This is a genomic window from Thiocapsa rosea (assembly GCF_003634315.1).
Taxonomy (GTDB): Bacteria; Pseudomonadota; Gammaproteobacteria; order Chromatiales; family Chromatiaceae; genus Thiocapsa; species Thiocapsa rosea.
This window is the reverse complement of sequence record NZ_RBXL01000001.1, coordinates 3134018-3595390: the sequence shown is the minus strand read 5'-3', so window position 1 is coordinate 3595390 and position 461373 is coordinate 3134018. Positions and strand designations below refer to the sequence as shown.

The window sequence follows — 461373 nt, the reverse complement described above, 5'->3', positions numbered from 1 at the left end:
CGGGGACAGGAGTTCGTGCCTCATGATGACCAGTGGGCCGGCGCCGTCGACAAGTCGCTTCAGATCACCCCTCGATCGCCGCGGCCTCCTTGCGCCGGTGGGCGACCAAGGCCGCGACAGCGCAGGACGCGAGTCGGCTCTGGACCGAGTCGGCGCGGCTGGTGAGCGTGATCGGCACGCGTGCGCCCAGGACGATGCCCGCGGAGTCGGCGTTCATCAGGAAGGCAAGACTCTTGGAGAGCAGATTGCCGGCTTCCAGATCCGGCACGACCAGGATGTCGGCGTGTCCGGCGACAGGTCCGCCGATGCCTTTGATCCGTGCCGCCTCCGGGCTGATGGCATTGTCGAGCGCGAGCGGTCCGTCGAGGATGCCGCCGGTGATCTGACCGCGGTCGGCCATCTTGCAGAGTGCAGCCGCTTCCACGGTCGACTGGAGCTTGGGGTTGACCTTCTCCATCGCGGACAGGATGGCGACCTTCGGGGTCTCGATCCCCAAGGCCCGCGCGAGATCGATCGCGTTCTGCACGATATCGACCTTCTCTTCCAAGGTCGGGAAGATGTTGATCGCCGCGTCCGTGATGAAGAGCACGTTCGTGTGACCCGGTACGTCCATAACGAAGCAATGACTCAGACGCCGCGCGGTGCGTAGACCCGTATCGCGCTTCACCACCGGTCCGAGCAGCTCGTCCGTGCTGAGCGAGCCCTTCATCAGCATCTCGGCACGACCCTCGCGCACCAAGGCGACGGCCTTCTCGGCGGAGGCGTGACTGTGCTCGGCATCCACGATCTCGTAGGGCGAGAGGTCGATCCCCGCGTCCGACGCGGCGGCGAGGATCTTCTTGCGTGGCCCGACCAGAATCGGCGTGATGATACCCGCCTTCGCGGCATCGACGGCCCCGCCCAGCGCCGCGGCGTTGCAGGGGTGGGCGACCGCGGTCGGTGCCGGCGGAATCGTTTCGACGGAGAAGATCAGACGCTGGAAATTGGTGTGCGCAATGGTGTTCATGAAGCCGGGCCCCTTGGACTTAAACCGCGCCAAGCGCGGTATGCGATGCTTTTGGTTGGGATCGGCCCCGGCAGACTTGACGACCGCTGGAGCCCACGCGGTTTAAGATTTTAAAAAATATATTCTTTTAAACCGAGCCCCGCCAGGAACTGTGGATGCGCCAAACGTCGAATTCACTCGAAAATGAGCATCTCGCTCTGGAAGCGGTTAAAAAATCCGGCAGAGGTTGGGCCACGGAACCAAGCCCTACCCAGGCGATCACGGAGCCGACCGACGCTGGTGTCGCCCTCGACGGCACATCCGGCGCCGGTCGATGACTCAGTCGAGCGCCTTGCTCAACTGCGAGGCGGCAATCAGCAAGGGCGACCAAGAGGGACCGAACGGCGGCGCGTAAGCCAGGTCCATGTCGTAGATCTGCTCGACGGTCATGCCGGCGTGGATCGCAGCGGCGGCGGTATCGATCTTGTGCGCCGCCGCCTCCGGGCCGACCATGCAGCAACCGAGCAGCTTGCGCGTCTTGCGCTCCCCGATCAGCCAGACCGAGAGCTTTCCGCCGCCCGGATAGTAGCCGGCACGTGTCGCGCCGACGATCTCGGCGGTTGCGGTGTCGAATCCGGCCGCGTCGGCCTCCTCGCTCGACAACCCGACGCGGGCGACCTCGAGCCCGAAGAACTTAAACACGGCCGTGCCGAGCACCGGCGGCGCCGGGCGCTTCAGACCGAAGATGTTGTCGCCCGCGAGCTTGCCGGCGCGATTGGCACGCAGCGCGAGCGGAAACCAGACCGACTCCCCGGTGATGGCATGGAGCGCGTCGGCGCAGTCGCCGGCCGCGTAGATGTGCTCCTCGGAGGTGCGCAGGTACGCGTCCACCGCGATCGACCCGGCCGCCCCGAGCGCCAGTCCCGCCGCCGATGCCAGCTCGGACTCGGGTCGAACGCCGGTCGCGACCAGCACCAGATCCGCTTCGAGCGTCGCGTCGGAGGTCTCCACAGCGATGCCCGAGCCGGTACGCTCGATCGCTTCGACCCGCGTCCCGACCAGCATCTCGACCCCGTGCGCCTTGGCCTCGTCGACAACGCGCGCCCGCAGGGTCTCGGGCAGCCAGGGCAGGATCTCGGGCATGGCCTCCACCACGGTCACCTCGGCGCCCATCTCTTGGAAGTTCTCGGTCGCTTCCAGCCCGATGTAGCCGGCGCCGATGACCACCACGCGCTTGGGCGGATGCGCCGCCATGGCCGCCTTGATGGTCCGTCCGTCGTCGAGGGTTTTCAGCGGATAGGCGCCCTGCCCCCAGAGGGCGTCGAGCCCCTTGATCGGCGGCGCCCAGACCCGCGCACCCGTGCAGATGATCAGCTTGTCGTAGCCGAGCACGAAATCGCCCTCGGCGTTGCGACCGCCGACCTCGCGCCGGCTCGGGTCGATCTTGCGCACCTCGTGGCCGAGGCGCACGTCGATGTTGCGCTCCTCGCGAAAGCGCTGCGCGGAGACGACGAGCAGGTCGTCCATGTCCGTGTCCGGCGGAAGCTTGTAGGGCAGTCCGCAGGCGCCGTAGGAGACATCCTGCGTCTTCTCCAGCACCAGGATCTCGGCGTCCGGTCGTGCCCGCCTGGCCTGACTTGCCGCGCTCATCCCCGCGGCCACGCCGCCGATGATCACCACTCTCATACTCGCTCCTCGCGCCGGATCGCTTCTGGTTGGCTGCCGCGCCGATGGTAGCCGCGGGGCGCACCACCGACAACGCATCTTGCTCGTGCTGCTTGCCCTTGTTCTGGTCAACGGCCTTTATCACGCGTTCAAGCCCCTGCCGCCCGGGATCAGCGTTGCGGCACCGTTGCGTCCGGTGCATGACGTGGAGTTTCTCGCCGATCACACCTGGGTGGATGCCGAGGGCGAACGGCACACGCGACAAGCCATCTTCGACCGCGTCTTCGCGTTGATCCAGGGCGCAGACAGGCTGCTGGTGCTGGACATGTTTCTGTTCAATGCCATGCAGGAAACGATCACGGAGACCCATCGGGCACTGTCTCGAGAGCTGACGGAAAGCCTGCTGCAACGCATGCGCGACCGGCCGGAGTTCGTGACGGTCATCATCACCGACCCCTTCAACAACCTCTACGGGGGCGTCGCGGCGCCGCACCTGGATGCGCTGGAGGCCGCAGGTGCGCATCTGGTCTATACCGATCTCGGCCGACTGCGCGATCCCAACCCCCTCTGGTCGGCGGCTTGGCGACTCTGCTGCACCTGGCTCGGCAACAGTACCCGTGGCTGGCTGCCCAACCCGGTGGGCGAGGAGGCGGTCACGCTGCGGACCTTTCTGGCCTTGCTCAACCTCAAGGCCAATCACCGCAAGACACTCGTGGCCGATGACGGCGATGACTGGGTGGCACTGGTGACGTCGGCCAATCCACATGACGCGAGCAGCGCCCATGTGAACACGGCTGTGGTGGTTCGCGGCCAAGCGGCGCTGGATCTCCTGGACACCGAAACCGCCGTAATCCGCTTTTCCGCTCGGCAGGTGCCCTTCGAGATCCCGGCCGATCAAGACGCACCGAAGCAGAGTCCACTGCAGGCACGGATCGTCACCGAGAGCCGAATCCGGGAGGCAGCACTCGACACGATCCGGAGCGCTGCTCGCGGGGATCGGCTCGATATCGCCATGTTCTATTTCTCCCATGAGACGCTGCTCCGAGCAGTCAAGGACGCTGCGGGTCGAGGCGTCGATGTCCGAATCCTGCTCGACCCCAACCGGGACGCCTTCGGCCGCGAAAAAAGCGGAATCCCCAATCGCCAAACCGGTCGGCGTTTCCACGATGCCGGAATACCGGTGCGCTGGTGTCATACCACCGGGGAGCAATGTCACGCCAAGCAGATTGTTCTGGAACGCGCCGATGGCCAAGCCGTGCTCATCACGGGGTCGTCGAATTTCACCCGACGGAATCTGGACGACTTCAACCTGGAGACGAATGTTCTTGTCGTGGGGCCGGCGGATGATCCATTCCTGAACGCCGCCCTGACCTGGTTCGAGCAACGCTGGCACAACGAGCCGGATTGGCAGGTTTCCGATCCCTACGCCACCTGGGAGGATCGCTCCAGGGTGCGGTCCCTTCAGGCCTGGATCGGCGAGAATCTCGGCTGGTCCAGTTTTTAAACCGCGCCCGGCGCGGTATGCGTAATTTGTTGGGTTGGCTTGGCCGCGCCAGCTCCGACGACTGTCGGAGCTGGCGCGGTTTAAAGTATTAAAAAGATTAAATTTTAAACCGCGTCTCGCCAAGACCGAGGAAGCCTCCGACGCTGAACACATGCTCATGTGCGAACCCCCGCGGACGGAACGATGACGTCCGCTCGAGTTCGTTCTCGCAGCGCGAGACCCTCTCGCACTCGCGGCCCTACCCAAGGTTTGAATCGCACCTGGCTCGCGATGTTCCCTGAGCGCCGCTGCGGTATAAAGACATTTTGGCTCAGCGCGAGGACGCTTAACCCATGCCGCTCGATCGAATCCCACACCGGCCCTCGTGGCCGATCGCCTTGCTTTCCTGTCTGATGCTCGCCCTTGCCTTCCCCGCACTGGCGGAGCGCGGCCCCGACCTGCCGGACTACCCGGCAGATCAGGTCGCACCCGGTCTCTATGTGATCCACGGACCGGTGGACTATCCCACGCCCGAGAATCAGGGATTCATGAACAACCCGGCCTTCCTGGTCACGCAGACCGGCGTGATCGTCGTGGATCCCGGCTCAAGTGTTCAGACTGGGGAGATGGTCCTGCGCCAGATCCGCAAGGTCACCGACAAGCCGTTGCTGGCGGTGTTGAACACGCATGTTCACGGGGACCATTGGCTGGGCAATCAGGCGATGCTGGCCGTGGCCCCGCAGGTGCCGATCTACGGGCACCCCGAGATGCTGAAGCTGGTCGCCGAAGGGGCCGGCGAGGAGTGGGTGCAACGCATGCTGAGCGCGACCGAAGGCGCCACCGAAGGGACGCTCGCCAAGGGTCCGACGCATCCGCTCGAGGGTGGCGAGACCCTGTCGATCGGAGGACTCACCTTCAAGACCCACTATTTCCCGCATGTACACAGCACCTCGGACCTGATGTTCGAGATCCCGGAGCTGGACGCACTGTTCCTGGGCGACAACGCCTGTAACGGGCGCATCGTGCGCATGGACGACGGGTCCTTCATCGGCAGCATCAATGCCTTGGACGGGGTCAAAGCCACGGTGACGGCGAGCGTGCTGATTCCGGGGCACGGCCGAACCGGCGGCTGGGAGATCGTCGATGACTACCGCGCCTATCTGACAGGGGTCTACGACGGTGTCGCGGCCTTGTACGAGAGCGGCGGAAGCGACTTCGAGATGCGGCCGATCATCGCCGAGCAGCTTGCCCGCTTCAAGGACTGGCCGGGCTTCGAGGAGGAATTGGGCAAGCACGTCTCGCTCGCCTATCTGGAGGTCGAGGCGGACGCCTTCTGAGCGGATCGGGTTCCCGATAGCGTCGCCGAGGTCGACCGATGCGAGCACTGCACACCAAGCTCCTGCGCGATCTCTTCGACATGAAGGGACAGGTCGCGGCCATCGCGGTGGTGATCGCCGCGGGCGTGATGGTGCTGATCCTGTCCGTGACCACGCTCGACGCACTGCGGCTGTCGCAGGCTCGGTTTTACGACGGCCATCATTTCGCCCATGTCTTCGCGGATCTCAAGCGCGCCCCGGAGGGTCTCGCGGCACGTCTGCGCGAGATCCCGGGTGTGAATCAGGTCGAGACGCGGGTTCAGGCACTGGTGCGCCTGGAGGTGACGGGTTTCGACGAACCGGTCCGCGGTCTGCTGCTCTCGATCCCGGACGGTCGTCAGCCGGGCCTGAATCGGCTGCACCTGCGCGAGGGTGCACTGCCCGAGCCGGACCGCTCGGACCAAGTCGTGCTGAGCGAGCCTTTCGCCGAGGCGCAGGGTCTGCGGGCGGGCGATCGGTTGAAGGCGATCATCAACGGCCGACTCCAAACCCTCACCGTCAGCGGTGTCGCGCTGTCGCCCGAGTTCGTCTATCAGGTGGGACCGGCGGACATCCTGCCGGATTACAAACGCTTTGCGGTCCTCTGGATGAACCGCCGAGCGCTGGCGCACGCCATGGATATGGACGGGGCCTTCAACAGTGTCCTGCTCTCGCTCCAGGCTGGGGCCGAGGAGGCAACCGTCATCGAGGCGCTGGACCTGCATCTGGCCCGCTATGGCGGGATCGGTGCCATGGGCCGCGAGGACCAGGTCTCGCATCGCTTCCTCTCCGAGGAGCTCGACCAGCTCCGCGTCATGGCCATCGTGCTTCCCGCCATCTTCCTCTCGGTCGCGGCCTTCCTGTTGAATCTGCTGATGGGGCGGATCATCCAGACCCAACGCGGGCAGATCGCGATCCTCAAGGCATTCGGCTACGGCAACCGGGACATCGCCGCGCATTACGGGCTGCTGACCGGACTCATCGTGGTCGTGGGGTCGGTGCTCGGGATCGCCCTCGGCGCTTGGGCGGCCGACGGGATGGCCGGCGTCTACGCCGAATACTATCGTTTCCCGGAGACGAGCTTCCGCCTCGAACCTCGGATCGTTGCTCTGGCCCTGTTGGTCTCCGCGTGTGCCGCGGCGTTGGGCACGTTCCGCGCCGTAGGCCGTGCGGTCGCGATGCCGCCCGCGGAGGCGATGCGCCCGCCCGCACCGCGGCGCTTTCATGCCTCCTGGCTCGAACGCTCCGCGCTCGATCGGCGACTGGACCAGCCGAGCCGGATCATCCTGCGCAACCTCCTGCGCCATCGCACCAAGGCCTTGTTCTCGATGATCGGGATCGGGCTGTCCGGCGGACTCCTGCTGCTCGGGAGCTATCAGTTCGGTGCAATCGACCACCTGCTCGACATCCAATACCGGCTGGTCATGAACATGGATGTCCATCTCAGCTTCACCGACCCCACACCCGAGCGGTCGCTGGCGGAGCTGCGCACCCTGCCCGGCGTGGCCTATGCGGAGGGCTATCGCAGCGTGCCCGTGCGCCTGATCAACGGGACCCGAGACTACCGCACGAGCATTCAAGGCATGGAGCCGCAGCCGCGTCTACGCGGCTTGCTCGACGCCGACCACCGCCCGATCCGCCTGCCGCCCGAGGGCATCCTGATGACCCGCTTTCTGGCCGAAGACCTTGGGCTCGCACCCGGCGACGCGCTTGAGGTCGAGATCATGGAAGGGCATCGCCGGACCCTGCGGGTCCCGCTTGCAGGCACCGTCGACGAGCCGATCGGCGTGAGCGCCTACATGGAGCGACGCGCCCTGAACCGACTGATGGGCGAAGGCCCCGCCCTCTCCGGTGCCTGGCTGATGACCGACCCCGCGCAGCACGACCGGCTCTTCGCGCGGCTTTGGGAGGTGCCGCGTGTGGCCGGCATCGGCCTGATCGCGGATGCGGAGCGCCAATTCCGCGACTACATCGACGACACCGTGCTGGTGACGATGAGCATCCTGCTGTTGATGGCCGGCTCCATCACCTTCGCCGTGGTCTACAACAACGCCCGTATCGCCTTCTCGGAGCGCTCGCGCGAGTTGGCCACACTCCGGGTCCTCGGCTTCAGCCGCGCGGAGGTGAGCTGGATCCTCATCGGCGAGGTCGCCGTCCTGACCCTCTTGGCCATCCCGCTGGGCTGGCTGATCGGCACCGGGTTCGCCGCGCTGCTCAGCGCGGCCATGACGATGGACATGTTCCGGGTGCCCTTCATCATCAGCCCGCAGACCTATGCCTTCTCCGCCGCCGGTGTGCTGCTGGCCACGGTGCTGTCGGTGCTCGCGATTGCGCGGCTGTTGCGGCGGCTGGATATGATTACGGCGTTGAAGAGCATCGAGTAGGGCTGAACCGCGTCCGGAGTGACCGATATCGAGTCGTGATGTCGTCGACCTCGGCGCGGCTCAAGACGCTGGCGGTGACGCGGTTCAGGAGAAAAATTCGGGTCGTTCGAATCATCAGACCAGGCTACGTGAATTCGACGTACCGACCAGCCCTGAACGGTGACGGGAGTTTAGGGGGATAATCAACAGTATGTCCTTCCGAAAACAAATGATTGCAACCCTCGTCGGCCTTACTAGCCTCGGCTTGCTGGCGCTCGCCCTAATGCCTTCTCCCGTGCCGGTCAGCGCGACCTTGGTTCGGCAGGACGTCTTCATCGAATCGGTCGAGGACGAGGGTCGCACACGCCTTCGCGATATCTATAGCGTCTCCGCGCCGATCAGTGGCTATCTGCGGCGCGTGACGTTTGAACCAGGGGACGCGGTCGCTGCCGATCAGGTGCTGTTCGAGCTGGAGCCCCTGCCGGCGCCGGCGCTCGACCCGCGCTCGCGCGGTCAGGCGCGCGAGGCGCTCGCCGCAGCGCAAGCGCATTTGGAGGAGGCCGAGGCAAACCTCTCGGCCCGGCGGACCGAATACGAGCTGGCCCGCACCGAGTACGACCGCAGCGAGACGCTGCATCGGCGTCAGCTCATCTCATCGGAGGAACGGGGGCGACGGCTCGCGCAGCGCGACGCCGCCGACGCCTCGGCACGCGCCGCGCGGCATTCGGTGGAGGTCGCCCGTTTCGAGCTTGAATCGGCCCGCGCGCTCGTGGAGATCGCCGACGGCAAGCGCACTCCCGGCGACCATCCGGTTCTCGGTGTCCGCGCCCCGATCGACGGGGTCGTCACCCAACGTCATCGCTGCTGCGAGGGGCCGGTGCAGTCCGGCCAGGCGGTGCTGGAGATCGGCGACCTGGATGCACTGGAGGTCAAGGTCGACCTGCTTTCGGTGGACGCCGTGCGCGTGCGCCCGGGGATGCGTGTAACACTTGAACGCTGGGGCGGCGAGGATGCGCTGGATGGACAGGTCAGACTCGTGGAGCCAGCCGGCTTCGAGAAGATCTCGGCCCTGGGAGTGGAAGAGCAGCGAGTGCCGGTCTGGGTCGAGATCCTCACGCCGCGCGCGCGATGGGTTCATCTCGGGGACGGCTATCGGGTGGAGGCACGCTTCATCCTCTGGGAAGGGGAGGATGTGATCCAGATCCCGACCAGTGCGCTCTTTCGGCACCTGGACCGCTGGGCCGTTTTTGTCGCCGATGAGGGTCGGGCGCGTCTGCGATTGGTCGAGGTCGGGCGGCGCAGCGGTCTTTGGACCCAGATCACCATGGGGCTTGAGCCGGGCGAGATCGTCGTCACCCATCCGGGCGATCGGGTGCACGACGGGGCACGCATCGCGGTCGAGATCCGGCCTTACGCGTAACGGCCGCTCAGGCGACGTATCATGCAAACCTGCATTCCACTCGGGACAGCACGGCGGCGGCGCGTCTGGCGCGGCACACAAGACCACCGGCATCGATGGTCGAGCAGCCATCGGCATCAGGAAACAAGAAAAACATGATCTCCACACTCTCGCTCGTCTTCATCCTCGTCGAGCTCGTCGGGATCGCGAGCGCGATCCATGCGCTCTTCACCGTGCGCACGCCTCAAGGCACGGTCGCCTGGGTGGTGGGCCTGGTGGCCTTCCCCTGGCTGGGTCTTCCGCTCTACTGGTTCTTCGGCAGCCGGCGGTTCGAGGCCCATTCGCGCGCGATGCAGGAAAAGCTTCTGACACACGCGGATCTGATCCATCAGGTCCGCACCGAATTGCTCCCCTTTAAAACGGATCCCGAACGGGTCGAGCCGGCGCCGGCCGCAGCTTTGGCCTCGATTGCGGGGCAGGACTTTCTACGCGGCAACCGGCTCGAGCTGCTCATCGACGGCAAGGCCACCTTCGATGCCATTCTGGCCGAGATCGCACGGGCGAAGCGCTCGGTCTATGTGCAGTTCTACATCATGCGCAACGACGGGCTCGGGCGACGTCTGCTCGAGGCGCTCGCGGAGAAGGCATCGGAGGGTGTGGATTGCTGCTTTTTGATCGACAGCTTCGGCGGCGCCGCCATCACCCCGCGCGTGATGCGCCATTGGCGTGCACGCGGCGTGCGCATCACGGCATTCAGCGCCCTGAGCGGCTGGCGCGACCGCTGGCGGCTCAACTTTCGGAATCATCGCAAGAACGTCATCGTGGACGGCCGGGTCGGTTTCATCGGCGGCCATAATGTCGGCGACGAGTATCTCGGGAAGAATCCGAAATACGGCCGCTGGCGCGATACCCATGTGCGGGTCGAGGGTCCGACTACACTTCAACTCCAGATGGTCTTCGCGGCCGATTGGTATTTCACCACCGGCGAGATCCTGGACGCCAATTGGCAACCGCACGATCCCGCCCCGCAGGACGCCGGCCAGCGGTCTCTCGTGCTCGCGTCCGGGCCTTCCGACCAACACGAGCGCTGCACGCACTTCTTCCTGCATGTCATTTCGATGGCACAACACCGGCTCTGGATCGCCAGTCCCTATTTCGTCCCGGACGAAGGCATCCTCCAGGCGTTGCAGCTCGCCGCGATCCGGGGTGTGGACGTGCGTATCCTCCTGCCCATGAAGCCGGATCAGTATCTGGTCTGGCTCGCCTCCTTCGCGCTGCTCAAGGAGCTGGATCATCCGCGGATCCATGTCCACCGCTTCACCGGTGGATTCCTCCACCACAAGGCGTTGGTCGTCGACGAGGGTTTTGCCGCGGTCGGCACCAAGAACTTCGACAACCGCTCCTTCAGGCTGAACTTCGAGATCACCCTCGCCGTCACGGACGCCCGTTTCGCCGCCGAGGTCGCAGCGATGTTCGAGCGCGATTTCGCCGAATCACGGGAGGTCGGCCCGCGCGCCTACGACGCACTGTCCTTCCCCCAAAAGGTCGGCGCCAAGGCCGCGAGGCTACTCGCCCCGATCCTGTAGGTCGGTCCGAGCGACGGCGAGGCAGGAGCCGCCGCCTCGTTGCGCCTCGCGCTTGCTTGGAACAACCGACGACGCGGCACCCATCGATCCGCGTTGCCGAGCCTCTGCTCTTGTGGCAACCTTCGGGCAGGATTAGGCCCGCGTCGACAATTGATAAAGCAAATGATCGGGAGGCTCCGATGTTGAACGGAAAGGCAGCGGTCGTGACGGGCTCGACCAGCGGGATCGGCCTCGGGATCGCGAAGGCCCTCGCCGCGGACGGCGCGGACATCCTGCTGAACGGACTGGGCGATGCGCAGCAGATCGAGGCGCTGCGCGCGGAGCTCGCGGCTCAATACGGCGTGAAGGTTGCCTACTGCGGCGCGGACATGACCAAGCCTGCCGAGATCGAGCGCATGATCGAGACGGCCTTCCGCGAGCTGGGCAAGGTGGATATCGTCGTCAACAATGCCGGCATCCAGCATGTTTCGCCCGTGCATGAATTCCCGATCGACCGCTGGGATGCCGTGATCGCCATCAATCTCACCGCGCCCTTCCTCGTCACCCGAGCCGTCCTGCCGGGGATGCTGGAGCGCAACTGGGGTCGGATCATCAACATCGCCTCCACCCACGGCTGGGTCGCCTCGGTCGACAAGTCGGCCTATGTCGCCTCCAAGCACGGCATCATGGGCTTCACCAAGGCGGTCGCCTTGGAGACCGCCACCACCGGGGTGACCTGCAACGCCATCTGCCCGGGCTGGGTTCTGACCCCGTTGGTACAGAAGCAGATCGACGCCCTCGCCGAGCGCGAGGGACTTTCCGAAGAGGACGCCACCGTCGAGCTGCTCGGCGAGAAGCAACCCTCGCTGCAGTTCACCAAGCCCGATCAGCTCGGCGCGCTCGCGGTCTTTCTCTGCTCGGAAGGCGCGTCCAACATGCGCGGGATCGGGATTCCGGTCGACGGCGGCTGGCTGGCCCAATGATCGAGCCGGCAACCGCTCCACTCACCCGCACAAGCACGCGCACCGGGAGACACCCATCGTGAAGCGCGTTTCGCTGGAAGACGCCGTCGCCTTGATTCCAAACGAAGCCAGTTTGGTGATCGGCGGGTTCATGGGGGTCGGAACACCGGAGCGGCTCTGCGACGAGCTGGTGCGGCAGGGCAAGCGCGATCTAACGATCATCGCCAACGACACCGCCCTGCCCGGTGTGGGCATCGGCAAGCTGATCACCGCCGGGCTCGTGCGCAAGGCGATCGTGAGCCACATCGGTCTGAATCCGGAGACCCAGCAACAAAAGATCGCGGGTACCCTGGAGGTCGAGCTGGTGCCGCAGGGGACCCTGATCGAGCGGATCCGCTGCGGCGGCTACGGACTCGGCGGCGTGCTCACGCCGACCGGCGTCGGCACGCTCGCCGAGGAGGGCAAGCGCAAGATCGAGGTAGAGGGCTCGGAGTACCTGCTCGAAACACCGCTCAAGGCCGATTTCGCATTGGTCCACGCCATGTTCGCCGACTATACCGGCAACCTGCGCTATGTCCTGACGGCCCGCAACTTCAACCCGATGGCCGCCATGGCCGGCGCGACCGTGATCGCGACCGCCGACCATATCGTCCCGGTCGGGGTCATCCCGCCGGACGACGTCATGACGCCCGCCGTCATCGTCGACCACCTCGTCGCGAATCTCTGACCGTCATGAATGCACAGACCATCATCGCCAAGCGGATCGCGCTCGAGCTGCGCTCGGGCATGCTCGTCAACCTCGGCATCGGGATCCCGACCCTGGTCGCCAACTATGTCCCGGCGGGCATGGACGTCTATTTCCAATCCGAGAACGGACTGATCGGGACGGGTCCGGTCCCCGAGGAAGGCTTCGCGCATCCGAAGCTCACCGACGCCGGCGGCAAGGCGGTCTCCGCCCTACCCGGCGCCTGCACCTTCGACAGCGCCGTCTCCTTCGGCCTCATTCGCGGCGGGCATGTGGACATGACCGTGCTCGGCGGATTGCAGGTCGACGCCGCGGGCCTGCTGGCCAACTGGATGATCCCGGGCAAGATGGTCCCGGGCATGGGCGGCGCGATGGACCTGGTCACCGGCGCCAAGCGCGTGGTGGTGGCGATGCAGCACACCGCAAGGGGCAAGCCGAAGATCATCCCCAAGTGCAACCTGCCGCTCACCTCGGCGCGCCCGGTCGATCTGATCGTCACCGAGATGGCGGTCCTCGCGCTTGCCGACGGTCATCTCAAACTCATGGAGATCGCCCCCGGCGTCAGCGTCGAGCAGGTGCTGGCTGCAACCGAGGCGGAGCTCGAGGTGCCGGCGGACGTGCCCGTGATGCCGATTCGTTAGACCCGCAACACCCGGAGCTGAATGGCGCAAGTTCCGCGCCTAGGACGCTGGTCGCCGCGGCACCGAACCTGATCGTCAACTACGAGCTGGTGCGCACCGGCGCGGAGGGCATGCCTTCTTCACACTGACCCCGATCGGTCTGCCGATCCTGCTGCTCGGCGTCGCCTACATGATGTTCGCGCGCCGCTGGTTGGGTAGAGACCGCGCGGAGGGACAGCGCACGGGCGGGCGGCCGAGCCTGACCGACTGGGTCGAGACCTATCGCTTGGCCGAGCGGGAGCTGCGTGTGCGGGTGCGCGAGGGCTCCCCGCTCGTCGGCCAACCGCTCGGCGCGCTCGCCCTGCCGGGCCATACCGAGCTGGCGGTCCTCGCCGTGGAGCGCAGTCGGCCTTTGCGCACCTGTCTCATCGGCCCGGATCCGACCACCGAGATCGCCGCGGGCGACATCCTGCTGATCGACAGCGCGACCTTGATCGCCCCGCCCAACGCGATGGTCGCAACCGCCGGCAACTATCGCTTCGTCGACTATCTGCGCGTCGGCCTGCCCTTCGTCGTCATCGTGATGGCGGTGTCGGTTGCCCTGGTGCGTTGGCTGTTTCCGTTTTGATGGATCCTTGGACATCGCGCAAGCGCGAAACAGACGCGCGTTCAGGAGGAGCTTATGCCGGAGGTCATTTGCGATGCGCTGACGCCCGCGCTCGATGCGGATTGGGATGCGCTCGTGCAGGATTCGCCGCAAGGGTCTGCCTTTTTGCGCAGCGATTGGCTGCGGATGCTGGCGGAAACCGACGGGGCACGCTTGCAGGTGCTGCGCTTTGCGTTGCGCGAGGGCGTCGGGCGGCTGCAGGCGGGCTGGGCCTTGCCGGTGCGACCCTGCTGCGGCGGCGCCATCAGCCATCACTTCGAGTTCTTCTATGCCGGCCCGATCCTCGCCGCAGACCTTGATTCCGGCGCGGTTCGCCAGGCCAGCGCGCGCTACGACGCATTGGCGGCGCTGGCCGCGGCGGTGGCGGCGCGGATCGATCTGATCGTCGCCGAGACCCATCCATCGCTCCAGGACCTACGGGCCCTGCTGCGCGGACCCTTTACCTTGGTGCCGGTCTATACCCACCGCTGGCCGCTCCTCGAACTGCCGGACGTGTGGACCGCGATGAACCGGGACAAGCGACGCGAGATCCGGCGTGCCTCGGAGCAACTGCACCTGGCCGAAGACCGCGAAGCGGACGCCGTAACGGCCTTCATCGACCTGCACCGCCAAGTGGTGCTGCGCTTCGGTCAAGCGCCGACCCGGCATTGGGCCGAGGTGTTGCAGACGCGGATTGCCTGGCTGCAGGCGCACGACGGGGCGCGCCTGTATGCGGCCCGTGACGGCGCCGGCAAACGGCGGGCGAGCGTGCTGGTCTTGCTGAGCCGCGAGGACCGGGAGACCTACCTGTGGCGCGCCGGCTTCGACGCCGAGACTGTCGGGCTCGGCACCATCCCCGCGCTGTACTGGTCGGTGGCTGAGGCGCTGGCGCCCCCGAGCATCGGCGCGGCGGTTGACGCCGCGCCCTGGCAGTGGATCAACTTCGGCGGATCACCGACCACCTCCCTCGGCCGATTCAAGGACTATCTCGGCGCAACGCCGACATTACACTTCCGGCTGCTGCATCGCCGCGCCGGTCCACCGCTCTGGCTTTGGGAAGGTCGCGAACGGGCGCTGCGCGGCGCCCGCGGTCTGCGAGCGCGTCTCGCCTCGCATCGTGCTCCGTCATGACCACGATCGCCCCGCCCGACACGATCCTCGCGACCGCCGGCAACGACCGGGCGGACGACCGACAAGGTCGTGGTGTCCACGAGCCGAGCACCAATCAGTTTCCAGAAACTCTCCGTGAGAGGCATCTCGAGTTGGATCCAAGGTGCCAGCATCAACTGATCGGCGGCAAGGTCCGCGGGAACGCCCGGCTTGCGCTGCGCCCGGCGCGAATCATCGCGCGCGAGCAACCGGCACTCGACCTGGGTTTCCGGTAAGATCCCGCAGTCGGCATCGACACGATGTCCCCTTGATCGAATAGGGGTTTACTGCCTCGACCACGACGGAGAACGCAGCAGTGACATCCACGACACAAGCGCACGACGCCCCGAAGATCCTCATCGTCGGCGGTGTCGCGGGCGGCGCATCGGCGGCGGCGCGGGCCCGCCGCGTCAACGAGCATGCCCGGATCATCATGTTCGAGCGCGACCCCTATGTGTCCTTCGCGAACTGCGGCCTCCCCTATTTCATCGGCGGAGAGATCAGCGACCGCGCGCAGCTCCTGGTCGCGACGCCGGAGCTGTTTCGCGACCGGTTTCTCATCGACGCACGCATTCGCCATGAGGTGCTCGCCATCCATCGGCAGACCAAGCGGGTGCTGGTCAAGAATCTCGACACCGGCGAGCAGTACGGGGAGGGCTACGACAAGCTGATCCTCTCCCCCGGCGCAGCGCCGATCATGCCGCCCATCCCGGGTGCAACGGCACAAGGCGTCTTCAGCCTGCGCAATATCGTAGACATGGACCGAATCATCGCCGGGATGGTGCATGCGAAAGAGGCCGTCGTGGTCGGTGCAGGCTATATCGGTCTCGAGGTGGCGGAACAGTTCGTTCATCGGGGTCTGAAGGTCACGGTCGTGGAGCTGCAGGACCAGGTCATGCCCTTCTTCGATCGGGAGATCGCCGAGCCGCTCCACCGGGAGAGCGAGCGCAACGGGGTCCGACTCGAGCTCGGCCGCGGTGTTGCCGCGATCGAAGAGACCGACGGGGCCGTCACCGGCGTGACCCTCGCCGACGGGACTCATGTGCCGGCGGACCTGGTCCTGATGTGCATCGGCGTGCGCCCGAACGTCGGTCTCGCGGTGGATGCCGGTCTAACCATCGGGGCCAGCGGCGGCATCGCGACCGACGCGTACATGCGCACCTCGGACCCGGACATCTACGCGGTCGGGGATGCCGCCGAATATGCGTTCGGTCCGACCGGAGAGCGCATGCGGGTCCCGCTGGCCGGTATCGCCAACCGCACCGGCCGGCTGGCCGGAGAACATGCCGCGACGGGTGCCTCGCGCCCGGCCCCGGCGGCTTGGAGCACCTCGGTCGTGCGCGTCTTCGGATACGCCGCCGGGATTGCAGGTCTCTCGCTGCACGCGGCGCGGCAGGCCGGATTCGATGCGCGCGCGGTGCATATCGTCTCCTTCCATCATGCGAGCTACTATCCGGGGGCTGCGCCGATCGGCATCAAGCTGGTCTACGAGACGGGCACGGGACGCGTGCTCGGCGCACAGGTCGTCGGCGCTGCGGGTGTGGACAAGCGGCTCGACATCGTCGCGACCCTGATCCACTTCAAGGGCACGATCGAGGATCTCGGGGCGCTGGATCTCGCCTACGCACCGCCCTTCGGCTCGGCCAAAGACCCGCTTCACATGGTCGCCTTCGTCGCACAGAACGATCTCGACGGGCTCGCTCCGCTGATCCAGCCGGACGCGGATCTCTCCGCCTTCCAGGTCGTGGATGTCCGCGAGGCGGCGGAGCTCGAGGAGCTTCCGCTGTGCGACGTACCCCACGCCAAGCACATCCGACTCGACGATCTGCGCGACCGGCTCGGCGAGCTCGACCCCGCCCGACCCACGGTGGTCTCTTGCCGCGGCGGGCAGCGCGCCTATGCCGCCGTGCGCATCCTGGCGCAGCACGGTTTCGCGGAGGTCTACAACCTCTCGGGTGCTGCGGCCATGCGGGACTTTGCGCTGAACCGCCGCTCCGGTGCCGAGCCCGCGACGCAGGTCGACCTGCCGCGCCCCGAACATCTGGTCGACGACGCCTGACCGGGCGGTCCGCCGAAGCGACCGCTCTTTCCGTCCTTACGCATTCGTATACTGGACCGGCGTCGACACCGCCGCCGGCCATCACCACTGGAGAGACCACGCATGCTCTATCTCGATCTTCCCACCGCCGACGAGCTCGCCGACCTCGCGACCCAGCGCAACGACATCGCGGTGTCCATCATCCTGCCCACCACGCCGATCAGCACCGAGTCGGACGCGGATCGCATCCTACTCAAGAATCTGACCAAGGAGGCACAAACACAGTTGGAGGCGGTAGGCGCGGACAAGCGGCGCGTCAAGGATCTGATCGAGGAATTGGACGATCTCGTCGAGGACGACGAGTTTTGGCGTTTCCAGGCCCACGGCCTGGTGGTCTTCGCTACCCCGGACAATCTGCGCACCTTCCGCGTTCCCAATGCGCTGGCGCCATTGGTCAAGGTCTCCGACCGCTTTCATATGAAACCGCTGCTACGCTCGGTGAACTTCTGCAACGCCGGCTACGTCCTGGCTCTGGCCGACGGGGGCGTGCGTTTGATCGAGGTCTCGGCGGACCTGCCCGCGAGCGAGGTGAAGGTCGCGGATCTGCCGACGGACGCCGCCTCGTCGGTCGGCGAGGCGAGCATCGCCACCCGCTCCTATAGCGGGCGCATCGGCGGATCGGAGGGCAAAAAGGTTCGGCTGCGGCAGTACGCACGCAAGGTCGACAGTGCGCTGCGCGGACTCCTGGCCGGCAGCTCGGCCCCCTTGATCCTGGCCTCGGTCGAGAGCCTCGGCGCCATCTATCGCTCGGTCAACACCTATCCGCACCTAGTCGCAGAAGGCATCGAAGGCAATCCGGAGCGCCTCTCCGAAGCAGAGCTGGCCACCGCGGCGCGCCCCATCCTGGACGCGCTGTACGCCAAGCAAATCGCCGACTGGAACGCGCTCTACCAACAGCGCGTCAACGAGGATCGCGCCACGACCGACATCGCCCGCACCGCACGCGCGGCAACCTTCGGCGCCGTCCAGAGCCTGCTGGTGGACATGGATCAGGTGGTGAACGGCACGGTCGACGACACGGACGGCGCCGTTACCTTCGCGGACGCCGCGAGCGCCGACACCTATGGGGTCATCGACGAGATCGCGCGCCGGGTCCTCGTGTCCGGCGGCGAAGTCCTGAGCGTGCGCGCGCAGGACATCCCGGATGGCAAGGCGCTGGCGGCGGTATTGCGTTACGCTGTCTGAGCGCGTCGCGCGGCAGCGTGCTGCCTCCTGCCGCCGGCCTCCAGCCACCGGCTTCGATTAGGCTTCGCTGGAGGCTGGAGGCTGGAGGCAGGAGGCTGGAGGCAGGAGGCTGGAGGCAGGAGGCCGAAGGCCGAAGGCTCAGCTCACGACGGTGACCGGCCGATGCGCCGTGCGGATCACCGCATCCGAGACGCTGCCGATGATCAATTTCTGCATCTTGCCGAGACCCCGGCGGCCCATCACGATCATGGCGTCGGCGGCCTCCGCAGCGGCAACGATCTCCTCGCGCGGCTCACCCCAGACACCCTTCTCTTCGATCGTCAGATCGTCGGCTTTGCCGATCGCCTCCCGCGCCTTGGCAAAGGCGATACTGGCCGCTTCGTGACTGATCGATTCGATCTGCGTGCGCGGCAGATGCGCCATCCCCATCAGCTCGTTGCTGGTCGGGGAGAACACATGCAGCAGCTGGATCGGGGATCCCGTGGCACGCGCCAAATCGGCGGCGAACAAGGCAGCGCGCGCGGCGCCTTCAGAACCGTCCACCGGGACGATGATGATGTTGTAGTGAGAAACCATGCGGGAAGAACCTCCTGTGCACTTGAAAATCGAGCTGGGCTGCAAGGTCCGGATCGGACATGCGTACGTGTCATCGTCATAGGCCGATAGGCCGAACCGGCGTATGCTTTTACGGCGGCCCCGGACCGGCCATGACCGCGATCCGACGCCTTCACCGGTTTGGACACAGCCGACCGAGCCAAGTGCCATTATAGGAGATCACGCATGGCGAACGACCAGAATACACCCGTCGCGCAGCACCCCGTGTTCGGCGATTTGAGCCGCAACTGGGGATGGCTTCTCGCATTCGGTATCCTCTCCATCATCCTCGGCACCGTGGGACTGGGGATGACGTTCGGACTCACGCTCGTGAGCGTCGTCTTCTTCGGGGCACTGCTGATCGTCGGCGGCACCTTTCAGCTGGTCGACGCCTTCAAGTGCCAAGGTTGGAAGGGCGCACTCTGGCACATCTTGATTGCACTGCTCTACATCGCCGGCGGACTGCTCATCGTCGTCGACCCCATTCTCGCTTCCGGAACCTTGACCCTGGCGCTCGCTGCCGTGCTGATCGCCGTCGGCGTATCGCGCGTCATCATGTCCTTGCAACATCGAGGGCAGAGTGGATGGGGCTGGCTCGTGTTGTCCGGCCTGATCTCGATTGCGCTCGGCGCCATGATCATCGCCAAGTGGCCGATGTCCGGCATGTGGGTCATCGGCCTCTTCGTCGCCATCGAGCTGATTTTCAACGGATGGGCCTATCTGTTCGTTGCGCTTGCCGCACGTCGTGCCGGCCAGATCGCCCGCTGACTACGTGCTTCGGTTGTTTTTGAATCGTTCCTTAGAAGCGAGGTAACCGCCAAGCCGCCCAGTCGATCGCTTGGAGCGCCTCGGCGAACGTCCGTAGCCCACGCGCAACCCCGATGTAGTGACCCGCGATCCCGAGGATATAGACGGCGCCCGGCGGCGGATCGCCGCCCCGGCGCAGGGCGTCGACGCGCGCGACCTCGGACAAGGCGAGGTCGCGATTGGCATCGAGCGCGGCGAGACTGACCGAGTGACGCGGTTGATCGAGCTTGCGCAGGAGTTCGCGCAGGGTGACCTGGAATGCCTCCCGCCAGTGCCGACCGAAGTCCGTTCGCGGGCAGTTGTTCTCTCGGTCGGCACCGCACTCCTCGCGCCATCGGGCACGCGCCCGCTGGAGCGCACCCATACGGATCAGCAATGTCTCCACCGCCTCCAGCAGCGCATCGATCCGCTCCCGGTCGTTGGCCAGCGTATGCGCCGCGTAGGCCATCGGGACGATCTCGGCCAGTGACTGGAGCTGGGCGCGCAGACGCTGCTCGTGGCGCGCGAGCGCTGCGGCGAAATCGGGGCGATTGCGATCGGCCAGATCGCCGAGTGTGCGGTCGAGCGTCGCGAGCAGATCCTTCAGCGTCAGGCGCAAATGCTCTCGAGGCGATCTGCCCCCGACGATGCCGAGCAGGGTGATGCCGACGATGAAGCCTGTCAGGATACTGAGCGAGAGTCCAAGGTAGCCGACGACGCTGTAGGTCTGCGTCGGCTCGAGCTGGACCATCAGGATCGCCATGAGACCCGCGCCCAAGAAAAAGAGATTGTGCGGCGGCGGCAAGGCGTGGAAGAAATAGAGGATCGGGTAGTAGAAGACGAAGAGCACGAGCGAGAGCGTGAGAAAGCCGTCCAACTGCGGCATCACCGCGAAGTAGACGGGCGCCGTCAGCAATGTCCCCGCCACCCCGCCGATCGCGAGCCGGCGCGCCCGCCTATGAACGGGGACATTCGCCAAGGTCTCGACACCGATGACCACGATGACCATGGTCAACCCGATGACGCCGAACGGAGGCCATTGAAGCTCGATCCACAGCAAGGCCATCAACCAGAACCCGGCAGCGGCGACCAGGGCATTGGGCAGGCCGCGGGCCAGCCGCTCGCCAAGCGGCCCGCGCACCTCCACGGCCAACGCGGAGGCCGGAAGCGAGCGCCCGGCGGCCAAGGCGACGGCCCCATCCGCAAGGCCCTCCACACGCGCGATCAATCCGTTCAAGGCAAAAGAGGTCGCGTGCAGCAGGGCGCTCTCGGCGACCGCTTCCGGCTCCTGACCGGGATCCGCACTCAGACGACCGAGGTACTGTCGCGCAGCGGACAAGGCGTCTGCCGGAGGCTGCTCGGCGAGGGCGCCGGGGTCCTGCTCGATCGCCTCGACGGCGGCCGCGAGCTCGAGAAGCGCACTGCTTAAGGCCATCCGGTGCGGGGTACTCAGAAAGGCCCGCTCGCCCTCGGCGGCCAAGCGCAGGTTCTCGCCGAAGGCCATGAGCGAGCCGAGCACGGCGGCGAGCCCGTCGATCTGTGCCTCATAGGTGCGTCGCAGACGCCGGAAGCCGCCGCTGTCGAGTGCCGCGGCCGCAAGGATCTCGCGCAGCCGCACGGGTGCCCCGCGCAGTGTCTTCGGCGGCTGCGGCAAGCGTTCGTCCGCACCGGCCGACACCGCCTCGCCGAGCCGGCGCATCTGCTCGGCGAGCCCGGCAAGCGCTTCGCGATAGGCACGGTCATAGACAGCGCCGCCGGTACGCGGCCAGAGCAGCCCGTTGATCACCAGCACGACCAGGATGCCGACCACCGCCTCCGTGCTGCGCGAGACCGCCTTGGCAAACGCCATGCTCGGCTCCAGCGACGCGTCCCCGGCGATGATCACTGCGGTGATGGCGAGCATGAACCAGGCGTAGCCGTAACGGCTGTTGCGGATCATGTAGATCGAGACCGCCACCACCGCGGAGAGCGCGCCGATCAAGGCCCAGCGGTCCTGGATCAGGAACGCCAGGAGCACAAGCACCAGCAGTGCGCCGGCCAAGGTGCCGAGCACGCGCATGAGCCCTTTGTGCAGGGATGCGCCGAGGTAAGGTGTTTGCAGGAACAAGACAGCGATCGGCGCGAGGAAGGGATCCGGTAGTTGCTGCCAGAGCACGATGCCCCAGGCGACGATGACGCCGAGCGTCGTTTTCAGCGCATTGAGCGCTGCTGCAGGATTCCAGGTGCGCGCGATCGGCGGCATGGTGGACGGATTCCGCCGTGAACAGGCGTGCGCCGCTCGACCTGTCAGTCGGATTCGAGAACGGGGTTCGGTGCGTCCCCGCTCGCTGCAGTCGGATTGACGGCGACGCTCGCGGTCAAGCCCGCACGCAACACGATGTCCTCCGCAGGCGCGTCGAGACGAATCCGGACCGGAATCCGCTGAGCAAGACGGATCCATTCGAACATGGGCTCCACCTGCGCCAAAGCGCCCGGACCGGATGCCGAGCTAGGGCGCTCGATCCCGAACGCGATGCCCTCGACACGACCGGCCAGCGGCCGGTCCGGATAGCCCATCAGCGTCACCGCAGCCGGCGCACCGATGCGGATGTTGGGCAGATCGGTCTCCTTGAAATAGGCTTCGACGCGGAAGGAGTCCGCGGCCACCAGCGCCACTTGCGGTACGCCGGCCTCCGCGTAGGTGCCCTCCCCGAGCTGCAGGTTCGTGACATAGCCGTCGACAGGCGCCGTCACCCGCGTGTCGTCGAGGTGCATCCGCGCAGTCGTCAAGGCGATCTCGGCCGCGAGAACCGCGGCATCCTTTACCGCCTCACGCGCTTGCTCGGTGCCCTCGTCCTCCGCGGAGAGAGCGTTGCCCGACGGAGGCTCCGCGCCTTGCCGAGCCTGTGCCGCCTCGGCGCGACGCAAGGCGAGGTCGGCCTCGGCCTGCTCCAACGCCTGTCGATACGGCAGCCGATCAAGCTCGAACAGCAGGTCACCCGTGGCGACCCGCTGATTGTCGACAACATGGAGTGCGATCACCTGACCGCCGACCCGGGGCGCCACATGGACGACATCGGCCAAAACCTGCCCGTCGCGGGTCCAGGGATGCGCCTTGCCCTGCTGCCAGGCCCAATAGGCAGCACCGCCGGCGATGCCGACCATCGACAGGGTCACCAGCACGCGTACGCTGCCCAGGATCCATTGCTCGGCGTTCGCGTTGCTCATGTGTCTTTGCCCGGATGGATGTCAGTGAATCAGCCGAAAAACGACGGCACCAGGGTCGTGCCCACCAGGACCGTGCATGCGACGACCAGGGCGGCGAAGAACAGCGGCGGATGCCACACGAAGCGACTCAGCCCGGTGCGGTTGGCGAGCTCGGCCAAGACGATCGCCAAGACCAGACCCAGCAGTGCCGCCAGCAGCCAGGGCGGATAGTAGACGCCGTTGAGACTCAGCTCGACGGGAGCGGCGCTCATGAGAACCTCGGAGGATCCTCCCGCGGGGCGGGACGCCCGGTCGCGGGGTAACCCGCCGCGGCGAAGGACCCGCGCCTCGTGCCGATCCCGACCCCGGCACGCGCCACCTCAGCGCATCCAGCCCTGCGGCGGCCGATAACCGGGCGGAGGCGCCACGGAGCGATCGTAGAGGGAAGGCGGATAGGCTTGATAGGGGCCGGGACCGTACCAAAACGGCGCGCCGGGTGCCTGCCGAGTCACCTCGGGCGGCGCCGGATAGTGCGGATAGGCCGGGGCGTAACCCGGGGCGTAACCCTGCGCGGGCATCGGCATGAAGCCCGGCGGAACCGGTGGGTAGGTCGGCGCAGGCCGCGGCTGCTCGGCCGCTGCGGCGGGGCCGGTCGTCTGACTCTCTTCGGGCCGGACCGAAGGCTCGGATTCGGCCGCAATCACCTCATCGGCCTCGGTCGATGCGGACAATGCCTCGATCGGATCCGCGGACATAGCGGCATGCCCTTCGGCCTGAAGCGTCGAGAGCTCGGGCGAGGGTTCGGGCGAGGGTTCGGGCGACGCATCCGAGGCCGCGGCCACATCAGGCGACCCCGCCTCGGATGCAGCCGCTTCGGCGACGCTGCCCTCGGCAGACGTTTCAACCGGCATCGACTCGTCAGTCGCAGCGTCGGCGGTCTCTGCCACGGGTTCGGCTACGGCGGGCTCAGCAGCAACGGGCTCGGCAACAGCGGGCTCAGCAGCAACGGGCTCAGCAGCAACGGGCTCGGCAACAGCGGACTCCGCAACAGCGGGCTCGGCAACAGCGGTCTCAGCAACAGCGGTCTCAGCAACAGCAGCCTCGGCAGCAACCGGCTCGGCAGCAACGGGCTCGGCAACAGCGGACTCCGCAGCAACAGGCTCCGCAACAACAGCCTCGGCGAGGGTCACCCGTCCGATCGGCGCAACCCGGTCCGCAACCAGGGGATCGACCGCAACAGCCTGATCCGGCGAGCCCGCGAAATAAAAGTCTACGAGGTAGACATAGACCGACCCCGTCAGTGTCGCAACCACGACCGATACGACGAAGAGCCGTTCGTAATTCACCCGCCCCAATCTTTCAAACAGTCCTCTAAGCCGCCCAACGATCGCTTGCATCGACAACGTCCTCAATCGCGATTCTTGATGCCCCGCCGCCCTTGAGGCGCACGGGGACCGACGAGCCTTGGAGGATAACCGAAAGCCCCGCCCGGTTGGCGATCCATCCTGCCCTTTGCGTCATGTGAGGGTATGATTACCGGCTTGTTAGACGTTGAGCCCTGGTCATTCGCCCCATGAGCCATGCCCCCCGATCCGGAGCCGCCATCTTCTTCGATGTCCTGACCGACCTCGGGGTCGAGTATCTGTTCGGCCATACAGGCGGTGCCGTGATTCCGTTGCATGTCGAGTTGAATCGACGGATGCGTCGCCGCGACCCGGCACCCAAGTTCATCCTCTGTCGTCAGGAGGGCGGTGCGGGTCATGCCGCGGAAGGCTATGCCCGCACGAGCGGCCGGGTCGGGGTTGCGATCGCGACCTCCGGACCGGGCGCGACCAATCTGGCCACGCCCATCGCGGACGCCTACAAGGACTCGATCCCGACGCTCTTCATCACAGGCCAGGTACCGAGTGCGGCGATCGGCACCGATGCTTTCCAGGAGGTGGATACCGTCGGTTTTACGCGGCCGATCTCCAAACACAACTATCTGATCAAGGACGTCCGTGATCTGGAGTGGGTGCTGCGCGAGGCCTATGCGCTGGCGACCCGCGGTCGGCCGGGGCCGGTCGTGGTCGACATCTGCAAGGACGTGCAACTGGCCCAAACGAGCAGAGATCCGAGCGGGCAGAACCCGCCCCGGATCCGTCATCGCGAGCCGATTGCATTCGACCCGGTGAAGGCCGATGCCATCCTCGCCGCGCTTGCCGCCGCCGAGCGGCCGGTCGTAAAGGCCGGCGGCGGGGTCATCCATGCCAACGCGGCAGCGGCACTGCGGGCCTTCGCCGAGCGCTTCTCCGTCCCGGTCACCACGACCTTCAACGCGCTCGGCGCCCTGCCCTTCGAGCTGCCCCACAACCTCGGCATGCCGGGCATGCACGGGACCATCCCGGCCAACTATGCCCTGCGCGATGCCGATCTGATCCTCTCGCTGGGCGGGCGGTTCGACGACCGAGTCGCGGTCAAGGGTTTCGCCACGGGCAAGCGTATCGCCCATGTCGACATCGACCCCTCGGAGATCGACAAGACCATCGCGACCGATCTGCACCTGGTCGCGGAGCTCGGGGACTTCTTCGAACATGCCTTGACCACCGGTCAGGCCGCCGACCATGCCGACTGGCTCGCCCGAATCGCGCACTGGCGTGAGCAGATGCCCAAGCCCTACGGCCGGTCCGAGTACATCAAGCCGCAGGCCGTCGTCGAGATCATCTCCGAGCTGACCGCGGGCGACGCGACCCTGGTGACGGGTGTCGGCCAGCATCAGATGTGGTCGGCGCAGTATTATCGCTTCCGCCGGCCGCGCCAGTGGATCAGCTCGGGCGGACTCGGGACCATGGGCTTCGGTCTGCCCGCAGCCATCGGGGCCTGGTTCGCCGACCCGGTCCACCCACTCGTCCTGATCGACGGCGACGGCAGCTTTCAGATGAACATCCAGGAGCTCGGCACCCTGGTCGCCAACCGGATCCCGCTGAAGATCTTCGTCCTGAACAACAGCTTTCTCGGGATGGTCCGCCAGTGGGAAGACATGATGGACGAGGGCCATCATTACGAGACCTGTCTCGCCCGCGACGCAAGCTGCGACCCGGACTGCATGGACCTGGACCAGACCTGCCGGCGCCAGATCCCGAACCTGACCGGCCTCAAATATGTCTACCCGCGCCTCAAGACCCAGCGCATCAAGCATCCGAAGGATCTGCGCGAGGGCGTCGCCCAAGCGTTGGCCGAGCCCGGCCCAGTCCTGGTCGATGTCTGGGTCGACAAGGCCGAGAACGTCATCCCCATGGTGCGCCCCGGCCATCGGCTCGACCAGATGATCGAGTCCTGAGCCGGCGTCGCCCTACTAGCCTCCAGCATCACTTCGCATCAGTCAAAAGGAGACCGCGATGCCTACCCCACATTGGCGTTCCGTGCCACGCACGGCCGCAACGGACACCATCTACGGGCTTGCTCTGAGCCCCGACGGCCAGCGCCTGGCCACCGCGAGCTGGGACAGCCTGGTCAAGATCTGGGACGTCGCCGCGGGGCGCGTCGAGCATGAAATGCAGGGTCACGACGGTCGCGTCTACACCGTGCGCTTCCACCCCGCCGGCCAATGGGTCGCCTCGGGCGGCACCGACACCACCGTGCGCCTGTGGGACACCGCCACCGGAGCCGCGCTCTGGAGCCAGAGCGGCCACAGCAGCCTCGTCTACAGCGTCGACTTCCAGCCCGGCGGCGAGCTGCTGGCCTCCGGAAGCGAAGACGGCACCATCTGCATCTGGACATCCGCCGACGGCACCCTGGTGCGCACCATCGAGGGACATCCGCAATACGTGCAGGGCGTGGTCTTCTCGATCGACGGCACGCGCCTGGTCTCGGGTAGCCGCGACTGCACCATGGCGGTCTGGGATGTCGACTCCGGGGAAGAGCTGCTGCGGCTCGACGTCATCAACAACGGCATCAACAGCACCCAGTTCAGCCCGGACGGAACGCGACTTCTGCTGAGCAACGTCGACGGCTCGATCGGTCTGTGGGACCTCGAGAAGGGCGGGCTGATCATGGAGATGGAGGAGCACACTTATCCGGTGTGGAGTGCCGTCTTCAGCCCTGACGGCAAGACCATCGCCTCGGGCAGCGCGGACAAGACGATCGTCCTATGGGACGCCGTCACCGGCGCGGAGATGTCGCGCCTGACCGGCCACGAAAAAGACGTCTACTGCGTCGCCTTCAGCCCCGACGGCAAATGGCTCTACTCCGGCAGCGTCGACAAGCACATCCGGGCTTGGAGCCTGGACAGCAGCGACCCACGCTGGGAGACGCTCAGCACAGCCTGGCAGACCGCGGAGGCCGAGGATGCAAAAACCGCCGCCGCGGCTGCGATCGCGCTGGCCGAGCAAACGCCGGCGAAGGCACATGCATCGGGGCTCTTCGGACGGCTGTTCGGCGGCAAGCGCTGACAACCGCGGTTTAGAGATCCAAAGCGGTCGTGTTAGCCTTGACCTATCATTGCGACATCGACCGCATCGTTCGAACGTCGGATGACGCGAGCAAGCCGGCACTCTGAATTCCGGAAAAACGTAATCCGGTGGAGATGATCGCCATGACCGAGAACATCGAGCACCTCATTCTCGAGCAGTTCCGTGCTCTACGGAACCAGATCACGGCGCTGCAAACCAACATGCACAACGAATTCAACGACGTCAAGCATCGCATTAATCGGGTCGAATCCGCGATCGCCGGGATTCGCCGCGACGAGGCCGGAACCGCCGAGGATATCGCGCGCCAGCAGGCAGCCATAGACCGGCTCAAGGATCGCTTGGACCGAATCGAACGCCGCTTGGAGCTAGTCGACGACATCTAAACCGCACCCAGCGCGGTATGCGATGTTTTCGGACGCGTGACACCCGCTCCGCGGTGTCACGCATCCCTCGCGGCGCTCCGCGCCACGTGCCTCCATGGCCGAGATTTCGAACGAGTCACGGCGCGGCCTGGTTCATAGCCCGGCCAACGCGTGTTCGGCGCGGTTTATGAGATCGTGGAGTTGGACTCGATGCCGCTGGCCGTCGGGACAGCGGAAGAGGACGACTGCAAGTCGTCGATCCCGGGATATTGGCGCTTCGCGACGATCGCCGGCGTCGCGTCGGGGCGGTCGCTTGGCTCATGCACTCACCCGTCTTGATCCGGATACTCGTCGAGTGGTTTGGGGCCGATCCGATAGCGTCGCTTCTCCTCGGCGACTCGGAGTAACCGACGGGGATCGAGTGTTCCGAGATCGCAGCCGCCGTCCTCCTGCGCGGCGTCCCCCTCGGTCAATGCCGCAACCACACGAGACGCGACCGCGACCGGATCGCGGTACAGCTCGCATTCCCACACCACGATGACCTTCCAGCCCAAGGCATCGAGCGCGGCTGCGGCCTCGCCGTCGCGTGCGACGTTGCGCTCCAGCTTCTCCTTCCAGAAGGCGGCGTTGGTCCGCGGCAAGGTCGCGCGTTTGCAGTCGGCATGGTGATGCCAGAAGCAGCCGTGAACGAAAACGACGGCGCGGTACTTGGGCAGGACCAGATCCGGCCGACCGGGCAATCCGCCCCCGCCCAGACGATAGCGAAACCCGAGCCGGTGCAGTGCGGAGCGCAGGATCCACTCGGGCTTGGTGTCCTTGCCGACGACCCGAGCCATGAGGCGCGAGCGCTGGCGCGGGTTCAGCTTATCCATCATCTAAATCCGGCATTCAGTATCGCAAAGGCGCCCACTCCGGTTTGCAGCCCGCGGGCGGACCGGGGGATCAGCCCGCATCGTTGCGCAGCAGCGCGGTGACGGCATCGGCATCCAAGGGCCGACTCTTCAAGTAACCTTGGAAGAGATCGCAACCTTGGTCGCGCAGGATGTCGAGCTGGGATTGGGTCTCGACGCCCTCGGCCAAGACCTGCAATCCGAGGGCGTGACCCATGGCGATGATGGCGTCGACGATGGTGCGCGCATCCTGCTGTTGGTCGATCTCGTCGATGAAACGCTTGTCGATCTTCAGCACGTCCAGTCGGAACCGGCGCAGATAGGCGAAGGAGGAATAGCCGGTTCCGAAGTCGTCGACCGCCATGCGGATACCATGTGCACGCAGCCGATCGAGGACGCCTGCGGTATCGCCCTCGCGCTCCATCAGGGCGCTTTCGGTGAGTTCGAGTTCGAGCCGCTCGGCCGGGAAACCGGTCTGACGAAGCACGCGCGCAACGGACTCGACGATGTCGCCTTGACGCAGCTGATACCCCGAAAGGTTCACCGCAACGACCAAGGGGGCGATGCCGATCTCCATCCAGAGTACGCCTTGGCGGCATGCCTCGTGCAGCACCCACTCGCCGAGCGCCCCGATCAAGCCGGTCTCTTCGGCGAGCGGGATGAACTCGCCGGGCGGGATCAACCCATGCTCGGGATCGCGCCAGCGCACCAACGCCTCCACGCCGATCACCCGTCCGGTGGCGATCTCGACCTGGGGTTGGTAATGCGCGACCAATTGCCCCTCGGCCAAGGCGTCGCGCAGCCGTCGCTCGGTCTCGACGCGATGGCGAGCGCTGTGGGTCAGATCCTCGGTATAGAAATCGAATCGACTGCGGCCCCCCTCCTTCGCCCGATAGAGGGCGGCGTCGGCTTGCCGCAGCATCTCCCCGGCATCCTCGTCTTGCCCGGCGTAGACGCTGATGCCGATACTGGCGCCGATGCGTACCTCGGTGCCGTCGGGCAGCCTGGTGGTCTCGCCCAACGCCGCGATCAGCCGCTCGGCGACACGGGCGGCGTCCTGCGGATCGACGATATCTTCGAGCAAGATCGCAAACTCGTCTCCGCCGAGGCGTGCCAAGGTATCGGCCGCAACCAGACAACCGCCGAGACGTCGCGCCGTCTGTCGGAGCAGGACATCGCCTGCGGGATGACCGAAACTGTCGTTGACGTCCTTGAAGCGGTCCAGATCCAGCAGCAGCAGCGCCACGAGCTGGCCTTCGCGGGCCGCCACATCGATCGCGTGATCCAGGCGCGAGACGAGCAGAAAACGATTGGGCAGCTCGGTCAAGGGATCGTGATGGGCCAGAAAATCGACCCGTGACTCGGACGCCTTGATCCGAGACAGATCCGAGAAGGCGCCGACATACTGGATCACCTGCCCCGCATCGTCCCTGACCGCGCTGATGTTGAGCAACACCGGATAGAGCTCGCCGTTCTTGCGCTGGTTCCAGAGTTCGCCCTGCCAATGGCCGGTTTCGTCGATGCTCCGCCACATCGCATCGAAGAAGGCGGCGTCGTGACGATCCGATCGCAGAAGACTCGGTGTTCGTCCAACCACCTCATCCTCGCCATAGCCCGTCAGCTCGACGAAGGCCGTGTTGACCTGCAGGATACGCGAATCGCGATCCGTCACCACGACACCCTCGCGCGTGTTGTCGAACAGCGCCGCGGCCAGCCGAAGCCGTTCTTCCTGACGCTTGCGCTCGCTAATGTCGTCGATGGTCGCGACGAAATAGTCAATGCTCCCGTCCTCGTGCCGCACGACACGGACATCGATCTCGGTGTGGACAATCCGCCCGTCCTTGCGCAGGTAGCGCTTCTCCATCGCGTAGCCGTCCGACTTTCCGGCCAATACCCGCTCGAACTCGGCCAGATCCGCGTCGAGATCCGGCGGATAGGTCAACTCGACCCACGTCGTCTCGGCCAGCTCGTCGCGCGCGTAACCGAAGATCTCGCAGAGCCGATCGTTGAAACGAATCCAGCGTTTGATCCGAGGCGAGGTGATCGCCATGCCCACGAAGGGGAGCTCATAGAACTTCATCAACAGCCGGTCCTTCTCGGCGGCCTGCGCCGCCATCTCGAGACGGTGGGCACGACGTTGAAGACGCCAGAAGAAGTAACCGGACGTCGCGAGCACCGACAGCGCGGCCAAGGCGACCAGGCTGACCCAATAGACCAACACCCGCAGTGGCGCCATGACCTCGGCACGGTCCACCTTGGCGATCAGGCGCCAGTTGGTCCCTGCGATCTGGCGAAAGACGGCAAGCACCTCGACCCCGCGATAGTCCTCCCCCGGAACCTGCCCCACGTCGCTGTCGTGCAGCAACGCAGCCGTTGCCGGCAGCCGATCGCCCAAGGGCACCTTTCGAACAAGCGGTACCCAGTCGCGATGGCGAGCGGCGCTCAGAAAGACCCCGAAATCGCCCACCCGCTCCACCAAGTGGGTCTCGGCGCTCGGGCTCGCGGTCGGCCAAGCGCGCAGGGACGGATACAAAAAGCCCTCGGTACCCGCACGCAGCACGACGGTGGCGACCGCCCGCCGGGCTCCGCCCTCCTCGACCGAGATCGGGATCACCCAATCGAGGTGAATGCCGCCTCCCTCGTCCCGATGGAGTCCGCTCTGCAGGACACGATTCTCGACCCGTGCGCGCAAGGCCAAGGCGTCGAGCGGCGCCAGCAGCTCGGAATGCTCGCCGATACTCAGCACAACGTCGCCGTCAAGCGCGACGAGGAGAACGCCCTCGTAGCCGTAGGCGTTCACAAGTGCGGCAAGCCGGTCGGAGATGTCTGCGGCGAGGGTCGGATCCGGAGGCAAGTCACCGAGTAACTGGTCGATTCGACGTGAGAAGGGTACATCGGAGGCGAGCAGTACAGCGTCGCCGTGCCGTTCCGCCATCCATTGCTCGAGTTGACCGGCCTTGAGCGCGGCAACCGCGTTCAGATTCGAATAGGCGTCACGCTCCAGTTGGGGACCATGAATCAAGACGACCCCGAGACTCAACATCGGGACCAGAATCAAGAGGGCCAAAAAACCCAGGATCATCCGAAGCGGCGTGACGGGCTTGATCGGCCCCTCGAGCGCCGAGGGTTCTGCCTCCAGGGCGCGACCGATCGAGGTATTGAGCAGCCAAAAGAGCAGGATCGCGGTCACCGCGACGAACAACAGGCCCTTTGTCAGGCTCATGCCCAGCAGGATTCCCAGCTCGCCTGTCGCGAGCGACAGCAGCACGTCCGAAGCCAAGATCCAAACGAGCCCGAAGACGAAGTAAATCAGGGCTACGCGCAGGGCTGGCGACCGTCGCAAGAGGTATTTCATTGATTTCGGCGCTTCCTCCGTCGTTCCCGAGGACCCGCCGGCAAGCCGGCGCATCACTCCCGAAGCATTGGACCAACGAATCCTCTAACTTGACGGAATTCATCGGTCAAAGATTGCCCCGGTCGGCCAAAGCCTCCATTTTAGTTCAGTTGTACAATCGGGCGCGCCCGGATCATCGTCCCTTCGACGATCGTTGCGAGACGCGTGCCGATTCGCTTTTTGGGGGGCTGAAGACAACAATGCACGGCACTCCGATACCACTGAGATGGCCCTCGCGACCCGAGGGTTGGAGATCGAGATCATGATGAAGCGTATGGATGTAAGCGGCTTGAAGGTCGCGCAGCCTTTGTTCGATCTGGTTAGCGACGATGTCTTGCCCGGTACCGGCATCGCGCCCGACGCATTCTGGCAATCCTTCGGGAACCTGGTGCAGGAGCTCGCGCCACGTCATCGCACCCTTCTGGCGAAGCGCGACGCCTTGCAGGCCCGGATCGACGCCTGGCATCTGGAGCATCGCGGCCGAACACTGGATCAGGGCGCCTACCGCGCCTTCCTGTCGGACATCGGTTATCTCGTCCCCGAAGGCCTCGATTTCGGCGTCACCACGGCGAACGTCGACGCGGAAATCGCCGAGATCGCCGGCCCACAGCTCGTGGTGCCGGTGAGCAACGCACGTTACGCGCTCAACGCCGCCAACGCCCGGTGGGGCAGCCTCTACGACGCGCTCTACGGGACAGACGTGATCCCGGACACGGATGGCTTGGAGCGCGGCTCGGCCTACAACCCCAAACGCGGGGCGGAGGTCATCGCCCGCGCCGCCGCCTTCCTCGACGAGGCGGCACCCTTGAACCGCGGCTCGCACGGCGAGTCCTGCGGCTATCGGGTCGATGACGGCAAGCTGGTCGTCTGCCTGCCGGACAATAGCCAGACCATGCTGGCGGAGCCGGGGCAGTTCGTCGGCTATCTCGGCACGCCGGAGAAGCCGGATGCCATCCTGCTGATCAACCATGGCCTGCACATCGAGATCCGGATCGATCGCGAGCATCAGGTCGGTCGCGACAGCCCCGCCGGGGTGGCCGATCTGCTGTTGGAATCGGCCATGACCAGTATCCAGGACTGCGAGGACTCGGTCGCCGCGGTCGATACCGAGGACAAGGTCGGGGTCTATCGCAACTGGCTGGGCCTGATGAAAGGCGACCTCACGGCCCGTTTCCAGAAGGGCGGAAAGCCTGTCGATCGCGCCCTGGACGAGGACCGGATCTACCGCACCCCGCTCGGCGGCACACTCACCCTGCCCGGCCGCTCGCTCATGCTGGTGCGCAACGTCGGCCATCTCATGACGACGGATGCCGTGCTCGATGCCGACGGCAACGAGATCCCGGAAGGCATGCTCGATGCGCTGGTCACGGTGGCCTGCGCCCTGCACGACATCCATCCGACTTACGGCGCTCGTCGCAACTCGCGCGCCGGCAGCGTCTATATCGTCAAGCCGAAGATGCACGGACCCGAGGAGGTTCAGCTCGCGGTCGACATCTTCGCCGGTGTCGAGGACGCACTCGGGCTCGCCCGCAACACCATCAAGATCGGCATCATGGACGAGGAGCGCCGCACCACGCTGAATCTCAAGGAGTGCATTCGGGTCGCATCCGAGCGGGTCATCTTCATCAACACCGGCTTCCTGGACCGCACCGGCGACGAGATCCACACCGACATGGAGGCCGGTGCGGTGCTGCGCAAAGGCGACATGAAGACCGCGCCTTGGCTGCTCGCCTACGAGAACTGGAACGTCGATGTCGGTCTCGCCTGCGGTCTGCGCGGCCATGCCCAGATCGGCAAGGGCATGTGGACCATGCCCGACGAGATGCGCGCCATGGTGGCCACCAAAGCCGGTCACCCCAAGGCCGGCGCCAACTGCGCCTGGGTGCCCTCCCCGACCGCCGCGACCCTGCATGCGATGCACTACCACCAAGTCGATGTGGCCGCCGTCCAAGCCGAGCTGGCCGCCGGCGGACCGCGGGCGAGCCTGGACACCATCCTGCAGATTCCGCTCGATCCCGATTGCGCCTGGAGTGCCGAGGAAATCCAGCAGGAGCTCGACAACAACTGCCAGGGCATCCTGGGCTACGTGGTGCGCTGGGTCGATCAGGGTGTCGGCTGCTCGAAGGTGCCGGATATCGCCAACGTCGGCCTGATGGAGGATCGCGCGACCCTGCGGATCTCGAGCCAGCATGTCGCCAACTGGCTGCATCACGGGATCGTGTCGCGGGAGCAGGTCATGGAGACGCTCAAGCGGATGGCCGCCGTGGTCGACGCGCAGAACGCCGATGATCCTCTGCATCGCCCGATGGCACCCGGATTCGACGGCATCGCCTTCGAGGCCGCCTCGGATTTGATCTTCAAGGGTCGCGAGGCGCCGAACGGCTATACCGAGCCGACCCTGCACGTGATGCGCAGGCGGCTCAAAGGGCATTAAACCGCGCCCCGGGGGGACATGCGCTGTCTCCCCGGGGTTGATGTCGAATCCATCTGCAGGCGTCGCAGCGGGCGCGGTTTAAGTGATAAGGGATTTCGACGGCACTGCGGTTCAGGTGCGGTTCAGCGTGGAGGCTCTATGATTAGGGTTATGACGGGGTATCCGTTTCCCCGCCGCTTCGCTGGAGATGATCCATGAACATCAGCCGGACGCTGTTGATCCTATCCGCTGTCGGTCTTGCGACCTTTGCCCTCGCGCCTGCGACCTCGCAGGCGCGGGAGCCCCCCATGTGGGAGGGACGCGACGGTCGGGAATGGCGCTGTGATCGCGGCCGTCCTTGCGACCCTTACCCCCGCCGTTATCGCCCCGAGCGCGGCACCACCACCATCACGGCCCCGGAATACGGCGGTCATGCCATTCGCGGTTATGTCCCTCCCCGCTCGGTCATCCTGAATCCGCCCGGGCCTCGATACAGGAGCGACCGAGATCCGCGATAATGGGTTGCGGTCCGCAGATGCCTTCGGCTCGACGGATCGGCTGTGCTAGATTCACCCGCACCTGGAACGGATCCCGGAGCCAAGAACACCATGCGTCTCACCAGAGTCACCCTCGCCGTCTTGCTTCTCGTCGCCGTCACCGCGACGACCGGGGTGGCGTGGGGCCGTAGCGAGAAGTCGGGCCAAGGAATGAGCCCTTCCCAAGCAGAACAGGAGGCGCGACGCCAGACCGGCGGCGGGCGCGTGCTCTCCGTCAAGCCGTCGGACGGTGGTTACCAGGTCAAGGTTCTGACACCGTCGGGCGAGGTCAAGTACGTCTTCGTCTCGGGTCGCTAAACCGCGCTCAGCACGATATGCGTCGTTTGTTGGATTGCTTGGCCACGCCGGCTCCGACGACTGCCGGAGCCGGCGCGGTTTAAGGTATTAAAAAATATTAGCTTTTAAGCCGCATCCCACTGAGATCGAGGACTTCTCCGAAGCCAAACGCAACATGAAAATGGCGCATCTCGTTCTGAGCGCGGTTTAGAGGGTGAACCTATGCATATCCTGGTGATCGAGGACGAGACCGAGCTGCGGCGCCAAATCATCGAGCGTCTCGCTCGCGAGGGCGCGATTGCGCAGGGCACCGGCGAGGGTCGCGAAGGCTTGTATCTGGCGACCGAATACCCCTTCGACGCGGCGGTGATCGATCTCGGCTTGCCTGGGATGAGCGGGCTGGAGATCATCCGCAGCCTGCGAGCCGCCGATAGTCTCCTGCCGATCCTCATCCTCACCGCGCGCGATCGCTGGCAGGACAAGGTGGAAGGTCTCGAGGCCGGCGCCGACGACTATCTCGCCAAGCCGTTCCAAGCCGAGGAGCTGTTGGCCCGATTGCGCGCCCTGATCCGCCGATCCAACGGAGCGGCGTCTCGGGAGCTGCGCATCGGACCCTTGCGCATGGATCTGGTGGCCCAATCGGTGTGGATCCACGAGCGCCCGACCGAGCTGACGGCGTTCGAATACCGGCTCTTGGAGCAACTGGCGAGCGCCCGCGGCGGTGTGCTCTCCAAGCAAGCCTTGGCGGATCGCCTCTATCCACACGACGAGGATCGCGACAGCAACGTGATCGAGGTGCTTCTGGGCCGCCTGCGGCGCAAGCTCGACCCGGACGGCTCGCTCGCGCCGATCGAGACCTTGCGCGGTCGCGGCTATCGCCTGGCGCTCGCAAGCGAGGACGCACACCCGGGTTCCGCCTGATGTCGCTGCGTGCACGCGTCGTCGCCTCCGCCGCCGCGGTGCTCGCGCTCTTCATCCTGCTCACCAGCCTTGCCCTGGAACGGGCCTTCCGCGAGACCGCCGAATCCTCGCGCGAGGAGCGTCTGCTCGCCCAGATCTTCCTGCTCATGGCGGCAGCGGAGGCGGAGAACGACGGCCTGGTCTTTCCCGAGGCGCTCGCCGAGGCCCGCTTCAGCCTGCCTGCATCGGGCCTCTACGCCCGCGTTTTCGACACCGCCGACCGTCTGATTTGGGAATCCGACTCCGCAATCGGCACCCCCGAGCCCGGCCCCATGGCGCTCGTGCCCGGCGAGCGCCGCCTCGAATTTCGGACCGACAGCAACGGACAGGACTATCTGGTAGAAGGCTTCGGCGTGTCTTGGGCGACGGGGGCGGTGCCGCGCAACTATGTCTTCCTGGTGGCGGAAGACACGGTTGCCTTCGACGAAGAGGTCGGACGCTTTCGCGCAAGCCTCGCTGTCTGGCTCGGTGCAATGGCCGCGCTCATGTTGACGGCGCTGGTCCTGATCCTCGCCTGGGGATTGGCACCCTTGAGGCGGGTCAGCGCCGAGGTCGCCGCAATCGAGTCCGGCCAACAAGACAAGATCCTCGGCCGCTATCCGACCGAGATCAGCACCCTGACCGACAATCTGAACGGACTGCTGGCCCATGCGCAGGCACGCCAGATGCGGCTCGACAACGCGCTCGGCGACCTCGCGCACAGCCTCAAGACGCCGCTCGCGGTGATGCGGGGCGCCGTCGGCGATGCCGGCTCCGGACAGGACACGCGCGCGCTCATGGAAGAGCAGCTCGGGCGGATGGACAACATCGTTGCCCATCAACTGCACCGCGCCCGCACGGGTGCCGCCCCGGCATCCATACTCGCGCCGCCGGTGCCGATCGGGCGCGTCGCGGAACGCCTCCTGGCCTCGCTGGAAAAGGTCTATCGCGACAAGGGTGTCGAGGTCACGCTAGCGGTCCCGCAAGAGCTGCAGATCAACGGCGTTGAAGGGGATCTGATGGAGATGCTCGGCAATCTGCTCGACAATGCCTTCAAGTGGTGTCGCCGCCGCGTCCACCTCATCGCCACCCATGAGAAGCGGATGCTGGTGCTCGCCATCGAGGACGACGGACCCGGCATCCGGCCGCAGGATGCGCAACGCCTCCTCGCGCGCGGGGCGCGTGCCGACGAGGCCGTACCGGGCCACGGCATCGGTCTTGCCGTCGCCCGGGAGATCTGCGAGGCCTACGGGGGACGACTCGTCGTGGAGGCGTCGGTGCTCGGCGGGGCGAGGATCTGTCTGAAGCTCCCGACTTAAACCGCGCCCGGCGCGATAGGCGATGTCTGTAGGTGGGATCGGCCCCGGCAGACTTCACGACCGCTGGAGCTGGCGCGGTTTAAGAGATTAAAAAATCTATTATTTAGACCCCGTCCCCGCTTAGGGCCGTGGACGCACCAAACCTCGAACTCTCTCGAAGATCCGGCATCTCACACCGGACGCGGTTTAACCGCCGCGCATCAATCTCCGAATCCCTGCGGATTCTCGGATTGCCACCGCCAACTGTCGCGAACCATCTCGTCGATCCCGAGCTGCGCCTCCCAACCGAGCTCCGCCTTGGCGAGCGCCGGATCGGCATAGCAGACGGCGATATCTCCGGGCCGACGCGCGACGATCTCGAAGGGCACCGGGCGACCGCTCGCACGCGCGAAGGCGTCGACCATGTCGAGCACGCTATAGCCTTGCCCGGTCCCGAGGTTGTAGGTCACCACGCCCGGTGCCTGCTCGAGCCGACGCAGCGCCGCGAGATGTCCGCGCGCCAGGTCGACGACATGGATGTAATCGCGCACGCCGGTGCCGTCCGGGGTCGGATAGTCGTCGCCGAAGACGCGCAGCCGCGGCAGCTTGCCGACGGCGACTTGGGCGACATAGGGCATCAGGTTGTTCGGAATGCCGTTGGGGTCCTCGCCGATCCGCCCGCTCGGATGCGCACCGACCGGATTGAAGTAGCGCAGCAGGGCGATGTTCCAGGCCGCGTCCGAGACGTGAAGATCGCGCAGGATCTCCTCGATGAAGAGCTTGGAGCGGCCGTAGGGATTCGTCGCCGAGAGCGGAAACCCTTCCCGGATCGGCACCGTCGCCGGGTCTCCGTAGACGGTGGCCGAGGAGCTGAAGACCAGGTTCTTGACCCCGGCATCGGCCATCGCCCGGCAGAGCGTAATGGTCCCGCCGAGGTTGTTGTCGTAGTAGGCAAGCGGGATCTCGACCGACTCACCGACCGCCTTGAGCCCGGCGAAATGGACGACGGCATCGAAGGCGCCGTCGCGAAAGATCGCATCGAGTGACGCGCGATCACGCAGATCCGCCTTGATGAAGGTCAGCGTGCGTGCCGTGATCTCGCCGACCCGCCGCAGCGACTCCTCCTTGCTGTTGCTCAGGTTGTCCACCACCACCACGTCCATCCCCGCGCTCAGCATCTCCACGCAGGTGTGGCTGCCGATGTACCCCGCCCCGCCTGTGACCAGAACACGCATCGCGTCACCCCCTGTCTGTGTTTAGAAATACTTCATGTTTTTATCAAGCGACGTTCATGCATCCGACAGCCTGCGTTCAGGAGGCATACCCCATCCTGGCGGCATCAGGGAGAGCCCGAAAGCGGAGGGAGCCAGCACGACCTCGACTGCAGCACCCGTCCGCGAGCCGAGATGGGCACACGCCGTTCGGGTTTGGTTCAAGCCACCGAAACAGTTAAATCGGAGATTCAACATGCACTTCAACACAGCATTCCGCCCCCTGGCCGCTCTACTTGCCCTCGGCTGTATCGGGCTTTCGCCCGCCGCCTTCGCCGGAGATTACCCCTGCCCGCCCAACCGAGGGGCGGTGACAATCGACGGCAACGTCGTTGTCAAAGGCATCTGCAATCTCAACGGTACCAAGGTCAAGGGTAATGTGCTCGTCTATTCCGGCGGCACCCTGACAGCGACGGGCGCCTTGATCGACGGCAACGTCCAAGCCAAAGACGCCAATGCCGTGACGCTCAGGAGCAGCTATGTTAAAGGGGATGTACAGGCGGAAAACCTGCGGGGATCCCCCAGCTATATCGAGAAAAATAGGGTCGACGGCAACATCCAGTTAAAGAGCAACCGCAGAACGGTTGCGGTGCGCGACAATGTCGTGGACGGCGACGTGCAGGCATTCAGCAACACCGGCGGCCTGATCATCGCGCGCAACACGATCGACGGTAATCTCCAGTGCAAGAGCAATACACCGGCACCGACCGGCGGCAACAACCGGGTGTCCGGCAACAAGGAAGACCAGTGCCGGCGACTCTAAACGTCGTCATCGCCAGGGACGGCGTCGCCAAGCAGCGTGTACCATGACGCATCCTTGGCGAAGACAACCCAGCGGCTTCGTGAACGCGGTTTCACGAGAAGCAGCAACGGCTCGGCCTCATTGATGCGATTCGGGACGAAGCTATTCCTATTGTTTGCCGGACTCCTGGGCCTGGCCATGGTCGCCGCCTCCCTGGCACTCTGGGGCACGCACGAGGCCCGCCAAAACCTCGCACGCATCGATCTCGCACATCGATCGTACGAGGGGTATCTCTCGCTGTCGAACCACACCTACCAACTGTTCAAGCAGTTCGGCGACGCGATGACGATCGGCGACCGCGACAAAGGCGAGCTGGAGACCACGCTGCTGGCCGCGATCCGACATGACATTACGACCATCCGAGAGATCATCGCCGAAGAGATCCACCTCGATTCAGACGAGATGGTGACGGCTCTTGATCGACTTGTCGGCATCGAAACCAAGATCCAGAACCTCCTCGCCGAGTACCAAACCGTGCTCGACAGCGATTACCCGATCCCCTTGGTCGAGGAGTGGGGACGCCTCTCCAAGATTCTCGACGAGCGTGTCGACCGGGATTTTGCCCGGCTCATCCAGGAAGCGCTCGATGTCCAGGTCCGAGAGCTGACCGAGCAGCGCGCAATCCTGGACGCGCGATCACGCCTGAACCAGCTCTTGGCCGCCCTGGTCACGGCCTTCGGCGCCTTGGCCGGTGCCGCTGTATTCTGGTGGCTGGTGCGCGACTTCAAGAGACCGGTCGGGAATCTGATCGCAGGCGCTGAAGCACTGGCCCGCGGGGATCGCGAGCATCGCATCGTCTCGGGCGGCGGCGGCGAGCTCGAGGGTGTCGCCGACGCACTCAACCGGATGGCCGACGAGATCGCGGCCCGCGAGCAGGGTCTCGAGACATCCAATAAGCGGCTCGAGAAGGCCGTGGTCGAGCGCACCGCTGATCTGGAGCGGCTCTTGGCGACGCTCAAGGATGCCGAGGCGAGTCGGCGGCGCCTCCTGGCCGATGTCAGTCATGAGCTGCGCACCCCGCTGACCATCATCCGCGGCGAGGCCGACATCGCCTTGCGCGGGGTCGATCGACCCTCCACCGAATACCGCGAGGCATTGACGCGATGCCGCGACGCAGCCACCCATACGGCGCGCTTGGTCGATGATCTCCTATTCATCGCACGACGCGAATCCCGGGAGACTCGCCTCATCGCACGCGTGCTCGACTTGACGACCTTCCTGCCCGCCGTGCTCGCGGACTGCCGCAGTCTGCTGGAGAATCACGGCGGGTCCGCCATGCTGCTGAGCGAGGTCGATCAAGCCCTGCTGCGTGCAGACCCGGATCGACTGCGTCAGGTGATCCTGATCCTCCTCGACAACGCCATGCGATACGGCGACGGGCAGGTTGCCATCCGCCTGGAGCGGATCCCGGACGGGTATCGGATCTCCTTCACCGACACAGGGCCGGGACTCGGCCCGGAGGATCTTGCACAGGTCTTCCAGCGCTTCTTCAGGGGCAGCAATGCCGCTCGGGGGTACGAATCCGGAGTCGGACTGGGCCTGCCGGTGGCGAAGGCCATCGTCGAGGCGCACGAGGGCAGGATCGGCGTCGAGAGCCGGCCCGGGGAGGGCATGACGGTACGGGTGGATCTGCCGGCGGAGATACCGTTGAGTGTGGCGCCGTGAATATCTTGTTGGTCGAGGACGAGGCCCGGGTCGCCGATTTCGTCCAGCGCGGCCTAAAGGCCGAGGGTTGGTCGGTCAGCGTTGCCCCGACGGGCGAGTTGGCCCTGGTCATGATCGCCGATGCCTATTTCGACGTGATCGTGCTGGATCTGATGTTGCCCGGGATCAGCGGGCAGGATGTCTGCCGACGACTGCGCGCGAAGAAGAACCGGACCCCGATCCTGATGCTGAGCGCACTGGCCGATGTCGAGGATCGCGTCGCGGGTTTGCGGATGGGGGCGGACGACTATCTGCCTAAACCCTTCGACTTCGACGAGTTGATGGCTCGTATCGAGGCCCTCGCGCGACGCTCCGTCGGGTTCGAGGAGAGCGCATCGGCACCTCATGTGCTGACATCGGGCGCGCTGAGCTTCGACACCCGATCACTGGAGGTCCGATGCGGCGATACGCCGATCAATCTGACCCCCAAAGAACGCGACCTGGTGAAGCTCTTTCTCGGAAACCCGCGCAAGATCTTCTCGCGCGAGCGCATCCTCAGCACCTTGTGGGGCATCAATGAAGACCCCCAAACCAATGTTGTCGATGTCTACATCGGTCGGCTTCGAAAGAAGCTCGGCCCCTGCGGCGAGCCGATCGAGACCGTGCGCGGGGCCGGCTACCGTTATGCCGAGAATGGCCCCGGTTGATCCCGGGTGCCGTGCCGATCGCTCGCGCACCAGGTCGGTGCGCGAGCGATCGATCTTAGTCCATGATCAATGCGGCGGGCGTTCCGGTCGCGGGTCGTAGCCCGGGTTTTCCGCTCGGTGCCGATCGTCACTCCGGCCCTCAACCACACCGGCCCCCATCGCCGAACGGCGAGCACCCCGGGATCGTCGACTTGCAGTCGACATCTTCCCCCGGCCTGACGGCAGGCGGGTCGAGTCCGGCGCGACGATCCCTGGCCCCTCGCTCGGTGGATGTTGGCCGAGGTCAGACCCCAGCGCTTCGACATCGACGGGGACGGTTCTGAAATCCGATACAGCAAACATGGAAATGCGATCGGACGAGGAGCGCGCCACGTGGCGTCGTTTGTGCTTAACTCTCACGGAACGTTCCGCCTCCACCGCCTTTCGAAACGACGAGCGCCGCGTCCCCGCGGCAGGCCCCGCCCAACACAGCAGGTCACCGACATGATCGATCCCATTCGCGAGCTTGGCCTCCACACCGAATCGTCCGCCGATCTTCACGACGGTCCTTACGCATCGCTGTCGGCCGAAGACCGTCAGAAGCTCCATCTCTACATCAACTTCAAGCTCATCTCCTCGGGTCAACCCTCCTGCGGCACAGCGGCGACGGCAGGTTTCATCGAGATCGCCCACGATCTGCTGCTGAGCTATCGCGAGAAGAACCGGCTCCTGTCGACCTACCATTGCCCGGTGGACCGACGCATCCAGGATTTCCTGGGACGCTATTTCGAGGATCTGGAGCTGGATCGAATCCCGACCCTGCCCTTCCAATCCTTCATCCTGGACCGTCACGGACTGGCCCGCGAACTCTCCGTCCCCGTCGACAGCGATGTCTTCACCTCGGACATCATCTCAAGCTACCGCGTGGCGCAAGGCGTCCTGCACAACCCGGCGAGCGACCGGCGCACCACCGAGGGGTCTTTTCACGTCGCCGAGGGCGGGCTGCCCATCCCGGGCGACAAGAAGGCAGTGCCCAAGGCGGTCTTCGCAAAGCTGCTCGCGGCCGCGCTCGATCCGCCCGAAGACCTGCTGACCATCCCCTTCACAGCCAATCACAGCGAACCGGCACGGATGTTCGTCTCGCTCCTGCTGCGCCCCTTGGTCTGCCCGGAGGTTCCGGGTTTCCAGCCCGAGAAGAACATGGAGGTCCGTTTCTTCGCGCCCGGCAATCTGGTCTCCAACCTGGATTTCGTCGAGAGCATCTTCGGCAACGGCGGCAACCCCTATCTTGCCGACTTCGATGCCGCCCTGGACGTGGATCACTGGACCGGTCACACCGGCTGCGTGCTGCTCGCCCCGCATCTGACCCGGCTCACCAAGCAGGCGCTGGGTCTGCCCCACCGTGACCACGCGACCGATCGCCAGCGTGCCGATGGCATGTGCTGGAGCGAACCGGATGAACGCTACAACAACGGCAATCCCTTCAAGATCACCGCGCGCGACGCCTCCGGGGTGATCGTCACCATTCTGGCGGACAACTACTTCGGCTACTGCAAAAAAGAGGTCAAGACCCAGATCAGCTTCGCCGCCAATCTCTTCGGCCTGGCCGAAGAGGAGCACTCGGGCGGTGCACTCGCGTTCCCGCGCTTCAACCACGGCGAGGAGTTCGGCGTGGATCAGGCCACGCGCGAGCCCGGCTATTCATTCACCGATGTCGCCGCACGTTACGGCGCGATTATAGATCTGCAGCCGGAGGGCTACGGGATCGACAAACGCTTCCCGCAGGTCGTCTACGTCCCGCAAAAACTGCGCATGGACCTTCTCGCCCAGCGCATCTCCTGGGATTTCGAGGGCGCGACCCGTACCATCCGGCTGCAGCCGGGCAAGATCTACATCCAGCCCAACGGCTACAAGATCGAGATGCAGAAGCACCCGGGCGCACCCTCCTGGCGTCTCATCGGCACCAAGGCCGAAGGCACCTTCTGTCACAAGCCCTGTACAGTCTCGGGCGGCGGCAAGTCCGAGATCTCCAAGTCGCTCGAGGACGCCGTGCTCTACGGCCCTATCTTCGTCGATGATCTGCATCAGGATCTGGACCGGGTGCAGGAGATCTTCGACCGCGATTACCGCGATCGCTTCCGCCCCGGTTTCGAGCACGAGGACCACGACGCCGGGCGCAAGCCCTTGTCGCCGGAGCGCAGTCTGGGCTCGCTCATCAAGCTGCTGACCCCCTCGCCAAGCCATACGCGCGAGTACAACACCTGGCTCACGATGATCCCCCCGCGGTTGCTGGCCCTGACCTTCATGATCAAGCGTCTCTACCGTCCGAGCTGGGGCGAGGCGTGGCGCGACCGCTTCTCGGTCGACGAGGTCGACGGGGCGCCCGGGCACGAGCTCAAGGCCTTCGGGCGGCGCATCGTGGCGACCTATCTTCGGGTCGGGTTCGATCTCGACGGCAAGTGGCGAACCTTCAAGCTGCGCCAAGACTTTATCGCTGCCGAGAAGATCCAGATGGAGGACGACATTACCGCCTCCGTCGTGATACCGCCGAGTGCGGTCAGCGGATGCAGAGCCTCGGCTCGCGAAGGCGAGCACAGCCTCAAGCTCGCCCGAAACTGCGAGTACCGTCTGTTCCAGCGCCCGGACGACGCCATCATCCCCGGCTTCGACAAGCAGACCGAGCTCGAGATGGCGCAGAACGGCAACTTCATGGCCAACTTCGAGCCGCTGGCGGGACCGACGCTGGACGCGGTCATCGGCGATGTTCTAACCCTCTCGACCTTCACCGCACCCATGCGCCAGCGTCTCGAGCAGGCGGCGCATGACGGCCTCGCCGTCGTCTCCTCCGCCCACCCGCGGCTGGTCGACGGCAAGCCGTCGAAAAACCCGCGCTACCTTCAGATCCGCCCTGATCTGGTCAACCCGGTGCGCAAGTACGTCGCCGAGATGGGCGCGCGCCTCCATCGCAAGCTACCCCTGGACATCGCGGTCTGCCACCCGGTGGACGCGGTCCTGACCGGACGGCGCAACAACCCGCCGGAGCCCGGCATCCGGGCGCTCGCGGTCTACAACCCGATCCACTACCAGGAGCTGCCCGAGCTCTTCATGGACTTCATCTGCTCGCTTACCGGCAAGTCTCCATCGACCACCGGGGCCGGCAGCGAAGGGGCGCTCACCAAAGCGCCGTTCAACGCCGTGCGCCCGACCGTGGACCTGAACAACGCCCTGGTCTCCTACATCCTCACCGGCTATGCCGGGTTCTCCAGCTCCGCCGGACACATCGGCCCGGACGTCAAGGTCTCGCACGACGTGTCCCTGTTGATCCCGGAGATCTGGGCGCGTCTCACCGAGCAGGAGCGCGATCCGCGATACCTGATTGCAAACGACTATCTGGAGCCCCTCGAAGACTTCGAGTACCAGGGCCGCACCGTGCTGGCGAGCCGGCTCGGCTACCGTATCACCGAGCGCTTCGTGGCCCACTTTATGGGCAAGATCTTCGACAATCCGCGGGCGGTCTTCACCTCGGCCATCCTGCGACCGGAGTCGCAGAGCCTGGATGTCTTCGTCGACGGCATCGAGAACATCTGCGAGGCACAAGAGCGCGTCGCCCGACGCTATCTCGAGGACGGCAGCATCGAGGATGCCTGTCCGCCGCTCGCGGCCCTGCTCCACATCATGGCGGAGGGCCACTATCAGGGACGAAAGGTCCACGACCCCGCGATCCGCAACCTCTTTACTCGCGAGTCCCTGCTGGGCTCGGATTGGTATCGCGAACGTCTGCAGATCAAGCAACAGCGCGACATCCAACTCGCACGGAGGATGGTGCTGAATCTGCAGCAATTCATGGAACTACGCCACTACGCCGACGAGGCCGACCGTCTCGATGCCGCCGCGCGCCTGGCCCGCGCCAAGGCCGATCTGGCTCGGGTACAGGAACCCGCCTACCTAGATGCCTTGATCGGCACCATCGGCGCGGATCCACTCGGACCGGCTCGGGAGATCATGGTCGATGCCGAGCGATTGGCCGCTTAAACCGCGTCCAGAGTGCGGCATGCGCCATTTGTTGGAATGGCTTGGCCGCGCCGCTCGACGCCGCGACGACCGACCGGCGGCCAAACCGACACCCAGGACCGCCTTGTGTTAGCGTACCGGGCATCAAACACCCATCCCGGAAATCCAAAGATGCAACACCTTACACCCCAAGGCCAACAGATCGTCGACGATATCGCCCGGCGCCATGGATTCAGCCAGGATGCCGTCACCCACATGCTGGTCGCCGTGCTCAACGGCAACGGCGGCATGGCCCAGTTCAGTCACCCGGAATTCGGAGGCTCGGGCCAATGGATGCAGGGCGGCATGCTGATGCTCGGCGACATGTTCAACTCCTCGCTGAAGGGCCGGGTGGACGCCCTCTGCTACGAGCTTGCCAACCTGCTCGCCAACCAGCCCGGCCTGCTTCAGAGCGGGAGCTTTCAGTCCCAAAGCCAAGGTGGTGGATCCTTTCAGAACCAGACCAGCGGCGGCGTTCGCGGCCAATCCGACCTCTTCGTGCCTGACCCCTCCGATCACTGGTGGCCGCAAGAGCTCGGTGTACCGAACGCGACCGGAAGTCAAAACAACGTCAAGTACGCCTATTTCGCCGAAGCACGGCGCCTGGCCGTGAACACCGGCGGCGATGTCTGGGTCTACGACACCTTGGATCACCAGATCGGCGGCTTTTCCCAACAGCAAGGCATGGGCGGCTCGATCAGCTTCGGCAGCCAATACGGCACCATCGATCTCGGACGCCTTCCGGTCGTCCTGCGCAACGGTCAACCCGTGGAGGCGCCGCCGGCCCATGCGCCGGATCGCTCCATGCAGAATCAGCCCGCGTCCAACCCACGCGCGAACGAGGGCGATATCTTCGCCGCCATCGAACGCCTCGGCGATCTCAGAGCAAAGGGCATCCTCACGGACGATGAGTTCAACACCAAGAAGGCCGAGCTGCTGGCGCGGCTGTAGCGTGGCGGTTGCCGATCCAGTGTCGGCATGTAACACCACGCCTTAGTGGATCCGGCCATCCTTGCCGGACCACCCAGAGAAACCACCCTCGCCTCAATCTCCCCCGCCTAAGACCGCGCTCACCTTCCTGCAATCCCGCCTTGGCCATGCGCATGGCAAGGCGGAATCCGCCGGTCCAAAGCCTACAGAACAGCGCGAATCTCGATATATCTTCAGATATATTTTTGTACACTTTTGAAGGATACAAAGATACGAACTCGGGCATATTTTCAATCGACCTCCCTGCATTTAAGCTTTTGTTCAGAAGAAAAAAGGGCACTGATGGAGTTTGATCGCCACAGGTAGCAGGTGGGTTATGGGCAAACAATCGAACACCGTAGTCCATCGAGGTGTGTGGCTGACCCTGGCTGTTGCGGTGGTGGTTGCTATCGCCCTCGCGGGTTTCGATCGAACCGAAGGTCAGTCCTGGCCAACTTCGGATGTCCCCGGCCCTTCGAATCAACAAGAGATCGAGGGTACGCAAGGAGGCTCGAGTCTCCATCAGGCCGCAGTGAAAACGACCTTCGACGGCCCAGGCGCAGAACCGCTGCCGTCCGGGGAGAAGAACAACGAGGCGTGGCCAGGGGCATCGAGCCGCACGGGCGCGGGGCGCCCTTCCGATCCAGGTCACAACCCGGCGCCCTCGGCCCCGGGTTCTCGCACTGCGGCACGCGACAACGCATCGCTCCGCCAAAATGAGACATCCGCCCCGGGCGATCCGGGGACAGTCGACGACGAGGGGACGGACGACGATGAAGAGATGCCTCCGGAGGCCATCGCAGGCTCGGTCCTCGACCAGGAAGGCGTCGCGCTGGACGGCATCCAGGTGATGCTTACACGGGTGCGACTCTTCGGAAAGAGCAGCTCCCGTGGCGGCGGCACACAATCCAGCACGACCTCCGGCGGTGGCTTTTTCGAGTTCTCGGATCTTCCGCCCGGAGAATATCGGCTCACGACGAAGGCGGGGAAAGACTATCGAGATGCCTCGAGTGTCGTGCGGACAGGGATCTTCTCGGCGAACTTGGTTCTGAGCAAGACCCAAGAGGTCATCGTCTTCGGCATCGTCTCCGCGACCGAGGGAAAGCCGATCGGCGGTGCCCGCGTTACCGGCTCGGGTGGGCAATCCGTTACGCGGTCCGACGGGAGCTACGAGCTGACCTTACGGGGCACCGCGGCAGACCATCCGACCCTGCGCTTCGATGCACAGGATTACCAGACGGCATTTCTGAGCCCGCCACCGGCGAGGTCAGGGGCGAAAAGCCGGCTCGACGCCGTCCTGACACCGGAGGATCTGCCCGTACGCGTCACCGGATGGATGACCGATCTCGAGCGCACCCCGGTCGGCGGCGAACTTGTTCGACTCAGCTCCGGAGGCCGAAACAAGCACTTCGGCACACGCGCCGATGCGGCCGGTTATTTCACATTCGAGTCCGTGCCGTCCGGCGGCGGATACAGGCTGAGCGTTTTGCCCGAAGGACCCTACCTGCCCTACGAGCGAAGCGGCTTGGCGATCGGCGATCCGGCCGGCACCACGATCCTCGAGATCGCGCTCGAGCCGCAGCCCTTTGCGTCACTTGAGGCATTTGTGATCGACGGCAACCGCGCGCCGATCCCCGGCTTCGCGATGGAGCTGCGCAGCGCCGAGAACAGTGGTTGGACCGGTCGCGTCGTGACGGACGGAAGCGGCTTCTTCACGCTCGGTCGGATTCCGGCAGGAGAGGTTTACTTCAAGACGCGCTCGCAGCCGGAGTTGAGCGCGAGCGGGATCCAATTGCGTGCCGGTGAGCGCCGACGGATGCAGATCTCGGTGGACTGGGGAGACCATGCCCTGATCGGACAGGTCCTGGATGACCGGGGCGCCCCTGTCGCCGGTTCACGCTTGGAATTGACGTGGCAGATGGATCAAGGCGGGGTGACGAGCCGGTCGCGGCGGCTCGTCACGTCCGATGCGGAAGGTTGGTTCGGATTCGATCGAGTCGGCCCGGGCGTCCATCGCCTCGCCGCTGCGGCGTCTGGATTAAGGACGGCTCAAATTCAGCATGAGGTCGGCTTCGACCCGCCGGAGATCCATGTTCAATTGAGTCGCTGACGCGACGACAGACCAAGGCCACGGCAAAGTGCGGGGCCGAAGGCGTCGAGCAACACCAGCCATCGGTAGATCGCAATATGAGACGAATGACGAGGAGGTGACAGCAGCGGATGAACGGGCCCGATAGGGCCTAGAACAAGGCGCGTAGAGAATCAGAGTTAGGAGGATTTCGACGCGTCCAATTGTGAATCAGCAATTCAGACGCCGAAAGGAAAATCGTGACACAGAACGCCCCAACCATGAGAAACGAGGTTAAGACCATGAAACAAGTATCGGTGTCTCAACAGATGCCACGAGTCGTCACGAGCGCGACCCTCGCGCTGAGCGCGATCGCGCTTCTCTGCGCAGCCATGATGCCGCAGATAAGCGCCGCTGCGAGCGTTACGCCGACCGTTGTGGACGGAAATCCGACCTGTACGAGCCTCGGCTATACCAACGGCTATAAGCCGCAGCCCGAGCCGCCACCATCCGATACATATACCTATCCCGGAAGCAGCTACACGGTAACGATCGACAGCGACGGGTTTTTTTTCGACTGGACCTCGGAGATCGATGTCGATGCCGTGATCGTCAAAGGCGGCCCCAACGCGAACGAATATAAGTATGTACCGGCCGCAATGGGCGATACAGGCCTGAGTTCTCCCATCAACCCGAATACCGGACAGCCATACGCCATCAGTCACATCGAGTTCTGCTACACCGACCTGGTTCCGCCGCAGGCCAGCCTGACGGTCATCAAAACGGCCGACACGACGTTTGACCGTGCATGGACTTGGGAGATCGATAAAAGCGCCGATCAGACCGAGCTGACCCTGATGCCAGGTCAGGCGCCATTCACTGTCAACTACAGCGTCGACGTCGATGCGACCCCGACCGACGGAGAATGGGCCGTCTCGGGCCTGATCACGATCGACAACATCGGAACCATCCCGGCCAACATCGCTTCGGTGACGGACGTTGTCTCGGACGGCATCGCGGCGGACGTCGATTGCGGCGTGACCTTCCCCTATTCGTTGCCGGCCGACGATAGCCTCGAGTGCACCTACTCGACGGGCCTTCCCGATGCATCGGACCGAGTCAACACCGCGACAGTCACGGCAACCAACGCGACGGAGCCCTTTACGGCCACGGCCGACGTCCTATTCAGCGAGACACCGACCAACGAATCGGACGAGTGTATCGACGTGACCGACACCAACGTTCCGCCGCTCGGAACGGTTTGCGCGGACGAAGCGCCCAAAACCTTCTTGTATTCACTGACCTTCGGAACGGAAGGCGCCGACGTGGTGCTGGAGTGTGGCGAGACGATCCATATCAACACTGCGGCCTTCCTGACCAACGACACGGAGACGACCGGCTCGGCCGATTGGACCGTGACGGCAAATGTAGAGTGCGAGTTCGGCTGCACCTTGACCCAAGGCTACTGGAAGACCCACTCCGAGTTCGGGAAAGCGCCCTACGACGACAACTGGGCGAACCTTCCGAGCGGCGCGAGCACGCCCTTCTTCTTAAGTGGCCAGACCTACTACCAGGTGTTTTGGACCCCGCCCGCGGGTGGCAATGTCTACTATAGCCTTGCCCATCAGTGGATCGCCGCCGAGTTGAACGTGCTCAACGGCGCCTCGATCCCGGACGACGTCCTGGCGGCCTGGAAAGATGCGAAGAAAAACTTCTTCAAGGTCTACACACCCGCTCAAGCCGCCGGGCTGAAAGGTGCGGTCAAGTCCAAATGGCAAGGCATCGCCTCTGTGCTGGACGGTTACAACAACGGCCGGACCGGACCGGGACACTGCTCGGAGGACAGCTCGTCCGAGTAATCACGGGGCTGACCCGCGCTTAGGGACTTGCTGACAAGCGAGGCCCAACCAAACCCCGCCGTATTCCGGCGGGGTTTTTTTTTGGCCGCACCGGCCGATGCGCCATCGGCTCACTTCTTGGTGATGGTCACCGCGATCCGACGCTCCGTGCTGTTGCCTGCCGCGTCGGATGCGACCGCCCGCAGTGTCTGGGTACTCCCAACTGGCAGCTTACGCGTCTGCCATTGGTAACTGAGGCTACCGTTGCTTGAGCTCGCCACCAAGACGTCCGCGATATAGAGCCGCAGCGAGGTGACGCCGCGGTCGTCGGCGGCGTTGACCGAGACCCTCACGTTGCCCTGCGGGACCGTGCCTCCGTCGCGCAATCCGACAAAGTCGACCGTCGGCGGGGTCGTGTCGATCGCTGCAACGACGTTGCGGACCTCGACACGACGGCCGTCGGATGCAGCGTTCCCGCTCGGGTCACGCGCCTCGGCGCGCAGGTCAAGCGATCCGTTCGGATAACGCGTCGTGTCGAGCGTCGTGCTGCAGGTCGTGGCGCTGCAATAGGCGGCGAGGCTCTCGGCGACATAGAGTTGCAGCGAGGCTACCGCTTCGTTGTCGGACGCGTTCGCCGTGAAGGTGACTGATCCGCTGACCTCGGCGCCCGCGGCCGGCGACCCGATACTCACGATGGGTGCAGTGGTGTCTGCGATGCGATTGTCGACGGTGACCGTCCGTGCCGCAGCGGCCTGGTTTCCGTTCGAATCGTAGGCGACGACCTGGATCTGGAGCGACCCGTCGGCATAGGCCGTAGTATCCAGCACAAAGGCGTAAGGCGCGTCGTTGTCGGTCGCTACAAATTGACCGGCGGCGTGAAGCTCGACGAGCGCGACCCCGATGTTGTCGCTCGCGTTCGCGGTCACCTGGACCTCACCGGAGACCTTAGCCCCGGCCGACGGCGCCGTCAGCACGACACTCGGCGGCGTGGTGTCCGGCGAGGTGCCCACCAGACTCAGCATGGCGGCGCCGGCATCGATGCGACCCTCGCCGATGTCGTAGCCCCACCCGGCGGGTACGGCGGTCTGCAGGATGAGGTCTTCCACCTGACTCGGGCTCAGTCGGTGGTCGGCGGACATCAGAAGAGCCGCGACACCGGCGGCCAGCGGCGAAGCGAAGGATGTTCCGGAAACCAGCCGATACAAGCGGTCCGGGTTGGGCTCCGTACTCCAAATGCGGTTGCCGGGGGCCGCGAGGTCCACGTAGGCGCCATGATTGGAGAAGGACGATTTGCCGTCGTTCTCGTCGATGGAAGCGACCACGATCATCGATGCGTTGGGTGCCGAGCCGGGGTCGGTGCCATAGTTGCCCGCGGACACGAACAGAAGGCCACCGGCGGCGCGCAGCCGATCGGCCGCCGTCGTGACCGCGCCGCTGTCCCAAAGACCGTAATAGCTGGCGTTGACGATCCGCGCACCGTTCTGCCTGGCCCAATCGACACAGGCCGCAATCGCGGAGAGGGAGGCGGCACCGTCCGTTCGATTGGTTACCCGGATCGGCATGATCGCCGCGTCCCAAGCCGCTGAGGCAATGCCCTGGCCATTATTGCTGACGGCGCCGATCACGCCGGCGACACGTGTCCCGTGCGCTGCGATCGGAGAGGTGTCGGCGGTGTTGCTCGCCACATTCCAGCCGGGGACCAGCTTCCCAGCCAGATCCGGATGGGCGGAATCGACGCCCGTGTCGCAGACGCCGACCGTAATCCCGGCGCCCCTTGCGTAATCCCAAGCCACGGGTGCATCGATATGCTGAAGGTGCCAAAAGTAGGGGTCGTTCCAATAGGGGTCGTTCGGAATCGTTTCTGCCGTCTCGACGACCAGATCCTTCTCTGCAAACTCGATGTTCGGATTGGATGCGAGTGCGGCGACGACGCTGCTTTCAGCACCGGGCGGAACACGGACCTTCCAAACATCGAGGCTGCCGATGCGAGCCTCCGCCCGACCACCTGCACGCGACAGGATCGAACCCATGCGCTCCGAGCTCAAACCCGGCACCGGACGAACCAGAATTTGGCCCTCCAGCCATTTGGCGCCGTGCAGATGTGTCCGCGAAGCTTGTCCGAGCGGCAACTCTTGCCGGCCGTTGCTTCCGATCTCCGAAGGTGGAGCTGCGCTTAGATTGCCAGCCGCGAGGGCAAGGCAGAGGGCAAGGCTGGACGATGCGGCGAGTCCGAGGTGTGCGGAGCGGCGTTGGTGCCGGGCTTGAGAAGCCGGCTTGTAATCGGTACGGGACATGCGAATCTCCTGAGGTCGTGCCGTGCGAACGGCATGACTCCAGGAGGGGTCGCGTTCGCTTGGCAACCCTGCGACCCTATCTCGACCGATCGAGACGTAGGCCAGTGGTTTTGCGTCCCACCCTTTCGGAGTGGTTTGCCCTTTTCAAGCAACTGAAAATCGATCGAATCGAACACCGTCGGCAGGCGGATGTCTGTTTCTCCGCGGTCGAACGTTGCGGCGCCCGGTTTCGGGATCCGTCATCGCTCCAGGTTCACCGGTGCAATGCGTTACGGCGATGATAGGGTCTTGATGCAGAAGCGGGTGTTAACCCGTTCACACCAGCCCGATTTCTCTTGCGAAGCAGCCGAGAGCGATACGATTCTTCAATCCCAGCTTTCTGTAGATGCGATGCAGGTGCACCTTGACGGTGCCTTCAGAGATGTGGAGTCGGTCTGCGATATCCCGATTTCCGAGCCCGTCGGACACGAGTCGCGTTAACTCAATCTCGCGACTCGTCAGGATCCCGGAGACCTGACGCAACCCGTCCTCGCGTTTAAGCATAGAGGCGAGGGCGCGACCGGAAGACACCTTCTCGAACCATTGCCCTCCGGCAACGACTTTGCGCAGGCACTGGACCAAAAACGACGGCGCCATACATTTCAGGACGATCCCGGCAACCCCGAGACGCATGGCCTGCTTCAATTGATGCTCATCCACCGACGCGGTAAAGAGCACGACGCGAATAGATGGATTTTGGTCGGCCAATCGGCGCAACACCTCAAAGCCATCCATCTCGCTCATCGCGATGTCGATAATCAGGATGTCGGGCGTATGCTCTCGGACGGCATCCAAACACTGAGCACCATTCGTGCATAATGCGGATAAATGCAGATCAGGTTCGCTTGAGAGAAGGTTCTCCAGCGCCATCAGAACAATTGGGTGGCTATCGGCTGCGACAATATTGATTGTCATGTAATAACGTACCTCCCTGCACGCCGCGATGCGATGACATCATACGATCGCCAGCGTACCTTCCTCTCCTTCTCAGATTAACGCAGCGTTTCCAAATCGCCAAGTTTCCAATCGACTCGATTGATCTCGATACGGATGGATAACACGAATTTACTTTTTGTAATCAATGGGCGAGTCAATCAATGCAACACATCTAAACCGCGCCCAGTGCGGTATGCGTAGTGTGTTGGATTGGCTTGGCCGCGCCGGCTCCGACGAGCGCCGGAGCCAGCGGGGTTTAAGATTCTGAAAAATATTAAATTTTAAACCGCGCCTCACCGAGATCGAGGACATCTCCAAAGCCAAACGCAACATGAAAATGACGCATGTCGCTCTGGACGCGGTTTAAAGATAAGGCGAAAACAACCGTGCGAATCCGTCGCGCAGCTTCACCGGAATCGAGCGGTCGGCAAGCTCGCCGAGTGTCAACTCCCGGCTCGCGGCGGTCTTGGCATCGACCAGATGATGGAGCCGGCGGGACAGATCGCGATCGTAGCATTCGAGGTTGTACTCGAAATTCAGGCGCAGGCTACGGACATCCCAGTTTGCCGAGCCGAGAAACGACCAGGCGTCGTCGATCAGCATCAGCTTGGTGTGATCGAAGGGCGGAGGGGAGAGCCGGATGCGACAGTGCCCCTCCAGAAGCTGGTCGACCTGAGCCTGCGCGGCCCATTGCACCAGCTTCAGATTGTTCTTCTCGGGCATCAGGATCTCGACCTCGACGCCGCGCAAGGCCGTCACGTTGAGTGCGGTCGTCAAGGTCTGATCGGGAAGGAAGTAGGGCGAAACGATCCGGACTCGGGCGCGCGCGGTCGTCAAGGCACCCAGGATCATCCGTCGGATGATGTCGAAGTCCTCGTCCGGGCCGTCCGGTACGCCGCGCGCGAGGGTCTGGCCGACGGTGGACAGCACCGGAAACCAGGCATCCCCGCCAAGCCGCTCGCCGGTGGTGAAGGTCCAGTCCAAGGCGAATGCCTCGACCAGAAAACGCACAACCGGGCCTTCGACACACAGGTGCAAGTCTTGGATCGGATGGCGCGGACAAGACGCCATCTGACATCCGGCGCGAATGTTCAGCCCGCCGGTAAAACCGATGCGTCCGTCGACCACCAGGATCTTGCGATGGTTGCGCAGATTCAGGTACTGACTTCTCACCGGCAGCACGGAGGCGAGAAAGACCGCGGTCGGGATCCCGCGACGGCGCAGCAGCATCGGCATCGGTGGATGGCTGTAACGCTGGCCGACCCCGTCGACGAGGATGCGCACGGAGACGCCCCGGCGATGTGCCCGCTCCAGTGCGTCGGCGAAGAGGAGGCCGACTGCATCCGTGTCGAAGATGTAGGTGGAGAGGCCGACCGTCTCTTCGGCTCGATCGATCGCCTCGAGCATCCGCGGGTACGCCTGATCGCCGTCGATCAGGGCCTCGATCCGGTTGCCGGCCTCCAACGGCAGACCGGTCAGGGCGTCGCCGAGATGTCCGAGCCGCACCAAATCCGGATACTCGGACTGAAGCAAACGATGGGCGCGCCGCTCCCCGGCCAGCTCGGCCCGATCGCTGGCCTCGGAGGTCTGCGGACGCAACCGATGGGCCTTGCGGGTGATGCGGTTGATCCCGAAGAGCCAGTAGAGCACCAGCCCGGCCATCGGTGCCAGAATGACAAGACCTGCCCAACCGACGGTGGAAGGAACGTCGCGACGGCTGAGCAGCAGGTGTGCCACGGTGGCGACTTGTGCGGCGAGTTCCACCGCCAGAAGGGCCGCCATCCAGATGGTGTGGTCAGTCATCGGGGAGAATCACGCAATGCCGATGCTCCTGCAGGAGCCACCGAAAGGGCGCTCGATGTGTGTCGGCCGAGCGTTAGGTGATGCCCGGAAAGGATTCGCCTCGTAGGTTGTGCTGACGATCGGAGGCACAACCTGCGCCGAGGGTTGCTGTGCCTCGCACGGCTCGGTACAACCTACGCTGCTGATCGCTGACCGCTCTCGCCCGCCTACCTCGCCGCCAAGGTCAGCTGATTCTGCTCGTCGTCGATCGTGACGCGGAAGCGCCCGAGCAGGCTCATCCCCAAAAGGGCATTCCCGCCGAGCCGCGTGTCGTCGATAAAGGCCGTTGAGACCCCTTCGACCCGGGTCTCCCCGAGCCAGACGCCGCTCAAGGTGCCGATCCGCGCGTCTACTGTCCCGTTGGCGGTCTGCACGGTCTGCATGCGCAGATCGTTCGGCGAGATCCCGAGCGGGCCGATCAAGGAGGCCGGCAGGACCACATGATCCGAACCCGTGTCGATGAGCAAGACCCGCTGGACGCGTTGGCCGTTCGGCCCCTCGAGGGTCAGATTCACGGCGTGCGAGGTCCCCTGCCGCTGTGTCGGCAAGACGATCGAATCGCCCGGTTGAGCATCATCGGCATCCGGCGAGGCGTCCGACGGAAAACCCGATCCCTCGCCTTGGATGATCAGCGGCGGCGCAACCACGGCCACCTTCTCGCCGAGGATAATGACACGATCGACCCCGCCGTTGTCGGTCTGCACGATCACATGGTCGAAACCATCCAGCAGGACGCGCAGGCGCGGCACCAATTCAGCACCCTCCGCACGTCCCTCCATCTCGGCGGTTTGCTCGATGCCGCGCACCTCGAACCCGTGCTGAGCCATCAGCCGCTCCAGCTCGTCCTCGACGTTCACCAGCGGCGCCGCAACGGCGGTCCGAGCAAGAATGGCGGAGATCCAACAGAGGTTGACCAGGCTCCGACGAACGAGGTGATTCATGACTCCGGACTCCGGACGCGATCGGTGCGATGGATGGGAACGTGCAAAAGCGCCTTAAACAGCATAGAGACTAGCAGCGCGCCGGGTTTAGGGCTACCGCCGGGGTTCCTCCGACGCAGAGCTCGGAGACGCCGACTCAAGGCTTGCGGATCGCGCAGGCGCACAAGGCCGGGAAGAAAACCGGGAAAAATAGGACCCGTTTCTTTATGATCAGCGGTCTTTCGGAGGTCACCTCACGGCACAGAGATCGGAGCGGTTCACGCGTCGAGCCGGGGCCGCACCCGATGAATGAGGCGACCTCCCGCGAGACAGCAGACCAAAACAACTGGTCCGACCGGCACCGCGCAGACGGCTCGGCGCCGAAGCCGATACATGGACCCGAATTCCGGAGAGGACACTCAAGCATGCCCGCCCCCTTTCGCGCCCCGACGAGAACCGAGCTCACCGCGGTCTTATTCGCAGTCTTTGGGTTCTACCTCGCCGGGATCGTCCCGTCCGTGGAGATCGCCTGGGTCGTCGGCTTTCTTCTTCTGACCATCTTCCTGTTCGCCTTCGAGATCGTCACCGTCGATGTCGCCGCGATCTGCATCATGGTCCTGCTCGGGTTGACCGGGCTCGTTGCGCCCTGGATGGGGCTCGAACAGGGGCTGGTGCCGGTGGAGCAACTGTTCAACGGCTTCGCGAGCAACGCGGTCATCTCCATCATCGCGGTCATGATCATCGGTGCCGGGCTCGACAAGACGGGGATCATGTCGACCGTCGCCGGCTTCATCATGCGCATCGGCGGCCGCACCGAGGCGCGCATCATCCCGCTGATCTCCGGGACCGTCGGCGTCATCTCGAGCTTCATGCAGAACGTCGGGGCCGCGGCACTCTTCCTGCCCGTGGTCAGCCGCATCTCCGCGCGCACCGGTCTGCCGATGTCGCGCCTGCTGATGCCGATGGGCTTCTGCGCCATCCTCGGCGGCACCATCACCATGGTCGGCTCCAGCCCGCTGATCCTCTTGAACGATCTGATCCTCACGTCGAACCAGTCACTCCCGGCCGGCACGGCGCCGATGGAGACCTTTCAGCTCTTCGACGTGACCCCGATCGGGGTCGCCTTGTTGGTCGCAGGTATCCTCTATTTCGTGCTCGCCGGACGTTTCGTGCTGCCCTCGCGCGGGAACGAGATGCTCACCGGCAGCGACACCAGCACCTATTTCGCGGAAACCTACGGTCTGTCCTCCTTCGAGATCCGCGAGGTCAGACTCCGCCCGGAGAGCACGCTCATCGGCATGAGCGTCGACCAGCTGGAGCAGACGTGGCGGGTGCGGGTCATCGCGGTCGAGAAGGGCGACGGCCTGCGCCTGGGTGCCGACGGGGTGGACCGCTCGCTCGGCATCGAGCCCGGCACCACGCTTGGACTGCTCGGCACCGAGGAGAAGCTCGAACGCTTTGCCGAGGACAACGCCGTGGATGTCAAACCGGACTTGGAGCTCTTTTCCGAGGCCATGTCCAACACCAAGGCAGGTGTTGCCGAGATCGTCATCCCCCCCGGCTCGACCCTGATCGGCAAGACCGCACGCGATATCTGGATGCGCAAGACCTACGGACTCTCGCTGCTCGCCATCAATCGCGGCGGCACGCAGATCACCTTCAGCACCGGCGGTGTGCGCAACACGCCCCTTCTCGCGGGCGATGCACTGGTGGTCCACACGACCTGGGCGGACCTGACGCGCCTGACCAAGGACCGCAATTTCGTGGTGGTCACCACCGAGTATCCGCACGAGGAGCTGCGCCCGCATAAGGTCCGCGCTGCACTGGTCTTCTTCGTCATCACGCTGGCCTTGGTCCTCTTTACCGATCTGCGGCTCTCGGTCGCCCTGCTGACCGGTGCCATGGGCATGGTCCTCGCGGGCGTCCTCTCGATCGACGAGGCCTACCAGGCCGTCAGTTGGAAGACGGTGTTCCTCTTGGCATCGCTCATCCCGCTCGGACTCGCCGTGGAGGCCAGCGGTACGGCCGCCTGGATCGCGCAGCAGACGCTGACCGCGCTCGGCGACGTACCGATCTGGGTTGTGCAGGCCGCGCTCGCGGTGCTCGCCACCTTCTTCACCTTGGTGATGTCGAACGTCGGCGCGACGGTCCTGTTGGTGCCCTTGGCGGTGAATATGGCACTCGGTGTCGACGCCAACCCGGCCGTGTTCGCCTTGACCGTCGCCATCGCCACGTCGAACTCCTTCCTGATTCCGACCCATCAGGTGAACGCACTCTTGATGGGGCCCGGCAATTACCGTGTTGTCGACTTCATGCGCGCCGGCGGGATCATGACGATCCTCTTTTTGGTGGTGGCGCTGACCATGCTCAATCTGGTCTTTGGCTGAACCGCTGAACCGCGTCCGTAGCGACATGCATTGGCGGCGTCAAACGCGGTCTCGGCCCAAACAACGAGGCTGGCGAGACGCGGTTCAGGATTTTTTTATTCTTTCTAAAACCGCGTCCGCTGCGACGGGCTTGGAATCACGCGAGGGCGAGACCCGAATGAAGACAGTGCATGTCGTGCGAGACGCGGTTTTATAAGGATGTCGCTGCTGCGTAAGACGCCGACCTGTCCGGTACATGGCTGCGAGCTGGTGCTCTCGCACCACGGCAAGAAGAGCAATCTCGGGCATTACTTCGTGGAGGTGGTCGGCGCACCACTCTTGTATTGCCCGCAGTGTTTGGAGAAGGGGCAGGACACCTCCGTGGAGATCGAGCCGGCGGCGTCCAATACATTCCTGAAACGGCTGGTCCAGGTGCTCGAGACCTCGGAGTTTCCGCGGCTGCTGAACAAGCCGAAGATCCGGGTCGATTTCAATCCGTCGAAGACGAGCTTGGAGCACCCCTACACCCAAGGCGTCACGATGAATACTGTAGCGACGGCGCAACCGGGCGCCGCCGCACCGCCGCCCGACGAGGCCGAAGAGACGCGTCTGGAGGGCATCGAGCCGGTCGAGCCGCGCCACACCCTCAATCAGCTCATCCTCGATCAGGACACCTTGGAGCGCATCCGCGAGGCGACCAACGTGCTCATCTCTCAGGACATGATCTACGTGACCTGGGGCCTGAGCTCGGTGGCGCGCACCGGGCGCAGGGTCGCGCTCAACTTCTACGGCCCGCCGGGAACCGGCAAGACCCTGGCCGCCGACGCCATTGCCGACCTGCTCGCCAAAAAGATCCTGCGCATCAGCTACGCGGAGCTTGAATCCAAGTACGTCGGCGAGACCCCCAAAAACATCAAGGCCGCCTTCGCCAAGGCATCCGAAACAGGCGCCCTGCTCTTCTTCGACGAGGCCGACTCCATCCTCGGCAAGCGTCTGGTCAACGTCTCCCAATCGGCCGACAACAGCATCAATGTCGCGCGCAGCACGACCCTGATCGAACTCGACAACTTCGACGGTGCGGTCATCTTCGCCTCGAATCTGGTCGGGAATTACGACAACGCCTTCCTGCGGCGCATGCTTGCCCATGTCGAGTTCAGGCTCCCCGCCACCGAGCAGCGCGAGAAGATCTGGCGCTGCCACATCCCGCCCCAACTCCCGCTGGCCCAGGATGTCGATTTCGAGCGCCTGGCGCTCTATTCCGAGGGTGCCGCGGGCGGCGACATCCAGAATGCCGTGCTGCTCGCCGCCTCTTACGCCTCCATGCGACAGGGCGCCGAGCAGGTGGTGATGCTCGCCGACCTGAAACGCGCCATCGCCTTCCTCCTCGACGGCAAACGCAAGATCCTCGAAGGCGCCGCCGGATCGGATGCCGATCGGTTCGATTGGGGTTAAACCGCGCCCGGTGCGGTATGCGTCATGTGTTGGATTGGATTGGCCGCGCCAGCTCCGACGGCTGTCGGAGCTGGCGCGGTTTAAGGCATTAAAATATATTAAATTTCAATCAGAGCGCTCACGCTCCCCCGAGGAAGCCGACATGACCGAGTGCGTTCCATGCTACGAGCGTCCGCGAAATGGTCGGCCGTCATTCCCGAAGTCAGTCTCGGCTGCACCCTAGTGCGCATTCCGCGTTCACTCCCGACGATTCTGCTGATCTCGGCGACACTCGCTGCGGCGGCACTGATCCCGGGCTCGCTTCGCACCTCGGTCACGGAGCCGATCCGGATCGGGGTTTTCCATGCTGCGTCCGGCCCGATGGCCGAGAGCGAGAAAGGGCTTGTCGATGCCGCGCGGCTCGCCGTGGAGGAAATCAATGCCGAGGGTGGACTGCTCGGACGTCGTGTGGATCTCGTCATCGCCGAAAACGATTCGGATTGGACCACTGCAGCCGCCGAGGTCGAGCGCCTGATTCTTGAAGAGCGCGTCAGCGTCGTGCTCGCCTGCTGGACCTCGGCCTGCCGCAAGGCCGTCAAACCGGTGGTTGAAAAGCACCGCCACCTGATGCTCTATGCGCTGCAGTACGAAGGTCTCGAGCAATCGCCGCACCTCATCTACATGGGCTCCGCACCCAACCAGCAGATCATCCCCGGGGCGCGTTGGACGATGGACCGATTCGGGAGTCGGATCTATCTCGTCGGCTCCGATTATGTCTTCCCGCGCACCGCCAACCTCTTGATTCGGGACCTGGTGACCGCGGCCGGCGGCGAGATTCTGGCGGAGCGCTACGTGCCGATGGATGCAACCGATCTCGACGCAATCGCCGCCGAGATCCGACGGCTGGCACCGGACGCCGTGCTCAATACACTCAACGGCGATGCCAATCGGCATTTTTTCGCGTCATTGAGGGCCGCAAACCTCGATGCAATGCCGGTGGTCTCGTTCAGCGTTGCCGAACCCGAGCTTCGTTTCATGCTCAGCGGGCGGATCCATCGCGAGCATTACGCGGTGTGGGGTTACTTCCAGAGCCTACCGGATGACGTCAACCGTCGTTTCGTCGCCGCGTTCCAACAACGCTTCGGCGCCGATCGCGTCGTCAGCGACCCGATCGTCTCGAGCTACAACGGGATCAGGCTGTGGGCCGAGGCGGTTCGCGAGGCCGGTACCGACGATCCGGCACAAGTGAATCGCTCGATCGGACGCGCGAGCCTGCAAGGGCCTTCCGGGATCGTCGCCCTGGATGCGGCCACGCGACACCTTTGGCGCAGGGTCTACGTGGGTCATGCCCGAGCGGACGGTCAATTCGATGCGGTCGAGATCTCCGAAGCGCCGATCCGCCCGGCGCCGTTTCCCGCCTACCGCAGCCGCGCACAATGGCGCGCGCTGGTCGATCGGCTGTCGGACGAATCGAATCGGCGCCCGCCGGAGGATCCACAGTGGGTGCCGTAAGGCCACGCCGTCTCGGCCTGCGTTTGGCGGTCGGCTTCCTGATCATCGCACTGCTGCCCTTGGCGGGTCTGGCCTGGTTCTATCTGCACACCTTCGAGCGCGCACTCACCGCCACCGTCTTGCAGAACATGACCTCGATCGCCGACAAAAAAGCCGACCAGATCGACGACTACATCAATGAACGGCTGGCCGACGCCCGCTCCTTCGCGAGCCAGGCGCAAGTTCGCGAGGCATTGTCGGCACTCGTCGCCGCCGATCGACGCGCAAACCGCGCCGCGATTCCGAATCCGAGCACAATCGAACGCACGGAGCTGGCCAAGCTCGGCGAGCGCGCCGACTACCACGACGTGCTCTTGATCGACGAAGAAGGCGATGTCGTCTTTTCGCTTCGCGGCGAGGCCGATCTGGGCACCAACCTCGTGCATGGCCCGTTTCGCGATACCGAGCTGGCCGCGGGCTTTCGTCAGGCCATGACCTTCATGCACATCGACCTGACCCGTTTCGCGCCGTATCGGCCGTCCGGAAACGCGGTCGCAGCCTTTGTCGTCGCGCCGATCCTCCAGGGACAGCATCCGATCGGCGCACTGGCGCTTCAGGTCAACCTCGACACCCTGATGCCGGTGGTGAGCGACCGCACCGGACTCGGGACGACCGGCGAAACCGTGCTCGCCGTTCAGGACGGGCAGGCGGCACGCTACACCATCGCGCTCGAGCGCATGCCGGGAGCACCCTTCACCAATCGGGTTCCGCTCGAACGCACGGCAGAGCCGATGCGACTTGCGCTGGCCGGTAGCCAAGGCAGCGGTCTGGTGAAGGACTACGGCGACATCGAGGTTGCAGCGGGCTGGCGTTATCTACCGGCGCTGGGGTGGGGCATGGTGGTGAAGATCGATGCCGCCGAGGCCATGGCACCCCTGCATGCGATGCAGCAGGCGACGGCATGGGCGTTCACGCTTTTTGTGCTCGCCTCGGCCAGCGCAGCACTCGTACTCGGTCGCCGCTTGGTCAGGGACGAAACCACCATCGCCGCCCAACAGGCCCGCTACCGCGCCATGCTCGGCAGTATGAACGACGGGGTTGCCCTGTACCGCCCGCGCCCGGACGGGAGCGAGTTTGTCCTGATCGACATCAATCCGGCCGCCCAGCGGATCGCCGGGGTGGCCGGACGCAAGGAGGTGCTGGGACTGCCGTCTCGGATCGTCTTCCCGGGTTTGGAGGCTGCGGGCATCTACGCCGCCTTTCGCCGCGTTCATCGCCATGGCGGGCGTGAAACGATCAGCCCCGCGGTGTACGACAAGGGCTCGGCCCGTCTGTGGCTCGAGAGCGACGTGATCCGCCTCGAGGGAGGCGAGATCCTTTCGGTCCTCAAAGACATCACCGCGCGCAGGGCCGCGGACGAACGCATCGAGCACCTCGCCCATCACGATGGTTTGACCGGCCTCGTGAATCGTCACAACCTCGAGATCCTGTTGCAGCAGGAGCTGCACTCGGCACACCGCGAAGGGCGCCGGCTCGCGGTCCTCTTCATCGATCTGGACCGCTTCAAGGTCATCAACGATACGCTCGGCCACCATATCGGCGATCTGCTGTTGGTCGAGGTGGCACGCCGGCTGCGCCGGGACGTGCGCGAGAACGACATCGTCGCGCGCCAGGGCGGAGACGAGTTCGTTGTCGTGCTCACCGCCATGGAGCGTGCCGAAGACGCCGCGCCGGTGGCCGCGAAGATCCTGAGCGCACTCGGCGAGCCTTACACCATCGACGGCGAACGGCTGCACACCAGCCCCAGCATCGGCATCAGCATTTATCCCGATGACGGCCTGGACGCCGACACCCTGATGAAGAACGCCGACACCGCGATGTATCACGCCAAAGAGCAGGGCCGCAACAACGTCCAGCACTTCACCGAGGCGCTCAACTTGGCGGCTGGTGAACGCCTGACGGTCGAGCGCGAGTTGCGCGTCGCGATCGAGGAGGGTCAGCTCGCCGTACACTATCAGCCCCAGTTCGAGGCCGATGCGGATCCGCTCGGCCGTCCCTACGCCATGGAGGCCCTGGTGCGTTGGCACCATCCAGGGCGCGGCTTGCTCGCTGCAGGCCATTTCATTCCGATCGCGGAGGAATCCGGACTCATCCACGCGATCGGGGACTGGGTCTTGAACGAGGCTTGCCGCCGTTTCGGCCAATGGAAGCACGCCGGCATCGGACCCAAGCGCATCGCCGTCAACCTCTCGGCCCACCAACTGCGCAACCCTGCCCTCCTCGAGACCGTCGCCGCCGTGCTGCAAGGCTGCGAGCTGCACAAGGACGAGCTCGAGTTCGAGTTCACCGAGACGGTCGCGATGCGCGATCCGGCGCGCGCGGTCGAGACGCTGCAGGCACTGCGCGGCCTCGGGGTCACGTTGGCGATCGACGATTTCGGTACCGGCCATTCCTCGCTGGCCTACCTCAAGCGTCTGCCGATCCAAACGCTGAAGCTCGACCGCGAGTTCGTGCGCGATATCGAAACCGACGAGAACGACGCCGCGATCAGTGCCGCGACCCTCGCACTCGCCCACGAGCTCGGCCTGCGGGTCGTGGCCGAGGGCATCGAGACGGAGGGTCAGAGCCGTTTCCTGCGAGCCCACGGCTGCGACCGCCTGCAGGGCTATTTCTACGGCAGACCCGAGCCCGCCGAATTCTGGACGGCGCGCTGGACAGAGGGCGGGTCCGCCGAGTTCAAGCGCACCCGAAACCACAGTGCATAGAGCGCCGGCAGAAACAGCAGCGTAATCAAGGTGCCGATCAAGACCCCGCCGATGAGCACGAAGGCGAGCGGCCCCCAAAAGGTGTCGGTCGTCAGCGGGATGAAGGCGAAGACGGCCGCCGCCGCGGTCAACACTACCGGACGCGCGCGCTGGACCGTGGCCTCCACGACCGCCGCGGAACGCTCCAGACCCTGGTGCAGGTTGTCCTCGATCTGCTTGGCCAGAATCAGGGTGTTGCGCATCAGGATGCCGGCCAGACCGATCAGCCCGAGCAGAGCGACGAAGCCGAACGGACGATCGGCGATCAACAAGGCCAGCGTGGCCCCGATCACGCCGAGCGGCGCCGTGGCCACCACCATGAGCGTGCCCGAGAAACTGCGCATCTGGAACATGATGACGATCAGCATCAGGACCAGCATGATCGGCTGGACGCGTTGGATCGAGGCATCGGCCTTGCCTGATTGCTCCACGGCACCGCCGATGTCGATCCGATACGCGGGCGGTAGCTCGGCGATCAGCCCCTGCAGCTCGCCCCAAATGGCCTCCGTCACGTTCGGTGGCTGTGCGTCCCGGACCTCGGATTGCACCGCAATGAAGGGCTCGCGGTTGTAACGCTTGAGCACCGGATCCTCGAAGGCGATCATCAGCTCGCCGGCCTGCTCGAGCGGGATCGTTTGGCCGTCGAGCGTCTTGAGATTGATCCCGGCGAGGCTGGTCGGCGTGATCGCAGCGTCGATTGCTCCGGGTCCTCCGGCACCGTCCGCGCTCACTGCGCCCTCGTCGGCGAGCCCCCGAAGGATCAGCTGAACATTGCGGATGTCCTCGCGGATCTCGGTCGCCGGCAGCCCGGAGAGCTGGTACTCCAGCTGACCGGCCAGCTCGCGCGGGGTGAGCCCGATCAGACGCAGACGCTCCGGGTCGAGGGCAAGCCGCACCACGGGGACACGCTCGCCCCAGTCCAGATGTGGATCCACCGTATTGGGATTCGCCGCGACCACCTCGCGCACCTGCTCGGCGATCCGGCGCAGCACCAGCGGATCCGGCCCCACCACACGAAAGGTCACGGGCCAGATGACCGGCGGACCGTAGAGCAGCGTGTGCACGCGCACCCGCGCCTCGGGAAACGCGCCGGCATCCACATGCGCTTGGAGCTGCGCGATCAGAACGTCGCGCTCGGCCGCGCCTTGTGCCACCACGATGAGCTTGGCAAAGGCCGGATTCGGAAACTCGGGGTTCAGGGCCAGAAAGAATCGCGGAGCGCCCGCGCCGAGATAGGCGGCGCTCGAACGCACGCCCGGCGCATCCGCCAGGATGGCTTCCACCCGCTCGACCACGGCCGCCGTCGCGCGGATCGCGCTGCCTTCGGGGAGCCGGATGTCGATCAGGACCTCGGGGCGATCAGATGTCGGGAAGAACTGTTTCTGTACGCTGCCGGCCAGGCCGACGATCGAGAGGACCAAGAGCCCGAAGGTCGCGGCCACGACCCAGATCTTGTAGCGCACACAGCCGCGAATCAACCCGCGCAGCGTCCGGTAGAGCGGCGTCGCGTAGGCACTCTCCACGGCATGCTCGCCCGGGCTTGGCGGCGCCTTCAGCAGCAAGGTGCCCAGGTAGGGCGTAAAGGTCACCGCCACCACCCAGGAGGCGAGCAGCGCGAAGGCCAGCACCCAGAAGATGTTGCCTGCATACTCGCCCACACCCGAGCGCGCAAAGCCGATGGGCACGAAGCCGATCACGGTCACCAGTGTGCCGCTCAGCATAGGCGCTGCGGTCACCGTCCAGGCATGCGCCGCGGCCCGCAGCCGATCCCATCCCGCCTCCATCTTCACCAGCATCATCTCGATGGCGATGATGGCGTCGTCGACCAGCAGCCCCAGGGCGATGATGAGCGCGCCCAGGCTGACCCGGTCCAGGTTGATGCCCTTGATCAGCATCAGCAGGAAGGTGATCCCGAGGGTCAGCGGGATGGTGATGCCCACGACCAACCCGGCGCGCCAGCCGATGGCGACAAAGCTGACCAGCATCACTACCGCGACCGCGACCAGGAACTTGATCTGAAACAGATCGACGGCATGCGTGATGGCGTCGGCCTGATTGGTGAGTTGCGTGAAGGCGACGCCCAACGGCAGGCTGGCCTCCAACCCCTCCTGCAGCTCGGCCAGGCGCTTGCCGAGCGCCAACCCGTTCTCGCCGCGCTGCATCACCACGCCGAGCAGGACCGCATCCTCCCCGCCGGCGCGGATCAGAAACTCAGGCGGATCCTCGTAGCCGCGGCTGACCTCGGCGATCTCGCCCAGCGTGATGAGATGCTCGCCGACACGCAGCGGGACATGGCGAATATCCTCGAGCTCACGCAGCTCGGCATCCGGACGCAGATAGAGCCGCGGCCCGTCTGTCTCGACCAGTCCCGCCGGGGCAAGCCGATTTTGGGCATCTAGTGCCTCGCGCACCGCCGCCGGCGACACCCCGAGATTGGCGAGACGCGCCTGATCGAGCTCCACGAAGAAGCGTTGCGGCCGCTCGCCGAGGATGCGCGCCTTCTGCACCCCCTCGACCCGGGCCAGTCGATCGCGAATCCGCTCGGCCTCGCGCACCAGCAGACGGTTCGGCAGATCCGGCGCCGAGAGCGCATAGAGCGCGAAATACACATCCGAGAAGTCGTCGTTGACGAAAGGCCCGCGCACCCCGGCCGGAAGACTTGCGGCCGCATCCGACATACGTTTGCGCACCTGATAGAAGAGATCCGGGATCTGCTCGGAGGGCGCGAAGTCCTGAAACTCGACCAGCATGTCGACCCGTCCGGGACGCGCCGTGGTCTCCAGCCGGTGGAAGAGCTCGACCTCCCCGATGCGCTTCTCCAGCGGATCGGCGACCAGATCCTGCATCTGTTGCGCGCTTGCCCCCGGCCAGAGCGCCGAGACCACCATCACGCGCACGGTGAAGGCTGGATCTTCCGCGCGGCCGAGCTGCAGGAATGCCACCAGACCGGCGACCGCGGTCACCAGGATGAGAAAGAGCGTGACCGAGCGCTCGCGCACGGCGAGCGCGGAGAGGTTCAACCGCGTCCCCGCTGCCCTGTCGTCGGAGGTGCTCATCGCTCGAGCACCCGCACGGCCTGGCCGGGCAGCAGGAGATGCGCCCCGAGTGCGACGACCGGCGTGCCCGGCGCCAGATCGGTTCGGATCTCGGCCTGCTCACCGACGATGCCGAGCAACTCGACCGGCTCGGGCTCGACTCGCCCCTCCTCGATCCGCCAGACCATCGGTCCTGCACCGCGCTCCAGGATCGCACCGAGCGGTACCCGGGCAATCGGCCTGGACGACTCGCGTGCCGTCTCGAAGGTCAGGGTCACGGTTGTGCCGAGCCCCGGCGCGCTCGGTAGCTCGGGCAAACGATAGCGCGCACGCCAGGTCCGACTGAGCGGATCGGCGCTGCCGGCGATCTCGCGCAGGGTCACCCGTGCGGACGCCGCGCCCCCCGCAGTATCCCCCGCAGGTCCGTTCGCGAGCCGCGCCGTCGCCTCGCTCGGCAGTACGACACGTCGTGATTCGGGCACCTGGACCTCGATCTCGCGCGGCCCGTCCTCGGCCAGCCGCGCAACCGCCTGACTCGGTGAGACGACCTGTCCGACCTGTCCCTCCACGTCCAGGATCACGCCCGTGGCGGGCGCGACCAGATCGGCATACAGGATCGCGTTGCGCGCCTGCTCCAGGCTCGCCTCGGCGGCCAGCAAGCGCTGCTCGGCTGCGCGCGCGGCGGTCACGGCCCGGTCATGGTCCTGCTCGCTCGCGAGCCGCTTGGTCAGAAGATCCCCGAGCCGCTCGCGCTCGCGCTCGGCGTTCTCGTGCTCCGCCCGGGCGCTGGCCACCGTTGCCTCCGCCGCCAGGCGTTGCTGCGTCACGTCGCGCGGATCGAGCCGGAACAGGACGTCCCCGGCCGCGACCTGCGCCCCGGCATCGACAAGACGCGCCTGGATCTCGCCGCCGATACGGAAGGACAGCGGGATCTCATGGCGTGCGCGTACCGTGCCCGTGAGCGTCCAGACGCTGTTCGGTGCGGGCTCCACCCCGACCGACAATACCCAAGGCACCGATTCGCGATCGGGCAGCACCTCGCGCGCGGTCGCCTCGTCGGTACTCGGCCCGCATCCCGAGGCGAGGAGCGTCGTGATGAACACCGCTCCGATCTTGTTTATTCTGGTCGACAAGGGTCACTCCTGCACCGCAAGCGCCGGCGTTGGTTGGGATACCGAGCGCACGTGCGCTCGGTATCGTTGACCACACCATTATTACTGTACGATAGCGTTTAGTAAATAACCAAGAAGATGACGGAGAACACAGCCATGCCGAGACCCGAAGCCGGCGCATCGGGAGGACCGGATACGCCACGAGCCGCCGGGCGCGGTCGACCGCCGGATCCCGCCAAGCACGCAGCGATCCTCGCGGCCGCCCGAAGGCTCTTCTTCTCGGGCTCGATTCAGGCGCTCAACATGGAGGCCGTCGCCCGTGCCTCCGGGGTTTCGAAGGTCACGGTCTACAGCCATTTCGGTGACTTACAGGGTCTGATCCGCGCGGTCGTGCTGCTGCAGCGCAGCGAGATGACGGCCGCACTCGACGACCTGCCCTCGGGGCAGCGCGGGCTGAAACAGGCGCTGATCGATCTGGGATGCGCGCTGATGGGATTCCTGAGCAGCGACGACTATGTCGCCCTGCAACGCATGCTCGCGACCTTGGCCCGAGAGGAGACCTGGCTCGGGGCGCTCGTCTACCGGGACGGTGCGGAGGCGACGCGCGATCGCCTCGCCGCCCGCTTGGCCGAGGCTTCGGCGCGCGGGGACCTGCGCGCGCACGACAGTCGCCTGGCCGCCGAGCAACTGCTCGGCATGTGGCAGGGGATTCAGACCACGGGGCTCTTGAGCGGCGGCTGTCCGCGACCGGACGCCGAGGAACTCCGGCGTCGGGTCGAATGCGGGGTGGATGTGCTGTTGCGGGCCTATGCACCCGAGGGCATCGATCGCAAGACCGACCGGTCGGGTTGACACGCCCTTCAGCCTAAATTCGGCATTCGGAAACGCAAAGGCGCAAAGGACGCAAAGGAAAACAAGAAACTTCAATGCGAACGACGTTCACCCTGAGCCTGCCGAGGTCACCATGAACAGGTGGCTTTCGTTCATCTCGGGTCACCCGAGCCGAGCGTCTCACTCATCGTGTGCGTCCAATCTTTCGATCGTGCTGATCGGCAGATAGAGATTCAATCCATCCCCCGTCAATGGGATGAATCCGAAACGCCGGTAAAACGCCACAGCGTCCGGCTTGCTGTCCACGATGACGCATTGCACGCCAATCGTGCCGGCTGCGTGCAAGGATTGTTTGAGGGCATGGATCAAGAGGCGCGAGCCAACGCGAAGTCCGGATTCGCGCGCCCGATGGTCGCTCGCCATGCGCCCGATCAAGACGGCCGGGACCGGATACTTCGGCAGGCGGTGAGCGAGGGATTCGGGCAGCTCGTCCCGACCAAGGGACGCCGCGGACAAGGTGTAATAGCCCAGAACCTGAGCGTCCCCATCTTCAGCCACATACACCCGCGCCAAGTGATTGCGCAGACTCTGGCTCGCGTAGCGTCTCAAGTATTCGTCAAGGTCGTCATGGCCGCACGCAAAACCCGCGCGCTTGTGGCGACGGGGGTCGAACGCGACGATCTTCATTCCGGTTCGGCATCCCGGTAGTCGCGCCAGGCGGCTTGCAGAGCGTCGTTCGGCTCGGGGGGATTGTCCAGTGTGTCGGCAAACCGACGCCATTCCTCGGCGTTCAGTATAAAGTGCTGGTGGCTGCGCAGGATTTCCCGGGCCTTGTCCAGAGCTGCGTTCAGCACGAGGCCGGTCAGTGTGTTGCCGCTGATATCCGCCGCCTGCATCAGCATCTGTTTGGCGTTGGCCGGCAATCGGATGTCGAATCGCTCGATGGCTTCGGACATACTCGCTCTCGATACGGTTTATTTCCGTACAGATTAGCAGGCATGAAGACCTTATTCCAACCGGAATGTACTGGCCGGGGAAGCGCCTGTCGATTGCTTACAGCGACCCGCCCTGGCACACAAATCGTTGGGCCGAACTCCGACTGCGGTCAGGAATAGCTCTTGTAAAACGCCTCGGCGGTAAATTTGACAAATTCCTCAGTCTTCTCGGGACTGCGCGCAATCACCTGCCAGGGTTCCAGTCGGGAAATCTCCGTCTGAAGGTCCTTCGCTGTCTTGCTGCTACATCCAAGAATGTCCTGTACCGATCCGGCGGCCACGCCGTCGCATTGGAAGATGTAGGCGAATTCAAGCAACTCCTGGAAGTTGAAGAACTTCTGCTGGTAGTCGTTTGGCGACTGGCTGGCGAAGAAGACCACGACACCCTTCGAGCGCCCTTCGCGAATGATCCGCTGTAGAAAGATATTCTTCTGACCGAGATAGTTGTGGGCCTCGTCGATCACCAGGATGGACCGGATGGTCCGTCGACCCTCGGTCACCGGGCTGTCGGGAAGTGTGGCCATTTCCTTGTAAAGCCGCTCGATGATGAGATAGCCGACCAACTCCTTCAGTACCGGCATGGCATGCAGATCGATCAGCATCGTCCGGTTCGACACCCGGTCCATGGGTGCGCCTTCGCTGCCATGACGCCAGAACAGCTCGAAATCGGATAGATCCCGCAACACCTCGATGAGGCTGTCGTCCTTCTTGCCGTCTGCCTCATAGGCGAGTGCAGCCAGTTCGAGCACATCCGGAAAGTCAGGGTACGGAGTAGCAGATCCACCGCGCTTGGCATAGGCCGCTCGGATAGCCTCAGTTAGCGCATCCTTCTGTAGATACTCGGCCTAGGAGGCTGTCCGACTTGTCGGCCCAGCCTTCGAGTACAATAGGGCCGGGTTCGCATCGACGAGAGAATGCAGCATGGCGGTGAACTTCGTGACGGTGGATCGGGAGACGCCGGATCTGTTCCCGGCTTCGGTGCAGGAGTACCTGCCCGAAGACCATCTGGCGCGGTTCGTGGTGGAGATCGTCGATCGACTCGATCTGAGCCATCTGGTCGCGGCTTACGCCGGCACCGGCTCGCGGCCCTATCACCCGGCGATGCTGGTGGCGCTGTTGTTCTACGGCTACGCCACCGGCGTATTCTCCAGCCGCAAACTCGCACTGGCGACGCACGACTCGATCGCGTTTCGCTCCATCTGCGCCAACACGTATCCCGACCACCGCACCATCGCCGATTTCCGCAAGCGCTTTCTCGACGAGCTGGCGGGGCTGTTCACCGCGGTGCTGCTCATCGCGCAGGCGATGGGGCTGCTCAAGCTCGGTACCGTCAGTCTCGACGGGACCAAGATCAAAGCCAACGCAAGCAAGCACAAAGCGCTGAGCTACGCGCACGCCAACCGCCTGGAGGAACAGCTCAAGGGCGAGGTCGAGGACCTGATGCGTCTGGCCGAGCAGGCCGACAACACGCCGCGGCCCGCGCCGTTGGACCTCCCCTCGGAGCTGAAGCGGCGCGAACAGCGCCTCGCCGTCATCGCCGCGGCCAAGGCCGAGATCCAAGCGCGCGCACGCGCGCTTCGCGGCCGAGCAGGCCGAGTACGAACGCAAGCTCGCCGAGCGCGAAGCCCGTCGCGAGCATCATGCCCACCGCCGGCGGCGGCTTCGAGCAGGCCTACAACGCGCAGGCCAACGTCGATACCGCGACGCACCTGATCGTCGCTCAGCACGTCACCGATCACACCAACGACACGCAGGAGGTCGGCCCGGCGCTGGAGCGCCTCGACGCCCTGCCCGAGGCGCTCGGCACGGTCAACGCAATGCTGGCCGACACCGGCTATCACAGCCAAGAGAACCTCGAACGCTGCGCGGCCGCCGGCATCGACCCCTACATCCCCGCGGCGCGCCAGCGCCACAACCCGCCCTTGGCCGAGCGGCTCGCCGACGACCCGCCCGAACCCCAAGGCCAGCCGACAACGGCCGAGGCCACTGCGTATCGGCTACGCACCCGCGACGGCAAGGCCCGCTACGCCAAGCGCAAGGCCACGGTCGAGACCGTCTTCGGCATCATCAAGCAGGTGCAGGGCTTTCGCCAATTCCTGCTGCGCGGTCTGCGTGCGGTGCAGGGCGAGTGGGCGCTGGTGTGTCTGGGATGGAACCTCAAGCGCCTTTTTGCGCTTAAAGGATGAAAAAGAGGGCAAGATCGCGCGTTTTGGCGGAAAATACTCGCAATTTCGACGTTTCACGCCCCGCTGCTTGTCTCATTTTTGCCAATGCAGGCTCTCGGAACCCAATCCGGAACATAAGTCGGACAGGCTCCTAGGTGAAAGCTCCTTCCACGTATGGCATTGTTGACGCAGATTGAAAAGACGTTCCGATCTGATTTCAGCTTGAGTACTTTGCCCAGGCTCACCCCGTGCTGTTCGCACAGATCCCGCAGCAGTTGTTGATCGGCATCGGCCAGTGTCATGAAGGCTTCTCCCTATTTGCGATCAGGTTTGCCGGCGGGCAGGCGTTCGATCAGTTTGTCGAAGTCGTTTCCGGCGCGATCCTGCTCGGCGATCCGCCGTTGGTGGAACTTCTCGTACTCGTCTTCCGCTCGCTGCTGCGCCATCTGGTGCGAGATCTTCCCCGCATGGGTCAGGATCTCTCGGTCGTTGATATTCAGGAAGGCGTCGAGCTTGGTGATCCAGTCGCCCATGTGCATCGGGATACGGCGCATCGCCTGGCCCTCGGCGAAGATCAGGTATTGCTCGACCAGATTATTCAGGGCCGCCAGCTCGTCTTCGGTCAGATAGTTCTTGGCGATGCTCACGTCCTGCTTGCGGACCTTGGCCCCACGATAGTTGGTCAGGCCCGTATCAGGTCGCTCGGTATCAGCGCGACTGTAGACGATCTCGCCGGCGGTTTGGCCGGTGATGGCCCAGTGCATCTTGTTCTGCACCGTCTGGAAGAAGCGGATGCTGATGTCCAGCGTGGGATCGTAGTCGATGCTGGTGGCGTAGATGTCCGTGATCTTCTGGTAGAAACGTCGCTCGGAGGTACGGATGTCCTGGATGCGACGGGTCAGCTCCTCGAAGTAGTCGAAGGGCTGATCCGGGTTCCGCAGCCGCTCGTCATCCAGTACGAAACCCTTGATGATGTATTCCTTCAGCCGCTGGGTAGCCCAGATCCGGAAACGGGTCGCCACATGGCTCTTCACCCGGTAGCCGACCGAGATAATCATGTCGAGGTTGTAGTGGTCGAGGTTGCGCTGGACCTCGCGCCCCCCCTCCTGGCGAACCGACAAGAATTTCTTGTTGGTTGTCTCGGGAGCCAACTCCCCCTCGCCGTAGATGTTGCGGATGTGCTGGCTGATGTTCTGCTGCGTGGTCTGGAACAGGTCGGCCATCAAAGGCTGCGTTAACCAGACGGTCTCATCCGTCAACCGCACGTCGATCTTGATGCGCCCGTCCTCGGCCGCGTAGACCAGGAACTGGCCCCTGGCGTCGTCTTGGAAAGGCTGGTGTCCGCTGTTCATTCCTCGCCCAACTCCGTTAAAAGGCCCTGTACTGTCTCGGCCAAGGTCGGCAGGGCCGTCTGGATCGTCGCCCACACCCGATCATGCGAAATCGTCGCATAGGCCGACAGATCCAGACCGGCGACGAAGCCCTGAATGTCCGTGACGGCTTCGCGGACATCCCACAGATAGGCGCGCGGATCACGCGGCATAGACCAGCTCCCGCGTCCGTTCGATGTCGGCGCGCACGTAGGGGTTGCGCACGGCTGGGTATTCCACCAAATCGACGCCGCGCCCGAGGAGGCGTTCCAGCTCGGTTCGGACGCTGAACCAGCCGCCCAGATCGGCCTGCGCATCGGGCGCGAACTCCACGAGGAAGTCGGCATCGCTGCGGTCGAGGTCGAAATCCGTGCCGCACGCGGCGGAGCCGAAGACCTCGAGTCGTCGCACCTGGTAGCGCCGGCAGACATCGGCGATGGCGGCGCGTTGGGTGGCGATCAGGGGGTGTATGACTGGCTCGTCTGCCGATTCTGATCAGCGGCGTCCGGCTGCGGATACTCGTACTTGATGACCCCGTCCTCGGAATAGACCACCGGGACACCGTGTCGCCACGCCTTCTCGCGGGCGCGCAGGGCGGCGCGCTGTAGAGCAATCTCGGCATTGACCAGATCGGGATCGCGTTCGCGCGGGTCAGCCGGCGCTTGAGGATCAGTCATGGATTGACTCCTTGCGGCCACTTCGATGAGTTGCTCGTACTGCATGCCGGGTTCCTTGAAGATGCGGTCGATGACTTCCTTCGTGTGCATGGGGACTTGTTCACTCGGTTTGTGGTCGTCGGCATCGTAGCGCCCACGTGTTGGATCCGGAGATGGTCTGCAATCTTACCCTCCACGCGGCTTCAACATGCGGATCCAACCTGCAAGCACCCGGCTATCCTGCCCTACAACCCCAGCTCCCGCCAACGCGCATCGATGCGCTTGACCGACACCGGGCCGGCGGTGCCGAGGGTCTGGGCAAAGAGCGAGACGCGCAGCTCTTCGAGCAGCCAGCGGATCTCCTCCAGACGCGCGTCTTCGCGGCCGGCCTTGCGGGCGGCGGCGGTGCGGTCGCGCCAGCGGGTGAGCAGCTCGGCCATGACGGCCATCTGGTCGCGGTCGCGTCCGGGGGCGTGGGCGAGCTTGTCGAGACGCTGCTCGGCGGCCTTGAGATAGCGTGGATACTGCTTGAGGCGGACGTAGGGGATCTGTTGAAAGAAGCCCCGGAAGACCAGTGCATCGAGCTGGTCGCGCAGGTCCTGCGCCGTCGGCTGCCAGTTGACCTGGGAGATGGCGGCGAGGCGCTGGCGCAGTGACTGGTAGGCGGCGAGGATCTCGGCGGCGAGGCGGGTGACCTCGGTAGCCGTCGGCTGGAGCCGGCTGCGGGATTCGGCGAGACGGGCCTCGAAGTCGGTCTGCGTTCGGATGGGCGGACGGTCGTCGAGGAAGGTCCGATCCAGGATCAAGGCCAGCAGCTCGTCGGAGAGGTCGGGGGGGCGGGGCTCGGTTCCGCTCGGCGGGCGAGACGGCTGTCCGCCGGAGGTCGATGCGCCGGGGTGCTTGGTCTCGGGGGATTCCGGGGCGGGACGCCCCGGCTCCGTCACGGGCGCCTTGGCATAGAGCAGCCGCAGCCGGTCCAGCTCCTTGAGCGATTGGCGGATCGGGCGCAGGGTCGCGCCGAGCGTCAGGGTCAGAAGCCGGCGCAGACCCGCACGGTGCGCGCGCGCTGCGGCTTCGGGCGAATCCAGCACCCGCACCGCGACGCTCTTTTCCTCGTCGACCAAGGCCGGGAAGCCGCGCATCCGGATCCCGCCGCGGGTGATCTCGACCTGCTCGGGCAGGTCGCCGAAGTCCCAGCGCGTGATGCCCTCGCGCTCCAGCTCGGCATCAGGGATGCGGGCAAACCGCGCCTGCCCCGCTTGGCCGAAACGCTGCTTGAGCCGTTGCGGATCCTCATCGAGCGCAAGCGCCCTGCCCGCTTCGTCGACGAGCCGGATCTTCATGCGCAGATGCGCCGGGATGGCGTCGCGGTCCCAGGCGTCCTCGGGGATGCGCAGACCAAGCTCGGCCGCGATCCGCTCGGCGAGGACCTGTGTGAGCGGCCGATCGATCGGCGCCCGGCCCTCGGCGAGCGCGGCCTTGAGCCCCCCGGCCAAGCGCGCAGCGGTATCCGGCACCGGGACCAGCGCCGTGCGCAGCCCTTTCGGTAGACCGCGCAGCAGGGCCGTGATGCGCGACTCCAAGAGACCCGGCACCAGCCAATCCAGCCGCTCGGCGGTCACCTGATTGATGAGCGGCAAGGGCACGATCAGGGTCAGACCGTCGGCCGCCTCGCCGGGCTCGAAGCGATATTCGAGCGGCAGCGCGGTGGCGCCGACCTGGAGCCGGTCGGGGAAGTGCTCCGGCGTGATCCCCGTGGCCTCGTGCTGCATCAGGTCGGCCGGGCGCAGATGCAGGATCTTGGGATCCGTGCGGGTCGCCTTGCGCAGCCACTGCTCGAATTGAGGCGTGGAATAGATCCCGGCGGGGATGCGCTGGTCGTAGAAGGCATAGAGCGCCTCCTCGTCGACCAGGATATCGCGGCGGCGCGACTTGGCTTCCAGGTGATGGATCGACGCGATCAGCTCTTGGTTGTGGCGCCAAAAGGGCGCGCGAGTGCTGAAGTCGCCTTCGACCAGGGCGAAGCGGATGAAGATCTCGCGTGCCTCGGCCGGGCGGATGGGGCCGAAGTTGACCCGACGCTTCGCCACCAGGGTGACGCCGAACAGGGTCACCTTCTCGTAGGCCGAAACCTGTCCGGACTTGGCCTGCCAGTGCGGCTCGAAATAGCTGCGTTGCAGCAGGTGCTGCCCGGCCGCTTCGATCCAGGCCGGCTGCACGCGCGCGACGATGCGCCCGTAAGCGCGTGTGGTCTCGACCCGCTCGGCCGCGAGGATCCACTTGGGCGACGTCTTGAAGAGCTCGGAGCTCGGATGGATGCGGTAGCGACTGTTGCGCGCACCGAGATACTCATGATTCGCGTCGAGTGCGCCGATGTGGTTCAGCAGTCCGGCCAAGAGCGCGCGGTGGATCTGCTCCTCGGTGCCTGCGGTCTGGTTCTCCTTGAAACCCATCTCCAGGATCTGCTCGCGCAGCTGGATCTCGATGTCGTGCCACTCCTGGACCCGGTTGTAGGACAGGAAGTGGCGTTGGCAGAGCAGACGAAATTGGTTGCGCGAATGCGCCTTGCGCTCCTTCTCCAGGAAGCGCCAGAGGTTGAGGAAGCTCAGGAAGTCCGAGTCCGGATGGGCGAAGGTGGCGTGAATCTGATCGGCGGCGGCGCGTTGCTCGTGCGGGCGCTCGCGCGGGTCCTGAACGCTCAGCGCAGCGGCGATCACCAGCACCTCCGCCAGACACTGCTGCTCGGCGGCGGCGAGCAGGATGCGCCCGATGCGCGGGTCGACCGGCAGACGCGCCAGCCGACGGCCGAGCTCGGTCAGCTCGCCGCGGGCATCGAGCGCGGCCAGCTCCTCGAGGGTGCGCTCGCCGTCGGCGACCAGACGCGGGTCGGGTGGATCGAGGAAGGGGAAGTCGGCCACGTCGCCGAAACCGAGCAGCTTCATGCGCAGGATCACGGCGGCGAGGTTGGTGCGCTGGATCTCGGGTTCGGTGAAGGCCGCTCGGGCGGCGAGGTTATCCTCGCTGTAGAGCCGGATGCAGACGCCCGAGGCGACCCGCCCGCAGCGCCCTTTGCGCTGATCGGCCGAGGCGCGCGAGATGCGCTCGACCGGCAGGCGCTGGAGCTGGCGGCGGTGGCTGTAGCGGCTGATCCGCGCAAAACCGGGGTCGATGACGTAATGGATGCCGGGGACGGTCAGCGAGGTCTCGGCGACATTGGTCGCCAGCACCACGCGCCGCGTGCCGTGCGACTGGAAGATCCGCGCCTGCTCCTGCGGCCCTTGGCGGGCGTAGAGCGGCAGGATCTCGGTCGCGGGCGGGTGATGCTTGCGCAGGGTCTCGGCGGTCTCGCGGATCTCGCGCTCGCCTGAGAGGAAGACCAGCACGTCGCCGCGTCCGATGCGCGCCAGCTCCCCGACCGCGTCCGAGATCGCCTGCTGCATCGTCTCGTCGCGCTCGCCGACCGACTCGTCCTCGGGCGGGCGATAGCGGACCTCGACCGGATAGGTCCGTCCGGAGATTTCGAGAATCGGCGCCGGGCGGCCCTGCGCATCGGCGAAGTGCGCGGCGAAGCGCTGCGGATCGATGGTCGCGGAGGTGACGATGAGCTTCAGATCCGGTCGGCGCGGCAGCAGACCCTTTAGATAGCCGAGCAGGACATCGATGTTGAGGCTGCGCTCGTGGGCCTCGTCGATGATCAGGGTGTCGTACTCGTTGAGCAGCCGATCCTGCTGGATCTCGGCGAGCAGGATGCCGTCGGTCATCAGCTTGATCGCGGTCTCCGGGCGGACCCGGTCGTGGAAGCGCACCTTGTCGCCGACCAGCCCGCCGGCTGTCCCGCCGAGCTCCTGCGCGATCCGATTCGCCAGGGTGCGCGCGGCGATGCGCCTCGGCTGTGTATGGCCGATCCGCCCGGCGAATCCACGTCCGAGCTCCAGACAAAGCTTGGGCAACTGGGTCGATTTTCCGGAGCCGGTCTCGCCGCAGAGGACGATGACCTGGTGGGCCGAGATCGCCTTCGCGATCTCCTCGCGGCGCTCGCTCACGGGAAGCTCGGGCGGATAGGCGATGACCGACGGCACGCCGGCGCGGCGGCGTTCGAGGAGGGCTTGGGATTCTCGCAGGGTCTGCCAAACGGCAAGCAGACCACGCTCGAACGGCTCGCCCGCACGCGCGCGACGGCGCAAGCCGCGCAGACGTTGGCGCAGCCGGTGGCGGTCCTGGATCAGACAGGTGCCGAGGTCGGTGTCGGTGGGAAACTCGGTATCGGTCAAGGATGTTTAAACCGCGTCCAGAGCGAAATGCGTCATTTTCATGTTGTGTTTAGCGTCGAAGACTTCCTTGATCTTGGCGAGACGCGGTTTAAAATTTAATCTTTTTAATACTTTAAACCGCGCCAGCTCCGACAGTCGTCGGAGCTGGCGCGGCGAAACCCTTCCAACACATGACGCATACCGCACCGGGCGCGGTTTAAGCGCGTTCCGCCTCCAGCGCCTGGAGGGTCATGGCCCAGCCTCCAGACGGACCGCACTCGCTCGCGCGATGCGCTGAAAGGGTGTCGGCTCCGCATTGCGTGCTCGGGAGATGACATCGACCGGCAGCCCCAGCCCTTCCTCAAGCTCCAGCTTGAGACGGGCGCGTTCGAGGAGAGTCAAACCCTGCGTGGTCTCGATCAGCAAGTCGAAATCGCCGCCTCTGGCCCGGTCGTCGAGCCGCGAGCCGAAGAGATAGACCACCGCGTTCTCTCCCGAGAGACGTCATGCCGTGCCGAGGATGGTGATGACCTGATCGGATGTCAGTCGCATGGATGAAGTCGCTCGATAAACACGAATCCGGGCAAGGCTCGCGCGCCCGGCTGCCGACAGCCTAACGCCGAACCGAATCTCGCGCCATGGCGTCGGGGCTATCGTCGTCCGACCAATCCGTCGTGCTCGCGCCGACCAGCTCCGCCCAGTCATCCGGCGAATCCCCACGATTCGGCATGGCATTTAAACCGCGTCCAGAGCTCGTCAAGTCTGCCGGGGGCCGATCCCATCCAAAAACATCGCATACCGCGCCGGGCGCGGTTTAAGAGCGGATCACCTCGACGGAGGCGCTCAAACTGCGTCCACCCCGCTGAAGTCATAGTCCATGACGGCGCTCGGGGGCTGGACGAAAGGGCCTTGGAGTAGATCGATACCGGCGCGGCACAGGCGCGCGATGGTCTCCGAGCTATCGACTCCGCCGGCGATCACGCCCAGGCGACGCTCACGCAGGCGCCGGGCCAGCTCGGCCAACGGCACGGGGTCGAGCGACTGTACCGTCGTACTCCCAAGGCGCGCGAAGGCGGCCGGAACGCTCGCGAGCACACGCTCCGAGGCGTTCTCGGCATCGACACCGTTCAGACAAACCGGGATGCCGAGCCGGGCCAAGCGAGCCACGCGGTCGGCTGCGAGAGCCGGGTCGGCCGCCGCTTCTTGGACCTGAAACTGGATGACGGGTCGCAACCGAAAAAGATCGCGCCGGTTGATCTCGTCACGGATCTGATCGACCCAATCCTCGCGCCCGGCGCCGAGGACCGATTGGTAGACAAAAAGCTGTGCCGGCTGGCCGGCGTCTCGGCAGGCCACGATGGCGTCCAGACCCTTGGCCAAGAGCCAAGCATCCAGCCGCTCGGCCAATCCGCAGCGCTGTGCGATCGGCATGAAGGCAACCGGCGGCAGTAGCTCGCCGTCCGGGGTGGCCAAGCGCGGCGACACCTCGTAGCGCGCACTGGTTGCCGGGGTCAGGGAAACCATGGGCTCGAAGAGCAGTTGCAGCCGCTCGGTCAGGATGGCCGTCGACACGGCGTCATGGTCCAAGGTTCGAGCAGGCACGGGTTCGCAACCGTACCCGAGGGTCAGACCATCGCCTGCCTCGCGGGCCGAGCGCGCGGCCTTGGCTGCTCGCGACATCAAGGTGACGGCGTCCCCGCCGCTGTTCGTCAAGGCGCACCAGCCGACTCCGAGGGCACGTCCGGGTCCCGGAGCGAAGCCGGCCCGAGACAGCTCATCCGCGTAGTGACCACAGGCGCGCCCGAGGCTCGCGGCGTCGTCGCGTCGCATCAGGACGGCCAAACTGCGCTCGCCGACGCGTGCCGCTAGATCGGAGGCGCCGCACGACTCGGCAACCGCAACGGCAAGACGCATCAGCGCACCCTCGTCGCCGTCGAGGTCCAGCACGACCAGCGCGCGGCGGCCGGCCGTCCCGCCCCGACCGATCAACTGCCCGAGCCGCGCCAAGAGGCGCCCGAGGCTCGCGAGACCCGTGAGCGCATCGATCGCATCCGGACCGCTTTGGCGTCGTGCGCGCTCGCGGGAGCGGCCCAGTCGCTGTCTCACGCAGGCGAGGAGTTGATCCGGTGCAACCGGCTTGGCGAGGAAGTCATCGCCCCCGACGCGCAGCGCCGCCATCTGTTGCTCGGCGTCCAACTCGGCGGAGAGAAAGACGATCGGCAGGTCGGCGAAACGGTCTTGCTCGCGGATGATGCGGGTCAGCTCGATGCCGCTTGCTCCGGGCATGTGCAGATCCATGAGCACCAGGTCCGGAACAAAGGCATCGAGTGCATCGAGCACCGCGAGCGCATCGCCCACGCGCTCGGTCAGCATGCCGGCCGATTCGAGCACCCGGGCGGCGAAAAGCGCGGCCACCGGCTGATCGTCGACGACGAGCACGCGCTCGGGCGAGACCGACTGCGTGCCGGCCAGACCCAAAAGCCGATCGGTCAGCTCTTCGATCTCCATCGGCATCTGCAGATAGGCCCTGGCGCCTGCGCGCATCGCGGCGAGACGGGGGCGGATGTCGTTCCCGGATGCCAGGCAAACCAGCGGTATCGGCTGCCCGTCGCGCTGCTGCGCCTGCGCGACGAGTGCGCCGAGCGTGTCCGCATCGGGCAGAGCATCGACATCAACGAGCAAGAGCACGCGCGGGCTCGGGTGTGCGCCGATCAGTCGCTCGGGGGTTTCGAAGGTTTCGAGCATGAACCCCTGCGCGAGCAGGAGCGCCCGAAGCGGCGTCGTCAACTCGGCGTTGCAGGTGAGGAGCTGGATGGCGGGCGCGGATCCGGCATCGGCGATCGTGTGATTCATGGTCGTCGGTCTCGTCCAGGGTGGGCCGAGACCTCGAACGCACGCGCCGACGCGGCGCGCCTGGCCCGAGGTCATCGGCGCCGAGGATAAACCGAGCACGCGGCGTGAACAACTCGCTCTGGACACGGTTTAACCGCCCGACATCAATAGTTGATGCGCGGCGCTCCCCCGCCGAGCGCCTCGACCAATCCGGCCGCAAAGCTCGCACCGATGCGTCTCGAGAAGCTCTCGAAGAGATCGCGTTTCTTGGTGTAATCGACCAGCTTCTCCGCGCCGATCACATCGCGTGCGACCGAGCTTGAGCTGCCGAGATCGTCGACCAAGCCCAACGCGACCGCCTCCTGGCCGCTCCAGAAGAGTCCGCTGAAGACCTCCTCGCCGCCTTTCAGGCGGTCGCCGCGGCCGGCTTGGACCTCGGCGATGAACTGGTCATGCAGGTTGTCGAGAACGGTCTGGATAAAGGCCCGTTGATCCGGCGGCAGCGGCGAGAAGGGGTCAAGGATTCCCTTGTTCTCCCCGGCGGTCAGCAGACGCCGCTCGATCCCGAGTTCCTGGATCGCCTCGTTCAGACCGAAGCTGCCGATGCGTACGCCGATGGAGCCGACCAGGCTGGCCTTGTCGGCATAGATCGAATCGGCGGCAACGGCGATGTAATAGCCGCCCGAAGCGCAGATGTCGGTCGCCACCGCATAGACGGGCATCTCCTTGTCGTTGTCTTCCTTGTACTTGGCCTTCAGCCGCTTGATCTCGTCGTTGATGTAGCCGGCCTGGACGGGGCTGCCGCCGGGGCTGTTGATGCGCAGGATGATGCCCTTGACCCGGTCGGCTTCGAAGGCTTCGCGCAGGGCCGTAATGACCCGGTCAGCGCTTGCGTCGGCCTCGGGCGCGATCACACCCTTGATGTCGATCACGGCCGTGTGCTCATCGCTCGGCGAGATGCGCTCGAGCAGATCCTGCGAGTAGGCGGCGATCACCAGGGCAATCAGATACACCAGAATCAGGCTCTTGAAGAAGATGCCCCAGCGGCGGCCGCGTCTCTGGTCGCGCAGGTGCTCCAGCGCGAGCTTGTTGATGAGCGCGCGCTCCCACTCGGGCGCGTCGGGCGACGGCATCTCGTCGCGACGCTTGGTCCAAAACTTCCAATTCATGGTTGGCTCCCCGGGTTAAACCGCGCCCGGCGCGGTCTGCTGTGTTTATGGATGGGGTCGACCTCGGCAGACTTGACGACTGTTGGAGCCGGCGCGGTTTAAGAGATTAAAAGATAGATTATTTTAAACCGCGTCCCCGCCAAGTGGGGTGGATGCACCAAACGTCGAACTCACTCGAAAATGAATATCTCGCTGTGGACGCGGTTTAGGCGTTCGGTCTCGGCGACACTCGGACGAGCGAGTCGCCGCGATCTCAGCTCAACGCATACCGTATCCGGTCAGCCAGTCCGGCAGCGCTGCAATGTCGTGAATGCAGTCCAGCGGGGAGTGCGTGATCAGACGCTCGACCGGATGGACACCGTAGGAGACGGCGAGTGCCTTGGTGCGGGCATTCATGGCCATCTGCATGTCGTACTCGGTGTCGCCGATCATCAGCGTGGCGGAGGCATCGGCGCCGAGCTCGTCCATCAGCTCGAGCAACATCTGCGGGTTCGGCTTGGACAAGGTCTCGTCGGCGCATCGGGTCGCGTGAAAGAGCCCGCCGAGACCGGTGTCGACGAGTGCCTTGTCGAGTCCGACGCGACCCTTCCCCGTGGCCACGGCCAAGCGGTAGCCCGAATCCGCCAGCTGACTCAAGGTCTCGCGAGCGCCGGCGAAGAGCACCGAAGGCGTCGCGTCGATCTCGAGAAAATAGCGGCGGTAGCCGGTGACCAAGTCCCGGAGGATCTGCGGATCCGCTCCGGGATGCAGACGCAAGAGGGCCTCGTCGAGACCCAGGCCGATGACGTCGCGCGCGGCCTCGCGGCCCGGCGGCGGAAGGCCGAGATCGCCGAAGGCCGCCTGAAGACAATTGACGATGCGTGCCTCGGAATCCATCAGGGTTCCGTCCCAGTCGAACACGATCAAGTCGAAGGTCACGCGGCGGGCTCCAAGGCAGACAGGAAATGCTCGAGGTCATCGGGCAGGGGCGCCTCGACACGGTGCGGTCGATCGGCGGCTTCGAGTTGAAAACTCAAGGCGGAGGCGTGCAAAAACAAGCGTGACAATCCCAGTGCCTTGAGGGCGCGATTCGCGTTCTCGTCGCCGTATTTGGGGTCGCCCGCCAAGGGGGTTCCCAGATGAGCGGCATGGACGCGGATCTGGTGCGTACGCCCGGTGATCAGCTCGGCTTCGACCAGGGTGAGCACGCCGACGTCCGAGCGGAAGCGTCCCAGACGTCGAAACACCGTGCGTGCCGGTTTTCCCTCTTCCGGGTCGACTTGAACCATCCGCTCGCCGCCCTGCAGCACGTTCTTCTTCAGCGGTGCGTCCACACCGACCTTCGAGCGCTCCAGCTCCCCGATCATCAGGGCCATGTAGCGCTTGTCCATAGCGCCTTCGCGGATCAGCTCGTGGAGCTCGCGCAATGCACTGCGCCGCTTGCTGATGAGGATGCAGCCGGAGGTGTCGCGATCCAGACGGTGAACCAGCTCCAGCTCGCGACCGGGCCGCAGCTCGCGCAGCGATTCGATCAGGCCGTAGCTCAGACCGCTGCCGCCATGCACGGCCAGGCCGGCGGGCTTGTCGATGACCAGAAGGCGCTCGTCCTCGTAGAGCACCGCCTCCGCGAGCGGGGCGAGACGCGAGACAGGGACCCGGACGGGCGTCTCCGCAAGGGCCGTGCGCATCGGCGGGATGCGCACCAGATCGCCCGTGCGCAGCCGATGACTGGCCTTGACCCGACCTTTGTTGACGCGCACCTCGCCACGACGCATCACCCGATACAGGTGGCTTCGCGGCACGCCCTTGAGATGGCGCAGAAGAAAGTTGTCGATGCGCTGCCCGTCGGACTCGGCATCGACGCAGACCACGCGTACGGACGAATCATCCCGAAGCTCCGGCTCGGGACGCGCACGCTCGGCAACCGCAGGCATCGGGCCGGAGCGCTTAGGCTGCGTGCGTCCGGGTCCGCCACTCCCGGGGCCGGTCGTCTTCGGGTCAGCCCTTCGGAAGACGGCGCGTTTCGGACCGGCGACGACGCCTTCAGAGCCCTTCGATGGAGTGCTCTTGGGGCCGGCGCGCTCGGAAGCCGGGCGGCCCCGGAGGCCGTCCCGCCCCCCTGTTGCGCGGGCGGCGGCATGCTTGTTCGGACGGCGATCGGCACGGGGATGAGGTCGATTCACGAATGATGGCGCCTGCCTGGGTGGCTCAATTGATGCTAAATAAGGTTTACTGATACACTTGGACGCTTGCGCTGGCCAGCGGAAACGCGATTTTTCCCGGAGCGGCGAGCGCAGCCAAGGGTCGGTCACGATGCCGGAGCGAGTGGAGCCACATCCGCTCGGAAGGCCCCGACCCTCATGCCGGCATCCGATGTCCGAGCAGGCCGATGTGCGGGATCTCGAGTGGTGACGCGGACTCGTTTTATCGGGTGACCGCGCATTCTACACCCTGTGAGCGCCGCGCGCCCTGCACGACGGCAGACCAGCGCAGCCGGCGCCGACCTCGCCGCTCCCGAGATCGGCCCCCTCCAACCGGGCGGGCCGATCAGGTGCGAGTGCCTCCAATGGGCGCTCGTCGACGACAAAACATTACTGACTACGCGCGTGCCCGTCCGGATCGGCCGAGAGCCCGTCTGAACGGACACTGTCGATGCCGTCGGGCCGATTCGTCGGCGCGACGGCGACACGCCGAGCCGCCCGCAGGTTTGCAGGGGCGCACGGCGAGCAGTCCCTCAGACGGGAGACGCGTCGTGGTGCGGAAAACAACCCTATGAAACGCATGCTGATCAACGCAACTCAGCCCGAAGAGTTGCGTGTTGCGACCGTCGACGGTCAACAGCTTTACAACCTCGATATCGAGTCCCCCGGCCGAGAACAGAAAAAGGCCAACATCTACAAAGGCATCATCACCCGCGTCGAGCCCAGTCTCGAGGCCGCCTTCGTCGACTACGGTGCCGATCGGCACGGCTTCCTCCCGCTCAAAGAGATCGCGCGGGCCTATTTCGAGCCCGACAGTGTCAAACCTGGCTCGCGCGTCAGCATCAAGGAATCGGTGCGCGAGGGCCGCGAGGTCGTCGTTCAGATCGACAAGGAAGAGCGCGGCAACAAGGGGGCAGCACTCACCACCTTCATCTCTCTGGCCGGTCGTTATCTGGTGCTGATGCCCAATAACCCGCGCGCCGGCGGGGTCTCGCGACGCATCGAGGGCCAGGATCGCAGCGAGCTGCGCGACGCCATGAGTCAGCTCGAGATCCCAGAAGACATGGGTTTGATCGTGCGCACCGCGGGCGTGGGCAAGAACGTCGAGGAGCTCCAGTGGGACCTCGACTACCTGCTCCAGCTTTGGAAGGCGATCGAGACCTCTGCGCAGGACCGCAAGGCGCCCTTCCTCATCTATCAAGAGAGCGACGTCATCATCCGTTCGATCCGCGACTATCTGCGCGTGGACATCGGCGAGATCCTGATCGACAACAAGGCGGTCTTCGAGCGTGCCGAGAGCTTCATCCGCCAGGTGATGCCGAGCAATCTGAAGAAGCTCAAGCTCTACCAGGACGAGGTCCCGCTCTTCACCCGCTATCAGATCGAGAGCCAGATCGAGTCGGCCTTCCAGCGCGAGGTGCGCCTGCCCTCCGGCGGCTCGATCGTGATCGACCACACCGAGGCGCTGACCTCGGTGGACATCAACTCGGCGCGTGCCACCAAGGGCGCCGATATCGAGGAGACCGCGCTCAACACCAACCTGGAAGCGGCCGACGAGATCGCGCGCCAACTGCGTCTGCGTGATCTGGGCGGACTCTTCGTCATCGACTTCATCGACATGACGCCGCCGAAGAACCAGCGCGAGGTCGAGAATCGGCTGCGCGACGCGCTCAAGCACGACCGCGCCCGGGTGCAGGTCGCCCGCATCTCGCGCTTCGGTCTGTTGGAGATGTCGCGCCAGCGCCTGCGACCCTCGCTCGGGGAGTCGAGCCAGCAGGTCTGCCCGCGCTGCAAGGGTCAGGGGACCGTCCGCGGGGTCGAGTCGCTTGCGCTGTCGATCCTGCGCATCGTCGAAGAAGAGGCGATGAAGGACAGTACCCACCGCATCGTCGCCCAGCTGCCGGTGAGCGTCGCGACCTTCCTGCTCAACGAGAAGCGTCGCGGCATTCTGGAGATCGAGCAGCGCCAAGGCGTCGAGGTCCTCTTGCTGCCCAACGAGGCACTCGAAACGCCTGAGTACCAGATCGAACGCGTACGCACCCAGGACGCGGGCAAGCTCGTCCCGGATCAGTCGAGCTACGAGCTGACCGCAGCGTCCGAGACCAAGGTCGCGCCCTTCTACGCCAAGCTCGGTCAACCCGTGCAGGCCGAGGAGCCGGCCGTCAAGCAGGTCTCGCCGGCGACCCCGGTCCCCCAACGCTGGACGCCGACACCCCAGCCCGAAACACCCGTGCGTCGCGAAGCGGAGCGCGGCGAGCCCGAAAGCCTGCTCAAACGCATCTGGACCGGGCTCTTTGCGCCGCGCCAGCCCGAAGCGGATGTCCCTGCAACCCACAGGCCACCCGCAGACGAGCGCCCGGCGCCCGAGACCGCGCCGCGCACGCAGCAACCGCGACACACCGCCGATTCGGGCGAGCGCCGCAGCCAAAGCAGACCACCACAGACCCGACGCGACGAGTCGCCAAGGGAGCGCGGGCGGCAGGAACAGGGTCGGCACAGCCGAGCGGCACCCGAGCAGCAGACGCGCTCGGAGCCGAACCGCAGCCGGAACGAGGCCAGCCAGGGCAGCGAGGCTGTCGCGGCAGCAGATCCGACGACGCGACCCGAGACCGAGGAGCAGACCCAGGCCCGCCGCGACGGCGAGACACGCTCGCGCCGGAGCGGCTCGCGCGGACGCGGACGACGGAGTTCCGGTTCGAGCGAGGGAGGCCGTCCCACGGGCGAGGCGTCGCGCGATCAAGATACCCGCGGCGACGAGGGCTCCGGCGAGCACAGCGAGGGTCGGCAACGGTCCGAACGTCATGGCGACGACACGCCGACGACCAGTAGCGATCGAGCCGCCGCGCCGTCGCGCGGAAGTCGGCCGGAGGATCATCCGCTGATGATCGCACCCGTCGGCGAGACCGCCGTGCAGAACGGCGGAGCGGGCGCAACCTCGACGGACTCGATCGACCGCGGACGTCCGGCGGGACGCGCCGAAGACGCGCGCCTCGGCGAACAACCCGAGGGTACGGACAACGCCTCGGACGACACCTCCGATCCCGGCGCCGAGCCGGGGCAAGACGGCAACGCAGCGCCGGGCGGCGAGCGGCCGCGCTCCTCGCGTCGACGTCGCGGCGGCCGCAATCGCCGACGCTCTTCGGCCGGCGCAGAGACGAAGGAAGGCGCGGGAGACGAGGGCGGCAGCACCGAAGGCGCCTCGGGTCCGACAGCAGACCAAATGCCCCCGCAACCGCATGATCGGCAGCCGGCGCACGCGGAATCGACCGAGACGGACCCGAAACCCCGTGAGCACAGACCCGACCGACGGGTCCGCGAGGGCGCAGTCGTCGCGCAGGGCGAAAGCACCCGCGCTGAGCCTCGACCGGACGGCGACTCGAGCACCGAGGCATCGATGCCGAGCGAGCCGACCACACCGATCAAGCACGAGGCCCCGGCGAGCGAGCCGACCGCACCGATCAAGCACGAGGCTCCGAGCAGCGAGCCGACCGCGCCGATCAAGCACGAGGCCCCGAGCAGCGAGCCGACCGCGCCGATCAAGCACGAGGCCCCGAGCAGCGAGCCGACCGCGCCGATCAAGCACGAGACCCCGGCAAGCGAGCCGACGGCCACGCCGATCAAGCACGAGGCCCCGGCGAGCGAGCCGGTCACGCCGGTCAAGCATGCGGCCCCGACGAGCGAGCCGACGGCCACGCTGCCGCGCCCGGCGCCCGTCGCCGAGACGGCCGAGCCTCGGACGCCGACCGAACCCTCGGCCGGTTCCGGCGCCTATCGTGATGGGACCGAAGGCGTCCTGAGCGAACGCGCTGCATCGTCGGGCACCGACGATCGGTCGACGTCGAGACCCGAGCCTGTCCCTCCGACACCCGCCGCGGCAGCGGCCCCGACGTCCGATCCGGTCGAACCGAAAAGCGGGGACGCGGTTTAAAAGGATATCGTTTTTAATCTCTTAAACCGCGCCGACTCCAACGGCCGTCAAATCTGCCGGGGCCGATCTCATCCCAGAACATCGCGTACCGCGCTGGGCGCGGTTTAACCGCGCAGCAGCGGTTGATGCGCGCCCGGGGTCGACGCGGATCAACCGACCGAGATCGTCTGAAACCGTCAACGCAGGATCCGGCTCATCGGGGTCATCATGCTCAGACTGTTTTTCGAGAGCCTGACCGGCTTACTCCGTCTGACCTATCGGACATTCGTGCCGGGGCCAGGCCGTCCCCGGCCGAGCGCCAAACGCATGCTGGTGATGAGTGGATTCATCCCGCTCTTCACCCTTGTCCAAGGGATCCACTGGATCGGCTTCCTGCTCGACGAGATCTTTTATCGCGGTTATCGCCGTGTCGCGATCCGCGAGCCGCTGTTCGTGCTCGGTGTCCCCCGAAGCGGAACCACTCACCTTCATCGCGTCATCGCTGACGACACTGCACTGACGACCTTCTCGACCTGGGAATGTCTTTTCGCACCGTCGGTCACCCAACGGCGTTTCTGGCTCGGCCTCGGGCGGATCGATGCGCATGTGGGTCGCCCCCTCGGGCGCATGCTCGACTGGATCGAACGACACGCCTTCAAGGGCCTCGATGCCGTCCACCCCATGCGCCTGAGCGACCCGGAAGAAGACTACTTCGCGCTCATGCCGGTGCTGTGCTGCTTCATCCTCGTCCTACCCTTCCCACACTCGGATCTCTTGTGGCGTATGGGCCTATTCGACCAGGACATGCCGGAGGCGCGCCGCGCACGGCTGATGGACTTCTATCATCGGTGCCTGCAGCGACATCTCTACGTCCATGGTCCCGAGAAGCGGCTCTTGTCGAAGAACGCCGCCTTCGCCCCGCTGGCCGGCAGTCTCGCGGCGCGCTTCCCCGACGCGCGCTTCATCGTCTGTCTGCGCGAGCCGCACGCCACGTTCCCGTCTCAGCTGAGCTCGCTCGCGGCCGGAATCGACTTCTTCGATGTCCTGTCCGCGACCCCCGATTTCCGGGAGCGCTTGACCGGTCAACTGGGTTTCTATTACAAGAATCTGGAAAGGGCGTTGGGAGAACTCCCCGAAGAGCGCTGCGCATGGGTTACCATGCGCGCGTTGCAGTCGGATCCGGCGTGTCGGGTGCTGGTCATCTACGCGCAGCTCGGGCTAACGGCGCGTGCGCAGTTCCGCGCCGCGATCGCACGACACGCGGCCGAGGCCGAAACCTACCGAAGCGCTCACGGCTACAGCCTGGAGCAGTTCGGACTCTCTCGGGGGGACATCGATCGCGATCCGGGACCCGTCTTCGCACGGCTTGCCGCTCGGTCGGCACGGAGCGCGGCCGATGCAGCGTCGATGCACCCGGGGACAAGGCCCGGCGACGATCCCATGGGCTCATCCTCAACCAGGACACCCGTGCGCCATGCTGAACCTATCCACTGCGGGGACCAGTGTTAGGACGCCCCTGCATCCCTGCGCCGCCGAGCTGCGTGTCGCCATCGTGTCCGACGCCGCTCCCGAGCGCAACGGCGTCGGCGCCTATTACCGCGATCTCGCCGACCATCTCAGGACCGCCGGAGCCCGGGTCGATTTGGTCGCACCGCGTTGTCGCGCGGGATCCTGGTATGGGGGCCTGACGCTCCCGCTGCCAGGCGACTCCACCCAGAAGATCGTCTTGCCCTCCCCTTGGCTCTTGAGCCGACGCCTCGATCGCCTCCGCCCGAACGTCGTCATCGTCCCGACCCCTGGCCCGTTCGGCCTGCTCGGGATGCATCTGGCCGAGCGCAACGGAGCCGCACTGGTGGTCGGTTTCCACACCCACTTCGAGGCCCTGACAACGCTGTTCCGGAATTGGGGTATCGGCGCCCGCATCGCCAACGGCTACCTCGGTGCCTGTCATCGGCTGCTCTTCGACAAGAGCGATCTGGTCTTGGCAAACTCGGCAGAGATGATGGCGATTGCGCGATCGATCGGTGCCCGCCGCGTCAGCCTCATGGCCACCCCGATCCCGCAGCGCTTTCTCGATCTGCCGCCCGCCCCGGCGGGCAGGGATGTCGCTCGCGTGCTTTTCGCCGGACGTCTGGCACCTGAAAAGAACTTGGAGGCCATCGTCGCCGCTGCGCACCGACTCCCGGACATCGAGTTCCTGATCGTCGGCGATGGTCCGATGCGGGCGTGGGTGGAGAAGGAGTGCCGAGGGCTACCCAACCTCGGACACTCAGGCTGGGTCAGCCGCAGTCGGATCATGGCCCTCATCGACGAGATGGACGCCTTGATCCTGCCCTCGACGGTCGAGTCGTTCGGCACCGTTGCGCTCGAGGCGATGGCACGGGCACGCCCGGTGCTGGTGTCCTCGGCCTGCGGCATCCTGAGCTGGGATCTACTGAGCAGGGGGATCTTCCGGATCCACGAGGGCGAGCACCTCGCCGATGCCTTGGCGCGGCTGCGCGACCTGGACCCGGCGATCCGCGAACGCAAGGCACACCTGGGACGCGAAGGCGCGCGGGAGATCAACCACCGCAACCTGGAACATTGGCTTGGGGTCTTGTCGGGCAACTATGCCGATTCGGTCGATGCGAAACGCTGAGCCCGCGGCAGGCCCAAGCGCTCGGCAGGTCCGTGCTCTGGTCTCGGTGCACGACGTCATGCCCGAGACCTTGCCGCAGGTCGAGCGCATCCTGGCTCTGCTCGACAACGAAGGGGTCACACCCGTCACGCTGCTGGTGGTTCCCGGCGTCGGCTGGGGCAACGAGGGGGTCGAGCGGCTGCGCGAATTCCAGACGAGGGGCTGCGAGCTTGCCGGCCACGGCTGGATCCACCGTGTGGATCGCATCACCGGCTTGGCCCACCGAATCCATTCGCGTTTGATCTCGCGCAACGTCGCCGAACACCTCGCGCTCGATCGGGTTGCCATCCATCGCCTGATCGCGCGATGTCACGCCTGGTTCCTCGAGCAGGGCCTCGCAGCCCCGTCACTCTACTGTCCGCCGGCTTGGGCGATGGGACCCGTCCCGCGCGCGACACTCTCGAGCCTGCCGTTCACACGTTATGAATTCTTCAGCGGGGTTCTGTCGGCTCAAACCGGACGGATGCATCCGGTCCCGCTCACCGGCTACGAGGCGGATACCGCACTGCGCACGGTCGCCATCAGGGCTTGGAACCGGCTCAATCGCCGACGTGCCGCCCGGCAGGGCTGGATCCGCATCGGGATCCATCCACACGACCTCGACCTGCGCCTCGCGGAGGATCTGCGTCTGGATCTTCGCCGCTTTCGATCTCATGCCGGTTACGCGGAGGTCGGTGCGGGCTAAAGGGTGTCGACGCCTCGGCACGTCATCTGCCCGGTCTACCCACCCGTCTGTCGGCGCTGCGGCTTAACGCAGATGCCGCTGGAGCAGGTCCTCCAAGAGTCCTTGGGATGCCGCCTCGACCAGATCGAAGACCTGATCGAAACCGCGCGCCCCTCCATAATAGGGATCGGGTACGTCCCGGACCCCGAGATCGGGCGCGAACTCCATAAAAAGCCGCAGCTTGGACTCCATCCCCGCCGGACAAAGGCTCGACAGAATACGGTAGTTGTCTCGATCCATCGCCAGTACATAATCAAAGGACTCGAAATCGGCGCGCTCGGCGAGACGGGCGCGCAGATCGCCGATATCGATCCCGCGCTCGAACGCCGTCGTCCGCGCGCGCCGATCCGGCGGCTCGCCGACGTGGTAGGCATGGGTTCCGGCGGAATCGATCTCGACACAATGCGACAAGCCCCGGTCGACGACCAGCTGCCGAAAGACGCCGTGCGCCGTGGGAGAGCGACAGATATTGCCCATGCAGACGAACAGCACCCTGACCTTCCGCGATTCAGCCTGTTTCGATTCACTCATGATGGTCTTACCCCGACGACGTCGATCATGGCTGGTATGATATACCGGCCTCATACGAATATTTCGGTGCATTGCCGATCCTGCGCAAGGCGCCGCCGTGTCCGGAACTCGGCGGCGGGATGTCGAGGCTGCAGGTCGACTCGCGCACCGGCTTAAACCGCGTCCAGACGCGTCCAGAGCGACATGCATTGTGTTCAGGTTGCGCTTGGCTTCGGAGATTTCCTCGAACCCGGTGAGACGCGGTTTAAAATTGAATATTTTTGAATACCTTAAACCGAGCCGGCTCCGACAATCGTTGAGTCTGCCGAGGCCGATCCCATCCAAAAACATCACAGACCGCGCAGGGCGCGGTTTAACTGAAGGACGCGGCTCCCATGGAGAACACGGCAGACACGGCCACCCTTGCCGATCAGATCGGCTCGCTGTCCGACGCGTTGGCGCGCCATCGGCTTGAGTTTCAAGCGGCCGAGAGCGCGCTCGTGACGCGAATCGCCGATGTCGACGACGACCGTCGGCTGACAACCAATCGTCTGCAGCGCGCCTGGCAGACTCATCACGAAGAGATCGACGCCAGACTCAAACATCAGGCATCGGTCTTTTTCGGATCACTTCTGTTGGTCGCCGCCCTGCTCGGCGGTGCCTTGTTCCTGGCCTACGGTCAGCTGGATGCCGCCCGGCGCACGCTGCTCGAAGACGTTGCCCGGCTGCGTGTCGACTACGAGCAGCTCGCTGGCGTCGCCGTCCAAGATGCGGCCCTACAGGAGAGCTTGGCCGAGCTGCGCGCCTCGGTTGCGGCCATGTCGGAGTCCTTGCCCCCACGCGTCGAGGATACGGCTCCGCCGACGGCGACCGAGGAGACGGCATCGACCGATCAAGGGCAGGCAGGGCTCGCCCCCGAGCCAGCCGATTGGACCGAAACGATCGACGACAAGGTCGCGAAAACCGCCGAGGAGATCCCGGGCGCGCCGGCCGAAGACGCGTCGGTGCCGAGTGCGGAAGCGCTGCCCGAAGCCGAGGCCGAGGCGTCGCCGTCTGGGAGCGCGACCCGGGAGGAGACCGCCCAGGCGCTACCGGACACACCGGAGAATGTTGCCGGTCTGGACGCCGAGCCAACGTCCGAGCCAACGTCCGAGCCGGCCCCCGAGGCCGCCCCCGAACCAGACCCGGCGTCCGACCTCACGCCTAGCGCGCCGCAGGCCGACGACCCGTCCCCGCCCGTCGAGGAGGCCCCGCCTCAGAGCATCGAACCGACCGCTCCGACACTCGAGACGGATGCCGAAGGGACGCCGTCGGTTTCGACCCGCATCGGCGACGAGACATTGGCCGTCGGGAATACACCATTCGCGCTGCAACTGATCGGCTTTTATTCGCTCGACGAGCTGCTTGATTTCGCGCGCCGCGAAGCGCTGCCGTCACGCGTCTATTTCCGCGAGGAGAGCTACCAAGGCCGACCCTGGTTCGTCCTGATTCACGGTCTGCACGCGCGCTATTCCGACGCAACGGACGCCATCGACAGGTTGCCCACGGAGCTGGCGATACTCGACACCTGGATCCGAAACTTTCCGCCCGAGACCAGGCTCGGAATTCTCGACATCGAACGGTAGCCGCTTTCGGCCCGACCGTTCCCCAAGGGTGGTCTGAATGTATGTGTTGTTGCTCAGTATCCATGGCTTGATTCGCGGACACGACCTCGAGCTCGGTCGCGACGCCGACACCGGCGGCCAGACCAAGTACGTGGTCGATCTCGCCCGTGCACTCGCCGAGCGCGCGGACATCGCACGCGTCGATCTTGTCACCCGCCGGGTCATCGATCCTGCCGTCAGCCCGGATTATGCCGAGCCTTTCGAGGCGCTGAGCGAAAAGGCGCGTATCGTCAGGATCGATGCGGGACCCGAGGGCTACATCCCGAAAGAGCAGCTTTGGGATCATCTCGACGTCTTCGTCGACAATCTCACCGCCTTCCTGCACGACGAAGCGCAGTGGCCGGGGATCATCCACAGCCATTACGCGGACGCCGGTTACGTCGGTGTGCGGCTCTCCAATCTCGCCGGCATCCCCTTGGTCCACACGGGCCATTCATTGGGGCGCGACAAACGCCAGCGGCTGCTCGCCGCCGGGCTCGACGGCGAGCAGATCGATGCGCGCTACAACATGATGCGTCGTATCGAGGCCGAGGAGAGTGTCCTGGGCACGGCGGATCTGGTCATCACCAGTACCTACAACGAGATCGAAGAGCAGTACGCGCTCTACGATTACTACCAGCCCGAGCGCATGGTCGTCATCCCGCCGGGGACCGACCTGGTTCAGTTTCACCCACCCGCCGAAGAGGATCCGCCGATCGGTTTTGCGGCGGACGTGGACCGCTTCCTGGACGAGCCCGACAAGCCTTTGATCTTGGCGCTTTCGCGCGCCGATCACCGCAAGAACATCGTCGCGCTGCTCGAAGCCTACGGCGAATCCCCCGAACTCCAGTCACTCGCCAATCTGCTGATCATCGCCGGCAACCGGGACGATATCCGCGACCTCGACGAGGGCGCACGCACCGTTCTGACCGACGTCTTGCTCACCATCGACGCCTACGACCTCTACGGCAAGGTCGCGGCACCCAAACATCATCGCTCCGAGGAGGTGCCCGAGATCTATCGACTCGTCACCCGCTCCGGCGGCGTCTTCATCAACCCGGCCCTGACCGAGCCCTTCGGACTGACCCTCTTGGAGGCCGCCGCCAGCGGATTGCCGCTGGTCGCCACCGAGAACGGCGGTCCGGTCGACATCATCGGCAACTGCAAGAACGGTCTCTTGGTCGATCCCTTGGATCGCCGAGCCATGGCCGACGCCCTGATTCGCATCCTGGGCGACGACGACTTCCGCCGCGAACTCATCCAGAACGGTCTGACCGCCGTGCGCGACCGTTACTCCTGGCAGGCCCACGCCGAGACCTATCGCGAACGCGTCGCCCCGCTCACCAAACGGGCCGAGCCGATTCCGGCCACGCCGCCCTTGCGCCGTCGTCTCATCTACCGCGACCGCGCACTCTTCACCGATCTGGATCAGAGCCTGCTCGGCAACAGCGAAGGGGTGCGGCTGTTCATCGAGATGATGCGGACCAACAAGCGGTGTGCGAATTTCGGGATCGCGACCGGTCGCCGGCTCGATACACTCCTCGTGGAGCTGAAACGGCACGGCATCCCGGTCCCCGACGTCATGATTACCAGCCTGGGGACGGAGATCCATTACAGCGCCGCCCTGGTCGTGGATGACTTCTGGAGCGAGCATGTCGACCACCTCTGGAATCCGCGGGCGGTGCGCCGCGCCCTGGAGGATGTGCCGGGTCTCGTGCCCCAACGTAGGACCGAACAGAGTCGGTTCAAAATCGCCTATCACTACGACCCGACTGTCGCCCCGCCGGTCGAGGAGATCACCACCCTGCTGCGCACTCGCGAGCTGACGGTGAACGTCATTCACGCCTTCGGGCAGTTTCTCGACGTCGTGCCGATCCGCGCGAGCAAGGGCCAAGCACTGCGCTATGTGGCCCATCGCTTCGGAATCCCGCTCGAGCACATCCTGGTGGCCGGCGGATCGGGTGCGGACGAGGACATGATGCGGGGCAACACGCTCGCGGTCGTGGTCGCGAACCGTCACCACGAGGAGCTCTCCCAGCTCCTGGAGATGGACAACATCTACTTCGCTCGAGAGGCCCACGCACTCGGCATCCTGGAAGCCATCGAGCACTACGACTTCTTCGGGACCTGCACCGTCCCCGGCTCCAACTCCGGCCTCGGCCCGGACACGGCTCCGAACGCCCCCGGTAAGGCATCATGAAGCCGCTGTTGCTCTGTACGGATCTGGACCGCACCCTCGTCCCCAACGGGGCAGAACCGGAGTCGCCCGACGCACGTCCGCGCTTTCGGCGCTTCGTGTCGCAACCGGGGGTGACGCTGGCCTACGTGTCGGGCCGCCACCAGGGACTGGTGCGCGAGGCAATCGCCGAGTACGACCTGCCCGTTCCCGATGTGGTCATCGGCGACGTCGGGACCAGCATCTTCAGGGTCACTGCGGGTGATTGGGTGCCGCTCGCCGACTGGCAGGAGCAGATCGGCCGTGACTGGGCCGGCATCGGCCACGACCGACTCGCCGAGCGCTTGGCGGATCTCGAGATCCTGCGGCTTCAGGAGGCGGAGAAGCAGGCCCCCTTCAAGCTGAGCTACTATGCCCCCGTCGATACCGACAGCGGTGCGCTCAAATCCGAACTGGAGGCCCGCCTGACCCCGCGTGGAGTGCACGCCAGTCTGATTTGGAGCATCGACGAGGCGGCGAACATCGGATTGCTGGACGTGCTGCCGGCAGGGGCCACCAAGTACCACGCCGTGGACTTTCTCATGCGCCGTCTCGGTCACGACGAAACGACGACACTCTTTGCCGGCGACAGCGGCAACGACCTCGAGGTCTTGGTCAGTCCGATCCCTTCGGTGCTGGTCGCCAACGGTCACCCCGAGGTGCGCGAGCAAGCGCTGCGTCTCGCTGCAGCCAACGGACAGGCGGATCGTCTCTACTGCGCCCGCGGCGGCTGGTCGGGGATGAACGGGAACTACAGCGCGGGGATCCTCGAAGGGATCGCCCATTTTCGGCCGGACCTCGCGACCGCACCGACGAGATAGGAGCCACCCCATGTCCGATTCATCAACCAAGCAACCGATCGTCGACATCTTCGGCGAGGTTCTCTTCGACTGCTTCCCCGGAGGTCGACGCGTCCTCGGCGGAGCACCCTTCAACGTCGCCTGGCACCTACGTGCCTTCGGGGCGGCTCCACGACTGATCAGTGCGGTCGGCGACGATCCGCAGGGCGAGCAGGTGCGCCGTGCGATGCAGGACTGGGGAATGGACACGAGCGCCCTGCAAACCGATCCGGATCATGCAACAGGCGAGGTCCGGGTCACACTCGACGACGGCGAGCCGACCTACGAGATCATCCCCGATCGCGCCTTCGACCATATCCGCGCGGACGATCTGCCTCCTGCCGGGGATCTGCTCTATCACGGCACCCTGGCCCTGCGCCGCCCCGTCTCCGCCGCAACGCTGAGCGCGCTCAAGAGCCGCGGTCACGGCATGCGCTTCCTCGACGTGAATCTTCGCGATCCCTGGTGGTCTGCCGACGAGACGCGCGGACTGTTGCAGGGTGCCGACTGGGTCAAGCTCAATCGCAGCGAGCTGACCCTTCTGGTCGACGGCTCCGGCTCCAGCTCGAACGACGGCGACGGCGACGGCGACGATGCGCAGCTCACCGCGCTGGCGACGGCATTCCTCGCGCAATACGGGCTCACCGGGCTCGTCGTGACGCTCGGCGGCGACGGCGCCTTCGCGCTCGGCCCCGACACCTCGCCGGTGCGCGTTGCACCGGCGCCCGCACTCGCGGTCAAGGACACGGTCGGCGCGGGCGACGCCTTCGCCTCCGTGCTCATCCTCGGCATGATTCGACGCTGGCCGCTCGCGGCGACCCTGGAGCGGGCCCAGTCCTTCGCCTCTCGGATCGTCGAGCAGCATGGGGCCACCGCTGCCGATCCCGCACTCTATCGGCCTTTCCTTGATCAATGGGGAATTTGAACTGCGCTTAGCGGTTCATGCGAAGATCGGCGCCCCTAGACACCGGTCAGGCCCTTGCGAGGATCGGCGCCGCGCAGTTCAAAGATTTTGATTCACAGATGATTTTGAGCTGCGTCTCCGCCGCGATGACGGGCTGCCTCCATGCCCGTAAAACACGATACACAGCACCCACACACCCCGGACGCAGTTCAAATGTACGAACAGGTTTCTCATGCCCTTCTCAACGACATCCTCGATGAATTCGATCGCGAGATCTGTCGCGAGGATCTTCGGCACTTCTACACACGCCTCGGCGCCAACTTCTACGCCATCCATTCGCTGTTTTTCCACCTCTATGGACATCGCGAAGACTTCAAGACGCAGATGGTGCATCTCACCGAGCGTCTGGCCCGGGCCTACATCGACCGCCCGGCGGAGCTCAAACAGCTCGATATGGCGCGCGAGGAGGACCACAACTGGTTCCTGAGCCAACAATGGGTCGGGATGGCACTGTATTCGGACGGATTCGCCGGCAACCTGCAGGGACTCAACGAGCGTCTGCCCTACCTGCAGGAGCTCGGGGTCAACATCGTCCATGTGATGCCGATCCTCAAATGCCCGCAAGGCGCGAGCGACGGCGGCTATGCGGTCAGCGACTTCCGCGACATCGACCCGCGTGCCGGGACGGTCGAGGACGTGCGCAGGCTTGGCGACTCCATGCGTCGACGCGACATGCTGCTCACGCTCGACGTGGTCGTGAACCACACCTCCGACGAACATGAATGGGCGCAGCGCGCCCGCGAAGGCGATCCGGAGTACCAGAACTTCTACTACTGCTTCCCCAACCGCGACGTCCCGGACATGTTCGAGGCGACCATGCCCGAGATCTTCCCGGAGACCGCCCCCGGAAACTTCACCTGGGACGAGCAGATGGGAAAGTGGGTGATGACGGTCTTCAACAACTATCAATGGGACCTGAACTACTCCAACCCCGCCGTCTTCATCGAGATGCTCGACATCATCCTCTTCTGGGCCAACCAGGGGGCGGACATCGTTCGGTTGGACGCGGTCGCCTTCCTCTGGAAGAAGATCGGCACGACCTCGCAGAACGAGCGCGAGGCGCACCTGATCCTGCAGCTGATGAAGGACTGCTGCCAGGTGACGGCGCCGGGCGTGCTCTTCATCGCCGAGGCGATCGTGGCCCCGTCGGAGATCATCAAGTACTTCGGCGAGGATGCGGTCATCGCCAAGGAGTGCGAGATCGCCTACAACGCCACCTTCATGGCGCTGCTGTGGGATGCGGTCGCGACCAAGAACGCCAAGCTGCTGAATCAAGGCATCAAGAGCCTGCCGAACAAGCTCGACCGCGCGACCTGGTTGAATTATCTACGGTGTCACGACGATATCGGCCTGGGTTTCGACGACGCCGACATCCGCGCCTGCGACTACGACCCCTACTCTCACCGTCGTTTCCTGGTGGACTGGTTTACCGGCGCCTTCGAGGGCTCACCGGCGCGCGGACGCCCCTTCGGCGTCAACCTCAAGACGGGCGATGCGCGCATTGCCGGCGCGCTCGCATCGCTCGCGGGTCTGGAGTCGGCGCTCGAGGCCGAGGATCAGCATGCGATCGATCAGGTCGTGGATCTCATTCTGATGCTGCACGCCATGATCCTCTCGTTCGGCGGCATCCCCCTGCTCTGGTACGGAGACGAGATCGGCACCCTCAACGACAACTCCTTCCTCAACGACACGCACAAGGCGAGCGACGCGCGCTGGGTCCATCGCCCGCGGATCGACTGGGCGCGCGCCGATCGACGTCACCTCAGCGGAGCCGTCGAACGCCGTCTTTTCGATGGCCTGAAACGGCTCATCGCGGTGCGCAAGGACACGCCGGCCTTCGCCGACTTCAACAACCGCGAGCTGATCGATGTGGAGAACCCGCACCTCTTCGTCTTCCTGCGCACCCACCCGAGCCTAGCCGCCAACTCGGTCCTGGTTGCGGCCAACTTCGACGCCAAACCTCAGTATCTGGACCTGGACACCTTGAACCGGCGCGGACTCTTTCGCTACGGACAGATCATCGATCTGGCCTCGGGCGAATCACCCGCCGTCTTCAACAATCGGGTCGTGGTTCCGCCTTACCATTTTTACTGGCTGGCGAACCAGCGCCCGGGGGCCTTACTCAGTGATCCCTTCGGTGTCAGCCGGCACCCTGGACATGCCTGAGCCTCGACGCGTCCACCGGATGCCCGGCACTCAACGGACGTGATACGCATCGGCAACCGTCGGACCGGTCCCCGGGTGCCGATGCGCAGCGCGAATCGTCGCGCTAGACTCCCGGGATCATCCGCTGCCCACTGCTGCAACTGGACATACCCACAATGCCCCTGACAGCCTCCGAGCCCACCGGCACCGAGCTTGGCCGGATCGACCTGCACATCCCGCCCGACATGCGCCTGGACGACGACCTGCTGTTCGCGTTCTGCCAAGCCAACCGAGAACTGCGAATCGAGCGCAATGCCCAAGGAGACCTGGAGATCATGCCACCGACCGGAGCGGAGACCGGAGCGAGAAACGCGGATCTCACCTGCGACTTCGGCACCTGGGCCAGGGCGGACGGCCGCGGCGTGGTCTTCGACTCGTCCACCGGCTTCCTGCTGCCGAACGGTGCCATGCGCTCGCCCGACCTGGCCTGGGTCCTGCGGGAGCGACTGGCCACGATGCGCCCAAAGCAAAAGCGTACGTTTCTCCCGCTGGCCCCGGACGTCGTGATCGAGCTGGCCTCGCCTACCGACGACAGCAATGGCCTGCACGCCAAGATGCGCGAATGGCGCGACAACGGCGTGCGTCTCGGCTGGCTAATTCTGCCCGAGCAGCGCCAGGTCTGGCGCTACACACCCACTGGCGAGCCGGCGTGTTCCGACAACCCGGCACAGATCGGCGATGACGCCCTGCTACCCGGTCTCGTGCTCCCGCTCATGCGCATCTGGGAGCCGGGATTTTGATCAGGATGCGTTCTTTCTATTTTTCGGAGGATAGGCTGCCCCGATAATGGACGACTCCCTGACGATCCTGCGTTTAATCACGCAATGCGTGATTACAAGACTTGAACATCCCCGCTGCCGTGACCCCGCCGCCGCGCCGCGCCTTTAAGTAGCGCTCCGCATGCCGGACATACCATCGCAGGCGGTGTCCTTGACACCGTTTTTCCGAGCCAAATCAATGAAACGGTCCCAGAAAAGATCGACCGATGTCGTCCGTGTTGTCTGACCGCCTCCCATCTGTTAGCGTCTCCGCGAAGGATGCCGTGTATGGCTAGTGTACACTCTAAGAGACGTTCGGCGAGTCGGCCAGGCACCGGCTAGGCAGAATCTGGCTCTCCCGGAATTCAGGGAAAGCGCTAAAATATTTAAAAACATGACGTTGTAGTCATTTTGACCGAACACGTTGGTTGAAAATATCGCTGGACGCACCCCGTCCAAGCCATTTTTAAGCGGTTGTTTTTCATTGATCAGCGCGCGAAAACCCGATAACCGCACAGATCGAGGTACACCCTCTGGTAGAGCCGGCGCAGGTTGCTCAAGCCATAGCACCGCCGTTTTAATACTTTGATCTTGTTGTTGAGACCTTCGACGAAACCGCTCGTGTGTCGTTCGGTAAAATAATTGGTGATCTCGTCCCAATGACGGCGCAACGTTTTCAGGAAGGATTGAAAACACGTCATCTCGGCGTTCTTGACCCGTCGCATCCAGCCACTGAGTTTGCGCTTGGCCTGACCTTTGGACAGGGGCATGTCGTAGACCTCGGTGAGGGCTTGGCTGAGGGCATGAGCTTGCGCGAGTTGCGGGGAATAGGCGAACAACCGGGCGCGGATCCGCCGTTCCTCGGCGCTCAAGTCGGATTCGCGCTTGCGCAGGATCCAATGGACGTTCTTGAGCCCGCCGTACTCGGTTTTCGACAGGTCGCGCTTGAGCCGGCGCAGTTCTGTCTTGCGCAACGTCTCCACGGCGTCGCGATACAAACGCGCGACATGGAAGCGATCGGCGCAGATGGCGACGTGCGTGCCGAAGACGGCCTTGGCCGCACCGATGAAGCCGCTGTACAGGTCGGTGCACACGACGCGAACGGTGCGCCGCAAGGATTTTGGGATCGTGCGCAAAAACGCCTCGATGGTCGCGCGCTTACGGTCCTTGAGCACGGCGAGGATGCTCAGGGTGTCCTCGACCCTGGCGCTGACGATCACCACGAAATTGCCGTGGCCTTTGGTCAAGGCGATCTCGTCGAGCCCGAGCACGGGCAGCGCCGTGAGCGTCGTCCAGTCGATCTGGCTCGGGACGCACCGATCGAGAATACCGTCGAGGTGCTCCGGGGTGACGGCCTCCTTGTGCGCGACGTCTTCCAGGGTGCTGTTGATCAGGGCGCGCATCAGGCTGTGTTCGAACGCACGGGTGAAGCCGCTGCGCGGGTCGTACCAGTCCACCCGTTGGGTGGTGGTGGGATGATCCCGGCAATCGGGGCAGCGATACCGTTTGGGACGAATGAGAATTTCGGTGCGATGCTCGAAGATCGACAGATGGCGCAACCGCCGTTCTTCACCGAGTCCATGCGGCTCAGTGATGCGTCGGCCGCAGCTCCGGCACTGCGTGCCCTCCTCGGTGCTGTGCACATGAATTTCCAGCACAGCGGCGTCCGTGATCTCGACGCGGTCGATGGCGATCTGCGGCAGTCCGAGCAGGCGCAGGAGTTGGCTCTGGTCAATCATCGGTTTTCCATTGAGTTAAAAGCGTTCGAATGGAAGTTTACCAAGATTGGCTGCGTAGAACACTGATTTTACTAAACTTGGCGTTCCCTGAGATCCGGGAGAGCCCAGAATCTACTCCGACTGAGATAGACAGATTCTGCCTATCTCACCGGACCGACACTCTCTCTAATCAGCTTTTATGCCTATAAGAGGTATAATAAATTCTCTTTGAATGGCGTGTTACTATACAAGCTCTTAGACTGCACGTTATGCTCTGGAGGCAAAGTGAAGAAGCCTGATTTGGCAGTCGTTTTCGAAGATGGGATTCCAGACGAACAGTTCGTTGAATTTAAAGACGCTGTTTCTGCCCCTGGCTTAGATGTAGTCGTCGAATCGCGTCCCGTTTCTGGACCATACGCAGGAGTGGAGTGGTTCATCCCGACAGCCATAGTTTTCTTCGTTGCAAAATCTTACTTTGATGGGTTTCTTAAAGAGGCTGGCAAGGACCACTATCAACTTTTTAAATCTAGTGCCTGAACAGAAACCAACTTTCCCATTTTCAAACAGTCGGTTATAATATGCCCCCATGATCGAAGATTCGCCGATTTTCGATCGAGAGGGCCAGGTAAAACCCTAAACTACTGATTTTAAGAGGGCTCGACAGCGATCCTGGCCTACTTTCGCCGGGGCACGCCATGAGCCTTCATCAACTTCCCTATTCGAACCGCTATGCGCAACGTCATCGATCCGCAATTGAAACTCGGCGAGGAGGATATCGCCGCGATCGCGCTGGATCTGCGCTCGCGCGACGACATCCCGCAATTGCTGCGCGGACTGCAGCACATCTACACCCTCCCGCAGCTGCGCGAACCCGTGTTCGCGATCCTTGCCGAGGTGCGCCCGCCGGGCGGCGGCGAGGACGGCAAGGCCCGTCCCGAGACCGGCCGACCCGGTCTGTCGCAGTGGGCGATCCTGGTGCTCGGGGTGCTGCGCTTGGGGCTCAATGCCGACTACGATCGGATTCTCGAGCTGGCCAACCAGCACACCACCCTGCGCAAGATGCTCGGCCATGCCGACTGGGCCGACGACACGACCTACAGCCTGCAGACCCTCAAGGACAACCTGAGCCTGTTCACGCCCGAGCTGCTCGAGCGCATCAACCAAGCGGTCGTGGATGCCGGCCATGCGCTGGTCAAAAGCAGTCCGGACGAGCCCCTCGCGGTGCGGTGTGACTCCTTCGTGGTCGAGACCCATGTCCATTATCCGACCGACATCAACCTGCTCTACGACGCCGTGCGCAAGGCCATCGAAACCAGCGCCGGGCTGTGCGAGGACGCCGGCCTGAGCGATTGGCGGCAAAGCGCCTACAACGTGCGCTGCCTGAAGAAGCCTATCGGCGGGCGCAAACCCTCAAGCACTCCACCGCGCAGGATCCGGACAAACGAGCCGCACGGCGTGTCGAGATCGAAGCGGCCCATGCCGCCTATCTGGAGTTGGCCGGCGGCTTTACTGATGCGGGCGCGCGAGACGCGTCTCCGCCTGCACCTGATCGCGGCGCTGCCGAACGTCCTGCTCAAACCGCTCGATGCCTTCATTGCCCACGGCGAGCGGCAGATCGATCAGATTCGCCGCCGCGTGCTGGGCGGTCAGACCATCCCGCATGCCGAGAAGGTCTTCTCGATCTTCCAGCCCCACACCGAGTGGATCAGCAAAGGCAAGGCCGGCGTGCCGGTGGAGCTGGGTCTGCGCGTGGCGATCGTCGAAGATCAGCACGGCTTCATCCTGCACCATCGGGTCATGGTGCGTATCACCGACGATCAGGTCGCCGTACCCCTGGTGGAGGAGACCCTGGAGCGCTTCCCGACGGTCGCCAGCGCGAGTATGGACAAGGGCTTCCACAGCCCCGCCAACCAACGCGGGTTGGCCGAGGTGATCGACTTTCCGGTGCTGCCGAAAAAGGGCAAGTGCTCGGCCGCGGAGCGCGCACGCGAAGGCGATCCGCGCTTCATCCAGCTGCGCCGCAAACACTCCGCCGTGGAGTCCGCCATCAACGCGCTGGAGGTCCACGGGCTCGACCGCTGTCGCGATCACGGGATCGACGGCTTCAAGCGTTACGTCGCCTTGGCGGTGGTGGCGCGCAACCTCCAGCGCATCGGCGCGCTGCTGCTGGCGCGGGAGGCCGAGGAAGCACGACGCGAGCGAGAACGACAGCGTCGACGACGCGCGGCTTGACCCTGTCGATCGGGCCGGGCGCCTCCTCCGAGGGGAGTGGTGCGCCTGCCGTATGGCGGTGATGCGAGTCGTTCTCATTTAAGCGGCTTGATTGCGCGAATGACCATAGAATGAGGCTCGATTGAATACACTCGCTCCCGGCCGCCATTCAGGACAGGGTGCGGGGACGGGAAAAAACGGGGTTTTCGGTCGAGCACAATCTAAGCTGTCGAAGACTGCGACTAAGACCATGCAATCCCCGCGGATTGAGCCGGTACTTTTGGGCACCAAGGGTAAGCTTCGTGAAGACAGCCCGTATTCTCTTGCACTCTCCATCTATGCAGAAGCCAATGATGGGAATACGTTTAAGCTGCTGCTGCCCAAGCCCAGCTATCAGCCTGACTACGAGCAGATCGTTTGCTCGTTCCTGAATTTCTTAAACGACTATCACGAGGGAGTGAAGGTGCTAGGAGACATCGGTTTCGACACCAGCTTCAAGCCTCCCGGTGGAACAATCCTTGTACGTATGAATGAAGCATCCAAACAAATTGAATGGATTGATCACCGGCAAAAGAGAAACTAACCAGGCCATGCGCCGGTTTCCAAAACCTCCGCTTCGCTGCGGTTCTGCCACCGGTGATGGCAGGCGTTAGGCCGCGAGAAATTGGCAAGAGAATGGAGAATAAGCGATATGAAGATGGCTACTTTAGCATTAGTGCTTATACTGTCGCCGGTTGTAGGCGTAGCCCAGGATTCTGATAAAATCGACATCGCGATCGATTTCTTAAAGACCGCGTGTGCAGCGGGCAATAAGCTTGAGATCGAGGGAGACATAGGTGGAGGCATTTCTATTCTTAAGAGGGGCGTTACAGGTAAAGTACATCTTTCCAAATCCGATGCAAGGGGTGTCATAGATAGCTTTTCTGGCCATTTATAGCGCGACGATTTAAGGGACCAGCGCGACTGCATGAAGCCATTTATCGATCGAATTATCACATCCCTTATTGGCCCGGAAATGAAACCAACGACCTCACCGACAGGTGAGCAACGACCTAATAGCCGTAGTCGGCTTGACGAACCAGGAGGTTCTCGGGGATCCAATGAAATGGCAACTGCACCGCAGGAAACAACATGCGAGCATATTTGCGCAAGGAGCAAAAAGCTGTGTATCGCCGGCGAATACGTGGCTATACAGCATCCACCAGACCGTCCAGGAGTAATTGCTTTGATCAGGGGGGAGCAAATTTGGCCCCGGCGAATTTTCTTGTGAAGCCCCGATTGTCGTCTATCAGCCTTATACTTGCCATTGCGACTAGAACGAATAACGTGCCAGACTCAATTAAACTGGCAGGAAGACACAGATCGCCTAACAAGTGGCCTCAATAGCGAGCGCGCGCCATAGGGTTCGTGCTAACTGGCAAACTCCGTGGTGGCGCGCTGCTTTAGGCCGGTCGTTAGGCTCCAAACACAGGGGGATACGATGGACTGGCTGCAATTCTTCTCATCTCTTATTTCTAGTTTGGCCTGGCCCGCCACCTTGCTCACCGTTGCTTTTGTACTCCGGAGTAACATCGGCGCCTTCTTTCCATACATCGAGCGTCTCAAATACAAGGACTTCGAAGTAGAGTTCCGAAAGGCTTTGGAGGAGACAGCTGAGAAATCGCGTACTGCGTTGCGCGGCATAGAAATGGAAGCTGCCGGCATGGTGCCTCGTGACCGGCTTTATTCCTTGGCTGAGATATCTCCCCGCTCAGCCATATTGGAGGCGTGGATACAGGTGGAGACGGTGGCCGCAGAAGTCTTGCTCGCTCGCGATCCCAATTTCTCGAAAAAGACCGCAATGGCGCCACTCCGGTTAGGCGAAGCCCTCAATCGAAAAGAAATCATTAATGGCGCGCAGTTGGAAATATTCCATCGTCTGCGCGACCTCCGAAACAAAGCAGTTCACGTAGGCGATGCTGTGTTTAAACCGGATGATGTTGCCGAGTACATTAGCTTGGCGACAGCGCTCACCTCGCAAATAAAGCGTGGCACATATGGCCCCTAACATTCGATTCAAGCCGACGGTCATGCCTTCGCTGCGCTCCATCTAAAAGGGTAGAGGGATAAGGAGAGGGAGGCCTCGATCATCGTTTGGTCCACCTAGCCGGCGAGAGTGCGGCGCCCAAGCGTAAGGTTCTGATTTGCAGGCCAAGGTCGCAGCTATCCTTGCTCTTGCGCTGGGTTTTGGACCAAACGATGATCAAGGCCGAGAGGGATAAGGGGCCTGGCTCGAGTTCTTTTCACGGAAAATGAAGAGCCTAACCTTCTGCTCAAAAGCGAGCGCGCGCCACGGGCATCGTGCTAATTCCCAGGCTCCGTGCGGGCGCGCGCCGCTTTAGCCTGCACGTTAGCCGATAAGAGAAAAGCCCGATACTACGCGAACCCCATATGAAGGTTGAACTAAAGCCACAGGCAATAAAGGATCTACGTAGCCTCCAAAAACAAGAAGCCACGCGCATTGCCGCGAAGCTCGCCGAACTGGAAAACGGATTGACCGGAAACATCAAGCGGCTCACGAATTTCACGCCTGAGTATCGGCTCCGAGTTGGCAACTACAGGGTACTTTTTGAAGTTGAAGAAGCTACGGTTGTTGTGTACCGCGTGATGCACCGAAAGCACGTTTACGCCAAGAGGTGATCCATGAACCTGCATCCTCAGTTTATCGGGCAGGAAGGTTCCGAAGAGTACGTCGTCCTTCCCATAGAGGAATTTCGCGCCGTCGCGGAAGCTCTCGAAGACTATCAGGATTTACAAGATCTCCGCAGCGCGAAGGAAGCGGAGGGTCCAGCGGCTTCGGCTTCGTTGGCCGATGTCGTCAGTCAACTGGAACTAGATAAGGGCTAACACGGCGCTTAAGCCGACCCCGCGCGGCTAGCGTTGTGGGCAGATCTCAAACGTGGTGCCAGCGCACGGCGTCCTCGATGAACTTGCTCAGCTCGCGCGGCGCCAGTTGGCAACGGCGCCGTCCAAGCTCACTCGGATGCTCGACAGGAGCCGCTCGATCGGTTTCTTGCGGGCGCTGTATTTGAGCTTGAGGAGGTCCATGTCCTCGATCGCAGCCAGCAGGAAATCGTCGCTGGTCTGGATGGCGTCCACAAGACCCAGCTCGACGGCACGTTGGCCATGCCAATACTCGCCTGTGGCGACGCGGTCGAGATCGAGCGCGGGGCGATAGGTCGCGACGAACGACTTGAAGAGTATGTGTGTCTCTTCCAACTGCTCGCGCAGCTTTTGGCGACCTTCGTCGGTATTCTCACCGAAGATCGTCAGCGTGCGCTTGTATTCGCCGGCCGTATGGAGTTCGAAGTCGATCCCGGCGCGCTCCAGCAGCCGATGAAAGTTGGGCAGCTCGGCCAACACGCCGATCGAGCCGATCACCGCAAAGGGTGCGGCGATGATGCGTTCGGCCACGCAGGCCATGAGATAGCCGCCGCTGGCGGCGACCTTGTCGACCGCGACCGTCAGCGGGATCCCCTTCTCGCGGATGCGTGCCAGCTGCGACGCGGCCAGCCCGTGATCGCTGACCAGACCGCCCGAGTTGTCCAGACGCACCAGGACCTGATCGCCGTCGCGGGCCTCCATAAGGAGCGTTGTCACCAACACCCGCAGCCCGCCGACCTCGCTGGCGCGGATATCACCGTTGAACTCGATGACGAAGAGCCGCTTGCGATCGGCATGTCCCGACTTCTCGCGGGCCTTCTCCTCTTTGTGCTCGGCTTTGCGGTACGCCTTGAACGCCTTCTTCGAGAGCGAAAACGCCTTCAGCTCAGAGCTCAGCGCACGATAGCGCTGGTTGAGATCGGTGATCTCCAACTGCTCGGAATCGCCGTGGCCGCCGTGTCGAACCCGCACGGCAAGGACCAGCAACACGGCGATTCCGAGCAGGATCGTGATCGTCTTGGCCAAAAACAGCCCGTACGCGAGCAGGACTTGAATCAGTGACTCCATCAGCGGCAACTCCTCGCCCGGAAAGATCGTGAATGTTGCGCAAGGCCGCGCAACACGGAAGACAGCACACAGAAACCAACAAACCCCGAAGCCCCCTCGCTCACCCGCACCCTACCGTCCGACCCCAATCGAAAAATCCTGAATCGCGCCGCTCCACTGTCGCAAAGTCACGACAACACCACGCCACGATCGAGCCGCGCAAACCGCTCCGAGCGCGATTCAGCCTCAGACTGCAATGGGGGCGCGAATCGCAGGTTCCGGCTCATACCCGACAATCTCGATATCCGCGACACGATAGTCGAACAGACTCGGCGGTCGACGCAGGAGGTTGAGCCGAGGCAGCGCCCGAGGCTCGCGCCCGAGCTGCTCGTAGACGATCTCGTCGGTCAGATGGTTGCGGTAGAGATGCAGGTCGCCGAAGGTGTGGATGAATTCGCCGACGTCCAGGTCGCATTGGTGCGCGATCAGATGGGTCAGCAAGGCATAACTGGCAATATTGAAAGGCACGCCGAGAAACAGATCGGCACTGCGCTGATAGAGCTGACAAGAGAGCCGCCCTTCGGCAACGTAGAACTGAAAGAGACAATGGCAGGGGGCGAGCGACATGCGCCCGGCCTGCACGTTCTCATGCGGACTCAGGGTCTCGTCGGGCAGATCGGCCGGGTTCCAGGCGGAAACCACCAGCCGACGCGAATCGGGGCGGGTCCGAATGGTCGCGACCAGCTCGGCGAGCTGGTCGACAACACGACCGTCCGGACAGGCCCAGCTGCGCCACTGGGCGCCGTAGATGGGACCGAGGCGACCGTCCTCGGCCGCCCATTCATTCCAGATCGTCACGCCGCGATCCTGAAGCCACCGGTTGTCGGTCGAGCCGGCAAGGAACCAGAGCAACTCGTGGATCAGGCTCTTGGTATGCACCCGCTTGGTGGTCAGCAGCGGAAAACCCTGCTGTAGATCGAAGCGCACCTGACGACCGAACACCGAGCGCGTCCCCGTGCCGGTGCGGTCAGACTTGTCGATGCCGTTGTCGATCACATCGCGCAGCAGATCGAGATAGACGCGCATCCGTCAGACCGTCGCCGGCCCGAGCAGGAGCGAGTGTCCGTCCATCTGCTCCGGGATGGGGATGCCCATCAGGTGCAGGATCGTCGGGGCGATGTCCTTGATCCCGCCGCCGACCGACAGGCGCCAAGGTACCTCGTCGATGACGAGACAGGGCACCGGATAGGTGGTGTGCTGGGTATGGGGGGCACCCGTGACCGGATCGACCATCTCGTCGCAGTTGCCGTGGTCGGCGCTCAAGATGACCGAGTAGCCGCACTCAACGGCAACGTCCAGCACGCGGCCGACCTCGCGATCCAGTGTCTCGACGGCGGCGATCACCGCCTCGCGCACGGCCGTATGACCCACCATATCGCCGTTGGCGAAGTTCACCACGATGAACGGAAATTCACCGCCGCGCAGCGCCTCGATGACGGCATCCGCCACCCCGGGCGCGCTCATCTCGGGTTTCAGGTCGTAGGTGGCGACCTTCGGCGAGGGGATCAGCGTGCGCTCCTCGCCGGGGAAGGGGTCGCCCCGCCCGCCGTTGAAGAAGAAGGTCACATGCGCGTATTTTTCGGTCTCGGCGCAATGAAACTGCGCGATGCCGTCGTCGCTCAGGATCTGCCCGAGCGTGGTCCTCGGCGTGTCGGTATCGAAGGCAAAGGGCAGCCCGAACCAGGGGTCGTATTCCATCATGCCGGTGACCTGGACCCGGGTCACGCCGCGGCGGTCGAACTTGTCGAAATCGCTCTGGTGCAAGGCCGAGACCAGTTGACGGGGGCGGTCCTTGCGGAAGTTGATGTGGATCACCTGATCGCCGTCGCGGATCGGCTCGCCGCCGTCGACGATGGTCGGACGGATGAACTCGTCGTCCTCGCCCGCGGCATAGGCCGCCTCGATTGCCGCGTGCGCACTCTCGGCGTGCCGGCCCTCGCCGTCGACCATGGCACGCCAGGCCAGCTCGGTGCGATCCCAGCGGTTGTCTCGATCCATCGCGTAATAGCGTCCGCTGACGGTGGCGATTCGCCCCCCGGAGGTCTCCAGCGCCTCGTCGAGACACTTGAGATAACTCAGTGCCGAGCGTGGCGGGGTATCCCGGCCGTCCGTGAAGACGTGGACCATCGGGCGGGCACCCTGACGCTTGCACAACTTGATCAACGCTGCCAAATGACGGACATGACTATGAACTCCGCCGTCGGAGACCAGACCCATCAGATGAATCGGCCGACCCTGCTCCGCTGCCGCACGCGCCGCGTTCACCAAGGCGTGATTGTCGAAGAAGCTGCGATCGTCGATCGCGCGGTCGATCAGCACCAGATCCTGGAGCACGACACAACCCGAGCCGATGCACATGTGCCCGACCTCGGAGTTACCCATCTGTCCGTCCGGGAGCCCGACCGCCAGCCCGGAGGCATGAAGCGCGGTGTGCGGATAACTCGAGAAATAGCGATCGAGGTTCGGCGTGTCGGCGATCGCGACCGCGTTGTTGGCCTTGGACGGGTTCAAACCGAAACCATCCAGGATGATCAGGATGACCGGGCGTCCCGGGACCTTCTTCCTCGGTTGACTCATCGCTCGCTTACTCCTCTGCCGTCGGGGTTGGACATTGTAGACGTTCGGGACCCCGCGTCGCCCCTGTTTCGGTCGCCGCCGGGGTCCGATCGAGAGGGCTTGCGATAATCGGGAAAGCTCCGCTCGACGGGTTTATCATTCTCGTGTGGGTCCAATGATCGGATCCAGCCATCACAACACAAGCTCCTAACGGCGGGGCAAGCGGAGGAACCATGCAGACCGATCGAATCATCGCTTTCGTCATGGCCGGTGGCCAAGGCTCGCGACTCCAGCCGCTCACGACGGCGCGCTCCAAGCCGTCGGTACCCTTCGGCGCCCGCTACCGCATCGTCGATTTCGTGCTCAGCAACCTGGTCAACTCCCAGATCCAAACCATCTATCTGCTGGTGCAGTACAAATCACAGTCTCTGATCGAGCATGTACGCAAGGCTTGGACCATCTCTCCCTTGCTGCAAAGTCAGTTCGTGACCGTTGTCCCACCCCAGATGATGTCCGGGACGCATTGGTTCCAGGGCACAGCCGACGCAGTCAATCAGAACATCGCTCTCATCGAGGAGCATCGGCCTGATCTGGTCGCTGTCTTCGGGGCCGACCACATCTACCGGATGGACATCCGCCAGATGGTCGATTTCCATAAGGCGCGCAACGCCGACGTCACGATCGCCGCCCTGCCGGTACCGCTCGCCGAGGCGTCGAGCTTCGGCGTGATCGCCGCCGACGAAGAGGGACGGATCAACGCCTTCGAGGAAAAGCCGGCGAATCCCTCCCCGCTTCCCGGCGATCCGACCATGGCCTTCGCCTCGATGGGCAATTACATCTTCGACGCGAAGGTCCTGATGCAGGCACTCAAAGAGTGCGAGGCCGCCGGTGAATCGGACTTCGGCCAGCATGTCCTGCCGCGACTGCTCAACACCCATCGACTCTTTGCCTACGACTTCTCGACGAACGTCATACCGGGCGTGCACCCCTACGAAACGCCCGTCTACTGGCGCGACGTCGGAAGCATCGATGCGTACTTCGACGCCCACAAGGACGTCCTTGGAGCCGAGCCGGCCTTCGATATGTTCAACCCCGAGTGGCCCGTCTTCTCCAGCGGCTACCAGGGTCCGGTCGCGCGTGTGCTGGGCGGCGAGCTGCGCAACACGCTCCTGGGCGCGGCGACCATGATCCACGAGGGTGCACGCCTGACCAACTCCATCATCCGTCGCGAGACCGTGATCGAGGAGGATGTCGTCCTCGAGGACTGCATCATCATGGACTATGTCCGCGTCTGCCGCGGCGCCCATCTGCGCAACGTCATCGTCGATCGACACAATGTCATCGAGGCCGGAGATCGAATCGGTTTCGATCCGGTCAAGGATCAGCAACGCTTCCACGTCAGCGCAGGCGGGGTCACCGTAGTTCCGATGGGGCGCGTCAGCTATTTCGCACGCGACACACGCGGAACCGGGCGCGGCGGCTACTCCGAATAACCACCCTCGACCGGAGGCTGCGTATGACGGACGCGAATCGCAGGACTGTTCTCGTCACGGGGGCAAACTCAGGCCTGGGAAAGGCGCTCGCCCACGCCTTCGCCCGCGACGGAATGCGTGTCGGCATGCTGGTCCGCAACGAAGAACGCGGTCGGGTAGCCCGAGACGAGATCATCGCAGCCACCGGGAACCAAGACGTCCATCTTTTCGTTGCGGACCTCGGCAGTCAGCAGGAGGTTCGCCGAGCGGCGGCACAGATCCTCGACCGATTCGAGCGACTCGACGTCCTGATCAACAACGCCGGAACGGCCTACGCGCGCCGACGAACAAGCCCCGAGGGTCTTGAGCGTTCGCTGGCGGTCAACCATCTCGGCCCCTTCCTGCTCACGGGCCTCCTGCTCGAGCGCATCAAGGACAGCGCACCGGCCCGGATCGTCAACGTCGGCACCAAGATGGATACGGCGATGGACTTCGAGGATCTCGACTGGACCCGGCGCCCCTATCGGATGATGCAGGCCTACGGTCAGTCCAAGCTCGGGAACCTGCATTTCACCTTCGCGCTGGCACGGCGGCTCGAAGGCACCGGAGTGAGCGTGAACTGTGTCTTTCCGGGCGTCTTTCGATCCAACCTCGGCGGGTCCGACGGCGCACAAGGGGTCTTCTGGAAAGCCGTCGATCTGCTGCTCGGCTGGGCCCTACCGACCCCGGCGCGGGCCGCCGAGCGCGTGCTCTACGCGGCCCGATCGACCGACCTCGACGGCGTCACGGGGCTTTATCTCGACGGCCGTCGGCCCATCAAGGCGCCATCTCAGGCACGCGATCCCGCCGCCAACGAGCGACTCTGGGACATCAGCGAGAGACTCGTGGGTCTCTCGCAAGACGCGGTACTGTCTAACCCTTGAGCCGTACGGCCCGTCTCCGGGGCGGTCCAACGGGGCATCCGAGGATCGAGCCGCGCGATCTCAAACGGGCAGCAGGCTGCCGGGAGGCCCTTGCGCGCGATGTTGCCGGATGCGGTCCCACACCTTCTCGTGGAAGAAGTAGACAACCGTATTAATCGCGGGCTCGACCAGGGCAATCGCCCCGCCGACCAGGAGGCTGCCGCTCAACAGGTAGGCCACGCTGAAGGCGACCGTCATATGCAGGATCGCGAACGTCATCGTTTTAGCCATGTGAGTGCTCCTCTTCAAAGTGTTGCATAGGAGCATAGCGACGGCACATCAATCTTCAAAATCGATTGTTATTAACTTATCGATCGTCAAAAACAATCATAGAAGACACAGGTGAAAAAGGCGACGAGGTCGCCCGTCGGCCGCGGCCGGTCAAGACATCGACCCTCTCGACCCTCGGATGACTCCCTCGCTGACCCGACGACGCGGAGTGACCCGTTCGTCAATTCGGCCCTCGTGGCACGTGGCGCGGAGTGCCACGGGGCATGCGTGACACAGCGGAGCGGATGTCACGAGCCCCTCGAGGATGCTGTGGTCGCTCTAATGAGCGACCACCCGGAGCATCATCAGCGTCTTGCGAGCAGGCGCAGGCGATCCTGGAGCGGGTCGATAACAGGCGTCAGCTTTCGGCGCATAAGGCTGCCGAGGACGCTGGGATCGAGTGCGACCGCGCGGATCAGTCCATAGCCGACACCCGATAGGATACGCATGGCGGCGACCTCCGGGGCCATCTCCGGGTACTCGTGCAGCAGCCGTGCCGTGTCGGGATCAGGGCTCGTCGGTGTTGCGAAGCGCTCGGCTTCCGCGATCAGATCCGAGAGTGGAAGGTCGGGGTCACCCTCCGGGCGCAGCGCACCGAAATAGTCTCTGAGCAAGTCAAAGGTCGCCGACACCACGTCCTGACTAGGTGGCTTCGACAACACCGTTGCGACGGTCGCAAGGAAGGTCTGTCCGGGAGAGGAAAAGACCCGACGGAGCAGCCCGGCACAGGGGTTTCCAGCCTCGGAGAGCGCCAGGATCGGCTCGGGAAGCGGGCGCGCCGCCGAGCCTTCTGCCCCCGGCAGGTTGTCCGGAACGGCCTGCAGGAAACCGACGAGATAGACCTGCTTGCGCGCGGCCTTCTTCCACAGGTCGTCGCGCCGATCGGCGTCGAGGAGACCGGTCAGGAGGATCAAACGGATCGACTCGGTGGTCTTGTCGCTCTCGGTTTCGAACGGGAGATAGTCGAGGAGATAGTCCACCAGGATCCGCCCCATGGACCCCGCGACGATCGCCGGATTGCCCAACATGCGCCGGGCATTCTCCGCGTCCTCCATGGCCCACCAGGCGCGCCGAGCCAGCTCGTCGGTGAGTCCGGGCGAGCAGACGGCCGCCACGACGGCCTCCGGCTCGCCGAGCAGGAGCAGTTGTTCCAGGCTCTCGTCGCGCATCTGGCCCATGCGGGTCCAGCGGCGCAGATAGATGGGATAACCGCCGGGCGAGCCCAGGACGTGACCGGAAATAAGCTCTTTGACGCGACGCAGATATTGATCCGGACGTGCGTTCGGGTTGAGACGCACGGTCGCCTCGCCCTGCGGGCCGAGACCGTAGACGATCAGCTTGGATTCGTCGATGCGGATGGCCTGCGGACGATTGGCCAGCAGCACGTTCAGCCGGAAGCTGTCTTCGTTGCTGAGATCCATGCCGAGGGGCTCCGATCCGGATCAGACATCGGTCGGCGGTTTGTAGTGCGGATCCTTCGGATTCATGAAGATAAAGCGAAACTGACCCGGCTCCATCTCCACATAGTCCATCGTGGTTTCGTCGAGCAAAGGCACCTGCTCGGGCGTCATGACGATATCCACGCCCTCGCAGGTCATGCGGATATCGTCCTCGGTCGGCTCGTCGAACCCGATCCGATAGTCGATCGACCCGTCCGGCATTTGAAACGCGGCCAACCTCAATGACATACCCTCGGTGCCGCCTTGTTGGGCGGCCTTGAGCACCTGATCGGCCGCTGCTGTCGTGAGTTTGAACATCTGAAACCTTTTGTGCTGTTGTCCTGTTGTGTATTCGCGTGACATGCGTCCGATCGGCTCCGCTCCAAACCCGTTCGGAGCGATCTGCACGGATTCAAGCGCGTGTTCCGCGGGTCGCGGACTCGCGATACGTTCTGTCTATGCGGCTCGTCGCCTCGAGACTCCTGCCGATCATCAACCGCCGAGACAGCGCCGAACATGCGCGACAAAGCGCCGTGTCCAGCCGACACCGCCCACGTCTCTGAGGTGACTGTAACAGGCCAGCAGATGACCTTGGACAACCCCGTCATGTGCACCGTCGATTCCCACACCTCGCAGCACATCATAGCCGTATCGCCAGGAGGGGTCAGGCGCGACGACCGCGGAATGGTGAAACTCATGTGCGGGGATCTCGCAGGGTGCGCCGACTGCCCCATCCGGCCACGGGAAATCCGAAGTCTCCCGAAGACGCACATACCCGCGCCCCTGGGCTCTGGGGTGCATCCGGACCTCGGCCTCGAGCGCGCCGACCATTGCGCGCCGCTCGCCATTCCAGTCGATCGCCTCGCACAGATACATGAGCCCGCCGCATTCGGCGTAGACCGGCCCGCCTCGCGCGATGAAATCAGCGATCTCCTCGCGCATCCCGCGGTTCGCCTCCAACTCCGCCATGCGACACTCAGGGAACCCCCCGCCGATGTAGAGGGCATCGAGCGCGGGTAGCGTCCGATCGGCAAGCGGGCTGAACTCGACCAGCTCGGCACCCGCATCGGCAAGGGCACGCAGATCGTCCGGATAGTAGAAGCCGAAGGCGGCGTCACGCGCGACGCCGATGCGCACCACATCCCCGGCAGGGACGTGAATCGACGACACGCACGGGATGGGCGACGGACGCGGCACGCCCTCGGCGATCGCGAGCATCCGGCTCAGGTCGACCTGTTCGGCGACACGCCCCCGGATGCGCTCGATCCATGCCTCGGCGGCCTCCGCCTCGTTGCTCGGCATCAGCCCCAAGTGTCGCTCGGCGATCTCGATGTCGTCGTCGCGGTGCATCACGCCGAGCACAGGCAGATCCGTATAGTGCTCCAGCGCGGCGATGAGATTGCGGGCATGGCGCGTCCCGCCGACCTTGTTGAGGATCACCCCGGCGAGATTCAGATCGCGGTCGAACGCCTGATAACCGAGCAGAAGGGGAACGATGCCGCGCCCCATACCCTGCGCGTTGATCACCAAAACGACCGGTGCGCCCAAGAGTTTGGCGAGCTCGGCGTTGCTGTTGGAGCCTGTCGGATCGATGCTGTCGAAGAGGCCGACATTGCCTTCGATCAGCCCGAGATCGGCCGTGTCGAGCTCTCGCGCAAAGGCATCCCGGATCTCCTCGCGTCCCATGGTGTGGAAATCGAGGTTGCAACAGGACCGCGAGGATGCCTCGGTCAGCCACAGCGGGTCGATGTAATCGGGTCCCTTTTTGAAGGGCTGAATGCGCACGCCCGCGTCACGCCAAGCACGACACAAACCGATGGAAAGGGTGGTTTTGCCCGACGACTTTTGAGCCGCCGCGATGTAGAGATGCGCCATCGAACTGTCACCCGACCTATTACTGCTAAGTCATTTCGATGGCCGCAGGCATCCGAAAGGCTCGGCGGTAGCGCGCCTCTCGGGCGACATGAAGCCATGCCGGCGCCGTCCGAGACGAACGGGCCGACCGATCCGCCGTCAGGCCTTGGCGCCTGCCGGACCTTGCTCCACGATCTTTTCCTCGTCGACCGGCAGGACATCGTCTGCGAGCGACTCGGGGAGGAACTGCAAGACCCGTACGCCTACGGAGGTGATCAAGAGGGCAATCGCCACACCGCCGAGTCCGAGCAGGACCTCGGGAATCGTCGGGGAGTAACGCGACGCCTCGCCCTGCACGCCGTCGAAGAAACCCGAGGCGAGCACCGTATGACCGGGGAACATCTGCATCGGATACGCCTGGCTGCCGATGATGATCACATACATGCTGGCCAATCCGCCGACGATCACCAAGCCGCACGCAGCGGCAATCCAGGTTCTGTCTTTGCTCAGCACCGGGTGGTAGATGATCCCGAGCGGCATGAGTCCGCCGACCAGGACCCAGCCGACCCAGAACATGAAGGTATAGATGCCGCCGTCGAGCAGGAGCCACCCGACCAGATCATGGTTCTTTGCGCCGTAGAGCTTGGTCAGGTGATAGACCAGCGTGAAGTAGAACACGCCCAGGATAAAGATACCGAGCAGATTCTTGAGCCGACACAGGATACGTTCGCCGATGGGACGACCTTCCTCCGTGAAGGTGAACATCATCACCAGCATGAAGATGGCCAGACCATAGGCGAAGGACATCACGACGAACATGGGCGCAAGGATAGCCGCGTCATAAGCCTGACGCGCGACCAGAAAGCCGAAGATGGCGCCGGTGCCCGTCGTCAAGGCCAGCCGCCAAAAGGTCGCGAGGATCCCGATGGGCCGGTTGTAAGGCTCGCCGTGGCGATCCGCCATGCTCCAGAGGTAGGCGATGACGATCGCCATGAATCCCGAGTACAGGAAGATATTCCACGCAAAGATCGAGCGGAAGTTGTAGGTGGTCATTGCCACGACCAAGCGCTCGGGGCGCCCGAGATCGAGCACCAGCACCAGCAGACCGCCCATCAGAAGCGCTGCGGAGAGCAGGCCGGAGAGCCGCCCGAGCGGCTTGTAGAGCGGCTTGCGGAAGACGGTCCCGATGGAGGCGATATTCAGCGCGCCGGAGGCCGAAATGATCAGAAATACGGCAAACACATGGGGCGTACCCCAGACCACCGAGTTACTCATCCCGGTGACCCAATGGCCTTCGTGCTCCATGTAAGCGAAGGCGAGCGCGCCGATAACGACAACCGAGGCGAGAATGCCGAGGAGGCCCCAGTACCGAGCGGGCGGAATGCGCCACTCGCGATAGATGATTCGCTTCATGTCCTGCTCACCTCGCCCAGGTCAGATTCCGGAATACCGAACGCCCGTATTCAAGCTCAGATCTTCTCGGATCTGCCGACTCGCCATCTCGGCGAGATGCTTTCGGATGCTGCTTTCGGGATCTTTGAGGTCGCCGAAGACGATCGCCTCGTGCCCGGCCTCGCGACAAGCATCGACACACGCGGTCGAGTCTTCGCCGAAATCGCGCCGATGAACACAGAGGTTGCAGCTCTCCACGCATCCCTTGCCGCGGGGCACACGGGTGAGTTGATCCTCAACCGCCTTGTGGATGAAGCTGCGTGCCTTGTAGGGGCAGGCCATCATGCAGTAGCGGCAACCGATGCAGGTATGACGGTCGACCATGACGATGCCGTCGGCGCGCTTGAACGAGGCGCCGGTCGGGCAGACATCCACGCATGGCGGATGCTCGCAATGCTGGCACATCAGCGGAAGGTTGGTGACACGCCCGGTCTGGTTGTCCTGGAGCTGGACCTTGCGGATCCAGACCGCTTTCTGGTCGTCCCAGTGTTCCTGCGACGCGCTCGCGGGTTTGTTTTGAAGATTCAGTCCGTTCTCGCGGTCGCAGGCATCGACACAGGCCGAACAGCCGTCGACACATTTGGCCGTGTCGATCAGAAGACCCCAGCGCACGTCGCTGGTCACCGCCTCCGAACGCGGGGCGGCTGTGACCGAATGAAGGACAACCCCCGGCGCGACGACGGCGGCCGTGATACCGGCGGCGACGCCCATGAAGGCCCGGCGTCCGGAATCGGCAGGACCGGCGTCGGTCGGATCGGTTGGTTCGTGGTGATCTTTCATCTCAGTGGTCTTCCCCATCAGGTCGAGCCTGAACCGATCGATCCGCACCGACAGCTTGGAAGGCGGCGTGCGACGCCTGCTCGGCGCCCGGGCCTTTGGGCACGGACGCGTGGCAGTCGAAGCAGTTCAGGTTGACGGCTGTGAAGGCATGACAGGCGCCGCAGAACTCGTCCTTGCGATGAATCGGTTGCGGCACATGATCCGCGTCGGAGCGGATGTGGCACTCCACACAACCGGCGAGACTGTGCTTGCTGGAGCGAATTCCACCGTGGACCGTCTCGTCGCGCTGGTGCTTGATGAGCTCCATATGCTTGCGACGCATCACGTCGGTGGGCTCGACACAGGACTCCAAGGCCGCCGCCTTGGATCCCTCGAGTACATAGGTCTTCGCGTCGGCCGCCAGGACGACTTGGGCGACCAGCACCCAAGCCAATCCAACGGCGACGAGGCCAGCTCTCACTGCGGCTTTTGCCATCGACGCCTCCACTGTGCTTACTCGCCGAGACCCATCTTGATGTAGCCGGTCGGGCAGACATCGGCGCAGATATGACAGCCGATGCACTTGGCATAGTCGGTGTCGACATAGCGTCCGGTGGTTCGGCTGTTCTTGTCGACCCGGAAGACGGCATCCTGCGGGCAGAAGATGACGCAGTTGTCGCACTCGAAGCACATGCCGCAGCTCATGCAGCGCTTGGCCTCGTCGATCGCCTCGGCCTCGGCGAGACCGATCACCCGCTCCTTGAAGTGGCCCAGCACGTCATCGGAGCTCGGCACCTCTTCCTTGCGCAGATTGCGTGCATGGAAGTTGAAGTGACCGAGGAAGAGTTCCTCGTGCGGGATGACCTCGGCACCCGAACGATCCTCGTAGTTATGGATCGCGTAGTTCGCGCTCGAGGTTCCGCGCATATCGCCGCGCTCGTCGGGGACGAATGCCTCGGGCGCGAGGTTTGCCTCGGTCATCTTCTCGAGCAGATTGAAGTGATGCACGTCGACCTTGGGGCGACGCTTGTGCTCGACCTGACGGACATATTCGTCGATGGAGTCGACCGCAATGGAGGCCTGGCCGATGGCCGTCGTCAACAGATGCGGGCGGATGATGTCGCCGGCGACGAAGTGGCCGGGCTTGTTCGGCACCTGATAGAACTTGTCGGCGTTCATCAGACCGCGCCCGTTGTCGAGCTCCTCGAGACCGGACAGATCGCCACCCTGACCGATTGCAGCGACGATGAGATCGGCCGCGAGGACGCGCTCGGTCCCTTCGACGGGGGTCGGACGACCGTCGACCATTTGGCAATCGGCGACGCGCAGTCCGGTGGCCCGCCCGTTCTCGCCGAGCATGACTTCCAGGGGCATGACGCCGTCCAGGATGGTCACGCCTTCGTGGGTCGCATCGTGAACCTCGTGCTCGGAGGCCGTCATCTTGTCGCGCGTAAACAGCGAGGTCAGCGTGACCTCGGCGCCTTCGGCCGCGGCAGTCATGGCCGCATCATGCGCGACATAGCCGTCGTGGATGACGGTCTCGGGCAGATCCTTCGGACCGGTCTTGGTGATATGACCGAGCCGGCGTGCAACCGAGACGACGTCGATCGAGGTGTCGCCGCCGCCGACGCAGACGACCTTCTCGGCGGTGATCTTCATGCGGCCTTCGTTGAAAGCCTTCAGAAAGGCGACACCCGAGACGCAGTTCGGCGTGCCTTGCCAACCCGGGACAGGCAGCCCGCGACCGCTCTGACAGCCGATCGCCCAGAGCACCGCGTCGAACTCCTTCTCGAGCTGCTCGACGGTGACATCGGTACCGACCTTGGTCTTCAGGCGGACCTCGATCTGACCCATGTCGAGGATGCGCTGGATCTCGGCGTTGAGCTTGTCGCGCGGCACGCGATAGCCCGGGATGCCGTAGAAGAACATCCCGCCGAGACCCTCGTTGGCCTCGAAGATGGTCGCGCCGTGCCCTTTGCGGCGCAGCTGGTAGGCCGCTGCAAGGCCGGCCGGGCCGCCGCCGATGATGGCGACGCGCTTGCCGGTGTCGGTCGGTGCAGCCTCGAACCGGTAGCCCTTCTCGATGGCGGTGTCGCCGATGAACTGCTCGACGGCGTTGATCCCGACGAAGTCTTCGAGCGCGTTGCGATTACAGCCGTCCTGACAGGGCGCCGGACAGACGCGTCCCATCATCGAGGGGAAGGGGTTGGCGTCGGTCGAACGGCGGAAGGCATATTCCTGCCAGTCCATCCCGACCGGCGGCTTCTCCATTCCGCGCACGATCTGCAGCCAGCCGCGAATATCCTCGCCCGACGGACAGCTGCCCTGACACGGCGGTGTCTTGTGGACGTAGGTCGGACACTTGTGGGAGGTGTCCTGAACGAAGATCTTATCCGTCCACTTCTCCCACTCGTGCTGACCGTCCTCGAAACGGCGCCAGGAAGGTTTGGTCTTCATTTCGTCGGTTGAAGTCGCCATGTCGATCACTCTCCGTACCGGTTGAACCCTGATACATCGTCAGGGGGCTCGTATCAGCTCGCAGCTCGGGGCCTTCGGGGAAACCTGCGCCTCGCGACGCAAGCCTGCCGGTTCAGGCGGCCTCCTCTGCCTCTTCTTCGTCGTCCTCGTCGTCCTCGCCGTCCAGGGAGGGGGTCAGCACGATGGCGTTCGATACCAATTGGTGCAGACTGACGATCTGATCCATCTCCATACCGTAATACGGCAGGACCTTCGTGAACTGGCTTTTGCAGATGGCGCAGATGGCGGCCATATGCGTGACGCCTTTTTCGAGCATCACGTTGTTCAGCGCCTCCACGCGTGGCTTGGCGCCTTTCACACGCAACTCCATCAGGTCGTCGGTCAACAATCCGCCACCGCCGCCGCAGCAGAAGGTCCGGTCGCGGATCGTATCTTCGTCCATGTCGTAGAAGTGATTGCAGGTCGCCCGGATGATGGCGCGCGGGATCTCGAACTGCCCGCCGGGCGTATCGCCCATGCGCGAGGCGCGGGCGACATTGCAGCTGTCGTGATAGGTGAGAACCTTGTCGTCGTTCTCGCCCTTGTCGAACGTCAACTTGCCTTCCTGAATCAGGTTGTAGGTGAACTCGCAGATGTGCTGCGGCACCGGATAACGCGGATCGAGAAAGTCCCAGGGTCCGGCCAAGGTGTTCAGAAAGCTGTAGGCGACCCGCCACGCGTGACCGCATTCACCGAAAACGATGCGCTTGACCTTGAGCTCGATGGCGGCCTCGCGGATACGCTGGGCGACCCGACGCATGTTGTCGTAAGAGCCGATGAACATGCCGAAGTTCGCCGCCTCGGAGGCATGCGAGCTGAGCGTCCAGGTCACACCGGCCTCGTGAAAGACCTTGCCGTAGCCGATCAATCCGTCGACATGGGGCTCGGCGAAGAAGTCCGCCGAGGGCGTGACGAGCAGGATATCGGCACCGACCTGATCGATCGGATAGCGCACGGCGACGCCCGTTTCGTCGAAGACATCCTCTTCCAAGCCCTCCAGCGTGTCCCTCAATGCGGGTCCGGGCAGACCCAGATTGTTGCCGATCGTATAGACCTTGCCGATGATCTCGTTGCAGTACTTCTGACCCACACCGATGCTGTCCATGATCTCGCGCGCCGCCATGGAGATCTCGGCCGTGTCGATCCCGTAGGGACAGAAGACCGAGCAGCGTCGACACTGTGAACATTGGTGGAAGTAGCTATACCAATCATCGAGCACGTCTTTGGTGAAGTCCTCGGCCCCGACCAGTTTCGGAAACAGCTTTCCGGCCAGGGTGAAATAGCGCCGGTAGACCTTGCGCATCAGGTCCTGCCGACCAACCGGCATGTTCTTCGGGTCCTTGGTCCCGAGATAGTAATGACACTTGTCGGTGCACGAGCCGCATTTGACGCAGGAGTCCAGGTAGACCCGCAACGAGCGATATTTTCCGAGGAGCTCGCCCATCTTATCGAGGGCCTTCTCCTGCCAGTCGTCCATAAGCTCGCCGGGAAAGCCGAGAGGCGCTTGGAACTCGGGCTTGGCCACGAACGGCTTGCTGTGAGCCATGGTCTGCGGCGTCACGGGCGGGACGTCGAGGTACTGACTCAGCTCGGGAACTTCAAACGTTGCCTTAGCCATGGATCAACCTTTGCTGCGGACGGGATGGCGCGAAAAATCTATTCCTGCTCGAGTCGTTTCGCCCAAGGCGCAATGTGTCTTTGCTCGCGCGGGTTGTCGACCTGATTGCGGCTGGGGCTGAAGAAGAGACCCGGCGCATGGAGCAGCTTGCTGTAGGGGAAAATAATCATCAACGCGGCCACCAGAAACAGGTGCAGCAGCAGCAGCGGATCCCCGGGCAGCGGCGGCGGGTCGAAGCTGTAGAGTCCGATAAAGAATGACTTCACCGCGACGACGTCGGTATGAAACACGAACGTCATCAACAATCCGGTGCAGCCGATCGCGATCAGCAGCGCCAGGATCAGATGATCCGAGGGCGAGGAGATGTAGCGGACTCGGTCGACGAAGAAACGTCGCGCCCACAAGCCGGCAAGACCCACGACCATCGCCATACCACCATAGATCCCGAACGGCTGGACCAGCTCGATCGGCAGCCATACCGGTTCCATGAAATAGCGCAGATGGCGCAACGTAACGAGAAAGAGGCCGAAGTGAAAGATCCAGCCGAAGATCCAGGTCCACTTGTTGCCGCGAAACAGGCTCTCGAACAGCACGACCTCGCGCGTCATTCTGAGCACGACTCCGGCTTTGGTGGTCGGTGCCGGTGTCGTCGGAATCTTCAGCGGTGCCGGGGTGCGCGCGTACTGGACGACCTTGAAGGTCACGCCGGCCAGCAACACCAAGGCCGCGAAGTAATACAGATAGGCGTAGACCGTGGTCAGGAACGACATGTGCCTGGTACCTCAGTGGATCGGAGAGTCGCCGGGGGTCGAGCTCGCAACGAGCCCGCCCCCGGTCACGGCTGACGGATCAGACGCAGCCGGTCGGCTTCGGGAGGCCGGCGAAACGGCATGCCTGCTTGGCCGGGCCATAGGGGAACAGGCTGTAGAGGTATTTGCTGTTGCCCTTGTCCTTGCCGAGCTTCTTGCCCACTGCCTTGGTCAGCACGCGCACCGCGGGAGCAATTTGATACTCCTCGTAGTACTCGCGCAGGAAGTTGATGATGTCCCAGTGCTCGTCGGTCAACTCGATGTTGTCCTGCGCCGCCATGACGGTGGCGATGCCCGGGACCCAATCGTTCAGATTGGCGAGATAACCTTCCTCGTCGACACCGTATTGCTTGCCGTCGACTTCGATCGTGTCAGACATTTAGATGCTCCTATCGGTTTCTAAAAAACTACAACCAGGCCTGAACTTTCCCGTTTTCCGCGGCAAGATCCACGAATCCGGCATAGTCCACGACACTGATACCCTCGATGATGCGCTCCGCGGAGAAGCCGCGCGCCTGCAGGTCCGGGCCCAGCACATAGACCTTCAAGCGGCCGAGCGCACCGCTCACATGGGGTTCGACGGCGGTCCCTTGAAGGGCCGCATAAACGCCGTCTTCGAACAGCAACACGGCCGACCCGTCGGTGGCGAACTTCAGACAGGACTCGAGCGCGTTGCGCTCGAACGGCGACTTGTTGACGGTATGCAGAATACTCATGACGTCCCTCTAGAAGCTGAAGATCGCATCGGATTCGTTCATCAGCTCGCCGACGCGGGCCGAGTCGATCACCTCGACGATGTTCTCGATCTCTTCTTCGGTCTCGAAGTCTTCCCAGGCGATCTCGACCAGATCGTCCTGAGTGAGCCCTCGGGCCTCCAGCGAGGCACGGTCCACGAAGATCTTTTTGACCTCGTAGTCGCCCAGGGTCCGGAAGGTCGGCGAGAAGTTCTTCATGCCGATCGCCTTGGTATCTTGGCCCTTGGTGAGCTGATAGACCCCGTCGTCGAGAAACATGACGCTGACGTCCTGATCGAAGGCGGCCCCGATCAGCACCACTTCCAGTGCCTCCCAGGCATAGATGGTCCCGTAAGGCGCCTTGCGGTTGAGGTACATGAATTTCTTCACGACTTCCGACATCTCAACTCTCCTTTAGTCGCCGAAGACGACGAGACGGTCGGCTTGAATGGCCGCCTCGACCAGCTGCCCGAGTCCGGAGATGCGGAACTTGGGATGAATGTTGGTGGCGTCCTTGCCGTTGCGGCTCGCTTCGCCCTCGTCCACGATACCGCGGCGTTGGGCCGCGGCGACGCAGACGACCAGATCGAGGTCGTGCTGCTCGGCCAACTCCGCCCAGCGATTGACGATATGACGATCGTCCTGCGGCGGTGTCGTCAGACGCGTCGAGTTGTTGACCCCGTCGTGATAGAAGAAGACCCGAAAGATCTCGTGCCCCTTCTCCAGCGCCGCCTTGGCAAACTGATATGCCGAGTCGGATGACTGGTGTTGGTAGGGTCCCTCGTTGATCTGAAGTGCGAACTTCATGCCGACCTCTCGACTGATTACGATAGCTCTTGAACCGATCCCTCTGCCCGCCCTTAGAAGCGGATGTACGAGGAGCTGTTGAAGCTGGCCCGTGCACCGCGCCAGGTATCGATATGATACTTGGTGAAGGGCAGCTCGACCTCTTCGAAGAAGCGCGGCCAGCCGATGCGCTCGATCCACTCGTTGACCCGCTCCCAATCCCGCGCGCCCTCTTTATACGCCTTGAGGATACGCTTGACGATCGCGGTCGCCTCGGGCCAGCGCGGCGGATTGTTCGGGATGCCGGCGGCGACCAGTTTCTGGAAGGTCGGCTTGCCGCGGGCATTGGAATGGTTCCCGCCAACCCAGATGGCCAGCTTGGAATGCTCGGCGTCGTTGATCTGCATCGGCGGACAGGGCGGATAGCAGGCACCGCAGCAGATGCACTTGCGCTCGTCGACTTCCAGCGAGGGCTTACCGTTCACCATGGCCGGACGAATCGCCGCAACCGGGCAGCGCGCGACGACGGAGGGGCGCTCGCAGACGTTCGCAACCAGATCATGATTGATCTTCGGCGGCTTGGTGTGCTGCACGTTGATCGCGATATCACCCTGGCCGCCGCAATTGATCTGGCAGCAGGACGTCGTGATATGCACCCGATTCGGCATATTGGCGTTGCGGAACTCGTCGATGAGCTCGTCCATCATGGACTTCACCACGCCCGAGGCGTCGGTGCCGGGGATGTCGCAGTGCAACCAACCCTGTGTGTGCGAGATCATCGCCACCGAGTTCTGCGTGCCGCCGACGATGAAGCCCGCGCCCTCCAGAGCATCGATCAGGGGCTGGACCTTCGCCTCGTCCGTCACCATGTATTCAATGTTGGAGCGCAGCGTGAAGTGCACATAGCCTTCGGCGAATTCATCACCGATATCGCACAGCTTGCGCAGGGTGAACACATCGAGGATACGCTGGGTTCCCGCCTTGACGGTCCAAATCTTATCGCCGCTATACGCGACGTGGAGCAGGACGCCGGGACGAGGATGATCATGGTATTTCCACTGGCCGAAATTCTTGCGCATCATCGGATGCATATACTGCCAGGGATCAGGGCATCCGGATTCGATCGGCTCACGCATGTCTGCCATCGCCTTTACTCCAATATTTCAGTCTGATGGTAAGTCGTTCGGCGGCACCCGTCGGCGCCCGCATATCGCGATCCAGGGGATCGCATGCGCGGCCCCACGGGTGCCGATGCGGATTTACTTGCCGGCTTCGGCTTGACGCTCGAACCATGCCTCGGCCGCCTCGTCCCATCCGTCCAGCCTCACATAGGAGCTTTGACGCGGGTGGCTCAGCATATTCGGATCCGGCTCGATCCCGATGCCGTCGAGGAAGTTGGCCAGGCCGATACGTTCGATCATCTCGCCGCAGCGCTCATGCTCCAGACCGTTCTCCGCCCAGAAGTCAATGATGGTCTCGGCGAGCTCGACCATGGACTCGTAGTCCTCCTCGGTTTCGAGCTTCTTGAAGGGCACAACGACGGTGCCCATCAGATCACCGATCTTGAGGGTACGCTTGCCGCCGATCAGGATGGTTACACCCTTGTCGTCTCCCGGATGCAGCGCCTTGGGCATCACGTTGAGACAGTGCATGCAGCGCACGCAATCGCGGTTGTTGACCACGAGCGTGTTGTCGTCGGTCAGGCTGAGCGCCTGCGTCGGACAGCGCGTGATGACGTTGTCGATATAGTACTGACGCCCTTTGTCGGCGATGTAGTTCTTGACCTCGGCTTGGTCGACCTTCATGTCGTCGCGCCACGTGCCCAGGACCGCAAAATCCGAGCGCTCGATGGCGTTTTGGCAGTCGTTCGCGCAGCCGGAGACCTTGAACTTGAATTTGTAAGGAAGGGCCGGGCGATGGACGTCGTCGACGAAGTTGTTCACCAGCGCACGGTGCGCCTTGAGTTCGTTCGTGCAGGACATCTCGCAGCGCGCCGCACCTACACAGGACATGGCCGTGCGTACGCAAGGACCGGCACCGCCGAGGTCCCAACCGTATTCGTTGATCTCGTCGAAGAAGTGCTGCGTGTTCTGGGTGTCCGTCCCGATGAACATGATGTTGCCGGTTTGACCGTGGAAGGTCACGAGGCCCGAGCCCCACTTCTCCCAGCTGTCGGCCAATTGGCGCAGCATGTCGGTCGAGTAATGGTTGCCGGCCGGCGGCTGGACGCGCAGCGTATGGAATTCCTTGGATTTCGGGAATGCTTTGCCGACCTCGGAGAAGCGCGGAATGATCCCTCCGCCGTACCCGAAAACCGAAACGGTGCCGCCCTTCCAATACCCTTTACGGGTCTCGTATGAATGCTCGAGCTGACCAAGTAGATCGTTGGTCATCTCGTTGATACGGGGCTCCGGATGCTCGTCGCGGAGACGCTTGATGCCCGAGATAAAGCTCGGCCAAGGGCCGGTTTCGAGCTGATCAAGCATCGGTGTACTGTGCTTCTCGATCGCCATGGCGCTGTCTCTCCGAATCAGAATAAAGCAGGAAGGGATAGGGGTTCCGATAAAACCAATCGGGCATGTGTCGATACAACACCGCTTGACCGAGAGTCTCGCCATGGCGCGGGCTAGACGGCATGCCTGAACAGCCGGCGCACATCGAAACCTGTTCTACCGAGACCCCATCGGCATTCGCTAAATTACCGGCTCCCCGGGTCCGCGCCCATTCCACGATTGGGAGGGCTCTTACCCGACGGACTATCCCATTCGGGATAGAGGATCTAAGGCATGACGAGCGCCGCAGCGGGTGTCCTCCCGATTCTTGTTGGCGGCGAACATGCTTGAGCAAATTGACAGGAGATGCTACATCTCGAGGCGCCGTAAGTCAACATTCACTAATATTCAGGTTTGCTCATTCAGGGGGGTGAAACCCGTGGACGACCCTTTCGATCTCTCGGACGATCGTGCCTATTCACACTGGAGGACTCGCAAGCTGCGCGCTTATCCAGCCGAGATCACGGACCTGCGTGTTCCCGTCGAGCGACTCGACCGGCCCACGCCGGCCGAGCACGCCGCGTTGAAGACACGGATCGCTACTTTCAACATGGCGCTGGTCGAGGTCGATCCCGACAAGATCGAGACCGAGGCTCTGCTGGCGTTCACGCAGGCCCTCGGGCTGCGAACAACGGATTCCAACCTCTTCGCCGACGCCTCGGCCGTGAGCCGTATCACCGCAACCCGACGTAATCCAGACGAGGGTGGACGCGCGGATGCAGGCCCCGAGACCCCCGGCGGTGCAACCCTCGGCGACTTCATCCCCTATACCGACAAACCGCTGAGCTGGCACACCGACGGCTACTACAACCCCCCGGATAAACAGGTCGAGGCATGGTGTCTGTTCTGTCGACGCGCCGCGCGTCACGGCGGGGAGAACGGCCTCATCGACCATGAGATGGCCTATCTGCGCCTGCGCGACGAATCGCCGCAGCACATCGCGGCGCTTTCTCACCCGCAAGCCCTGAGCATCCCTGCGCATGTCCGGGACGGTCGCACACTCCGGGCGGCGAGTGTCGGACCTGTGTTCTCGGTGCGTAGCGGACATCTACACATGCGTTACTCGGCACGTGCACGCCACGTCCTCTGGCGCGACACGCCCGACACGCATGCCGCGCGAGCGGCACTGGATCGGTTGTTTTCCCGCCCGGATGTCTTCACGTTCGAGTACAGGCTAGAACCGGGCGAAGGGCTGATCGCCAACAACGTCCTGCACTGCCGCTCAGGATTCGACGATGAGGAAGACCCCGCGAAGGCGCGACTTCTCTACCGCGTCCGCTTCTTGGACCGAATCGTCCTCGACTGACAGTCGACCGAAAGCCCGCGCGCCATAGGCACTGGGTCCGTCGCGACCTGCCCGCGCAGGTTACGAACACGACGCGTCATAGACCCGCGGCCGCAAGAGCGCGAAGCGGGCGAAGCGCTCAACATCAACCCGACGACAAGGGAGCAGTAGCGACGACCCATGCTCAAGCTCAGCGAGATACTGGTATCTAATCAAGACATCGAATCGTTCGACGAACTCGTCCCCGTCATTCAGGCTGTCGCGCGCTCGGGCGAGCGTTTCTTCAGGATGGACGTCAAGCCCCCCTACCCCGATACCCCGGAGAACTGGGAGGATCGACTCGAGGCCGCCTTCAGCGGGCTCGTCCGATGATCTCCGGGCGGAGGTCTGAACAGACGCCGGAGCAGAGAAAGGCTTCGTTATGAAACAATTCGACGTTCTGGCAACGCAGATTGCCGATACGGCCGCTGATTCGATCATCAATCGCAGCGCCGAGAATGCATCGCTGGAGTCGCATCTGGGGATGCTCCAGGATCGGCTCGACAACCTCGTACGGATCCATGCGCCCGCGCATGCGGTCGCGGACGCACGGCTGCAGGTCGCACGCACGCTGGTGAGTCTGGAGCGAGGTGAAGAGGCGTGGCCCATCGGCCGCGCGGCCTTCGACCATTTCATCGCGCACGACTCCTTCGAGCTTGCCGCCGATGCCTGCGATGTTCTGTTCCAGGCCGGCCAAGAAGAGTCACTCGTTGCGCTCGGCCAAGGGATCTGGCTTGGGGTGACATGCCCGATCGATCCCGAGCTGACCATCGAGCTTCTTGGCCACGTGATCGACGAGACGCCCGACGACGCCGACGGCGCCGCAGTCGCCGCGACCACGGCACTTTTCATCGCCGATGTCCGCGCCAGAGACCGTCAACGCGAGGATCTCATGTTCTTCGCAACCCAAATGCTGGGCACGGTTGCACGGCGACACAGCGGCGTCGACACACCCGAGCAGCTCGAGCACTGGATGGAGCGCCTCGAGCTCAAGGAGCCGGAGAAGTTCCTGGTGCGCTTACGCAATGTCGTCGACGTGCTGGTGCAGGACGAGTGGTGGTTCGACCGCCGTGCGCTGCAGGAGCGTCTTCCGTTCGCCTAAGGCACGGTTCTCAAAGGTCGGTAAGGCAACTCGACGAGAGCATCGCGTTGCCTCGGTTGTGGTTGTCGTTGCCGATTACGATTACGATTACGATTACGACAACGACAACGACAACGACAACGACAACGACAATGATTGGATGCTGGGCTCGGCGTGTTTCTGAGATGTTGCCGCGGGTATACCGGGCTTTCAGGCCATGAAACACAATCGAGTGCACACGACGGACAACCATGATGTTTTGGAATGACGACGACAACCCCGACCGAATTCGTGTGCCGGATGACATCGTCGATCTCCTCTTCGGGATCGACTGCAAATGCCTCCCGGTCGACCACGCCTACCTGCTGGCCGAGGCGCTGAAACAGTCACTGCCCTGGATCGTCGAGGAGGCGGGCATTGCCGTGCACTCGGTGCATGTCGCCGGATCACAGAACGGCTGGGAGCGACCCGAGCACGGCACGGACTCTTATCTCGTCGTCTCCCGGCGAACCAAGCTGACCCTGCGGGTTCCCCGACACCGCGTCACGGAGGTATTGCGTGATCTTCCGGGGGCCAAGCTCGATGTCGGCGGAGAAACCCTTGTCGTGGGCACGGGCAAGACCAAGCCGCTCACCGCCGAGACGACCTTATTTTCTAGATATGTCGCACTTGATCTCGCCGCCCCGGCAGAGGAAGACGAGGGCGTTTTTCTCGAGACCGCAGCACGCGCCCTCTCCGCGATGGATATCCGCGTGCGCAAGGCCGTGTGCGGCAGAACGAACCGGCTCGCCACGCCCGATGGTTCCATTGCGACACGCAGCCTGATGCTTGCGGGACTCACGCCGGACGAATCCATCCGGCTGCAGCAACAGGGACTCGGGCACCATCACCTACTGGGTTGCGGGATCTTCATTCCGCACAAGGGGATCGACTCGGTCAAGCCAAGTCAAGGCTGAACGTGCTGCGACGCGGGCTTCGTCCGACGAAGCAGCCTAAACCGCGTCCAGAGCGAGATGCTCACTTTCGCGAGAGTTCGCCGTTTGGTGCATTCACGGCCCTTAGCGGGGCCGCGGTTTAGAATTATATATTTTTTAATACGTTAAACCGCGCCGGCTCCGACAAGCGTCGGAGCCGGCGCAGCCAAGCCGATCCAACACACTACGCATCTCGCATCGGGCGCGGTTTAACCCCCGACACGCGCGGCCTCCTCGCAATGTCCCCGCTGCCCCGCCCTTTTCCGACATCCCCGGAGCCCGTCAAAATCACCCCGCCTCGTCGCGTCTTGACGGCAAACCGCGCGGGACGTGCTGCATTCAGGTTAAAAAGATGTGACGCCTGAATCACAAAATCATAAGATTAGGAAGTTCAAATCAACCCTTAATGACGGGTACAGCGTCACGCAACGACTGTACCCCGCCGAGCAAAGACGAGAGGAGCAACCATGGCCATCGAAGTCAATGGCAAGACCGTCGAGACGACCCCAAGCGGCTATCTTCAGGACCTCGCAGACTGGAGCGAAGATGTCGCGATGAAGCTCGCCGAGATCGAGGGCATCACCTTGACCGACAAACACTGGGACGTGATCAACTATCTGAGGGACGAGTACCACAACAACGCCCAAAATCAGCCCATGGAGCGCGTGGTGCTGAAGGAAATGGCCAAGAAGTGGGGCTCCAAGCCCACGAGCAAGGATCTCTACACCCTCTTCCCGCTCGCGCCGACCAAACAAGGGACCAAGATCGCGGGCTTGCCCGAGGTGCTGCGCAAGGGCGGTTACTGAAGCCACGGGCCGCGCCTGTTGCACGATCCATGGATGGATCACATCGCCCCGCGCGTCGACCGGAACGCGCTCGGAGCATGCGGTTGAAACCGCCGCTTTAGATCCCGCCTCCGGCCTCATTTCAAACCCGCTTGCATCCCCTCGCTCCACCACGCTTTTCGCGCCACCCGGAGAGACCCGGACCGGGGCTTCTTTTGATCGAGATCAACTTTCCGCCGTTCGGTCGGAAAATACTGCAGCGCAGCACGCCATCCGCCTTTACTCACTCTCGGATACACTTTATAAATGCGAACGCTTTTTATTTGCTTTCGCATCAAAATGGAGTCTCCGCTATGTCTCGCATCAAACATCCCGCCGACCGCAGCCTCGTCTTGGCTGCGCTGACCTCCGGCCTACTCGCCACATCGGCGGCGCCGATTCGGGCCTACGACGTTACCGACAGCTTCTCGATCGGGGCGGTGTTGGGCGCGGCGGGTCAATGCCAGGAAGGTCTGGGCGGGCTGGTCGACGAGGACGGGCAGTCGCTGGAGGGCAACACCTGCCGGGGCGGCATGCCGTTTCAGCTTGAATTGAGCGTTCGCCCCAGCGAGCGCGACGAGTTCTTCGCCCTGTTCGGTTTTGCCGTGGACAACGGCCTGAACGCCGTTTCGCCCTTCGTGCTCGCCCCCTGGGCGGTCGATCTCGAGGACGATCTGAAGGACATCAACGGGCGCGGGCGCGACTACCTGCTGCAGGCCTGGTACAAGCACACCTTTACGCTGGCCGAGGACGCCACCCTCGGGGCGACCTTCGGCATCATCGACTCCACCGGGTATCTGGACGAGAACGCCTACGCCAACGACGAATTCACCCAGTTCATGAACGAGGCGTTCGTAAACTCCGGCGGCTTCAATCTGCCGTCCTACGATGCAGGCGCGGCACTCGAGCTGGCGCTGGGGGACTGGGAGATCAAGGCCGCGGCGCTGAACATCGGCGAGAACGACGACGGCAACAACTACAACTTCTGGGGCGCGCAGGTCGGCTATCGTCTCGACACCGCGCTCGGGGAGGGCAACTACCGCGCCGTGATCACCGGCACCTCCTCGGCCTTCTTCAGGCCCAGCGCCGACCTCGGCGAGGCAGCGGAGTGGACCGAGGACGCACCGCAGGACGGCGCGCCGGTCGCCGCGCAGAAGACCGATCTGATGGGCTACGGCCTGTCCTTCGACCAGGCCCTCGGCGATCATCTCGGCGCCTTCCTGCGCCTGGGCTGGACCGACCATAAAGACATCCTCGACTACCGCGGGCTCTACACCGGCGGACTGCAGCTCGGCGGCGGTCTGTGGGGCCGCGAGGCCGACACCGTCGGCATTGCCTACGGCTATCTCGACGGCGCCAACACCGGGATCTCCAACACCAACGTCGCCGAGCTCTACTACCGCTTCGCCGCCAACGACTTCCTCGCCCTCACCGCCGACATCCAATACATGGCCGACGCCTACGACAGCGGCGAGGACATCGAGGGCTGGATCTTCGGGTTGCGTCTGGTGGCGGAGCTTTGATGAAACCGCGATGAAACCGCGTCCGGTGGCGTCATGTCCTGTTGTCGGGCTGTTCCACCTTGCAGGCATCAACGAGCGTCGGAGTCGACGCGGTTTCATGATGCTGAAAACAATCTCCTGAACCCAATCTCCTGAGCCGCGTCGCGCCGAGGCTGCTCTTGGGCGACAGGGCCGAGAAGACCTCGGAGCGCGCGTCTAGCGGGGAACGCGGTTCAGCGGCGGTTGAGTTGCGAATCGCCGGGATGGCCGCATGCCTACTGTATCGAGTCACAGCCGACATCAGACCATCGCATGACACAGCAGGCCATTCGCTTCGCGTTCGACAACAGCTATCGACGTCTACCCGATCATTTTCACGCCCGCATCCGTCCCACGCCCGTCACGGCACCCGGCTTGATCAAGCTGAACGCTGCGCTGTTCGAAGAGCTCGGCCTGGATCCTGCGGCGACCGATCCGGAGGTGGCTGCGCTGCTCTTCGCCGGGAATCGCCTGCCGGACGGAGGCGATCCGATCGCGATGGCGTATGCGGGCCATCAGTTCGGCAACTTCGTCCCTCAACTCGGAGACGGCAGAGCGATCCTCCTCGGCGAGGTGGTCGACCGTGCCGGCCAACGTCGCGACATCCAACTGAAGGGCTCCGGACAAACGCCCTTCTCACGCAGCGGCGACGGACGCGCGGCGCTCGGGCCAGTCCTGCGTGAATATATCCTCGCCGAGGCCATGCACGCGCTCGGGATTCCGACCACCCGCGCGCTCGCCGCCGTCACGACCGGCGAGCCTGTCTATCGAGAGACCATCCTGCCCGGCGCCATCCTGACACGCATCGCAAGCAGCCACATCCGCGTCGGGACCTTCCAGTATTTCGGCTCGCGCGGCGACACCGAGGCCGTGCGACATCTCGCCGATCACGTCATCGCCCGCCATTACCCGGAGGCCGCCGAGACCGACTCGCCCTACCTCGCACTCATCGAAGCCGTCCTGGAGCGACAAGCCGCCCTGATCGCCGCCTGGATGCACGTGGGCTTTATCCACGGCGTCATGAACACCGACAACATGGCGATCTCGGGCGAAACGATCGACTACGGGCCTTGCGCCTTCATGGACGCCTATGATCCCGCGACCGTCTTCAGCTCCATCGATCGCGGTGGTCGTTACGCCTACGGCAATCAACCGGGAATTGCCCAGTGGAACCTCGCCCGCTTCGCCGAGACCCTGCTGCCCTTGATCGACGGGGCATCGGACGCCGCGATCCAACAGGCGACCGACCTCATCCGCGGCTTCTTCGGTCGCTACGAGGAGCACTGGACCGCCGGCATGCGACGCAAGCTCGGCCTCGCCACCGCCGAGCCGGACGATGTCGACCTCATCCACGGACTCTTGGACGCCATGAAGACATCCGGCGCCGACTTCACCCTGACCTTTCGCCACCTCTGCGACGCGGCCGCGGATCCCCGGGCGGACAGCGGCGTACGCGATTTGTTCGTCGACCGGCAGGCTTACGAGGCGTGGGCCGCGCAATGGCGCACACGACTCGACCGAGATCCGCAAACACCCGCCGAGCGCGCCGAGGGAATGCGTCGCGCCAATCCGGCGGTCATACCGCGCAACCATCGCGTCGAGCAGGCGCTGAATGCGGCCGTCGAGCAGAGTGACTTCGGACCATTCGAAGCCATCCTGCGCGTCCTCGAGCGCCCCTACGAGGATCGTCCTGACCTCGCCGGCTACACCGAGCCGCCGCAGGAAGAGGAGCGTGTGCTGAAGACCTTCTGCGGGACCTAAACCGCGTACAGAGCGAGATGCTCAGTTTCGAGTGAGCTCGACGTTTGATGCATCAACGGCCCTTGGCGGGGGACGCTGTTTAAGGTGCTTTCCGGGAAAGGATCTAGCGACAGTGCCGGAACCAAGGTAAGTCGTCGAAGGTTCTACTCGTTGTCGTTGTCGTTGTCGTTGTCGTTGTCGTTGTCGTTGTCGTTGTCGTTGTCGTCATCGGATTCCGGACAAACCGATCTTTCCTTGCACATCCGATCGGCCGGAAGCAACGTCGCGAAGCGGCGTGCCTCCGGGATAGACGACTTGCAGTCGTCCTCCTCCACGGGCCTCGCTCGCACGACCGTCGCGTCGGGCAACACCTGGAAGGAGAGGACGATCGCGAACGGCTGAGCAAAACGGACACCGGTGCCAAAGCGCGTTCAGCACGGTTCTCGTGTGCGTCGCGTTGACCGCGACCTCGCGGGCCGTCGGGCCGGCTGAAGAGGACGACTGCAAGTCGTCTATCCCGGGATGTCGCCGCTTCGCGACGACCGTTGGCGTCACTTCCGACCCATCGTCTGTGCAGTTGGGATGTCGATCCCCGGAAATCGCACTTCCCTTTCAGAAGCCTTCCTTCCAATCCACAACGCTTTGTTTTTACTTCACTCATCTCGGATGGCACCCAAAAAGACGACGAAATAAAATCCAACCGCTACACTAAGCCATTGATGATGATCATCGCCCACCCTGGCACAAGCATTGCGGAGTTTCGGTTGCCGTTCTCGGCCAACCAGAACACCAACTGAGGGTAGGAGAAACGCGATGAGCTATCTGAAAGACGAGATCAACGCACGTGTCGATGCCTATGATCATTGGGCAACGCGTCGCCGCTTCGGACCCGATGGCCCCAACAACCGTCGACTCTGGGTCTTGGCCTGCATGGACGAGCGCCTGCCGGTCGATGAAGCACTCGGGATTCGCGTCGACAGCCCGGTCGGCGGCGGCGATGCTCATTGCTTCCGCAATGCCGGCGGAATCGTCACGGACGACGCGATCCGATCGGCGATGCTCACCTGCAACTTCTTCGGAACACAGGAGATCGTTATCGTCCAACATACGCAGTGCGGGATGTTGTCGGCGAACGCCAAGGACTTGGAAGCGGCACTCCGGGCCAAAGGCGTCGACATCGACAACCTGGCTCTGGATCCGACCTTGCCCGAGTTGAAGCTCGATGCGGGCGGCTTCGCGAAATGGATCGGGATGATGGACGATGTCGATGTCACCTGCATGAAGACGGTGGAAACCTTCCGAAATCACCCGCTGATCCCGAAGGACGTGGTCGTCAGCGGCTGGGTCTGGGAGGTAGAGACCCGGCGCTTGCGCCCTCCCGTGTTCGATGACGAGAAGCGCTCCCGCACGGATGTGACCTCCGCGCAGTTCGGTGTCACGACGCCGCAGCCCAACCGCTGGCGTTGATCGAAACGGCGCCCGGCTCGGGCGCCGCCTTGCCTTGGTCGACGAGCCTTACAACCTAGAGATTGCTCCGATGCCGATCTACGACTACCAGTGCAGCTGCTGCCAAGCCTCCTTCGAGAGGTTCCACTCCATGACGGCGGAAGCGCCGAGCTGTCCCGCCTGCGGGGGCAAGACGATTCGGGTCTTTCTGTCGGCACCGGCCGTCCACGGCCGAATGGCCCAAGGCCGAGATCAAGCCATTCGTTCACTGCAGCCTGCCGACACGCCGCGAGGTCACCAACACGGCCCCGGATGCGGGTGCGGGCATGCGTGAGAGCGCCGTTTTGTTCCGAACCGAGATCTCGACGCGACTGATCATCGAACATGCCTGACGCGCCCGAACCACCGTCACGCGCGGTCGCCTTTCTCCAATCCTTCGTGTCCGAGATCGCCAAGGCGATGGATCGGGCCGAGTGTCCCAATTGTTCTGCCCACCTCGAGCATATCGAGCAGATCGGCCTGACGGCCGGCGTTTGCCTGGAGGAAAAGGCCCGCGAGGTCCTCGGCTCGCCTCGGCCGATGGATCGCGACCATTACGCGGACCTGATCGTCGAGATCAAGAATCAGATCGGCGGACGATTCTCCCGCGCCTCCGCCGAGGCCGGGGCGGTCCGGGTCGTCAACAGCCGATGCCCCTTCGGCGAGCAGGTCAAGCATGCCCCCTCGCTCTGCCGGATGACATCGAGCGTCTTCGGCGGAATCGCCGCACGCCACTTCGGCTACGCGAAGGTGGAGTTACGACAGACGATCGCGGGCGGAGACGGCTCCTGCGACGTCTGTATCTATCTGGATCCGCAGCTTGCCGCGCGCAACGAAGGCACCGAATACCGGGCGGACGGCGAGCGCCTGACCTCGGGAAACCTCACGACACTCATGACACCCAGGGTTCACCGGCGACTGCGCGAGAAGTGGTGCCCACCGCCGGTCGGTATCGGCAGCCCCGACGCGGCCCTGCAGCCGATCGTCGCGGAGTCGGCGGCCATGCGCGATGCGCTGCGGGCGGTCCGGATCGTCGCCCCCACGGACGTCACCGTCATGATCACCGGAGAGACCGGCTGCGGCAAAGAGCTTGTCGCACGCGCCCTGCATGGGCTCAGCGCGCGTCGCGACAAGCCGATGGTCACGGTCAACTGCGGGGCCATCCCGGAAAATCTGGTCGAAACGGCCCTCTTTGGACACGAGAAAGGCGCCTTCACGGGCGCCTACGAGGTCCATCACGGCTACTTCGAACGTGCCGAAAAAGGGACGCTCTTCCTCGACGAGATCGATTCCCTCCCGCTTTCGGCACAGGCCAAGTTGTTGCGTGTCATCCAGGAAGGCGAGTACGAACGCGTCGGCGGCAAGCGTCCCCTACGCTCGGATGTCAGGATCATTGCCGCATCCAACCGCGAGATCGTCGCAATGGTCGACGCAGGGCAATTCCGTCGAGACCTCTTCTATCGACTCAACGTCGTGCCGATCGCGATCCCGCCGCTGCGCGAGCGTACCGAAGACATCGACGCACTGATCACGCACATCCTCCGCAAGCTCGCCCAACGCTACGCCACTGCCGAAAAGACATTGGTTCAAGCCGCACGCCTCAAGGCCTTGGCCTATGCCTGGCCGGGCAACATTCGGGAGATGGAGAACGTCCTCGAACGCGCCTTCATCTTTGCCGCGGATGCTCGGATCACCGACATCGACGTCCCGGTGACCGCGCCGCCCGAATCCGTACCGGCATGGCGCACCCGCAAACAACAAGCAGCCAAACAGGCAGAGATCGACACGCTGACCCGGGCATTGAGGGTCAGTCACGGCAATGTCGATCAAATCGCGATCCAGATGGGCATCACGCCGCGAGCGGTCCGAATGAAGCTCAAGGCGCAGGGACTCAGGGCCGCCGACTACAGGTAGAGCCTCGACGGCGGCGCAGTCGGTCAAGGCGTCGGCGAAGACCTCGCGCGGCCGGTCGGCCTGCCTGAACAGACCGGCATCCAGAATCGCGGTTTGTAACCGGATGCACAGCTCGGGGTCCGGCTCGTCGGGCTCGTCGGGCTTCGGGCTCGAACGGCGTGCCCTTGCGATACCGGGCAAACGCCACGCTGGACAGCAGCGCAAGGTCCGGGATGGGCGCCGTTTTGGTTTCCGGGACAGCGTGTCCCGGAATCGCCGCACCAACCTCTCCAAATGAGGGACAGCGACACCGCAATGACCTATAGATCTGGGTTTCGAACAATGGGCTCAAGGACGGGGTGCCGAGATTCAGGCCCGGCCATCGCAGATGCCTTGGATTCTGCCAGGTATCACCCGGCATCGGGGGAACGCGATAGAGGGCGTACCTGGTCGAGACGACTTGACAGCGGGCGCGTCGCGACATAATCTTAATGACAACGATTCGCATTTGTAAACCGACTCACGCGGAGTGCCGGCCATGCCAAGAGAATCCCTGTCCGAGAGCCCGAGTCAGCGTGCGCAGTCTGCCGCAGCGATGCGCGCGGATCTTCCGCGGATCGACAGCAACGCGCTGTTGCGCGGGTACAACCTGCTGCTGATCGATCACGCGGGCGATCGTTACATCCTGAGAATGACGCGCAACAACAAATTGATCTTGACGAAATAGGCCAGCGCACCCGTCCGGGCGCGCAAGACCTAAGGCCGACCGGACGGACGGCGGCTCTTCCACCAGAGAGCCAGTCCGGTCAGGCCCATGATGTAGCCGATGCCGCCGAGGATGTCCTGGAGGCGGATCCGATCCTCCGCGGCAACGAGCTGCTCGCGCAAGGGTCGAATCTGTCGCGCGACGGCGCGCTCGATCGCTGACTCCAATGCGGGATCAAGAGCCGCCATGGCGTTTGCCGAAACCGCAGATGGCACCGTCTCTACAATGACGGACACCTCGCCCCCTTCGGATCTTTCAGCGTCCCGGGCGGGCGATTCGTCCGGTGCGAAGCCCGCCGCCAGCTCGGCCGCGGGGACGCGCCACTCGGCTTGATGACCGTCGTCCGTGATGGCGAGGATCAGATGATCCACGGGCAACGCAGCCGTATAGACAAACTTACCCTCGCCATCCGGCGCAAGCTCGGCCAGCACCTTGCCCTCGCGGTCACGGACCTCGATTCGCGCACCCGAGGCGGCACCGCCGCCGGCGAAGTAGGCCGATCCGCTGATCCGTGCACCTTCGGTAAAGGCGAAGACTTGGAGCTTGTGCGCGAGGGCCGGGGAGCTAAGACTCGACAGCAGCAGAAGCGTCGCGAGGTGGCAAGCGGCACTCGTCGATCCGTTTGCGCTGCACACCACTCGCGTTCGACCGTCGGCGATCTCCGCGCCGGACATCAGCGCATCTCGCGCGTATAGACCCAGATGAGGGCACCCAGCTCGACCGGGACCTCTTCGCCGTCGGGATTCTTCATCGGCTCATCACCCTCGAGCAGGGCGGCAAAGCCCCACCAGCCAGCCTTGGGCATGGCATAGCTGAAGACTCCGTTCCCATCGGCCTTGATGACCTGGGTGATGTAAGGATCCGATGGCGGCTTGACCGAGCCGTCGTTGCGCCACTCGACCTCGACCTCCGCAAACGGCACGGCCTTGCCGTCTTGTTTCACGATCCCTTGAAAAAGATTGCCGGCCCAGAGTCCGTAAGGGCGAACCAGGGGCTCGATCTCGACCGGCAGGCCGAGATCGGCATCCCAACCCTCCTCCGCACCGAAGGCATCGACGACGACCTTGGTGTAATGCACGATCATTGCTTCCTCGGCCGGCTCCCAGTAAGGCGCGGGCTCCAGATAGAAGACATAGTCGCCCGGCTGCTTGATCTTATAGTCGAGACGATAGGTGCGCTGACCGTCCACCTCCTCTGCCTGAAGGCTCGACTTGAGGTCTTCCCGACCACCTGGACTCAGGACCCCGACCTGAACGGGTTCTCCCATCGCCATCAGCGGACCACCTTCCATGGGGTGGGTGAAACGCATCTCCAGCGTCACGTTGTTGCCGGTCTCGGCGTTGACGATATCCGTGGAGGGGATGAGCTCCTGGAAGTGGGCATGGGCACCGGCCGCGCCCATGAGTGCGACAGCGAGAGAGATCCGGATCGGGCGAGATGGACTGGAGGTCAGTGTCACGATGTACTCCGTCAATGGGTTGCGAGTCGAAGGTCGGGCTAAACCCTACCCCCGCGAGATGCGCGCTGACGGCGCTGTCGCCCAAGCACAGCCTCGGCGCGACGCGGCTCAGGAGATTGGGTTCAGGAGATTGTTTTCAGCATCATGAAACCGCGTCGACTCCGACGCTCGTTGATGCCTGCAAGGTGGAACAGCCCGACAACAGGACATGACGCCACCGGACGCGGTTTCATCGCGGTTTCATCAAAGCTCCGCCACCAGACGCAACCCGAAGATCCAGCCCTCGATGTCCTCGCCGCTGTCGTAGGCGTCGGCCATGTATTGGATGTCGGCGGTGAGGGCGAGGAAGTCGTTGGCGGCGAAGCGGTAGTAGAGCTCGGCGACGTTGGTGTTGGAGATCCCGGTGTTGGCGCCGTCGAGATAGCCGTAGGCAATGCCGACGGTGTCGGCCTCGCGGCCCCACAGACCGCCGCCGAGCTGCAGTCCGCCGGTGTAGAGCCCGCGGTAGTCGAGGATGTCTTTATGGTCGGTCCAGCCCAGGCGCAGGAAGGCGCCGAGATGATCGCCGAGGGCCTGGTCGAAGGACAGGCCGTAGCCCATCAGATCGGTCTTCTGCGCGGCGACCGGCGCGCCGTCCTGCGGTGCGTCCTCGGTCCACTCCGCTGCCTCGCCGAGGTCGGCGCTGGGCCTGAAGAAGGCCGAGGAGGTGCCGGTGATCACGGCGCGGTAGTTGCCCTCCCCGAGCGCGGTGTCGAGACGATAGCCGACCTGCGCGCCCCAGAAGTTGTAGTTGTTGCCGTCGTCGTTCTCGCCGATGTTCAGCGCCGCGGCCTTGATCTCCCAGTCCCCCAGCGCCAGCTCGAGTGCCGCGCCTGCATCGTAGGACGGCAGATTGAAGCCGCCGGAGTTTACGAACGCCTCGTTCATGAACTGGGTGAATTCGTCGTTGGCGTAGGCGTTCTCGTCCAGATACCCGGTGGAGTCGATGATGCCGAAGGTCGCCCCGAGGGTGGCGTCCTCGGCCAGCGTAAAGGTGTGCTTGTACCAGGCCTGCAGCAGGTAGTCGCGCCCGCGCCCGTTGATGTCCTTCAGATCGTCCTCGAGATCGACCGCCCAGGGGGCGAGCACGAAGGGCGAGACGGCGTTCAGGCCGTTGTCCACGGCAAAACCGAACAGGGCGAAGAACTCGTCGCGCTCGCTCGGGCGAACGCTCAATTCAAGCTGAAACGGCATGCCGCCCCGGCAGCTGTTGCCGCCCAGCGACTGCCCGTCCTCGTCGACCAGCCCGCCCAGGCCCTCCTGGCATTGACCCGCCGCGCCCAACACCGCGCCGATCGAGAAACTGTCGGTGACATCGTAGGCATTCGCGGACAGGGTGAGACAGGAGAGCACAGCGCCTAAGGCCAAGCGATTGTCCATGGAAATGAGGTGTCCTTAAAGGAGGTTTGGGGAGTTCCGGAGGGTTTGCGATTCGAGGTACTCGGACGCTGAACCTACCTGCCGGCGTCGATGCCGCTGCCCGATCGTATGATCTATTGTAAAAAGATATTACGCAGGCGTGTCAACCTAAACCGCGTCCAGAGCGAGATGCTCACTTTCGCGTGAGTTCGACCGCGCCTGGCGCCGTTTAGGATCAATCATCGGGTCCGCCGCTCCGCGGGAGCAGCCCGCCTGCCGAGGACGCGCGCCCTAGCTTTCCGTTGACAAGCGTTAACCCACCATCTATCTTTAATGCGAACGATTCGCATTAATAATCTAGCCAGCAGTCGAGTCTGAGACGGCGTTTGCCGGACCACACGCCGAGCGCTCGCGACAGTTTCCAGTCCCGTTCGACGCGGGACTCCCGTCAGCCAAATCCCGGACGCTTTGTCCGGATCGCCAGCGGGGCATTGTTCGACAACCGCTTGATGTCTTAGGAGACACACCATGCCCGTCGATTCCCCCTTGGCTTCACACTCCGATCTCGCTCGGCTCAAACCGGAGGATCTGGAGATGCATCTCGGAGAGCTCATTCGCCGTTACGTTCGGCATCGGTCGGCCGATCTGGCCGAACGGGTCGTCGAATCCATCGAGGCGCTCTACCTTCATCCTGATCTCGGGTCCGATGCCGAACGGTTTTGTGCCTATCGCCGACTGGCGCGTCATTGGCGCTGGCTCGCACAAAGAGCGGCAACCGTCGCGCATTGAACAGGGCCTCGCCCCTATGCGAGTCCGCCGACCTTCCGGAATCAATCAAGGAGTGCGCAATGCCGCCCTACATCGAGCTTGAACATATGCCGAGTGCAGCCGTCATGCCGGCCTCCCGAGCACCCTCCTTGGGAGCGGAACAGGGAAACACCGCGGGCAAGGTCCGTGATTGGACTGCATTCCTCCGGGAGCTTGTCGGTGCCGGACAGCTCCGTATCGGGACCAGCCAGCCGGCCGTCACGTTGGAGCACCATGGCAATTGGCCGGGGGTCCGTATCGACGACTCCTTCGGGATCGCTTCGGGCCGCCGGTTCACGCTTCGGATGGTGCTTGATCGCTGGTCTCACATCGATGGCTCGGGGACGGATGCGGCTGAACAAGGACCGCGCTCGGACATCTCCATCCTGGATCGGGAGGGCGCTCCGCTGCTGGATCTCGGTTTTGGCGAGGAGGGTCGAGTGCGCGGCTCGGACGTCCTGACCCGATGCCGTACCCTCAGTCGGGCAGCCTCGTGGTGCGAGCCGGCACCGCAGCGCGACGGGGATGGTGCGGAGCTCGACAGCGTTCCGTTTCGCAGACTGATGGCGGAGCTTGGCGATTCGGTCGATGTCGCCGATCTGGCCGAAGCCACAGGCCAGTTCCGACTCAATCCCGCAAGGCTGCGTGAACGCGGTAGTGCCAGCGCCGTGGACGCCGAGCTGGTCCCCTGTTTCCTCGAAGCGCTCGCAGAGCAGGCGCTGCCCGTTCGCATCACCACCGGAACGGCGGGGGTCGCTCACACCCTTGATTGCGCCTTCTTCTGCCATCGACGCGACGGGGTCTGGCAGACCCTGCGCAGCGACTCGGCGCGCTTGCGAATCGACACCTCGAAGATCGATTCAGCCTGGGTCTTGAATGCCTCCGAAGCGGCGCACGAGCAGACGTCGCTCCGTCTCTACGACGCGCAAGGCCGACTGCTGGCGCAGCTCAGCTCGGTGCCCGGATTCGTCGCCATCGAGAATCCGATCTGGCGCACCCTCGTCAACGCGCTTCAGGACTAAACCGCGCCAGCTCCAGCGGTCGTCACGTCTGCCGGGGCCGATCCCATCCAAAAACATCGCATACCGCGCCGGACGCGGTTTAAGAGGGAGCATCCATGCAACGGCTTATTTTCGAGGTCTCCGACCAGGCTGCGCGACTCGCAATCTATGACTTCGAGAGTCAGGAGCTGCTCGCCGAGGTGGAAGGTGCGTCATGGCATCGCATGTTCGAGGAGCTGCGGATCGGCAGCGTCCCGAGCAAGCGCACCTGTTGCGCGCATCATGCCGAGGTTCCGACGGCTGAGACCTTCCCGCAGGCCCGACGCGCGCAGAGCAAGATCGCGCAGGCGCTCTTTCCCGAAACGGATGGGCTCTCGTCGCCGCCGATTGCACTCTCGCGCTCACCGCGCCCATCGATCTCGGCTGCCGCTTCCACGGCGAAATTGACCGAGCTGTCCGGCCCGCCGAGCCGTCAGCCGACCCTGAAATCGACAGGGCGACGCAGGCTCTGGGACATCCCGCACAAATACCATTGCCCGATCATCGGGACCTGTCTCACCGTGGACGAGCTGCGCCGAATCGCCGAGCGAACGGCCCAACGGCCCGACACGCCCCTGTCGGAGTTCGACATCCACGTGAGCTTTGTCGCGGCGGCGGCCGAGAAGAATCCCTTGTCGCTGGCGACACACAAGACACTGGAGAAGAAATTCACGATCAGCGTGCGACGCTATGCGAAGGCACGCGACGCCGACGCGCTTCTTCGGCTCTGGCGTGAATCGCTCGACACGGGGGAGGTTCCCGGCGGGCTCTGGGCGCTGATGACGCACCCGCGCGCCGACCACCGGGTGATGACACGCGCTTATGAAGAGATCCATATGCTCTCCCATCAGATCGGCGCGGGGCAGCGCGCCGATCTCAAGCGGCTCACCGAGACGCGCACGCAGCTCGAGCAGCTGCAACGCGATTTTGATCACCTCCACACGCGCACCCGACAACAGGCGGATCTGCGCGAGGCGAGGATCCGCGCGCTCGAGAACGCCTTGGCGAGCCGCGAGCGCGAACTCGCCGAATCGCGCGCGCAGGTGCAGGCCCTGCGCGAGGAGCTCGAGCTCGTGAACGGTTCATGCTTTAAGGACAGGTTGAGCGCACTTGCCGATCGGGCTGCAGGCCTGGACGCCGAGCTGAATCGGACCCGCGAGGAGAACGCACACCTTCGAGGCATCGGTACTCGGGCAAGAGAAGAGGCCGACGCGTCGGAACGCGCCCGGTGCGCGGCGGAGGCGGAATGCCGGGCGACCGAGCGGCTGCTCGCGCACCTGCTTGCGGATCGGTGCGACGGGTGCACATCGGAGACGTGCGTGCAGCCGAAGGATCTTGCGGGCCGCTTGGTGCTCTGTGTGGGCGGGCGCAAGCAGCTCGTCGATCAGTATCGTGCGATGGTGGCGGGTTGCAACGGTCGTTTCGACCACCACGACGGCGGCATGGAAGACAGTCAACACCGGCTCGAGGCGATGCTGGCATCAGCCGATATCGTCGTCTGCGCAACCGACTATGTCAGCCACGGCGCTTACTATCGGACCAAACGTTTCTGCAAGCGCACCGAAAAACCGCATGCGCTGCTCGGCAACTCCGGGCTCTCTTCATTCGCATTGGCGATCGAGACCCTGGCGGCTTGAAGCGATCGCTCGTCTCGGCGTCCGGGTCAAGGCGGGAGCACCGCCGGCCTAAGGTGATTGCCGGGAAGAGCCATCCCGCAAGCGCACGCCTGGAAGAGATCTAAACCGCTTGTCCTGGTTCCGGCTCTGGCGCCCGCTGCAGTCCCGTCAGGCCTTCCTGGCCTTCGCGGTCGGGATGTGATTCTTCTCGGAAATCGCCTGAACCGGCGGGCCGAGGCCGATGCCTCAGGGCATATGATCGAGACCGATCTTGGATCCGGCGCGGGTGTTGGCATCTCCGGGGCGAAGAGCCAGCGGGAGAATCACCACCAGCGTAGCGATGAGGAACAGGATCTCGAGGGCATAGACGACATCGTATCCCAACGCCGGCCAGGCCAAGTCTTCTCCGAAGACACCTCGGTTCGCCATCGCCATGACGACGTCACGCAAGATACCGCCGGCAGCAAAGGCAAGCCCCATCGCTGTCGCCTGAACCGCGCCCCATGCGCCGAGCGCCAAACCGCTGAACCCACCCTCGGCGAGTGCCATGGCGGCGGTCAAGGTTGCCACCATGAAGAGCCCGCCGCCGAAACCGATGAGCCCGGCGCCGGTTCGATACAGCCAGACCGCATCGAGGGGAGCCGACAAGATCACCGCGACAAAGGCGAGGATCCCGATCAGGGCGCCGACTGCAGCAATCCGATAGGGCTCGCTGCCACGCCCCATCAGGCGCGCGGCAAGCACGAAGGCCAGCAATGAGCCAGCCGCCCAGATGGCGTTGAGCGCGGTCGTCTGGGAAACGCTGAGACCGAGGATCTGACCGCCGTAAGGCTCGAGCAGGATGTCCTGCATCGTGAACCCGACCGTCCCGAGACCCACGACCACCAGGAGTCGGCTCGCTCGCCCGCCACGGGTGAAATTACGCCAGGTCTCCAGGAACGGCGGGCGCGGCACAGGATGGGCCGCCCGCTGCTGGTCGATCGCCTCCTGCTTCCAGAGGGCAACGACGTTCAGAATGATCGTCGCCAAGGCAACACCCTGAATGACCTGAATCAATAGCTCGTTGCTGAAGTTCGTGAGCAAATGTCCGAACAGGAGCGAGCTTCCGGCCCACGCAGCCAGGAGGGTGACGTAAAGCAACGCCACTACGCGGGGCCGCTTCTCCGGCGGCGAGAGATCGGTGGCAAGCGCCAAACCCGCGGTTTGCGTCGTGTGGAGCCCCGCACCGACCAAAAGGAAGGCAAGCGCAGCGCCGAACTGGCCGAGAACGTTGAACTGGTTATTGACGTCGGCGAGCAACAGCAGGGCGAACGGCATCATCGCGAATCCGCCGAACTGCATCATGCTTCCCAGCCAGATGTAAGGGATGCGACGCAGACCGAATGCGGAGTGGTGGTAATCCGAACGATGACCGATCAGTGCACGCAGCGGCGCGAAAATCAGCGGCAGCGCAAGCATGAGACCGACCAGCGATGCGGGCACGGCAAGCTCGACGACCATGACCCGATTCAGGGTTCCTTGCAGCAGCACCATCGCCATGCCGACCGAGACCTGAAACAGGGACAAGCGCAGGATTCGGCGCAACGGAAAATCAGCCGACGAGACATCGGAAAAAGGCAATATCCGAGGCAGCAGCTCGCGCCAGGCTTGCGCCCAGGGATCGTCGTTACGACTCATGCCGGGATCAGCTCCACAGGTAAAAGAGGCTCGGAAACAAGAGCCATGTCTTGAGGATCGAGGATTATCGCACTCGGGGCATCAATGATCCACCACGCCCGGATCAGGACCGAAAGGCGGTATGCCCGAGCACACGCGGCACGGCGAGGCACCGGACAAGCGATCCTGAGGAGGGGTCGACTGTTCGACAGGCGAGCGCCTTCGGGAGAGACGTCGATGTCGGTCGAGATCTGGGGAAGAGCGATCATCGGGGTTGCGAAGGACGGGGTTGCGGGTCTTGACCATCCCCGCCCTTCGAGCACGATGGGCGCGCCGTGCGGCGCCGGCCCATCGCCTTCGGGGCTACTCGAGGGCAGCCCCGTCATGCGCAGGCATCAAGCCCAGCCGAATCCCATCTGGAACACGACGGCATGCAGCACCAGCGCGATGATCAACAGCATGAAGAAGATCGGCATCAGCCAGGTTGCGGGGTTCAGAACCAGCCACACCTTCCAATCGTCTTCCGGGTTTTTCGGTTTTGCGATTTCGCTCATGATCTTGTTCTCGTCGTGATCGGGTTAATTAGAACCAAGGATTGGCAGCGATAATGAACAGGTGCACCAGCGCGGCAAGACCAACATACGCGGTGTAGGTGACCTTGAACTGCTCGTGGAATTCCTTCGCTTGTTGTTCGGTCAAACCCGACAAGGATTGCTCGGCCATCGATGTATCTCCGATAGAGAGGTGTAAATACGGTGCCGTTTCAGAAAGCGGCAACCAAGTGTCTTATTGAGCAGGTGCTTCCACGGCGACCGGAGCAGCCGGCGTCCAAGCGTTGCCCGGCAGCGAGAAGGCATAGACGTGAACGGCAAGGGCGATGACCAGCAGTGCGGCGAACATCGGGATCAGCCACGTCGCGGGGTTCAGCACCAGCCAAATGCGATAGTCCTGCTCAAGAGGTTTGTAGTCGAATACGTTCATGGGTCTCTCCTCTTAGAACCAGGGGTTAGCTGCAATGATGAACAGATGCACCAGCGCGGCGAGGCCGACATATGCGGTGTAGGTGACCTTGAACTGCTCGTGAAACTCTTTCGCCTGCTGCTCGGTTAGACCCGAAACGCTTGCCTGTTCGGCCATGGTTTGAACTCCATGATAGGGGCTGCTGATACCGCCGCTTCGATGGAAACGGTCGGCGACATGGATGCATTGACTGCCACCCGATTCTCTGATCCCGATCTCGTCGGGCTTCAAAATTTCAAATTGACCAGAGATCTTGTGTGTCATCTTAGCTTTACATCTGACAATGTCAAGAAGATTAGACAAATATCTTTGCCGAGAAGTCGCAAAAGAAAATACTTATATATTTTTCAGTGTTTTAGATATTCCGCGCACCAAGCGGGCGGAGCAGCACCAGGCTTGAACCTCAACCGCGTCCAGAGCGAGATGCTCACTTTCGCGTGGGTTCGACGCTTGGTGCCTCCGCGGCCCTTGGCGGGGAGGCGGTTTAGATCCGGCGGTTGCGCTGCCCTTGGCGCGCATCACGCGCGGGATTCCTTGTTCGGCAAGGCGCGGAAGAAGACTCTGGATACCGGCCATCGAGACCGAGAGGGAGAGCCGCCGGCAGGAGGGCGCCGAACATCGGGCAACGATTTCGGATGCATGAAGGCGGTAGAGCAGAGGAGGCGGACGGAAGAGGATTTCGTACAGGCGATCGGGAGGAAGTCGATCGTTTTCAGCCAGGCCAGGACAGCCCCAGACAGGATACGGCGGATGAGAGCGGCGTTTCTGCCGCTCACCATCCGCCGTCGACGATGGGCGCGCCGTGCGGCGCCGGCCCATCGTCCTCGGGGCTACTCGACGGAAGCCCCGGCACTCGCAGGCATCAAGCCCAGCCGAATCCCATCTGGAACACGACGGCGTGCAGCACCAGCGCGATGACCAACAGCATGAAGAAGATCGGCATCAGCCAGGTTGCGGGGTTCAGAACCAGCCACACCTTCCAATCGTCTTCCGGGTTTTTCGGTTTTGCGATTTCGCTCATGATCTTGTTCTCGTCGTGATCGGGTTAATTAGAACCAAGGATTGGCAGCGATAATGAACAGGTGCACCAGCGCGGCAAGACCAACATACGCGGTGTAGGTGACCTTGAACTGCTCGTGGAATTCCTTCGCTTGTTGTTCGGTCAAACCCGACAAGGATTGCTCGGCCATCGATGTATCTCCGATAGAGAGGTGTAAATACGGTGCCGTTTCAGAAAGCGGCAACCAAGTGTCTTATTGAGCAGGTGCTTCCACGGCGACCGGAGCAGCCGGCGTCCAAGCGTTGCCCGGCAGCGAGAAGGCGTAGACGTGAACGGCAAGGGCGATGACCAGCAGTGCGGCGAACATCGGGATCAGCCACGTCGCGGGGTTCAGCACCAGCCAAATGCGATAGTCCTGCTCAAGAGGTTTGTAGTCGAATACGTTCATGGGTCTCTCCTCTTAGAACCAGGGGTTAGCTGCAATGATGAACAGATGCACCAGCGCGGCGAGGCCGACATATGCGGTGTAGGTGACCTTGAACTGCTCGTGAAACTCTTTCGCCTGCTGCTCGGTTAAACCCGAAAGGCTTGCTTGCTCAGCCATGGTTTAAGCTCCGTCGTGAGAATGAGTAAATGCGCCGCCGACATCGATCGGGGGGCAGACCTCCGTGGCACCGACTACCTCCACGAAACACGCTAGCGTTCCTTATGTCCCGGAACGTTCGGACTGACTTGCTGTCCTTGTGTGTCATCTTAGCTTGACACGCTGAGATGTCAAGTTTCTTTTACATAAAAAAATAAGGGAAAGGCCGGAGGGTCGGCAAGGGTGCGGTTCAACCTAAACCGAGTCCAGAGCCTGCGCGCGTCATCGCGGAGCGGAAGCGTGGGTTCCGGCGCATGGCGCGAGAAGGTGAGGACGGTCGAGGCGGACGCCGGATGGCGAAGGACGGCGGGATGTGGGCGAAAGATCGCCCACGCGGGAACGGCTCTAAAGGGCGGACCGCAGATAGCGAAACAGGTAACCGACGGCATAGATCGCAGCGAATGCGATCACGGCGACCTTGATCATATAAAGGATCATGGTCTTGAACGGGCGCAGATTGTCCAGTGGCGTGGCGGCGACCTCCGCGCTCGCGTCGTCCGAAGCGCCGCTCGAGACCGTCGACGACGCCTCGGGCATGGCGTCTTGGCGCGGCGCACCGCCCGCGCCCGCTCTCGGCTCCGCCTGCACGAGCTGATACGGCGAGGTATTGGCAATCTTGAAGAACTGGATCTCGGCGTCCTCGCCTTCGCGCTCGATCACGACTATCTCGGTCCCCAGACCGAGCCCTTGGTCGGCAGCGAATTCCAGAGCGAACGCCTCGGGCGTTTCCGCTTCGCCCTTCGCCTCCCACGACTTGGGCTTATCCGGCCAGGTTCTCTTTGCAGCGTATTTCACAGATGTCTTCTCCCGACAGACCGACGTTGAAGGCGGGAGACGCCGCGGATGGGCGTCTCCCCAAAGACTGCGGGGGATTGTATGGCTGGACTCTACGCTTGTCACCGACCCGCCTCGGGGCTCGATGCCGCGTTTTTTCGAGTACCGGCCCTTCTGGAGGACCGAGACACCGGGCGAACGCCCGGCTGCGGGGTGTCCATTCTCATTGATCCTCCGACCGATTGCCGACGGAGGATCAGGTTCGACCGAAACCGAGCCGGGCGCGGTTTAGGCCGGGTGCATCTGCGACTGGAGATAGTTCTCGAGCCCCACGCGATCGATCAAGCCCAGTTGTTGCTCGAGCCAATCGGCGTGGTCCTCCTCGGTGTCTCTGAGCAGTTGCAGCAGAACGCTGCGCGTCTGGAAATCCTTGTGCTGCTCGCAACAGACGATCGCCTCCTTCAACGCGGCCGCCACCTCGTACTCGACCTGCAGATCGTTGGCCAACATCTCCGGAACGTTCGCGCCGACGCGCAGGCCGTCGCGCTGACTCAGATCCGGCGTCGCCTCCAAGAACAGCATTCGCCGGATCAGCATCGAGGCATGCTCCTTCTCCTCCGTTGCCTCGTGCTCGATGCGCGCAAACAGCTTCGCGAAACCCCAGTCCTCGTACATAAGCGAGTGGATGAAATACTGATCGATCGCTGCCAGCTCGTTGGAGAGCAGGCGCTGAAGATGGGCGATGACTTCGGGGTTACCTTTCATGTTCGGGTCTCCGGGCTGCTGTGGTCAGATGGCCGACTCGAGATAGTTCGGCAGTCCGACGCTCTCGATCAGTGACAGTTGGGTCTCGATCCAGTCGATACGCTCTTCGCTCGACTCCTGGATCGCTTCAAGGTGGTGCCGGCTCACGAAATCTCCCTGCTGCTCGCAGTGGGCGATGGCGCCGGCAAGGGCTTCGCGATAACGCAGCTCCATGGTGAGATCGCCCCGCAGGATCTCGGGCACATCCTCGCCGATCAGAAGCTTACCGAGATCTTGGAGGTTCGGAAGTCCTTCCAGAAAGAGGACGCGCTCGACGATCTTGTCGGCCTCCTTCATGGTCTCGATCGAGGCGTGGTAGACCCGCTTCTCCAGCGTCTTGAAGCCCCAGTTGCCGAGCATCCGCGCGTGCAGGAAATACTGATTGATCGCGGTCAGTGCCTGCTTGAGCACCGCGTTGTGATGTTGATTGATGGAGGGTTGGGTTTTCATCTGGACTGGACCTTTCGAAAAAAGACTGAAGATGCACCGAAAGATATCTTGACACAAATGCGAATGATTCCTATCCTTCTATCAACGTCAAGGGTAGTTTCGGGGGAAGTCTCATGTACGTATGCATTTGCCGGGCTATTACCGATCGCCAGATCATCGCTGCAGCCGAGCGCGGCACGGAGCGGCTCGCCGATCTGAGGAAGGAGCTGGGTGTGCCCGGCGACTGCGGTCGATGCGGGCTTTGCGTGAAGGCGTTGTTGCAAGAGGTGATCGACGACCGCCGATCACGAGCGGTCGCGGCGGCGGCTGCCTAGTCGTGAATCTCCTTACTTCAGCCTTGTTCGAGAGCAGCTCCCACCCCATGCGGACTACCGATCCAGCGCCACCACACCAATCTCGCCCACTCCGCGAGCGCCTGTGCACCATCCTCACGCTCATCGGTCACGCCATGCCCCCGAGCCGTAGACAACAGCGGTGGTTGCTGATGAAGCGATTTCTTCAGACAGATCGGAAGCGGCAACCCGCCGACACGTCGCGCTGGGAGAAAAGTAACGTCTAATCCTGTTGCTTCAAGTGCCGACCGCCGAAACCGGCACACCCCCGGACGCTCCGCGCTCCGTAGGGGCCGGCCTAATCGGAGCGGGTCGGCCTCGGCAGACTTGATGTCCGCTGGAGCAGGAGCGGGGTAACATATTAAAAATTATATTCTTTTAAACCGCGTTCCCGCTAAGGGCCGTGGATGTACCAAACGTCGAGTTCACTTGAAAGTGAGCATCTCGCTCTGGACGCGGTTTAGAACATGACATCGGCGACTCTTGCGCCGGCTCCGACAGTTGTCGGAGCCGGCGCAGCCAAGCCAACTAACGACGCGCACCGCGTCGGACGCGGTTTAATGCGTAACGGGCAAGGCAGAGAGGTCCGGCCTTGGCGTCTCGGCCGTCTCGACCGGCAGGATCGGATACTCGACCCTCGGCTGCTCTCCGGTCAGCGCGTGCAGGAAGGCGACGATCTGCGCCGCCTCTGCATCGGAGATCTCGGTCCCGAGCTGTGCAGTTCCCATCAGGGCGACGGCCGCACCTAGATCCCAAACCGCACCCGAGTGAAAGTAAGGTGCCGTCAAGGCGATGTTGCGCAGCGGCGCGGCACGGAAGACGTATTCGTCGGACGCCGTCTTCGTGACCTCGAAGCGGCCTTTGTCGTCCGGGGGGAGGATGTCGGCGCCGGGCTTGGTGATCAGACCGAACGGGAAGTAATCCTGACCACCGAAGTTGATCCCCGCGTGACAGGCACTGCAGCCCTTTTCGATGTAGAGATCCAGACCCTGCTTTTGCTCGTCCGTCATGGCCGCATCGTTGCCTTCGATCCAGTCATCGAACGGCGATCCGGGCGTCACCAGGGTCACCTCGAAGGCCTCGATCGCTTTAGCCATGTTGTCGAAGGTCACCGGATCCGCCTCGTTCGGGAACGCCCTGGTAAAGCGCTCGACATACTCGGGCATGCTCTTGAGCGTGACGACCACGTTCTCGGGATCGTTCGCCATCTCTACGCCGGCCTGAATCGGGCCTTTGGCCTGCTCTTTGAGATCATCCGCGCGACCGTCCCAGAACTGAGCGATGTTGAACACGGCATTGAGCACGGTCGGGGAGTTGCGCGGACCCGTTTGCCAACCATGTCCGACGGAGGTCGGCAGGTTGTCGTCGCCGCCCATGCCGAGGTTGTGACAGGTGTTGCAGCTAATGACCCCGCTGGCCGAAAGCCGGGGGTCGAAGAACAGCATGCGACCGAGATCGACCTTTTCGCGCGTCACGGGATTGCCGGCCACCTCGGGCACGCCGGCAGGGATCGGGAGCAGTCCGGCAGACTTGGCCTTGTCGCGCAGAGCCGAGTCATCCGCAGCGGCCACGGTTGCGGCGAGCCCCACCGAGACGGCTAAAGCGATCATTCGCTTCTTCATCGCGTTTTCCTCTTTGTTGTCCTCTTTTCTCCAAGGAAGCGCCGTCGCCGCGAATCGAAACCCACGTGCGGTTGCGCCATGTCCAAACCGAGTCTAACCTCGCCGCGGGAAACGACAAGCACGAAAACGCTCTGGACGTCGGCGTAACCCGACTCACCTCGGCATCGAAATCGCGATATCATTTCAGGGTTGCGAAGTCGAATCGCGACATTGCCGATGTGCGCTTCCGCATGCTGTTCGGCCCCGAGCCCGAACTGAAACAGCTTGTTTTCCAAGGAATCAGGTCGTGCCGCCCCCAATCCCCAGGTTCGCCGCCCCGTGCACTCTCTGCTCGGCAGCGCGCGATCCGGCCATGCCCAAGCCGTCCGAGCGCCCGTGAGATATTCAAGCAACTTCCTCATCCCGATTCTGATCGCCCTCCTAACGGTTGCCGCGTGGGCCTTGCTCAACCGGCCGGCGGACGAGCCGCCGTGGCCGAATCGTATCCAAGGCTTCTCGTTCGCACCGATGCGTGCGCACAACGATCCGGCACTCCAGAACTTCCCGACCACCGAGGAGATCGACGAAGACCTGGCCCTTCTACAGGGAACCGTCCATGCCGTGCGCACCTATTCGGTCGAAAGCACACTCTCGGCGATCCCGCGCTTAGCCGCAGCGCGCGGTCTGAATGTCACCCTCGGCGCTTGGATCGGATCGGATCCGGAGGCCAACGACATCGAGCTCGCACGCTTCGGCGAGATCTTGAGCAAAGGTTATCGGAACCTGGTACGCATCATGGTCGGCAACGAGGCGATCCTGCGCGAGGACGTTTCGGTCTCAGAGCTGACCGAATACTTGGACCGGGTCCGCGCGATGACCTGGCTACCCGTGAGCACGGCCGAACCGTGGCATGTCTGGCTGAAATATCCGGAGCTTGCGGATCATGTCGACTTCATCACCATCCACCTGCTGCCCTATTGGGAAGGTGTCCCGATCGAACAGGCCGTCGCCTATGCGGTCAGCCGCTACGACGAGGTCAAGAAAGCTTTTCCGAACAAAGAGGTGATCATCGGAGAGGTCGGCTGGCCGAGCAACGGCCGACGCAATCGGGGGGCCGAGGCATCGCTGACGAATCAAACGCGATTCCTGCGCCGTTTTCTGGCGCACGCCGAGCAGGCGGGCTACGTCTACTATGTGATGGAGGCCTTCGACCAGACCTGGAAAACCAAGCTCGAAGGGGCCACCGGCGCCTACTGGGGCGTCTACAACACCGATCGCGAGCCCAAGTTCGTCTTCACCCAACCCGTCGTACGCATCCCGCACTGGCAGGAGCTTGCCGGACTCTCCGTGGTGATGGCAGTGCTCCTCCTGGCGTTTCTCTACCGCGACAGCGCGAGCCTGTCGAGCAAGGGTAAAGGCTTCCTCGCCCTGGTGATGTATGCCATCTCGACCGCGGCGGTCTGGATCGTCTACGACTATACAAGGCTTTACATGACGCCGGCCACGGCCATCGTCGGTATCCTGCTCCTCGTGGGCGGGGTCGGCGTCATCGTCCTGATCATGGCCGAGACGCACGAATGGGCGGAGGCGCTGTGGCTGCGCCGATGGCGGCGGCCGTTCCCCTTGCGCGCGGTGCCCGACGAGGAACTTCCGTTCGTCTCCGTCCACGTGCCCGCCTACAACGAGCCGCCCGAGCTCTTGATCGAGACGTTGGACGCCTTGGCGGCGTTGGACTATCCGGGCTACGAAGTCTTGGTCATCGACAACAATACCAAGGACCCCGCCGTCTGGAAGCCGGTCGAGGCGCATTGCCGGCATCTCAACGATACCGTCGGCGAACGCTTCCGGTTCTTCCATGTGGATCCGCTCGCGGGCTACAAAGCCGGCGCACTCAACTATGCACTGCGCGAGACCGACCCGCGCGCCGAAGTCATCGCCGTCATCGACGCGGACTATATCGTGCAGCCGCTCTGGTTGAGACACCTGGTCCCCGCCTTCCAAGACCCCGAGGTCGCCATCGTGCAGGCCCCGCAGGACTATCGCGACGCCGATCAGAACGCCTTCAAGGCGATGTGCATGGCCGAGTATCGGGGCTTCTTCCACATCGGCATGGTCACCCGCAACGAGCGCAACGCCATCATCCAGCACGGCACCATGACCATGATCCGCCGCCCGACGCTCGACGCGGTCGGCGGTTGGGCGGAGTGGTGCATCACGGAAGACGCCGAGCTCGGACTGCGTGTCTTCGAGGAGGGTCACAAGGCGCTCTATATCCCCTGCACCTACGGACGCGGCCTGATGCCGGACACCTTCGCCGACTTCAAGAAACAGCGCTATCGCTGGGCCTACGGAGCGGTGCGCACCCTCAAGCACCATCGCCGCGAGCTGTTGGGGATCCGCAAGACCACACTCTCGGCGGGCCAACGCTATCACTTCGTCGCCGGCTGGCTGCCTTGGTTCGCGGACGGCTTCAATCTCCTGTTCAATTTCGCGGCACTCGCCTGGTCGGTGGCCATGGTGATGTTTCCGCTCCAGGTGACGCCGCCTTACATGACCGTCGCCTTGGTGCCCTTGGTCTTGTTCGGCTTCAAGATGTCGAAGAGTTTCCTGCTCTATCGGCGCCGGGTCACCGCGACCCTGCGTCAGAGCTTCGCTGCCGGCTTGGCCGGACTGGCACTCTCGCACACGATCGCCCGCGCCATGTTCGGCGGCTTCGTCTCGGGAAGGCTCGGCTTCTTCAGAACCCCCAAGCTCGCGCAGGCACCGGCCTTCATCCGCGCCCTGGCCGATGCGCGAGAAGAAGGTCTTTTCGTCATCGCCTTCTGGCTCGCGGCCGGCCTCATCATGCTCCGGGACGATGCCTTCATGCTGGATGTCCGGGTCTGGGTGGCTGTCCTGATCGTCCAGTCGATCCCGTACCTGGCCGCCGTTGCCGTGTCGTTGATCAGCGCGGCCAAGACATTGCCCGCGAGCCTGGTGGGGCCGATGCCGGTGATGACAGGCGAGGGATCGACAGCCCGTGTCGAGCAGGGTCCGTAGGTCGGACGTTTGCGGCGGGGGCTTGACACGTTTTTGATGGGTCATGTGATTTCCGGGAAACTCCATACCCGTAATCAGTTGTGCTGACGATCGGAAGCACAACTACCGTAGGCGGATGGTTGCGCCTCGCGAGACCCGACACGACTGGCACCCCTACTCGTGGTCGTTGTCGTTGTCGCTGTCGTTGTCGTTGTCGTTGTCGTTGTCGTTGTCGTTGTCGTTGTCGTTGTCGTTGTCGTTGTCGTTGTCGTTGTCGTAATCGGATTCCGGACGACACCAAAAAATGCTTCGACGGTTCGCCCAAGGCTAACGGCGCCGCACATCCGATCGGCCGGAAGCAGCGTCGCGAAGCGGCGACCGTTGGCGTCACTTCCGGCCGATCGTCTACGCCGTTGAGATGTTGATTCCCGGAAATCGCCTTGGTGATTTCCGGAAAAGGATCCACCGGCAGAGCCGCAACCAGGAAAATTGGTCGAAGGATTGACTCGTTGTCGTGTTCGTTCGGAATCCGATTACGATTACGACAACGACAACGACAACGACAAATTCTGCGAGGGTTTGCTCAAGACTGACGGCTTCAGGGACTCGATGCCCTCCAGGCACTCGCTGTCGGGATGACGATTCCCGGAAATGAGCTTAGCCCTCACCTTTCACCTTTCACCTTTCACCCCTCCCCTCACCTTAGACTGGCATCGGACCAGAGATCCGGGTTTTCCCGATATAGGGTTTACCCTATACGTGATTTCCCTTATACTCCTCGCCAAGTTATCAACTGACCGGCATCCAAATGCGCCGCCTACGGCGCCCGCCGGCCGATTGCAAAAACGGTCTTGCTTATGAACAAAACGCTGATCTTCGCCTCGCTCGGGGTGTTTCTTCTTGTCTCGGGCCCGAATGCCGAGGCACGCGTCAAACCGGGGCACGCTCAGAAGGGCATCGCCTCCTACTATCACGACAGCCTCCATGGTCGGAAGACCGCAAGCGGGGCGATCTACAACAAGAACATCCCCAGTGCAGCACACAAGACGCTCCCACTCGGCAGCAAGGTCCGGGTGACGGACACCAAGACCGGCAAGAGCATCGTCGTGAAGGTCAACGACCGCGGCCCCTTCGTGAAGGGCCGAATCATCGATCTCTCCCGCAGCGCCGCACGCGAGCTAGGGATGATCAGGAAGGGTCTAGCGAGGGTCGAGGTCGAGGTGCTGAGCGTCCCGAAGTCGCGCGGCTCCTGATACGACCGCATCCATCCCACTCACTCCCAACGAAACATCCAGGCCGCGAGGGTCAGGAAGAGGAGTGCGAGTCCGGCCAGCAGGCCAATCTGGGGAAGGACCTGAACCACACCGGCGCCGTCGATCATGACGGCCCGAGCACCTTCGACGACATGGGTCAGCGGCAGGAACCGGGACAGGATCTGGGCCGCGCCGCTGGCCCCCTCCATCGAAAACCACACCCCCGAGAGCAGCAGCATCGGCCAGGAGATGAGGTTGAGCAGACCGTCCGCGACCTCCTCCGTGCGCAGGCGTGACGAGACAATCAGTCCGAGGCTGATCAGACAGAGCGCACCGGCCACATAGACCAGCAGCAGCGCCAGGTAGGAGCCGTGCATCGGGAAGTCCAGCAGAAGACTGGCGCCGATATAGACCACCAGGCTCGCCCCCAGAACCACCAGCAAACGCGAGAACACCTGCGCGGTGAGAAACTCCCAAGGACTCAGCGGCGTTGCCTTCAGGCGACGCAGCACGCCGTTCTTTCGGTAGCGCACGATTACCCAGCCGACACCCCAGAGACTGGAGAACATGATGTTCATGGCCAGCACGCCGGGCAGCACCCAGTCGACATAGCGCAGGGCCGCACCGGTCACGGTCATCCGCTGCGGGGTCGCCCGCGCGGATTCGCCCGGATCGATGGTCGTTCGAGCGCCGATGCCTTGCGCGCCCAACAAGAGACGCTCGACGAGATAGCCGTTGGCCGAATCCGAGTTGACCCAATAGCGCGACGTCTCGCTCGGATCCACCAGAAGATCCAACTGGTGGCGTTCCACCTTGGCGATCGCCGCCGCCGGATCCGTCACCGGAATGAATTGGATGTGGCGGGTCTGAAGGAACGGGAAGGCCGCAACCGGTAATTCGGCGCCGTCCGCGATCACGCCGACCTTGAAGACATCGCGCGACGTATCGGTGAAGATGAAGGCAAAGGCCAGCACCATCAGGATCGGCATCAGGATGTTCCACGACAGGCCGGCCCGATCGCGATAGAACTCGCGGTTACGCGCGACGAGGATGGTCAGGATACGGCGCCACATGAGATGTTCCGGGTGTTTGGACGAGAATCCGCAGGATCGAGGCCGTACGATCGAGACCGAGGGATCGAGTAAGCCCGAGCCCCACGGGCCTAAACCACGTCCAGTACGAGACGCGCATTATCGAGTGAGATCGACAATTGGTGTATTCACGATCTTTGGCGGGGACGCGGCTTATAATAATATCTTTTTCAATATCTTAAACCGCGCATCCTCCAGCGACTATGAAGTCTGCCCAGGCCGATCCAATCCCAAAAACATCGCGTACCGCGCCGGGCACGGTTTAAGAGCGCAGATCATGTCCGGTCAGTTTCAAAAAGAGGTCTTCAAGATTCGGCGTCGCCACCCGCAGATTCGTTAGATCGGCCCCCACACGCTCGATCTCGGCCAACATCGGCGGAACCTCCTCGGCAAAAAGCTCGATGGTCCCGTCGCGTCGCTCCGCGGTCGGTGGAAGCGCAGCCCCGACGGGCCACGCGGACTCGGGCAGGCGAATCACGGTTGCCGGAAAATGATCCCGAACCAAACGCGCAGGCTGACCCTCGGCGATAATCCGCCCGTGGTCGACGATCGCGATCCGATCGCAGAGCCGCTCGGCCTCTTCCATATAATGTGTGGTCAGCACGATCGTCTTGCCGCGCCGACGCACCGTCTCGATCAGACCCCAGAAATTACGCCTGGACTGCGGATCCAGACCCGTTGTCGGCTCGTCGAGAAACACCAGGTCAGGATCGTTGACCAAGGCGATCGCCAAGAGCAGCCGCTGACGCTGACCACCCGAGAGCTTGCGCGTATCCCGATCCAGGATCTCCGCGAGATTGCAGAGCCGGATGAGCTCGTCGCGGTCCGCGGTGCGCCGGTAGAGGCTGGCGAACATGGTCAGCGACTCGCGCACCGTCTGAAAATCCTGCAGCGCGGTCGCCTGAAACTGGATGCCGACGGATTCGCGATAGGCGCGGTCGAGCGGCCGACCACGATACAGTACGGTGCCCGAGGTCGGGGTCTGGATCCCCTCCAGCATCTCCAAGGTCGTCGTCTTTCCGGCCCCGTTCGGTCCCAAGAGTCCGAAACACTGACCGGCTTCGACAAGAAAACCGATACCATCCACGGCGCGCACACCAGGATAGAGCCGGACGAGATCATGGGCTTCGAGCAGGATATTCACAGCGGCGCAGTATACGCGCTTCGTCCCAGGCGCGGCGGGCCGAGCCCGGCCGGGATCCTATCCTTCGCCACGACGACACTGCCGAAAGTCATCTCGGGCCCGCCCTGGACCAATGCGCTCTCCGCCCTGATCATTGTTCTCATGCTCACGTCCTGCGCCTCCCCGAACATCGTCGAATCCCCCGACACGAGTAAAGGGTCGCCCGGCCTCGGTGTCGACGCTGCGCGGATGGACGACGGTTATCGTCTGCCCCTGCGCGTCTGGAGCGGCGCCGAGCCTCCGCGAATGGTTGTGCTCGGACTGCACGGCTTCAACGACTACGCGAACGCCTTCGCCCCCCTGGGCCGCGAGCTTGCCGCCGCGGGGATCACCACCTACGCGGTCGACCAGCGCGGTTTCGGCGCCGCCGCCTTGCCCGGTCGCTGGCACGGCAGCGACCGGCTTGCCGCGGATCTGCGCAACCTGGTCGATCTGCTGCGTGCGCGCCATCCCGATGCCCGTCTCTATGTCGCGGGCGAGAGCATGGGCGGTGCCGTCGTCCTGACCGCAACGGCGCAGGGGCCGCTGCCGGTCGACGGATTGATCCTGATCGCCCCCGCCGTCTGGTCGCGCGACACCATGCCCTGGTATCAACGCCTCGCCCTGGACGGGGCCGTGCGCACCCTGCCCTGGCTGAAGCTGACCGGCGAGGGGATCCGCATCAGTCCGTCCGATCATATCGAGATGCTGCAGGCCATGGGCAAGGACCCGCTCGTCATCAAGGCAACCCGCATCGATGCCCTGTGGGGCATCACCGACCTGATGGACCGGGCACAAGCCGCAGCGCGCCATCTGCAGACCCCTGCCCTGCTGCTCTACGGCGAACAGGACGAGATCATCCCCAAGAATGCATTCTGCCGATTTCTGGCGAAACTACCCGGCACGGATCCGGGTCTGACATTCGTTCTCTATGAGCAGGGTTGGCACATGCTGCCGCGCGACCGCCAAGGAGCGCGCGTACGCGCCGACATCGCCGCCTGGCTCGCGGATCAGGAGGCACCCCTGCCGTCGGGCGAAGCAACCTCACCGCGCGGCCCAAGGGCGAGCGCGTTTTGCGGCAAGAACCCATAGTTTGCGCCGACGCCGTAGGTTGCGCTGACGATAGGAAGCACAACACCGCCAGCAGCGGCCCGAGCCTCCAACGCAACGACAGACGCGTCGGGTCGTCGTTCGGAAGCACCGCGCGCGGGGAAGTTGTGCCTCGCTCGGCTCGGCACAACCCCGACAGACACGCGGACGGTACTGACACAGACGGCGCCGGGGACATATCATCACCGGCCAAATCGACACTTAAACCGCGCCGGCTCCAGCGGTCGTCAAATCCACCGGGGCCGATCCCATCCAAGACCATCGCGTACCGCGCTGGGCGCGGTTTAATCCTATCGAATCACCACCTCGTTCATCCCGACCGGAGATCCACCATGGCCTTCACCCGCCGTCGCTTCACCCAAACCATGATCGGCGCCCTCGGTGCCGCAATGCTCCCGCTGCATACCGTCGCCGCCAACCTGGTCGAGGGCCGCGACTGGCGCGCCGTCTCGCCGCCGCAGCCGGGATCCGCGCCCGACAAGATCGAGGTCCTGGAGTTCTTCTCCTACGGCTGCCCGCATTGCATGGATCTGAACCCGGTCATCAAGCCCTGGGCCGCCAAGCTGCCGGAGGACGTCACCTTCCGCCAGGTTCCGGTCACCTTCGGTCGGGCCGCCTGGACCAACCTCGCGCGACTTTTCTACGCGCTGGAATACAGCGGCGACCTGGATCGACTCAACCAAGAGGTCTTCGTGGCGCTGCATCACGACCGGACCAAGCTCTTCACCGAGAAAGACGTGCTCGCCTGGGTCGCAAGCAAGGGCGTGGACGTCGCGACCTTCGAGCCCTTGTTCAATTCGTTCGCGGTCGAGACCCAGATCAAACGCAGCGACACCCTCGTGGAGCGCTATCGCGTCGATGCCGTGCCCATGATCACCGTCGGCGGTCGGTACATCGTGGTCGGTCAGCAGGCCAAAGGCTTCCCCGAAATGCTTGCCATCGCCGATGACCTGATCGTCATGGCGCGCGAGCAGACGGCCGCGGGTTGACCGAGCCGACGATCTCCGCCGGTCAGGTCCGCGCGTCCGAGCCCAACCCGCTGCCGGACGCGACGGATCCCGGCGCGGCAGCCGACGCCGAGCGCGTCTCGACCGGACTTGCCGGACTGGACACCGTCCTCGACGGCCTGCGCATCGGCGACAATGTCGTCTGGCGTATCGACGACGTCGAGGACTACCGCGGCTTCGTCGACCCCTTCGTCGCCCAAGCCGTCGCGGGCGAGCGCTCCATCATCTATCTGCGCTTCGGCCGACATGCGCCGCTGGTCGCGCCGGGGCCGGGCATCAAGATCGTCTCGATCGACGCCTTGCGCGGCTTCGAGGCATTCACCTGCCACGTCCACCGCTTGATCACGGACTACGGCCGCGGCGCCTTCTACGTCTTCGACTGTCTCTCCGATCTGCTCTCGGCCTGGGCCACCGACCTGATGGTCGGCAATCTCTTCCAGGTCATCTGTCCCTACCTCTATCAACTGGATACGGTCGCCTATTTCGGCCTACTCTCGCGCAGCCACTGCTACACCACGATGGCGCGCATCCGCGAGACGACGCAGGTCCTGATCGATGTCAGACGCGCCGAGACCGGCTGCTACGTGCAACCCGTCAAGGTCTGGGAGCGCCACTCGCCGACCATGTTCCTGCCGCATATCCACCAAGGCGAGGCGTTTCGCCCGGTGGTCGACAGCAGCGACGCGACCCGGCTCCATGCGGACCTCGAACGCCGCAAAGGCGAGACCACCCAGCGCCAGCTCGACTACTGGGATCGGCTCTTTCTCGATGCCGCCGAGGTCCTAAATCACGACGCCGACGGCGAGCGACGCCGCACGGTTCTGGAGCAGCTCTATCACGTCCTGATCAGCCGGGACGAGCGCATCGTCGCGCTCGCGCGCCGCTATCTCGGCCTCCAGGATCTCATCGAGATCCGGGCACGCATGATCGGCAGCGGCTACATCGGCGGCAAGGCGGTCGGGATGCTGCTCGCACGCCGCATCCTGTTGCAGGACGACCCCGAGCGCTGGGAACGTCATCTGGAGCCGCACGACTCCTTCTTTCTCGGGTCCGATGTCTACTATTCGTACCTGGTGCACAACGGCTGGTGGCCCAGAATCATGCGCCAGCGCACCGAGGCGGGCTATTTCACCGAGGCCCAGTCGCTGCGCGAGGACATGCTGCGCGGCCGGCTTCCGGAAGAGGTCCGCTCGGAGCTCGAACGGATGCTCGACTATTTCGGGCAGTATCCGATCCTGGTGCGCTCGAGCAGCCTGCTCGAAGACGGCTTCGGCAACGCCTTTGCCGGCAAATACGAGAGCCTCTTCCTCGTCAACCAAGGCTCGCCCGAGCAACGGCTCGCCCAGCTCGAAGAGGCGATCTGCCGCGTCTTCGCCAGCACCATGAGCGAGGACGCCCTCACCTACCGGCGCCAACGCGGGTTGGCCGACCTCGAAGAGCCGATGGCGCTTCTCCTGCAACGTGTCTGCGGGCGCTATCACGGGCGCTACTACTTCCCGGACGCCGCCGGCGTAGGCGTGTCGCGTAACACCTTCGTCTGGGAGGAGTCGATGGACCCGACTGCCGGCATGGTCCGCCTGGTGATGGGTCTCGGCACACGCGCGGTCGACCGCATCGAGGGCGATCACGCCTGCGTAGTGGCCTTGGATCAGCCCCACAAACGTCCCTTCCGCGATCGCGACGATGCCGTGCGCTTCTCCCAGCACGACATCGACGTCCTCGATATCTCGGACAACCGGTTACGCTCGCTCGCCGTGAGACACCTCACAAGCGACCCGGAGCTGCCGCTGCGCTGGTGCGCCGAGCTCGACCGCGAAGCAACGCAACGCGCACGCGAGCGCACCGGCGGCGACCCCGTCTGGCGCATCACCTTCACGCCACTCCTGCGCGAGACCGCATTCGTCGACCTGATGCAGCATCTGCTCCAGACCCTTGAAGCCGCCTACGCCTACCCGATCGACGTCGAATTCACCCTGCATCTCGCCGACGACGGCACCCCGTCCTTCAGTCTCGTCCAGTGCCGACCGCTGCAGACCCTCGGTCTCAACCAACGTGTCGAGCTCCCGGTCGCGGTGCCGAGCCGACGCCTCTTCTTCGCAGCCGACGGCCATTTCATGGGCGGCAACATCGACCAGCCGATCGCCCGCATCATCCACGTCGACGGCCCGCGCTACAGCGCCCTGACCACGGTACAGAAATTCGCCGTCGCCCGCTTGGTCGGACAGCTCAATCGCCGCATCGCCGATCGCGACGACTGCCCTACCCTGCTGATCGGACCCGGCCGTTGGGGCACCAGCTCACCCGAGCTCGGCGTGCCCATCCGCTTCTCCGACATCAGCCTGGTCGCCGTCATCGCCGAGGTCGCCGAGCTCGGCGACGGCATGGTGCCGGACCTCTCCTTCGGCTCGCACTTCTTCCAGGATCTCGTCGAATCCCAGATCGCCTACGTCGCCCTCTTCCCGCATCTCGGCGAGGCCAGCTACAACCCCGCCTGGCTGAGCGCCCTGCCGGCATCCACTCGACTCCCGCTCGATCTGGAAGACCCCCCGGACGACGCCGTCGCGGCAGCCCTCACCTGGCTCGATGCGCGCGACACCGGTCTGCGCGTGGTCGCGGATGTCTTGTGCCAGCGATTGGTGTGTTATCAGGCGGCGGGCTGAGGGCCGAGCTCGGCGGAACGGTCTTGCCTCTTGATCATGGCGACCGATTGAGATGTACTCACCAAGTTATTACATCCAGGATCAGATCATGCGAACCACATTGAGAAAGATCGGGAATTCCCGGGGCGTGCTGATCCCTGCGGCACTCTTGGCCGAGTGCGGCATCCGGGACGAGATCGAGCTGCGACTTGAAGGGACTCGGATCGTCATCGAGCCCGTCAGCCAGACTCGCGCGGGCTGGTTCGACGGCTATCGACCCGAAAACGATCCGGACGCCTGGGATGGACTGCCGCCCGACTCCGATAGCGGAGATTGGGAATGGTGAGGAACGCCGAAGGCATCAGGCGGGGCGACGTCTATTGGGTCAATCTCGATCCCACCCTCGGGACGGAGATCAAGAAGACGCGGCCGGCCTTGGTCGTCTCGCCGGACGACATGAATGCCGCACTGCCTCGGGTCATCGTCGCCCCCATCACCTCGAAAGGTCAGCCACTTGGATGCCGGCCGGAGCTCCTGTTCAACGGCCGACCCGCGCGCATCCTGCTCGACCAGATTCGATGCGTGGACAAGCGTCGGCTCGCCGGAAAGCTGGGTGAAATCGATGTTGCAGAGTGGCACGAGATCTTGATTCGAATGCTGGAGTGATCGACCGTCGTCATCACCGGCCGATGCCCCCGGCGGGGCATGACTCCCGAGCCAACGACCGGACAGGTTCACCGACATCATCGAGACCGACGAGATCTTCGGCCCGCGGTTGGCCCGAGCGCCCGCGTTCAAAACGGCCTTGATCGTTGGACCAGCCGGTAGGACAAGCGACAGCGCAGTCCACCAGCGCCGGAGCGGGGTTCGGTGGACTGCGCTGTCGCTTGTCCACCCTACGGCGCTGAACCGCGTCCAGAGCGAGATGCTTATTTTCGAGTGAGCTCGACGTCTCGTGCTTCCACGGCCCTTAGCGGGGACGCGGTTTAAAATGATATATTTTCCGATATCTTAAACCGAGCCAACTCCACCGGCCGTCAAGTCTTCCGCGGCCGATCCCATCCAAAAACATCGCATACCGCTCCGGGCGAGGTTTAAACCAACCCCAACGCCGCCATCGCGTGGCCGACCTTCAGGAAGCCGGCGATGTTCGCACCGACCACATAGTTGCCCTTCGAGTCGAACTCCTCGCTGGTCTCGTAGCAGTTGCGATGGATGTTCACCATGATCTCTTTAAGCCGCTGCTCGGTGTGCTCGAAGCTCCAGGAGTCGCGGCTGGCGTTCTGCTGCATCTCCAAGGCGCTCGTGGCCACGCCGCCGGCGTTGGCCGCCTTGCCGGGTCCGAAGGCGACGCCGGCGTCCATGAGGACATGGATTCCCTCGGGTGTGGTCGGCATGTTGGCGCCTTCGGCGACCGCGATACAGCCGTTCTTGACCAACATCTGGGCATCCTTCGCGGTCAGCTCGTTCTGGGTTGCACAGGGCAGCGCCACCTCGCAGGGGACGTTCCAGATACAGCCGTCCTCGAGATAGGTCGCGCCGGTCTTCTCCTGCACGTAGGCACTGAGACGACGACGCTCGACCTCCTTGATCTGCTTGAGCAGGGCCAGATCGATCCCGTCTCGGTCGACCACGACGCCGTTGGAGTCCGAGCAGGCAATGACCCTTGCGCCAAGCGCTTGCGCCTTCTCGATCGCATAGATGGCGACGTTCCCCGAGCCCGAGACGATGCAGGTCTTGCCCTCGATCGAGTCACCGCGGACCTTGAGCATCTCCTCCAAGAAGAAGATGGCGCCATAGCCCGTCGCCTCGGTGCGCGCACGGCTGCCCCCCCAGGCGAGGCCCTTACCGGTCAAAACGCCGGACTCGTAGCGGTTGGTGATGCGCTTGTACTGGCCGAACAGATAGCCGATCTCGCGCCCGCCGACACCGATATCGCCCGCCGGAACGTCGGTGTGCTCGCCAATGTGGCGGTACAGCTCGGTCATGAGGCTTTGGCAGAAGCGCATGATCTCGGCGTCGGACTTACCCTTGGGGTCGAAGTCGCTGCCGCCCTTGCCACCGCCGATCGGCAGACCGGTGAGCGCGTTCTTGAAGATCTGCTCGAAGCCGAGGAACTTGATGATCCCCAGATAGACCGAGGGGTGGAACCGCATGCCGCCCTTGTAGGGGCCGAGCGCGCTGTTGAACTCGACCCGGAAGGCGCGGTTGATCTGGATCTGACCGCGGTCGTCCTGCCAGGGCACGCGGAAGATGATCTGACGCTCCGGCTCGCAGATGCGCTGGATGATCTTCTGATCCGCCAGTTCCGGATACTTGACCAGCACCGGGCCGAGGGTCTCGAGCACCTCGCGCACCGCCTGGTGGAACTCGGTCTCGCCCGGATTGCGGCGCAAGACATCCTGAAAGATCGGCTCCAGCTTCTCGTCGAGGCCTGCAACCATGGTGAATACCTCCAAAACCGCTCCAGCAGGCCGATCGACCGTCAGGCGGTTTACATCAGTGATGGGGATCCCGGATCGGAGACACCCTTGAGTTGGGGCTGCGACACCAAAGCATCCGTGAAGACCGGCTCGGCCGGTCAAATGCGCCACAGGCAGGCCGCGAGCAAGGCGCGGCAATCCCCGGGCGGCCCGCAATCATGCCTGAATCGGTGCGGCCGGCGCTAGAGTTGCGGGCCGCCAAGTGGAGGTCACCTCGGACAGGACGCGTCCGCGCCCATTGCCTATGTCATCTGCTCGACGGTGATCCCGAGCGCTGCGGCGAGCTTGGCCTTGGTTGCCTTACGGGCCTTGTGAGCGCCGGATTCGATTTGCGAGAGGGCTGCTTGCGTCATACCGGCACGCGCGGCAACGTCGGCTTGCGTAAGGCCAAGGTACTCGCGCCAGGCGCGAGCCGGGGTCATCTCATCACGAATGATGTAACCCACGACCTCGTTTGGAATCAGCTCATGTGCGCGCGCATAGTGCCGCACATACTCGTCATAGGGCAGAACGACAAAGGCCGGTTGCCCGTCAGGCCCTTTGATGATCTGCAAGTCAGTAGGTGCGTTCATTGCGTTTCTTGACCTCCTCGATCAGGACGATACGGACGGCGCCGTCGAACTCAAAAAAAACACGATAGTCGCCGATGCGAAGTCGGTACGGATAGACGTGATTGGTGAGCTTTTTGACGTTGACACAATCCGGAAACGTCGCGAGTAACTGCACCTCGGCGAAGATCCGCTGACGGGCGGACTTATCCTTGATCTTACGCAGTTGTCGGGCTGCCTTGCAGGTCCATTGGATTGTGTTCATGTCCATAAAATAAGAAATATATAAGATTTCCGCAAGCGTCCTTTAGTCGCCCGGCATGCGCGGCGGTGCGGTGCGCCGGATGAGCGCGATCTCGTCGTCGCTCAGGCGATAAGCCTGATTCACCAGGTCGGAGAGACGGCGTTCGAGGGCGCGGATCTCGGCGGCACGCTGCTGCATGGGGCTCGCATAGCGGACGTGGGTGTCGGTCAGCTCGCCGATCGCGGCGGGCGTCAGACGGGGCGCGCCCTTGGGGCGACGCTTGCGGACCTCGGCGGCGAAGGCGTCGCCGGTCAGTCGGGCGAAGTCTTCGAGCTGTTGGCCCGGTTTCTCGACGGCGAATTCGTGGCGCAGCCAGTTGAGCAGCTCGCGGGTTTGGTTGCGGGCTTGATGATCTCGGCGCAGGCGGGATCCGCGCCGATCAGATCCGCGCGGGTCGCCTCGTCGATCAGGAACGCCTCGTTGAACCCGGTCTTGATGCCGTACATCGGCTTGCAACCGACAAAATCGGCCAGCGGCACACCACGCTCGCGTAGCCGTTCCATCAGGGTCTCGACCTCCGGTGACTCCAGGCTCCAAGGGCCGGCACCGTAACGGCTCCAGGGCACCGGATAGGCGTGCTCGTGGAAATAGTGCTGCAGCGACAGCTCGGTGGAGCGGTCACGCGGGACCGGGCAGACGCTCACCATCGGCGGCTCGGGCGGGTCCGCTGCGGTCGGCGGCGCGACGTCCGCGCTGTCGTGCGCCCCGTTATCCGCACAGTTGTCTGATGCCGCGGATCGCGGCCGAACGACGATGATGCAGGGGAAGGTGTCGGCGTCCTCGAAGATGGGTGCATGGCCGAAGTCCAGGATCTCCTCCAGCACAGCGCGCTCGCTGAAGAGTCGGCGCAGCGGCTCGCCGTAACCGGCACGCAGCCATTTGTTGGTGACGATGTAGCTGAGCGTGCCACGGGGCGCGAGCAGCTCCAGACCGCGCTCGTAGAAATAGACATAGAGATCGGCGACGCCGTGATAGCTGGCATAGCGTCGGGCGAGATAGGGTTTAAGCGGACCCAGAGCCTCCTGGCGCACATAGGGCGGGTTGCCGATGACGACATCGAAGCCGCCCTGCGCGAAGACCGCCGGGAAGGCAGCGCGCCAATCGAAGGCACGGCGATCGGGCGGAAGCGCGGCGAAGGCATCGACGAGCGCCTGATCGGCCGGGGTGCCAGCCGGGGCGTCGGGCGGCTCGACGAGCGAGTTGCCGCAGCGGATGTTGGCGTCGAGATTGTTGAGCGGCTTGTCGCGTCGGGCGGTCTTGAGCCAGAGACTCAGCTTGGTGATCTCGACCGACTCGGGGTTGAGGTCGACCCCGAACAGGTTGTCCTGCAGGATCTGGCGGTCGAGATCGAACAGGCCGAGCTGTCCGGGCGCGCCCGTCAGCTCGGCGATCGTGCGGTTGACCCGCTCGTACTCGCCGATCAGATACTCGAAGGCGGCGACCAGGAAGGCACCCGATCCACACGCCGGATCCAGCACCTTGATGCGCCGCAGGACCTCGAGATGATCCACCCAGATCTTCAGACGGGTCTCGTTGGACAGGGGTCCGGGCTTGCCGGTGCGATGGCGGGCCTCGATCTGCGCATGATGCTCGGCCAGCCAACCGCCGATGGTGCGCGCGACCATGAAGCGGGTGATGAGATCCGGGGTGTAGAAGATGCCGTCGCGCTTGCGTCGCGAGCGCTGCCGGTCGTCGGCCTCGCCGCGAATCTCGGCGCGGATGGATTCCAGGTCGGTGATCGACTGCTCGAAGATGTGGCCCAGGATGTTGACATTCAGATCGGTCTCGAAGTCGTAGTCCGAAAGCGCACGGATGCCGTCGAGCGCGGCATCGGCCACCACCAGGGCATCGAGCGCGGCGTCCTTGTCGAAGAGACCGCCGTTGTAGGCGTTGATCTGCATCGCCGGCAGGCCCTTATCCATGGCATCGAAGAGACCGCAGAGCTGCTGCCAGCGCGAGACGCTGACAAAACCTTCGGTCTTGACGGTCAAGGCGCTGTTCAGCACCTTGGCCGGCAGCAGTCCGATATCCTCGCAAAAGCAGATGAAGAGACAACGGTCCAGCAGCTTTTGGGCCTGCTCCAGAAGCTGCACGGCATGTGACTCGGCCGACTCGGACAGAGGCGCCGGGTTGTCGGCGCGAAGCCGATAGAAGAGATCGAGCCGCAGATCCCGATAGAAGACATAGAAGGCTTTGGTGATCCGCTCCTCGGCCACGTGCGTGTGGCTGGCCAGACGTTCGACCGGACTCGGTGCGGCGGGATCGGCGCCGAGCAGGGTCTCGCGACCGAGCAGGAAAAGGAAGACGTCGAGCCGCTCGGGATCGACCAGATCGGCAAACCAGAAGCGCTGGCAGTAACCCTGCCCGCGATCGGTGCGATACAGACGCAGCTCGATAAAATTGCAGACAATGACCCAGCGGCAGCCGTCCACCTTGGCGGCATAGCCGAACGCCTGCTCCACCGGCGTGAGCTTGCCGTAGCCCGCGCCCTGCTTGGTGTCCAGATCCGCGCCGGGTGCCTTCAGCTCCAAGACCGCGCGGGTGAGATCCACGGCGGACCCGAACCAGCCGAGGCGTGCGTCCGGCGGTCGATAGCCCTTCACCGTCTTGGAGCTGGTCTCGGGCTCCATGTGATGCGTGCCGTCGGAGCCGACGAGCTGGCGAAAGCCGAGCAGGCGGTCCATCACCTCGCTCAGGAATTGGCCTTGCAGGGGTTTTTCCTTTTGGCCAAGCAGGGTGCCGTTCGCGGCACCGGTGGCCCAGCCCAAGGCGATTGCTCTCCGGGTTTCATCCAACGTCGGCGGCAGCTCGCGCAGTGCGTCGGCCAGTAAACGGCGGTTGAACAGGGGTTTCAGATAATCGGGCATGCCTTCGTCCCTTTTGGGCAGCGCAGCGGGGCGCCGGTTGGTCCGGTCGCTATTAGAACACTGGAACCGCGCCGGCCGGCGCTCTTCCGAGTCGGTAAGGTCGGCGCTAGCCTTACAGCCTGCGTCGTCGTTGCATCATATGGCCTCTCGCCGTACAGTTATCTGTACAGTAGAGAGAGGCAATCCGATGAATACCATGACCTATACCGAGATCCGACGCAGGCTGGCCGAGACGATGGAACGGGTCTGCGACGACCACGCACCGATCATTGTCACCCGGAAAAACTCTCGCTCGGTGGTCATGATGTCGTTGGAAGACTTCGAGGCCCTCGAGGAAACCGCTTACCTCTTACGCAGCCCGACCAATGCACGCCGCCTCTTGGAATCGATTGCGGAGCTCGAAGCCGGCGGCGGAACCGAGCGAGCGCTCGTGGAATGAGGCTCATCTTCTCCGAGCGCGCATGGGAAGACTATCTCTACTGGCAGGGTGCCGATCGCAAGATGCTCATTCGGATCAACAGGCTCATCGGCGACATCCAGCGTGCGCCCTTCGATGGCTTGGGCAAACCCGAGCCGCTCAAGCACGGTTTGGCCGGCTATTGGTCACGACGCATCAACGACGAGCACCGTCTCGTCTACAAGGTCGAGGAAAACGCCCTCCTCCTGGCACAGCTGCGTTACCACTACTGACTCCTGCGTGTCAACGCATGGTCGATCTGCGTAGCACGTGGCGCGGAGCGCCAAGGGATGCGTGACACCGCGGAGCGGTGTCACGAGAATAAGAGTAAGAACCGGCGGCATGAGATCACCTCGGCCGTCAGCACCGTAGCTATAGGGTAGGGAAGGCTCACGCCTCCCCTCCCTCCGGTAGGGTCGAGAACTGGCGCGCCGAGGTTAGGGTCCGGTGGATCCTCCAGCGCTTTCGCGCTGGCCCTCAGTCCGGCTCCCATGATCACGTTTCCAGCCCCCGCCACGTCAAACCCGGCGTGCCGTTTTCCGGCACCGGGCTTTCCTGCCGACTTCACATCCAGGGTTATGAGACCGCTTGCACTGGGAGCGCTTTCGGCTTACGCAGCCCGATTCGGTACCCGTCGTAGAGCCCGAGCACCTCGTATAGCCACGTCCTACTCCACCTCTTCCAGCCAAAGCCCTGACGCTGCCGCGCGCGCATCAGATGGCGCCGAATCTTCTTCTCCACCCAATCTTGGACATACCCGAAACAGCGACTGGAGTGCCCCACCCGAAAGTAGCCTACCCACCCCCTGAGGATCGGATTGATCAAGGCGATCACCCGATCGATCGGCTGCGAGCGGTAGCGGCGGAACACGTCCTTGAGGCGTTGTAGGATCGCGGTACGCGCCTTCATCCGTGGCGTGTAACGCGCGCCCCAGACCCCGCGCCGAGTCTTGGCCCGGCGGAAGTCAAAGCCCAGGGAAGCTGAATGCCCCTCCCCGGCTCAGGTCCAGCCGTCGTGTCTTGTCTTGATTGAGTTGCACATCGAGCTTGGCCAACTCCTCGACCAAGCGTCGCCAGGCCGCGTCCTTGAGCCAGTTCCACCGGCGATACCCATCGACCAAGATCACCAGGTCATCGGCATAACGGGCATACTCGATATAGGTATAGCGTCCGTTGCGGGTGACCTCCTTGGCCCGCTCCAGCATCCGGTCGACCTCGTTGAGGTAGAGGTTACTGAGCAGGGGTGAGATCACACCGCCTTGCGGAACGCCCCGCTTGCCACTGGCCTTGAGGATACGCTTGAGCAAGCCCAAGACCTGATCATCGCGGACCCGCTCCGCCACCTTCCCCAAGAGGAGATCGTGACGAACCGTGTCGAAGTAAGACGCCAGGTCCACATCAATCACATAGGTCTTGTTGCTCACAATGGCCTCGGCCACGCGCTGCACGGCTTGATGCGCCGTGCGCTTGGGTCGGTATCCATAGCTTCCATCCTGGAAGTCAGCCTCGAAGATCGGCTCCAGAATCAGCTTGAGCGCCCCCTGGACCACGCGATCGCGAATGCAGGGAATCCCCAGGACGCGCATGCGCCCGTCTCCCTTGGGAATCTCCCGGCGGCGATTCGGTTGCGGTCGGTAGGTTCCGATGACCAGCTCATCCCGGATGCCTTTCAGAAACGCCTCCACGCCAGCCGCCTCGATGGCCGCGAACGTCACCCCGTCACTGCCGGGGGCACCGTTGTTCGCTTTCGCCATCGCATAGGCCGCGTGCAGGGTCTCCTCTTTGCACACGTGGACGTAGAGTCCCCAGAAGCGCCAGGCCGGTTCAGCCTTCGCCTTGATGTAGATCCTCTTCCTCAGGTCTTGCAGATCGATGGGCGTCGTTGTCATCTCGCCCCTGCCTCCCATCTTGTTCAAGGATTGCCAACAGTAGGGCGCCTTCGCTCCACGGACATTACCCCGCTTCAGCGCTACTACGCGCCCATCCGCCACCCGCTCGCCTTCGGTCCACTTCCCGGTGTCGCCGGTTATAAGACCTACCTTGCTCCGGGGATTTCGCCCCGGGGCGAGACGGGCTTCTCCAGTTGCTTAGCGTGCCCTTGCCACCATGCCGTCGCTACTCACCCCGCCGAAGTGGTCGGATCGTCTCGGTCAGATTTCGACCCGCCATGCTGCCTTCGCCCCACGGTTGCAGGCTCGGCCTTCGGAGCTACGCATTGTCGAGGCCATCATTGCGTTCACTGTTGTTACGGCCTGGTGACTCGCCACCTCCCCAAGGAAGGTGCTGTCGATCGGCTTCAGAGTCTTGGTCTCCCGCCACCCTGCGATCCAAGCTACGGGGCTCCTGACTGTTACCCCGGCAGGACTGTCTCCTGCTGAACACGCCAGCCTTCGCTGGACACACAACCGTACGTGCGGTTCTCCCGCATACGGCTCTCCGGTCGAGCGTTTCCTCATCGGGATCGGCACGCTACGGCATGGGCTTCGGTCAGGGTGAAAAGCCCAAGCTTCGCGAAGTAGGCATTTGGCCAACGTCGATGCGTTAGGGGGCTTAGGCCCCATCCCTGCTTGTGGTGGCGGCGCAATAACAGGGCGCGTAGGCGGCGGCGGACAAACTTGTCCACGTCGGGAAACTCGGTGCGGTAGGCGTGCTTGAAATATTCGTACCAGCCTCGCAGCGTGAGGTTCAATTCCTCCACGATCTGCGCCATGCTCCCGCTGCGCGAGCGACGGGTTTTGGCCCGCACGGCCTCGCGCAGTGCCTTGCGACTCTTCTTGCGCACCCAACGGCGCCCCGCCTCGAACCGGTAGCCCAGGAATTCAAACCCCTGCCCCGGTTCACGGCAATCGCCGATGTGGGTCTTCTCGGGGTGGAGCGTCAGCCCGTTGGCTTGGGTCCACGCCCGGACCGCTTCCAATGCGGCTTGCGCCTCGTCCCGGTCCCGACAGAGGATGACGAAGTCGTCGGCGTATCGAACCATCTTCCAACCCCGCTCGGTGATCATCCGATCCAGGGGGTGCAGGTAGAGGTTGGCCAGCAGCGGACTGAGCACCGCACCTTGGGGGGTGCCCGCCGTGGGGGTCCAACACTCCAGGCCGTCCATGACCGCTTGCTCCAAGAAGCGCCCGATCAGGTTCAGTACGCGACCATCGCTGATCCGTTCGGCCACCCGTTCCAGCAGTGGCTGATGCGGGATGCTGTCGTAGTAGCTCGCCAGGTCGGCATCCACCACTGTGGTGTAGCCTTCGCGCAGGAACTCATCGACCTGCCGCAGCGCGTCCTTGCATCCTCGTTGCGGTCTGAAGCCATAATTCACGGGCAGGAAATCCTTTTCAAAGATCGGTTCCATGACCAGCTTCAGCGCCGCTTGCACGATGCGATCTTTGATCACGGGGATTCCCAGCGGGCGGCGTTTGCCGTCACCCTTGGGGATGTAGACCCGTCGCACCGCATCGGGCCGGTAGCGTCCCGCGGCGAGGTCATCATGCAGTTCCGCCAGGTAGCGATCCGCCTGCGCCTCGAAGTGCTCAATCCGCATCCGATCCACACCCGCCGCGCCGTGATTCGCCCGCACCCGTTCCCAGGCCAGGCGCAGCGTTGTCGGGGCATGAACCTTATCCATCAGACTGTACCATCGCCCTCCCTTCACCCCGTTCTCCAGGGCTGCCAACATTCGGTCCGTCCACACCGATGCTTCCACCCACTGCCAAGAGCGGGTGTCTGTCTCACGTTTAGCCCATCTTTAACACGGTCGGGGCCGATTTCGTGCCCGCAGGCGATCTATACCATTGATTCATATGTACACGGCCGCACAAATCTGAAAAGTAGTGCCATATTATTTCGGCCTGCCCCTAGGCGCCCGGCAGCGCATGGGCTAGCGTACGGGCATGTACATCCGTCGCACCCACACCCGCAACAGCGCCACCGGCGAGCGCTACCACACTCACCGGTTGGTGCGCTCCACGCGGGTCGGCGGCAAGGTCCGGCAGATCACGCTGCTGAACCTGGGGCGCCATTTCGCGGTGCCGCCGGCCGAGTGGCCGACGCTGTGCGTGCGCCTGGAGGAGTTGCTCGGCGGGCAGGGCGTGCTGCTGAAGGTCGAGATCTCGGCGGAATTGGAGCGCACGGCGCAACGCCTGGGCGCCCAACTGTTGGCGCGGCAGCCGGTCACGACCCCCGCGCCGTCCCCGACACCCGAAGCGCCGACACCGGACGCGGCGCCGACTCCGGCGGCACCGCCCGAGCTCGACACCATCGAGGTGGACTCGCTGATCTTCAGCCGTCCGCGCTCGGTCGGGGTGGAGTCGGTGGGGCTGTGGGCGATGGCGCAGCTGGAGTTCGCCACCCTGCTGGAGACCTTGGGCCTGAACGCGCCCGATCGCACGGCGATCCTCGGGGCGATCATCGCCCGGATGGCCGCGCCGGGCTCCGAGCGGGCCACCCGGCGCTGGTTGGTCGAGACCAGCGGGTTGGGCGAACTGCTGGACGTCGACTTCGAGGCCATGAACCTGATGCGCTTCTACCGCGCTTCCGATGCCCTGCTGCGCCACCGCGCCACCATCGAGAAGACGCTGTTCGCCCGGGTCAGTGAATTCTTCGGGCTGGATTGGACGGTCACGCTCTACGATCTGACCAACACCTTCTTCGAAGGCGAAGCGGCGGCCAATCCACGGGCCAAGCACGGCCATTCCAAGGAGAAACGCAGCGACTGCCCGCTGGTGACCCTGGGATTGGTACTCGACAGCAGCGGCTTTGTGCGCCGCTCCGAGGTCTTCGACGGCAACGTGGTCGAGGGCACGACCTTGGAGGGCATGCTCGCCGGGTTGGGCGCCCCCGCCGGCGCCCTGGTGGTGATGGATCGCGGCATCGCCACCGAGGAGAACGTGGTGTGGCTGCGCGCGCAGGGGTATCGCTATCTGGTGGTGAGCCGGGAGCGGCAGCGCCAATTCGATGCGGACGCGGCGATCTCGATCCAGACCGCCGGCGGGGATCCCGTCGCCGTGCAGCGTGTCCTCGACGCCGAGGGCGAGGAGGTTCGCCTCTACTGCTATTCCGAGCGCCGGGCGCACAAGGAAGAAGGCATCGCCGAGCGGTTTTGCACGCGCTTCGAGGCGGCCCTGCAGGCCCTGCACGAGGGACTGGCCCGCCCGCGCACCACCAAGCGCATCACCAAGCTGTGGGAGCGCATCGGGCGGTTGAAGGAGAAGAGTCACGGCGTCGGGCAGCACTACAGCATCACCGTCGAGCCGGATGCCGGCGGGGTCAACGCCCAAGCCATCCGCTGGGAGCGCCGGCCGGTCGACGGCACCTTGGTCACGCACCCCGGGGTCTATTGCCTGCGCACCAACGAGCTGACGTGGGATTCGGAGCAGCTGTGGCGGACCTACGTCATGCTCACCGACCTGGAGGCGGTGTTCCGCTCCTTAAAATCGGAGCTGGGTCTGCGCCCGGTCTATCACCGGACGGCGGAGCGCGCCGAGGGACACCTGTTCATCACCGTGCTCGCCTACCAGTTCGTCCAGATCATCCGGCGGCGCCTGCAGGCGCACGGCATCACCGACCGGTGGTCCACCCTGCGCGCGATCCTCGCCGGTCAATGCCGGGTGACCGCCACCTTCCGCCGTCCCGACGGGCGTGCCCTGCATGTGCGCAAGGCCACCCAGCCCGAACCGGCGCAGCTGGCGATCATCCGGGCACTCGGCAGCGACCCCGTCCCGGGAGGTGTGCACAAAATGATTGTCTGAACCCTCATCCCGAAGAATGGCATGTTTGTAGTGCCACTCGCCCACTTCGTTTGGCGTAAGCCAATGAAAGACAAGGGCGCTTTGGATGGGGTGTTAAACTTAGGTTAGTCGTTGCCGACACTGCCGAAACTGCTCTGTTTTGCTGCATCGCTCTGGTCATTCCAGATCGCTCTTCCTATCCCCCTTCCCTCGACGCGGCTTTGCTTTCCGCGCTTTTCCGTACCCGGTCTCAACGGTAGGCAGGGTCTGCGCCCCGGTGTCTCGAGGATCGGCCGTTTCCAGCCGATGGCCCTGGTTGTCCGAGCGTACGTGCGGTACTACGAGGACTCTGACTCCTGCCCCCGGTCACCTCCGCGGGCAGGTCTCCCTGCTTCTCTCGTTTCACCTTCCGACCATTCCATCCCCAAACATACCCGGTGGTCCACTCATCGCTTTGGGCGCCATGTCAGCGTGAGCGGTGCGTTTCAGGCTTCGCCATGTCACGGCAGGCTCGCCACCACCGAACACCGAAACGGGTTCGTCATCCTACGGACTGGTCGTTCGCCTCCGGTTGCTCCCCACCCCGCCTCGCGGCGACGCAGTAACCTTCGGCTACGGGGTTATGGCTTGCCCCGATACGGACTTTCACCGTACTGTTGAAACGCCTCTGCAGGCGTACCGTGACACCGCTCCGCGGTGTCACGCCTCTACTGGCGCTCCGCGCCACGTGCAGAGGAGACGATCGGAGGCTGAAACGCCGGGAGTCAAGATGCAGTTCACAACGAAGCAAACATTCGAGTAGAGTACACGAAACGATATATCCACGGAGCGCCAATGGCTCGGACACGCTACCGTTTCGCCTCGCAGGAGCACCCACATTTCTTGACGTGTACCGTCGTCGAATGGCTGCCCATTTTCACTCGACCCGAAACCGCGCAAGTGGTGTTCGACTCTTGGTCATACCTGCAGGAGCATGCTGCGCTTCGCATCTACGGCTTCGTCGTGCTGGAAAACCACCTGCATGCGGTGGCGCAGGCACCAAACCTGCCGGATGTCTGGAAGCGCTTCAAATCCTACTCGGCCCGGAACCTCATCGATCTGCTCAAGGAGCAGGGCGCAAGACGGCTGTTGGATCGCATGGGGTTCACGTTCAAGGCGAGACGCAGCGATCGCTCGTATCAGCTCCGGCAAGAGGGATCGCATCCGGAATGCATCGAGGGGGATGTCATGTTGAGACAGAAGCTGGAGTACATCCACAACAATCCGGTGAAGAGGGGTTTTGTGGTTGATCCGGAGCATTGGCGCTGGTCGAGCGCGCGCTGCTATGCCGGGCGCGCGGGGTTGGTCGAGGTCTTCAGGGATTGGTGATCCGTTCTCGGACGGGGCGCGGAGCGCTAGTAGATGCGTGACACCGCGGAGCGGTGTCACGAGTTAAATCAGGAACGCCTATGTGAAAGGGTTCTTGAGACGACGCCCTGCCGACGGTTGCGGACGTCGGGAGCCGCCATCTCACAGTGTCAAATCGATCCCCGACACCAGCACACCGGGCAGCAGCGCGCTGTCGGTCGAGCGCCCGTCGTAGGTCTCGGCGGAGAGGAGCAGCTCGCGCTCGCGCGTCAGTTCCTCTAGACGATCGCCGAGCAGATGGTAGAGGCTGTCGTCGAAGCGCATGACCTTGACCGGGGCAACGATCTCGCCGGCCTCGACCCAATAGGTGCCGAAGCGGGTCATGCCGGTGACGCGGCAGTCGTTGGGATCGGACCAGTTGCAGTACCAGAGATTGCCGATCCACAGACCGGTGTCGAGTTGGCCCAACACCTCGGAGACATCCAGCGTTCCCGCATCCAGACCGAGCGATCCGGGTGCGTCGCTCGCGGCGTTGACCGGTTCGCCGTATTCCTTGCCCGAGCGCGCATCGACCAGGCATCCGGCAAAGCGCCCCCCTTCTACCAGCGCGACACGCGGCGGTGTCGGAAAGCCTTCGGGGGTGAACCGGGGTGCAAGACCGCGGTCGTGCTCTTCGTGGATCCCGACGCGCGGGTCGAAGCTGCGCTCTCCGCGCGCCATCTTGAGCAGCGGGGTCTGATGGGTGCGGTGGCTCTTCAGATCGAACCCGCCCCAGGCGAGCATGCCCATCAGCTCGCCGACGGCGCTCGGCGCCAGATAGGCCCGGTAGCGTTCCGGCTCCAGGATGCGCGCCGGGCGGGACATGATGTGCAGCCCCTCGCGCATCGTCTCGAGCTTGCCGCGCAAGATCGCCGGATCCCAGTCAAATCCGCTGTAGGCGGATTTGACTGCTTTGTCGGCCTCCAGATAACAGCTCCAATCGAGGTTGAAGCTGGTACTCGCATGCCAGTGGCGGTGCCCGATCGAGCTTGCGAGCCCCTCGGCGATCTCGCCGCTCGCCCAGATCCCGACCAGGTCCATCTCGTCGGCGGACGCGATCAGCTCGCCGATCGCCTCGGCGGCGACCGGGAGTCGTGCGTCGCCGCAATGGTCGCTCTCGGACGCCTCGGTTGAGTAACTGAGGTAGGGATCGTCCGGGACGTGCGCCAAACGCTCGCGCAGCCGGGCGAGCAGACGCCGCGCGCGGGACCGATCCTCGGTTGGATCGCCGCTCAAATCGCAGCCGCCCTCGACCTGTCGAACGCCCTCGATCAGGGTCAAGTCCAAGGCGGTCGCCCCGACATGACCGGCCTGACGCACCCGGTTGCGGTTGAGTCGCACGAAGTCGGACGACTCGTTGGAGAGGTTGGAAAAGAGGATCTCCGCGCCGTGCAGCTCGGCGTTCAGATGATCGGCCAAGGCGAAAAAGGCATCGGCGTTCATTCGCCACCTCCGAACACGGCAACGTCGCGAAACAGACAGGGCGGCGTGGCATGGCCGACGTAGACCGATTGGTTCGGCTCGCCCTTGCCGCAGTTGCACACCCCGCGGATCTCGAGGCTTTCCGGCCCGCCGACGCCGTCGAGGCTGCGCCAGAAGCTCGCGGAGATGCCGCGATAGCCGGGGTTGCGCACCAACCCCTTGAGTTCGCCGTCCTCGATCAGCCGACCCAGCTCGCAGCCGAACTGGAACTTGTTGCGACTGTCGTCGATCGACCAGGAGCGGTTGGTGTCCATCAGCACACCCCGCTCCACCTGCGCGATCAGATCGGCCAGACTGCCCTCGCCGGGCTCCAGGTTGATGTTGCCCATGCGATCGATCGGCGGGCGATCCCAACTGCTGGCACGCGTGTTGGCCGTACCCGGCAGACCGGCGCGCGCTTGGGACAAGGATCCGCCGAGCGGACGCTCCAGGATGCCCCGTCGAATCAGGTATTCACGCGCGGCGGGCGCGCCCTCGTCGTCGGCGACCCCCGAGACCAGCTCCATCGGCACCGTTGGATCGAAGGTGACGTTCAAAAGCTCCGAGCCGTAGCGGTAGCGCCCGAACATACCGGGGGTGACGAAGCTGGTGCCGGCATAGTTGCGCTCGTCGCCCAAGATGCGGTCGAGCTCCAACGGATGGCCGATGCTCTCGTGGATCTGCAGCACCATCTGGCTCGGCAGCAGAACGAGATCGCGGGTGTCTTGCGGACATTCCGGGGCATCCAGAAGGGCGAGCGCCTCCTCGGCCACGCGCGGGGCGTCCTCGAGCAGACGCACGGCGACGATCCGTTCCAGACCACCCTGCTGCGAGCCGTCCGAGCCGCCGCCATGCCTGCGCTGAGTCTGGCTCCCTTCATTCGCGACCGCGACCAGACCCGGATGCACATAGTCCAGAACCTGCGAGACACGCCCCCCGTCGCTCGTGATCAGGAGCTGCGCCACCCGGCGGCGCGCCAACCAAGCCGACCAGTCGACGATCCGCTCGTCGATCGCCAAGGCGTCGTTGGCGGTTTGCAGGATGTCGAGCTTCTCGCCGATCGGCAGCGTCGACCAGGGCTCCTCGATCGGCGTGCGATAGTCCGCACGGGTGCTGCTGCGCGGATAGATGCCCGCCTCGAAGAGTCCGAGCCGGGCATGGACCTGCGCCCAGCCGGCAGCGCGTTCGGCCGCGGCGCGCAGGCCGGCGGCGCTGAGATCGCTGGTTGCGCCGTAACCGATGCCGCCGTCTTTGACGAGGGTCACCATGGCGCCCGCGATCGATGTCAGTCGACTCGGCTCGACAACGCCCTGACGCACCTCCAAATGATCGTGCTCCTCGGCAACTAGACGCAGCGTCCAGTAGTCGCAGGCCGGAGCCGTGCTCAAGAACAGATCGGCGACGTCGAAAAGGTGATCCATAGGGAGATCCTGCCGTAATGAATCGAATCGGATCACTCTCGTCCAGCCGCGCTCCCGCTGTCAACCGTGTGCCGAGTCCGACTCGCGACACGAACGCTGCCGGCGATCGAGCGCCTGCCCCCGCCGCGGTCGCCCCGGCAGGATGGCCGTTGCCCGATCCGATAGTGTTACCATCTGCAGGGCAGCGTACGCGAGACGCCGGGATGCGACACGAGGCATGGGGTCCGCTCCATCCGCGAGAAGCAGGGAATGCCCCATCGGGCGGAGCACGAGGTTCGCGATTATCTCCCCGAGCAACCGAGCCCGCCGAGCGGTTTCCCCATTCAATTGTCCTGTCGAGAATGATGACTCAGCTGAATCGTCGGCGACCCACTCGCGCCTCCATCGGCCCGCCGCGCGCCGCGCAGCACAACCGCTTGGATCGCTTCATGCTCCCGGGTCTCGGTCTTATCGGTGCCGGAACACTGGCAGCTGTCGGCGCACTGCTGTGGGATCTCCGCGCACAGGCGAGCGCGCTCGGGGCGGATCCGGGACTCTGGGCGGAATTCGCGCGAACGGACCTGCCGCAGCAGACCACGCTCGTGATCGCGACAGTGGCCGTCTCCGCTGTGGTGTCGATCCTCTGGTCCTTTCTGACGACCCGCATGACCGGGCGCGAGATCGCCTTCCTGACGGAAAGCCGCGAGCGCAATCGGGCCATCATCGACAAGATGGCCGACGGCGCCGTCCACATCGACGCCGCAGGCCGATTGGTCGCGATGAACCGCGCAGCGGAGCGGATGTTCGGCTACACCTCGGAGGAGATTCGCGGCAAATCCATGTCGATCCTCTTCGCGGAGCCTTATTGCAGCGAGTACCGGGAGCGGATCGGCGACGCACGAACCCTCGGCAAGACGGATGCGCTGACCGAGATCCGAGAGCTCGAAGGGATGCGCAAAGACGCCACCGGGTTTCCGCTCTACATCGCGATGAGCCGAGTGGATATCGGCAGCAGCCGCGTGTTCACGGCGGTGGTGCGGGATCTCACCGCGACCCGTCGACAGATGGACGCGCTGGCCCGCGCGCGCGACGAGGCGATGTCCGCGGACCGGGCCAAAAGCGAATTCCTGGCGATGATGAGCCATGAAATCCGCACCCCGATGAACGGCGTCTTGGGCATGCTCGAGCTGCTGCGCGACAGTCAGCTCTCCCGCCAGCAGCAGGATTTCATCAACACCGCGGAGAAATCGGGCAGTCTGCTGCTGACGGTCATCAACGACATCCTGGATTTCTCCAAGATCGAGGCCGGCAAGCTCGACCTTCAGGAGATCGAGCTGGATCTGCGCAACATCGTCGAAGAGGTCACCGGGCTGGTCGCATCGGGCGTGCGCGAGCGCCCGATCGAGGTCGCGAGCTTCGTGCACCGGGACGTGCCCCGAGTCCTCACGGGCGACCCTTACCGCATCCGCCAAATCCTGATGAACCTCATGGGCAACGCCGTGAAGTTCACTGCCTGCGGCGAGGTCGTGGTGCGCGTCAGCCTGGATCACCCGACACCGGATGGCTGGCTCGTGCGATTCGAGGTGACGGACACCGGGATCGGGATCGATCCGCAGACACTCGAGACCCTCTTTCGTCCCTTTACACAAGCCGACGCCTCGACGACTCGGCGCTTCGGCGGTACCGGCCTTGGACTGGTGATCTCCAAACGGCTCGCCGGCCTGATGGGCGGTGAGATCGGCGTGGAGAGTACGTCCGGTGTCGGCTCGACCTTCTGGTTCACCTTGAAACTGAAGGCCGCGACGCAGGCACCGGATTGCGAGGAGAGCGATCTGTGCGGCATACGCACGCTGATCGTCGACGACAATGCCACCAACCGCCTGATCCTGGAAAGCCATCTCGCGCGCTGGGGTGCGCGCACCGAGTGCGCGGAAGACGGTGTGCAGGCATTGAAGGCATTGCAGCGCGGGCTCGAGCAGGATCGGCCGTTCGATCTGGCGATTCTGGACATGCAGATGCCGGGCATGGACGGGATCGAGCTTGCCCATCGCATCAAGGGCGACGATGCGCTCGGCGCGACCCGGCTGATCATGCTCAGCTCCCTCGGTTATCCGGGACCCGAGGCGCGTCGGGTCGGGATCGAGGTGACCCTGCTCAAACCGGTCCGCGAGATCCTGCTGCACGATGCCGCCGCCAAGGTCCTGGGGATGGCCCGACCGGATGCCGGCATCGTGCCGGCCCCCCCGAAGCGCCCCACCCGGCGATTCGACGCACGGGTTCTGGTTGCCGAGGACAATGCCGTCAATCAGAAGGTGGTCACCATGATGTTGCGCCGCTTCGGTATCGAGCCCGGCATCGCACCCGATGGTCAGGCGGCGATCGAGGCCGTTGCGCAAGAGCGGTTCGATCTGATCCTCATGGATATTCAGATGCCGAAGCTGAGCGGGCACGAGGCGACGCGCGACATTCGTGCAGCCGAGCAGGCTCGCGGCAACGGCGAGCATGTCCCCATCGTCGCCATGACCGCCGGTGTCTCCGAGCGCGATCGCGAGGACTGCTCCGCCGCCGGGATGGACGACTTCATCTCCAAGCCCGCACAGATCGCCGAGCTCGAGGCCGTTCTGCTGCGCTGGCTGCCGGGTCACGTGATCGGACCGATCGGCCACCCGCCGGCGGAAGGAGTGGCTGCGCAAGGGATTGATCCGCATCCCGCATCACATCGGCGACTTCGCTGATTCGTGGCGGTCGGGTGGTCGAGCGCAGCGCGCTCGATCGGGTTCGGCGCAGGGCGCGGTGGACGCCGTTCTCGCTCGTCCATCCGACCCACCGGTCCGAGGATCACGGCCGAATACGGGCGTCGACAGGTCAGTGCTTCGGATGTGGCTCGCCGGCGGATGCATCCGTCCGGGCAGACGCCCTGTCGATGTAGGCCAACAGCGGCTCCGCCTCCTTGCGCTTGTCGGGATCGATCCGGATCGCCTCGTCCAGAGAGGCGCGGGCGAGGTCGTAACGCGCGCTGTGCAGATAGGCGACAGACATCCCGACGAAGGCGTTGGCGCTGCTCGGGTCCAATCTCACCGTCTCGCGAAACTGCTCGATGGCACTGGAATAGTTCTGCGTCATCAGGAGCGCCCCGCCGAGACGCAGCCGGGCCAAGGCGGAGCCCTGATCGAGCGCGACCGCCTCGCGCAGGACGGTGACGGCGGCATCGAGCTCGCCGGCCTGGAGCTTGGCCTCGCCGTCTCGGATCAAAGCATCCGCATCGGCGGCGAGTGCCGCCGATGCGGTCAGCAATAGGGCAAAGAGGACGATCGGAATCGTGCGCATGGTGGGCTCTCGAATGCTGGGCGCTCCGGGTACCGGGGAGCAAAGGGTTGGGCCTGGAAGGGGTTTGGATGATCCCTGATCGAAGATGGGCACGGCGTCGCCTGCAAGTGTAGGGGCGAATTCATTCGCCCCTACATCCCCTGCAGTCCCTAAGGCCGAGCGCTCGGCGCCTTACTTCAAAGAGCCCTCCCCGTAGCGCGCCTCGAAGCCCTTGCGCACCACATCGAGCTGATCCTTGCTCATGCCGTTGAAGTACCAGTCATGTCCCTCGATGGGCTTGAAGTATTCCTCCAGCAGAGCGACGGCGAACTCCTCGTTGCCGTCCTTCTTGGCCACCACCTCTTTAAGCTCCGGGATCCACTTGAAGTAGGTGTGCTGGGCGACCTCGTACATGCCGTGCCACCAGGTGTAGTCCGGTCCGCTCATGGATGCTCCGTGGCGCGCCCGACGACCCTCGTGGTGCCAAATCTCCCACCAGGTCCACTCGATCTTCTCGTCGAAGGGGGCCGGCGTGATGTACCCGGCTTCTTTGAGTCGATCCATAACGGCCGAGATCGGTATCGCGAACTTGTCGTTGTAGAGGTCGACCACGTCGTCGAACTGCTTGTAGTGACCCGTGATTACACTCTCGGCATGACAGCCGAAGCAGACCTTTTCCATCTTGGCGCGCCGGTCCTTCCAGGTCAGTACCTCGATCACCGTCGAGCCCTTGGCCTCGTCGCCGACCGCGGGGATCGCTTGCCCCTCGGGCACGTCGAACTCCTGTCCGTTCTCCAGTTTGACCAAGTTGATCTTGGTCGAGATCGGCGGACGGAGAGTCCAGGAGATACGCTCGCCGACGTTGTGGGTCGGCCCGATCCCGGGGCCGGCGCTCATGTGGCAGGTCGCGCAGGTGGGCGCGGCAGAATAGTCCACACCTGCGACCCATTTGCGCGAGTCGAGATTCATCTCGTTGACCTTGGCGCGGTAGATGATGCCGTGCTTGGATTCGTTGTAGACCTCGATCTGCGGATGATCCGGTCCGACATGGCATTTGCCGCAGGTATCGGGCGTGCGCGCTTGGGCCCGCGAGAAACGATGCCGACCGTGACAGGCCGTGCAGGAGCCGAGACTGCCGTCGGGATTGATCCGGCCGATGCCCGTATTGGGCCAGGTCCCGGGAGTCGGGCGACCCTTGTTTTTGCCTTCGGTGTAGAACTCCAACTCGCCGCCGTGACACTGCTTGCAGCCGGCGTTGACCGCGGCGGGTCCGCCGATGACCTCGCCGAGCAGATTGTCGAGCGAGCCCAGGATCTGACCGGCCTTCGCGTGATGGGAGCCGTCCATCTCCTCGAACTCGGTCTGATGACAGGTCGAGCAGTTCTTCGGTGTCACCACGATGGAGATGAACTCGCCCTCGTGCTTGAAGGCATCGATCGCGCCCTCTTCACGCTGATGACAGTCGAGACAATGCACGCCGGCCTGACCGTGCGCGCTGTGGTTCCATTCCCAGTAGAGACCGGGGTTCTCGGTCATATGACAATCCACGCACTCCTCGCCGCGTGGATCGCCCCAGTCGACACCGGCCTGTCCGGTTGGACGTGCGGCATCAACCGTCGTTGCAAGGGCGAGAAACCCAATGGCGAGACCCAATCGGGCGAGATCGACCCGATCGAGGCCCGCGGGACTCGATCCGCGAGGATGTTGCTTCATAGTGCACTCCGGGTTCTTTGTTATGGATTCCGTCCCTGGACCAGTCGGCGAGGTCTCGCATCGAGGACGCCCGCCTGATCGACCGACACGCCGAAAACCACTCGCGCCAATCGGACTCGGCAATCATCCCTATCGCCCCGGACGATGCCGAGGGGATCTCCGGGCGGCCTTGATGCAAGTCAAATTTCACGGGCGGTTGATGGATGATTGATCTTGATCAATGCCCCTGCATCCGATCGGATATTGGCCCGGCGGAAATTGTATATACCGAGCCTACATGGGTTTTTCGACGAAGAGGAAAGGACAGGAATCGGCCGATCGGCCTTGATCTGCATCAAGGCGGAGGCCCGCGGCCTCGGCCAAGGTGCCGCGAAAACGACAATGACCGACGGGGTAGCACCGACATCCGGTGCGCGACCGCGGCCGATCGATTCCAAGTCGGATCTGTTCAGCCGAGCGATCAAACAGATCGGGGGGAACCGCATGACTCGAGCACATCCAAGCCCCGCCACGCGGCATCTTGTCCTGATCGGCCCGGCCGGCACGATCGGCCTGGCCGGATTGCTCGGACTGATGCTGCTCGGACTCGCGCCGGCAGCACCGCCATCGACCGAGCCGGTCGTCCAAGCCGACGCCGATCCGACGACCGGAGCGTCGCGCCTTCAAGCGCTCGAGCAGCGAGTCGATGAGCTGACGCGTCGTCTGCAGCAGCTCGAATCCGGAGCGAGCTCAGGAGGCTCCGCCTCTGCGCCCTCCAAGGCCGGCGACATTCATTGGAGCTTCGATGCCGCGCTGAGTCGGGATCCGTTCAACGTCAAGCATCAGAGCTTCGATCGAGGATCCGGGCGATTCGATGTTCTGCTCAAGGTCGTCGCTCCGATCCCGAACCCGACCCCCTGGCAGGTTCCGTCCGGCGCACCTGTGCCCGTGGTCGCCCGGATCGGGCTCGCAGACGGGACCGCAAGCGAGAGCCTCGTCTTTCACCTGGCCCGCGGCCCGCGGCTCGAGCCGGGAGCCATCCTTCACATCGAGGCCCAAGTCCCGCCCGATCAGGCCGCCGCCATCAGCGGCCTGTCCGTCGGCATACGCCGGGAGTGACCTGAAACGCAGCACCCGAGAAGACCTGCGTCGGCGGATGTCCGGGCGGAGTCCGGCACGCGATCGAGGGCCGGACGGGCGCGCCTGTGCTACCGTTCGTCTCATCGCTCCGACTCCCCGACGAGACCTCCCCGACGAGACATCCATGGCAACACGCTACCCTTTGATCCTGGTCGACGCCTCCGGCTACCTGTTTCGCGCCTATCACGCCCTGCCCAAACTGACCAACTCCAAGGGCGAGGCCACCGGGGCGCTGATGGGTGTCGTCAGCATGCTGCGCAAGCTCATCGACGAGCATCGGCCCGACTACATCGGCGTGGTCTTCGACGCGCCCGGCAAGACGTTTCGCGATGCGATCTATCCGGAATACAAAGCCAATCGACCGGCCATGCCCGACGAGCTGCGCGAGCAGATCCTGCCGCTGCAGGAGGTGATCCGGGCGATGGGATTGCCCCTGCTGGTGATCCCGGACGTGGAGGCCGACGACGTCATCGGCACGCTCGCGACCCGCGCCGCCGCTCAGGGCATCCCCACACTGGTCTCGACCGGGGACAAGGACATGGCGCAGCTCGTCGGCGAGCATGTCACGCTGGTGAACACCATGACGGATACGGTGCTGGATCCGGCGGGTGTCGCCGAGAAGTTCGGCGTGCCGCCCGAGCGCATCGTCGACTATCTGGCCCTGATGGGCGACAGCGTCGACAACATCCCCGGTGTGCCCAAATGCGGCCCCAAGACCGCGGCCAAGTGGATCGCCGACTACGGGGATCTAGACGGGGTGATCGCCAATGCGGAGAAGATCACGGGCAAGGTCGGGGAGAATCTGCGCGCGGTGCTGGACCAACTGCCCCTGTCGCGTGAGCTGACCACCATCAAGCGTGATGTGGCGCTCGATCTGGAGCCCACGGATCTGCGCCCTGCCCCGCCGGATCGCGAGACCCTGCGTGGTTGGTACGAGCGCTTGGAGTCACGCCGACTGCTCGCCACCCTCAAGGACTCCGACACCGGCGCCGGGGAGCCGGATGCCGCCGAGGCATCGACGGAATCGAAGCCAGAATCGAAGCCGAGCCAGACGTACGAGGTCGTCCTCACGCGAGACGCCTTCGATGCCTGGATGTCTCGAATCGAATCCGCGGACCTCTTCGCCTTCGATACCGAGACGACCGACCTCGACTACATGCGTGCTGAGCTGGTGGGCCTGTCGGTGTCCGTCGAGCCGGGCACGGCCGCCTATGTCCCGGTCGCCCATGTCTACCCGGGCGCGCCGGATCAGCTCGATCGCCTGGAGGTGCTCGAACGGCTGAAACCCCTGCTGGAGGATCCCGACCGTCGCAAGGTCGGCCAGAACCTCAAGTACGACATGAGCATCCTGGCCCGTTACGCCGTCGAGCTGCGCGGTATCGCCCACGACACCATGCTCGAGAGCTATGTCATCGACAGCACGGCGACCCGCCACGACATGGACTCGCTGGCCAAGAAATACCTGGACCACGACACCGTTCATTTCGAGCACATCGCCGGCAAGGGCGCCAAACAGCTCACCTTCGATCAGATCCCGCTGGAGCAGGCCGGACACTATGCCGCCGAAGACGCTGACGTAACCCTGCGCCTGCATCGCGCACTCTGGCCCCGTCTGGAAGCGATCCCGAGCATGGCCGCACTCTACCGGGACATCGAGATCCCCCTGATCCCCATCCTCTCGCGCATGGAGCGCCACGGCGTACGGATCGATCCGGATTTGCTCGCCGTTCAGAGCGGGGAGCTTGCCAAGCGCATCCAGGAGATCGAGATCCGGGCCTACGAGACCGCCGGGCGCCGCTTCAACATGGGCTCGCCCAAGCAGATCGGGGCCATCTTCTTCGAGGAGCTGGGTCTACCCGTGGTCGCCAAGACGCCGACCGGAGCCCCCTCGACCTCGGAGTCGGTCCTCGAGCAGCTCGCCGCCGACGGCCATGCATTGCCGGATCTGATCCTGCAGCACCGCAGCCTCTCGAAGCTCAAATCCACCTACACCGACAAGCTCCGCCAGATGGTCAACCCGGACACCGGGCGGGTCCATACCTCGTACCATCAGGCGGTGGCCGCCACGGGCCGGCTCTCATCCAGCGATCCGAATCTGCAGAACATCCCGATCCGCACCGACGAGGGTCGCCGGATCCGCCGCGCCTTCGTTGCCGAGCCGGGGAACCGGCTGCTCGCCGCCGACTACTCCCAAATCGAGCTGCGGATCATGGCCCATCTCTCGGGCGACGAACGGCTGCTCGCGGCCTTCGCGAGCGGGCTCGACATCCATCGCGCGACCGCCGCCGAGATCCTCGGGCTTGCACCCGAGGCGGTCACCGGGGAGCAACGCCGCTCGGCCAAGGCGATCAACTTCGGACTCATCTACGGCATGTCCGCCTTCGGGCTCGCCAAGCAGCTCGGCATCGAGCGGGGTGCGGCACAGGACTACGTGGATCGTTATTTTCAGCGCTATCCAGGGGTCAAGGACTTTATGGAGCGTACCCGCGCCCAAGCGCGCAAGGACCGCTATGTCGAGACCCTCTTCGGCCGGCGGCTCTATCTCGCCGAGATCGGGCACAGCAACCAGAGCCGGCGCGCTGCCGCCGAGCGGACCGCGATCAACGCACCGATGCAGGGTACGGCGGCCGACATCATCAAACGCGCCATGATCGCGACGGACACGTGGATCCAATCCGAACGTCCGCCGGTTCGGATGATCATGCAGGTGCACGACGAGCTGGTGTTCGAGATCGCTGCCGATGCGGTCGAGACGGCCGGCGCGCGCATTCGCGCGATGATGGAATCCGCCGCGGAGCTGGCTGTTCCCTTGATTGTCGATATCGGGGTGGGAGACAACTGGGACGAGGCCCATTAATCTAAATCGCGCCCGGGGTGATGTGTGTCGGATGCGGGTGCGCGAAGGCTCGGCTTTACACGCAACGAGCGGCAATGCGCGATTTAGATTAAGGTTTTACTATTAAGGCATTGAAAGTGTTCTGCCGATATGTCGATCCCGGACTGACTTCCTGTTGCATTCGGAAGGGCGTATTAGGGAATACCCCATCAGGTGATTTTTTCGCCTTAAACCGCGTCGAGAGCGAGATGCTCATTTTCGAGTGAACTCGGCGTTTGGTGAATCCAAGACCCTTAAGCGGGACGCGGATTAAAATATTAGAGTTTTGAGTATTTTAAACCGCGCCGGCTCCAGCGATTGTTAAGTCTGCCGGGGCCGATCCCATCCAAAAACATCGCATACCACGCTGGGCGCGGTTTAAACATCAGAGGAACTTACTCAAGTGTACCGGGTCATATTTGCCGAGCGCATCGGGGTTGCTCATCCCCCCTGAGGGCGACCCCAAATCCCGGCATCCCCAAGCCGGGGAAGCGATTACCTCGGAGTCCATACCCCTGGACTCCGGGGGTTCTTTTTCCGGATTCCCGGACCACAATCATTCTAAACCCATTTAACTCGCTCCCGACCGGATCCCGGACGCGGGACGATCGTGTCATCAGGTTGACATGACTCTGCCTTAAACTCGCTCGACGGCTATTTTGCCGCGCGAGACGGGATGAACGGGAATGCTGCCGGTCGATATCACACTGATCCTTCCGACGCGCGACGAAGCCCACAATATCCGGAAATTTCTGGCCTCCGTTCCCGCACAGATTCGGCTCATCGTGGTGGATGCGAGCCGGGACGAAACGCCGAACCTGATCGAGACCCTGCGTCCCGAGCGCACGCTCGTCCTGCGCGAACCCGGATCCGTCACACAAGCGAGACAACGGGGCGCTGATCTTGCGCGGACCGATTGGCTGCTGTTCAGCGATGCCGATATCCTGTTTCCGCCGGGCTATTTCGACCAGCTCGCGGCCCTTTCCGGGAGTGCGGTGTATTACGGACCGAAGCTCTCCCGAGACCGCTTCAGCGCCTATTACCACCGGATCGCACGCGCCCAAGCGCTTAGCCACGCCTGTGGAATACCGGCGGCATCGGGCTCCAATCTATTGATCCGGCGGGATGCACTCGCATGCGTGGGCGGTTTCGACCTGAGACTGACCTGCAACGAGGACTCGGAGGTCGTTTGGCGTCTTCGGCGCGCGGGTTTTCGGGTGTCGTTCCGGAAAAACCTGGTCGTTCACGCGACCGATCATCGGCGCATCGAGCCCAGCCGATTGCGCAAGACGCTGCATTCGATCGCGCGCTGCATCCTGCTTTATACGAATCTGATGCCGGTGAAATATCGCACATACGACTGGGGCTATTGGCAACATCGCGACGGCTGACGAAGACGACTCCGTCCTCGGCAAGGTTCATCGTTTCGTCACGCGACTTCAACCGATTCGTCAAGTCGAGCCTCTACTATCGCGCGAAACCGAAGATCAGGGGAGAGACTGTCCAATGACCATCGAACGCCGCTACTGCGCCCGACATCCGATCGACCTTCATGTCTCGATCCGTTATCGCAAACGCCGCTTCATCTGCGCCCGAGGCTGCAACCTGTCCGATCAGGGGATGTTCTTGGAGGTCAGCAATCTCACCCTCCCGAGCGGTGTCCTGGTCGAGCTCGAGCTTGAGTGTCTCGGCAAGGGATGGCTGATCCCGGCCATCGTGGTCCACCATCGCGGGTCCGGCATCGGCGTCATGTTCCGGGATCCTCAACCTGCCCTTTACCGCGGTCTGACGCGGGACATGACCCGACAGCCGCCGCCACCGCAGGCCGCCGACGCGACCGGTCGTCAGCTCAACCGCGTCCAGAGCGAGAGGCTCATTTTCGAGTGATTTCGACATCTGGTGCATCCGCAGCCCTTAGCGAGGACGCGGGTTAAGGTAACTTGCGGGAATCAACATCCCAACTGCGCAGACGATGGGTCGGAAGTGACGCCAACGGTCGTCGCGAAGCGGCGACACCCCCGGATAGACGACTTGCAGTCGTCCTTTTCAGCCGGCCCGACGGCCCGCGAGGTCGCAGTCAACGCGACGCACTCGAGAACCGCGCTGAACGCGCTTTGGCACCGGTTTCCGTTCAAGACGCGTAGACCAATCCGGGCAACCAGGTCGCCAGCGCGGGCCAGAGCGCGAGAAGGCCAAGGACGAGCAACTGAATCAGAATAAAGGGCACCACACCCTTATAGATGTGGAGCGTCGTGATCTCGGGCGGAGCCACCCCGCGCAGATAGAAGAGCGAGAAGCCGAACGGCGGCGTGAGGAAAGAGGTCTGGAGATTGATGGCCATCATCACGCCGAGCCAGACGGTATCCAGCCCCATCGCGAGCAACACCGGACCCACGATCGGGACGACCACGAAGGTGATCTCGATGAAGTCCAGGATGAAGCCGAGCAGGAACATCACCAGCATCACAAGCGCCACTGCGCCGACGACACCGCCGGGCAAACCGGTGAGAAATTCCGTGACCAGGTCGTCGCCGCCGAAACCGCGAAAGACCAACGAGAAGATCGCGGCACCGATGAAGATCAAGAACACCATACTGGTCACCATGGTGGTCTGACGCACGACCTCGCGCAGGGTCGACACGGTCAGCCGACCACGCACCGCGGCCAGGATCAGTGCACCGACTGCACCCACCGACGCCGCCTCCGTCGGCGTCGCTAACCCGCCGAGGATCGACCCCAACACCGCCACCACCAGGAACAGGGGCGGGATCAGCACCGAGACGACCCGCCAGGCCAGCGCGGCGCCATTGATCGGACGATCCTCGCGCGGCATCGCCGGCACCGCCTCGGGGCGGAACACCGCGACACCCACGATGTAGAGGATATAAAGGCCGACCAGCATCAACCCGGGCACCAGCGCACCGATGAAGAGATCGCCGACCGACACGGTCTCCGGCGACCAGATGCCCATATCGAGTTGCGCCTGCTGATAGGCCGATGAGAGCACATCCCCGAGCAAGACCAATACGATCGAGGGCGGGATGATCTGGCCCAGGGTCCCCGATGCGCAGATGGTCCCGGCGGCCAAGCTCGGCGAATACCCGCGGCGCATCATAATCGGCAGGGACAGGAGGCCCATGGTCACGACGGTGGCACCGACGATTCCGGTACTCGCCGCCAGCAACATGCCCACCAGGGTCACCGAGATCCCGAGCCCGCCGCGCAGGGGCCCGAACAGCATCGCCATGGTGTCGAGCAGGCTTTCGGCGACCCGCGAGCGCTCGAGCATCACGCCCATGAAGACGAAAAGCGGGACCGCGATCAGCGTCTCGTTGGTCATGACGCCGTAGAGACGGTTGGGCAACGCCTCGAGAAACGCCGGCTCGAACAGCCCGAAGACCTCGCCGACCAAGGCAAACGCGAGCGCCGTACCGCCCAGCGAGAGCGCCACCGGGTATCCGGCCAGCAGGGTGACGACGACACCGACGAACAGCAGGACAGGCATCAGCTCATGCACGACCGATCTCCCCGTCGGAGGTCGGCAGCGCCTCCTCCATCCCCGCCAAGAACAGCCCATTGCGCAGCGCGTTGGACAGGCCCTGCGCCAACAGCAGGATCGGCATGATCAGGATCAAGGTTTTCAGCAGATAGACGGCCGGAAGGCCGCCTGCCTCGCGCGATGCCTCTTGAACGCGCCAGGATTCCGCGACGTAGGCCCAACCGAGCCAGATGATCAGCACGCACACGGGGATCAGCAGCAGGAGCGTACCGATCAGATCGACCCGCGCACGCGCACGACGCGAGAGACGCTCATAGAGGATATCCACACGCACATGGCCGTTGCGCCCCAGCGTATAGGCGATGCCGAGCATGAAAAGGACGGCATGCATGTAGGTCACCGACTCCTGCAGCGCAATCGAGCCGATGTCGAACGCATAGCGCAGCACCACCACGGCGAAGGTCACCAGCACCATCGCAAGCGAAAGCCAGGTCGCCCACTCGCCGATCCGTCGGATGACGGCGTCGATCCGATCGGCGAGAACAAGCAGACGCGCCCGACCGCCCGGGCGGGGATGGTTATTCATACAGGGCTCCAAGCGTGGGGCTCACCGAGACACAGGCGACTCGGGCGATGCGTCGGATCCGCCTGAACGGAGTCGGCACCTCGCATGACCGCAGAGTCAAGATCGACAGGTCATCCCGGACGCGACTCGATCCGTCATCAATTCCATTCGAACAGGACCCACTGCGGGATCGAGATGTTGTTCGCCGCATTCTCCTGCATGTCCAGGATGCCGTCGCCATTGGTGTCGAAGAGGAAGTAAGGCGGTCCGAACTGGGGTTGGATCCGGACCATATAGAGCACCCCGCGGATGCGGTACTCGTAGATGACATCGTCGCCGGATTCGATAATGGTGATCTCGGGCTCCACCGGCTCGCCGGTGATCGGAGATGGAATCACCGTCGGCACCTCCGGAAAACCACCGCCGGCAGCCGCCGGTGGCTCCTCTTGCGCATACGCCGCCCCGAGGCCGAGCAGCAGCGGGATCGTCAGCAGGATCGTTTTCGTCACGGGACCACCACCTCACCGTCGTTTGAAAGATCTGCATGGTAGTACGAACGCACCCGGATTGCCTCATTCGGACATGCGCTCGACCGGGGCCGATAGGGTATCGTTGTCGGCCCCGACCGGAGGCGGCCTCGCGCGTCGCGAGGACCCGATCGTCTCGACCCCACAGGTTCCTGCATGACCGGACTCAACCCCCGACAACTCGAGGCGGTGCACTACACCGCCGGGCCGCTTCTGGTCCTGGCCGGCGCCGGATCCGGCAAGACACGGGTGATCACCCGCAAGATCGCCCACCTCATCGGCGAAGGCGGGATCTCGCCGCGCCACATCTGCGCACTCACCTTCACCAACAAGGCGGCTCGGGAAATGCGCGAGCGGGTCGGCAGCCAGATCAGGGGTGCGCAGACACGCGGCCTGACGATCTCCACCTTCCACACGCTTGGGCTCGACATGCTGCGTCGACACCCGGAGCACGCCGGGCTGCGCCCGCGCTTCTCCTTGCTCGACGCCCAGGACGCCGAGGCGCTGATCAAGGAACACCTGCGTCACACCAGAGGCGGCGATGCCTTCAGCCCGGCGGCCATCCAACACCGCATCTCGCGCTGGAAGAACGACTTAGTCGACCCCGCGCAGGCCGCCAGCCGGGCCGAAGACGACTTCGAGGCCCGACTCGCCGCGTTCTACGCCGACTACGAGCGCAGTCTGCGTGCCTACAACGCGGTCGACTTCGACGACCTCATCCTGGGTCCGGCACGGATGCTCGCCGAGCACACGGAGCTGCGCGAGACCTGGCAAGGGCGGATCCGGTATCTGCTGGTCGATGAATACCAGGACACCAACGGGGCGCAATACGACCTGGTGCGCCGGCTCGTCGGCCCGCGTGCGGCCTTCACCGTGGTCGGCGACGACGACCAATCCATCTACGCCTGGCGCGGCGCACGGCCCGAGAACCTGGCCCGGCTGCAGACCGACTACCCGCATCTGAAGGTCATCATGCTGGAGCAGAACTACCGCTCCAGCGCGACCATCCTCGGACTCGCCAATACACTCATCGCGAACAACCCGCACGTCTTCGAGAAGCGGCTCTGGAGCGAGCACGGCCAGGGCGAGCCGCCGCGGGTCCTGCACTGCAAGGACGAGGGCCACGAAGCCGAGCAGGTGGTCTCCGAGATCCTGCATCTGAAGTTCGCCGAAGCGGCGGATTTCGGCGACATCGCCATCCTCTATCGCGGTAACCACCAGGCGCGCCCCTTCGAGAAGGCCCTGCGCGAGCACAACGTGCCCTATGTCCTGAGCGGCGGCACCTCCTTCTTCGCCCGCGCCGAGGTGAAGGACCTGATGGCCTACCTGCGCCTGATCGCCAATCCGGAGGACGACGCTGCCTTCCTGCGCATCGTCAACACCCCGCGCCGCGAGATCGGCCCGACGACCCTTGAGAAACTCGCCAACTATGCCCGCGAGCGAGGAATCCACCTGCTGGATGCCTGCGGCGAGCTGGGGCTGGGCGAGCACCTGAGCGAGCGCCAACGCGAGCGCCTCCACGCCTTCACCGCGCTGGTCTCCGAGCATGCCCGTCGCGGCGAAACCGACCCGGTCGGGACCATGCGCACCCTGGTCGAGACGATCGACTACGCCTCCTGGCTGCGCGAGCACGCCTCCAGCCAGGCGGTCGCCGACCGCCGTTACGCCAACATCACCGATCTGCTCGACTGGCTCGGCGCACTCAAGAAGGGCGAGCTGCAGGAGAAGTCCCTCGCCGAGATGGCAAGCCATCTCACCCTGATGGACGTCATGGAGCGCCAGGACGAGGAAGAAGGCGGCGACCGAGTCAGCCTCATGACCCTGCACGCCGCCAAGGGACTGGAGTTCCCCCACGTCTTCCTGGTCGGTATGGAAGAGGAGCTGCTCCCGCACCGCACCAGCATCGAAGAGGAGACCATCGAGGAAGAACGCCGACTCGCCTATGTCGGCATCACCCGCGCCCAGCGCACCCTCACCTTCACCCTCACCCGTCGGCGCAAACGCTACGGCGAGTGGGTGACCAGCGAGCCCAGCCGATTCCTCTCCGAGCTGCCCAAGGATCAGCTGTGCTGGGACAACGCGCGCCAGGAGACCCCCGAGAACCGCAAGGCCCGCGGCCTGAGCCATCTGCATGCGCTCAAAGGCATGCTCGACGTCGACTAAACCGCGTCCAGAGCGAGATGCTCACTTTAAGAGCGAGATGCTCACTTTACGAGTGAGCTCGACGTTTGGTGCATCCACGGCCATTCGCGGGGAGGCGGTTCAAAATGATTTATTTTTTAATCTCTTAAACCGCGCCGGCCTCCATCGGTCGTCAACTCTGCCGGGGCCGATCCCATCCGAAAATTTCGCATACCGCGTGAGGCGCGGTTTAGCCTCGGACGTGTCGACCAACAGCCGACCCTGCTCAACCCGAGCGCAAGAGCGCAAGATCGGCATGGACGACCGCGGCGGATCGCAGTATCCTTCAGGGCCTTCGCCGAACCAGACCCCGATCTCGCCTCGAATCGCAGCAGTCCGGACAGCGAAACCCCTCAAAGCGCCCGTAGCTCAGATGGATAGAGTACAGCCCTCCGAAGCTAGGAATCACTGCTCCGGACAGGCACGAGGCTAGAAGTCAAAAGTCGTCAATGCGCCCGTAGCTCAGATGGATAGAGTACAGCCCTCCGAAGGCTGGGGTCACAGGTTCGAATCCTGTCGGGCGCGCCAAATCAACGCGTTACAAGTCCATTCGTTTTAGTCTAGTTTGTTGTACCTGTTTTTGTGCCATTTTGGACCTCGAAGACTTCCCGGATCACCCGCAGCTCGGAGCCGGGACGAACCACCCGCTCGGCCTCCTCGAGCAACCTCGCCAAACCCGGCGAGCTGTAGTGCAACGTGATGTCGCGATGCTCGTGTCCGAGCAACGATCTGCGGATGTCGAGCGGAATCCCCGCGTCCGCCGCCCGCGCCCCGAACGTGTGGCGAAGATCATGCACCCGGATACTCAGTCCGGCGGCCTTGCATGCCGTTCGCCAGCCGTGGTTGTTGATCCGGTAAAGCCCTCTGGTCTTGCCGTCTTTGTCGGTCTCGGTGCTCGGAAACACCCATTCGGTATCCTTCCCGCGCTGCCGCTCGATCACGGACCGCGCGGCCCGATTGCAGATCAGGAACCGCCCGTCTTGCTGGCTGGCGCTCTTGCGGCTGCTGGACTTGCGCACTTCGGGCGGAATCCACCACACCGACCCGGTCGGCATCCCCTGCTGTGCGCGGTGCTGATTCCATCTCAGCGTCGTGATCTCCGCTTGACGCGCCCCCGTCGCCAGCGCAAACAGGACAGGCCCGACGAGGTGCGACCGTAGGGCCTCGATCAATGCGTCCTGCTCGGCCCAAGTGATCGGCCGCGGCTGGCGCTCCCCCCAATCCGGCGCCCGCAGTCTCGGCGGGGCCAGCGTAAGCCACGGGGTATTGCCGTCCCGCAACACGCGCGCGGCGAAGTTCAGCACCGTCGAGACGGTACGCAACGCCCGGTCGACGGTTCCGCTCGACCTCGTCCCCCGCTGCGCATCGATCCAGCCTTGCAGCGTTCGCTGATGCACATGCGACAAGGCAAGATCGCCGATTCCCGGCAACAACATCCGCACGTCCTGCAGTGCGCGTGTGCTGTCCTTACCTCGCCGCTCCAGATCGGCGATGTACTCGGCCGCTGCCTCGCTCCATGTGTGCTCGGGCGGCGCGACGACGACGGGCCCGGCAAGCAACTGCGCCCGAACCTCCGCAACGCGCCGATTCAGGACGACGCCGGCCTCTTTTGCCGAGCGGCATCCAGTTGACTCGCGAAGTCTGACGCTCTCCCCTCCGAGCGTGACGATCTTGTTGATGTGCCAGATGTCGCCCCGGAGCTTGAGCCCCGGCGCGTGTTTCGTGTCTCGCATGCCTGTCTACCTCCTTGCGAGACGCCCGCAGGATAGATTTTAGTCTGGGAATCGGCCCACGCGTCCAGATCCGCGCGGTCATATCGCTTGCCCGTGCGCCCGATCAGGATGTGGGGCAGGAACGGTGCGGCGACGGCGTCGAACGACGTAGCCGACATCCCGAGGTACTCGGCGGCTTCCGGGCGGTGGTAGAGGCGCTTCATTCGCTTGCGTGCCTCGTATCCGGATTCGGAGTGCCTTGCTCGGCACTCGAGGAAGTGATGCGCTTCGGCCTTGCGTCGTCCTCGCCCTCGCGCGACGGCCGAGACACCTTCAACGCACAGATAGGACAATCCACGGCCCGACGTGAGAACGCACCTTGCACGTACGGGATCGCACAGTGCTCGCAGGTGCGGAAGAGCACGAGCCCCGTGGTCAGGTCGCGGGCGATCACCCAGCCATGATTGATGTCGAGGGGTGCACCGAGCGTGTCGGATGCCGCCAGCCGCGTCATCTGCTCCAGATAGAGGCGATGCCCCGTGAGCAGCGCCTCGATGTCGATGCTCCGCTGAACCGCCGCACCGCCGAAGGCGCGATATAAGCCCGCGAACACCGACGCGGTGGCCTGCCGACGCGCCGTGCCGAGGAGACTGCCGGTGCTCGGCAACTGACCGGGCAAAGGCTTGCAGCCGTGGATCTCGTGGTGCAGTTCGCGCAGCAACGCCGGCCGTAGACCGCTGATCCGTCCGACGAGCGAGGTGCGCATGCCCCGTGTGATCAGGGTAATCGCCAGCTGTGTTCTGGCGTGATGCTGAAGTCTCACGGTCGGGCGACCTCCTCGGCGGAGAGCAGAATCACCTGCAGCCCCGGCCCGAGTGCGGACAGCCCGGTCGTCCGAAGACGTTCCTGCAGCCAGCGCAAACGAAAGCGCGGTCGAAACAACAGCACGCCCGAAGCGGCCAGCTCGCGCAGCATCGCGAGAGAGGCGTGACGCAGGATGTCCAGCAACTCCCGGTCGAGACCATAGACCAAGAGGGCCTTTTCGGCGTCCGAACGGGCGAGTTCGCGGGCGCCGAGCAGCCACATCAGATTCAGGGTATCGACCTCGTGATCGAGGCAGGGCGCAGGGCTTGTCCGAGAGGGTTCCCCGTCGGGGGCCGAGGGTGTGTCCGTCATCTTCGTTCTCACGGCAGAAAGACATGTTGATGGTGTTATAATCGTGCGGATAAAGCGATACTGTCAAACAAAAAAGCATAATAAGCGACATTAAAAGCGCTATAAAGCGAATTCTGAGCGCTCGACTCGGGTGGTATGGCCATGACGACTGACAATCAAGATTATGATTTATTTCACGAAGTCTTCTGGGATGCTGCCGGATTCGCGGCGCGTCTGGCACGCGCCAAGGGCGTGCTGTCCACGAATGCGTTCGCGCAAAAGTGCGGTATCTCCGAGAGCATCTTCCGCAAGTACCTCGCGGGCGCGAGCGTACCCGGGGCGGACAAGCTGGTCGATATCGCCCGCGTAGCCGGTGTGTCCCTGCTCTGGCTGGCAACCGGACAGGGCCACGCCGAGGACGGCACGGACGCGATGGTCCGGGGCCCGGTCGACGTGACTTTGCTGGAAACCCTGCTTGAGTCCGTGGAAGCCGGACTCGACGAGATCGGCGCCACGTTGACGCCGACGAAGAAGGCCAAGCTGGTCGCGGCGCTCTACAGCCTCTATCGCAGCAGCGAGGATGTCCGCAAGGCGCCGGTGTTGGAGCTCGTCAGGCTGGCGAGCTGAACGTGACCGAGTGCACGGTTCAGCGAATCCGCCCCGGAGTGACGGTTGCACGACGCTTTTTTGCGTTGACTCGGTCGATGCCGTGGGCGACGATCCGATGTGTTTGATATCAAGTGCATATTTCGGATCACGGGACAGCGGAGGTTTTTTCGATGGTCGACAAGAGTGATGAAATCCGTTCGACAATTCGCGGGATTATGGGCGACAGCGTGCCCAAGCCGAGGCCGTCGGAGGTGGCGATGCCGGCGGTGAGCATCGATTTCGGCGGCATCAATCTGAAGAACGACAATGCGTTCGAACCCGCGCATCCGGATCATCGGATCGATTTTCCCGCGATGGCGGCTGCACCGTCGGCGGTTCAGCGCTGCCACCGACAGCAACGTAGCCTGCTGCGGGTGCTCGGCACTCTGCTGATGTTCGCCGCCATCGCCCCGCTGTACCTGGTGGAGTTCCTGTCGGACATGCCCGACAACATCATTTTGACCATCGGGTTTGTCATGCTGGTCTTGAGTCTGATCAGTTTTACGATCGCGACGATGCTCGAATCATCCTGATCCGACGACGGCTGCTCATAAGCGAGCGGCCGCTTCTCTGTCGGGCGACGATTGCCGATGCGGCCCGGTCGCGACGGTACCGCAGAGCCTCGCGCGCCATCGGCAGAGCACACCTTCCAGCGATTGCGCGGGCGATCGGGCCGTCCGTCCATCCACCGCATGGACCGGCGGAAAGTGCCACAAGCCCGGGCCAGCCGTCATCCTCCCCTGTTCGTCTCCTACTGTTCGGGTGCCGGGCCGCCCCGGCCGGGCTCGCTGGTCCACGTCGCTCCCGATAGCCGATAAAGACCCCAAAACACGCGAAAGGCGTCGAAAAGCGTCATCTTGAGCTGCTTCGCCGCGCACGCAATCGGCCTATCATCTGTTCAGCGTTCGAGGACGCTTTCCGCACCGGCTTAGGCTTCGGCCACACTGCCGGCGGGGCGATTTCTAGCGCGTTCCATGTCGGCGGCGGCAGCGTCACGATCTGCCCGGCCTGCCGGCACGGATATCACAGACAGCGATTCGGAGCCCGGAATGAAGAGCACCATCGGAGGAAACCTCCGTCACCTGCGCAGGCGATCCGGTCGGACCCAAGCCGAGGTGGCCAAGCGCGCCGGGGCCTCGCAAGCCTGGATCTGCCGCATCGAGACCGGCGACGCCAACCCGACCCTCGCCAGCCTGCGCCGCATCGCCCGCGCTCTGGATGTCGATGTGGTGGATCTGCTGCAACGCCGCCCCGAGCAGGGGCGCCCGACATGAGCCGAGCGGCACGCGATTGGGCTTGGGACTGCCGTGGACTAACGCCGGCACAGCGCTTGGTCCTGCTGGCGTTGGCCGAGCATGCCGACGAGGCGGGTGGCTGCTGGCCGTCGTTGTCGCGCCTGGCCGCGCGTGCCGAGGTCGATCGGCGCACCGTCACGCGTTGTCTGGCGGCACTCGAGGCGCGCGGTCTGATCCACCGCGCGCGCAGCCGGCCGCAGCGCACACTCTATAGCCTTGCGGTCGGCACATCCCCCGCGCAGGTGCCGACCCGCGATGGGGAGACGGCGTGGGGGAGTGAACCCATGCCCCTCGACGACGGACCTGCGATCGTCTTGGATCCGCTCGACCCGACGGGGCCGAATCCCCGAAGCGGGGGCGTCACGCCCCTGCACCGGGGGCAACAGACCCCGAAACGCAGACCCGATCCGGCGCGCCCGATTCCGCCCGACTGGGGTCCCGGTGCGCGGGTCCTGAGTTGGGCCGCCAAGCAGGGTATCGCACGCGACTGGGTCCAGGACCAGGTCGAGGAGTTCGTCGCCTATTGGTCCGACACCGGGTCGCACCGCACGAGTTGGGACGCCACCTTTATCCAGCGCCTGCAGACCCTGCAGGCCCGCACGACGCAGAGGCCACCGCATGAGCCGACCGGACGACTCGCCGACAAAGACTACGCCCGCGGCGCGACACCGCTCGATCGCATCCCCTGGCTGCTGCCGGCTGATGTCGCTTGAGGAGCTGGCGGAGCACGGACGCCGCGAGATCCGACAACTCCTGGCCGCACGCCGGGACGAGGCGCAGCGGCGGCTCGAATCGGCCGTCGGACGCTGCGGAATCCCCCCGCGCTTTCGCGCGAAAACCTTCGAGAGCTATCGGGCCACGACGCCGGAGCAACAGCAGGCCTTGAGGGTCTGTCGCAGCTACGCGGCGCGCTTTGCGGGCGGCGCCCGTCACGGCGACAGCCTGCTCCTGCTCGGCGGTCCCGGCACCGGCAAGACCCATCTCGCCTGCGCCATCCTCGCGAATGTGATCCGGGCCGGCCACACGGGGCTGTTCATGTCCGTCCCGGCCGCGCTGCGCACGGTGCGCGACACCTATGCGACGCGGGCGGCGTGCTCGGAGAGCGAAGCGCTGGCCATGCTGACCGACCCCGACCTGCTGGTGCTCGACGAGGTCGGACTGACGATCGGCAGCGACGACAAACGCCGCGCGATGCTGTTCGACGTGCTCGACACGCGTTATGCGAACCTGCGTGCCACGATCCTGATCGGCAATCTGACCGACGAGGAGATGGAGCGCTACCTCGGCGAGCGGATCATGGACCGGCTCTGCGAAGGCGACTCCGCCCTGGTGTCCTTTACCTGGCCGAGTTATCGGCGCAGCGGGGGTGACGTTTGATGTGATCCGCCGGCGGGCGCAGTCGGCACGTCCGGCTCCTCGGCCGGCGCAGCCCTTCTTCTCGTCGGACCAAGGAGGTAGGGAGCGCACGCAGGAGCGAAAGGGACGCGGCGAACCCCGAACGGACGACATGGGTACCTCGCAGGCCGGACCGGTCCCCGACAGGGGGTGAGCGGCCGCACGGAATGGGCACGCCGATGCAACGGGACAAGAAACGCCAGAACCGATGCGGCCCCTGGAGCTTCGCTCGCGATCCATTGCATCATGGATCGGATAGCGATCCCGATCTGCGGAGAATCCCCCGATGACAGCCCCAACCATCCCCCGCCTGAGCCTGGCCCACCTGCCCACGCCCATCGAGCCGCTGCCGCGGCTGTCGGACCTGCTCGGCGGTCCTCGGCTCTTCATCAAGCGAGACGACCAGACCGGCCTCGCGCTCGGCGGCAACAAGACCCGCAAGCTGGAGTTCCTGGTGGCCGAAGCGCAGGCGCAGGGTGCCCGGACCCTCGTCACGACCGGCGCCTGGCAATCCAACCACTGTCGCCAGACCGCCGCGGTGGCGGCCCGCTGCGGGATGGACTGCATCCTGGTGTTGACCGGCGAGCGTCCCGCCGAAGCAACCGGGAATCTGCTTCTCGATCACCTGCTGGGTGCGCGAATCGTCGCGACACCCGAACGCCGCGACCGCGATCGTCTCCTCGCCGAGACCGTCGAGACGGCCGCTGCTCAGGGCCAAGCCCCTTACATGGTTCCATACGGCGGCAGCAGCCCGACCGGAGCGCTGGGCTATGCCTTTGCGATGCAGGAGGTCCTCGCGCAGGGGGTCGAGGTCGACTGGATGGTCTTCGCCACCTCCAGCGGCGGCACCCAGGCCGGACTGGTGCTGGGGCAGCGCGTCTTCGGCTACCGCGGGACACTGCTCGGGATCAGCATCGACGAGCCGGCATCCGCGCTGACGTCACAGGTCGCCGCCCTGGCGAGCGATGCAAGCGCGGCGCTGGGCGCACGCATCGCCTTCGAGGCCGCGGACGTGCACGTCGACGACCGCTACTGCGGACCCGGCTACGGCGTGATGACCGACCTCGAGCGCGAGGCGATCCGGCTCTTCGCCCGGACCGAGGGCATCCTGCTGGATCCGGTCTACACCGGGCGTGCCGCCGGCGGTCTGCTGGATCTGATCAGCCGAGGCTACTTCCCGAGCGATGCACGCATCCTGTTCTGGCACACCGGCGGACAGCCGGCGTTGTTTGCCGAGCCGTACCGCAATGCGCTGAACGAGATGCCCACCGGGCATGCGTCGGGGGTGGGTTGAGAGCACCCTTCCGTTCATCGGTGACAGAGTGCTCGAACCAGACGATTCATCACACCCGTCACAACGTCCGATAGTCCTCCACATACCGGTTTCCCTTGCCCTGAACACGCCTGATCCGCCGGTTGCGCTCGATCTCCCACGCATCGGGCGGATCGGCGTTGTTCCAGACCGCATAGAGCTTTTCGTCCTGCCGACTCAGGCGAAAGCCATAGGTATCGCGCATGTAGAACATCGTCCGGGCAATCTCGCCACGCACCGCGTCGGGGGGTTGAACCCGGCGCAGGACCGGATCGAAGCCGATCGCACAGTCGCCCAGACGCTGCCCGGAGCGCAGCTCGCTCCAGTTGAAATTGGAGCGCGCCGCGTTGATCGCGCCGACCGCCGGGACGAGGTTGTGCAGATCGTTGTGGGCCGTGACGAACGTCGGGTCGACACGCTCGCAGCAGGCGCGCCCTGACAGGGTGTTCCCGCCGTCGTTCCGGCACTTGGCAAAGGCAGCAGGCTCCCGCCAACACCGTCGGAAATTGCCGAACTGAGATGCCGGGAAGACGTGCTCGGCCTCGACCCGTTGCGCGCGGATGCTGCCCTTCAACGTGCCGAGCCCGCATCCCTCGAGATCGGTTCGACCATTGCGGTCGTATCGGCAGCCGCAGTAGAAGGTGACCCGATGGCCGCTGTAGATGGTGTCGTAGAGCGCTGTTCTCGCCGCACTGAAGTTCAGCGCAATTCCCGTCTGATCGGTATTCGATGCACCGGGCAGCTCGAACGGCCAGAGATCCCGAGGCAACCATCCCGGCACTTGCTCGGCCACGACGCGAACAAGCTCCGGGATGTCCACCCCGTCCAGGTCGGCCAGCCAAGAGCCAACGCCGGCGGCCGTATCACGCACGACATCCAAGAGCAGGGTTCGGATATCGCGCGTGATCTGGATCGCACGCTGGCCATGCTCGGGCCAGTTCTGGACCAGCGACTCGGGCAGGAACGAGACCGAGCCGATGAGGGCCAACCCGATACCGAGGTTGCGCAGTCCGGTCAGACTGCCATGAAGGACCGGAACGAGACGGACGAGACCCGAGAACCGTGGAGATTGGCGCGGTGAAGGGCGTTTCGGAGACGGGCGGCGGGGCATCGGGGCGGATCTTCGTTACAACACGGCGGCCGGGCACTCTAGCAGAGCGCGCCGATGACAGGCACACCCGACCAGCCCGCGACCCCTTTCACCCGAGCGGCTGCATCACTCGGCACCTCGGATAGGTCGAACATCCCCAGAACTGATCCCCGGCCCTCGGCCCCTTCTTCACGGTGCGCAGGACGAGCGCGCTGCCGCACTTCGGACAGCGACGCTCCGCCAGCGGATCCGATCGCGTCTCGAGGCTGCGCACATGTGCCCGATGGGTGGCCAAGCCCGGCTTCAACCGGCCGCCTGCGATGCGGCGCAGGATGGCCTCGACCGCCGCCTCGGAGAACACCGGATCGCGGAAAGACCGGATGTAGCCGATGAAGCGGGCGCCTTGCGTCACGTTCTCCGGCATCGGTGTCTTGAAGGTACTGTCCCCGACGAAACTCACGACGGAGTGGATGGTTTCTGGCGGCACGTCGAGCAGCGCTTGTAGGGCTTTCACATGCTTGTAGTTCTGGAGCAAGGGATTCTGAAACCGGCTCGTGTGTTGGTAGATCTTCTGCGTCCACTGCGCCTGACGCTCGCCGCCGAAGATCCAGCCCTTCATGTTCTTGGTCTCGATCACGAAGACGCCGTAGCGCGAGACGACGACATGATCGATCTGAGTGGTGCCGTCGGGGGTCGGCAGGGTGAGATCGTGGACGGCTCGATAGGTCGCGCGATCCAGGCGAAGCCCGAGTGCCAACCGCACGAGATGCTCGCCCACGATGCCTTTCACCCGCGGCGACTTGAGCAGGGCGCCGAGGAGCGCCAGCGGGATCAGCCACCAGAGGGCGTTCACGAGTGGCGCGAGGACGAGCGTCGGATCCATGACCGGTGGGTTTCCTGGTGGGGGCTTGCGGTTTCAACAGCGCGGAAAGTGTAAGCCATTCCCGGCCGTCATGCGAGCTTGGGGACAGACTCGGCAGGAGGGGCAGTCGCGAGATGCCGACGACTCCGACCTCGACGAACCGGTGAGGTTGGTAAACTGACCGAACGCGAGGTGCATCGACTGCACCCCGGCCGTCCAACACGGAGAAGCCGATGGATCCGCTTTCCGCCGCCTTTGCGGCCTGCTCGCTCGCGCGCGTCGCGGTGCTCGGGGAAAACACCGCCGAGCAACGGCGACGCAAGGCCGACGCCTGTGGTCGTTACGCGATGCTGAAAGGACAGCCGTCGATCGCGGATCAGGAGTGACCCGGCATGCGGCCTTCACGAGGATCGATGCGTCGTCCCGTCGGCGTGCAGGCAACCGAAGACCGACCCGGAGGGAGAGACATCCGTGTGCGGACGCTACGCCCAATTCACTTCGCCCGAGGCCATCGCCGAACTCTTCGGCGCGATCCGCGACATCGCCGACGTCGGCCCGCGCTACACCGCCGCCCCGATGCAATGATTGCCGGTCATCCGCCAACGCCCGAGCGGGGAGCGGGTCGTGCAGACGCTGCGCTGGGGTCTGCTCCCGAGCTGGGCGAAAGACGAGACGATCGCCAACCGCCTGATCAACGCCCGTGCCGAGACCCTGGCCGAGAAGCCGTCATCCCGCACGGCCTACCGCAAGCGTCGCTGCATCGCCCCGGCCGACGGCTTCTACGAATGGGCCAAGCGCCCGGACGGCAAGCAACTCCTTTGACATCCATGTCTCCGACGCTCCAGAGGCCGTGGCCCGCTGGCTCGATCCGGCGACCGAGCCGGATGCGCTGAGTGACCTGCTCGGCCCCTGTCCGGACGCACGGCTTGCGCCAACGCCGCGACGACCACCCTCACCCCGCCCGCACCACCCCCGACACCACCCCGAGGATCTCCACCTCGCCCTCCTCGAACACCAAGGGGTCCATGGCGTCGTTCGCCGGTTGCAGCCGGATCCCCTCGGGCTCCCGGTAGAAGCGCTTGAGCGTGACCCCGTAGCCGTCGATCCGGGCCACCACCGTCTCGCCGTTCTCCGCCGTCGGGCGTTGCTCCACGACCACTAAATCGCCCGTGTCGATCCCGTCGTCGGTCATGGAATCACCGCGCACGTACAGGGCGAAGCTGCGATCCGCGGCATGACGCTTCACCAGACGGGCCGGGACCATCAGGGTCTCGCGCTCCTCGACCGCGACGACCGGCTGACCGGCGCTGACCAGACCGAGCAGCGGCAGTTCGACGGCAGGCTCCTCGTCAGGATCGAACGGCTCCACCTCGGGATACCAGGTGGGGCGCAACTGTCTACGAATCGGTTGCATCATGTGGTCCATCGCGATCTCCTGGCGGTGATGGTTTGTTTCACGAGTTTAGCCATAAATCAGCGATGATGCGCGCACAATACGCGACAAATCGTGTCATTATCCACTTAAAGTCGGAACGCCGCAGCGTCCGAACACGGCACCCGGCAATGCGGCTTGCGTGTTCACGATAACGTCGCACGCGATCTCGACCATGGCATTGACGATCGCATGCTCGGATTCACCGGCGCGCCGAAAGTCGGTGCGGATCCCGATGATTGTCGCCTCCGCCGCCTTGGTCGCGAAGAAATACCCGATCTCCCACGCGGTCCCGTCGTCGACCTGGGTGCCGTCGAGCAGGGCGATCAGCACATCGGCACGGTCGAGTTCGGTCTTGCAGCGCCGGAAGATCTCCGCGCGTGACCCGACCCCCAAGGCAGCGATCTCCTCGGGCGTGATCAGCTCGTAGGGCCAAACGATCTCGATGGGCTCGCCCCGTTGCGACGCCTGCTCCAGCAGGAGACCTTTGGTCTTGCGGTGCCAGTCGCGTTCGGCTTCGGTGAAGAGCGGTCCTGCCAGGTAAATGACGCGCATGATCATCCCTCGACTTCCGGTGTATTCGTCCTCGCACGCCGCGCCGGGCTCACCCTGCGCGAACCGTCGCCAACCCCGCCCAGCGTGTCGTCGAGACCCCGGAACCGCGCTCCGAGCGTCGCCGCCAGCCGGACCCGGACAGTTGACCCGCAAACCGCAGGGTCTCGCGCCCGTACTTGCGATTGACCGCATCCAGCACCGCCATGCGCCGCCGTGCACGATCGTCCTCTCCGACCTCGGCGAACAGGTCCGCCGGCGCCTGCTCCGCCGGGACCACATCCGGCAACAGCACCCCGGCTTTGCGGTAGGCATCGCCGGCCCGGAACAGCCGATCGACCCCTCGGGTCGCGGCCCGCACCAGCGCCGTGCTGTCCTGCGTCGGCACCGGGAAACCCAGGGTCACGGCGTTCGCGTAGAACGCCCGGCCCGTATCGAAGGGGTTGGTCTGCACGAACACCGTCAGCGCCGGGGCGGCGAGCCCCTGCGACCGCAGCTTCTCCCCGGCACGGCTCGCGAAGGCCGTGACCGCCGCCCGCAGCTCCGCCGGCGCGCTCACCGCGGCACCGAAGCTGCGCGAGACCATGACCTGACGCCGCGGCGGCGCCACCTCCTCCAGCGCCAGACAGGCTTGCCCGCGCAGCTCCCGGGCGATGCGCTCGACCACCACCCCGAAGGACGCGCGCAATCGCTGCGGATGCGCCTCGCGCAACGCCAGAGCATCCGCGATGCCGAGCGCGCGTAGACGTGCCCCCGAGCGTGCGGCGATGCCCCAGAGGTCTTCCACCGGAACCGCCCCCAGCACGGCGTCTTGATCCTGCAGTTCAGACCAGTCGAGCACCGGACCGGTCGGCCCATAGCCCTTCTTGGCCAGCCGATTGGCGAGCTTGGCGAGCGTCTTGGTCGGGGCGATCCCGACCGCCACCGGGATGCCGGTCCAGCGCCGCACGGTGCGGGCGATCTCCAGACCCAGGGCGGTCGGATCCCGGACCCCGGTCAGGTCCAGAAAGCACTCGTCGATCGAATAGACCTCGATGCGCGGGGAGAACCCCGCCAGGACCTGCATCACCCGCCGCGACAGATCCCCGTAGAGCGCGTAGTTCGAGGAGAAGACGGCGGCATCGGCCCGGCGCAAGACCGCGGCGTACCTGAAGTAGGGCGCCCCCATCGGGATGCCGAGCGCCTTCGCCTCGTTGCTGCGCGCCACCACACAGCCGTCGTTGTTGGAGAGCACCACCACCGGGCGGCCCTCCAGGCTGGGCCGGAAGAGCCGCTCGCAGGAGGCATAGAAGTTGTTGCAGTCGACCAGGGCGAACATGGCGGGGGTTGCTGCTGGAGCCGAGCTCAAAACGAATGCACCACGTGGGCGACCACGCCCCAGACCACCAGCCCCATCTCGCCCTGAATCTCCAAGGGTGCGAAGTCCGGATGCTCGGGCACCAGCCAGACCCGTTCACCCTCGATCTTCAGGCGCTTCAAGGTCAGCTCACCGTCGACAGCGGCCACCACGATCGACCCGGACTTGGCCTCGCGCGCGCGATCCACCACCAGCAGATCGCCGTCGCGGATCCCCGCACCGGTCATGGAATCCCCCTGCACCCGCAGGAAGAAGGTCGCCGCCGGATGCCGGATCAACTGCTCGTTCAGATCGATGGTGCCTTCCAGATCGTCGTCGGCCGGCGAGGGGAAGCCGGCCGGGATGCGCGCACCGAAGAGCGGGAGCGGGAGCGGGCAGGGGAGCGGAGCGAGCGTGCAGGCATGATCATCGGCGTGCCGGGCGCACCGAATCAAACCGCGCTGGGCTTACGGCACCGGCGACAAAATCGGATCGAGGCATGAGGGATGACCGTAGCTGTATAAAAATACAGTCATGATAGCGCATGCGGGGGTGATCGGATCAAGCCGGGACGGCCGGGCTTCAAGGGTCGCGATGCAGGTGACCTGCACGATAGGTGATCCGACCCGCGACGGGGTCCAGGATAGACGCGATCTCGCCCTGGCTGACGGTGCGCAATAGCGCAAAGCAATGGATCGGGATATCCGGAAAGGTCGCGGCGAGGTTCGGCAAACCTGTGTCGGATCCCGAAACAGGGGGCGACACGCCTCCGGAGGTAAAGGCGTCCTGTCCCCGACCAGGGACGTGACGTCCCCGGAGGTAGAGGCGTCATGCCCTCCCGACCAGGGGCGTCACGCCGCCGAAAGTAGGGGTGTCATACCCTTGGAGGTAGGGGCACCATGCCTCCGGACTAGGGGTGTCATGCCCGCGGACTAGGGGCGTCACGCCTCGGGAAGTAGGGGCGTCATGCCCCCCGAACCGTCATATGAACCGTCATTGAACCGTCAGTGAATCGACGTCGTCGCGCGTGACCCCCGCGTGTCGAATGACAAATCGAAACGCAGACCCGATCCGGTGCGCCCGATTCCGCCCGCCGGGGACCCGGCGTACGGGTCCTGACCCGGACCGCCACGTAGGGCATCGCAGGGCAGGGTCGAGGCACAGGCCAAGGCCCGGGTCGGCGAGTTCGTCGCCGACTGGACCGACAACCGTAAGCGTCGAGACGCCACCGTCATCCAGCGTCTGCAGACGCTTCGGCGGGCGGACAAGGCCCCGACTCGGCCGGTCGGCATCCGCCACCTGCACAACGAACACGCCACCCTCCGCGGGTCCACCGCGCACACGATCTCGCCGGGACCGTCCGGACCCGGGCATTCTTCGACCGGACGACGTTCCGCCCTGCCCTGTTCCGCGGTTAACCGCGTTCCGCACAGGTTATCCACACGACCGACCACAGCGATTGTGAGCAAAGCGTCCGCGGACCTCCCGGCGCCAGGATGAGCTGAGCGAGGCGCCGCAGGGTTGGACGCTTGGTCACCTGCGAGTAAAGCCGCGTTTTCGAGCGCTTAGCGCCGTCGCCGTCACGCCCGTCGGCCGGCACTCTGTCCGCACCTTCACCGACCGGGCAGCGGCATGCGACAGAACGTTCCATCACCCCTCGACGAGACGCCGTGGCGCACGGCCCGACACCTCGGCGCCTCGCTGGCCGCCCTCGGGTTGGCGGCGGCGTCCCTCGTGAACCCCGGCCTGGCCGAACCGTTGCCGAGCGCGTCGATCGCCCGCATGGCGCAGCTGCCGTCCGGCGGACTGCAGGCGGTGGAGACCACCGACGGGGAGCTGCTGTTTTTCTCGGAGAACGGGCGCTACGTGCTGCGCGGCAGTGCCGTGGATCTCTGGCACGGGGCCAAGCTCACCGCGTTCGATCAGACCCAACACCTCGCCGGGCGCATCGATCTGGCGCGACTGAAGCTCGACGTGGCCGATCTGGGGGCGATCGACGTCGGCGAAGGCCCCGAAGTGGTGATCTTCGTCGATCCCTTCTGCCCCCATTGCACCGCACTCTACGACGATCTGGCGCCGTTGCGCGCGACCTATCGCTTCCGCCTGGTCCCGATTCCGGTCCTGGGCGAGTCCTCGCAGCGCGCCGTGCTCGCGCTGGCGTGCCTGTCCGGAACCGCTCCCGAGCGGGCGCGCGAGGCGCTGCTCGACGGACTGACGGCGGACCTCCCGGAGCCCGCGGCGGGATGCGGCGAGGCCGTTGCGCAACGCACCCTGATCGCGGCTCAAATCCTCGGGATTCGCGGCACGCCCTTCCTGATCGCGCCGGACGGGCGTCTGCGTCAAGGTCGCCCCGACGACCTCGTGGCCTGGCTCGCCGCCGGCGAGGAGTCCGCGGAATGATCCACGCCACGCCCCTTCTGCTGTGCGCAGCCCTGCTCGGGGGTTGCGCCACCGGTAACCCCGAATACGCCTGTCCCGGCTATCCGGGCAAACCGCTCTGTCTGCCGCCGAGTGCCGTCTACAGCCTCAGCGACGGTGTCGGACCGCCGCCCGCGTCCGTCGCGCGCCCGCTCCCGATGGAGACCGACAGCGGGTTCGCCGCCGGGTCCGGTTGGGCTTGGACTTCGCGCCTGCGGGATTAGGAGACCGCCATGACCTCACGTATCACCCAACCGCGCATACGCTCGGCGCTCGTGCTCTCGGCGCTCGCCGCCCTGGGCGGCTGTGCCACCCGAGCACCCGTCCCGGAACCGGTGCCGGCCCAAGACCAACGCCCCGCCGAGTATCAACCCAAACGCGCCGCCGCCTCGGCGATGCAGGCCTGGATCGCCCCTTGGGAGGATGCGACCGGCGATCTGTATCCGCCCTCCACGGTGTACATCGAGGTGCTGCGCGAGCACTGGCACTACGACGGCGCACCGCATGGGCGTTTGACCGTGCTGCGGCCGCTGCAGGTGCAGCCGCGATCGGCCGCGCCGAGCGGTCAGCCGGTCATGCCCCCGGATGCTGTAGGGACGGATCCGGCACACGCACCGGTACATCTGCCGCGGGAGCAGAAGCGAGGCGCCTGAACACCGTGGTCCGGCGCAGGCCGGGCGATCGGCCCACTCGAACCCGCGCGCGACGCGCGGTCCTCAACCTTTCGGAGAAGATGCTCATGTTGTCCCCGCCCCCGCTGTCCGGCCGCGACCGCCGGACCCTCCTGTTCGCGGGTATCGCCGCGACACTGGTTGTCATGGCGATCTCCGCGACCGCCACGGCCGGCACCACCGGTACCGAGTTCTCGGCCCTCTACACCCTGCTCACCGGCTGGATGACCGGCTTTCTGGGCCGTGTCGTGGCCGTGATCTTCATCATCATCGGCGTCATCGCCGGTGCCGCGCGCCAGTCGATCATGGGCTTCGTCCTGGGTATCGCCGCCGGCGTGGGCATGTTCCTGGCCCCGGCGATCGTCGACGGCGTCGTCACCGCCACCCTGCCCGTCCTCTGATCGGAGCCTTCCGATCGCCCGGACCCCGACCATCGGGTCCATTTCCGGGTCCCGACCAAGGGACCCCTTTCCCACGCGAGGTCTTCATGGTCGGATTCCAGTGGCGCGTCATCGCCGGCGCCGCCCTCGTCATGGCGGTTTCGGTCGCGCACGCCGACGACGCTCCGCGGCTTCCCGAATCCCTGATCGGCGTGTTGCCCGGCGTCGGCGATCTGATCGTCTATCCGCGTTCGGGCGAGGTCCACGTCTGTCGGCGCACCCCCGTGCTCGCTCCGCCGACCTGCGCGAGCGCGCGGCAGGTCATCGACGGCGCGCTCGCCAACCACAACGCCTGGCTCACCCGTACCGCCGATCTCCTCTATCCGACGGATCCGGACATCGCGGTGCTCGATCGCGCCATCGCCGTCGCCGCGGACGGCGCGGACGGTCTCTTCGTCGTCGCCTACCGATTGGCGCGATCCCGCGCATCCGGCGCCCACGCACGCTCGCAGACGCTTGTCGTCACCCGTTGTGCGGCGAACGGCGAGTCCGGCCTCGAATCCTCCGCGGGATCCGGGCCGATGGTGGTCTGCAGCGAAGCGGACTATTCCGTTGAACCGTCCGACGACGCGCAGGCGACAGACGCGCACGCACGCGACGGTGCCGGTCGCCTCGCCGTCGCCACGACCGCGCATGGCGTGGCCATCCTGCTCCCCGACGCCGGCGCGCTTTTCACCGCCGAGGCGGTCGACCCGCTCGCCTGGAGCGCGGCGCACATCCGACGTCACCCGCAACAGGTGTTCACGCCGGCCTCGGCCACCGAGCAGGATATCGACGCGCACGGCGCCGTCTTCCGGCTCCATGCCTCCGCGATCGACGATGCGTTGATCGTCACCCGCGAAGTCTCCTCCGGCGACGGCGCGACCCTGGTGTCGCTCGGCTCCCTGCCTGCCGAACCGAGCGACCGCACCCCGATGCGCCGACTCGCGGAGACCCGCCTGTTCGACCCTGCGCACGGGGCACGCCCATGAGCCGATCCCGCACCGCCCCGGTCCAGGTGCGCTCGCCCTCCGGCAAGCCCTTGAGCGACTGCGCCCGCCGCCGCGCCCGGGAGATGGTCCGCCGCGGCCGCGCGACCTGGATCTCGACGCGGCCGCCGATCATCCAACTGACCGAGAAGCCTTCATGACGAACCTGCGTCGATTCACCGGCTCGCGTGCCAACGCGCTCTTCCCGACCCTGGCCTACGATCCGGACAGCCATCTGTTTCTGCTCGACGACCAGTCGCTCGCTTTCGGCTATCTGTGCGAGCCCCTCTCCGCCGCCGATCAGTCCAACGCCGACCGCCTGCTCGTACTCGGCAATCTCGACTGGCCGCCCGAGACCCTGCTGCAGGTCGCGCTCTGGACCTCGCCGGATGTCGAGGAGACGGTCGCGCGTATGGAAGGGCTGCGCATCGAGACCGCCACCGCGCTGTTGCGGGAATCCACGCGCCGCACCGCCGCTTATCTGCGCGCCGGCAGCAGCGCTCCGATCTCCCCGGCCGGGGATCTGCGGCTGCGCGAGCTGCAGGTGTTGGTCACCGCCAAGCTGCCGCTGGCCGCCCCGCAGCCGAGCGCGCACGAGCTGCGCGATGCCCGCGAGCTGCAGGCGACCGCCCTGCAGGTGTTGGTCACCGCCGGGATGCGCCCGACGAGCCTCACCGCCGATCGCCACGTGCGGATCATGACGACCCTGCTCAACTGGGGGCCGCAGGCGGGGTGGCGCGACCGCATCACACCCGAGTGCGATGCCCGGCGCCCGGTCCGGGATCAATATCTGGACTACGACGTCGGCATCGACGTCGATGCCAAGGGGATCACCCTCGGGGAGCAACGCATCCAGACCTTCTCGGTCAAGCGCTTTCCCGATCGCGCCGGCTTCGGGCTGGCCGCGCGCTTCCTCGGGGATCCCTTCTCGGGCTCGCGCGGGGTGCGCCACAACGCGCTGATCACCCTGAACCTGTATTTCCCGGACCCCGAGGCGACGCGGGTGACGCTCACCTCGCGCGCGCAATGGGCGGCCCATCAGGTGAGCGGCAATCTTTCGCACTACATGCCGCGGCTGGCCCACAACAAGCGCGATTTCGATGCCTTGTTCGCCCGGCTGGATCACGGCGACCGGCCGCTGCAGGCGTACTTGGGGATCGTGCTCTTCACCGCCCCGGAAGAGGCCGCCGGCGCGGCGTCGAATCTGCGCACCTACTGGCGCGAGCTCGGCTTTCAGGTCTTGGCCGACCGCTTCTTCGTGCTGCCGCTGCTTCTCAACTGTCTGCCGTTCGGGGCGGATCGCGGGGCGATCCGCACCAGTTTTCGCTACCGCACCCTCTCCGCCTCCCATGCCGTCGCACTCATGCCGGTCTTCGGCGACTGGAAGGGCACCGGCACCCCGGTGCTCAACCTGATCGGGCGCACCGGTCAGCTCGTGGATCTGAGCCTGTTCGACTCGGCGACCAACTACAACGCCGTGATCGCCGCCTCCTCGGGCTCGGGCAAGTCGTTCCTCGCCAACGAGCTGCTCTCGACCAACCTGAGTGTCGGGGGGCGCTGCTGGGTGATCGACGTCGGGCGCAGCTACGCCAACCTCTGCGAATCGCTCGGCGGGCAGTTCGTCGCCTTCACCGCCGATTCGGACATCGTGCTGAATCCGTTCGAGCTGCTGCACACGTGGGAGGAAGAGGCGGACGTGATCGCCGCCATGGTCACCGCGATGGCGGCCCCGACCGAGCCGCTCGGCGACTACCGCACCGCCGGGCTGAAGCGTGCCCTGCGCGAGCTGTGGGACACCCACGGCACGGCGATGAACGTGGATCTGATTGCCGCGGCCATGCTCGCCTGCGCGGACGAACGCCTGCAGGACGTCGGCGTACAGCTCTACCCCTTCACCTCGCGCGGGGAATACGGCCGCTGGTTCCACGGGCGCAACACCATGGACTTCAGCGCGGACCTGGTGGTGCTCGAGCTCGAAGAGCTCAAAGGCCGCAAACACCTCCAGCAGGTGATCCTGCTGCAGCTGATCTTCCAGATTCAGCAGGCGATGTATCTGGGCGAGCGTTCTCGCCAGAAGCTGGTGCTGATCGACGAGGCTTGGGATCTGCTCACCCAGGGGGATGTCGCGACCTTCATCGAGCACGGCTACCGGCGCTTTCGCAAGTACAACGGGGCCGCGATCACCGTCACCCAATCCCTCGCCGACCTCTACGCCAACCCCACCGGGCGGGCGATCGCCGAGAACAGCGCCCACACTCTCCTGCTCGCCCAGCCCGGCCATGCGATCGATCGGCTCAAAGCCGACCACCGTCTGCCGATGACCGCGGCGGGGGCGGAGATGCTCAAGACCGTGCACACGGTCCCCGGCGCCTACTCCGAGATCATGACCCTGACCGACAGCGGCGCGGGGATCGGCCGGTTGATGGTCGACCCCTTTCGGCAGCTGCTCTACTCCACCAAGCCCGCGGACGTCGCAGCAATCCGGCGTCTGCGCGAGCGCGGGATGAGCGTCGAGCAGGCGATCAACCGCTTGCTTGCGGGGGCCGAGACGGAGGCGTCCGATGCCGCCTGAGCGCGCTGTCCCCGAGGTTCGGAAGTCCGGCGGCATCCTGCTGCTCGCGGCGATCCCCCTTGTGGCCCTCGCCGGCGGTTACCTCGGTGCCGAGATCGCGGCCCGGCCGCTGCGCGAGGCCATCGCGACCCGCCCGCCGCTGCTGATTATCGATGTCGCCGCCGCCCTCGACGGGATCGCGCCGGAGGACATCGGCGGGGCGATTGCGGACCTCGAGACGACCGCCGCGCGTCTGGCCGACGGGGGCGTTCTGGTCTTGGACGCCCAGGCCGTGCTCGCTGCACCGGAGGATGTCTATGTGCGGCCGCGGGATGTGCCGTCGAGGGGGCAGCCATGAGCGCAGGCACCCACATCGCCGACACGCCCGCGGCCCGCCTCGCGCGCACCATCCGGCACGGCCTGCCGGTGCTGCTCCTCATCCTGGCCTCGATGCTGTATCTGGGGACGCGCTATCGCATCGCGATCGACGATCAGGTCGACAAGTGCCTGCCGCCCTACACGGTCTTTCTGGTGGATCGCCACGACGACGCGATCGCGCGCGACGGCCTCTACGCCTTTCCCGCCGGCGAGCGCATGGCGCCGTTCTTCCCGATGCAGATGCAGGTCGTCAAGCGGGTCGTCGGTCTGCCCGGAGACACGGTCTCGGTCACGGCGCAGACCACGCGGGTGGAAGGGCGAACGGTCGGCGAAGGTCTGGATCTGGCCGGCACGCTCGGCGCGCCCGCAGCGCAGTTCGTCCGCGTGGTCGTGGTCCCCGCCGACGCGGTGTGGATCATGGGTGCCACCCGCGACAGCTTCGACTCGCGCTACTGGGGACCGCTGCCGCGTCAGCAGATTATCGGGCGGGCCTATGCGCTTTTTTAAGGTTGTCTCCGTGTTGCTCCTGCTCGCCCAGACGGCCTCCTCCCACGCCGGCGAGCGCGCCGAGCTGCGGGCGCTGCGCGATCAGGCGGGGGCCATCCAAGAGACGGTCTCCGGCACGACACTTCCGGAGTGGCTCCGGAATCCGCCCAGCGCGTCCACACGGGCGGGCGAGGCCCTCGGCGCGGCCGAGCGCGAACGGATGCAGCGACTGACCACCGCGCAAATGCCCGCCGTCCCCGATACGGACGCAACCCCGACGCAGACCATCACGCTCTTGGTCTCGCGCGCGCTGGGCGCGGCCGCCCTGCGCGACATCTTCGCCTCTGCCGCCCGACCCGACGTGCGGGTCGTCTTTCGCGGGGTGGCCGAAGGCGAACCGCTGGTGGACTTCATGCGCGGGATCCACGCCGAGCTTGAAGGGCTCGATCCGATGCCCGCGGTCGCGCTCGACCCGACACCTTTTCGCGAGGCCGGTGCCGAGTCGGTCCCGCTGATGATCCTGTCCGGACCCGACGGGGAGATCGCACGGGTCGCCGGCCTGTCGGATCCGGCCTGGCTGCAGGCGCAGGTGGCGGCCGGTCGGACCGGGGACCTCGGTGTGCGCGGCCCGGTCGAGAGGATCTCCGAACCGGACATGCTCGAGGAGATCGCGCGCCGGGTTGCCGCGCTGGATCTTGCAGCCCTGCGCGAGCAGGCACTCGCGCGCTACTGGACACGCGCGGTCTTCGAACATCTGCCGGCCGCGCGGGAGCCCCGCACGCGGGTGATCGATCCCCTGATCGAGGCGAAGGCCGACATCGCCCTGCCGGACGGCACGCTACTGGTGCGCTCCGGCGAGCGGCTCAATCCGCTCGATCGCCTGGCCTTCGGGCTGCGTCTGGTGGTGTTCGATCCGACCGAGCCGGCTCAGGTCCGCATGGCGCGCATGCTAGGCGAGAGCGCCGGGGCGCTGCGCCCGGTCTATCTGGCGACCCGTTTCGATCGCGAGGCCGGCTGGGAGGGTTTTCGCGCAGTCGAGGATGCCCTGGACGAGACGGTCTATCTGCTCACCCCGGACGTGCGTGAACGCTTCGCCCTGGAGCGCGTGCCGGCGAGCGTCGAGGCCGCGGGGCGGGTGTTCCTGGTGCGCGAGCATCCGCCCGAGGATCCCCGATGAAGGCACCCACCCTGCCCCGCCGCGCCGGCCCGATCCTGCTCTGCGTGGCCCTTCTGACGGCAACGCTCGGCGCGGCCGATGCTGCCGACCCCGCCTGCCCGGATGCCGAGCTGTTCTCGGGCAAGCTGATCACCGATGTCTGCTGGGCCTGTCTGTTTCCGATCCGCATCGCCGGCATGCCGCTGTTCGGCGGCACCGCTCCGGCGGGTGCAGCCTCCGCCCCCTTCTGTGCCTGCAACGACGCCCTCGGCGTGCCGCATCCGGGCTTTACCGTCGGGATGTGGGAGCCCGCACGGCTGATCGAGCTGGTTCATGCGCCGCGCTGCGCCCCGGCCCTGGGCGGGATCCGCCTGCCGCTCGGCAGTCGCCGTCTGCTCGGGACCGCGGGGCAAGCCGAGTACGACGCAAGCGACACCTCCTTCTACAACTTCCATTGGTACGCCTTCCCGCTGCTGATCCTGCTGGACCTGTTCTGGGACGACCGCTGCAACCCGGACGGCTACGTCGATCTGGACCTGCTCTATCTCTCCGAGCTGGATCCGACCTGGAACCACGACGAGCTGGCCTTCTTCACCAATCCCGAGGCCGCCTGGCTCGCCAATCCGGTCGCCCTGGCCGCCTGTCTGGCCGATGCCGCCGCGTCCACCGCGGGCACCCCGATCGATGCGCTCTTCTGGTGTGCCGGGACCTGGGGCAACCTCTATCCCTTCACCGGGCGCGGGCCGACCGTCGGCGCGCGTGCGCGCGAAACCAGCCTGGCCTCGGCCCGGTCGCTGGCGGCCCTGCATCGCCGCGGTCTCGCGCGTCGCACCATGGGCAACGATGCCCTGTGCGGCTCCCCGATCGCGCCCTTCCTCCCGAAGAGCCAGTACAAGCTCTCGATGTTCTATCCCCTGCCCGAGACGCAGCGCGCCCATGTGATCGGCGAAAGCCCGTTGACGTGGGGGGAGTGGCGCAACATCCCCGCGGTCGGGGAGGACCATCTCTATCTGCTGTGGCGCTGGAACGACTGCTGTGCGACCTTCTGAGCGGTATCCCCTCCCGGTTCGGGTCCTGACCGGCTTCCTCTGCATCGCCCTGGCCTGGACCCCTTGGGCGTCGGTGTGGGGCGACGATTTCGCCGACGCGATCGATGCCGGCAAGGAAACCGGTCGCGCGGCGGCCGGCGCCCTGACCTTGCCGGCACTCTCGGGCGATAGCCTGTCGATGCCCGGCGGGAACCTGCGTCTCGACGCGCTCTTCCCCGGCGCCGCCGGGGGCGACCCGGCGAGCTTCTCCGGGCTCTACGGCAATCACCACGGCACCCTGATTCAAGGCCAACAGGCCCAAGGTGCGCTGATCTCCGAGGGCTCGGCGACCGGCGAGGCGTACCGCACCCTGCGCGGCGCGGTCGAGCGCTCCCGTGCCGACATGCGCATCGATCCGCTGTGGGCGCAGACCGACGACGTGCTCGACAACTTCGAGGCGATCGCCGAGACCTTCGGCCATTGCGAGACCGAGACGACCTTCGACAACGGGACCCGCGAGGTCCATGTCCAGGACCTGCGCACCTGCGATCGACTCACGCCGCAAGGCGGCTCCTGCTCCTGGTATCACGACTATGAGTTCCCGGCGCCGGACAGCCTCGTGTCGGTCACCGGCGGAGCTGAGCTCGAGAGCTGCGGACCCGGCTGCAAGCGGGTCGTGCTGGAGCGCACCGGAGTCTGGCACGGGTCCGCGCAGCTGGCCCTGCAGACGCCGTTGGACGGCGGCTTCGGCGTGAGCGATCCGTCGCGGGTGACGGACATTCGGGTGACCCTTGCCTTCGAGGAGCGCCCGGCGCAGCCCGAACCCGAGGAGGGATTCTTCCTCGAGCGCTACCAGGGGTGGTATTCGGCGACCTTTCCGGGCGTGAACCGCATGCAGACGACCGCGTTCGGCTATACCGCCCAGTCGATGACGCAAGCGCTGCGCAACGGGGGCGATTTCCACCTGCGCCACGGCCATGCCTGGACCTTCACCGACGGCACCCTACCGGAGAAGGGCTGCGCCTGGTGCATTCCGCAGGTCTACGACGCCGCCTGGACCGGCGGAATCCGGCTCGAGGTGGAAATCCGCTACGTCTCCCGACCGCTGCGCAGTCTCTGGGGCGCGAACGACGGTTGCCATGACCTGCTCGAGACCCTCGGCAGCGACTTCTGCAGCGGCACGGTCGAATGCTTGGGCTCGCCCCCGCTCGCCGCGGACGGCTGTTACGAGAACGCCGACGTGCGCGTTTGCCCGGACGCCATGGCGACCCCGCCCGTGGCCGGTCAGAACCCCTTCTGCACGCAGATCAAGGTGACCGCGAGCTGCTCGGGGTTCAACCAAGGGCCGATGTCGTGCTGGACCGATCCGCAGGGACAGCTCCAATGCCCCTACAACGATGGCGATCAACCCTCCGACTGCATTGCCTTGGAAGAGGATCCCGCCTGCGGCTTCATCAAATCCGAATGCGTCGAGGGGGCCGTCGACAACCGCGGAACCTGTTTTCTGTTTGAAGAGACCTGGGACTGCGGCACCACCCGCACCATCCCGTTCCTGGAGCGCAACCGCACGCTGGACTGTGCCGGTCCGGTGCGCTGCCTGGGCACCGACTGCGCCGAGTTTCCCGAGGAGCAGTCCACGGACTTCGCCAAGGCGGTCGGGGCCTTGCAGACCGTGCAGATGGCGGTCTCGGACATGCAGTGCACGCCGGGCGGAAGCTGCCGGGTGTTCTCGGGCAGCGCCCATCAGTGCAAACGCGCGGTCGGGGGGATCGTCAACTGCTGTACGCGACCCCAAGGCGTGTCGCTGGCGGATTACGTGAGTCTGATCTTCGCACTCGGGAAAATCGATGCCGCGATCATGGGGCTCGACAAAGGGGCGATGATCCGCGGTTCCTGGGAGACGCTGCGCCAGCCCGTCACCGCCACCTGGAGCGCGGTCAAGGAATCGTTCACCAGCGTGGCCAACAGCTTCACCGGCAAGACCGCGGCGGCCGCGACCGATGCCGCGGCCGAGGTCGGCCTGAGCGCCGTCAAACAAGCCATTCTGAAGCAAACCGCGGAATGGGCCGCACAGCTCTTCGGCGATGCCGCGGTCAATGCGCTCTTCTCGACCACGAGCGGCGGGGTGGCGGTCACCGGCGGCGTGGTGGCGGAAGGCTCGGTGCTGCAGCTCGGCGGCGGCACGGCCTGGCTCGGCACGGCGATGGCCTGGGCGATGTATGCCTACATGATCTACACGGTCGTGATGATCCTGATCCGCATCATCTGGACCTGCGAGCAGAGCGAGTTCGAGCTGGGCGCCAAACGCGAGCTGCGCGCCTGCCATCGCGTCGGCTCCTACTGCAGGAAGGAGGTGCTGACCTGGTGCGTGGAAAAGCGCGAGAGTTACTGCTGCTTCAACACCCCGCTCGCGCGGATCTTGAACCAGCAGATCCGCCCGCAGCTCGGGCGCGACTGGGGCGAGGCCGAATCGCCGGAGTGCTCCGGGATCGACATCCGGGACTTCGCGCGCGTCGACTGGACCCGGGTGAATCTCGACGAGTGGCTGGCGATCCTCTACGAGACCGGGCACTTCCCGACCCTCGAGACCCTCACCGTCGAGGACTTGACCGGCGCGGGCAGCCCCTTGGCCGTGCGCGCCACAGGGCGGCCGGATGCGGCGACGCGCACCACGCAACGCAGCGACGGACTCGACAGCGAAGAGGTCCGCAAGGAGGCCGAGTCCGAACTCTGGCGCGAGACGCTTCCGGCTCTGCCTGCCGAGTAGGCGGGACTCTTGACATGTATTGCAGAGCGCTATACGTTTCCAGGCATCATGATCGATCCGAGGATGCCGATGACCAGCCCGTCGACCAGTCTCATGGTCCGTCTCGACGCCGTCAGCAAGGACAGCGTCGCGCAGGCGGCGAAGCTGCGCCACGTCAGTATCAGCGATTACGTGCGTACGGTCGTCGTCGCTCAGGCGCAACGCGAGCTGAGCGCCGCCCGGCAGCGCGTCATCGCCCTGACCGCCGACGAGCAGCTCGCCTTTTGGCAAGCGCTCGACGAGCCGGCTCGGCTCACCGAGGCGCAGCAAGCACTCGGTGCCTTGATGCGGGGCGAATGAACGCCGTCCGTTTCCCCGACGGCTACCGTCTCGAATCCCTTCGCAAGAGCCACCCGCGCTCGGTCTTCCGCTGCGGCCAAGCACAGGTCGACGACTGGCTCGCCACCAAGGCGCTGCAGAATCAGGACAAGCGCCTGTCTGCAACGAAGGCGCTGATCGCAGCAGCGGGAGACATTGCCGGGTTCTATACGCTCGCAACCGCTCAAATCGACTTCTCCGACCTGCCGCCGGAGCTCTGCCGACACCTGCCGCGCCGGGATCTACCGGTGGCGGTACTGGCCTGGCTCGGCGTGGACGCGGGGCACCAAGGTCTGGGTCTCGGGCACCGCCTGCTCGCGCAGGCGCTCGTGGATTGTCACCTGGCGAGCCGGATCTTCCCGGTCGTGGCGGTCATCCACGACTGCATCGACGAGCCGGCCAAGGCGTTCTATCGGCGCTGGGACTTCCGCGAGTTGCCGGGTTACCGGCAACGCCTCTACCTGAGTTGGAAGCAGCTCGACGCCATGCTGCAGGGCCATTGAACGGATTCCGGCAGCCGGGTCGATGATGAGGCCGATCCGACAAGAGCGAGCGGCCCGCATGCGTAGCTCGTTCAACGCCTGTCCGGCGTGGCCGCGCATTCTCCTCCTGGCCCTTCTGCTGCAGGCTTCGACAGCGCTCGCCGCGAACTGGGCGCCCGCCGGAGAATCGGCGCGGCAGGACGTCAGCGCTGACCTCGCCTACGCCAATCGCACCGCGGTGCGCCCGCCCGTCCGACGGCAAACAGGTCACCGCACACCTCGCCTCCTTCACCTCGCGCGCGTTCCGCTTGGAAGTCATCGATTCGGGGTCCGGCCCCGACGCGGCTGACCCGCCGCTGGAGTCCGCCTTCCGCAGCGAGGGCTGCGTGGCCGGGGTCAACGGCGGCTTCTTCCATCCGGATCGGCAGCCGTCCGGGCTCGTGATTTCCAAAGGACGACGGATCAATCGCTTCGAGACCGCAAAACTCCTGAGCGGCGTGATCTACAGCGACGAGCGCGGCATCCACCTCGTCCGGCGTGGCCGGTTCCAAGATCACCCGAGCATCACAGCCTTGTTGCAGACCGGACCCTATCTCGTGGAAGACGGACGCTCGGTGCGGGGTCTGTCGGCCACCGATCCGCGGCGGCGTACCTTCATTGCTACGGATTGGCGCGGACACTGGGTCATCGGTGCGACCACGAGCAATCTCACCCTCGCCGAACTCGGGGAAATTCTCGCTTTCCCGGGCGTCCTGACGCGTTGGAGGGTCGATCGCGCCATCAACCTCGACGGCGGATCCTCGACGGGATTCTTCTTCGACCGCGGCGCCGACCGGGCTCCAGTGACCCTGCAACCCTGGAAACGCGTGAGGAACCTGCTCGGAATCTGCCCGCGTTGAACCGTGCCAAGGGAGCCGAAACCGAGCACTCTGCACCGCCCTGTGAAGGCGGATTCCGGAAAGCGACATCGGCACTCGGAGCCGCCACAGGGCAGGAGCCGGCGATGCAATCACTGGCGTCCGGCGGTAAGGCGACGGTTGCCACGAGTCTGCTCGACTTGGTGGACGCGGTCTGCTGCCAGTCCAGTCGCCGGCATTCGTGGCCCCTCCGCCCCATGACCGGTCACTGGAGTCGGATATGGCGAAAGCCTTGACTCGGCCAACAACGCAGATCGCCTCCACGGCTAGAGCCGGCAGCACTGTTCAATAAACCGGACATAGGGGGCCGAGCCAGGAAGACAGCAAGCGCCCGATGCCGGCGCGATCGTGTGCGCCGACGTGCACCGCGGCATCGTGTGAGAAGCCGCTGTTCTCCTTCTGCGGGCATCTCTTGGACATTGTCCGCCTCAATCGGCCCGCTGCGGGCAAACCAGCGCAAGGGAAGAAAGGCACGATGCACTGCAGAAAACGATGTGCTGACTCGGCAATAGTCGCCCCCCGACGAGACCATAAGGCCAACACCATCCGAGTAGACGATGCGCTGTACAGGATGCACAGGATTGCCTCCCGGAGACCTTTTGAACCATACTGACCATATTGCTCATAACGACCCATACGCCATGATCAGCGAAACCAGTGCCGTTGCCCTCCGCCAGAACCTCGGCGACATGCTCAACCAGGTGCAGTACCGTCATGACAGCATCCTCATCAAACGGGACGGCAAGCCGGTGGCAGCTCTGGTGGATGCCCGCCTATTCGAGCGCATCCGTCGCATGCAGGCCCGCTTCGACGCCTTGTGCCAGCGCATTGAGGCCGGATACGCCACGGTGCCGGAGGCGGAGGGCCTGGCCGAGATCGACGCGGCGGTGGCCGACATCCGCGCCGGGCGCTGAAGGTGTCCGCCCTGCGCGTCGTGCTTGATACCAACGTCCTGCTCTCCGGCATCGCATACCCCGCCAGCATCCCCGGGAAACTCGTCGCCGCGTGGCGACATGGCGCGCTGGATGTGGTGCTCTCCGACTACATTCTCGGGGAGCTGCGGCGAGTGCTGCCCAAGCTCGCGCACCGGCATGGCCTCGGCGCCACGGAGATCGACGACCTCGTCGACGCGCTTGCGATCCAGGCCGAGCTGGTCGAGCCGGAGGCGATGGACGAACCCGCGCTCGGGGATATCCACGACCAGCCCGTGCTGGGCACACTGATCGCCGCGCGCCGAACCGGACAGGCGGATTTGCTCATCACCGGCGACAAGGCCCTGCTCGCGCTGCGGGACCGCTATCCCATTCAGACGCCGGCCGAACTCTGGGCCGCGCACGGCGGGCCCTGAATGCGCGAACGGTCGGAGTGAATGGCTGATCCCGATCGAACCAGGCCAGACCACGGCCGCGATGGCTTGACGACCATCCGGCGCACCCTCTGTTTCGTGATGATAGGAACCACCGCTGTCGGGGGGGGGGAGTGCCGATACGGAATGGATCAACCGGCGACGCGACGGCAAAGTGACGCGGCGGCGAGGAGCCCGCCGCAGACCCCTCCGTCAGGCCGCAAGGTGCATGGGCGTAATCTGTTCAAGTGAATCGCCGAGCAGATCCTTCGCGCGTTCCAGATCGTAACGCTGTTGCAGGTTCATCCAGAGATCCACCGAGGTACCGAAAAAGCGGGCGAGTCGCAGGGCGGTCTCGGCCGTGATCCCACGCCTTTCGCGCACGATCTCGTTGATCCGTGTGGGAGTGACGCCGATCGCACGCGCGAGGGCGTTGCTGGAGAGGCCCAGCGGCAGCATGAAATCCTCGCGCAGGATCTCTCCGGGGTGAATCGGGGGCAGTTTGTCGGTCATTGCAGTGGTACCCTAATGATAGGCGACGATCTCGACCTCCGTCGGCCCGTCGGCTGACCAGACGAAGCACAAGCGCCACTGATCATTGATGCGAATGCTGTGCTGGCCATACCGGTCACCGCGTAAGGCTTCGAGACGATTGCCCGGAGGGATGCGCAGATCCGACAGATCACGGGCCGCATCGAGATAAATCAGTTTACGCCGCGCCGGACCCTCGATATTTACGAAGCGCTTCACCCGCAGGCGCTCGAACAAGCGTCTCGTCTCGGCGCATCGGAAGGCTTGGATCGCCATGACCTGATCGCAGATCGATAAACGATACATCGCAACGGCAACGGGATCCTCTGCAAGGACGCTCGACCGCAGCTCGGAGTCCTGCGGTTCTCTCGCCGTCAGCGATCGTGGCCATGAGGTATAGGGCAATCGGGTACCGAGCCCGTCGCCTCGGTTCGGAGAACCGATACCCGCAGTCGGTGTGGAGCCCGCGTGCCGCAACACGCCGTCGAGCGGGTTGCTCCTCACCGATCGCGATCGAACCCCCGGTGTCACCGGGCTCTGACCCGACCCGGAGAGGCGGTCGATCGACGAACGTTATCCAGCCTCCTCCTCGTCTCCCTCCAACTCGCCCTCCTCGTCCAACACCACCACGGAGGTTGCAGCGGCATCCCCGGCGGCGATCTCCGCGTCCTTGCCTTGGCGCCGTGCGAAATCGCGGGCACGCGCTTCGATCTCGACGATGCGTCGACCGACGGCGAGAAGCTCGTTGCGCCAGGTGTAGACCGCATCGGCGCGTTGGCGGTTGCTGAAGAGGCCGCTCAGCCAGAGGGTGTCGATGCCGACGGTGAGCCGATCGAGGGCCTGGATCAGATTGGCGTATTGGGAGAGTTGAGGCGAAGAGATGCGGAAGGTCACCCGACTCGGGTTGGTGTAGCGCGGCACGGCCGCGATGCCGTTGGCGCTCTTCAATGTCTCCACGCGGGCGATCTCCTCGTCCAAGCGTTGGGCGAAGGCGCCGAGCAGGCCATCGACCAGGCCCTCGACCTCCTCCATCTGCCGGGCATCGCCGATCGCGTGGAGCACCACGTCGATCCCGTAGAGGGCGCGCGCGACACGGATCAGGCTGCGGCCGACGACGCGGTGGGCATGTGCCGATTGCAGGGTTACGGGGACGTGAAATTCGGGGCGGCTGTAACCTCTCGGGACGGGCATGGGGATGCTCTTTGCGGCTGATCGGGGCCTTCAGGCTATCCGGGACCCGAGCAAGCTCGCACCGGGGAAAAGACCTCCGAAACGCTGCTTTTCGAGCAGGCTGCGGCCTTGCAATCGCCGTGCGCCTGCGCTGGAATAGGTGCGCGGTAGCTGGCCGCGGCTCCCCTGCAAGCCGAAACGTCCGCCCGGACGTGACAGCCGAAACCAAGTCCCTCTGAGCGCATGCGGTCGCTGCGACGGCCACACGCCGTCAGGGTGCCGACGACGGCCATCCATGCCGATCGCGCACCCGTCTCCATCGAAGGTTCCGCAACGCACCGACCTCGTCCCGAGGATCGACGCCGCCCCGTGTCGCTCCGTACGCCCGCACGCCATCCTCCGAACCCCATCGATTCCCCTGTCCCCTGCGCGCCGAGGGCGTCCGTGACCCGCACGGTTCGCAGCGGACAGGCGATTCACGCGTCATCCGTTCGGTTCTCCCTGCGCGAGACCGACCGACGGGGCCGCTGACCCCGGGCGTTTGCCCGAACACAGCCAAAACCAGCCGCCGGCCCTGCCGGCTCACCCGTCCCGGGGAGACAGCCGCTCCCCGGGGGGAAGGTGCGTCTCCTCGGGTTCACCCACCCGATGGAGACCACACCATGGCCACGCGCCGCAACAACCCGACCCAAGCCCTCACCACCTCGCTCCTCCCCAGCCGCCTCCCGGTCGCCCCGAGCGTCCTCGCCGAGATCGGCCTGGACGCCGGAACCTGGGCGGTGCTCGCCGACTCGATCTTCCCCAACGCCAAGACACCCGAGGGTGTGATCCTCGCGGTGCGCTATTGCCAGGCGCGCGGCCTGGACGTGATGAAGCGCCCGGTCCACGTCGTTTCCATGTGGTCGACCGCGCTCGGACGTTACGTCGAGACCGTTTGGCCCGGCATCGCCGAGGTCCAGATCACGGCGGCGCGCACCGGCCTGTGGGCGGGGCTCGATTCGCCGCGTTTCGGACCGGAGCTGGCCAAGACCTTCACCGGAACGGTCAAGCGCGACGACAAGTGGACCGAGGTCGCCGTCACCGTGACCTTCCCCGAGTGGGCCGAAACGACGGTCTATCGGATGGTCAACGGGGTGCGCTGCCCCTTCTCCGAGATGGTCTTCTGGGAGGAGACATATGCCCGACAAGGCCGTGCGGAGGTGCCGAACGAGATGTGGCAGAAGCGTCCGAAGGGACAACTGCTCAAATGCGCCAAAGCCGCGAGCCTGCGGGCGGCCTTTCCCGAGGAAGCCGGCTACACCGCCGAGGAGATGGAAGGCAAGGCCATCGAGGGCCATGCCCCCGTCGACGGAGCCGTGATCGAGGGCGAGGTCGTCACCGCGCAACCGACCACGATCCAACCGCAGGTGACTCCGACAGTCGCCGACACCGCGTCGGTCGACACCGCTCGGGCAAACGGAATCGACGAGACCTCCGTCTCCGAAACCGCCCCGACGGATCCCGCGCATCGGGATGCCGTCATCGACGCGCAGGTGGCCAAGCAGGTCGCCATGCTCGTGGAGCGCGCCTGCAAGGTCGGCGCCTGGGGTCAGGCCGAGGACTATGCCCGCGCCCGCTTCAACGGGGCGCATCTGGCCTACGCCCTCGCCGAGTTGGAGCAAGCCGCCGCGCTGTCCGTCGTCACGAAAAAAGCCAAGACCGCCGAGGCGCCCGTCGCCGAGGCCGCCTAAACCCCATGACCGCCACGGACGGCAGTCGCGGGCTATTCGATCATCCACCCCATGGGGCACGCGCTGCCCCTCGGGGACGGTGCCCCTGTTTCTTTTGGAGCACCCCATGCACGTCATCGACATCACCCAACGCACACCCGGCTGGCACGCCTGGCGGAACGCCGGGGTTTCGGCCTCGGACGCCGCGGCCGTTCTTGGCGTCTCGCCCTACAAGACGCCGTGGCGCCTGTGGGCGGAGAAGATCGGAATGCTGTTGCCCGAAGACCTGAGCGGCAACCCGGTCGTGCGGCGCGGCAACGCGCTCGAAGACACCGCCCGCCAGGGCTTCGAGGAACGCCACGACACCTTGCTGCTGCCGCTCTGCGGCGAATCCGACACCAATCCCGTCATCCGCGCCTCGTTCGACGGCCTGGACAATGACGGCATCCCGGTCGAGCTCAAGGTGCCGCACGAGACCACCTACCTGCAGGTCCTGGAGCACGGTGTGGCCTCGGAGGCCTACCGTCTCTATTGGCATCAGGTCCAGTGCCAGATCCATGTCGCCGATGCCGCCGAAGGCTGGCTGGTGTTTCATAGGGCACCGGGCATCGCGCTCGACTTTCGCATCCCGCGCGACGAGACCTTCATCCGGGACACCTTGGTGCCGCGCTGCCTGGAGTTTCGGAAGCGGGTCGAGAAAAAGCACGAGCCCGAGCGCGATCCCGTGCGGGATCTCTACACCCCGTCCGGCACGGAGCTGGCGACCTGGACACGGCTGTCCGGGGAGTACCGCACGCTCGCCGCAGAGAAGGCCAAGCTCGACGCGACGCTCAAGACCCTGAAGTCGGGCCTGGAGGGCATCGAGTCGCAACTGGTCACCCTGCTGGGCGACTTCGCGATGGGCGAGAGCGCCGGGTTGCGGGTACTTCACTACGCCGTGGCCGGAGCGATCGACTACAAGGCCGCGTTGTCGGACCTCGTCCCGGATGTCGATCCGCTGAGTCTGGAGCGCTATCGCCGCACTGCCTCCGACCGGGTCAGGATCACGACCCTGAAGGACGGCACGGCAAGCGTTCCGTTCGATGCAGCCGCGCTCGACACGATGCAGGATCCCGCGGCGAGCGAGCACGGCTTCTACTTCTGACACCGCGAATCCAGGCCCATGGACGGGCCCCGGATTCGCCGATCCCCGATTCAGAGACACCCCGGCCCCGGCGGGCGGCTGTCCCGTCCGGACTGATGTTTCAGCAGTCCCGATCGGACAGCCGAATGACGTGATGTCCCTGCCGGACATGACGACTCCGCGAGCTGAACGGGCCGTTTCTCGGCGACACAGCCAATCCCAACCCTCTGCAACCCACCCCCCGGGGAGACCTGCGCTCCCCTCACGGGAGGCGTGCGTTTCCTCGGGTCCACCCACCCGATGGAGACCACACCATGACCGCTACGCAGCGTTTCGATGTCGCGACCACCTTCAACGTCAAGACCCGTCCGGGTCTGGAAGTGATCGGTTTCGCCGACGACACCCACCCGCACATCCCGGTGCGCAAGCCCTACGTCTTCAGACCCGAGCTGCTGCGCGACGTGCTGGCCTTCCTGCACGATGCCGGCGGCGACGGCCTGTTCCTGACCGGTCCGACCGGATCGGGCAAGACCAGCCTGATCCTGCAGATCGCCGCCCGGCTCGCCTGGCCGGTGCAGTCGGTGACCTGCCACGGGCGCATGGAGCTGGCGGCCCTGGTCGGCCAGTTCGTGTTGATCGAGGGCAGCACCCGGTTCGTCCACGGACCCCTGTCCACGGCGGCGCGCGACGGGCACATCCTGGTGCTCAACGAGAGCGATCTGATGGACCCGGCCGAGTTGGCGGGTCTGAACGACATCCTCGAGGGCCAGCCCCTGGTGATTGCCGAGAACGGCGGGGAGGTGATCCGTCCTCATCCGAAGTTCCGGGTCGTGGCGACCGGCAACACCGCCGGTGCCGGCGACCGCTCGGGGCTCTACCAAGGGGTGCTGCGACAGAACCTCGCCTTCATGGATCGCTTCCGAGTGGTGCAGGTTGGCTATCCGGAGCCCGACACCGAGAAGGATCTGATCGCCGCGGCGGTCCCGAAGCTGCCCGCGGAGATCATCGCGAAGATGATCCTCGTGGCCGAGGAGGTGCGGCGCCTGTTTCTGGGCGCCGGGACGGAATCCGGAGAGCTGACCGTGACCATGAGCACCCGGACCCTGGTGCGCTGGGCCACGCTGAGTCTCGCGTTCAAAGGCGCACCGAACGTCTTCGCGTATGCCCTGCAGCAGTCCTTGACCGCCCGCGCGGAGCCGGAGCAGCGCGAGGCGATCCACCGCATCGCCGCCGATGTCTTCGGCGACTACTGGGGTGCGAAGCCGTGAGCCCGTTGTATCGGCTCTACCGGTACGACCACGGCGACGGAACCGCCAAGGAATGGGCCTACGCCGATCTCGGCAACGGGACGGCGCAGATCCGTTGGGGACCGGCCGGTCGCCTGCGCCAATGCCAATCCAAGCCGTTGCGGATCGCCCTGGAGCGGGCACGCGAGAAGACACTCAAGGGCTACGTCGCCATCGGACAGGCGGACATCGATGCGACCGGGGCCGTGGCGCTCCTGTCTCGGGAGGGTCCGGATCCTCGGCTGCCTCCTGCCGTACCCACGCCCGACCCCAAGCCGACCCGCGACATCACCGCCCTCCTGGGCGGGGACGACGACGGGTTTTACTTCTAACCGATCTCGACACACGGCCGACCGCGGCGCACGTCTTCGCCGTCCGGCGATCGCGTGCGTCGTCGTTCGGCGCGGAGCCCACCGATGCACACGATCACCCACGTCACCGACCGGATCACCCTGGTCATGTTGAACGTCGCCATCTGGTCCGGACGCAAGAAACTGCGCGCCGAGGACCTGAAGCTCGGCACCGAGGTCCCGCCCGAGGAGCTGGTCTCCCTGGGATCCAAACGGGTCTGCGACCCCGAGTCGCTCAAGATCTTTCACCGCCTCAAGAAGGGTGCGGAGCGCACCTGCCTGCAGGTCGGAACCCGCTTTCTCGGCGGGTTTGCCGTGCCGCATGCGCACGCCGAGTCGATCGCCGAGAGCTTAGCGGTGCTGAAGCTGGAGTTCGACACGGAAACCCGCGCCTTCCTGGCCGGTTACGACCGGGCGTTGGAGGAGTGGATTTCCAATCTGCCCGCCTGGGAGGACCCGATTCGTCGGGCCATCGAGCCGGCGGAGGTCGTCGGGACGCGTCTGCGCTTCGGCTACCAGATCGTGCGGATCGCCCCGGCGGAGCAACCGGGGACACTCGAGGAGGAGGTCCAGGGGCTCGGCGACGGCATCTTCGCCGAAGTCGAGCAGATGGCCCGCGAGCTCGAAGGCAGCTTCGAGGGCAAGGAGAAGCTGCATCGCCGTGCGCTCGGCACCTTCCGACGTATCCGCGAGAAGCTCGCCTGCCTGTCCTTCGTGGACCAACGGATCCATCCGGTGGTGGACACCCTCGATCATTGGTTCGCCCGTCTGCCGACGGACCGCCCGATCGAAGGCCCGATCTTCAACGAAGGCATGGGGCTCGCGCTGCTGCTGTCGGATGCCGAACGCATGGCGCGCCACGGGGCGGGCCAGTGGGCGGTGCAGCAGGGCGGCGCGCCGAGCGCGAGCGACAGCGACATGGAATCGGACGCAACGCCGACCGAGGTCACGCCGTTGCCGCTCGCCGTGCAGTCCGCGATGGACTTCGAGGCCGAGATGGACGCCTTGTTCGGCGATGGGCCGGTCGAGGCCGACACGGACATCGACGTACAGGACCACCCACCGGAGCCCGCATTCGCCAGGCCCGTCGAGGAGACGGTCGCGGACGTCGAGGGCTTCTTTTTCTGATCCGAGCCTGAACCCGAGCCGGCGCATCCGCGCCGGCTTCGCATCATCCCACCCGACCGGGGTACACCGACCCCGCCGGGGTGGTGTGCCCCTTCTTCACTCAGGAGCACACCATGACACCCAAGACCTTGACCGACGCATTGCCGATCGTCGCCGCCGCCTACGGGCGCAGATTCGGCATCCCCGTGCGGGTCGGCGGCACGCAAGCCTGCACCGACGGCGGCGTGATCGTCATCCCCGCGATCGGGAGCGACCCGACGGCGCGGACGCTGGCGTGGGGCTATCTGGCCCACGAAGCGGCCCATGTCCGCTACACCGACTTCGCCCTGCCGAGGGCGCACAAACCGCTGGAGCGGTTCATCCAAGGGGTCATCGAAGACATCCGGATCGAGGGCGAGCTGATCGCCGTCTATCCGGGGACCCGCAGGACGCTCGATGCGGTCGTGGCCGCTTTGGTGGCCGACGGCTCGCAGTCGGCGGTGAGCGAGACCGAGAGCCCGTCCGACATCCTCGGCAACGGGTTCCTCGCCCTGGCCCGACATCGTTACCGCAAGCAGGACGCGCTCGCAAGCCACGCCAAGGAGGCCGATCGCGTCATGCGGGCGGTCTTCCAACCGCGCTTCGTCCATCGGCTGCAGGGACTCATGTCCGAGATCCCGAGGCTGGCGAGCACGGCGGCGTCGATCGACCTTGCTCGGCGGATCGTCGGGTTGATCGAGGAGGAATCGCAGGAGCCGCCGCCTGCGGCGCCGATCCAGCCCAATCCGCCGTCCGAGACGGAGGGCGATACGTGCTCCCAGCCGGAATCCGATCCGGACGCAGGGGACGGGACGGAGCAAGACGACGATGCACAGGAGGCGTCCACGGACAGTCCGTCCGCAGACGACGCCGAACAGGATGATGCCGGAAACGGAGGATCCGCGAACGGCGCATCGACAGGCGAGGGAAGACAGGATCGGGACGAGGAAGCCGAAGGCCAGAAGGGCCAAGACGGACGAAAGGCGGATGCCGGGGCCACGGCCACCGACAGTGCCCCGGCAGGCAACGACGTCCGCAGCGCACTGCAACAGGCACTGTCCGCCACCGACGCCGACCTTCCGGAGGACCTCTTCGCGTCGGTCGCCCAAGCCTTGAACGGGCGAAACCGCGATCCGGCGACGCTGCTTCCCGCAGCGGAGGCGTACGCGGGGGATCCAAGATCCGGAAGGATGGCCCTGGACCGGGTTAAGGGACAGTCGGCGAAGCTCGCGGCACGTCTGCAGGGCTTGATCGAAACCCACACCCAGGAACGCTCCCGAACGGGTCGACGTGGACAATCCTTGAGTCCACGTCACCTGCACCGTGCCGGCGTCGGCGACCCGCGGGTGTTCCGGATCCGCGAGCAGGCGATCGCACCGAATACGGCGCTGCACCTGCTGGTGGATCTGTCCTCGTCCATGCGTGCAGGCCGAGATGCGATCGCATTGGATGCGGCCGCAGCGCTGGCGCTGGCCTTGGAGCCGGTCAAAGGCGTCTCGCGCGCGGTGACGGCCTTCCCGAGCCTGCAGGGTCACGCCGACAAAGTGACCCGGATCCTGACGCACGGCGAGCGGACGGCGTCCCGCGTCGGGGCGTTCGTCCAACGCGGTCGCGGCGGTACGCCGATGACCGGGGCGCTGTGGTTCGCCGCGGCGGATCTGCTGGCCCGTCGCGAGACGCGCAAGGTGATCATCACACTGACCGACGGACAACCCGACGACGTGCACACCGCCGCCGACCTGATCGAACGGGCCGGCGCGGCCGGCATCGAGATGATCGGCGTGGGCATCGCCGTGGACGTCGGGCGTCTGTTCCCGATCGCCGTACGGATCGACGCCGTCGAGGATCTGAAGACCGCGCTGTTCGGGATTGCCGAGCAGCTTCTCCTGACCTGACCTGACCCCAGCCGTCGGGACCTCGATCGGCCGTCCACCGCGGACGGCCGGTCCGGGTCCGGGAGGTGTGCTCGCCGTGGGCGCGCTCGCGCGTTCATCGCAAGCACGGTTCCCCGGATCCTCGCTGTCGAGGATCTCCGAGAAGCGGTCGCTGGCCGCCCGGTCCGCCGGAAACACAGCCGAACCCACTGATCCAATCCACCCCGCGGGGAGAGCCACTCTCCCCCGGGGGCGGTGCGTCTCCCCTTCACTGGAGAGACGCATGTCCACACCCCGTCCCGCCCGCGCGCTTGCGGGCCTGATCGAAACCCTCGCGCGTCGCGGCGACCATCGCCCCGACGAATGGCTGCGCTTCCTGACCATGGATGTGCTCGCCGGCTTCGGCGAGCGACTCGAAACACCTTGGGACGAGCGGCGTCACAACGCGCTGTTCGAGCTCTCCGGCCTCTACGGACGGCTCGTCGCCGAGAACCCCTGGCGGGACATTCTCGGCGCCGTCTACATGGAGCTGAGCGCACACGGCCAACGCAAATGGATGGGGCAGTATTTCACGCCCCAGTCGGTCGCGGATTTCATGGCCGAGATCAACACCATGGATATGGATCCGTCGGCGCATCCGAAGGACCGCTTCGTCACGATCCTGGAGCCGACCAGCGGTGCGGGAATCCTGCTGCTGTCGGTCTGCAAGACCATCGCGATGAAACACGGCGCCGAGGCGCTGCGGCGTCTGTCGCTCACGGCGATCGATCTGGATCCGCTGTGCGCGCGCATGACCGCCTGCCAGCTGCTCGCCAACGCGGCCCTGCATGGACCGCTCGGGGAGATCCTGGTCTACCGCGGCAATGCGCTCGGCAATCCGGCCGATCTGGAGGTGGTGACGCATCGCCTCGCCGCGCCCGCGTGCATCGCCGGTCGTCCCGAGCCGATCCCCGAGGTCCTCCCGGCCCGCGCACCACAACGCCTCGCGGCCGTCACGGCGGCCACCGAGAGCCGTCAGTTGAGCCTCTTCGACGACGCGGCGCTGCCGCCGCTGCAACGCACGGCCTAACGCGCCGACAGCCATCCACCCCGCGGGGACACCCTTCCCCGCATCGGGGGGACGTGTCTCCCCGCTCGACCCCGGAGACACCACCCATGAAGAAACCCCAGCTGTCACTCCCCCTGGAACCCGACCACATGCGCCGGGCCGACCTGCCGGAAAGCGATCGGGAGCTGGTGGCCAACGCCATCCGCTGCCTGGAGCAGAAGTACCTGGTCAAGCAGGACTGCCTGACCAATCCGGAGGCCACGCGCAACTTCCTCAAGCTGCGGCTCTACGGGCTGCACTACGAGGTGTTCGCGTGCCTGTATCTGGACAACCGCCATCGCGTCATCCGCTACGAGGAATTGTTCCGCGGCACCATCGACGGGGCCAGCGTGCATCCCAGAGAGGTTCTGCGCAAGGTGGTGGAGACCGGCGCGGCGGCGGTCATCTTCGCCCACAACCACCCCTCGGGTGTTCCGGAGCCCTCCCAAGCCGATCTGCGCCTCACCCAGCGACTGCGCGAGGGCCTCTCGCTGTTCGACGTGCGGGTGATCGATCACATGATCGTCGGCGACGGCGAGGCCGTCTCCATGGCCGAGCGCGGCGTGCTCTGACGGTCTATCGACTATCGCAAAAAACCCAATCCACTCAACCCCGCGGGGCCGATCTCCCCGTCGGGGAGGTGTGCCCCGCCCGACCTCGGAGACACACCGCATGAACCCATCCAGACTGCACATGACCCTTGACGCACGCATCGTCCGCGAGCACGCCCGCGGACGCTGGATCGGCATCCTCGGTCGGCTCGCGCCGACCTTGGCGCCTGCACTGGCCCGTCCGGGTCGACACGTGCCCTGCCCGGTCCATGGCGGATCGGACGGGTTCCGGGTCTTCCGCGATGTAGCGGAAACCGGAGGCGGGATCTGCAACAGCTGCGGCCCCCGGCGCGATGGATTCGCGTTGCTGATGTGGGCCAACGCTTGGGGCTTTCGCGAGACCCTGGAGGCGGTCGCCCGGGATCTGGGGCTCGACACGAGACAGCCGCGGACAATCGAGCCGCGACCGAGACCGGTCGTCGTCTCGCGCCCGGCCGACGACGGCGGGAAAGACGCCGGCTCGGCCGAGGCCGCCCTTCGGCGCGTCTGGTCCGAGACCCTGGACCCGGACGACCGGCAGGCCCTCCCGCTGCGGCGGTATCTGTCCCGTCGCGGAATCGATGCCGAACCCGACCCGCGCGTGCTCCGGTTTCATCCGGGGCTGGCGTACTACGAGGACACGAGACGCGTCGGCACCTTCCCGGCGCTTGTGGCCAAGGTGTCGGATGCCGAGGGCCGACCGGTGTCCCTACACCGGATCTACCTCGACCGCGCGGGACACAAGGCCCCGGTCGCGCATCCGAAGAAGATGATGCCGCCGATCGGCACGCTCTGCGGGGGTGCCGTGCGGCTCTACCCGGCCTGTGTGACCCTGGGGATCACCGAAGGGATCGAGACCGCACTGGTGATCCGCCAGCGCACCGCGATGCCGGTCTGGGCCGGGATCTCCGCGACCCTGCTGCAGCGGTTCGTGCCGCCGCCGGGGGTCGATCTGGTCGTGATCTGGGCCGATCTGGATCGCTCGGGAACCGGGGAGCAAGCCGCCCGCGCACTGCGCGAGCGGCTTGTCTCACGAGGTATTCGGGTGGCGCTGCATCTACCGAAAGGGCCGATCCCGGAGGGCAGCAAAAGCCTCGACTGGTGCGATCTGTGGCGGCTCGATCTGCGCGCCGCGGCCTGACCGAACGGTGAACGCGTCGACCCGCACCCGCACGGGTGCGCGATCGGCGAGCTCACCCGTCAACCCAAGCAAACCCGCCGGGGCGAAAGCGCCGGTGGGTTTTTTGTTGCGGCGTCGGTCGACGCGCGATACTGAGGGCTTCGACTTTTCACCGACAATGCCCGATGACCGAAACGACAGCGCTTGATTGGTTCGACGCCGGCAGTCGCGTCCTCGAGGGCGCTCGCACACCCGACCTGTTCCCGCCGCTCGACGACGCGCACGCCCAGCGCGCGTGGCTCGCCGGGTTCGCGGGCGCCTGGGCGGAACGCAGCGGTGACGAGGCCGCCGAAGATGCCCTCGTCGCGGCACTGGAGGGCCGCCCTGCCCTGCTGAGACAGCTTTGGGATCGGGGTCCGGGCAAGATCGCGCGCAGCTGGTCCTGATCCGGGTGAAGGCAAACGGCTTCGACGGTCATGACCCGAGCGGCACCCCCTCCCGACGGCGCGAGCTCGGTACCCCGCCCGGCAGAGTCAGATCGACAGATCGAGCGCGAGAAGCGGCGCCAGATTCAGCAGGATCAAGGTTCCGATCCAGTTCAAGCGTTCAAGCGGTGCCGTGTGCGCGGTTATGACCGTGGGTGATATCCTCGGTGCACGTCATGATCAATGGTGGCACATCTTCGGATGCCTGAGGTCTCGCAACAGGGGCAGCGCTGGATCAATGCCGAAAAGGCTCGCTATTACCGGGTCGTCCTGGAACAGGACCTGTTCGGAGACTGGAGCCTCATCGCCTGCTGGGGTGCACTGCACTCGCGCCGCGGCGGGATGCGGGTCACCTCGCTGCCATCGCTCGATGCCGGCGTCGCGGCGCTGGACGGGATCGCGAAGCGACGGCGGCAGCGGGGATATGTACCGGTGCATCTTCCGCCTGACCCCTCGGCGTGATGAACGCACCCGCTGCAGATGCCCCCGATCGTCAAGTGGCAGACCTCTCCGATCATGGGCTGCCGCCAACCGCCGGATTCTGACTCCGCGCGCTGCGAATCGCGTTATACCCGCCAACTTGCACCTTCGCCGTCTTCATCTTAAGGCGCGAATCGACGCTTGACGCCGATCCATCGGGAGTGCCGAGCCCGGCACCGATAAGTCTGGTGACCGAGCCACCGAGGCGTCGGACACCGAGGAAGTATTCCCAAGTGCCGCCACCAAAACTGCATCGACAGGCCAAAGGCGTGAAGCTAGCCAAAAATAAATTGATATTTTGCGCACCAAGCGCAAAATATAAATATATATTAGAAGCAACGAGCAAAATCCATGCTTGTCGAGTTCCGCGTCAAGAACTTCTGCAGCCTGCGTGACGAGCAGGTCCTCAGTCTTGTCGCATCCAAAGACAAGACCATGCACGATACCCACACCTCGAGCACCGGCCTCAAGGCTGCGCCGTACTTGCTGCGCAGCGCCGTGCTGTACGGCGCCAATGCCGGCGGTAAATCAAACATTATCAAAGCACTGCAGTACATGCGGGGCGTCGTGCTCGAATCGGCGACCAGTATTCAGCCCGGCCAGGTATTCGCGGTGCAGCCCTTCCGGCTCGATGCCCGATCAGCCGGTCTGCCGACGGAGTTCGAAGTCACGTTCATCCTGGACGGAGTGCGCTACCAGTACGGCTTTTCCATGACGCCGCAACGCATCGTCAGCGAGCATCTTCTGGTCTACAAAGCGTTCAAGCCACAGCGCTGGTTCGAGCGCCGTTTCGACTCTGAAAGCGGAAAAGACGTGTACGACTTCGGCCCTGGCCTGAAGGGGACCAAGAACCTTTGGGAAGGTGCCACCCGACCCAACGCCTTGTTCCTGTCGATGGCCGTGCAGCTCAACAGCGAGTCCCTGAGACCGGTGTTCGATTGGTTCGCCGATCATCTGGTGATCATCAACGAACAGGCGCGGGTGAATCCGCAGACGTCGATTCACATGCTTGAGCAGGACGAAGGCCGCAAACAGATCTGCGACGTCCTCGCCGCGGCCGACATCAGCATTTCCGACATCGAGGTTGTCACCCGCAAGGTGCCGGGGCATGCCGTTCATTTCGATCTGGTCGCCGGCAAGACCGAGGTCCGCAGCGAGGAGGTGGACGAGCACCAGTTGCGCTTCTCGCATGTGACCGAGCAAGGCCGAGCTGTGTTCGAGCTGATGGACGAGTCCAACGGTACCCGCAACCTGCTGTTCCTGATCGGGCCCGCGCTAAACATCCTCAAGAAGGGCTTGACCCTGGTCATCGACGAGCTCGACACCAGTCTGCATACCCTCCTGCTGCGCGAGCTGGTTCGCCTGTTTCATCGGCCCGAGGTCAACACCGGCGACGCACAGCTGATCTTCACCACCCATGACACGGCGCTGCTGGATGCACCCGACCTGTTCCGGCGCGATCAGGTCTGGTTCGTGGAGAAAGACCAGGATCAGGCATCCGCACTGGTGGCGCTCTCCGAATTCAGCCCGCGCAAGAACGAAGCGCGGGAGCGCGGCTATCTGCAGGGACGCTACGGCGGCGTTCCCTTCTTGAGCCCTACCCTCGGGCTCAAGCACTGATGGCGCGCGACCGCTCCCCCAAAGAGCGCCAGCGCCGACAGCTCGAACGCAAGCAGGCGCGCTGCGCCGGCTACGACCGCATCCTGATCGTCTCGGAGGGAAGCAAGACCGAGCCCAACGACTTCCGCGAGATCCGTACTGCCCATCGCCTGCACACGGCCAATGTCGAGGTGCGGCCCAGCGAGCTCGGCACTGCGCCGATCCAGGTCGTGCAATACGCACGGGAGCTGTTCGAGAACGGGGATCGCCACAGGAATATTCAGCGCCGTGCGTTCGAGCAGGTCTACGCAGTCTTCGACCGCGACGGGCATGCCAGCTATTTCGACGCCTTGAATCAGGCGGCGTCCTTGGATGACAAGCTGCGCAACGACAACAGGCAACCGGTAGTCTTCAGGGCAATTGCCTCGATCCCCAACTTCGAGCTGTGGCTGTTGCTGCACTACAAGGACATTCAGGGAGGACATTCAGGCGCCGATCCACCGTGACGAGGCGATGGGCCGCCTGAAGCAGCAGATTCCGGTCTACGAAAAAGGCGCCGGCAGCGCCTTTGCCATCACGTGCGACCGGCTCGACATTGCCACACAGCGGGCGAACGCGCTGGCGACCCGATTCAATGCCAAGACCGACCCCGAACCCAACACTGCCATTGTCGATCTGGTAACGCTGCTGACCAGCCTACGCGGGGTGAGCAGCCCATCCTCCTCGACAACGACCAAACATGCGACGAGCGCTGAAGGCGTCGGAATCTCGCGCCTAAAACGACCCTCTTGATCGATTCTGAATCTCCCAGATCGAGCTTCTGAAGATCCTGGCGAGCGCCGGATGCAAGGGATCGTCTTCGCGGACGTCGGATTTCGCCTTCTCCGACAGCTCCATTGTTTTCCAAAGCAGACCCCAAGGAAGCTCCTTGTGCTGCGTGTCGATCACCGTCTCCAGCTCCTCGACAGTCGCCCGATCCAGCGGGCGCTTGCGAAGCCCCTTGGCGAGCCGTCGCTGATGAGCAAACTTGCCGAAACCCAGGACCATAGAACTCTCCTTCCGCTCTCGGAATCGCGGGGATTTTACGCTGCCGAACCGCTGCGACCTCAGTTGTGATGCCTTCGCCTCATGCCGACGACGCGGTGAAGGATACCAAGCAACTCACATTGGATGCCTTTTACACAATGCGCGGTGCGACACGTAAACATTTCACCCCCGATCGAAGACCATTGTGCACTCGCCATCCGAGATCCCGACCTCCAGACACTGCGCCGGCAACGAGACGCCAAACTCCGGATGCCATGTATTGGGTACGAGCCTGGCCGCTCCCTTGGCGATGGACCAGCGCACACTCTGCCCATCCGGCAGAGACAAGGTGCCCTGCATCCCCTCCCCGTCGGCCTGGATCTGCGGATTCAGATGGAAGCGGGCGATCGCCACAACGCACTCGCCCTCCAGCCTGTCGGTCACCGCCAGCCGCACCGACGTCATCCCCCAGGTGCGACGATGAAACGGGCGTCCGCGCAGACGGCTTTAGCCATCTTAGGCGGCCGAGACGCTCTGCACACCCGCTGTCGGCGGGATACGCTCGAATGACGCGCCGCAGCGCGTGCTCCGTTACGCAAACCCTCAATCGTCAGACTTCACCTGGACCCTGACGGTCCTGCCCAAGGCGTCGTAGTCCTGCTCCAGGGTCTGGGCCAGCGTAATCATCGCCGCAGTTGGGCGACCCGGGACATAGACTGTCACGCATGCCTCGCCGGGCAGGGCGAATGAGATCTCACCACGTAAAGCCTGCAGGTCGAATTGAGCCTCGAAATCACCAACCGCACAGTCCAGAATCGCATGCCGCATGTCGTCGCGCCTCTCGCCTCTCATGATATCGCCGATCAAACACCCCCTGCCGCTCGTACAGCGCACGACGCAAATGAAGCGTCGGGTGCAGCGGCATCCAACCCCGCTTTAGGCGGATCCGACCCGCGCCCGGATCATCGGTACAAGACCCGCAGTGACAACACCCGCAGGGTCTGATTCCACATTGTGACCGCGCCTTTCTTCACCGTATTGCTGTCGACGATCACCACATCCCCGTCCTCCAACGGCAAGTCTGCGACCCCGCGATCGCGCACCGCCGCAAGGTCCACCGCTAGCTCCCGCGGCGCCCCGCTGCCGTCGTGCCGAATCACCCGGACGTTCGAGTCGATCGCCTCCCAGTTGGTCCCCCCGGCCTCGGCAATCGCCTTGAGCACCGTCATGTCCGAACGCAACGCGAAGGAGCCCGGATTGGCCACCGCACCGTCCACGAAGATGGTCCCCGCCTCGGGCACATAGAGACTGTCCCCGCCGCGCAAGACAAGAGCATTCGCATTCGGATTCGCCACCAGATCCCGCAGGTCCAGAATCAAATTCTGCGCGGCCATCTCCCCGGTCTGCGGATCCGGCCCCACGGTACGCACCCCGACCGTCGAACCCGCGTTCCCGGCCAACCCACCCGCCATCGACAACACCTCGATCAGGGTCCTCGGACGGGTGATCGGAAAGACACCCGGGCGCGCCACCGCGCCTGTCACCGTCACCTCCTGCGAGGCATACTCCTGGACGAAGAGCGCGACCTGCGGCTGATGCACGTAACGGCTCAAGCGTTCCGACAGGAGCTGCTCCGCCCCGCCGACCGTCAAGCCGCTCAATCTCAACTCCCCCACCAGGGGCAGATTCACCGTCCCCGGACCCGTGATCCGCACGCGCAGACCCTGGATCTCCGGCACCTGCGGCGCCTCGATCTTGATCACGTCGCCCGGTCCCAGCCGATAATCATGGGCCGAGAGATCCCCGCCGGGCCCGTTCGACGCCATTGCCAGCGCCTGGTTCAACTCGGTCAGGCGCACTTGCGCCGCCCGTGCCTGCGCCTCCTCGGCGTAAGACGGCGCGTTCTTTCCCGCGCCGCTCGACGGCGATCCGGCGCATCCGACGACCGATCCAATCCCGACGGACATCGCAGCGATCCACCATAAGCGAGTCCAATGTTTCATCATCAAACTCCCTCCCCGACATGAAAGCATCCACCCGACCGGCCCATCGTGGTGCCACCCCGCCCGAAAATGAGGTTCCACCGAAATCTAGTCTTCCGAATGCTGCGATCAAGAGGACGACCCCGCATCTGACGAAAGCGGTTCGGGCATGTTGGGCGATCTCCTGGCCGAAGTGTCCCCACTGGGCACGACCGCATGTCGGGGCAACTGAAGGTGCCCCGACATGCGGCAGCCCAACGAACTTACCACTGCCCCAAAAGACCGGCCTTCGTGCTCGCTCGCTCAGTGGGAGATCGCCCGAGCGCAAATCTCCGCAAGCTCGTCAACCCGGCATTCCTACGGCAGCCGCTTTGGGGTCTGCCGACCGGACAGCCCCGGGGTCGCCCGACCACCCCGGCACCAGACGCGCCAGCACCCTACCCGCAGCGGCATCGCTTCGCTCGAAGAGAGCCGCATCCAAATCGGCAAGCGCTAAGTCCAAGACGGCAACCTCCGGACCTTCGGCGCGGCGCGCGATCTTGATGCGCGGATTCGGTGTGTCCGTAAAGCCCTCCGACGCATAAAACAACTCCTCGAACAGCTTCTCGCCCGGACGCAAGCCTGTGTACTTGATCGCGATATCCCGCCCCGGCTCAAGGCCCGACAGACGGATCATCTGCTCCGCCAGGTAGCGAATCTTTACCGGCTCGCCCATATCGAGTACGAAGGTCTCCCCGCCGTGTCCGATAACCGCCGCCTGCATGATGAGCTGGCATGCCTCCGGGATCGTCATGAAGAAGCGCTCGATCTCCGGATGCGTCACGGTCAGGGGGCCGCCCCGTTCGATCTGCTGGCGAAAGCGCGGCACCACGCTGCCCGCGGAGCCCAGCACGTTGCCGAAACGCACGGTCATGAAGCGGCAGGCCGAGCGGTGATCCGTCTCCAAACAGATCAGCTCCGCCAATCGTTTGCTGGCACCCATGACATTCGACGGATTCACCGCCTTATCGGTCGAGATCAAGACGAAACGCTCGCAACCCCAACGGTCGGCCGCTTCGGCCATCACCCGGGTGCCGACAACATTGTTGTGCAAGGCCGCCTGAATCTGATCCTCGAGCAGCGGGACATGCTTGTAGGCCGCCGCGTGGAAGACGACATCCGGACGCACCCGCTCAAACAGCGCATCGATCCCGCCCCGGTTGGTGACATCCAACAGATATCGGCTGAGCACCGGCGGATCGGGCTCGTCCAGCAACTCGGTCTCGATCCGATAGAGATTGAACTCGCCGTGATCGACCAGGATCAACTCGCGCGGTCGACAGGCACGAAGCTGCCGGCAAAGCTCCGAGCCGATCGAGCCGCCGGCCCCGCTGACCAGCACGACCCGATCGGCTAAGCCGTTGCGCATGCCGTCCCAGTCCAGGTTGACTTGATCGCGTCCCAACAAATCCTCGATCAAGACCGGCCGAAGCTGGTTCACCGAGACCAGACCCGCCATGACGTCTTTGACCTGGGGCACGGTCCGAAACGGGCGGCCCGCGGTCTCGCACAAGCCGACGAGACGCTGCATCTCCTTCGCCGACGCCGTCGGCGTGGCCAACAAGACCACGTCGATACCGAACGTCTCGACCAACTGCGGGATCTGATCGGTGGTGCCCCGGATCGGCACGCCATGGACAACACCGCCGTGACGCCGCGGTTTGTCGTCGACAAAGGCGATCGGCACGTACCCGGAATGCCGATCTCGCAGAAGATCCCGCACCAGCATCTCCCCCGTGCGCTCGGCGCCTACGATCAGCACACGCCGCCCGCCGCTGAAGTCCAGCCGCCGGTCCTTGATCCAGCGATAGAAGAGGCGCGGTCCTGCCAACAGCATCAACTGAAAAATGACGAACAGCACCGGCAAAGACCGCGGAATAAAGGCCATCCGGTTGAAGATGAAGAGCACGAAAAGCAGCAAGGTCGTCCCGGTCAGCACCGCGAAGGCGATGCGGACCAGATCGTCGATCGAGGCAAAGCGCCAAACGCCACGGTAGAGTCCGAAAGCCCAATAGACCGGCCCGACCACGAGCACAACCAAGGGCAGCATCTCGACCGCCTCTTCGATGAACTCCGGCGGCACGTAGGCGAGGTTGAACCGCATCCAATAGGCCAAACCCCAGGCCACCGGGATTGTCACGATGTCATGCACGAACACCAGCAGACGCGAACGGGCGCGCTGAAACCAAAGGCTCATCGGCGACCCATCTCATCGTGTACGTTCATGCAGGATACTCCGTTGGTGAAGACTCGGATGGATCCCGACCAAGCGATCACCGCGGGCGCACGAGATCCATCGGGTATCGACGATGCGGATTGATTCAGGGACCGGGATCGGGCGATCGAAAGCACGGGGACGCTCGGAGCCGCCAAAGCAGCCAGAGGGCCGGTGACAGCGGCAAGGGGAAGATGACGCGGGGATGATGGCGGAGTAAGGGAACCGGGTCAACGCCCGGAAGGCGGGAGACGGCGCAGAGCGGACGTTCAAGCGGATTCCCAAGCCCGGGGAGATACGGCGGGGGTATCGGGAAGGATGGGCAGAGGCCCGAAGGTGTGGCTTGGGTGGTGCGCGATCGGCCTTGCGCATGAGACCGGCAACCCTTACCGGCTCGCTCGCGACATCACACCTAGGGGTAGGGGCGGGTAGGGGCGACTTAAGTCGCCCCTACCCGCCCCTACCCTCGGTCGATCATTTCCGGACGGGCACCCGAGCGGCTCTCGGCGCTACCGCCTTGCGCCGCTTCGGCCGGCTTGAAAAGCAAGACCGGCGCGTTCAGAAGTAAGGGGCGAGTTCGGGCGGGGGTGTCGGCAGATCCTCAAACCATCGCCAAGCAATCTTGCTCTTGGGAAACAGAATCACCCAGATGGTCACGATAATGACTAAAAAGTAGTTCTTCAGGGACCGATTCCGGATATACCAGTTCTCCACCTGTCCCTTGTAAGGCATGATGACGTGATCGTAGAAGGCGACCGGGTCCGCCGCATCCTTCATCATCTTCTCCTCTCCGCGAAACAGGATGGCCCCGAGACCGGACAACCCGGGCCGCACCTTCACGATCTCGGACTGCATCTCCGGCGGAAAGGCCGAAAAGCAACGCGGTGTCTGAGGCCGCGGACCGGCGATGCTCATGTGTCCCAGCCAGACGTTGATCAGCTGCGGGAGCTCGTTGATCTTGCTCTTACGCAACCACCGCCCGACCGGCAGGACGCGCGGGTCGTTATGGATCGTCAAGTCACCCGTCCCGAGCTTCGGACTGTCTTTCAGCATGGTCGCGAACTTGAGCAGATCGAACAGCTTACCGTCTTTTCCGACCCGCGGCTGGCGGTAAAAGATCTCGCCCTCGCCGGTGAAACGCAGAACCGGGATCACAATGATCCAAAGCGGCAGCACCCACGATATAAAGACCGTCGACAGAATAAAATCGACGATGCGCGTCGAGTCGAATCGTTCGTTCAAGAGAAATACCTCGATAATCGGCCTCGCGTGTCGAGACACCGGAAAAAAACGGTTATCACATCTTCTCGTCCAGATATTTCCCCGTTTCCTTGTGACCGAAATCGGGGAGCATCGCATGAAAGAGATCCACCAACTCATCCCGCTCCCACCATCCGCGGGCCTTGAGCGCCGTGATCCGCTCCAGAAACGCATCCAAAGCGGATGAATCGAAGACTGCAGTGTTCTTGATCACCCCGATGCTCTCGAAGCGCGTCATATCCAAGGTTTCGCCGGAAGTAAAAAACTCCTCGAAATCCTTTTCGCCCGTCGTATCGCTGGCGAAGAAGTAACAAGGCCATTGCTTGCGCGCAATGCGCTCCTCGACGCCCTCCCGTGCCTCTTCCTCGCTGGCGCAAGGGTAAGCCTCGTATCCTAAGGCGGCGAGATAGCGCACCGCGATTTCCGAGAAGGTAATCAGATGCAGCCGCTCGCTCAGCTTCGGAAAGAGGATGTCCCGATTCTCCCCCAACAGACAAGACATCAGACAGAGCTCGCCAGACTCCTGCGGCGTCACGAAATAGCGCCGCACATCGTTCGGTGCGGAGAAGGGCTGGCGTTTGGCGAAGCGTTGATTGAATCCATGCAGCAAGGAGCCGTCGGAAAAGGCCACGTTTGCAAAACGCGCCGTCGAGATCGGCAGATCCAGGCTGGCACGCATCAGAAACTGCTCCATGATGCGCTTGCTCGCACCCATCATATTGACCGGGTTTGCCGCCTTGTCGGTCGACACGCAGAAGTATTTCCGCGCCCCGCCCTCTTGAGCCTGTGCGATGGTCGCGATGGTGTTGAGGATGTTGACGTCCACCATCCGCATCAACGTAAAGGGATCCTTCTCGCTGCGCACATGCTTCAAGGCGGACAGATTCAGCACATAGTCGTAACCGCCGCTCCAGCGCATCAGCGCTCGAAACTCCACCGAGCCGCAGTCGATCGCAAAGGTGCGGAAGTCACCCTCGATGTAGCCGAGCGTACTGCGGATATCGCGCACCAGCTCGACCATATTGTTCTCGCTGATGTCCACGACATGCAGCACCCGGGGATTGCGCTTGAAGATCTCCCGAGCCACCGCCTGCCCGATCGACCCAGCACCCCCGATCACCAAAAAACGCCCCTCCGCCACCCGCGCCGACAGCTCCGCCTCATGTGCAGCGATGTCGCCGTCAAACAGCACCCGTTCCCGACCAATCAACCCCAACACGTCCATCCTGCCCCTCCTCTAGCATGCCGTGTCGGGGCGGTGTAGGGGCGACTTAAGTCGCCCCTACACCGCCCCGACACGGCCCTAAACCAAAATATCCCCCACATCCCCGCCAACCCATACCGCATCCCACAACGCATAATCGCCGACCGACTGCACCAACCCACGCCGCAAGGGATTCGCAACGATATACCGCCCGATATCCCGCAGCGTCTCCTCCCGACGCACCGCATGATCGTAAAATCCACGCTGCCACACCGGAGCCACCACCCCGCCGACTTGGCCGAGACGCCGCGCCGAGCGACGTTTCGACCGCCGCATCACCGACGACAGATCCGCACCGTCACCCAGCACAAACAGCCAATGCAAATGATCCGGCATCACCACGAAAGCCAAACTCCGCACCGCACCCGCCCGGTCCAGCAGCCGCATCTCCTCGACCAAGATCCGACCCAAGGTCAAATCCGCAAACACAGGCCGACGACCCTCGATCACCGTCGTCACATGATAAGCACGCCCAGGCTCCGAAAACCGACCCTTCAGCAAATCGTCCCGAGACATATCGATCCCCGACCGTATCCGTACGATGTCCAGCGCCGGGCGTCATGCCTTGTAGCCGTAGGGGCCACTTCAGCCGCCCGGAAATCAAGCCGCAGGAGCGGTGTAGGGGCGACTTAAGTCGCCCCTACACCCCGACACCGAACCAACACCAAATTATCACCGACATTCCCCCCGACCCAGCCGATCGCGATTACCGTGGGACGTTCCCGGTTTCCCCCTCTTGAGTTAAACTACGCGTCCCGGTGAATCTTATTTAAGGTGTTCAGATGTCTCTGAGATTTGACACCCGTGTCGCGGCAGCGGCTACGGCGCAAGACCCAAAGCTGATGCGCCAGGAGTTTTCCCGCGTCTTGCATATGCCTGCGCAAACCGATGGGCTCAAACGTCACCGTCTGCGGTTTCGCGAGGTGCTCTATTTCAAGTTGAAGGGGACCTTGGAGCGCGAGGGGTTGGTGTTGAGCCCAGAGGACAGGCGCGCGCTCTATAAGGTCCTGACGATCAGGGCCGGTGAGGTTGGCGGCTGGCGTCGAACGGGGCGGAAACTGGTGCGTGCCGGTGACGTGCCGATCACGCTCGACCTGACCAATATCGTGCGCAGCACGCATAGCGCGTTGCGAACGGTCCTGCGAGGAGAAGACCTGATCGAAAGCCGATCCGACGTCTGTTCCGGTGAGCCGGTGTTCAAGGGCACGCGCGTGCCGGTCGTGCATCTCATCGAGCAGTTTCGCACGGGCGTACCCTTTCCCGAGATCGCTGAAGATTACCCCCAGCTCAGCGAAAAAGCCCTGCGCTACGCCGAGCTTCGCTCGCGCATGGGCCAGGCGCCCGGCCGACCGCCGGGGCCGCTGAAGATCAGGCGGACCGCGACCGCGTCTTGAAGCTGCTGATCGACGAGAATCTTTCACCGCAGCTTGCCGCTTGGGCGAACCAGCAGGGGTTGGAAGCCAGTGCGGCCGTCTACGTGGGCCTTCAGGGTAAGCCCGACATTCAGGTCTGGCGCCATGCCTATGCGAACAGCCAGATTGTTGTGACGGTGAATGTCGGTGATTTCATCCAGCTTGCCCAAGGGGTTGAGTTGCACCCCGGGGTGATCGCGTTCCGTGAAGCCGGTCTGGATCGGAAAACGCAGTGGGAACGTTTGCAGCAGGCGATTCGATTCGTTGAAGATCAGTGCGAGGGGGATCTGACGAACCAGGTGCTTGAAGTGAAGCGCAGCGGAGATCTGGTGCTTCATACGATTCCTGAGTATTGATGGCGCCTTCGGTCACGCTATAAGCCGTTCCCGCTCGACAACGATCGGCCGTCCTGATGCATGCGAGTAGAGGACATCCGGACAGAGGCCAGCACCGTTAGGCCGAACGATCGTTCCCAGATCGGTCGATACCTCAACCTGCCTGAAGAAATCGTCATCGAGCAGCGGCTCGATCCGGTAAAGGCTGCGGATTGAGCCGGGATGTCGGGTTACGCTGCGCTAACCCGACCTATGGCGAATCCAGGGTAGCGGTGTAGGGGCGGTGTAGGGGCGACTTAAGTCGCCCCTACACCGCCGCGAAATCGCCCATCCACCCTTCCGGCACGCTCGATGGCAGGTTTACCACCCGCTCCTCCAACCAGAGCGAGTTCTCAAGACCGTCATGCTGACAGTCGGCATACATCGCCAGACGGCTCATCAAACGCCAAATGGGCCGGGTCATCACGCCCTGAGCGTTGGTGTACTCCAAAAACGCATCCCGCTCCGCCGCCGAACTCAACAGGATCGCATTGAGCCAGTGATTGGAACGCGTCCCCGCGGGCGCCGCCAAGAAGCAAATACCGATCTCGGCGCACACGGCCGCATAACGCCGCGCGATCTCGGCCTTGATCGCCAACATCTCGGGCAAGCGCTCCATCTGCGCACAGCCCAAGGCCGCGTTGAGATTCGGCATCCGATAGTTGTAGCCGGTTTGGTCGTGAACGAACTCGAAGGGGTGCGGGACCTTCGCGGTTGTCGTCAGGTGTTTCGCCCGCGCCGCCAACTCGGCGTCATCGGTGACGATCATCCCCCCGCCACCCGTCGTGATGATCTTGTTCCCGTTGAAGCTCAACGTCCCCAACCGCCCTAACGTACCCGTATGCCGCCACCTCGAACCAACTGTAGCGGCGGCTTCAGCCGCCAACCCGTTCCAATCGGCGGTAGGGGCGGCTTTAGCCGCCAACCCGCCCCGATCAACGGGTGTAGGGGCGGCTGAAGCCGCCCCTACCTCTTCCGGCAACAAATCAATAAAACTCCCGAGCGACTCGGCCGCATCCTCCACCACGGGGATTCCCCACTCATCGCAAATCGCAACGATCTCGCCGATCCGGCACGGATGACCGAAGGTATGCATCGGCACACAGGCCGCCAGTCGTCGACCGCTGGATCGGTTGAACACAACACCCGCTCGCCGCTCGGCATGCCGCTCGAAAAATGCCCGCAACGCCGTCGGACTCAGACCCAGCGTGTCGCGGTCTACATCCACAAATACCGGCCAAGCCCCCGCACAGCGCGCCGCGTTGCAGGTCGCCACAAAGGTCAGTGCCTGGGTGATGACCTCATCATCGCGACCGACACCCGCGAGCTCGAGCGCCATATGCAGCGCCGCCGTACCGTTGACCGTGGCCACCGCATAGCCAGCCCTGGTGAAATCAGCGATCCGCTCCTCGAACTCGGTGACCTTCGCCCCCACCGAGGAGACAAAGTTGGAGTCGATGCAGTCGACCAGATACTGGCGTTCGTTGCCCTCGAACACCGGACGATGCAGAGGGACGCTGCCCTCGCCATAAATGGCACGAACACCCGCGATCAGGGCATCGAAGGTTTTTGAAGACTTAGCCATCATCGATCCCGCACGTGGTCGTGGTCGCTGGGTTGACAGAAGCAGGGCTCGCCGCTCGAATCCGAGGGGGCCTGACGGATCACAGGTCCGCTGCCTCGACATGCATGGGTCGCATCGGCCGCCCACGACTCGGGTGTCCAAAGCCGCAATGGGCGACTTAAGTCGCCCCTACACGGCGGCTTCGCTTCCGGAAACAAGCCGACGCTCAAGGCCGAACTCCGCGATGGTCGAGCTCCAAGGCCAACAGACCCAGATACTCATGCAAGGCGCGCTCGGTCTTGCGCAGATTTCCCGAACTCGGTAGCCAGCTCAGCAGGGTCCGCTTCTCGTATCTGCCGGTCAGGTGCTGAGTCGGCGCCGCGATGGGCGCCAATCCCACCCGCTCGAAGTGCCGCATGGCCCGGGGCATGTGGGCCGCCGAGGTGACGAGCAGGATGCGCCGCCCGGGCCCGATGGCAGCGTCGACCGCATACGCCTCTTGAGCCGTGTCGAGCGCGCTGTCCAAGGTCAGGATACGCGCATCCGCAATGCCGAGCTCCCGCGCTGCCTGCGCATAGCCCGACGCGACCGGCGGACGTCCGTCTCGGCCCCCTCCCCCGCTGAGGATCAAGCGGGCCTCGGGAAGAGCATGTGCGAGTCGCACACCTTCGAACAGACGGATCGCGGAGTTCTCGTTGAGCTGCGAGCTGAGCGGCCAATCGGCGCGCGGCCACCAGCCTGCACCGAGCACCACGATCGCCGCGACATCGCCCGGCGCACTCGGATCCACCAGCGCCGGGTAACGTCGCTCGAGCGGACCCAATAGACCCTCCGACACCGGCCACCAAGCGGCCAGCGCCACGATGAGCGCAGCCCCGATCATGAGGCGCACCCCGGCACGTTGACGCCCCAGAAGCCAAAAGACCAGGCCGAGGACGACCAGACCAGAGGCGATCGTCATCGGCATCGCCAATGCGGAGACCAGCGGCTTCACGAGGGCCAGGAGACTCTCCATGTCGGGCAGGCCTAGCCGGCGGCAGACGAGGATTCGGCCGCGCCAAGGACGTGCTCGGGCCAAAGCTCGCGCTCGATCAACGCCCGCGCCGTCGTGGTCTCGAAGGATGCCATCAACTTCCGAAACTTGGATTCGAACCCCCGCCGCCCGAGACCCTGATGCAGCCGGATCTTCCAAGACAACCCAAGCTCTGCCGGCAGATGGTCAAACTCGTCCGGGTCGAACTCGTAGGGGTGGCAGTACAGCGTGAAGACCCGATTCGCAGCCAGCGAGCGAGCGACGCTCCAACGGATCAACGGCCAGGGCAGGAGACGATGATAACCCCCGCCCGACACCGGCAAGACACGCCCGAAGAGCCTCAGCGTCGCCGCCGGAAGCTCCACCAAACGGCGGCCCGAGGGCAAGGTCACACGCACCGGATGCGCCGGCCAATGCGCCCGTCCATGCCGATAGGTCGGCGACGGAAAGATGCTCGAGTCATAGACGAAGCCCTCCGCGGCCAGGATCTCGAGCGGCCAGTCGCCCGCCGGCCCGAGCGAAAAGTTCGGTCCCCGATAGCCCAAGACCGCCTGCCCGATCAGGTCCTCCAACTGCGCCTTGGAGCGACGGACATCCTCGCGGAACGCGTCCGGCGTTTGCTTGTAGATGTTGATATGGCCGAACCCGTGCGAGGCGACCTCATGGCCCTCGCGCGCGATCCGCCGCACCGTATCCGGAAACATCTCGGCAAATCGCCCGAGGACGAAACAGGTCATCTGCCGTCCCTGCTCCGCCATCAGATCCAAAAGATACTCGGTGTTGCGACCCGCACGCGGATAGAGCGGCAGGTCGGTACCGAGCGTGGACTGCGCCCAATCCTCCACGTCGACAGACAAAACGACAGGCATGGATCCCAACTCCCCTCGCACCGGCTCCAACCCCAAAGAATACGAATCGCCGGGGTAGGGGCGACTTAAGTCGCCCCTACAGCCCTACCGCAACCCCCACAACCACCCTCTCCCCCGAGGCCACCGACACCAAGCGCGTGATCCGGCCGCCGTCGGCGAGCTGGATGTCGACCGGCACCCGGACCAAATCGCGCTCGCTGCCGTTGGTCAGGGTCACCCGACCAGCCTCATGCGTGACCCGGACCACCGCGCTCGATGGACTCAGCACGTCCCGCCAATAGACACCGATCCCGTAGACCGTATCCAGATACAGATCGCCCCGAAACCCGCCCAAGGCATGCCGCAGAAGCGCCTCCGTCAATCGCGCGCAGGCGGTGCCGTCGAACTGACGCAGATGCTGATGACACATGAGGACCATCGGGATCCCCAGCCGGTGCGCACGGTGCAGCCAGAACCTCAGCATGTCGAAGTGATGGATATGCTGCGGATCCCCGGGATAACGCGCGGTCAGCTCCACCAGGCGCGTCTCCGCAGGATGATGAGGCGGCGGCTGGCGCAGGGCGTTGTCGCTCGGACGGATGTCCGATCCCGAGGCGACCTCGCAACCGGCGGCCTCGACCGCCGCGGGCGTGTAGGAATCGTTGCCCCGTCCCGGCTTCGCCCAGGATCTCGGCACGAAATCCAAACAACGCCGGAACCAACGCTCGGCCTCCAGGATGTTGTCGCGCTGATCGCCGAACGACCCCTTATCCTCGCCGAGCCAGGGATAGTCGCCCTCGCCCGGCCGCGCACCGGCCTTCCATCCGTTGCCGGGCGCCCCCGCGGTGTCGGTGTCGTAGTGCAGATGCCCGTGATTGCCGAGCTCCATCACATAGGGCCGCTCGGACTCGACCGGGTAGGGGCTGGCGTGACGCAGCTCCACATGCTCCCGCATCCAGGCGATGAACCGCGGGATCTCGTCCGCCCCGCGGTCCACGCCGTAATGGGCCGCCCACTCCCGTGCCGCCGTCTCATCGAGCGTCAGCCGGGTCGACATAAAGAGGGTTTGAGCGATCCCGTAGCGTGCGCCCAACGCCAAGGCAACCTCCAGACCCTCGATCGACTGAAAGGACGAGGTGTCGTAGAGATCCATGTCGCCCCGCCACGCAAAAGCGGCTCGGCGGGCCCCCGGATAGCGCCGAACGACCACGGACCTGATCTCGGCCGAGTCGATCGCGCGCGCACCCTCGTGTGCGATCCGGATCGACCGCTGCTCCCCGTCCCAGGACACCTTCAGCTCCGCTGTTCCGGCACCCGTCACCTCGACCGGTGTCACCACCCAGGTCAACCGCGCCGCAGCGCCCGCAGACAAAGGCGGCAGGGTCCGCACCGCCGCATCACCCAGGCCAAAACCCGAGGGCACAACCAGCTCTGCCCTCACCGACCACTGAGTCGGCACCAACGTATGGTTGCCGATGATCAGCTCGATCTCGAAGGGCACGCCCAAGGGCAACAGACCCAGCCGATACGCGGGATCACGCTCGACGAACGGCGCCTCCAAGGTCAGGGTCAGGTCGGGATGGACGGAGGGCGCCGGAAAGCGTGTGACCCCGGGCGAAGCGGGGCTGCGCAAACCCTGCAGGTCCAGCCGTGCGGGCAATCCGGTCAGCACGCCCCGTTCCCGAGCACGGGCGACCAGCTCGAGACCCAGAAAAAGCAGCGCCGCGACCGCGAGCCCTACCGCCCCGACCCCGCCGAGCCCCAAGAGCACCAGGCTCGTACCGGCCCCGGCCAGCTCCAGCCACGCGCGCCGGACATGGGTACGCTTCTCCAACAGCTCCCAAGTCAGATTCGCAAGGTACATCACCCAGCCCGCGCGATATGGCGCGAGAAACGCCAGTCGAGTCGCCACCAGCCAGGCAGAACCCAAGACACCGGCGACGAGCAGCACAAAAGCCGCAAGCGTCATTGCCCGGCCCCATAGCGGCCGCACCCACAAGGTAGGGGCGGCTTCAGCCGCCTACCCCACACCGACAAAAACCACCTCACCCCCACCAAACCTCCCCCCACCCGAAAAACCCTCACGACAACCCCAACGGATCCCAAACCGCCGGACGTTCCCCAACCGGTCGCACCAGACTCTCCAACACATCCGCATACCGCGCCAAAATCACCTCCTGCGCCAAATTGGCCGTCACGAACGCCCGTCCCGCCTCACCCATGCGCCGACACGCCGCGGGATCATCCGCCGCCTCCCGGATCAACCGCGCCAACCCCGCATCATCCAACCCCGCGACCAGCCGCCCCGCCCCCTCGCGCGCGATCAACGACGCCTGCACGCCGCCCATCGCACCCAGAATCGGCTTACCGGCCCCCATGTAATCGATCAACTTGTTCTCGAAATAGATATGGATCAACGGGCTATGAAAGAGCGTCATCAACCCCGCGTCCGCGCCGGCCAAGATGCCCGGGACCTGCGACTTGGGAACCGGGTCATGAAAATGAACGTTGCCGAGACCCAGCGCGCGCGCCAACGCCATCGCCGCAGGCTTCGTCTGACCGCTCCCGAACAGATCGATCCGGATATCCGGCCGATCCCGCAGATGCATCGCGGCGCGCACAATGACATCGATGGCGGTGACCTCGGTGTGTGCGCCGGTGTAAACCGCGACGAAGCTGTCTGCCCAGCCGTACCTATCTCGGATAGCTTGGCGCTCGCCTAACGCCTCCCCAAAGGCCACCGAATCGCAACCGTTCGGGAAGAGATCCAGCCGTTCGGCAGGCACGCCCTTACCGAGCAGCTCAGTTTTGATACCGGGCGTGAGACTGACGAGCCGATCGGCTCCGAAGTAGATGCTCCGTGCCATAACTTGCAAGGGCGCGGCCTGCCAAGGGGCAATCGCCTTCTTTGCAACGAGTGCATCGGGCCAAAGATCACGGATCTCCAAAAGAAAGGGTCGTCTCCAACGGCGTGCCAACCGAAGTGCCGCATAGCCGGAAAACAGCGGTTGAATCGTCGCCATCACAACATCCGGCGGGCTCATCCGGCTGCCGTAACGGTGAGCTGACCAGGCGAAACGCCCGTAGGTCGCAAGTCTGTGATATAGGCTCGTCCGGAGATTCCTCGGAGCCGGGAGCCGATGCACCTTAACGAAGCCTCCGGATTCATCTTCGTACCACTCCGACTGCTCGTCCTGCTCGTTATAGGCATTGAAGTCGCAAGCGATGACATCGACCTGATGACCGCGCGCGGCAAGATACTGAACAAGCGCTCTGGGCTGGACAGGCCCCGGCGCATCCGGCCCCGCGAAAAATTGATGAAGATAAAGGATGCGCATTACTGCGGCGCTCGTCTGATGAGTACAAATGCGCACAGGAGAGCATCGCTGTGCTCGAAGAACTGCGCTCGCCGAGGATATCCGCTGCTTCTAAAGATTGTCCCAATCCCCAAGAGTTTGTTGCCAGCCCCCAATGTTCTTCCACCTTTCAGGGACCTTGAGATCCGGATTGAAACGCGCCACGGAATAGAAGCGCTTCAGCGGTGCCCAAGCAGGCACCTCCAATAGGCCCGAGCGACGTAACAGATCCACCTGGGTCGACGACGACACCACCGCCGACAACGCATCCACGCCCGCAGCCCCCAGTTCTTTGGCAACAGACTTCACGAGCGCGCCTGCGATCTCGTCGGATACTGCCGCAATCTCCATCAGGTAGGCCATCAAGAGCGAGCTGCGCATCTCTTGCGTGGTTATCGCCACGGCAACACAGGTCGAGTCCTTGGCGTGCGCCTCGAAGAAACGATAGGATCGACCAGCCGGGACCTGCCCGTAACGCCAATCCAGCCAGCGTTTACTTCGACCCAATCGGACGCCTGGATTGCGCCGCGCGTGCTGCTCGAAAACCGCAACCCACTCCGCCCCGGGTGCCCCGACCTCTATTACCTCCACTTGCGCAGCGTTCGAACGTGACATCAACGCTTGAACCGCACCCGCTCCGGCCCCGGCGAGATGGCCGATCAGGGGAACCCGCTCTCCGCCTGTCATCCGGGGTCGCAGCAGACGCATGAGCAGTCGGCGGCGCCCGAGATCCACGTACCCCATCTTGACGAACCCGGGCCGTGACTGATCGTTCGGCATTGTTGTCACGAAGGCGGCACCGCGTCGCCATGCAGCCGCCTCGCAAGCCTCTATCAAGCCGGTAAATATCCCCTGGCGTCGGAAATCGGGATGGACGGCTACTCCGGTCAGCATCCCTCCGAGAAGTGCCTCCGGACCATCGACATAGGGGAAGAGGTTCATCGGCTGTACCCCAACGATCCGATCGCGCACCTCCGCTACCATGAACCCGTGAGCATCGGGCGAGAAAGCCAGAGACCACCAGTCATAGATTGCCGCCGAGGTAGCGTCAGCGCCGTAGGTTGCCTCCAGGACGTCGCGTACTCCTTTGGCATCCTCAGGCTCGCAGAGCCTAATCCGATACGAGGGCAAAGTTCCGGCATTCATGTCGCGAACAGACTCCATCTAAGGCACAGGGACCAGCGGCTGAGTCGCCCCATCCACGCCGCATACCGCGGTGGCGGCTTCAGCCGCCCGCCCCATCATTGGCACTTGGCGGCTGAAGCCGCCGCTACCCCGAACGGGCATCGTTCGCAAGACCGGCCACCCAAAAAATCACTCGCTCGTGACACCCGCTCTGCGGTGTCACGCATGCCCTTGGCGCTCTGCGCCCCGTGCCACGATGGACGGAGTTACGGGCAACGCCCCTCGAACGCTTGGCGGCTGAAGCCGCCGCTACCTCGAACACTTGGCGGCTGAAGCCGCCCCTACACAACCCGCAGGGTCGCCCCCGCGGGCACATCCACAAGCCGCATCAAACGCCCGCCTCCGGCCAACTCGATCTCCACCGGCAACCCCCTCAACGCCCGATCACCGCTGTTCTCCACGCTCACGGCGTCTCCATCCACCTGCACCCGCACGCAGCGGGTCTGCTCGCTCAGCACATCGCGCCAATAGCGCCCGACCGCCGTCAGGGTGCCGCAATAGACATCCCCCTCGGTGTCCGCCAAGACAGAGCGCAACAGCTCCGCGGTCAGGTTGTAGCAGGCGTTCCCCTCATACATCACCAAATGATGATGCGCGAGATAGACCAGCGCCCGACCGTTGCGCCGCGCAAAGCCCACCCAGAACTTCAACATCGCCACCTGTGCCGCGTTCACCGGGTCGCGCGGCAGCATCCGCGTCAGCTCCACCAAACGCCCGCAACCGGCAGGATGATGCTCCGGCGGGAAGACCAAGAGCTTCTGAAACTTGGTCGCATCCGTCTCGGTGCCGACCTGGATCCCGGCGGCCTCGACCGCCCGTGCCGTGTCCTTGTCCACCACGTCGCTCGGAATCGTAAAGCTGGCCGGTCGTACCCCGATCGCCGCCTCGATCACCTCCGAAGCCTTCAGGATGTTGTCGCGCTGCTCCGTGAAAGAGTCGCACGGATACTCACTCAGCCAGGGGTACCGGCCCTGCCCCATCCGGGCATGCGAAAGCCACCCATTCTCCGGCGCGGCCGCGGCATGCGTCCCGTAATGCAGAAAACAGTGGTTCCCGATCTCCGCTGTGAGACGCCGCTCGCCCCGGGTCGGAAACTCCTGCTCCAGGGACGTATCGACCTCCTCTCGAAGAAACCGCGCGAGATCGGGGATCTCCCCGCTGCGCCGATCCCAGCCGAACTGGTTGCAGAACGCCTCATGCTCCTCCTGAACCAAACTGAGCCGGGCCGACAGCATCACCGTCGTCGGCATGCGGAACCGCGCCGCCAACCCGAGCGCAATCCGCAGCCCCTCCGCCGACTGAAAGGTCGAAGGGTCATGGAGATCGTGATCGCCACGCCAGACGAAGGCTGCGCGCGATCCGAACCTCCAGCGGGTGATCGCCGCCTTCCGCACACGGCTCGACCCCGGCGAGGGAACGGATCCGATCCGCAGCGTCCGTTCCCAGGACCAATCTCCGTGCTCGACGCGCACCTGAACCGCCCCGCCGGATCCGACCTCCCGCGCCTTAATCGCAAAGGCGCAACACAGCACCTGGCCGGGCTCGGGGGCAGACAAAGGCCGGCGCTCATCCATCGTCACCGACAGGTCCGCACAGGACGTCCCCACCGAGACACGCAAAGGCAACTGCGGCCGCACGGTCCCCGGATTCAACACCAGCAGATCGAAACCCTGCTCAGTACCCCGGGGCCAGTCACCGAGCGCGTAGTGATCGCGCATCCGTTCCAGCACGGGTCCCCGCAAGCTCACGATCAGACGCGGCACCGGCAGCGGCACCCGCCCCCGCAGCGCCGCAAGCTGTCGCGCGGGGAAATCGGAGCGCCAGCGCAGATCCACCAGCAGCGCCCCCGCCCAAGCGGCCCCGAGCACCAAGGCACCGACCAGTCCAACGGCCGAACCGGCCAGGCCCCAAAGCCCGAGCGGCACCAGCAGGAGCAGACCGAAGTCCTGCTTCGCGCGCGCCAGACCCAAGCGCCGTTCAACCGTTTCTTGCACCACGTTGGGGATCAGCATCAACCAACCGATCCGATAGGGCGCAAGAAAATAGCACTTGCCCAACAAAAAGACATAAGCGAACCCTGCCACCACCATCCAGGCCAGCCCCGATACCATCATATCCAACGCCGATCTCCCGACCATTCATCCGCGACAACCGAGGAGCCATGCCCCATCCCCTGCCGCACCACGCCCTTTTCCGTGTCCTTCCGTGTGCTTCCGTGGCAAATTACCCAGAGTCTGCGGAAGCCCCGATCGTAGGCATCCCCTGCGCCCTCACCCAGTCATCGATCGCGGCACCCGTCGCACACCAAGGCCGCAGAGCCGCCAAGCGCTCCAGCAACTGCTCATACACCCACTGCCAATCCCGATACTCGGGCTCATCAAAATAGTTGTTGTGCCACAGCAGCGACACCAGCCCACCCCGCTCGATCACCGGCTCGATCGCTGCCCATGCCAGCTCCAGCGCATCGCGACCGCTCGAACGCAGATGCCGAAACAAGGTCCCGTCCATCACCGTCAGTGGCAACACCGTGAGATCCAGCTCCCGTCCGGTCGCTGGATCCACAGGACGAAACGGAAAAAACCGATCGTCACGCGCCCCCGGACGATCCGGCCAACCGAAGGTGGCGTCATAGCGAAAGCCCGCGGCCTCCTGTGCCAGCCAGGTCTCCGGAAAGGAGAAGCGCAACAGATGATTGCGAATACCCTGGACCTCGACCCCAAAGGTCTCGCCCACCATCTCGCGACTCTCCCGATATCCGGCCGGATCGTTGAACCGGTAATAGCCACCGTGAACACCCAACTCCCCGCCCGCCTCGGAGACCATCTGCACAATGCGGCGTAGACCCGGTGAGCCAAGACGATAGCGCGGCCCGTGCCGACTCCAGTAGGGATCATGCAGGATGAAGAAGGTGGACGGAAAACCATAACGCGCTTCGATCTCGAGGATAGTGCGCACATCGTCGCCGGTCTGTTTGGGTTTGAACAAGGAGCGCAGCACCCGAGCCCCTGCCAGCCGAAGATTGCCGGGTTCACCCTGTCTCAGGATACGGCGGATATGATTCAGGTCGGCCAGAATCCGAAACAACTCCCGATCGTGAATCTGGTCGATATCGTGGGAGAGAAACACCGCGAACGGGGCATTCTCAGGCCAGTCACCTCTTGCCGAAATCATGGTGTAGCCTGTTCCTTGCGCCGGGCAACGATCAGCAGATTGAATGGCAGCAGGATCGGCAACGGTACCGCCTTCCGTTCCAGCACATCAAACCAGGGGCCGATATCGCGACTGAAGCGATAAGCGTCAAAGCCGACTTGGCGGCCTCGGTCATACTGAGTGATGTTGAAAAAGCTTGGAAAGACATGCTTCAACGCCATCCCAAGGCTCATGCCGTCGAGTTGATGTCCCGATTTGGCCCTAGCGGCAAGTTTAAGGAGCGCCGTGTGGCCGATTTCAATCGGGACGCTACAAACCAGCAGCCCACCGGGCCGCAGTACACGATGGATCTCGGCGATGGCCTTCAGGCGATCGACGGGAATCAGATGCAGTGTCTCGAAAGAGACGACGATATCAAAGGAGCCGTCCGGAAGCCGAAGATCGCGAGCGTCGGCGGTGATGACCTCCTCCCCCGGATGGGCCGCCTGAAACTCGCGCGTATGGTTGTCGTAATAGTTAACACTGACAAGCCGGTCTGACAGTGGCTTCAGAAACGGCAAGCCAATACCATCCGCCGCGCCAATATCGAGCATGTCACGACGCATTGCCTCGTATGCATAACGTTGGACAGCATCGGCGGCCGCGCGAAACCGGGCAAAACGTTGCCAGGCTAAGTATCCCCCGCCTTTGAGAAGGCGTTGGCTGTAGGTTTCTCTTGTCTGAGCTGTTTGATTCATTGTCTGACCTACGCCCTGGTGGCGCATTCCTCCATAAAGGCAAGCATCCGGCGGGCGCGATCATTCACATCAAATTCCTTAGAGCGTTCTAGTGCCGCTGAAGCCATAGCTGTGCGCCGTCGCGGATCGTCGCGCAGTTGGATGATCGCGCAACGGATGGCTTCCACATTCATCGGATCGATACGAATGGACATGCTCTCGTCCAACACATCATCGTTGAACGCCCCGATCGAGCTGATGATGGGTAAACCGCAAGCCATGGCCTCAACCAAGGCGTTGCAGGAGCCTTCGATCAGGGTCGGCAGGACAAAAACATCGCATGCCGCCAGCAATTCGGGGATCTCCTCGTGGGGGACGCGGCGGCAAAGGGCGGTGTTCGACGCGCTGGGCGGCACCGGCCCCGAGCCGGCAAAGACTCCCGCGACGCCTTCCAGCCCTTCAATGGCCGCCCCCACACGTACGATTCCTTTCTTTTCCAGAAAATTACCGACCGCACCCACCAAGAACTGATCCCGGGGTAACCCAAAGCGTTCGCGCGCTACGTGCCGCGCGAGCGGTCTGAAGGCTGAGAGATCCGTGCCGTTGGGAAAGACCCCGATCCGATCGGCGGGCAGACCGAGCTCCTCGATCAAGGTGCCTTTCAGCGCAGAAGAATTTGCCAGAAATCCACTAGCCGGCCGCAATCTTTCCCGCGCGTGGGCAACACCAAACTGACGCACCGTCCACAACTCCCCTTCACCAACGCACGGAAAGGCCGGAATGTCCAAGCCTTGTCCAAGTCGGACAACTGCAGCGCCGGACAGGTAAAGAAAGTGACCATACAGTGCATCCGGCCTGACCTGATAACGGCTCAGGACCCTTCGCACGGCAGCAGTGAAGCGGTGCAGTGTCATGCGTGACGGACTCAACGGACCCATAAACGCATAGGACTCACGCGCCGAGACCGACAGGAAGCGCGGACGGAAGATCTCGACCCGCGCATCATGACCTGCGTCTTCATAGGTTCGAGCCGGAAACCCGTCTGATCGCCATGCCTCGTGGACCGCGACCGGCTGGATCACGGTACAGCGAACACCCTGACGCGCAACTGCATGCGCGAACTGACGCACGAAGGTTCCATGCGTAGGACAGGCCGGCGCCGGGTAGTTGCCGGTCACGACAGCCAAGTGGGCCACGCCTTGTTCCGAGGCTGAACTCACTTGGCAAGAACCCGTTCATAGAGCTGGATCAGGCGCCCTTGGTGCTTCTCCCAGTTGTACTCAATCTCGAAAAGCCGCCGACCCGTCGCCCCAAGTTGACGACGCAGACCAGGGTTGTCCACGAGGGCTTGGATCTTCTCCGCGATGGCCTCGGCGTCGTCGGGCTGCACCACCAAGCCGCAGCCCGCATCCTCGACAAAGGTCTTTAAGCCCGGAAAGTTCGAGCACAAGACCGGAATACCGGCCGACATGTACTCGACGATTTTCACCGCGTTCTCGCCGGGATAATAAAGAAAGCCCTGAAGCGGCTGGTACAAGGCGAGCCCGACATGCGCCCGACTGTAGTAGCGGTGCAGCTCTGTCCAGGGCACACGACCATGCAGGACCACACGCGGCTCGGCCCGCAAGGCGTCCATCAAGGCGCTGTCGCGGCCCGCGCCGATCACGTGCAATCGTAACTCCGGATAAGGCAATCGCCTTATCGCCTCCAAAGCTACACCCAATCCCCTCTCCCTAGTCACTCCACCAACATAAATCAGGTTAAACGTCTCTTCTTCCTCGGCTTGAGCCGGTGGCGTGAAATCCAGCCGCGGGTAATTCCCAAGGATCACCGGCGCACAAACCGCGAACTTTCCCGCCAAATGCCGATCGGCGACGACTACGCCATTAAATGCAGTCGCGGCATAACGCTCGAACCACCACCAAGTCGCCGGGAACCAACGCGCCAACCAAGCGCGCGTGCGCAAACGGTCCTTTAGACTGGCCTCGTAATCATCATGGACATCATAAATGACTCGGCGGCCTAGGAGCCTCAGAACAAGACCAGCAGGGATCAGGTCCGGATCATGGATGTGAAACAGCGGATACCCGCTCCGATAGGCTCCAATCAAAACTTCTAGCGACCGCGCCATAGACGAAAGTTTCGCGCCTGCGGCAATACGAGGCGTTGCCCGTAGCTCAATACCTTCAAATACGCCGTGCTCGTAGGCCGGCCCCATCACGAGACTTTCAAACCCCCCGCAGTCCGCGGTTCGCGCCATCAAATGCAGGATGCGATTGTCCGTGATGGCATGTCGAGTCGTCAGCTGCACAACGACCGGTGGCTTGATGGCGTATGAAAGGTGAGGCATATTGATCTTGAGCGAATACCAATGGTCGGCTTTTGTCGCATGGATGGGCGATCGGCCATAAGACGCCTTGACCGCAGCCGGGAAGCTCACCGGCAGTTCGTCGACGCCGGCCATGATCGGCAGAAATGCCGGACCAGCCACGACGCCATCAAGGTCCAAACCAACTTGCAGGCCGTTTAACCCCTGACGGAGCGACTTTGCATTCTCGACCCTCAATCGTCGATAGCGCTCAAGCCCATTCACACTCATCAAAGCACGCGCCGCCGACAGCTTGTAAATCGGCTCCGGTCGTAAATCATAGTGTGGGCTCTTGCAGACCGAGAATTCATAGGAGGTCGGTAGCCGATGCGACTGTCCGGCACCGATGGCAAGGCGCGCTGACTGCTTGAGGATCCGACCGATACCCATAAACCAGAGTCGGTAGAGCGCCACCGTGCACAATAGCCGGCGTGACATACTCGCGATGGCAACAACCGGCGCGTCCAACGGGGATTCCCTCGACACCGCAACCCCCCCACCCATGACGCCCGGGCAGGTTTTGTCGTTGAAGCTGAACAGAACCGCCCGGTTTCTTTCAGGCCGCACAGGAGAGTCCGGGACCAAGTTCTGACACTCATCGGCGACGACGAAGATTCCGGGATTCGCTCGCACCAGCGTCTCCGCCTCCGGAGTCATCACCGGGACCGAGCCGAATTGAGAACAGAGAACAAGCACTGCATCCCGGTTCCGACCGATCATCAGCTCCAGTGATCTCCACTCCGGCATACACTGCATATTGGTGGGATACTCCACCGTCTCGAAGCCTGCCTTCCGACACGCTTCTCCAACGACGTTACACACGTAATCCGGCACATAAGCGACGCGAGCCTCCGGCATCCGAAGCCGTAAGACCTCCATGAGCCCACTCAAGGCCGATCGTCCACTCTTATAGAGGTATATGCGGACGCAACATCCCCCGTAAACAACTCGTGAAACGGCTCGATGGAGACTCCGTATAAGTATCGCCTTAGGAACCACGAGAAGGAGCGCTACTCCCATCTCTTCGCCAATCCGCCGCATAAGCAGCCGAATGCGCAACCGCTCGATGACTATCGGCCTCACGATGCTCAATCGGACCGCCACGAGGACGCTACCTTTGCCTGCCCGTTGCGCGTTCAAGCACATACCACCATCCAAAGTGCACAGCATCAAGCCACCCGAACGGAGCCCATGACCTCCTTGACATCCAGCATCGAAGACTGCTGAAATCCAACTTGAACGCGCGATAGACGCTGTAGAGAGGATTAACCCAAAAACGGACAGTTGTCTCAGCCTCGCTTGACGCCAGCGGCGAGCACTCCAGATAGGTACTCACTAACGCACATCCTGTCACCTCCTCGACGAGGCCATGCTGCAGCCAGAAACGGGGATTCACTTCCGTGACCTTAAATTGATCGGATATCGTATCGAAGACAAACTCCATCTCGAAAGGCCCCTCATACGATAATGCCGCAAGGATCGCTCGAGCTTGCTCCATCACCCCCTTTGGCGGCGGGATTAGTTCGACAAGATCTCCACCGCCCACTCCCGGCGGATACTGCAAGACCTTGCGTGAACAATATAGGTGGCGTACGGTAGTGCCATACCAACCACATACGGAGACATTATCCTCATTGCGAATACTTAGTAACTCTTGGAAACAGAGATCTGCCCGACAAAGTCCCCTCGATGCATAATCCGCCAGCGCAAAATCAAACTGCGATGGGTCTCGCACCAGCTTTACCCGCTCCCTTTGCGCAACACCAAACCAAGAGAAACGCGGTCTGACGATGAATGCCTCTCCAAATACCTTGAGCGGGTCTTCCTCCCCAGAAATCGTACGGGGAATCGCGGCTAATCCACGGTCAGCGACAAAAATGCAGAAATCATATCGATCAAGCACGCAGTCCATTCGGGCGACGGCGCCAAGATGAAACTTCAGCACCGTACTCGGATACATCTTGCGCCATGAAGCGAACCCCGGATGATATCGCTCATCCGTAAACAACACCGCCACACGTTCTGCGGAGCCGAATCGTGCATGAATTTCCCCGGGCAGATCTTCAGGATTCCTTAGTTCGACAGCCCACTGCGAGACACCCGGGTTCAATAAACCCGCCAAGCCGGGATTCTCGGATTGATCACGCAAGAGTATGAGTGGACCCTTCCAGCCTAGACGCAGAAGATTACGGACCAGTGTATGGGCATTGATGCCGGTACCACATACAATAGCGACTTGCCCGTCGGATATCATACTACCCTCATGTTCATGTTACTTATCGTCCTGCGTTCCACTGGCTCTTGACCTAAATCAAATGGGTGCAGGCCCACCGACAAGCCCAACGACCAATCGCGTCTTGCCAGCCCGTGTCAGCGACAACTCATCGCAGGGTACCGGCTGCACCACGACAGTGCACCCGAGCTTCTCGCCAATCGCTCGAATCATGGAACTGATCTCTGCGTCAGCTCCGTCGCCTGCCGGGACATAGTTGAGCTGGACAAGTGTTGGGTCCTTTTGTACTAACTGGTACGAGCGTACGTACTTCAAATCCCGGAAGCGCCCAGCGAAAAAAACCCCCGAAAGTTGAACCCCGTTGTCCCCGATTATTACATCCTGCGTTCTTCCCTGAAGCTCTTTGATTACAGTCAAAGTCCTTCCGCACTCGCAAATCTCTCTCGTTATCGAGCCTAGATCGCCGATCTCATAGCGAATTAGGGGCATCCCAACGTTTCTCAGATCCGTCAAAACGATCCGTCCGACTCTATCCCAAACCTGCTGGCCCGCTTCGTCAAGAATCTCCACTATAACCTGCTCGTCCGTTACATGAAGTGCCCCTTTATTACACTGGAACGCAATACCCGACACTTCATTAGATCCATAATACTGGAAAACCTGACCACCGAAGACGTCTTCTAAAGTAGTGCGCTGATGTTGGAACAGCATCTCACCCGTTACCAGTATAATCGGGATCACGATCTCCCTCGGTCTCAGTTCAGACGCCAATCCAAGCAAAGATGTCGGGTAGCCGGTGATGCATCTTGGTCGAAACTGCTTGAGTGCCGGAATGACCTCTGCTCTCAAAACGCCCTGATCTGCACATGAACTAAAGCTCACGGCGTTGAGAAGGGCTTGCCGGAGCTTACCGAGGCGAGACACCCGTCCATGAGCCTTAATGGACGCTGTACGATCTCCTAACTGGAGCTCCGCCCAACTATGCCCCCGTAAGATAGAGGCGCTAACCTCCGCCAAACCGCGTCGATCCTTACATACCCGTAGCGGCTCCCCAGTGCTGCCGCCAGTTTGAAAACACTGTAGCCTGACGATATCCCTCCGTCTCGTTTGAAGCTCTGTCCAATGCCGACGGACGTCCGCTTTATACAATAACGGGAGCTGTGCCAAGACTTCTCTCGCGGACACACCATCTGACTTCAAGGGATCATGGATTAGACGACGGTAATAGGGGCAAGACTGGACCGCTATGTCCAACAGCTCCATCAATCGAGTGCGTTGATACGTATCGATCTCAGCTCTGGGCCAGTACTGGCTGACGGCAAGTTCCTTTCGTACTGCAAGTGCGCGCCCTGACCCCTGCCCTCCAAACACGCGGAAGAGAGAGGTTTTGACCTTTTGCTCCAACACTTGGGAAATCCTCTAATTCTTCGATTGGTACCTGGAAAGGCCATGCGTGGGCAGCGAGAGATCACAGACTCTATTCAAATTGCGCGAGGTGTTGAGAGCCGGGTCATTCCGGCCTTCGTACGGCAACCTAGTGTGCATCCAGACGATCATCGCAACCCAAAGCCAAAACAGCCTCTGATAGAGCAAAATCTTAACCGGAAACCAAAGAATCAACACTACCCCTGTTGCAACGACGGCAACCACCAATTCTTTTTGCAAGGAATCACCAAACGTTCTCGTCCTCAACCACACGCTACGCTGCCACACCAACAGGACGACAAAAAAGGTAAGAAAAGATATCGATCCAAGTATCCCTGTCTCCCCTACAAGACAACTCACCGTATCGTGTGCGTCTCGACCCATGAGATAGTTACGCGTATTACCTAGCCCGACTCCGACCAGAGGACTTATCTCCACGATATCGAAACCCTGAAAAAGAATCTCCATACGCTTTTTCATAGAGGTCTCTTCTTCATAGTTCTCGATCGGCCGCATAATGCGTTCGCGAGTATAGTCATCGGACATCATCACGCTGACTAACAACAGCCCGACCAACAGACCGACGCCAATATAGGCACCTTCAGATCGGAAGCCCATCAATTGCCGCGCCACGACGTAACAGAGCACGAAAATCAAAAAGGGATAGATTGTGCTTCGCGATACCGTTAGAACAATTACGAATGCCATCAAAGTCGCTGTGATGGCGAAAAATATCCGTGCCGACTTAGCTTTCGACGTAAAAAATCCCACCATTACAAATGGAAGGGCGGTTAACAAATGTATCCCTAGGACATTCGCATTGCTCGTCAAGCCTTCGAACCGGACACCCTCTCTCGTCTGATGAATATTCCCGAGCACCTCGCCACCTTGGGAGAACCCTACATACTGGAGGACTGCTACAGCGGAGCCTATCAAAGCCCCCAGCGAGATGACCCAGATGAGCGCTACCATGTCGGCTCTTGACCGAATCAAGTCAATGATCATTATCGACATTGCGACGAGCATTACGATACGGATCCACATTGAGAGCGCAGTCCCTGGCTCTTCTGCCATCAGCGTACCTGCAAATGTGAAGAATAAAAAAAACGCTAATGGCACAACAATGGTTCGCTCACGGCGGTTGGCCATGAGTGTTCGGCGAAGCCCGTTTCTGTTCAATGCCCAGCCGAGGAGTGCGATTGCACCGGAGAGGCGGCCAAGCGTCAAGCCCCCCGGCAATATACCGTAAAAGAAATACTCGATCTGCAGAGAAATCAGCATCACGTAAAGGCCAAGCAGCGGCTTCTTCAGTGAGACCATCAGCACACCGAACAATGCTAAGATCAAGATTGCTGCCAGCATTAGGAGCCTCGTCGTTCGGACCCGCATGGTTCCGCATGATGTATCGGATTCTGCTTATCATGCAGATGAGCGTCGATTACGGTGGATCGAAAGAGGGTTGCAAGTGGCTTTGCCGCGAGCCCTCCTCGCCCTGTTAATCCGACCCCAGTGATCGAAGGTCTCAACCGGCTAATCGTTTGCTCGCGGTAGCAACAGAACGAGTGATCAGTCGGTGCGGCTATTCGCTCAAGTAACTCGGTGTAAAGGAATCGCCTGGCCTTGATCATCGGTTGGTCCAAAACGGGGTGTTTCAGTAGGCGATCAAGCATCCTGAAGGAGTGGCAGGAGCGTCGGGTAGGCGTACCCTTGGAAGTGCAAACTGACCGAGGGAAACGCCGTTGTCCGATGCCCCTGCCTGTGTCGACTCTAGTGCAGATCGACGCCCCACGCCAATCCATGGTCGCTTGGATCGCGCCAAGCACCTGCATGCGGTGGCGCAAGCCCGGCAGGATGGGCAGAGTCAACGCGCGGCGGTCATCGGCGCCGGCGTGGCGCGCAGCACCCTGCGTCACTGGAACGCGTCCCCTGCGCCATTGGCGCCGGCGGCGCTGTCGGCCTTCGTCGAGACGCCCGAGGGCGTGGTGTGGCTGCGCCGGATTCTGGTCGCTGCGCACTGGAGCATCGGCGAGCAGGGCGGCGCGGGCGTGCGCGTGGTCTGCGACTTTCTCGAGCGCAGTGGACTGTCGGCGTTCATCGGCGCCTCCTACGGCGCGCAGCAGGCCTTCCAGACCGACTTGGAGGAGCAGATCGTCACCGCCGCCACCGAACTGCGCGGGACGCTGGCTCAAGCCATGCCCCATCGCACACTGAGCATCGCCGAAGATGAGACGTGGAAAGACGGCATGCGTTTGGTGGGCATCGATGCGGTCTCGAACTTCATCCTGCTCAAGCAGAGGAGCGATGCGCGCTCGGCGGCGGCCTGGACACGGGCGCTCGAGGGTGGGCTCGAGGGGCTGAATGTCACGGTGGTGCAAGGCACCAGCGATGAGGCCAAAGGGCTGTTGGCACATGTCGAGCGTGATCTGGACGCACACCATGCCACGGACCTGTTCCATCTGCAGCATGAGGTCAGCCAGGCGATGAGTCTGTCGCTGAAGCGCACCGAGCAACAGGCCGAGACGGCGGAGGCCGAGGCGAAGGCGCGCTGGCAAGGCGAATGTGCCGCCGAGCAGGCCTATCATCGGCGCCGCCATGGCCCGGGACGCCCGCCGGCGTTCGCCGCGCGCATCGAGGAGGCGCTGAGCGCCTCCGTCCAAGCCAGCCTTGCGCGCGAGCAGGCCCACGCGCACCGCGCCGAGGCCAAAGCCCTGATCGGTGCGTTCAGCGAGGTCGATCATCCCTACGAGATCCAACAGGGACAGGCGCAAACCCCCGAGCAGTTGGAGACGCGTCTGGGAACGCTGTTTGCGCGCCTGGAGGCGATCGCCGAGGAGGCGGATCTGTCCGAGCGCCTGCGCGCACATCTGGCCAAGGCGAAGCGCTTGACCCATAGCCTCGTCGCCACGCTGACCTTCTTCTTCATGATGGTCAACACCCGGGTGCAGGCGCTGGACCTGGCACCGGCGATCGAGCAGGCGATGCTCGACGACCTGATCCCGGCGCTCTATCTGGAGCGCGCCGCCGCGCGCAGCACCCGCGCCGAGCCCCGTCATCGACTCCGGGAACTGAGTGCGCAGTGTCTCGCCCCGCTGAGGCAGCCCTCGCACCCGATCCAGTCACTGGATCCGCAGACCCGTCACCATCTCGAGCAGGTCGCCGGGGAGTGTGCCGATCTGTTCCAGCGCAGCAGCTCCTGTGTCGAGGGACGCAACGGCTTCCTCGCGCTCTATCAGCATGGGCATCACCGCCTCGGCCCGCGCAAGCAGCAGGTCTTGACCGCCCTGCACAACTTTGCGATCAAGCGGCCCGACGGCACCACGGCCGCCGAGCGCTTCTTCGCTCAGCCCCACCCATCCTTGTTCGAGCAGGTGCTCGAGCGCATGCCCTGGCCGGCCCGACCGGCCCGACGACGACCGCGCCCGGCAAGGCAGCCGTACCTTGTCCCTGTGGCGGCTTAGCAACGGTGGACCAATCGATGATCAAGGCCGAATCGCCTTGATCGGCTAGTGACTTTTAGATGTCATGGACGCCGCTTGTCCACTATTGGAGGGAGATCGGCCGCGCGGCACGTCTAAGAACTAAAGACTGCGGCTGGAACGTGCAATAACCGATTCGGCGCTGTACCCTGACGCTCGAAGAAGCGGTAAACAGGAGGCTCTGTTCGCACCGATGTCAAGGGCCAGAATGAAGGCTCTGGTATAATTATATCGAAGGGAATAGCTGGGCCATAGATATGATGGCACGTTTGGAATACGCTCGAAAAGAAGGTTAGCATCCTCTCGGGCGCGATCTCCGATTCGGCGACTTCAAGCTCAATAGGCTGACTAAATGGCGCCCAGTCCCAACGAAGTTCAGCAGCTAGTTGCTGGACAACGTCCATGTCCTCTCCTGGATGCGCTCGGTAGCACAGCTGCTTGCCCCCGAAGAAAGTACGGGAAACGAAGGCCAGTATGGCAATAAAGGCGCGTACTGAAGCCTCGCTGGTCGTGTAGAAGGGCTGCCCCACAAACCACACCGAGCCGGAGCGATTGCTTGGGCGGCGGAGCCTGCTCCGAAGAACATCGTAGTTGTTTTTTATAACAACAGCCCCTTCGGAGCGGCCGTCCATCGCGCGCGGATAGGCAGAGAAAATGACATCCGGCTTGATTTCTGACGACGTGCCGGGCCAGCCAAGCCAACGAAGAGGGCTGGGCTGCTTATGATAAGAACTCGTGGCCGGAGAACTCCCGACAGGAACTGCGTCCGCGGCGCCATCGTCACATCGCACGACCTCTCTTGCTCTGACGTCGTGTGCGAACCTGCGATGCCATTCGGAGCGCTCGTTGCCCAGCAACACCCACTGCAGGTTTCCGGCGCTTCTGACATGTCGCGCCACTGCCGCTAGCTCGCGGCGAGCGATGAGAGAACGTAGTAGCCTCCTGGCATGGATCCCGAGTATACGAGGTCCGGAGGCATGCTGCTCAGGCCAACGCATCACTCGGTAGATCTCACACTCGCATTCAACCGGAGGGAGGCGTTCGAAATAAGACCACGCATACTTGCCCATCAACACGACAAGGGTCAGCCTTTGCACATTGAGGGCATAAACCGCTTCGCAAACGTTCAGGTACTGCAGCGGTGTGGAGACAATTGCAGCTCCATTGTGGCCCGGTGACAATGTATGTGTTGGGCTTTCGGGCATCATTGATCTTCGCGAAACACAAGTAAGCTCTAGAGGGAAAGTAGGAACAGAACTTGATGAACAGGGGGCCGAAGTCCTCGTCGACCAAATAAAAATAGAAATGGTTACACATCACCGTCCCGCGGGTGAACCAGGGGTACGGCTGGCCGGTTTGGGTGCTGATCTTCTTGATCATGCGGAAGCTGGCAAACCGTTCCTGCGCCTTGCCGATGTACAGGACACCCTCGGGTTGAGCGAAGTCGCCGAGCCGCTCGCGGGTCACGTCGTCCTTGCGCTCTCCCTTGGCGAAGGTCACGATCTCCACGCCCTCGCGTTGTGCAAACCCTTCGATCGCCTTGACGAAGGCGCGGCTGATCGGGGCCATCAGCACCGTGGAGGCGACCTTGGCACCGCGATGGACCTTGAAGAAGTTGGCCACCCCGCCACCGGTCTGCAGCCGCGGCTGATACAGGTTGAGATACAACCGGTCGATTCCTTCGAGATCTAGCGTGACCCGATCGTTCAGCAACTCACCGACGGTTTGGTCTAACATGATGACAGGCCCCGGTTGACATCTTGGCCACGCGCCACACGCCGCTACGTGCGGCTACCAACGGAAGTTTAGCCTTCCGTCGCTCAACCGGGGCCGCCCGACACCCGAGCTCACCCCATGACTCGTCGGTCTGAGGCGAAGCCTCGCTAGCAGGTGGGCCTTCTTTCGATCATACATAGCGCACCTCTGGAGCCCGGTATCGTTTGGAGGTTGGCTGCGCGGTTGTTCACACAGGTGGCCGTAGGTCACGAGCAGCGCTTGGATCGTATTGTGCGGGCGCACGGCTAGCGGATCACTCGACCGGCGTCCCCGAAAGCTTTCGGGACGGCGCGAAGCCGTGCATTCAGAGATTCCGCAAAATGTTGCAGGGGTTTATAGCTGCAACCTCAGACAAGGACTAGGATACGGCCAATCGATCTCCTTAAGGTGAGCTTAACTAGCTCAATTTACCCGTAGCAACGCCTCGCATGCTTCGAAGTCGGCCAGGCTGTCAATGTCCAGCGAGCGCTTTGCCGGCATCTCGATCATACCGATCCGCCCGGCCGCAAGCGTACCTGTGGTACGGAACCAGTCCGCATCGAAGACATAGACCGCGCCGTTGGGCCTGTAGAGCGGGGGCAGCTCGGCTCGGTTGGCGAAACAGTACGAAGGGTCCGAGAGCGGCACAAAATGGTCACCCTCGGCCCTGCCCCATTTCAGCACCCCGGAGTCGGCACGCGTTGCGCTAAGCACGAGGTCGAATCCACCCTGTCGGTGCACATCTATCGCTGCCTGGATGTCGGAGGGGTGTCTGAGCGGCGAGGTTGCCTGAAGCAGCACGACGCGCGTTGGCTCCTGGATTATCCCCATCAAGACGTGTCTGAGGACCGCGTCCATCGGCACGGTATCGCCAGCCAGTTCCGCCGGACGGGGCAAGACCACCACGCCTGGCGTTGGCGGCGTAAGGGTCAGTGCCTCGATATCGGTCGAGATGACTATGCGAGAGATTCCCGCGGCCCGCGCCTGCACGATGGCGTGTTCGTAGAGGGGCCGCCCGGCTAGAAGCCGCGTGTTCTTTCCCGGCAGACCCTTCGAACCAGCGCGCAGGGGGATCAAGGCCATGCATCCACCTGCGTGCTCCGCCTCACGCATCACGAGCCTCTCGATTCCATGGCAGATCGTGGAAATTTTTCTGCAGGGGTCGGTTCCAGAAGCCTTCGTCGTCGAGAATGTGCCGAAAATTCAGCGCTGCATTCCCTCCGCCGAACTCGGTGCTGGCGGGAAAGCGGTGACCCCAAACCGTCGCCAGGAAACGGCCGATCGCATCGTGATCGGCGGCCTCGGCGTGATGCACCGATGGACTGAACGCCCGATTGGTCTGCCGCGTGCCGATATCCAGACTGGGCACACCCAGGAATGGCGCCTCTCGTACACCCGTGCTGGAGTTGCCGATAATGGCACTGGCATGACGGAGTAATTCCGAGAAATGGGCGAAACGCATCGACGGCAGGGCGCGGAAGCGCTCGTGCGGTTGCGCCTCGATCACCCGTTGGATCGCGTCTGATCCTGGGTCGTTGTTGGGGTGGATCACCACGAAACACCGCCCCGACCCGGCCAGCACGGCAAACAGATCGGCGGCCTGTTTTCCCATGAAATCCGCTTCGGATGTGACCGCGTGCATGATGACGATGCCGTAATCATCGAAGGGGATGTCGTAGCGTGCGCGCACCGCCTCGAGCGTCACCCCACTGTCGGCGCGGTGTGTATCCAGCTCGGGCGAGCCGATCACGTAAACGCTGTCATCTGTCTCTCCCATCGCCAGTACGCGGGTCCGTGACTGTTGGGAACTGACCATGTGGCAGGCCGCAAGTTTGGTGTTGCAATGGCGAAAGATCTCGTCGATCGTTCCCGAGACCTCACCGCCTTCGATATGGGCACAGCGTACATAGTTGATGGCGCAGACCAAGGCCGCTGCCATCGCCTCGACGCGGTCGCCATGCACAACGACCAAATCGGGGCGCAAGATCCGCAAATGGTCCGAAAACCCAACCACCGTCTTAGCAAAGATCACGTCCTGCGGGTCACCCTCGCGGTGGTTGAGGAATTCGACCACCCCCACGCCCTCCATGCGATGCACCTCGATCTTCGTCAGGCCGTAGCGTGGCAGCATGTGCATTCCGGTGACGAAAAACGACACGCTGTACCCGGCATCTCGGGCGGCCCGCGCCAGGGGTTCGAGCTTGCCGAAATCGGCGCGGGTTCCGGTGACGAAGTGGATCGATCGGGGCACTCTCATACCAAATCGCTCCACTTCAACTGCTCGTTGCGGCGCAGTGCACGGGTCAGACGCCGACCGACGACCTTGTCGAACTCGTAGCCCGGAATCTCGCCGGACCCGGGGCGCCGCGCCCAAATATCGCAATCACTTAGAGTATGGCCCGCAGGGAGGTCGGCGTCGGCAACGACGCTGGATCGCGCGAAACGGTAAACGTCCTCCTCCGGCTCTGTTCGTTGCTTGTCGTTGTGGAGAGCGACATGAATCTCTCGGCTGCGGTCGATGAGGAAGCGCAGCTCGGCGGGGTCCATCGAACACGCGATGTCAGGCCCCTGACGATAACGTGTGTCCGTGAAATGCCGCTCCAGGATGCAGGCGCCGAGCGCCACACTGGCCAACGCCATCTCGGGACCGATGGAATGATCTGAAAACCCGATCACGGCCCTCGGAAACGCAGCCCGTAGATCCGTGACACCCTTGAGCGACACGATCTCGGGTGGACTCGGGTAAAGATTCGTGCACTCCAGAAGCGCGTAATCAATACCCGCAGCATCAAGTATCGCCACGCTGGGTCGGATCGATTCGATGCTCTGCATTCCCGTCGACATCATCACCGGCTTGCCGAAAGCGGCGATATGTCGAATCAACGGAAGGTTATCGCACTCCCCCGAGCCGATCTTGAACGCCGGCACACCGATCTCGTTCAGGAAATCCGCCGCGGCCCGCGAGAACGGCGTGGAAATGTAGATCATCCCCAGCCCTTCCGTATACGCCTTGAGTTCTATTTCGTCGTCGAGCGAGAGTGCGCATTGCGCCATCACGTCCCAGATCGATCGATCGGCATTCGGCGGGAAGATGTATTTGGCCTCCTCCGTCATCTCGTCATCGACGATATGTGTTTGGTGCTTGATGCACTCGCATCCGGCCGCCGCCGCGAGACCGACCATCTGCTTGGCGACCTTAATGTCGCCGCCGTGGTTGATACCGATTTCGGCGATGACGAGTGGCATAAATTCTACGCCGATTAACCGGTTCTTTATCCGCATGATGCCTTGCATGTACCTCGCGCCTTTGTTGCGCACAAAAGAAATTATGGAAACCTCAATAGATTAAAGACATGAACTAGAAGCTCAAGCACAGGTCGGGGCAAGTCTGCGGCGATTTCGTGTCAAGCTCACCCATCGCCTAATGCGACATCCATCAATTACAATGAAGATTGCCGTGGCAACAATCAATCTATAGAAAGCGAATAGGGTTCAAATAGATTCGGACGTAGAATAGAACTCCTTGATACGCCGGGACATTATGTCTCGCCGCGCATTCAGGCTCTCGCGGTCTTTCTTAACAAAATCGTCATAAGTGTCAATTTTAGAAAGGGCGGTCTGGAGAGCATCGAGCAACCCATTATAAACAAGAAAATTTGATTGCGCGCCCAAACTCGCGATTGCCCTGTAATTCGGAGAATTCGTTGGAAAAAGCACCACACCGCCCATTCGCCTGAATAGGTGACTACCACCTAAGGAACCTCTTGCCTTTAAGATCAGAAAATCAAACCTTGAAAGAGCCTGGACATAATCATTGAACGGCGCAACGCGCAATGATTCAAACCTGATATCAATACTCAATAACCTGCCTCCGGCAAAAGCGACGAATTTCGCGATCTCGCAATATAACCAAGAAAAAGGCGAACGCAGGATCATTCTAATAGGATGACTACTCCAGAAGCCAAATTTCACTCGGGAATTTCGAAGGATTTTTCTTGACGAAAACAAAAAAAGTACGACAGCCTTTGCCGCCTGTCTATCGAATTGCAAAGAACTCGGCTTGGCGCCAAACAGAACGCGAAAGGATCGTTTGTCTTTTCGCTCGATCAACGGGATACCGCGGAGTGCGCTGTTGGGTGTAAACCCTGCGTTGAAATCCGATATATTGACGTGTCTCCCGAGAACCGTTTCCAACATGTTTCCCCACGGTTCATACAGACATATAAAGTTATTCAGCTGGCTCATCAACGATATTGTTTTTTCATTTACGGAATTGTCAATGCACGGCAACAAGCGACCATGTGCCAAGTATAGGCCGTACCACCTGCTCACTTCATCGTCCGTGATGATGATGAATATTCTTGACGGATCCACCGCCAATTGATTTATTACGACATCAATAACATCCGAGTTCTTCGAGCGTAGCGACAGAAAATGTATCTTCAACGCGGTCCTAAAATCGAATCTAACCAGCTCTTCGATGTCGTATACCTTATCAAGCCTAGAAACCACGCCATAATCGTCCGTTTCCTTTATAAAAGATTCTTTACTGTGGAATAATACAACATTCTCCGGCTTCAGATAGCCATCAAGGATCTTGTGCGCAATACAGGCATACGTAAATTTATTATTGGTGTTATCAATAAAAACGAAATAATTCATCGACTGATTTTCGATTAACATTGGTACCGTAGACATTTGATGCCTCTGTTACGTTTCCTGTGGGTCAGGGCTTGACTCCGCCCCGGCCGGTTCGCACCCTTTAGAGCACATTTCGTCAAACCTGTTGCTGGGCCTGTGGGCATGTGGGCGCGAGGCCCGAGAGTGTGGTCAACCGGTGGGCCGCGCCGGCGATGAGCTCGCAACCGGCACGGCCTTGCTCGGCGCGGTCCAGGGGTTGTCCACACGGCCCGCAGGGCTCGGGCCGGTCCGTAGGACGCGTCCACATGTCCACAGGCCAACCGCCGGAGGTCGCCGCCGTGGATTCCGCATCCTTGTTCACCGTCGCGTTGGGGCTGCAGACACCTTGGGAGGTCCGCGAGGTGGCCTTCGATCCGAAGGCCGGACGCATCGATTTCGCGGTCGGCTTCGCCCGCGGGACCCGCTTTATCTGCCCGCACTGCGGGGCGGAGCACCAGCCGGTGCATGACACGCAGGCGCGGGAATGGCGTCATCTGAACTTCTTCCAGTTCCAGGCCTACATTCAGGCCAAGGTGCCGCGGGTGCGCTGCGGCGCCTGCGGCAAGACCACCCAAGTCGAGGTGCCGTGGGCGCGTCCCGGCACCGGCTTCACCCAGTTGATGGAGGCACTGATCGTCGCCTTGTGCCGGGCGATGACGGTGCGTCAGGTCGCGCAGCTGCTCGGGGTAAGCGACATGCGCGTGTGGCGGGTGCTCGATCATTATGTTGAGCAAGCGCGTGCGCAGGAGGACTTCTCCGGCGTCACCGCCGTCGGTCTGGACGAGACCGCAGCGCGGCGCGGGCACCATTACATCAGTCTCTTTCACGATCTGGAGGCGCCGCGGCTGTTGTTCGCCACCGAGGGGCGCAAGGCCGAGGTGGTCGCGCAGTTCGCCGACGACCTCGAGGCCCACGGCGGCTGCGCGGAGAACATCCGCGATGTCTGCATCGACATGTCGGGGAGCTACCGCAGCGGGGTCGAGGAACAGCTGCCGTGGGCGAACATCACCTTCGATGAATTCCACGTCATCCAGCTGGCCAATCAGGCCGTGGATGCGGTGCGCCGCGCGGAGGTCAAATCCACGCCCGTGCTCAAGCGCAGCCGCTACATCTGGCTCAAGGACCAACAGGACTGGAGCCGCCGTCAGCTGCGCCAGTACGTCGATCTGCGCCGCCTCAACCTCAAGACCCACCGTGCCTACCGCATCAAGGAGAGCCTGCGCGAGATCTTCCGCCTGGCCAACTCCCGCGAGGAGGCCGAGGCGTTGCTCACACGCTGGTACAGCTGGGCCCGGCGCTGCCGCCTCGCGCCGATGAAGGACTTCGCCAAGACCGTCAAAACCCATTGGGACGGCATCCTCAACGCCTTCGATTCCAAGCTCACCAACGGCCGCGTCGAGGCGGCGAACGGGCTGATTCAGGCGGCTAAGGCCAAGGCCCGCGGCTACGGCACCGTGCGCCATCTCATCACCATCGCCTACCTGGTCGCAGGCAAGCTCACGCATCTGCCGGCGTGTCCGTTTGCGAACAAACAGTGTGCGAAGGCATCAACATGATCCGGGGAGACCTGGACGGTTTACCCACACCAAACGCAAGAGAGCCCATTTGATTCAAACGGTCGCAATCGGCGTCACCGGCGACCCAACCGCGCCCGGTAGCCGCAGCGGCGGTGCCGTCAACAAAAACCTCGATCTGCCGTGCGTACGCAGCCACTCAGCCAGATCGGCCAGATACCAAAGCTCGCCGAGATGCACGCCCAGTTTGAAGAGGCAGTGTTCATGCAGCGGCAGGCTCGTGCCCATGTAACCTTCGGGCAACGGTTTACCGACCGATTCAACGGCCAGATTGTCGGCGACGATGGCGGCGACACCGCTGTCGGTGATCCACTGCAGCAGTTCATTGTCCCGCCCGTCCAGAACCGCACACGCCTGCTTGATGGATGGATCGGGCTTCCCTTGCATCCGCATGATGGCCTGGTCGAGCCCGGTCCAGAGACAGAGGATATCGCCCGGCTCCGCAGTCACGCCGTCAATCTGCATCACACGCATCAGTTCCGCGTATCCGACCTCCTTGCGCGGCGTTTCGCCGAAGTGACGATGCAGATCGACCAGGACTCCTCGCCCTTGAACGCCGTGAACGGCCATCTGCTCGATCCCGAGCGCATGCGCCGCGACCCCCTGGTCAGCATCCATGACGATATGCTCGCCGGCGCGGAATCCGTTGTAGTAGACCGGCTCCGGAACACCGTCGCCATCGGCGTCGAAGAGTGCACCGCGATGAGCCAGACTATCCCATTGCGTGGAGTACTGGGTATACAAGAGCACCGCGTCATCGCTGGCGACATCGGTCAGCCGTGGATCGAAGTCGCGCCAGACATAGTTGTAGTACGGGGCCTTGTTGCGGATGACCGGGCGCAATTGCGGTGGATGCCGCACCGGGCTCAGGACCTGCCCACCCGGATAGTCGAGCGGCAGGCTGAGGCAAAAGGTCTTGCCGGTCTTGACCTCGGCGACCCCTTTAAGGACCTGCTCGGGGCCGATCAGATTGAGACGGCCGAGCTGATCGTCGGCGCCCCAGTCGCCCCAGGTTGAGCCGTCGGGGCGATGCTGCCATCTTGGTTTTGTCATTTCAGAGGGTATCGTGCAAGGCTAAAGATGGTGGCTTGGATCGCTGCAACGAGCGACGCCTCGGTAAGGAAAGAATAAACTCTGTTGCATCGTGTAGTCGCCAGGGCAATCGCATCAGAGAATTAAGATATACTTTTAGACAGAACATCATGTTGCGGCCACAATGCGCAGATTTTTCTGCCATATGGAGTTGCGACGATGATGACGCCGGAAACCGATTCCTCTCTTGTGGGCCACTTCAGCATGCTGGAAGACCCTCGCGATGCGTTGCGGCGCCGGCACAACCTTCTCGACATGGTGATCATCGCCATTGCGGCGACGCTCGCCGGCGCCGACGGTTGGGTGGCCATCGCTCAGTTCGGTCGCGCGAAGGAGGTCTGGTTTCGGCAGTTCCTGGAGCTGCCCAACGGCATCCCGTCGCACGATACCTTCGGACGCGTCTTCTCCCTGCTGGCCCCCGACGCGTTCGAGGCGTGTTTCCGGGCCTGGGTGGCCTCGATCCGCACGGTGATCCCCGGCGAGATCATCGCCATCGACGGCAAGACGCTGCGCCGTTCCCACAACCGCGCCAAGGGGTTGGCGGCGCTGCATCTGGTCAGCGCGTGGGCGACGGCCAACCGGGTGGTGCTCGGGCAGGTCGCCACCGACGCCAAATCCAACGAGATCACGGCCATTCCCCAATTGCTTGCGCTGCTCATGCTCAAAGGTGCCATCGTCACCATCGATGCGATGGGGTGTCAGACCAAGATCGCCGAGCAGATCATCGACCAAGGCGGCAACTACTTACTGGCGCTCAAAGGCAACCAGGGCGTCCTGGCGGCGGAGGTGGAGGAGGCATTCATCGAGGCCGACGCCAAGGACTACGCCGGGGTCGAGAGCGAGGCACTCGACACCGTCGAGCGCGGCCACGGCCGGATCGAGACGCGCCGCTACCGCACCCTCGGGGAGCTGTCCGGCGTGCCGCGCAGCGCGTTGTGGAAAGGCATGAACATGATCGGCATGGTCGAGTCCACGCGCGAGATCGCCGGGAAGATCTCGCGCGAAACACGCTTCTTCATCGGCAGTATCGGCACCGGTGTGGTCGACTTCGGGCGAGCTGCACGCGGTCATTGGGGCGTGGAAAACGATCTGCATTGGAGCCTCGATGTGGCCATGCGCGAGGACGACTGCCGCGTGCGCGAGACGCAGGCCCGCGAGAACCTCGCGGTGTTGCGCCACATCGCCATGTCGCGGCTGAAGAACGACAGCACCAAACTCGGCATCAAGAACAAACGTCTCAAGGCGGGCTGGGACGAGCAGTACTTGGAGAAGCTCCTCTTTGATGCGCCACCGAGCGCGGGGCAAAACGCTCCATCAGGTTCTCCAAATATTAGCCGCGGTTGATGCGATTGCCCTGCTTAAGTCGCCCCTACACCGTAAGCGTCCGGGCAACTACCGGATTCCCCCCTCCCTTTTGAGGTCGTCCATTTTCAGATGGTGCGGCAGCAGCGCCGCGACCGCCTCGGGGGACTTGGCACTCGGCAGGTGCTCGAAGAGGTGGTTGAGGGAGGCCCAAGGTTCCAGGCCATTGGCCTTGGCGGTTTCGATCAGGCTGTAGAGCAGCGCGCTGGTTTCGGCGCCCTTGGGACTGCCGGCGAAGAGCCAGTTCGTTCTCCCCACCACAAAGGGCCGGATGGCGTTTTCGGCGGTGTTGTTGTCGATCTCCAGGTGCCCGTCCTCGAGGAAGGTGATGAGGATCGGCCATTGGCCGAGGGCATAGCCGATGGCTTCGCCGAGCAGGCTCTTCGGCAGCACGCGGGTGGCGGTGCGATCCAGCCACTGGCGGATGCGCATGAGGATCGCTCTGCTGTGCTCGGCACGCCCGCGCAGCCGGGTCTGGGGATCGGCGTCGCGCAGGCGCCGCTCCACCGCATAGAGCTCCCCGATCAGGGCCACCATCTGCTGCGCGGCACCGGCGTTGCGCCCGTTGGCGGCATCGACGAACTTGCGCCGCACATGCGCCCAACACCCGGCGTGGCCGACGATCCCGGGCGCAGCGGCGAGGACACCATAGGCGCCGTAGCCGTCGGATTGCAGATACAACGGCAGCGGCGGCGGATCGACGTCGGCGGGGAACAGCACCCGACGGGGAACCTCCGCGGCTCGGCTCGGGGCATACTCGAACCAGCGCACCGGTGTGTCCGGCGGCCCGCCGCAGAACACCCACATGTAGGAGTCTTGGGTATTCTCGCGACCGGGCTCGCGCAGGACCTGCACCGGCGTCTCGTCGACATGCACCACCGGTCCCCGGCGCAGTAGCTCTTTCAGCGCCGCCGCGACGGGCTGCAGCGGGGTTTGCAGTTGGATGAGCAAGCCCGCCATGGTTTGGCGCCCGAGCGCGATGCCCTCGCGTGCGAAGATCTTCTCCTGACGATACAGCGGCAGGGCATCGACGAACTTGCTCGTCACGATGGAGGCCAGCAGCGAGCTGTGGGCGATCGATTTAGGGATGATCTGCGCCGGGCGCGGGGCGATCTTCACGCCCACCTCGGCACCCGGCACGTCCTCGTCACGGGCGACATACTTGGCGCGCTTGTATTCGATGACGTAGGTCTGACGGGGGATGACCGCCAGTTGCTCGGAGCTGTCGTAGCCGATCAAGACCCAGTCCTCGCCCATGGCGGCCTTCTCCGCCGCGGGTAGATCCAGAATGCGCTCCACGCGCGGCAGATGGCTCGGCAGGGGCCGGCGCACCGGCTTGTCCTTGGGCGGCGCGACGGTGTCTTCGGCGCGTGTCGCCGGCGGTGCGGTGTCGGCCGGCAGCTCGGCTTCGAGCGCGGCGATCAGCGCCTCGAGCTCGGTCTCGTCAAACAGTCCGAGTTGACTGTCGGGGATGCGATCGGCACTGCGGCCGAAGCGCTTGCGCCGCAGCAGCTCGATGTATTCGAGCAACTGGTCAATGCGCTGCGTTTGCTGCTGCAGGGTATTGGATTGCTGCTCCAACCGCAGCGACTGTTCGGCCCGCTCGCGCTCGGATTGCGCCAGTTGATCGTTCAACCGGCCAATGATCCCGTGGAGCATCTCGGGGTCATTCGGAAGTCTTTGAAGCGGGCCGTCCATGAACTGAATAATACCGGAATACCGACCTTCATTCGAGCGTGATCGCGTTTAAAGCAGGTCGAATTCAGCTCGTCGATGGGCTTTGACACGGTGCGGATCGAGCCCTTCGAGCAACCAGCCCAATTCGCGGATCGAGAGAATCACCGGTGCGACGCTCTGCGGCGCCGGCCACCAAAACCGCTCGCGCTCCAAACGCCGATACCACAGCCAGAAGCCGTTGTTGTGCCAATAGAGAATCTTGAGCTTGTCGCGGCCCCGATTGCAGAAGACGAACAGATGGTCCGAGAACGGATCGGCCTGAAGGACATCGACCACCAAGGCCGCAAGACCGTCGATCTGTTTGCGCATGTCCGTGGCCCCTGCAGCCAGATACACCTGCGTGCGTGCGCCGAAGCCGATCATGCCGTCGTGCGCTGCGCGAGCACATCCACCACCCGCGCGAGCGTGGCGCCATCGCACCCGGGCGGGACCTCCAGGCGCACGCCGCCACCGAAGACGACGGTCAGCACCCGATCACTGCGCGCCGGCGCGAGGGCGTCGCCGAACTGCACCGGCAGCAAGCGTACCGGCGACTCGGCGCGGGATCGCGCCGGCCCGCCGCCCGCGTGGTGCTCCCGGCCGAAGACCGCCCGCCACCGCGACAAACTCCCGGTCGAAATGCCGTGGTGTTCGCAGTACTGGGCCTGCGTCAGACCGCTGCCCGGCCAACCCCTGACCAATTCCCGCCACTGCTCGCGACTGCGCCGCTTCTCTGCCATGCTCTTCCCCTCGGTGCGTGGAACATGGCGGCATCTTGCAGATCGCGCAGCACGCGGGATAGATGTAGTTCGCTGGACGCTTACCCTACACCCTCGGTAGGGCCTTCCTGATAATCACGGCCGTGGCTGACGAACAGTCAGTCGTCAGGGCTTCCAGCCCTGATTCTGTAAGGCCAGGATGACCTGACTACGGAGTCGGCCGCGGATGTGGTCGAAGTTAATACCGAGTTCACCACAAGAACAGTGGAGCTAGTAGCCGTGAAAATCATCGACACCATCACGCCATTTTTTTTAAATTCGATTCAATTTCTCAAAAATGACGTCGAAAGATACACTTTCGCCGGACCGGCTGTGAGCTAAATCGTTACGTCGCGCAAAAAGTGTTTTCAGTTCCTGCAACTGACGTCTCAAACAAACGTTCTGTTTTTCCGCAGCCAACCAGTTATCAACCAGTCGTGCCAGCGCGATACGTTCATCCGATCCATTTTTTTCGTACAAATTCAAGAACCGTTGATGATGCTTTTGCCCGTTGTCTCCATGAACGCGCCAATCAAAATCCCGCCGAATTCCTCCCTCGCAAGCTGCAAACAAGGAGAGCGCCGAAAACAGCTCGTGCTTATCCAGATTAAGCTCGTAGTAAGTCTGCCACTCTGCTTCCGTCATGCCAAAAAGCTCATCGAGCGTTTTGTCGCTGATGTTCAAGCGAGTTTCGCGCATCCAGACATAAGAACCCAAACTGACCAAGCCATCTCTTGTCGAAACATACCAGTCGTAGGCTTGATCGATCGTTGGGAAGGGCGGCATCGCTCAATCAACCAAGCACGATTTCCAGCAGGGGCAAAAGGCTATCTTCTTCCAACAGAAAGTGACCTTTCCGGCCATGCTCCGGATAGACATACCACTGCCATTCACGATCGAGGGGTGCGTGACTTGTCTCCCCATCTTCGACATCGGCAATCAATCGTGCGCGACCACGTGGACCTAGAACATCCACACGCCCGAACGCGCCCATAATCCGACTGCCTTTTGGTTGAAAAACAACCTCATTGCCTCCGATATGGATCGCCAGGCCAGGCCAGGCGCATCGTATCGACCGAGATACTCCTCATTCAGGGAATGCTCGGTCGAGTAAATGTCTTCACTTGCCACTCCGGCTGAAACGAGTTTTTCTTGAATACCCGAAAGGAGCTTGCCGAGCTCCCTCAACCATTTTTCTTTGCGCGCGCTCCAATCGGTCGCCGAGGTCGGTCGGCCCCGATGCGACTGGATGAATAATTCAAGGTCAGTCATGAGCATGTTCTCACGTTGTTGTCGACCACCGGGCGAGCTCGGTGAATTGCGATCCTGCGAGACCGTTGCCACCGGAGTCACTGTAGCCCACAGCGTTCAACGCCGCTCCACCTGCGCCAACACCGCATCCACCATAGCGCCTGCGGAGCCGGTGTAGTTGGCGGGCTCCAAGAGCGCGTCGATCTGAGACGCGCTCAGATGCGCGGTGACCAGTGGATCGGCGCGCAGTGCGCTGCGCAGGGTGTCGCCGGCCTCCATGGCGCGGCTGGCGGCGGCGTAGACGATGTCGTGGGCCTGGTTGCGGCCGGTGTGCGGGGCGAGGCCCATCATGACTGCCTCGGCCATCAGGAAACCGCCGCCGCTGTCCAGATTCGCGCGCATCCGCTCGGCATCGACGGTCAAACGATCGAGGATGCCGAAGGCCTGTTTCAGTGCACCGGAGGTCAGAACGAAGGCATCGGGGATCACCAACCACTCCAACGGCTGACCCGCAACGGAGCGTTCGTGCTCCTGGATCATGGCGGTCAATTGCGTTCCGACGCACTCGCGCAGACGGTTGCCGATGGCGATGATGATCGGACAGGCGATGGGGTTGCGTTTTTGCGGCAGGGTGCTGCTGCCGCCCCGCCCCGGGGCAAAAGGCTCGCGCACCTCGTCGACCTCGGTGCGCATGAGGGTTGCGATCTCCGTGGCGATCTTGGCCAGGGTCGCGCCCACCATCGCAAGCCAAAAGATCGCCTCGGCCCAGCCGTCGCGTGCCGTATGCCAGGAGATGGACGGTGTTTCGAGCCCGAGCTCGCGCGCCAGTGCGTCCAGAACCGCGTGCCCGTCCTGACCGAGCGTCGCCAAGGTCCCGACGGCGCCGCCGAACTGGCACACCAGTGCACGGCGCTTGATCTCGGACAGGCGCTCGCGATGGCGGATCAGCTCGTCAAGCCACACCGCCGCCTTGAAGCCGAAGGTGATGGGCGCCGCCTGCTGCTGGAAGGTCCGGCCGGCCATGACCGTGTCGCGATGATCGCGGGCGAGGCGCGCCACCGCGCCGATCACCTCGTCGATCTGCGGCTCGATCATCCCGAAGCCGTCGCGCATCTGCAGCACCAGGCCGGTGTCGACGATGTCCTGGGTCGTGGCGCCCCAATGGACCCAGCGGGCCGACTCCGGGGAGCACGCCTTGGCCAGTTGATGCACCAAGGGCAGGATCGGGAAGCCGACGCGCTCGTATTCTTCCTTCATAGCGGCGAGATCGAGCCGCTCGATCACCGCCGCTCGACTGATCTCTTCAGCCGCGCCGACCGGGATCAAGCCGAGCCGCGCCTGCGTGCGCGCCACCGCGGCCTCCACGTCCAACCAAGAGCGAAAGCGCGACTCGTCCGAAAAGACATGGCGCATCGCCGGATTGCCGAAGGTATCGCCGAAGTAAAGGCTGTCAATCAGACTTGAGGTCATGTAGCACCTGGTAACGACAACAAAGATCCTCTGTTCATTCTCAGAAGTTTCACTCGTCGGCTCGTCCACTCCCTCACAAGCTCCGCTTGGTTATGTGCTCAAAGTGTCGCAAATTCCCCGCGCCGGCTTAACGAGCTAGAGTTTCCCTGCTGCGGTCACCATCAGAACTATTAGAGCCCGTTCAGTCCAAGCTCGCGCGGTCCAACATCTCCAAAACACGATCACGCCGATTAAACATCAAAACATCGATGATAGAAAGACTGGGAACAAAATGCTCATCAAATTGCTTGTAAGGCTCGACATGCTCCGCCAGAAAACGCAACTCGACGCCGTGCTCAAGAAAAGCGGCTCTGTTGTATAAAGCCCGTCCACCGCTGCTATTGACGTAGGTGGCAGATCCGGTCTGATGACAAATGGCAACGAGTCGCTGCACGCGCTCCATACCGAGACTATCCGAAAACTGCTGGCTGGATCGCGTGAAACGCGTCGTGATTCCAAGGTGCTCCGATATCATCCTTACGCTTGTCGCAGCAAGATCGGCAATCGTCGAACCTGCACACTCAAAGCAGGATTCCACAAGCTTCAAGGTCTCCGAATAGAAAGGGGCCCTAGCATAGGCCATGTGTAGCGTGCGAAGCAGTTGGGTCGAATTGTCTATCCAGCCGACATCAGTAATCCGCTTATTTGGGCTTGCGCCACTCGCCCGCACCGTAAAATAGCTCGGCTTGCTGTTGACCAATACACGATTTCGATTAATCCATCCGCCCTTTATATAGCTGACATCGTCATAGAACACAAACCAGTCAACGTTCCGCACCAACTGAAAATAACCGATGTAGGGAAAAAAATATGGCTGCATAACCGCAACTCGCATTCGCTGCCCCTCCGACAGAATACAACGAATGTCACTGCCGCAGCCTTTCTGCCGAGATTCAGAGCCATCCCTGTATGTAAGAATGTCTTGAACGCTCATCGTAATAGTTACCCGACCTTATTCTGAAACACGATACACGGAAACTCTGTTCATCGTAATGAAATCACAAAAGTTCTTTCTCCGAAAACGATATTGGTTCGTTACTTGAACCATCTAAAGGATAATTATCCGCGTTGAAAGCAAGCGGCTTCATCAACATCGAATTGCCCTCAGAATCAGTCACGCGACACCTGGCCATTACTCTCCTTACAACTTCCGCAAAGTTACGCTCGTCTACCGCCACTATCTTTATCCTGGCAATAACATGATTGAGTGAGCCCGTGGATTCTATTCGATCACCCGGCTGGGCCTGCTGCATCACATGTATTACTTCCGGGTTCTCTTCTGCAATGACATCCAATCCATCGATCGCATGTATCACGCCAGGCATGGCATTGACGAAAACCGTACCACAAACTTTATCAAATCTGCTGTTGTCAAAGGTAAGGCTATCATCTCGAGATAGCATTCTTCCGGTTAACGCATACCTGATCAATCTCTTTAAACTATTCGTCCCATTGACATACTCGGTGAAGTTGTAAAACTGTCCGCCTCCTAAACGAAAACCAGCCTCGTTCACATAAAATCGATCTGAGTCAACAAAGCCTTGGATTGATAAATAACAATTCTTAAGCTCTATATAATTCGCCAGACGCCGCACGCTTTCATCCACCTCGCTCAGGTATCGGTCGATATGAATAGAGGGGAAGTACTGACATAAAGGAACGGCGCTAAAACCAGGTATCTCGTAGCTTTTAAATCGATCGCAGAGCGCAGATAGAACAATCTCCCCATCACAAATGGTATAGCATGCCATAAACTCCATCTTATGATCTAAGAACTGTTCGATAATATATCTCTTGGATTTTGAATAAATGGCGGCGTAATCAATAGACTGTGAAAGTTCATTTCGATTTTTTACGAGCCGAATCCCTCGTGCACCACAGCTATCAGATGGTTTAATGACGAGCGGGTAATCGCTATAAGAATATGCCTCCTCTAAATTCTCGCAATCTACTGTTATTCCATCAATGATCGGCACCGAACATATCTTACATAACTCCTTAAACCTCGATTTGTCGGTTAATTGAGTAAACTGATCTGGAGTACCATAACACCAAAGTCCGGCCCGATGACATAGAGCCACGTAAGGCTCAAGTACAATATCAGTGTATCCGGTCAGGACCCCGTCTATCTTATCTTTGCTTATCACTTCCAACAGAGCGTCAACATCGAAAATACTGATATCATAGCTACTATCGGCTAGAAGTTTAGCGGGTGAAAGCCGTCTATCTTTATGCCAGTCTACAACAGTGGAATGCACACCCAAAGCGTGTGCCGCCTTTACAATATCTACCCACATCGGCGCGCCGCCGAGAATCAGGAGTTTCTTCCCTTCAATATCGCTCATCGGAGATTCTTAATCCTGTGAAAATTGAAGCTGATGAGTAGTCATACAAAAGGAGACTGACCTGAGAAGATCTGCGGATCGAAAAAATCGAGTCTCCGATCTGTGCGTTGAAAATCTTTATGAATCCTTCATCGGATGGAGTTCTTCGCCGAATAGTCATTCAGCGGCAAGGCTCTGCATGAACGTTCGCTTATCATCTTTAATTCTGATCTTAAGAATTGGAGTATTTGTCCGCATGCCTTTCCTTATTCTTATTTCCAGAAAGGAAGTCTTTTCCCTCTTCATAAGCCGAGTTAGGTTAGACGTTATCTCAGAATGTGTTGTGATTGGTCTTTGAAGTGTTACGTACCCGGATGCTGTTGCGATGCCGGTAAGATCGGCAAAGAATGCTGCAGTCGGCTGTCCGCCAACGGATTCGTGTGCACCATTATTCAAAACTACGTGGATGAGGTTCGGGAGTAGCATGTGAGCGGTGGCAGGGAGCGAACCAAGGTGCATGATTGACGCGCCATCCCCATCAATGCACATAACGTGACGGTCGGAGCGCGCGACGGCGATGCCCGCGGCGATTGAAAGCGCGTGCCCCATTGCCCCGACATTTAGGAAGTCACGGTCGTGAGGCTGGCCCAAAGCGTCCCGGATAGCGTGAATTTCGCGAGTGATTCGCCCGGTGGAGGCAACGTAGATCGTGTCTTCTGGCGCACTGGAGATTATCGTCCGTATCGCATCCTCCCGGCTCAGCAAATATTGTTGTTCCTCCATGTCAAAACCTGCTTTTTCTTTACGCGCCAAAATGTTTTTTTTCACTAGCAACGCTGTAGGCTGACTTGCCGCACGGGCGGTGCTTACAGCCCATTGGGCGGCTTCATGTACTCGCGTCTCGTCGATGTCCAGTACCTGGTATGGAATGCGCAGGGCGTCGAGGAGAATCGGACTAAGCTCGCCTTGGCGTTGATGTTGGGGCCAGTCACCGGACCCAGGTTCACCGCGCCATCCGATCAACAAGACCATCGGAATCCCATAGACCGCCGGGTCCGCCAAGGAGACCAATGGATTGATGGCATTTCCCATACCGGAATTTTGCATATAGACGAGTGGCACGGTACCGGTTGCAAGATGGTACCCTGTTGCCAGTGCGATCGCATTACCTTCATTCGCAGCGATGACATGCCGGTGACCAGGCCATTGCGCATTCAGGCCGAGACAGAAATCATTGAGCAAGGTATCGGGGACACCGGTGACGAAGTCCACGCCGGCATTTTTTAGAAGTGTGTAGAACTCGGTCAGGTTGATCATGGTCGTGCTCTTTTCCTTCAACAATGACGAAGCTGACTGAAGAACTGCTCAAGGTTGTCGGGGAGGTTCCAAACAGTTTCGACGATCATCCGGGACGACTCCGGCCCATGTCCACCATACTCGGACAAGGCGAAAAATTTGTCTTCTAACTCACGATCGGTCATTGGATTCTCAGGCTCACCCTTTGGATACTCGACCAGATCCTCGTAGACAGTCCCATCCTTAAGGGTGATTTCGACTCGTGCCGCACGTTTTTCAGGCACCCAGGCGGTGAATGCATCGTCCGACACGACTTCGACCTTTAATGCGAGTGCGCGGACCGTTGGATTACTGATGGTTTCATCCGTGAATTCGCCGATGCCCGCTCGTCCATAAACCAAAGCGACCGCCACCCCATACGGAATGCTCATTCTTGCCGATGCAACATTGGTGAACGTCCGGTGGTCATGTCTTCCGACCAGCCCTTTGTAGGTTGTCACTCGGATGCCGCTGATCTGATCGGTGTTTAGATCAATCCGCTCGCGAAGACGCAGGCAGGCTTCAATCGAGGGGTGTGCGTGACGACAGGCAGCGTAGGGTTTGACGTAGACCTGATGGATCCAGAAGCCGGCGGAGGATGGCTCGATGAGCCGTTCCACATCGTAGCCGTCACACATCATCGCCAGGAATCCAGCCTCACCGGACAGGGCATCCGGCGGAGCGCCGAAGCCTGCGCGGGCCATCTGTGCGGACAACAATCCGACAACTGCTGCGCGGCCGGCGTTGTAGGGCTTCAACTCGGAGCCGTCATCGACGACCTTGAGGCTTCCCGATGCGGACACGCAGGCAGCGGCGAAGGTCGATCCCATCTCCTGAGGATCAAATCCCAACATCGCGCCGAGGCCCATGGCCGCGCCGATTGTTCCGCAAGTGGCCGTTGGATGGTATCCACGTTGGTAGTGCGATGGCTGGATCGCGCTCGCGAGCCTCAGTGCGGCATCATAGCCAATGACGATGCCTTTGATGAGATCGCTCGCCTGGACCGAATAGCGTTCGGCAGCCGGCAGCAAGCAGGAGAAGATGGGCGATCCCGGATGAATCATTCCGAATCGGACGCCGTCATCCATTTCCGCGACATGCGACGACAGTCCATTCACAAGGGTTGCGGTTTCTAGTCCCGCCCTTGCGCCGAAACCGATGACCGTCGAACCGCCCTTTGTTTCGTAGCCGTGTGCCAAGAGCTTCTCAGCCTGCGGACGAATGATCGCCGCGCCAGCCAGTGCTGCACCGATATAGTCCAGAAGGCAGCGTTTTGCCTGTTGGATCTCAGCACCGGCCAATCTGCCATCGGCTAAAACCTGGAGGCGGGCAACAAACTGCTGTGTCAGGTTATCGGTCATCGGATCACATGCGGAACGATAGGCTTCTGCAGGCATCAGACAGACGTCCGAAAATACTCGGGCGCGTCCGGCCTAGCGGCTTCCCAGGCGGTATCGAAGGCCGCCACGACAGCATCCGGGAGCGGCCCCTGCGCGAATATCTGGATGTTTTGCTCGAGTTGGGCGAGATTCGACGCGCCGATGATCACGCCGTCTCGCTCTGCTCCATCGAGGCCCGAGTGCCAGGCGAGCCAGCGGTAGGCAGCCTCCACCAAGCTGACCTGTGACGCTTTGCAGGTCTCGGCGAGGATGTCGAGCGCGTCGAAAAAGGGCTTTTTCCAGTATCGGGCTTTGTAATTCGGGCGGAAGGTAAAGCGCCCGGGGGTCGGCTCGTCGTGATAGCTGGCATATTTCCCGGCCAGGATGCCGCCGGCCAGGGGGTTGTAGGCGTAGAACCGGATGCCGAGCGCTCGGAGCGCGGGCAGGAGCTCGGCTTCGATGCTCCGGCTCAGACCGTTGTAGAGGCCCTGGTAGACCTCCGGCAGTGGCCAACCCTGTGCCTTGCAAAGGTGCCAGATGTGGACCACCTGCCAGGCCGGGAAGTTGCTGAGTCCGAGAGCGGTAAAACGTCCTTGGGAATGCAGCTCGGCGCAGGCTTCGAGCGTGGATTCGATCGGGGTTCCGGGGTCCGGAAAGTGCAGGTACAGCAGATCGACCCTGTCTTGGCCCAGTCGCGTCAGTGACTCCGTCAATTGCATCCGTATCGCATCGGCATCGAGGCGGCCGGTGATGCGTGGATTCACCTTGGTGGCGAGCTTGACCGGACTGGACTCCACGTCTTTCAGGGCATCGCCCAGATAGCGCTCGCTGTCGCCGCCGTTGTAGACATAGGCGGTGTCGATCTCGAGGTGACCCTGTCCCAGGAAGTGGCGGACCATGGCCTTGCTGCCTTCGGGGTCGACCTGAGGGCCGAAGGTCATGGTGCCGAGGATGAGTCGCACGGGTGTCGCCATCGAGGTTTCTCGTCGAACGATCGGTTTTGGTGCTGGTGCGGACTGACTAGGAAGAGACGGCTACCGAAGAGAGCCCGCCGGGGAGCAGACGGCTTCCGGGTAGTAAGCGTCGATCACGCGGCGGACGAGCCGGACCTGTTTGGCGCGTTGCTTGGCGTCTTCCGTCGTGGTGTCCCAGGAGTGCGATTTGGCCACCGAGCCGCCGGTCTTCAGATAGATGGGCGCGGCGACGCGGATCATCTCGGGCACTTCGTAGTGGCGGATGAATCCGCCGGACGACGCCGGGTTTTCGGTATGCACGTCGATCGGGATCGCGATCGCTTGGCGCAGCGCGGCGAGCATCTGGAGCTGGATGTCGCGCACCGGGTTGATCGAGTCGGCGCCGTTGAGCTCGAGGAGCTTGGCCGAGCAGGGGTTGCCGTGGCCGCAGTGCGCCGAGATCTTGAAGCGGCATTCCGGAGGGATCTCGCCCTGTTTGCGCATCTCGTTCAAGATCCAGAGATGGCCTTCATCGTAGAGGAGGAAGGAGCGACACCCGATGGCGATGGCGCGCTTGATGTCCTCGATGGCCCGCACGATCTGTTCTTGGCCGCGCAGGCGGTAGCCCATGCGCTGGCCTTCCGGGGTCTGCACCGAGGCGCTGGTGTCGTAGGTCGCGCGCGGACCGACGGAGAGCACCAGCTCGACTCGGGCGGTCCGGGCCAGATCGATCATGGCCTGAATGTCTTCGTCCGCGAGCAGCATGATGCCCTTGGTCTGGGTGACCCGGTGGATCGTCAGTCCGTACCCGTCGACCGCGTCCAGCAGTGCCTTCATGGCCGCCGGTCCCTGAATGCCGGGGACCTCGAATCGGTACTGGCCGCCGTCGGCGAAGCGCTTGTCGGAGGTGGGCAGGTCGTAGGCGTCGCCGGTCGGCAGGCCAAGGGTGCCGAGGAAGTTGCGCGTTGCGGTCATGCTGTCCATGGTGTTCTGCGGCTCGGGTATGGGGTGGGATCGCTCATGCCAGGCAGAGCTTAAGGTAGCAGGATTCGTCTTCGATGACACCGAAGGCATCGGCACACCGCGCCACCCGCTGTGCCCAATTGCGATGGGGGTTGATCTCGTTCATTTTATTGGATTTCGCACTCTTGATCACACCGCCGGATGCGTCGATGATCTGGCAGGCATCTTCGTACTCCTCCCGAGTCACGGCGTGCATGGCATTCACGTATTTCAGATGCGAGGGATGGATGACGGTCTTTCCGATGAATCCGTTGGCCTTGTCCAAGATGACCTCGCGCAGGAGCCCATCGAGCGCCTCGTTGAGGATGGGGTTGCGGTTGAGCAGGGAGCGATGGATGTTCTCGGCCAAGACGTCGTCGATATCGATGGCGGTGTCCGCCAGAAAGTATTCCCACACCGGCCCCGAAATGGTGTAACCCGCGTCGGCCCGGTTGAAGTAATTGAGAATATCCGTAAGAACGTCACGCACCGGGAGGATATCGTAGATCGAGGTATTGATGCCGCGCCTGACCCCGAAAATGGCCGAGAAGTCGGTCCCGCCGATGCGGACGTTGAGGATGAGGTCTTTGAATGGGTCGAGGATGGCCTTGAGTGCCATCAACTCGGAGTTGCGCGTTTCGCCATAGGCGATGGCGTGACCTTCCAAGATGGGCATGCCGTAGAGCAGAACACCCAGTGTCTCGTTTAACGTCCGCAACTGATCGAGAAAGAGGTGGGCGTTTTGGCTGTAGAACTTGGGAAAGACGAATCCGGTGAGCACTGCGGCTTGGGCAACGCTGAGCCGGCTTGAAAACGTGATGAACTGTGCGGTGTTGCGCACGCGCAGGAAGATGAGTGGAACATCCTTTAGAGCGAGCTCACCGGAGGCGACGGCTGCGGCGAGGCGGTCGAGATGTTGAAGGACGTTGATCTCCGCCTGCGGCAATTGGTCCGCCGAGATCGCGTCCTCGAAACACATCACCATCGAGGTCAGATCCTGGAGATCTCGGCGGAGGATTTTGTCGAGGATATCCTTGGTCCCGGGCATGTAGAGCGTGCCGCCGAGACAGTATTGGAGGAGCTGCTTGTCGGTGTGCTTGTCGAATTCGACCGGGGGACGGACGAAGGGGAAGGCGGATTTGTGTTGGTGGTGTTTCATCTTTGGGTGATGTCCTCGTGTCCCTCAGTACCCTTCGCTCGTTCACGAGCGGAAGAATTGGGCATCGATTCCGTTTAAGGTGGTTTCCGGGAATTGGCATCCCGTCTGCGCAGGGATGATTTCGTCGATCATTGGGATGGCGACTTTCTTGATCCACCGCCATAACCGCTTCTTTCCGGGAATCTCGGTCTCGGCCGCCGCCTGTTCGGCAATCCGACCTTGTTCGTAACTCCGTTGCGCCAGGCAAAGCCTGGAAGGAGAGGAAGATAGCGAACGGATAGGCGAATCGGAAACTCCTTTTTGCGACCCACCGGGTGCAAGTCCCGAGCCGGTAAGGAGTGGCCATCCACCGGAACCGAGTGTTGCGTGGTGCGGGAGCGATCCCGCCTGCGAAGCGTACACAGGGGGCGTGCAGGCCATGTGATGGAGCCCCGTTACTGAGTTCAGCGGAGCCGACGTATTCGGAACACCGGAAGGCAACAGTTTCGGCATCGTAACGGCCTGATGTCGAGACTCCGCCGGGGTCTGAGAGCAGGGCATGTCCGCACGGGTCGTCCGGGAACCCGGGAGCGCTCAGTTGCTCCTTGCTCGAGACGCGGCGCGGGCATCGCGTAAGAAGCCGCCCCGGCCCGACGGCGCTGGTCCGGCCGACGGGAGCGAACAGGACCGACGGCAAGGTAGCGCCAAACGAAGGCAACGAAGTGCGGCGTGATGACGGCTGAGCAGTCAGAGTCGGCTGATAGTACCGTTGAGCGCGGGGAACTCGCCCCAGAGGACCCGTGGGAGGGAAGCGGCCGACCGGTCTGGGCAGCTTCTGGAGGGAACGAGGGCGCGGACATCGAGCCGCATCGTCCTCTCAACACAACGACAGAAGCGTGCGATCGAGACCCACGAGCGAGATGCCTCGTGGTGTCAGGGTGCACCACCACGACGGGGTGTAGCATCTGCTTAGACTGAGGAGCCGGATGCCCGAGTTGGGCACGTCCGGATCTGTGGGAGCCGCGGGTGAGCAATCACCCGCGGCCACCCGGTGCCATCGTGGCACGTGGCGCAGAGCGCCTGAGGCATGCGTGACACCGCGGAGCGGTGTCACGAGTCCTTGTGGTGTCACGCGTCCTTGCGGTGTCACGCGTCCTTGCGGTGTCACGAGTCCTTGCGGTGTCACGGGAGTCCTTGCGGTGTCACGAGTCCTTGTAGGTTGGGTGGCCGGTCTAATGCTCGAGGCATCGAAAGGCATGGCTCGTAACTCCTGCCATCGTGGCACGTGGCGCAGAGCGCCAGGGGCATGCGTGACACCGCAGAGCGAATGTCACGAGCGACTGATGTTGTGGGTGGCCAGGCTTACGTGCGAGGCCCATCGGAGAATCCGAGATCAGTGGGTAGAAGTAGCGCCGGCCGTTGATGCCCGTGGCGATGACGCGGTTCGCGCCGGCCAAACCGACGTTCTTCAAGTCTTTAATGTGGCAAGTGGTTTTGGCGTTGGGACAGACGATGGCACCGCCATCGAAGGTGTTGAACACCTTGGTGGCGTGGAAGCGTATTACCGGACCGCTGCAAACTCGAGGTCGACTACCGTCCAGCTTTTCTCATCGAGACTGCGGCCTGCAATTTTGACGGGCAGTTCCTGATAGTAGGCCTCTTTGGCATCCTCGAGAAAACGCTCGTCATCCAGCAGGAACTGCACCTCATCGACGCCCGTGTACGGGTTGCGCAGGATAAAGCGCAGCAAGTCCAGGTCAAGGCTTCGAATTCGCCCCTCGAACACCCGCAGAAAGGTTTCCTGCGTCTTACCGGTTTGGGTCAGTATCGTTCGAATCCGTGCCGTTGTTTGTTGGGTGAGGCTGTAGGTTTTGGCGTAATGACCGAGCATGGCGCCGGAGACCTCGACCGCGGTCACTGGACCCTTGGAACTGCTCGTCGGCGCCAGACGGCGAAGTGAGTCCAGAATGGCTGGAGCGGCTTCGCCAAGATCGCGATCATCTTGATTGTCGGATGTCGCCCAGTCCAGACCTTGCCGCAGGAGCTCCCATCCTTGCGCTCGAATGTCCTGGACGTCATTGACGCCATCGACCTTAGCCAAAAGATCGGTGGAGTCAGTGTCCACCGATCCGGGTAGCCTCAAGCCAACCTCGAGACTACCCGGCGAGAGATGCTGAATCTGCAAGCTGTAGAGGTCGCGCAGCCATTCCGGCGGTCGCCCTTGCAGGTCTGCCCTGGGCCTTCTGGCCAGCCACTCATAGATTGGCTTGAGCGCGGTTTTGGCAATTTCCGCCGCGTGCGCCAGCACAGGTGCAGGTAAGGCGCCGAACTTGATTTGCTCGCCATGCAATCTGACGCGCAGCACGGGTTCCAGTGAGGGCAGCAGCATGGTTCCCGGCTCGGGAAGGGCATCGGTTGGGAGCTGGTCTGCGCTGAGGCTGAAAACCTGCTTCGGCACTAAATCATCGATGCCCAGATCGGCAAGCCAGAGCGACCCACGGAGCAAGGCTTCGCGAACGCTGATGGCGCCGGTTTTCAGGTCTTCTACCGTTTTGGCTGCCGTCGTGGCCAGCAGGTAGCGAAACCGCTCATCCTGCTCAAGCTCTTCCACGAGGTAGGCGAGAACCAAGGATCCCGAGGGGATGGTCGCGGTGAAGATGCAGGGCTGCTCGAATTGGTAGAGCACCTCAATGGGCTGCAGCGCACCAATGTGCACCAGTTCGACTGCCTGGAGTTCAGCAAGATCGTGCCAGGCCATCAGGACACCTCGCAGCTCAGGCTGAACAGGGCGGCGCGGTCGTCGACCGACAGCGTGGGTGCTGGCCACCAACTGGTATGGGTGGGTTGCTGGCCGCTGGTTGGCTTAGCCTTGCCATGCCGATGATCGAGGTCGGCGGTAAGGACAAAGCGGCGTTTCCAGCGTCGAAAGAGTCGCATCTGGTGCTCCGCGTCGCCCCGACTCCGGAAGACCGAAAGGGCTCGCCGCAAGCATGGGTCCGCGTTGGGTGACAGCCCTTTTTCCGCATGGGTCTGCATATCGGGCATCGTGGGCGGATTGGACTTTGCGCATCGGTAGACCCGGCCGTTCGCGGGCTCAGCGTCATGCGGCGGGCAGTCAGCGATTTCGGTGGTAGCGTCCATGGTTATGAGTTAGTTCGAATCCGCGGGCATAAAGTCCTCGTCCAGCAGTTCGCTTGCGGTGTAAGGACAGACATCCGGGAAGGTTTCCGGCGGCATCCGCGTCTCCTTGATCGCTAGGCGTCTCGCGGCGGGGTATGCCTCTTGGCGTGCCAGCTCGAGCGAAGTCTTCAGACTCGGCACTTTGTCGAGCAGAAAGCCGAGTTAGGCGCGTTCTTCGATGATGGTCTTGCGCCAGCTCTTGCCTTCGAAGGCTTGCCATTGCTCGGCCAGGGTGTGGAGCTGGTACTGCCATTTAAGCAGGTGCGCGATCAGGATGATGAAGCGGCTTTCCAGTTCGCGCAGGCTGCCCTTGCCCATGTCCTCGAGCTCCGCGATCAGGTGTTCGATATCGAGGTCTTTGGCCCTGCCTTGCCGCAGCAGCTCGACTTGGTTCTTCGCCCAACGGTCGAAGTCTTGGTCGTAGAGGGTGGAATGGTTGCTCATGGCCTTTGAATACCTTGCGTCGGTTGTGACGACGATGACATTAGCAAACTTTGAGAGCGCGCGAGTGGCACATTCTACAGCTCCCTGGCTTGGGCCTATGGCAGACAATGCCGAGCCTCGCAACGCCGCCGGTCCAGTTGTCGCCTCTGAGGAGGGGCTCTTCTGATGAAGCTCGGCGGTCATTTGTCGATAGCGAGATTCCGGGAGGAGATCGTCGATCATCGGGGTGGCGACTTTCCCGACCACCGCGTCGACGCGTCAGGCTGAAGCATGCGCCGATAAATCACACGAACATTCACGGAACGATCAGAACTTGACTACTAATCCGCGTGTTTGCGTGTCCTTCAGCGGCCAAACTCTTTCGGGTTTTTTGCCACGGAAAGACACGGAAAGACACGGAAGTGGAAGAGAACGTTATCAGTGATCCGGGGAACTGGCTTCTCTAGCGCGCCTTTCCTTTTTCCGTGTACTTCCGTGTGCTTCCGTGGCTAATAACCACTGCTTGCGGGGACACCACGAACAGACGCCGCGATCAAGTGCAACAGCGCTGAGTACCCAGCCTAGCCAGCGATAACGGCCCGAATCCGGCCTATGCGCTTTATCCCTTGATGATGTCGATGATGCGATCGACGTCTTCATCACTGAGTGCAGGATAGATCGGCAGACAAATGACGCGTTGGGCAACCTCCTCGGCGATCGGCAGATTATCCGGTCGGGCGGAGAGCATGCCGCGGTACATGGGGTAGGCCGAGATCAGCGGGTAGAAATAACGCCTTCCGTGGATGCCCTGGTCGCGCAGTTTTTCGTAGAGGGCATCACGGCTCAGCGGGTAATCGGGATCGACCAGGATCGGGAAATAGGCGTGGTTGTCGACCGTCTGGCCGGAACGCTCGACACAGCGCAGACCGGGGACCCCGCGCAGGGCCTCGCGGTAACGGGTGTCGATCACTCTGCGGCGCTCGATCGCCTGGTCGATGTGCTTGAGCTGGAGGAGGCCGAGCGCGGCTTGCATCTCGTTCATCTTACCGTTGATGCCGGACGCCACGACACAGGTCTCGCTGACGAAGCCGAAGTTCTTGAGGTGATCGATGTGCTGCTTCGTCTTAGCGTCCGGGCAGATAATCGCTCCGCCCTCGAAGGTGTTGAAGACCTTGGTGGCATGAAAGCTCAGAATAGACAGATCCCCGTGGCTCAGAACACTGCCGCAGTGACATTGAACGCCGAAAGCATGCGCGGCGTCGTAGATCACCTTGAGGTTGTAGTCGTCGGCGATGCGCTGAATGGCCTCGACATCGCATGGGTTGCCGTAGACGTGGACCGGCAGGATCGCCGTGGTGTGCGGGGTGATCGCCGCCTCGATGCGCATGGGATCGAGGTTGAGCGTCTTTGGATCGATGTCGACGAAGACGGGTTTGATGCCGTTCCACAGCAGGGAGTGTGCCGTGGCGACGAATGAGAACGGGGTTGTGATGACCTCACCGGTGATCCGAAGCGCCTGTAGGGCGGTCACCAATGCCAGGGTGCCGTTGGCGAACAGGGCGAGATGCTCGACGCCGAGACGCTCGCAGAGGGAGCGCTCCAGCTCTTTATGGAACGGCCCGTTGTTGGTGAGAATCTTGTTCTCCCAGATCTGCTCGAGATACGGGATGAACTGCTCGAGCGGCGGCAGGACGGGCTGGGTGACGTAGATCGGCTTTGTGGACATGATTTCGGATCGATGGTTATACGACGGGACGGAAAAGGTGATTTCCAAGCCTTTAGGCGACTTAAGTCGCACCTTGTCGGGACATGTTTCTCCGGAAACCTGGTAGGGGCGACTAAAGTCGCCCCTACATATCGGGACATCATTCCCCGAATATCCGGTAGGGAGATGATTTTAAAGAGATCTTGTCAGTATAAAGACTGTAATGCGACGAGCCGACCGAATCGCGAATCCTCGGTGTCGCGGAGCTCTTGATAGGGTCCGTGCTCGACCAGTCGCCCACGGTCGAAAAGATAAACGTAATCGACATTCCGGATGGTCGAGAGCCGATGGGCGATGATGATGACGGTGATCCGGCCTTTGAGCTGGTCGATGCTTTCTTGGATGTAACGCTCGGACTCGGTGTCGAGCGCGCTGGTGGCTTCGTCCAGGATCAGCAGGTTGGGCTCGCGGAACAGCTCCCTGGCGATGAACAGGCGCTGGCGTTGACCGCCGGACAGACGAACCCCGCGATCACCGACCAGGGTCTGATAGCCCTCGGTCAGGCTTTCAACGAAATCCGCGATGTAGGCTTGGCGAGCCGCGGAGCGTACGCGCTCGAGCAAGGCTGAATCCGTGCTGGTGTCGCCGTCCCACATGCAGATGTTGTTCGCGATGGTGTCGTCGAAGATGACGGTTTCTTGCGAGACATAGCCGATTTGACGTCGCCAACTAGAGAGTTCGACCTGATCGCCCGGAACACTGTCGATGAGGACTTGACCCTGATCGGGCTTGAGCATGAGGGTCAGCAGGTCGACGATCGTGGATTTACCGGCGCCGGACTCGCCGACCAGCGCGACCGATGTCTTCACCGGGATATCGAGACTAATGTTGCTCAGCACAGGGGCGAGCTCCGGGGCATAGCTGAAGTGCAGATTGCGCAGGCTGATGCCTTGACTTAAGTCGCTCAGAGTCCGGGATGAATTTGGCTCCTTATGACGACGCTGGGCGGCGAATTCGTCCCGAACCATCTCCAGACTGCCGATTTGCCCCAGCGCGGCCAGCCAACTGCTTTGCAGGGACAAAATGGTGTTCAGACCGCGATAGAAGAGCAGGATCGAGACCAGGATGGGCGCCAGGGGTTGGCCCAGTGCAACCATCTGCACGAGTACGATGAGCATGATGAAGACTACGGTGATCGGCTCACGCACGGCGGTCGTGAAACTCTCGGCGATTCCCCGGCGCATCTCGTATTCGGTAAGACGTCGGATGGATGCCATGACCGTGGTGCGCACATGGGCGGCCTGCCCGGTCGCGGTGAGATATTTGAAGGCGTTAAGAAACTGGATGAGCAGCTTGGAGAGGTGGCCGTTCTCGGTGGCGCTTCGACGCGAGAGCTTGCGCACGTAGATGCTGAGCCAGCGAAACAGGAACAGCAATACGAGGCCGATCAGCAAGGCCATGAGACCGAAGCGCCAGGTGACGACGAAGGCGAGTCCGATGTAGATCACCGCGGAGACCAATTGGGAACCCAATTGCATCAGGGATCGAAACGAATTGAGCATCTGGGTGATCTGGGTGTTGATCACATTGATGAAGTATCCGGTATCGCGCTCGGCGTAGTATCGGTAGCTCATACGGCTGTAGTCGTCGAACAGCCGGCCCTTCAGTTCCCGCAGGAGTTGTGCGCGGAGCACTGCGTTGAATGCGTTGGCACCGAACAGCAAGGAGCCCTTCACGATGAATGCGATGGTGATGATCAGGATGATGGCGACGGTCGAGTCGGCCCATCCGAATCCGGCGAGCATGTCGTGCAGCAACTTGCCGATTCCGTTCGTAGGTTCGGCGTCTGCTGCAGCGCCTGTGTCCATGCCCTGCAACAAGGGCAGCAGCATGAGGAGGCCGAGGCCTTCCGCGAAAACCGCTGCGAGGGTGAGGGCGAATACCAGATACATCCGCGCGCCCAGGTAGGACTGGTAGACGCGTAGGTAATGCGGGATATCGCGGATGGGGTTTTGATGCATTGTCGACGGTTCGGGGCTTTCGGGTGAGTGGCGGGGCAATGGGACGTTTGTTTTTGCCACTGAAGGGCACGGAAGGACACGGAAATTTTTGTTGGGATTGGTCCGGGTGTTCCGTGGGCGCCGTGGCGATATTATCGGGTCGGGTTTATTCGATGGTGTCCCCAGGCGATTTCCGGGAATACGCTTTTGGTCTGGGTGTTCCTTTAGGGCGTGTAGGGCGTGGAGGGGCGACTTAAGTCGCCCCTCCACGCCCTACACGGCCCTGCTCAGCCCCGACGGTTCACTCTGGCATATCGCCTAGAACTTCAAGGCCGCCGTTGTCCAGGCGATAGGCCAAGCCGGTTGCGGGGCACTTGGCTTGTCCGGTGCCGATCAGGGGCAGGTCGAGGCGCTCGCCGTGTTGGCTCATCCAGCCGATTTGGCGGGCGGGGACGCCGGCCATGAGGGCGTAGGGTTCCACGTCTTTGGTGATGACGGCGCCGGCGGCGATGAATGCGTATTCACCGAGGGTCACGCCGCAGACGATGGTGGCGTTGGCGCCGATGGTCGCGCCTTTCTTAACAAGCGTGCGGCGATACTCGTCCTTGCGGATGACGGCGGAGCGTGGGTTGTGGACGTTGGTGAAGACCATGCTGGGGCCGCAGAAGACGTTGTCTTCGAGTGTGACGGCATCGTAGATGCTGACGTTGTTCTGGACCTTGCAGTTGTTGCCGATGCGGACGTCGTTGCCGACGAAGACGTTCTGGCCGAAGGAGCAGCCTTCGCCGATCTTGGCGCCGCCGCAGATATGGACCCAGTGCCAGATGCGTGAGCCCTCCCCGATCTGGGCGCCTTCGTCGACGATGGCGGTGGGGTGGATGGTGATGGTCATTTTTTCCGTGTCTTTCCGTGTGTTTCCGTGGCTAAAAATCCCCCGCTAATACTCGAGCGGGAGCGCGACCCGTTTGCCGTCGCGGGCGGAGAGGTACATGGCTATGAGTAGCTCGAGGCTTCGGAGTCCCTCTCGGCCGCTGGTTTCGGGCTCGGCCTCGCCGTGCAGGGTGTTGATGACGTTGTCGTAGTAGAGCGGATGGCCGAAGCCGTAGACGCTGGTGGTGGCGTAGCTGGCTTGGGCGACCTCCTCGTCCTCCGGGCGCGGCTCGGCGAACTCCCAGTGTTGGATGTCGTTAACGGCCACACCGCCGATACGCACGGTGCCCTTCTCCCCGAGGATGGTGATCGAGCCTTCGAGGTTTTTCGGGTAGGTCAGCATAGTGACGTTGAGCGTGCCGACGGCGCCGCTGCGCCAGCGCAGGGCCGCCACACCTGTGTCCTCGACCTCGATGTTGCGGGCCAGGGTGCCGGTGTAGGCCATCACGCTTTCCAGCGGACCGATGATCCAGTCGAGCAGGTCGACATAGTGGCTGGCCTGGTTCATGAAGGCACCGCCGTCGAACTCCCAGGTGCCGCGCCATTTGGCGCTGTCGTAGTAGTCTTGAGGACGGGTCCAGAAGACGTTAACGGCAACGGAGTAGATGCGGCCGAAGCGCTTCTGCTCGACCGCCTGCTTGAGCAGTTTCAGCGTAGCGTTGCGACGGTTCTGCTTGACGACGAAGAGATGAACGCCGGCATCGTCGCAAGCGCGGACCATGCGAAGGCCGTCCTGCCAACGGGTGGCCATCGGCTTCTCGGTCATGACATGCACGCCGTGCCGGGCGACGGTGATGGCCTCATCCGGGTGCAGGCCGCTGGGGGTGCAGATGGCGACCAGATCAGGGGTGACCTCTTGGAGCATCTGGCTCAGATCGGTGAAGCCGGGAACAGCGAAGGTCTCGGCGTGCGCCTTGAGTGTGACCGGGTTGGTGTCGCAGACGGCTGCCAGCTCCAGGCGATCACGGTGCTTCTCGATGGCGCCGAAGTGATTCCTCGAGATTCGTCCGCAACCGAGGACGGCGATGCGGATCTTGCGGTCGGTGATGGATGGGGGCATCGGGATTGCGCCTGGATGGGTTCAGGTGGGTTTTTGCCACGGAAAGACACGGAAGACATGGAAAGATCGAGGGACTTTCCCGGTGAATGGTGCTAACCGTGTAGGGGCGACTCAAGTCGCCCCTACACGGTGTATGTAGAAAAAGCGCTGCGCTCATTGCGCTAGAGGCGACCGTCAACCGCGTCTACAGGCAGCACGGATTTGACGTCGTAGAGGATCGACTTGGGCTTGGCCCAGCGGCGGATCCCGGGCGCGCCGGTCTCGACGAAGTCGCGGTGGGCGACGGCGAGGACGACGGCGTCGTAGGTGCCGGGTTCCGGGGCCTCGGGCAGACAGTCGAGGCCGTATTCGTGCTTGGCCTCGGTGAGGTCGATCCAGGGGTCGTAGCAGTCCACCGCGATGTTGTACTCGCGCAGGGCCAGGATGATGTCGATGACGCGAGTGTTGCGCAGGTCGGGGCAGTTTTCCTTGAAGGCGAAGCCGAGGACCAGCACGCGGCTGTTGCAGACGCCGATGCTGTTATTGAGCATGAGCTTGACCACGGTTTCGGCGACATGGGCGCCCATGCGGTCGTTGATGCGGCGCCCGGCGAGGATGACCTCGGGGTGGTAGCCGATGGCGACGGCTTTGTGGGTGAGGTAGTAGGGGTCGACGCCGATGCAGTGTCCGCCGACCAGGCCGGGGCGGAAGGGGAGGAAGTTCCATTTGCTCCCGGCGGCTTCCAGCACTTCGAGGGTGTCGATGCCGAGCTTGTCGAAGATCAGGGCCAGCTCGTTCATGAGGGCGATGTTGAGATCGCGCTGGGTGTTCTCGATGACCTTGGCGGCTTCGGCGACGCGGATGCTGCTGGCCGGGTGGGTGCCGGCGGTGATGATGTCGTTGTAGAGGGCATCGACGATGGCGGCGATCGCGGGGGTGGAGCCGCTGGTGACCTTTTTGATGGTGGTGAGGCGGTGTTGGTGGTCGCCGGGGTTGATGCGCTCGGGGGAGTAGCCGCAGTAGAAGCCGTTGTCCTCGGGTGGGGTTGGTGCCTTTTCCGTGGCTTCGGCGGGGTGTGGGATGTCGCCGGCGCTCATCGGACCTACGGCTGGGGCGGATGCTCGGCGGTCGGGGTTGGGGGGTGTCTCGGGTGCTGCGGTGCGGCGGTCGGTGTGGAGGTAGGTCAGACCGGAGGCGCGGGCAAGCACGGGAACGCAGTCTTCCTCGGTGCAGCCGGGGTAGACGGTGGATTCGTAGATGACCAGGTCGCCGGGTTTGAGCACCTTGCCGACAGTCTCGGAGGCTTTGATCAGGGGCGTGAGGTCGGGCCGCTTGTAGTCGTCGACCGGGGTGGGCACGGTGACGATGAAGATGCGGCAGCGGCACAGGGCGCCGAGGTCGCTGGTGTAGGTCAGGTGGCGGGCGGCGGCGAGGTCTTCGGGGTTGGTCTCGCGGGTGCTGTCGCGACCGGCCTTGAGCTCCGCGATGCGGGATTGGTTGATGTCGAAGCCGACCACGGGGCGGTGTTTGGCGAATTCCACGGCGAGCGGCAGGCCGACGTAGCCCAGGCCGATGATGGCGATGGGGGCGTCGGGGTCCGTGAGATGGGCGAGGTCTTGGTCCATATGTGCTCGGGGCTTTGGCTGTGGGTCCGGATTCGGGGGCGCGGTGCGGACGCCCGGGGTTAGGGCTCGGGACGCGGAGCGTCGGAGCGACACGCCCGGGGAGAGACTGTGCAGGTATTCGCCGTAGGTCGGGTTAGCGCAGCGTAACCCGACAGGGCATCGCCGGATGTCGGGTTACGGCGCGCGCCAACCTCTTCGTTATCAACGCCCGCAGTGCCGGCACGTCTAACCCGACCTACGCGATCGGTGCCTCGGTCGACAGCCCGGCTCAGTGTTCCGAGTCGGGTCGAGGGCCGGCACCGAAGACGTCCTCGCAGCTGCGTGCGGTCAGCAGGCGTGTGGACCATTCCAGGAGGGTCTGCGCATCGGCGTCGAGCACCCGCTGGCGATCCGCTTCACCGAGGGGACCGAATTTGATGGCGAGCAGGCTCAAGAGCATGTTGGCTTGGCCTTCCTGACGGCCTTCTTGGCGGCCTTCCTGACGGCCTTCCTGGCGACCGAGGCGTTCGATACTGGTGATGTAGGGCATGTTGGCTTGCTCCTCGAAAGCAATCAGCTCGCGCCTGCACTCCTGCTCCAATCCATCCGGTAACTGCAGCATCCAATCCAGGACGCGAAACAGATCCAGGATGTCCTCGCGGCCTTAGCCGCGTTGGTAGAGCAGGCGCACCAAGCGCATCTTCCAGCCTTTGCGGGCCGGCCCGTCCTTGCTCTCCTGCGCCTTCAGGTGCGCCATCACCACCAGGCCGAAGGGGTTGGAATCGGCCTCCAGCTCGGCCCAACGGGCGTTCAGGTCCAGCAGCTTGCACGTCGTAAAGCGAAAGTCCAACGCGCAGCCCCAGCGCTCGCGGGCGTAGGCGCTCGGGCGGAAACGCGCGGTGGCGTCGGCCAAGACGGCGAGGCTGACGATGTCGGTGCGGTATTTGTCGAAGATGCGGTCATGGTAGACGTACATGCGCTCGGCAAAGCCGGCCTCGGCATCGCCCTGGACCTCGACGTGGACCAGCACCCAGGTCTCGGCGCCCTCGCGCGTGTAGACCTTGGCCAGCTTGTCGGCATGGCGCCGGCCGGTCTCGGCATCGCGCACGACCTGTTGCAGTTCCTTGTCGAGAAATTCATGGCCTTTCGACCAGTCGATCGCAGTATGGTTCCGCGGGAACAGGAGCGCGAGAAAGTGCGGGAAGTACCGCTCCAGCGCTTCGTTCCAGGGGCTGTCGTAGTCGTCGCGCGAGGCGTCGGTCAGCGGTCAGGCTGTCCGGTGGTCGGATTCACGCCCCGGGGAATTTTGTTTGCGTTCAAGGGCGGGTACCGTGATGAGGTGCTTTCCCGGAAAGCACCTTAGTCCCGGTACCCGGAATGTATGTCTTCTGGATCATCTAGCAAGCTTCTCGGGTCGGGATCGCACAGCTTGATGGACAAGCGGGTGATGCTGAACGGGTCCACGGGATCGCAGTGGATGAAGAAACGTGCGACCAGGCTCACAGGCCGGGGCGCTTTGAGCCGGCCCACCGTCAAGCCCATCTCGTTGCGAAGTGTCTGTTGGGTGAGGTATTGGAGCCACTTCAGCACGGACCATGTCCTGGCGAAGTGGCTCCAGGGTCGCACGAACCGCCCGGTCGCAACGTAGAAGAGCACTTGATCGAGGATCGGATCGACGTGCCGACACGGCTGAAAGCCATGCGCGTCCATCGCCTCCGCGACGGCACGTCGGAGCGGCTCCTCCGGGGCCGGGGCACGAAACCGCTCCCCTTCCGGGGCGTCCTCTTGGGCCCGCAGGATGAGGAATAAAAAGGCCGCAACCGAGAACCCGCGCGGAAGCAAGCCGTAGAGCGTCCCGAGCTGCTCGCGCAGCAGATCGTCGAGCCATTCGACAGGCAGTCGCCCGTGGTTGCGCGCGATCTGTTCACGGAGCAGTGCGCACTCATGGACGGCATGCTCGGGAAAGGCATCGCACGGCTTGTAAACGGCGAGCGCCAGGGAGCGCGCCCGCGTGTCCGGGTCGACGACATAGTATTCGTACCAGCCGCTGGTAGGCATGCCCTGGTTCGATTGGTCTCGGGCGGCGGGTCGGGTTGAGGGAGTCCGAGTGTCCCGGTTGACTGCGCTCGGGAGGCTCGAAGCGCCGGGGGTCATGCTGGTTGTGCAGCAGCTCTTGCCGATCGAGTGCGGGATCGAGCCGGTCATTCATGGTTTTCTGCCACCAACCGAGACGTTGCGCAATGCTGACGTTGCTGCAGCACCTCGGCGCGCAGGCGCTCGATCTCGGCCTGCAACGCGACATACTCCGCTTCCTTGCTCTCGAGCACGCGGGTGGTGAGCTTCGCTCTCTCCTCAAATCCCAAAGGGGTCAGCGGATAGCAGTAGCGGCGTTTTCCCGAGCTCTCGGGGTTGACCTGCATCTCAATCCAACCCCGTTGGATCAGGACACGTAAGCAATTGTTCAGTTTACCCAGGCTGATCCCGAGCGCCTTGGCGAGCGTGCGCTGTTGTTCCTCGGGGTTGTCTTGCAGCAGCCGGATGGCGTTCAGAACGAGATCGTCGGACAGGATTCCGGTTTTCATGCGTCGTCGGCGAGATCATCGGGCGCGTTGCGGAGCGGCTCGACACTCGGGGCCGCGCGAGAGCAACAACAGGTGGAGTTCGGGGCTGGACCAAATGCCTTTTCGGCCACCCAGGCCGGCGATGAACGCCTACCCGTGCGACCTGCAAACAACGCCTTCGGGCACGCTACCGCCCTACCCCGTCATGAATAGGCATCAAAAACAAAAACTTGGCGAAATTGCGTTGTCTTTCGGCATCAACCGGAAGGCGGGTGCATCCTATATCAGAGATACCGCGACAACAAGGATCCAGCACTGTGTGTGAGTCCAAAGTCGTCATGTCCCCGTCGTGCAAAGCAGATGTTTCCCTGTTTGTCCTTACGTTCATTGGTCGTCGGGTAAAAAGACGTGATGTCATACCCAAAAAACACCCGCCGGATCTGAACGAACGGATCGAGCTCGAGATCGTCGGTCAAGCCGACGGGATCGGCATCGAGCATCTGCACGGCGTCTTTACCGCTGGCGTGAGTCACCGCACGCTGCAACGCCGCTTGACGGAACTGGGCGAGTCGCTGGCTTCTTGGATTCACCCGAAACAAAAGGCCGAGAGGCGCGTTTCAACCTAGATCCGGCAGTTGAACGGCCCCTGGAGTGCGTCCCGCGCGGTGTCCGGCAAGGCGCAACGAGGCGGCGTAGTGGTTCTACGCCAACGAGTTGCAACGCAGTCGGGCGCCGCGCGGGGCGTGCTCCAGGGGGCGTAGCGGCCTTCACCCGGCCGGTGAGCCCTCGGGCGACCGCGATCTTCAAGACAGTCAAAGCCTTGCATGAAGCACGAAGCGGTCAACTGCCGGATCTAGGTTCAAGCACCCGATCGGTAAAGACACGCCGACCGTGATCGTCGCCGGCCGCACCGGCAACCGCCATCAGCGGCAGCAGATGCTCGTCGCCCCCCGGCGGATGGGAAAGACGTGCCGAGGGTGCGTCTGCCCACCCGGCCAGCGCTTGCGCGCGGCGGATCGGCTCGGCCTCGACCGCGGCGGTGAGCCAACGATCGAAGTCGTCGGAGATCGAACCGTAGCGCGGATCGCCGTAACCGCGCATGTTGTGGAAGCTCATCCCGCTGCCGATGATGAGCAGCCAGGCGGGTTCGCCCGGAGCGGGGTAGCGAAGCGCGTAGGTGTGCGCAGGAAAGCCGGCGTAGTCGTAGATCAGGTCGGGGCGTGCGTTGGCGGTCACACCGAAGACGGGCGCCAGCCAGTGCGCCGAAACCACGACGATGGCTCGCGGTCGGGCGGGCAAGGTCGCGGCGAGGCCGCGAAGAAATCCGGCCATGCGTTCCCAGGCGGTCGGCGGATGCCAGTCCATGAAGAAACAGGGCCCGGCACCATGCGGAATGTACCAGCTCGGCATCCGGATCGGGGCGGACGTGGTGATGATCTCTGCAGGCATGGGCATCGGCCTCGTTGGATCAGGATCAGATCGCGGTCGAGTTCGAGCGGGGATGACACCGAACCCGATGACACGCTCGGCCCGACGGGCGCCGGCGCATGAGCCGTTCCGCGCGAGCTAGGGCCGGCGGCTGCCGCTGCAGGGATCGCCCTCCTCCGCCTCCAGCCACGTCCTCAACTGCTCGGTGCGTTGGGTCGTCAGATCGGCCAGTACGGTGCACCGGCACATCGGGTAGATGGAGCCGTACTCGATATGCTTCTCGGCGGCCGGATAGATCGCCTCCAGCTCGGCGTCCCGAAAGGCGATCCAAGCACGCTGCGCGGTCTTGAGCTTGGCGAGAAACAACGTCTCGCCGCGGTAGCGCGCAAGGATGTCTTGATAAGCACGGTTCAGCGCGGCATCGGCTGCGTCCAGCTCGGCACAGGCACCCAGGTTCAGATCGAATTGGGTCTGCGCCTGAGTCACGGCGACCGCCAACAGCACGGACAGAAAATCGGTGGGGGCGATCCCCCCGTCATCGCGCTCACGTCCGACGGCGGCAGCCCGAATCCGCTGCGTTGGAACGGGACGACGTTCGTCGAACACTGATCGATTCGGGGTCGGGACGCCAAGGGCAGAATCGTCGAGATTCGCACAAGGGAGGGGGATCATCGTGGCGCGCGGCGACGTCTTCTTGCGCCGCAACGACTGCCTTACCGTCCCGACCCTGGAACATGTCGTCGGGTCTACAATCCGGCGATGAATCCCCCCTCGCCGCCTGCATCGCCCGCCCCGACCGAGCCGCTCAGCGGTGCCGTCGAGCGCGTCACCTACCATAGCCCCGAGAGCGGCTTCTGCGTGCTGCGGGTACAGGTCCGCGGGCAGCGCGATCTGGTCACCCTGATCGGCTCCGCAGCCAGCGTCTCGCCCGGCGAGCATCTCGAAGCCGAGGGGCATTGGGTCAACGATCGGCAACACGGACTGCAGTACAAGGCGACCAACCTGCGGATCGTCCCGCCGCGCAGCCTGGAGGGGATCGAGCGCTATCTCGGCTCGGGGATGGTCAAGGGCATCGGACCGCATTTTGCCCGCACCCTGGTTGCGGCCTTCGGCGAGGACGTCTTCACCGTCATCGAGGAGACCCCGGAGCGCTTGCTCGCACTGCCGGGGATCGGTCCGAAGCGCCAACAGCGGGTGACTTCGGCGTGGGCCGAGCAGAAGGTGATCCGCGAGATCATGGTGTTTCTGCAGTCCCACGGGGTCGGCACGGCACGCGCCGTGCGCATCTACAAGACCTACGGGGACGCGGCGGTCGAGAAGGTCCGCGAGAATCCCTATCGCCTGGCGCTCGACATCTGGGGCATCGGCTTCAAGACCGCGGATGCGATCGCCGAGCGCCTCGGCATCGCGCGCGATGCGCCGATCCGGGCACAAGCCGGGGTGCGGCATGTGCTCCAGGAGCTCTCGACCGAAGGCCACTGCGCGGCTTGGCGGGATGAGCTGAGCACGCAGGCCGCGCGCCTCTTGGAGATCCCCGCCCCGATCATCGCGGCGGCGATCGACAGCGAGCTGGCCGAGGAGCGCCTGGTCGCCGAGACGATCGCCGAGCGCCCTGCCCTCTTTCTCGCGCCCCTGCAGCGCGCCGAGCGCGGGGTCGCCGGTCATCTGCGCCGGCTCGCGCAGGATCCGCCGCCCTGGGGTCCGATCGACGCCGAGAAGGCGCTGCCGTGGGTGGAGACACGCACCGGACAGGTGCTCTCGGCCTCGCAGCGCACCGCGGTCGCGACGGTGCTCGACGCCAAGGTCGCCATCATCACGGGCGGTCCGGGCGTGGGCAAGACCACGGTGGTCAACAGCCTGCTGCGGATCCTCGCGGCCAAGGGTGTGGAGGTCCTCTTGTGCGCCCCGACCGGTCGCGCGGCCAAGCGGCTCTCCGAGTCGACCGGGCGGGAGGCCAAGACCATCCACCGGCTGCTCGAGTTCGATCCGCAGGTGATGGGCTTCAAGCGCGATGCCGAGCATCCGCTGGAGGCGGATCTGGTGGTGGTCGACGAGACCTCGATGGTCGACATCGTGCTGATGAACCAGTTGCTGCGCGCCGTGCCGAGCTTTGCGGCGCTGCTGCTGGTCGGGGATGTCGATCAGCTCCCCTCCGTCGGACCCGGCGCGGTGCTCGCCGACCTGATCGCCTCCGGCACCCTGCCGACCCTGCGCCTGACCGAGATCTTCCGCCAAGCCGCCGCCTCGCGGATCATCGTCAACGCCCATCGCATCAATGCCGGTCACCAACCGGAGCCGGCGGCACCGGACGGACCGGACAGCGACTTTCATCTGATCCGGGTCGACACCCCGGAGGCAATTCACGAGCGGCTCCTGCGGGTGGTGGCCGAGCGCATCCCGGCGCGCTTCGGCCTGGATCCGGTTCGCGACATCCAGGTGTTGACCCCGATGAATCGCGGCGGTCTCGGGGCGCGGGCGCTCAACGTTGCCCTGCAGGCGGCGCTGAATCCCGACGCACAGCCGCGCATCGAGCGCTTCGGCTGGACCTACGCCCCGGGCGACAAAGTCATCCAGCTGGTGAACGACTACGACAAGGAGGTCTTCAACGGCGACATCGGGCGGATCCGCACGATCGATCTCGACGAGGGGCTCCTGACCATCGACTTCGACGGGCGCCCCGTCGCCTACGAGACCGCCGAGCTCGACGCCCTCGCGCTTGCCTACGCCACCAGCGTGCACAAGGCCCAGGGCTCGGAGTACCCGGCCGTGGTCATCCCGCTGGCGACCCAGCATTACACCCTGCTGCAGCGCAACCTGCTCTACACCGCGGTGACCCGCGGCAAGCGTCTGGTGGTGCTGATCGCCCAGCCCCGAGCGCTCGCCATGGCGGTGAAGCAGACCGGGGCCGGGCGGTTGACGCGGTTGCGGGAGCGGTTGACGGAGGGGTAAGCCTGAGAATCTGAGCCTGGAGCACGGGGCCTGCGATGCGCATCGGGGGCGATTGCGCGGTTGGTCCGATCCGATCCGGGCCTGAGGAGTGCCGGGGTTCGGGCAGAAGCGCTCCGAGTCGGGTTCGCGAAAGAGACGCGACCGACTCCGGCAAATCGGACGTTGAGGCCCCGGCTTGGCCGATGCGGGTAATGATGCGCTCGAAGAAACTGCGTCGGTGACGAAGGTCAGTTTGCATCTGGCCGCGCCGGGAGAATCATCACAACAAGAGGTTACCAGTCGAAAAGAGTCGGAGCACGGTCGGCAGCACGCAATCTGTTCACCCTTACTTCACATTTAACTTCACAATTTAGCCAGTGTGCGCTACCTTCGATCCAGAGACCCTTGGAGATTGGAACCGATAGAGGAGGCGCCCCGCCGTGACTGCCAATGAGACCCCACTGACGGGCCCACCGCCAGCCGAGGTGGTGCTCAGGGATGCCCCTCTGGTGCGCGTGATCGCTCAAGTGCAGTTCCCGCTGGTGGCGTCCGTAGAGAAGCGCGACTTTATGGCGCCGTTCCAGGAGGCAGTCCGCGCCGAATATCCGGTCCTTAGGCCCGAGCAAAACCGTAGCATTGTTTTCGGACAGCAGGGCATGACGGACACCCGCGAGAACACCTTATGGCGGTTCCACGATGCCGGTGGTGCGTGGCGTGTCACGCTGGCCCCCGACTTCCTCGCGCTGGAAACCAGCCTTTACACAAGTCGCGACGACTTCCTCGACCGGCTGAAGCGTGTGCTTGATGCGCTGGTCGCCTATGTAAACCCGAAGATGATCGATCGCCTCGGTGTGCGCTACATCGACCGCGTGACCGGCGACAACCTTCGCGACCTGACACAGCTTGTGCGCCCGGAGATAAGCGGCATTCTCTCGACGTCTCTGGCTTCCTACGCCTATCACGCGATTTCCGAGGCGGTATTCGTTCTGCCTGACAACGCAGGACAATTGACGGCGCGCTGGGGGCTCGTTCCCGCGCGCGGAACGGTCGATCCGGCTGCTGTCGATGCTATCGACGAACCGAGTTGGCTGCTGGATATCGACGCGTTTCAAGCGGAAACGAGAGAACTCGATGTCGACGCGACCGTGCAGCTGGCACGAGGATTCGCAGAGCGCATCTACAGCGTCTTTCGCTGGGTAGTAACCGATACGTTTCTACGGCGCTACGGAGGTCAACCATGACTTCACAGCCCCCTGCTTTCGAGACGGCACGAATGCGTCCGCGTCCGGACGCGACCGGCTTTGGCGGCATTCGCGAGCGTGTGCCTCCGCTCTTGGTGATCGTTGTCAGTGGAGCACTCTCGGCTCCCGGCACCTCGTCCATGGAGCCTACCCGTCTTTGGGAGGCGCCCTACGTCCGCGAGCCTGAGGCGACGGCCAGCGGACGTGTTTGGGAACAGCGTGTCGAAACCACCAGTGATGCGGAGGCGACACGACAGGCGATCTCCGAGTTACGTCGGATCTCGGGTCTGACCTGGGAACAGCTCGGTGAGATCTTCGATGTATCGCGGCGAAGCATACACTTCTGGGCGAGCGGTAAACCTCTAAACGCTCACAACGAGCAGCGGCTGATGCAGGTGCTGGACGTGATCAGGGCAGCAGACCGCAGCGACGCGCGGTCAACCCGCGCAGCGCTCTTCGCGGCAAAAGAGGGAACGACCGCGTTCGCCTTGTTGAGCGCGAAGCGATTCGAAGAGGCCCGTGCGATTCTGAGCGTTGGCACGGCTCGATCAAGACCGGCGCTCGCAGAGCTGACTGCCGCAGCTCAGGCGGACCGGAAACCTCTGCCGCCGGAGGAACTGGTCGACGCGCAACAAGATCGCGTTCATCGCAACCGTGACCGAGCACGGGCTGCTCGCGCCGTGAGGAACAAGCGGCTTGGAACCTCTTGACGCCGACGGTCGGGCGCAGATCGACGATGCACTGCAACGGTGGCGGCAGGGCGATTGTGTTCTCGGCGAGCAATGGTTCGTCTTCCGCGTATCGCCCGACGCTCCGCTGACGGAAGACGCGGCCGCTGCGGCAGTTCGGGCTGCCCCTTCGTGGGATGCGGAGTCTGTCCAGCTCATGTTCTGGTTCATCCGGAACGAGGATCAGCCGACCTTCGAGAGGCAGGGCTGGGACGTCCTCCTCCAGGCTTGGTTGAAGCGCGTTCCCGTGAGGGGGCGCTTCGGCGAGGTCGGCGGCGCGGTACTCACACTCGATGACCTAACGGCCCGCGACTACGTGGAGAGCGATCCGTTGGACATCGACCACCTTTCCAGTCGCGATGAATAGCCGTTTTCATCCCTGGAAGGGTCCGCTTCGATCGGTGCCGCGCGCGTCTTACCCTCGCCCGCCCCGTCACACCTCGTTTGCGCGCGACGACCGGCCAACCGCTGCGAATGCCTTGTGGAACGCGACAGTGCCCCGCGGCATCGTCCCGTCGAAGGACACTGCGAAGAAGACCTCAGGCGGAACGCCCTCGAAGACGAGCTGCGGACAGTTCTCGAACCCGAACCTTCGGTAGTACTCCGGATGCCCCACCAGGCAGCAGCCGCGCGCCTGCATGCGCTTGAGCCGCGACAAGCCTTCACGCACCAAGGCTTGTCCGATCCCTCGGCGCTGGACCTGGGGCAAGACCGAAATCGGGCCAAGTCCGTACCAATCCCGTGTGCCGTCCGATAAGGTGACGGGCGAGAAGGCAATGTGGCCGACGACACGGCCATCGACCTCCGCGACGAGCGAGAGTGCAAGGACCTCGGCGGCGCGGAGCGCGTCGATGATGAAGTGTTCGGTCTGGTTGCTGATCTCAAGGTCCCGAAACGCCGCGACCGTCACCTCGGCGATCGCGGCAATATCGTTGTTCGTCTCGTTCCTGATCTTGATGTTCGATGTCATGATCCCGTTCTCCACTGCTCGCAAACCAACGGTCTTTGTCCGACGCGTGCGTCTTCGGTCTCGGCTCACGCGTTCGAGGGCGTGGCCTTTGCGGACGCAGCCGTCGGCCGGAAGGCCCACGGGGTCTAGTATCCGGTCGCGGTCATCGCGATGTCGATCCTCGATGAGCATCCTCTGCGGCTTATGCGCTTCGGCACCACCGCCAATCGGTAGGAGCAGATCGACGATATGCCTCACCCCGATGATCGCTGATCGCAATACCTTCGCAGAGCGACCCGAGTACCCCGCAGGAGCGCCCCTACTCCCCTGATGGCGGGACTCCCTGGTTACCTCGGTCTTTTTCTCGCCGCGCTCGGTTCCGCGACCCTGCTGCCGTTGCAGTCCGAGGCCGTGCTGGTCGGGCTGTTGCTCGCCGATGCCCATGCGGTCTGGGCGCTGCTGACGGTGGCGACCATCGGCAATGTCCTCGGCGCGGTGGTCAACTGGGCCCTCGGACGCGGCCTGGAACGGTACCGTCGTCGACGCTGGTTTCCGGTCAGCGCGCATCGGCTGGCTCAGGCCCGGGGGTTCTATCGACGCACCGGCCATTGGTCGTTGCTGCTGAGCTGGGTCCCCGTCGTCGGCGACCCCCTTACCCTGATCGCCGGTGTCCTGCGCGAGCCCCTCTGGCGCTTCCTCGGCTTGGTCACGCTCGCCAAGGGCGGGCGCTATCTCGTCTTGAGTTCGCTCGTGCTGGGATGGCCGTATTGATCAAGAGTGATCGGGGTAATCCACTGAAGTGTCTTCGCCGAACAAATAACCCGACGAATCCACGCCGCCGGCCGAATCCATCATCATTCCGGTCGAAGGATTGATCCAGAAGTCGTTGCTTCGCTTGATCGTCTGTCTCTTCATTTTTTCCCGCGGAAAGGTCAACCCCAGGACGACCATCCCGACCAACAACGACGTCATACCTAAATGCCTGTCGAGGAGAAACAAGAGAGCAAAAATAACGGGCGTGCAGATGATCCACCACACCCTCGATGGTATGGATCCGAATGCTCGCGCCCAACGCTCACTGCTGTTCATGACCAACCTCCAATACTCTGCCGCGCCCTGTTTCGGGCGGGTAGCCCTCACCGTTCGCCCGGGACGAGACGACATTTCAGGATCCCGATCGCCCGCGAATCTCACCGAGTGTTGCGATAACGACACCGTAATCGATGTGGGCTTTGTTGACACCGTCTTTCTGATAGAAGCTCTCGTTCGACGCATCCTTGGGTAGCCCGGCCCAGATGCGGGACAAGTTGTGGGCGAAGTCGTGATCGCTGATCCCGCCACGCAGCCAACTGCTCATGCCGGCATCGTTTGCGAGTCGCAACGCCATCCGATCCTGGAGCTGACGGCTGAACAGTTCCTCCCCCGTCAACCCCATCCGGTTGATCAACCCATCGAACGTGCTCGGAATGATCTGATAGCGACCGATCGCCGACCCTCCGTTTCCGCTCTCCAAGAGTCGACTCTGGAGCGCCCGTACCTCGGACACCGTCATCCGGGTCAGGTCGATCGCGCTCTGATCGGCCTTGCCGAACCAGGCGTTGTAGTTGCCGCGAGACTCCGGTTGGGCCAGCAGATCCAGCACCTCGCCGCGCGGTCCCGGTGTCACGCTGCGTTCCGTGACCGGGGTTCCGCTTGGCCGGGAAGCGCCGCTTAGTCCATCAGTCTTTTTTTTTGAGCCGATGCCTTGCGCATTGTAGGTGCCGATCAGGCGCAGATCGCTGTCGTCGCGCGACACCGCGGAACGTTCGACGAGGTCGGCCATATGTTGACCCCTCGCCCCGCCTCCGGCCTCGTCGATGACCGCTTGACGGGCCGCCTGTTGCGCAGCGCTCGGCGCGAAGGCAAACACGGACGTCGTGGCTTCCCGGAACAGGGTCTGCTGGGCATCCGTCAAACCGTGGCCGGCAACCTGCTGCAGACGGGCGTCGATCATGGCGCCCCGTGCCTGCGTCCAGCCGACCTCGCCCCCTGCGGCCTCCCGTCCGGCAGCGACCGCCGCGGCGACATCGCCTCCGCTCGCCAGGGTGGAGCCGAAGGCCTTCGCGGCCGCGACGGTCTGTCCCAGAGCAGCCGTTGCCCCGGCGCTGGCCAAGGCCCCGGTCTCCGCAAGCTTCACGAAGGTGCCCCCGACTTCGTTGTGGAGGGCCTGCGCTGCGGGACGCGGCAAGATCGCCCGCCGGTCGATCTCCGACCCGATGCGTTCGCGAACCTGCTCGCGAACCTGATCCTGTCGGGCGGCAAGGCCCTCTGCGGCAGACTCGCGGTTGGCGGCATGGAAGTTGTCGGCGGCACTCGGCCTATACTGGGTCTCGACCGAACGCCCGTGCGCCTCGATGTCGCCGCGCAGGCCTGCGACGTCGTCGCGAGGATCCTGCAAACCGACGCTTTCGACCGCACCTCGCGCGGCTCCGAAGTGCGGAGCGGACTCGCGCAGATCAGCGTTGTCGTGCGGGTTGATCGCAGGCGCGTGTGTTCCGAACGTGTCCGCCAGAATGCCGTATCCGGCCTCTTTCGCACTCTGCGCCTCCGCCGGGGTGAATCGCCGCAAGGTCGTTCCCTCGGCGTGCCCGATCAACAGCGCCACACCTGCCGCCGCGCTCGCCGCGTCGCGGTTGAGGTTCCGGGCGTAAGCCCACGAGCCCGAGAGTTGCTGGTGATCCCCGGTCAGATTGCGTCGGTCGATTTCCCGGTGCAGCCGATCCATGAGTTCCGGATCGTTGGAAATCGCATTGCCGATCTCGGCGGCGCCGTAGGTGCCCATGGCGCCGTAGCGTCGCGCCAGCGACTGCTCGCGCTCCAGCGAACGCGAGGAGGAGACCACATCGGCTGCGTCCTTCTCCAACCGCGCGCTTTCGTCGCTGGAGAGCCGCTCCGCGAAGACGTTGCGGCTGCCGGATTGGGAGTCGGCGCGGATCGATTCGGCAAGACGCGCCTCGAAGCCGGAATCACCCGAAACACGGCGAGCGATATCGGCAGCCATCGTGTCGGCGAGTTTGACGTCGGTGATGTACTGGCTTCGGAGTTGGGTCGAGAGATCACCCGCGAGGCTGCCCTCATCGCCACCCAAGCGGCCCTTCGCTGCGATGGCTCCGGAGACGATGCCGGCCATTTGCTGTGTACTCATCCCGCTCTGCTCATACTTCTCCGTAAGCCCCCGCGCTTCGCTCATGATCGCGCGATCGGTCGCACTTCCTGTCGCCCCGTAGTCCCAGTTCATGGACCGTGAGGCAAAGGACTCGCCGGACCGCGACGCCGACGCACTCGCGGTGCCGGCCAGCGAGGAGGAGAAACGGGAGCTGGCCTGCTGCACGGCCTGCTCGCCGGAGCGCACGCTGTCCTGCATGGAGCGCCCGACATCCGCCGACCAGAGCACGGAATTGGCGTTCGGCGTCGTCGTGCCGGTGAGCGGGGCATGGGTCTTGAGCGACCCCATCGACAGGGCGGCCGCGGGATTCACCGCATCGGGGCTCGCGATCTTCTCGTTGACGTGGTCGCCGCCTTGCAGGCGTCCCGCCAAATGGGTCGCGGTCACCGCCGAGCCGTAGATCAGCATCAAGGAGATCGCCGGCGTGCTCGCCGCGAGCATCCCGCCGACCCCGAGATAATCCGAGAGGATGAAGTCGAGCTTCCACAGCGCGAAGATCGAGGGCAGCTCCAGGTTGCCCATCCCGGCGTTCCTCAGCGCGTCGAGTTTGCCTTGGGTCGTCAGGATGATGTAGAGGTTGATCACCGCGAGGATCGGCTGCCAGAGCTGGATCCAGAGGCCGAACAGCAGGTACTTGCCGATCATCCGGATGCCGATCGTACCGAGCCCGACGGCGAAGACCATCAGCGGGGAGACGGCGAACAGGAACGCCTCGAAGAAGGTCATCATGGGGCGCACGATGCGTGCGAACAGGGTCTCCTCGGCGGCCCATTGGGTGTTGCGCTGCTGGGCGGCCTGGGTGATGGTCGCGGCGGTTTCCCAGCGCCCGAGCTCCTCCCACACCTGCGCCTCGCCCTTGGGCAGGACGCTCGCCGCCACCGACATCACCATGTAGTTCTGCGCATCCACCCCGGCGCCGGCGACGGCATCCAGCGCGGTCTGCACGGCGTTGTCCACCTCCCCGGCCTGCACGGCGAGGGTGGCGGCGAGCGAGCCGCGCAGCGCCGGCAGGAACTCGGTGGTGGTGTAGGCGGACAGATCCGCCCAAGCGTCGTCGCATTCCTTCACCGTCGGGGCCCCGCCCAACCACAGCTCGGTGGTCGGCATCGCATTGGCAACCGCCAGCGCGCCGGTCCAGCTCGGATCGCGCAGCACGCTGTCCAGGGAGCGTTGTCCGGTGTCGACATCGTAGAGCACGCACTCGGCGATGTAGTTGACGAAGGAGCGCTCGATGTCCGCACCCGGTGTCGGGCTGTTGGCCGCACCGAGCCGCGCGCGCGAGAGGGTCCCCGCGCGCACGCTCTGCAGGATCTGCAGGGGTGCGGCGAAGCCATAATCGGTCATCGCCGGGGTGGAGAACGCCTGCTCGAAGAGCCGGGTCACGCCGTAGCCCACCTGCGAGAGCGCCGAGCCCACGGCGGCCACGCCCAGGGGAACGTTGTCGACCCGGTGCACCGCCCCGGAGTAGAGGTCCTCCACGCTCACCCGCGCACTCGGGCCGAACATGCCCAGATAGATGACCAGCGCGATCAGCATCTGCTGGTACTGGGGGGCGCGCGCCTGCACCAGGCCCTGGAAGGTCACCAAGATGACGCCGATCAGGAAGCCCACGCCGGCGAGCTGGCTCATGTTGCCGGTGCCCATGAGCATGGCCACGGCGTTGAGGACGGCGGCGAGGTAGGCGGCGTCGCCGATGGAAGAAATCTCGAACATGGCTGTTGCCGTGCCTCAGCGCTGGTTGGGAGTGGACTCGGCCCGGCCCTTCACTTGGGCGGACAGGTCTTGGTAGTAGGCAAGCAGGGTCTGGGCGTTGCCGTAGCGCGCGGCGAGGACGGCGTATTCGCGATACACCTGCTCGCGCGCGCCCTTGATCTGCTCGGCGACCTTGGCGGTGTAGGCGCTGCCACCCATCGCGAGTGCGTTCTCCGCGGCACGCAGCAGGTCGGACATGATGAGCTGAGCCATCTCCAGCGCGATCACCGGAGCCGCCTGTTTGGCGAAGATCCGCGCCAGCCCCGCGTCGTGACGGGCGAGGTTGCGCAGTTGTGCGCCGATGCCGTTGGGGGCGAGCTCCATGAAGGCCTGCTCGCGGGCGGTCGGTGCGGTCGCGCCCAGACGGAACTTCTGCACCAGACCGACGCTGCCCGCGACGTTCGGATCGCCCAGCAGCAGGTGATCGGTGTACTGCACCAGCCCCACGGTCTGGGTATCGGCGATCACGCTCGGCGCCATGCAGCCGTTGACCGCCGTGTCGTTGCAGCTGTAGCGCCGCACGACATGGTTGACGGTGCTCTGACCACTGCTGGTGTCCTCGTGCGCGCTGCTGCCCCAGAGCAGATCGCGCACGCTCATGAGGTTGCCCGGCAGCGGGGTGACCCGGAAGTTGTCGCCGGCCCCGTCGGGTGCGGGCTCGGGCGGGCCGAGGATCACCGAGCCGGTCACGCTCATGATGGCTTCGAGCAGGGCATCGTCGCCGCCGACGAACCAGCCGGCCGCGCCCTGGCGTTTGAGCGCCTGCCAGACCAGATTGCCCTGCAGATCGGCCTCGGCGCGCTGCTCCTCGGTCAGGTTGTTCGCGACCTGGTTCACCGGGCTTTCCCCGGAGGTCAGGCTGCGGGTCTCGAAGACGTCGCCGAAGCCCTTCACCATCGCCACCAGCGAGGTGTTGTCCTTGTGTTGCACGTCGAAGGCGCTCGCCACGTCGTTGACCAGACCCTTGGCGAGCTGGCAGGAGTTGGCGTAGCCCTGATTGAGCGCCTGGAGCTTGCGCTGCAGCGACTCCATGACCTCGACACAGGTCGGGCACATGGCGGTCAGGGCGACCTCGAAGGCGTAGCCGGTCGCGTTCGCCGCGATCGAGCGCATCAGCTGTTGGAACTGATCCGCGGAGATGAAGCTGAAGGAGCCGGCGAACATGTCGATGCCCCCGCAGCCGGCCTCGAAGGACGGCGGGACCACATGCCAGAGCGACTCGCTCATGAGGCGGTTGCGGTTCACGACCGAGCCGCCCGAGAAGGCGCCGCGGCGCTGTCCCATGTGCGCCGAGGGGTTGGTCAGATTGACCATGCTGTCGAACATGATGCTCGACTGGGTGGCGATGCCGGCGGCCGTGACGGCGCCGGGCGACGCCGTCGCGGCGATCAGGACAAGGGAGGATGCGAGTCGGATCTTCATCGAGGGGCCTGGTAGGTGTCGGGTCGGGTGTCGGGTGGGACGGTCGCGCGCAGTGCCTCAAGCAAGGCGGACGGATCCTCGGGGAGTGCGGTGAGCGTCGCGGCAGCGCTGCCCCGATCGGCCGAACCCGCTCGGAGACGGCTCGCCTCCGCCTCGCTCACCCAGCCGGCCTGGACGGCGGCGAGGACGATGCGATCGCGCAGCTGGGCGAGCGAGAGCAGTCCCTGGGCAATCGGCGCCACCGCACCCTGATCCGGGCGGGCGAGGAACATCGCCGGGGTGGAGATCACGCCCAGCGCCTCGGCCTGACCGCGGTCGATCTCGAAGGCGGGAAACGTCCCGTCCGCGAGGCCGGCCCCGTCGAGCGAGACCGCCAGCACCGCGAAGCCGTAGCGCTGCGCGAGGGCCTCCAGGAGCGGGGCTTGCGCATCGCAATAGGGACAGTCCGAGCGGAAGAGGAACCAGAGCGCGGTCTCCCCGGCAAGGCGTTCGAGCAGCGCGTCGCCGGCGGCGCTCGCCTGCTTGTCGGCCAGGTTCGCGCCGAAGTTGGCGGTGGGTCGACGGGTGATCTCGTCGAGGACGGGATCGCCCTGCACCACACGCTCGGACACCCGGGCGAAGCGCGAGGACTTGTCCATCGCGATGCGTTGCAGGTGCAGGTAGACCGCCACGTTCTCGGGGGACGGATCGTCGATGGCGCGGTCGCGGTAGGTGTCCAGATTTTCCCGGAACCAGTGTGCGGAGAGCGGCGCCGGTCCGGGGGAGACCTCCGCGAGAGGCTCGGAGGGTTTCGCCTCGACGGGCGCTTGCGGCGGCTCGGCGCTCGGCGCAGGCACGACAGGCACCGGCTCGGGCAGGGGCGGCTCCCGATACCAGAACCAGCCCTCGGCATCGCGCGCGTAGAAGCCGCCCGCGGGTGTCGCGAGCGTCGGCACGGCCGTCAGTGCGACCAGGAGGCCCGCGGCGAGGGCGTCGGCGCGGTGTCGGATCGGTCGCATCACGGCCCTGCTCGACGAGGAGAGGCGCGTCCGCCGGCCCGCGCATAGAGGGCGCACAGCGGACACCCGATCAGGATCGCGTCGCGCAAGGCGATGTACGGGGCCTCGCAGGACGGGCACCAGGCTATCGCGGCGAGCCCGGCGCGCAGATCCCGCGCGACGATCCAGGCTTGGTTGATCCCCAGAGCACCCGCAGGCGGACCGGAGACGAGCGCCAGATAGAGCTCGTAGGCACGCACCAGCCCGTGCGGGTCGATCATGCGCCCGAGGGCGCCGTCGCGACGGTGCTCGGCATAGACCACACCGAAGAGCGAGGCCGCAGCGTGCTCGGTGCGGGTACGGATCATCGAGCCGGCACTGTCCGGCAGCGGACCGCGCGGCGGCGCCCGTCCGTGCAGCTGTCGATACCAGCCGGCAAGGACCGTGCTCTTCAGCCCGGTGGCCCAGTGCACGATTCCGACACGCGCGCCGTGCTGCAGCATGACGAGCGCGAGGGTCTCGGCGTCGTGCCGGGCGAGGCGGGCATCCGGCACGCGTGCACTTCGGTTTCCGAGACTGATCGGCGCGACACCGATCCGCCCCGTGCCGATCGGATCGGTGCTCACTGGCTTGGCTTTCATCGGATCTGCGCTCAACCCGCACCCCCGGCGGCACGCAGCGCCAGATGCAGATTGCGCAAGGTCGGCGGCACCTGCGCCCGGGCAAGCGGTGCGTCGAGGCTCGCGCGGAAGGTCACGACGGGTGCCTCGGCCAAATCGAGGACCGCCTCCAGGGTGGCGCCGGCGAGCCACTCGGCCAGCTCCGGGGTGACGCCGAAGAGTGTTGCGGCCACCTGCGGGGAGACCTGGGCGGCATCCCGTGCGCCGATCCAATAGAGGCGATTGCAGCGCCGCACGGTGTCCTGCAGGTCGGGGATTGCCGAGGACGGCATCAGGGCTGTCGACATTGCAGATACTCCGATCGGGATTCGAGAACGCGGGGGACATAGGTGCGGGTCTCGCGATAGGGCGGGATGCGATAGCCGTGCTTGATCACGGCGCCCTCCCCCGCGTTGTAGCCGGCGGCGACCAACGCGGGGTCGCCGTCGAACATCCCGGCCAAATCGCGCAGGTAGCGCACGCCGGCGTCGATGTTTTGTTCCAGATCGCGCGGATTCGCGCCGTAGCGCGCGGCGGTCGCCGGCATCAGCTGCATCACGCCGGTCGCGCCCTTCGGGGAGACCGCCGTCTGACGGAACGCACTTTCGCGCCGGGCGATCGCGAGCGCGAACGCCGGATCCACGCCGTGGCGGCGCGCGGCGGCCTCCACGAGCGCGGCGACGGGTTGTTTGTCAGGGTCGATGCAGCGGGCACGGAGGCCCGCCGTGACCGTTCGAATACGCGGGCCGGATGCCGGAGCCCCGGAAGGCGCGGAAGACTGTTCGGGAGATGGCGCAAACCCGGTGGCCGGATCGCTCAGCGCCTCGGCGAGCGCGAGGATCCGCGCGCCGAGGGTCTCGGCAGCGGTGTCCGATGCCGCGCGATACTGACCGATCCCCCGCGCCGGGTTGCTCGGATAGGCGCGCAGGCCGACGGCGATCAGCGCGGCCCCGCGCGCGAGGTTGCGCGCCGGATCCAACAATTCGGCCGGCGTGCCGCCGAACCACAGGTGGCGCACCGGCACGGCCAGGAGTCCGACCGCGAGGTCTGTCGCCGCGTCCGACGAGGCGTCGTCCAGGGCGCGTTGCGCGTCCTCGCGGGTCGCGTAGTGCACGCGACGCCCGTCCACGACGAGCGTCCAGGGCCACGGCGCGGCCTGCCCGTTCGCGATCCGCCCGCTCGCCGACAGCGCGGCGGCATAGAGCAGATGCGGTTCGATCCCTTGAGCCCCTGCCGGTTCGGCCCAGACCGACGGCAGCGATGCTTGGCCGTGGCTGTCGGGCGTACCGACGGGTGCGCCGTCGATTGCTTCCGGCGCGGCATGGACCGACACGGTCGTGGCCAGCACACCGCAGAGGACACCGGCAAACCAGGCGCACTTAATCATCGACCCGCCCCAGCCGACCGACGAGTCGATCCCGGCGCCGCAGTGCCGCCGGATCGTCGGGCGTCGACGGCGTTGCCGGTGCGACCTTGGCAAGCGCAACGGCACCGCCTTTGATCGTCAACAACCCGACGGCGGCGAGGTGGCGCAGCCGGGCGGCCCGCGAGCGCTTGGGCAACTGCACGAGATCCGCGAGCAGCTCGGGCTGGGACGGGCCGATGTTGACCACGGCACGCAGCAGATCGCGGGAGCGCGCCTCAGCCGGCATAGCGATGAAACCCCCGTGCGTTCGCACCGATCGGATCCGGGGCCACCACGACCGTCGCACCCGGAAACAGCCCGGCCGCCGCCCGCACGTAATAGCTTCCGCCGCCTCCGGCGATCAACACAAGATCCACGCTCGCGCTCTCGCGGCGCAGGGATCGGCGCAGGCTCTCCAGGGCGACCGCGCAGACCGGTCCGGCCACACGCCCGAGCAGGGTCGGCACCGACAGGCGATGTCCGGCCTGCAGCACATGTGCGCGCCCGGCACGCAGTGCGGCCTCCAGACCCAGCGGCTGGGGTTTGCCGCCCGCCTCGGCCGCGGCTTCCTGGGCGGCCCGCTCCAGCAGCACCGACATGGCCTCCAGGCTGGTGCCGCTGGCGCTGCGGCGCAGCTCCCCTTTGACGACGAGCGCCCAATCGAAGGAATAGAAGCCGGCGTCCAGCACGATGACGGTGCCGGTCTCGATGCGCTCGAGGATCTCCTCGTCCGTCGCGGCATAGACCAGATCGAGGTAGGCGCCGATCGGCTGCGGAACGACCCGCACCTCCCCGACCTCGAGGCGCGCCTCGCCGTTGCCGTGCCGCCCGGTCAGAAGCCGCTTCAGGCGCTCCCGACGGCGAGGGTCGCCGGCTTGGGCGACCGGCAGCCCGGTCACGACCACGTCGATGGCGCGCTGCCCCGTCAGCTGCAGCGCGGCCAGGGCCAGGGCGTGATAGCTCGGGGTGGCCGGATAGTCTTCGTGCAGCGGGCGCTGCCAGTCCTCGAAGCGCTCGGGCTCGATTGCCGCCGCCCAGAGCACGCCGTCCAGATCGACCGGGACCGGCCGATCGACGGCCGTGCCCGTCGCGCTGCCCTCCTCCGCGGCCGCGCCGATGCGCTCGCCCAGACGCTCCCGCGGAGCGGCTCCGGCCGGGCGCACGATGAGTCGCTGCAGGTCTCCGCGAGGCCCTGCCGCGATCTTCACATTCGAATAGCCGATATCCAGTCCGACGACGTACATGGCTCCGCCCGTTGGGTTCACACCGAATGCACGGGCGGTACACAAGCGCGCTTCACGCCGTCGCCGTCCTGATGCATTCCGATGACAAGGTTCACAAGAGATTCGCAATCGGCGTACGAGAAGGCGACAGCGAATGCTCGGCATTCTTGGCGTCGAGGCGCTGCAACGCCAGCCGTTTAAATGACCGAAAACGGTGTCTTTCCGGGCGGTGCCCGACGCATGACGCGTGCTAACCTCCCGACGCCTGACGGCAATGGAGAACGGCATCCATTCGCGGGAAAGAGAAACAGAGGCGACCCGATCATCGGATAGGTTTCGGAAATGAAACGGACTACCGATCGGTGATAACGCGGCGTTCGCTGTTGCGGTTCTGCAGTGGAGAACAGGGATCCACGAATGAAACCCCGAGCGGCGTTTTGCGCCCTCCGGCGACACCCACCCGATGGATGAGCGAATACGAACGCCCGTCCCGAGCGATCAGGGATCAACGCATGACACGACGACCGAACGGCAATACGGAAGACGAGAACGCGCTTGCGCCTTCCGATCGAGGGGAGCGCGACACCGCAAGCGTCCGAGCAACCACGGCGCTGCCTGCCCTGACCGGAAGCTGCCCGCGGCACGTGAGAACAGCGGGCGCTGTTTCACCAAAGATAAGAGGGTGCGAACGCCCGGCCGGCATGCCGCCTGCCCACAGGCTCGAGGCAGCCTTCCGGGCAGGCCCGCCCGGCACAACGGGCAGGGACGCCGAGGAGGCCCTCGACGCCTGGATCGCGCGCAACCTGGCGGCCCTGCAGGAGCGCGCCGAGCAAGGATGCAGCGCCTTCGAGCGACGCCTGGCGGAGGCCGGTCGCGGACTGCCGTGCAGCGCCCGGGGCAGCGCCCGGTCGTGGAGGAGGCCGAGCAGGGATTCGGCGCCATCCACGCCGGCGCGCGCCACATCGCCGAGGTGCGCACCCGCTTTCGGGCCGCCGCCAAGCAGTGCCGCGAGCTGGGTCTGACGGAAACCCGAGCGGCGTTTTGCGCCGTCCGGCGACACCCACCCGATGGACGCGCGAATAGGAACGCCCGTCCCGAACGATTACGGATCAACCCATGACACGACGACCGAACGGCAATACGGAAGACCTGCATGAAGGGTTGCACTCTGCACGAGGAGCGTGCGACGCGCCGACCGCCCGAGCGACGACGGCACTGTCTGCCCTGACCGGAAGCTGCCCGGAGCAAGTGAGAACAGCGGGTGCTGTTTCACCAAAGATAAGAGGGTGCGAACGCCCGGCCGGCATGCCGCCTGCCCACAGGCTCGAGGAAGTCTTCCGGGCAGGCCCGCCCGGCGCAACGGGCAGGGACGCCGAGGACGACGACGCCACCGAGGAGGATGGGGCACCGAGCGATATCGCGGAGGCGCTCGACGCCTGGATCGCGCGCAACCTGGCGGCCCTGCAGGAGCGCGCCGAGCAAGGATGCAGCGCCTTCGAGCAACGCCTGGCGGAGGCCGGTCGCGGACTGCCGTGCAGCGCCCGGTCGTGGAGGAGGCCGAGCAGGGATTCGGCGCCATCCACGCCGGCGCGCGCCACATCGCCGAGGTGCGCACCCGCTTTCGGGCCGCCGCCAAGCAGTGCCGCGAGCTGGGTCTGACGGAAACCCGAGCGGCGTTTTGCGCCGTCCGGCGACACCCACCCGATGGACGCGCGAATAGGAACGCCCGTCCCGAACGATTACGGATCAACCCATGACACGACGACCGAACGGCAATACGGAAGACCTGCATGAAGGGTTGCACTCTGCACGAGGAGCGTGCGACGCGCCGACCGCCCGAGCGACGACGGCACTGTCTGCCCTGACCGGAAGCTGCCCGGAGCAAGTGAGAACAGCGGGTGCTGTTTCACCAAAGATAAGAGGGTGCGAACGCCCGGCCGGCATGCCGCCTGCCCACAGGCTCGAGGAAGTCTTCCGGGCAGGCCCGCCCGGCGCAACGGGCAGGGACGCCGAGGACGACGACGCCACCGAGGAGGATGGGGCACCGAGCGATATCGCGGAGGCGCTCGACGCCTGGATCGCGCGCAACCTGGCGGCCCTGCAGGAGCGCGCCGAGCAAGGATGCAGCGCCTTCGAGCAACGCCTGGCGGAGGCCGGTCGCGAACTGCCGCGCAGCGCATGGGGTCGCATCGGCGTACGGGTACGTCCGCAGCGGGCTGAGCGCGCCACCCCCGGTGCCTTCTCCATCGAGTGGGTCACCTACCGCCATGTGCGCACCGCCGCGGGCGTCGTCTATCTGTCGGACTACATCCGCAAGGGCGACGGGGATCGCTACCCGAAGAGCGCCTTTCGCGGCATTGCACGGGACTGGCAGCGCCCGCTCGTGGAGGAGGCCGAGCAGGGATTCGGCGCCATCCGCGCCGCCGCGCGCCAACTCGCGGAGGTGCGCACCCGCTTTCGGGCCGCCGCCAAACGGTGCCGCGAGCTGGGTCTGGACGGCAACTCCGCGCGCTGACGGTCCGCCGCAAAGCAGACCCATCCGCGCGGTTATCGCCATGGCCGGGCGCATCTGCGACGGTGCAGGATGCCCCGATGACACTCTTCGATCTCTTTCGCCGTTCCAAACCGGCCGCGCAGGGTCCCGAACCCGTCCAAGCGACGCCCGCACCCCGGGGCACTGCGAGTCCCGATCCGGACGAGGACCTGCTGCGCTACCCGCCCTTCATCAAGGGGCTGCCGGCCTCCGACGTCGATGCGCTGCTCGCCAAGCAAGCCGAATTGATCCGGCGCCTGCAGGACGGCGTAGGCATGACCGATACGGATTACCGCCAGCTCGTCCTGCCGGTCGTGCGCCGCCTCGCCGCCTTCGTGCACCTGCTGCCCGCCTCCGAGGCCCATCATCACCGCGGCTCGGGCGGGCTGCTGCGCCATTCCCTGGAAGTGGGCTTCCTCGCCTCGCAGGCGTCGATGCGCCACGTCTTCGCCTTGGATCGCGAGCCCAAGGACCGCTATCACCTGGAGCCGCGCTGGCGGGTCGCAAGCGGCCTGGCCGGGCTGCTGCACGACATCGGCAAGCCCGTTGCCGACCTGACGGTGTCGGATCGCGACGGCACCCTGACCTGGTGTCCGCATGAAGAGCCGCTGCTCGACTGGGCCCGCCGGCATGGACTGCAGCGCTACTATCTGCGCTGGCGCGAGACGCGCCGCCACAATGCCCATCTGCAGATGGGCACCTTGGTGGTGCACGCCATCCTCACCCCCGAGATCAAGACCTGGCTGAGCCGGGATCCGGCGATCCTCGCCAACCTGATCGCGGTCGTGGGCGGACAGGAGGAGACCTCGGTCGTGGGCACGGTGGTCGGCAACGCCGATCGGGCGAGCGTGGCGCGCGATCTGCGCGAGAACCGCATCGATCCCGACGCCTTCGCGCTCGGCGTGCCGGTGGACCGCTACCTGATCGACGCCATGCGCCGTCTGGTGCGCGAGGGCACCTGGACGGTCAACACCCCCGGCGCGCGGCTGTGGATGCTCGCCGACGGGCTGCATGTGGTCTGGCCGCAAGGCGGCGAAGACATCGCCGGCCTCCTGGCGCGGGACAAGATCCCCGGTATCCCCAAGGCACCCGAGACCATCGCCGACATTCTGGTGGAGCGCGGTCATGTGACGACCTATCGCGAGGAGGAGCGCGACCGCTTCTACCGCAGCATCGCCCCGGCGCCGCTCGTGAAGGACGGCAAGCCGGTGCAGCTGACGATGCTGCTGCTCGCCTCGCCCGAGTTGGTCTTCGCCGGACATCCGCCGGCGCCGGTGGCGCGTTGGCAGGATGGCGCGCGCTGCGCACCCGTCCGGGACGACGACACGGTCGAACTCATCATGAGCGATGCCGATGCCCTCGATACTCCCGACACCGAGGCAACCCCAGCCGCACCGCAGGTCCGTTTACCCACCGCGTCCGACCGCACGAGGGCAACGCACGTCGAACCTCCGGGCACGATCCCGGCAGCCGTGAGCGCGGAGCCCGACCCAACCGAGACGCGCACACCATCCGGATCGCAAGACCCGACCGGTTCCGCTCACAGCTGGCTCGCAGACCGCGGCACCGGCGGCCTCGCCTTGATCACGTTGCTGCGGTCCATCGCGGACGGCGAACGCCCCGCCGAGATCCTCGCCCGTCACGATCGCCATCTGCTGATCCCCTACCCCGAGGGGTTGACGGCACTCGTCGTGCCCGGCATCGGGATGGAACCCGCCGACGTCCTGCACGCCTTGTGGGACGGCGGCCTGCTCGCGATCGATCCGCGCCGCCCCTTGCTGCGCGTGCGCGAGATCGACGGACGGATGCGGGCGATGCTCACGGTCGAGGCCAGCGCCGCGGTGACGACGCTTCTCGATCGGCTGGTCGAGCCGGCGGTTGAGCCGCTGGATGTGCCTCCATGCGATCGCGTTGCGACAGATCCCCTCGGAGTTGCGCCGGGCACGGACGACCCGGCCGGGGCAGCAGACGCCATCGACCCGCCCGAGTCACGACCCGGCGCCACCGCCCTTGCCACCGATCCGCCCAAACCGCCCCCGCGCAAAAGCGCCGCACGCGCCTTCGCCGAAGACTTGGCAACGCAGTGCCGCGACGGGCGCGTGCCGACGACGGCGCTCCCGAACGGTCTGCTGATCGACCACGCCACCCTCGCGGCCCTGGCCTCTGAACACCGCATCCCGCCCTCGAAACTGCTGCGGCGCTTCAAGCATCAGCCGGACTTCATTCCCGACACGCGCGGGATCATTCTCGCGGGGCGCCCGTGAGCACCTATGCCAATCCCTGGCGTCCGCTCTTCGAGTTGCCCGCCATGCTGCTGTGGACCGGCATCGCGGCCGTGTCCTGGGCCACCGCGGAGCTGTGGGATCTGCACGCGGCCTCTTTTCGGTGGCTCGGGGTCGGCAGTCTGGTGATGGCGCTCACCTGGCTGCCCGGCACCGTGCGCGGCATCAACCGGCGCGATTGGCTGCGCGGGCGCCCGCAGCAGTTCATCGACCCGCAAGTGTTCGCCGCGCGCGTGCCCTCCTGGCCGGGGTTGCTGTGGATGGGCCGCGGGTTCGATTGGGAGGCCCGACATGCGCAGGAGGCGCTGGATCTGGTCCGGCTCGGACCCGAACTGTTCGCCCCGCGCGATCCCGCCCGTCTGGGCGCGACCTGGATCCACGGGCTCGGCGGTGCCGATGCGGAGATCACCGTTCCGCTCGCCCACACCGAAGGCCACCTGTTGATCGTCGGGACCACCGGGTGCGGCAAGACCCGTTTGTTCGATCTACTGGTCACCCAGGCGGTGCTGCGCGGGGATGCGGTCGTGATCCTCGACCCCAAGGGCGACCGCGGTCTGCGCGCCGCCGCCGAGCGCGCCTGTATGCTGGCCGGCACACCCGAGCGCTTCGTTTCCTTTCATCCGGCCTTTCCCGCCGCCTCGGTGCGCCTCGATCCGCTGCGCAACTTCCAGCGCGCCACCGAGCTGGCCAGCCGGGTCGCCGCGCTGATCCCCTCGGAAACGGGCAACGATCCCTTCAAGGCGTTCGGGCAGATGGCGCTCAGCCATGCCGTGCACGGGCTGCTGGCCGTAGAGGAGCGCCCGACCCTGGTGACGCTGCGCCGCTATCTGGAAGGCGGTGCGGATGCGCTGGTCGAACGTGTTCTGCAGCGCTACTTCGACACCCATCTGCCGCACTGGCAGGAGCACGCGGGTCCCTACATCAACAAGGCCCGCGATGCCAATCGACGCGCGCGGGGTCTGCTCGCCTTCTACCGCGAGCGCGTGCGCGGCGAGCATCCCTCGACCGTCATCGACGGACTCGGGGGCCTGCTTGAGCACGAGGCCGTGCACTTCGGCAAGATGGTCGCGAGCCTCATGCCGGTGATCGTGATGCTCACCTCCGGGCACCTGGAGGGTCTGCTCTCGCCCGACGAGACGGACCCGAACGATCCGCGTCGAGCGGCCTCGATCGGGGAGATCATCGCCCGGCGCGAAGTCCTCTACGTCGGCCTGGACAGTCTCTCCGATCCCATCGTGGGCAGCGCGATCGGCTCGATGCTGACCGCCGATCTGGCCGCGGTGGCGGGCTCCATCTACAACCACGAGGCCCACCCGCGCCCGACCGACATCTTCATCGACGAGGCCGCCGAGACGGTCTCCGACCCGCTGATCCAGCTCCTCAACAAGGGGCGCGGGGCCGGGCTGCGTCTGACCATCGCCACTCAGACCTTCGCGGACTTCGCCGCGCGCATGGGCAGCGAGGAGAAGGCCCGCCAGGTGCTGGGCAACCTCAACGGGCTGATCGCGATGCGGGTGATCGATGCCAAGACGCAGGAGTACATCGCCGAGAGTCTCCCCGCAGTGAGGCTGTGCACGGTGGTGAAGAGCCAAGGCTCCACGACCGCGAGCGACCGACCGCTGCTCTACACCGGCAATGCCGGGGAGCGCCTCGACGAGGCCGAAGCGCCCTTGTTCCCGGCGGCGCTGCTCGGGGAGCTGCCCAACTTCGAGTACCTGGCCCGCTGGCCCGGCGGGCGCGTCTCCAAAGGTCGCTTGCCGATCCTGGGCGAGCCCCTGCCGCCGCCGGCGGAGCGGTGACGACGGGGATGCCGCACCGTCGCGATCCGACCGGTCGACTGGCGCTGTCGTCCCTGTCGCGGGCCGACGCCCGAACACTGCGCACCCTGGAGTTGGAGTGGCCGGATGCCCTCGGCCTGATGGCGCGGGTCGCGCTGCTCGCCTGCCCGCCCGCGCCGTCCGGGGAAGATCCCGCCGAACCCGTGCTGGCCATGGTGCGCGCGGGCATCGCCGCCTACCGTCGCGCCCGCAGCGACGGCGAGGACGATCTTGCACGCTTCGCGGCCTTCGTCGACGGCATCACCCTCGCCCTGGCACGCCGAGACCAGTATTGCGTGGCGCGGGCGCTGACCGAGCCGCAGCGCCGGGTGCTGGCCCGGCGCGTGCCCCCGAGACAGACCTCCCGTGTGGGATAGCGCGAACACCAAGGAGGGTCGCGGCGTGTGGCTGTGGGCGGTTGCCTCCACCCTGCTGCTCTTCCTGCTCGAACTGATCCTCTTCGCCTCCTTCATCCCGAGCGACTGGGCACGCAATGTCGAGCAGACCGAACAGCGTCGGCTCGTGGAGACACTCGGGGCCGACGCGGCGCAGGCGATTCAGGCGAGGGGCGCGCGGTGGTACGACACGCTTTTCGTGGAGACCGGCATCGCACCCTGGACCTATCGCTTGGTCGCAACCGGACCGGGCGTGGAGTCCGGTTACGGCCTGGAGCCGATCGGCGCGAGTCCCGCCTGGGCCTGGTTGCGCGGACGGCTCGATGTCATCTGGGGCGCGTTCGCGCAGGCGCTGCGCCGGATTGCGCTGCTGCTGGCCTGGTGGCCCTTCATGGCGATCGTGCTGGTGGCGGCGCTCGGCGACGGCTGGCTGCGTCGTCGCATCCGGCAGTACGGATTCGTCTACGCCAGCCCGCTGGCGCACCACACGGCGCTGCGGATCCTGCTCGTCCTCTGGCTGATCGAGGGGCTGCTGCTGTTCGCGCCGATCGCGATGCCGGTCCTCGCGGTTCCGATGCTCGGTGTCGCCTCGGCGCTGTGCGTGGCGTTCGTGGTGACCCATACGCAGAAGCAGCTCTGAACCGCGTCCGGCATCGCAACCACTACACATGTCACGGCCGGCCAAGGCCCGCTCCCGAAAGCCGCTATGCAATCTCGCCGATCGGGATGAAGAGACGGTTGGCTTGGCTTGTAAAGCAATGAAATCCATCGCGGGCATTGAACGCCGCAGCGTGATCGTCAGTTGCGTCCATCCGTTTCCGGCAACGACCGTTACGCGTTCAGGCGAAGGTAGCGTGCGACCGCGCGCTCCATCGATGACGAGAGCGGTTCCGGGTTCAGCAACGCCTCCGCGAACCGATGCTGATCCTCGACGGACAGTCGGATGATGCCGGCATCCTCGATGGTGCGATGGGCCGCGTCCCGAGCGGCGTCAACGACGAAATCGTCGACACTGCGTCCCTGGAGTTCGGCGGCGCGCCTGACGACGGCCAGTACCTCGGGCGATACCCCCGCCTCGAAGCGGGCGGTGCGTTTCGTTTCTCTCGGCATCAAGGTCTCCGCGCTTCTTCGGTGATCGACGAGATGACGACGACCATTTTAAACCGCCGGAGTCGGAATACAGCGTCGCCGTGACTGTGGACACAACGCATTCCACCTGCGGCAAAGCGGGCGTTTGGAGCGAGTTTTCGCCGTCGCGGGCCGGAAAGGCGTGACGCACCATGCGCTCACGTCAAAACCGCGCCACAGGCACCCGATGGAGACCCTCGACTTTCCCCACCACATCGACGAACCGCCCACGCTGCTCTTGTGGCGTATGGACGATCTGATGCCGCTGGTGCTGGCGCTCGTCGCCGGCATCCTCGCCGGACAGCTCACCATCGCCCTGCTGCTCGGCGCCCTGCTCTCGCACGGCTACCGGCGGTTTCGCGATCGCCAAGCCGACGGCTACGCCCTGCATCTGATCTACTGGTTCGGCCTCATGCCGCTCGGGGCACGCTCCACGCCCAACCCCTTCGCGCGGCACTACGTGCCATGACCCTCGGCGACTTTCTCTCCACCTGGCGCGGCACGACACTCGAGAACCGGGTCTGGCGCATCACGGTGCTGGTCCTGGTCGCCTCCAACCTGATCCTGGTCGGACTGGTCGGTCAGGTCGAGCGCACCGTGGTGCTGGTTCCGCCGGTGTTGGAAGGCGAGGTGACGATCGCGCGCGAGTACGCGAGCCAGCAGGTCGAGGAGTCCTGGGGTGTCTACGTCGCCCAGCTGCTCGGCAATGTCGGCCCGACCACCGTCGACGGGCTGGTACGCGTTTTGGAGCCGCTGCTCGCCGGGGGACTGCATCGCGAGGTGATGAAGTCGATCGCCGATCAGACCGAGGCGATCAAGCGCGAGAACATCGCCATGCACTTCGCCCCGCAAACGGTCGCCTACGACACCGCCACCCGCACCGTCTTCGTCACCGGACAGCACAAGACCGAAGGCCCGGCGGCCGCCCCCGTGCTCAACCGACGCACCTACGAGCTGCGGGTCGAGTTCCGCAACTACCGCCCGCTGATCACCCATCTGGAGGTGTATCGCGGGGATCCGCGCACCACCCGCGATGCCCACCACGAGGACGCGAAGACATGATCACCCGACGCCTCTCCATTCTTGCCGTCGTCCTGGCCGCGTCGAGCGCACAGGCCGACCCGGCCTTCGAGATTCCCCCGGTTCCCTGCACGCTGCTCGACGCCGGGTGCACGCCGAGCGCGGTGTCCTCGGTCCTGCAGACGTCGCGCTCCGAGGCGTCGCCCGAGGGCCTCATCCGCACCGTCATGGGCGGCGAAGCGACTCCGGCTCGGCGTACCGGCGGCAGCCTGCCGGTCACCCTGGAGCTGGGTCCGCGCAACCTCGACGTCACGCCGGGTACCACGGTGCTGATCGAGATCGCCATCGGACACCTCAACCGCATCGTCACGCCCTTTGCCGACCCGGTCGTGCATACCGTCTCGAATGCCTCGACCCAGGTCGACGGCAGTGTGGTCTATGTCGCCACCGACACCGAAGAACCCGTGGCCCTGTACATCGGCGACGGACAAGGCAGCACCCTCGCGCTGGCGCTGACCTTGGCCCCGCGGTATGTCCCGCCGCGCGAGGTCCGCCTCACGGTGCCGGGATATCAAGGCAAGCGTGCCGGGAACGCGACCGCAACGCGCGCCCCGGCCGACCCGGTCGCCGTCATGCCGATGCTGGCCAACGCCTCCGACCGGGACGGCGACGGCGAAGGGCCGTCCTATGTCTCGGACCTGGTCGAGCAGCTGCGCGCGTTGGCGCAAGGTCGGATGCCGGCGGGCTTTCGGATCGCGAAGGGCTCGGAGGGTGCCAAGCTGCGCTGCGCCGACGGCCTGAAGGTGCGCCACGGCGAACGCGCGCAGGGACCGGCGTCCGACCTGGTGAAGGCGAGAGTCGCCAACACCGCCGCGCACGCCATCACGCTCGAGCACGACACCTGCCGCCCGGACACCGCCACCGTCGCCGCGATGGGCGCCTGGCCGCGCCGAGTGCTCGCGCCCGGCGAGGAGACCGAGGTCTTTTTCGTCCTCGCCCGCGAAACGCGTGTGCATCGCACGACCGGGCAGCCGCAATGAGGCTGCACCGACACTGGGAAAACCTCTCGCCCAACGCCAAACGGGTCGCCGCCCTCGGCGGCGGCGTCTTCGTGGTCTCGGTCCTGACGGCGGGGAGCTTTCTGTTCGCCCCGGCGCAGACCCCCGGCCTGCACTCGCCGTCGCCGCGCGACACCCTGGTGCGCAACATCCTCACGGATGCGGATCCACGGCAACTCGGGATCGAGGCCCTGGTCAATCGCCTGGAGCGCATGGAAAAGCGCATGAGCGAGGTGCAGCGCAACCTCGAGCGCAGCGCAACCGCGGCACCGAACACCCCCGCGCTCGGGCCGGCGCCGCGCGAGCAGGATCTCGGCAACGCGCTTGAACTCGAGGCGCTGCGCGGGGAGATCGATCAACTGCGCGAGGCCCTCGCCGTCCAAGCGCGGCAGTCGGCGAGCCCGCCGGGACTGCCGCAACCGGAGCAGCCCGATACTGCGGATCCGGCATCGCCGGCCGGCACCGCCGCGCAGCCGCACCGACCGGCGCCGATGGAGGCGCTGTTCGGCCCGCCGACGACACCGCCGTCCGTGCCGGGCGCGGCACCCTCCTCCGCCGTCCCCGCCCAAACACCGGGGCGCACCCTGCAGATCCGCACCGTCGCCGCGCCGGCCTCGACGGCGCCAGTGTCGACTCCGCCCGGCACCGCCGAGCCCGGATCCGTCTATATCCCCGCCGGTGCCATCCTCAAAGGGGTGCTGCTCAACGGCATCGACATGCCGACCGGGCAGAACGCCCGCAAGGATCCCGTGCCGGCCCTGATCCGGGTCAAACACCAGGCGATCCTGCCCAACCGGGTCCGTGCGGACCTGCGCGAGTGCTTCCTGTTGGTCGGCGGATTCGGGGATCTGGCCTCCGAGCGGGCTTATCTGCGCGGAGAGACCTTCAGCTGCATCCGCAACGACGGCGGCGTCATCGAGATCCCCATCGACGGCTATGCGGTGGGCGAAGACGGCAAGGTCGGGGTGCGCGGGCGGGTGGTCTCCAAACAAGGTGTGCTGCTCGCCAAGGCGCTGCAGGCGGGGTTCCTGCAATCCTTCTCGCAGATCTTCAACCGCATGCCGACGATCCCGGTCAATACCGGCACCGGCACCGACCTGCAGTTCCAGTCCATGCTCACGCCCCAAGCCCTGAGTGCCGCCTCGGCGCAAGGCGTCGGCGGCGCGATGGATCGTCTGGCGAACTACTATCTGGACATGGCCGAGCAGCTGCTGCCGGTGATCGAGGTCGATGCGGGACGCGGGGCGGAGTTCATTCTCAACCGCGGGGTGTCGATGAAGCTCGCCGATGTAGTGGAGTAACATGGCCGCACGCTCGGCGTCGGTCGCTTCGCCCGCGCGCCGATTCCGAATCCCGGCAACCGAGGACCCATCGCCGCATGTCCCGCCTCGTCATGCACGTCGATCTCGACGCCTTCTATGCGGCGGTGGAGCAGCGCGACCGCCCGCAGTGGCGGGGGCGCCCATTGGTCGTCGGCGCCGAGCCCGGTCGACGCGGCGTGGTCGCGACCTGCTCCTACGAGGCGCGCCGCTTCGGCGTGCACTCGGCCATGCCGATCGCCGAGGCGGTGCGCCGTCTGCCGGCGGATGCGGTCTACGTGCGCCCGGATATGGCGCGCTATGCCGGCGTGTCGCGAGAGATCATGCGGGTGCTCGCCACCCTCTCACCGCGCGTCGAGCCGGTCTCGATCGACGAGGCATACCTGGATGTCTCCGGGTTGGAGCGGCTGATCGGTCCGCCCGAGGTCGTCGCACGGCGCGCCAAGGCGGCCATCCGCGAGGCGGTCGGCCTGACCGCCTCCGTGGGCATCGGTCCGAACCGCCTGATCGCCAAGCTCGCCTCGGACGCCCGCAAGCCGGATGGACTCCTGGTGGTGCGCCCCGAGGAGGTCCGCGCCTTCCTGGATCCGCTGCCGCTCGCCGCCCTGCGCGGCGTCGGCGCCGTGACGGGCCGCCGACTCGAACAGGCCGGCTTGCGGACGGTCGGCGACGTGCGTGCCCGGCCGCTGGAAGATCTGCGCCGACGCTTGGGCGCACGCACCGGCACGCAGGTGCATCTGCAGGCCAACGGGATCGCCGACGACCGGGTCCATCCGGCCACAGAGCGGCAATCGATTTCTAAGGAGACGACCTTCGCCGAGGATGTCGTGGACACCGAGGTGCTGCGCGACACCCTGCGTTGGGCCGCGCAGGAGGTCGGTTACCTGGCCCGACACGCCGCGCGCAAAGGCACGCTGGTCACCTTGAAGATCCGCTTGCACCCCTTCGAAACCCATAACCGCTCCCGGACCCTGGCGGCACCGACCGCGGACGATCGCGTCATCTTCGACACGGCGTGGGACCTGTACCGGGCCGACACGCACGCCGGTCGGGCGGTACGGCTGATCGGTCTGGGTCTCTCCGACTGGGCGCAGGCGCCCGTGCAGCCGGATCTCTTCGCGGAGATGGATACCCGCGAGGGCAATCACGCCGATGATCGTCTCGACGCGACGCTCGACGCGATCCGGCGCCGGTTCGGCAGGCACTGCATTCAGCGTGGACTCTCTCGGCGGCCGTAGCGATGCATCGACCCTGTCGTTGACAAGAAGCTTCTCCCGGGCGGTTCGACGCGGATGCCGACCGCTTGTAAAGGCCCTTCTCGCCAACACCATCGCTACTGTCCACCTCGGCACCGAAGACCCAGACCGCTTGGACACGGGAGGAAAGGCCGGCATGAGCACCGCGACCTATACGTTGGTCGAGCGCAAGGGCCATTGGCTCACCGGCTGTCTGCGGGACTTTCGCGAGGACCGGCTCGGCTTCCTCGCCGAAAGCGCGCGGATCGCGCCAATCGTCGGATTCCGGCTCGGCCCCAGGCGTGTCTATCTGGTCTCCCATCCGGATCTCATCCGCGACCTGCAGGTGACCAAGCATCGGCATCCGGCGCGGGATCCGCTCGTGCGCAGAATCCTCGAGAAGACCTTGGGGGTCGGTCTTCTGACCAGCGAAGGCGAGGCGTGGAAACGCCATCGCCGCATGATCGCCCCTGCCCTGCACCTGCAGCAGGTGCGCGGCTATGCCGACAGCATGGCGCGCCACGCGCTCGCCCTGACCGAGCGCTGGCACGACGGTCAGGAGGCGGATGTGGAACAGGAGATGGACGGGCTAACGCTGTCGATCGTCACCGAGGCACTCTTCAGGGTCGACAGCACCGCCCGGACCGCGACGGTGGCCGCCACGGTTCCGGCCCTGCAGGCCATCGCCACGCGCCAGTTCGATCGCCTGCTGCAGATCCCGGATTGGCTCCCGACTCCGGAGCATCGCCGACAGCGGGCACTGAGTACGGCCACCTTCCCTGATGGGTTTTACCCCTTAAATCGTCATCTTTCATGAGGGAGAGCGGTGGGCCTCCCTCGGGGTGCTTGAACAACAGCACCCGTCGGGAGAGTCTCTTGTTTGCGAAGACAAAGAGACTCCATCAGTGTGCCACGCCTTACTTGAAAGCCCCACGTTTTTCGCCTTGTTGCTGCACATCGACGAGGATCTCGCCGAGGCCGCCCGAGCGGAGGGCTGCCCCGCCTGCGGCGGCACGCTGCATCGGGCCGACTACCCCCGTAAACCCCGAGGCTGTCCGGAGCCATGGCGCGAGGCGTTCGCCACGCGTCGCAGCTTTTGCTGTGCGCAGTGTCGGCGGCGCCTGACGCCGCGCTCGGTGCGGTTCCTGGGCCGGCGGGTCTATCTCGGCATGATCGTCGTGGTGGCCTCGGTGCGTCATACCGGGCAGCACCCCAAAGCGCACGCCTTGGCCGCGACGTTGGCGGTCCCGATCCGCACCCTGCGACGCTGGCAGACCTGGTGGCGGGAGCAGTTGGCGCAGACCCCGCTGTGGTGCGGTGCGCAGGGCCGCTTTGTCCCGCCGGTGGATCTGCAGCAGGCGCCGGGGAGTCTGCTCGAGCGCTTCCTCGGCGATGCCGCGGAGGCCCTGGCGGCATTGCTGCGCTTTTTGAGTCCCTTGACGAGTCGTTCGTGCAGGCTGCACGAGGGCGGCCGACGCCACGCAGAGGATGCAGCTCGAAGGCGTCCGGGTCCCCCGCTAGGCTGATCGCGAAGGTGCCGGATCCCCCGGCACCGTGGCCGGGAGACCCGGATGCCGATCCCCATCGAGGTTCCGCAACGCGAGCGGTGGGCCCGCGTGCGCTTTGCGATCATCGGACCCTTGCTCGCCGCCCCGCCGCCGGACGGCGACCTGCAGGCGGCACTCGCCGCCTTGGCCGCCAAGACCTGGCGCCATCCCGTCACCGGCCTGGACGTGCGCTTCGGTGTGTCGACCCTCGAGCGCTGGTACTACGCCGCGCGCGCCGCCCCCGATCCGGTGGCGGTGCTGCGCAATCGCGTGCGCGCCGACCGCGGGGCCTTCCCGAGTGTGCTGCCCGCCGCACGCGAGGCCCTGCAGGCGCAGTACCGCGATCATCCCGGCTGGACCGCCCAGCTGCATCGCGACAACCTGGCCGCGACCCTCGCCGGCACCGCCACCCCGGTGCCGTCCTATCCGAGCGTGCGGCGCTACTTGAAGGCCCACGGGATGGTGCGCCGTGCCGCGCCCAAGCGCGATACCGCCGGCGCGTTGGCCGCACGCGATCGCCTGGAGCAACGCGAGGTGCGCAGCTTCGAGGTCGAGCATGTCGCCGCCCTTTGGCACCTGGATTTCCATCACGGCTCGCGAAAGGTGCTCATGCCGTCCGGAACCTGGCTCACGCCGCTGCTGTTCGGCGTCATCGACGACCGCTCGCGCCTGGTCTGTCATCTGCAGTGGTACACCAACGAGACCGCCGAGGTGCTGGTGCACGGGCTGTCCCAAGCGTTCATGAAGCGCGGCCTGCCGCGTGCCCTGATGACCGACAACGGCGCGGCGATGCTGGCCGAGGAGACGGTGGCCGGACTGGCCCGTCTGGGTGTCCTGCACCAGACCACCTTGCCGTACTCGCCCTATCAGTATGTGGCGCCGTGAATTATGTGGCGCACCGTCTGACTCGTCCCGCAGTGCCGAGCCACCAGTCAGACAAGCGTCACATAACTGTCGGTCAAAGACCCCGAAGGAACGCCATCAGATCGGGCCGCGTGTGCCAGGACGTCGTCGCCTCCTGCCCATCCGTCGGTGGCGCGCAGGTGGCGAGAGCACGGGCTTTGGTCTCCAGGTCGGTCTCTGCATAGATGTTGGTCGTAGTCAGCGAGACGTGACCCAACCAAACCCGGATGGTGTTGATGTCCACCCCCGAACGCAGTAGGTGCGTCGCCGTACTGTGTCTGATGACATGCGGACTGACGCGCTTCGTGGCAAGCGACGGGGCCCGTGCGCAGGCTCTCAAGGCATGGCGTTCGACCAAGGTGTGAATGCCGAAGCGGGTAATCGGTTGAGCATTGCGATTCAGAAACACGCGTTGCTCCGGCCCGCGCTGCGCCGCCAATCGGCGCAATTCATCGCCTGTGACTGACCACAACGGACACAGGCGCTGTTTATTGCCTTTACCAAGAATCCTGACGCTGGGGGCGTACCAATCGATGTCCCCGATCCTGAGTGATGCGGCCTCACTGGCACGCGCCCCCGAGTTGTACAGGAACAGCAACAGCGCATAGTCACGCTGTCCCTGCTGCGTTTGTCGATCCGGCGACGCCAGCAGCGCATCCATCTCCGCTTTGTCGAGGGACGTGAGCAGTGGATGGTCCGTCTTCTTGAACGGGATCTGACGTACCTGCATACACCACTCGATAGACTCCGGATTGCGCTCCCCGATGAATTGTGCAAAGGCATGCACGGCGCCGAGGCGCTGGTTTCGGGTTGCCACCAGGCAGCCCCGGTGCACTTCGACATCGGCGAGAAACGCGCGAATGAGATCCGGCGTCAGGTCGGTGATCTTTAGATGGTCAATCGCCTTGCGCAGATGCTGACTGACGAAGGGCAGCAGCAACGCCAACATGTCACGATAGCTGCGCTGGGTGTTGATCGAGAGGTTGCGCTCCAAGGCCTTGATCATCGGTTGGTCCAAAACCGCGTGTTTCGGTAGGCGATCAAGCATCCTGAAGGAGTGGCAGGAGCGCCGGGGAGGCGTACCCTTGGAAGTGCAAACTGACCGAGGGAAACGCCGTTGTCCGATGCTCCTGCCTGTGTCGACTCTAGTGCAGATCGACGCCCCACGCCAATCCACGATCGCTTGGATCGCGCCAAGCACCTGCATGCGGTGGCGCAAGCCCAGCAGGATGGGCAGAGTCAACGCGCGGCGGTCAGCGGCGCCGGCGTGGCGCGCAGCACCCTGCGTCACTGGAACGCGTCCCCTGCGCCATCGGCGCCGGCGGCGCTGTCGGCCTTCGTCGAGACGCCCGAGGGCGTGGTGTGGCTGCGCCGGATCCTGGTTGCCGCGCACTGGAGCATCGGCGAGCAGGGCGGCGCGGGCGTGCGCGTGGTCTGCGATTTTCTCGAGCGCAGTGGGCTGTCGGCATTCATCGGCGCCTCCTACGGTGCGCAGCAGGCGTTCCATGCCGGCTTGGAGGAGCAGATCGTCACCGCCGCCACCGAACTGCGCGGGACGCTGGCCCAAGCCATGCCCCATCGCACACTGAGCATCGCCGAAGATGAGACGTGGAAAGACGGCATGCGTTTGGTGGGCATCGATGCGGTCTCGAACTTCATCCTGCTCGAGCACAGGAGCGATGAGCGCTCGGCGGCGGCCTGGACACGGGCGCTCGAGGGTGGACTCGAGGGGCTGAATGTCACGGTGGTGCAAGGCACCAGCGATGAGGCCAAGGGGCTGTTGGCGCATGTCGAGCGTGATCTGGGCGCACACCATGCCACGGACCTGTTTCATCTGCAGCATGAGGTCAGCCAGGCGATGAGTCTGTCGCTGAAGCGCGCCGAGCAACAGGCCGAGACGGCGGAGACCGAGGCGAAGGCGCGCTGGCAAGACGAATGCGCCGCCGAGCAGGCCTATCATCGGCGCCGCCACGGCCCCGGGCGCCCGCCGGCGTTCGCCGCGCGCATCGACGAGGCGCTGAGCGCTTACGTCCAAGCCAGCCTTGCGCGCGAGCAGGCCCACGCGCACCGCGCCGAGGCCAAAGCCCTGATCGGTGCGTTCAGCGAGGTCGATCATCCCTACGAGATCCAACAGGGACAGGCGCAAACCCCCGAGCAGTTGGAGGCGCGTCTGGGAACGCTGTTTGCGCGCCTGGAGGCGATCGCCGAGGAAGCGGATCTTTCCGAGCGTCTCTGCGCACATCTGGCCAAGGCGAAGCGCCTGACTCAAAGCCTCGTCGCCACGCTGACCTTCTTCTTCATGATGGTCAACACCCGGGTGCAGGCGCTGGACCTGGCACCGGCCATCGAGCAGGCGATGCTCGACGATCTGATCCCGGCGCTTTATCTGGAGCGCGTCGCCGCACGCAGCACCCGCGCCGAGCCCCGTCATCGACTCCGAGCACTGAGTGCGCAGCGTCTCGCCCCGCTGAGGCAGCCCTCGCACCCGATCCAGTCGCTGGATCCGCAGACCCGTCACCATCTCGAGCAGGTCGCCGGGGAGTGTGCCGATCTGTTCCAGCGCAGCAGCTCCTGTGTCGAGGGACGCAACGGCTTCCTCGCGCTCTATCAGCACGGGCATCACCGACTCAGTCCGCGCAAGCAGCAGGTCTTGACCGCCCTGCACAACTTTGCGATCAAGCGGCCCGACGGCACCACGGCCGCCGAGCGCTTCTTCGCTCAACCCCACCCATCCTTGTTCGAGCAGGTGCTCGAGCGCATGCCCTGGCCCGCCCGACCGGCCCGACGACGACCGCGCCCGGCAAGGCAGCCTTACCTCGTTCCTGTGGCGGCTTAGCAACAGTGGACCAATCGATGATCAAGGCCCGCTCCAACACCAAATACTCGAGCAGGAAACGCCGCACCCAAGGACCGAGCACATTGGGTTCACTCATGGGCGTGCTCCAGTGCATAGCGTTCGAAGCGCAGGCTTGCCTCGTGGAGCAGATCCGCCGTCATGGTCAAGTAACGCTGCGTCGCCGAAAGATCGACGTGTCCGAGATAGGTGGCCAATTTGGGCAACAGATCGTTCAGGTCGGCACCGTTGCGATACCACGCAATGAGACGATGGACGGCTGCCGTGTGGCGAAGATCATGCAGGCGTGGTTGTCGCCTTGGACCGCCCTCGCGAACAATCCCCGCCGCGATGCGGAGGCGTCGAAAGGCACCTTGGACGGCAGACTTCGTCAGCGGTGTACCATCCCGACGGCAGAACAAAGGCGCCGTTGCGGCGGCCGACTGCAGGCGCTGATTGGCACGAACGTAGTCGCTCAGGACCTGTGTCAGGTCCGCGCCCAATGGCACATCACGCGTCTTGTAGAACTTCGTCCCGCGAACCCGCAGGCAGGCGCGCGGCACATCAACGTCGGCGATGCTCAGCGAGAGCGCTTCGCTGATCCGCAGCGCCGCGCCGTAGAGCAGGAGCAGAACGGTTCGAAACACGTCGGCATCGATACGTGCTCGGTTGCAACAGGCCGCAGGCACCGCCTCGAGCAAGCGTTTGAGTTCCGCCCGAGTGTAGATATACGGGACGAACGCGGGCATCGTCTGCGCGGGAACCGTCCGGGGCAGCGGGATGCAGACCACACAGCCACGGGCCAGGGCAAACCGGTAGAGCCCCGACAGAACGCGGTATTTCTTCTCCCAGTAAGCCGTCACCGGTCCGTTGCCGTTGAGGAAGGGGAGAATATCTTGGGGTTCGATCTGCGCGAGTGGCTGGTCACCGACGCAACGACAGAACGACCGGAGGATCGCGTCCTCGGTCTGAAACCGGTAACCCAAAGCACGCTTGTGGGAGATGTACTGTGAGACGATTGCACTGAGGATCATCGCAGTGCCCCCAGATCGATGTCGGCCACTTGCCGGAGCCCCGCCAGATCGACTTTGGTGTAACTCAACGTGGAATTGGCCGCGCGATGACCGAGGTGATCACCGATCTGCTTCAGGGTAAATCCCGAAGCCAGCAGATGACTGGCGCAGGCGTGCCGCAAACAGTGCGCCCCACGCGGCGCCAGCGTCAGGCCGAGACGACTTAGGCGATTGTGGACAAGGGCCGTGATGCTTGCCGCCGACAGCGGGCGGATCGGTGCGAGGAGGGAAAGAAAGAGCGCCCGCTCGGCGCACCGTGGTCGGACCTCACGCAGATAGCGCAGAATGGCTTGACCGACGGCGGGCTGCAATGGGTAGCGTTGCGCGAGGCGTTGCTTGGGCCTGCGTACCTGGATCCGGTCCTGTTCCCAGTCCAGATCCTCCAGAGACAGCCCGGCCACCTCCCCTCGACGCAAGCCGTACATCGCCAGTAACAGCAGAATCGCATGGTCACGCATGTCGACAGGGCGATCGGTGTTGCAACTGGCCAGCAGGCGCTGGACATCGTTCCAGTCGGGACCTTCGGGAAGACCTTCACGGGCATACAGCCGAGGCGACTCGATGACAGCGGCCAGTCCCGGAGCACACCAACCTCGGGCTTCGGCAAACGTGAAGAAACTGCGCAAGGAACCAGCCAAGGCGGACAATGAGGCGCGTGTCCAACCCTGTTTGCCTTTCGCCTCCAGGAACGCATCGATGTCGGAGATGACGATGTCGCACAAGGCTTGCCGAGACGGATTCAGCTCACGGAAAAACCACACCAGGCGCTCACGGCGCGTGGCAATCGTCACCGACGACAAGCCGCGTTCCTCGCGCAGATACCGGGCAAAGACCTCACACTGCGCTGTAAAAGGCGAGTACTCCCCCTCGGGCGACCGCAACGCGCCCATGCTCCGAACCCATTGCGTGGCGAAGCGGACGAGCAACTGTCGCGTGTCCGGCGAGCCGTTCGCTTGGGGATCGGTCCCCTGGCGTGTGAAATGCGTCCGCCGATCCACGGCCAGCTCAATGTCCTGTGTACTGATCTGGACGCTGAGATCAATGCTGTCGGCAACCGCCAGCAACCCCCAGGCGATCTTCTTCAGCATGGCGTTGGAATAGCCCGCTTGCGCGCAGCTTGTCAGGAAAGCGTCTCTGTCCACTGCATACGGGGCTTCCTGGTAGCGAGCGAGCACGGCGGACCGCTTCAAGAGCGTCTCAATCATGATCAACCTCCTTCTATTAAGAGGCGTCATGATGACCAACAGCGCCGCAGTTATGTGGCGTCTTTTTGGCCGATGCTCAGCGATCAGGTGGGCAGTTCAGTGCTCGGCCACATAGTTTCGGGCGCCACATACTGATAGTTATGTGGTCGGCCACATAACTATCAAAATGCCAAGCAAGAAGCCTTTTGGGGTCGCGTGGAAGGCCGCCTGATGGCGATGCTCGAAGGCGAGTCCGGGCTGACGCTGCAGGCCCTCAACCACGCCACCCAAGCCTGGGTCGAGCAGGAGTATCACCGCAGCACCCATTCGGAATTGGCCACCACGCCGCTGGCGCGCTATCTGGAGGGCCCGACCGTGGCGCGCCCCTGTCCGGACGCCGCTGCCCTGCGCACGGCCTTTCGCATCGAGGTCGCCCGGCGCCAGCGCCGTGCCGACGGCACCGTCAGCCTGGCCGGCATCCGCCTGGAGATCCCCGCGCGCTACCGCGCCCTGGAGACGGTGCATCTACGCTACGCGCGCTGGGATCTGGCCCATGTCGATCTGGTGGATCCGCACAGCGGCGCGATCCTGAGTCCCCTGCGCCCGCTGGATAAGGCCGCCAATGCCGGGGAGGCCCGCCGTGCGCTGGTGCCCGGCGCACCGGTGCCGCAACCGAGCACACCGAGCGGGATGGCGCCGCTGCTGCGCCAACTGCTCGAGACCCATGCCGCGACCGGCTTGCCGCCGGCCTATCTGCCCCTGAACACCGCCGAGGACACCCGATGAATGCGCGACTGCTCGCCCTCTACGGCCTGAAATGGCATCCCTTCTCCTCGGAACTGCCGATCGAGGCGCTCTATATCCCCCCGCGCGTGGAACACTTCCTGTGGCGCATCGAACAGGCGCAGATCCGCGAAGGCGGTTTTGCGATGATCCACGGCGAACCGGGCACCGGCAAAAGCGTGGTGCTGCGTCTGCTCGCCGAGCGTCTCGCCCGGCTCCCGGATCTGAGCGTCGGCGCCATCGATCATCCGCAAAGCAGCCTCGGGGATTTCTACCGCGAGCTCGGCGAGCTGTTCAGCGTCCCGCTGCGTCCGCACAACCGCTGGGGCGGCTTCAAGGCGCTGCGTGCGACCTGGCTCGGCCATCTGGAGACGACGCGCCGGCGTGCCGTGCTGCTGGTGGACGAGGCCCAGGAGATGAGTCCCGCCGTGCTCAACGAGCTGCGCCTGCTCGCCAGCGCCCGCTTCGACTCCCAACCCCTGCTGTGCGTCGTCCTCGCCGGGGATACCCGCCTCACCGATCACCTGCGCCGCGAGGAGCTGCTGCCCTTGGGCTCGCGCATCCGCACCCGCCTGGCCACCGAGCACGCCCGCCGCGAGGAGCTGCTCGCCTGCCTGCAACACCTGTGCGCCAGCGCCGGCAACGCCGCCCTCATGAGCGAGCCCCTGCAACACACCCTCTGCGACCACGCCGCCGGCAACGACCGCATCCTCGCCTCACTCGCCGCCGAGCTGCTCGCCGTCGCCGCACAACAGGAACGACCCCGGCTCGACGAGGCGCTGTTCCTCGAGGTCTTCACCCCGCCCGCCACCGCCACCCCGCGGCGGGCCGCCCTGCCACGCTGACCGACTCGGAGCACCACCATGCCGCAGCCCTACACCACCCTGCAGCCAGTCTTCTGGCCACCCCTGTCCGATGACGCGGTCCTCGCCATCCGGGAGGTCCTCTTCCGACTGACCGATCAGTTCGAGACCCGCTACGCCTCCCAAATCCGCGATGCCGAACGCGAGGAAAACCGGCCTCACGACCACCAACCGGACCTGTTCGACGGACCGGATTTCGACGATCCCCTGTTGTTCTGAGTCCCGTCACCGCGCTTGATCCACCTCGCGCCGTCGGCCCACACCCCGGCCGCGCGAGACCGGGGAGCGCTTCACCGAACCCCATCACGCAACTTGATCACGCCACCATCAAAATCGCTGACCGCACTCAGGCACTCTCCGACACGCGCGGCCGCATCGTCTCGGAGGCGATCCACCGGCGTCGCGCGAGCGGTGCGGACGGCGACGACCTCCTGACCATGATGGTGAACATGACCGACGCCGACACCGGCGCGCGCCTATCCGACGAGGAAATCCGCGCCGAGGTGCTCACGCTCTATCTCGCCGGGTACGACACCACGGCCCTGACGCTCACCTACGTGTGGTATCACCTGGCGCGCCAGCCGGAGATCGCGGCCCGTTTCCACGCGGAGATCGATACTGTCTTGGGCGGGCGACCGCCCGGATTCGATGATTTGGAGCGTCTGCCCTATACCCGGATGGTCTTCAAGGAGGCATTGCGGCTTTACCCGGCCGCCTATCTCTTGATGCGAGCCACCGCCGAGCCACTCGACATCGGCGGGCACCGCATTCCGGCGAACAGCGTCCTGATGACGAGCCCCTACGCCATGCATCGCCACCCCGAGCTCTGGGAGGATCCGGAGCGCTTCGATCCCGAGCGCTTTGCCGAGAACGCCGTGCGCCGCTGGCACACGTTCAAGTATTTCCCCTTCGGAGGCGGCCCGCACATCTGTATCGGCAACCAATTCGCGTTGGTCGAAGGCCCGCTGATTCTGGCGACCATCGGGCAGCGCTACCGGTTCGCGCTCATGCATCCGAACCAGCAACTGGAACTGGAGCCGCAGATCACGCTCGGCCCAAAAGGCGGCATGCCGCTGCGCCTGCACCGGCGCACGCCGGCTCGCGAGGCGGCCTGATCTGCGCCACTCTCCGTCGCGCGCAACCCGGATGCTGAGCCTGTGGCCATCCAGGTCAGTGCTATCTCAGACGCCTGAGCCCGATCGCGCTAGAGCCGCTTGCACGGCGTCTCGTCGAGCGCTGCGCGCAGAATCTCCCGCTCCAGCGCCGCGGAAGGATGCCAGAATCCCCCTCGCGCGATGAAGCGGCTGCCGGCGGCAACCACGGTTTTCTCCGCTTCCACCATTCGAGGCACCGCGGGATCGATGGCCAGTTCCGCCAACGCCGTGTTCCGGCGTATGAACGTGTCGCCGTCCAACCGCCCTTCGGCATCGAACCCGAGCATTTCGTAGACGAGCCGGACGACGGCATAGGGCGCCCGATCACGCACCTCCACGATCACCTCGGCCATCCGCACGCGCTGGCCCGCGAAGCGCTCCAGTCGGTGGCTCTTCGGGTCATCGACCATGCGGGAGAACGTCGCGCTGGCCAGCCGGTACAGAGTGTCGTCCGGTCCGAGAATGTAGATGCGGGTCGAGTAGCTCACGGTGACCTTCTTTGTCAGGCCCAAGGGTCTGTCCGTAGCGTACCGCACCGGTCGCAAAGGCATCCGTGCGCCGTCGCATGGGTAGTCCCTACAGTCATGTCACCACCCTCTGAGCACTCGACGCTCGTCCGGCTGGAACAGCGAGGGTCGTTCCACCCCCGGCCAGGCAAGGCGCATCGTGCTGAGGATTGACCCGGAGTTGCTACCACCGCTGGAGCACCCGTTTAACTGACGCCCTACAGCGGTTGTGGCGATACGACCTCGACGGGTTGTTGCTTAGGATCTCGCGCAACCGCCAGTTCGGCTCGCGACGCCCCACCTCCGCAGAGGCAAGCCTAGTAGAAGCCCCGCCGCCTCTCGTCGACCGCCGGCAGTCGGCCAGGAGCCGTCTCCCATCAACCGGAAGCGAGTGACTCTTCGATCCTGAAAGCGGAAAGTCGAGCGCGCTTCAACCAGGGACAAGTAACAACCCCAAGGGCCATTCAGCCTTCGGGGTAATGAATGGCGGCTTCAGGGGGTTGAGCTGCCCTTGGTGCTGCGCCCACCACTGCCGGTTCATCGGCCGAAGGGGCCGTGGCCCTTCCACAGAATAATCCTCTGGTTTGTGAAACAACGGTTGTACACGTGACTAAGAAGCGCGGCGCGATTTCAAACGCCCTTTCGCTGTGAGAACACGGTTTAGCAGTCCCTTATGAAGGTTTACACTGTCGTGGCGCTGAAAGAGATGGGTAAGGGAAAATATAGGCCGGATCTGGGTGGGAGATTTTAGGTGCATATTGAGTTCGTCGAAATCGCCAACTTTAGAAAGCTGCTGTCGACACGCGTCGATCTCTCGACCACCACAACACTTTTCGGGCTCTCTTGCGTTTGGTGTGGGTAAACCGTCCAGGTCTCCCCGGATCATGTTGATGCCTTCGCACACTGTTTGTTCGCAAACGGACACGCCGGCAGATGCGTGAGCTTGCCTGCGACCAGGTAGGCGATGGTGATGAGATGGCGCACGGTGCCGTAGCCGCGGGCCTTGGCCTTAGCCGCCTGAATCAGCCCGTTCGCCGCCTCGACGCGGCCGTTGGTGAGCTTGGAATCGAAGGCGTTGAGGATGCCGTCCCAATGGGTTTTGACGGTCTTGGCGAAGTCCTTCATCGGCGCGAGGCGGCAGCGCCGGGCCCAGCTGTACCAGCGTGTGAGCAACGCCTCGGCCTCCTCGCGGGAGTTGGCCAGGCGGAAGATCTCGCGCAGGCTCTCCTTGATGCGGTAGGCACGGTGGGTCTTGAGGTTGAGGCGGCGCAGATCGACGTACTGGCGCAGCTGACGGCGGCTCCAGTCCTGTTGGTCCTTGAGCCAGATGTAGCGGCTGCGCTTGAGCACGGGCGTGGATTTGACCTCCGCGCGGCGCACCGCATCCACGGCCTGATTGGCCAGCTGGATGACGTGGAATTCATCGAAGGTGATGTTCGCCCACGGCAGCTGTTCCTCGACCCCGCTGCGGTAGCTCCCCGACATGTCGATGCAGACATCGCGGATGTTCTCCGCGCAGCCGCCGTGGGCCTCGAGGTCGTCGGCGAACTGCGCGACCACCTCGGCCTTGCGCCCCTCGGTGGCGAACAACAGCCGCGGCGCCTCCAGATCGTGAAAGAGACTGATGTAATGGTGCCCGCGCCGCGCTGCGGTCTCGTCCAGACCGACGGCGGTGACGCCGGAGAAGTCCTCCTGCGCACGCGCTTGCTCAACATAATGATCGAGCACCCGCCACACGCGCATGTCGCTTACCCCGAGCAGCTGCGCGACCTGACGCACCGTCATCGCCCGGCACAAGGCGACGATCAGTGCCTCCATCAACTGGGTGAAGCCGGTGCCGGGACGCGCCCACGGCACCTCGACTTGGGTGGTCTTGCCGCAGGCGCCGCAGCGCACCCGCGGCACCTTGGCCTGAATGTAGGCCTGGAACTGGAAGAAGTTCAGATGACGCCATTCCCGCGCCTGCGTGTCATGCACCGGCTGGTGCTCCGCCCCGCAGTGCGGGCAGATAAAGCGGGTCCCGCGGGCGAAGCCGACCGCGAAATCGATGCGTCCGGCCTTCGGATCGAAGGCCACCTCGCGGACCTCCCAAGGTGTCTGCAGCCCCAACGCGACGGTGAACAAGGATGCGGAATCCACGGCGGCGACCTCCGGCGGTTGGCCTGTGGACATGTGGACGCGTCCTACGGACCGGCCCGAGCCCTGCGGGCCGTGTGGACAACCCCTGGACCGCGCCGAGCAAGGCCGTGCCGGTTGCGAGCTCATCGCCGGCGCGGCCCACCGGTTGACCACACTCTCGGGCCTCGCGCCCACATGCCCACAGGCCCAGCAACAGGTTTGACGAAATGTGCTCTAAAGGGTGCGAACCGGCCGGGGCGGAGTCAAGCCCTGACCCACAGGAAACGTAACAGAGGCACTTTTCGTCGGGGCTAACAACAGTGGCAAGACCTCGGCAATGCTCGCAATGCGCCGCTTTCTGTCGCCGCGCAGCTGCCCCTTTGAGATACATGACTTTACCCTGTGCCACTGGTCCGAGATCATTGCGCTCGGGGAAAGCTGGATCGCAGCGCGTTACGCCGGGGACGTCATCGATCTGGCCGTCGACCCGTGGGTCAGCGTTCTACCGACGCTTGACCTCTGGCTGCACGTCGAGACCGGCGAGATGCATCATGTCCGCGATCTGATCCCGACGCTCGATTGGGAAGGTGGCAGGCTGGGCGTCCGACTGCGCTACGAGCCCAAGGATCTCGGCCTGTTGTACAAGGACTTTGTTGGCGCCGTGAGCGACGCCGAGGCGATGAAGGAAGCGGCAAATGTCGCTGCGGCGGAGGAACATCGGGACGCCGATCCACCGCCGGATCCTCCCAAGCTAACGATTTGGCCGGCGAACCTTGTCGACTTTCTCAGCAAGAAGCTCTCCACCCACTTCACAATCCGTCCCTATTCGCTGGATCCTGCCAAGCTCGCGGTGCCCGACAAGTCCCAGGCGCGACCGCAGGCGCTGCCGGCCGTGTCGCTGCCGATCGAAGGCGATCCATTGAACGGCTTGATCCGTGTGCACGACATCCCCGCACAACGCGGGTTCGGTGAAGAGCAGTCTGGCCAAGATGACGAGGACGCCCCTGCCGTCGGGGTGGGCAGCCGTCTGTCAGACCAGCTGAGAAGCTACTATGCCAAGCATCTCGATCCGACCAAGGGACCAGATCCGAAGGATCTCGGGGCACTCCAGGCGATCGAGGCCGCCCAAGATACATTCGACAAGCGGCTGACCGAGAGCTTCAAGGCCGCCTTCACTGAGGTCGAAGGCATGGGCTATCCCGGCGTGACCGATCCACGTCCGCGCGTATCAACCCGACTGAAGGCGATTGATGGTCTCAATCACAGCGCGGCAATCAGCTTTGAAGTCGATGTGATCGCTCAGGATGGCGCAACCACACCTCTACTCCGATTGCCCGAGTCCAATAACGGGCTCGGCTATCAGAATTTGATCTCGATGATCTTCCGGCTGATGAGCTTCCGCGACGCGTGGATGCGCGTCGGCAAGGCGTCGAAGGGTGCGACGATCACCAACACCGAGCCGCTCCATCTGGTGCTAGTCGAAGAACCCGAGGCCCATCTCCACGCCCAGGTCCAGCAGGTCTTCATCAAAAAGGCCTACGCTGTGCTGCGCGCCCATGAGGACTTGGGCGAGAGCAAGATGCTGAGCACCCAGCTGGTGGTCAGCACCCACTCAAGCCATGTGGCGCATGAGATTTCCTTCTCCTGCCTACGCTATTTCCGTCGGCTACCGGCCGGCATGGCGGCCCGGGTGCCGGTCTCGACCGTTGTCAACCTGTCCGAAGTGTTCGGTCCTGGAAGTGAGACCGAGCGGTTCGTTACGCGCTACCTGCGTGCGCAGCATGCCGATCTGTTCTTTGCCGATGCCGCCATCCTAGTGGAAGGGCCAGCCGAGCGCATGCTCGTCCCCAACTTCATTAGAGCGCATTATGACGAGCTCAACCAGTGCTACATCACGCTGCTCGAGATCGGCGGCAGCCATGCGCATCGTCTCAAGCCGCTGATTAACCATCTCGGGCTGTTGACGCTGATCATCACCGACCTGGATACGCTCGACGGCACCGGCGGCGCATTGGTGCAGCCGGCAAAGGGTGCCAACCAGAAGACCAACAACGCGACCCTGAAGACTTGGGTGCCGAGCGTCGAGGACGTCGATGCCCTCATGGATGCCGATGCCGCGGACAAGACGCTGCGCGTAGACGGTGATCCTCTGTTCGCGGTGCGCGTCGCTTATCAGACGCCGCTGGCTGTGATCGCACCTGGGTCCGCCGAGCCGGAAACGGCCTATCCCTATACATTCGAGGATGCGCTCGCGTTCCAAAACCTTACCTTTTTCTCGGGGCTCAAGGGGACCGGTCTGGTGCGCAAGTTCAGCGACGCGATCGCAGCCGGCGGCGGCGCGACCGCGATCGGCGAATGTATGTATCGCGCCCTCAACAGCGGCAAGAAAGCCGAGTTCGCACTCGACGTCCTCGAGGTCGAGAAGTTCGACAGCATCGTCGTGCCCGGCTACATCGCCGAGGGTCTCGAATGGCTCCTCATGCAGCTGAAAAAGAAGCAGGTCGAGATCCTGCCCCAGGCGGAGCAGACTGAGCAGTCAGAGCAAGCCGAGCAGGCGGGAGCATGAGCGCCGCCGACGATCAGTTTGATGCCGAGGCCGACAAGACGATCCTCGCCTGCCTAGACTTGGACAAACCGAGAAGCTTCTTCCTCTATGCGGGCGCGGGCTCTGGCAAGACACGTTCGCTTGTAGACGCAATTCGTACGGTCTGCCGCGAGCAAGGTCGGCACCTGTCGCTGACCGGGCAGAAAATCGGTGTTATTACCTATACGAATGCGGCGTGCGACGAGATCAAGCAGCGGCTCGAGTTCGACCCGCGCGTCGAGGTGTCGACGATCCATGCCTTCGCTTGGTCGCTGATCGCCCGCTATGACACCGACATGCGACGGTGGCTCGCCACAAGGCTGCTTCAAGATGTCGCCGAACTTGAGGAGGCTCAAGCCAAGGGCCGGGCGGGCAGCAAGGCCGCCGCGGACCGCGCCCGCTCGATCGAGAGCAAGCTACGCCGCCACGCTGGGCTCGATGCGATCACGCGGTTCGTCTACAGCCCGACTGGCGACAACCGTACCCGCGACGCCCTTAGCCATGCCGAGGTCATCGCGATGACGGCCGATTTCCTGGGCGCGAAGCCCGGTCTGCGGCGCCTGCTGGTCACTCGCTTTCCGATCCTGCTTATCGACGAGAGCCAAGACACAAGCCGCAGGCTCATGGATGTGCTGCTCGACGTCGAGACGGCGTATCGCGATACTTTCTGCCTTGGTCTCTTCGGCGATCTCATGCAGCGCATCTACGCCGACGGGAAGGATCGCCTCGCCGAGGCGATCCCCGCGAGCTGGGCGCGGCCACGCAAACGCATGAACCATCGCTGCCCAACCAGGGTCATCGAGCTCATCAATAAGCTTCGCCACGACATCGATGGTGAAAAACAGGTCCCGCGCAGCGACGCCCGCGTGGGCGTCGTCCGCCTGTTCGTTGTGCCCCATGCGACGGCCGACAAGACGGCGGTCGAAGCCATGATCGCCGCGAAAATGGCGCAGTTCACGGGGGATCAGACCTGGGCTGCGGGATCGGAGGCGATCAAGAGGCTTGCTCTGGAGCATCTGATGTCGGCTCGCCGCTTTGGGTTCGAGGCGTTTTTCGAACCGCTCTATTCGGTCGAGCGCATTCGGACGAGCTTCCTCCAGGGGACCGGCGCCGGCATCGGATTGTTCACGCGCGAGATCCTGCCGCTTGTGGCCGCCCTGCGCGCATCCGACCGCTTCGCAGCCGCCGCGATCGTCCGGCGCACCTCGCCGCTCCTTGAGCGCAAGGCGCTTGAAGATGCCGGTGACAAGCAGTCCGACATTCTCAACAAGGCCAAAGCGGCCTGCGAGGGTCTGCTGGCGCTGGTGTCGGCCGATGAACAGCCCTCGGCGCGCGCTGTGCTGGGCTATGTCGCCGAGACCCGTCTCTTCACGATCCCCGACGTGCTGGTGCCGTTCGCGACCGCCGACGAAGATGTGCCTGAAGGTCATCCCGGCGGAGAGGCTAACGAGGAAGCCGACGAGGAAGAAGAGATTGATCTCAACAGTGAGCTTGGCGGGTGGCGTCAAGCGCTCGAGGCGCCGTTTGATCAGATCGAGAAATATGACCGCTATGTCCGGGGCGTTTCACAGTTCGACACGCATCAGGGCGTCAAAGGGCTGGAATTCCCGCGCGTAATGGTCATCGCGAGCGACGAGGAAGCCCGCGGGTTTATGTTCGCTTACGACAAGCTCTTTGGGGTGAAGGACAAGAGCAAGACCGACCTTGAAAATGAAGCGGCCGGCAAGGAGACCTCGATTGACCGGACGCGTCGGCTTTTCTATGTGACCTGCAGTCGCGCCGAGGAGAGCCTCGCGGTCGTCTACTACGCAGCAGATCCCGCGCTCGCGCGCGATGCCATGATTCAAACGTGCTGGTTTGAGCGTGACGAGATCGAGCTCCTCGGACCGTAAGTGAAAAAAGGGAGTATCGATATCACCTTATGACAATCGCGGTACGGGCGATTAGCAGCAATCGACTGGCAAGCGAATTGCCACTTTCTAGTCAATTACGTCGCAAACAGACCCTTCGCTGACGGCCATCAGTCGCCAACGAAGCCCCGTTGTGGAATGACAGCTTCCCGCATTGGAGCCGACTCTCACCCGACGCAGTTATTCCCTCTGCCGCTGGCTGTTCATGGCCGTGTTCTTCCTCTCAGACCTCCCAGAGCCAGTGACCATTGCTGGGGCACAGCGATCGGTCGGCTGGCTCGGCTCGGTGGCCGGTCTGGTTCGCTCAGACCTTGCGAACACCCGTTAGGCGGTGTCGCATCGTGGGATAGATGGCCGATGGTGAGGTGGGCGAATTCTAGAAGTTCGTGACCACATCGTTTTGGAAACAACACCTGCTCTCTGCTTTCAATGCTCCCGAGACGCCAGCGACGTACTGTCCGCCAGCTTGGCGGCGAGCAGATCGGCCTGCACGGCAAACTTCTTCGCATTGGTCTTCTGCAACTGCGCCAAGTTGTGAAGCTTCCAACGGATGCCCGGCAGATGTTCGAGATGTGCGATGCCCAGCAGCGACCAGTCGGGCGTGCCGGCGACCAGCGACAGCAGGAAGCGTCGCTCGTTGTCGTCCAGCCCCTGCTGGAGTTCGCGAACCATGCGCTCTTGCGCGGAGAGCAATGCATCGAGCGGCACCGACTCGGCGGTCATGCCCGCGAAGTTGTGCGCGTAGTCGTGTTGGATGTCGCGCAGCGGTGGAAATAGCACTTCATGTACCGGACGGTTGTGGCTCGCCAGATAGACAACGAAGGCGCGCCGGATACCGGGAGTGATGCCCTCATGCGCGAAAAGCTGCATCACGTCGAACAGGTCTCGCGGGTGCTGTCGGTCCAGCGCCGCGACCAGCTTGCCGCCGTACACGTCCTCCAGCGAAACCACCGGGATGTCCAGGTCGGCCATCAGCAGGTCACGGGCGACAGGCCTGAGCGAGGCGCGACGCACCGGCTGCACTGTGCCGCGCATCACGAAATTCACTTCGATCTTGACTTCGATACGACCACGACGCACCAGCAGCTTGGTTTCGCCGGCATCTGCCGCCGGCGCATGCGTCTGGAACCCACGCTTCATCAACCGCTCGGCAGCCCGCCGGATGGCGTCGTTGATGCGCTCCAGTGCCTCCTCGCGCGGCGGTGCATGGTCGGGAAAGACCAGATCGAGATCGACCGACAGGCGCGGCATGTCGCGAACGAATAGGTTGATCGCCGTGCCGCCCTTCAACGCGAAGGTGTCATCCACGAACACCAACGGCGCAACCTGCGTCAGCAGACGCGCGGTATCAAGATAGACCGGATTCATGATTTGAGCACCAAGAGGCCGTCGGCCGATCGGGACACCCAAGGCCGGTCACTGCCCGTCGGCAGCTTGGCCGGATCGAGCTTGACGGCCCATGGCAGCGAACCTTCGCGGCCGAGCTGGAGACAGAGCCGGACGGTCTTCACACTCGTGCAGTGCTGCAACAGTTCTCGCAGCACGTCGGCGCGAAGACTGTAGGCGCTTTCGACAAGTTCGCGGGCTTCCTGCAACGATTGGCGCACGCCGACTTCGCTCAACAGCTCCAGCAACGCGCGTTCCGGCACCGAAACCTGCGGCGCCCCGCTGCGCTGCTCGAAAGGGCCGACGTGCAGCAAGGCGTCCGGCTGCTCGGCGAAGAGGCGCTTGCGGTGATACTCGGCCGGAAAATGCGCGGTGAACCACTCCGGCAGGCGCGCCGCCATCCAGCCGTACAGGTGCAGCACAGGTTGCTGCGACACGTACTGGCGCAGGCCGTACCAGTCGAATGCCGACTTGCCGCCGATATGTAAACCGTCGAATCTGCGCTGCAACAGCAGCAGGCTGGGATGCAGGGCCAGGATCTCGTTCGGGCGACAGTAGACGCCGCGCGCCAGGCGCATGAGCCACCCCGCCCGGACGTAGTGAACGGCCAGGTCTGCGGAGATGCCCAGCGCCGCGAGGTCCTCCGAGGTCAGCGGCGTCCCCGGCGCCAGCCGGGTGTAGAGCGTATTTAACTTGCTTGCGCCAGTCGTAGCCATACTACGATTGATATAACTTTCTCAAAGAAAAGTCAATTTGATCTGATTCTCCCAGTCGTAGCCAGACTACGACAACGACAATATATCCAATCAATCCCAATCACCCGTTGGGTCATCCAGCGTGAGAGGCCCCGGCTACCCTCCCCCTTGCCTCTCCGGTATCCTCCCGTGCGCTGAACGCTTCAGGCATGTGCGGAATTAGCGTCATTGCATCGCCGTCATCGACTGGATGACCCCTGCCCCTCGAGATGGAAGCGAGGCTGTCCCCCGAGGCCGAATTGTCTGTGCCTGTTTATGTGCCATTCTGTATGGAATTGCATGTGTCGGCATGTGCCATTTACGGTGCGGGCGTCTGGCAAGCCGTTGTTTTTGTTTAGGGATCCAGCCCTCCGAAGGCTGGGGTCACAGGTTCGAATCCTGTCGGGCGCGCCAAATCGCTTCTAATCTCAATAAGTTATCGTAAATCCTGATTGCCATCAGGCCGGCTATCTCGTCCGCTTTTACCGTCTTTCGCGCCTCCTCGGCGCATGTTCAATTGATTCCTGCCTTCACTCCCGGCGATGGCCTCGGTTAAGCCCGTGGCCCACCGGTGGCCCGGCTATAGCCTCCGTGGCCCAACAAGTTCTAGGCCGCGCGAGACGACCGGCGCTTTTGATTACTGCCCTTGGGCCTATCGTCGCCGATGCCTGCTTCGCTCGGTTCAACGCCAAGATATGCCTCCAAGGCCAGCCGAACCACATCGGAACGATTGGGAATGCTTCCCACCGAGTCGCGCCGCTTGGAGGAACAGCTCAAGGGCGAGGTCGAGGAACTGATGCCCCTGGCCGAGCGGCTCGCCGACGACCCGCCCGCCCCCCAAGGCCAGCCGACACCGGCCGAGGCTACTGCGTATCGGCTGCGCACCCGTGACGGCAAGGCCCGCTATGCCAAACGCAAGGCCACGGTCGAGACCGTCTTCGGCATCAAGCAAGTGCAGGGCTTTCGCCAATTCCTGTTGCGCGGTCTGCGTGCGGTGCAGGGCGAGTGGGCGCTGGTGTGTCTGGGATGGAACCTCAAGCGCCTTATTGCGCTTAAAGGATAAAAAAGAGGGCATGTCCGTAAGGGCGACTTGAGTTGCCCCACACGTCGGTCGATCCGTTCCAGGAAAGCATCTCAGCTCACCGGCGCGACTATCCCTATCCCGGGCCGGAGGCAGGCCGGTTCAAACCGCGCCGACTCCAACGCGCGTCAAGTCTGCGGAGGCTGATCCCATCCAAAAACATGGCACACCGCGCTGGGCGCGGTTAAAGTCTAAAGATAGACCGCAGTCGCAATCACAAAAAAGATCAGAACGCCCATCACGTCGTTGGACGTGGTGATGAAGACGCCGGTCGCCACCGCTGGATCGAACCCCAAACGTTCAAGGACCACCGGGACGAGCGAACCGATGGTCGCCGCCTGAGTGGTCACGGCCACCAGAGTCAAGGCCGCAGTCAACCCCAGATCGAGCGGGCGCTCGATCGGTATGAGTTCGGCGATCCCGAGGATGGCGAGCGCCACGAGGATTCCGACGATGAGTCCGTTGAGGAGGGCACCGCCAATCTCGCGCAGGATCCGCCCGCCCAGATCGCCGATCCAGAATCCACCCGATGCCTGGGCCTGCACGGTAACGGTCGAGGCCTGAATCCCGGCGTTTCCGGCCAAGGACATCACGATCGGGATCAAGCTCGCGAGGATGGCCGCCTCGGTCAGTGCGTCCTCGTAGGAGCCCACGACAAAGGAGGCCGTGCCTGAGCCGAGGAGTCCCGCGGCGAGCCAAGGCAATCGTCGCGGGACGATCTGGAGCGGACCGTCTGCCGCACTCGAATCGGGGGCCAGACCCGCCATCAGCTTCATGTCCTCCTCGGCCTCGGCGCGATCGATCGCCCTGAGTTCGTCGCCGGTGACCCGTCCGAGCAAATGAAGCTCCGCATCGACGACCGGGATTACCGGGAGCTGGGCACGGTCGGCGATGCGCGCGACCTCGGCGCGATCCATGCCGGCGGAGACCATGATGGTGTCCCTGTGCATGGCATCGCCGACCCGGGTCTCGGGCGCCAACAAAAGCAGATCACGGACTTTCAAATAGCCGTGCAGCCTGCGCTCCGAATCGATCGCGTACACCGCGTACAAGCGATCGATGCGATTGGATTGCTCGCGGATCTCGTTGACCACCTGACTGATCGTCCAATCGAGCGGCACCGCCACCAAACGACGACGCATCAGGGCCCCCGCCGTCTCGTTGCGATGGTCCAAGGCCCGCACCAGCTCAGGCGGATGATCGAGCGCCGCCAGCGTATCCTCCACCAGGTCGCGCGGCGACTCGGCGAGAAAGTCCGCTGCGTCCTCGACCGGCAGCTTGGCAACGATCTTTGCAATCCGCGCCTGCTGCTCGCGATCGAGCAGGACATCCGAAACGGAGGGATCCAGGGCCTGCAGGAGCGCCAGGCTGGGGGTATCGTCCAAGAGGGTCAACAGCACCCGAGCACGCCGCGGTCGCAGCTGCAAGATCAGGCGCGCAGTCTCGGCCGGCTCAAGTGCAACCGCTGCGTCGGCCAGTTCCCCGAGGTCTTGCGCCTTGAGTGCCGCGGAGAGACGCGCCAAGGCGTGGGCATCGCCGCGCGCGGCGAGTCTCAGATCATCGGTGGTCATCGCTATGCTCCAATTCCTCCGGGCAGCGGCCCGGACGAGGCAACACGACGCCTTCTCGGGGCGTCGGCCTCATCTTGACGATATCATTTTGGCCAGCCGTGCGATCTATGACGCCGGTGGAACGGTCCAACTCGGCCCCCTGCTCTATCACGCCGCCGACGTGCTGAAACCCGATGGCGAACCCCTCGAGCCAACGCTTGCCCGGCTCATCTGGCACCGTGGCGATCATGCGGAACCTCGTGAAGGCATTGGTCGGTCCGGCGTGGAAGCCGAGCGAGGTCTGCCTGCCCCGCAATCGACCCGCAGAGACGGTGCCATACCAGGCACATTTCCGGGTCCGCCTGCGATTCGGCGCCCCGCACGCCGCCATTGTCTTCCCCTCGGCCGATCTGGCCCGACCGCTCCGGAGCCCGAATGCCCTTGCCTTCTCGCAGGCAATCGAAGACCTGGAGGCGTTCGAAGCCTTGGCCGGCATGACGTTTGCCCAGAGGGTTCGGCATCTTCTGCGCCGACGACTGATCGCGGGTGCCGGCCCGGACGACGTCGGTCTGGAACAGGTGGCCCGGCTCTTCGCGATGCATCGACACACACTCAATCGTCGACTTCGGGATCCAGGCACCAGCTTCCATGCGCTGCTGGGCCAAACCCGCTCCGAGATCGCCTATCATCTTGCGCGATACCCGTCTGGCCACGCGGGACGTGGCGAGCGCATTGGGGTATGCGGATGTCACGGCATTCTCCCGTGCCTTTCGCCTTTCGGTGCTGGTCGGGAACCACCCCGGTCGCATGGCGCTCGGCGCATCAGCCGGACTGAGCGTACTATCCTGGGAGTTGCCTTAATCGAGGCTCCAAGCCTCGCCGTGGCGCACGCTCCGGTCTTGGGTCATTTTGTCGTGAAATATCAATCGCACGCGTCGAGCGTCATTGATCCGGAAGATGACCGCTGGCACGTTCAGCTTGCACCCTATCTGTGGCTGCCGAGCGTCGCCGCCAACCTTGACCTCGAGGTCGGTGTCCGCGGTCAGGTCCTGATCCCCGACACCCGGTGGTTCCTGCCGTTGGGAACGGCATCGGCAATGGCGTCGGCAACGCAGACCGCCGCCGGATGCCGATATCCAAGACAACCGACCCTCAACCGCGTCCGGAGCGATATGCATCATTTTCAGGTTGTCTTCGGCCTTGGGGATATCACCGACCTTGGTGGAAACGCGGTTTAAAATTTCATATTTTTTGAAACGTTAAACCGCGCCGACTCCGACGATCGTCGCGTCTGCCGAGACCAATCCCATCCAAAAACATCACATACCGCGCTGGGCGCGGTTTAACACCGACCAAGCCGAGTACGCATCGGCAACACCCAGAGGAGTCCGACCCATGACGAGCGACCTTACTGCGCGATCGAGCAGCAGTATCCAACCCGAAAAGCGCGGCCGCCCGGCGACCCGCGTGATCGTCCTCGCAATGGCCTTGAGCGCGGCGGGAACGCTCGCCCAAGCGCAGGCCGAGCCAGACGACGCGAAGACGATCCTCAAGTCGATGTCGGACTATGTGGCTAGCCAGACGACCATCGCGCTCGACTTCGACAGCTCCATCGAGGTCATCACCCCGCAGTTGGAAAAGATCCAATTCACCAACTCCGGTGGGGTCCTCTTGAGCCGCCCGGACAAGCTGCGCGCCCACCGTATCGGCGGCTATGCCGAAGTCGAGATGATCTTCGACGGCAAGACCGTGAGCGTCTTGGGCAAGCACATCAACGCCTATGCCCAGTTCGACGGCCCGGCCAGCGTCGATGATCTGATCGAGGCATTGCGGGCCGGCCACGGTGTCGCGCTGCCGGGTGCCGATCTGCTTCTGTCCAACAGCTACGAGGTGCTCGTGGACGGGGTCCTGGAGGCCAAGCATATCGGCCGCGGCGTCATCGACGGGGTTGAATGCGAGCATCTCGCCTTCCGCAATCTCGACACCGACTGGCAGCTTTGGGTGGAGGTCGGGGAACACCCCATCCCGCGCAAGCTGGTCATCACCAGCAAGACGATGAACAGCGCCCCTCAGTACACGCTGCATGTGAAGGACTGGAAGACCGATGTCGAGCCGGCGGCGGATGCCTTTGCATTCATCCCGCCCGCCGGCGCACGGAGGCTGGAACCCGATGACCTCATGGACCTCGACGAGCTACCCCCCGGCGCACCTATTGGAGAAAGCAAATGACGAGTAAGCTTATGAATAAAATCGCTATCCTCGGCCTGGCGTTGGCCGGGTGGCTGATCATCGGGCAGATGGTTCCCGGTGCCCGTCTCGGTCTGATCGCCAACGCCGAGGCCGTCGTCGGCGCCCCGGCGACACCGGTGAGCTATGCGGGCGTGGCGCGACGCACCACGGCCCGGGCGGTGACGCCCGGTGTCGGGGCGGGCGGGGTCGGCGGGCCGGCCTCGGGCGTCGGCGTGCTGCCCGGAGCGGGTGCCGGCAAGGCCGGGGTCGGCTACAGCGGTGGTGTCGGCCGCAACCTGGGCGGTCCCGTTAATCGCGTCGGGGTTCGCTGATCCACATCCATTCTGCGCGCGACAGTCAATCGGGGCGACCGCTTCCCGGGGAAGCGGTGTAGCCCCTCTTGGAGCCGGGCATCGGCTGCTGAACGTGGAGAGAGAATGAACACCACTTCGAGTGAGGTCAACGTCTGGTGCGACCACGGCCCTTAGCAGAGACGCGGTTTAGGCGATACACATCCAGAGGCCCAAGAGGCGAAACAAGATGACCTTGAAACACGTTTTTTATTTGATCGCGATGACGGCCGTTCTGCTCGCCCAAGGCTGCGCGGGACCGGTACGGAAGGACGCGGTGCCGACCGCCTTCACCGACCAAGCCGTTATCCCCGGCATGGCCGAGGTGCGTTACCGTGTCGGCATCGACACCGAGGCACTCCAGCGCGAGGGCATCGCCTCGGTGCGGCGCGAGCAGGCGCTCATGGCCTCCAGCGGCCAACACGGCGGCTTGCCCCCCGCAACCTTCCTGGCCGTCTCGGGCGGCGGCGACAACGGCGCCTTTGGCGCCGGGCTGCTCAACGGCTGGACCGCGGCGGGCGATCGGCCGGAATTCAAACTGGTCACCGGCGTCAGCACCGGTGCCCTCATTGCGCCCTTTGCCTTTCTCGGCCCGGCCCACGACGAGCAGCTCAAACGCTTCTATACGACGACCGGCCCCACGGACATCGCCAGGCCGCGCTCTTTATTGGCTGCGGTGACGAACGACGCCCTGGCGGACAATGCCCCACTCTGGAAATTGGTCAGCAGGGAGGTCGATCAGTCGTTGCTTGATGCCATAGCGCGGGAGTACGAAAAAGGGCGTTTGCTGTTCGTCGCCACCGTGGACCTGGATGCACGCCAGACGGTGCTCTGGAATCTGACCAAGATCGCTGCAAGCAAAGATCCGAATGCGCTCGACCTGTTCCGGTCCCTCATGATCGCCTCCGCATCCATCCCCGGCGCCTTCCCGCCCGTCATGATCGATGTCGAGGCCAACGGGCAGGCCTACCAGGAGATGCATGTGGACGGCGGCACCATGTCGCAGGTCTTCGTCTATCCGCCTTCACTCGACATCGAAGCGCTCTCCCGCAAGCTCGGCACTCAGCGCGAGCGGCGGGCCTATATCATTCGCAACGCGCGTCTCGACCCGGAATGGGCTCAAGTGGACCGCCGGACCATGAGCATCGCCGGTCGGGCGATCTCATCGCTCATCCACACCCAGGGCATCGGCGATCTGTACCGGATCTATCTGACGAGCCAGCGCGACGGTGTGGATTTCAACCTGGCCTATGTCCCCGCGAGCTTCAATGCACCGCATCGGGAGGAGTTCGATACCGAGTTCATGCGCGCCCTCTACAAGACCGGCTACGACATGGCGGCAAAAGGCTACCCCTGGGAGAAGGCGCCGCCGGGCTTCTGACGGGCTTTCGGATACTTGCGATCGAACCCGATCACGCTGTCGGGGGTGATCGGATTCGGGTGATCGACGTCGCTCGGCCTTTGCGCACTGGAGCGCGCCGACGAGACCCTGGCCGATCAGCAACACTTCAGGCTCGATGCCGAGCGCTGGAGCGCCTTCATCTCCCGATCGCGCGTCTCTGATTGCGTCCGTGCTCGCGGGGAGCACGGCGTCGGGGGGCTGCTCATACATCGCCCGTCGACGAGGCCAAGCCGTGTCTTTCGCTGATCGAAATAGGGCGCTTCGGGCCACCCGTTCTCGCTCATGCTCGGGCAGGACCGCCGCTACTCGCTCTTGAGCCTGCGCGAGCCTTCGAGAAGCGGGTGCCAACCGAAGACGAGAGTAGCCATGAAGCCGTCCATGCGAAGATCACCGGGTGCGTCGTCGTTGATCGTCGACTTGTAGCCGAGGGTCAGATTCAGGTTGTCGTTGACGGCATAGCCGAGGGTGAGCCCGATCCCGATGTTGTCGAGTGCCTCACCCTGGACGCCATTGACGGTCGCCTTGCCGCCGTTGTACCAGGCGGCATCGAGCGAGCCCCAGAGGTGCTCGGTGAAGTCGCGCGTCAGATGTGCGTCCAGCTGGAACATGGGATCGGTCGACAAGGTCTGCCCGACATAGTCGGTGTTGTCGCCGAAGAGCCAAACGGCGGGCAGGAATTCCAAGGTCGTGCGCCGGCCCGGCACCCAGGGGCCAAGCTGCCAGACGATGGGCAGACCGAAGCGCCCGTACCAACGGTTCTGGCCGATGTTCAGGGGTTGGTCGTCGTCGTATTCGCCGATCGGCAGCGCCAGGTCGGCGAGCAATTTCAGTGTGAACCCCGGCTCGTAGCGGATGACATCGGGGATGTTCTTCTGCGCCGGCGGGCCGATGACAGTCATGCTGAATTCGAGCATCGGGTCGCCGAAGCCGCTGGCCGACTGGTTGAAGGTCCTGCCGGCGACGGTCACGTCGCCCGAGATTCGCCCCATGGGCAGGAGGATCGCCGCCATGGCCGCGCGATCGAACAACGAGAAGGTCCGCGCGTAACCCGCAATGGCCATGGTGGCGTCGAAGTTCGCGCCCGGTGTCACGATATGCGCCGGATCGAAGGGGTTGGTGTTGCCGCTGATCGATTCGAAAATAAGCGGCACCGCGCTTGCGCCCGACAGCGTATCCCAATAGAAGCGCGCCGGCATTTGGGCGAGCGCATTGAGTGGGCCGAGCGCGCCTATGGCGAGCAGCGTAACGAGCGCCAACCGCGATCGCATGGCCTGTTTCATCGAACCTTTTCTCATGGACGTGAACTCTCCATCCTGCTTGAAGAATGATTGGGTCGGCACCGTATCTCGCCTGGGGGTCAACGCTCGGGATCGGCCAGCATGTCCTCGGGCGGCACGAACTGCCCCTTGTTGATCAGCGGCGGGAAGCCGGGGTCATCCGGGACACGCGGCGGAAGCTGATCTTTCAGGGTCTCGAACGGGGAGCGGCTGGGCAGGATCACGTTGTTCGTGCGGACGTACCGATCCCAGAGGGCGACCATCTGCCGCACCTTGTCGGGGCGTGCCGCGGCCAGATCATTGCGCTCGGCAGGATCCGTCGCGAGGTCGAAAAGCTCCCAATCGCCCTTGCCCAACGGCTCGTATTGCCAGCGCAGCTTCCAGTCCCCCTGCCGCACTGCGCGATTGCCGAAGATCTCCCAGGCGAGGGTGTCCTTGTCGCTGCGCGGCGACTGCGCTTGGCCTCTCAGCATCCGGTTCCAGGACGTGCCGATGAGCTCGGGGGCTTCGCGCCCCTCGTGGCTCTTCGGATAGTCGGTGCCGGCAATCTCGAGCAGGGTCGGCATGATGTCGGCCACATGCATGAGCCCATCATTGATGCTCCCCGCTGGCCGTTCGACGCCCGGACCGCTGACGATGAGCGCGTTGCGGATGCCGCCTTCCGCGACCCAGCCCTTGTACTGACTGAAGGGCGTCATCGACACCTGTGCCCACATCGGGCCGTAGCCGACATAGGAGCCCGGGTCGCCCCAGGCCTTCGGATGGGTCTGCGACCACTTGATCGCCGCGAAGAGGAAGTCGCGCGTGCCCGGTTGGCCCGCGATCAACTTGAACAGATCGACGCCCTCGGCGCCGTTGTCGCCGAAGACGATGAAGAGCGTGTTCTCGTACTCGCCGATCGTCTTGAGGTGGTCGATGAGTCGGCCGACGTGGAAGTCCATGTTCTCCATCATGCCGGCATAGAGCTCCATCTTCCTGCCGAGCGTTGCCCTGGCCGCCGGCGCGAGCGTGACGGGATCGGGGACGAACCACATGCGTTCGGCAAGCTGCGTGCCCGCGGGCTGAATGCCGAGCGCAACCTGGCGCTGCAACCTCTGCTGTCGTACCGCATCCCAACCCTTGTCGTATTCGCCGACATGACGGTTACGCCATTCCCCCGGCAGGTGATAGGGATCATGCGGCGCCTGATGGGCGACATAGGCAAAGAAGGGTTTGCCGTCGCCCTGGTCGGCGTCGATGAACTCGATCAGCTTGTCGGTGTAGGTCTTGGTCGCGTAGTAGTCCTTGGGCAGCTTGGTGAGATAACGCCCGTCCTCGGTGAAGACCGACTTCGGCGATGCGCCGGTGAAATTGGTCATGTCCCAGTAGCTGCCCGCCCCGTCGAGCAGCGAGAAATCGCGCTCGAATCCACGCGCGGCCGGAATCAGCTCCGGGTCCTTGCCCAGGTGCCACTTGCCGACCATGTAGGTGTGGTAGCCGGCATCCCTGAGAAGTTGCGGCAGCGTGAGCACCCGGGTGTTGAGATAGCCCTCGTAGCCGGGGACGCCGCGCTGGTTGGGCGCGGTCCACTCGTCCATGTTGCCCAGACCGTTCCGGTGTGTATCCACCCCGCTCAGCAGCATGGAACGCGTCGGCGAGCAGCTCGCGTGGGTGTAGAAGTTGGTGAAGCGCACCCCTTCGTTGGCCAGGGCGTCGAGGCTCGGCGTTCGGATCTCGCTGCCGAAGGAGCCCATGTCGGAAAACCCCATGTCATCGCCGAGGATGACGACGATGTTCGGGCGGCGAGAGGTGTCCGCGGCGCCGGCGGGCGCGGCAAGCGCGGCCGCCAGGCCAAAGATCCCAAGCGCGCAGATCAGGCTGCCCGCCTTCCGGACGGTGGATCGCGGCGAGCGCGGCAATACGGTTTTCATCGGCAACCCTCGTGTCATCACCATCCCACATCCATTCCCCGCACCGAGGCGAGCTCAGGGAACGCCGGCTCCCGGCACCTCGACCTCGATCACCCGCAGGGTCGCGCTCGGGGTCCGCGCGATCTCGGCCGGATCGTGCGAGTCCGAGCCGCAGATGAACAGATGCCGGCGGTGCGGCCCGCCCAGCATCACCGCGTAGCCCTCGGTGTCCAGCTCGACCCGCTCGGCGATCTCGCCGCCTTCGCGGACCCGCAAGGCTGCGAATCGCCCTTCGGGGTTGGCGAGCCAGACTGCGCCCTCGGCGTCGAGCGCGATGCCGTCGGGACTCACGTCATCGGGCAACTGCGCATAGACACGCCGGTTGGCGAGCGATCCATCGGCCTGCACGTCGAACGCGGTCAGGCGGTGACCCATGGTCTCGCCGACGATCAAGGCCTTGCCGTCGGGCGTGATCACCATCCCGTTCGGGAAGTGCAGGCCGTCGGCGACGATCCTGGCGCGGCCATCGGGCTCGACGCAGGCGATCACGCAGGTGTCCACGGGCTTATTCGCGGGGTCGAAGAAGTTGTAGCCGATGTCGCCCACGTACATCCGATCTTGCGCATCGACGATCCCGTCGCTCAGGCAAAAGGTCGTGATGCCGCTCAGATCGGCCAGGGATTGCAGCGCCTGGCCGTCCCAGCGGTGGATTCGGCGCTGCATCGCATCGCCGACCAGCAGGCTGCCGTCGCGCCGGAAACCGAGTGCGTTCGGGATGAACGGCAGCTCCACCGCCGTCTCGACCTGGCCGTCTAGGTCCGCGGTCATGATCGCCTTGTCGTGGATATCCAGGAACCACAGCTTGCCGTCGTGCCAGCGCGGGCTTTCGGTGAATTTAAGCCCGCGCGTCTTGTCGATCAGGATCTTGCCGGTGTGCGTCTTCATGGGTGCTCCTGTGGCGGTCGCTGGGCAGTCCGCGGGGCCTGCCGCCGGTTTATCCGCCGGCCCGGTTGATGAAGGCGAGGCGAATATCTGTGATCGATCGGGTCACATGGCCCCTGCCGGTGGTGTCGTCGCAGTAGATCAGCTCGCCGGGGCCTGGGTGCAGGGTCGTGCCGTCAGAACTCAACTGGGATGCCATTGGCCTTCGCCACGGCGAGGACGGCGTCGAAGACCTTCGCGTGGTCCCAAGGTGCGTCCGCGGTCTCGTTGCGCAGCTCCCGGTAGGCCCGCTCGACGTTCATAAACAGGCGCGCCGGGGCGCGCCACCCGCCGTAGGGTCCGAAATCGATCATTTTGGACGCATCCAGGGCGCTCAGCCCCTGATCGAAGCAGCGCTTTGATTCCTCGCGCACGTATTGGAGATAGGCCTTCATCTGGATCGCACCGTCGACCCCGCACACCGGTCCATGTCCGGGAACGATGACGTCGGGATCGAGCGAGATAATGAGATCCAGAACCTGGAGCCATTTCTCGTAGGTGCCGTTCCAGCCCATGGGCGTGCATTCGCGGAAGATCACGTCGCCCGCGAACACGATCTTTTCCTTAGGGACATGGATGATGGTGTCGCCGATCTGGTGGCACGGCCCGACATAGATGAGGTGCACTTCCGTGCCGTCGAGGTCCAGCACATGCCGCTCCTCGAACACCGTCGTCGGCAGCACCAGCCTGATGCCGTCGAAGTCGTAGTCCTCCTGCAACTGTCGAGCGACGGCCAATGCGCCGGGGTGCAGGGCCTTGAGCAGCATCCGCGTCAGCACCCGATCGGATGCCTTCAGGAGTTGCTGGGTCTCCTTCGGATCGGCGACGTGCGGCATCAGCTCCTTGACTGTGCGGTGCGCGATGATCTCGGCGCCCTCGAAGAGCTGGTTTCCCCAGACGTGGTCGCCGTCCTCGTGCGTGTTGATCACGCGCTTGGGCATGCCCGGCCAGACCTTGCCGAACAGCTCGATCATCCGCCGCCCGTGGGCCAGGTCCGACTGGGTGTCGATGACCACACCGCCACCGAGGTTGATGAGACCGGAATTCGCATCGCAGACGCGGTTTTTTTCGTTGAGAACCGCGAAGCAGTGGTCGCTGACGTGCTGGAGTTTCATTGGGCCGGATGTCATTGAGATGGATTGGGTCGGCGCGATGCGCGGCTGTCGCAGTCTTTCCTGCCCACGCATGGGCCAGGCGCTGTCGCTGGATCGACCTGAAGCAAAACTGTGTTAGTTTCCGGTCAGGCACCTGAGCCGTCTATCGGATTACCGCAAAACGAAAAATTCGTGGCCACCCCTCTCATCAGCGATTCCCCCGCCGTCATCGTGACCGAGATCAGTGACCCCGCGTCGGCCGATGCGGGACAGGAACTGCTCGATCTCGACGCGGTACAGCTCGAATCCCGGCCGCTGCGGGCGCGGCGCGTCGTCGTGCGCCTCGGGGCGGCCAGCGTGCTCTTCCATGCCAGCAACCAGCGCCTGCGCACGAGCACCAGCGTGCGCGAGGGGCTGCTCGCCTATGTTACCTTCGGCCCGCAGGCGCGGGGGACGGTGAACGGGGTGCCAGTCCGCCCCGGTATGCTGTTGGCCGCTGCCCCGGACTCCGAGGCCCGGTTCGTGGTGGAGCCCGGCTGGGAGAGTATCGACTTCCTGCTCCCGCCCGAGGAGATCCGCCTCCATCGGACGGCGCGACAATGGGCGGGGGAGTTCCGTCTTCCGCAGGGGGTGGAGACGCTACAAGCCAGCGAAGGCTCTCCCGGATCTCAGGGAACGCCAAGTTTAGTAAAATCAGTGTTCTACGCAGCCAATCTTGGTAAACTTCCATTCGAACGCTTTTAACTCAATGGAAAACCGATGATTGACCAGAGCCAACTCCTGCGCCTGCTCGGACTGCCGCAGATCGCCATCGACCGCGTCGAGATCACGGACGCCGCTGTGCTGGAAATTCATGTGCACAGCACCGAGGAGGGCACGCAGTGCCGGAGCTGCGGCCGACGCATCACTGAGCCGCATGGACTCGGTGAAGAACGGCGGTTGCGCCATCTGTCGATCTTCGAGCATCGCACCGAAATTCTCATTCGTCCCAAACGGTATCGCTGCCCCGATTGCCGGGATCATCCCACCACCACCCAACGGGTGGACTGGTACGACCCGCGCAGCGGCTTCACCCGTGCGTTCGAACACAGCCTGATGCGCGCCCTGATCAACAGCACCCTGGAAGACGTCGCGCACAAGGAGGCCGTCACCCCGGAGCACCTCGACGGTATTCTCGATCGGTGCGTCCCGAGCCAGATCGACTGGACGACGCTCACGGCGCTGCCCGTGCTCGGGCTCGACGAGATCGCCTTGACCAAAGGCCACGGCAATTTCGTGGTGATCGTCAGCGCCAGGGTCGAGGACACCCTGAGCATCCTCGCCGTGCTCAAGGACCGTAAGCGCGCGACCATCGAGGCGTTTTTGCGCACGATCCCAAAATCCTTGCGGCGCACCGTTCGCGTCGTGTGCACCGACCTGTACAGCGGCTTCATCGGTGCGGCCAAGGCCGTCTTCGGCACGCACGTCGCCATCTGCGCCGATCGCTTCCATGTCGCGCGTTTGTATCGCGACGCCGTGGAGACGTTGCGCAAGACAGAACTGCGCCGGCTCAAGCGCGACCTGTCGAAAACCGAGTACGGCGGGCTCAAGAACGTCCATTGGATCCTGCGCAAGCGCGAATCCGACTTGAGCGCCGAGGAACGGCGGATCCGCGCCCGGTTGTTCGCCTATTCCCCGCAACTCGCGCAAGCTCATGCCCTCAGCCAAGCCCTCACCGAGGTCTACGACATGCCCCTGTCCAAAGGTCAGGCCAAGCGCAAACTCAGTGGCTGGATGCGACGGGTCAAGAACGCCGAGATGACGTGTTTTCAATCCTTCCTGAAAACGTTGCGCCGTCATTGGGACGAGATCACCAATTATTTTACCGAACGACACACGAGCGGTTTCGTCGAAGGTCTCAACAACAAGATCAAAGTATTAAAACGGCGGTGCTATGGCTTGAGCAACCTGCGCCGGCTCTACCAGAGGGTGTACCTCGATCTGTGCGGTTATCGGGTTTTCGCGCGCTGATCAATGAAAAACAACCGCTTAAAAATGGCTTGGACGGGGTGCGTCCAGCGATATTTTCAACCAACGTGTTCGGTCAAAATGACTACAACGTCATGTTTTTAAATATTTTAGCGCTTTCCCTGAATTCCGGGAGAGCCCCAGCGAAGCGACGGTGTGCGGACTCTTCGACTGGGGGAAGCGGCTGGTGGAGACCGCGGTAGAACGACCCGACCTGTTCAACGATCGGGAGGATGAGCGGATCGCCGCCCGGGTCGAGTTGATCGACGCCCTCTTGGCGACGCTTCGGCAGGCCCAGGATCTCGTGCCTGATCGCGGCGCCCGGACCCGGCGCTCACGCAGCGAGATCGTGAAGTGCGCCGAAGAGCAGGCACTGGAGCGGATCCCCGCCACTCTCTCGATCAGCGATCTATGCCGTGCCGCCGGCGTGAGCGAACGCACCCTGGAATATGCCTTCAAGGAGGTTCTGGGGCTGACCCCGGTCGCCTATCTGATCCGTCTGCGGCTGCATCGGGTTCGCAAGGCCCTCTTGGCGGCGATGCCGGGATCGACCCGGGTTTCGGCGGAGGCGCTCAACTGGGGCTTCTGGCATTTCGGCGAGTTCGCGAGAGCCTACAAGGAGTGTTTCGGCGAATTACCTTCGGAGACCTTGCTACGGAGGCCCGAGCCGCCCGAATTGCGGGAATACCGTGTCACCCGTGACGCGTCGGGAGATCTCGCCGGCAAGGGTGTCCGCGATCGTTCTCTCGACACCGAAGGTTCTGGGTCGTCAGGATGATGCAGAGGTTGATCACGGCGAGGATCGGCTGCAAGAGCTGGATCCCGAGGCCGAACAGCAGGTCTTTGCCGATCATCCGGATGCCGATCGTGCCGAGCCCGACGACGAAGACCATCAGCGGGGAGACGGCGAACAGGAACGCCTCGAAGACGGTCAACCCGGAAATCACCTAAATCTGCCGGGCCGATCCCACCCAAAAACATCGCATACCACGCTGGGCGCGGTTTAGACTGACTCGACTCCGACCCGACGCGAGGACGCGAAGCCCGATGGACGATGCACGCATGATGGACTGGCTGATTGCCCTGCACGCCGGCTTGCCGCGTCTCGGTCCCGGCAGAGACACGGCGACGCGCCGGGCCTTGGCCGACTGCGTCGGACTGCCGGCAACGCCCGACATTCTGGATGTCGGGTGCGGCGGCGGCGCCTCATCCCTGGTTCTGGCGGAGGCAACCGCCGGACACATCACCGCCGTCGATCGGGTGCCGCTGTTTCTCCGCGAGCTGCGGACACGGGCACAGTCGCGCGGTCTCGACGGGCGGATTCGCCCCTTGGTCGCCGACATGCACGCCATGCCCTTGCGTAGCGCCGCCTTCGATCTGATCTGGAGCGAAGGGGCCATCTACATCATTGGGTTCGACGCGGGTTTGACGCACTGGCGCAGTCTGCTGCGCCCGCGCGGCTGGCTCGTCGTCTCGGAGCTGTCCTGGTTGACCGATCATCCCCCGGCGGCCTTCCTCGACTCCTGGCGCGAGGGCTATCCGGGAATGCGCAATGTCGCGGACAACCTGGCTGCGGCAAGCAGCCTTGGATGGGAACCCGTCGGGCATTTCCCGCTGCCGGCAGATGCCTGGACGATCGACTATTACGGCCCGTTACATGCGCGCTTGCCGAGCTTCCGCGCCGACCACGCCGACGACCCGGAGGCACAGGCCGTCGCCGACATGACCGAGCGGGAGATCGCGCTGATGGCGGATGCGGCCGGGATCTGCGGGTATGTGTTCTACATCCTGCGCCGTGCCGGATAATCCGACATCGGGGCGCGGGAAGCGCATCTCATACGCGCAAACCGGACGCCGCCGTCAGTCACCACACTTCAAGCCTGGTCGGGACGCGCCTTGGTCAACGTCTCGGAGGTCGATTGCGAGCAAGTCGGCTCGGCTGGCTGCGCCGCCACGGCCTTGGTCATGCTTTCGTCCAGGCATCATGGGTTCCCCGACCGGACGCGAGACTCCGCCCACCCGGACCGAAACAGAGTGCCGTTTCGCGCGACAGACACCTTTCGTTCCCCGAGCCGATGCCGGAGGCCACCATGAATCTTACGCTTCTCCGCACCCTGGGCGCACTGCTGCTGGTCGGCGCGGTGACCGCCGCCCTGCTCTACCGAGAGCATCTCGACGTCGCAGCACTGGAGGCATGGGTCAGCGGCGCCGGTGCCGCGGCACCCCTGATCTTCATCGGGCTCTATGTGCTGGCCACGGTGCTCTTCCTTCCCGGCGCGGTGCTCACCCTGGTCGGCGGCGCACTGTTCGGCCCGATCTGGGGCACGCTGTACAACCTGCTCGGGGCCACGCTCGGCGCCGCACTGGCCTTCCTCATTGCTCGGCATCTCGCCGGCGACTGGGTGCAGGCGCGCGCCAAGGGTCTCATCGCGCGCTTGATCGAAGGGGTCGAAGCCGAAGGCTGGCGCTTCGTCGCCTTTACCCGGCTGGTGCCGCTGTTCCCGTTCAATCTGCTCAACTACGCGCTGGGTCTGACCCGCATCCGCTTTCTGGCCTATGTGCTGGCAACCCTGGTGTTCATGCTGCCGGGCGCCGTGGCCTATACCTACCTGGGGTTCGCCGGCCGCGAGGCGATCGCCGGCGAGGGTCTGATCCGCAACGGTCTGATCGCGCTGGCGCTGCTCGCCGCGGTGGCCTTCCTGCCGAGACTGGTCGCGCGGCTGCGTCAGCGTCCGACGCTGCCGGTCGAAGGGCTTAAGCGCCGTCTCGACGCCGAGGAGGAGGATCCCCACCGGCTGGCCGATCGAACAGGCCGATCCGCAATGCGATTAAGCCGCCTTCGCGGGTCTGCACCTGCCGATCCGGATCATCATTGCGGCAAGAACAACAGACTGTAGACGACATGACGAATCGAACTCCGCTCGGAGGCTCTACGATGGTTTGCTCAAGACTGACGGCTTAGGGGACTCGATGCCATCCAGGCATGCGCAGTCGGGATGACGATTCTCGGAAATCCCCTTGCTCCTTGCTCCTTGCTCCTTGCTCCTTGCTCACTCGCCCTCGAGCAGCGTTTGCACGTCGTCGGCAATCTCCTCTGCGTAGAGATCGCGGAAGAAGTGATCGGCGCCGTCGAGCACGATCAGGTTGACGCGTTCGCCGTCCGCCAGCGGCTGCACCGCCTCGACCAGTCCTTCGACCACATCGTCCTCGCTGCCGGCCACCACGAGAACCGGGGCCTTGATCTCGGGGATCAGACGCGGGGTGTCCATGCGGGGATCGGGCGAATAGTAGGAGAGGAAGGCCGCAGCGGTTGCCGAGGTCTCAGCACAGTAGATGAAGTCGACCGGAGCAAGCATCTCGGCGCCGCGCCCTTCCGTGTCGAGCAGACGCGCACGCTTAAGCTGGGGCTCCAGGGCCTTACTGAAGCGCTTGTCGTAGTCCTGCACCGCGGCGGCCTCGCTCCAGGTCTGCGGGGCGACCAGGATCACGGCGCTGATCGGAGCGTCCGGGTGCTCCGCGGCGAACCGGGCCGACTGATTGCCGCCGCGCGAATGTCCCAGCAGGGCCACCTCTTCCACGCCTTGGCTCTGCAGCCAGCCGAGCCAAGCATCGATCTCGCCGACCGCGTCGGTGTGCAGGTGGGTATGGGGAGTTGCGCAGTCGTACATCCCGCTGCGGTTGTCGAGACCCAGGCTCAGGGTCATGGACAGCGAGCTGATTCCGCGTTCCTGCAAGGCCGATTGCAGGGTCTGCATGATCTCCATGCCGCCGTGGGCGAGCGTGCCGTGGGTCATCAGCACGACCGGACCCTGCTGCCAGTCGGTGCCGGTCGTCTCCAGGTTGGCGTTCAGGACGAGGCCCCGGTCGGTCAGGGTGATCTCTTCGGCCGCAGCGGTGCCGGCCGCCAGGGTAATGGCGAGCAGTGCAATGGCGAGCGCGAGTCCTGGGCTTTGAAGGCGATGGTTCATGCGGTGGTCTCCGTGGGTTGATGAATCGGCTGCGTCGGCTCAGCCGAGCGCTCGGTGAAGATCGGCGATCAGGTCCTCGGCGTCCTCCAATCCGATCGAGAGTCGCAGCATCGCGTCCGAAATGCCACGTCGGGCGCGCTCCTCGGGTGTGAGTCCATGATGGGTTGTGGTGCAGGGCTGCGTCACCAGGCTCTCGACCCCGCCCAGGCTGGGGGCGAGCGCAAACAGCTCGAGGCGATCGGCAACCGCGGTAGCCGCCACGCCGTCGCCGGCGATCTCGAGGGTCAGCATCCCACCGAACCCACTCATCTGCCGCGCCGCGAGGGCATGGCCGGGGCAGGACGCGAGGCCCGGATAGAGGACGCGGGCGACCCGCGGATGGGCCTCCATCGCCCGGGCGACAATCAGCGCGGATGCCGACTGCTGTCTCACCCGCACCACCAGGCTTCGCAGACTGCGCGCCAGCAGGGCGGCCGTCTCGGGTGCGGGCATCTGACCGAGGTTCTTGCGCCAGTTCCACACCGGATCCAACAGGGCCCGAGCGCCCATCAGTGCGCCGGCGGTCAGGTCGCTGTGTCCGCCCAGATATTTGGTCGCACTGTGCACGACCAGATCCGCCCCGAGCGCCAGCGGCTGCTGATTGACCGGCGAGGCGAAGGTGTTGTCGACGACGAGCAGAGCGCCGCGGGCATGGACCTGCTCGGCCAAGGCGGCGATGTCGAAGATCTCCAAGGCGGGGTTAGTGGGCGTTTCGAGGAAGACCAGGCGGGCGCCGTCGGCGAGGAGTCCGTCGAGCTGCTCGAGCTCGTGGCCGAGCAGGAGATGGGTCGGGATTCCGAGCAGCGGCAATTGCTGACCGATCAGCTCCAGGGTGCCGCCGTAGGCATCCCCGATACAGACGATGCCCTCGCGCCCGTGGGCGAAGAAGAGCGCGGACTCCGCCGCCATGCCCGAGGCGAAGGCCAGCGCGGCCTCGGCCCCTTCCAAGGCGGCCAGTTTCTCCTCCAAGGCGAGGATGCTGGGGTTCAGCCCGTAGCGCGTATAGAGGCTTCCGGCGACCCGTCCCTCGACGACATCGAGCAGTGCGGCGGTCGTGGGAAAGGCGAAGGTCGTCGTGGTATAGATCGGCGTCTGTGGGCTGCCGTGCGGATCGGTGCGCTCGCCGGCATGGACGCAGCGGGTGGCCAGGCTGTTCTCGGTGGGTGCGGACATGGGTTCTCTCGTTGTTGGCGTGCATCAGGCTGATCAGGATGGTCTCGGGCCGGATCGCCCGGCGCAGCTCGTCCGGAAATAGATCCGGGTCAAAACACCAGGACCCGATCCGCCGCCAAGGTCGCCTCGGCCAGCTCGTCCATGGTGCTGCGGCGCGTGCCCTCGATCAGCTCGGCGTCGCCGATGCCGCGTGCATCCAGACAGGTGCCGCAGAGCAGCACATCGCCGCCGCGCGCGACCGCCTTCACCATCAGCTCGAGGTTGTAGTAGCCCTGCGGCACCTTCTGCCCGGACTTGGCGCAGGCGACGGCATCGGCCATGAGAAAGACGGTGACATGGGCGTCCTTCCCGGCGAGCGACTTGGCGAGGCGCAGGCCGTTGAAGCTGCGCTCGGTGCCGTAGGGCGGATCGTTGAGGATGAAGAGAACCTTGGACATGGGTCACTCCTGAGTTCATGGGGTCCACATCGGCAATCGAGACGTTCGGCGACCCCCGACTTTAAACCGTACCCAGTGCGGTATGCGATGTTTTAGGGTGATCGGCCCCGGCGGATTTGACGACCGCTGGAGTCGGCACGGTTTAAGAGATTAAAAATGATAAATTCTTAAACCGCGTCCCCACTAAGGGACTTGGATGCACCAAACATCAAGCTCACTCGAAAGTTAGCGTCTCTCGCTGGACGCGGTTTAAGCTGGATACTGTTCCAAAACCATCACCCACTGACTTGCGAGCAACAGATGATGGAAGCACAACGATTTCTCACCATCGACGACCTGCTGACCTGGCCCGGCGACGAGCGCGTCGAGCTGATCGACGGCGAGATCGTGCAGCGGCCGATGAGTCGTTTCGAGCATGGGCTGGCGCAGTCGGGATTGGTGGAAGAGACGATTCCCTTGAAGCGTCTAGGCGGCTCAGGCGGTTGGTGGATCGTCCCGGAGATCAGTGTCCGTTACAACGAGCACCACTGTCCCAGCCACGACCTGGCCGGATGGCGCAAGGAGCGGCTGCCGGAGCGCCCTTCCGGCGTCATGACCCTGTTGCCGGACTGGGTCTGCGAGATCCTCTCCCCGGGCCACGAGCGCAAGGACACGGTCACGCACTTCCTGCGCCTGCAGCGCGCCGGGGTTCCCTTCTATTGGATTGTCTCACCCGAGGACCGGGCGCTGATCGCCTATGCCCTGGATGCCGGCGGATACCGTTCCGTATTCACGGCCGAAGGCCCGGACGAGACCTCGGCCAAGGTGCGCATCCCGCCGTTCGAAGCGATCGAGATCGACTTGGGCCTCCTGTTCGGCGACCTGGAATGAGGGGCAGCTTCCGCGTCGACCTCGGTCTTTACCTCGACCGACTGGAAGCCGTCCGCGTCCGTGGCACGCATCAAGGCGCGCGTTGCTGAGTCTATACTCGGGCCTGCACCATCCGCCGCAACGACCCAACGGAGGCCATGATGTCCGCTGCACCCCAACCAGGTTTCTCGTTCGACGACTGGCTCGCTATCGAGCGAACCGCCACAGACCAGCGCAGCGAATACGTTGACGGCGAGATCTTTGCGATGGCCGGCGGCACCGAGGAGCACAATCTGATCGTGCTCAATGTCGGCGCCGAGTTGCGCAACCAGCTCAAGGATCGACCCTGCCGCGTCTACCCGCGCGACATGAAGGTCCATATCGCCGCCGACGACGTCGGCATCTACCCGGACGTGATGGTGATCTGCGGCGAGCGCCGGTTCCACGACGGCCGGCGCGACGTCGTCACCAATCCGACCTTGATCGTCGAGGTCTTGTCGGACTCCACCGAGGCCTACGACCGCGGCGACAAGTTCCGACATTTTCGAAGCCTCCGGAGTCTGCAGGCTTACCTGCTGCTGTCGCAATATCGGATGCAGGCGGAGCTGTTTCTCCGCCAGCCGGACGGGACCTGGAGTCTGAGCAGCTACCAGGATCCGTCCGAATCCATCCAGTTGCGCGTCGTCGAGGCCGAGCTGTCGCTGGCCGAGGTCTACGATAAGGTGGAGCTGTCGAGGTAGCATGAACCGCCGACGCGTCGGTCTTTCCCTGCTGCTCTGCCTGACCATCGCGCAGGCTGGTGGCGCCGGCGCCGAGGGCCACGACGGCGCGCAGGCGGCAGCGGACGTCTCGACAACTTACCCACCCGAGCTGCAACGCCGGCTGTCGGCGGCGCTCGGGGCCAAGGGACCGCACTACCGCCCGCGCACCGAGCACCTGCTCCCCGATGGCCGGCCCCGTTACATCAACCGCTTGATCCTGGAGGATTCTCCCTACCTCATCCAGCATGCCCACAATCCGGTCGACTGGTATGCCTGGGGGCCGGAGGCGTTCGAGCGCGCCCGCCGCGAGAACAAGCCGGTGTTCCTCTCCATCGGCTACTCGACCTGTCACTGGTGCCATGTGATGGAGCGCGAGAGCTTCGAGGACGGCGCCATCGCCGAGCTGCTGAACACGCATTTCGTGGCGATCAAGGTCGATCGGGAGGTCCGCCCCGACATCGATCAGGTGTATATGACCGCCGTGCAACTGCTTACCGGCAGCGGCGGCTGGCCCATGTCGAGCATCCTCACGCCGCAGGGCGAGACCATCGTCGCCGGGACCTACTTTCCGCCCGATGACTTCAGCTCGCTGTTGCAACGCGCCAACGCCCTGTGGCAAGCGCAGCCGGACCAGATGCGCGCCCGGGCGGCCGAGATCGCCCGCGCCGTTGCCGCGGCACTCGCCGTCGAAGCACAGGCCGCCGAGCTCGGAGACCGGATCGTCGATCGGGCCGTTGCGAGTCTGCTCGAGCAGCATGACGAGCTGCAGGGCGGGTTCGGCGACGCACCCAAGTTCCCGCAGCAGCCGCGGCTCGCGCTGTTGCTCGACCAGGCGCTGCGCCGGGACGATCAAGCCGCGCTGACGGCGGCCGTCTTCACCCTGCAGAGCATGGCGCGCGGCGGCATTCAGGATCAGGTCGGCGGCGGCTTCCATCGCTACGCGATCGACAACGACTGGCTGGTGCCTCACTTCGAGAAGATGCTCTACGATCAGGCGCAGCTCGTGCGCCTCTACCTGGCCGGCTGGCGTCTGACCGGCGACCCCGAGCTGGCACGCGTGGCCCGGCACACGCTGGATTTCGTGCTGCGCGATCTGACCTCCCCGGCGGGCGGTTTCTATTCCGCCACCGATGCCGAGAGCGAGGGCGAGGAAGGACTCTTCTTCCTCTGGACGCCGGACGAGCTGAGGTCAGTGCTCTCGCCCGAGGACGCCGAGCTCGCCATCGCCCTCTACGGGGTGACCGAATCCGGCAACTTCGAGGGGCGGAACATCCTGCATCTGCCGAGCGCGCCGGAGTCGTTCGCCGCCGCCCGCGGCGTGTCTCCGGCCGAGCTGTGGCTGCGCATCGACGCCATCAACGAGCGCCTCTATCGGCATCGCGAGGGACGCCCGCATCCGCATCGCGACGAGAAGATCCTCACCGCCTGGAACGGCATGATGATCACCGCACTCGCCGAGGCGGCCGACGCATTGAACGAGCCGCGCTATCTGAGCGCTGCCGAACGCGCCGCGGAGCTGCTCTGGAGCGAGCAGCGTCCGGCGCCGGGTCGGATCAACCGCGTCTATCTCGATGGACGCACCGCGCAGCCGGGGCTCTTGGAGGACTACGCCTTTCTCGGACAGGCCATGATTGCGCTCTATGACGCCACCGGCGAGCAGCGCTGGTTGACGCGAGCCCGCGAGATGGCCGATGCCCTTTGGGAGCGCTTTGCCGATCACGGCGAAGGCGGTCTCTTCATGGGCGAGGCCGCCGAAGACACGCCGCTGATGACGCGGCCGAAGGACGTCACCGACGGGGTCATGCCGTCCGCCACCTCGGCGGCCCTGCAACTGCTGGCGCAGCTGACCCGGCGCACCGATGCGTTGGAGTACGAGCGGCACGCGAGCGCCCTGTTGGCGAGCACATCGGGCCGGGTCGCGCAAGTGCCGAGCGCCTTCCCGGCGCTGCTGACGGCGTTGAACCTGATGCGCCACGGCGACACCGGACACCTGCAATACGCGGCACGGGGCGCAGTGCGCGCCGACGCCCGCATCAGCGCCCGAAACAGCTCGGGCGAGAACGACGTCGCGAACCTGGTCGTTGATCTGACCCTGCGGCCGGGCTGGCACGTCAATGCCCACCGGCCGCTGCAGGACGAACTCATCGGAACGACCCTGCGCATGAGCGAGGAAAGTGGGGGCTGGAGGATGGCGGCGCCCGCCTACCCAACCCCGGAGATCCTCCGACTCGGTTTCCAGAGCGAGCCGCTGGCGGTCTATCAGGGACACGTCCGGATTGCGGCGACGCTCGCAGCAAACCCGCAACAGCGGGCCGACCCCGGCGAGGATCCAAGCGTATGGCTACCCTTCGAGCTGCGTCTGCAGGCATGCAGCGACGCGATCTGCCTGGCCCCGGAGACCCTGGTTCTGCAGGTCCCGCTGCCTTCCCGCTGAAACAGCCCGCTTCGGCACGGATTGAGGTTTCGGTTTCCCTTTCACTCTGCCGCTCAAAGCGTCGGGCGAGCGACGCTAGCTCGTCGGGCGCCGAACCGAGGGTTAGCGCGGGACGCCGTCAAGGCTTCGGGAGATAGGGCATCAACTGCTCCACGGCCGCCGCATCGTCGAACTCGGTGCCGCCCACGGCACGGATGATCACCCGGCCTTCCGGGTCGATCACGAAGCTGGTGGGAAGGCCCTTCACGCTCCAGTCCTGCGCGGCGCGTGAATCGGTGTCGAGCAGGAGCGGAAAGGTCGGCGCCGGATCCAGTTGACCGGTGAAGGCGAAGACGGTGTCCATGTCCTCGCCGACGTCCACCGCGAGGACCGTCAGACCGCGCTCCTTGAACTGCTGATACAACCGCTCCATGGACGGCATCTCGCGACGGCACGGCGGGCACCAGGTGGCCCAGAAGTTCACCAGGACCAACCGGCCTTTGAGGTCGGCGAGGTCATGCTCGACCCCGTCGATATCCTCGAGGCGCAGCGGCGGCGCCGGTGCGGGATCCTCGATCACCGTGAGTCGGTGGCTCAGGGGCGGCAGATCGGCGGCGGCGCCGGTGCCGACGGCTCCGACGGTGCCGAAGCAGAGGAAAAGGGCCGGTAAGACCGACAGGCCTGCGCGGATCCGTTTAATCGGTGCAACGAACATCGTCGAGTCTCCCCTCGTAGGTTTGGTCCGCGATCGTCCAACGCGCAATCAAATCGAAGCGACTGCCGGGCGGCAGCCCCGTGGCCAGCATGCCTTGATTCCACTCCCCGGGCGCATAGGACTGCTCCGATGGGAACTGGGCCCAGCGGAAGGCGAGACGCGCCGAATCGGGCACACCGCGCGCCGTCCATTGCGCCAGCCACTCGTCCAACGGCGGAAGGGGACGGACCTCGTCCTTGTGTTGGACCTCCCAGTCGGACAGGCGAAAGTCGATCTCGCCGGGCGCCGTGTCGTTGCGCAGGACGGTCATGTAGACGCAGGCATCCGCAAAGACATCCGCATCGGCCAGGTCAAACCCGCGGGCGACATAGAAGGCGCGGATCTGGTCGGGCAGGAGTTGAGTGAGCGAGACGCTCACGCCGTGGGCTCGGGTTTCGTAGGTGGCTGCGCCTGTTTCGGGATCGACCCGGACGGGCTCCGCGCCGATCGGGGGAGCGCCGAGGACGGCGACGACGGCGGCGGCCACCGCAACGTAACGGACAGATAGGCGGCAGGAATGCGTGCCGTTCGGACCGGTCTGAGGGATGAATCTCACAGGCTATTGCTCTCCGTCGTCGGGCCGATGGGCCGGGTGCGCGCGGGAGGCACCTGCTTCCCGAAAAACCCGCGTGTGCTCGGTATATACTGATCGTTCGTCGGACCTCGAACAACCCCGCCGTCGAGCCGTCATCTGCATCGGAGCACGTTGGACATGCCCAAAGCCCGCATCCCCCATCGGGCCGTCAAGCCACCTCCCGAGCCGATTCCCGAGCCGATTCCCGAAAAGGCGCCCAAACAGGCCCTGTTCGAGCATCTGGCGCTCATCGCCCGCGCTCTCGCCAGCGCCGCGCGCCTGGAGCTGCTGGATTTCCTCGCACAGGGCGAGCGCAGCGTCGAGGATTTGGCGCGAGCCGCCGGCCTCTCGATCGCCAACACCTCCAAGCATCTGCAGCAGCTCAAGGGCGCGGGGCTCGTGACCCCGCGACGCGACGGCAAGCACATCTACTACGCGCTGGCGGACGAGCGGGTAATCGATGCGATCGCCACGCTGCGCCAGCTCGCCGAGACCCATCAAGAGGCCGTCGCCGAGCTGATCGCGAGCTACCTCAAGCAGCGCGATGCACTGGAGCCGATTCCGGCTGACGAGCTGCTGGCGCGCGCCCGTGACGGGCTGGTGACGGTGATCGACGTGCGCCCGCCGCAGGAGTATGCACAAGGGCATGTCGTGGGGGCATTGAACGTCCCGCTCGAGCAGCTGGAGAGCCGGCTGGGCGAGCTGCCGGAAGATCGCGAGGTGGTGGCCTACTGCCGAGGTCCCTGGTGCGTTCTGTCCTTCGAAGCCGTGGCGCGCTTGCGCGAAGCCGGGTTTCGCGCGAGGCGACTGCAAGACGGTCTGCCCGAGTGGCGACGGGCCGGATTGCCGGTCGATGGGGGCTGAGCGCGCATCCGCGTCGTCGCCGGCTTGCCGGCGGCGACGATCCCCACTCCAAACGGGGGCTTACGACATGCGGGCACACTCGGGATGCGGCGATACGGCGACTCGAACCGGAGCACCGAACACGTGCGGAAACTCGGTTGTACCGGCCTCGCCTTGATCCTGATCTCACCCGCGTCTTGCGGAGCGCGACCGATGCCTGAGCAACCCGATCTCTTCCAACGCCAGCGCGCCTTCGCCGCGCATCTGCGCGATCCCGCAAAGGTCCCCGGACCGGACGATATCGAGGATCGCCGTATGGCGATCTATCGCGACCTGGTGTTCAACAACGTCTCGGCCTTGCTCGCGGGCAACTTCCCGGTGATGCGCCGGATCTTATCCGACGCGCACTGGGACGGCTTGATCCGCGACTTCTTCGTCCATCATCGCGCCAAGACGCCGCTCTTCCTGGAGCTGGGACAAGAGTTTCTCGACTTCCTACAGAGCGCACGCGCGGACGATCCTCGGGATCCGCCCTTTCTACTGGAGCTGGCGCACTACGAATGGGTCGAGCTTGCGTTGCAGATCAGCGATGTCGCGCCGGATCGGACGCGTCTCGATCCGACCGGCGACCTGCTCGAGGGTCGCCCGGTGCTCTCGCCGCTGGCCTGGAATCTCAGCTATCGCTTCCCGGTCCATCGCATCGGGCCGGACTGCCAACCGGATGCGCCGCCGCAGGTGCCGACGCATCTGGTGATCTATCGCACACCCGACGACGCGATCGCCTTCCTCGAGATCAACGCCGTCACGCAGCGCCTGTTGATCCTGCTCGAGGAGGAGACGCCGCAGACCGGGCGCGAGGTGCTCGGGCATATCGCAGCGGAGCTCGGCCATTCGGATCCGGATCAAGTCATCGCCTTCGGGGCCGGATTGATGGAGGATCTGCGTACCAAGGGGGTCTTGCTCGGGACAACCCGCTGAGCGAAGCGTCGCCTTCCTCGGCGTGGTCCTGCTCTTTGCCGGCGCGGGCCTCTACGCCGTCGGCGCCTTTCATCTTAAACCGCGCCGACTCAAACCGCCGACATCAAGGCACAGGGTTTCATCGGCCTCATCATTCCGCGCGCGTACGGCGAACGGGAATTCCCCAATGCGGCGCATTCCACGGCGGCGATCACACTCGTCACCTGGTGGAAAGCCTCTCCGAAGGCCGCAGCATCTCCTTGCCGGCGGTTGTCTGAGCCCGGCCCGACGCCACCTCCGAAGGGCATGCACGGTGTTCGCTACCGCCGCCGTGTACTGTCGTCCTTCGTAAGCGGTGCCCCGAAAACCCCAATCCATAGGAGAAAACCGATGAGTTATGCCTTTAGCGTTGAGATCGACCAACCGTTCGATGCGGCCGTGGAGCGCGTCGTGGCCGCCCTGGCGGCGGAGCGTCTCGGGATCGTCAGCGACGTCGATGTCGCCGCGATCCTGAGCAAGAAGCTGAACGAAGACATCGGCGGCTATCGCATCCTGGGTGCCTGCGCGCCCGGGTTGGCCAGTCGCGTGATTGCATCTCGGCCGTCGGCGGGGGCGCTGCTGCCCTGCAACGTGGTGGTCCGGCAGGTGTCGCCGTCACGCACCGCCGTGGATTTCATGGACCCGGTTCCCGTGCTCGCCTTGGTGCAGGACGCGGTCGCCGACGAGGTCGCCACCGAGGCGCATGCCATTCTGGAGAGGGTCGCCACGGCGCTGAAGGCTTGACGCGCACGACCGCGGGCCTGTCTCGCCCGACCAGGATGCTCCGTTGCGTGGGGACTCAGCGGCGCGGGGCAGCGCTTGCAAGCGTGATCGCCTCGGCGAGCCGCGTGCGTCGGGCGCCAGCCGGAGCCTGCTCGCCTCGGGGGTGCGTGCCGGCGACCTCCACGAGCAGGCAGGACGTCTCGGTCAAGGCGGCCATCGGCGGCGTTGCCGGAACCGGCCGGGTATCCAGGGCTGCATGCAGAATGCGGCCGATCTGATGGACGTGGCGAGGTACGGTGATTCGGCTCATGGGCGACGGGAGTGATCCGGGTTCTCGATCATGTCGGTTGGCAAGAGCGTCGGGAATGCTTTCGCGTAACCCCGCCGAAACGGGTGAGGATGCCGACCGAATGCGCGTCGACAGGGTGCTGCTCCGCGCTCAGCGTACAGAGACCGTCAACGCGAATGGCTCATCGCTGATGGAGCGCATGAGTTGGCCGACGTCAATCCGATAGGTTTTCTTCTCGGTCGTGAAGCTGTATTGGTCTCGCGCATCGACAAGGCCGGACACCGAGAACAGGACATTGCTTCCCTCTAGCGAGACGTCCGCACGTTGGCCCGCGCCGGTTCTGAGTTCATAGCAAACAACGTCATCCGGGGGAGCGATCCCGCGAACGGTGCCCGAGGAATGCCCCCGCTTGAACTGAATAGGCTCGCACGATTGGGCTTGGGCGGTGCCGGCGGCAACGAGGAGGTGAATCGCCGCAAGGTAGGCGAGCCCGGGCAGCTGTGGTGTTTTCATGATCCCTTCAGGCGAAACGTCGCGGTTGGAGTCACTGAACAGACAACATACCGCACGCAGGCGGTAGCGACGCTGGTGCAGCGTCACGACGGGGATGCCGAGCAGATCATCGCCGCCCTGCTGCACGATGTGCTGGAGGATGGCGGCGCGCACTGGGCGGAGCCGATCGCGGCGGGGTTCGGCCCCGAGGTGCTGGCGCTGGTGCGCTTCTGCACCGACGGGGTGCCGGATGCGGCGGGGCACAAGGCCCCTTGGCGGGTGCGCAAGGAGGCGCATCTGGCGCGGGCCACGGGGCCGGGGCTGCTGGTGTCGGCCTGCGACAAGCTCGCCAACCTGCAGGCGATCCACCTGGATCGGCTGGAGTGTGGCGCGGTGGTCTGGTCGCGCTTCAGCGCCGGGCGCGCGGGCACGCTCTGGTACTACGAGGAATTGGTCGAGACCTTCTCGGGGCGTCTGCCGGCGGCGCTCGAACAGGCGCTGCGGCGCGAGTGGGCGGCGGTGGAGACCCTGGCCGACGAGGAGGGCCAGTGAGGCGCCCGGCATGTTCGCCCTGGGACTGGAGATCGCCCGCACCGTGCGACGGTGGACCGACATCCCGGTAGCGGTCGGGATCGCCCCGACCAAGACGCGCGCGAAGCGGACCGGGGAGAAGCTGCCGGCGCTGGTGCGGGCCGCGACCCGCGGGGTCGACCGGTTGTGCCGCTACGGGGAGCCGGCCAGTACTGCGTATCGCACCGATTCCGACACACCCTCCGGACGCTGACGATCGCGGGCAATCAGGTGCCGTTCAGCGCCTCGCTGCGTCGGTTCGGCGAGGCGCTGGGGCGCCTCCCGATCGCACCTGCCATGCTCCCGGTCGAAGCCGTCACCGCCTTGGTCGGGTCCCCCATCAACGCGGGCTGTCCGCCGGTGTGCCAGAACAGTCGGCCCTTTCCCTGCCCCTCAGCCCTTCACGCAGACCACCTGTTTCAGCGTATGCACCACCTCGACCAGGTCCGCCTGGTTGGCCATGACCTGGTCGATGTCCTTGTAGGCACCCGGAATCTCGTCGAGCACACCCTTGTCCTTTCGGCAGATGACCCCTTGGGTCTGAGCGGCTAGATCCGCCGGCGTGAACTGCTTCTCCGCCGCAGTGCGGCTCATCCGTCGCCCGGCGCCATGAGCACTGGAGCAGAAGCTTTCGGGATTGCCCTTGCCGCGCACGATGTAGCTGCGCGCGCCCATGCTGCCCGGGATGATGCCGAGATCCCCTTCCCGCGCCCGGATCGCACCCTTGCGGGTAACCCAAACGTCGGACCCGAAGTGGTGTTCGCGCTCGACATAGTTGTGATGACAGTTGACCACCGCCTCGGTGACCAAGAAGGGCGGCAGATGGCGTGAGAGTGCGGCCAGCACCAGAGACATCATCTGTTCGCGGTTGGTGCGCGCGTAGGCCTGCGCCCAAGAGACCGCGGCCACGTAGTCGTCGAAATGTTCGGTCCCCTCCGGCAGGTAGGCGAGATCCCGATCGGGGAGCTGGATCATCCAGCGCTCCATGTCGCGCCGGGCCAGCTCGATGAAGTAATGGCCGATGGCATTACCGATGCCGCGGCTGCCCGAGTGCAGCATGATCCACATCCGATCGGATTCATCGAGGCAGACCTCGATAAAATGATTGCCGCCGCCCAGGGTGCCGATCTGGTTGACCCAGTTGGAGAAGCGCCCGAACGCCTTGAGCAGCTGCGGGTGCTTCTCGGTCAGCGCGGCCAGCGGCGCGGCGAAGGGCGTGGCCGCCTCGGCCAGCGCCCGCGCATCGGTGTGCTGGGAACGCCCCACCGGCACGTCGCGGCTGATCTGGTCGAAGACCTTCTTCAGTGCCCGCTCGTCGATCCGATCGGCACCGAGCGAGGTGCGCGCGGCGGCCATGCCGCAGCCGATATCGACCCCCACGGCGGCCGGAATGATCGCCCGGTCGGTGGCGATGACGCTGCCGATGGTGGCGCCGATGCCGGTGTGCACGTCGGGCATGGCGGCGACATGACTATGGATGAAGGGCAGCTTGGAGAGATTCACCAGCTGCGTGCGCGAGCGCTCGTCCAGATCCTCGGTCCAGACCTTGACCGGCTTGTCGCCCTCGGTAATGACCTGCTTGATCGTCATGGCTCCTCCTGCCGCGCGTTCGGCGGCGCACGATGGCACGGCCGACGGCGGCCATGCCGAATAATGGCGGGGAGGATGCGCTGGAAAGGGACGTTTGGTGTCCGGTCTTGCTGCTCCCCGCCGGATCGACTGACGGGGGTAAGACCGGTCAGGCGATCAGGATCTGCGCGTTGTCGGCGATCCGAAACGGCGATGACCGTTGTCGAAGGGTCGATATGACGCGCGTATTGGATCGGGTTTGCGGTGTATGCGGAACAGGCAGCCGCCGACGGACGCGCACGCCGACGGCGAAACGCTGAATGCGCTCCGCGGAGACTTGGCGATGAGGCATGGTTGGCGCACGTGGATGACTCGAAGCAAGGTGGTCGCTGTCTGTCGACCGCATCGGCGGTCCAGGATTTGGCAGCCAAGATGCTACGCTCGATCAAACAGGCCCGCAAGGAGGCTCAAGCCGCTGCTCGCTCCTCGATCCGGCGCAAGGCCGCATCGCAAACCAAGCGATAGAAGGGTGCCCAGCGCGGGATTTCGAAGGTGACGCGACACCGTCCGGGTCCGAGCGGATCGACACGATGTCCGGTTGCGTCGACGCCGCCGACCCGCCATGCCCAGACGTGCTCGGGCTCCCAGCGGGTGATCTCGAAGGGGAGCCAAAGGCCGACCGGTGTCTGGATCCGCCCGCGCATGCCGGGGCCGATCAGAGGCTCCGATGCCTCGACCGCGCGCACGCTCGGCCCCCAGCGCGGCCATTCACGCGTGTCGATCAGGATCCGCCAGGCGACGCCTGCGGGAGCTTCGATGATGCGGTCGACCTGTTGCACGGGATCAGCCCTCGGCGGGTTTCTCGAACACCATGAAATGCTGTGTGGGCAGGATGTCGAGGGTCTCGACCCAGCGCAGTCCGACGGCTTCGAGCTCGGTGATCGCCTGCTTTTGAGTCATCTTGTGCAGCGGCTTGATGGGGACCCGCGGGTCCTCGCCGCGGTACTCGATCAGAAAGACCCGTCCGCCCGGTCGCAGCGCACGGCGGATGCCCTGCATCATCTCGAAGGGATGGGCGAACTCGTGGTAGGCATCCACGAGCAGCACGGCATCGAGGCTCTCCGACGGCAACTTAGGATCGTCCTCGGCGCCGAGGACCGGAATCACGTTGGTGATCGCGCGTCGCTCGATGCGCTTGCCCAGGACCTCGAGCATCTCCGGTTGCACGTCGACCGCGAAGACGCGACCCTCCGGGACGGCCTCGGCAATGCGGAAGGTGAAGTACCCGGTACCGGCGCCGATGTCCGCGATCTGCGCATCGGGGGCGAGACCCATGCCCTCCACCACACGGTCGGGCGTCTCCTCGACGACACGGGTTCTACGCTCCAGCCAGGCGGCGCCTTGGTGGCCCATGACTTGGGAGATCTCGCGACCGAAATAGGTCTTGCCGATCCCGTCTCGGCTCGGTGCGTGAAAGGTGTAGAGACTGTCGGCCGCGGGCTCAGGCTGCGCAAGCACTGGCAGCGCCGCGAGCAGACAACAGCAGGCGATCGGCAGAAGCGGATTCCAGTGTTTCATCGGGAGCCTTCTCCGAGGTGTCGTGGGAGGTGTCGTGGGAGGTGTCAAGGTAGAACTTGGCATCCCGGCGCGACGCCGCGATCGCGTCACACCGACGCGTTGGACGGCCAGGATCGCAGCACGCTCAGACAGGTCGTCGTGCTTGGGGTTTCACGGAGCGAGGCGGGCTCGGCGTGAACTGTACCGTTCCTTCCGGCATCGATGGTCTGCGGTCGGCAAGTGTTCGACGAGACCAAACCGGCTGCGGTTACCCGAACTCTCGCAGGGTTTACGCTCTGCGATGTCATAACATAACATTTCGCCCTCCTCCTCCTCTTCTGATTGGATGCCTGAGCCATGAGACTGCAGCCTGCCATCCTGACTGACTCGCTGCTCGCGCCATCCGGCCTTCCGGGTTTCGCCGACGCGGTGCATCGGGCGGATACCGTCGCCGATCTGACCCGGATCTTCGTGCCGGAGACCCAAGTCTGTGTCCACTCGCCACACGGCAGCCCGAACAGGCTCGGCGCACTCGAGAGCCTCCACGCGAGCGGATGGTCCGGACTGCGGGCGGTCGTCCGGCTCGACGCCGATGGCGTACCCGACATCGATGCCCTGCCGCTGCCGCCGCCGTGCGCGCATCCGGCGCTTCGGCGCGAGCTTACCTTCCTGCTGGAACTCTACGCCGACCTGCTCGGCTGCGAGGCGATCGGCCTGCGCATCGAGCGTCTGGAGCGCGCCATGTGTCCCCGCTGGCATGTCGACCGCACCGGCATCCGGCTGCTCTGCACTTGGTGCGGTCCGGGCACGGAGTGGCTCGACGATCCCCGGATCGACCCTCTGGGTCTGCCCGGCAGCGCCGCGGGCGCCCCGGCAACCGGCCAAGCCCGGCCCTTCGACATCCTGCTGCTCAAGGGCAGCGCCTGGCAGGGCAACGCGGCCGGCGGGGCGATCCACCGCTCCCCGCAGGTCGCCCCGAACTCGGGTCCGCGCATCCTCGTGGCCCTGGATGCCCTCTGGGACTAAACCCGGACGCGGCAACCGGCGTTCTCTGCTCTCCCGTCATCCACAACGAGCGATCCATCCATGACCCCATCCAACAGCGATGCCCGTCTGCCCGTCACGGTCCTGTCCGGCTTCCTGGGTGCCGGCAAGACGACGCTGCTCAACCACATCCTGAACAACCGCGAAGGCCGACGGGTCGCGGTGATCGTCAACGACATGTCCGAGGTCAACATCGACGCGGCGCTGGTCGACCGCGAGGTGACCTTGAGCCGCGGCGAGGAGCGGCTGGTGGAAATGACCAACGGCTGCATCTGCTGCACGCTGCGCGAGGACCTGCTGGAGGAGGTCGCGTCCTTGGCGCGGGCCGGGCGCTTCGATGTGCTGGTGATCGAATCCACCGGCATCTCCGAGCCGCTGCCGGTGGCCGAGACCTTCACCTTTCGCGACGCGACCGGGGAGAGTCTGAGCGATCTGGCGCGGCTCGATACCTTGGTCACGGTGGTGGATGCGGTCGCCTTTCCCGCCGATCTGGAGAGCGCCGACGACCTCGCCGATCGAGGCGAGTCCCTCGGTGCCGACGATGTCCGTGCTCTGTCGGAGCTGCTGATCGACCAGGTGGAGTTCGCCGACGTCATCATCGTGAACAAGATCGACCTGATCGGCAGCGCCGAGCGCGAGCGCCTGATCCATGCCCTGCGCCAGCTCAATCGCCACGCCCGCATCCTCCCGGCCGTCCTCGGGCAGGTCCCGCTCGAGGAGGTCATCGACACCGGCCGCTTCGACTTCGCGCGCGCCGCCGACGCGCCCGGTTGGCTCGCGGAGCTGCGCGGCACCCACACCCCGGAGACGGAGGAATACGGCGTCGGCAGCTTGGTCTATCGCGCCCGCCGGCCGTTTCACCCCGGGCGCTTCCATGCCGCCATGCAGGAGGACTGGCCCGGCAACCTGCTGCGCTCCAAGGGCTTCTTCTGGCTCGCCTCGCGCCTCGATTGGGCCGGCGAATGGTCCCAAGCCGGCGGTCTGGTGCGTCATGGACCCGCGGGTCTATGGTGGGACGCGGCCCCGCGCGAGCATTGGCCCGAGGATCCGGCGCAGCGTGCTCGCATCGAGGCGGACTTCGACGGCCCTTTCGGCGACCGTCGCCAGGAGATCGTCTTCATCGGCCAGCACCTGGACGCGCCGCAGATGCGCGCCCGGCTCGATGCCTGCCTCCTCGACGATGCCGAGATGGCGTTGGGGCCGGACGGTTGGCGATGGCTCCCGGACCCGTTTCCGGCCTGGACCCGCGGCGCGGAGGAGTGAGCGATGACCGATGACACCGCGGGTTTCGCCGCCGAGCTCATCCCGACCGGCTATGCAAGCTGGCGCTTCTGCATCGAGGTCAGGTGCGGCATTGCGCTGACCCCCGAGTATGTCGAGGAGCGCATCCGCGTCCTCGCCGACCCGGGTCAAGAGGAGACGCAACGCTTTGCGCGGACCTACGGCCGCGCTCACCTGGACCAGATCTTGGGCTGGTTTCGTCGGGCGCAGGCTGGGCTCGAGAGAGACAGCATGGACGGTGTGTCCTCGCGGTAGAACAACCGACAGCGCTGCAGCGGATCGGGATTCACCCGCCTCACGGCGGCGTAAACTCCGGCGCACGCCTCGAGGCACGGACTTCACTCACGCTCGTGGCGTCGAGGAGCAGCGCGTGCCTTGGTTTCCCGTGAAGAGCCGATGTGTCGGGGCCAGCCGCAATGGATCGGCCCCCGAAAAGACCGGATGTCGACCCAGGACAGCTGTCAGTCGAGTCGCCGGTTTGGGCGACGGCCGTGCCCCATCAGCGGTCAGTCGCGGCCGCTCAGGCTTGCGGCCACGAAAGGTGGTTGCGGACATCACCCCTTTCCCATCGGCCGCAAGCGAATGACTCAATGAAGCCCGACAGCGGAAAGTCGACTGCGCTTCAACGTTGACAAGTCACGACCGTCGCAGGCCCTCGGCCGTTTGGGAAGAGTGTTCGGCTTGCCACAAGCAGTCGGTCACACATCGGAAGTAGAAGACGGGTCAAGCCGCTCACGACCAGACGTCGCAAACGGACTGCGCCGGCCGCTGTCGTCTGAATTGCATACCTGTTCAGAGCATGGAACCCGATCCAAAACGGCTCGTCGAGCTGCCGTTCGACCGAGGCGAGACTCCGACGGGTGCTGCTGACCACAGTGGGTCTCGATACCGATCGAGCGCGGCCGGCTTCGCATTGCCCTCACCGCATGGACCGCCAGGGGCCTGAGGTTTGCACCTTCGGGCAAACGAGGTGCCTCTTGATCCAATAGGCGCTGAATTCTGACTGCGCCATCCTCCGAGTGTTGATTCGCGTCTCGGCGGACCAGTCGACACTGGTCCGAGGCGCATCGGTGTCAACGCCGAGACCGATCCGGACGACCAGCCGCCCTTCGCGCTGGCCCCAAACTCAATAGGCCGAGGACGAGGGTGGATCGGCGTCAACTGAAGCTGGAGGACATCGGAAGAGTGCAAACGACGCGGGCCACAGCGGTGGGCGGCAACCCGACGTTCATCCGGTGGCCGCCTCCTGCCTCAATGCGACCCTCGATGCGCTCCGAAGGACGCGCGTCGTCCCGGTGGACGAATCCACGATGTTGCAGATCCTGATCGCCGCGGTTCGTCCGTCTCTCGCGTTCGTTGCGTCATCTGCTGACCTGGTTGACCGGAAGCGTCCTATGATGTCCGAAGGTTTGGCTACAGATGGGTCTGCAATGTTTCTGCTCGTGCGGTCGCGTTCGACCGTGGATCCGTCGCGGCTCGGGGCGCGCCACGCCGACTCGGCCAGCCCGCTTGAGGCCCTCGCCTCGGGTTCTCGACCGGCGTCCGCCGTAGTACGTTTCGCATGGGATGTCCTCGCTCCTTCGGCAAAGGGTGCAGCCCTGATCTCGCGGGCGGCCCGGTCGTTGCGGTGTGCACGAGCGCTGCTCGGCCTGCTCGGTTGCGCGCTGCTGCTGCCGAGCGCAAGCCCGGCAACGGCAGCGGAGGAACCTCACGTCCTCGTCCTCTTTGGCTATCAGCGAGCGCTGCCTGCCACCATCAAGGTCGAGCAGGGGTTGGACGAGACCATCGCTGCCGGCACCGAGGTGAGCGTCGAGTTTCTCGACTCTGCGCGCTTCTCCGGCGAGTCCTATGTCCGTTCGGTGACACGTTTTCTGAGCGAGAAGTATTCGCGCCGGTCACCGCAGGTGATCGTCGCCGGCGGGGAAGACGCGCTGACCTTCCTGCTGGCCCATCGCGAGGGGCTGTTTCCGCACGCGCCGATCATCCACCTGGGAATCAGGCCGAGCGTGCTGGCGTCCCTCGCCCCGTTTCCGGCCGATGTGGTGGGGATCCCGATCGAGTTCGATGCCATGCGCACCATCGATCTGGCCTTACGCCTGAGCCCGCGCGCCAAGCGCCTGGTGTTGGTCACCGGCGCAGCGCCCTGGGATCGTGCGTGGGAGGCGCGGTTGCGCGCGGAAGTGCCGCGCTTCGCGGCACGGGTGACGCCCGAGTTTCTTGCCGGCCTGCCGACGGATGAGCTGCTCGAGCGACTGCGCGCGCTGGATCGGGACAGCATCGTCTTTACGCCCGGCTACTTCCGCGACGGCAACGGTGAGTCCTTCATCCCCCTGGCGGCCGGGGCCGCGATGGCGCAGTCCGCCAGCGTGCCGGTCTTCGCGCCTTCGGATACGACCATGGGCACCGGTATCGTCGGTGGGTATTGTCCGAGCTACGTCGCTATGGGACGCGAGGTCGGTCGGGCCGTCAACGCGCTGCTCGACGGCGTGGCCGCCGAGGCGCTTGAGCTGCCCGCGGTGTTGCCGACGACCTTGAACCTCGACTGGAATCAGGTCCGCCGCTGGCGGCTCGATCAAGATCAGATTCCGGATCACGCCGTCATTCATTTTCGGGAGCCGGGCTTTCTCGAGGCGCACCGTCGCGAGGCGATCCTCCTCACCGTCGTCATGTTGCTGCAGAGCGGCCTGATCGTCTGGCTGCTGGTCGAGCGCCGGCGGCGGCGAGTCGCCGAACAGGCCGAACAGAAACAGCGGTTCGCGCTGATCCATGCATCCAGGGTATCGGTGGCCGGAGAGCTCACCGGCTCGATCGCGCATGAGATCAACCAGCCCCTGGGGGCCATCCTCAGCAATACCGACGCCGCCGAGTTGATCCTCGGTGCCGGAGCTGGTCCGGGAGCTGCGACGGACACGGAAGCAGAGTCTTGGCCCGACCCGGCTCGACATCGGGAGCTGCGCGCCATTCTCGCCGATATCCGCCGGGACGATCTGCGCGCGAGCGAAGTGATCCGACGGTTGAGGGCGCTGCTCGGCAAACAACGCACGGAGTCGAAACCACTGGATCTGGTCGAGGTGGCCGGGGAGGTCTTTGCCTTGCTGCGCGTCGAGGCCCGGCGCCGAGCGGTGACGCTGTCCCTGAGCCCGGCGGTGCCGCGGGCGATGATCCTGGGCGATCGCGTCCAGGTCCAACAGATCATGATCATCCTGACGATCAACGCCATGGATGCCATGGCCAATGTCGCGACAGACCGTCGCATCGCTGTCCTGGCCATCGAGGAACGCGCGAGACACGTTCGGATCAGCGTCACCGATCACGGCACCGGCATTGCTCCGGAGCACCTCGAGCAGGTGTTCGAGTCGTTCTTCAGCACCAAGCAGGACGGGATGGGGCTCGGGCTGGCCATCGCCCGGACGCTGGTGAATGCACACCATGGGCGAATCTGGGCCGAGAACGTGGCCGCAGGCGGCGCCCGTTTCCAGGTTGAGTTGCCCGCGCTCGGCCGCACGAAGCGAAACCGGAAGGTATCGATAAACACGAGGCATCGGCATGAGTGATGTCGCTCTGATCCACGTCGTCGACGACGACGAGTCCCAGCGCGTCGCCCTGCTGCGCCTGCTCGGCGCGGCCGGTTTCGAGACCCGCGGCTATGGCTCCACCGGTGAGTTTCTACTGCAACCGCTGCCCGACCAACCAGGTTGCCTACTGCTGGACATGCACCTGCCGGGGCCTTCCGGGCTTGAGCTACAGGCGGCCCTGCAGCGCCAGGGCAGCGGCCTGCCGGTCGTGTTCCTGACCGGCTACGGCGACGTGGCCTCCAGCGTGCGGGCGATGAAGGCGGGCGCGGTGGACTTTCTGTCCAAGCCGATCGAGCGGGACGCGTTGCTGGACGCGATCGGCCGGGCCTTGGCTCGCGACCGGGCGCTGCGTGCCGCCGGTCGGGAGGCGGCTGACCTGCGTTCGCGCTTCGCCGCCCTCACTCCGCGCGAGCGCGAGGTCTTCGAGGGCGTGGTTGCCGGCAAGCTCAACAAACAGATCGCCGAAGGCCTGGGTATCGCCGAGCGCACCGTCAAGCTGCAGCGTGCGCAGATGATGCGCAAGCTCGGTGCCGGCTCGGCGGCCGAGCTGGGCGCCCTGGCCGAGCGCTTGAAGGGCCTCTCCTCTCACCACTCTTCCGAAGACTAGCTGGATCGGACCCGCGCCTACTCGGCCACGGCTACGCCGGAGCGGCTCTGGATCGACACGAGATTGCCCCAAGGGGCAGAGTCGATGTCCTTAGGGCCGATACCCGCGCGGAGTCGGCGCTGTTAGTGTGGAGTTGACCGGAACCGGCGATTTGTCCCCAATCGCTCATCACTCCAGCTCGCTTTCGGAAAAACCTTTCCGGATTGATCCGAGGAGAATTGACGGATGACACGCCTGACCGCTCTGAGCGCATTCGCATTCGCCGTCGCTGGAGAACCTGCTTTCAACGGTTCGCGTGGGCGCTGACCCAACTGTTGGACTCTTTTGATCACTGCCCGCTGGTCGTCCGTTGGTTCAGTTGCTTGAAGGCACAACGACGGTCCCTACCAACAGCCAACCAACACGACAGCGGAGGAATCAAAATGGCGCTCAAACGACAGAGCTGGACCGAGTCCTTGGTCCCGACCCATCGCGGCACCCGGTGCCGCCGGACGGTCGCGCTGTGCCTGCCCGCCGCGCTGCTGCTGGCCGTCCCGATCGGTCGGGCCGCGGAGGTCAGTGGTTTTATGCAGGTCACGGTCTCGCCGGGCGATACGGCCCAGTGCGATAGCAATCCGTGTCAGGTCATGTTCAACATCCCGGCCGGCAGCGGCGGCGTTGTCGTGACCGGCAACGAGGTCACCTGGGGCACCTATCCGGCCGGACAGACCGCCAATCTGGGTCAGGTGTTCAACAGCACAGCCTTCGCGATCGAGGGCATGGACGTCCCCAAGGTCTGGGTCTACGTGCCAAGCGACCCCTGAGCACGCTTCCGGGTCAGCAGCGCCGCGGGCCACCCGAATCCCCATGTCGACAGGACCAGCCCCTGGGGGCGCAATGCCCGCTCCGTCGTCCACGCGGACGGCGTCGCGATGGGCCGTTCAGAAGCGGTCCCGCAAGCTTCACTGTCAACCACCGTTGCAATCAATTTGGAGGGCAGCATGAACACAAAAACACGCATCATCCCCTTCGCTCTGCTGTTCGTTCTAGGCTCGGCCGGAGCTGCAACCGACAGTGTTGTCGCTTACACCATCGCCGAGGGCGAGGACATCCAGACGATTGCCGGTACCTATGACGTCTCGGTTGAAGACATCCTGGTGACCAATGGTCTGGAGACCGAGGAGATCGCTGTTGGAACCGTCATCTACATCCCGCCAAAGCACGCGACGGGCTATTTCGACCCGGAGACCGGCGTCTATACGATCGCCAAAGGGGACGACCTGCTGGAGATCAGCCGGCGCTTCGGCACGACGGTGGAAGCGATCGAGTCGACGAACGGCCTGGAGAACAGCAGGATCACGGCCGGCGCGACACTTGTGATCCCCTAGCGGCCCGGCCGGCACCGGCTCGCTTCTTTCGGTGCTTCCGCGCCTGGAAATAGCCGGGCATCCTTCCCGGCGGGAAACGCTGGGTGGCTTGAGCATTCGCATCCTTAACTCGCGAACACAGGAGACCCGAAAACGCGCTAAACAACGTTTGATTTCAATAAGAAACCAATCGGAGCTATCTGAGATGAAAATGAAAGAGACGATCACCGTTGCTGCTTCGGCCTTGGCCTTGATCCTGTCGACCGCTGTCGCTGCCGAGAGTGCGAAAGATCTCGAAAAGGCGCACGAGAAGGCTGAATCGGACCTGACACTCGACCCCGCGCACGCGAAGGCGGAAACCGATCTCAAAACGATGGATGCGAAGGAAGAGAAGAAGCTCGATGCGGCCCATGAAAAGGCCGAAAAAGACCTGAAAGCCATGGATGAGAAGAAGTAGGCGCAGACGACGCCGCGGGACCGAGCTCGGTCCCGCGACTCCGCCCGCCGGATCATTCCGCAGGGCAGAGTCCAGCCACATGCGGATCAACTTGGCCATGCGCGTATTCCATGCCCATTCGGCCACTGAGTCCACGGACCCTCCGATGAGCAAGGACGCGGACGGCACGCGCCCGGCCCCCCTCGAGAGCACGTGCTGGGTCGAGGGGTTCAAAGGCGTCGCTGAGTTGGCCGCGCGCCTGCTGTACACCCGGTTGGTCGACGTGGGCGACCGCGAAGCCGAACGAACGATTGAACCTGGATCCGGCAGTTGAACGGCCCCTGGAGTGCGTCCCGCGCGGTGTCCGGCAAGGCGCAACGAGGCGTCGTAGTGGTTCTACGACAACGAGTTGCAACGCAGTCGGGCGCCGCGCGGGGCGTGCCCGGGGGTCGTAGCGGCAATCACCCGGCGGGTGAGGCGTCAGATGACCAAGATGGTCAAAGAAGTCAGAATTTTGCATGCAGCACAAAGCGGTCAACTGCCTGATCCAGGTTGAAAATTCACCAAAAGGCAACGCGTTTCGGGGCAGGCGAGGATCGCACCGAGAGCAGCGGCGACCTTGCAGAACGGTCGGTCGGGCTTCAGCCCGACTTCGACCTCCGGGATTGCCCGAGGCGCCGCTGTGGGGCGGAAGCCCGACCCACAGGCATATTGACTCTTCAAACAGCGTTTGGGTGGAGATGAGCGATGAAGATCCCGGGACTTGGGCCGAACCAGTGGAGGGCAAGGCTCGCAGCCTCAGCTTTAGTGCTCTTCCTCGCCCTGGGCGGCGGCGCCCAGGCGGGCGACGCCGGGCCGCGCCACCATGCTGACGGTCACTACGATGCCGCCACCGCCACCTATGCCGTGGTCGCGGGTGACGATCTGGCCGCCATCGCCGAGCGCTTCGGCACCACGGTGGCGGAGCTGAAGGCGGCCAACCGGCTCGGCTCAGACACCATCGATATCGGTCAGAGGCTCCTGGTGGCCGCCGGCACCCCCGACGGCGCCGCGGCAGGCGCCACACAGGTCACCGGCGTCCCGGGCTCGCCGAGCGCCACCACCACCATCAGTGGCCAGCAACTGCCGCCGCCCCAACCGGCTTTCGGCGGCGTCATCAAGGACGGCGCACTGCAATCGACGCCCTGGTGGCCGCCGAGCGTCGTGCCGCCCAAGGGCGCGCCGAACGTGCTGCTCATCATCACCGACGACGCCGGCTTCGGCGTGCCGAGCACCTTCGGCGGCGTCATCCCGACACCGTCGATGGACCGCATCGCCAACGAGGGCCTGCGCTACAACCGGATGTTCTCCACGTCGCTGTGCTCGCCGACGCGCGCCGCCCTGATCACCGGGCGCAACCACCACTCCGTCGGTTTCGGCGTGATTGCCGAGCAGTCGACCGGTTTCCCCGGCTACAACAGCATCATCGGCGCTGACAACGCCACCATTGGCCGTATCCTGCTCGACAACGGCTACAACACCTCTTGGTTCGGCAAGGACCACAACACGCCCGCCTTCCAGGCCAGCCAAACGGGTCCCTTCACCCAGTGGCCCACCGGCATGGGCTTCGAGTACTTCTACGGCTTCGTCGGCGGCGACGCCAACCAGTGGGAGCCCAACCTGTTCCGCAACACCACCCAGATCTTCCCCTTCCAGGGCAAGGAGCCGGGCACCTGGAACCTGATCACCGGGATGGCCGACGAGGCCATCGACTGGGCGACGCGGATGCACCAGACCGATCCGAGCAAACCGATCTTCATCAAATACGCGCCAGGCGCCACGCACGCCCCGCACCACCCGACCCGGGAATGGGTGGATAAAGTCAGCGCCATGCATCTCTTCGACGACGGCTACGAGAAGCTGCGCGAGCGCATCTTCGAGAACCAGAAGCGGCTCGGCGTCATCCCCCAGGATGCGAAGCTCACGCCCTGGCCCAGTGACGTCCTGAAGCCGTGGGATCAGCTCACCGCGGAGGAGAAGAAGCTATTCATCCGCCAGGTCGAGGTCTTTGCCGCCTACGCCGCCTACACCGATCACGAGATCGGCCGTGTGATCCAGGCCTTCGAGGATCTGGGCAAACTCGACAACACGCTGGTCATCTACATCAACGGCGACAACGGCACAAGCGCCGAGGGGGGGCCGATCGGGACTCCGAACGAAGTGGCCTTCTTCAACGGCGTCACCGTGCCGGTGGACGTGCAGATGAAGTGGTACGACGTCTGGGGCACCGAGCAGACCTACAACCACATGTCCGCCGGCTGGTCCTGGGCCTTCAACACGCCGTTCGACTGGTTCAAACAGAACGCCTCGCGCCTGGGCGGCATCAACCAGAACATGGTCGTGTCCTGGCCGGCTCGCATCAAGGACAAGGGCGCCCTGCGCGAGCAGTTCGTGCATGTGATCGACGTGGTGCCGACTATCCTCGACGCGGCGGGTATTCACGCGCCCGAGCTGGTTGACGGCATCAAGCAGAAGCCGATCGAGGGCACCAGCTTCCTGTACACCTTCGACGCGGAGAACGCCAAGGCCCCGTCGCGCCACAAGACCCAGTACTTCGAGATGATGGGTCAGTGGGCCCTGTACGAGGATGGCTGGCTGCTCAGCACCAAGGTCGATCGCGCACCCTGGGAGGCCTTCGGCGCGGCCAACGCCGACCCGCTGAACAACCAGGTGTTCCAGCTTTACGATCTGAGCAAGGACTTCACGCAGTCTGACGACATCGCCGCCAAGCACCCGGAGAAGGTCAAGGCGATGCGCGCACAGTTCCTTGCCGAGGCCAAGAAGCACCAGGTCCTCCCGCTCGACGGAACGGTGGCAGCGCGTGTCATCGCACCGCGCCCAAACATTACCGCCGGGCGCACCGAGTTTGTCTATACGCGCCCGATGGTCGGCCTGCCGCAGGGTGACTCGCCGTTGTTGCTGAACACCTCCTACACCATCACTGCCGACATCGACGTGCCGGAAGGCGGCGCCGAAGGGATGATGCTGACCTCGGGCGGGCGCTTCGCCGGTTACGGCTTCTACCTGCTCAAGGGCAAGCCCGTGTTCCTGTGGAATCTGATCGATCTCGAACGTCTGAAGTGGGAGGGAACCGAGGTACTGTCGCCGGGACGGCATACGGTGGAGTTCGACTTCCAGTACGAGGGCCTCGGCGTCGGCACACTCGTGTACAACAGCTTCAGCGGACTCGGTCGGCCCGGCACCGGCACGCTCAAGGTCGACGGCAAGGTCGTCGATACCAAGCGCATGGAGAAGACATTGCCGATCATATTGCAGTGGGACGAGAGCTTCGACATCGGCTCCGACACGCTCACCGGCGTGAACGACGCCGACTACAAGCCGCCGTTCCCGCTGACCGCCAAGCTCGAAAAGCTGACCATTAGGGTCGATCAGCCCGAGCTCTCGCCCGAGGATATCAAGACGCTGAAGGAGGGTGAGGCGAAGGTGGAGGCAGGCAGGGAATAGTCCGGCCACCGGCTCATCGGCAAGCCCCGCGGATCGTTCGGCAACGGGTGGCACGCGCGGGTCGATATGCCCGCACGCCCCTCTTCGTTGAAACTCCCAAGACTCACGGAAGACTCGCTCTGCGATTTCTCCAAGCGATAGAAGGGGCTAAGCCTCTGCACTCGTCAACGAACCTAAAGGATCACCCGATGAAAGCAATCATGTCGGCACTCGGAGGAGCCGTGCTCGTAGCCACAGCCGCCTCGTGCCTCGCAGCGGAGATTGAAACCACCGGGGTGCCGGGTTCGGCCAGCGCCACCACCACGATCAGCGGACAACAGCTTCCGCCGCCCGACCCGAAGTTCGGCGGGTCGATCAAGCAAAAGGCCTCGGACTCGACGCCCTGGTGGCCGCCGCGCGTGGTGCCGCCGAAGAAGGCGCCCAACGTGCTGCTGATCATGACCGACGACGACGGCTTCGGCTCTCCCAGCACCTTCGGCGGCGTGATCCCGACCCCGGCGCTGGACCGCATCGCGAACAACGGGCTGCGCTATACGAATTTCCATTCCACTTCGCTGTGCTCACCGACGCGCGCGGCGCTCGTCACCGGGCGCAACCACCATTCGGTGGGCTTCGGCGTGGTCGGCGAGATCGCCACCGGCTTTCCGGGCTACGACTCGATCATCCCGATCGAGAAGGGCACCATCGGCACCATCCTCAAGCACAACGGCTATGCCACGTCGTGGTTCGGCAAGGACCACAACACGCCCTTCTTCGCCAACAGCCAGGCGGGCCCCTTCGAGCAATGGCCCAACGGCATGGGCTTCGAGTACTTCTGGGGCTTCGTCGGCGGCGATGCCAGCCAGTGGCAGCCGAACCTGTTCCGCAATACCACGCCGATCTTCCCGTTCCAGGACAACCCCGGCTGGAACATGCAGACGGCCATGGCCGACGAGGCCATCCAGTACATGAAGCAGCTCAAAGCATTGGCGCCGGAAAAGCCCTTCTTTGTTTACTACGTGCCCGGCGCCACCCATGCCCCGCATCATCCGACGCCGGAATGGATCGACAAGATCAGTGACATGAAACTGTTCGACGACGGTTGGGAGAAGCTGCGAGAGACCATCTTCGCCAATCAGAAACGTCTGGGCATCATGCCGGAAAATGCCGAACTGACACCCTGGCCGGATGGGCAGGACATCTACAACGGCGCCAAGTTGCCACGCTGGGACTCGCTGAGCTTTGAAGAGAAGAAGCTGTTCATCAAACAGGCGGATGTCTATGCGGCCTACCAGGCTTACGCCGATTATGAGATCGGCCGCGTCATCCAGGCCGTGGAGGATCTGGGCGAGTGGAACAATACGCTGATCATCTATATCAGCGGCGACAACGGGCCGAGCGCCGAAGGCATGATCAACGGCACGCCCAACGAGTTCACCACCTTCAATGGCGTCCCCGTGCCGGTCAAGGACCAGTTCCTGTGGTACGAGTTCTGGGGTTCCGACCGCACCTTCCCGCACTTTTCGGCAGGCTGGGCCTGGGCTTTTGCGACGCCCTTCAAGTGGATGAAGCAGGTGCCGTCGCACTTCGGGGGCACAGCCCAAGGTATGGCGATCTCATGGCCCGCCCGCATCGGTGATGCGGGCGGTACGCGCCGCCAGTTCCACCACGTGATCGACATCGTGCCGACCATCCTCGAGGCCACCGGCATCCCGGCGCCCGACACCATCGACGGCATCAAGCAGTTGCCGATCGAAGGCACGAGCCTCGCCTACACATGGGACAAAGACCATGCCGACGCGCCGACCAAGCACACCACGCAGTACTTCGAGATGCTCGGCAACCGCGCCCTCTACCACGACGGCTGGGTCGCGGCGACGACGCCGGTGACACTTCCCTGGGAACTGAGCACTAAGCCGCCACCGGACGTGATCGACGGGTACAAGTGGGAGCTGTACAACGTGATGGACGATCCGACGCAGAACAACGACCTGGCCGCGAAGATGCCGGAAAAGCTAAAGCAACTGCAGAACATCTTCTATCTGGAGGCGGCGAAGTACAACGTGCTCCCGCTGGACAACACGACGCTGGAGCGCTGGAACGCGCCGAAGCCCAGCCTGACGGCGGGACGCACCGAGTTCACCTACTCGGGCACACTGGCCAACGTGCCGGGCAGCACGGCGCCGCACATCCTGAACAAGTCCTATACGATCACTGCCGAGGTCAATATCCCCGAAGGCGGTGCCGAGGGCATGATCGTCACCCAGGGGGGCCGTTTCGGTGGCTATGGCCTGTTCCTGAGTAAGGGCGAACTCGGGATCGGGCGGGGCAAGGTGGTCTTCCTTTACAACTTGCTCGACCTGAAGCGCACCATCTGGGAAGGGCCTGAACTGAGCCCGGGCAAGCACACGATCGTCTTCGACTTCAAGTCCGCCGAGCCGGGTCTGGGCAAGGGCGGGACCGGTGTGCTGTACGTGGACGGCAAGGAAGTGGCGAGGAACTCGATGGAGAACTCGACCCCGATCACCTTCGCTGAGGACGAAACCTTCGACGTCGGTCTCGACACGCGCACCGGCGTCGCGATGGTCGAGTATCGCTACGACTCCCCGTTCAATTTCACCGGAACGATCGACAGGCTCACCTTCAAACTCGAACCCTTTCCACCGCCTCCGCTTGCGCACCCGGTAGGCTCGCCTCATCGGCATTGATCGAAGAATGAAAGGAGCGCTGATCTTCGCCGCGGTCGGGGAAGTCGCAACGGGCTTGGCGTTGCTGATCGTTCCCTCGCTCGTCGGGCGGTTGTTGCTGGGCGAGGAACCGACCGGCATCGCCATACCGGTCGCCCGGGTGGCGGGCATCGCCCTGATCGCATTGGGGATAGCCTGCTGGCCGGGCCCTCCGCGGATCGGCATGTTGATCTACAGCGCGACCGTCGCGCTGTATCTCGCCTATGTCGGAGTCGCGCACGGTTTGACCGGCCCGTTGCTATGGCCCGCGGTCGTCCTGCACGCGATCCTGACGGGTTTGCTGGCTTTGCTTTGGTTCCGTGATCGCCCCGGTGCCACTTGATTCCGACCACGGCCGACCCTGGAGTCCCATCCCGCCGGGGCACAAACAAAAGAATGGATAGGGATCGACAGATGACGAATCGAAGCAATGCAAGATGGGCAAAGTGGTTGATCGGCGGTGCCTGCGGGACCGCGCTGCTGGCATCCGGGTCCGCCATGGCGACGATGAGCGCCGAGGAGCTTGCCAAGCTCGCCCAAAACCCGGTCGGCAACCTGATCAGCTTACCGTTCCAGAACAACACCAATCTCAACTTCGGGCCGGAGCGGGGCACCCAGAACATCCTCAACATCCAGCCGGTGATCCCCATCTCGATCAATCAGGACTGGAATATCATCACCCGGACCATCGTCCCGGTCATTTCGATGCCGGACCTCGGACCCGATATCGAGAGCACGACGGGCATCGGCGATACCGTATTCACAGCCTTCCTGTCGCCCGCCAACCCCGGCAAATGGATCTGGGGCGCGGGTCCGGTCGTGCAGTTGCCCACCAACACGGAAGAGGAGTTGGGAAACGGGAACTGGGGCTTGGGACCTTCGTTCGTGATGCTGCATCTGGATCACGGCAGTCCCTGGGTCTATGGCGCACTGGTGAATAATATCTGGGCCCTGACCAACGATAAGCACGGGGGCTACTACAACAACGGCCTGATCCAGCCCTTCCTCAATTACAACTTCAAGGGCGGGTTCTATTTGACGTCAGCGCCGATCCTCACGGTCAATTGGACGGCCGACAGCGATGATCGCTGGACCATTCCGGTCGGCGGCGGCGTGGGTAAGATCTTCCACCTGGGCAAGCTCCCGGTGAATACACAGCTCTCGGCCTACTACAACGCGGTCACGCCGGACGAAGGCGCCGACTGGCAGATCCGCGCTCAGATTCAATTGATGTTTCCGAAATAACGTCAAGGCTCGCGCCGTGACCTGACGTCATCCGTTCGTACGCCAGGCGACTTGCCCCGATCGGCGCAAGTCGTCCTGGGCATGGCCCTCTCACCCTGGCCTGCACCGTTTTGCCGGCCGCGCACCAACGACGCCTCTCGCGGCCCCAACCCCAAGTGGCGTTTCCGAAGTCGGGACGCGACGCTTGGACGTTCTCATACCGAACGGAGTTTCAATCGACACATGATACAGACGACACCCGCCCTTTCGGCACTGGCTCAGGCGACGGCCCTGTGCGTCGGATCGCTGATCGCCATCCCCGCCGTGGCCGAGGTTGACTCCTTTGACGGGAATTGGCGCTTCAGCGTCACTCCCTATCTCTGGCTGCCGAATGTCAACGGCAACTTGGATTATGCCAGCCGCGGCCTGAGCACTGAGATCGGACCCAACGACTATCTGTCGAATCTGCAATTTGCCTTGATGTTGAGCGGGGAAGCGCGCAAGGGGCCCTGGTCGGTCGTCACCGACATCATCTACCTGGACCTGGGCAACCAGGACTCGCGGATTCGCCCCGTCAGCGGAGCCCGCGGCGAACCCTTGCCCATCTCCCTGAATCAGCAGGCCGAGACGAGTCTGAGTGCGACGGTATGGACGCTGGCCGGCGGCTACACCCTGTCCCATGGCGACTGGGGCAATGTCGATCTGCTGGCCGGTTTCCGCTACCTCGGCCTGGATACCGAGTTGACGTGGCAACTCGCGGGCAGCGACGGCCGGCTCGATCGCACCGGCAAGGTCTCCTCGAACAGGGAGCAGTGGGACGGCATCCTGGGGGTCAAAGGCCAGGTCCTGTTCGGGGACACCCGTTGGTTCATGCCCTACTACCTGGATGTGGGCACCGGCTCGTCGAACTGGACCTGGCAGGCCGCCCTGGGGGCCGGTTATCGCTTCGATTGGGGCGACATCACGCTCGCCCTGCGTTCCCTGTCCTATGAGTTCGACGAGGACAATACGGACATCCGTTTTACCGGCCCCGTGCTTGGGGCAACCTTCCGTTGGTAGGGACGCGACAAGACAGCGCCCTGATTGACACCGACACCTGACCCGACCACCCACTGAACCCCTAACTGTGAGACGACGATGACCACGAGAAGACACCTGCTTGCCGCAGCCGCCACGCTGGCGCCCCTGGCCTTGGCCTCGAAGTCTGCGATGGCCGACACGGGTGCGAGCGAGCACAAGAAAACGGGCCATGCGTCCGGCGATAAGGCGGATTTCCTGTTCGTTCAGAATGCTCGATCCATCGTCCATGCGGACGGCCGCCTCACCCTCAAAGGCATCAGTCCAGCCACGGTGATGTTCTCCGACCGCCCGGAGCGCATCGCCGGCCACATGTCCACCGCGCGCTTCGTTCCCTTCTGGAGTGAAGGCGAGGAGAGCTTCCTGCTCGATCCTCCCAACGCGACCCTGTCGTTCCTCGAGAATCGGGAGATGGATGACGTGGTGCTGGTGCTCCAGGAGCCGGAGCTCGTCGGGGATGATCTGAGCTACCAGGTTCGGGTGCTCGAGGGGACGCTTCCCGCCGAAGCGGGACCGGCGTCGCTCTTCATCGACATCATCGGCATGCCCCTGAGCCCGGTGTCCTTCGCCGGCGTGGGCCGCCGCAGCTTCCGCCGTGCCGTGATCTATTGAGGCACAGCCATCAGAATCGGTCGAGATCACCGGTCTGGATCAAGACCCATAACCAGTCAACCCAACCCAAGGTGAACAAAGCGATGCAACAGCAGCAAACTCCCTCCCGTCAATCCGCCCTGAAAGGGGTCTGCTCGGTCCTGGCGTTGACCGCCTGTCTGGCGTTCGGCAGCGTCCAAGCGGCGGACACGGGTCCGCGCACCCACGCCGAAGGCAAGTACGACGCCGCCACCGCGACCTATCGGGTGGTCGAGGGCGATGACCTGTTCGCGATCAGCCAGCGTTTCAAGGTCTCGGTCGATGCACTCAAGGCAGCGAATAAGCTGACCTCCGACGTGGTCAAGACCGGCGAGAAGCTGGTGATTGCATCCGGCGGTGCGCATGCGGGGAAATCCGCCGGCGCGCATGCGTCGTCCCACAAGGTCGACTCCAAGACGACCTGCGAGGAGTTTCTCGTTCTGGAGGAGAGCTTCCAGCCCGAAGCGGTGTCTTGGGCAGTCGCCTACAACGCGAAGGGCGAACCCGAGGCGGAGGCCGTGGATGTAGAGGGCATCGAGACGGTCGTCCCCTTCGTCGTCGAGGAATGCAAGAAGGCACCCAAGGAGACCTTCTGGCAGAAGGCCAAGGCGGAGATGAAGAAGCTCGACTAAGCTCCAGGTCGATCCGGTTGATGCCCGCTCCGCACGCGCGGAGCGGGCGACCTGAACAACGCCGGGACGCCCGCCCGGCAGGACCCCCGGACACCATGAACAACGTTGTCACCAAGGTTAAAGAAGAGCTCTTGGCGATCCTGCCGCCGACGCTCTATTTCTTCGTCGCCCTGCACCTGGTGCTGGTGATCCGCGTCTTGATGCTCGAGGGGACCGGCATCAAGGTCACGACCTCGGTCTCGATCGCGCTTGCGGCCCTGATCCTCGGCAAGGCGGTGCTGATCGCCGACTTGCTGCCCATCATCAATCGCTTTCCCGACAAGCCGCTGGTCTACAACGTGCTCTGGAAGACGCTGCTGTATCAGATGGTTGCCGCGGCGGTGCACTATGCGGAGCGTCTCGTCGACTTCGCTCGGCAAGCAGGCGGTGTGGTCGCAGGCAACGAGAAACTGCTCGCCGAGATCGTCTGGCCGCATTTCTGGGCCATTCAGATCCTGCTTTTCCTGCTGATTCTGATGTACTGCACCCTGCACGAACTGGTGCGCCTGATCGGCAAGGACAAGGCCAAGCAGCTGTTCTTCGGGCCCTTGCCGAGCCCTCCTCATTGAGATCCGAGTTTGAGATCCGATAGGGCAGCACTCCACCCATGGCCCGAATACACCCGACCGCCGACATCGTTGCCTGCCCGGGTTGCGACCTGCTTCAAAGGCTGCCGCCCGTCCCGCCGGGTGCCCGGGCGCGCTGCCCGCGCTGCGGCGAGGTTCTGGCCGCTCCGCCGATGGATCCCATCGAGCGGCCTCTGGCCCTCGCCGTTGCGGCGACGATCACCTTCGCGGTCGCTCAGGCGACCCCGCTGATGAGTCTTTCGGCCGTCGGACGGTCCGCGCAGACCACCATCATCGGCGGTGCGCTGGAAATGTGGACCCAGGGTCAGCCGATCACGGCGACGCTCGTGTTGATCTGTACGACGCTCGCCCCGGCGGCCTATCTCACCCTGGTCTGCACCCTCTTGCTGGCCGTGCGCCGACCGCCCGCGCCTTCGTGGGCCGGTGCCCTCTTGCGTCTTGCGGGCCACGCGCGCGCTTGGTCTTTGCCCGAGGTCATGCTGCTCGGCATCCTGGTCGCGCTGGTGAAGATCGCCGATCTGGCCACCGTGGACCCCGGGGTCGGGCTCTTCGCGACAGGTGCCTTGCTCGCGTTGCTGGCTGGCCTGGCCACCAGCTTCGACCCGCGGACCATTTGGGATCGCGTCGCTTGGTCCACGCAGGACACGCCTCGCGGTTCCGGCGCATCAGCTGCGAACGGAACCGGCGGAACGACTGCCCGATGACAGGGGCGTTATTCACCGCCGCTCGCCGAGGGTTGATCTCATGCAGTGCATGCGGACTTTTGGTGCGGATGGATGCTCCTGCCGAGGCGGGTTTCTGCCCGCGCTGCGGCGCCCGGCTCCACCGGCGACACCCGGATTCCATCCAGCGGAGTTGGGCGTTAGGGGTCGCCGCCGCCGTCTGTTTCGTCCCGGCCAATGTTCTCCCCGTGATGGTCACCGACGCGTTCGGCTCCTCCAAGCCCGACACCATCCTGGGCGGTGTCGTGTTCCTTTATGGCTCGGGCTCCTGGCCGCTGGCCCTGATCGTGCTGGTCGCGAGCTTCATGATCCCGCTGGGCAAGCTGCTCTCCCTGGGCTGGCTGCTGATCGCAATCCGGCGCGGTATCCGCGGCGGGGAGCGACAGCGTATGCGGCTGCATCGGATCGTCAGGGCGGTCGGTCCCTGGTCGATGCTGGACGTCTTCGTCGCGACCTTTACGGTTGCCTTGGTCCAGCTCGATCCACTCATGTCCGTCGAGCCCGGGCTTGGGGTCTTGTTCTTTGCCGCGGTCGTGGTGCTGACCATGCTCGCTGCGGACTCCCTGGATCCCCGACTTCTCTGGGATCGCAACGAGATCGAGCCCTGTCATGTCTGAGCCGACGACGACCGACGATCTGCCCCTGGCCAGCCTCGAGCCGCCGCGTCGAAGCCGGGCCTCGGTCGTCTGGATCATCCCGCTCCTCGCCGCCGCGGTGGCCATCGGGATCGCGGTCCAGCGCATCCTGACCGAGGGGCCCACCATCACCCTCCTGTTCCAAACGGCCGCGGGGGTTCAAGCGGGCAAGACCGTGGTCAAGTTCAAGGACGTGGACATCGGTCATGTCACTGCGGTTCGGCTCGCCGACCGATTCTCCAAGGTCGAGCTGACGGTCAAGATGGATCGCAGCGCGGCCGGTCTCCTGGTGGAGGACACCCGCTTCTGGATCGTGGAGCCGCGGGTCACCCTGAGCGGGGTGTCGGGGCTCGGCACGCTGATCTCGGGCAACTATATCGGGCTCCAGCCGGGTAACTCGACCAAGGAGCAGCGTCGCTTCGTCGGGCTCGATGCCGCCCCGGCGATCACCGATCAGCCCGGCCGGCGCTTCGTCCTGAAGGCGTCCGACCTGGGCTCCATCGGGCTCGGCTCCCCGCTGTACTTTCGCCGTCTCAAGGTGGGCGAAGTGGTCGCCTACGCGCTGGCGGCGGACGGCTCCGGGGTCGACATCAGCGTGTTCGTCTTTACCCCGTACGAGCAATATGTGACGCCCGAGACTCGGTTCTGGGATGCGAGCGGCATCGATGTCTCGCTCAGCGCGGAAGGATTCGATGTGCGCACCCAGTCCTTGGTGTCGCTGCTCGCCGGCGGGGTGGCCTTCGACGTGCCGAGCTTCGTCACGGCGACCGGGCCGGCGGGGGAGGGCAGCGTGTTCACGCTCTTCGGCAGCCAGACGAACGCCCTGAAGCAACCCGATCCGGTCGCGCGCCGCTACGTCATCTACACCGACACGCTCGACGGGCTCCAGGTCGGCGCGCCGGTGAAGCTCCTAGGGATCAGGGCCGGCGAGGTCGCCGAGATCGGCCTGGCGGTGGATCCCGAGACCCGCGCCTTCCGCCCCCGCCTGCTCATCACCTTCTTCCCCGAGCGGTTGGTCACCCAGCTCACGCCGGGGCAACAGGAGCTGGGCCGGGCGCTGGTGAATGCCGGGGAGGACGAGCGGATCAAGCTGATTCGGCACCAGATCGAAGACCTGGGGCTGCGGGTGCAGCTGCGGACCGGCAATCTGCTCACCGGCGAGCGCTATGTCGCCCTGGACTACCAGCCCAAGGCGCCCAAGGCGGACATGGACTGGACCCGGGATCCCCTGGAGTTACCGGTGACCCCCGGCGGGCTCGCGGACCTCGAGTCCAAGGCTAGCGGCATCCTGGACCAGCTGCACGACATCCTCGCCAAGGTCGAGGAGTTGCCGCTCGAACCCATCGGCCGGAAGCTCGACAGCTCGCTCGAGAACCTGGACCGGCTGCTCGCGAACGCCGACACCGAAACCCTGCCCGAGCTCAATAAGACCATGGCCGCGCTGCGGGGCGCCGTAGTGGTCGCGGAGCGGGTCCTCGAGGACACCGACGAGAGTCTGCTGAGCAGAAACAGCGCAGCCCAGCAAGAGCTCAGCGCCGCCCTGATCGAGATCACCCGAGCGGCGCGGGCGGTGCGGGTCTTGAGCGACTATCTGGAACGCAACCCGCAGGCGCTGATTCGCGGTAAGGGGAAGGGGAACCAATGATTAACCGCCTCGCTTGTGTAGCACTCATCTGCGCCTCGCTGATCGGGTGCGCCTCGACGCCGGCCCGCTTCTACACCCTCGGCGCCAACCTGCCACCGGGCGCCCAGGGCCCCCAGCATCGCCGTGGTCGTGGGACCCGTCGCCATCCCGGCCCAGGTGGATCGGCCGCAGATGGTGATCGCCGAGGCCCCCAACCGGGTCCGCCTGGAGGAGTACAACCGCTGTGCCTCGCCCCTGGCGGACGCCATTGCCGCGGCGGTCGCGGAGAACCTGGCGACCCGACTCGGCACCCCGAGGGTGACCTTGTTCCCCGATCGAACGGCTGGGGATTCCGTCTACCGTGTCACTATCGAGGTACAGCAGTTCGACTCCGCCCTCGGCGAAGCCGCCACCCCGGGGGCGGTGTGGACGGTGCGCCGGGCCGAGGACGGACGGAACGCGACCGGGCGCACCCGCGTGCGGAAACCCGCGGACGGGCCCGGATACGACGATCTCGCCGCCGCTCACGGCCGGGCGCTGGCGACCATGAGTCAAGACATCGCCAGCGCGCTGGAGGCGTTGCATCGACCAGTACCGGCTAACCCGGCGAGCTAGGGCTGGGCTTGAGAAATCCCGAGACCATTCTCGGCACTCAAGGCGCAAGAGGTTCGAGCGCGACAGAGTCGGTGACAGCGTCGGGTCTTTCCTGTTCCCGTAGGGCCAGACGAATCGAAACGGCCGTCTGCTAAACTCGCCACAGCGGGCGCTCGCGCGCGTGCGCGAATGCCAGATCCGGGTCGCGACTTGTCACGCGTTGAACCGCGAGCGACTGTCCGGTATCAGGATCGATGAGTCACTCGCTTCCGGTTGATGGGAGACGGCTCCTCTCCTCGACCAATCGCTCCCGCGATCAGCTCAGCCGTTCCGGCCCCGATCGACCTTGCCGCAATGGCGAGTGCCGGCGGCCGGGCGGCCCGCGCCCCGCCAATCTACAGAATCACGGTGGTGCAGTGGTGCAGACGAGCATGAGCCGCAAAGGATGCCATCACCGACCGACAACCCGATAACCGCGCCCGGCGCAGGAGTGACACGGATCCCGCCCGCGTCGCGGACATTGCCAACCCCGAGGTCGTCATGCGTCTCGCCCACCGTCTGGTTCTGGCCCTGCTGATCGTCGTCGTGGACACCGCGGCCTTCGCAGTCCCGCTTGCAGCACTGCTGCTCGCGTACGTTCTACTCGCGCGTCCCCCCTGGTTCCTGAACTGGGTGGATCGGCTCTATCGCGGGGTCCCGCGGTAGGTGTCGTGTGCTCACGTGGTGCGGCGCAGGTCGAACTTGGGGGCGCCGCCAGCGCCTATGTTCGGTCGGAGTGCAACCCGTATCGAAGAGCGAAATGGTCCTGCGGCATCAATCTCAACGGATGGTTCGGCGTCGATGCCTCATCGTTTCGTATGGACTGCGAGGCGGTGTTCTCTCCGCATGGGGCCGGCATTCACCTCCGGGAGGTCGTTCGGCGCCAAGTCCCCGGAGGCAGGCCGACCAAGCGTTTGAAGGCGCGCGAGAAGGCGGCTTCCGACTCATAGCCCACGTCCACGGCGATGGATGCGACGGAGCCATTGGTCTCCCGCAGGAGGCGCGACGCGACCTGGATCCGCCAGTTGGCCAGGTAATGCATCGGCGGCTGGGCCAGGAACTGCATGAACCGCTCATGCAGCGCCGAGCGCGACAGGCCGACCGCGCGCCCGAGCTCATCGATCGCCCAGGGGCGTTCGGGCTGCTCGTGCAACAGGGCAAGGGCGCGTCCGACATAGCGGTCCCGCAGGCCGGCCAACCACCCGGTGGCGTCCTCCGGCAGGCCGTCCAGATAGCGCCGCGCGGTATCGACGAACATCATCTCCGCCAGCCGTTCGAGCACGGCATCCGCGCCGGGGCGATGCTCGGTCGACTCTTGGGCGGCCTGGTCGATGACGCGCGCGACCCAGCCACCGGTGCGGGCCGCCGGCAGGTGCAGCAGGCGCGGCAATCTCCCGAGCGGGGGGCGCTTCGGCCGCCCAATCGTCCCAGTTGCTCACGTAGTAGAAGACCGCGCCGCGCAGACGAACGGCACGCAGCAGGTCGGAGAGGGTATCTCGACTCATTGCTCTGCTCCGGTCGGAAAGGCGCAGCCAGCAGTTGGCGACCTCGGATCGGGCCGCCCAACGGCGGACGCACGAGCAAAATTGTAGGACTTTCAGTGAAGCCGCAACAGGCGGTCGGCGAAAGAATGGCCTCGTCGGAACCCGGTGATCGCCACGCGGAGCCGGGCCGACAGCAGCCGAACGTCCCCGTCCACCGGAGATCGATCATGAACGCACCCTTTGCGCTTTCCCCGTCCATCCAATCCACCGCCCGGTCCATCCCCGTTCCGCCTACGGTCCGACGCACAAGGCATTCGCGGCCCTGGACGGCGAAGGACAGGCGCGGCTCCACGCCGATCTGACGGGACTGCTCGAATCCCGCAACATCGCCGGGCCGGGCTCGCTGGTGATTCCCGGGGAATACCTCGAGGCCGTGATCACCCGCCGCTGACGGACGAAGAATGCGCGATGCAACCGCCCAGACTGATCGAGGAGACGTCTCAACCACCCGGGCCGCGACGGCGGAGGCTGCTCGCGGCCGAGGTGGACGGACCGGCACCGCTGGCACGCCGACCTCCAGAACGGCCGATGGGCGTGCTGCGGCGGTGCGTGGCGAATGGTCGCGGTCGGCTCCGGAAAAACCGTAGAATCTTACTGGGAGAATTCCGGGAACATCGACTACCTTCAATATGGTGGCCTAGCGGACCACGAAAAGCGAAAGACCCGACGAGGAACAAGACATGTATACCGGCGACATCGTGATTCACATCGACGAGGAGCTCGACAACGACCGCATCTACGAGCTGGAGCGGCAGATCGCAGCCGAGCACGGGGTCTACAGTGCCTGCATGCACGAGAAGAGACGCCATCTCATGGTCGTGGACTTCGACGCGATGCAAGTGCGGCCGAGTCGGATCGTCGACTCCGTTCGAGCCCGGGGGCTGCATGCGGAGATGATCGGTTTATAACGCCCACAGGCGATCGCGGGGATATCCCCGGCGCCTCGTCCGGCAGGTGGCGAGAAGGCGGCTGTCTCGGGTCGTCTCGACCTGTATCGAGAAAGCCGGCATCGAGCAGGTCGCGCGGCAGGTTCCGACCGATCCAGGGGTTGGTGAAGGCTCGCGCCCAGCGTGCTTGAATGATGCCCGTCACCTCGCGCAGGGTGCTGCTCAGGGCAATGCTACCCCAGTCGTTGTCGTAGGCCAGCAGGCGGCCGCCGGTGCGCAGAACGCGTGCGATCTCGCGGATCACCCGTTCCGGTTGGCCGATGTGTTGATAGACCGCCGAGCGGGTGCTCGCATCGACATCGGGGAAGCCGGTTGCAAGATCGTCGTCCGACATCGGCGGTTGGGCGCAGGGCTCGGGGCAGGATCGGGAGCATCCATCATCCCGCAAACGGCGCCGGTCGTCGCCGGACGTTCAGCTCTCCTTCACGCGCCGAATCCCGAGCAGCGCATCAGTCGATGCGTTGGATGGCGGACGCGGCCTCGGGCGATGCAGTGATCCCCTTCGCCTGCAATCCTACGCGGACGAGTGCCTGACGCAAGGGCAGATCGGCAGCACCGCGGGTGTCCATGTTCAGGGCGAAGATCCAGGTGTCCTTGGGCGTCTCGACATACCCGACGTACCAGCCGATCTGCGGCGTGGCACGCGCGGCCCAACCGGTCTTCGCGAACAGACGGTGCTGCTCGGTCGTCTCGGCGAGCATGACCCGACGCAGGCCCTCGTGGCTGGAGTCCCGATACGGCAAGGTGCGCAGAATCACCCGACGCAGGAATTCGACCTGCTCCAAGGCACTGATGGTGAGGGTGCCGTCGAGCCAGAAGGCAACGGCGTCGATCGGCTCCGCCAGCTCGCCGTAGCCCACGCGCGCGAGGTGGCTGCGGTAGCGCTCGGCGCCGATCTGTCGGGCCAGGCTCTGATAGCACCAGACGCACGACGCAGCAAAGGCACTGGCGAGGGTGTGATCGCGATTCCAGTCGGGCATGTCGTGCAGACGCCCGTTCCATGGAATCAGGGCATCGGGTCCCGCGATGACGTCCTCCTCCAGGGCGATCAGGGTGTTGAGGATCTTGAAGGTCGAGGCCGTCGGGAACCGTTGCGCGGCACGCGGGGCGTTGTGCACATGCACCGGATCGCCGTCGAGGTCGGCGATGACGAGGGTACCGTCGACGCCGGCTGCGGCGAACAGCGAGGCGAGGTCGGCGTCCTCGGCGTGACCGGGCGTGGCGATGAAGAGCGCCGCGAGCAAGAGAAGAAGCGGTGGCATCGGGAGATCCGGGTTCGGGTGAGCAACGGCGCGCGGACACCGGCCGGGCGCGGTGCGGGATCGGAATGCCTAGAGGTTGCTGCGGCGACCTGCCGCGAGTGCCACGACGACCCAATGGTACATGATTTGGCGGAGGTCTTCGGAGCCTTGCGGGTGCTGGCCAGGGTGACCGCCCGCCGCCAGATGGACAGCACAGCAACGGTCATGGTCGAAACGGCACGAGACGCCGTAAGCGAGATCATCCGCAAGCTGACCGCTGCGCATCCGGCACCAGCGCGATCTGCTTTCGGCCCGTGGGGGACTCCTCGCACCCGGTGCCGAGCAGGGCGGCCGAGAGCAGGAGCGGCACGAGGAGGAAGCGCAACGGATGGGGGCGGCGGATGGGCATGGCGCGACGTCGGCGATACGGGCTCGAGGGGTATGGTCGCAGATCGAGCGCCGCGGAAGAGTGCTGTCGGATGACGGCGCGGCAGTGCCGGGTTCTCGTCCGGAACTTCAGACGATGCTCGCGGCTTCGGTGAGTGGCGCGTGCATTGGATTCCTGTGAAATGCCGCATTCCACATGTGCTGGCTGCTCCTGATGTGTTGTGGTCGCGCTCTCGGCGCATGCCGGGTTCCGCGCCTCGCCGTCGTCGACGCGCGCGACGATGCCGGGACGGTGGCCGGTGGAGCCGATCGGGCTCTCGACGGGAGCAACGCGTGCGTGGATCATCGGCTCCGCCCGCCCGCCGGACCGCCGGCCCGTGCTCGGCTCTGCCGCGCGATCCGCCCGCCGATCCCGTCACCCGGAGAACCCCGATGCGCTGGAAGACCGCTTACCGCTCCTTCTACTACGCGCAGGCGCCCGAGCCCGCGGACCTGGTGCTGGATCCCGCCGAGACGGCGCTGCTGTGCATCGACGTGCAGAACCTCTACCTGGAGATCCCGGCGGACCCGGACGAGGCCGCACGCTGGTTCCCCTTCCATCGGCGCATGCGCGAGATCGTCATCCCGACCACCCGCGCCCTGCAGGACGCCTTCCGCGCGAAGGGCATGGACGTGATCCACGCGCGCATCGCCTGCCAACTCGAGGACGGGCGGGACCGCTCGCTCAGCCAGAAGAAGCCGGGCTGGAACGCCCTGCTCTTGCCCAAGGACAGCGCGGCGAGTCAACTGGTCCCGGAGCTGGCGCCGCACCCCGGTGAGATCGTGGTGACCAAGACCACCGACAGTGCCTTGACCGGGACCAACCTGCGTCTGATCCTCGCGAACCTGGGTATCCGCAACGTCGTGCTGACCGGGATCTTCACCGATCAATGCGTTTCCTCCACGGTGCGCAGTCTCGCCGACGAGAGCTTCAACGTCATCGTGGTCGAGGACGGCTGCGCGGCCGGCACCGACGAGCTGCACCGGCGCGAGCTGGAGATCATCAACATGATCTACTGTCAGGTGCTCGGCAGCGTGGAGCTGCGGGAGATCATGGGGCTGTGAGGACGCGCGGTCATGGGCTCGCGCGGGCCTCTTCATCTCATTGCGGCGAGGACACGAGGTCGCCTTTCTTAGGACACACGGTCCGCCGCTCGCCGGGCTCCAGCAGATCCTGTCGGACCGCTGCGATCGGCGGAGCGGACTACGCCGGACGCGGCGTGACGGCCGCAGCCGGAGAGCGCGGCGACGGCGTCGGTCGCGACCTGCCGGGTGCCGGAGCCGACGGCACCGCGGGTACAATCATGAGGGCGGAGGGGACTTCGTGTCGGATTCCCCGGACCCGGGAGATGGCGGGGGGGGAGACTGTGATGGATGCGCCGGACGAGACCCACGACACGCCGAGCGTGAGCGAGCAGGCGCGGCAACAGGCCGAGGAGCGCCTGCAGGCCAGCGAGTCACGCTGTCGTCTGCTGGCGGAGAACGCATCGGATGTCATCTGGACCATGTCGTTGGACGGTCGGATCACCTACGTCAGTCCGTCGGTGGAGCGACTGCGCGGCTTCACACCGGAAGAGGCCATGCAGCAGCCGCTCGAGGAGATCCTGACGCCGCCGTCCGCGGCGATCACGTTGGACTACTTCTCGCGCTTGGAGGGTTTGCTTCAAACCGGACGCCCTCCGGAGCGGGCGCGCAACGAGCTGGAATATCGCTGCAAGGACGGCTCGACCATCTGGTGCGATGTCCACGTCTTGCCGGTGTACAGCGCGGACGGGATCCCGGTGGAGTTGCTCGGGGTGTCGCGGGACATCACCGCCGTGAAACGGGGCGAGAGCGCGGCAAAGCGTAGCGAGGAGCGCATCCGCACGATGCTGCAGGATCTGCCGGTCGCTATCGCGGTGGCGAGCTTGGAGCCGGACCAACGGATTCTCTACCGCAATACCGCATTCGATCGGCTGTTCGGCTGGACGCCGCAGGAGATCCCCACCCACGCGGATTGGTTCGTGCGGGCCTATCCCGAGGAGGCGTATCGCCGCGCCGTGCTCGACCGATGGAATGCGGCGATCGCCCTGGCGGCCGAGCAGCAGGGGCAGGTGACGCCGCACGAGTTTCGCGTGACGAGCCGTGACGGGCGGGTCAAGGATGTCGTCATCGGCGGCACGGTTCTCGACGACCGACTGATCTGCTCCTTCGCCGACGTGAGCGAGCGCAAACGCTTTGAGGCGGAGCTGGTCCAGGCGCGGGATGCGGCTGAAACGGCGAATCGCGCGCTGCGCAAGGCCAATGCGGAGCTTCAACGCGTCGCCGTCACGGACCGCCTCACCGGCATCCGGAACCGGGCCTATTTCGAGGAGGCGGTCGCGGCGCAGATTGCACGCGCTGCACGTTACGACGTGCCGGTCTCGCTGCTGTTGCTCGATCTCGATTGCTTCAAGGCGATCAACGACACCCACGGCCATCTCGTCGGCGACCGGGTCTTGATTGAATTGACCCGTCTGATCGGCGGCCATCTGCGCGAGGTCGACGTCCTGGCCCGTTGGGGCGGGGAGGAGTTCGTGATCCTGATGCCGCACTGCGGGGCGCGCGAGGCGGTGCATGCGGCGGAGAAGCTCCGGTCATTGGTGGCGGACCGAGTCTTCCCCGAGGTCGGCACGGTCACCGTGAGTGTCGGCGTGGCCGAATACCGGCTTCACGAAAGCGACGATGCCTGGATCAAGCGCGCCGACGATGCACTCTACGCGGCCAAGGCCGGTGGCAGAAACCGCGTTTGTCTTGCCGATCGGGAGATGGGATGAGCGCCGATTCGAGTGAGTTCGACCTTTGGAGCATCCGCAGCCCTTGGCAGGGACGCGGTTTCGCCTGGCGTCTCGTATATCCTCGGCGCGATGCGGGATCGGTAGCGCGCGATGCCCTGAGCGCGTCCGCCGCGCCGGGCACCCCCTGCGGTCCGGCGCTGCCCGTCTCGCCAAAAGAGGCGCGTCCGAGCGGGCCATGATGCCTCGACGAACGAGCGAACCACGCCGACATCCACCCGACCCGGTACCCGCGATGAACCCTCGACCGTCACTGCTCGCGCTTCTCCTCCTGCTCCCGATCCTGCTGACGGGGGGCTGCACCGGCGTGCCGGAGGGCATCGCGCCGGTGCGGGGCTTCGACGCCGAGCGCTACCTCGGCACCTGGCACGAGATCGCCCGTCTGGACCACCGCTTCGAGCGCGGACTGGAACAGGTGACCGCCACCTACAGCCGGCGCGAAGACGGGGGTCTTGCCGTGCTCAACCGGGGTTACGACCCCGCCAAGGAGGTCTGGAAGAGCGCCGAGGGGCGCGCCTACTTCCGGTCCACACCGGACATCGCCAGCCTCAAGGTCAGTTTCTTCGGCCCCTTCTACGGCGGTTACCACGTCTTCGCGCTGGATCCGGAGTACCGCTGGGCGATGATCTCGGGGCCGACGCGGGCGTATTTCTGGATCCTGGCCCGGCAACCGCAACTGCCCGCCGAGCTCCTGAGGGATCTGATCGCCAAGGCCCGGGCGGCCGGCTTCGAGACCGACGCGTTGATCTTTCCCCCGCCGAGCGTCGCGCCAGCCATGACTGCCAGCCCCGGATGAGGAGCGGTGCCGGACAACGGCTGGCTGCATCTCGCTCTGGACGCGGTTTAGGTCGCCCGCGGCCTCTTCCAGGTATAAACGGCGGTCACCGCATAGTTCCAAACCGCACCGACCAGGATCCCGGCGAGCGCCGAGAGGAACCAGCCCGAGTGCCCGCCTTGGAAGAGATAGTTGGCGATGCCGACATTGGCCAGCGCACCGACGCTGCAGGCGGCCACGAAGGAGAGCCAGCCCCAGATCAACTGCCGGCCGCGCAGGCGCATGTCGCGGTAAGTCAGGATATTGTTCAGGAAGAAGTTGCTGGTCATGGCGACCAGCGTCGCGGCGGTCTGACTGATCAGGAAGGCGCCAGTGCCGAGAAGCGTCAGCATGGGCCAGAGCACGGCCATGTGCACGAAGACACCGAGGCCGCCGATCGCCGAGAAGGCGATGAAGCGCACCGGGATGACCGGGCCGATCAGCTTCTGGGTGAGCATCAGTAGGTATTCCCAGAGAACCGCGTTGTCGAGCTTGCTGCTGCCGGACTCGCGCGCGCGAAAGGTGAAGGGCAGCTCGCGAAACCGCAGGGGTTGCTCGGCTTCGGCGAAGATGTCGAGCAGGATCTTGAAGCCGACGCCGCTGAGACGCCGCACGCACCCCTGGACGACCGATGCACGCACCAGAAAGAATCCGCTCATCGGGTCCTGAAGGTCTGCATGGATCAGGTATTGGCCGATCCGGGTCGCGAACCGGCTCATGGACTGGCGCCGGGCATTCCAGTCTCCCATGCCCCCGCCGGAGACGTAGCGGCTGCCGACCACGATGTCCAGGTTCTCGGCCTTGATCACCTCGAGCATCTTGGGCAAGAGGGTCTCGTCGTGCTGGAGGTCGCCGTCCATCACCGCCAGAAAGGGCGCGGCGCTCGACATCATGCCTTCGATACAGGCCGACGAGAGCCCACGTCGGCCGATACGCTGAACCAGCCTGACACGCGGATCCTGTCGTGCAATCGCGCGGATCCGATCGGAGGTCCCGTCGGGCGAATCGTCATCGACGAAAACCAGCTCCCAGGCGATCCCCTGCAGCACCGCGTCGACCCGCCGGACGACCTCGTCCACCATGTCCGCCTCTTGATAGGTCGGGACGATGACGGCCAACTCGGGCGGGCGGCAGTGGTGTTGAGGCATCGGCTGATCCGAGATGCTGTTGGCCATGGGCGGAGGTTCGGTTCGTCGAGGGAAGGAACGTGCGGGGCAAGGCTTTGAAGTAGACTGCCGCCCGCGGCTGCGGACGCGGACGCCCTAACGGTGACGAGACGGCAGACCCAGGCTCCGAAGAGCGCTTATTCTAACGCGATCACGTCCCCGCCACCTCGACCGATCGCGGCCCGGATTCAGAGCCGCCGAATCCGCCGAGTCAGACAACGTAGTGAGTCACGAGACCATGGAAACGACCCGAGGCATCGATACACCCCGTCAGGCGTGGGGCCTGTTGCTGGCCTTGATCGCGGCTATGACCGCTTGGCGACTGGGCGTCGCCGCGATCCTGCCGGTCACGCAGGACGAGGCGTATTACTTCGACTGGGCACATAGCCTCGCCTGGGGGTATTTCGATCATCCGCCGGGTGTGGCGCTGCTCGGGATCGGCACCTGGTTCGCCCCGGGGTCCGCATTCGCGGCACGCGCGGGGACACTGATCGCAAGCGCAGTGACGCTGCTCATCCTTGCACGCTTCTTCCGCAACTGCGGCCTCACGGCGCCGCGCGATCTGGCTTTGGCCCTGGTACTGGTCTTCGCGACCATTCCCGGATTCGCCGGCGGCGTCATCACCACGCCCGACACGGTGTTGGGTCTGGCATGGGCATTGGCCCTGCACGAGAGCGAGCGCGCGCTTGCCGGCCAGCGTCGACGCTGGCTCACCGCCGGAGCAGCCGTCGGTCTCGGTCTGCTGGGGAAATACACCATGGTCCTGATCGGGCCTGTGCTGCTCTTGGCCATCCTCTTCAGCGACCCGCGCGCACTGCGCACGCGCTGGCCTTACCTCGGCGGACTGGTCGCCCTCCTGATCTTCGCGCCGAACATCCTCTGGAATCAACAGAACGAGTGGCTGACCATGCGCTTTCAGTTCGGCCACGGATTCTCGACCGAGGTCGGTGCGCTGCCGGTCGGCGCGCCCGGTGCCATCGAGCACCTCGGCCCCCAATCGGTCGGTGAACGCCTCGGCAGCCTCGTGGGATATCTCGGGACCCAGCTCGCGTTTTGGGGACTGATCGCGATCCCCCTACTCCTTGCGCCTTTCATCAACCGGGCACGAGTCAACAGGCCGAGCCATGAGATAGCCGCGACACTCGCCCGTCACGCCAAGCCGCTGCTGTGGGCAGCGACACTCTTCCCCTTGGGCTTCTTCGCCCTGGTCGCGACCGGCAGCGAGGTGGAACCGAATTGGCCCGCCGTCTATTTGATCTCGGCAGCGCCCTTGGCGGCGTTGCTGCTGCGCAATCTGCGTCCCTGGGCCATCGCCGCCGCACTGGCCAATCTGCTGCTTCTGAGTCTCTATGCGATCCATGCGGCGACTGCGGCACTGCCGCTCGGCGACAGTCAGAATCGCGTCCTGCGCGAGACCCATGGGTTTCGGGAGTTGGCCGGGATTGTCGGTACGCTCGAAGAGCCTGTCTATGCCGACCGGTATCAGACGACGGCGATGCTGCGCTTTTACGCGCCAGACTCGGCAGGCATCACGACCCAATGGCCCGGCCTCACCCGACCTTCCGAGTACCTGCGGGGACGGATCGCACCGCGATTGGATCCGGAATCCGTCGACGCACCCTTCTGGCTGGTCTCCGGATTCGGCGCGCCGCCGGCCATCGCCGGATTTCGCGCCGATTTCCACCGCAGGCTCTTCGATTGCGCCGGGCAGCCGCTGAGCGAAGGCGCGGAAGCGCCCTGCCCGCGCCCGTTGCACACTTGGAATCTTTACCGCTATCTGCCGGAGGGGTGAGGAAAGCGGTCGGGAGAGGCGCACGACGGACCTTCGCGCCGGCGTTGTTCGTACTCCGGCCAACGTGGCGCGGAGCGCCAAGGGAGGCGTGACACCGCCGGAGCGGTGTCACGAGTATCTCGGGAGAGCGGGTGGCCAGTTCCAAGAGCCGGCCTCGAGCATCTAACCCGAAGCACGCGACTGCAGCATTTCACGGACCTCGTCGATCGAGCGTGTACATCCTCCGAGATGGATGATTGCATGACAGTTCGGGCAGACAGGCCGAAGGTCGGTAATGGGGTCCACGGCATATCGGGCACCTATCTCGGATAAGGGTGTGAGATGGTGCACTTGGATAAAGCCCTCCGCGACCGGGCCGAACGACGCCAGGAAATCGAACCGACAAATGACGCAAGAACACCCATAGTGTTCGATGCAACATTGGCGAGCGGCAGGATCACGTTCGTAGGCGTTGACCGTCACGCGGCGTTTGGCACCCTCGAAAAATGTCGAGCTATCGGTCAATTCCCCCGGCCAAGAAAATGCTTTTGCGATAATGGCCTGACACTCAAGCAGATGGCTTTGCCGATCAACGCCGGCATATTGCGACAGTTCGGCCCAGTTGGTCCGCCTGCCGGTCTCGCCGGTCGGGCGTCCCGTCAGCCTGCGTTGCGTAGGATTTCGACTGATCCCTGCGTCGTCGCACATCGCGGCGATGTTCTGAATCTTCATGCTGATCGACGAGCGACTGCGTGACTGCAGCGCATGAATAGTCTCGATACCTCCGATCTCGGCGATACCATATCGCGCCGCGTAAATGCAAAGCACGATTTCATCTCGGGTAAAGGGTTTGCGAGTTGCCATCGACGTCTTTCGTTCCCCGCCGAACGCGTTCACATCGGACCTTCTAGCCCGCCGGAGCGCAATGCGGTTCGCGGGCTTACCGCATCCGACAGGTTGGGTGATCGAAGCGGTTTAGATCGATCAATGATCGTCTCCGCGATTGCTCGCCTTATCGGCCGAGATCCGGTCCATCATCGCAAACAAAAGCCCGGAGACGACGAAGGTCATGTGGATGCCGACCTTCCAGGCCAGCTCCTCGTTCGTCAGGCGATCAACGTACATGAATGCCTTGAGGAGCTCGATGCCGGAGATGGCGACGATGGAGCCGATGAGCTTCATCTTCAGCTCGGCGAAGCCGACATGCCCCATCCAGTTGGGACGATCCTCATGATTCCCGGTATCGATTCGGGAGACGAAGTTCTCGTAGCCGGCGAGCACGATAATGAGCACGAGGTTGGCGATCATCACGACGTCGATCAGGGAGAGCAGCCCGATAATCACCTCGCCGGCCTCGGCGGTGAAGACGAGCGGGACGAAATGGATGAACTCCTTGACGAACTTGACCAGCAGGAGCGCGATGGCCAAGACCAGCCCCAGATAGAAGGGCGCAAGCAGCCAACGGCTGCTGAAGATCACCAATTCCAGAAATCGTTCGATCTGTTTCATGTCGAGGTTCCGGTTTGCCTTCGAGCCGCTGAGGTTGAGTCCGGCGCTTGCGAGCCAAAGGCGAGCGACGGAGCGGGCGGGATGCTACGCGGGCGCGGCCGCCTCTTCAACGGCGTTCGTTCGGTCGAACCTCGTGCCTCGGCTTGAGCCTCCGCTCAGGGGGCCGGCGGCTCCTCCTCGAACCCGATCCGCACCTGCGTACAAGCGGCAAGCGTGCGATAGACCGGGCTTCGTGCGGCGATCTCGAGCAGGCGAGTGCGCTCCTCGGCCGTCAAGGCGCCGAGGATGTTCAGATGCACCTCGACGCGCTCGAGCCTGCTCGCGTGATCGGCCGCGTGGTCGCCCTCGTGCTCACAGCTGCGGCAGTCCGTGCCGTGAACCCGCTCTTGGCTCAGACGGACCTCGACGTCGTCCAACGCAAGCCCCTGGTGCCTGGCGTAGGTCCGCACCGTCATGGAGATGCAGGCGCCGAGCGACATCAAGAGCAGATCGTAGGGTGTAGGACCCAGATCCGAGCCGCCGACCGACTTGGGCTCGTCGGCTAGCCATTGATGGCGATGGGTGTAGAGCCCGCGCTGGAAACGGGTATCGAGTTCGGTGACCAGGACCTCTTTCTCGGCCACGCGAGGAGCGGTCCCGATGCTCTGCTCGAAGCCGTGCTTGCCGAGCCCAAGATAGCGGCTCGCCCAAGCAACCAGGGTTTCGGCGACATACTCGGCATCTTCGCGATTGGCGAGCATATGGTCGGCCTTGTCGAGCGAGATGAAGCTCTTGGGATGCCGCGCCGCCTGGAAGATCTTGCCGGCCTCCCCGATGGAGACGATGGTGTCGAGCGGCGAATGGAAGACCAGAAGGGCGCGGTTGAGGTGGCGGATGTGGTCCGCCGAGGCGTATTGATCCAGGTCGTCGAGCAGCTGCTTGCGGATGCGGAAGCGCCGCTGCCCGATCTGCACCTCGGCCTCGCCCGTCTCCTCCAACTGGCCGCGCGCCCCGCTGAGGAGGTGCTGGACATGCGAGGCGGTCGCCGGGGATGCGATCGTCACCACTGCCTCGACGGACGGAAGCGCATGCACCGCCGCCAGCACCGCCGCACCGCCCAAACTGTGTCCGATCAGCAGCGCCGGGGCCTCGTACTCCTCCTCCAGCTTGCGCGCCGCGGCGAGCAGGTCGGCGACGTTCGATGAAAAATTGGTGTTGGCGAAATCGCCGTCGCTGTTGCCGAGCCCGGTGAAGTCGAAGCGCAGCACGGCGATCCCGCGCGCGGCCAAGGCCCGACTGATGCGGGTTGCGGCGGCGATGTCTTTGCTGCAGGTAAAGCAGTGCGCGAAGAGGGCGTAACGGGCCGTCGGCACGCGATCCGGAGGGGTCTCGAGCAGGCCGACCAGCGTGTGCCCCTCGGGATTGGGAAATTCGAGCTTGATACGTGCCATGCCAGTTCCTCTCGTTGGAGATCCGTCAGTCCGGGGAAAGCCTCCAGCTTCCAGCCGCCGGCCGCCAGCTTTTTTTGTTCATCAAATGGATAGCGTTGTGGCGGGCCGGACGATTCCAGACCCGATCGGGTGGACAAGCGCGGTAGGGTGGACAAGCGCAGCGCAGTCCACCAGCGCCGGCGCGGGGTTCGGTGGACTGCGCTGCGCTTGTCCACCCTACGGCTTGTCTCCCGCCCGACACAGCGCCTGCAGACGATCGAGCTCGACCTCGTCGAAGCCGGCCTCGCGACGGGCCGGGAGGTTGAGCGGACAGCGGACCTCGGCGCGCATGTACTCTCCCAGAAGATCGAAATAGAGCGGACCGGGGTCGAGTCCGCGCTCCTCGCACAGCCGTTTGAACCAACACGAGCCGACAGCCACATGGCCGACCTCCTCGCGCAGGATGACCCCCAGACAGGCCGCCGTTTCCGGGTCTCCCGCCGCCTCGAAGCGCGCGATCATCCCGGGCGTCACATCCAGACCGCGCGCTTCCAGGACGCGCGGAACCAAGGCCATGCGCACCAAGGGGTCGTGGGCGGTCGCGCGCGCCATCTCCCAGAGACCGTCATGGGCGGGGAAATCGCCGTAGTCGTATCCGAGATCCCGAAGTCGGCTGCGCATCAGGCCGAAGTGCTCGGCCTCTTCGGCCGCGACCTGGATCCAGTCGTCATAAAACTCCGTCGGCATCGCGCGGAAACGCTGTACCGCATCCCAGGCGAGGTTGATGGCGTTGAACTCGATATGCGCGACGGCGTGGATCATGGCCGCACGGCCCTCGCGGCTCGTGAGCTTGCGTGCCTTGAGCGCACGCGGCGGAACCAGCTCGGGCCGCTCCGGACGCCCGGGCAGATCCCGGACGGGGGCCGCGTCGACGGCATCCGCACGTAGACACCCGGACCGCCAGTGCTCGGCCGCCATCTGTGTCGCGGCCTGCTTGCGGGCCGGATCCGGCTCGCCGAGACAGGCGGCTGCCGCATCGAAGAGATTGCCGTGCACATGCGTCATCCGCGCCACCCCAAAATCAGATCCATCACGTTGGTCCCCGTCGGTCCGGTGCGGATCAGGTCGCCGCTCGCTTCGAGCAGGGTGCCTGAATCCGCGCGTTGCAGCCCGTCCGCGGCGTCGAGGCCGGCGTCCCGGATGCGCTCCAGTGTAGCGCCGTCGACCAAGGCCCCGGCGTCGTCGGTCGGGCCATCGGTTCCGTCGGTCCCCGCGCTCAACAAGGCGGCATCGGATTGACCGGCAAGCTCGATCGCCGCGGCTAGCGCAAGATGTTGATTGCGACCGCCCCGCCCGGGCGAATCCGGCAGACGCAGCGTCGTCTCCCCGCCCGCAATCGAGAGGCCCGGCGGGCCGTCCAGCAAGGCACGCGCAAGTCGTCGACCGGCAAGCCCGGCATCGCCGTCGACCGGCTGCGGATCGAGCCGGACCGCGACACCCGCACGACGCCCGGCGTCGGCCGCAGCGGACTTGGCGGTGTCCAGCGTCGCGACCAGCTCAATGCGCGGACTGCGCGCCGGCAGCGGACCCCGCTCCGCCAGCCCGCGCTCGACCCAAGCCGAGAGCCATTTCGGCAGATCAAGCGCCGCAATTGCCTCGGCCAAACCGACCTCGGGAACCAGCAACCCGGAGCCGATCACGCCCGGATCATCCCCCGGCACATCCGAGATCGCCAACACACGGGACGGCCGGTCGCCGAGGGCGCCCAGCAGCCCACCGCCCTTGATCCGAGAGACCGACTTGCGCACCCGATTCACCGCGTCGATCGGCAGGCCGCTGCCGAGCAGCCATTGGTTCATGCACCGCAGATCGGCCAGATCCAACCCGGCGGTCGGGACCTCGACCAGACTCGAGGCCCCGCCGGAGAGGAGGACGAGTACCTCGGTCTGCGGCGACATCTCGCCAAGCGCGCAGAGCAAACGCCGGCCGGCCGCCAGACTTCCCGCATCCGGCACGGGATGACCGCCGAGCAGGCATTCGATCTCGACCCCGGCGAAGACCGCGGGATCCAGATGACCCGGCTTGGTGATCAGCAGGCCGCCGGCAATTCGCGGACCCAGTGCATCGCAGGCACCCAGCGCCATGGACTGCGCGGCCTTGCCGATCGCACAGATCCACACCGGACCGTCCAAGGGTCGCGCGGCGAGCGCCTGCTCGACGACCGTACGCCCGTCCACCGCGCGCAGGGCCGCGGCAAGGACATCGAGCAACAGTCGACGCGCAGAGGCGACGTCAGTCATCGAAACCGACCCGTGAGGCAGCCTGGAAAACGGCAAGCCAAGCCTTCAAATTGACAAACCTCAATGCGATCGAGCGAAAAGACATGTCTAAGTGGCAGCAAGAAAAGAATCCGCCAGGAAGAAAAGGGATGTAGACGGCCGAAGACCGAGAACAACAAGGACACCCCACTGAACCCTATTCGAACGAGTCCAACCCATGAAGCTGTGCCCGAAATGCAGTCGCTCCCCGTTGCCCTTCGTCATGGTCATGCTGATTTCCAGCGTTCTGGCCTTTATCACCTGGCTCGTGCTGGGGCTCTCCCAGGTCGAGCCGACGCTCAGGCTAGCCGCCGGCGCGGCGGTCTTCCTCGCCGTCGGCGCAACGCTGCTGCACTATGTCCTTAGTTGTCTCAAGCGCCACTGTCGGCACGATCAGGAACGTCAACGGGTCCACGGCCAGACCTTCAGCCGTCCCGCGTAACGCGATCCCGCAGATAGACAGGTGCCGCCAACTCGGGCGGCACCGCATGTCCCGCGGCAAGGGCAGCGGCGCCGAGCACGGCGAGATCCCGAGCCTCGCAGATCGCCTCGCCGGCAGCGGCATTCGGGGCCACACCGGTTCGCGCGGCAAGCTCGGCACCGTAAACGGACCAGCCCGGCCCGACACCGAACCATCCCTCGCCGTCCGGTGCCTCGACCGCCTCCGGCGGGCACACCCGCTCCTCGCAGCGGGCCACGGCCAAGCCGCGGTCGTCGATCTGGAAACATCCCCAGTAGACCTCGCCCATCCGCGCATCCAGTGCCACCAGGAGACGCCGTTCACCGCTGCGGCGAAACGCCCCCTGCGCGATCGCCGCCAAGGTCGAGACCGGCACGAGCGGCAACCCGGCGCCGAACGCGGCCCCCTGCGCGACGGCGACCGCGATCCGCACCCCCGTGAAGGAACCGGGGCCGCGTGCGAAGGCGATCGCGTCCAGTGCGTCGAGACGCGTCCCGGCAGTCTCCAGCACCTGCTGCATCATGCCCAGGATCAGTTCGCCGTGTCGACGCGGAGCGGTTTCGAGCACCTGCTCGATGCGCTCGCCCGAGAGCAGGGCCGCCGAGCAGGCGTCGCCCGAGGTATCGATCGCGAGGAGAGTCGTCATGGGTCAGGAAGGGAATCGCTTCAACCTAAGGAATGCTTGGTTGCGATTCTATACGGAGTCGGCGCCGAGCTGCGGATATCCGATCGACCCGCGGTGCTCGAAATACGGTGATTTCCGGGAATAGTCATCCCGACTGCGAGTGCCTGGAAGGCATCGAGTCCCTGATGCCGTCCGTCTTGAACAAACCGTCGCAGAGTTTTTCGTTGTCGTTGTCGTTGTCGTTGTCGTGCGGAATCCGATTACGATTACGATTACGACAACGACAACGAGAACATCGACAAGCGTGGGAACGGTACTCTTTTGTCGAGGTGTTTGACGTGTTTTCGAACCCTTCCTAAACCGCGCCCGGTGCAGTATGCGTCGTTTGTTGGATTGGCGTGGCCGCGCCGGCTCCGACGAGCGTCGGCGTGGGCGCGGTTTAAAATATTGAAAAATATTGAATGTTTAAACCGCGTCTCACCGAGATCGAGGACATCTCCGAAGCCAAACGCAACATGAAAATGACGCATGTCGCTCTGGGCGCGGTTTAACAGGTAGACGGGCAAACACCCCGGTCGCGAGCGAAGGCTTCCGACAGGCGGGCGGAGTCGAGCATGCGCACAAAATCCTCGGGCGGGAACAAGACCCAACCGCGAAAATCAGGGCTCAATGGCCCGGTGCACTCGCATGGCGGGGCGTCGTCGGCGAGATCCACCAGCCATAGTCCGCGCTGACCGGTCAGACCGAATGGGTTTTCCAAGCGGGTTTCGACCGCCCAAGTGCGCAGCCCCTGCAGGTGATCCCGGATCGCGGTCACGAAAACTTGCGCGATGAGTCCGAGCAAAAGGACCTCTTTGTATCTCAGCTCGATCGACTTCACACCCTGATGTGCGACGTCGAGACCGGCCTCCCTCGAACCCTCGGGCGCTCGCAGATACCTGGTGCTCACGACGAGCCGCACCGACAGGGCATGAAGATCGCGCCAAGATCCGGCGGGAAGCGGGATCTGCAGGCGCGCGGCATGTCGGATCTGATGCTGAAAGAAATGGAACAGGTTACGGACCGCCCAGGCGTTCAAATCGGCGTCCGGAGCGCGTTGGCGATCTGCGGCCTGCTCGATGGCCGCCGCAAGGTTGCGGAACATCAGCCGATAGAGACGCCCCTCGAATAGCGATCCGGGTCCGCCGGTTCGCGCGCCCGTCTCCTCGCCGAGGTGCTCGCAGGCATCCAGCAAGGGTGTCTTCCAGGCATGCAGGATTCGCAGTCGTGCGGCGGCGTCCAAATCGCACGCCAGCAAGGCTTCCAGCATCTCGGTCAGCTTCGCGGGTGAGATCCGCGCCCCGACCGACGGCAGGGTCGCCAGCACGCTGCTCGCAGACTCGAGATGACCCGACGAGACAGGCTCGCCGACCGCGATAGACAGGGTCATCCCCGACGGCAAACCGGGCGCGGGTCGAGCAGCGGTCTTCAAGGTCATCATTCCAAATCCGCGGGTCGATGACGAACCGCCGCGGATCTCTCGATCGACAGGTCCGCGGATAACCCTCCCCTGGAGCAAGTTCGTACGCTGAGCAGGATCCTTTAGCCGAATGCTAGCCCCGACCGACCGACTCGAACTGCCGACCGCTCCGCAGATTCAAAAAGGACCGATCAGCTGTCGAACCGTCTCAAGATCGCTTGCGTCTCGTCGGCGGAGATCCTCGGGCCGAGACTCGTCACCAGCTTCGCCGAAGCCGCGGAAGCGAGATTGCCTGCCCGCGCGTAATCCCAGCCTTGCCCGAGACCGTAGAGGAAGGCGCCCGCGAACATGTCCCCCGCACCGACCGTGTCCACGGCCTTGACCTTGATCGGCGCGATCTCGATCAGGCGCTCGCCGTCCCAGACCAAAGCACCGTCCGGCCCGCGCGTGATGGCGAAGGTCCGGCTGATGCCCTTGAGATACTCCACCGCGACACCGAGGTCCTCGCTGCCGGCCATGCCCATCGCCTCGAACGCGTTGGCGAAGAGCAGATCCACCCCGGAGCCGATCATCTCGAGTAGGCCGGACTTGAAGAACTTCACCATGTTCGGATCGGACAACGAGATGGCGGTCTTCACCCCCGCCGCGTCGGCGATCCCCTTCGCGATGATGGACGCCTCCCGAGCAGCATCCGAGGTCACCAGATAGCCCTCCGTGTAGAACCACTCCGAATCGCGCAGCGCGTCCTCGACCAGCTCCCCGACGGACAGGGCGCCGCTGACCCCCAGGAAGGTGCACATGGTGCGATCGCTGTCCGGCGTGACCAGGACGACGCAACGCCCGGTGTGTCCCTCGTCCTTGCGGGTGTGGTTGTTGGTGTCGACACCGCCTCGGACCAGATCGTCCATGTAGAAATGACCCAGCTCGTCGTCGGCCACCTTGCAGGAGTAGAAGGCTTTCCCGCCGAGCTGGCTGAGCGCAATGACCGAGTTCGCGGCCGATCCGCCCGACCCGCGACGCGGTTGGTGATGCTTGAGATGCGACATAATGGCCGATTGCTGCGCCTCGTCGACCAGGGTCATGACACCCTTGTCGATCCCCAGGATGCCGAGATCCGTCGCGTCCACCTCGTATTCCATATCCACCAACGCGTTGCCGATGCCGTAGACCTGATATTTCGCCATGTATCCCTCGTCTCCTCGCCGAAAAGGCGTCAGTGTATAACCGATCCGGATGAATCGCTTGCTGCCAATCAGTGAACCTCGGCACCCGGGGGCCAGCTCGAAATGACTCTCACGGAGACGCGGAGGGCACGGAGAATCCGAGATCTGTCCTTCGTGCGCTCCGCGTCTCCGTGGCTCCGTGAGAGGTTTCGGAAACCGGCTTCGTCGGCATCCGCGAACACAGGTCTCGACGCGGCTCAGTTGTTCGGGTATCCGTCCGCGCGATGGGTCCAGAATCGGCCGGCGCGCTCGCGCCATGTCCGGGGACCTTCGATGGTGCCGTCCAGCCCGAGCCGCAGCTCGATGGCGCCGACGAGACCCGTGTCGAGTGCCGGGATGCCGCGCGCCGAGACCCGCTCGCGCACCTCGGCGACGGGGAAGCCGAAATGGTTGGCGTACCCCGCGGCGTAGAGGACAAGCCCGGGCGCGACCGCGTCCAAAAACTCCGGATGCGTCGAGGTCGCGCTGCCGTGGTGACCGGCGACGAGCACATCGCTGGCGAGCGCATCCCCCCAGTCGCGGGCCAGGCGGCGCTCGACCCTGGCCTGGATGTCGCCGGTGAGGAGGATCGAGCGCCCCCCGGTCTCCATACGCAGCACGCAGGAGGCGTCGTTGCCGCGGAGCTCTGCATCGGGCGGGTGGATGAACCGAAACGTCACACCGGACCAGTCCCAGCCCTCCCCTGTCCGGCAGGGCACGACACCCGGCACACCCAGACGCGCCGGCTCTCCGCTGTCGATCCGATCGATCGGGACCCGTTTGGCCAAACCGGCCAGACCACCGGCGTGATCGCGGTCGGCATGGCTGACGACCAGACGCTCGATCCGGCGCACCCCTTGTGCCGCCAGAAAGGGCACAATCACCGCGCTGCCCGTATCGAAGCCGCTCGGAAACCCGGGACCCGTATCGTAGACGAGCGTGCCCTCGCGGGTGCGCACCACGGCGGACAGGCCAAGGCCGACGTCCAGCAGCGTAAACCACGCCTCGCCGTCGCTCGGCTGGGGTGTGCGCAGGACGAACATCGGAACCACGAGCAGCAGACCGAGCCAGCGCCCCGGAAGTCCGCGCGGCGCGAGCATCAGCGCAGCACCGGCGCCTGCGGCCAGCCAGACCCAGAGCGAACGCTCGGGCAGCATCATCGCGGCCCATGGTAAGGCCGCGATCCAGGCAAGCCCGTCCAGACACCACCCGAGCAGATGCGCTGTCCACTGCAACGGCCACCCGGAGACCGCGCCGAGTCCGGGAACGAGGCTCAGCAGACTGGTGACCAAAACCAGCGGTAGCAGGATCAGACTGAAGAGCGGCACGGCCACCAGATTCACCGGCGGCGCAATGAGCGAGGCCCGCCCGAAGAGCAGAAACAGCAGCGGCAAGAGACCGATCCCGACGGCCCACTGGGCGCGACCCCAGCGCGTCCACAGATCGCGGCTCGGCAGACGGTGGCCGAGACTGAACAAGAGCACCGCCACGGCGCCGAACGACAGCCAGAAACCGGGCGACAAAACAGCCCCCGGATCAACCAGCAGCACCCCGACCAGAGCGATGACGAGGGCATGGTAGGGTCGAAGCGTCCGCTGCCAGAGGAGCGCCGCGAAGACCACGGCGATCATGACGAGCGCGCGTTGGGTCGAGACCGCGAAGCCCGCCAATCCCGCATAGCCGAGCGCGGCGATCATCCCGCCGACCGCCGCCGCGCGCGGTGCGGCAAACGCGGCCGTGAGACCGGCACTGCGCGACCAAAGCCAGCGCACCAGAACGAAGACCGCACCGGCGATCAAGCCGACATGCAACCCCGAGATCGCCACCAGATGGTTGGTCCCGGTGCGCGTCAGCACCTCCCAGTCGTCCTGATCGAATCCCGAGCGATCGCCGATCACCAGGGCCTGTAAGAGCGGCAGGGCCGGTGCGCCGTCCAAGACCCGGGCGAGATGCTCGGACAGCGCCTGTCGCCGACGGTCGAGCCAATAGCGGCCTGCACCCGCATCGAGCCGCTCCGGCGGCTCGCCCCGACGCAGATTGCCCGTGGCCTGCACACCCTGCTCGAACAGCCAGCGCTCGAAGTCGAAGGTGCCCGGATTGGCCAGACCGTGCCGGGGCTTGAGCCTCACGGGCAGTCGCCACTGCTCTCCGGCGCGCAAGGGCGGCGCACCGTCGTACCAGGAGAGTCGGACCAGGCCGGTGAAGGGGATGCGCTCGCCCTCATGCCGGGCGCGCTCCACCTCGAACAGGAATCGCCGGGCCAGACCCGAATCGGTCGGGATCGAGGCGATGCGCCCTTCCAAGACCAGGGGCGCACGGGCCAGGTCATCCGGAAAGGGCGAGCAAAGCAGCAGGCAGGCATTCCAGTGCGCCCAGAAGGCACCGAGCAGGAGCCAGAAGGGCCATCGAAGCGGGCGCCAACGCCACGCGGCGAGACCGAGGGCGACCACGACGAGTCCTGTCGGGGCAAGCGGCGGAAGCCCGGGCAGCAGGTAAACAACGGCAACGCCGGAGGCGAATGCGAGACCGCCAGCGGTCGTGCTCCGGGTCATTGTCGAAGCACCGCAGGGGGTTCGCCATCGCCGTTCGAGGGCCTGCGCCGGACCCGACACCACGGATCACAGCATCTTTCCATGACTGGTTTATACTCCGCGGCCTGTCCCTGTGGCGCCTGTGGCGTAAGATCCAACGGACTTGCGGCGTGAAACGATGGCTCAAGCGAAACCTACCTGCGGCCGGCACCTTCCGGACCAATCGCCATTTCGGCGTCTTCGGCAAGCTCCTGCATGACCCCAACCTTTGGCACCTGAACCGTCACTCGGTCTCGGGCGCCACTGCAATCGGTCTGTTCGTGATGTTTTTGCCGCCGCTCGGCCAGTCGCTGATCGCCGCTTGGGCAGCCATCGTCCTGCGTGTGAACCTGCCGATCTCGGTGGTGGTGTGCTGGATCTCCAATCCGATCACCATTCCGCCGATGTTCTATTTCGCCTACCGCCTGGGCTGCTGGATGCTCGGCATCGAGCCCGGTCATTTCGAGCTGAAGTACTGGCTGGACTGGCGCCACTGGATCGCGGTGATTTGGCCGTTGATGCTCGGCAGTCTGGCCTGCGCGATCATCTGCTCCGGACTCGGTTATCTGACCATCCAGACGATCTGGCGCTGGCGCCTGATGCGCCGGATCCGCGAGCGACGGGAACGCTACCGGGCGTCAGTGTCGCGCGACAACTGCCCGTCGTCCAATCGCCAGACCTGATCCATGCGCGCGGCCAACTCTTGGTCGTGCGTGACGATGACCAGACTGGTGCCGATCGCGACATTGAGCTCCAGCATCAGGTCGAAGACACGGCCGGCGGTGACCCGATCGAGGTTTCCGGTGGGTTCGTCCGCCAGAAGACAGGCCGGATGGGTGACCAAGGCGCGCGCGACGGCTGCACGCTGACGCTCGCCGCCCGACATCTCGCCCGGCTTGTGCCGGGCGCGGCTTCCGAGGCCCACGCGATCGAGCAAGGCCGCCGCGCGATCGCGCGCCTCGGCCGGGCGGCTGCCGCCGATGAGCAGCGGCATGGCGACGTTCTCGAGCGCGGTGAACTCGGCGAGCAGATGATGGAACTGATAGACAAAGCCGAGATGGCGGTTGCGCAGCAGGCCGCGCTTGGCTTCGGAGAGTCGGTTGACCTCCTGACCGAGCCAGCGCAGGCTCCCGCTGCTCGGGCGCTCCAGTCCGCCGACACAATGCAGCAGGGTGCTCTTGCCCGAGCCCGAGGCCCCGACGATCGCGATCCGCTCGCCGGCGCCGACGCGAAAATCCACGTCGCGCAACACATCGACCTCCAGCGGACCCTGACGGAAGGTCTTCGACAGGCCCTTAACCTCCAGCACGGGCACGAGATCACTCATAACGCAGGGCCTCGGCCGGTTGGGTCGCGGCTGCGCGCCAAGCGGGATAGATGGTCGCGAGCACGGACATCAGGAAGGCCGCACCGCCGACGAAGAGCACGTCTTCGAGATGCACGTCCGAGGGTAGCGCGCTGATGTAATAGATGGTCGGATCCAGGAAATGAACGCCGAAGAGCCCCTCGATCCCGGCGACGACGGTCTCGACATTCAGTGCGAGGATCACGCCCGCTACCATCCCGATCAGGGTCCCGACCAGACCGATCGCCGTGCCCTGCACCATGAAGATCCCCATGATGCGGGCGGGCGAAGCACCGAGCGTGCGCAGCACCGCGATATCGGCCTGCTTGTCGGTGACGACCATCACCAGGGTCGAGACGATGTTGAAGGCGGCCACGGCCACGATCAGGAAAAGGATGATGCTCATCATCCGCTTCTCCATCGCCAGTGCGCTGAAGAAGTTACTGTGGACCTGGGTCCAGTCCAAGACGCGGTAGACCCCGCCAAGCTCGTAGGCGATATCGCGCGAGAGTCGCGGCGCCAGCCACATGTCGGTCAGCTTCAGGCGCACGCCCGAGACCGCATCGCCCAGGCTCAGCAGCTTGGCCGCGTCGTCCATCTGCATAAAGGCGGCATTGCGATCGTAGTCCGCCATGCCGACCGAGAAGACGCCGCTCACGGTGAAGCGTTTGAGCCGCGGCATGATCCCGACCGGTGTTGCGCTCACCTGAGGCGTGACGACCGTGACCTTGTCGCCGGGAACCACGCCCAGGAAGTTTGCCAGATCCTGTCCGAGGATGATCCGAAACTCGCCGTCGACGAGATCGTCCACCGAGCCCGCGACCATATCCCGCCGCAGCTCCGCGACCTGGTCTTCCTCCGTCGGAACGATGCCGCGGATCAGGGCGCCGCTCACCTGCGAGCCGTTGACCAGCATCCCTTGGACCTCGACGAAGGGTGCGGCGCCGACGACGTTCGGATGGGCGCGTACCCGCTCCAGGACGTCGCGCCAATCCTCGATACCTCCCCCGTAGGGATCGGCGAGCGTGGCATGCGAGGCCATGCTCAGAATCCGAGCCTGGATCTCTTTGTGGAAACCGTTCATCACCGAGAGCACCACGATCAGCGCCACGATGCCGAGCGTGATGCCCACCATCGAGGTGCCGGAGATGAAGGAGATGAAATGATTACGGCGTTTCGCGCGCGTGTAGCGAAGACCGATGTAGATGGCGATGGGATGGAACATGGCGCGGGATTTAACCACAAAGGTCGCCGCAGCGCCCGAAAACCGTGGGACGGAAACCGGAATGCCGCGTCCCGGCCCCGTCCTTTCGACCGGCCGGTAGAGTGGACGAGCGAAACCGTTTGCTGTCGTTATGTTTCTCGTTGTCGTTGTCGTTGTCGTTGTCGTTGTCGTAATCGGATCGATTGTCGACAACGACAACGACAACGATCTCGGACGGTCTCGGAACCTCTGCACTGCTCCAACTAGCTGTCGATCTTGCCTACGGGCCGTTCGGTGGTCGCAAGCGCGTAGGGGATCCCGCGGGCGTCCAGCAGTGCGATGGGATGAATCAGCACGCGAATACGACTGCCGTTCGCGTGCAGACGCTCGCTCTGGAACGGCTCGACGCGCTCGCCGCGTCGCAGCCGCTCGATCATGGTCCGATAGAGCGACATCGCCTCGGGCGGGATGAGGCGCTCGATCGACATCGCCAGGGCATCGCTCTCGGGATAACCGTAGATCCGCTCGGCCGCCGGATTCCAGGCGCGGATGGACCCGTCGAAGCCCTGCACCGTCATGGCATCGTCGGCATCCTTCACCAGGACCGCGAGACGTTGCACCTGCTCCAATGCACTGCGCAGGCGAGCCTCGGAGGTCTTCACCTCGTCGGCGTCGACGAAGACGACGACCGCGCCCTCGATGCGGTTCTCCGCGGACTTGTAGGGACGAATCCGCACCGAGTACCAATGGCCGTCCTTGTCCTGAAGCTCCAGCGCCTGGGGTGTCACCTGATCGATGACCGCCTGTACCCGGCGCTCGAGATCGGGAATATCGATATTCGGCTTGATGTTGCCGATGGGCCGGCCGAGATCCGAGGAGATCAGATTCAAGAGCGGCTCGGCCTGCGGCGTGAACTGGCGGATGCGCAGGTCCGGCCCCAGGATCAGCACGGGGAGATGGACGCTGACGAGCAGATTACCGAGATCGCTGTTGGCCTTCGCCAGCTCTTGGTTGCGACTCTCCAGCTCGCAGTTGACCGTCGCCAGCTCCTCGTTGGTCGATTGGAACTCCTCCTTGGCCGTCTCCAGCTCCTCGACGGTGCTCTGCAGCTCCTCGTTGGCGGACTGGATCTCCTCGTTCGCGGACCTGAGCTGCTCGTTGTTGCGCTCCTGTTCCGTGATGATCGATTGAAGATAGTCCCGCGTGGAGGTCAGCTCGCGCTCCAGCGCGACGATGCGCTCGTCCACCGGCATCGGGGGCTCGCTCGTCGCGCCGGGCACCACGCCGGCACGCGGCTCGGTAGTCTCTGTCTCGTCGAACAGCACCAACAACCGATCGGGTGGCCCGCCGTCGTCGATCGGCAGCACCCGCAGACCGACCCAGGCATCGGTGCCGTTGCGCCGATACCAGACGCGGCTCTTGCCCACGGGCGCGCCGCTGGTACACGCCTCCCGGATGGCCGCGCGCAGCTCGACCACAAGCTCGCGACGCGCCAGCTTGAGCAGATTCAGGGTGGCCGCACCCGGGATCGGATCCAGATAGCGGCCGGTCTCGCCGCGGAACAGCAGGATATCCAGGTCGCTCGACACCACCACACCCGGCGGCCCGTAGTGTTTGAGGATCATCCGATCGGTCGCTTCGGCGAGATCGATCGGCTCGAGCCGACCCGGCGCAGCGGGGGCGACGGGGTCGTCGCCCGGCGCTTGAAAGGGTCGCGGCATCAGCACGGGGCCGGCGAGGTCGAGCCGGGGCACGTTGGATTTTTTTGTATAGATCTTGCTCCTCTGGTCGAGCAGCGCGAAGAGGTCGGCCCGTGCCCCGATGGACTCGGAGGACCCCAACATCAGAAACCGATTCGGCTCCAAGGCATAGTGGAAGATCTGCAGGGCCTGCTTCTGCAAAGGCGGCCCGAAGTAGATCATGAGGTTGCGGCAGGACACCAGATCCAACCTGGAGAAGGGCGGATCCTTCACCAGGTTCTGCACCGCGAAGATGCACAGATCGCGCACCTGTTTGACGACCTCGTAGCCGCCGGCGGCCTTGACGAAGAAGCGCTTGAGCTGCTCGGGTGCCAGGTGCGCGACGAGCTGATCGGCGAAGAGACCGGCGCGGGCCTTGTCGATCGCCTTCGCGTCGATATCGGTCCCGAAGATCTGGATGCGCGCCCCGACCGCCCGGTCGCCGAGATAGTCGATCATGGCGATGGCGATCGAATAGGCCTCCTCGCCGGTGGCGCAGCCGGGCACCCAGACGCGCACCGGGTGCTCGGCGTGCAGCTCCGCGAAGAGGACCGGAAAGACCTTCTCGCGCAGGGCGTCGTACGCCTCGGGCTCGCGAAAGAACCCGGTGACGCTGATGAGTAGGTCGTCGAACAGTTTCGCGACCTCCTCGGGCTCGGATTGGAGATAGCGCACGTACTCGGCAAGCCGGTTGATCCGATGCACGGCCATGCGCCGCTTGATCCGCCGTAGGATGGTGTCGCGCTTGTAGAAGCTGAAGTCGTTTCCGGTGTGCATGCGCAACAGCATGAAGATCTTGCCGAGATCCTCTTCGTTGCCGCCCGGCAGCTCCGCAATCGTGCGCGTGGGCTGGCGCAGATACGGGTGACGCGCGATGCGTGCAAGCTCGCACGCCATCTCCGGCGGCGCCATCACCAGGTCGACACAGCCGGCGGCGATCGCGCTGCCCGGCATCCCGTAGTGCTCCGCGCTCTGTCGGTCCTGGGCGAAGGTCATTCCGCCGGCCGCCTTGATCGCCTTCAGCCCGTGCGTCCCGTCCGAGCCGGTCCCGGACAGGACCACACCGATGGCCTTCGGGCCCAAGTCGTCCGCCAGGGTTTGCAGGAAGCCGTCCACGGGCAGGTGCAGCCCCCGATCCTCTTGACGCGCCAAGACGAGCAGCCGCCGATGATGCAGCCCGAGCGAGCAATTCGGCGGGATGACATAGACATGATCGGGCTCGACCGGCTCGCCGTCCACGGCCTCGCGCACCGGCATCCGGGTCGCCGCGACCAGCAGATCGACCAGGAGACTGGGATGTGCCGGATCCAGATGCTGAATGAGCACGAAGGCCATGCCGGTGCGCGTCGGCAGATGGTGCAGCAGGCGACGAAAGGCATCGAGTCCGCCGGCCGAGGCCCCGATCCCGACAATCGGGAAGACCTCGTTCTCGGACTCGGCATCCCGGTCGGCGGGGTTCTCGTGCTCACCGCCCGAGGGCTCGGCAGGTGCATCGCTCTCCTCGGCATGCGAGGGCGGTTGCGAGGGCTCGGAGGAAAACTCCGTTGGAGAGGCATGTCTCGATGCTTGTGGATCAGAGTTCATCGGTGACTCCTTGCAATCGTTCGCGGGATCAATGCACGCGCGAAGTGACCTGTCAACTCACTGCGAGCGACCGCGCTTCATCGAGATACCTTCGGTTCCGTAAGACTACCTAGCACACTCGCGTGAAGCCACGATATAAGATTTCAGTTTCTACTCATATACTTTGACTTAAACCGCGCCCGGTGCGGTATGCGATGTTTTTGGATGGGATCGGCCCCGGTCGTTTTGACGACCGCTGGAGACGGCGCGGTTTAAGGGATTAAAAAGTATATGATTTTAAACCGCGTCCCCGCTAAGGGCCGTAGACACACCAAACGTCGAACTCACGCGAACGTGAGCGTCTCGCTCTGGACGCGGTTTAGGGTGATTTCCGGGAATAGTCATCCCGACAGCGAGCGACTGGAAGGCATCGAGTCCTTGATGCCGTCAGTCTTGAGCAAAGCGTCGCAGAATTCAGCGTCGCAGAATTTTTCGTCGTCGTTGTCGTTGTCGTAATCGGATTCCGGACGATTACGACAACGACAACGACAACGACAACGACAACGATAACGATAACGACAACGAGTAGACCGTTCGACCACTGGTCCTGGTTGCGGCTCTTCCGGTAGATCCTTTTCCGGAAATCACCTAGGAACACCGTCTGACAACAAACGACGGCAAGGCCCAATCAATGGCCACGTCGCGCCAAACACGCAGGAGCGCACCGAATGGCGAAACCGATCGGATGGGAAGAGGAGGACGTTACCCCCCGGGGCGAAACCTCAAGAGAACAGGCGGGCAGCAAGGACGAGCTGCACCGCCTCATGCACGATTTAAAGACCCATCAAATCGAGCTGACACAGCAGAACCACGAGCTTCGCGACGCCCAGCGCTCGCTTGAGATCTCGCGCGACCGCTATGCCCGACTCTACGACCGGGCACCCGTCGGCTATTGCACCCTGGATCGCGGCGGAATCATCCGCGAGATCAACCTCACCGGTGCCTCGATGCTCGGGATGGAGCGCGGGCACCTCATCGGCACGCCGCTGTGGAGTCATCTCGATGCAGGTCAATCACGCGCGCTGCACGCGCACATCGAGGCGGTGCAGCACAGCGCAGAGCGCCGCGCGCTTGGCGTCCGACTGACCTCGCGCGACACCGGGCACGCAGTGGATCTGAGGCTCGAGAGCGAGCCCGCTCGCGGCGACGACGGCGAAGCGGTCTGTCTCACCGTGATGATCGATGTCACCGAGCAGCGACACCTGCTCGAGCAGCTCAAGGAGCGCGAGCAGTCGCTCTCCCGGCTCGCCCTGCACGATCCGCTCACCGGCTTGGCGAATCGCGCCCTCTTCTCCGATCGGCTCGATCAGTCGATCGCACGCGCACAGCGCACCGGGGAGCGGCTTGCAGTCCTGTTCATCGACCTGGACCGCTTCAAGTTGATCAACGACAGCTTCGGTCACTCCTTCGGCGACAAGGTCCTCAAGGACGTCGCCACGCGACTCAAAGCGCAGATCCGCAAGGACGATACGGTCGCACGCATCGGCGGGGACGAGTTCCTCATGCTCGTCGCCCCGGTGGACTCTCCGGACGCCGCTGCCGCGGTCGCGCGCAAGCTGATCGAGCTGCTGCGCCACCCCTACACGGGTCCCCAAGGCGAGATCGCGCTGACCGTCAGCATCGGCATCAGCCTCTGTCCCGACGACGGCACAGCGGCGGAAAACCTTGTTCGTCAAGCCGACACCGCGATGTATATCGCCAAGCAGGGCGGTCGGAACACCTTCCGCTTCTACGCCGCGGATATGACCGCGCAAGCCTTCGACCGAATCCTGCTCCGATCGGGTCTGGCCAACGCCGTGGAACGCGGCGAGCTGGTACTGGCCTACCAACCGCAACTCGCCCTGGATACAAGGCGCATTGCGGGCATCGAGGCGCTCGTGCGATGGAACCATCCGGTGCTCGGCTGCCTGGCGCCCGTTGGGTTTCTGGCCCTGGCCGAGGAGACCGGACTGATCCGCGGAATCGATGCCTGGGTGTTGCGCACTGCCTGCACGCAGCGCAAGCGTTGGCAGGCCGAGGGACTCGACGAGGGAACACACATCAAGATTAATTTGTCGAAGAAGGAACTTGAGCGCCCGGATTTTGCCGACGATCTCGAAGCCCTGCTCCACGAGCTGGATCTCGATGCACGCCTGGTGAGCCTGGAGCTGACAGAGACGCGGCCCGTTTCGGACTCCGTCTCGGCACTGGAGACGGTTCGCCGGTTGAAAGGGCTCGGGATCGAACTCTCGATCGACCATTTCGGCGCAGGCTCCTCCTCGCTCATGGATCTGAAGCGACTGCCGATCGGGGAGCTGAAGATGGACAAATCCTTGATCGACGGGCTTCCGCACGACAGCGACGACGCGGCCGTCGCCCGCGCGATCCTCGCACTGGGCAAGACCCTGGGCATGCGCGTCGTCGCGCAGGGCGTCGAGAAGCAGAGCCAGGCCGATTTCCTTCAGGAGGCCGGCTGCACACTTGCTCAGGGGTTTCTCTACACCCAACCGCTCGGTGAGAACGAGCTGATGCGGTTCGTCAGGACCTGGACCTGATGCAGCAACGCGAAAACCGGAGCAATTCCGCCGGGGAGCACAGGCGCATCCCGGTTCGGGAAGGTGCCGCGGAAGACGCGCGGCGCGAACGATAACGACAATGACCGGGAGGAGAGCAGCACCATGACTCGACTCGACTCGATGCGCGTGCGGACGGCGTCATCGGCCTTGCAGAGCAAAGGCGATCAATCCATCAGAATCCTCGGATTCCACGAAGCGGAGCGCTACGGCTCCGACCAAACGGGCAACCATACCCCGAGACTCGCAACCCCTGCCGCGGATCTCGACTACGAGATCGACGACGGCCACCTGCACATTCGGATCGACGGCTCGCTGGATCTGCGCTGCGCCTTTGCCTTGCTGCTGATCGGCCAAACGGTGGACGAGAGCATCGATACCTGTACGCTCGACCTGACCGGCGTCGACCGGATCTTCGACTCCGGAATCGCGGTACTCGTCTTGGTCGCCCGGGCGCTGAAGGAGAAAGGCGTGGAGCAGATTCGAATCCACGGCCTCGACCTCGAGAGCGCGACCCTGCAACCGTTTTTGATGTAAACGTCCCGGGATATCGCCTGATCGAACGCTGCTCGACCCCTTCGGCTCATGGCCGATCGGCTTCACTCGGTAAGAACGGTCGGTCGGGTGGAGGAGCGGAAGCGAGATCCCTGGAGCCTTGCGACGGCGCTGGTGGACTGCGCTGCGCTTGTCCACCCGACGGCGCTTGTTCACGGGCGAGGGCGCTTGTCCAACTTCACGGAAGCGGAATCGACACGGCCGGCGTCGCGGATCGGCCAGGATCTTCTAAAATGGAGGTGGATATACCAAGCGCACCCGGGGTTTTCGCAACACAGGGTACGTCCAGCATGCGTCGGGACATGGCGCGCCGACGCGGCCGAAACCCAACGACAGACCCCGAAACGGCGACACCGAGACGGGTGCCGAGCACAGCACACCCGAACGCCGGCATCGTAACCCAAACCGCCGGCCGCACAATGGAGGTGCCGGTCCAATGGCAAGATTCGACCAAGCGAGCGATGCGCAACTGACGCGGCTTTTGGCTGAGATGGAGCGCGCAGGCAAGGGATCGGACGAGCTGACCCGCCTCGTGCATGAGCTGCAGGTCCATCAGATCGAGCTCGAGCAGCAAAACCGCGAGCTGCTCGCGGTGCGTGCGGTGCTCGAAGAGTCTCGCGAGCGCTATGCAGACCTCTATGATTTTGCCCCCGTCGGCTACCTCTCGATCGACGTCGCAGGCAGGATCCAAGACATCAACCTAACCGGCGCCAAGCTGCTCGGGCAATCGCGAGACCAATTGATCGGTCGGGCATTGAGCACGTACATCGTCCCGGACGACGACATGCTCCTGAAGGCTCATCTCGCCGACGCATTGCACTCGCAGGCGCGCAGGAGCTGCGAGCTGCGACTGCGGCCGGACAGCGCGGCGATCTGTGAGGATCCGCAAACCCTGATGCTCGAAAGCCTGCTCGAGGCCGGGAGCAGCCCGTCGCGGATCCGCGTCATCCTCTCGGATATCACCGAGCGCAAGCGCGCGGAACGCGATCGCAGTCAACGCGACATCGCGGCAGCGGCTGCCGAGTCGCGCCATCGGCTGGTGAGCGGGCTTGAGCGGCTGTCGGCCGCGGCAACGGCCGCGTTCGACCCGCATGCGGTCTTGAACGCCCTGTTGCGGGTCGTGCAGGACCTCCTGCGGGTGGATCGCGCCTGGCTGCTGCATCCATGCGATCCCGACGCGACCGAGGTCCGAATTCTGGCGGAGGCCGCCGTTCCGGGCTGCCCCGGCGAACCCCTGACCGACCGCACCATCCCGACAGACGACCCACTGCGCCACCTGATCCGCGCGGCCCTGAACGCATCCGATCCGGTGCAGGATCCCGATCCGAGTGCGGTTCCGATGCTCGGCAGCGGCTTCGCGCCGCGCTCGCGCTTGATCATCGCCGTACGCCCCGAGGGCGATCGGCCCTCCCTGCTCGGCCTGCATCTGTGTCGCGTCGAACGCACCTGGAGCGAGGACGATCTGACGCTGACGCGTGCGCTCGCCGGACGGCTCGCAGACATCCTCGACATCCTCGCCGTGCAGCGCGCGCTGACCGAAAGCGAGGAGCGTTTTCGCGCGACCTTCGAGCAAGCGGCGGTCGGCATCTGTCACCTCGACCAGGAGAGTTCTTTTCTCCGGGTCAACCGCAAGCTCTGCGACATCCTCGGCTACACCCAAAAGGAGCTGCTCGCTCGGACCTGCCGCGGTCTCGTCCACCCGGAGGATCGCGATAAATTGATGCGCTACGTCGCAAGGATCGACGGGGACACGCCATACGACCGCGTCCGCGACCGCGTTCGGGACGACGGCCAAAGCCTCGAACTGCGATTTATCGGCAAGTCGGGCCAGGCCATCTGGTGCAACCTGACGATGGCCGTCGTGCGCGATTCGAGCGGAGCCCTGCGCTATTTCATCGGCGTCATCGAGGACATCAGCGTGCGCAAGCAGCTCGAAGAGCGCGAGTCCAGACACCGCCACGCACTCTTCAGGGTCGGGCGCATCAGCACCATGGGCGAGATGTCCAGCGCCATTGCCCATGAGGTCGCCCAGCCGCTCATGGCCATCAGCACCTATGCCGGCGGGGCGCTCGAGCGTCTCGACAGCGCGCCGACCGAGGTCGAGCCGCTGCGTCTTGCGTTGCGCCAAATCTCCAGGCTCGCCGCGCGTGCGGGCCGGATCATCGAGCGGATTCGGGATTTTTCCAGGCAGCATGCCAGCGCGACCCGACCGATCGACCTTGCGGCCATCAGCCGAGCCGCCGTCGGCATGCTCGAGCCCGAGATCAGGACGAACGCCGTGAAGGTCGAGATTCGGGTCGGTGCCGATCTGCCCTTCGCCAGCGCTGACCCGGTCGAGATCGAGCAAGTCTTGATCAACCTCCTGATGAACGGCATCGAGGCGATGCGCAACACGCCAACCGCCGAGCGCCGCTTGAGTGTCACGATCGAGCGCGCCGACCCGGATCGGGTGCGGGTCGCCGTCGCCGATCGCGGAGTCGGTCTGGACCGGACCGACTCGCCCCGTCTGTTCGATCCCTTCTTCACGACAAAGGAAGGCGGTACCGGGCTCGGGCTTTCGATGAGCCGAACCATCATCGACTCCTATGGGGGGCGCATCCGGGCCGAGCCGAATCCCGGGGGCGGCGCGGTGTTTGCCTTCACGCTGCCCGGACATCGCGCGGGCAATGCGACCGACCGGTCGCCCGCAAGCGTGGCCGATCGCTCGCTCGATGGCCCGCCAGGAACAGCCAGCGGAGAACCGAAATGAGCCCCAAATCGACGGTATTCGTGATCGACGACGACGAGGACGTGCGCCAGTCTCTGTGCTGGCTCTTCGAGTCGGTATCCATACCCGTCAAGGTCTTCGGATCGGCGGCCGCATTTCTCGCCGATCCGGGCTGCGCGGGTCCGGGCTGCCTGGTCCTGGATGTGCGCATGCCGGAGATGGACGGGCTCGAGCTGCTCGAGGTCCTGCGCACGCAACGCATCGGCCTGCCCGTGATCATGATCAGCGGACACGCCGACGTGCCGATGGCGGTGAAGGCGATGCAGTCCGGTGCCGTCGATTTCATCCAAAAACCGGTCAATCACCAGGACCTCCTGCAACGCGTGCGCAGGGCACTCGCCGCGGACGAGCGCTTTCGGGCCGAGATCGGCGACCCGCGGATCATCGCCGAGCGGCTCGAGCAGCTCACCGTCAAGGAGCGCGAGGTGCTCGAGGCGATCGTGAACGGAAGCACCAACAAGGCGATTGCCGGCACGCTCAACCTCAGTGTCCGAACGGTCGAGACACATCGCGCCAACCTGATGCGCAAGCTCGGGGTCCACTCGACCGCGGATCTGGTCCGCTTGACGCTGGCATGCCGACTGCGCCTGTAACTCGTTAATAACGCATTAGAAATCAGTTGAGCACCGAATCCAATCGTTGTCGTTGTCGTTGTCGTTGTCGTTGTCGTTGTCGTTGTCGTTGTCGTTGTCGTTGTCGTTGTCGTTGTCGTAATCGACCGTCGATACGACAACGACAACGAGAATGATCTCGGACGGTCTCGGAATTTCCGCACCGCTCCGCTACGAACCAAAAGATATAGAGAAGAGGAGGACTCGAGAGGATGGAACGCCGATGGCATCATCGAACCGAGATCGATATCCCCGCAACCCTCGCCGTGAACGGCAAGCATCTCCCGGCGCCTTGCAGAATCAGAAACTTCAGTGCGGGCGGACTCTTTCTCGAGACCGCCCAGACCACCCAGACCCTCGCGCGCCATCAGTTCGTTCAGGTGCACATCCATCCGCACGGCGTCTCGCCGCGTATCATCGAAGGCATGATCATTCGTGTCGATGACGCAGGGGTCGGGATCGAGGCCGATACCCGCTTCTGGTCGCAAGCACTCAACTGGGGGTGACGGCGCGCTCTCGGGCTACAATAGGCGCATCGACAAGCCAACGACACCGCGTCCAGAGCGAGATGCTAAATTTTCGAGTGATCTCGACGTTTGGCGCATCCACCGCCCTTAGCGGGGACGCGGTTTAAAATACTCTATTTTGAATAGCTTAAATCGCGCCGGCTCCAGCGGTCGTGAAGTCTGCCGAGGCCGATCCCATCCAACAACATCGCATACCGCACTGGGCGCGGTTTAATAAGAGGTCTGCCATGCGCCGATTTCCCGCAGAGTGGGAGCCCCAGAGCGGGGTCATGCTCACCTGGCCTCACGAAGACACCGACTGGGCCGATCAGTTGGATCGGGTCGAGCGCCTCTATGCCGATCTTGCCGCCCTGATCGGGCGTTACGAGCCGGTGCTGAACGTCTGTCGCCACCCCGAGCACGCCGCGGCCGTGCGCGCACGCCTCGCAGCGGCGGGCGCCGATCCGGAGCGCCAGCGTTTCGGTCTCGCCCCGAGCAACGACACCTGGGCGCGCGATCACGGGCCGATCGGCGTCCGCACACACGCGGGAGAGCCGCTCCTGCTCGATTTCCGTTTCAATGGCTGGGGCGGAAAGTTCGCCGCGGATCACGACGACCGGATCACCGAGACGCTGAGCGAAGGTGGCCTCTTCGGCGAAACCCCGCTGGAGCCCGTCGACCTGGTTCTCGAAGGCGGTGCGGTCGAGACCGATGGTCGGGGCACCCTACTCGCGGTCACCCGGACGCTGGTCGACCCACGCCGCAACCCGGGCCTGACGCGGGAGACGATCGAGCAGATGCTCGCCGAGCGTCTCGGCATCCATCATGTCCTGTGGCTCGAGCACGGCGCCATCAGCGGCGACGACACCGACGGTCACATCGACACCTTGGTGCGCTTCTGCGCCCCCGACACACTCTGCTACGCCCGCTGCAGCGACCCGACCGATGCGGATTTCGACGCGCTTCAGGCGATGGAGCGCGAGCTTCGGGCTTTGCGCGACCCACAGGGCAATCCCTACCGTCTGGTGCCCTTGCCGACCCCCGCACCCGTTTTGGACGACGACGGCGAGCGCCTCCCTGCAGGCTATGCGAACTTTCTCCTCATCAACGGTGCCGTGCTTGTGCCGACCTACGACACCCTCGCCGACGCCGAGGCGCTCGACACCCTCGGCCAGCTCTTCCCGGAGCGCGCCGTCCTGCCCGTCGACTGCCGTCCCCTGATCCGCCAAGGCGGCAGCCTGCACTGCATCAGCATGCAGCTGACGCAGGGCGTGCTGTCTTAAACCGCGCCCAGCGCGGCATGCGATGTTTTTTGGACGGGATTGGCCCCGGCAGACTTGATGGCCGCTGGAGCCAGCGCGGTTTAAGAGATTAAAAAATAAATCATCCGAACCGCGTCACAGCGGAGAGTCTCGGAATCCGCTAGCGTTCGAACACCCTCCAGCACCCGGATGAACCACAGTGACGCGGTTCGGATCATTCGAGTTTGCTAACTTTCTAATTAGCTGCGCTGCATCAAATCCGGGAGGCGGCAAAGCGCCTAGAATTCCAGGCGGATAAGGCGAGGTATGTTGTATGTCGTTGCTGGATCAGATTCCCGTCGTCGTCGAAAGCGGCTCGGTCGTGCCCGAGGCTGATCCGCATCCGCAAGGATACGGCAATGCCGAACCCGTTCTGCATGAAGTCCGCCACGCCTTGGCGCGTCTGATCAGTACCGGCGAGACCACCAAGATCGATCTGAAGGCGATGCCCTTCGGCCCCGGCGACTTGGAGCACTTGCTCTCGGTGCTGGGCACCGGCGAGGTCCAAGCCAGCATCGATGCGCTCGGTCCGACACGCGTGCAAGAGACCGCCATCCCCGGGGTCTGGCTGGTCGATTATCTGAATTCCGAGGCGCATCGCCTCGCCCTGCATCTCGAGATCGCGACTGTGCCCGAGATCCTGTGTCCGCAGCCGCAGGATCTCAACGACGCGATCGCCGCGCTCGACGCCCGCTTGAACCCGGACCAGAGCGACCCGCCTCTCGCGTCCTGACATCTGAAGGAGGGACTATGGCTGCCCGTAAACCCACTGAGAAAACACTCGGCGAGAGCCTTCGCGAACGCGGCGTCTCGCGCCGTGGCTTCCTGAAGTTCTGTGCCGCGACCGCCTCGATGATGGCGCTGCCGCCGAGCATGGCGCCGGCGATCGCCGCGGCGCTGGAGAAGGCCAAGCGACCGTCGGTCATCTGGCTGTCGTTCCAGGAATGCACCGGCTGTACCGAGTCGCTAACCCGCAGCCATGCCCCGACGCTCGAAGATCTGATCCTCGACGTCATCTCGCTGGATTATCACCACACCCTGCAGGCCGCTGCCGGCGATGCCGCCGAACACGCACGCGAGGAGGCGATGGCTGCGAATCCGGGCGAGTATCTGGTCATCGTCGACGGCTCCATCCCGGGTCCGAAAGCCAACCCGGGATTCTCGACCGTCGCCGGTCACAGCAACTACGCCATGCTGATGGAGACGGTGGAGAACGCCGCCGCCGTCATCGCGGTCGGCTCCTGTGCGACCTTCGGCGGTCTGCCCGCGGCCAACCCCAATCCGACCGGCGCCATGTCGGTGATGGATCTGGTGAAGAACAAGCCGGTCATCAACGTCTCGGGCTGTCCGCCGATCCCGATGGTGATCACGGGCGTCATCGCCCATTACCTCACCTTCGGACGGCTGCCCGAACTCGACGCCTACAACCGTCCGATGGCCTTCTACGGTCAGTCGATCCACGACCGCTGCTATCGCCGACCCTTCTACGACCGGGGCCTCTTCGCCAAGACCTTCGACGACGAAGGCGCGCGTCTCGGCTGGTGTCTGTATGAACTCGGATGCAAGGGCCCGACCACCTACAACGCCTGCGCGACCATGCGCTGGAACGACGGCACCAGTTGGCCGGTCGAGGCCGGACATCCCTGTCTGGGCTGCTCCGAGCCAAAATTTTGGGATGCCGGCGGCTTCTACAACGCGGTCTCGGTGCCGACCTCGGCGTCCGGCATGAACGTCCTGGCCGCAGGTGTGCTGGGTGCGGTCGTCGGCGGTGCGGTCGCGGTATCGGCCAAGAAACAGACCAAGGCCGAGGTCGCCCACCGTCAGCCCGTCACGGTCGAGGAATTGGAGGCGAAGCTATGAGCGGCTCGATGGAGTTTCTGCTATGGACCAAGGGTCCGATGTTCAACATCGCGATCGCCATCTTCGCGATCGGTCTGCTGGTGCGCATCGCCGAGATCCTCATGCTCGGGCGCAAGAAGAACTTCGCCGAGGCCCGCGCCGGTGAGTGGCTTCCCGGTCTGCGGACCGTTGTCACCCGCACCGTCGCGGACCCGGGCACCTTCCAGCGCGCGCCCTTCAACGTCGTCGTCGGCTGGATCTGGCATATCGGCTTCCTGATCACGCTGCTGCTCTTCCTGCCGCACATCGCCGTGATCGAGAGCTTGACCGGCCTGTCCTGGCCGGCGCTGCCCAACCCGGTCATCAGTCTGGTGACCTCCGTCACCCTGGTCGCGCTGATCGCCACCTTGGTGCATCGGATGACACATCCGGTGAAGAGGCGCATCAGCACGGTCGAGGACTATGTGGTCTGGGCCGTGGTCTTCGCGGTCGTGCTGACGGGATGGCTGGCCTATTACCGCCTGGTCGACCCCTATCCGCTGGTCCTGGGCATGCACATCCTTTCGGCCGAGATCATGCTGATCCTGCTGCCCTTCACCAAGCTCACGCACATCTTCACGACCTTCATCGCACGCTGGTACAACGGGGCCGCATTCGGCCGCAAGGGGGTGCAGTCATGAGCGAGCTGACACTTGAACGGGGCCATACCCAGCCGCAGGAGGATTCGAAGGTGAGCGAGTTGACACTCGAACGGGGCCTCGCGGCCTTTCGCGCCGAGGTCGACGGACCTGTCGCCGCGTTTTTCTCAAGCTGCGTGCACTGCGGCATCTGTGCGCAGGCCTGCCCCTTCTATCTGGAAACGGGCGATCCCAAATACACGCCGATCCTCAAGCTGGAGCCGCTGCGCCGCGTCTGGGAGAACGACTTCACACTCTTGGGCAAGATCAAGGGCAAGCTCGGCCTGCAACCGAAGGTCACCGACGCGATGCTGGCCGAATGGGAGGAGCTGCTCTACGACTCCTGCTCCATGTGCGGTCGCTGCTCCATGGTCTGTCCGGTCGGCAACGATCTGGCGCTGATGATTCGCAAGTCCCGCGAGGGCATGGTCCAGGCCGGACATGCGCCGGAAGGACTGATCGCCGCCTCGGTGCGCGCCATCCAGACCGGCAGCCCCATGGGTCTGCAATGGAAGACGCTGGCGGTTCAGATCAACCATGTCCAGACCAGCAGCGGACTGGAGGTCCCGGTCGACAAGGAAGGCGCCGAATATCTGGTGATGCTCTCCTCGATGGAGATCATCAACTTCCCCGAGTATCTCGAAGCCATCACCAAGATCTTCGACCATGCCGGGGTGACCTGGACGCTCTCGACCCAATGCTTCGAGGCGACCAACGCCGGCATCCAGATCGGCAACAAGGACATCGCCGCCGAACTGGTCGAGCGTGTCGTGGCCGCGGCCGAGAAGCTCAAGGTGCCCAAGGTCATCAGCCCCGAGTGCGGACATGCCTTCACGGCGATCCGCTGGGAAGGCCCGAACCTGATCGGCCGGCCCTATCCCTTCAAGGTCTTCCATATCATCGAGGTCCTCGAGGAGCTGCGCGCGAGCGGGCGGATCAAGACAGAAGGCATGGAAACCGATCGCCTCTCGATGCACGATCCCTGCAACCTCGCCCGCAAGAGCGGCGTGATCCAGCAGCAGCGCAACCTCATGAACCTGGTCGCCGAGAACTTCGTCGAGCTCAAGGAGCACGGCAAGTTCCAGTGGTGCTGCGGTGCAGGCGGCGGGGTCAGCTCCAACGAGCGCGCGGAGCCGCTCAAGATGGCCGCCTTCAAGCGCAAGAAGGCGCAGATCGAGGAGGTCAACCCGGAACGCATGGTCACCATGTGCGCCACCTGCCGGACCCAGCTCGAAGAGGGTCTGGAGGAATTCAACATGGAGATCCCGGTGGTCGGTCTCACCGAGATGATCGCCGAGCACCTGGTGGAGAAGAACTGAGATGAGCGAACGCATCGTCGTCGATCCCGTCACCCGCATCGAGGGCCATCTGCGCATCGAGGCCCAGATGGACGGGGAGAACATCGCCCAAGCCTACAGCTCCGGGACCTCGGTCCGCGGACTGGAGACCATCTTGAAGGGCCGCGACCCGCGCGATGCCTGGGCCTTCGCCCAACGCATCTGCGGCGTCTGCACCCTGGTGCACGGCATTGCCTCGGTCCGATCGGTAGAGGACGCGCTCAAGATCGAGCTGCCGCCCAACGCCCAGCTGATCCGCAACCTCATGATCAGCGCGCAGTTCGTGCACGATCATGTGATGCACTTCTATCACCTGCACGCGCTCGACTGGGTCGACGTGGTCAGCGCCCTGAGCGCGGATCCCAAGGCGACCTCGGACCTGGCGCAATCCATCAGCAGTTGGCCCAAGTCCTCGCCCGGCTATTTCGCCGATACCCAGAAGCGCATCAAGACCTTCGTTGAATCCGGCCAGCTCGGCATCTTCGCCAACGGCTATTGGGGCCATCCGGCCTACAAGCTGCCGCCCGAGGCCAACCTCATGGCGGTCGCGCATTATCTGGAAGCGCTGGCCTGGCAGCGCGATGTCGCGCGTCTGCACGCCATCTTCGGCGGCAAGAACCCGCATCCGAACTTCGTCGTCGGCGGCGTGCCCTCCCCGATCGATATCGACTCGGATTCGGCTATCAACGCCAAACGGCTTGCCGAGGTGCAGCAGATCCTGCAATCCATGCAGACCTTCGTCGACCAGGTCTATGTCCCGGACACCCTGGCGATCGCGAGCTTCTACAAGGATTGGGGTGAACGCGGCGAGGGCCTGGGCAACTTCATGAGCTACGGCGACCTTCCGGCCACCGGAACCATGGATCCGGCACAGTTCCTGTTCCCGCGCGGCGTGATCCTCAATCGCGATCTCAGCACCATCCACGAGATCGACCTGCACGACCAGGGGCAGATTCAGGAATACGTGGCCCACTCCTGGTACAAGTATTCGGGCGGCAACAACCAGGGGCTTCACCCCTACGACGGCGAGACCAACCTTGAATACAACGCGCGCGGCGGCGTGAAGCCACCGTACACGCAACTGGACATGAACGACGGCTATTCCTGGATCAAGGCGCCGCGCTGGAAGGGTCACGCCATGGAGGTCGGCCCGCTCGCCCGCGTGCTCCTGCTTTATGCCAGCGGCCACGAGCAGACCAAGGAACTGGTCGAGATGACACTCTCGACGCTGGACCTTCCAGTCACCGCGCTCTACTCCACGCTCGGACGCACCGCCGCCCGAACCCTGGAGACCAAGATCCTCGCCGACGCGGCGCAGGGCTGGTACAACGAGCTGATCGCCAACATAAAGGCCGGCGACAGCCGCACCTTCAACGAGACCCTTTGGGAACCGTCGAGCTGGCCCGACGAGGCCCGCGGTGCCGGTTATATGGAAGCCCCGCGCGGTTCGCTCGGTCACTGGATCGTGATCAAGAACGGCAAGATCGCCAACTACCAGGCGGTCGTCCCCTCCACCTGGAACGCCGGCCCACGCGACCCGAACAACCAGCCCGGCGCCTACGAGGCCGCACTGCAGGACAACCACCAGGTGTTCGACGTGAAGCAGCCGATCGAGATCCTGCGCACCATCCACTCCTTCGACCCCTGCATCGCCTGCGCGGTGCATCTGACCGATCCGGAGACGGGTGAGCAGATGGAGATCAAGATCGCCTGAGGCGATTGTCGGGGAACCCGGAAAAAGGCCGCGAATCGCGGCCTTTTTTTGGGGGTCGAGATTGAGTAGACGTCTTCACGGCCTGAAGCACCTGTTCGAAACCAACGTCGTGCGCGCAGGTTCGGGCCGTCCGCGGCCTATAGCGCCCAACGTTATGGGCGACAACATCCGGGGCACAGCGAGCGCCCCGGATCGAGATAAGCGGCAGCTTATGAATCGCCCTTCAGCGACCGATCAAGGCCGGCCCCGCGGCAGCGATGACGACGGTCGCCAAACCAAGGGCCAGATTCACGGCCATCAACCCTCGAATCCACCCGAACATGGAAGCGGCTTTCGGCCAGTCGGCGGCGGCGACGCTGCCCTGCATCCGGCGGAACGGGATGAAATAGATCAGGGTGAAGATCAACGTCATGATCAGCGCAGTGCCCATCATGGCGTGGACATAAAGCCCGGCCTTGCCGCCCGAAACCCCGAGGAACACCCAGAGTCCGCTGAGCCACAGAACCGCGATCGAGCCCCAGACCCAGGGGAAGAAGCGCTGAAAGACACCGAGTGCCACGCGCAGGCGAGGCTGCGGATCCAGCGCCGCTTTGAGCGTCGGACGCAGTGCGAAATGGGCGAAAAACATCCCGCCGACCCAGATAAGACCGGCGACCTGATGCAGAGCGATCGGGATGGCAATTTGGAGGTTCATGGTCGGTATCCTGGTGGAATGTCAACAGGGCATTACAGTTGGGCGCAGAGCGCCTGAACGGGGTGTCGCATCTCCGCAGCGGTATGGCGAGATGACCGTTCTTTGTCGTTGTCGTTGTCGTTGTCGTAATCGACCCTCGATACGACTACGACAACGACAACGACAACGACAACGATAATGATCTCGGACGTTCTCGGAATCTCTGCACTGCGCCACTAGACCTTCAGCGTCAATCCCCCGCGGCATCGGGATCCATCAGCACATCCGTCCTGCCCAGGGCCGCGACCCGCGCGACCGGCAGGTCCGCACCGCGACGCCAGGCCGCGAGCGCCTCGCGCTTGCCCGCACCCGTGACCAGGATCAAACGCTCCGGGGCAGCGGCGAGGGCCAAGGGGGTCAAGGTCACGCGATCGGGCGGCGGTTTCGGGGCCTCGTGCACCGGCGCCGCCCGCACGTCGGCCGGGGTCTCATGACCGGGAAAGAGGCTCGCGGTGTGACCGTCCTCGCCCATGCCCAGCAGAATCAGGTCGAAAGGCATCTGGGTTGCGATCAGCGCATCGTAGCGTCGCGCCGCCGACTCTGCCCCCGCTTCGGCAGGAATCCAGTGAAGATTGACCGACGGAATCGGAACGCGCTCGGTCAGGGCCGACGCGATCGCACGACTATTGCGCTCGGGATCGTCGGGCGCGAGGCATCGCTCATCGCCGAGAAAGAGATGCCAATGCGCCCAATCCTCGGGCTGATGGACCAGTCGATCGTAAGCGGTCAAGGGGGTGCGACCTCCGGCCAGAACACACAGAAACCGCCCTCGTAACGCGATGGCACGGCGCGCCGCGGCGCTGATTCGGCGCGCCGTTTCCTCGGCGACCGCCCCTGTCGAATCGAACCGAATAAAGCGGATCATCTGCTCGCCCATGGCACTTTGCCCCCTCCGACCAGTAAACTGACGGCGTTTCCCCACCTGACGGATACCGCACGTCCCGACCCGATATGAAGATCCTCTTGATCGACGACTCCAAAGTCACGCGGTACGCCCTGCGCATCGAGCTGAAGAATCGCGGTATCGATGTCGATACCGCCGACTCCGCCGAGGCGGCCTTGGAGATCCTGAAAAGCCAGATCCCGGATGCGATTCTCATGGATCATATCATGCCGGGTTTAAACGGCCTGGAGGCACTGGAGATCATCCGTGCCGATCCGCGCACGGCCCACGTGCCGATCGTGCTCTGCACCTCGCAGGAGGATAGCGACTTCGCGGCAGCGGCCCGCAAGAAGGGCGTGCTCACCATCCTGCCTAAATCGCTCGCCGCAGAGCGACTCCCCGAGGTCATCGCATGCCTGCGCGCAGCGATCGACAACAACACCCCGGCCGCGCCCGCGCCGGTGAAGATGTCGCAGGCCAACAAGCCCGTTGCAGACCCGGCAACCTCGCCCGGCCCGCTGAGCGAGGCCGAGCTGGTCGCCTTGATCGACGAGCGCTTGGAGGCGGGCATCAACAAACGCTTGACGATCCTCGTGGAGTCCCTGCGGCGCGACCTCACCGAGATCTCGATCGCCGAGGCGCGCCACCTCGTCGAGGAGCGACTCGCCGCGGAGCATGCCGCGCGCGCCGCCGCACCGCCCGGCGCAAGCCAGCAGGATCTCGGCGATCTCGAGACGCGTCTGATCCGCGAGATTCTCCCGAACCTGATCGGGGATCGTGTCGCCGCATCGCTCGCACGCCAACGCCACGAGATCATCGAGGAGTTGAGGCAATCGCTCCCCGACATCAGGGTGCAGCCGAGCGTAACGGGCGACGGGGCCGTCTCCGGCGAGCACGCGCCTTCCGGGCCGCAAGCCGGATCGCGCCGCAGTGGTTCCGACCTTGAGGTCGTCGACGCCGCCGATCGCCTGCGCGACATGGCAACCACCGCGCTGCAATCACTGCGCGCGGCACTCAAGCGCCACGATCGCTGACCCTGGCCCCGTTGGACAGAGCCCTCGGCGGCCGGAGGATCAGCCGTGCGGGGGTTCGTCGCCGTCGCGCGGCTCCTCATTCGACGGACGGTCCTCAGAGCGATTCCGATCCCGTCGCGCGGCGATGAATTGGGAGTAGACCAGCCAGGCGGCTAGCGCCATGAATCCGTAAAACTCGATTGCCTTCAGCGAATTGCCATCCACTCGATGTCCTCCGTTGCGCGTGCTGCAGGGCCGTTGGAGGCCGCAGGGATTGCGCCGCTGCAGCCGTCGATCACCGGGGCTCCATCGCTCCCCGTCACCTCGCGTTCATCCGAGTCTTTTACTATGCTCGCACGACCGACGACGGACACACGGAGAACCCCATGACGACAAGCAGCCTCTCCACGACCGAGATCGACGCCAATCCTTTGTCCCCCGAGCTTCTCTCCAAGATCGATGCCTACTGGCGCGCCTGCAACTATCTCGCTGCGGGCATGATCTACCTTCGGGACAACCCGCTGCTGCGCGAGCCGCTCGCCGAGGGCCATCTGAAGAAACGCCTGCTCGGTCATTGGGGCGCGAGTCCCGGCCTGTCCTTCATGTACGTGCATCTCAACCGCATCATCCGGGAGCATGCACAGGAGGCGATCTTTCTCGCCGGTCCGGGTCACGGCGCACCGGGCGTGCTCGCACCTGTGTATCTGGAGGGCACCTACTCCGAGATCTACCCCAATAAGAGCGAGGATGAAGAAGGCATGCGCGCCTTCTTCAAGCAGTTCTCCTTCCCGGGCGGCATCGGCTCGCACTGCACGCCGGAGACGCCTGGCTCCATCCACGAGGGCGGCGAGCTGGGTTACTCGATCTCGCATGCCTTCGGTGCTGCCTTCGACAATCCAAACCTTTTGGTCGCCGTAGCGGTCGGCGACGGCGAGGCCGAGACCGGACCGCTCGCGACCTCCTGGCATTCGAGCAAGTTTCTCAACCCCGTCCGCGACGGCGCGGTGCTGCCGATCCTCCATCTGAACGGCTACAAGATCAACAACCCGACCCTGCTCGCACGCATCCCGCGCGAGGAGCTTGCCGAGCTGATGCGTGGTTACGGCTGGACGCCCTTCTTCGTCGAGGGCGACGACCCCATGACGATGCATCAGACCATGGCCGCCACCTTGGATGCCTGTCTGGCCCAGATCCGCGCTTTTCAACAGGAGGCCCGCACGAGCGGCACGGCGACGCGC

General features: G+C 64.3%; 422 protein-coding genes, 2 tRNA genes, 6 pseudogenes and 1 riboswitch (1 of these 431 running past the window's edge). Of the genes and pseudogenes, 224 read left to right on the top strand and 206 right to left on the bottom strand.

Features of this window, described 5'->3' with window-relative positions:
• Positions 1–64 precede the first annotated feature (64 nt).
• A complete protein-coding gene (locus BDD21_RS16155) occupies positions 65–1006 on the bottom strand; it encodes a phosphate acetyltransferase (RefSeq protein ID WP_120799968.1) in 942 nt (313 codons plus the stop codon).
• Positions 1007–1324: 318 nt separating this feature from the next.
• Positions 1325–2671: an FAD-dependent oxidoreductase gene (locus BDD21_RS16150; RefSeq protein WP_120798014.1), complete on the bottom strand. Its 1347-nt coding sequence runs from the start codon at positions 2669–2671 to the stop codon at positions 1325–1327.
• 85 nt (positions 2672–2756) lie between these two features.
• On the opposite strand from BDD21_RS16150, the gene BDD21_RS16145 reads away from it, so the two are divergent.
• The 13 genes from BDD21_RS16145 to BDD21_RS16085 all read left to right on the top strand — a co-directional run bounded on the left by BDD21_RS16145 (position 2757) and on the right by BDD21_RS16085 (position 18220).
• A complete protein-coding gene (locus BDD21_RS16145; RefSeq protein WP_245969929.1) occupies positions 2757–4154 on the top strand; it encodes a phospholipase D-like domain-containing protein in 1398 nt (465 codons plus the stop codon).
• 332 nt (positions 4155–4486) lie between these two features.
• Positions 4487–5470, top strand: coding sequence for an MBL fold metallo-hydrolase (locus BDD21_RS16140; protein ID WP_120798013.1), 984 nt, complete (start codon positions 4487–4489; stop codon positions 5468–5470).
• A gap of 38 nt (positions 5471–5508) precedes the next feature.
• On the top strand, positions 5509–7872 hold the full coding sequence (locus tag BDD21_RS16135; RefSeq protein ID WP_120798012.1) for an ABC transporter permease: 2364 nt from the start codon (positions 5509–5511) through the stop codon (positions 7870–7872).
• A 190-nt stretch (positions 7873–8062) separates the two neighbouring features.
• Entirely contained in the window at positions 8063–9271 is a 1209-nt protein-coding gene (locus BDD21_RS16130) for an efflux RND transporter periplasmic adaptor subunit (RefSeq protein ID WP_120798011.1), read from the top strand.
• 134 nt (positions 9272–9405) lie between these two features.
• Positions 9406–10836 carry a cardiolipin synthase gene (gene cls / locus BDD21_RS16125; protein WP_170164782.1) on the top strand — a complete coding sequence of 477 codons (1431 nt, stop codon included), beginning with the start codon at positions 9406–9408 and terminating at the stop codon, positions 10834–10836.
• Positions 10837–11015: 179 nt separating this feature from the next.
• Positions 11016–11798, top strand: coding sequence for a 3-hydroxybutyrate dehydrogenase (locus tag BDD21_RS16120; protein WP_120798009.1), 783 nt, complete (start codon positions 11016–11018; stop codon positions 11796–11798).
• A 58-nt stretch (positions 11799–11856) separates the two neighbouring features.
• The gene (locus BDD21_RS16115; protein ID WP_120798008.1) at positions 11857–12504 is read left to right on the top strand and encodes a CoA transferase subunit A; all 648 of its coding nucleotides are present in this window, start codon (positions 11857–11859) and stop codon (positions 12502–12504) included.
• A gap of 5 nt (positions 12505–12509) precedes the next feature.
• Positions 12510–13163 (top strand): 3-oxoacid CoA-transferase subunit B, encoded by a 654-nt coding sequence (locus tag BDD21_RS16110; RefSeq protein ID WP_120798007.1) that lies wholly within the window; start codon positions 12510–12512, stop codon positions 13161–13163.
• A gap of 169 nt (positions 13164–13332) precedes the next feature.
• Positions 13333–13770, top strand: a complete 438-nt coding sequence (locus tag BDD21_RS16105) for a TrkA C-terminal domain-containing protein (RefSeq protein ID WP_120798006.1) — start codon at positions 13333–13335, stop codon at positions 13768–13770.
• Between the two features lie 54 nt (positions 13771–13824).
• The gene (locus tag BDD21_RS16100) at positions 13825–14919 is read left to right on the top strand and encodes a GNAT family N-acetyltransferase (RefSeq protein WP_120798005.1); all 1095 of its coding nucleotides are present in this window, start codon (positions 13825–13827) and stop codon (positions 14917–14919) included.
• Complete coding sequence (locus BDD21_RS16095) at positions 14916–15173, top strand: hypothetical protein (protein WP_120798004.1); 258 nt, start codon at positions 14916–14918, stop codon at positions 15171–15173. The genes BDD21_RS16100 and BDD21_RS16095 overlap by 4 nt, the downstream gene beginning before the upstream one ends.
• A gap of 80 nt (positions 15174–15253) precedes the next feature.
• The gene (locus BDD21_RS16090; RefSeq protein WP_120798003.1) at positions 15254–16996 is read left to right on the top strand and encodes an FAD-dependent oxidoreductase; all 1743 of its coding nucleotides are present in this window, start codon (positions 15254–15256) and stop codon (positions 16994–16996) included.
• Positions 16997–17098: 102 nt separating this feature from the next.
• Complete coding sequence (locus tag BDD21_RS16085) at positions 17099–18220, top strand: baeRF11 domain-containing protein (RefSeq protein ID WP_120798002.1); 1122 nt, start codon at positions 17099–17101, stop codon at positions 18218–18220.
• A 138-nt stretch (positions 18221–18358) separates the two neighbouring features.
• On the opposite strand, the gene BDD21_RS16080 is transcribed toward BDD21_RS16085, so the two are convergent.
• On the bottom strand, positions 18359–18985 hold the full coding sequence (locus BDD21_RS16080) for a universal stress protein (protein ID WP_120798001.1): 627 nt from the start codon (positions 18983–18985) through the stop codon (positions 18359–18361).
• 15 nt (positions 18986–19000) lie between these two features.
• On the opposite strand from BDD21_RS16080, the gene BDD21_RS16075 reads away from it, so the two are divergent.
• Positions 19001–19582 carry an HdeD family acid-resistance protein gene (locus BDD21_RS16075; protein ID WP_120798000.1) on the top strand — a complete coding sequence of 194 codons (582 nt, stop codon included), beginning with the start codon at positions 19001–19003 and terminating at the stop codon, positions 19580–19582.
• A 31-nt stretch (positions 19583–19613) separates the two neighbouring features.
• Here the strand turns inward: BDD21_RS16075 and BDD21_RS16070 are convergent, their stop codons facing one another.
• The 4 genes from BDD21_RS16070 to BDD21_RS27520 form a co-directional block, all read right to left on the bottom strand.
• Positions 19614–21842, bottom strand: coding sequence for an FUSC family protein (locus BDD21_RS16070; protein WP_170164781.1), 2229 nt, complete (start codon positions 21840–21842; stop codon positions 19614–19616).
• 44 nt (positions 21843–21886) lie between these two features.
• The gene (locus tag BDD21_RS16065) at positions 21887–22807 is read right to left on the bottom strand and encodes an efflux RND transporter periplasmic adaptor subunit (RefSeq protein WP_120799966.1); all 921 of its coding nucleotides are present in this window, start codon (positions 22805–22807) and stop codon (positions 21887–21889) included.
• Positions 22808–22836: 29 nt separating this feature from the next.
• On the bottom strand, positions 22837–23058 hold the full coding sequence (locus tag BDD21_RS16060; protein ID WP_120797998.1) for a DUF1656 domain-containing protein: 222 nt from the start codon (positions 23056–23058) through the stop codon (positions 22837–22839).
• Between the two features lie 108 nt (positions 23059–23166).
• Entirely contained in the window at positions 23167–24132 is a 966-nt protein-coding gene (locus BDD21_RS27520; protein ID WP_147431114.1) for a hypothetical protein, read from the bottom strand.
• Positions 24133–24359: 227 nt separating this feature from the next.
• Here BDD21_RS27520 and ilvB point away from each other — a divergent pair, with 227 nt between their 5' ends.
• The 3 genes from ilvB to BDD21_RS16035 all read left to right on the top strand — a co-directional run bounded on the left by ilvB (position 24360) and on the right by BDD21_RS16035 (position 27620).
• Complete coding sequence (gene ilvB / locus BDD21_RS16045) at positions 24360–26105, top strand: biosynthetic-type acetolactate synthase large subunit (protein WP_120797995.1); 1746 nt, start codon at positions 24360–24362, stop codon at positions 26103–26105.
• 58 nt (positions 26106–26163) lie between these two features.
• Positions 26164–27216 carry a WD40 repeat domain-containing protein gene (locus BDD21_RS16040; protein ID WP_120797994.1) on the top strand — a complete coding sequence of 351 codons (1053 nt, stop codon included), beginning with the start codon at positions 26164–26166 and terminating at the stop codon, positions 27214–27216.
• Positions 27217–27359: 143 nt separating this feature from the next.
• Positions 27360–27620, top strand: a complete 261-nt coding sequence (locus tag BDD21_RS16035; protein ID WP_147431113.1) for a hypothetical protein — start codon at positions 27360–27362, stop codon at positions 27618–27620.
• Positions 27621–27925: 305 nt separating this feature from the next.
• Here BDD21_RS16035 and BDD21_RS16030 read toward each other — a convergent pair whose 3' ends face one another.
• Together BDD21_RS16030 and BDD21_RS16025 are read right to left on the bottom strand one after the other, a co-directional pair.
• On the bottom strand, positions 27926–28471 hold the full coding sequence (locus BDD21_RS16030) for a very short patch repair endonuclease (RefSeq protein WP_245969642.1): 546 nt from the start codon (positions 28469–28471) through the stop codon (positions 27926–27928).
• A gap of 70 nt (positions 28472–28541) precedes the next feature.
• Entirely contained in the window at positions 28542–31844 is a 3303-nt protein-coding gene (locus BDD21_RS16025; protein WP_170164780.1) for an EAL domain-containing protein, read from the bottom strand.
• 301 nt (positions 31845–32145) lie between these two features.
• Between BDD21_RS16025 and BDD21_RS16020 the strand changes: the two genes are divergently transcribed.
• The 5 genes from BDD21_RS16020 (at position 32146) to BDD21_RS16000 (ending at position 37387) form a co-directional block, all read left to right on the top strand.
• Positions 32146–34317 carry a malate synthase G gene (locus tag BDD21_RS16020; RefSeq protein WP_120799965.1) on the top strand — a complete coding sequence of 724 codons (2172 nt, stop codon included), beginning with the start codon at positions 32146–32148 and terminating at the stop codon, positions 34315–34317.
• A gap of 194 nt (positions 34318–34511) precedes the next feature.
• Positions 34512–34814 carry a hypothetical protein gene (locus tag BDD21_RS16015; protein WP_120797990.1) on the top strand — a complete coding sequence of 101 codons (303 nt, stop codon included), beginning with the start codon at positions 34512–34514 and terminating at the stop codon, positions 34812–34814.
• Between the two features lie 90 nt (positions 34815–34904).
• Positions 34905–35150, top strand: coding sequence for a PepSY domain-containing protein (locus BDD21_RS16010; RefSeq protein WP_120797989.1), 246 nt, complete (start codon positions 34905–34907; stop codon positions 35148–35150).
• Between the two features lie 201 nt (positions 35151–35351).
• The gene (locus tag BDD21_RS16005; RefSeq protein ID WP_120797988.1) at positions 35352–36050 is read left to right on the top strand and encodes a response regulator transcription factor; all 699 of its coding nucleotides are present in this window, start codon (positions 35352–35354) and stop codon (positions 36048–36050) included.
• Positions 36050–37387, top strand: a complete 1338-nt coding sequence (locus tag BDD21_RS16000) for an ATP-binding protein (RefSeq protein WP_120797987.1) — start codon at positions 36050–36052, stop codon at positions 37385–37387. The genes BDD21_RS16005 and BDD21_RS16000 overlap by 1 nt, the downstream gene beginning before the upstream one ends.
• Before the next feature lie 200 nt (positions 37388–37587).
• On the opposite strand, the gene galE is transcribed toward BDD21_RS16000, so the two are convergent.
• Entirely contained in the window at positions 37588–38601 is a 1014-nt protein-coding gene (galE, locus tag BDD21_RS15995; RefSeq protein WP_120797986.1) for a UDP-glucose 4-epimerase GalE, read from the bottom strand.
• 232 nt (positions 38602–38833) lie between these two features.
• On the opposite strand from galE, the gene BDD21_RS15990 reads away from it, so the two are divergent.
• From BDD21_RS15990 to BDD21_RS15960, 7 genes are all read left to right on the top strand, one after another.
• Positions 38834–39400 (top strand): bactofilin family protein, encoded by a 567-nt coding sequence (locus tag BDD21_RS15990; protein ID WP_120797985.1) that lies wholly within the window; start codon positions 38834–38836, stop codon positions 39398–39400.
• A gap of 150 nt (positions 39401–39550) precedes the next feature.
• Positions 39551–41104 carry a sensor histidine kinase gene (locus tag BDD21_RS15985; RefSeq protein ID WP_170164779.1) on the top strand — a complete coding sequence of 518 codons (1554 nt, stop codon included), beginning with the start codon at positions 39551–39553 and terminating at the stop codon, positions 41102–41104.
• A complete protein-coding gene (locus BDD21_RS15980) occupies positions 41101–41790 on the top strand; it encodes a response regulator transcription factor (RefSeq protein ID WP_120797983.1) in 690 nt (229 codons plus the stop codon). The genes BDD21_RS15985 and BDD21_RS15980 overlap by 4 nt, the downstream gene beginning before the upstream one ends.
• A 483-nt stretch (positions 41791–42273) precedes the next feature.
• Positions 42274–45801: a PPi-type phosphoenolpyruvate carboxykinase family protein gene (locus tag BDD21_RS15975; RefSeq protein ID WP_245969641.1), complete on the top strand. Its 3528-nt coding sequence runs from the start codon at positions 42274–42276 to the stop codon at positions 45799–45801.
• A 150-nt stretch (positions 45802–45951) separates the two neighbouring features.
• Positions 45952–46770: an SHOCT domain-containing protein gene (locus tag BDD21_RS15970; RefSeq protein WP_120797982.1), complete on the top strand. Its 819-nt coding sequence runs from the start codon at positions 45952–45954 to the stop codon at positions 46768–46770.
• A gap of 799 nt (positions 46771–47569) precedes the next feature.
• Entirely contained in the window at positions 47570–48898 is a 1329-nt protein-coding gene (locus BDD21_RS15965; protein WP_170164778.1) for an MSCRAMM family protein, read from the top strand.
• A gap of 260 nt (positions 48899–49158) precedes the next feature.
• Positions 49159–50715: a hypothetical protein gene (locus BDD21_RS15960; RefSeq protein ID WP_120797980.1), complete on the top strand. Its 1557-nt coding sequence runs from the start codon at positions 49159–49161 to the stop codon at positions 50713–50715.
• 110 nt (positions 50716–50825) lie between these two features.
• On the opposite strand, the gene BDD21_RS15955 is transcribed toward BDD21_RS15960, so the two are convergent.
• The 4 genes from BDD21_RS15955 to BDD21_RS15940 form a co-directional block, all read right to left on the bottom strand.
• Positions 50826–52988: a S8 family serine peptidase gene (locus BDD21_RS15955; RefSeq protein ID WP_120797979.1), complete on the bottom strand. Its 2163-nt coding sequence runs from the start codon at positions 52986–52988 to the stop codon at positions 50826–50828.
• Between the two features lie 58 nt (positions 52989–53046).
• Positions 53047–53138, bottom strand: a riboswitch (cyclic di-GMP riboswitch).
• 165 nt (positions 53139–53303) lie between these two features.
• Positions 53304–53942, bottom strand: coding sequence for a response regulator (locus tag BDD21_RS15950; RefSeq protein WP_120797978.1), 639 nt, complete (start codon positions 53940–53942; stop codon positions 53304–53306).
• Positions 53943–54326: 384 nt separating this feature from the next.
• The gene (locus tag BDD21_RS15945) at positions 54327–55766 is read right to left on the bottom strand and encodes a phospholipase D-like domain-containing protein (RefSeq protein WP_120797977.1); all 1440 of its coding nucleotides are present in this window, start codon (positions 55764–55766) and stop codon (positions 54327–54329) included.
• 206 nt (positions 55767–55972) lie between these two features.
• The gene (locus BDD21_RS15940) at positions 55973–56746 is read right to left on the bottom strand and encodes a retropepsin-like aspartic protease family protein (protein WP_120797976.1); all 774 of its coding nucleotides are present in this window, start codon (positions 56744–56746) and stop codon (positions 55973–55975) included.
• 404 nt (positions 56747–57150) lie between these two features.
• On the opposite strand from BDD21_RS15940, the gene BDD21_RS15935 reads away from it, so the two are divergent.
• The 4 genes from BDD21_RS15935 to BDD21_RS15920 all read left to right on the top strand — a co-directional run bounded on the left by BDD21_RS15935 (position 57151) and on the right by BDD21_RS15920 (position 64778).
• Positions 57151–59112 (top strand): SLC13 family permease, encoded by a 1962-nt coding sequence (locus tag BDD21_RS15935; RefSeq protein ID WP_120797975.1) that lies wholly within the window; start codon positions 57151–57153, stop codon positions 59110–59112.
• 198 nt (positions 59113–59310) lie between these two features.
• Positions 59311–60543, top strand: a complete 1233-nt coding sequence (locus BDD21_RS15930; protein WP_120797974.1) for an ATP-binding protein — start codon at positions 59311–59313, stop codon at positions 60541–60543.
• A 159-nt stretch (positions 60544–60702) separates the two neighbouring features.
• Positions 60703–62034, top strand: a complete 1332-nt coding sequence (locus BDD21_RS15925) for an urea ABC transporter substrate-binding protein (RefSeq protein WP_245969640.1) — start codon at positions 60703–60705, stop codon at positions 62032–62034.
• Positions 62022–64778 (top strand): bifunctional diguanylate cyclase/phosphodiesterase, encoded by a 2757-nt coding sequence (locus BDD21_RS15920; RefSeq protein ID WP_120797973.1) that lies wholly within the window; start codon positions 62022–62024, stop codon positions 64776–64778. The genes BDD21_RS15925 and BDD21_RS15920 overlap by 13 nt, the downstream gene beginning before the upstream one ends.
• On the opposite strand, the gene BDD21_RS15915 is transcribed toward BDD21_RS15920, so the two are convergent.
• Together BDD21_RS15915 and BDD21_RS15910 are read right to left on the bottom strand one after the other, a co-directional pair.
• Positions 64685–67873, bottom strand: coding sequence for an efflux RND transporter permease subunit (locus BDD21_RS15915; protein ID WP_120797972.1), 3189 nt, complete (start codon positions 67871–67873; stop codon positions 64685–64687). The genes BDD21_RS15920 and BDD21_RS15915 overlap by 94 nt on opposite strands.
• Positions 67870–68985: an efflux RND transporter periplasmic adaptor subunit gene (locus tag BDD21_RS15910; RefSeq protein WP_120797971.1), complete on the bottom strand. Its 1116-nt coding sequence runs from the start codon at positions 68983–68985 to the stop codon at positions 67870–67872. The genes BDD21_RS15915 and BDD21_RS15910 overlap by 4 nt, the downstream gene beginning before the upstream one ends.
• 135 nt (positions 68986–69120) lie before the next feature.
• Here BDD21_RS15910 and BDD21_RS15905 point away from each other — a divergent pair, with 135 nt between their 5' ends.
• Positions 69121–69816, top strand: a complete 696-nt coding sequence (locus BDD21_RS15905) for a TetR/AcrR family transcriptional regulator (RefSeq protein WP_120797970.1) — start codon at positions 69121–69123, stop codon at positions 69814–69816.
• Positions 69817–69975: 159 nt separating this feature from the next.
• Here the strand turns inward: BDD21_RS15905 and BDD21_RS15900 are convergent, their stop codons facing one another.
• The 3 genes from BDD21_RS15900 to BDD21_RS15890 all read right to left on the bottom strand — a co-directional run bounded on the left by BDD21_RS15900 (position 69976) and on the right by BDD21_RS15890 (position 71539).
• Complete coding sequence (locus tag BDD21_RS15900; protein WP_120797969.1) at positions 69976–70482, bottom strand: GNAT family N-acetyltransferase; 507 nt, start codon at positions 70480–70482, stop codon at positions 69976–69978.
• The gene (locus tag BDD21_RS15895; RefSeq protein WP_120797968.1) at positions 70479–70751 is read right to left on the bottom strand and encodes a type II toxin-antitoxin system TacA family antitoxin; all 273 of its coding nucleotides are present in this window, start codon (positions 70749–70751) and stop codon (positions 70479–70481) included. The genes BDD21_RS15900 and BDD21_RS15895 overlap by 4 nt, the downstream gene beginning before the upstream one ends.
• 149 nt (positions 70752–70900) lie before the next feature.
• Complete coding sequence (locus BDD21_RS15890) at positions 70901–71539, bottom strand: ATP-binding protein (RefSeq protein WP_211335075.1); 639 nt, start codon at positions 71537–71539, stop codon at positions 70901–70903.
• Between the two features lie 172 nt (positions 71540–71711).
• Here BDD21_RS15890 and BDD21_RS15885 point away from each other — a divergent pair.
• Positions 71712–72976, top strand: a pseudogene (locus BDD21_RS15885) (transposase).
• A gap of 53 nt (positions 72977–73029) precedes the next feature.
• Here the strand turns inward: BDD21_RS15885 and BDD21_RS15880 are convergent.
• From BDD21_RS15880 to BDD21_RS15830, 11 genes are all read right to left on the bottom strand, one after another.
• Positions 73030–73257: a hypothetical protein gene (locus tag BDD21_RS15880; RefSeq protein ID WP_120797967.1), complete on the bottom strand. Its 228-nt coding sequence runs from the start codon at positions 73255–73257 to the stop codon at positions 73030–73032.
• A gap of 12 nt (positions 73258–73269) precedes the next feature.
• Positions 73270–74307 (bottom strand): virulence RhuM family protein, encoded by a 1038-nt coding sequence (locus BDD21_RS15875; RefSeq protein WP_120797966.1) that lies wholly within the window; start codon positions 74305–74307, stop codon positions 73270–73272.
• Positions 74304–74498: a ribonuclease HepT family protein gene (locus BDD21_RS15870; protein WP_120797965.1), complete on the bottom strand. Its 195-nt coding sequence runs from the start codon at positions 74496–74498 to the stop codon at positions 74304–74306. The genes BDD21_RS15875 and BDD21_RS15870 overlap by 4 nt, the downstream gene beginning before the upstream one ends.
• Positions 74488–74796, bottom strand: coding sequence for a nucleotidyltransferase family protein (locus BDD21_RS15865; protein WP_120797964.1), 309 nt, complete (start codon positions 74794–74796; stop codon positions 74488–74490). Before BDD21_RS15865 ends, BDD21_RS15870 begins: the two co-directional genes overlap by 11 nt.
• Complete coding sequence (locus BDD21_RS15860; protein ID WP_120797963.1) at positions 74784–75092, bottom strand: hypothetical protein; 309 nt, start codon at positions 75090–75092, stop codon at positions 74784–74786. The genes BDD21_RS15865 and BDD21_RS15860 overlap by 13 nt, the downstream gene beginning before the upstream one ends.
• Before the next feature lie 134 nt (positions 75093–75226).
• Entirely contained in the window at positions 75227–79252 is a 4026-nt protein-coding gene (hrpA, locus tag BDD21_RS15855) for an ATP-dependent RNA helicase HrpA (protein ID WP_120797962.1), read from the bottom strand.
• Between the two features lie 228 nt (positions 79253–79480).
• The gene (locus BDD21_RS15850; protein ID WP_245969639.1) at positions 79481–79714 is read right to left on the bottom strand and encodes a nucleotidyltransferase family protein; all 234 of its coding nucleotides are present in this window, start codon (positions 79712–79714) and stop codon (positions 79481–79483) included.
• Positions 79715–80074: 360 nt separating this feature from the next.
• Positions 80075–82084, bottom strand: coding sequence for a response regulator (locus tag BDD21_RS15845; protein WP_170164777.1), 2010 nt, complete (start codon positions 82082–82084; stop codon positions 80075–80077).
• Positions 82085–82227: 143 nt separating this feature from the next.
• Positions 82228–83232, bottom strand: coding sequence for a S49 family peptidase (locus tag BDD21_RS15840; protein WP_120797960.1), 1005 nt, complete (start codon positions 83230–83232; stop codon positions 82228–82230).
• A 258-nt stretch (positions 83233–83490) separates the two neighbouring features.
• Entirely contained in the window at positions 83491–84150 is a 660-nt protein-coding gene (locus tag BDD21_RS15835; protein WP_120797959.1) for an HAD-IA family hydrolase, read from the bottom strand.
• On the bottom strand, positions 84147–85145 hold the full coding sequence (locus tag BDD21_RS15830) for an RluA family pseudouridine synthase (RefSeq protein ID WP_120797958.1): 999 nt from the start codon (positions 85143–85145) through the stop codon (positions 84147–84149). The genes BDD21_RS15835 and BDD21_RS15830 overlap by 4 nt, the downstream gene beginning before the upstream one ends.
• Before the next feature lie 838 nt (positions 85146–85983).
• Here BDD21_RS15830 and rne point away from each other — a divergent pair.
• From rne to BDD21_RS15810, 4 genes are all read left to right on the top strand, one after another.
• The gene (gene rne / locus BDD21_RS15825) at positions 85984–89340 is read left to right on the top strand and encodes a ribonuclease E (RefSeq protein ID WP_170164776.1); all 3357 of its coding nucleotides are present in this window, start codon (positions 85984–85986) and stop codon (positions 89338–89340) included.
• 207 nt (positions 89341–89547) lie between these two features.
• The gene (locus BDD21_RS15820) at positions 89548–90828 is read left to right on the top strand and encodes a sulfotransferase (RefSeq protein ID WP_120797956.1); all 1281 of its coding nucleotides are present in this window, start codon (positions 89548–89550) and stop codon (positions 90826–90828) included.
• Positions 90794–91957, top strand: a complete 1164-nt coding sequence (locus BDD21_RS15815) for a glycosyltransferase (RefSeq protein ID WP_170164775.1) — start codon at positions 90794–90796, stop codon at positions 91955–91957. The genes BDD21_RS15820 and BDD21_RS15815 overlap by 35 nt, the downstream gene beginning before the upstream one ends.
• Positions 91944–92681: a polysaccharide deacetylase family protein gene (locus tag BDD21_RS15810; RefSeq protein WP_120797955.1), complete on the top strand. Its 738-nt coding sequence runs from the start codon at positions 91944–91946 to the stop codon at positions 92679–92681. Before BDD21_RS15815 ends, BDD21_RS15810 begins: the two co-directional genes overlap by 14 nt.
• 63 nt (positions 92682–92744) lie before the next feature.
• Here the strand turns inward: BDD21_RS15810 and BDD21_RS15805 are convergent, their stop codons facing one another.
• Complete coding sequence (locus BDD21_RS15805) at positions 92745–93251, bottom strand: low molecular weight protein-tyrosine-phosphatase (protein WP_120797954.1); 507 nt, start codon at positions 93249–93251, stop codon at positions 92745–92747.
• 374 nt (positions 93252–93625) lie between these two features.
• On the opposite strand from BDD21_RS15805, the gene BDD21_RS15800 reads away from it, so the two are divergent.
• The 6 genes from BDD21_RS15800 to BDD21_RS15775 all read left to right on the top strand — a co-directional run bounded on the left by BDD21_RS15800 (position 93626) and on the right by BDD21_RS15775 (position 101836).
• Complete coding sequence (locus tag BDD21_RS15800) at positions 93626–94855, top strand: SPOR domain-containing protein (RefSeq protein WP_120797953.1); 1230 nt, start codon at positions 93626–93628, stop codon at positions 94853–94855.
• A gap of 37 nt (positions 94856–94892) precedes the next feature.
• A complete protein-coding gene (locus BDD21_RS15795; protein WP_120797952.1) occupies positions 94893–97073 on the top strand; it encodes an HAD-IIB family hydrolase in 2181 nt (726 codons plus the stop codon).
• Positions 97070–97909 (top strand): HAD-IIB family hydrolase, encoded by an 840-nt coding sequence (locus BDD21_RS15790; protein WP_120797951.1) that lies wholly within the window; start codon positions 97070–97072, stop codon positions 97907–97909. The genes BDD21_RS15795 and BDD21_RS15790 overlap by 4 nt, the downstream gene beginning before the upstream one ends.
• Positions 97910–97919: 10 nt before the next feature.
• Positions 97920–98852 (top strand): PfkB family carbohydrate kinase, encoded by a 933-nt coding sequence (locus BDD21_RS15785; protein WP_120797950.1) that lies wholly within the window; start codon positions 97920–97922, stop codon positions 98850–98852.
• Between the two features lie 192 nt (positions 98853–99044).
• Positions 99045–101057, top strand: coding sequence for an alpha-amylase family glycosyl hydrolase (locus BDD21_RS15780; RefSeq protein ID WP_120797949.1), 2013 nt, complete (start codon positions 99045–99047; stop codon positions 101055–101057).
• 155 nt (positions 101058–101212) lie between these two features.
• A complete protein-coding gene (locus BDD21_RS15775) occupies positions 101213–101836 on the top strand; it encodes a Uma2 family endonuclease (protein ID WP_120797948.1) in 624 nt (207 codons plus the stop codon).
• A 506-nt stretch (positions 101837–102342) separates the two neighbouring features.
• Here the strand turns inward: BDD21_RS15775 and BDD21_RS15770 are convergent.
• Positions 102343–103593, bottom strand: a complete 1251-nt coding sequence (locus tag BDD21_RS15770) for an ISL3 family transposase (protein WP_120795416.1) — start codon at positions 103591–103593, stop codon at positions 102343–102345.
• A gap of 264 nt (positions 103594–103857) precedes the next feature.
• Here BDD21_RS15770 and BDD21_RS27515 point away from each other — a divergent pair, with 264 nt between their 5' ends.
• From BDD21_RS27515 to BDD21_RS15745, 7 genes are all read left to right on the top strand, one after another.
• Positions 103858–104109, top strand: a complete 252-nt coding sequence (locus tag BDD21_RS27515) for a hypothetical protein (protein ID WP_147431109.1) — start codon at positions 103858–103860, stop codon at positions 104107–104109.
• Positions 104110–104301: 192 nt separating this feature from the next.
• A complete protein-coding gene (locus tag BDD21_RS15765) occupies positions 104302–105804 on the top strand; it encodes an ISNCY family transposase (protein WP_120797947.1) in 1503 nt (500 codons plus the stop codon).
• Positions 105805–105925: 121 nt separating this feature from the next.
• Complete coding sequence (locus BDD21_RS15760; protein ID WP_147431108.1) at positions 105926–106366, top strand: hypothetical protein; 441 nt, start codon at positions 105926–105928, stop codon at positions 106364–106366.
• 108 nt (positions 106367–106474) lie between these two features.
• Positions 106475–106720 carry a hypothetical protein gene (locus BDD21_RS27510; RefSeq protein ID WP_147431106.1) on the top strand — a complete coding sequence of 82 codons (246 nt, stop codon included), beginning with the start codon at positions 106475–106477 and terminating at the stop codon, positions 106718–106720.
• A gap of 543 nt (positions 106721–107263) precedes the next feature.
• Positions 107264–107830: a hypothetical protein gene (locus BDD21_RS15755; protein WP_120797945.1), complete on the top strand. Its 567-nt coding sequence runs from the start codon at positions 107264–107266 to the stop codon at positions 107828–107830.
• Between the two features lie 383 nt (positions 107831–108213).
• Positions 108214–108462 (top strand): type II toxin-antitoxin system RelE family toxin, encoded by a 249-nt coding sequence (locus tag BDD21_RS15750; protein ID WP_120797944.1) that lies wholly within the window; start codon positions 108214–108216, stop codon positions 108460–108462.
• 3 nt (positions 108463–108465) lie between these two features.
• Complete coding sequence (locus tag BDD21_RS15745) at positions 108466–108669, top strand: type II toxin-antitoxin system Phd/YefM family antitoxin (protein ID WP_120797943.1); 204 nt, start codon at positions 108466–108468, stop codon at positions 108667–108669.
• 87 nt (positions 108670–108756) lie between these two features.
• On the opposite strand, the gene sohB is transcribed toward BDD21_RS15745, so the two are convergent.
• The 3 genes from sohB to gpmI all read right to left on the bottom strand — a co-directional run bounded on the left by sohB (position 108757) and on the right by gpmI (position 112389).
• Complete coding sequence (gene sohB, locus BDD21_RS15740; protein WP_120797942.1) at positions 108757–109773, bottom strand: protease SohB; 1017 nt, start codon at positions 109771–109773, stop codon at positions 108757–108759.
• A gap of 225 nt (positions 109774–109998) precedes the next feature.
• Positions 109999–110838: a thymidylate synthase gene (locus tag BDD21_RS15735; RefSeq protein ID WP_120797941.1), complete on the bottom strand. Its 840-nt coding sequence runs from the start codon at positions 110836–110838 to the stop codon at positions 109999–110001.
• Between the two features lie 3 nt (positions 110839–110841).
• Complete coding sequence (gene gpmI, locus BDD21_RS15730; protein WP_120797940.1) at positions 110842–112389, bottom strand: 2,3-bisphosphoglycerate-independent phosphoglycerate mutase; 1548 nt, start codon at positions 112387–112389, stop codon at positions 110842–110844.
• A 212-nt stretch (positions 112390–112601) separates the two neighbouring features.
• On the opposite strand from gpmI, the gene BDD21_RS15725 reads away from it, so the two are divergent.
• Both BDD21_RS15725 and BDD21_RS15720 read left to right on the top strand, forming a co-directional pair.
• Positions 112602–113861, top strand: coding sequence for a glucose-1-phosphate adenylyltransferase (locus tag BDD21_RS15725; protein ID WP_120797939.1), 1260 nt, complete (start codon positions 112602–112604; stop codon positions 113859–113861).
• A 23-nt stretch (positions 113862–113884) separates the two neighbouring features.
• The gene (locus tag BDD21_RS15720; RefSeq protein WP_120797938.1) at positions 113885–114763 is read left to right on the top strand and encodes an SDR family oxidoreductase; all 879 of its coding nucleotides are present in this window, start codon (positions 113885–113887) and stop codon (positions 114761–114763) included.
• 60 nt (positions 114764–114823) lie between these two features.
• Here BDD21_RS15720 and BDD21_RS15715 read toward each other — a convergent pair whose 3' ends face one another.
• The 16 genes from BDD21_RS15715 to dsrA all read right to left on the bottom strand — a co-directional run bounded on the left by BDD21_RS15715 (position 114824) and on the right by dsrA (position 129553).
• Positions 114824–115033 carry a DUF2061 domain-containing protein gene (locus BDD21_RS15715; RefSeq protein WP_120799961.1) on the bottom strand — a complete coding sequence of 70 codons (210 nt, stop codon included), beginning with the start codon at positions 115031–115033 and terminating at the stop codon, positions 114824–114826.
• Between the two features lie 344 nt (positions 115034–115377).
• Entirely contained in the window at positions 115378–116493 is a 1116-nt protein-coding gene (locus tag BDD21_RS15710) for a sulfur reduction protein DsrS (protein WP_120797937.1), read from the bottom strand.
• A 21-nt stretch (positions 116494–116514) separates the two neighbouring features.
• A complete protein-coding gene (locus tag BDD21_RS15705) occupies positions 116515–116829 on the bottom strand; it encodes a HesB/IscA family protein (RefSeq protein WP_120797936.1) in 315 nt (104 codons plus the stop codon).
• Between the two features lie 174 nt (positions 116830–117003).
• On the bottom strand, positions 117004–118386 hold the full coding sequence (locus BDD21_RS15700; protein ID WP_120797935.1) for a cobyrinic acid a,c-diamide synthase CobB: 1383 nt from the start codon (positions 118384–118386) through the stop codon (positions 117004–117006).
• A 138-nt stretch (positions 118387–118524) separates the two neighbouring features.
• Positions 118525–119778: an NrfD/PsrC family molybdoenzyme membrane anchor subunit gene (nrfD, locus tag BDD21_RS15695; RefSeq protein WP_120797934.1), complete on the bottom strand. Its 1254-nt coding sequence runs from the start codon at positions 119776–119778 to the stop codon at positions 118525–118527.
• A 21-nt stretch (positions 119779–119799) separates the two neighbouring features.
• The gene (gene dsrO / locus BDD21_RS15690) at positions 119800–120597 is read right to left on the bottom strand and encodes a sulfate reduction electron transfer complex DsrMKJOP subunit DsrO (RefSeq protein WP_120797933.1); all 798 of its coding nucleotides are present in this window, start codon (positions 120595–120597) and stop codon (positions 119800–119802) included.
• Between the two features lies 1 nt (position 120598).
• Positions 120599–121072 carry a sulfur reduction protein DsrJ gene (locus tag BDD21_RS15685; RefSeq protein ID WP_120797932.1) on the bottom strand — a complete coding sequence of 158 codons (474 nt, stop codon included), beginning with the start codon at positions 121070–121072 and terminating at the stop codon, positions 120599–120601.
• A gap of 17 nt (positions 121073–121089) precedes the next feature.
• A complete protein-coding gene (locus BDD21_RS15680; protein WP_120797931.1) occupies positions 121090–123054 on the bottom strand; it encodes an NAD(P)-binding protein in 1965 nt (654 codons plus the stop codon).
• Positions 123055–123166: 112 nt separating this feature from the next.
• Positions 123167–124711, bottom strand: coding sequence for a sulfate reduction electron transfer complex DsrMKJOP subunit DsrK (gene dsrK / locus BDD21_RS15675; RefSeq protein WP_120797930.1), 1545 nt, complete (start codon positions 124709–124711; stop codon positions 123167–123169).
• 38 nt (positions 124712–124749) lie between these two features.
• Positions 124750–125481, bottom strand: a complete 732-nt coding sequence (locus BDD21_RS15670) for a respiratory nitrate reductase subunit gamma (RefSeq protein WP_120797929.1) — start codon at positions 125479–125481, stop codon at positions 124750–124752.
• Between the two features lie 79 nt (positions 125482–125560).
• Complete coding sequence (locus tag BDD21_RS15665) at positions 125561–125899, bottom strand: TusE/DsrC/DsvC family sulfur relay protein (protein WP_093027992.1); 339 nt, start codon at positions 125897–125899, stop codon at positions 125561–125563.
• Between the two features lie 28 nt (positions 125900–125927).
• On the bottom strand, positions 125928–126236 hold the full coding sequence (gene tusB / locus BDD21_RS15660) for a sulfurtransferase complex subunit TusB (RefSeq protein WP_120797928.1): 309 nt from the start codon (positions 126234–126236) through the stop codon (positions 125928–125930).
• Positions 126237–126245: 9 nt separating this feature from the next.
• Complete coding sequence (gene tusC / locus BDD21_RS15655) at positions 126246–126656, bottom strand: sulfurtransferase complex subunit TusC (protein WP_120797927.1); 411 nt, start codon at positions 126654–126656, stop codon at positions 126246–126248.
• Between the two features lie 12 nt (positions 126657–126668).
• Positions 126669–127061 carry a sulfurtransferase complex subunit TusD gene (tusD, locus tag BDD21_RS15650; RefSeq protein WP_120797926.1) on the bottom strand — a complete coding sequence of 131 codons (393 nt, stop codon included), beginning with the start codon at positions 127059–127061 and terminating at the stop codon, positions 126669–126671.
• A 53-nt stretch (positions 127062–127114) separates the two neighbouring features.
• Positions 127115–128185, bottom strand: coding sequence for a dissimilatory-type sulfite reductase subunit beta (dsrB, locus tag BDD21_RS15645; RefSeq protein WP_120797925.1), 1071 nt, complete (start codon positions 128183–128185; stop codon positions 127115–127117).
• A gap of 114 nt (positions 128186–128299) precedes the next feature.
• On the bottom strand, positions 128300–129553 hold the full coding sequence (dsrA, locus tag BDD21_RS15640; protein ID WP_120797924.1) for a dissimilatory-type sulfite reductase subunit alpha: 1254 nt from the start codon (positions 129551–129553) through the stop codon (positions 128300–128302).
• A gap of 418 nt (positions 129554–129971) precedes the next feature.
• Here dsrA and BDD21_RS15635 point away from each other — a divergent pair, with 418 nt between their 5' ends.
• The 7 genes from BDD21_RS15635 (at position 129972) to BDD21_RS15605 (ending at position 137097) form a co-directional block, all read left to right on the top strand.
• The gene (locus tag BDD21_RS15635; protein ID WP_120797923.1) at positions 129972–130898 is read left to right on the top strand and encodes a TauD/TfdA dioxygenase family protein; all 927 of its coding nucleotides are present in this window, start codon (positions 129972–129974) and stop codon (positions 130896–130898) included.
• Between the two features lie 159 nt (positions 130899–131057).
• Positions 131058–131249: a sulfur relay protein DsrC gene (locus BDD21_RS15630; RefSeq protein WP_093028002.1), complete on the top strand. Its 192-nt coding sequence runs from the start codon at positions 131058–131060 to the stop codon at positions 131247–131249.
• A gap of 49 nt (positions 131250–131298) precedes the next feature.
• Positions 131299–132018 carry a hypothetical protein gene (locus BDD21_RS15625; RefSeq protein ID WP_120797922.1) on the top strand — a complete coding sequence of 240 codons (720 nt, stop codon included), beginning with the start codon at positions 131299–131301 and terminating at the stop codon, positions 132016–132018.
• Between the two features lie 230 nt (positions 132019–132248).
• Positions 132249–132953, top strand: coding sequence for a type I-MYXAN CRISPR-associated protein Cas6/Cmx6 (gene cas6 / locus BDD21_RS15620; RefSeq protein WP_342769609.1), 705 nt, complete (start codon positions 132249–132251; stop codon positions 132951–132953).
• Positions 132954–133438: 485 nt separating this feature from the next.
• Positions 133439–133777: a TusE/DsrC/DsvC family sulfur relay protein gene (locus BDD21_RS15615; RefSeq protein ID WP_120797921.1), complete on the top strand. Its 339-nt coding sequence runs from the start codon at positions 133439–133441 to the stop codon at positions 133775–133777.
• A 332-nt stretch (positions 133778–134109) separates the two neighbouring features.
• Positions 134110–135318 (top strand): carbohydrate porin, encoded by a 1209-nt coding sequence (locus tag BDD21_RS15610; RefSeq protein WP_120797920.1) that lies wholly within the window; start codon positions 134110–134112, stop codon positions 135316–135318.
• A 291-nt stretch (positions 135319–135609) separates the two neighbouring features.
• Complete coding sequence (locus tag BDD21_RS15605) at positions 135610–137097, top strand: protein adenylyltransferase SelO (protein ID WP_120797919.1); 1488 nt, start codon at positions 135610–135612, stop codon at positions 137095–137097.
• 143 nt (positions 137098–137240) lie between these two features.
• Here BDD21_RS15605 and BDD21_RS27890 read toward each other — a convergent pair whose 3' ends face one another.
• Positions 137241–137426 (bottom strand): hypothetical protein, encoded by a 186-nt coding sequence (locus BDD21_RS27890; protein WP_170164646.1) that lies wholly within the window; start codon positions 137424–137426, stop codon positions 137241–137243.
• A gap of 463 nt (positions 137427–137889) precedes the next feature.
• Here BDD21_RS27890 and BDD21_RS15595 point away from each other — a divergent pair, with 463 nt between their 5' ends.
• The 4 genes from BDD21_RS15595 (at position 137890) to hemP (ending at position 141181) form a co-directional block, all read left to right on the top strand.
• Positions 137890–138543 carry a beta-class carbonic anhydrase gene (locus BDD21_RS15595; RefSeq protein WP_120797917.1) on the top strand — a complete coding sequence of 218 codons (654 nt, stop codon included), beginning with the start codon at positions 137890–137892 and terminating at the stop codon, positions 138541–138543.
• Positions 138544–138613: 70 nt separating this feature from the next.
• Positions 138614–138856: an FmdB family zinc ribbon protein gene (locus BDD21_RS29250; protein ID WP_120799959.1), complete on the top strand. Its 243-nt coding sequence runs from the start codon at positions 138614–138616 to the stop codon at positions 138854–138856.
• 50 nt (positions 138857–138906) lie between these two features.
• Positions 138907–140475 carry a sigma 54-interacting transcriptional regulator gene (locus BDD21_RS15585; protein ID WP_120797916.1) on the top strand — a complete coding sequence of 523 codons (1569 nt, stop codon included), beginning with the start codon at positions 138907–138909 and terminating at the stop codon, positions 140473–140475.
• A 517-nt stretch (positions 140476–140992) separates the two neighbouring features.
• On the top strand, positions 140993–141181 hold the full coding sequence (gene hemP, locus BDD21_RS15575) for a hemin uptake protein HemP (protein ID WP_120797914.1): 189 nt from the start codon (positions 140993–140995) through the stop codon (positions 141179–141181).
• Between the two features lie 29 nt (positions 141182–141210).
• Here hemP and BDD21_RS15570 read toward each other — a convergent pair whose 3' ends face one another.
• The 3 genes from BDD21_RS15570 to BDD21_RS15560 all read right to left on the bottom strand — a co-directional run bounded on the left by BDD21_RS15570 (position 141211) and on the right by BDD21_RS15560 (position 144098).
• Entirely contained in the window at positions 141211–141894 is a 684-nt protein-coding gene (locus BDD21_RS15570) for a hypothetical protein (protein ID WP_245969638.1), read from the bottom strand.
• The gene (locus tag BDD21_RS15565) at positions 141894–142679 is read right to left on the bottom strand and encodes a DUF4198 domain-containing protein (RefSeq protein WP_245969637.1); all 786 of its coding nucleotides are present in this window, start codon (positions 142677–142679) and stop codon (positions 141894–141896) included. Before BDD21_RS15565 ends, BDD21_RS15570 begins: the two co-directional genes overlap by 1 nt.
• Before the next feature lie 243 nt (positions 142680–142922).
• On the bottom strand, positions 142923–144098 hold the full coding sequence (locus BDD21_RS15560; RefSeq protein WP_120797912.1) for a carbohydrate porin: 1176 nt from the start codon (positions 144096–144098) through the stop codon (positions 142923–142925).
• 507 nt (positions 144099–144605) lie between these two features.
• Between BDD21_RS15560 and BDD21_RS15555 the strand changes: the two genes are divergently transcribed.
• The 3 genes from BDD21_RS15555 (at position 144606) to BDD21_RS15545 (ending at position 147561) form a co-directional block, all read left to right on the top strand.
• The gene (locus BDD21_RS15555) at positions 144606–144866 is read left to right on the top strand and encodes an ATP dependent RNA helicase (RefSeq protein ID WP_120797911.1); all 261 of its coding nucleotides are present in this window, start codon (positions 144606–144608) and stop codon (positions 144864–144866) included.
• Positions 144867–144925: 59 nt separating this feature from the next.
• On the top strand, positions 144926–145906 hold the full coding sequence (locus BDD21_RS15550; protein WP_120797910.1) for a hypothetical protein: 981 nt from the start codon (positions 144926–144928) through the stop codon (positions 145904–145906).
• Positions 145907–146001: 95 nt separating this feature from the next.
• A complete protein-coding gene (locus BDD21_RS15545) occupies positions 146002–147561 on the top strand; it encodes a DUF2325 domain-containing protein (protein WP_120797909.1) in 1560 nt (519 codons plus the stop codon).
• Positions 147562–147786: 225 nt separating this feature from the next.
• Here the strand turns inward: BDD21_RS15545 and BDD21_RS15540 are convergent, their stop codons facing one another.
• The 12 genes from BDD21_RS15540 to bfr (BDD21_RS15485) form a co-directional block, all read right to left on the bottom strand.
• Entirely contained in the window at positions 147787–149217 is a 1431-nt protein-coding gene (locus tag BDD21_RS15540; protein ID WP_120797908.1) for a BCD family MFS transporter, read from the bottom strand.
• Positions 149218–149591: 374 nt separating this feature from the next.
• On the bottom strand, positions 149592–149750 hold the full coding sequence (gene pufA / locus BDD21_RS15535) for a light-harvesting antenna LH1, alpha subunit (RefSeq protein ID WP_007194987.1): 159 nt from the start codon (positions 149748–149750) through the stop codon (positions 149592–149594).
• A 28-nt stretch (positions 149751–149778) separates the two neighbouring features.
• The gene (locus tag BDD21_RS15530; protein ID WP_120797905.1) at positions 149779–149919 is read right to left on the bottom strand and encodes a light-harvesting protein; all 141 of its coding nucleotides are present in this window, start codon (positions 149917–149919) and stop codon (positions 149779–149781) included.
• A 63-nt stretch (positions 149920–149982) separates the two neighbouring features.
• Entirely contained in the window at positions 149983–150177 is a 195-nt protein-coding gene (gene pufA / locus BDD21_RS15525) for a light-harvesting antenna LH1, alpha subunit (RefSeq protein WP_007194989.1), read from the bottom strand.
• 12 nt (positions 150178–150189) lie between these two features.
• A complete protein-coding gene (locus BDD21_RS15520) occupies positions 150190–150333 on the bottom strand; it encodes a light-harvesting protein (RefSeq protein WP_120797907.1) in 144 nt (47 codons plus the stop codon).
• 745 nt (positions 150334–151078) lie between these two features.
• Positions 151079–151237 (bottom strand): light-harvesting antenna LH1, alpha subunit, encoded by a 159-nt coding sequence (gene pufA, locus BDD21_RS15515; RefSeq protein ID WP_120797906.1) that lies wholly within the window; start codon positions 151235–151237, stop codon positions 151079–151081.
• A 28-nt stretch (positions 151238–151265) separates the two neighbouring features.
• Positions 151266–151406 (bottom strand): light-harvesting protein, encoded by a 141-nt coding sequence (locus tag BDD21_RS15510; RefSeq protein ID WP_120797905.1) that lies wholly within the window; start codon positions 151404–151406, stop codon positions 151266–151268.
• A gap of 63 nt (positions 151407–151469) precedes the next feature.
• Positions 151470–151664 (bottom strand): light-harvesting antenna LH1, alpha subunit, encoded by a 195-nt coding sequence (pufA, locus tag BDD21_RS15505; RefSeq protein WP_007194989.1) that lies wholly within the window; start codon positions 151662–151664, stop codon positions 151470–151472.
• 12 nt (positions 151665–151676) lie between these two features.
• Positions 151677–151820, bottom strand: a complete 144-nt coding sequence (locus BDD21_RS15500; RefSeq protein WP_120797904.1) for a light-harvesting protein — start codon at positions 151818–151820, stop codon at positions 151677–151679.
• A gap of 384 nt (positions 151821–152204) precedes the next feature.
• Positions 152205–152654, bottom strand: coding sequence for a hypothetical protein (locus tag BDD21_RS15495; RefSeq protein WP_120797903.1), 450 nt, complete (start codon positions 152652–152654; stop codon positions 152205–152207).
• 267 nt (positions 152655–152921) lie between these two features.
• Positions 152922–153398, bottom strand: a complete 477-nt coding sequence (gene bfr, locus BDD21_RS15490; protein ID WP_120797902.1) for a bacterioferritin — start codon at positions 153396–153398, stop codon at positions 152922–152924.
• A 24-nt stretch (positions 153399–153422) separates the two neighbouring features.
• Complete coding sequence (gene bfr / locus BDD21_RS15485) at positions 153423–153887, bottom strand: bacterioferritin (protein WP_120797901.1); 465 nt, start codon at positions 153885–153887, stop codon at positions 153423–153425.
• A 113-nt stretch (positions 153888–154000) separates the two neighbouring features.
• On the opposite strand from bfr (BDD21_RS15485), the gene BDD21_RS15480 reads away from it, so the two are divergent.
• Positions 154001–154201, top strand: coding sequence for a (2Fe-2S)-binding protein (locus BDD21_RS15480; RefSeq protein WP_120797900.1), 201 nt, complete (start codon positions 154001–154003; stop codon positions 154199–154201).
• Between the two features lie 575 nt (positions 154202–154776).
• On the opposite strand, the gene BDD21_RS15475 is transcribed toward BDD21_RS15480, so the two are convergent.
• Positions 154777–155841 carry a cytochrome-c peroxidase gene (locus tag BDD21_RS15475; RefSeq protein ID WP_120797899.1) on the bottom strand — a complete coding sequence of 355 codons (1065 nt, stop codon included), beginning with the start codon at positions 155839–155841 and terminating at the stop codon, positions 154777–154779.
• A 375-nt stretch (positions 155842–156216) separates the two neighbouring features.
• On the opposite strand from BDD21_RS15475, the gene BDD21_RS15470 reads away from it, so the two are divergent.
• Both BDD21_RS15470 and BDD21_RS15460 read left to right on the top strand, forming a co-directional pair.
• Positions 156217–158859 (top strand): glycosyltransferase, encoded by a 2643-nt coding sequence (locus BDD21_RS15470; RefSeq protein WP_120797898.1) that lies wholly within the window; start codon positions 156217–156219, stop codon positions 158857–158859.
• Between the two features lie 836 nt (positions 158860–159695).
• Complete coding sequence (locus BDD21_RS15460) at positions 159696–160091, top strand: septal ring lytic transglycosylase RlpA family protein (protein ID WP_120797897.1); 396 nt, start codon at positions 159696–159698, stop codon at positions 160089–160091.
• A 20-nt stretch (positions 160092–160111) separates the two neighbouring features.
• Here BDD21_RS15460 and BDD21_RS15455 read toward each other — a convergent pair whose 3' ends face one another.
• A complete protein-coding gene (locus BDD21_RS15455; protein ID WP_120797896.1) occupies positions 160112–161164 on the bottom strand; it encodes an ABC transporter permease in 1053 nt (350 codons plus the stop codon).
• Positions 161165–161444: 280 nt separating this feature from the next.
• The gene (locus BDD21_RS15450; protein ID WP_120797895.1) at positions 161445–162326 is read right to left on the bottom strand and encodes an ABC transporter ATP-binding protein; all 882 of its coding nucleotides are present in this window, start codon (positions 162324–162326) and stop codon (positions 161445–161447) included.
• Here BDD21_RS15450 and BDD21_RS15445 point away from each other — a divergent pair.
• From BDD21_RS15445 to BDD21_RS15425, 5 genes are all read left to right on the top strand, one after another.
• Positions 162303–163436 carry an alpha/beta hydrolase gene (locus tag BDD21_RS15445; RefSeq protein ID WP_245969636.1) on the top strand — a complete coding sequence of 378 codons (1134 nt, stop codon included), beginning with the start codon at positions 162303–162305 and terminating at the stop codon, positions 163434–163436. The two genes, BDD21_RS15450 and BDD21_RS15445, sit on opposite strands and share 24 nt — an antisense overlap.
• A gap of 350 nt (positions 163437–163786) precedes the next feature.
• A complete protein-coding gene (locus tag BDD21_RS15440) occupies positions 163787–164443 on the top strand; it encodes a thiol:disulfide interchange protein DsbA/DsbL (protein WP_120797893.1) in 657 nt (218 codons plus the stop codon).
• 50 nt (positions 164444–164493) lie between these two features.
• Positions 164494–167121, top strand: a complete 2628-nt coding sequence (locus tag BDD21_RS15435; protein ID WP_120799957.1) for a PEP/pyruvate-binding domain-containing protein — start codon at positions 164494–164496, stop codon at positions 167119–167121.
• Between the two features lie 88 nt (positions 167122–167209).
• Complete coding sequence (locus tag BDD21_RS15430; protein ID WP_093190999.1) at positions 167210–167446, top strand: AbrB/MazE/SpoVT family DNA-binding domain-containing protein; 237 nt, start codon at positions 167210–167212, stop codon at positions 167444–167446.
• The gene (locus tag BDD21_RS15425) at positions 167440–167766 is read left to right on the top strand and encodes a type II toxin-antitoxin system PemK/MazF family toxin (RefSeq protein WP_120797892.1); all 327 of its coding nucleotides are present in this window, start codon (positions 167440–167442) and stop codon (positions 167764–167766) included. The genes BDD21_RS15430 and BDD21_RS15425 overlap by 7 nt, the downstream gene beginning before the upstream one ends.
• A gap of 428 nt (positions 167767–168194) precedes the next feature.
• Here BDD21_RS15425 and gdhA read toward each other — a convergent pair whose 3' ends face one another.
• The 5 genes from gdhA to BDD21_RS15405 form a co-directional block, all read right to left on the bottom strand.
• Entirely contained in the window at positions 168195–169544 is a 1350-nt protein-coding gene (gene gdhA / locus BDD21_RS15420; protein WP_120797891.1) for an NADP-specific glutamate dehydrogenase, read from the bottom strand.
• A gap of 281 nt (positions 169545–169825) precedes the next feature.
• Positions 169826–170155: a helix-turn-helix domain-containing protein gene (locus tag BDD21_RS15415; protein ID WP_093190989.1), complete on the bottom strand. Its 330-nt coding sequence runs from the start codon at positions 170153–170155 to the stop codon at positions 169826–169828.
• Positions 170139–170396, bottom strand: a complete 258-nt coding sequence (locus BDD21_RS15410; protein ID WP_120799956.1) for a type II toxin-antitoxin system RelE family toxin — start codon at positions 170394–170396, stop codon at positions 170139–170141. Before BDD21_RS15410 ends, BDD21_RS15415 begins: the two co-directional genes overlap by 17 nt.
• Positions 170397–170438: 42 nt before the next feature.
• A complete protein-coding gene (locus BDD21_RS29060; RefSeq protein WP_281269160.1) occupies positions 170439–170573 on the bottom strand; it encodes a hypothetical protein in 135 nt (44 codons plus the stop codon).
• Between the two features lie 113 nt (positions 170574–170686).
• Positions 170687–173302 carry an Eco57I restriction-modification methylase domain-containing protein gene (locus BDD21_RS15405; RefSeq protein ID WP_245969634.1) on the bottom strand — a complete coding sequence of 872 codons (2616 nt, stop codon included), beginning with the start codon at positions 173300–173302 and terminating at the stop codon, positions 170687–170689.
• A gap of 187 nt (positions 173303–173489) precedes the next feature.
• Between BDD21_RS15405 and BDD21_RS15400 the strand changes: the two genes are divergently transcribed.
• On the top strand, positions 173490–173741 hold the full coding sequence (locus BDD21_RS15400; RefSeq protein WP_120797890.1) for a type II toxin-antitoxin system Phd/YefM family antitoxin: 252 nt from the start codon (positions 173490–173492) through the stop codon (positions 173739–173741).
• Entirely contained in the window at positions 173738–173992 is a 255-nt protein-coding gene (locus BDD21_RS15395; protein WP_120797889.1) for a Txe/YoeB family addiction module toxin, read from the top strand. Before BDD21_RS15400 ends, BDD21_RS15395 begins: the two co-directional genes overlap by 4 nt.
• A gap of 343 nt (positions 173993–174335) precedes the next feature.
• Here BDD21_RS15395 and BDD21_RS28315 read toward each other — a convergent pair whose 3' ends face one another.
• From BDD21_RS28315 to ltrA, 3 genes are all read right to left on the bottom strand, one after another.
• Positions 174336–174668, bottom strand: coding sequence for a group II intron maturase-specific domain-containing protein (locus BDD21_RS28315; RefSeq protein ID WP_211335074.1), 333 nt, complete (start codon positions 174666–174668; stop codon positions 174336–174338).
• Positions 174669–174723: 55 nt separating this feature from the next.
• Entirely contained in the window at positions 174724–175647 is a 924-nt protein-coding gene (locus BDD21_RS15390; protein ID WP_211335073.1) for a reverse transcriptase domain-containing protein, read from the bottom strand.
• A 563-nt stretch (positions 175648–176210) separates the two neighbouring features.
• The gene (gene ltrA, locus BDD21_RS15385; protein ID WP_120797888.1) at positions 176211–177431 is read right to left on the bottom strand and encodes a group II intron reverse transcriptase/maturase; all 1221 of its coding nucleotides are present in this window, start codon (positions 177429–177431) and stop codon (positions 176211–176213) included.
• Between the two features lie 214 nt (positions 177432–177645).
• Here ltrA and BDD21_RS15380 point away from each other — a divergent pair, with 214 nt between their 5' ends.
• Positions 177646–179502, top strand: coding sequence for an IS1634 family transposase (locus tag BDD21_RS15380; protein ID WP_120796815.1), 1857 nt, complete (start codon positions 177646–177648; stop codon positions 179500–179502).
• Between the two features lie 813 nt (positions 179503–180315).
• Positions 180316–180849: an REP-associated tyrosine transposase gene (locus BDD21_RS15375; protein WP_120797887.1), complete on the top strand. Its 534-nt coding sequence runs from the start codon at positions 180316–180318 to the stop codon at positions 180847–180849.
• Between the two features lie 141 nt (positions 180850–180990).
• Here BDD21_RS15375 and BDD21_RS15370 read toward each other — a convergent pair whose 3' ends face one another.
• Together BDD21_RS15370 and BDD21_RS15365 are read right to left on the bottom strand one after the other, a co-directional pair.
• Entirely contained in the window at positions 180991–182310 is a 1320-nt protein-coding gene (locus BDD21_RS15370; protein ID WP_120797886.1) for a metallopeptidase TldD-related protein, read from the bottom strand.
• On the bottom strand, positions 182307–183749 hold the full coding sequence (locus tag BDD21_RS15365; protein WP_120797885.1) for a TldD/PmbA family protein: 1443 nt from the start codon (positions 183747–183749) through the stop codon (positions 182307–182309). The genes BDD21_RS15370 and BDD21_RS15365 overlap by 4 nt, the downstream gene beginning before the upstream one ends.
• A gap of 428 nt (positions 183750–184177) precedes the next feature.
• Here BDD21_RS15365 and BDD21_RS15360 point away from each other — a divergent pair, with 428 nt between their 5' ends.
• Positions 184178–186463 carry a response regulator gene (locus BDD21_RS15360; protein WP_211335072.1) on the top strand — a complete coding sequence of 762 codons (2286 nt, stop codon included), beginning with the start codon at positions 184178–184180 and terminating at the stop codon, positions 186461–186463.
• Positions 186464–186593: 130 nt separating this feature from the next.
• On the opposite strand, the gene BDD21_RS15355 is transcribed toward BDD21_RS15360, so the two are convergent.
• Positions 186594–187055: a tetratricopeptide repeat protein gene (locus BDD21_RS15355; protein WP_120797883.1), complete on the bottom strand. Its 462-nt coding sequence runs from the start codon at positions 187053–187055 to the stop codon at positions 186594–186596.
• 171 nt (positions 187056–187226) lie between these two features.
• Positions 187227–188747, bottom strand: a complete 1521-nt coding sequence (locus BDD21_RS15350; protein WP_120797882.1) for a multiheme c-type cytochrome — start codon at positions 188745–188747, stop codon at positions 187227–187229.
• A gap of 483 nt (positions 188748–189230) precedes the next feature.
• Here BDD21_RS15350 and BDD21_RS15345 point away from each other — a divergent pair, with 483 nt between their 5' ends.
• The 4 genes from BDD21_RS15345 (at position 189231) to BDD21_RS15330 (ending at position 194628) form a co-directional block, all read left to right on the top strand.
• Complete coding sequence (locus BDD21_RS15345; RefSeq protein ID WP_147431102.1) at positions 189231–189845, top strand: hypothetical protein; 615 nt, start codon at positions 189231–189233, stop codon at positions 189843–189845.
• 145 nt (positions 189846–189990) lie between these two features.
• Positions 189991–192723 (top strand): DNA polymerase I, encoded by a 2733-nt coding sequence (gene polA, locus BDD21_RS15340; protein WP_120797880.1) that lies wholly within the window; start codon positions 189991–189993, stop codon positions 192721–192723.
• A gap of 704 nt (positions 192724–193427) precedes the next feature.
• Complete coding sequence (locus BDD21_RS15335) at positions 193428–194132, top strand: glycosyltransferase family 2 protein (protein ID WP_120797879.1); 705 nt, start codon at positions 193428–193430, stop codon at positions 194130–194132.
• A gap of 115 nt (positions 194133–194247) precedes the next feature.
• Positions 194248–194628 carry a PilZ domain-containing protein gene (locus BDD21_RS15330; RefSeq protein WP_120797878.1) on the top strand — a complete coding sequence of 127 codons (381 nt, stop codon included), beginning with the start codon at positions 194248–194250 and terminating at the stop codon, positions 194626–194628.
• Positions 194629–194872: 244 nt separating this feature from the next.
• Here the strand turns inward: BDD21_RS15330 and BDD21_RS15325 are convergent, their stop codons facing one another.
• From BDD21_RS15325 to BDD21_RS15315, 3 genes are all read right to left on the bottom strand, one after another.
• Positions 194873–196258, bottom strand: coding sequence for a TRAP transporter large permease (locus BDD21_RS15325; protein WP_211335071.1), 1386 nt, complete (start codon positions 196256–196258; stop codon positions 194873–194875).
• Positions 196251–196826: a TRAP transporter small permease subunit gene (locus tag BDD21_RS15320; RefSeq protein WP_120797877.1), complete on the bottom strand. Its 576-nt coding sequence runs from the start codon at positions 196824–196826 to the stop codon at positions 196251–196253. Before BDD21_RS15320 ends, BDD21_RS15325 begins: the two co-directional genes overlap by 8 nt.
• A 137-nt stretch (positions 196827–196963) precedes the next feature.
• Positions 196964–197314 carry a DUF2782 domain-containing protein gene (locus tag BDD21_RS15315; protein WP_120797876.1) on the bottom strand — a complete coding sequence of 117 codons (351 nt, stop codon included), beginning with the start codon at positions 197312–197314 and terminating at the stop codon, positions 196964–196966.
• A 174-nt stretch (positions 197315–197488) separates the two neighbouring features.
• On the opposite strand from BDD21_RS15315, the gene BDD21_RS15310 reads away from it, so the two are divergent.
• Both BDD21_RS15310 and BDD21_RS15305 read left to right on the top strand, forming a co-directional pair.
• Complete coding sequence (locus BDD21_RS15310; protein ID WP_120797875.1) at positions 197489–199495, top strand: UvrD-helicase domain-containing protein; 2007 nt, start codon at positions 197489–197491, stop codon at positions 199493–199495.
• A 469-nt stretch (positions 199496–199964) separates the two neighbouring features.
• Positions 199965–200041, top strand: a tRNA-Arg gene (locus BDD21_RS15305).
• 32 nt (positions 200042–200073) lie between these two features.
• Here BDD21_RS15305 and BDD21_RS15300 read toward each other — a convergent pair.
• The 3 genes from BDD21_RS15300 to BDD21_RS15290 all read right to left on the bottom strand — a co-directional run bounded on the left by BDD21_RS15300 (position 200074) and on the right by BDD21_RS15290 (position 202401).
• Positions 200074–201246 carry a tyrosine-type recombinase/integrase gene (locus BDD21_RS15300; protein WP_120797874.1) on the bottom strand — a complete coding sequence of 391 codons (1173 nt, stop codon included), beginning with the start codon at positions 201244–201246 and terminating at the stop codon, positions 200074–200076.
• 199 nt (positions 201247–201445) lie between these two features.
• A complete protein-coding gene (locus tag BDD21_RS15295) occupies positions 201446–202048 on the bottom strand; it encodes a FlhC family transcriptional regulator (RefSeq protein ID WP_120797873.1) in 603 nt (200 codons plus the stop codon).
• Positions 202045–202401, bottom strand: a complete 357-nt coding sequence (locus tag BDD21_RS15290; RefSeq protein ID WP_120797872.1) for a flagellar transcriptional regulator FlhD — start codon at positions 202399–202401, stop codon at positions 202045–202047. The genes BDD21_RS15295 and BDD21_RS15290 overlap by 4 nt, the downstream gene beginning before the upstream one ends.
• Positions 202402–202542: 141 nt before the next feature.
• Between BDD21_RS15290 and BDD21_RS15285 the strand changes: the two genes are divergently transcribed.
• The 6 genes from BDD21_RS15285 (at position 202543) to BDD21_RS15260 (ending at position 207012) form a co-directional block, all read left to right on the top strand.
• Entirely contained in the window at positions 202543–203007 is a 465-nt protein-coding gene (locus tag BDD21_RS15285; RefSeq protein ID WP_120799954.1) for a helix-turn-helix domain-containing protein, read from the top strand.
• A gap of 152 nt (positions 203008–203159) precedes the next feature.
• Positions 203160–203561, top strand: a complete 402-nt coding sequence (locus BDD21_RS15280) for a hypothetical protein (protein ID WP_147431101.1) — start codon at positions 203160–203162, stop codon at positions 203559–203561.
• A 516-nt stretch (positions 203562–204077) separates the two neighbouring features.
• Positions 204078–204302 (top strand): helix-turn-helix domain-containing protein, encoded by a 225-nt coding sequence (locus BDD21_RS15275; protein WP_120797870.1) that lies wholly within the window; start codon positions 204078–204080, stop codon positions 204300–204302.
• Positions 204299–205036, top strand: a complete 738-nt coding sequence (locus BDD21_RS15270) for a DnaT-like ssDNA-binding domain-containing protein (RefSeq protein WP_120797869.1) — start codon at positions 204299–204301, stop codon at positions 205034–205036. The genes BDD21_RS15275 and BDD21_RS15270 overlap by 4 nt, the downstream gene beginning before the upstream one ends.
• The gene (locus BDD21_RS15265; protein WP_120797868.1) at positions 205026–205700 is read left to right on the top strand and encodes an ATP-binding protein; all 675 of its coding nucleotides are present in this window, start codon (positions 205026–205028) and stop codon (positions 205698–205700) included. Before BDD21_RS15270 ends, BDD21_RS15265 begins: the two co-directional genes overlap by 11 nt.
• A gap of 304 nt (positions 205701–206004) precedes the next feature.
• Positions 206005–207012: a D-cysteine desulfhydrase family protein gene (locus BDD21_RS15260; protein WP_120797867.1), complete on the top strand. Its 1008-nt coding sequence runs from the start codon at positions 206005–206007 to the stop codon at positions 207010–207012.
• Positions 207013–207070: 58 nt separating this feature from the next.
• Here the strand turns inward: BDD21_RS15260 and BDD21_RS15255 are convergent, their stop codons facing one another.
• Both BDD21_RS15255 and BDD21_RS15250 read right to left on the bottom strand, forming a co-directional pair.
• Positions 207071–208141, bottom strand: a complete 1071-nt coding sequence (locus tag BDD21_RS15255; RefSeq protein WP_120797866.1) for an endonuclease — start codon at positions 208139–208141, stop codon at positions 207071–207073.
• 88 nt (positions 208142–208229) lie between these two features.
• On the bottom strand, positions 208230–209003 hold the full coding sequence (locus tag BDD21_RS15250; protein ID WP_120797865.1) for a nuclease-related domain-containing protein: 774 nt from the start codon (positions 209001–209003) through the stop codon (positions 208230–208232).
• Between the two features lie 212 nt (positions 209004–209215).
• Between BDD21_RS15250 and BDD21_RS27880 the strand changes: the two genes are divergently transcribed.
• From BDD21_RS27880 to BDD21_RS28700, 3 genes are all read left to right on the top strand, one after another.
• Complete coding sequence (locus tag BDD21_RS27880; protein ID WP_170164773.1) at positions 209216–209368, top strand: hypothetical protein; 153 nt, start codon at positions 209216–209218, stop codon at positions 209366–209368.
• Between the two features lie 85 nt (positions 209369–209453).
• Positions 209454–209567 carry an SOS response-associated peptidase gene (locus BDD21_RS28705; RefSeq protein WP_245969632.1) on the top strand — a complete coding sequence of 38 codons (114 nt, stop codon included), beginning with the start codon at positions 209454–209456 and terminating at the stop codon, positions 209565–209567.
• Positions 209568–209804 (top strand): SOS response-associated peptidase family protein, encoded by a 237-nt coding sequence (locus BDD21_RS28700; RefSeq protein ID WP_245969631.1) that lies wholly within the window; start codon positions 209568–209570, stop codon positions 209802–209804.
• 130 nt (positions 209805–209934) lie between these two features.
• On the opposite strand, the gene lexA is transcribed toward BDD21_RS28700, so the two are convergent.
• The 5 genes from lexA to BDD21_RS27875 form a co-directional block, all read right to left on the bottom strand.
• Complete coding sequence (gene lexA, locus BDD21_RS15240; protein ID WP_120797864.1) at positions 209935–210408, bottom strand: transcriptional repressor LexA; 474 nt, start codon at positions 210406–210408, stop codon at positions 209935–209937.
• An 87-nt stretch (positions 210409–210495) separates the two neighbouring features.
• Positions 210496–210969: a nucleoside 2-deoxyribosyltransferase gene (locus BDD21_RS15235; protein ID WP_120799953.1), complete on the bottom strand. Its 474-nt coding sequence runs from the start codon at positions 210967–210969 to the stop codon at positions 210496–210498.
• Positions 210970–211018: 49 nt separating this feature from the next.
• Complete coding sequence (locus BDD21_RS15230) at positions 211019–212284, bottom strand: Y-family DNA polymerase (protein WP_120797863.1); 1266 nt, start codon at positions 212282–212284, stop codon at positions 211019–211021.
• Between the two features lie 26 nt (positions 212285–212310).
• Positions 212311–212757, bottom strand: coding sequence for a LexA family protein (locus BDD21_RS15225; RefSeq protein ID WP_245969629.1), 447 nt, complete (start codon positions 212755–212757; stop codon positions 212311–212313).
• Positions 212758–212884: 127 nt separating this feature from the next.
• Entirely contained in the window at positions 212885–213034 is a 150-nt protein-coding gene (locus tag BDD21_RS27875) for a hypothetical protein (RefSeq protein ID WP_170164772.1), read from the bottom strand.
• A gap of 900 nt (positions 213035–213934) precedes the next feature.
• Here BDD21_RS27875 and BDD21_RS15220 point away from each other — a divergent pair.
• The 17 genes from BDD21_RS15220 (at position 213935) to BDD21_RS15145 (ending at position 228269) form a co-directional block, all read left to right on the top strand.
• Positions 213935–214702, top strand: coding sequence for a DsbC family protein (locus BDD21_RS15220; protein ID WP_120797862.1), 768 nt, complete (start codon positions 213935–213937; stop codon positions 214700–214702).
• On the top strand, positions 214699–214944 hold the full coding sequence (locus tag BDD21_RS15215) for a conjugal transfer protein TraV (protein WP_120797861.1): 246 nt from the start codon (positions 214699–214701) through the stop codon (positions 214942–214944). The genes BDD21_RS15220 and BDD21_RS15215 overlap by 4 nt, the downstream gene beginning before the upstream one ends.
• A gap of 9 nt (positions 214945–214953) precedes the next feature.
• Positions 214954–215373, top strand: a complete 420-nt coding sequence (locus BDD21_RS15210) for a TraV family lipoprotein (protein WP_120797860.1) — start codon at positions 214954–214956, stop codon at positions 215371–215373.
• A gap of 86 nt (positions 215374–215459) precedes the next feature.
• The gene (gene traA, locus BDD21_RS15205; protein ID WP_120797859.1) at positions 215460–215792 is read left to right on the top strand and encodes a TraA family conjugative transfer protein; all 333 of its coding nucleotides are present in this window, start codon (positions 215460–215462) and stop codon (positions 215790–215792) included.
• Positions 215793–215878: 86 nt separating this feature from the next.
• Entirely contained in the window at positions 215879–216802 is a 924-nt protein-coding gene (locus BDD21_RS15200) for a hypothetical protein (protein WP_120797858.1), read from the top strand.
• Positions 216799–216960: an RRXRR domain-containing protein gene (locus tag BDD21_RS27870; RefSeq protein WP_170164771.1), complete on the top strand. Its 162-nt coding sequence runs from the start codon at positions 216799–216801 to the stop codon at positions 216958–216960. The genes BDD21_RS15200 and BDD21_RS27870 overlap by 4 nt, the downstream gene beginning before the upstream one ends.
• Positions 216957–219371, top strand: coding sequence for a type IV secretion system protein TraC (traC, locus tag BDD21_RS15195; RefSeq protein ID WP_120797857.1), 2415 nt, complete (start codon positions 216957–216959; stop codon positions 219369–219371). Before BDD21_RS27870 ends, traC begins: the two co-directional genes overlap by 4 nt.
• Positions 219361–219708: a hypothetical protein gene (locus BDD21_RS15190; protein ID WP_120797856.1), complete on the top strand. Its 348-nt coding sequence runs from the start codon at positions 219361–219363 to the stop codon at positions 219706–219708. Before traC ends, BDD21_RS15190 begins: the two co-directional genes overlap by 11 nt.
• Positions 219705–220235 (top strand): signal peptidase I, encoded by a 531-nt coding sequence (lepB, locus tag BDD21_RS15185; protein ID WP_120797855.1) that lies wholly within the window; start codon positions 219705–219707, stop codon positions 220233–220235. Before BDD21_RS15190 ends, lepB begins: the two co-directional genes overlap by 4 nt.
• Positions 220236–220245: 10 nt before the next feature.
• Complete coding sequence (locus tag BDD21_RS15180; RefSeq protein WP_245969628.1) at positions 220246–221391, top strand: TrbC family F-type conjugative pilus assembly protein; 1146 nt, start codon at positions 220246–220248, stop codon at positions 221389–221391.
• A complete protein-coding gene (locus BDD21_RS15175) occupies positions 221388–222419 on the top strand; it encodes a TraU family protein (RefSeq protein ID WP_120797853.1) in 1032 nt (343 codons plus the stop codon). The genes BDD21_RS15180 and BDD21_RS15175 overlap by 4 nt, the downstream gene beginning before the upstream one ends.
• On the top strand, positions 222406–225165 hold the full coding sequence (traN, locus tag BDD21_RS15170; RefSeq protein ID WP_120797852.1) for a conjugal transfer protein TraN: 2760 nt from the start codon (positions 222406–222408) through the stop codon (positions 225163–225165). Before BDD21_RS15175 ends, traN begins: the two co-directional genes overlap by 14 nt.
• A gap of 69 nt (positions 225166–225234) precedes the next feature.
• Complete coding sequence (locus BDD21_RS15165) at positions 225235–225504, top strand: type II toxin -antitoxin system TacA 1-like antitoxin (RefSeq protein WP_120799951.1); 270 nt, start codon at positions 225235–225237, stop codon at positions 225502–225504.
• A complete protein-coding gene (locus tag BDD21_RS15160) occupies positions 225501–226025 on the top strand; it encodes a GNAT family N-acetyltransferase (protein WP_120797851.1) in 525 nt (174 codons plus the stop codon). The genes BDD21_RS15165 and BDD21_RS15160 overlap by 4 nt, the downstream gene beginning before the upstream one ends.
• Positions 226026–226312: 287 nt before the next feature.
• Complete coding sequence (locus tag BDD21_RS15155; protein ID WP_245969627.1) at positions 226313–226903, top strand: phosphodiester glycosidase family protein; 591 nt, start codon at positions 226313–226315, stop codon at positions 226901–226903.
• Between the two features lie 659 nt (positions 226904–227562).
• Positions 227563–227835: a type II toxin-antitoxin system Phd/YefM family antitoxin gene (locus BDD21_RS15150; RefSeq protein WP_120797850.1), complete on the top strand. Its 273-nt coding sequence runs from the start codon at positions 227563–227565 to the stop codon at positions 227833–227835.
• A gap of 2 nt (positions 227836–227837) precedes the next feature.
• Positions 227838–228269, top strand: coding sequence for a putative toxin-antitoxin system toxin component, PIN family (locus BDD21_RS15145; RefSeq protein ID WP_120797849.1), 432 nt, complete (start codon positions 227838–227840; stop codon positions 228267–228269).
• Positions 228270–228479: 210 nt separating this feature from the next.
• On the opposite strand, the gene BDD21_RS15140 is transcribed toward BDD21_RS15145, so the two are convergent.
• The 3 genes from BDD21_RS15140 to BDD21_RS15130 all read right to left on the bottom strand — a co-directional run bounded on the left by BDD21_RS15140 (position 228480) and on the right by BDD21_RS15130 (position 229988).
• Positions 228480–228779 carry a HigA family addiction module antitoxin gene (locus BDD21_RS15140; protein ID WP_120797848.1) on the bottom strand — a complete coding sequence of 100 codons (300 nt, stop codon included), beginning with the start codon at positions 228777–228779 and terminating at the stop codon, positions 228480–228482.
• A gap of 12 nt (positions 228780–228791) precedes the next feature.
• Positions 228792–229103, bottom strand: coding sequence for a type II toxin-antitoxin system RelE/ParE family toxin (locus tag BDD21_RS15135; RefSeq protein ID WP_425470254.1), 312 nt, complete (start codon positions 229101–229103; stop codon positions 228792–228794).
• Positions 229104–229370: 267 nt separating this feature from the next.
• A complete protein-coding gene (locus tag BDD21_RS15130; RefSeq protein ID WP_120797847.1) occupies positions 229371–229988 on the bottom strand; it encodes a plasmid stabilization protein in 618 nt (205 codons plus the stop codon).
• Between the two features lie 641 nt (positions 229989–230629).
• On the opposite strand from BDD21_RS15130, the gene bet reads away from it, so the two are divergent.
• The 14 genes from bet (at position 230630) to BDD21_RS28305 (ending at position 243608) form a co-directional block, all read left to right on the top strand.
• Entirely contained in the window at positions 230630–231697 is a 1068-nt protein-coding gene (gene bet, locus BDD21_RS15125; RefSeq protein WP_120797846.1) for a phage recombination protein Bet, read from the top strand.
• A gap of 106 nt (positions 231698–231803) precedes the next feature.
• Positions 231804–232820 (top strand): YqaJ viral recombinase family nuclease, encoded by a 1017-nt coding sequence (locus BDD21_RS15120; RefSeq protein ID WP_120797845.1) that lies wholly within the window; start codon positions 231804–231806, stop codon positions 232818–232820.
• Positions 232821–233113: 293 nt separating this feature from the next.
• Positions 233114–234067, top strand: coding sequence for an AAA family ATPase (locus tag BDD21_RS15115; RefSeq protein ID WP_120797844.1), 954 nt, complete (start codon positions 233114–233116; stop codon positions 234065–234067).
• Positions 234064–234417 carry a hypothetical protein gene (locus BDD21_RS15110; protein WP_120797843.1) on the top strand — a complete coding sequence of 118 codons (354 nt, stop codon included), beginning with the start codon at positions 234064–234066 and terminating at the stop codon, positions 234415–234417. Before BDD21_RS15115 ends, BDD21_RS15110 begins: the two co-directional genes overlap by 4 nt.
• A gap of 84 nt (positions 234418–234501) precedes the next feature.
• Positions 234502–235563 carry a DUF3150 domain-containing protein gene (locus BDD21_RS15105; RefSeq protein WP_120797842.1) on the top strand — a complete coding sequence of 354 codons (1062 nt, stop codon included), beginning with the start codon at positions 234502–234504 and terminating at the stop codon, positions 235561–235563.
• A gap of 113 nt (positions 235564–235676) precedes the next feature.
• Positions 235677–237476: a VWA domain-containing protein gene (locus tag BDD21_RS15100; protein WP_120797841.1), complete on the top strand. Its 1800-nt coding sequence runs from the start codon at positions 235677–235679 to the stop codon at positions 237474–237476.
• Positions 237477–237738: 262 nt separating this feature from the next.
• Entirely contained in the window at positions 237739–238524 is a 786-nt protein-coding gene (locus tag BDD21_RS15095) for an N-6 DNA methylase (RefSeq protein WP_120797840.1), read from the top strand.
• 86 nt (positions 238525–238610) lie between these two features.
• The gene (locus BDD21_RS15090) at positions 238611–239114 is read left to right on the top strand and encodes a JAB domain-containing protein (RefSeq protein ID WP_093036220.1); all 504 of its coding nucleotides are present in this window, start codon (positions 238611–238613) and stop codon (positions 239112–239114) included.
• Positions 239115–239214: 100 nt separating this feature from the next.
• Positions 239215–240273: a DUF7146 domain-containing protein gene (locus tag BDD21_RS15085; protein WP_120797839.1), complete on the top strand. Its 1059-nt coding sequence runs from the start codon at positions 239215–239217 to the stop codon at positions 240271–240273.
• 164 nt (positions 240274–240437) lie between these two features.
• Complete coding sequence (locus BDD21_RS15080) at positions 240438–240698, top strand: histidine kinase (protein ID WP_120797838.1); 261 nt, start codon at positions 240438–240440, stop codon at positions 240696–240698.
• 240 nt (positions 240699–240938) lie between these two features.
• The gene (locus BDD21_RS15075; protein WP_120799949.1) at positions 240939–241199 is read left to right on the top strand and encodes a WGR domain-containing protein; all 261 of its coding nucleotides are present in this window, start codon (positions 240939–240941) and stop codon (positions 241197–241199) included.
• Positions 241200–241568: 369 nt separating this feature from the next.
• Positions 241569–242837 (top strand): AAA family ATPase, encoded by a 1269-nt coding sequence (locus BDD21_RS15070; protein ID WP_120797837.1) that lies wholly within the window; start codon positions 241569–241571, stop codon positions 242835–242837.
• The gene (locus BDD21_RS28310) at positions 242837–243322 is read left to right on the top strand and encodes an RloB family protein (RefSeq protein ID WP_211335070.1); all 486 of its coding nucleotides are present in this window, start codon (positions 242837–242839) and stop codon (positions 243320–243322) included. The genes BDD21_RS15070 and BDD21_RS28310 overlap by 1 nt, the downstream gene beginning before the upstream one ends.
• Positions 243323–243329: 7 nt before the next feature.
• Positions 243330–243608 carry a hypothetical protein gene (locus BDD21_RS28305; protein WP_211335069.1) on the top strand — a complete coding sequence of 93 codons (279 nt, stop codon included), beginning with the start codon at positions 243330–243332 and terminating at the stop codon, positions 243606–243608.
• Here BDD21_RS28305 and BDD21_RS15060 read toward each other — a convergent pair.
• The 8 genes from BDD21_RS15060 to BDD21_RS15025 all read right to left on the bottom strand — a co-directional run bounded on the left by BDD21_RS15060 (position 243591) and on the right by BDD21_RS15025 (position 251118).
• Positions 243591–243863, bottom strand: a complete 273-nt coding sequence (locus tag BDD21_RS15060; protein WP_120797836.1) for a hypothetical protein — start codon at positions 243861–243863, stop codon at positions 243591–243593. The genes BDD21_RS28305 and BDD21_RS15060 overlap by 18 nt on opposite strands.
• Positions 243864–244025: 162 nt before the next feature.
• The gene (locus BDD21_RS15055) at positions 244026–244286 is read right to left on the bottom strand and encodes a hypothetical protein (protein WP_245969626.1); all 261 of its coding nucleotides are present in this window, start codon (positions 244284–244286) and stop codon (positions 244026–244028) included.
• A gap of 159 nt (positions 244287–244445) precedes the next feature.
• Complete coding sequence (locus BDD21_RS27500; protein WP_147431100.1) at positions 244446–244709, bottom strand: hypothetical protein; 264 nt, start codon at positions 244707–244709, stop codon at positions 244446–244448.
• Positions 244710–244804: 95 nt separating this feature from the next.
• The gene (locus BDD21_RS15045; RefSeq protein WP_170164770.1) at positions 244805–245809 is read right to left on the bottom strand and encodes a polysaccharide biosynthesis/export family protein; all 1005 of its coding nucleotides are present in this window, start codon (positions 245807–245809) and stop codon (positions 244805–244807) included.
• Positions 245810–246167: 358 nt separating this feature from the next.
• On the bottom strand, positions 246168–248060 hold the full coding sequence (locus BDD21_RS15040) for a nucleoside-diphosphate sugar epimerase/dehydratase (protein ID WP_120797833.1): 1893 nt from the start codon (positions 248058–248060) through the stop codon (positions 246168–246170).
• Between the two features lie 576 nt (positions 248061–248636).
• The gene (locus tag BDD21_RS15035) at positions 248637–249320 is read right to left on the bottom strand and encodes a sugar transferase (protein WP_245969625.1); all 684 of its coding nucleotides are present in this window, start codon (positions 249318–249320) and stop codon (positions 248637–248639) included.
• A gap of 55 nt (positions 249321–249375) precedes the next feature.
• A complete protein-coding gene (locus BDD21_RS15030; RefSeq protein WP_120797831.1) occupies positions 249376–250563 on the bottom strand; it encodes a UDP-N-acetylglucosamine 4,6-dehydratase in 1188 nt (395 codons plus the stop codon).
• 78 nt (positions 250564–250641) lie between these two features.
• Positions 250642–251118, bottom strand: a complete 477-nt coding sequence (locus BDD21_RS15025) for an REP-associated tyrosine transposase (RefSeq protein ID WP_120797830.1) — start codon at positions 251116–251118, stop codon at positions 250642–250644.
• Between the two features lie 266 nt (positions 251119–251384).
• Here BDD21_RS15025 and BDD21_RS15020 point away from each other — a divergent pair, with 266 nt between their 5' ends.
• Together BDD21_RS15020 and BDD21_RS27495 are read left to right on the top strand one after the other, a co-directional pair.
• Positions 251385–251996, top strand: coding sequence for a DUF433 domain-containing protein (locus tag BDD21_RS15020; protein WP_120797829.1), 612 nt, complete (start codon positions 251385–251387; stop codon positions 251994–251996).
• Entirely contained in the window at positions 251993–252370 is a 378-nt protein-coding gene (locus BDD21_RS27495; protein WP_147431099.1) for a DUF5615 family PIN-like protein, read from the top strand. Before BDD21_RS15020 ends, BDD21_RS27495 begins: the two co-directional genes overlap by 4 nt.
• 286 nt (positions 252371–252656) lie before the next feature.
• Here BDD21_RS27495 and BDD21_RS28695 read toward each other — a convergent pair whose 3' ends face one another.
• The 14 genes from BDD21_RS28695 to BDD21_RS14940 all read right to left on the bottom strand — a co-directional run bounded on the left by BDD21_RS28695 (position 252657) and on the right by BDD21_RS14940 (position 271628).
• Positions 252657–253973 (bottom strand): LegC family aminotransferase, encoded by a 1317-nt coding sequence (locus BDD21_RS28695; protein WP_245969624.1) that lies wholly within the window; start codon positions 253971–253973, stop codon positions 252657–252659.
• A gap of 205 nt (positions 253974–254178) precedes the next feature.
• Entirely contained in the window at positions 254179–254967 is a 789-nt protein-coding gene (locus BDD21_RS15000; RefSeq protein ID WP_120797827.1) for an ElyC/SanA/YdcF family protein, read from the bottom strand.
• Between the two features lie 11 nt (positions 254968–254978).
• Positions 254979–255854, bottom strand: a complete 876-nt coding sequence (locus BDD21_RS14995) for a polysaccharide deacetylase family protein (protein ID WP_120797826.1) — start codon at positions 255852–255854, stop codon at positions 254979–254981.
• Positions 255855–255930: 76 nt separating this feature from the next.
• Positions 255931–257802 carry a hypothetical protein gene (locus tag BDD21_RS14990; protein WP_120797825.1) on the bottom strand — a complete coding sequence of 624 codons (1872 nt, stop codon included), beginning with the start codon at positions 257800–257802 and terminating at the stop codon, positions 255931–255933.
• Between the two features lie 112 nt (positions 257803–257914).
• Positions 257915–259171, bottom strand: a complete 1257-nt coding sequence (locus BDD21_RS14985) for a glycosyltransferase family 4 protein (RefSeq protein WP_120797824.1) — start codon at positions 259169–259171, stop codon at positions 257915–257917.
• A 90-nt stretch (positions 259172–259261) separates the two neighbouring features.
• Positions 259262–260335 (bottom strand): GNAT family N-acetyltransferase, encoded by a 1074-nt coding sequence (locus BDD21_RS14980; protein ID WP_170164769.1) that lies wholly within the window; start codon positions 260333–260335, stop codon positions 259262–259264.
• A 320-nt stretch (positions 260336–260655) separates the two neighbouring features.
• On the bottom strand, positions 260656–262494 hold the full coding sequence (locus tag BDD21_RS14975) for a hypothetical protein (protein ID WP_147431098.1): 1839 nt from the start codon (positions 262492–262494) through the stop codon (positions 260656–260658).
• Positions 262495–262597: 103 nt separating this feature from the next.
• Positions 262598–263545 (bottom strand): polysaccharide deacetylase family protein, encoded by a 948-nt coding sequence (locus BDD21_RS14970; RefSeq protein ID WP_120797821.1) that lies wholly within the window; start codon positions 263543–263545, stop codon positions 262598–262600.
• Positions 263542–264261 (bottom strand): class I SAM-dependent methyltransferase, encoded by a 720-nt coding sequence (locus BDD21_RS14965; RefSeq protein ID WP_170164768.1) that lies wholly within the window; start codon positions 264259–264261, stop codon positions 263542–263544. The genes BDD21_RS14970 and BDD21_RS14965 overlap by 4 nt, the downstream gene beginning before the upstream one ends.
• Before the next feature lie 8 nt (positions 264262–264269).
• Entirely contained in the window at positions 264270–265370 is a 1101-nt protein-coding gene (locus BDD21_RS14960) for a glycosyltransferase (RefSeq protein WP_170164767.1), read from the bottom strand.
• Between the two features lie 86 nt (positions 265371–265456).
• Positions 265457–267487 carry a glycosyltransferase family 4 protein gene (locus tag BDD21_RS14955; RefSeq protein ID WP_170164766.1) on the bottom strand — a complete coding sequence of 677 codons (2031 nt, stop codon included), beginning with the start codon at positions 267485–267487 and terminating at the stop codon, positions 265457–265459.
• A 232-nt stretch (positions 267488–267719) separates the two neighbouring features.
• Positions 267720–268862, bottom strand: a complete 1143-nt coding sequence (locus tag BDD21_RS14950; RefSeq protein ID WP_120797817.1) for an ATP-binding protein — start codon at positions 268860–268862, stop codon at positions 267720–267722.
• Positions 268863–268919: 57 nt separating this feature from the next.
• Positions 268920–269582: a phenylacetate--CoA ligase family protein gene (locus BDD21_RS14945; protein ID WP_120797816.1), complete on the bottom strand. Its 663-nt coding sequence runs from the start codon at positions 269580–269582 to the stop codon at positions 268920–268922.
• A 678-nt stretch (positions 269583–270260) separates the two neighbouring features.
• Positions 270261–271628 carry an O-antigen ligase family protein gene (locus BDD21_RS14940; RefSeq protein WP_120797815.1) on the bottom strand — a complete coding sequence of 456 codons (1368 nt, stop codon included), beginning with the start codon at positions 271626–271628 and terminating at the stop codon, positions 270261–270263.
• A gap of 443 nt (positions 271629–272071) precedes the next feature.
• Here BDD21_RS14940 and BDD21_RS14935 point away from each other — a divergent pair, with 443 nt between their 5' ends.
• On the top strand, positions 272072–273724 hold the full coding sequence (locus BDD21_RS14935; RefSeq protein WP_120797814.1) for a DUF6399 domain-containing protein: 1653 nt from the start codon (positions 272072–272074) through the stop codon (positions 273722–273724).
• Positions 273725–274765: 1041 nt separating this feature from the next.
• On the opposite strand, the gene BDD21_RS14930 is transcribed toward BDD21_RS14935, so the two are convergent.
• The 5 genes from BDD21_RS14930 to BDD21_RS14910 form a co-directional block, all read right to left on the bottom strand.
• The gene (locus BDD21_RS14930; protein ID WP_211335068.1) at positions 274766–275479 is read right to left on the bottom strand and encodes a hypothetical protein; all 714 of its coding nucleotides are present in this window, start codon (positions 275477–275479) and stop codon (positions 274766–274768) included.
• Positions 275480–275920: 441 nt separating this feature from the next.
• Positions 275921–276580 carry an acylneuraminate cytidylyltransferase family protein gene (locus tag BDD21_RS14925; protein WP_120799946.1) on the bottom strand — a complete coding sequence of 220 codons (660 nt, stop codon included), beginning with the start codon at positions 276578–276580 and terminating at the stop codon, positions 275921–275923.
• A 22-nt stretch (positions 276581–276602) separates the two neighbouring features.
• Positions 276603–277754 carry a UDP-N-acetylglucosamine 2-epimerase gene (gene neuC / locus BDD21_RS14920; protein ID WP_245969926.1) on the bottom strand — a complete coding sequence of 384 codons (1152 nt, stop codon included), beginning with the start codon at positions 277752–277754 and terminating at the stop codon, positions 276603–276605.
• Positions 277751–278791 carry an N-acetylneuraminate synthase family protein gene (locus BDD21_RS14915; protein WP_211335067.1) on the bottom strand — a complete coding sequence of 347 codons (1041 nt, stop codon included), beginning with the start codon at positions 278789–278791 and terminating at the stop codon, positions 277751–277753. Before BDD21_RS14915 ends, neuC begins: the two co-directional genes overlap by 4 nt.
• A gap of 198 nt (positions 278792–278989) precedes the next feature.
• Entirely contained in the window at positions 278990–280159 is a 1170-nt protein-coding gene (locus BDD21_RS14910) for a hypothetical protein (protein WP_147431097.1), read from the bottom strand.
• A gap of 284 nt (positions 280160–280443) precedes the next feature.
• On the opposite strand from BDD21_RS14910, the gene BDD21_RS14905 reads away from it, so the two are divergent.
• Positions 280444–281733: an ISL3 family transposase gene (locus BDD21_RS14905; protein WP_120797760.1), complete on the top strand. Its 1290-nt coding sequence runs from the start codon at positions 280444–280446 to the stop codon at positions 281731–281733.
• Positions 281734–281787: 54 nt separating this feature from the next.
• On the opposite strand, the gene BDD21_RS14900 is transcribed toward BDD21_RS14905, so the two are convergent.
• Positions 281788–282804, bottom strand: a complete 1017-nt coding sequence (locus BDD21_RS14900; RefSeq protein ID WP_120797811.1) for a cyclase family protein — start codon at positions 282802–282804, stop codon at positions 281788–281790.
• Between the two features lie 201 nt (positions 282805–283005).
• Between BDD21_RS14900 and BDD21_RS14895 the strand changes: the two genes are divergently transcribed.
• Positions 283006–284187, top strand: a complete 1182-nt coding sequence (locus BDD21_RS14895) for an ISAs1 family transposase (protein ID WP_120799944.1) — start codon at positions 283006–283008, stop codon at positions 284185–284187.
• A gap of 48 nt (positions 284188–284235) precedes the next feature.
• Here the strand turns inward: BDD21_RS14895 and tnpC are convergent, their stop codons facing one another.
• The 25 genes and pseudogenes from tnpC to BDD21_RS14770 form a co-directional block, all read right to left on the bottom strand.
• The gene (tnpC, locus tag BDD21_RS14890; RefSeq protein ID WP_342769608.1) at positions 284236–285840 is read right to left on the bottom strand and encodes an IS66 family transposase; all 1605 of its coding nucleotides are present in this window, start codon (positions 285838–285840) and stop codon (positions 284236–284238) included.
• A 111-nt stretch (positions 285841–285951) separates the two neighbouring features.
• Positions 285952–286305: an IS66 family insertion sequence element accessory protein TnpB gene (tnpB, locus tag BDD21_RS14885; RefSeq protein WP_120797809.1), complete on the bottom strand. Its 354-nt coding sequence runs from the start codon at positions 286303–286305 to the stop codon at positions 285952–285954.
• Positions 286302–286661: an IS66 family insertion sequence element accessory protein TnpA gene (gene tnpA / locus BDD21_RS14880; protein WP_120797808.1), complete on the bottom strand. Its 360-nt coding sequence runs from the start codon at positions 286659–286661 to the stop codon at positions 286302–286304. The genes tnpB and tnpA overlap by 4 nt, the downstream gene beginning before the upstream one ends.
• A gap of 291 nt (positions 286662–286952) precedes the next feature.
• On the bottom strand, positions 286953–287465 hold the full coding sequence (locus BDD21_RS14875) for a hypothetical protein (protein ID WP_120797807.1): 513 nt from the start codon (positions 287463–287465) through the stop codon (positions 286953–286955).
• A 177-nt stretch (positions 287466–287642) separates the two neighbouring features.
• Complete coding sequence (locus BDD21_RS14870; protein ID WP_147431095.1) at positions 287643–287951, bottom strand: hypothetical protein; 309 nt, start codon at positions 287949–287951, stop codon at positions 287643–287645.
• Positions 287952–288047: 96 nt separating this feature from the next.
• A complete protein-coding gene (locus tag BDD21_RS14865; protein ID WP_120797805.1) occupies positions 288048–289400 on the bottom strand; it encodes a class-II fumarase/aspartase family protein in 1353 nt (450 codons plus the stop codon).
• Between the two features lie 181 nt (positions 289401–289581).
• On the bottom strand, positions 289582–290373 hold the full coding sequence (locus BDD21_RS14860) for a WbqC family protein (RefSeq protein WP_211335066.1): 792 nt from the start codon (positions 290371–290373) through the stop codon (positions 289582–289584).
• A gap of 64 nt (positions 290374–290437) precedes the next feature.
• Positions 290438–291784, bottom strand: a complete 1347-nt coding sequence (locus BDD21_RS14855) for an ATP-binding protein (RefSeq protein WP_120797803.1) — start codon at positions 291782–291784, stop codon at positions 290438–290440.
• A gap of 156 nt (positions 291785–291940) precedes the next feature.
• Positions 291941–293080 carry a phosphonopyruvate decarboxylase gene (gene aepY / locus BDD21_RS14850; protein WP_147431094.1) on the bottom strand — a complete coding sequence of 380 codons (1140 nt, stop codon included), beginning with the start codon at positions 293078–293080 and terminating at the stop codon, positions 291941–291943.
• A gap of 17 nt (positions 293081–293097) precedes the next feature.
• Positions 293098–294495: an MmgE/PrpD family protein gene (locus BDD21_RS14845; protein WP_120797801.1), complete on the bottom strand. Its 1398-nt coding sequence runs from the start codon at positions 294493–294495 to the stop codon at positions 293098–293100.
• The gene (locus BDD21_RS14840) at positions 294495–295451 is read right to left on the bottom strand and encodes an aldo/keto reductase family protein (RefSeq protein ID WP_211335065.1); all 957 of its coding nucleotides are present in this window, start codon (positions 295449–295451) and stop codon (positions 294495–294497) included. The genes BDD21_RS14845 and BDD21_RS14840 overlap by 1 nt, the downstream gene beginning before the upstream one ends.
• Positions 295452–295511: 60 nt before the next feature.
• Positions 295512–296414, bottom strand: a complete 903-nt coding sequence (locus BDD21_RS14835; RefSeq protein WP_120797800.1) for a peptidase — start codon at positions 296412–296414, stop codon at positions 295512–295514.
• Positions 296415–296448: 34 nt separating this feature from the next.
• Positions 296449–297591 (bottom strand): HpcH/HpaI aldolase/citrate lyase family protein, encoded by a 1143-nt coding sequence (locus BDD21_RS14830; RefSeq protein ID WP_120797799.1) that lies wholly within the window; start codon positions 297589–297591, stop codon positions 296449–296451.
• A gap of 1540 nt (positions 297592–299131) precedes the next feature.
• On the bottom strand, positions 299132–300328 hold the full coding sequence (locus BDD21_RS14825; RefSeq protein ID WP_120797798.1) for a hypothetical protein: 1197 nt from the start codon (positions 300326–300328) through the stop codon (positions 299132–299134).
• A complete protein-coding gene (locus BDD21_RS27490) occupies positions 300328–300507 on the bottom strand; it encodes a hypothetical protein (RefSeq protein WP_147431092.1) in 180 nt (59 codons plus the stop codon). Before BDD21_RS27490 ends, BDD21_RS14825 begins: the two co-directional genes overlap by 1 nt.
• A 213-nt stretch (positions 300508–300720) precedes the next feature.
• Positions 300721–301194: pseudogene (locus BDD21_RS14815) on the bottom strand (DUF29 domain-containing protein).
• A gap of 598 nt (positions 301195–301792) precedes the next feature.
• Positions 301793–302899: a DegT/DnrJ/EryC1/StrS family aminotransferase gene (locus tag BDD21_RS14810; RefSeq protein ID WP_120797796.1), complete on the bottom strand. Its 1107-nt coding sequence runs from the start codon at positions 302897–302899 to the stop codon at positions 301793–301795.
• 185 nt (positions 302900–303084) lie between these two features.
• Complete coding sequence (locus BDD21_RS14805) at positions 303085–304899, bottom strand: ABC transporter ATP-binding protein (RefSeq protein ID WP_120797795.1); 1815 nt, start codon at positions 304897–304899, stop codon at positions 303085–303087.
• Between the two features lie 280 nt (positions 304900–305179).
• Entirely contained in the window at positions 305180–305770 is a 591-nt protein-coding gene (locus BDD21_RS14800; RefSeq protein WP_120797794.1) for an acyltransferase, read from the bottom strand.
• A 45-nt stretch (positions 305771–305815) separates the two neighbouring features.
• Positions 305816–306868: a Gfo/Idh/MocA family protein gene (locus tag BDD21_RS14795; RefSeq protein WP_120797793.1), complete on the bottom strand. Its 1053-nt coding sequence runs from the start codon at positions 306866–306868 to the stop codon at positions 305816–305818.
• Positions 306869–307029: 161 nt separating this feature from the next.
• Complete coding sequence (locus tag BDD21_RS14790) at positions 307030–308472, bottom strand: nucleotide sugar dehydrogenase (protein WP_120797792.1); 1443 nt, start codon at positions 308470–308472, stop codon at positions 307030–307032.
• A 268-nt stretch (positions 308473–308740) separates the two neighbouring features.
• Complete coding sequence (locus BDD21_RS28685) at positions 308741–309073, bottom strand: RpnC/YadD family protein (RefSeq protein WP_245969622.1); 333 nt, start codon at positions 309071–309073, stop codon at positions 308741–308743.
• 42 nt (positions 309074–309115) lie between these two features.
• Positions 309116–309559, bottom strand: a complete 444-nt coding sequence (locus BDD21_RS28680; protein ID WP_245969620.1) for a hypothetical protein — start codon at positions 309557–309559, stop codon at positions 309116–309118.
• A gap of 251 nt (positions 309560–309810) precedes the next feature.
• A complete protein-coding gene (locus BDD21_RS14775; RefSeq protein WP_120797790.1) occupies positions 309811–310509 on the bottom strand; it encodes a hypothetical protein in 699 nt (232 codons plus the stop codon).
• A gap of 143 nt (positions 310510–310652) precedes the next feature.
• Complete coding sequence (locus BDD21_RS14770; RefSeq protein ID WP_120797789.1) at positions 310653–311033, bottom strand: MarR family EPS-associated transcriptional regulator; 381 nt, start codon at positions 311031–311033, stop codon at positions 310653–310655.
• 296 nt (positions 311034–311329) lie between these two features.
• Here BDD21_RS14770 and BDD21_RS27485 point away from each other — a divergent pair, with 296 nt between their 5' ends.
• Positions 311330–311638: a hypothetical protein gene (locus tag BDD21_RS27485; RefSeq protein ID WP_147431091.1), complete on the top strand. Its 309-nt coding sequence runs from the start codon at positions 311330–311332 to the stop codon at positions 311636–311638.
• Between the two features lie 214 nt (positions 311639–311852).
• Here BDD21_RS27485 and BDD21_RS14760 read toward each other — a convergent pair whose 3' ends face one another.
• Both BDD21_RS14760 and BDD21_RS14755 read right to left on the bottom strand, forming a co-directional pair.
• Positions 311853–312461: a DODA-type extradiol aromatic ring-opening family dioxygenase gene (locus tag BDD21_RS14760; RefSeq protein WP_245969618.1), complete on the bottom strand. Its 609-nt coding sequence runs from the start codon at positions 312459–312461 to the stop codon at positions 311853–311855.
• 117 nt (positions 312462–312578) lie between these two features.
• A complete protein-coding gene (locus tag BDD21_RS14755; RefSeq protein ID WP_245969617.1) occupies positions 312579–313046 on the bottom strand; it encodes a lysozyme inhibitor LprI family protein in 468 nt (155 codons plus the stop codon).
• 153 nt (positions 313047–313199) lie between these two features.
• On the opposite strand from BDD21_RS14755, the gene recD2 reads away from it, so the two are divergent.
• The 4 genes from recD2 (at position 313200) to BDD21_RS14735 (ending at position 317704) form a co-directional block, all read left to right on the top strand.
• Positions 313200–315389, top strand: a complete 2190-nt coding sequence (gene recD2, locus BDD21_RS14750; RefSeq protein ID WP_120797787.1) for an SF1B family DNA helicase RecD2 — start codon at positions 313200–313202, stop codon at positions 315387–315389.
• Positions 315390–315808: 419 nt separating this feature from the next.
• Positions 315809–316609, top strand: coding sequence for a TIGR04255 family protein (locus BDD21_RS14745; protein WP_211335064.1), 801 nt, complete (start codon positions 315809–315811; stop codon positions 316607–316609).
• A gap of 140 nt (positions 316610–316749) precedes the next feature.
• On the top strand, positions 316750–317319 hold the full coding sequence (locus BDD21_RS14740; protein ID WP_147431089.1) for an XRE family transcriptional regulator: 570 nt from the start codon (positions 316750–316752) through the stop codon (positions 317317–317319).
• The gene (locus BDD21_RS14735; RefSeq protein WP_120797785.1) at positions 317306–317704 is read left to right on the top strand and encodes a hypothetical protein; all 399 of its coding nucleotides are present in this window, start codon (positions 317306–317308) and stop codon (positions 317702–317704) included. Before BDD21_RS14740 ends, BDD21_RS14735 begins: the two co-directional genes overlap by 14 nt.
• A 66-nt stretch (positions 317705–317770) precedes the next feature.
• Here the strand turns inward: BDD21_RS14735 and BDD21_RS14730 are convergent, their stop codons facing one another.
• Positions 317771–318307 carry a GNAT family N-acetyltransferase gene (locus BDD21_RS14730; protein WP_120799939.1) on the bottom strand — a complete coding sequence of 179 codons (537 nt, stop codon included), beginning with the start codon at positions 318305–318307 and terminating at the stop codon, positions 317771–317773.
• A 309-nt stretch (positions 318308–318616) separates the two neighbouring features.
• Here BDD21_RS14730 and BDD21_RS14725 point away from each other — a divergent pair, with 309 nt between their 5' ends.
• The gene (locus BDD21_RS14725; protein ID WP_120797784.1) at positions 318617–319057 is read left to right on the top strand and encodes a YqaA family protein; all 441 of its coding nucleotides are present in this window, start codon (positions 318617–318619) and stop codon (positions 319055–319057) included.
• Here BDD21_RS14725 and BDD21_RS14720 read toward each other — a convergent pair whose 3' ends face one another.
• The 9 genes from BDD21_RS14720 to BDD21_RS14680 all read right to left on the bottom strand — a co-directional run bounded on the left by BDD21_RS14720 (position 319058) and on the right by BDD21_RS14680 (position 328950).
• Complete coding sequence (locus BDD21_RS14720) at positions 319058–319375, bottom strand: hypothetical protein (RefSeq protein ID WP_120797783.1); 318 nt, start codon at positions 319373–319375, stop codon at positions 319058–319060.
• A 76-nt stretch (positions 319376–319451) separates the two neighbouring features.
• Positions 319452–323204, bottom strand: a complete 3753-nt coding sequence (locus tag BDD21_RS14715) for a conjugal transfer protein TraG N-terminal domain-containing protein (RefSeq protein ID WP_120797782.1) — start codon at positions 323202–323204, stop codon at positions 319452–319454.
• A gap of 15 nt (positions 323205–323219) precedes the next feature.
• Positions 323220–324665 carry a conjugal transfer protein TraH gene (locus tag BDD21_RS14710; RefSeq protein WP_120797781.1) on the bottom strand — a complete coding sequence of 482 codons (1446 nt, stop codon included), beginning with the start codon at positions 324663–324665 and terminating at the stop codon, positions 323220–323222.
• The gene (traF, locus tag BDD21_RS14705) at positions 324662–325663 is read right to left on the bottom strand and encodes a conjugal transfer protein TraF (RefSeq protein ID WP_245969924.1); all 1002 of its coding nucleotides are present in this window, start codon (positions 325661–325663) and stop codon (positions 324662–324664) included. Before traF ends, BDD21_RS14710 begins: the two co-directional genes overlap by 4 nt.
• Complete coding sequence (locus tag BDD21_RS14700; RefSeq protein WP_245969616.1) at positions 325663–326283, bottom strand: FlhC family transcriptional regulator; 621 nt, start codon at positions 326281–326283, stop codon at positions 325663–325665. The genes traF and BDD21_RS14700 overlap by 1 nt, the downstream gene beginning before the upstream one ends.
• 11 nt (positions 326284–326294) lie before the next feature.
• Entirely contained in the window at positions 326295–326609 is a 315-nt protein-coding gene (locus tag BDD21_RS14695) for a hypothetical protein (protein ID WP_120797780.1), read from the bottom strand.
• Positions 326594–327688 (bottom strand): lytic transglycosylase domain-containing protein, encoded by a 1095-nt coding sequence (locus BDD21_RS14690; protein WP_120797779.1) that lies wholly within the window; start codon positions 327686–327688, stop codon positions 326594–326596. Before BDD21_RS14690 ends, BDD21_RS14695 begins: the two co-directional genes overlap by 16 nt.
• A complete protein-coding gene (locus BDD21_RS14685; protein WP_120797778.1) occupies positions 327681–327953 on the bottom strand; it encodes a hypothetical protein in 273 nt (90 codons plus the stop codon). Before BDD21_RS14685 ends, BDD21_RS14690 begins: the two co-directional genes overlap by 8 nt.
• Positions 327943–328950 (bottom strand): ParM/StbA family protein, encoded by a 1008-nt coding sequence (locus tag BDD21_RS14680; protein WP_120797777.1) that lies wholly within the window; start codon positions 328948–328950, stop codon positions 327943–327945. The genes BDD21_RS14685 and BDD21_RS14680 overlap by 11 nt, the downstream gene beginning before the upstream one ends.
• Positions 328951–329764: 814 nt before the next feature.
• Here BDD21_RS14680 and BDD21_RS28675 point away from each other — a divergent pair.
• The 7 genes from BDD21_RS28675 to BDD21_RS14645 all read left to right on the top strand — a co-directional run bounded on the left by BDD21_RS28675 (position 329765) and on the right by BDD21_RS14645 (position 336596).
• Complete coding sequence (locus BDD21_RS28675) at positions 329765–330049, top strand: hypothetical protein (protein ID WP_245969615.1); 285 nt, start codon at positions 329765–329767, stop codon at positions 330047–330049.
• A 185-nt stretch (positions 330050–330234) separates the two neighbouring features.
• Positions 330235–330588 (top strand): hypothetical protein, encoded by a 354-nt coding sequence (locus tag BDD21_RS28670; protein ID WP_245969614.1) that lies wholly within the window; start codon positions 330235–330237, stop codon positions 330586–330588.
• Between the two features lie 283 nt (positions 330589–330871).
• Positions 330872–331444, top strand: a complete 573-nt coding sequence (mobI, locus tag BDD21_RS14665; protein WP_245969613.1) for a conjugative transfer protein MobI(A/C) — start codon at positions 330872–330874, stop codon at positions 331442–331444.
• Between the two features lie 77 nt (positions 331445–331521).
• Positions 331522–333726 carry a MobH family relaxase gene (gene mobH / locus BDD21_RS14660; protein ID WP_120797775.1) on the top strand — a complete coding sequence of 735 codons (2205 nt, stop codon included), beginning with the start codon at positions 331522–331524 and terminating at the stop codon, positions 333724–333726.
• On the top strand, positions 333723–335543 hold the full coding sequence (gene traD / locus BDD21_RS14655; RefSeq protein ID WP_120797774.1) for a conjugative transfer system coupling protein TraD: 1821 nt from the start codon (positions 333723–333725) through the stop codon (positions 335541–335543). Before mobH ends, traD begins: the two co-directional genes overlap by 4 nt.
• 8 nt (positions 335544–335551) lie before the next feature.
• Positions 335552–335938, top strand: coding sequence for a hypothetical protein (locus BDD21_RS14650; RefSeq protein ID WP_120797773.1), 387 nt, complete (start codon positions 335552–335554; stop codon positions 335936–335938).
• A complete protein-coding gene (locus tag BDD21_RS14645) occupies positions 335928–336596 on the top strand; it encodes an IncC plasmid conjugative DNA transfer DtrJ family protein (protein ID WP_245969612.1) in 669 nt (222 codons plus the stop codon). Before BDD21_RS14650 ends, BDD21_RS14645 begins: the two co-directional genes overlap by 11 nt.
• Before the next feature lie 191 nt (positions 336597–336787).
• On the opposite strand, the gene BDD21_RS14635 is transcribed toward BDD21_RS14645, so the two are convergent.
• Complete coding sequence (locus BDD21_RS14635) at positions 336788–337066, bottom strand: type II toxin-antitoxin system TacA family antitoxin (protein ID WP_120797772.1); 279 nt, start codon at positions 337064–337066, stop codon at positions 336788–336790.
• Positions 337067–337271: 205 nt separating this feature from the next.
• Here BDD21_RS14635 and traL point away from each other — a divergent pair, with 205 nt between their 5' ends.
• The 8 genes and pseudogenes from traL to BDD21_RS14595 all read left to right on the top strand — a co-directional run.
• Complete coding sequence (gene traL, locus BDD21_RS14630) at positions 337272–337553, top strand: type IV conjugative transfer system protein TraL (protein ID WP_007193353.1); 282 nt, start codon at positions 337272–337274, stop codon at positions 337551–337553.
• Positions 337550–338146: a TraE/TraK family type IV conjugative transfer system protein gene (locus tag BDD21_RS14625; RefSeq protein ID WP_120797771.1), complete on the top strand. Its 597-nt coding sequence runs from the start codon at positions 337550–337552 to the stop codon at positions 338144–338146. Before traL ends, BDD21_RS14625 begins: the two co-directional genes overlap by 4 nt.
• The gene (locus tag BDD21_RS14620; protein ID WP_120797770.1) at positions 338143–339144 is read left to right on the top strand and encodes a TraK domain-containing protein; all 1002 of its coding nucleotides are present in this window, start codon (positions 338143–338145) and stop codon (positions 339142–339144) included. Before BDD21_RS14625 ends, BDD21_RS14620 begins: the two co-directional genes overlap by 4 nt.
• On the top strand, positions 339141–340463 hold the full coding sequence (locus BDD21_RS14615) for a TraB/TrbI/VirB10 family type IV secretion system protein (RefSeq protein WP_120797769.1): 1323 nt from the start codon (positions 339141–339143) through the stop codon (positions 340461–340463). The genes BDD21_RS14620 and BDD21_RS14615 overlap by 4 nt, the downstream gene beginning before the upstream one ends.
• Positions 340464–340540: 77 nt before the next feature.
• A complete protein-coding gene (gene dinB / locus BDD21_RS14610) occupies positions 340541–341719 on the top strand; it encodes a DNA polymerase IV (protein WP_120797768.1) in 1179 nt (392 codons plus the stop codon).
• A 154-nt stretch (positions 341720–341873) separates the two neighbouring features.
• Positions 341874–342533: a cytochrome P450 gene (locus tag BDD21_RS14605; RefSeq protein WP_245969611.1), complete on the top strand. Its 660-nt coding sequence runs from the start codon at positions 341874–341876 to the stop codon at positions 342531–342533.
• Positions 342534–342621: 88 nt separating this feature from the next.
• A complete protein-coding gene (locus BDD21_RS14600) occupies positions 342622–343242 on the top strand; it encodes a hypothetical protein (RefSeq protein WP_120797767.1) in 621 nt (206 codons plus the stop codon).
• Between the two features lie 45 nt (positions 343243–343287).
• A pseudogene (locus BDD21_RS14595) lies at positions 343288–344133 on the top strand (DDE-type integrase/transposase/recombinase); the annotation flags it as partial.
• An 88-nt stretch (positions 344134–344221) separates the two neighbouring features.
• Here the strand turns inward: BDD21_RS14595 and BDD21_RS14590 are convergent.
• Positions 344222–345172, bottom strand: a complete 951-nt coding sequence (locus tag BDD21_RS14590) for a tyrosine-type recombinase/integrase (protein WP_211335062.1) — start codon at positions 345170–345172, stop codon at positions 344222–344224.
• Between the two features lie 177 nt (positions 345173–345349).
• Between BDD21_RS14590 and BDD21_RS14585 the strand changes: the two genes are divergently transcribed.
• Positions 345350–347002 (top strand): DUF6399 domain-containing protein, encoded by a 1653-nt coding sequence (locus tag BDD21_RS14585; protein WP_120795595.1) that lies wholly within the window; start codon positions 345350–345352, stop codon positions 347000–347002.
• An 89-nt stretch (positions 347003–347091) separates the two neighbouring features.
• Here the strand turns inward: BDD21_RS14585 and BDD21_RS14580 are convergent, their stop codons facing one another.
• Positions 347092–348033, bottom strand: coding sequence for a tyrosine-type recombinase/integrase (locus BDD21_RS14580; RefSeq protein ID WP_120797765.1), 942 nt, complete (start codon positions 348031–348033; stop codon positions 347092–347094).
• Complete coding sequence (locus BDD21_RS14575) at positions 348030–349262, bottom strand: tyrosine-type recombinase/integrase (protein WP_211335061.1); 1233 nt, start codon at positions 349260–349262, stop codon at positions 348030–348032. The genes BDD21_RS14580 and BDD21_RS14575 overlap by 4 nt, the downstream gene beginning before the upstream one ends.
• Before the next feature lie 174 nt (positions 349263–349436).
• On the opposite strand from BDD21_RS14575, the pseudogene BDD21_RS14570 reads away from it, so the two are divergent.
• The 4 genes and pseudogenes from BDD21_RS14570 to BDD21_RS14555 form a co-directional block, all read left to right on the top strand.
• Positions 349437–350042, top strand: a pseudogene (locus BDD21_RS14570) (IS481 family transposase); the annotation flags it as partial.
• Entirely contained in the window at positions 350039–350884 is an 846-nt protein-coding gene (locus BDD21_RS14565; protein WP_120797763.1) for an ExeA family protein, read from the top strand. The pseudogene BDD21_RS14570 and the gene BDD21_RS14565, both read left to right, overlap by 4 nt.
• A gap of 18 nt (positions 350885–350902) precedes the next feature.
• The gene (locus BDD21_RS14560) at positions 350903–351121 is read left to right on the top strand and encodes a hypothetical protein (RefSeq protein ID WP_120797762.1); all 219 of its coding nucleotides are present in this window, start codon (positions 350903–350905) and stop codon (positions 351119–351121) included.
• The gene (locus BDD21_RS14555; RefSeq protein WP_342769625.1) at positions 351118–352017 is read left to right on the top strand and encodes a cytochrome P450; all 900 of its coding nucleotides are present in this window, start codon (positions 351118–351120) and stop codon (positions 352015–352017) included. Before BDD21_RS14560 ends, BDD21_RS14555 begins: the two co-directional genes overlap by 4 nt.
• Positions 352018–352106: 89 nt before the next feature.
• Here BDD21_RS14555 and BDD21_RS14550 read toward each other — a convergent pair whose 3' ends face one another.
• Together BDD21_RS14550 and BDD21_RS14545 are read right to left on the bottom strand one after the other, a co-directional pair.
• A complete protein-coding gene (locus tag BDD21_RS14550) occupies positions 352107–352568 on the bottom strand; it encodes a hypothetical protein (RefSeq protein ID WP_120797761.1) in 462 nt (153 codons plus the stop codon).
• Between the two features lie 876 nt (positions 352569–353444).
• Positions 353445–354734: an ISL3 family transposase gene (locus tag BDD21_RS14545; protein ID WP_120797760.1), complete on the bottom strand. Its 1290-nt coding sequence runs from the start codon at positions 354732–354734 to the stop codon at positions 353445–353447.
• 607 nt (positions 354735–355341) lie between these two features.
• Between BDD21_RS14545 and BDD21_RS29380 the strand changes: the two genes are divergently transcribed.
• Both BDD21_RS29380 and BDD21_RS14535 read left to right on the top strand, forming a co-directional pair.
• On the top strand, positions 355342–357246 hold the full coding sequence (locus BDD21_RS29380; protein ID WP_211335060.1) for an ATP-dependent nuclease: 1905 nt from the start codon (positions 355342–355344) through the stop codon (positions 357244–357246).
• A complete protein-coding gene (locus BDD21_RS14535) occupies positions 357243–359156 on the top strand; it encodes a UvrD-helicase domain-containing protein (RefSeq protein WP_120797758.1) in 1914 nt (637 codons plus the stop codon). The genes BDD21_RS29380 and BDD21_RS14535 overlap by 4 nt, the downstream gene beginning before the upstream one ends.
• Positions 359157–359600: 444 nt before the next feature.
• Here BDD21_RS14535 and BDD21_RS14530 read toward each other — a convergent pair whose 3' ends face one another.
• Positions 359601–360542, bottom strand: a complete 942-nt coding sequence (locus BDD21_RS14530) for a nucleotidyl transferase AbiEii/AbiGii toxin family protein (RefSeq protein ID WP_120797757.1) — start codon at positions 360540–360542, stop codon at positions 359601–359603.
• On the bottom strand, positions 360539–361276 hold the full coding sequence (locus BDD21_RS14525; RefSeq protein ID WP_120797756.1) for a type IV toxin-antitoxin system AbiEi family antitoxin: 738 nt from the start codon (positions 361274–361276) through the stop codon (positions 360539–360541). Before BDD21_RS14525 ends, BDD21_RS14530 begins: the two co-directional genes overlap by 4 nt.
• Positions 361277–361624: 348 nt before the next feature.
• On the opposite strand from BDD21_RS14525, the gene BDD21_RS14520 reads away from it, so the two are divergent.
• Positions 361625–361708: transfer RNA gene (locus BDD21_RS14520), tRNA-Arg, on the top strand.
• A gap of 409 nt (positions 361709–362117) precedes the next feature.
• Positions 362118–362357, top strand: a pseudogene (locus BDD21_RS14515) (transposase); the annotation flags it as partial.
• Positions 362358–362566: 209 nt separating this feature from the next.
• On the opposite strand, the gene mgtE reads toward BDD21_RS14515, so the two are convergent.
• Together mgtE and BDD21_RS27860 are read right to left on the bottom strand one after the other, a co-directional pair.
• Positions 362567–363946, bottom strand: a complete 1380-nt coding sequence (gene mgtE / locus BDD21_RS14510) for a magnesium transporter (protein ID WP_120797755.1) — start codon at positions 363944–363946, stop codon at positions 362567–362569.
• Positions 363933–364175 (bottom strand): hypothetical protein, encoded by a 243-nt coding sequence (locus BDD21_RS27860; RefSeq protein WP_170164764.1) that lies wholly within the window; start codon positions 364173–364175, stop codon positions 363933–363935. Before BDD21_RS27860 ends, mgtE begins: the two co-directional genes overlap by 14 nt.
• Between BDD21_RS27860 and BDD21_RS29235 the strand changes: the two are divergent.
• The 6 genes and pseudogenes from BDD21_RS29235 to BDD21_RS14490 all read left to right on the top strand — a co-directional run.
• Positions 364120–364290 (top strand): annotated as a pseudogene (locus BDD21_RS29235) (hypothetical protein); the annotation flags it as partial. The gene BDD21_RS27860 and the pseudogene BDD21_RS29235 sit on opposite strands and share 56 nt — an antisense overlap.
• A 325-nt stretch (positions 364291–364615) precedes the next feature.
• A complete protein-coding gene (locus tag BDD21_RS28660; protein ID WP_245969607.1) occupies positions 364616–364786 on the top strand; it encodes a hypothetical protein in 171 nt (56 codons plus the stop codon).
• A 53-nt stretch (positions 364787–364839) separates the two neighbouring features.
• Positions 364840–365163, top strand: a complete 324-nt coding sequence (locus tag BDD21_RS28655) for a hypothetical protein (protein ID WP_245969605.1) — start codon at positions 364840–364842, stop codon at positions 365161–365163.
• A gap of 157 nt (positions 365164–365320) precedes the next feature.
• On the top strand, positions 365321–366154 hold the full coding sequence (locus BDD21_RS14500) for a DUF2092 domain-containing protein (RefSeq protein ID WP_120797753.1): 834 nt from the start codon (positions 365321–365323) through the stop codon (positions 366152–366154).
• Between the two features lie 11 nt (positions 366155–366165).
• Positions 366166–366486 carry a hypothetical protein gene (locus tag BDD21_RS14495; RefSeq protein WP_120797752.1) on the top strand — a complete coding sequence of 107 codons (321 nt, stop codon included), beginning with the start codon at positions 366166–366168 and terminating at the stop codon, positions 366484–366486.
• Positions 366487–366694: 208 nt separating this feature from the next.
• Complete coding sequence (locus BDD21_RS14490; protein WP_120797751.1) at positions 366695–367885, top strand: patatin-like phospholipase family protein; 1191 nt, start codon at positions 366695–366697, stop codon at positions 367883–367885.
• A 323-nt stretch (positions 367886–368208) separates the two neighbouring features.
• Here BDD21_RS14490 and BDD21_RS14480 read toward each other — a convergent pair whose 3' ends face one another.
• The 4 genes from BDD21_RS14480 to BDD21_RS14465 form a co-directional block, all read right to left on the bottom strand.
• On the bottom strand, positions 368209–369201 hold the full coding sequence (locus BDD21_RS14480) for a transporter (RefSeq protein ID WP_120797750.1): 993 nt from the start codon (positions 369199–369201) through the stop codon (positions 368209–368211).
• A gap of 62 nt (positions 369202–369263) precedes the next feature.
• A complete protein-coding gene (locus BDD21_RS14475) occupies positions 369264–371093 on the bottom strand; it encodes an arylsulfatase (protein WP_170164762.1) in 1830 nt (609 codons plus the stop codon).
• 54 nt (positions 371094–371147) lie between these two features.
• Positions 371148–372017 (bottom strand): SMP-30/gluconolactonase/LRE family protein, encoded by an 870-nt coding sequence (locus BDD21_RS14470; protein ID WP_120797748.1) that lies wholly within the window; start codon positions 372015–372017, stop codon positions 371148–371150.
• A gap of 173 nt (positions 372018–372190) precedes the next feature.
• Entirely contained in the window at positions 372191–373168 is a 978-nt protein-coding gene (locus BDD21_RS14465) for an MBL fold metallo-hydrolase (RefSeq protein WP_170164761.1), read from the bottom strand.
• 171 nt (positions 373169–373339) lie between these two features.
• Between BDD21_RS14465 and BDD21_RS14460 the strand changes: the two genes are divergently transcribed.
• The 6 genes from BDD21_RS14460 (at position 373340) to BDD21_RS14440 (ending at position 378051) form a co-directional block, all read left to right on the top strand.
• Positions 373340–373891 carry a hypothetical protein gene (locus tag BDD21_RS14460; protein WP_120797746.1) on the top strand — a complete coding sequence of 184 codons (552 nt, stop codon included), beginning with the start codon at positions 373340–373342 and terminating at the stop codon, positions 373889–373891.
• A 15-nt stretch (positions 373892–373906) separates the two neighbouring features.
• Positions 373907–375157, top strand: coding sequence for an ISL3 family transposase (locus BDD21_RS14455; protein WP_120795416.1), 1251 nt, complete (start codon positions 373907–373909; stop codon positions 375155–375157).
• 151 nt (positions 375158–375308) lie between these two features.
• Entirely contained in the window at positions 375309–375932 is a 624-nt protein-coding gene (locus tag BDD21_RS14450) for a helix-turn-helix domain-containing protein (RefSeq protein WP_120797745.1), read from the top strand.
• The gene (locus tag BDD21_RS28300) at positions 375883–376161 is read left to right on the top strand and encodes a hypothetical protein (protein ID WP_147431088.1); all 279 of its coding nucleotides are present in this window, start codon (positions 375883–375885) and stop codon (positions 376159–376161) included. Before BDD21_RS14450 ends, BDD21_RS28300 begins: the two co-directional genes overlap by 50 nt.
• A 40-nt stretch (positions 376162–376201) precedes the next feature.
• The gene (locus BDD21_RS14445) at positions 376202–376960 is read left to right on the top strand and encodes a class I SAM-dependent methyltransferase (RefSeq protein ID WP_120797744.1); all 759 of its coding nucleotides are present in this window, start codon (positions 376202–376204) and stop codon (positions 376958–376960) included.
• A 284-nt stretch (positions 376961–377244) separates the two neighbouring features.
• Positions 377245–378051 carry a TVP38/TMEM64 family protein gene (locus BDD21_RS14440; protein WP_120799935.1) on the top strand — a complete coding sequence of 269 codons (807 nt, stop codon included), beginning with the start codon at positions 377245–377247 and terminating at the stop codon, positions 378049–378051.
• A gap of 153 nt (positions 378052–378204) precedes the next feature.
• Here the strand turns inward: BDD21_RS14440 and BDD21_RS14435 are convergent, their stop codons facing one another.
• From BDD21_RS14435 to BDD21_RS14425, 3 genes are all read right to left on the bottom strand, one after another.
• Positions 378205–379122, bottom strand: coding sequence for an alpha/beta hydrolase (locus BDD21_RS14435; protein WP_120797743.1), 918 nt, complete (start codon positions 379120–379122; stop codon positions 378205–378207).
• A gap of 39 nt (positions 379123–379161) precedes the next feature.
• The gene (locus tag BDD21_RS14430) at positions 379162–380334 is read right to left on the bottom strand and encodes a trans-sulfuration enzyme family protein (protein ID WP_120797742.1); all 1173 of its coding nucleotides are present in this window, start codon (positions 380332–380334) and stop codon (positions 379162–379164) included.
• An 89-nt stretch (positions 380335–380423) separates the two neighbouring features.
• Positions 380424–380771 (bottom strand): DsrE/DsrF/TusD sulfur relay family protein, encoded by a 348-nt coding sequence (locus tag BDD21_RS14425; RefSeq protein ID WP_120797741.1) that lies wholly within the window; start codon positions 380769–380771, stop codon positions 380424–380426.
• A 303-nt stretch (positions 380772–381074) separates the two neighbouring features.
• Between BDD21_RS14425 and BDD21_RS14420 the strand changes: the two genes are divergently transcribed.
• The 3 genes from BDD21_RS14420 to BDD21_RS14410 all read left to right on the top strand — a co-directional run bounded on the left by BDD21_RS14420 (position 381075) and on the right by BDD21_RS14410 (position 384815).
• Positions 381075–381641 carry a Uma2 family endonuclease gene (locus BDD21_RS14420; protein WP_120799934.1) on the top strand — a complete coding sequence of 189 codons (567 nt, stop codon included), beginning with the start codon at positions 381075–381077 and terminating at the stop codon, positions 381639–381641.
• Between the two features lie 140 nt (positions 381642–381781).
• Entirely contained in the window at positions 381782–382360 is a 579-nt protein-coding gene (locus tag BDD21_RS14415) for a Uma2 family endonuclease (RefSeq protein ID WP_120797740.1), read from the top strand.
• Between the two features lies 1 nt (position 382361).
• Positions 382362–384815, top strand: a complete 2454-nt coding sequence (locus BDD21_RS14410; RefSeq protein WP_120797739.1) for a DUF255 domain-containing protein — start codon at positions 382362–382364, stop codon at positions 384813–384815.
• Between the two features lie 118 nt (positions 384816–384933).
• Here BDD21_RS14410 and BDD21_RS14405 read toward each other — a convergent pair whose 3' ends face one another.
• Both BDD21_RS14405 and BDD21_RS14400 read right to left on the bottom strand, forming a co-directional pair.
• A complete protein-coding gene (locus BDD21_RS14405; protein ID WP_120797738.1) occupies positions 384934–385509 on the bottom strand; it encodes a TlpA family protein disulfide reductase in 576 nt (191 codons plus the stop codon).
• The gene (locus BDD21_RS14400; RefSeq protein WP_120797737.1) at positions 385490–386104 is read right to left on the bottom strand and encodes a hypothetical protein; all 615 of its coding nucleotides are present in this window, start codon (positions 386102–386104) and stop codon (positions 385490–385492) included. The genes BDD21_RS14405 and BDD21_RS14400 overlap by 20 nt, the downstream gene beginning before the upstream one ends.
• A gap of 156 nt (positions 386105–386260) precedes the next feature.
• Here BDD21_RS14400 and BDD21_RS14395 point away from each other — a divergent pair, with 156 nt between their 5' ends.
• From BDD21_RS14395 to BDD21_RS14385, 3 genes are all read left to right on the top strand, one after another.
• Positions 386261–386986, top strand: a complete 726-nt coding sequence (locus BDD21_RS14395) for an ArsR/SmtB family transcription factor (protein WP_120797736.1) — start codon at positions 386261–386263, stop codon at positions 386984–386986.
• Positions 386987–387178: 192 nt separating this feature from the next.
• Positions 387179–387943: an HvfC family RiPP maturation protein gene (locus BDD21_RS14390; protein ID WP_120799933.1), complete on the top strand. Its 765-nt coding sequence runs from the start codon at positions 387179–387181 to the stop codon at positions 387941–387943.
• 369 nt (positions 387944–388312) lie between these two features.
• On the top strand, positions 388313–388705 hold the full coding sequence (locus tag BDD21_RS14385; protein ID WP_120797735.1) for a DUF302 domain-containing protein: 393 nt from the start codon (positions 388313–388315) through the stop codon (positions 388703–388705).
• Positions 388706–388760: 55 nt separating this feature from the next.
• On the opposite strand, the gene BDD21_RS14380 is transcribed toward BDD21_RS14385, so the two are convergent.
• Positions 388761–388994: a hypothetical protein gene (locus BDD21_RS14380; protein ID WP_120797734.1), complete on the bottom strand. Its 234-nt coding sequence runs from the start codon at positions 388992–388994 to the stop codon at positions 388761–388763.
• Positions 388995–389123: 129 nt separating this feature from the next.
• Entirely contained in the window at positions 389124–389573 is a 450-nt protein-coding gene (locus BDD21_RS28650; protein ID WP_245969604.1) for a hypothetical protein, read from the bottom strand.
• Between BDD21_RS28650 and BDD21_RS29055 the strand changes: the two genes are divergently transcribed.
• Together BDD21_RS29055 and BDD21_RS14370 are read left to right on the top strand one after the other, a co-directional pair.
• A complete protein-coding gene (locus BDD21_RS29055; RefSeq protein ID WP_281269159.1) occupies positions 389562–390017 on the top strand; it encodes an HD domain-containing protein in 456 nt (151 codons plus the stop codon). The two genes, BDD21_RS28650 and BDD21_RS29055, sit on opposite strands and share 12 nt — an antisense overlap.
• Before the next feature lie 10 nt (positions 390018–390027).
• Positions 390028–390249 (top strand): hypothetical protein, encoded by a 222-nt coding sequence (locus BDD21_RS14370; protein ID WP_120797732.1) that lies wholly within the window; start codon positions 390028–390030, stop codon positions 390247–390249.
• 179 nt (positions 390250–390428) lie between these two features.
• On the opposite strand, the gene BDD21_RS14365 is transcribed toward BDD21_RS14370, so the two are convergent.
• The 3 genes from BDD21_RS14365 to BDD21_RS14350 form a co-directional block, all read right to left on the bottom strand.
• On the bottom strand, positions 390429–391625 hold the full coding sequence (locus BDD21_RS14365; protein WP_120797731.1) for an RtcB family protein: 1197 nt from the start codon (positions 391623–391625) through the stop codon (positions 390429–390431).
• Positions 391626–392071: 446 nt separating this feature from the next.
• Complete coding sequence (locus BDD21_RS14355; protein WP_120797729.1) at positions 392072–392443, bottom strand: SRPBCC family protein; 372 nt, start codon at positions 392441–392443, stop codon at positions 392072–392074.
• A gap of 4 nt (positions 392444–392447) precedes the next feature.
• Positions 392448–393182, bottom strand: a complete 735-nt coding sequence (locus tag BDD21_RS14350) for a class I SAM-dependent methyltransferase (RefSeq protein ID WP_120797728.1) — start codon at positions 393180–393182, stop codon at positions 392448–392450.
• Positions 393183–393518: 336 nt separating this feature from the next.
• On the opposite strand from BDD21_RS14350, the gene BDD21_RS14345 reads away from it, so the two are divergent.
• From BDD21_RS14345 to BDD21_RS27850, 22 genes are all read left to right on the top strand, one after another.
• Entirely contained in the window at positions 393519–394187 is a 669-nt protein-coding gene (locus BDD21_RS14345) for a DUF1826 domain-containing protein (RefSeq protein ID WP_120797727.1), read from the top strand.
• Positions 394188–394247: 60 nt separating this feature from the next.
• Complete coding sequence (gene zigA, locus BDD21_RS14340; RefSeq protein WP_120797726.1) at positions 394248–395468, top strand: zinc metallochaperone GTPase ZigA; 1221 nt, start codon at positions 394248–394250, stop codon at positions 395466–395468.
• Positions 395469–395471: 3 nt separating this feature from the next.
• Complete coding sequence (locus tag BDD21_RS14335; protein ID WP_120797725.1) at positions 395472–395741, top strand: hypothetical protein; 270 nt, start codon at positions 395472–395474, stop codon at positions 395739–395741.
• 1367 nt (positions 395742–397108) lie between these two features.
• Entirely contained in the window at positions 397109–399040 is a 1932-nt protein-coding gene (locus BDD21_RS14330; RefSeq protein ID WP_245969603.1) for a sensor histidine kinase, read from the top strand.
• Positions 399033–399668 carry a response regulator transcription factor gene (locus BDD21_RS14325; protein ID WP_120797724.1) on the top strand — a complete coding sequence of 212 codons (636 nt, stop codon included), beginning with the start codon at positions 399033–399035 and terminating at the stop codon, positions 399666–399668. The genes BDD21_RS14330 and BDD21_RS14325 overlap by 8 nt, the downstream gene beginning before the upstream one ends.
• A 422-nt stretch (positions 399669–400090) precedes the next feature.
• Positions 400091–400471, top strand: coding sequence for a hypothetical protein (locus BDD21_RS14320; RefSeq protein WP_120797723.1), 381 nt, complete (start codon positions 400091–400093; stop codon positions 400469–400471).
• Between the two features lie 177 nt (positions 400472–400648).
• Positions 400649–401035: a LysM peptidoglycan-binding domain-containing protein gene (locus BDD21_RS14315; protein ID WP_120797722.1), complete on the top strand. Its 387-nt coding sequence runs from the start codon at positions 400649–400651 to the stop codon at positions 401033–401035.
• A 184-nt stretch (positions 401036–401219) separates the two neighbouring features.
• On the top strand, positions 401220–401471 hold the full coding sequence (locus tag BDD21_RS14310; protein ID WP_120797721.1) for a hypothetical protein: 252 nt from the start codon (positions 401220–401222) through the stop codon (positions 401469–401471).
• Positions 401472–401616: 145 nt separating this feature from the next.
• Positions 401617–401784: a hypothetical protein gene (locus BDD21_RS27855; protein ID WP_170164760.1), complete on the top strand. Its 168-nt coding sequence runs from the start codon at positions 401617–401619 to the stop codon at positions 401782–401784.
• A gap of 413 nt (positions 401785–402197) precedes the next feature.
• Positions 402198–404954, top strand: a complete 2757-nt coding sequence (locus BDD21_RS14300) for a sulfatase-like hydrolase/transferase (RefSeq protein WP_120797719.1) — start codon at positions 402198–402200, stop codon at positions 404952–404954.
• A gap of 188 nt (positions 404955–405142) precedes the next feature.
• Positions 405143–407641 carry an arylsulfatase gene (locus BDD21_RS14295; protein WP_120797718.1) on the top strand — a complete coding sequence of 833 codons (2499 nt, stop codon included), beginning with the start codon at positions 405143–405145 and terminating at the stop codon, positions 407639–407641.
• Between the two features lie 55 nt (positions 407642–407696).
• Positions 407697–408002, top strand: a complete 306-nt coding sequence (locus BDD21_RS14290; RefSeq protein ID WP_211335059.1) for a hypothetical protein — start codon at positions 407697–407699, stop codon at positions 408000–408002.
• Between the two features lie 71 nt (positions 408003–408073).
• Complete coding sequence (locus BDD21_RS14285) at positions 408074–408904, top strand: transporter family protein (protein ID WP_120797716.1); 831 nt, start codon at positions 408074–408076, stop codon at positions 408902–408904.
• 222 nt (positions 408905–409126) lie between these two features.
• Positions 409127–409942 (top strand): hypothetical protein, encoded by an 816-nt coding sequence (locus BDD21_RS14280; RefSeq protein WP_120797715.1) that lies wholly within the window; start codon positions 409127–409129, stop codon positions 409940–409942.
• A gap of 78 nt (positions 409943–410020) precedes the next feature.
• The gene (locus BDD21_RS14275; RefSeq protein ID WP_170164759.1) at positions 410021–410572 is read left to right on the top strand and encodes a hypothetical protein; all 552 of its coding nucleotides are present in this window, start codon (positions 410021–410023) and stop codon (positions 410570–410572) included.
• An 83-nt stretch (positions 410573–410655) separates the two neighbouring features.
• Positions 410656–411222: an HdeA/HdeB family chaperone gene (locus BDD21_RS14270; protein WP_147431086.1), complete on the top strand. Its 567-nt coding sequence runs from the start codon at positions 410656–410658 to the stop codon at positions 411220–411222.
• Positions 411223–411317: 95 nt separating this feature from the next.
• Entirely contained in the window at positions 411318–411830 is a 513-nt protein-coding gene (locus tag BDD21_RS14265; RefSeq protein WP_120797712.1) for a hypothetical protein, read from the top strand.
• A gap of 38 nt (positions 411831–411868) precedes the next feature.
• The gene (locus BDD21_RS14260; protein WP_120797711.1) at positions 411869–412552 is read left to right on the top strand and encodes a paraquat-inducible protein A; all 684 of its coding nucleotides are present in this window, start codon (positions 411869–411871) and stop codon (positions 412550–412552) included.
• 68 nt (positions 412553–412620) lie between these two features.
• Positions 412621–413187 carry a paraquat-inducible protein A gene (locus tag BDD21_RS14255; RefSeq protein ID WP_245969602.1) on the top strand — a complete coding sequence of 189 codons (567 nt, stop codon included), beginning with the start codon at positions 412621–412623 and terminating at the stop codon, positions 413185–413187.
• Positions 413180–414850 carry a PqiB family protein gene (locus BDD21_RS14250; protein ID WP_120797709.1) on the top strand — a complete coding sequence of 557 codons (1671 nt, stop codon included), beginning with the start codon at positions 413180–413182 and terminating at the stop codon, positions 414848–414850. The genes BDD21_RS14255 and BDD21_RS14250 overlap by 8 nt, the downstream gene beginning before the upstream one ends.
• Positions 414851–414979: 129 nt before the next feature.
• Entirely contained in the window at positions 414980–415444 is a 465-nt protein-coding gene (locus tag BDD21_RS14245; protein WP_245969601.1) for a PqiC family protein, read from the top strand.
• Between the two features lie 519 nt (positions 415445–415963).
• A complete protein-coding gene (locus tag BDD21_RS27850) occupies positions 415964–416128 on the top strand; it encodes a hypothetical protein (protein ID WP_170164758.1) in 165 nt (54 codons plus the stop codon).
• 193 nt (positions 416129–416321) lie between these two features.
• On the opposite strand, the gene BDD21_RS14240 is transcribed toward BDD21_RS27850, so the two are convergent.
• Positions 416322–416885 (bottom strand): helix-turn-helix transcriptional regulator, encoded by a 564-nt coding sequence (locus BDD21_RS14240; RefSeq protein WP_281269181.1) that lies wholly within the window; start codon positions 416883–416885, stop codon positions 416322–416324.
• 801 nt (positions 416886–417686) lie between these two features.
• On the opposite strand from BDD21_RS14240, the gene BDD21_RS27845 reads away from it, so the two are divergent.
• The gene (locus BDD21_RS27845) at positions 417687–417914 is read left to right on the top strand and encodes a heavy-metal-associated domain-containing protein (protein ID WP_170164645.1); all 228 of its coding nucleotides are present in this window, start codon (positions 417687–417689) and stop codon (positions 417912–417914) included.
• Here the strand turns inward: BDD21_RS27845 and BDD21_RS29230 are convergent.
• From BDD21_RS29230 to BDD21_RS28295, 3 genes are all read right to left on the bottom strand, one after another.
• Positions 417817–418287, bottom strand: a complete 471-nt coding sequence (locus tag BDD21_RS29230; RefSeq protein WP_120797708.1) for a methyltransferase domain-containing protein — start codon at positions 418285–418287, stop codon at positions 417817–417819. The genes BDD21_RS27845 and BDD21_RS29230 overlap by 98 nt on opposite strands.
• Before the next feature lie 115 nt (positions 418288–418402).
• Positions 418403–419215 carry a class D beta-lactamase gene (blaOXA, locus tag BDD21_RS14225; RefSeq protein ID WP_120797707.1) on the bottom strand — a complete coding sequence of 271 codons (813 nt, stop codon included), beginning with the start codon at positions 419213–419215 and terminating at the stop codon, positions 418403–418405.
• Positions 419216–419453: 238 nt separating this feature from the next.
• Complete coding sequence (locus tag BDD21_RS28295; protein ID WP_211335057.1) at positions 419454–419927, bottom strand: hypothetical protein; 474 nt, start codon at positions 419925–419927, stop codon at positions 419454–419456.
• An 86-nt stretch (positions 419928–420013) separates the two neighbouring features.
• Here BDD21_RS28295 and BDD21_RS14215 point away from each other — a divergent pair, with 86 nt between their 5' ends.
• The 3 genes from BDD21_RS14215 to BDD21_RS14205 all read left to right on the top strand — a co-directional run bounded on the left by BDD21_RS14215 (position 420014) and on the right by BDD21_RS14205 (position 423229).
• Positions 420014–420685, top strand: a complete 672-nt coding sequence (locus BDD21_RS14215; RefSeq protein WP_120797706.1) for a cysteine hydrolase family protein — start codon at positions 420014–420016, stop codon at positions 420683–420685.
• 305 nt (positions 420686–420990) lie between these two features.
• Positions 420991–422415, top strand: a complete 1425-nt coding sequence (locus BDD21_RS14210; RefSeq protein WP_170164757.1) for a sensor domain-containing diguanylate cyclase — start codon at positions 420991–420993, stop codon at positions 422413–422415.
• A 253-nt stretch (positions 422416–422668) separates the two neighbouring features.
• Entirely contained in the window at positions 422669–423229 is a 561-nt protein-coding gene (locus BDD21_RS14205) for a lipocalin family protein (RefSeq protein WP_120797704.1), read from the top strand.
• Between the two features lie 47 nt (positions 423230–423276).
• Here BDD21_RS14205 and BDD21_RS14200 read toward each other — a convergent pair whose 3' ends face one another.
• The gene (locus tag BDD21_RS14200) at positions 423277–424422 is read right to left on the bottom strand and encodes a glycosyltransferase family 2 protein (protein WP_120797703.1); all 1146 of its coding nucleotides are present in this window, start codon (positions 424420–424422) and stop codon (positions 423277–423279) included.
• A 229-nt stretch (positions 424423–424651) separates the two neighbouring features.
• On the opposite strand from BDD21_RS14200, the gene BDD21_RS14195 reads away from it, so the two are divergent.
• Positions 424652–426205, top strand: coding sequence for a glycosyltransferase family 39 protein (locus BDD21_RS14195; RefSeq protein WP_120797702.1), 1554 nt, complete (start codon positions 424652–424654; stop codon positions 426203–426205).
• Positions 426206–426367: 162 nt separating this feature from the next.
• Here BDD21_RS14195 and BDD21_RS14190 read toward each other — a convergent pair whose 3' ends face one another.
• The 5 genes from BDD21_RS14190 to BDD21_RS14170 all read right to left on the bottom strand — a co-directional run bounded on the left by BDD21_RS14190 (position 426368) and on the right by BDD21_RS14170 (position 431402).
• The gene (locus BDD21_RS14190; protein WP_120797701.1) at positions 426368–427048 is read right to left on the bottom strand and encodes an HNH endonuclease; all 681 of its coding nucleotides are present in this window, start codon (positions 427046–427048) and stop codon (positions 426368–426370) included.
• 120 nt (positions 427049–427168) lie between these two features.
• Complete coding sequence (locus BDD21_RS14185; protein ID WP_120797700.1) at positions 427169–427693, bottom strand: TIGR00645 family protein; 525 nt, start codon at positions 427691–427693, stop codon at positions 427169–427171.
• Between the two features lie 155 nt (positions 427694–427848).
• Positions 427849–429123: a bifunctional alpha/beta hydrolase/OsmC family protein gene (locus BDD21_RS14180; protein ID WP_120797699.1), complete on the bottom strand. Its 1275-nt coding sequence runs from the start codon at positions 429121–429123 to the stop codon at positions 427849–427851.
• 216 nt (positions 429124–429339) lie between these two features.
• On the bottom strand, positions 429340–430167 hold the full coding sequence (locus BDD21_RS14175; protein WP_120799931.1) for a ferritin-like domain-containing protein: 828 nt from the start codon (positions 430165–430167) through the stop codon (positions 429340–429342).
• Entirely contained in the window at positions 430164–431402 is a 1239-nt protein-coding gene (locus tag BDD21_RS14170; protein WP_120797698.1) for a glycerate kinase type-2 family protein, read from the bottom strand. Before BDD21_RS14170 ends, BDD21_RS14175 begins: the two co-directional genes overlap by 4 nt.
• Before the next feature lie 196 nt (positions 431403–431598).
• Here BDD21_RS14170 and BDD21_RS14165 point away from each other — a divergent pair, with 196 nt between their 5' ends.
• Positions 431599–431862 carry a hypothetical protein gene (locus tag BDD21_RS14165; protein WP_120797697.1) on the top strand — a complete coding sequence of 88 codons (264 nt, stop codon included), beginning with the start codon at positions 431599–431601 and terminating at the stop codon, positions 431860–431862.
• Here the strand turns inward: BDD21_RS14165 and tsaB are convergent.
• The 4 genes from tsaB to BDD21_RS14145 all read right to left on the bottom strand — a co-directional run bounded on the left by tsaB (position 431846) and on the right by BDD21_RS14145 (position 437718).
• Positions 431846–432526, bottom strand: a complete 681-nt coding sequence (gene tsaB / locus BDD21_RS14160; protein WP_120797696.1) for a tRNA (adenosine(37)-N6)-threonylcarbamoyltransferase complex dimerization subunit type 1 TsaB — start codon at positions 432524–432526, stop codon at positions 431846–431848. The genes BDD21_RS14165 and tsaB overlap by 17 nt on opposite strands.
• A gap of 526 nt (positions 432527–433052) precedes the next feature.
• A complete protein-coding gene (locus BDD21_RS14155; RefSeq protein ID WP_120797695.1) occupies positions 433053–433985 on the bottom strand; it encodes a hypothetical protein in 933 nt (310 codons plus the stop codon).
• A gap of 170 nt (positions 433986–434155) precedes the next feature.
• Entirely contained in the window at positions 434156–435148 is a 993-nt protein-coding gene (locus BDD21_RS14150) for an adenosine kinase (protein ID WP_120797694.1), read from the bottom strand.
• 236 nt (positions 435149–435384) lie between these two features.
• The gene (locus tag BDD21_RS14145) at positions 435385–437718 is read right to left on the bottom strand and encodes a DNA internalization-related competence protein ComEC/Rec2 (RefSeq protein WP_120797693.1); all 2334 of its coding nucleotides are present in this window, start codon (positions 437716–437718) and stop codon (positions 435385–435387) included.
• A 149-nt stretch (positions 437719–437867) separates the two neighbouring features.
• Here BDD21_RS14145 and BDD21_RS14140 point away from each other — a divergent pair, with 149 nt between their 5' ends.
• Entirely contained in the window at positions 437868–438419 is a 552-nt protein-coding gene (locus BDD21_RS14140) for a DUF2062 domain-containing protein (protein WP_120797692.1), read from the top strand.
• Here BDD21_RS14140 and lolD read toward each other — a convergent pair.
• From lolD to BDD21_RS14125, 3 genes are all read right to left on the bottom strand, one after another.
• A complete protein-coding gene (gene lolD, locus BDD21_RS14135) occupies positions 438365–439063 on the bottom strand; it encodes a lipoprotein-releasing ABC transporter ATP-binding protein LolD (RefSeq protein ID WP_120797691.1) in 699 nt (232 codons plus the stop codon). The genes BDD21_RS14140 and lolD overlap by 55 nt on opposite strands.
• Positions 439056–440306 (bottom strand): lipoprotein-releasing ABC transporter permease subunit, encoded by a 1251-nt coding sequence (locus tag BDD21_RS14130; protein ID WP_120797690.1) that lies wholly within the window; start codon positions 440304–440306, stop codon positions 439056–439058. Before BDD21_RS14130 ends, lolD begins: the two co-directional genes overlap by 8 nt.
• Before the next feature lie 242 nt (positions 440307–440548).
• Positions 440549–443608 carry a chemotaxis protein CheB gene (locus tag BDD21_RS14125; protein WP_120797689.1) on the bottom strand — a complete coding sequence of 1020 codons (3060 nt, stop codon included), beginning with the start codon at positions 443606–443608 and terminating at the stop codon, positions 440549–440551.
• 707 nt (positions 443609–444315) lie between these two features.
• On the opposite strand from BDD21_RS14125, the gene BDD21_RS14120 reads away from it, so the two are divergent.
• The 11 genes from BDD21_RS14120 to BDD21_RS14065 all read left to right on the top strand — a co-directional run bounded on the left by BDD21_RS14120 (position 444316) and on the right by BDD21_RS14065 (position 457506).
• Positions 444316–446181 carry a putative bifunctional diguanylate cyclase/phosphodiesterase gene (locus BDD21_RS14120; protein ID WP_120797688.1) on the top strand — a complete coding sequence of 622 codons (1866 nt, stop codon included), beginning with the start codon at positions 444316–444318 and terminating at the stop codon, positions 446179–446181.
• Between the two features lie 123 nt (positions 446182–446304).
• Complete coding sequence (locus BDD21_RS14115) at positions 446305–446736, top strand: STAS domain-containing protein (protein WP_147431083.1); 432 nt, start codon at positions 446305–446307, stop codon at positions 446734–446736.
• A 454-nt stretch (positions 446737–447190) separates the two neighbouring features.
• On the top strand, positions 447191–449503 hold the full coding sequence (locus tag BDD21_RS14110; RefSeq protein WP_120797686.1) for a PAS domain S-box protein: 2313 nt from the start codon (positions 447191–447193) through the stop codon (positions 449501–449503).
• Positions 449500–450114 (top strand): response regulator transcription factor, encoded by a 615-nt coding sequence (locus tag BDD21_RS14105; protein WP_120797685.1) that lies wholly within the window; start codon positions 449500–449502, stop codon positions 450112–450114. The genes BDD21_RS14110 and BDD21_RS14105 overlap by 4 nt, the downstream gene beginning before the upstream one ends.
• Before the next feature lie 230 nt (positions 450115–450344).
• Positions 450345–450638, top strand: coding sequence for a PilZ domain-containing protein (locus BDD21_RS14095; RefSeq protein ID WP_120797684.1), 294 nt, complete (start codon positions 450345–450347; stop codon positions 450636–450638).
• Positions 450639–450886: 248 nt separating this feature from the next.
• Positions 450887–451921 carry an agmatine deiminase family protein gene (locus BDD21_RS14090; RefSeq protein WP_120797683.1) on the top strand — a complete coding sequence of 345 codons (1035 nt, stop codon included), beginning with the start codon at positions 450887–450889 and terminating at the stop codon, positions 451919–451921.
• A gap of 292 nt (positions 451922–452213) precedes the next feature.
• The gene (locus BDD21_RS14085) at positions 452214–452672 is read left to right on the top strand and encodes a hydrogenase expression/formation protein (protein ID WP_120797682.1); all 459 of its coding nucleotides are present in this window, start codon (positions 452214–452216) and stop codon (positions 452670–452672) included.
• 17 nt (positions 452673–452689) lie between these two features.
• Positions 452690–453799 carry a hydrogenase small subunit gene (locus BDD21_RS14080; RefSeq protein WP_120797681.1) on the top strand — a complete coding sequence of 370 codons (1110 nt, stop codon included), beginning with the start codon at positions 452690–452692 and terminating at the stop codon, positions 453797–453799.
• Positions 453796–454458, top strand: coding sequence for a hypothetical protein (locus BDD21_RS14075; protein ID WP_120797680.1), 663 nt, complete (start codon positions 453796–453798; stop codon positions 454456–454458). The genes BDD21_RS14080 and BDD21_RS14075 overlap by 4 nt, the downstream gene beginning before the upstream one ends.
• Before the next feature lie 50 nt (positions 454459–454508).
• Positions 454509–455774: a (Fe-S)-binding protein gene (locus tag BDD21_RS14070; protein ID WP_120799930.1), complete on the top strand. Its 1266-nt coding sequence runs from the start codon at positions 454509–454511 to the stop codon at positions 455772–455774.
• A 1-nt stretch (position 455775) separates the two neighbouring features.
• A complete protein-coding gene (locus BDD21_RS14065; RefSeq protein ID WP_120797679.1) occupies positions 455776–457506 on the top strand; it encodes a nickel-dependent hydrogenase large subunit in 1731 nt (576 codons plus the stop codon).
• A gap of 223 nt (positions 457507–457729) precedes the next feature.
• Here BDD21_RS14065 and BDD21_RS14060 read toward each other — a convergent pair whose 3' ends face one another.
• Together BDD21_RS14060 and pgl are read right to left on the bottom strand one after the other, a co-directional pair.
• Positions 457730–458200 carry a CopD family protein gene (locus BDD21_RS14060; RefSeq protein ID WP_120797678.1) on the bottom strand — a complete coding sequence of 157 codons (471 nt, stop codon included), beginning with the start codon at positions 458198–458200 and terminating at the stop codon, positions 457730–457732.
• 229 nt (positions 458201–458429) lie between these two features.
• Complete coding sequence (gene pgl, locus BDD21_RS14055; protein ID WP_245969600.1) at positions 458430–459116, bottom strand: 6-phosphogluconolactonase; 687 nt, start codon at positions 459114–459116, stop codon at positions 458430–458432.
• 74 nt (positions 459117–459190) lie between these two features.
• On the opposite strand from pgl, the gene BDD21_RS14050 reads away from it, so the two are divergent.
• On the top strand, positions 459191–460156 hold the full coding sequence (locus tag BDD21_RS14050) for a response regulator (RefSeq protein WP_120797677.1): 966 nt from the start codon (positions 459191–459193) through the stop codon (positions 460154–460156).
• 365 nt (positions 460157–460521) lie between these two features.
• Positions 460522–461373, top strand: partial view of a phosphoketolase family protein gene (locus BDD21_RS14045; RefSeq protein WP_120797676.1) — the start only. The gene runs 1545 nt beyond the window's last position; 852 of the gene's 2397 nt are visible here — the first part of the coding sequence; the start codon lies at positions 460522–460524; the stop codon falls past the right edge of the window.

What these genes read in the sequence shown, in the direction of transcription:
- BDD21_RS14790 (WP_120797792.1), bottom strand. Translation starts at nt 308,472, where the DNA reads ATGGACCAAGACCTCGCCCATCTCACGGACCCCGACGCCCCCATCGCC.
- BDD21_RS14590 (WP_211335062.1), bottom strand. Translation starts at nt 345,172, where the DNA reads ATGATCAAGGCCTTGGAGCGCAACCTCTCGATCAACACCCAGCGCAGC.
- BDD21_RS14650 (WP_120797773.1), top strand. Translation starts at nt 335,552, where the DNA reads ATGCCGCACCGTCGCGATCCGACCGGTCGACTGGCGCTGTCGTCCCTG.
- BDD21_RS14350 (WP_120797728.1), bottom strand. Translation starts at nt 393,182, where the DNA reads ATGAAACACTGGAATCCGCTTCTGCCGATCGCCTGCTGTTGTCTGCTC.
- BDD21_RS14190 (WP_120797701.1), bottom strand. Translation starts at nt 427,048, where the DNA reads ATGGCAACTCGCAAACCCTTTACCCGAGATGAAATCGTGCTTTGCATT.
- dinB (WP_120797768.1), top strand. Translation starts at nt 340,541, where the DNA reads ATGTCCCGCCTCGTCATGCACGTCGATCTCGACGCCTTCTATGCGGCG.
- BDD21_RS27845 (WP_170164645.1), top strand. Translation starts at nt 417,687, where the DNA reads ATGTATACCGGCGACATCGTGATTCACATCGACGAGGAGCTCGACAAC.
- BDD21_RS15925 (WP_245969640.1), top strand. Translation starts at nt 60,703, where the DNA reads ATGCTACGAGCGTCCGCGAAATGGTCGGCCGTCATTCCCGAAGTCAGT.
- BDD21_RS15115 (WP_120797844.1), top strand. Translation starts at nt 233,114, where the DNA reads ATGACCGCTACGCAGCGTTTCGATGTCGCGACCACCTTCAACGTCAAG.
- BDD21_RS16005 (WP_120797988.1), top strand. Translation starts at nt 35,352, where the DNA reads ATGCATATCCTGGTGATCGAGGACGAGACCGAGCTGCGGCGCCAAATC.
- BDD21_RS28695 (WP_245969624.1), bottom strand. Translation starts at nt 253,973, where the DNA reads ATGGCTAAGTCTTCAAAAACCTTCGATGCCCTGATCGCGGGTGTTCGT.
- sohB (WP_120797942.1), bottom strand. Translation starts at nt 109,773, where the DNA reads ATGGAGTCACTGATTCAAGTCCTGCTCGCGTACGGGCTGTTTTTGGCC.
- BDD21_RS14365 (WP_120797731.1), bottom strand. Translation starts at nt 391,625, where the DNA reads ATGACGATCAAGCAGGTCATTACCGAGGGCGACAAGCCGGTCAAGGTC.
- BDD21_RS14500 (WP_120797753.1), top strand. Translation starts at nt 365,321, where the DNA reads ATGACGAGCGACCTTACTGCGCGATCGAGCAGCAGTATCCAACCCGAA.
- BDD21_RS15350 (WP_120797882.1), bottom strand. Translation starts at nt 188,747, where the DNA reads ATGAAGCAACATCCTCGCGGATCGAGTCCCGCGGGCCTCGATCGGGTC.
- BDD21_RS15735 (WP_120797941.1), bottom strand. Translation starts at nt 110,838, where the DNA reads ATGCGCGTCTATCTCGATCTGCTGCGCGATGTGATCGACAACGGCATC.
- BDD21_RS15720 (WP_120797938.1), top strand. Translation starts at nt 113,885, where the DNA reads ATGACGGACGCGAATCGCAGGACTGTTCTCGTCACGGGGGCAAACTCA.
- BDD21_RS16110 (WP_120798007.1), top strand. Translation starts at nt 12,510, where the DNA reads ATGAATGCACAGACCATCATCGCCAAGCGGATCGCGCTCGAGCTGCGC.
- BDD21_RS16095 (WP_120798004.1), top strand. Translation starts at nt 14,916, where the DNA reads ATGACCACGATCGCCCCGCCCGACACGATCCTCGCGACCGCCGGCAAC.
- BDD21_RS14835 (WP_120797800.1), bottom strand. Translation starts at nt 296,414, where the DNA reads ATGGACAGCATGACCGCAACGCGCAACTTCCTCGGCACCCTTGGCCTG.
- BDD21_RS14465 (WP_170164761.1), bottom strand. Translation starts at nt 373,168, where the DNA reads ATGAAACTCCAGCACGTCAGCGACCACTGCTTCGCGGTTCTCAACGAA.
- BDD21_RS15365 (WP_120797885.1), bottom strand. Translation starts at nt 183,749, where the DNA reads ATGGATCACCTTTTCGACGTCGCCGATCTGTTCTTGAGCACGGCTCCG.
- BDD21_RS16130 (WP_120798011.1), top strand. Translation starts at nt 8,063, where the DNA reads ATGTCCTTCCGAAAACAAATGATTGCAACCCTCGTCGGCCTTACTAGC.
- BDD21_RS14700 (WP_245969616.1), bottom strand. Translation starts at nt 326,283, where the DNA reads ATGAAAGCCAAGCCAGTGAGCACCGATCCGATCGGCACGGGGCGGATC.
- BDD21_RS14625 (WP_120797771.1), top strand. Translation starts at nt 337,550, where the DNA reads ATGACCCTCGGCGACTTTCTCTCCACCTGGCGCGGCACGACACTCGAG.
- BDD21_RS15265 (WP_120797868.1), top strand. Translation starts at nt 205,026, where the DNA reads ATGTCGCTTGAGGAGCTGGCGGAGCACGGACGCCGCGAGATCCGACAA.
- BDD21_RS15025 (WP_120797830.1), bottom strand. Translation starts at nt 251,118, where the DNA reads ATGTCTCGGGACGATTTGCTGAAGGGTCGGTTTTCGGAGCCTGGGCGT.
- BDD21_RS16155 (WP_120799968.1), bottom strand. Translation starts at nt 1,006, where the DNA reads ATGAACACCATTGCGCACACCAATTTCCAGCGTCTGATCTTCTCCGTC.
- BDD21_RS14150 (WP_120797694.1), bottom strand. Translation starts at nt 435,148, where the DNA reads ATGGCGAAATATCAGGTCTACGGCATCGGCAACGCGTTGGTGGATATG.
- BDD21_RS15320 (WP_120797877.1), bottom strand. Translation starts at nt 196,826, where the DNA reads ATGAATAACCATCCCCGCCCGGGCGGTCGGGCGCGTCTGCTTGTTCTC.
- BDD21_RS15915 (WP_120797972.1), bottom strand. Translation starts at nt 67,873, where the DNA reads ATGAGCACCTCCGACGACAGGGCAGCGGGGACGCGGTTGAACCTCTCC.
- dsrK (WP_120797930.1), bottom strand. Translation starts at nt 124,711, where the DNA reads ATGGCTAAGGCAACGTTTGAAGTTCCCGAGCTGAGTCAGTACCTCGAC.
- BDD21_RS15785 (WP_120797950.1), top strand. Translation starts at nt 97,920, where the DNA reads ATGTCCGATTCATCAACCAAGCAACCGATCGTCGACATCTTCGGCGAG.
- BDD21_RS15990 (WP_120797985.1), top strand. Translation starts at nt 38,834, where the DNA reads ATGCACTTCAACACAGCATTCCGCCCCCTGGCCGCTCTACTTGCCCTC.
- BDD21_RS15845 (WP_170164777.1), bottom strand. Translation starts at nt 82,084, where the DNA reads ATGAATCACACGATCGCCGATGCCGGATCCGCGCCCGCCATCCAGCTC.
- BDD21_RS15475 (WP_120797899.1), bottom strand. Translation starts at nt 155,841, where the DNA reads ATGAAGAAGCGAATGATCGCTTTAGCCGTCTCGGTGGGGCTCGCCGCA.
- tusD (WP_120797926.1), bottom strand. Translation starts at nt 127,061, where the DNA reads ATGAAGTTCGCACTTCAGATCAACGAGGGACCCTACCAACACCAGTCA.
- BDD21_RS14395 (WP_120797736.1), top strand. Translation starts at nt 386,261, where the DNA reads ATGCCCAAAGCCCGCATCCCCCATCGGGCCGTCAAGCCACCTCCCGAG.
- BDD21_RS27850 (WP_170164758.1), top strand. Translation starts at nt 415,964, where the DNA reads ATGCGTCTCGCCCACCGTCTGGTTCTGGCCCTGCTGATCGTCGTCGTG.
- BDD21_RS15630 (WP_093028002.1), top strand. Translation starts at nt 131,058, where the DNA reads ATGCTCAAGCTCAGCGAGATACTGGTATCTAATCAAGACATCGAATCG.
- BDD21_RS28305 (WP_211335069.1), top strand. Translation starts at nt 243,330, where the DNA reads ATGGGCCGCCTGAAGCAGCAGATTCCGGTCTACGAAAAAGGCGCCGGC.
- BDD21_RS15275 (WP_120797870.1), top strand. Translation starts at nt 204,078, where the DNA reads ATGAAGAGCACCATCGGAGGAAACCTCCGTCACCTGCGCAGGCGATCC.
- BDD21_RS28295 (WP_211335057.1), bottom strand. Translation starts at nt 419,927, where the DNA reads ATGATCCACGCACGCGTTGCTCCCGTCGAGAGCCCGATCGGCTCCACC.
- BDD21_RS14535 (WP_120797758.1), top strand. Translation starts at nt 357,243, where the DNA reads ATGAGCGCCGCCGACGATCAGTTTGATGCCGAGGCCGACAAGACGATC.
- BDD21_RS14370 (WP_120797732.1), top strand. Translation starts at nt 390,028, where the DNA reads ATGTTCGCCCTGGGACTGGAGATCGCCCGCACCGTGCGACGGTGGACC.
- BDD21_RS14970 (WP_120797821.1), bottom strand. Translation starts at nt 263,545, where the DNA reads ATGATTTCGGCAAGAGGTGACTGGCCTGAGAATGCCCCGTTCGCGGTG.
- BDD21_RS16040 (WP_120797994.1), top strand. Translation starts at nt 26,164, where the DNA reads ATGCCTACCCCACATTGGCGTTCCGTGCCACGCACGGCCGCAACGGAC.
- BDD21_RS14565 (WP_120797763.1), top strand. Translation starts at nt 350,039, where the DNA reads ATGAATGCGCGACTGCTCGCCCTCTACGGCCTGAAATGGCATCCCTTC.
- BDD21_RS14495 (WP_120797752.1), top strand. Translation starts at nt 366,166, where the DNA reads ATGAATAAAATCGCTATCCTCGGCCTGGCGTTGGCCGGGTGGCTGATC.
- BDD21_RS15130 (WP_120797847.1), bottom strand. Translation starts at nt 229,988, where the DNA reads ATGCCCGTCCCGAGAGGTTACAGCCGCCCCGAATTTCACGTCCCCGTA.
- tusB (WP_120797928.1), bottom strand. Translation starts at nt 126,236, where the DNA reads ATGAGTATTCTGCATACCGTCAACAAGTCGCCGTTCGAGCGCAACGCG.
- BDD21_RS14775 (WP_120797790.1), bottom strand. Translation starts at nt 310,509, where the DNA reads ATGCCTACCAGCGGCTGGTACGAATACTATGTCGTCGACCCGGACACG.
- BDD21_RS15085 (WP_120797839.1), top strand. Translation starts at nt 239,215, where the DNA reads ATGAACCCATCCAGACTGCACATGACCCTTGACGCACGCATCGTCCGC.
- BDD21_RS15810 (WP_120797955.1), top strand. Translation starts at nt 91,944, where the DNA reads ATGCGAAACGCTGAGCCCGCGGCAGGCCCAAGCGCTCGGCAGGTCCGT.
- BDD21_RS15235 (WP_120799953.1), bottom strand. Translation starts at nt 210,969, where the DNA reads ATGCGCGTCATTTACCTGGCAGGACCGCTCTTCACCGAAGCCGAACGC.
- BDD21_RS16100 (WP_120798005.1), top strand. Translation starts at nt 13,825, where the DNA reads ATGCCGGAGGTCATTTGCGATGCGCTGACGCCCGCGCTCGATGCGGAT.
- BDD21_RS14615 (WP_120797769.1), top strand. Translation starts at nt 339,141, where the DNA reads ATGAGGCTGCACCGACACTGGGAAAACCTCTCGCCCAACGCCAAACGG.
- BDD21_RS15750 (WP_120797944.1), top strand. Translation starts at nt 108,214, where the DNA reads ATGAAGGTTGAACTAAAGCCACAGGCAATAAAGGATCTACGTAGCCTC.
- BDD21_RS15460 (WP_120797897.1), top strand. Translation starts at nt 159,696, where the DNA reads ATGAACAAAACGCTGATCTTCGCCTCGCTCGGGGTGTTTCTTCTTGTC.
- BDD21_RS14620 (WP_120797770.1), top strand. Translation starts at nt 338,143, where the DNA reads ATGATCACCCGACGCCTCTCCATTCTTGCCGTCGTCCTGGCCGCGTCG.
- BDD21_RS16030 (WP_245969642.1), bottom strand. Translation starts at nt 28,471, where the DNA reads ATGGATAAGCTGAACCCGCGCCAGCGCTCGCGCCTCATGGCTCGGGTC.
- BDD21_RS14115 (WP_147431083.1), top strand. Translation starts at nt 446,305, where the DNA reads ATGACTCGACTCGACTCGATGCGCGTGCGGACGGCGTCATCGGCCTTG.
- traA (WP_120797859.1), top strand. Translation starts at nt 215,460, where the DNA reads ATGTTGTCCCCGCCCCCGCTGTCCGGCCGCGACCGCCGGACCCTCCTG.
- BDD21_RS16085 (WP_120798002.1), top strand. Translation starts at nt 17,099, where the DNA reads ATGCTCTATCTCGATCTTCCCACCGCCGACGAGCTCGCCGACCTCGCG.
- BDD21_RS14255 (WP_245969602.1), top strand. Translation starts at nt 412,621, where the DNA reads ATGGATGCTCCTGCCGAGGCGGGTTTCTGCCCGCGCTGCGGCGCCCGG.
- mgtE (WP_120797755.1), bottom strand. Translation starts at nt 363,946, where the DNA reads ATGACCACCGATGATCTGAGACTCGCCGCGCGCGGCGATGCCCACGCC.
- BDD21_RS15595 (WP_120797917.1), top strand. Translation starts at nt 137,890, where the DNA reads ATGAGCTATCTGAAAGACGAGATCAACGCACGTGTCGATGCCTATGAT.
- BDD21_RS16020 (WP_120799965.1), top strand. Translation starts at nt 32,146, where the DNA reads ATGATGAAGCGTATGGATGTAAGCGGCTTGAAGGTCGCGCAGCCTTTG.
- BDD21_RS15615 (WP_120797921.1), top strand. Translation starts at nt 133,439, where the DNA reads ATGGCCATCGAAGTCAATGGCAAGACCGTCGAGACGACCCCAAGCGGC.
- BDD21_RS14720 (WP_120797783.1), bottom strand. Translation starts at nt 319,375, where the DNA reads ATGAACAGCAGTGAGCGTTGGGCGCGAGCATTCGGATCCATACCATCG.
- BDD21_RS15120 (WP_120797845.1), top strand. Translation starts at nt 231,804, where the DNA reads ATGCACGTCATCGACATCACCCAACGCACACCCGGCTGGCACGCCTGG.
- BDD21_RS15545 (WP_120797909.1), top strand. Translation starts at nt 146,002, where the DNA reads ATGCAACGGCTTATTTTCGAGGTCTCCGACCAGGCTGCGCGACTCGCA.
- BDD21_RS15080 (WP_120797838.1), top strand. Translation starts at nt 240,438, where the DNA reads ATGACCGAAACGACAGCGCTTGATTGGTTCGACGCCGGCAGTCGCGTC.
- traF (WP_245969924.1), bottom strand. Translation starts at nt 325,663, where the DNA reads ATGCGACCGATCCGACACCGCGCCGACGCCCTCGCCGCGGGCCTCCTG.
- BDD21_RS14295 (WP_120797718.1), top strand. Translation starts at nt 405,143, where the DNA reads ATGAAAGCAATCATGTCGGCACTCGGAGGAGCCGTGCTCGTAGCCACA.
- BDD21_RS14090 (WP_120797683.1), top strand. Translation starts at nt 450,887, where the DNA reads ATGCGCCGATTTCCCGCAGAGTGGGAGCCCCAGAGCGGGGTCATGCTC.
- BDD21_RS14445 (WP_120797744.1), top strand. Translation starts at nt 376,202, where the DNA reads ATGGACGATGCACGCATGATGGACTGGCTGATTGCCCTGCACGCCGGC.
- BDD21_RS14895 (WP_120799944.1), top strand. Translation starts at nt 283,006, where the DNA reads ATGACGCCGGAAACCGATTCCTCTCTTGTGGGCCACTTCAGCATGCTG.
- mobI (WP_245969613.1), top strand. Translation starts at nt 330,872, where the DNA reads ATGCCGCCTGCCCACAGGCTCGAGGAAGTCTTCCGGGCAGGCCCGCCC.
- tusC (WP_120797927.1), bottom strand. Translation starts at nt 126,656, where the DNA reads ATGTCGGAAGTCGTGAAGAAATTCATGTACCTCAACCGCAAGGCGCCT.
- BDD21_RS14215 (WP_120797706.1), top strand. Translation starts at nt 420,014, where the DNA reads ATGCGCTGGAAGACCGCTTACCGCTCCTTCTACTACGCGCAGGCGCCC.
- BDD21_RS14605 (WP_245969611.1), top strand. Translation starts at nt 341,874, where the DNA reads ATGAGCACCGCGACCTATACGTTGGTCGAGCGCAAGGGCCATTGGCTC.
- mobH (WP_120797775.1), top strand. Translation starts at nt 331,522, where the DNA reads ATGACACTCTTCGATCTCTTTCGCCGTTCCAAACCGGCCGCGCAGGGT.
- BDD21_RS15945 (WP_120797977.1), bottom strand. Translation starts at nt 55,766, where the DNA reads ATGACTGACCACACCATCTGGATGGCGGCCCTTCTGGCGGTGGAACTC.
- BDD21_RS14260 (WP_120797711.1), top strand. Translation starts at nt 411,869, where the DNA reads ATGGCCCGAATACACCCGACCGCCGACATCGTTGCCTGCCCGGGTTGC.
- BDD21_RS16060 (WP_120797998.1), bottom strand. Translation starts at nt 23,058, where the DNA reads ATGAGCGCCGCTCCCGTCGAGCTGAGTCTCAACGGCGTCTACTATCCG.
- BDD21_RS14560 (WP_120797762.1), top strand. Translation starts at nt 350,903, where the DNA reads ATGCCGCAGCCCTACACCACCCTGCAGCCAGTCTTCTGGCCACCCCTG.
- BDD21_RS15560 (WP_120797912.1), bottom strand. Translation starts at nt 144,098, where the DNA reads ATGGACAATCGCTTGGCCTTAGGCGCTGTGCTCTCCTGTCTCACCCTG.
- BDD21_RS15330 (WP_120797878.1), top strand. Translation starts at nt 194,248, where the DNA reads ATGACCATCGAACGCCGCTACTGCGCCCGACATCCGATCGACCTTCAT.
- BDD21_RS14825 (WP_120797798.1), bottom strand. Translation starts at nt 300,328, where the DNA reads ATGGCCTGGCACGATCTTGCTGAACTCCAGGCAGTCGAACTGGTGCAC.
- BDD21_RS15725 (WP_120797939.1), top strand. Translation starts at nt 112,602, where the DNA reads ATGCAGACCGATCGAATCATCGCTTTCGTCATGGCCGGTGGCCAAGGC.
- BDD21_RS15955 (WP_120797979.1), bottom strand. Translation starts at nt 52,988, where the DNA reads ATGTCCCGTACCGATTACAAGCCGGCTTCTCAAGCCCGGCACCAACGC.
- BDD21_RS15775 (WP_120797948.1), top strand. Translation starts at nt 101,213, where the DNA reads ATGCCCCTGACAGCCTCCGAGCCCACCGGCACCGAGCTTGGCCGGATC.
- BDD21_RS15405 (WP_245969634.1), bottom strand. Translation starts at nt 173,302, where the DNA reads ATGCCCGATTATCTGAAACCCCTGTTCAACCGCCGTTTACTGGCCGAC.
- BDD21_RS14105 (WP_120797685.1), top strand. Translation starts at nt 449,500, where the DNA reads ATGAGCCCCAAATCGACGGTATTCGTGATCGACGACGACGAGGACGTG.
- BDD21_RS15480 (WP_120797900.1), top strand. Translation starts at nt 154,001, where the DNA reads ATGTACGTATGCATTTGCCGGGCTATTACCGATCGCCAGATCATCGCT.
- BDD21_RS14680 (WP_120797777.1), bottom strand. Translation starts at nt 328,950, where the DNA reads ATGTACGTCGTCGGACTGGATATCGGCTATTCGAATGTGAAGATCGCG.
- BDD21_RS16035 (WP_147431113.1), top strand. Translation starts at nt 27,360, where the DNA reads ATGACCGAGAACATCGAGCACCTCATTCTCGAGCAGTTCCGTGCTCTA.
- BDD21_RS16120 (WP_120798009.1), top strand. Translation starts at nt 11,016, where the DNA reads ATGTTGAACGGAAAGGCAGCGGTCGTGACGGGCTCGACCAGCGGGATC.
- traC (WP_120797857.1), top strand. Translation starts at nt 216,957, where the DNA reads ATGACGAACCTGCGTCGATTCACCGGCTCGCGTGCCAACGCGCTCTTC.
- BDD21_RS15030 (WP_120797831.1), bottom strand. Translation starts at nt 250,563, where the DNA reads ATGGACGTGTTGGGGTTGATTGGTCGGGAACGGGTGCTGTTTGACGGC.
- BDD21_RS14900 (WP_120797811.1), bottom strand. Translation starts at nt 282,804, where the DNA reads ATGACAAAACCAAGATGGCAGCATCGCCCCGACGGCTCAACCTGGGGC.
- BDD21_RS14925 (WP_120799946.1), bottom strand. Translation starts at nt 276,580, where the DNA reads ATGGCCTTGATCCCCCTGCGCGCTGGTTCGAAGGGTCTGCCGGGAAAG.
- BDD21_RS14730 (WP_120799939.1), bottom strand. Translation starts at nt 318,307, where the DNA reads ATGACATCGAACATCAAGATCAGGAACGAGACGAACAACGATATTGCC.
- pufA (WP_007194989.1), bottom strand. Translation starts at nt 150,177, where the DNA reads ATGAACGTATTCGACTACAAACCTCTTGAGCAGGACTATCGCATTTGG.
- BDD21_RS14390 (WP_120799933.1), top strand. Translation starts at nt 387,179, where the DNA reads ATGCCTGAGCAACCCGATCTCTTCCAACGCCAGCGCGCCTTCGCCGCG.
- BDD21_RS15815 (WP_170164775.1), top strand. Translation starts at nt 90,794, where the DNA reads ATGCTGAACCTATCCACTGCGGGGACCAGTGTTAGGACGCCCCTGCAT.
- BDD21_RS16080 (WP_120798001.1), bottom strand. Translation starts at nt 18,985, where the DNA reads ATGGCACTTGGCTCGGTCGGCTGTGTCCAAACCGGTGAAGGCGTCGGA.
- BDD21_RS15745 (WP_120797943.1), top strand. Translation starts at nt 108,466, where the DNA reads ATGAACCTGCATCCTCAGTTTATCGGGCAGGAAGGTTCCGAAGAGTAC.
- BDD21_RS15175 (WP_120797853.1), top strand. Translation starts at nt 221,388, where the DNA reads ATGAAGGCACCCACCCTGCCCCGCCGCGCCGGCCCGATCCTGCTCTGC.
- BDD21_RS15500 (WP_120797904.1), bottom strand. Translation starts at nt 151,820, where the DNA reads ATGGCTGAGCAAGCAAGCCTTTCGGGTTTAACCGAGCAGCAGGCGAAA.
- BDD21_RS15210 (WP_120797860.1), top strand. Translation starts at nt 214,954, where the DNA reads ATGACCTCACGTATCACCCAACCGCGCATACGCTCGGCGCTCGTGCTC.
- BDD21_RS15345 (WP_147431102.1), top strand. Translation starts at nt 189,231, where the DNA reads ATGACTCGAGCACATCCAAGCCCCGCCACGCGGCATCTTGTCCTGATC.
- BDD21_RS14170 (WP_120797698.1), bottom strand. Translation starts at nt 431,402, where the DNA reads ATGACTGACGTCGCCTCTGCGCGTCGACTGTTGCTCGATGTCCTTGCC.
- BDD21_RS14175 (WP_120799931.1), bottom strand. Translation starts at nt 430,167, where the DNA reads ATGACGCATGTGCACGGCAATCTCTTCGATGCGGCAGCCGCCTGTCTC.
- BDD21_RS15900 (WP_120797969.1), bottom strand. Translation starts at nt 70,482, where the DNA reads ATGAAGATCGTCGCGTTCGACCCCCGTCGCCACAAGCGCGCGGGTTTT.
- BDD21_RS14205 (WP_120797704.1), top strand. Translation starts at nt 422,669, where the DNA reads ATGAACCCTCGACCGTCACTGCTCGCGCTTCTCCTCCTGCTCCCGATC.
- gdhA (WP_120797891.1), bottom strand. Translation starts at nt 169,544, where the DNA reads ATGGTTGCAGGCCTCGACGAGAAGCTGGAGCCGATCTTTCAGGATGTC.
- polA (WP_120797880.1), top strand. Translation starts at nt 189,991, where the DNA reads ATGGCAACACGCTACCCTTTGATCCTGGTCGACGCCTCCGGCTACCTG.
- BDD21_RS14910 (WP_147431097.1), bottom strand. Translation starts at nt 280,159, where the DNA reads ATGAATTATTTCGTTTTTATTGATAACACCAATAATAAATTTACGTAT.
- BDD21_RS15680 (WP_120797931.1), bottom strand. Translation starts at nt 123,054, where the DNA reads ATGGCGACTTCAACCGACGAAATGAAGACCAAACCTTCCTGGCGCCGT.
- BDD21_RS15765 (WP_120797947.1), top strand. Translation starts at nt 104,302, where the DNA reads ATGCGCAACGTCATCGATCCGCAATTGAAACTCGGCGAGGAGGATATC.
- traL (WP_007193353.1), top strand. Translation starts at nt 337,272, where the DNA reads ATGGAGACCCTCGACTTTCCCCACCACATCGACGAACCGCCCACGCTG.
- BDD21_RS15705 (WP_120797936.1), bottom strand. Translation starts at nt 116,829, where the DNA reads ATGTTCAAACTCACGACAGCAGCGGCCGATCAGGTGCTCAAGGCCGCC.
- BDD21_RS14940 (WP_120797815.1), bottom strand. Translation starts at nt 271,628, where the DNA reads ATGCTGGCAGCAATCTTGATCTTAGCATTGTTCGGTGTGCTGATGGTC.
- BDD21_RS15020 (WP_120797829.1), top strand. Translation starts at nt 251,385, where the DNA reads ATGTCTCTGAGATTTGACACCCGTGTCGCGGCAGCGGCTACGGCGCAA.
- BDD21_RS14490 (WP_120797751.1), top strand. Translation starts at nt 366,695, where the DNA reads ATGACCTTGAAACACGTTTTTTATTTGATCGCGATGACGGCCGTTCTG.
- BDD21_RS15165 (WP_120799951.1), top strand. Translation starts at nt 225,235, where the DNA reads ATGACCAGCCCGTCGACCAGTCTCATGGTCCGTCTCGACGCCGTCAGC.
- BDD21_RS14415 (WP_120797740.1), top strand. Translation starts at nt 381,782, where the DNA reads ATGTCCGCTGCACCCCAACCAGGTTTCTCGTTCGACGACTGGCTCGCT.
- BDD21_RS16070 (WP_170164781.1), bottom strand. Translation starts at nt 21,842, where the DNA reads ATGCCGCCGATCGCGCGCACCTGGAATCCTGCAGCAGCGCTCAATGCG.
- BDD21_RS14270 (WP_147431086.1), top strand. Translation starts at nt 410,656, where the DNA reads ATGCAACAGCAGCAAACTCCCTCCCGTCAATCCGCCCTGAAAGGGGTC.
- BDD21_RS15665 (WP_093027992.1), bottom strand. Translation starts at nt 125,899, where the DNA reads ATGTCTGACACGATCGAAGTCGACGGCAAGCAATACGGTGTCGACGAG.
- BDD21_RS14950 (WP_120797817.1), bottom strand. Translation starts at nt 268,862, where the DNA reads ATGATATCCGACGGGCAAGTCGCTATTGTATGTGGTACCGGCATCAAT.
- BDD21_RS16075 (WP_120798000.1), top strand. Translation starts at nt 19,001, where the DNA reads ATGGCGAACGACCAGAATACACCCGTCGCGCAGCACCCCGTGTTCGGC.
- BDD21_RS15970 (WP_120797982.1), top strand. Translation starts at nt 45,952, where the DNA reads ATGCAACACCTTACACCCCAAGGCCAACAGATCGTCGACGATATCGCC.
- BDD21_RS15605 (WP_120797919.1), top strand. Translation starts at nt 135,610, where the DNA reads ATGACACAGCAGGCCATTCGCTTCGCGTTCGACAACAGCTATCGACGT.
- BDD21_RS14195 (WP_120797702.1), top strand. Translation starts at nt 424,652, where the DNA reads ATGGAAACGACCCGAGGCATCGATACACCCCGTCAGGCGTGGGGCCTG.
- BDD21_RS28675 (WP_245969615.1), top strand. Translation starts at nt 329,765, where the DNA reads ATGCAGCGCCTTCGAGCGACGCCTGGCGGAGGCCGGTCGCGGACTGCC.
- BDD21_RS14770 (WP_120797789.1), bottom strand. Translation starts at nt 311,033, where the DNA reads ATGAAAACCGGAATCCTGTCCGACGATCTCGTTCTGAACGCCATCCGG.
- BDD21_RS15375 (WP_120797887.1), top strand. Translation starts at nt 180,316, where the DNA reads ATGGCTCGGACACGCTACCGTTTCGCCTCGCAGGAGCACCCACATTTC.
- BDD21_RS14285 (WP_120797716.1), top strand. Translation starts at nt 408,074, where the DNA reads ATGACGAATCGAAGCAATGCAAGATGGGCAAAGTGGTTGATCGGCGGT.
- hemP (WP_120797914.1), top strand. Translation starts at nt 140,993, where the DNA reads ATGCCAAGAGAATCCCTGTCCGAGAGCCCGAGTCAGCGTGCGCAGTCT.
- BDD21_RS14995 (WP_120797826.1), bottom strand. Translation starts at nt 255,854, where the DNA reads ATGCCTGTCGTTTTGTCTGTCGACGTGGAGGATTGGGCGCAGTCCACG.
- nrfD (WP_120797934.1), bottom strand. Translation starts at nt 119,778, where the DNA reads ATGAAGCGAATCATCTATCGCGAGTGGCGCATTCCGCCCGCTCGGTAC.
- BDD21_RS15300 (WP_120797874.1), bottom strand. Translation starts at nt 201,246, where the DNA reads ATGCGAGACACGAAACACGCGCCGGGGCTCAAGCTCCGGGGCGACATC.
- BDD21_RS15260 (WP_120797867.1), top strand. Translation starts at nt 206,005, where the DNA reads ATGACAGCCCCAACCATCCCCCGCCTGAGCCTGGCCCACCTGCCCACG.
- BDD21_RS15290 (WP_120797872.1), bottom strand. Translation starts at nt 202,401, where the DNA reads ATGACGGACACACCCTCGGCCCCCGACGGGGAACCCTCTCGGACAAGC.
- BDD21_RS14200 (WP_120797703.1), bottom strand. Translation starts at nt 424,422, where the DNA reads ATGGCCAACAGCATCTCGGATCAGCCGATGCCTCAACACCACTGCCGC.
- BDD21_RS14740 (WP_147431089.1), top strand. Translation starts at nt 316,750, where the DNA reads ATGGAGCCTACCCGTCTTTGGGAGGCGCCCTACGTCCGCGAGCCTGAG.
- BDD21_RS29060 (WP_281269160.1), bottom strand. Translation starts at nt 170,573, where the DNA reads ATGCAGCAGCGTGCCGCCGAGATCCGCGCCCTCGAACGCCGTCTCTCC.
- BDD21_RS14810 (WP_120797796.1), bottom strand. Translation starts at nt 302,899, where the DNA reads ATGTCCACAAAGCCGATCTACGTCACCCAGCCCGTCCTGCCGCCGCTC.
- BDD21_RS15390 (WP_211335073.1), bottom strand. Translation starts at nt 175,647, where the DNA reads ATGACAACGACGCCCATCGATCTGCAAGACCTGAGGAAGAGGATCTAC.
- BDD21_RS15090 (WP_093036220.1), top strand. Translation starts at nt 238,611, where the DNA reads ATGAAGAAACCCCAGCTGTCACTCCCCCTGGAACCCGACCACATGCGC.
- BDD21_RS15150 (WP_120797850.1), top strand. Translation starts at nt 227,563, where the DNA reads ATGATCAGCGAAACCAGTGCCGTTGCCCTCCGCCAGAACCTCGGCGAC.
- BDD21_RS28310 (WP_211335070.1), top strand. Translation starts at nt 242,837, where the DNA reads ATGGCGCGCGACCGCTCCCCCAAAGAGCGCCAGCGCCGACAGCTCGAA.
- BDD21_RS14125 (WP_120797689.1), bottom strand. Translation starts at nt 443,608, where the DNA reads ATGAACTCTGATCCACAAGCATCGAGACATGCCTCTCCAACGGAGTTT.
- BDD21_RS14165 (WP_120797697.1), top strand. Translation starts at nt 431,599, where the DNA reads ATGAAGCTGTGCCCGAAATGCAGTCGCTCCCCGTTGCCCTTCGTCATG.
- BDD21_RS14525 (WP_120797756.1), bottom strand. Translation starts at nt 361,276, where the DNA reads ATGGCTACGACTGGCGCAAGCAAGTTAAATACGCTCTACACCCGGCTG.
- BDD21_RS15360 (WP_211335072.1), top strand. Translation starts at nt 184,178, where the DNA reads ATGCTCCCGGGTCTCGGTCTTATCGGTGCCGGAACACTGGCAGCTGTC.
- BDD21_RS15285 (WP_120799954.1), top strand. Translation starts at nt 202,543, where the DNA reads ATGACGACTGACAATCAAGATTATGATTTATTTCACGAAGTCTTCTGG.
- BDD21_RS16000 (WP_120797987.1), top strand. Translation starts at nt 36,050, where the DNA reads ATGTCGCTGCGTGCACGCGTCGTCGCCTCCGCCGCCGCGGTGCTCGCG.
- BDD21_RS14635 (WP_120797772.1), bottom strand. Translation starts at nt 337,066, where the DNA reads ATGCCGAGAGAAACGAAACGCACCGCCCGCTTCGAGGCGGGGGTATCG.
- bfr (WP_120797902.1), bottom strand. Translation starts at nt 153,398, where the DNA reads ATGAAAGGTAACCCCGAAGTCATCGCCCATCTTCAGCGCCTGCTCTCC.
- ltrA (WP_120797888.1), bottom strand. Translation starts at nt 177,431, where the DNA reads ATGTTGGCAGCCCTGGAGAACGGGGTGAAGGGAGGGCGATGGTACAGT.
- BDD21_RS14145 (WP_120797693.1), bottom strand. Translation starts at nt 437,718, where the DNA reads ATGACCCGGAGCACGACCGCTGGCGGTCTCGCATTCGCCTCCGGCGTT.
- BDD21_RS14085 (WP_120797682.1), top strand. Translation starts at nt 452,214, where the DNA reads ATGTCGTTGCTGGATCAGATTCCCGTCGTCGTCGAAAGCGGCTCGGTC.
- BDD21_RS15370 (WP_120797886.1), bottom strand. Translation starts at nt 182,310, where the DNA reads ATGAACGCCGATGCCTTTTTCGCCTTGGCCGATCATCTGAACGCCGAG.
- BDD21_RS15830 (WP_120797958.1), bottom strand. Translation starts at nt 85,145, where the DNA reads ATGCCTGCGGTTGCCGAGCGTGCGCGTCCCGAGCCGGAGCTTCGGGAT.
- BDD21_RS15230 (WP_120797863.1), bottom strand. Translation starts at nt 212,284, where the DNA reads ATGTTCGCCCTGGTCGACTGCAACAACTTCTATGCCTCCTGCGAGCGG.
- pufA (WP_120797906.1), bottom strand. Translation starts at nt 151,237, where the DNA reads ATGAGCGAAATCGCAAAACCGAAAAACCCGGAAGACGATTGGAAGGTG.
- BDD21_RS15335 (WP_120797879.1), top strand. Translation starts at nt 193,428, where the DNA reads ATGCTGCCGGTCGATATCACACTGATCCTTCCGACGCGCGACGAAGCC.
- lolD (WP_120797691.1), bottom strand. Translation starts at nt 439,063, where the DNA reads ATGAGTGATCTCGTGCCCGTGCTGGAGGTTAAGGGCCTGTCGAAGACC.
- BDD21_RS15060 (WP_120797836.1), bottom strand. Translation starts at nt 243,863, where the DNA reads ATGGTCCTGGGTTTCGGCAAGTTTGCTCATCAGCGACGGCTCGCCAAG.
- BDD21_RS14180 (WP_120797699.1), bottom strand. Translation starts at nt 429,123, where the DNA reads ATGGCACGTATCAAGCTCGAATTTCCCAATCCCGAGGGGCACACGCTG.
- BDD21_RS14855 (WP_120797803.1), bottom strand. Translation starts at nt 291,784, where the DNA reads ATGAGCGATATTGAAGGGAAGAAACTCCTGATTCTCGGCGGCGCGCCG.
- BDD21_RS15075 (WP_120799949.1), top strand. Translation starts at nt 240,939, where the DNA reads ATGCCTGAGGTCTCGCAACAGGGGCAGCGCTGGATCAATGCCGAAAAG.
- BDD21_RS15715 (WP_120799961.1), bottom strand. Translation starts at nt 115,033, where the DNA reads ATGGCTAAAACGATGACGTTCGCGATCCTGCATATGACGGTCGCCTTC.
- dsrB (WP_120797925.1), bottom strand. Translation starts at nt 128,185, where the DNA reads ATGGCAGACATGCGTGAGCCGATCGAATCCGGATGCCCTGATCCCTGG.
- BDD21_RS15200 (WP_120797858.1), top strand. Translation starts at nt 215,879, where the DNA reads ATGGTCGGATTCCAGTGGCGCGTCATCGCCGGCGCCGCCCTCGTCATG.
- BDD21_RS15625 (WP_120797922.1), top strand. Translation starts at nt 131,299, where the DNA reads ATGAAACAATTCGACGTTCTGGCAACGCAGATTGCCGATACGGCCGCT.
- BDD21_RS15780 (WP_120797949.1), top strand. Translation starts at nt 99,045, where the DNA reads ATGTACGAACAGGTTTCTCATGCCCTTCTCAACGACATCCTCGATGAA.
- BDD21_RS16065 (WP_120799966.1), bottom strand. Translation starts at nt 22,807, where the DNA reads ATGAGCAACGCGAACGCCGAGCAATGGATCCTGGGCAGCGTACGCGTG.
- blaOXA (WP_120797707.1), bottom strand. Translation starts at nt 419,215, where the DNA reads ATGCCACCGCTTCTTCTCTTGCTCGCGGCGCTCTTCATCGCCACGCCC.
- tnpA (WP_120797808.1), bottom strand. Translation starts at nt 286,661, where the DNA reads ATGGCAGAGAAGCGGCGCAGTCGCGAGCAGTGGCGGGAATTGGTCAGG.
- BDD21_RS15880 (WP_120797967.1), bottom strand. Translation starts at nt 73,257, where the DNA reads ATGACACTGGCCGATGCCGATCAACAACTGCTGCGGGATCTGTGCGAA.
- BDD21_RS14300 (WP_120797719.1), top strand. Translation starts at nt 402,198, where the DNA reads ATGAAGATCCCGGGACTTGGGCCGAACCAGTGGAGGGCAAGGCTCGCA.
- lexA (WP_120797864.1), bottom strand. Translation starts at nt 210,408, where the DNA reads ATGGACCACATGATGCAACCGATTCGTAGACAGTTGCGCCCCACCTGG.
- BDD21_RS14345 (WP_120797727.1), top strand. Translation starts at nt 393,519, where the DNA reads ATGAGACTGCAGCCTGCCATCCTGACTGACTCGCTGCTCGCGCCATCC.
- BDD21_RS15555 (WP_120797911.1), top strand. Translation starts at nt 144,606, where the DNA reads ATGCCCGTCGATTCCCCCTTGGCTTCACACTCCGATCTCGCTCGGCTC.
- BDD21_RS15840 (WP_120797960.1), bottom strand. Translation starts at nt 83,232, where the DNA reads ATGAATTGGAAGTTTTGGACCAAGCGTCGCGACGAGATGCCGTCGCCC.
- BDD21_RS15805 (WP_120797954.1), bottom strand. Translation starts at nt 93,251, where the DNA reads ATGAGTGAATCGAAACAGGCTGAATCGCGGAAGGTCAGGGTGCTGTTC.
- BDD21_RS15975 (WP_245969641.1), top strand. Translation starts at nt 42,274, where the DNA reads ATGATCGATCCCATTCGCGAGCTTGGCCTCCACACCGAATCGTCCGCC.
- BDD21_RS29250 (WP_120799959.1), top strand. Translation starts at nt 138,614, where the DNA reads ATGCCGATCTACGACTACCAGTGCAGCTGCTGCCAAGCCTCCTTCGAG.
- BDD21_RS16025 (WP_170164780.1), bottom strand. Translation starts at nt 31,844, where the DNA reads ATGAAATACCTCTTGCGACGGTCGCCAGCCCTGCGCGTAGCCCTGATT.
- BDD21_RS14795 (WP_120797793.1), bottom strand. Translation starts at nt 306,868, where the DNA reads ATGCCCCCATCCATCACCGACCGCAAGATCCGCATCGCCGTCCTCGGT.
- BDD21_RS16105 (WP_120798006.1), top strand. Translation starts at nt 13,333, where the DNA reads ATGATGTTCGCGCGCCGCTGGTTGGGTAGAGACCGCGCGGAGGGACAG.
- BDD21_RS15070 (WP_120797837.1), top strand. Translation starts at nt 241,569, where the DNA reads ATGCTTGTCGAGTTCCGCGTCAAGAACTTCTGCAGCCTGCGTGACGAG.
- BDD21_RS14435 (WP_120797743.1), bottom strand. Translation starts at nt 379,122, where the DNA reads ATGAACCATCGCCTTCAAAGCCCAGGACTCGCGCTCGCCATTGCACTG.
- BDD21_RS14420 (WP_120799934.1), top strand. Translation starts at nt 381,075, where the DNA reads ATGGAAGCACAACGATTTCTCACCATCGACGACCTGCTGACCTGGCCC.
- BDD21_RS14905 (WP_120797760.1), top strand. Translation starts at nt 280,444, where the DNA reads ATGTCCACAGGCCAACCGCCGGAGGTCGCCGCCGTGGATTCCGCATCC.
- BDD21_RS14480 (WP_120797750.1), bottom strand. Translation starts at nt 369,201, where the DNA reads ATGAGAAAAGGTTCGATGAAACAGGCCATGCGATCGCGGTTGGCGCTC.
- BDD21_RS15280 (WP_147431101.1), top strand. Translation starts at nt 203,160, where the DNA reads ATGGTCGACAAGAGTGATGAAATCCGTTCGACAATTCGCGGGATTATG.
- BDD21_RS15960 (WP_120797980.1), top strand. Translation starts at nt 49,159, where the DNA reads ATGAAACAAGTATCGGTGTCTCAACAGATGCCACGAGTCGTCACGAGC.
- cls (WP_170164782.1), top strand. Translation starts at nt 9,406, where the DNA reads ATGATCTCCACACTCTCGCTCGTCTTCATCCTCGTCGAGCTCGTCGGG.
- gpmI (WP_120797940.1), bottom strand. Translation starts at nt 112,389, where the DNA reads ATGAGTCAACCGAGGAAGAAGGTCCCGGGACGCCCGGTCATCCTGATC.
- BDD21_RS14110 (WP_120797686.1), top strand. Translation starts at nt 447,191, where the DNA reads ATGGCAAGATTCGACCAAGCGAGCGATGCGCAACTGACGCGGCTTTTG.
- BDD21_RS15795 (WP_120797952.1), top strand. Translation starts at nt 94,893, where the DNA reads ATGTATGTGTTGTTGCTCAGTATCCATGGCTTGATTCGCGGACACGAC.
- BDD21_RS15610 (WP_120797920.1), top strand. Translation starts at nt 134,110, where the DNA reads ATGTCTCGCATCAAACATCCCGCCGACCGCAGCCTCGTCTTGGCTGCG.
- BDD21_RS14120 (WP_120797688.1), top strand. Translation starts at nt 444,316, where the DNA reads ATGGCGAAACCGATCGGATGGGAAGAGGAGGACGTTACCCCCCGGGGC.
- BDD21_RS15930 (WP_120797974.1), top strand. Translation starts at nt 59,311, where the DNA reads ATGTCGCTGCTGCGTAAGACGCCGACCTGTCCGGTACATGGCTGCGAG.
- BDD21_RS14715 (WP_120797782.1), bottom strand. Translation starts at nt 323,204, where the DNA reads ATGTTCGAGATTTCTTCCATCGGCGACGCCGCCTACCTCGCCGCCGTC.
- BDD21_RS15095 (WP_120797840.1), top strand. Translation starts at nt 237,739, where the DNA reads ATGTCCACACCCCGTCCCGCCCGCGCGCTTGCGGGCCTGATCGAAACC.
- BDD21_RS14095 (WP_120797684.1), top strand. Translation starts at nt 450,345, where the DNA reads ATGGAACGCCGATGGCATCATCGAACCGAGATCGATATCCCCGCAACC.
- BDD21_RS14760 (WP_245969618.1), bottom strand. Translation starts at nt 312,461, where the DNA reads ATGCCTGCAGAGATCATCACCACGTCCGCCCCGATCCGGATGCCGAGC.
- BDD21_RS14335 (WP_120797725.1), top strand. Translation starts at nt 395,472, where the DNA reads ATGACCGATGACACCGCGGGTTTCGCCGCCGAGCTCATCCCGACCGGC.
- tsaB (WP_120797696.1), bottom strand. Translation starts at nt 432,526, where the DNA reads ATGACGACTCTCCTCGCGATCGATACCTCGGGCGACGCCTGCTCGGCG.
- BDD21_RS14320 (WP_120797723.1), top strand. Translation starts at nt 400,091, where the DNA reads ATGGCGCTCAAACGACAGAGCTGGACCGAGTCCTTGGTCCCGACCCAT.
- BDD21_RS27510 (WP_147431106.1), top strand. Translation starts at nt 106,475, where the DNA reads ATGAAGATGGCTACTTTAGCATTAGTGCTTATACTGTCGCCGGTTGTA.
- BDD21_RS14060 (WP_120797678.1), bottom strand. Translation starts at nt 458,200, where the DNA reads ATGAACCTCCAAATTGCCATCCCGATCGCTCTGCATCAGGTCGCCGGT.
- BDD21_RS15160 (WP_120797851.1), top strand. Translation starts at nt 225,501, where the DNA reads ATGAACGCCGTCCGTTTCCCCGACGGCTACCGTCTCGAATCCCTTCGC.
- BDD21_RS14425 (WP_120797741.1), bottom strand. Translation starts at nt 380,771, where the DNA reads ATGTCCAAGGTTCTCTTCATCCTCAACGATCCGCCCTACGGCACCGAG.
- BDD21_RS15400 (WP_120797890.1), top strand. Translation starts at nt 173,490, where the DNA reads ATGAATACCATGACCTATACCGAGATCCGACGCAGGCTGGCCGAGACG.
- BDD21_RS15040 (WP_120797833.1), bottom strand. Translation starts at nt 248,060, where the DNA reads ATGAGCCTTTGGTTTCAGCGCGCCCGTTCGCGTCTGCTGGTGTTCGTG.
- BDD21_RS14075 (WP_120797680.1), top strand. Translation starts at nt 453,796, where the DNA reads ATGAGCGGCTCGATGGAGTTTCTGCTATGGACCAAGGGTCCGATGTTC.
- BDD21_RS14860 (WP_211335066.1), bottom strand. Translation starts at nt 290,373, where the DNA reads ATGAGCGTTCAAGACATTCTTACATACAGGGATGGCTCTGAATCTCGG.
- BDD21_RS14475 (WP_170164762.1), bottom strand. Translation starts at nt 371,093, where the DNA reads ATGAAAACCGTATTGCCGCGCTCGCCGCGATCCACCGTCCGGAAGGCG.
- zigA (WP_120797726.1), top strand. Translation starts at nt 394,248, where the DNA reads ATGACCCCATCCAACAGCGATGCCCGTCTGCCCGTCACGGTCCTGTCC.
- BDD21_RS14695 (WP_120797780.1), bottom strand. Translation starts at nt 326,609, where the DNA reads ATGTCGACAGCCCTGATGCCGTCCTCGGCAATCCCCGACCTGCAGGAC.
- BDD21_RS15445 (WP_245969636.1), top strand. Translation starts at nt 162,303, where the DNA reads ATGGGCTTCGAGCAGGATATTCACAGCGGCGCAGTATACGCGCTTCGT.
- BDD21_RS14685 (WP_120797778.1), bottom strand. Translation starts at nt 327,953, where the DNA reads ATGCCGGCTGAGGCGCGCTCCCGCGATCTGCTGCGTGCCGTGGTCAAC.
- BDD21_RS15410 (WP_120799956.1), bottom strand. Translation starts at nt 170,396, where the DNA reads ATGAACACAATCCAATGGACCTGCAAGGCAGCCCGACAACTGCGTAAG.
- BDD21_RS15570 (WP_245969638.1), bottom strand. Translation starts at nt 141,894, where the DNA reads ATGTCCGGCGCGGAGATCGCCGACGGTCGAACGCGAGTGGTGTGCAGC.
- BDD21_RS14725 (WP_120797784.1), top strand. Translation starts at nt 318,617, where the DNA reads ATGGCGGGACTCCCTGGTTACCTCGGTCTTTTTCTCGCCGCGCTCGGT.
- BDD21_RS15355 (WP_120797883.1), bottom strand. Translation starts at nt 187,055, where the DNA reads ATGCGCACGATTCCGATCGTCCTCTTTGCCCTATTGCTGACCGCATCG.
- BDD21_RS15255 (WP_120797866.1), bottom strand. Translation starts at nt 208,141, where the DNA reads ATGCCCCGCCGCCCGTCTCCGAAACGCCCTTCACCGCGCCAATCTCCA.
- BDD21_RS15870 (WP_120797965.1), bottom strand. Translation starts at nt 74,498, where the DNA reads ATGCCGCGTGATCCGCGCGCCTATCTGTGGGATGTCCGCGAAGCCGTC.
- BDD21_RS15670 (WP_120797929.1), bottom strand. Translation starts at nt 125,481, where the DNA reads ATGTCGTTCCTGACCACGGTCTACGCCTATCTGTATTACTTCGCGGCC.
- BDD21_RS27870 (WP_170164771.1), top strand. Translation starts at nt 216,799, where the DNA reads ATGAGCCGATCCCGCACCGCCCCGGTCCAGGTGCGCTCGCCCTCCGGC.
- BDD21_RS14440 (WP_120799935.1), top strand. Translation starts at nt 377,245, where the DNA reads ATGAATCTTACGCTTCTCCGCACCCTGGGCGCACTGCTGCTGGTCGGC.
- BDD21_RS14385 (WP_120797735.1), top strand. Translation starts at nt 388,313, where the DNA reads ATGAGTTATGCCTTTAGCGTTGAGATCGACCAACCGTTCGATGCGGCC.
- BDD21_RS16140 (WP_120798013.1), top strand. Translation starts at nt 4,487, where the DNA reads ATGCCGCTCGATCGAATCCCACACCGGCCCTCGTGGCCGATCGCCTTG.
- BDD21_RS14050 (WP_120797677.1), top strand. Translation starts at nt 459,191, where the DNA reads ATGAAGATCCTCTTGATCGACGACTCCAAAGTCACGCGGTACGCCCTG.
- lepB (WP_120797855.1), top strand. Translation starts at nt 219,705, where the DNA reads ATGAGCGCAGGCACCCACATCGCCGACACGCCCGCGGCCCGCCTCGCG.
- BDD21_RS14985 (WP_120797824.1), bottom strand. Translation starts at nt 259,171, where the DNA reads ATGCGCATCCTTTATCTTCATCAATTTTTCGCGGGGCCGGATGCGCCG.
- neuC (WP_245969926.1), bottom strand. Translation starts at nt 277,754, where the DNA reads ATGAGAGTGCCCCGATCGATCCACTTCGTCACCGGAACCCGCGCCGAT.
- BDD21_RS14800 (WP_120797794.1), bottom strand. Translation starts at nt 305,770, where the DNA reads ATGACCATCACCATCCACCCCACCGCCATCGTCGACGAAGGCGCCCAG.
- BDD21_RS15550 (WP_120797910.1), top strand. Translation starts at nt 144,926, where the DNA reads ATGCCGCCCTACATCGAGCTTGAACATATGCCGAGTGCAGCCGTCATG.
- BDD21_RS15860 (WP_120797963.1), bottom strand. Translation starts at nt 75,092, where the DNA reads ATGCACACGAAGGAAGTCATCGACCGCATCTTCAAGGAACCCGGCATG.
- BDD21_RS14210 (WP_170164757.1), top strand. Translation starts at nt 420,991, where the DNA reads ATGGATGCGCCGGACGAGACCCACGACACGCCGAGCGTGAGCGAGCAG.
- BDD21_RS15105 (WP_120797842.1), top strand. Translation starts at nt 234,502, where the DNA reads ATGCACACGATCACCCACGTCACCGACCGGATCACCCTGGTCATGTTG.
- BDD21_RS15820 (WP_120797956.1), top strand. Translation starts at nt 89,548, where the DNA reads ATGCTCAGACTGTTTTTCGAGAGCCTGACCGGCTTACTCCGTCTGACC.
- BDD21_RS14845 (WP_120797801.1), bottom strand. Translation starts at nt 294,495, where the DNA reads ATGCCTGCAGAAGCCTATCGTTCCGCATGTGATCCGATGACCGATAAC.
- BDD21_RS14865 (WP_120797805.1), bottom strand. Translation starts at nt 289,400, where the DNA reads ATGACCTCAAGTCTGATTGACAGCCTTTACTTCGGCGATACCTTCGGC.
- BDD21_RS15100 (WP_120797841.1), top strand. Translation starts at nt 235,677, where the DNA reads ATGACACCCAAGACCTTGACCGACGCATTGCCGATCGTCGCCGCCGCC.
- BDD21_RS15415 (WP_093190989.1), bottom strand. Translation starts at nt 170,155, where the DNA reads ATGAACGCACCTACTGACTTGCAGATCATCAAAGGGCCTGACGGGCAA.
- BDD21_RS15895 (WP_120797968.1), bottom strand. Translation starts at nt 70,751, where the DNA reads ATGTCCGAAGCCATCGAGCGATTCGACATCCGATTGCCGGCCAACGCC.
- BDD21_RS15395 (WP_120797889.1), top strand. Translation starts at nt 173,738, where the DNA reads ATGAGGCTCATCTTCTCCGAGCGCGCATGGGAAGACTATCTCTACTGG.
- BDD21_RS14965 (WP_170164768.1), bottom strand. Translation starts at nt 264,261, where the DNA reads ATGAATCAAACAGCTCAGACAAGAGAAACCTACAGCCAACGCCTTCTC.
- BDD21_RS14930 (WP_211335068.1), bottom strand. Translation starts at nt 275,479, where the DNA reads ATGTTAGACCAAACCGTCGGTGAGTTGCTGAACGATCGGGTCACGCTA.
- BDD21_RS27860 (WP_170164764.1), bottom strand. Translation starts at nt 364,175, where the DNA reads ATGATCGCCACGGTGCCAGATGAGCCGGGCAAGCGTTGGCTCGAGGGG.
- BDD21_RS14545 (WP_120797760.1), bottom strand. Translation starts at nt 354,734, where the DNA reads ATGTCCACAGGCCAACCGCCGGAGGTCGCCGCCGTGGATTCCGCATCC.
- BDD21_RS15700 (WP_120797935.1), bottom strand. Translation starts at nt 118,386, where the DNA reads ATGGCGCATCTCTACATCGCGGCGGCTCAAAAGTCGTCGGGCAAAACC.
- BDD21_RS14155 (WP_120797695.1), bottom strand. Translation starts at nt 433,985, where the DNA reads ATGATGACCTTGAAGACCGCTGCTCGACCCGCGCCCGGTTTGCCGTCG.
- BDD21_RS15000 (WP_120797827.1), bottom strand. Translation starts at nt 254,967, where the DNA reads ATGGAGAGTCTCCTGGCCCTCGTGAAGCCGCTGGTCTCCGCATTGGCG.
- BDD21_RS14325 (WP_120797724.1), top strand. Translation starts at nt 399,033, where the DNA reads ATGAGTGATGTCGCTCTGATCCACGTCGTCGACGACGACGAGTCCCAG.
- BDD21_RS15875 (WP_120797966.1), bottom strand. Translation starts at nt 74,307, where the DNA reads ATGAACAGCGGACACCAGCCTTTCCAAGACGACGCCAGGGGCCAGTTC.
- BDD21_RS14530 (WP_120797757.1), bottom strand. Translation starts at nt 360,542, where the DNA reads ATGAATCCGGTCTATCTTGATACCGCGCGTCTGCTGACGCAGGTTGCG.
- cas6 (WP_342769609.1), top strand. Translation starts at nt 132,249, where the DNA reads ATGATGTTTTGGAATGACGACGACAACCCCGACCGAATTCGTGTGCCG.
- BDD21_RS14980 (WP_170164769.1), bottom strand. Translation starts at nt 260,335, where the DNA reads ATGAATGCCGGAACTTTGCCCTCGTATCGGATTAGGCTCTGCGAGCCT.
- BDD21_RS15510 (WP_120797905.1), bottom strand. Translation starts at nt 151,406, where the DNA reads ATGGCCGAGCAATCCTTGTCGGGTTTGACCGAACAACAAGCGAAGGAA.
- BDD21_RS14990 (WP_120797825.1), bottom strand. Translation starts at nt 257,802, where the DNA reads ATGACGCTTGCGGCTTTTGTGCTGCTCGTCGCCGGTGTCTTGGGTTCT.
- pgl (WP_245969600.1), bottom strand. Translation starts at nt 459,116, where the DNA reads ATGGGCGAGCAGATGATCCGCTTTATTCGGTTCGATTCGACAGGGGCG.
- BDD21_RS15940 (WP_120797976.1), bottom strand. Translation starts at nt 56,746, where the DNA reads ATGAATCACCTCGTTCGTCGGAGCCTGGTCAACCTCTGTTGGATCTCC.
- dsrO (WP_120797933.1), bottom strand. Translation starts at nt 120,597, where the DNA reads ATGAAAGATCACCACGAACCAACCGATCCGACCGACGCCGGTCCTGCC.
- BDD21_RS14710 (WP_120797781.1), bottom strand. Translation starts at nt 324,665, where the DNA reads ATGAAGATCCGACTCGCATCCTCCCTTGTCCTGATCGCCGCGACGGCG.
- galE (WP_120797986.1), bottom strand. Translation starts at nt 38,601, where the DNA reads ATGCGTGTTCTGGTCACAGGCGGGGCGGGGTACATCGGCAGCCACACC.
- BDD21_RS14315 (WP_120797722.1), top strand. Translation starts at nt 400,649, where the DNA reads ATGAACACAAAAACACGCATCATCCCCTTCGCTCTGCTGTTCGTTCTA.
- BDD21_RS15800 (WP_120797953.1), top strand. Translation starts at nt 93,626, where the DNA reads ATGGAGAACACGGCAGACACGGCCACCCTTGCCGATCAGATCGGCTCG.
- BDD21_RS15935 (WP_120797975.1), top strand. Translation starts at nt 57,151, where the DNA reads ATGCCCGCCCCCTTTCGCGCCCCGACGAGAACCGAGCTCACCGCGGTC.
- BDD21_RS15710 (WP_120797937.1), bottom strand. Translation starts at nt 116,493, where the DNA reads ATGGATCTCAGCAACGAAGACAGCTTCCGGCTGAACGTGCTGCTGGCC.
- BDD21_RS27490 (WP_147431092.1), bottom strand. Translation starts at nt 300,507, where the DNA reads ATGCGACTCTTTCGACGCTGGAAACGCCGCTTTGTCCTTACCGCCGAC.
- BDD21_RS27880 (WP_170164773.1), top strand. Translation starts at nt 209,216, where the DNA reads ATGGATCCGCTTTCCGCCGCCTTTGCGGCCTGCTCGCTCGCGCGCGTC.
- BDD21_RS14870 (WP_147431095.1), bottom strand. Translation starts at nt 287,951, where the DNA reads ATGACTGACCTTGAATTATTCATCCAGTCGCATCGGGGCCGACCGACC.
- BDD21_RS14065 (WP_120797679.1), top strand. Translation starts at nt 455,776, where the DNA reads ATGAGCGAACGCATCGTCGTCGATCCCGTCACCCGCATCGAGGGCCAT.
- BDD21_RS14470 (WP_120797748.1), bottom strand. Translation starts at nt 372,017, where the DNA reads ATGAAGACGCACACCGGCAAGATCCTGATCGACAAGACGCGCGGGCTT.
- BDD21_RS14580 (WP_120797765.1), bottom strand. Translation starts at nt 348,033, where the DNA reads ATGATCCTCAGTGCAATCGTCTCACAGTACATCTCCCACAAGCGTGCT.
- BDD21_RS15250 (WP_120797865.1), bottom strand. Translation starts at nt 209,003, where the DNA reads ATGGATCCGACGCTCGTCCTCGCGCCACTCGTGAACGCCCTCTGGTGG.
- BDD21_RS28685 (WP_245969622.1), bottom strand. Translation starts at nt 309,073, where the DNA reads ATGCTGCAGTTACCGGATGGATTGGAGCAGGAGTGCAGGCGCGAGCTG.
- BDD21_RS15430 (WP_093190999.1), top strand. Translation starts at nt 167,210, where the DNA reads ATGCGAACCACATTGAGAAAGATCGGGAATTCCCGGGGCGTGCTGATC.
- BDD21_RS15790 (WP_120797951.1), top strand. Translation starts at nt 97,070, where the DNA reads ATGAAGCCGCTGTTGCTCTGTACGGATCTGGACCGCACCCTCGTCCCC.
- BDD21_RS15520 (WP_120797907.1), bottom strand. Translation starts at nt 150,333, where the DNA reads ATGGCCGAACAGGCAAGCGTTTCGGGTCTAACCGAGCAGCAGGCGAAA.
- BDD21_RS15950 (WP_120797978.1), bottom strand. Translation starts at nt 53,942, where the DNA reads ATGACAATCAATATTGTCGCAGCCGATAGCCACCCAATTGTTCTGATG.
- BDD21_RS15220 (WP_120797862.1), top strand. Translation starts at nt 213,935, where the DNA reads ATGCGACAGAACGTTCCATCACCCCTCGACGAGACGCCGTGGCGCACG.
- BDD21_RS15135 (WP_425470254.1), bottom strand. Translation starts at nt 229,103, where the DNA reads ATGTATCGTTTATCGATCTGCGATCAGGTCATGGCGATCCAAGCCTTC.
- BDD21_RS15540 (WP_120797908.1), bottom strand. Translation starts at nt 149,217, where the DNA reads ATGAGTCGTAACGACGATCCCTGGGCGCAAGCCTGGCGCGAGCTGCTG.
- BDD21_RS14430 (WP_120797742.1), bottom strand. Translation starts at nt 380,334, where the DNA reads ATGTCCGCACCCACCGAGAACAGCCTGGCCACCCGCTGCGTCCATGCC.
- bet (WP_120797846.1), top strand. Translation starts at nt 230,630, where the DNA reads ATGGCCACGCGCCGCAACAACCCGACCCAAGCCCTCACCACCTCGCTC.
- BDD21_RS15140 (WP_120797848.1), bottom strand. Translation starts at nt 228,779, where the DNA reads ATGACCGACAAACTGCCCCCGATTCACCCCGGAGAGATCCTGCGCGAG.
- BDD21_RS15440 (WP_120797893.1), top strand. Translation starts at nt 163,787, where the DNA reads ATGGCCTTCACCCGCCGTCGCTTCACCCAAACCATGATCGGCGCCCTC.
- BDD21_RS16150 (WP_120798014.1), bottom strand. Translation starts at nt 2,671, where the DNA reads ATGAGAGTGGTGATCATCGGCGGCGTGGCCGCGGGGATGAGCGCGGCA.
- BDD21_RS14875 (WP_120797807.1), bottom strand. Translation starts at nt 287,465, where the DNA reads ATGCCGCCCTTCCCAACGATCGATCAAGCCTACGACTGGTATGTTTCG.
- BDD21_RS14410 (WP_120797739.1), top strand. Translation starts at nt 382,362, where the DNA reads ATGAACCGCCGACGCGTCGGTCTTTCCCTGCTGCTCTGCCTGACCATC.
- BDD21_RS28670 (WP_245969614.1), top strand. Translation starts at nt 330,235, where the DNA reads ATGCCGCCTGCCCACAGGCTCGAGGAAGTCTTCCGGGCAGGCCCGCCC.
- BDD21_RS28315 (WP_211335074.1), bottom strand. Translation starts at nt 174,668, where the DNA reads ATGAAGGCGCGTACCGCGATCCTACAACGCCTCAAGGACGTGTTCCGC.
- BDD21_RS15310 (WP_120797875.1), top strand. Translation starts at nt 197,489, where the DNA reads ATGACCGGACTCAACCCCCGACAACTCGAGGCGGTGCACTACACCGCC.
- BDD21_RS15380 (WP_120796815.1), top strand. Translation starts at nt 177,646, where the DNA reads ATGTACATCCGTCGCACCCACACCCGCAACAGCGCCACCGGCGAGCGC.
- rne (WP_170164776.1), top strand. Translation starts at nt 85,984, where the DNA reads ATGAAACGCATGCTGATCAACGCAACTCAGCCCGAAGAGTTGCGTGTT.
- BDD21_RS14380 (WP_120797734.1), bottom strand. Translation starts at nt 388,994, where the DNA reads ATGAGCCGAATCACCGTACCTCGCCACGTCCATCAGATCGGCCGCATT.
- bfr (WP_120797901.1), bottom strand. Translation starts at nt 153,887, where the DNA reads ATGAAAACCCAACCCTCCATCAATCAACATCACAACGCGGTGCTCAAG.
- BDD21_RS15755 (WP_120797945.1), top strand. Translation starts at nt 107,264, where the DNA reads ATGGACTGGCTGCAATTCTTCTCATCTCTTATTTCTAGTTTGGCCTGG.
- BDD21_RS14405 (WP_120797738.1), bottom strand. Translation starts at nt 385,509, where the DNA reads ATGTTCGTTGCACCGATTAAACGGATCCGCGCAGGCCTGTCGGTCTTA.
- dsrA (WP_120797924.1), bottom strand. Translation starts at nt 129,553, where the DNA reads ATGGCGATCGAGAAGCACAGTACACCGATGCTTGATCAGCTCGAAACC.
- BDD21_RS15965 (WP_170164778.1), top strand. Translation starts at nt 47,570, where the DNA reads ATGCCTCCGGAGGCCATCGCAGGCTCGGTCCTCGACCAGGAAGGCGTC.
- BDD21_RS14840 (WP_211335065.1), bottom strand. Translation starts at nt 295,451, where the DNA reads ATGGCGACACCCGTGCGACTCATCCTCGGCACCATGACCTTCGGCCCT.
- recD2 (WP_120797787.1), top strand. Translation starts at nt 313,200, where the DNA reads ATGAATCCCCCCTCGCCGCCTGCATCGCCCGCCCCGACCGAGCCGCTC.
- BDD21_RS15770 (WP_120795416.1), bottom strand. Translation starts at nt 103,593, where the DNA reads ATGATTGACCAGAGCCAACTCCTGCGCCTGCTCGGACTGCCGCAGATC.
- aepY (WP_147431094.1), bottom strand. Translation starts at nt 293,080, where the DNA reads ATGATCAACCTGACCGAGTTCTACACACTTCTAAAAAATGCCGGCGTG.
- BDD21_RS14185 (WP_120797700.1), bottom strand. Translation starts at nt 427,693, where the DNA reads ATGAAACAGATCGAACGATTTCTGGAATTGGTGATCTTCAGCAGCCGT.
- BDD21_RS16135 (WP_120798012.1), top strand. Translation starts at nt 5,509, where the DNA reads ATGCGAGCACTGCACACCAAGCTCCTGCGCGATCTCTTCGACATGAAG.
- BDD21_RS14830 (WP_120797799.1), bottom strand. Translation starts at nt 297,591, where the DNA reads ATGAAACACCACCAACACAAATCCGCCTTCCCCTTCGTCCGTCCCCCG.
- BDD21_RS14275 (WP_170164759.1), top strand. Translation starts at nt 410,021, where the DNA reads ATGACCACGAGAAGACACCTGCTTGCCGCAGCCGCCACGCTGGCGCCC.
- BDD21_RS15045 (WP_170164770.1), bottom strand. Translation starts at nt 245,809, where the DNA reads ATGTCCGTCGGGATTGGATCGGTCGTCGGATGCGCCGGATCGCCGTCG.
- BDD21_RS16010 (WP_120797989.1), top strand. Translation starts at nt 34,905, where the DNA reads ATGCGTCTCACCAGAGTCACCCTCGCCGTCTTGCTTCTCGTCGCCGTC.
- BDD21_RS14690 (WP_120797779.1), bottom strand. Translation starts at nt 327,688, where the DNA reads ATGATTAAGTGCGCCTGGTTTGCCGGTGTCCTCTGCGGTGTGCTGGCC.
- BDD21_RS14250 (WP_120797709.1), top strand. Translation starts at nt 413,180, where the DNA reads ATGTCTGAGCCGACGACGACCGACGATCTGCCCCTGGCCAGCCTCGAG.
- BDD21_RS16015 (WP_120797990.1), top strand. Translation starts at nt 34,512, where the DNA reads ATGAACATCAGCCGGACGCTGTTGATCCTATCCGCTGTCGGTCTTGCG.
- ilvB (WP_120797995.1), top strand. Translation starts at nt 24,360, where the DNA reads ATGAGCCATGCCCCCCGATCCGGAGCCGCCATCTTCTTCGATGTCCTG.
- BDD21_RS14310 (WP_120797721.1), top strand. Translation starts at nt 401,220, where the DNA reads ATGAAAATGAAAGAGACGATCACCGTTGCTGCTTCGGCCTTGGCCTTG.
- BDD21_RS15585 (WP_120797916.1), top strand. Translation starts at nt 138,907, where the DNA reads ATGCCTGACGCGCCCGAACCACCGTCACGCGCGGTCGCCTTTCTCCAA.
- pufA (WP_007194987.1), bottom strand. Translation starts at nt 149,750, where the DNA reads ATGAGCGAAATCGCAAAACCGAAAAACCCGGAAGACGATTGGAAGGTG.
- pufA (WP_007194989.1), bottom strand. Translation starts at nt 151,664, where the DNA reads ATGAACGTATTCGACTACAAACCTCTTGAGCAGGACTATCGCATTTGG.
- BDD21_RS15190 (WP_120797856.1), top strand. Translation starts at nt 219,361, where the DNA reads ATGCCGCCTGAGCGCGCTGTCCCCGAGGTTCGGAAGTCCGGCGGCATC.
- BDD21_RS14955 (WP_170164766.1), bottom strand. Translation starts at nt 267,487, where the DNA reads ATGGAGGTCTTACGGCTTCGGATGCCGGAGGCTCGCGTCGCTTATGTG.
- tnpB (WP_120797809.1), bottom strand. Translation starts at nt 286,305, where the DNA reads ATGATCGGCTTCGGCGCACGCACGCAGGTGTATCTGGCTGCAGGGGCC.
- BDD21_RS14455 (WP_120795416.1), top strand. Translation starts at nt 373,907, where the DNA reads ATGATTGACCAGAGCCAACTCCTGCGCCTGCTCGGACTGCCGCAGATC.
- BDD21_RS15425 (WP_120797892.1), top strand. Translation starts at nt 167,440, where the DNA reads ATGGTGAGGAACGCCGAAGGCATCAGGCGGGGCGACGTCTATTGGGTC.
- BDD21_RS15905 (WP_120797970.1), top strand. Translation starts at nt 69,121, where the DNA reads ATGCCGAGACCCGAAGCCGGCGCATCGGGAGGACCGGATACGCCACGA.
- BDD21_RS14915 (WP_211335067.1), bottom strand. Translation starts at nt 278,791, where the DNA reads ATGCAAGGCATCATGCGGATAAAGAACCGGTTAATCGGCGTAGAATTT.
- BDD21_RS14265 (WP_120797712.1), top strand. Translation starts at nt 411,318, where the DNA reads ATGAACAACGTTGTCACCAAGGTTAAAGAAGAGCTCTTGGCGATCCTG.
- BDD21_RS14080 (WP_120797681.1), top strand. Translation starts at nt 452,690, where the DNA reads ATGGCTGCCCGTAAACCCACTGAGAAAACACTCGGCGAGAGCCTTCGC.
- BDD21_RS14130 (WP_120797690.1), bottom strand. Translation starts at nt 440,306, where the DNA reads ATGTTCCATCCCATCGCCATCTACATCGGTCTTCGCTACACGCGCGCG.
- BDD21_RS15530 (WP_120797905.1), bottom strand. Translation starts at nt 149,919, where the DNA reads ATGGCCGAGCAATCCTTGTCGGGTTTGACCGAACAACAAGCGAAGGAA.
- BDD21_RS15215 (WP_120797861.1), top strand. Translation starts at nt 214,699, where the DNA reads ATGATCCACGCCACGCCCCTTCTGCTGTGCGCAGCCCTGCTCGGGGGT.
- BDD21_RS14280 (WP_120797715.1), top strand. Translation starts at nt 409,127, where the DNA reads ATGATACAGACGACACCCGCCCTTTCGGCACTGGCTCAGGCGACGGCC.
- BDD21_RS15270 (WP_120797869.1), top strand. Translation starts at nt 204,299, where the DNA reads ATGAGCCGAGCGGCACGCGATTGGGCTTGGGACTGCCGTGGACTAACG.
- BDD21_RS15455 (WP_120797896.1), bottom strand. Translation starts at nt 161,164, where the DNA reads ATGTGGCGCCGTATCCTGACCATCCTCGTCGCGCGTAACCGCGAGTTC.
- BDD21_RS27855 (WP_170164760.1), top strand. Translation starts at nt 401,617, where the DNA reads ATGAGCAAGGACGCGGACGGCACGCGCCCGGCCCCCCTCGAGAGCACG.
- BDD21_RS29230 (WP_120797708.1), bottom strand. Translation starts at nt 418,287, where the DNA reads ATGTCGGACGACGATCTTGCAACCGGCTTCCCCGATGTCGATGCGAGC.
- BDD21_RS15685 (WP_120797932.1), bottom strand. Translation starts at nt 121,072, where the DNA reads ATGGCAAAAGCCGCAGTGAGAGCTGGCCTCGTCGCCGTTGGATTGGCT.
- BDD21_RS14805 (WP_120797795.1), bottom strand. Translation starts at nt 304,899, where the DNA reads ATGCATCAAAACCCCATCCGCGATATCCCGCATTACCTACGCGTCTAC.